This window comes from Granulicella sp. L56, from assembly GCF_009765835.1.
Taxonomy (GTDB): Bacteria; Acidobacteriota; Terriglobia; order Terriglobales; family Acidobacteriaceae; genus Edaphobacter.
Window position 1 is genome coordinate 995123 of the sequence record NZ_LMUS01000006.1, and the last position, 461373, is coordinate 1456495.

Below are 461373 nucleotides of genomic sequence, written 5' to 3' on the forward strand. Positions count from 1 at the left end.
TCTCCGGCGAACGCCTCTGGAGCTGGACAAGCGAATCAGGGTCGCGGACAGGTAATGGCTTAAGCGCAATCATATTGAACAGGCTGAACGCCGTGACGTTGACACCAATACCAATTGCAAGCACCAGAACAGCCGTCGCTGTGAAGCCAGGCGACCGCATCAGCGTTCGTGCCGCATAACGCAGATCCTGCCCTAAGCGTTCAATCCAGGTCCAACCCCAGGCATCGCGGGCCTGCTCTCGCAGACGAAGCATATTGCCAAAGTTTCTTCGTCCTTCACGCGCCATCATCTCGCGATGAAACTCCATATCGTTCTCCAACTCATGATCGAGCTGGCGACGATTCAACAGATAATGCAGACGACGCAAGAGTGAACCCACGACGGCCTCCTTAGGCAGTACGCAATATGGCCTGAATGGCCTCGGTAACCCGGCCATAGTCTGAAAGCTCGGCATCGAGCTGCTGATGGCCAGCCGCAGTAATGGAGTAGAAGCGGACCTTGCGGTTCGTCTCCGAGATGCCCCATTCAGCAGTAACCCAGCCTTTGAGCAGCATCTTTTGCAACGCCGGATACAGCACACCCTCCTCCACCTGCAGCACCTCGGTCGACAGTGCGTGAATACGCTGTGCGATGGCGTAGCCATGGATCGGCCCCGACCGCAGTACCCGCAGAACCAGCATGACCAGCGCCCCGGAAGGCATTCCAGATTTAGGCATATTCTTCATAGGCATATTATTTATATGCCTATGAAGAATAGTCAACCTTAATTTCATACATTGATCGAAAAAAGGAGGGTAAGCCGACCCCAAAATCGTCCGTGCTAGCCTTTTCGCATGAATTGCGCCCGCACTCCACTGCGTCTTTCGCCCTGTTTCTTGATCCTCTCTGCCCTCTGCCCCCTCCCGGCCCAGACGACGAGCACAACGCCTCATCAAGATGCCCGCATCGGCGCTCTGATCCAGATGCTTGGCCAGACGAAAGAACCCACCGAGGCCGCAATCTCGCCTGACGGCAAGACCGTGGCATGGTCGGTCGAGACATCCGACGGCTCCCAGATTCACCTGACCGATATAGGCAGCCCCTCAAACGACACCATCCTCAGGACCGAGGCCGAGGCCACCGACTGCTCCAACGAAGCCCCCATCTGGTCGCCCGACGGCCAGTGGCTGGCCTTCGACTCCACCTGCGCAGCGAAAGAAGACAAGCCAGACCAGGAGCAGATCTTCGTCTGGTCGAAGAAGACCGGCCAGTGCCGACAGCTCACCCACGTCACCGGCGAGATTGACATGCCCGCATGGTCGCCCGACGGCCGCTCTATCGGCTTCCTCTTCGTCGAGAACGCCACCCGCAACGCCGGTGCGCTCGCCGCCATGAAGCCGTGGAACGGCGTCATCGGCGAGGACGGCATCGAAATTCAGCGCGTAGCCGCGGTAGACGTGGCCAGCGGCACCGTCTCGCAACTCTCCCCGGCCAACCTGCATGTCTACGAATTCGACTGGTCGCCCGATTCGAAGCGCCTCGCCTACGTCGCTGCCAATCCTCCCGGCGAAAACAACTGGTGGGTCGCCCAGCTTTATGTGCAGACCGCAGAGAAGGACGCAACCCCGCAATCGATCCTGAAGCCAACCGAAATCTCAGGCCCCCTCCACAACCTTCAGATCGCTGTCCCCCGCTGGTCGCCCGACGGCAGGCAGATCGCCTTCATCGGCGGCCTGATGAGCGATCAAGGCTCAACCGGTGGCGACATTTATTTAATCCCTGCCTCCGGTGGGGAGCCGCGCAACCTCACTCCCGAAAGACCCGCATCAGTGGCCTTTATTCACTGGATCTCCCCCGAAGTCATCGGTCTGGCCGAGCACGTGGGCGGCAACACCCACATCACCTCCATCAACACGGAGACCAGCAGCGACGCCAAGACAGTCGATATCACCTTCCCCGAAACTATCTGGGCAAACGAGCTGGCCATGAGCATCTCAACCTCTAAAAGCCAAAACGTAGCGCTCGTCCGAACCTCCTTCGAGAAAAGCCCCGAGGTCTGGGCTGGCCCCATCGAACATCTCAAGCAGATCACCCATCTCAACGACGATTTGAAACCTCTCTGGGGCAAGGCCGAAGACATCCACTGGAGCAACGAGGGCTTCAACGTCCAGGGCTGGCTCCTCTACCCGGCAAATTACGATCCCGCCAAAAAATATCCCCTCGTCGTCTACGTCCACGGAGGCCCTTCAGCCGCCGTCACACCCCGCTGGCCCAGCGCCAGCTACGGCGGCGTCCCCTTCTCCGCGCTTGGCTACTTCGTCTTCATGCCCAACCCGCGCGGCAGCTTCGGCCAGGGCGAAAAGTTCACCCAGGCAAACGTCAAGGACTTCGGCTACGGCGACCTGCGCGACACCCTCGCCGGAATGGACTTCCTCGAACAGCACTTCCCCATCGACAAATCGCGCGAAGGCATTACCGGCTGGAGCTACGGCGGCTTCATGACCATGTTCGCCGTCACCCAGACCACACGCTTCAAAGCAGCCGTAGCTGGAGCAGGCATCAGCGACTGGCAGAGCTACTACGGCGAAAACTCCATCGACCAGTGGATGATTCCCTTCTTCGGCAAGTCCGTCTACGACGATCCGGCCATCTACGCCAAGAGCTCTGCCATCAACTACATCAAAAATGCAAAGACCCCCACTTTGCTGGTAGTAGGCGACCGCGACGGAGAGTGCCCCGCCCCCCAGAGCTTCGAGTTCTGGCACGCCCTCCGCGCCGAGGGCGTAAAGACCCAACTCGTCGTCTACCCCGACGAAGGCCACCACTTCGTCAACGCCGACCACAGCCGCGACGTCCTCGAACGCGCCCTGAACTGGTTTGAAACCGAAATGCCATGAAGGCAGGGCTTAGGGATCAGGACATAGGGATTAGCCAGCACAAGAACGCAACCCTCTGCCTCGTCGGCTAAGCCCTAAGCCCTGATCCCTAAGCCCTCATTTGCTTCCCGCTCATGCACCTTTTACACTGGTGCTTCGGTAATTCAGAGTGCGGTGAGACCGTTCAACTGAGGGTCCGGTTGGACGGGGAGGTTCAATGCGTAGGTTTGTCGGCTTAGTAATTCTTCTTCTTTTCACGATTCCTTTTGGCATCTCGATCTCAGGTTGCGCGAAGAAATCTGCGGCCGTGGTCTTTTGCAACGGTGGAGACTCCGGGCCTCAGGTAGGCCAGTTGACGACCATTACGCTGACGCCGAAGGTCTACGGCATCTCGCTCAATTACGGCGCCATCGGACAGATCACTGCACCTGCCGCGACCGATTGCAAAGGCAACACCGTCAGCGTTCCTTCCTACACCTACGGATCGGCCGACACCTCCGAGAACGTCGTCGATGTGCAGCCCACCACGGGCCGCGTCTGCGCAGGCCATTGGAACCGCAACTCCGGCGCAGGCGTTGCTGACTTCACCTATTGCCAGATCACAAACAAGACCGGGACCTTCTCCGTCGTCGCCAGTGCCGACGGCGCTAACAGCAATCCATTGCCGGTCTACGTGCACCCCACCGTCACCAACGTCATCCTCGGTCCGCCATCGGCAACTTCAGCAGACTGTCTGGGAAGTGATCCCGCGACCAATTGCAGTCCCGCCGCCTACTCCACCTCGACGACCAGTTGCACGGTCAACCCCAGCAACGGATGCTGCACCACACCGCTCGCCACGAGCACCGCCTATGTCTCCAACGCCTGCCTCTCTCAGGGAACCACCGGCCAGCTTGCAGCCCGCGTCTATGCCGGCACCGGCTCATCGCAGACGAACATCAGTTGCCAGGTCGGCCATCCCAGCTTCACACCGCAAACCGCGGCCGTCGTAACGATCGACGAAAACGGCGTCGCCACCGCGCAGGCACCAGGCTCGACCATCATCACCGCCAACCTTGCCAACGCTGGAAGCTCCGCGGGCTTCTTCTCTACCTGCCCGCCGACCGCGATCGTTCTCAGCGCTCCCGGCTTTCCTAATGGCAACGCCACGATCAACCCCAACAATCCACTCCCCCTCAATACCGTCGTGACCGACAAAAACGGTACCGTCCTCACCGGCCTCACGCTTGAGTTCGTCTCCACCACGCCGTCGACGATTCCCGGTAGCTCGACCGTTACGCCGCTCTTTCCCGGCGCAGCCGGTATCACCGCCATCTGCCAGCCGCCCTCGTGCAATCCTTCTCCGTTCAACCAGATTGGCCTCTTCGGCAACGGAACCCCGGTCCTGTCCAACGACTTCAACGTTACCTCGATCGGCAAGAACAGCACAGCGCTCTATATCGGCAGCACCAACTCGCAATACATCGTGCCCGTGGACTTCACCACCAACGTGGTCGGCAATCCGGTGCGCCTGCCCTACGTCCCCAACTCGATGGTCATCAGCAACGATGGCTCCTCGATCTATATGGGCAGCACGAATGAGTTGATGACCTTCAACGCGTTGACCAACAGCCTCGCCGCCCAGGACCCCACCGTCATGGGACCGGTACTGGCCGTCTCGCCCGATAACACCACCCTGGTCATCACCGACCCCACCCGCCAACTGGTCTATCTCTACAGCTCGACGGGCACCACCGCCACCGCCTCCGGCATTCAGACCCAGTACGGCGGCGTCGGAACCCACGCCGAGTTCTCTCCCGACAGCCAGACCGTCTACATCACCACCACGACCAATCAATTGCTCGTGCACTCCAGCCTCACCGGTTGGTCGAGCATCACCCTCGGCGATCCGGCAACCGACGTAGCCGTCACCGTGCCCAGCGCCGGGGCCTTTCTCTCCGGTCCCACGACCACAGCACGCGGCCAATGCCCCGTCACCACCACCACCACGGTCAACGGACTGCCCACCACCACCAACGTCTTCTACCCCGACGCCGGTGTCACCGCGCCTGCGACTGATCTCCTTGCCGCAACCAACGACGGCCTTCACATCCTCGGCGCCACCGCAGCGAGCGACAGCCTTATCGATATCTCGCTCCCTAGCGGTGTTCCCACCGGCGCCTGCCTACCCTCGGGATCGCAATTCAGCGCCACCCCCGGGGCTCCTCTGACCTTGGCCGGAGTCACTCCCACCGCCATCACCGGTGTCGATCCCACCTCGGACTCCACCGTCGCCTTCGTCACCTATACCGGCACCGGCGGAGTCGTTCCCTACTACACGCCCGGCACCGGAACCATCGCCAACATTCCGCTCCTGCAGGTAACAGGTAACCCCAGCGCTCCTGTTGCGCCGGTGGCCGGAGTCATCAGCGCCGATAACTTCACCTTCTACGTCGGCACCTCTGGCGACAACGAAGTCCACCTCATCGACCGCACCACCCTGACCGATGATCCAACCAAGGCAATTGCTCCCAACCTGCCCCCCTTCGGACAGAGCAGCGGTTCCACCGTACCTAACCTGCTGGTACAGCGCCCAAGAAAGAGCACCTCGTAATCGCATAGAACCGTACTCATAAAAATGGCCCGCCCGAAGTATTCAGGCGGGCCATTTTCATGTCTCTCATTTGCTGCCAAACAGCTAGGCAGTATCTAAATTTTGGTTGAGCTTACTGCCTGGTGAACCGCAAGAAGCTGTGAGAGGACCGCCTTCAGCTTGTTCAAATGAAGAGCATTCGCGCCATCAGATTTAGCCTCAGCGGGATTGTCATGCACCTCAAGAAACACCCCATCAATTCCCGCCGCGACCGCAGCGCGCGCGAGTACCGGAATGAACTCAGGCTGTCCCCCTGAAACACCGTTACCGGCAGAAGGCGTCTGGACCGAGTGGGTACCGTCGAAGACCACCGGTGCGAAAGCTCGCATCACCGGCAGAGAACGCATATCGACGACCAGATTGTTGTAACCAAAGCTGGCTCCCCGCTCCGTAAGGAAGACGCGCTGGTTGCCACTCTCGCGGATCTTCTCGACAGCATGGCGCATGTCCCAGGGAGCCACAAACTGGCCCTTTTTCACATTGATGGCGCGGCCAGTCTCGGCAGCCGCAATCAGCAAGTCGGTCTGGCGGCAGAGAAAGGCAGGAATCTGCAAAACAGCTTCAACGTCGCCAAGAGCTTCGCTCACGGCCTTGCAATCCTGCGGGGTGTGAACGTCGGTGAGGACAGGCAGCCCAGTGTCCTTCGAGACGGTACGCAGGATGCGGCAGCCTTCCACGAGACCGGGCCCGCGAAAGCTCTTGATGGAGGTGCGGTTGGCCTTGTCATAGCTGGCCTTGAAGAGATAGGGCACGCCAAGGTCAGAGACAACGCGCTGAATGGAATCAGCCATCTTGCGCGCATGAGTCTCGGACTCAATGACGCAGGGGCCCGCGATAAGGAAGAGTTGGCCCCGGCCTACAGGCACGCTGGCAATGTCGAATGGATTAGTCACAGAGCTATTTCATCACATCCGGCAATAAAGAATGGGCGACCGTTGCGCTTGCTGTCTATGCATCACCACAAAAATTTCATCACCTGGCCTGCTAAAGTTCGGGAACCTGTTTATGGCTATTCCCTCTCAGGTGTAGCCTCCCTTGTTCCCTCTCAGGTATAGCTTCCCTTGTTTGTCATTCTCGAAGGGAATCTGCGTTTTGCTCGAATCACCAAAACTACATCTGGAGGAAAACCGCCTAGCGATCTCAACCACGTCATCTCACCGAAGCGCAGCGGAGAGACGGCGGCAAAAGCGCAGCCTTCGGTCGAGATGACGTGCGTTTGGGGACGAGGGAGAGGATTCAGGTCCCGAATCTTAGCGTCCCAGATAGACCTTGTACTGGCTCTCAACCACACCCGTGTTGCGGGCCAGCATCAGCTTCGACTGATTGTACTGATAGAGCGTCTGCACCAGCTTGGTCTGCGCATCGGCCAGCGAGGCCTCGGCCTGCACGACCGGGAGGTTATCGGAGACGCCGGACTGAAAGCGGTCGGTGGCCTGCTGTAGCTCTTCGGTGGCCAGATCGACGTTGCTGCGCGCAACCTTTACGAGTTGGTTGGAGGACTGGACATCGAGCATCGCCGAACGAATCTGCTGCTCGATGGTGACTCGGAGCGACGTAATCTGCTGGTGAAGCGCGGTGACCTGCGCGTTAGCAACCTCACGCTCTCCGCGAAGCTGCCCTTCCTGGAAGATGGGGACCTTCAGGCTGCCCGTGGCAGCAAAGATGCCGTGGTAGAGGCCGTGGGTCTCGCCAAGGACGCCGTAATGGCCGTCGAAGGAGAGTGTCGGCAGGCGCTCGTACTTCACGGCCTTTTCCGCGCGCTCGGCTACTTCCTGTTGAGCCTGAAGGCTCAGCAGGTCTTTGCGCCGGGTATAGGCGAGTGCCATGGCCTGGTCGAGCGGAAGCTCGGCAAATTCGGAGTAAGGAGTCTTGTCCGTCAGCGTCAGCTCCTGCTCCGCAGGCAGGCCAATCAAGCGGTTGAGCGCGATCTTGTCCTTGGCAAAGGTATTTTCCGCGTTGATGACCGTCTGCTGCTGGGTCTGTAGCTGCACGCGCGCACGAAGCACATCGAGGTTCGTCCCCACGCCTGCGTCGTGCGAGGCGGTGGCCTGTTGCAGGACGAGTTCGTCGGCCTTCTCGAGTGCCTGCGCGTTCTCGATCTGCGAGGCGTCAGCCAGCGCCAGAAGGTACTGTGTTCCAACCTTCAGAACGACGGTGCCCTCGGAGTTCCGGGTCGTCATCGTTGCGGCGGTCTCGGCCTTTTGCGCAGAACGGTAGAGATAATAAGCCGGGACGTTGAATAACTGCTGATTCATATTCAACTGTGCGCCTGTCGTGTCCAGCTTGATGACCGTCGGAAAGGTCGCCGGATCGAGGCCGAACTTCGCCAGCAGCGATGGCTTGAAGCCCAGCGCCGCCAAGTTGATCATCTGGGTCTCGGTAAAGGCCTCGGCGGTGAGGGAGGGCAGAAGATTGTTGGCCACGGTCAGGACCTGGCCATGGACGATCCGCTGGTTCTGGCGGGCCAGCTCCATCTGCAGGTTGTTCTTGACTCCCTGTTCAATGGCCTCGTCGAGACTCAGCGGCAGGGCAGACGGGGTGGCCTGCTGAACGGTGACGCCGCCCGGAAACTTCGCGGTAAGGGTATGAGGCGTAGGTGCCGAGGGCAGGCCTTCTGCGGAATCCTGCGCGTGCGCAGCCACACTCAAGCTGCCGCAGACCGCCAGCAGCAGACACACCTTCGCATTGGTAGCAAAATAACTCAGAGATCCTCGCAAGCTTACTTTGTTTAGATTACCCATACCGCCTTCTGGTTGCGAAATCTAAATCTCAAATTAGGGGCAGCTTCGAGCAGGGGGAGGGGGAAAACCCCCATCAGCTAAAATACTTAACACAATCCTATGCGTCTTATACCCATGAATCGCATCGCTCTCTCTGCAGCCAGCCTGCTGATCGCCCTTCCGCTTTGTGCCCCTGTCTTTGCGCAGACCTCCGCGCCGCCGAATACGGGGACAGCCTTCAAAGATACCTCCATGCTCAAGCCCCCTGCGGGAGAGCGTGTCGCCATCTTCGAGTTCGAAGACCTGGAATGCCCGGCCTGCGCCCATGCCTTCCCGATTACCCGCGCCGCCGCCGAGCATTACAAGATTCCGCTGCTGCACCACGATTTTCCGCTCAAGATGCATATCTGGAGCCTGGATGCGGCCATCACGGCCCGTTATATGCAGGACAAGGTCTCTCCGCAGGCGGCAGAGGACTATCGCCGCGCGGTCTTCGCCAATCAGAACTCCATCGCCTCGAAGGAAGACCTGCAGAACTTCACGCGGCACTACTTCCAGACGCATGGACACGAGATGCCCTTCGTCGTCGACCCGACCGGCCAGTTTGCCCGCGAGGTGCAGGCGGACTATCAGCTTGGCGAGCGCGTTGGCCTGACCCAGACGCCCACCATCTTCGTGGTCACGCCCAAGCACTGGGTCCAGATCACGGACGTCAACGATCTCTACCAGACCATCGATACCGCGCTGGCCGAGACGCCCGCAGTGGCAAGCTCCAAGATGCGGCATCCTGCCAAAGCCCAGCAGCGGTAGTTAGCGAATCTGCACCAGCTCCGGGTTGGCGTGTCCTGCGCCGCCCGGGGTGATGGTGGTCTTCTGCGGAGCGCGCCAGTGGTCGATGTAGCTGACCTGATGCACGCAGCTGATGGTGCAGTTGGGTGAGCAACTCTTCTCAGTAAGAAACTCGCGCTTCACATCGGCAGTCATGTAGCCCGCCAGAGGAACGCCGGGATATCCGCGCTGCTGGCTGCAATAGTGCACCAGCCCGAACTCGCAGATGTAGAGGTAACGGCCGCCCGCTCGGCAACGCCAGTCGTTGGTCTTGCCGTTGGCGATGGCTTCCTGAAAATGATTGAACCGCGAATAGCTGCGGCGCGTCAGCTTGCGAACCTTGTCCCAAACAGTGCGCTCAGATTCGCCCAGCGGCTTCAACTGCCCGCTGCCGTCGTGGATGATGCCGATGGTCGAGCTGAATCCCAGCCCCAGAGCGCGTTCGCTGACGGTCAGCGCATCGCTCGGGTTGGCGATACCGCCACCGACGACGGAGTTGATGTTGACGTGAAAGTCGGCGTGCTCGGCGAGCATCTGCAGCTTCTTGTCCAGCACCTTCAGGCTCTTTTTGGAGACCGCGTCCGGCATCACGTTGTCGATCGAGATCTGCATGTGATCGAGTCCGGCCTTGTTCAGCCGCTCGATGCGATCAGGCATCAGCAGATAGCCGTTGGTAATCATTCCAGCGATGGCGCCGGTCTTGCGAATGCGCGCAATGATCTGGTCGAGCTCGGGGTGCAGCAGCGGCTCGCCACCGGAGATGGTGATGACTGAGGTGCCCAGGCGGCCAAGGTCGTCAATACGCCGCAGCATCTCGTCGAGCGGCACGGGGTCGGAGACGTCATCGAACTCGTTGCAATAAGTGCAGGCCAGGTTGCAGCGCCGCATCGGCACAATGTGCGCCATGTAAGGATGCCCGGTCGAAGCCAGCGCCGAACCAATCGAGCCAAGCTCACGCAGTTTGCGGGTGACAGCCTTCCATCGCCGCTTCGCAGTCATCGGACGGCGGCCAGTTCCAGTGGTAGAGGGAGATTCCATACTTACTTTCAAGTATATAGAACTGGTGAGTGTGAAGGGAGTGCTGGTGTTGCGCAGGAATCTAAACCAGCGTTATAACTCAGCGACTTGCGCGTGCTCTTTACCAACAAAAGGCATCACCACGCTGGAGCGTTTCTTGCTGTCCGGCGTCATGGTCATGGTCTGCTCGTGTCGGTCGCGCAGCACCTGCAAGACAACCGGCTTGCCGCGGTTCTGATGAATGGTCTTCGACCACTCGCTTCCAGTCGTCACCGGCACCTGGTTCACCTGGATGACGACATCGCCTGCCCGCAGCCCGGCGTCTTCGGCGGGACTGTTGGGCTCGATGCTTCGCACCAGCAGACCGGCGTTTCCTTCGACCCCGAAGAACTCCGCGAGCTGCGGCCCCATGACCTCAAGCTGTGCCCCGGTGAACGACGCGCTCAATACAGTCGTCGCAGCCAGAAAATCCCGATGCGGCTTGGCTCCCGTGCCGGAAGGGGCCGTGTCCGAGTGGATGAATCCGTTTCCGACCTGCGGCGAAGGGCCATTGTCGATCTCGGGATCGGGCACTACAAGGTGCTGCTCCCACGCCCGGCGCTCCACCTCCTGCCGGTTGGCGAGCTGCGTCGTCAACGTCTGCTGCTGGCCGTCCCGGCTGATCACGAAGGTCACCGACTTGCCTGCGGGAGTCTCGCGCAGGATCTGCCGCAGTTGCTCCTGGTTCTGAATCGATACCCCGTTCATCTGCAGAATGACATCCTGATTCTGAAGGCCGAGCTTGCCTGCCGGGCCATCATGGTCTACATGAATGATCTCCGCGCCGCGCGTGTCATTCAACCTGAGCGGCGTTACCTCGTCCTGGCCCACATCGCGCAGGTCTACGCCGAGATATCCCTGCGGAATGCGCGGTGGGGCAGCGGATCGTGCAGCTCCGTGGATCTTTGCGGAGACAGGCAGAGCAACGTTAGCGGCGGTGTGCGAAAAGGCCGCGGATGCCAATCCCGGTAGGGCCAACAGCGCAACCGAGGTCATCGCCGCCCTTCGTACACGGTGCTGGATCTTCATGGGTCTCATCGCCTACTGAATGTCCGCAGCGCCCTGCAATGCCTGGTAGGAGGCGGTTCGGATGTAGGGATTCTCGTCCTGGGTCGAGACCGTACGCAGCACCTCGCGCACGCTCGAGTCCGCTTGCACCGGCTCCAACATGCCAATCGCGGTGGTTCGCACCTCGGCGTCGGAGTCATGCATCAATGCTTCGAGTACGGCATCGCGCACCCGGCGGTCCTGTCCGACGTAGCGCTGCAAGCCTTCGAGAGCCTTCATCCGCACTCCGGCATTCTTGTCGTAACGCAAAGAAACCAGCAACGCGCTGCGAATGCCCGGGCCTGTGCACTCGTGTCCTGCCGTGCACTCATGCGCCAGCAGCGCGACCGAGTCGGCACGCACGCCGTTCGTCGCCGCCGCATTGGTCCCTGCCAGCAGCAGTTGGCGAATCTCGGGCGAGTCCAGCGAGCCTTCCATCGTCTCGGGAACCACCTTGTTGTACTTCACCTGTACCAGCTCCGAGTTCGGCGTCTGCACGATGCCGGTCACGTTCGCAATCGTCGCCAGCGTAGGATTGCTCAGCGTTACCGTACTCTTGGGTTTGGGCGCATGGGCGACTTCATAGCGATAGGTAAAGTTGCCTCCGAGAAATCCCACTCCCAGCAGCAGTGTGGCCAGCGCGGGAGCGCTTTGCACATGGCCGATCCATGCAAACAGGCCGCGGCGCAACTGGGTAAAGATCCCATGCGGAGGAATCGCATCCAGCTCCTCATCCAGCCTGACTCTTGCCTGTGCCAGAAAGTTTGGTGACGGCTCCACGACGGGAAGCAGCGCCAGATGCTGGTCCAACTCGCGGAGCGCTTCCAGTTCACTGCGGCAGTCGTCGCATCCATCCAGATGCTGCTCCAGCGGGATGGCGTACTCATCCGGCAGCTCGCCATAACTTGCCAGAAGGATGTTCTCTTTTGCGGTTTCGCACTTCATTGCACTACCTCAACCAGCCTCAAAAATTCTGTTGCTACTGTCGGGTCTGTAAAGTCTGCCCGTCGGTTTCCTGATCCCTAATCCCTGCCTCTACCGCACTCCGGCGAGGTTCGCACGAAGCTTGCGGGTCGCCCGAAACAGCGTGTTCTTTGCTGTCTCTTCGGTCGTGCTCAACATCTCGCCAATCGTCCGCAGCTTCAGCCCCTGGTAGTGCTTCAGCTCAAATACGGTCCGTTCGCGCGGCGTCAGCTTATCCAACGCCTCGCCGATCCTCTGACCCATCACCTTCCGGTCCAGCTCCCGTCCCGGGTTCGCCATGGAACGGTCGTCGGTGACGTTCGCCATCAGGTCCATCTCGCCGCCATTGGAATCGAGCACGGTTGCCGGATCTTCCCGGCGGCTCTTTCGCCTGCGCAACTGGTCCAGGCAAAGGTTGGTGACGATCCGGTAAAGCCACGTATAGAACGAGCACTCAAAGCGGAAGTTCCCCAGATGGCGGTACGCCTTGATAAAGGCCTCCTGGTGAACATCCTGCGCATCCTGCTCGTTGCCAAGCATATGCAGCGCCAGCCGCAGTACAGACTGGTCGTAGCGGCGTACCAGCGCGTCGAAGGCGGTCCGCTGCCCTCGCTGGGCCTCGCGGATCAACTCGTCGTCTTCGATGCGCTGCTGAGCGCGCGCCTGGATCTGCGCCTCAGTCAGCTTGCCGCCGTTTCTGGTGCCGGATTGTGTGGCCGCTTTTGCCATCCCTGGCAATGATTCTACCGCTGCGGCATCACGCAATCCCAACGCGAACGGACTCGGCCGTCGCCCAATAGGACTAATCCCAATTGCTTCAACGCTCATTTGTCTGACTCCGGAGTCAGGAAATCGATTTCACTTCAATAGACCCACCCCCCACCCAAAAGGTAAGCAGAGAAACCTTTTTAGCGGAAAAATCCTGATCTTTCCTTCATCCTGCCCAAAATCACGTCATCTCGACCGAAGCGAAGCGGAGTGGAGAGACCCCTGTATTTCGCCCTTGCCGTAAGCCGCCACCGCCATCCGGTAAACTCACAAAATGTCCTCAAGCAGCCTTTTTCCCGACAAGACCGACTGGATCTCCGCCCACTGCGACGGCGGCGCCCGCGGCAATCCCGGCCCCGCCGGCTATGGTGCACAGGTCTGTGATTCGAGCGGCATGGTCATCGCCGAACTGAGTGAGTTTCTCGGCATCCGCACCAACAATTACGCTGAATACTCCGGCCTGCTTGGCTGCCTCCAGTTCGCCCTCGACAACCACCATCCCCGCCTCCGCGTCGTCTCCGACTCGGAGCTGATGGTCAAGCAGATTCAGGGAAAATATCAGGTCAAAAGCCCTGATCTGAAGCCTCTCTACGAAGAGGCAAAGCGCCGCATCGCCAGGCTCGAAAAGTTCGAGATCAGCCACGCCCTCCGCCACAAAAATAAAGACGCCGACCGCCTCGCCAACGAGGCCATGGATCGTGGCATGAACCGCTCTCCCGCCAAAATTCCGGTGATCACACAACCGGCGACCGCAACACCGGGTGCGCCACGTCCGGCTCTTGAGGGCGTGGGCGGAACGCCACAAAAAGCGATCCCGTATCCCAAAGCGTCCGAAACCCCGCCCAACCCCTACGCCAAAGCCGACGCCATGCTGCGCGGCTTCACCAAGGACGGGGTCGTCCACGTTCTCGGCGGAGCAACTCTACCCGACGGAATCTTCGTAAAAATCATCCGCGAATAGGTCATCTCCACTTACTGGACAACACAGTTTTCTCGGACCCACGCACTACGTCATCTCGACCGAAGGCGGCGCTTTTGCCGCCGCAGCGGAGAGACCCCTGTATTTCGCCGTTGCCTTTGCTGTTGCTGGTCTTTTACTCTTCTGCCTGCTCCAAACCATCCCTGGACCGCTGATCGGCCTCACCAGCCGTCTGGGCCAGTCCTGTGCAGATCGACTCCACAATAAACATCTGCCTCAGCATCGCTTCGAAGGCCGGCGGGTGGTTGATTCCCTCGTAGCGGTTCTGCATCTGATCCAGAATTCCCACCACACGGGCCGCCCGCTTCCTTCCCGCAGGTTGCAGCGTCAGTTGAAATGCCCGCGAATCTTCCGGATCGACCCGCCGCCGCACCAGCCCCCTGGCCTCGAGCGACGAGATGCAGTGGCTCACATTGCCTCGCGTCGTCTCAAACGTCTCCGCCAGCTCCGACGGCTTGATGCCGCGCTTCTTCTCGAAGAAGATCGCCGCCAGCACCAGCGCCTCAAGGAACGTCACCTCTTCCTTGCGAAGGATCCGGGTGAGGAGCGCATCCAGGCGGCGGGCGCTCCGGGTGATCTGAAAGATCGGGCTTTGCTTCAGGAAAGGTTCGATTCTCATAGAGGCTCCACGCTAATATTAGTTCGATAGTAAATAGTTGAATCATTCAACTATTTACTATCGAACAAAACTAACTCCCCAACGCCACTTTTTCGATAGATCATCGAAAGACAAACCATGTTGAAGATCGCAAAATTCCTTCCCGCCTGCCTGCTCTGCCTGCTCTGCCTTGCTGCCGCCGCGCAACAAACGCCTGCTCCCGTCTCCCAGTCGGTCACGGTCACCACTACGGTCCAGCCCATCCCGCTCTCTGAGAGCGATCGCGCCGTGCAGGCGCTCGACACCCGCCAGTACCCGCTGCTGTTCAACAGCGTCGTCGACTACCTCAGCCTCGATTCGTCGCTCAACCTGCAATCCCGCGCCCCCGCCGGGGTGCAGTCCGACCTCTCCATTCGCGGCACCACGTTTGAGCAGTCCCTAATTCTGCTCAACGGCCTGCGCATCGACGATCCCGAGACTGGCCATCTGAACCTCGACATTCCCGTTCCGCTCGATGCTGTCTCGCGCATCGAGGTGCTGCACGGCTCTGGCTCTACGTTTTATGGTTCCGACGCGATTGGCGGGGCGGTCAACCTTATCACCGCAGAGCCAGCCGTACCGCTTACGGGAAGTCCCTTTTCGCTTACGGCCAAGGCCGGGGGCGGCAACTATGCCTCGACCGAGCAGTCTTTTCGGGCTGACTACGCAAGCAAGCCTTTCTCGGCAGAATTGAGTGGCAGCCGCGATACTTCCGGCGGCTTCATCGCCGACCGCAACTACGCTAGCAATGCGATCTCCGCCGAGACCTGGCTGAACCTCAAGCCGGGCACGACCGACATTCTCGTCGCCATGAGCGACCGTCCTTACGGAGCCAACCAGTTCTATGGCCCCTACAACTCATGGGAGCGCACCAAGGGTTGGTTTGCTTCCATTCAGCAGCAGCTTGGGCAGCGCACTGCTGCAAGCTTTGGCTACCGCCGCCACACCGACATCTTTGTCCTCTTCGTCGATGACCCCAGCGCCTACGAGAACAACCACATCGACACCGCCTGGCAGTCTGCTTTGCGTCGGGTCGATAAGCTTGCCACCAACATCACTCTTTCCTACGGCCTCGAAGCCAACGGCGACGCTATTCAGAGCACCAATCTAGGCCGCCATGCCCGCAACCAGGGCGCGGGATATGCCAACCTCTCGCTTCCCTCGCTGGGGCGTTTTTCGCTCTCCATCGGAGGCCGCGAAGAGATCTTCTCGGGTGGGGACGCGATCTTCTCTCCCAACGCCGCCGTGGCTTTTACGCTGACGCACACCGTTCGTCTGCGAGCCTCTGCGGGACATGGCTTCCGCCTGCCGACCTACCTCGATCTCTACTACTCCGACCCCACCAACATCGGCAATCCGAACCTCAAGCCGGAGTCTTCATGGAGTTATGAGGGGGGCGTTGATTGGACTCCTGCGAGTGGGCGCTTTACGCTGACGACCACTGGCTTCAGCCTTCACCAGAAGGACGGCATCGACTACTCGAAGTACTCGCTCGACGCTCCATGGCAGGCCACGAACGTCGGCAACTTCAACTACAACGGGGCAGAGACTCAGCTTCGTCTGCGTCTGCCCGGCTCTGAGCATCTCGATCTTAGCTATACCGCTGTGCGTGCCACCTCGCCGCCGAAGGGACTTATCTCTGAATACGCCTTCAACTATGCCGCGCAGAACGCTATCGCCGCATGGACAGGAGACTTTCATCAGCTCACGGCCCACACGCAGGTCGCCGTCATTCAGAAGACGACTCGAACTGCCTATCCGCTGTGGGATATTTCGCTGGCTCGCAATACTGGCTGGTTGCGGCCGTATGTGCGGCTCTTGAATCTGAGCAATACCGGCTATCAGGATATTCCGGGCGTGCCTTTGCAGGGGCGCACTGTGATGGCTGGGACTGCTTTTACATGGCCTCGTCGGCGGTAAGTACAACGGCAAATACAGGGGTCTCTCCACTGCGCTTCGCTCCGGTCGAGATGACGTAGTTTGTGCAGGGCAAATAGCACTCTAGTTTGCCGATGGCCTTTCGATGTGGTCTATGACCAGAACGTCGGCGGGGCCTTTTGTTGCTTCGAGCTTCAGGCCTAGCTGCTCCTGAATGGCGGTAAAGATACCGGGTGCAGCACCCGGTTCGTTCGTTGGTACGTTATCGGGTGTCCACTTCAAGGTGAAGTCGTATCTGCCGGGAAGGTTCGTTTCATCGATAACGGGTCTGTCCATATAGGCCTGCATCCCGAGGGCGAAGTCCGACATTGAGTTGTTAGTGAACTTCCTCTGCTGTTGGCCGCCCTGTCCATGGCCGCTTTGCGTCGGCAGGCCATAGGCGTTCTCGGTACTTTGCGCGAGCTTCGGGCCTCCCTTTGCCACCTTGATGGCATAGATGGAGAGGTCGCGCTTGTCGCGATGGAGTTTGAGGCCGAATCTGTCCTGGAGGAGCTTTTGTAGCATTTCCTGAACCTGGTGGAGATTTGCGACGCCCGGCAGATCGGCTTGTCCATCGATATCGAAGCTCTCGGTCCCGAGCCACGCCGGGCCGTCTACGATCTGCTTTCGATGGACCGCGTAGGCGAAGGAGATGAGATCGTTGACGGTCTGGGCCTCGATGACAAGGCGGTGACCGCCTACGATGAAGTTCCCGGTTTCATTGGGATCGGCAGGCTTGACGGTTGCAACTTCCAATGACGGATGTGCGTCCGCCGCCATGGGGGACATCGGCGATGCGAGTTGTTGTCCTGCACTGTTTTGCTGAGCAATGATGTTGGGCGGCGCGAAACCCGATAGACAAAGCGCGAAGAAGAACAGTGTTTTGTGCAGATTTCTTCGAACCGTGCTGTTGGCCCACATCGAAGTGATCCCTCCATCAAGTCAAATACCGAATGGCACACAACTTTGAGTATCGTTTCGTGGGGGACGCAGGCAGTTTCTTTACTTCGCCAGCTCCGCCTTTACGATCTCGCTGACCAGCTTGCCGTCGGCACGCACGCCGCTGGCCTGAATCCGCTGCTGGACGACACGCATGGTGGTTCCCAGATCTTTGAGGCTGGGCTTTTGGCCGTCCTGCGAGAGATGCTCGATCGCGCCTTGAACGACTGCGCGGATATCATCCTCGCTGGCGGCTTTGGGCAGGTAGCCTTCGATCATGCCGATCTCAAGCTGCTCTTTTTCGGCCAGTTGGGGGCGGTTGCCCTTGGTGAACTGCTCGACCGACTCTTTTCGCTGCTTGATGAGCGTGGTCAGAATCTGGGTCTCTTCGGCATCGGTCAAGGGCTCGCGCTTGTCGATTTCCTTGTTTTTCAAAGCGCTTTTTACCATGCGCAGGGTGGTCAGGCGGTGCTCGTCCCTTGCCTTCATCGCTGTGATGATGTCCGTCTGAATCTTTTCGCCGATACTCATTGCCGCACTCTCCTCAATCCCTAAACACTTCATTATAGAAAACCCGCAACCGGGCTGGCCGCCGCTACAATATAAGCATGATCCGCAAAACTCGCCTTTTCACTCCTGGACCGACTCCTCTTCTTCCCGCCGCCCAGTTTGCCATGGCTGCCGCAGACATCCACCACCGCACCGCTGAGTTCCGCGCCCTCTTCACCCGCGTTCTCTCCCAGCTCAAGGAGTTCGTCGGTACCACCAACGATGTTCTCATCCTCGCCAGCTCCGGCTCTGGAGCGATGGAAGCCTCCGTCTCGAACCTCACTTCGCCGGGAGATCGCGTTCTCGTGCTGACCGCCGGAAAGTTCGGCGAGCGCTGGACCGGCATCACCAAGGCATTTGGCTGCCACGTTGATGTCGTTGAAGCTCCCTATGGCAGCACCTTTACGCTCGACCAGATCAAGGCCGCTCTGAAGCTTGAGACCCGCGTTGTCTTCGTTCAGGCCACTGAGTCCTCTACTGGCGTCAGCCACGATATCGAGGCCATCGGCAAGCTGCTGAAGGATGAGAAGTCCGAGGCGCTCTTTGTTGTTGACGGCATCACCGGCCTCGGCACCACCCACCTCGACATGGACGCCTGGGGCGTCGACGTTCTGATCGGCGGCTCGCAGAAGGCGCTGATGATTCCTCCCGGCCTCTCCTATCTCGCGGTCAGCCCGCGTGCCTGGGACCGCATGGAGTCGACCTACAACCCGCGCTACTACTTCGACCTGCGCAAGGAGCGCAAGAATGCAGCCAAGGGTGAGTCTGCCTATACGCCTTCTGTTGCTCTGATTGCGGCCATGGGCGCGGCGCTTGACTATATTGCTGGTCAGGCTGAAGGCAATCTTGTTGAAGGCCGCAAGAAGCTGGTCGACAACGCTCAGACCTGCGCTGCCATGACTCGCGCTGCTGCCACCGCGATGGGCTTTAAGCTCTTCGCGCCGAAGGGCCGCGAGGCTGGTGCTGCGACTGCCATCATGGCGCCTGAGGGCACTGACTCCGGCACCATCGTCAAGGGGCTCCGCTCCAAGTTCGCCATCATCGTCACCGACGGTCAGGGCGAGATGAAGGGATCGTTGTTCCGCATCGCTCACATCGGCTTCTTCGACTACATGGACACGATCGCCGTTATCGGCGCGCTCGAGCAGGTAGCGATTGCAGCCAAGCTGCCGCTTCCGAATCTTGCTTTCGGCACCGGCTTGATCGCCGCGCAAAAGACTTTTGCTGAAGACCCCACCGTAAAATAGTTCACCCCCGGAAACCCACGTCCGAGTCCGGACGTGGGGCACCCAAATTTTTCGCGAACCTGGAAATTGTCATACCCTCCCGTTTCTACTCGCACCATGAAAGGTCCCATGAAGATCGTTCTCGCCGAAAAAGTCTCGCCTGCCACCCTCGCCGTCTTCCAGCAGGAGCCAGGCTGGAACGTTGTCACCCCCGACCAGATTAAGAACGGCCTCGACGCCGAACTTGCCGATGCCGACGCGCTTGTCGTCCGCTCTGCTGTTCAGGTCGATGCCAAGCTGCTCGAGTCCGCGCCGAAGCTGCGCGTGATTGGCCGTGCCGGCGTAGGCGTCGACAACATCGACACCCCGGCCGCTACGCATCGCGGCATCGTGGTGATGAACACGCCGGGCGCCAACGCTGTCGCCGTCGCCGAGCTGACGCTTGGCCTGATGGTCTCGATGGCCCGCTCCATCTCTCGCGCCAACGCCACCATGCACAGCGGCAAGTGGGAGAAGAAGTCACTGCAAGGGCAGGAGCTTCGCGGCAAGACGCTCGGCATCGTCGGTTTGGGCCGCGTCGGCCTTGAGGTTGCACGCCGCGCCAAGGCCTTTGGCATGAATCTTATTGGCTACGATCCTTTCATCGCTCCGGTGATTGCACGTGAGAACGATGTGACGCTCGTCCCCATCGACGAGATCTTCAAGGAGTCGGATTACCTCACGCTGCACGTCGGCCTCACCACGCAGACCGAGGGGCTCATCAACGCGACCTCGCTGGCCATCATGAAGAAGGGCGTTCGCATCATCAACTGCGCTCGCGGTGAGCTGATCGTTGAGCAGGCGCTTGCCGATGCCATCAAGTCCGGCCACGTTGCTGGTGCTGCTCTCGACGTCTTCCACCAGGAGCCGCTCAAAGAGTCAATCTTCCACAATCTCGACAACGTCATCCTCTCGCCGCACATCGCCGGTTCGACCGACGAGGCGCAGGAGGCCATCGGCATCCAGCTCGCGCTACAGGTGCGTGACTACCTCAAGCTCGGCGTGGTGCAGAACGCGGTCAACCTGCCCAGCTTGTCGCACGAGGAGTATATCGAAGTTGCTCCTTATATCGAGATGGCGGAGCGCCTCGGTCACTTCCTCTCGCACGCTACGCCGGGTAATCTGGAGAACATTCAGATCACTTACACTGGCCGCATCGCGCAGGGTAAGACCGATCTGATCCGCAACGCTGCTATTGCCGGCATCTTCGCTGAAGAAGAGGGCGTCAACCGCATCAACGCGGCGGCCATTGTTGCCGAGCGCGGCATTCGCATTCAGGAAGATAAGAAGGAGTTCACCACCGGCGGCGCAGGCTCGGTGCTCAAACTTGTTCTGCACTCCTCTGACGGCGAAGCCAGTGCGTCTGCGACTGTGCTGCACGGAACCTCGCCACGTCTGTTGACCTACGATGGCATCGACATTGAGGCTCCGCTGAACGGAACGCTGGTTTCGATCCGCAATCATGACGTTCCCGGCGTTGTGGGCCGCATTGGCAGCATTCTTGGCGAGCACCAGATCAACATCGCCAACTTCGCTCTGGGCCGCTCGAATGGCTCCAGCCGCTCCAAGAGCGTTCCGCAGGGGCAGGCGCTTGCCGTCGTGCAGATCGATGTTCCCAGCGCGGCTTCGGCCAATGCTGCGATCGAGGCTCTGCGCAAGGTAGAGGCGATTGCCAGTGTTCGCTTCGTTGAGCTCGGCAAGCTGTAGTTAGTCGTTATTCGCTGTAATGAAAGCCGTGGACTTACGAGTCCACGGCTTTTTTCGTCTCATCCGGTTCGGGACGATGGCCGACCATGCCAAACATAAGATAGCCGCCAGCGGTTGCCACGGCGGCAACGGCTCCCACGCCGATTCCGACGACCATGGCCGAGGTAAGCGCACTCAATAGATTTTGCGTGTCAGCGGGGAACTGGCTGGCATAGTGCTGGTAGAAGAAGAAGCTGGCTACTGCAATCGTAAGAATGCCGACCGAGAGTCCTGCCAAAACAGAGATCGCTAAACACTTTGCCCATCGCGCCGTCTTTGCAGGTGGTTGCATTCTCAGGCAAGTATAGCTTCTGCTTCTGTTTCCTCTGTTGCTGCCTTTGTCTCGAAGAAGTGCTCGACCGCGCCCAGAACCGCCGCGCCATTTTTAGAATCGAAGATCTGTTTGCGCAGAGCGGAGCCGCCGGGGACGCCGTGCGTGAACCAACTGGCGAACTGCTTCATCTTGCCGACGCAGTCGCGGTGGCGCTGGTCGCGGGCGATCTGGCCGGAGGCGGTGATCGCAGCGGCACGCGCGGCTTCGGCGCGTTCTTCCATTGCCAGTTCGTCGACCATCATCTGGAAGTAAGTGCGAATCATGCGGTAGCGGTCTTCGTTGGTCGGCTTGTCGTAGGTGCCGACGCCAGTGATTTCTTTCGAGGCGGTGTACTGCGCGATCTGGCGGAAGATCCATGGATTCGATGGTGCGGTGCGGCCAATCATCACGGCATCGCAGCCGGTGGCATCGACCATGGCGGCTGCATCTTCAGGAGTGCGAATGTCGCCATTGCCGATGACGGGAATCTTCACGGCATCTTTTACCGCAGCGATGAACTCCCAACGAGCCTGTCCGGTGTAGCCGTCCTCGCGAGTGCGAGCGTGCAGCGCCGCGGCGTTGAGGCCGCAGTCTTCGGCCATCTTCGCCAGCTCGACGCAGACGATGTTGGCGTCGTTCCAGCCGATGCGGAACTTGACCGTGAAGGGGATGGTGACAGCAGCGCGGACGGCCTTGAAGATCGTCTCGATGAGCGGCAGATCGCGCAGCAGGCCCGAGCCGCCGTTGCAGGCGACGACGCGCTTGGCAGGGCAGCCGAGGTTCAGGTCGACGAGATCAAATCCGGCATCCTGAACGATGCGCGCGGAGTCGGCCAGCGTTTCGGGATTTGAGCCGAAGAGCTGCGCTGAGATAGGGTGCTCGTCGTCGTAGTAGGTGAGGTAGCGCTTGCGCTTGGTCTCGCGCATCCGCGAGAGGCCGTCGGCCGAGGTGAACTCGGTCATGATGAGGCCGCAGCCGGATTGCTGGTTCGTTGTCGCCTGTTCCACGTTTGCACTGTTGGCGTCGGCGGTGAACTGGCTGGCGTTCTTGATGAAACGGCGGAAGACTGTGTCGGTCACTCCGGCCATGGGCGCAAGGACGGTCGCGGGGGCGATCTTGACATTGCCAATGGTGAGCGTGGCTGGGACGCGCGCGTGCTCGGGCATGGCGTGCTCGGCTGGGTCATCCCAGTGCTTCTGCTCGAGGGTGTAGCGCTTCTTCATAAGGGCTTAGGGATCAGGGCTTAGGAAAGCGAAAGGCCTCCACTTTTTGGCGGAGGCCTTTCGGGTGGTTGGGCTCCGCTTACTTGGCGGCGGTTTCTGCTGCCTTGCCGGTTTCTGCCTTGCCGGTTTCTGCCTTGCCGGCGTCCGACTTGGCGAACTTGCGGCGGAAGCGCTCGACACGGCCTGCGGTGTCGATCAGCTTCTGCTTGCCGGTGAAGAACGGGTGGCAGGCGGAGCAGATTTCGAGGACGATGTCGCCCTTGTGCGTGGAGCGGGTCTCAAAGTGGTTTCCGCAGGCGCACTTGACGGTGATGGTGTCGTACTTGGGGTGAATTCCTTCTTTTGGCATGGTTCTATTTATCCTTTGGCTGATATTGGTGCTGATTGGCGCTTTCCGGGTCGCGGTTCGCTTGCGAACGGTATGGTCACGTCACATCGAATGCCTGTCGCGATTGCCGGGCAGATCCCTGTTCTGGAGGCTGCGGGCGCTATTTCCAGTTTACCTAATTATTCTAGATTCGCACAGGGGGCAATTCGATTCAGGTGCTGCCATACTAGGGCTACGGCCATGATTGAGATTTGTCCGATATGCGAGGGGTCCGGCCTGCAGGTCATCCAGCAAGACGGCAGGCAGTTTGTACGCGACTGCAAGTGCCGCGTCGAGCGGCGGGCGGCGCGGATGCTGGAGCGAGCGCGCATTCCCAAACGCTACGAGCACTGCTCGCTTGAGAGCTATGAGACCAACTTTCCCTCTTCGCACCGGACGCTGGGCGCGGCACATCTGCGGGCGCGCAAGTTTGTGGAGAGCTATCCTGTTGAAACTGCGGGGACAGGGCTTCTGCTCACCGGTTCCATCGGCGTGGGCAAGACGCATCTTGCCGTCGGCATCCTGCAGGCGCTGGTGACGGAGCGCGGAGCGACCGGGCTCTTCTTCGACTATCGCGATCTGCTGAAGCAGGTGCAGAACAGCTACAACCGGCAGGTCTCGGCGACCGAGCTTGAGATTTTGGCTCCCGTCTTCGACGCGGAAGTTCTCGTGCTCGACGAGCTGGGGGCGTCGAAGCCCACCGATTGGGTATGGGATACGGTCGCCCATATTCTGAATACACGCTACAACGACCGCCGCACCACCATCATCACCACCAACTACGCCAACGTAGGGCCGCTCGGCACCGAGCAGGGCACACGGGCCTCCATGCGCGAAGAGACTCTTGGCGACCGTATCGGGGAGCGCATGCGCTCGCGTCTGCAGGAGATGTGCGTGGTGGTCGAGATGCAGGGCGAGGACTTCAGGCAAAAAGTGAAGCGCGCGAGCTTCGCGTAACCAACACAGCCACCCTGAGTAAGTTCGCGTCCCTGTTGGAAAACGCCTACCATGTTCGCAAGCATCAGAGGCTTCAGGGTATCCGATGAAATCATTGCTCAACACTCCTGCCGATCACGCCCCGAATACTGAACTCATCATCGACGGCCTGCCTGTTCCTGTTCACTCCGGCGAATTACTCATCGAAGTCCTCAATCTCTATGCGATGACGCGCAATCGCAAGCCTGTGCCGCAGGTATGTTATCTCCCGCAGATGGGGCCCATCGAAACCTGCGATACCTGCATGGTCAAGGTCAATGGAGAGCTTGTGCGTGCCTGCGGTACGCGCGCCGTCGCTGGCATGGTGGTCGAAACCGCTGGCGAGGCCGTCGATATCGCCCAGCGCGAGGCCTTCGACCGCATCCTGCAAAATCACATGCTTTACTGCACGGTCTGCGATAACAACAATCAGAACTGCACCGTGCACAACACCACGGCGCAGCTCGACGTAAAACACCAGTCGCGCCCCTTCACCCACAAGCCCTATCCGCAGGACCACTCCAACCCTTTCTATCGCTACGATCCTGATCAGTGCATTCTTTGTGGCCGCTGTGTCGAATCGTGTCAGAGCGTTCAGGTCAACGAGACGCTCTCGATCAACTGGGAGAGCGATCATCCGCGCGTTCTCTGGGATGGCGGCGAAAAGATCGACGGCTCAAGCTGCGTCTCCTGCGGCCACTGCGTTACCGTCTGTCCCTGCAACGCGCTGATGGAGAAGTCCATACTCGGCCACGCGGGATATCTCACCAATCTGCCGGGCAAAGTCCTCGACGACATGATCGATGTGGTGAAGGCCATTGAACCGCCCATTGGTTATGGCCCGATTCTTGCGCTCTCCGAGATCGAGTCTGAGATGCGTCATGCTCGCGTTAAACGCACGAAGACTGTTTGTACCTACTGCGCTGTCGGTTGTAGCTTCGAGGTCTGGACGCGCGACCGCCATATCCTCAAGATCGAGCCGAGTCATGGGCCGGCCAACGGCATCTCCACCTGCATCAAGGGCAAGTTTGCCTGGGGCCACATTAACTCCGACGACCGCCTGACTAAACCGCTGCTGCGCGATGGCGATACCTTTCGCGAGATTACGTGGGACGAGGCGCTCGACATTATCGAGAAAAAGTTCAAACAGGTAAAAGAAGATCATGGGCCTGACGCTCTTGCGTTCATTGCCTCCTCGAAGTGCACGAATGAGGAGAGCTATCTGATGCAGAAGCTCGCGCGTGCTGTCGTCGGCACGAACAACATCGACAACTGTGCTCGCTACTGCCAGAACCCCGCCACGATGGGCCTGCAGCGCACGGTTGGCTACGGAGGCGACTCTGGGTCGATTGCCGATATCGAAAAGGCTGGCCTCGTCGTCATCGTTGGAGCCAACCCGGCGGAGAACCATCCTGTTCTCGCCACTCGCATTAAGCGCAGCCACAAATTCCGCGGCCAGCGGCTGATCGTTGCCGATCTGCGCAAGCATGAGATGGCCGAGCGCGCCGACATCTTCATCCGTCCCATCCCTTCTACCGACGCTGTCTGGATGAACGGCGTCGCCCGCTACATCCTCGACCACAAGCTGCACAAGCCCGAGTTCATCGACCAGTGGGTCAATCACTTTGACGAGTACGCGAAATCACTGGAGCCCTACACGCTTGAATACACCGAGCGCATCACCGGCATTCCGCAAGCGACGCTCATTACTGTGGCCAATGAAATCGCTGCTGCCGACGGTGTCTGCATTTTGTTTGCCATGGGCGTGACGCAGCACTGCGGCGGCTCCGATACGGCCACCACGCTCTCGAACCTTCTTCTGCTCACCGGCAACTACATGCGTCCTGGTGCTGGAGCCTACCCTCTGCGGGGCCACAACAATGTGCAGGGCGCGAGCGATCTCGGCTCGATGCCGAATGTGTTTCCCGGCTATCAAAAAGTGGACGATGAAGAGGTCAGGGCCAAGTTCGCGGCCGACTGGGGAGTCACGCTGCCGACGACTACCGGCAAAGACAATCACCAGATGATCGACGCCATTCTTGAAGGCAGCCTCAAGGTGCTCTACATCAAAGGCGAAGACACCATCACCTCGGACTCCAACGCCAATTACGTTGCCAGCGCTCTCAGCAAGCTGGAGTTCTTCGTCGTGCAGGACATTAATTTTTCGGAGACCTGCCGCTACGCCGACCTGGTGCTGCCCGCTGCCGCGTCGCTTGAAAAAGACGGCACCTTCACCAGCACCGAGCGCCGCATCCAGCGCATCTACAAGGCGCTCGATCCGCTTGGCGAATCCAAGCCCGATTGGGAGATCATTCAATTGATCGCTAATCGTCTGGGCGGCAAGTGGAAGTACAAGCATCCTTCCGATGTCATGGACGAGGTTGCGCGTCTTACACCCATGTTTGCCGGCGTCAGCTACGAGCGGCTCGAAGGTTTTAAGAGCCTGCAATGGCCTGTCGCCGCAGACGGCAAGGATTCGCCTCTCCTCTTCACAGAGAAGTTTCCCTTTCCCGACGGCAAGGCCCGCTTTTTTCCTGTGCAGTATATCGAGCCCTGCGAAGAGACCAGCAATGAGTTCGACCTTCACCTCAACAATGGCCGCCTGCTCGAACACTTCGAGCAGGGCAGCATGACCTACCGCACCCCCGGCATCAAGGAGATCACGCCGAACAGCTTCGTCGAGGTCTCACCAGAACTCGCCGCCGAACGTGGCATCACCAGCGGCCGCTTCGTGCAGATTGCTTCGCCGCACGGCAAGGTGCGCGTGCAGGTTCTCGTCTCCAGCCGCGTCGAGGGCAAGCAGCTCTACATGTCGCTCAACTCCATCGAAGAGCCGGTCAACAAGCTCACCAGCAGCTTTACCGACCGGCAGACGCACACGCCCGCCTTCAAAGAGACCGCCGTCAGCATGACCGTCCTGCCGGAACAGGGCGAGAATCCGCTGCCGCGGCGTAACTTCCGTTATGGCACTCGCACGCCGCAGAACGGCGTCGAGGTCGAACGCAAATGGGCGCGCGCAGACTATCGACTGCCTGGAACTTCGCCCTCCGACAAGCTGGTCCAGATAAAATCCACCACGGTATAACGGCTCAAACCGAGGAGTCTCTTCATGGCCAATCCGATCACCTTCAAGCCACTTCCCGTCGATCCGCACCTCGAACTCGAGCGACGGCTCAACGCTGCTCCGCGTGAGCACGCCGAGGCCCTGCTGGTCGTCTACGACATTCTGCAAGCGGCTCATGACAATGGCTTGCTCGATACCGCTCACGGCCTCATCAGCGCTCGCGATACCATCTTCGGCAAGCTCGCCGAGTACGCTAAAACTCCCGAGGGTGAGACCGGCATTCGCAATCTGCTGGCTGCCGCTAAGGTGCTCGCCTCGCTCGATCCTGAAGTTCTCGACCAGTTATCAAGATCTGTGGTCGATGCATCGCAGCAGCATCAGCCGGAGCAAAAGCCGCCGAGCCTTTGGCAGCTCTTCAAACGCACCAACAGCGAAGATGGACGCCGCGGCCTGTCCTTTCTTACGCTTCTGCTATCGGGTCTCGGCAGATCGCTTAAGAGTCAATAGCAAGCCTGAATCTTATGGATGCGAGTCATTTCTCCGTACCATTGTTCTGAAAGTTGGTTCGATGTCTAAGCGTATTTTTCTATTGTGTTCGTGCGTTCTCTTGTTTATGCAATTGCCGGGAGCTGCGCAGACTTTAACCAAAGGCGTAACTGCGGAAGATCTTCCCCCCGTCATCCTCTCAGGCTTGCAGGCTTATAAGGATAAAGGTCCGGACGAAGCCGTTCGTCTTTGGATTAAGGACAGCCCCATCGACGGAAGCAAGGAAGCTCTTGGTCAGGCGAACAATTTGCGCCAGGTTCAGGATTTCTATGGTGCCTATCAATCCTTTGAAGTCATTAGCGCCTACGAAATCGGGCATCGAACGCGGATATTTTATTTAACTTTGAACTTCGAGAATGGCCCGCTCTTTGCCAAGTTTGTCGTCTATCAATCGAACCATCGCTGGATTTTGACGAGTTTTAACTTCAATACCAAAGAAGAGATGATTCTTCCTCCGCTTCTATAGAGACTGCCACAGCGGCTGGATGGAATCGTTGGCGGAAGCGTCGTATCATAGAGGGGTATGGCATTTCCGATTAAAGTTTGTGTCGTCTGCAAAGAAGAGTTCGAGCTCAAGCCCGATAAGCCCGGTTTCGCTAACCGCTGCCCAGAGTGCAGCGTTCCCGAAGAATCAACCGACGGCTCTACCAAGCAACGTATGGATGCGGACGAGCGCAAGTCTGCCTCCGAGGCGAATGAGGCCCGCAGGCAGGCGATGCGCAACCTTCTCTATCGCAAAGACAGCTAACAGATCCCTTCTCTGCTCAACAGGACGAAGCCAGCATCTCCCGCGTCTTCTTCGCCAGCGTCAGCAGAAAGGCCCGCGCACACTCAGCATCCATGGCAGAGAGTATGGCGCGTAGCTCCAGGCAACGCAAGCAGCGGTGGATTTAGGGGTTCATTTTCAGCGAAGTCCGGGCACTTTTCTTTAGCCGGGCGACCTTCAGCAGGCACACGATAGAGATACCCAGGAGCACCCCGCATCCAAACCCCAGAACAGCATCACTATGCGTCCCTAAAGGCAGCTTCCGAACGATGGAAGGGAAGACGGCAATCAGGACAGCACAAACGGCTGGCACTACAGTAAGAATCCTCTCCTTGCGGCTGCGACTATCCCCATGATTTTCCATGCACCGAGTCTAATTGCAGCAATCTCTCTTCACAATCGCAAAGTTATCGATAGGACGAAGCCAGCAACTTTCCTGTCCTTATGCGTGGGCGCAAGCGGCCCATTCTGGAGGATTCACCGGTGCGCAACGAGAAGAAAGCAAACCATCGCGGCGACTAAAGCAGCAACGCGCAGGTGATGGAACGTGGTCCATCTTTGATGCTCGCGCTGTGCTTCTTCGGGAAAGGATTTGGCATCAAGCTGCATCATTCGGTTATTGATGGGCACAAGGAAGAGAATAGTAAGGACGATTACTGCAAACCAGATGACGCTGGCGGCGATCAACAAAGTGCTGCCGGGTTCGTGGCGTTCGGCGATGGTCTCTACGAGGAGAAGCAGCAGGCTGAGCCCATACCAGAAAGGCATTGCGTGGCCGAGCCTTGCTGCAAACAGGCTGACCGCTTTGGCGTGTGCGCGGTCCTCCAGCTTTTGCAGCACCGGGTTGATGAAGACGGATACGGCAAACTCGGTGCCGATGAGTAAGCCTATGCAAATGGTGGTCGCGATATATAGAAAAGATGTCATCCCTTAGCTCCTGAACTTCAGACGCCATCGGGACGTACACTGACTCAAAGATCTGTACTGACAAATTTGTCAGTCGAATCGGAGTGAGCGGGGAGGTTGATCAGTGCCGGTTTCGAAGAAGGAGATCTCCGCGTGTCCCATCGATGCGATGCTGTCGGTCATCGACGGTCGCTGGAAGGGAACGATTTTGTGGCGGCTGTCGGAGGGGCCGATGCGGACCAGTGAGTTGCATCGCACTATCCCCGGGATTACGCAACGTATGTTGATCCGGCATCTGCAGGAGCTGGTGCAGAATGGAATTCTGGTGCGGCATCAGGAGCGAAGTATGCCGCCCTGTGTCCGTTACTCGATCTCAAAGTATGGCTTGACGCTTTTGCCTGTATTGGAAGAGATATGCAAGTGGGGAAGGAATCATCTCAGGATCTGTGCAAAGACGGCCATTTCAATGAATCGATTAGACATAAATGTTGCACTTCAGACTTGAATCCGCCGTCTCTCCGCTGCGCTCCGGTCGAGATGACGTTATTTTGGGTATCAAGAAGACGTTGTTTGTGGGTGTCGAGATGACGTTGTTTTCGAATGTTAGGTCTTTTACTCCATGAAATGTGAAAACATACGATATGTCCGAGGGTGGCAGTAAGGCAGCAGTGACAGAAGCGAGGGCAGGGAGTGCCTTTCACTCGCGCGATTTCCGTCTCTATCAGTCAGCGCGTCTCATGGTCATCGTGGGTGCCGAGGCGCAATCGGTTGCCGTAGCCTGGCAGGTCTACGCCATCACGCACTCTGCGCTCGACCTTGGCTTCACAGGGCTAGCTCTCTTTCTGCCGGGGCTGCTATTCGTGTTGGCTGCAGGCCACGTCGCCGACCGGTTCGACCGGCGAAAGATCATCATGGCCTGTTACAGTCTGCAGGCAATTTGTACGATCGTTCTGCTCTGGCTCTCCCTGACCAAAACCTATATCTCCAATGGCCGGGTGTGGCCTATCTACGCCGTTCTGCTGGGCATCGGGCTGGGAAGGGCATTCAGCGGTCCCGCCTCCAGTGCGATGCTGCCCAGCCTCGTTCCCAAAGACCACTTCGTTAATGCCGTCACCTGGGGTGGGACCATCAATCAGGCCGCCAACATGGCTGGCCCGACCGTAGGCGGCCTGCTCTTCACGCTGCAAATGACCGGCGTGATGACGCGCTGGAACGGGGCCGCCATCGTCTACGCCTTCACCCTCGTGATGCTCGTGAGCTTCCTCATCCTGGTGGGGATGATCCGAACCAAGATGGAGGGCGCAGTCAAAAAAGCGTTCAACGCCAAGACCGTGCTTGCGGGACTCGAATATGTATGGAAGACCAAGCTGCTGCTCGGTTCGATCTCGCTGGACCTCTTCGCCGTACTGCTGGGAGGGGCGGTTGCCCTGCTCCCCATCTTCGCCACCGACATTCTCCACGCCGGTCCGCGCGGCCTTGGCCTGCTTCGCGCCATGCCTGCCGTCGGCGCGCTCGCCGTCTCGCTGGTGATGGTCATCAAGCCCATCAAGCGTAACGCCGGATGGCTGATGCTGGGCTGTGTTGGACTCTTCGGCGCGGCCACCATCGTCTTTGGCCTCTCCAGAAATATCTGGATCAGCCTGATCGCCCTCGTCCTCGTCGGCGGCAGCGACATGGTCAGCGTCGTCATTCGCGGCAGCGTTCTGCAGTTGGCCACGCCACCCGAGATGCGCGGCCGCGTCAGCGCCGTCAACTGGATCTTCATCGGCGCATCGAACGAGTTTGGCGAGTTCGAAAGCGGCCTCACCGCGCATTGGTGGGGAGCCGTTCGCGCCGTCGTCGTCGGTGGCATCGGCACCCTCGTTGTCATGGGTGCGGCAGCGGCATTCTTCCCTGCTCTTCGCCAGGCCGACGCTCTGACTGCGGAATCCTTGATGAACACTGAACTGGAATTGAGTGTGGCCGAACCGGTCGATTGAATGAGAGAGTAGAGAGTGGCATCAGGAGGGCAGCAAATGCAGAGTGGCGCAAAGGCAGCGATTGCAGGGACCATCATCTTGCTGGCAGCGGTCGGCGCACGCGTAGGCATGATCTACCACGAGCGTAACGCCCCCGCGAAACTCCCAGCCGCAACCGCAAGCGATAAGCTCTCCGACGACGATCTCGTCTTCCTGAAGAAGAAGCGCCCCGACTCGATGGCCGACATCAAGACGCTCTACGGCACCACGGTCTGGGTCTCCGCTGGCGGGCAGATGGACTACTACCCCTACGCCGGGCATCATGTCGACTACGGCAAGAGCGCCGGCATTCTGCAAGGCGCTGAGGCGTTGCTCATCAAAGATGCCGTCGAACAGGTCGCTCCGAAGAACGCCACCTTCCGCATCCCCGGCGGCGACCGCCAAGTCTCGCTGGTCTTCACATTGCCGCAATCGCCTGACCCGGCAAAGGAATATGCAACACCGGTAGGCTACCGGCAGGATGGCCAATACACCTTTTACACCGACGAGATCTTCTTCTACGACGACCCCCATCAGCTCTACCAACACTGGGGGCCTGAGATCTGGAAGGCCGTCGATACGCATCAGGTCATCCTGGGCATGAACGAGCGCCAGGTCGAGCTTTCGCTCGGTCAGGTCAGCAAGAGCCTCAGCCAGGACTACGGCAACCGCATGGTCGTCTTCGCCAACATGGGCCATCCCATGGCCGTCACCTTCGTCAAAAACAAGGTTACCGCCTTCCGCCCCGATCAGGGATTCTGACCGCGTAGTCGGCCTCGACCATGCGCCTGGAGAGTTAAGCCGTACCCATAAGCCGAATGCCCGTCACCGCAAGGGGACGGGCATTCGCACTGTTCAATACCACTAAGACCGAAGGCTCTAGCTCTGCATCTTCTCGACGGCCAGCCCTACCCGCAGCATTGTGCCTTCGTCGAAGTGCTTGCCCATGATCTGCACGCCAATCGGCAGGCCATCTTTCGTCTCTCCGCAAGGAACGCTCACCCCGCAGATACCGGCCAGGCTGGCCGCGACCGAGTAGATGTCGGCAAGGTACATCGCCACCGGGTCGTTCGTCTTCTCGCCCAGCTTGAACGCCGGAGTCGGCGTCATTGGCCCGACGATCACATCGACCTCGTTGAACGCCGTCAGGAAATCCCGTGTCAGCAGCGCTCGAACCTGCTGCGCTTTCTTGTAGTAAGCGTCGTAGTATCCCGCCGAAAGCGCATACGTTCCCAACAGAATGCGGCGCTTGACCTCAGGCCCAAATCCTTCGTCGCGCGTCTTGCGGTACATCTCCGAGAGCGTTTTGGCTTCGGCACTTCGCAGACCGAACCGTACGCCATCAAAGCGCGACAGGTTCGACGAAGCCTCCGCCGTCGCAATCACGTAGTAGGTCGGAATCGCATATTTCGTGTGCGGCAGACTTACCTGCTTGATCACGCACTTCTCCGCTTTGAGGCCATCGAGAACCTTCTCAATCGCCGCACGGATCTCCGGGTCTAACCCCTCGCCAAAATACTCGGCGGGAACGCCAATCCTCAGCCCCTCAACCGGCTTCTCCAGCGCGCCCACGTAGTCGCCCACTGGACGGTCGGACGAAGTAGCGTCCATCACATCCTGTCCGGCAAGCACCTGCAGAACGGTTGCGGCATCCTTCACATTGTTCGTAAACGGCCCCACGCGGTCGAGCGAGGACGCAAACGCAATCAGCCCATAGCGCGACACGCGCCCGTAAGTCGGCAGCACACCAACCACGCCGCAAAAAGCTGCGGGCTGCCGAATCGAACCGCCCGTATCCGTGCCTAGCGTGGCCACGGCAAATCCAGCCGCCACCGCTGCCGCGCTGCCACCGCTCGACCCGCCCGGAACGCGGTCTAAAGCCCGTGGATTCAGCACCGGCCCATAAGCCGAGTTCTCATTCGAGCTGCCCATCGCAAATTCATCGCAGTTCAGCTTGCCCAGCAAAACCGCGCCAGCCGACTCCAGCTTCGTCACCGCCGTAGCATCGTATGGAGGGCGATATCCTTTGAGAATCAGCGACCCAGCCGTTGCCGGCGAGCCCTTCATCGTCAGCACGTCCTTGATACCCACCGGAACGCCAGCCAGCGCAGGCAACTGCTCGCCCTTCGCTGCCAAGGTATCGATCTTCGCAGCCTGGGCCAAAGCGCGCTCCTTGCTCAAGGCAAGAAAGCTGTTGATCCCTTTGCCCTTGTCCCCATCATCGGCAGCAATCCGCGAGTAGTGCAGTTCCGCCATCTCCGTGGCCGTAGCCGACCCATTCGCTACACCAGCCCGCACTGTATCAATCGTAAAATCCATCGCTCTATCTTTCTCTTTTGCTATCTCGGAAGTCTTCGGCATCAACGCTCAATCACCTTAGGGACCTTGAAGAAGCGGCCATCCGTCTCGGGAGCCGCCGCCATCACCGCAGCGCGATCCAATGAAGGCCGCACCGCATCTTCGCGCAGTGTCTCGCCGTGCTCGTGCCGCTCTCCGCCCAGCATCTCGCCCACCTGCGCCATCGGCAGAACGTCCTTCGTATCCAACTCATTCAATTGAGCTATATGGCCCAGAATGGCATTCAAGTCCCGCTGCATGCGCGGCTCTTCCTCTGCCGTCAGCTCCAGATTCGCCAGCTCCGCCACCCGCCGAACATCCTCAATCGTTACCTCAGCCTGCTCACTCATCGCGCATTATTCCTCTTCACTTTAAAGTGTATCCTGCTCACCTTCACGCCCGCGATGCGCCCCATCTGCCCGGCAAGCTGTCCCTGCATACTCATCATCTGCTGCAGCCACGCCCCCTCCTGCACCTCGATCCAGACCTCGCCATCGGCATACCCCACCACCGTTCCCCGCTCGGCCATCGCCTTGCCGCAGGCCACCGGCCATGCCGCCGCCAGCTTGTCCTCGGGCCGCATCGCCTGCAAGCTCCGTCCCAGCGTCCCCCGCAACAGCGTTCTCATATCTTCCATTACTCTGCCTCCGGGGTGCTCGCCACCATCGCGCTGACGGCCTCGGGCATCTTTTCCAAAATAAACTCGCGCATGCTCCGCAGAAATACCGGGGTCGCAAACTCTCCAGCCCATCTCCGCGCCACTGCCGCATCGAACTTTCCGGCGGCATCCGCGGTCTCAAATCGCAAGATGCCATCCATCACAGACTTCACCGTCTGCTCAGAAAAGTAAATTCCAGTGGCCTCGCCTTCAGTTGAACCCAATCCCCGAACCGTCTCCAGCGAGCCGCCAGCCCCGTAAGCAATCACCGGACGCCCACAGGCCTGCGCCTCTAGCGGCACCATGCCAAAGTCCTCATCCGCCGCAAACAAAAGCGCACGGCACACCGCATACTCCTGCCAGAGCGCCTCAGTCGTCATCTCGCCTAGAAAACTGACATCCGCCGTGCCGGCAAGCTTCCTCAACCGGCCCTCCTCCGGCCCTGTCCCGGCGATCCTCAGCGTTCGCCCCAGCCGCGCACAGGCCTCCACCATCAATTCGGTGCGCTTATATCCCACCAGCCGCCCGGCGCAAAGATAATGCTCTCCCGGTTCAGTCACCCGCGCCCGATTGAGATCGATGGGAGGATGAATCACCACGCTCTCCCGCCCGTAACAGCGTCGAATCCGGTCAGCCACATACTCGGAGTTCGCAATAAAGTAACTGACCCTCTGCGCGGCCTGTTCATCCCACGCTCGCACCCGTCCTGCTGTAGCTGAAAATACCGCGCGCGTCACGCTCCCCATCTGCGCACGGTACGTCTCGTAACCGTCATAGAGATACCGCATCGGCGAGTGGCAATAGCAGAGATGCACGGCCCCGGCATCCACGCGCACGCCCTTCACCGGTCCCGAGTCTGACGAGATCACCAGGTCGAACCCCCGCAGATCCAGCCGTTCCGTCGCCATCGGATAGAGCGGCATCATATGCCGGTGATAGTTCCTGGCCAGCGGAATCCGTTGCAGAAATGAAGTATGAAACCGCCGTCCCTGTAACCCCTCCGGAATTCCCGGAGCCTCTGCCATTAGAGTGAAGATTTCAGCCTCAGGAAATAGCGAAGCAATGCATTCTGCGACACGTTCCCCACCACCCCGCGTCACAAACCAATGATGAACAATGGCGACCCGCACCCGTCTTCCCAACTCTCTCTTATGTTCTTCTTCAGAACGCCCCATCCTGGTTAATCACGGTCGAGAACGTCTTCAACAGGATCACGGTGTCCTTCGCCAGCGACCAATTCCCCACATACTCGCAGTCCAGCGCGACCCGCTCATCGTAAGTCAGCGAGCTGCGTCCCGAGACCTGCCATAGCCCTGTCAGCCCCGGTTTCACCTTGCAGTAGCAGCTAAAACAGTCGCCGTACTTCTCCACCTCTGCCGCCACGATCGGCCTTGGCCCCACCAGGCTCATCTGTCCGGTCACCACGTTCCACAGTTGCGGCAGCTCGTCCAGGCTGTATCTCCTGAGAAAGAAGCCGATCTTCGTAATCCGCGGATCGATTCGCAGCTTGTGGGTCTTGTTCCACTCCATCCGGGCTTCCGGATGATCCGACAGATGCTTCTCCAGCACCTCAGCCGAGTTCACGCACATCGTCCGGAACTTCCACATCGAAAAGAAAGCGCCATGCCGCCGGATGCGACGGTGCGAGTAGAAGATCGGCCCCGGAGAGTTCCACGCGACCACCGTTGCCACAACTCCCAGCACCAGCAAGGCCACCGGCAGCGATACCGCCACCAGCAACAGATCAAGAGTCCGCTTGATCACCCGGTAACGGAAGTACTCCGATGGCAGCTCTGTCTCCCACTGCACTCGCCGCAGAGGGTACCCCATCACTTCCGTATACGAATATGAATCTTCTATTACCGCAACCGGCGATTCGGGAGATTCAGCCTGCATTGCAATCCTGTATCCGTGCGAACTACGCCCACGCATTTCTCTGCGGGACACAATTCGCACCGTTGCTCGTTCTCTATGTTTGGCGGATGTCTTATCTCTTGCCCTCCTGCATCTCAACCAGCCTGCAAGCGTCCGCACCTCTGCTTCGTTTTCTGTCTCGCCGATTCTTTGCTTGCGCCAGTCTCTTGTTTGAACTGGTCGCTGCTCTATCGTCAACCCGGAAAAGGAGTTCAGTCACTTTATTTCAACTCAGACAGTTTACTAGCCCGATGCCCCGAAGCGAACCAATTTTGCTGCCAGGTTCGTCTTTTGTTCGTTCCATTTCGGGCAACAGGTCGAATATTTCTCATCCCACGTCATCACTCGGTAAACTTGTAGGATGCTCATTCTCAACACCGCGCTCACCGATGTCAAACTGATTCAACCCAAACGTTTCGGTGATAGTCGCGGATGGTTTACAGAAATTTTCAACCAGAGCTCCTTCGCCGAAGCTGGCCTCCCTTCCGGCTTCGTTCAGGACAACCAGTCCTTCTCCGCCAAAGGCGTCCTTCGCGGCCTGCACTACCAACTGGGCAAGCCCCAGGGAAAGCTCGTCCGCGTCCTTTCCGGCCATATCTGGGACGTAGCCGTCGACCTTCGCCGCAGCTCCCCGGACTTCGGTAAATGGGCTGGCTTCCACCTTAAGCCGCTTACCGATGAGGGCGAGATCCACTCCCTCTGGATCCCCGAAGGCTTCGCCCATGGCTTCCTCGTCCTCTCCGATACGGCCGAAGTCCTCTATAAAACCACCAACCCCTACCACCCTCAGGGCGAGCGCTCCATCCTGTGGAACGACCCCACCCTCAATATCGCCTGGCCGCTTGAGGCCCTGGACGGCCTGTCTCCTTCCGTCAGCTCCAAAGATGCCCAGGGCAAATCCTTTTTAGAAGCCGATCTGCCCCTCGCATCGTAGCCATCTGACCTCCCGAAGGCAGGATTACCTTCCTGCCATAGCGTCGATTGGAGCCTAAGCGAATACGGCAGGCACAAAGTCACAGCAACTTTGCAGACGATTGGGGGTTCAGGAGATAGGCATTAAATAATTGTTGACACCTTGCGGGCGCGCTATATATTTGTCGGCGTATTCAAATCGGAGAGCCTCCTATTCGGCGCATTGACTCTTACGCGCGATCCTTTCGGCGGCAGTCGGCAACCACCCAGCTCTCCATCATCGTCTTCGCTGCCCTCCTCCTCCGTCTCATCCTGGTAGCCTGCATCTTCCATCAGACCATTTCACCGGTAGACCACTTCGCCGAATTCGGCTGGGAGGTAGGCTGGGTGGCCCGCTCCATCGCCCAAGGCCACGGCTTCAGTTCGCCCTTCTATCCCTCCACCGGCCCCACGGCCATTGTCCCTCCACTCTTCACCTATCTGCTTGCCGCGGTCTTTCGCACCTTCGGCCTCTACACTGCCGCATCGGCTGTCGTCATTCTTTCCATCAATAGCGTCCTCTCGGCCCTTACCTGCGTTCCGCTCTACTTCAGCACCAGGTACGCCCTGGGCCAAAGAGCCGCCATGCTCACCGCCTGGGGCTGGGCCCTCTATCCATTCGCTATCTATTTTTCCGCGACGCGAGTTTGGGAGTATGCCCTGACCGGCTTTCTCTTCACGACCTGCTTCTGCCTCGCGCAGCGGCTTCACCGCCGGCGCCGCAACCTCGGCTGGATAGGCTTCGGCATCCTCTACGGCATCACCGGCCTGTCCAATCCATCCGTTCTCCCGATGTTCCCTGTCTTCCTTATCCTCACGGCCATCGTCCTTCATCGCCGCAAGGAAAAATGGCTAGTCCACAGCCTCATCGCCGCCATCAGCCTGCTCGTCGTCCTTGCTCCGTGGACCATCCGCAACTATCGCGCTGTCCACCTCATTGCCCCGGTCCGCGACAACTTCTGGCTCGAATTTTGGCCGGGAAACAACGGCAACACCTTCGAGTCCAACGATCACACGGACCGCCCGCCCACCGAGGCCGTCGAGCTACAGAAATTTGTAGCGCTGGGAGAGACTGCTTACCTCGCCCAGAACCGTGTTCTGGCAATGAGCTTCGTCCGTCAGCATCCGTTTCTCTTCATCAAATTCACTCTCCACCGCGTCCTCAGCTATTGGACTGGCTATTGGAGCTTCAACCCCGCCTATCTCCGCGACCAACCGACAGAGCTCCCAAATATGTTCTTCACCGTGGGCCTGACTTTTTTCATGCTGCTCGGAGCCCGCAGCCTCTGGCGCAGGGACAAGACAACGGCTCTTCCCTACCTTCTGCTTCTGGCGATCTTTCCCATCGCCTACTACCTGACCCATGTCATACCCGACTATCGACAGCCCATCGAACCCGAGATCATCGCGCTGGTCAGCGCGGGAGTGCTCTCCGTCAAGCGCTTCAACCGCCCACTCCCACAGCCAGAGCCAGAGCTGGTTGCACTCGAACTTCCAGCTTGATTCGTCAAGCGTTCCACGATGGAACTACGCGGACCATGTCCCACATCATCTGGTCGATGGCGGTGTCGATTTCGTTGGATGGTTGCGTGCGGGTGTTGCATAGAGCCGCCCAGCAAAAGCCGGTTGGGGTGCGCACCATGATGGAGGTGGTGCCGGGAAGGCTGCCGTTGTGCCACCAGTTCCCCGCGCCGCCGTTGCGGACCATCCAGCCGCGGGCATAGCGGGCATCGCCGGGCGGATAGGCGGGGGCAGGGGTGGTCATCATTTTGATGGTGGCAGGCTTGAGTAGCGCAGGGATACCGGGCGCTCCGGCGACGTGGTTGAGGAACTGGACGAGTTCGGTCGAGGAGGCGATCCAGCCGCCGTGCGAGTCCATACGCGCGATGTTGAGCTTGTACGGGTCTTCGGAGTACTGGCCAATGTAGACAACCTCGTTGGGAGCGCGCTGGCGCTCTTTATTTCTGGCGATCTGCATGGTGGTAATGCCGCAGGGCGCGAGGATATTGGCCTGAACATAGCCTTCGTAGGGCTGGCCGGTGACCTGCTCGATGACGCGGCCGAGCACGCAGTAGCCGAAGTTGGAGTAGGCCCAGTGGGTACCGGGCGGGTTGGTGATGGGAACGTTGGCGATGGTCTCGGTGATGAGCTTGGTCTGGTCCCAGCCGTCGTTGTGCATCATGGGATCGGTATTGTCGTTGGGCCAGCCGCCGGAGGTGTGGGTGAGCAGATGGTCGACGGTGATATCGGTGATGTAGGGCTTGTAGAGAGGCTTGCCGTACTTGGTCCCGAGGATGCCGGAAGGGCCGAAGACCTTGTCGGTGAGGTTGAGCTTGCCTTGTTCGATGAGAGAGAAGATGGTGACCGACGTGATGGGCTTGGTGACCGAGGCGATGCGAAAGAGAGAATCCTGCTGCGTCAGGACGAGGTGCTGACGGTCGGCCATCCCGGCGGCCTCGTCGTAGGCGAACTGGCCATTGCGGGAGATGGCGATGGAGGTGGCGGGAACGCGAAACTGGCGGCGGAATTCTCCGGCAATGCGGCCCATCTCGCCACGCTGCCGGCCGGTCGAACCACCGTACTGCCGTTGAGCAAAGACCTGGGGAATCGGCACGGCCGCCGCCACCGCGGTACCAGCCAGAGTGCGGAGGAGGGTTCGACGGGTGAGGGCCCGGCGGAAGAGGCTTTGAGCGGATGGCATCAACATAGGAGATGACCTTTCGATCTTCAAATCTTTGGAGTTCGATGAGGATTCTATCCCGCTCTCCTCTTGCTGTCGTTACCATTCTCCTTTTCATAATGAAAGAGTTCCGCAATTCCTGTAGATTGTGCTGTACACCAACATTGACCTGGAGGGATGGATGAAGAGATCTGGCCTGAGTATCTTCGTGTTTTGTTTTGCTTTGGCGTTCTTCGCCGGCAACTTTGCACGGGCGCAGCAACCACCACCGGCGGAGAAGCCCCCGGCCAGCGTCGCAGGAAAGTGGACCTTGTACAGCAATGACCCCAACGGATCGACCTCCTCCAAGTTCCTTGATCTTCGGCAGAACGGGAGCGTGATTACCGGCCATTTCAAAGGGCCGAACCAGTCAGGCGGCGTCGAAGGCACGATCCAGAACCAGCATCTCGTGGTCCGGACCAAGACGCGCGATGCCTTGACCTTTCGCGGGCGGGTCGACGGGCCGCGGGTTGATGGCATCGTTCAGGGCAAGACCTTCAATGGCACCTTCCACGCCCGGAGAGGGACAGGATCGTTCCAGGGGGTTCGTTCGAATTAAGGCCCGGCTCCGAATTCCGGGACGTGCTCAAGGCACCTCGGTGCAGACGGAAAATGGTACCGTTCCGTTGTGATAAACCTGTTGCGGGCACCGAATCGCCAACTCGGCCGATTCGTAAAACTGCTCGCCGGCCAAAAAATAGATATCGCGTCAGGAACTTGCCTCATGTCCGGTCACCATCGCTCTCTCCCAGGCTTCGCTGCCTCCATCCTTGCTCTCAGCCTTCTCTTCACCGAAGCAGCCATCGCGCAGGCTCCAGCGCCTGCGCAGGATGGCCAGCCCGCGGGCATGAGCGTCAATACGGGCGGGGCACACGCAGCCGTCCTCGACGACGAGCACCGCCCCATCACGGCTGGCGGCTTCGTGAAAACCGGCCCCATCATCTTTGAGGACATCGCCCAGAAGGCCGGTCTCACCTCGTGGACCCACATCATGGGAACGCCCGAGAAAAACTTCATCATCGAGACCAACGGCTCCGGCGTCGGCCTCTTCGACTACGACAATGACGGCTGGCTCGACATCTATCTGGTCAATGGCTCCACCTACGACGCGCTCTCCGGCAAGACGACGCCGCCGCACGCCGCTCTCTTCCACAATAACCATGATGGAACCTTCACCGACGTTGCCGCCAAGGCCGGAGTCACCAACGACCGCTGGGGCGTCGGCGTCGCCATCGGCGACTACGATAACGACGGCTGGCCCGACATCTACGTCTCGAACTTCGGCAAGAACCGCCTTTACCACAACAACCACGATGGGACCTTTACCGATGTCGCTGAAAAAGCCGGTGTTACGCTGGGAAACTGGTCTGCCGGAGCGACCTGGGGCGACTACGACGGTGACGGCAGACTCGACCTGTTCGTTCCCGGCTATATCCACTACGACATGGCCAACCAGCCCTCGTACGGCTGCCAGTTTCGCGGGGTGAAGGTGATGTGCGGCCCTCGCGGCCTCAAGGGCGAGCCTGACCATCTCTTCCACAACAACGGGGACGGCACCTTTACCGACGTGAGCGAAAAAGCCGGTGTTTCGGACAAGAACGGCTACTACGGCCTCGCGTCGGCTTTCATTGATGTGAACGACGACGGCAAGCTCGACCTCGTCGTCGCCGACGACTCCACCCCCAACTACCTCTATATCAATAAGGGCGACGGTACTTTCGATGACGACAGCTATGCCTCTGGCTACGCTCTTAATGAAAATGGCCGCGAGACCGCATCGATGGGTATCGCCATCGGCGATTACCGCAATAATGGGCTGCTTGACCTCTACAACACCACCTTCTCCGACGACTACAACCCGCTCTACCGCAACGACGGCGAGGGCAACTTCACCGACGTCAGCTACCAGATGGGCATCGCCGAACCAACCATTCCCTTCCTCGGCTGGGGCGACGCCTTTCTCGACTTCGACAACGACGGCTGGAAAGACATCTTCGTCGCCAATGGCCACGTCTATCCCCAGGTTGACCAAACCACCTGGGGAACCACATGGAAGCAGCGCCCTCTGCTCTTCCACAATATTGACGGCAAAAAGTTCGAGGTCGAACCCGCCGTCGAAGGCACCGGGCTGGCTCAACTTTATGTAAGCCGTGGCATGGCCGAAGGCGATCTGTTCAACGACGGCAAGCTCGACGTGGTCATCAACGTTCTCGACGGCCATCCCGCTCTGCTGCGTAACGTCTCCGCCGATCACCACCACTGGACCGAGTTCAAGCTGATTGGTGGCCCCAAGGGCCCGCGCGATGCTATCGGCGCCAAGATTTTTGTGACGGCGAATGGGATGCGCCAGCGTGACGATATCTTCTCGGGCGGCAGCTTCGCCTCGACCCACGATCCGCGCCCGCACTTCGGCCTTGGCGATGCCACCAAGATCGATGTTGTGGAAGTACACTGGCCCGACGGAGCCAAAGAAAAATTTGTCGTCTCCAAGGTCGATCAGATTGTTACTCTCACTGAAGGCAAAGGAACGAAGATGTAAGAGTGCAGTCAGGAACTGCCGTGGCAGGTTACGCTTTTGGATAGAACAGGCAACGACAAGAACAACGGCGAAATACAGGGGTCTCTCCGCTCCGGCGGCAAAAACGCCGTCTCCGGTCGAGGTGACGTTTTTATAGTGTTCCATCCTGTCGTGCGCTTCCTGTTCTTCTGGATGCTCTGCGGAATCGTCACGCTCACAGTCCGCGCGCAGGACGTCAATAATCTGGGACATCAATCCTGGTCGACTGAGAACGGGCTTCCACAGAACAGCGTCCACCAGGTCTATCAGTCGAGTGACGGCTACATCTGGATCGCTACCGAAGACGGCATCGCCCGCTTCGACGGCATCGACTTCAAAGTCTTCAACCACGAGAACACCGCCGCCTTCACCAGCAGCGACACCTGCTGCATCGCCGAGGACGCCGCTGGAGCGCTCTGGATCGGGACCTCCGATGGCCTCGTCCAGTATGCAAAAGGCAACTTCCGACACTATTCACTTCCCGATGTCGTCCTCTCTCTCTCAACAGACGACAACGGAGGTCTCGTCGCCCTTACCGGCAACAGCCTGTTGCGCTTCGACGGAAAAGACTTCTTACCTATTTCACTTCCCTCCTCGGCAACGCCAACCGCAGTCGCCAGAGCAGCCGATGGAAGCCTCTGGGTTGCGGCAACCGCAGGAATCTTCCAGTATCAGCACGGTCACTTTCGCCCGGTGCCGCTCAATCCCGGCGTTGCGGCAGAGAGCATCGAAGCCATTGGTTCGCTGCCCGGCAATGGCCTATGGATACGGACCACGAGCGGCATCACCCTGATTCAGAACGGTCATCAACGCACTCTCCAGACCGGTCATGATTTGCCGGTGACTCGCATCCAGTCGGCGCTGGCAGACTCTCGCGGAGACCTCTGGATCGGCACCAATCAGGGTCTCTTCGTCCTGAACCTGCGGAATAGCAACAGCCAGCCGCAGCGGCAGTCGGCCCTGGGCACAAGCAGCATCCTCTCGACCTTCGAGGACCGCGAGGGCAATCTCTGGGTCGGCACCGAAACCAGCGGACTCGACATTCTGCGGCAGCAGAACTTTCGCACCGTCCCCGAACTCTCCGATCGCGTCATTACCGCTATCGTGCAGGCTTCGGATGGAGCGATGTGGGCAGGCACCAACGGCGATGGGCTCGACCGCTGGCAGGCCGGAAAGCTCGAACACTACTCTGTCCGCAACGGCCTGCTTAGCGAGATCATCCTCGCTCTCGCCCCCGGGGCCAGCGGCGGCATCTGGGTCGGAACTCCCGATGGACTGAACCACATCGAAGGCGGCAAAGTCACGTCCTACACCTCGGCCGATGGCTTGCCCGACGACCTCATCCGTTCTCTGTTGGTCGATGGCGACGGCTCGCTCTGGATCGGCACACGCCGCGGTCTTGCACATTGGCAGAACAACCGGTTCACCATCTTCACCCAAGCTAATGGATTGAAGAGCAACCTGATCGGCGCTCTCCTTGAGCCCCAGGCTTCTGGCTCTCAACACGATTTGTGGATCAGCACGCTCAATGGCTTGTCACGACTTCGCGACGGCAGGATATCGACCTATACCACCAAAGAAGGCCTCTCCGGCGACGTCATCACGTCGCTCGCCGAAGGGCAGCATGGCCTTCTCTGGATCGGCACCAAAGGGGAAGGCCTCAGTGCCTATTGGAATGGCATCTCCGCCTCTTTTCGTCGATCCGATCTTCCACAGACGGTCGACTCTATCCTGAAGGACGATCACGATAATCTTTGGCTAAGCTCCACCCACGGCATCACGCGTGTCTCCGCATCCCGACTTATGTCCTGTGGATCCTCTTCAGAGTGCAATCCTCGGCCTATCTCCTATGGCCGCTCGGACGGCATGCCTACGGAAGAGGCCTCCGCAATCGGTCACCCGTCAGCGTGGAAGACGATGCAAGGCCAGCTCTGGTTCGCCACGCGCAAGGGCGTAGCCATCGCCGATCCCGATCACCTCTCCGAGAACCACATTCCTCCGCCCGTCGTCATCGAGCGCTTCACCCTCGACGACATGGAGCTTCCTCTCTCGGCGTCGGAGCAGAGCATCCCTCCCGGCCACAACAGCTTCGCCTTTCAGTATGCGGGACTCAGCTACGCTGCTCCATCGAAGGTCCGCTACCGCTACATTCTGGAGGGCTTCGACAAGCAGTGGACGCAGGCCGGTTCGCGCCGCATCGCTTATTACACCAACCTGCCTGCGCGCCACTACCGTTTCCGCGTGCAGGCTGCCAATAACGATGGCGTATGGAACGAAGCCGGAGCCTCGTTGAGCTTCTATGTGAAGCCGCCCTTCTATCGCAGACCCTGGTTCCTTCTGCTTGCCCTTCTTTGCATCGCTGGGATCGTCGTCCTTCTTTATCGTCTCCGCCTGCGCCGCCTTCACTCGCAATTTCAGGCAGTCCTGGCCGAACGCAATCGCGTGGCCCGCGAGATTCACGACACGCTCGCGCAAAGCTTCGTCGGCGTCTCCGTCCAGCTTGAACTCACCGCACAACTGCTCGCCCATTCGCAGATTGACGCGGCTGGCCAGCAGATCGACCGCACCCGCGAATACGTGCGCGATGGCCTCGCCGAAGCGCGCCGCAGCATATGGGACCTTCGCGCCGCTACCGCTCAACACACGCTGCCCACCCGTCTTACACGGCTCGCCGAGCAATCGAGCACCGAGAAGCTTCCGATTCAGCTCAAGATCGGCGGCACGTACCGGCCACTCGCCGCGGCCTTCGAAGACGAGGTCCTGCGCATCGCACAGGAGACGCTCAGCAACGTATCCCGCCACGCCAACGCAACCCACGTCTCCATCGATCTGCGTTATCATTCAAGCCGGTTGACATTATCCATCACTGACAATGGTCGCGGCTTCGAAGCATCCGACAAGACTCTTCCTGCCAGGGGCCACTTTGGCCTCCAGGGGATGCGCGAGCGGGCAGCACAGATTCATGCTCAACTAATTTTAGAAAGCGCGCCGGGCCAAGGCACAACAGTTAAGCTGGAAGCTCCCATCGCGACACAGAAAGGCACTGCAACCAATGTCTGAACCGATTCGCATCCTTGTAGTCGATGATCATCACGTCGTCCGGCAGGGCCTTGTGGCATTGCTCAACATCATGCCCGAGATCAAAGTCGTTGGAGAAGCCAGCGATGGACTTCAGGCCATCGAACTTTATCGCAGCCTGCGCCCCGACATTACCCTGATGGACCTGCAGCTTCCTAAACTCACCGGAGTTGAGGCCATCCAGAAGATTCGTGCCGACGATCCCAACGCGCGATTTGTCGTTCTCACCACGTTCGATGGAGACGAAGATATTTTTCGCGCACTTCAGGCCGGAGCCAAGGCCTATCTGCTGAAAGGCATGACCATCGAAGAGCTGCTCTCGACCATTCAGGCAGTACACAGCGGTAAAACGCGCATCTCGCCTGCCATTGCGGAGAAGCTGGCCGAAAGAATGAGCAGCCACGCGCTCACCGCCCGCGAATTGGGCGTGCTGGAACGTATCGTCGCCGGACGGGCCAACAAGGAGATCGCCTCCGACCTCGATATCAGCGAAGCGACCGTCAAATCACACATCAACAATCTATTGAGTAAGCTCGGCGTCAGCGACCGCACCCACGCGGCGACCGTCGCCCTGCAACGCGGTATAGTACATCTCAAATGAAACGGCCCCTGATGAAATTCTTTGCCCTTGCCCTGCTGCTGCCCATGCTGACGCCTCTGTTCGCGCAACCCAAGTCCACCTGGCGTTCGGCGACATCCGCAGAGTTGCAGGGCGTGCTGCCGGCCCGCGCGCAGGTTGAAAAAGAGCGCATCGAAACCGAGATGCGCACCGCCTCCGGCATCATCAACTCGCAGGGGAAGATCATCGCGGGCGTCGTTCTCATCACTGCCGGCTACTCGGCCGATGGAAAGTACTCGCACTACTTCCTTGTACAGGCCCCGATCACCATTGGGGACGTCGCCCTGCCCACCGGTAATTATGTTTTAGGATGGCAGCGTGAGGAGGACACGCTTGACGTCAAATTCTATGACGCCGCAACCGGCGAAGAGCGCGGCACCGCAACCGCCCATCGCCTGCCCACAGGGTCGCGTGTCGAATCCTTTCGCATCTGGCCTCCCTCCGATCACCCGATGATTCAGATTGGCCGCTTCGCGCTTCCGTACACCCCAGGCGCATAGAGGCAGTGCCAGTGGAGATGGAGCTCTGGCGAATATTCGACACGCCCGGTAGAACATTTGTTACCTTGGGGTGACACTTCAATCCCCTACTTCTGAGTATCTTCATGGCTAAAGTTAAATCCGCGGTAAAGCGATACTATCCAACTCCGGCTTTGGAAAAAGGTCTGGATATTCTGGAGCTCTTCGCGAGCACGCCCTCCGGGCTTACGGTAAGCGAGGTCGCGCGCAGGCTGAACCGCACCGTCTCCGAGATCTTCCGCATGTTGCTCTGCCTGGAGCAGCGCGGATACCTGGCACAATCCGCGAACAAGGAACGCTATCAGCTCACGCTGCGGCTCTTCCGTCTAGGGCAGGAGCATCCTCCAACCAAGCGGCTTGTCACCGAGGCGCTGCCCACCATGCATCAGGTGGCGCACGAGTTGCGTCAGTCATGCCATCTCGGGGTGCTCGACGGCGGTCATGTTGTTATTCTTGCCCAAGTCGATTCACCGGAGTCCACCGGTTTCTATGTCAAGGTCGGCTCCAAGGTTGACCTGATGCACGCGGCAACCGGCCACGTCATTCTCGCGCATCAGGACGAAGATTCTTGCGAGCGGGCCATCGACGAGTGGACACTTGAGACGAAGAAGAAAAAGCCAGCCGACCTCGAAGAGCACCTCGCGAAGATCCGCGTCCGCGGATACGAACGCCGCGCCAGCTACGAGGTGACCGGCGTGGTCAACATCGGCTTCCCCATCCTCAACGCCCAGGGAAATGCAGTGGCGGGCCTCACCGTTCCCTACGTCAAGCGTATCGAGGACACCATCGGCATCCAGGAGATTATCGCCTCCCTGCGAAAGGCCAGCCGACAGATATCGGAGGCGATTGGCGCCCTGTCGCCCGCCGAAGAGGAAGAGCAAAAGACACACCAGAAACGCGCGGCAAAGCCCAAACAATAAGGCCCTGCCAGAGTGATGCTTCGGCAGGGCCTGGAGGTTACAGTGAAAGCTAGATCCCGACTCCGGCGCGTGGCTTCTCCCTGCGCACGAAGTCTGTATCCTGGGTGGGCTCGGCCTCGCATTCGAGCACAAGGGTCGTGACCGGTGAATCCGGCGCTTCCATTGGCAGACCAACCAGATGAACGCGATACGGGTCCTGCGTGAACTTCACGTTCTTCTTGCTTTTCAGGAAGTGCGCAGACTTCACCTTCGTCTTCAGCCCCGAGATTGCAACATCTTCGCCCGGCCAGAAATGGACGTGCATGAACAGCGTATTTCCTGTTCGCGTAAAGCTCGCATACGATGACCGGTGCGGCTGGCAGATATCGGATTTGTAGATAGTTTCTCCGTTCGTGTCCATCCACTTTCCGACCTCATTCAGGACCTGAACCGACTCTTCCGGCACCGATCCATCCGGCTTCGGCCCGATATTCAGCAGATAATTTCCGCCTCCGCTGGCGCATTTAATCAGGTTTTGGACAATCGTCTTCGACGACTTCCAATCGTCATCGGCGCGCTGATATCCCCAGCTATCGTTGAGCGTCATGCAGCTCTCCCACGCGCGGCCATTGGTCTCGGCGACGATCTTCTGCTCCGGGGTGGAAAAGTCTCCCGTCAGCTTGTTCCGGTTGTTCACGATGATGTCCGGTTGCAGTTCGAACATCATCGTGTTCATGCGCTCGGACTCCCACCCCTTTGCATCCAGAGGCCATGCAACGTCATACCACAGCACATCGATCTTGCCGTAGTTCGTCAGCAACTCGCGAATCAGCCCATGCGTGTACTCGACGAAACGCTTTCTCGCCGCCTCATCGGTAGCGCACCGCGCACCGTCGGGATGGTGCCAATCCATCAGCGAGTAATAGAAGCCGACGTGCATCCCTTCGGCCCTCGCAGCCTCCACATACTCCCGCACCAGATCGCGCTTTGGCCCTTGTTTGGTCGCGCAGTAGTTCGTAAGTTTTGTGTCGAAGTTGCAGAAGCCCTCATGGTGCTTGGTCGTCATCACCATATACTTCATGCCTGCGGCCTTGGCCAGCTTCGCCCATTCGCGCGCAAAGCCCGGTTTGGGATTGAATCGATGCGCCAGGTCCTGATACTCGTCGATTGGAATCGCCTCATTCTCCATGGCCCATTCGTGCCGCTCATGCACGCTGTACAGGCCGAAGTGGATGAACATGCCGAACTTCGCGGCATGCCACCATTTCATGCGTCGAATCTGGTCGGGCGTCGATGCCTGTGGAGCAGCATCCCCTTCTCCTGCCACGGGCTTCGCAGCCACCTGTGCCGCTCCACTTACCGCCATCGAGGCAAGCGATGCCCCCGTACCGAGCAGCATATTTCGTCGGCTTACTTTGAAAGGCTCCATCCACACTCCCGTTCTGTCGCGAAATAAAATCTCTTCCCTGAAATTGTTCGCACTTGTTGCAATAAGGGTTTTATCGATCAGCAGAAACGATTGTCAAGGATAAAATGATTTTTTTATATAAAAAAGTAATTCGTAGGCTGGCGCTGGAAAGGGCCGTCCTTAGCAAGGTCTGATTAAGTCCCCAATGATTCCCTCAAAGGCTAAAGCCTATTTTCATAGGATTGACTTACGACACGGCTGAAGCCGCGTCCCTTCAAAACCATGATCGGAAGATACAAATTTACGTCGAACATCAAACAAAATAGGCAACAAAAAAAAGACTCCTACTTCAGCAACGCCCTATAGTCCTCGCGCACCGGTGTAAACACATCCAGCACCTCGGAGGCCTCCAGCGCGGAAGCCTGGTGTTCTACGCCTCCGTTAACGGTAAAGCTGTCCCCCGCAAGTACGTCGAATGCCTCTTCCCCTACCTCTACTCGCAACGCACCACTGATGACGTAGACCAGTTGGTGATGCAGATGGCTATGCCGTTCTCCTACCCAATCCTGCTCAAAATAATGCCGAACCAGCATCAGCTCCTCGCTATGCGCCAACACCTGCCGCATCATTCCCGGCTCTGGCGTAAAGCTTCGTGCGTCCTGCGATCTCATCAAACTCATCGATGCCTCATCTTCAAGAAAATGCGATACAAGTTCATCTATAGAGAGTATCCTTCAGCGCAGCTATGGTTGCCGCCCACCCAACCGACCTACGCAAGGCCCTTGACGCGGACGAAATTGTCCCTTACTTCCAGCCTATCGTAGAACTGCGCACCGGCGTCCTCACCGGCTTCGAAGCTCTCGCGCGCTGGCGGCATCCGGTTCAAGGCCCCGTATCGCCGGACGTATTCATTCCTCTCGCCGAAGAGAACGGCCTTATCGGCATCCTGACGCGAAATCTATTGCGCCGGGTCTTTACTGTGGCGGCCACTCTTCCTGACAAGCTTTCCATCTCATTCAACATCTCTCCACTCCAGTTTAGCGACCGCTCCCTGTCCGGGCAGATTAGCTCGGCGGCTAAACTTGCAGGATTTTCGCTTGAGCGTCTGATCCTTGAGATCACGGAGAGCGCGCTCATCGGCAACATCGATCAGGCACAAACCATCGCACAGGAGCTGAAGGCCCTCGGCGTATCCCTTGCGCTCGACGACTTCGGCACCGGCTATTCCAGTCTTCGCCATCTTCAGGCGCTGCCCTTCGACGAGTTGAAGATCGATGCCAGCTTTGTCCGCGAGATGTCGGACACAAAAGAGAGCAGAAAGATTGTCGCGGCCATCATCGGCCTCGGCCATAGCCTTAGCCTCACCACGGTTGCTGAGGGGGTCGAGACGACAGAACAGGCGGAGATGCTTCTGCGCCTGGGCTGCGACATCGGGCAGGGATGGCTCTACGGTCCTCCTGTTCCGCCGGACGATCTCGCCAGCTTCCTCTCTTCGCAGTCCTTGTCCCCTTCGCCACCTTCCCCCAGCACCTCCGCAAAGCTGTCCGAGGGCGATACCCTGCCCAGCCTTGAGGCGCTGCCCGCGCAACGCCTCGCGCAACTGCAGACCATCTACGAAGGCGCTCCCGTGGGCCTCTGCTTCCTCGATCGCAGTCTGCGTTATGTCAGCATCAACAGGCAGCTCGCGGAGATGAACGGGGTGCCCCTCGCCGACCATCTCGGACGAACCGTGCAGGATGTCATTCCCGGTCTCTTCCCTGAAATCGAGTCCTACCTTCGGCGCGTTCTCCAGGGCGAGACCTTCACCGACCTTGAATTTACCACTCAGCAAAAAGACGCCGAAGGCCACAATCGCACCCTGCTCGTCGCGTATCTGCCGGTTCGCGATGAAGCCAATGAGGTCGTCGGCATCTCGGCTGCCATCATCGACATCACCAGCCGCAAGCTTATGGAGAAGGCCCTTCGTGAAAGCGAAGAACACTATCGCAACTTCGTGGAGCTCAATCCCCAGATTCCCTGGACCAGCGATGCGCAGGGAATGATTATCGAAGCAGGCCCACGCTGGGAAGGCTCCACGGGATGGACCCCGGAACAGGCGCTCAATCAAGGTTGGATCAAGGGGCTGCACCCCGCCGATGTCATCCCGACCCTTCGCGTATGGGCAGAATGCCGTCGGTCTGGCCGCCCCGTCGATATCGAGTTTCGCATCGGCCGCGGCGACGGCATCTGGCGCTGGATGCGATCACGCGCCGCCCCGCGAAGGGACTCCGCCGGAGACATTATCCGCTGGTACGGCACCCTTGAAGACATTGACGACCGTAAAAAGGCCGAGCATGCACTCCGCGAAAATGAAGCTCTTCTGCGTGCGGTCTTCAATGCCGTCCCCATGGGGCTGATCATCTCGGAGTCACCCAGCAACCGCATCCTCATGTGCAACCCGCGCGCGGAAGCGATCCTCCGGAGCCCCATTCCAACCGGCGCGAACATCGATACCTATCGCAAATCAAACCTCTTCCATACCGATGGGCGCCCCTTCGGACCCGAGGAATATCCCATGGAGCGCGCCATCCGCACGGACAAGACAACCGAATCTGAGGATGTCCTCTACCGGTACGACGATGGCACTCATGCCTGGATGAGGATCACTGCCGCGCCCATCCGCGGGAAAAAAGGAGGCATCGCAGGTGCTGTGCTGGCCATTCAGCTCATCAATCAGGCGACGCAGGAGAGGCAAAAGCTGCTCGACCGCATCGCCGAGCTGGAGCAGAAGCTTAAATCTCGCTCCTGACCGACACGATCGCTGTACTACGCCATGCTCGTCCCTAGTGTTTGACCAGCCACATCAACCAACTGGCAGCCACTGTCCCCAGCACAAACAGCCCGAAGCAGAACGCGCCAAACCGGATCATCCTCCGAGGTTCGGCCCGTTGCGTAATCCCGAAGACGATCGAGGTGAAGAGCGAGAACAGCAGCACCGCGTCAAAATGCGTCATGGTCACGAAGCCTTCCTTCCGGTCGCCAGCGAATGCGCATCGACCGCCGCAATCACGTTCAGCAACCCGGCCACCACCATGAACTTCGTGCCATAGTCAGCCGACACCGTGACCACGGCTGTCGCGCCAAGATCGAAGATCTTCGCCACGACATATAGCAAGCCGGTTCCCAGGTCGCCCGCGAAGTTCAGAATGTCCAGCAGGTCGCCCGTATTCGGCGAGTAGATCTTGCCCTGCAATGCCACTCCGATGCTGAACATCAGCACCAGCGTCACAAAAAGCAGCAATCCCCGCACCCACTTGCCCAGCAGAAAGTGTCCTGCGCCCGGAACCAGCCATCCGGCAATCAACACCAGAAGCGCCATCGAAGAAGACCTGCCAGCGGCGCGCGCTGGGACCTGTACAGTGTTCGCCATTTCAGTTGTCATCATAGCAGTTACACCCGAACCAGTTCCGTCTGTATTCTGCCCGTCACCTCAGCTTTGCCTGCCCGCGCCATCATATCCACCTCGCTGCGCACGCCGAACTCACCGGGAAAATAGATCCCCGGCTCCACTGAAAAGCACGTATTTGGCAGGATCAGCCGCTCGTCGTGCGTCTCAAGATTGTCCAGATTTGCGCCGTTCCCATGCAGTACCGAGCCGATATTGTGCCCCGTCCGGTGCGTAAACTCCTCCCCGAATCCAGCCCGCCGAATCACCTCGCGCGCCGCATCGTCCGCCTCCCATCCGGCAATGGCCCGGCCTGCGACAAACGCCTCCTGCACCTTCGTTATTGCGGCGTCACGTGCATCGCGGACCGTCGCAAACACTATCTGCTCCCGCTCTGTCGGTTCCCGGTCCACCACCCCGGTCCATGTGATGTCGTAAAAACAGGCACCCGCCCGCTCCAGCTTTGCCCATATATCGATCAGCACAAAATCGCCGCGGCGAATCGGCTTCGAACTCGCCGCAGTCGGATCGTAGTGCGAATCGGCGGAGTTGGCCCCGATGCTCACATTCGGGCCATGGTCCCAGAGCAGCCCCTCCCGCCCCATCGCCTCGCAAAAATACTGCACCATGGCGAATTCGTCGGTGCCGCCCGAGCGCACCCGGCTGCCGATCTCCTTCCACCCGGCGTCCAGAATCGCGTCAATTTTTTGCTGCGCTACAAAATGGGTGGCAATCTGCTGCTCGGAGAGCACCGCCTCAAACTGGCTGACGAGATTGGCCGAGCTGACAATCTCCTTGCCCATTCCCCGAATCAGCTCCACCGTTCCCGCATCCACCAGCGAGATGTACATGATGGCGTTTCGAGGCGAGTACTGCATGGCGATCCGCGTCTGGCCGGCCAGCATCGCTTCTAGCTGCGCCTCCAGCTCCTGCCACGACGAGTACACCGCCTTCGTCCCCGGCAACGCATCCAGCCGTCCCGCTTCAATGCGATGAACCAGCTTCTTCGGCTCACCCTCCGCCGGGATCAGGTAAAACCATCGCCGCGAGACCAGCGCCGCCTCGCCTAAACCCAGAATCCGGTACGCTAACGGGTCACGATAGTGATGGTCATAGAAGAGCCATCCATCTAGTTTTTGATCACAAAGTGCGGTTTGAATCGCATCAATATCCATGTTTGCCATCCTAAACCCGGGCCATATCGACTTAAGGAAGGTCTGATTAAGTTCCTGAACAATTGCTCGGGGGCTAAAGCCCCATGACAGATGAGCGATTTGCGGCGTGGCTGAAGCCACGCCCTTTCAAAACGAAGACTTAATCAGAGGTTCCTTAAGTGAGCTTTGCCGTGGGAAGAGCCCTCTCCGGCAAACTATTGAATGACTCAATAGTTTAGTATCGAACTATTTTTTGCAGAGGTGTCGTCTTTATCTTTAGAGGTGTTCTCCTCCAGATGTAGTTTTGATGATTCGAGCAAAACGCAGATTCCCTTCGGGAATGACAAATAAGAGAAGCTACACCTGAGAGGAAGTAGCCATAAATGAACCAGGCGAGAAGGCCTCCGTGCCGGGAGACAACCGCAGGTCCTTTGACTCCGCCTCGCGCGATAAAACTGCGCGAGGCTCCGCTCAGGATGACAACTTTTATATCGATCCGATGCTTTCAATCCATCTCTATGTCGATACTGCCTAGCTGTACTTGAGCCAGCGCAGGATCTCGGGCAGCGTGGGCTTCTTGCCATACATCAGGATGCCGACGCGGTAGATGCGGCTGGCGACCCAGAGAATGCCGTAGATGGTGACCAGCATCAGCCCAATCGAGAGCGCGATCTGCCACACCGGAACCGCCGTCAGCGAGAGGCGCAGATACATGATCAGCGGAGTCATAAAAGGAATGAGCGAAAGGACCGTCGACAGAACCGAGTTCGGGTTCGAGATGATGATGCCCATGGCAAAGAAACAGCAGGCCAGCGGCATCACCAGGAACATGTTGAGCTGCTGCAGCTCCTGCTCCGAGTTGGTCATCGCACCAAGCGCGGCGGCGATGCTGGCATAGAGCATGAAGCCCAGCACAAAAAAGACGACGAAGAAGATGATCTGCATAGCGCTGAGCGAGACATGGACATTGCCACCCGCGATCGAGGAGACCAGCGAAGTGCTGGTAAGCAGGATGGCAGCAATCAGCCAGATAAATACCTGGGTCAGCCCGACGGAGCCCACACCAAGCATCTTGCCTGCCATCATCTCTTCTGGCCGGATGGTGGCGAGCAGCACCTCGAAGACGCGCGAGGTCTTCTCTTCAATAATCGACCGCGCAACGTTCATGCCATAGAGCATGATGACGAAGTACATCAGGAAAAACAGTACATAGATGGCGATGAAAGTAGAAGTTGTATCTGCATTCTTGCCGGCCTGCGTCGTATCCACTTCAACCGGCTGCATCAGCGAGTTGACGTCTGAAGCTACCATTCCCTGATGCGCCAGCCGCTCGCGTACCAGAACCGTACGCAGCGCGGAGCTGACAGCTTCCTTGGTCGCGATATCACCCGCCGAGCGTGGCGTGTAGGAAAACGAAGGCCGTGCGTTCTCCTGCGTCGCTGGAGTGATCCAGAGATAGCCGTCGAGGTTTTTATTTGCCAGCTCGCCATCAAGAACGCCGCGCGTATCGCTAGCCGGAGGCGAGATGACGTCGACCGTCATTTTGCTGTCCTTGCCATTCTCCAGTTCAGCTTGCAAATCGGTGGCGAGTTGCTGGTCATGGGAGACGACGGCGATATGCGAAGTCGATCTCGCATGAGCGCTGGTGATGGCTTCGACGACGATGCCGCCGCCCATCAGCAGCGGAAAGATGATGGTGAAGAAGAGAAAGGCCTTGGTGCGGATGCGTTCAAGATACTCACGCTTTGCGATCAGCCAGACGTTATGCATCGACCTTGCCTCCAACTTTTTCTATGAATATCTCTTCGAGCGTAGGTTCCTTCACCTCGAAGCGGTTGATGCGCGTACCGCGCTGGATGGCATCGGCAAGCAGCGGCTGCGCATCGGGAGCGATACCGTCGACACTGCGCAGCTTGATCTCGGCACGGCCGCTGTAGGTCTTAGCTTCTTCGATGGAAGGATGCTGAAGGAAGCCGGTGTCTCCTTCGAAGAGCATCTCGACCCGGTTGCGCGGGTAGTGCGCCTTGATCTCGCGCATCGTTCCAGACAAAACAAGGTTGCCGTTATGGATGAGCGAGATGGAGTCACAGAGCTTTTCGATCTGGTCCATGCGATGCGTCGAAAACAGGATCGTACGGCCCTGGCTGCGGAGGTCGACGAGTGTGTCCTGCAAGATCGTCGCATTGACGGGATCGAGGCCGCTGAAGGGCTCGTCCATGATGATGAGTTCGGGTTCGTGGAGCAGCGTCGAGATGAACTGGATCTTCTGCTGCATTCCCTTGGACAACTCTTCGGTCTTTTTGCCGATGGAACCGGAGATGCCAAGCCGGTCGCACCACTCATGAGCGCGCTTGCTGGCAGTGGCCGCGTTGAGACCGTGAAGCTGCCCCAGAAAGATGAGCTGGTCCATCACCTTCATCTTCTTGTAGAGGCCACGCTCTTCGGGCAGGTAGCCGACACGATGAAGGTTCTTGCGCGTAAACGGCTGTCCGAAGAGGTTGATCGAGCCGGAATCGGGCACGGTGATGCCGATCATCATGCGGATGCTGGAGGTTTTTCCGGAGCCGTTGGGGCCGAGAAGACCGAACATGGTGCCGGGTTCGATGTTGAAGCTGATGTCGTTTACGGCGACTTTCGTGTCGTAGACCTTGCGGACTTTCTGGAGCTCGACGATGGGCATGGGTTCTCTTGATGTCAGTCTAGCAGGGAGTGTTGACAGCAATTCGTTTATAGACGAACATAATTAATGTGTACGAAATTCGGCATTATGTGACCCGTGGTGGCAAGGATATCTATGCCGGGTGGCACGACAGGCTGCGAGACGGAAAGGCAAGAGTCGCAGTGGATCGCCGCCTCAGCCGGATTGAGAGCGGCAACTTCGGGGACCATAAATTTTGCATGGATGGAGTTTGGGAGTTAAGGATCGATGTCGGGCCTGGATACCGGGTCTATTACGGGATCGATGGTGGCCAGATCGTTTTGCTACTCAGCGGCGGCGATAAGGGTTCGCAGACTCTTGACATTCAAAATGCCGCGGAATATTGGCGTGACTGGAAGGAGCGGACCAATGAGAGATAGAAGTCATGACGACGCAATGGCAGAATATTACCGGGAGCATCCGGAGTATGCGGTAGAGATATTGAACAGCATTCTTGAGGATGGTGAGCCGGGGGAGCTGTTGATCGCGTTGCGGCAGATGACAAAAGCGTTTGGCGGAGTGCAGAGCGTTGCGGAGAAGGCGCACCTGAACCCGACGCAACTCTATCGAACGCTATCGGCGGACGGAAATCCCGCGTTGAGTAGCCTGACCGCTATTCTGAAGGCAATGGGTCTGCGCCTTGCAGTCGAGCCTGTCAAAGCTGCTTAGGCCGGATATTGGTAGCATCGGTTTGTGCTGGAACTCTCGACTCCAATTAAATATGTGAAGCGCGTGGGAGAGCGCGTCGCCGATGCGCTGGCGAAACGAGGGGTGGATACCGTCGAGGACCTGCTGTATCACCTGCCCTTTCGCTACGAGGACAGGCTGAATCCGCTGCCCATCGGCAGCCTGACGGCGGGCGCGATGGCGAGCGTGATTGGGGAGGTGCGTGGCACCGTGCTGCTGCGAACGCGCAACATGCCGCTCTTCGAGATGACCGTTGGCCAGGGCCTGAGCACGGTGAAGTGCATGTGGTTTCACGGAGAGTATCTGCGGGACAAGTTTCGTGTTGGCCAGATGGTGGCGCTCTACGGACGGGTCGAGGCGTCGCGGTCGAGCGCGGGGCGGTTCAAGATGATTCAGCCGCAGTTTGAGATTCTGCCGACAAAGGATGGGCCGGAGGCGGAGTTTGTAAGGCTGGAGATGGGGCGGATCGTTCCGGTGTATGAGTTTCTGGGCGGCACGACCGCTTGGGGCGCGAAGCTGACCTCGCGGTGGCTGCGGCGGGTGCTTTGGGGAATCTTTGAGGAACTGGAAGAGAAGACGGGCGCGGTTTCGGAGACATTGCCGACGGCGCTGCTCGAGCGGTTGAAGCTGCCGGGAAGGATGGAGGCGCTGCGTTCGATTCACTTTCCTGAAGCGGGAACGCCGATGGTGGAGTTGATGTCGGCGGCGACTCCGGGGCATCGTCGCCTGATCTTCGAGGAGCTGTTTTATCTGGAGCTGGGACTGGAGCTGAAGCGACGCAGAATGCGCGAGCGCGAAGGTACAGCGTTTGTGACCAATGTAAAGGTCCGCGAGGCGATCAAGCAGGTGTTGCCTTTTCATCCGACGGCTGCGCAAAAGCGGGTGCTGGGAGAGATCGCCAGCGACATGCGCAAGCCGCAGCCGATGCGGCGGCTGTTGCAGGGCGATGTCGGTTCGGGCAAGACGATTGTCGCAATGCAGGCGGCGCTGGTAGCGATTGAGAATGGCTATCAGACTGCGCTGATGGCTCCGACGGAGATTTTGGCTACGCAGCATTATCTGTCAGCGCGGAAGCTGCTGGGGAATGTGCTTTCGCCGAGGACGGGCAAGCCTTATCGCGTGACGCTGCTAACGGGGTCGCTCGATGAGGCGACGAAGCGAGAGGCGCGGGGGAAGATCTTTCGCGGAGAGACAGACCTCGCGATTGGGACCCATGCCCTGATTGAGGACAAGGTCGACTTTGAGAACCTTGGGCTCGTGATCGTCGATGAGCAGCACCGTTTCGGTGTGCAGCAGCGGTTTCGGCTGATGAAGAAAGACACGGCGCTTGATCCCGATGTATTGGTGATGACGGCTACGCCGATTCCTCGGACGCTGGCGCTGACGTTGTACGGCGATCTGGATGCCAGCGTGATCGATGAGCTGCCGCCGGGGCGTACTCCGATTGTTACGCGGAGGACGACGGAGGAGCGGGCGGAGGATGTCTGGGGGTTTGTACGCAAGCAGGTTGCGGCGGGGAGGCAGGCTTATATTGTCTATCCAGTGATCGAGGGGGCGAAGGACGATCAGCCGGAATTGGATTTTGCGCAAGATCCAGTCGCGGAAGCTGTGCAGAATGAAAAGCCTTCAAAGGGAAAGAAAAAAGTAAAGGCAGCGACGACGGAAAAGCTGTTTGAGCCGAAGAAAGCTCTTCGCGCGGCCAACGATATGTATGAGGAGTTACGCAATGGTGCTCTGGCTGGACTGCGGTTAGGGCTGTTGCATGGACGTTTAAGCGCGGACGACAAAGAGGTCGCCATGCGGCGGTTTCAGCGCGGCGATACCGATGTGTTGATCGCTACGACCGTGATTGAAGTTGGCGTGGATGTGCCGAATGCATCGGTCATGGTGATTGAACATGCGGAGCGGTTCGGCCTGGCGCAGATGCATCAGTTGCGCGGGCGCGTGGGACGCGGCGCGGCGAAGAGCTACTGCATCCTGATGACGGGAGGCAGAGTGAGCGAGCAGGCCGAGGCAAGGCTGGATGCGATGGTGCGCACACAGAATGGCTTTGAGCTGGCCGAACTTGATCTGCAGCAGCGTGGGCCAGGCGAGTTCTTCGGTACGCGGCAGGCTGGACTGCCGGAGTTTCGTGTAGCGAATCTCATGCGCGACCGCGTGTTGCTGGAGTTGGCTAAGAAAGAAGCGGCGCGGTTTGCAGAACAGCCCGATCCAAAGGTTTCACGCGAAGAGACAGAGGCGGTGTGGGCAAGGCTGAAGCAGCAGTGGCAGCGGCGATATGGGCTGGTCGAGGCTTGAGGAACAGACAACTACAAGAGCAACGGCAAAATACAGGGGTCTCTCCACTACGCAGCGCACGATAAAACCGTGCGCCGCTTCGGTCGAGATGACGTGAGTTTGTGCTGGGTGGATGAGAGAGGCAGTAGCAGAAGCCGTTAGCTTTCAGATGAAAGCTAACGGCAGAACTTTAGCTGGCGATGGCCGGGGCGTACGCGGGGGCTTGCGTGAGTTGCGGATTTACAGAGAAGGCCTTCTTGGGGCCGCGCTTGCGGGCTACGAGAACGCGGATGCGCTCGATCATCTCGGCGGCAGAGCAGGCACCCTTGGGCAGAAAGACGTCGGCGGAGCAGGCGCGGTCGAAGGCGTTGACGGTGCCGGAGACGATCATGGCGGGCAGGCTCGGGTGAAGCTGCTTGGCGCGACGGACGAGCTCGTTGCCGTCCATCTGAGGCATAAGAAGGTCACAGAGAAGAAGATCGAGCGCGCCGGGAGCCGACTGTTGAACGATATCGAGCGCTTGTTGCGCGCTGTTGACAGAGATGACGCGGTAGCCACGGGTCTCAAGTAGAAATGTGCGGACAGAGAGTACTTGTTCGTTGTCGTCGACACAGAGGATCGTCTTCTTAGGGCGCATGCGGTCTCACATTCTGCCGGACGCCACGGGTAGGGTGGGTCGCAGCCGATAGGCCAGAAACGGGGCGCCTGTTGGTTTACAGGCACTCCGGTCTGGAGTGTTGAACGTTCCCCGTGGTCCGGCACATCGTCCGGAGCATAGTGGAGCCGGCTGCTCCAGAGGAGCGGCAGGCGCGAGCACAAAGCCCTCCTGTCCGCTCCATGAAGGAACAGTGCCACTAGTCTGGCAAACGATGCCGCCGGACCGCGGGGTGCGAGAGAGGGCGTATGCGGCGCAGGTTGCCACGCGGCTCCGCGGGCGCAGGGGATCGGTCTGCTGCGGATGCAGTGAAATCGAAGCCGGATAAACCGGATCGACCTCACTGCGTTGCAGGCAGCGAAGGTGCGCGGGGGGAGGCGCGACTGCGAGCAGTCGAAGCCTTCTCTCAACTCAAATTGTCAGAAAACCAGGCGAAAGCAATTTCGTTTCGTTAAGGCCGCTCCGCACGTTGCGTGTGAAGACGTCGTTAACGCTTGCCAAGAGTAGGAAGGATTGGCGATCAATGCAACGGCGAATTTTGAGCGAAAACGGAACCGATTTGCGCTTGCGCATCCACCGCCCGCTGCAAACCTGCATGAACACTGGAGATTCATGTTACAGTCCTGTTGAAATCTGGTGCATCACGGCAGGAAAAGACGTCCCATTGCAACGGGAATGGTGCGCCCGCCGACGAACACTTCGGACACAACCTCTCCGGCAATTGTTGCGCTGACATGAATACGGCTCGGACGAAGCATCTCGATTCCCTGCTCGATGACGACCTGCTGCCCGGTCGTGGCGAGGCCGTGACGCACGAGGTAGGCAATCGTGCAGCCGGACGCAGATCCGGTGGCAGGGTCTTCTCCATTGTAGAACTGCATGCGAGCGTGCCAGTCAGCGCCGGAGCCTGCATCCGCACGGGTGATGCAGTGAAAGAACTTTGCGTCGCTGCGCTCGAGATAGGCGCTCGCCTTCTGACCTGGAATTGCTAATCTCTTTGCAACCTCCAGGGACTTCAAGGGCACGATGCAAAAAGCCATGCCGGTGGAGACTGTCTGAACCGGAAGATCTGAATCAAGATCATCGACGGAGAGACCGAGCGTATCGGCAATCATTACGCGATCGTGAATATCGCCGAACGTTGGATCGTTCTGCTTCATCGTGGCGTAGAGACCAAGCTCTCCCACTGCCGGAGCACGAAAACGTACGGGGATAAGACCTACGCGAAGGTCGAGCGTAATCTGCTCGGCACCGCGAAGGATGGCGTGGTTTTGATAGAGCCAGCTTGCGGTGCCAAGGGTAGGATGCCCGGCGAACTGCAGTTCTTCTGCAACGGTAAAGATGCGAACCTGAACGCCATACTCTCGCTCGACCTCCGGCTCACGCGGGAGGATGAAAGTGGTTTCGGAGAGATTTGTCTCACGCGCAAGCGCCTGCATCTCTTCGTCGGAGAGGCCGCGAGCATCTGTAACGATGGCAAGTTGGTTCCCCTGAAGGGGACGTTCGGCAAAAACATCCACCAGCGCGTAGTCAAACTCGCGCGTCGCTGCGATGGCGGATATAGATATTTGCGACGTAACTGGCTGATTTGACATCGAAGCTCCTCGGACGTATGTTTTTGAGAGACCGCAAATGGGCACAACAGCTCCATGCTAGCTCGGCTGGCAGCGGTACAAAAGATTAGTTATGACGAGTATGCCTAACACGAACTCCACACTTGGCTGCTGTTGCTGTCGGCCGGGGTGGGGTGTGCGCATAAGCGGATCGTAGCTGGCAACTTTCAGATTCGAGCGGCACAGAACCCACCCAGAGCCAACGAGCCGGGCGGGTTTTTTACTGGATGGAAGAGTTGCAAAGCCGCATCCAGGCAGCGTTCGGATAGCTGTAGCTCGTGCAGTCATTCGTTGGACAAAAATTCTGGGAAGAATATCTGAAGAAGAAAGAGGAAAGAAACCATGTCACTTCGTATTAATGATGAAGCTCCGAATTTCACTGCTGAGACCACACAAGGCACAATCAATTTTCACGAATGGATCGGCGACGGTTGGGCCGTTTTGTTCTCACACCCCAAGGACTTCACTCCTGTCTGCACCACTGAACTGGGCAGCATGGCGGGCCTCGAAGGCGAGTTCCAGAAGCGCGGCGTCAAGATCCTCGGCCTGAGCGTGGACCCCGTGGAGAACCATGCGAAGTGGGCTATCGACATCGAAGAGACCCAGGGCCACAAGGTGAACTACCCGATGATCGGCGACCCTGAACTGAAGGTGGCAAAGCTTTACAACATGCTTCCGGCTGATGCCGGCAACACCTCAGAAGGCCGCACCCCTGCCAACAATGCAGCCGTGCGCACAGTCTTTGTGATTGGGCCCGACAAGAAGATCAAGCTGCAGCTCATCTATCCGATGAGCACGGGCCGCAACTTCTACGAGATCCTCCGCGTTATCGATTCGATCCAGTTGACCACGAACCACAAGGTCTCCACGCCTGCCAACTGGAAAGTCGGCGAAGACGTGATTCTTGCCGGTACGGTATCGGACGAAGAAGGCAAGAAGCTGTATCCCGATAGCTTCAAGAAGATCAACTCGTACATTCGCACTGTTGCCCAGCCTAAATAAGCTGAGTGCGGTTTTAGTTTGTAAACTGAAAAAGCCGCCACGTAATCAGATTGCGTGGCGGCAAGCGGTATGAGTGAAAGTGAGCAACGATGGCCGAATCACGCATCCCGCGCATTATGGAGCCGGCACCGGACTTTGAAGCCAAGAGCACGCATGGGCTCATCCGCCTGAGTGATTACACATCTCGGGGTAAGTGGGTGCTATTGTTCTCTCACCCCGCGGACTTCACGCCGGTTTGCTCGACAGAGTTTATCGAGTTCGCACGCAGCTACGACGACTTCGAGAAGATCAATGTGCAACTGATCGGCGTCTCAATCGATTCCGTGTTTTCACACATCGCCTGGGTGCGCGATCTCGAGCAGATTGGCGGCATTCAGGTAAAGTTTCCCGTCATCGCAGACCTCGACCAGAAGGTCTCGTCGGCCTATGGCCTGGTGCACGAGGCCGCGGCAGACACTGCAACGGTTCGCGGAGTATTTGCCATCGACCCTAAGGGCACCGTTCGCGCGCTGATCTATTACCCCATGCAGCTTGGACGAAACATCGACGAACTCTTCCGCGTATTTCAGGCGCTACAAACCGCCGATGCGAATGGGGTATCGTGTCCGGCGAACTGGCGTCCCGGTCAGCCGGTGATCGTCGCGGCTCCTGCAACGGTAGAGGACGCCGCCAAACGGACCAGCGGCGCTGGCACCGGGCTGAATGTACAAAGCTGGTATCTTTCAAAGAAAGATCTGCCCATCGCAAAGTGATTAAAATGGGTAAGATGAAGACAGGAATTCCGGCCCACTCTTTATTAGAGTCCTAAAAGAGAAAACTGGATCTCGTGTCGAGCCTGATGTCGAGGCTGGCAACGATGAGCACCGATGGCGAAGTGGTTAACGCGCTGGTCTGCAAAACCAGTACTCATGGGTTCAAATCCCATTCGGTGCTCCACAAAAATCAAGAATTCATCCGCCCGAAGCTGGGGCGGATTCGCTATCTATGAGGGTGTTGCTATTTGGCGATACAGGCGAAGCCCCGCTAAGAACAGCCGATATTGAGGGTGGGGATCAACGAGTGGAACCATAACTGAGGCATATTCCATCAGGTCAAAGGAATTGATCTTTGATTTTATTGACAAATAATATTTTTCTTAGGTAGAATTCGCCAAAAGTTCATGACAAGCTCCAACCTCGATTTCAATCTCACATGCTTTGAGTTCGGCACTTTAGCCGTAACGTTTCCATAACAATGAGCGGTTCGAGCGGATGTCGTCGGAGAGATTCGAGAATGCCTTCGTATACCCGGAAATGAAAATGAACCTGACAAATATTGGCCGCTACTACCGGCCCGAGCTGGACGTTCTGCGTTTTCTCGCCTTTCTCAGCGTTTTCATTGTGCATCGCATGGACCACTTGCCCATTAATCCAGCGCAGCACTTCTGGCTATACAACATCTGCCTTCTTGGCAACTTTGGCGTACCCGTCTTCTTCCTGCTCAGTGCATTCCTCATCACCGAGTTGCTCATGCGCGAGGACGATCGTCTTGGAACGATCCATATCGGATCGTTTTACATGCGTCGCATCCTCAGAATATGGCCCTTATATTTCGGAGTATTCTACGGCCTTGTTTTACTCTCGCATTTCATCCCCCACATCGGCCCCAAGGACCCTCTCTCGTGGTTGGCATTCACTCTGTTTGCGGGAAACTGGTACATCTGCAGCCATGGCTGGATCAATGCCTTCCCCGTCAATCCTCTCTGGAGCGTCTCCGTGGAAGAGCAGTTTTACATCGTAATCCCGCTTATTGCTCTCTGTGGCCGCCGGTTTGGTCTGAAGATCGTCTCGTACATCCTCATAGCTATCTCCTATGCGGTAGTCACCTGGTATGCCTCGAAGGGCTGGCACGGCTTCAGCAGTCAATGGACGAACAGCTTTGTTCAATTCCAGTTCTTCTCTGCGGGAACGCTGCTTTCTCTCTTCCTTAAAGGCCGTTCCCCTCGATGGAGTGTGCCCGTACGTTTGCTCAATATTTTGATAGGAATCGCCTGCCTCCTCATCGCGTCCTTATACTTCGGCGTACAGGCCGACATACCCAGTTCTACCGTGCTGCAAGCGCCTATCGGATGGGCGCTGGTGCTTGTTGGAACCATCTTATTTTTCCTCAGCCTGCTCGGAACGCCCGGCCGATATCTTCCAAAGCCAATCATCTATCTCGGGCGCATTTCTTATGGCCTGTATCTTTTTCACGAACTCGTTTATACCCTTATCTTTCATACATGGAACGCACAGCTCACTCGCCTGAGCGAATTTCTGCACCTTGGCCAGTGGCGAGGAGGAGTGGGAACTGCCATTGCCTTCGGCGCGGTCGTTCTTATAGCTCACCTCTCGTATCAACTCTATGAGCGTCCATTTCTGCGGCTCAAAAAGCGCTTCACGTTTGTGCCTTCACGAGATTGAGTGTGCCGTACTCAGAACTCAATGTTGTGAATGTGGAACTGTCCTAAGCGAACAGGAAGATCCACGTTCAAAATCGGCTTGACGATGAAACTTCAGAATGCTTCAATTGCTTTGATTTAAATGTTTAAATTAATCAGCCCGCTTGTGAGCTAACCATCAAAACCTTTTTTGATCAGTAGCGCTTCGGAGAAAGCTAACCAAATGCAATCAAGCATGCGAACTGCAATCGTCCTGTCTTCTCTGGCCCTTTCGACGCTTCAACTTCGCGCCGGGAATCGGCTCGAAGCGACTGGTGGCGCGATACGATTTGAAGTCGATACAACGAATTCCGCTCAGAATGAGGCTGTCTCCATCAAGGAGGATGGAGCCTGGGTGCCTGCGCTGTCATCGACCGCATCGCCAACCCGAGTCATATCGGAAGGAACCCCGGATGTCGTTCATTCCTGCACAATCGAAGCGGTATCCTCCATCCCTGAAGGATTGGCTCTACAAGAAGACTGTTCCGTTGGCGTCCTGGAAGAGAGGGTGTTTCTTACCTCTGAACCTGATGTTCTCACGGTAGAGGCAAGGTTCGCCCCCAAAGCGGGCATAAAGATCCGTTCCGTTGAAGATCGCTACAACTTCGCGCCAGGCAGGCGTGCATCGAGCTCACCGACCTCTGGCCCGGTCGACTTCGTCTGGAGCCAGAACATTAAGAATGAGGCGGATGACATCGTTCCGAACTGGGCGTTCAAATCTCCCGTAGTCATGCTTCAACAAGGAAAGATCTTCGCCGCTCTCATGCCTGAATTGAGTGACAGGCGGAGCGATCCGCTCGCTCTTGACCTCGATGTGACCTCAGAGAAGCTCCCCTGGCTCTCCTATGGAGCCGTGGCTTCTCAGCCATATGGGCATAGCTACTTCCGGCGTGCCCCCGATGCTGGACCTCGAGTTGTCGCAGGCCTGATTGAATATCGGTACTCCATCGTCGCGTCTGAGCAGCCCTACAAGCTTGGCTATCGCAGAGTTGTACGTCGCCTCTGGTCCCACGAAGGGCACAAAGAACTTCTGCAATCGAACGACCTACAGCAGAACGTCACGCGCCCTGAACTGGTGACCTTCGATGACTGGCGAACGGATACGTGGGTGCGCTATGCAAATGCAATGTATCGCGGATTCGATTGCGGCAATCAACGCTGCGGCACATTGGTCAGCAATAGAAATCCAGAGGGGGAATGGGACAAACCGGCTCCGGATGCCTGGTTCAATGCATGGTTTCAGACCCTGCGGAGTGCATACGGATGGTATCTCTATGGCCAACGCACGAATAATAAAGATATCGAAGGCAAAGCTGAGAGCATTCTCAATCTTGCGCTAAAAAGTCCGCAGAATCATGGTGCCTTTCCAACCGTCTACATACTGAGCGAGAAGCGTTGGATTCGCGATGATGGATGGGCTGGCTATGCCGATAATTACCATACCTTTTGCATGTCGTGGACTGCTTATTGGATGCTGGAATGGGGCAAGAATCTAACTCCAGATCGAGAAAAAGAGATCCTCGCATTTGTACGCCCCTATGGCGATTTCCTCGTCAAGCAGCAACTCGCCAGCGGTGTCATTCCTTCCTGGTACGACAAGGACCTTACTCCAAGAAGCGAGTTTCGCGACTTCAATGCGGAGACGGCCGCATCGGCGCTACTCCTTGCCTCGCTCGGTCAGGCAACGGGAGACCGTACCTATATCAATGCAGCGGAACGGGCAATGAACTTTATTACAAAAGAAGTGCTGCCCCGAGAGCGCTGGTTCGATTTCGAGACGTTCAAATCCTGCGCTCGTAAGCCATTCGACTTCTACGACGCGTGGACTGCACAGTATCCGCAAAATAATCTTGCGACCATTCAGGCAGCGAAGGCCTATCTTGAACTGTATAAGGTGACGAAGAACCGCGAGTATCTCGAACAAGGAACGCAGGTACTGGACTACCTCTTGCTGACGCAGCAGGTATGGAATAATCCAGCATTCTCGCCTAAGGTGGTTGGCGGATTTACCACGCAAAACACCGACGCGGAGTGGAGCGACGCCCGTCAGGGTTATGCCGCTGTGTTGCTATGGGATTATTACAAGGCGACAGACCACCAGGAATATCTGGAGCGCGCTGTAGCCGCAGCCCGTTCTACCTTTGCAGTCGCGCCATGGGAGAATTGGGCACACACCGGCTACCTCGATGAGGAGGGCTCGCTTACAGGATTTCACTGGGGACCTGGAAGCGCCCTGACCTCCGTGGAGATCATGTCACCCACTTTGGGAGACGCGTTCATCAATTTAGCAGAGAAGGAAGGTGTTGGCTTCAACGCTTGCTCGTTGCGCAATGTAACTGTGAACGGCCATTCGATATCCTTTGATCTGGAGACCTTTCCGTCCTCACGCTCGATCAGGGTCCGATTTTCTGGAGTTGACCCGCACGTCAGATATCAAATTACCTGGAACGGGAATCACTCGAGCATGGTCGATGGCGAAACCTTAGCTCGGGATGGCTACGTCGTACGTCAATAGTCTCCAGCAGCGACCCATGCGACTGCCTCTTTCGATACATCCAGTGAAAGAAGCCCGCATGAGTAATTACTTCTAGCGAGAGCCGCTCCCATTACCAGGGCCACCCACCATCTGTAATGCCGGGATTCGCTGATCTATAGGAGGCAATGCAGGAAAGGGCGCATGCGGCTCCGCCTGATACCAATAGGCAACCGAGTAGTAATTATCAGAACGATGGTTGGCATGACCATGCTCAATCGTTGCCTTGATCGATTCACTGAAAGGGATGGGAGCATCAAAATGAAAACGATAGACGCTCGATCTTCCACCCGCCAATTCGTCACCTACAACAGGTGCACCATATAGAGAATAGGAGAAGGATTGCCCGCCAAAATCCCACGCGCCCAAAAAATAATCCTCACTGCCAGTGCCACTAATTGAAGAAAGCTTTGCTCCATCTATAAAGAACATGTCATCGCCCTCGCCCCACCATCCGTCCTGATTCTGTAGTACGGACATGGTGACGCCGACATACTGGCCATGGCCCTTTGCGTCGAGCCAGACATAATTATCTTTTCCGTCTAAATTAGTCTTGTTGTTCGTGAGCGGCACATAATTATTCGGCCAATCATTTGTCCACCCATGATTGGGTTGGGCTTGCCGATACTGCGCGTGAAAATATAGAGTTCCCTCGGAGAGTGGATGTGATTCCGTACGATAGTCGACGTTGTAATAAAGGCTATCGATCGGCTCCTTCCCTTCATTGGTAACTGTAATCCGTGCGTGATGTCGATACGGCATCGGAAAGTAACTGTTCAAGGCCTTGATACTACCAACGGAGAGCATCTCGGATTGCCAGTTGTGGTAAGTGCCCAATCCAAGGCCGAAGAAATCCCCGATGGGGGCTTCCACGCTGGGCGTCGCTTCTCCATCCCAATAGATACGCAAGACGATGCGCTTGAGATGGTACGCTTCCCGATCGTTAATCGTGAACCAGATGTGCGAGATCGTCCCCGGCCCATCCGTATCCAGGACAGTGTAGGTAGCGCCTGGAGCAACGGTACGAAAATCAGCATTCCCGCCAGTGGGATCAGCACTGGAAGTGCGATGCAAGATATAGGTCTGCTGTTGAGTTATATCTGGCTGCCAGTTCTGCGACTGCGCCATCGCCATGGAGCTGGCAGCCAATAGAAAAAGAGCAGCAATTTTCATCATTATTACCTCATCAAATTTGAAATGAATTTTAGTCAATACCTAAACTGGTCTGCAGATGCTCGAGAGATATATTGCTGGTCTCTGGGTAATAGAACAGGACGAGGAAGAAGTCGAGCACCATCATCGCTGCGAAGAATATGAACGGATAAGCGCCGGAAGACACAGCCATCAGAGGAAATACCAGCGAGATGGCGGCATTGGTTACCCAGTGCGACGAACTGCCAAGGCTCTGGCCTTTCGATCGGACCCGAGTCGGAAATACCTCGCTGATATAGACCCAGACAACGGCACCTTGAGACACCGCGAAGAAGGCGATGTAGATCATGAGGAGCCATACAAGCCAGTCGAGGTGTTTATGGGTGAGAAAGACATAAGAGACTGCGGACAGACATAGCGCAAGCCCAGCAGTGCCAAATAGCAACAGCTTCTTGCGGCCAATTTTGTCAATCACCGACATGGCAAGCAAGGTGGCGACGAGATTGGCGGCGCCAACAGCTACAGCCTGCAAATCGCCAGATACCTTGGAAGCTCCGGCCAGAGCAAAAATATCGTTCAAATAATAGAGGATGGCATTGATCCCCGATAGCTGGCAGAACATGCCTACTGTAATGGCAAGAAACACCGGGAGCCGATACCGTTTGGAGAATAAGGGATCGGCCGAAACAGATCGCTCCAAATGGATCGAGGCAACGATCTCATCAAGATCCTCCTTCGGGTTTGGGATGCCGGTGAGACGAAGCACATTGAGCGCCTCTTCCAGTTTCATCTGCATAGCAAGCCAGCGCGGGCTGCGCGGAATGCCAAACAGTGCAACCAGAAAAAGAACCGCGGGCAACCCCGAGATCCCCAATTGCCAGCGCCACTCATGCGCCCCCAGATGCATCATGCCAATCAAGAAATTAGAGACATAGGCAAGCAAAATTCCGACAACTATATTGACCTGGAAAAATCCGACCAGTCGCCCCCTCCATTCGGTTGGAGCAATCTCGGCGATATACATTGGTCCTAATACAGATGATCCACCGATGCCGACGCCTCCAATGAAGCGAAAGAAGATCAATGCCGGCCAACTCCAGGCAAACGCGCATCCCAGTGCGGAGATAATGTAAAAGACAGCCATCGCGCGAAGGCTATCTCGGCGGCCAAATCGCTGCCCGGGTATGCCTGCTGCCATTGCGCCAATAACCGTACCCACTAGCGCGCTTGATACGGTGACTCCAAGCAGCGCGGGGGAAAGATGGTAGACCTGCGTTAAAGCATGCGTGGTGCCGGAAATAACCGCTGTATCGAATCCAAACAACAGGCCGCCAAGTGCGCCTACCATAGTGCTTTTGATTACATGAGAATTGATCGTCATTTAAGCTCCGGTACTTCGCTTGCAATCTTACGCAATGTGGGCAAGACATGCCCAATGCATGCAGCAGGCGCGTCCTGCGTTCCAAGCGAAAAATAAAGTTCGCGATAAAGAGAATAAAGTTCGTCATATACCGAGGCTTCGTGCTCATCGGGAAGAAATATGTTGTGAGACGGGCAGAGTGCATCCTGGGCCTCTTCGATTGAGGCATAGTCACCGCTGGCCACAAAAGCAAAGATTGCCGAACCCAAGCTAGTGACGTCTCCAGAGGGCACAAGAACAGGCTTGTTCAACACATTCGCGTAAATTTGGTTCAGTACATTATTTTTTCGAGGAATACCGCCGCCATTAATAATGCGCTTCACCGGCGCACCTCCCTCTTCCATTCGTTCCAGGATGATGCGCGTGTGGAACGCAGTTCCCTCAATCGCGGCGAAGAGCTCGTCCTTTGCAGTGCTCATCAAATTCCACCCAAAAGTGACACCGCCAAGATTTGGGTTTACCAGAACCGTGCGGTCGCCGTTGTCCCACGTCATCCGTAGAAGTCCTGTCTGCCCGGCACGGTAGCTGTTGAGCCCCTCCATGAGAGTGTGGACATCCATACCTGCCCGACCAGCAATGCTGTCGAAGATGTCGCCCACCGCGGACAAGCCTGCTTCAATACCAACGTATCCAGGTAGTACCGAGCCCGGCACAACTCCGCACACCCCTGGCACAAGTGTCTGCTGTTCGCTTACTCCGATGATGCAGGTCGAGGTGCCGATGACATTCACCACATCGCCAAGTCGAATGTTAGCGGCAATCGCATCCCAGTGCGCGTCCAGCGCTCCAACCGGAATCGGAATGCCAGCACGTAGGCCAAGCCGCTCGGCCCATGCACCGCTCAGGTGTCCGGCAATTCGATCTGAAGTTTCATAGCGTCCTTCAAGCTTCTCCCTTATTCCTGAAAAAAGCGGGTCAATAGAGCTAAGAAATTCTGCTGAGGGCAACCCACCCCATTTGGCATTCCACATCCACTTGTGCCCCATCGCACACACGCTGCGTGGCAAATTGATGACGGAGGTGGATCCGCATAGCGTCGCAACCACCATGTCACAGTTTTCAAGAGCAGTGGCGAAGCGTTCGCGCTTTTCAGGATTGTTTCGCAGCCAATGCAACAGCTTGGAGAATCCCCACTCCGACGAATAGGTTCCACCGCACCAATCGATGGCTTCAAGTCCCCGCGCGTGGGCGGCAGCCGTAATCTCCTGCGCTTCACGCCATGCCCGGTGATCGCACCACAGATAGTAATCATCGAGCGGCTGCAGGTCTTCTCCGACAGGAATGACGCTGGATCCTGTAGTGTCGATTGCGAGCGCTTTCACCGTGTCGCCACTTACATTCCCTGCATCGAGCGCCTTTCGCATCGCACTTTCGAGTGCATTCATCTGCGCCGCATGGCTCTGCGTGGCAAAATTAGGATCATGAGCTACACGGTTCAGCGGATACTCCGCGACTCCGGATGCCAGTCTTCCCACCTTCTTGTCAAAGAGCGATACGCGAACGCTCAAAGTTCCAAAATCAACACCCGCAACAATACTCACAAACCTGCTCCTGATTGGTAGATCAATGCTTGCTCATTCCTGGCCGAAGCTGACGGCACCGCATAAATGGACCTTCACACCCAGTTCCTGGAACATGGCAGATTTGACGGCAAGCGCTTCAGAAGCGGCCTTCGCGTCGGGAGCATACGCAATACTGACGTGATTTGCTCTGTGTCTCGCCATAAACGAATCGCGTGAAATTCCATCGAACGTCGCACTCACCATGGGCCATTGAATCGTCGTCTGCTGCCAACGGCGCATCGTCTCCTCATCGGGCAATTTGACTACCTCACCGAGACCAATATCCACATGCAACGCATTGCCCTCAACAAACACACGGCTCCAGACAATCTTTCCCGGTTTGCCAACGCCCTTCAATGTTCCTCCGCCCAAAGGGAAATACATTGGAGGCTGCCGCTCGCTGGACGCTCCACGATAGCCATCTACAAAGTGGTTCGCGGGAGCGGCCCCTGAGATTTGTAATACCCAAACGAAATTGTCGATACCAGCACCTTGATAGTGCTCGCCCCAACGCAGATCATGGAGCGTAGTCGAAGGATCCAGCTTCAGGGCCGTCCAGCAGCGATTCGTCACCAGGGCATCCAACCCAGCGCACTCATCCACTTCATTGAAGTGAGGAAGCGGGGCGCCTGCATATAGCTCCTTATCGGACTGCGCGCCGTGTACAGGCGGCCGGTCAGCATTATTGAGCAAGCCTTCCACGAGATCCGATGCAGGAACCATGTCTTTCAAACCCTGCTGATACTGAATACCAATTGCATCGCAACCAAATTCATCTGCCATACGAACCGCTGCAATGTACATCTTGCACTGTTCATGAATCTGCGCGTCGGTAAGCTCGGTCTTTTCGTCCTTGCCGGTAACGAAACGTACCCCCTTCGCATCCAGCCATTGCCTTACACCTTTGGCATCGTCATCTGAAATAGTACGCATCCGCGCCACGAGTGCAGATTGGCTAAGTCGCTCTTTAAACACTCCTGATGCATTGAGTAATTCGTCATCAATAATTGCGTTGTACATTCCCATGCACCCCTCATCGAAGACACCGAGAATGGCTTTTCGCTTCTGAAGGGCCTGTGCAAGTTTTCTGCCTCGATTCGCTGCATCGATAGGCAATGCACCGACATCCAGATCGCGCACATGCGAAAGATCGTGTGTTACCTTTCCCTTTTTAATCCACTCTCTAACGCCGAGTAGGAAGTACTCGTCTGTAAAATCTTCGCTCCAGAGTGAATTGAATTTCACACCTGCCTTGATAAGTGATCCGTTCAAATTCAATAGCCCAACGAGACCTGGCCACTGTCCTGACCAGTTCGCAACGGTCAGTATCGAACCTCGATGACTGCGCATACCAGGCAAAACATGATGACTATACTGCCATGCCGCTGTTGCAAATACGAGATTGGCATCGGGATCGATGCTGCTAAAAATATCCATCCCCATTCGCTGGCTCGAGATGAAACCATGGCCTGCCCGTGCGTCAACCGGGAAAGCTCGCTTCACTACCACCCCTTCATTAGCAAAACATTTTGTCAGCTTGCGTTCTAATTCTTCCTGGGCTGGCCAACACACTTGGTTTGCCGACAGCCGCAAATCTCCGCTTGTAATAAGAACGACCTCTTTAACTGGCATATCTACCCGTGAAGCTGACATCGGCAAATCCTTTCATCATTCTGCATTCCGTTTATTGTCAAATCGAGACCATGGAAGACGTCCCATGCCCTTGCGCATGTTAGCGGTTATCGTCTATTTGTGTTGCTCCATCTTTTAGTTCAGCCGAGTTCTCCGCGATCTGGTTTCTGCCACTAAGATGGTCAAGCTCTTTCTGCGCAATATTTCGCTCCTGAACATCTTGCGAAGTAGTCTTATAAAGCTCTAGCGCATGATTCATCTTCTCTTTATCTCCATCTTCCCGATACGCTTTTGCAAGCAGGTAATAGGCATTTGAGTTGTCTTTAACGATGGATACATAATGCGTGAGCACATTGATGGCAGCACGATAATCATTACGCCTCAGATCAAGTTTTCCAAGAAGGCTGTAAGTTTCCAATGGAGGCCTATCCATCTGAAGAGCGCTATTCAGTAACTTTCCTGCACCTGCATCGTCTCCCATCATCAGCAAGGCGCGGCCAGCATTCATATGTGCTGATGCCGAGTGGGGTTGAATCTCTATCTCTGCATTAAATTCTTCCAGCGCCTCTGGTAGCTTTCCAATCCGCACCAAATTTCGTCCAATCGCCTCGTGCACTCCGGGAAGATCCGGTTTCATTCTCAATACTGTTCGGTATTCCTGAATAGCTCTGTCAGGCTGATGCGCCGCGTCGAAGGCATCCGCTTGTATCTGATGAGCTCGATAGGAGTCCGGCGCGATTTGCATAACTTTCTCGAAGGCCTCGCGCGATTTCTGCTCTGCATTGTGTGCGCGCCAGTAAAGAGCGTCTTCCTCATCCGTATTGCCTTGTGAACTATCAGTCGTGCCCGTTGCCTTGCCACCCAATTCGATCACAAGCGCTCGCAGTTCCGCGATGTCTGGACGACGAGCAAGGGCTCCTTCATAAACATCGAGCGCCTTCTCGTGATCTCCGCGCAATTGCAATTGCTCTCCCGCAAGTTGCTGCGCACGGCCCCCGTTTGGTGCGACCTGAAGCAACTGAAGAGTCATATCTTTCCCGATCTGTAGATAAGACTGGCCAAGGGCATACCAGGAATCGACATCGCCAGGTGCAAACTGGCAAGCTCGTTCAAATTCTTTCGCCGCAGCATCATATCGAAATTGTGCAACGTAGGCATATCCCAACCATGTGTGCGCAACTGTATCGGAAGGATTGATATGAACGGCTCTTTCCAGCTCTGACACCGCAGAATCAGGATTCGAGAGCCGATACCAAGCCAGTCCAGAGAAGAGGTGCGGAGTAAATAAGTTGGGGCTAAGCATTATCGCCCGACAGAATACTGTAATCGAACGCGCAAGGTCATGATCAAAATATAAGGCCACTCCTAAATTGCTCTGAACTTCGGCATTCTGAGGTAACAGTTTTGCCACCCGCTCGTATTCAGCTACCGCTGTGTGAAAGTCATTCCGTTGTTCTGCCTGTTGTGCTGCGCGAGCATGGATGGCAATCTGTTCGGGGATAATTTGTGCCGAGATAGGCGCAACCATGCCTGCAAAAATAACTAATTTTGCAAGCATGGTCATGGCCATCGTTTAGAACTCCAGTCTCATGCCGAATTGTATGATTCTCGGGGCATTCTGCTGAGCGGTCATCAGTCCGAAGACCGTGTTTGAGTTTTGCAGACTATTGGTACTTAAGTCTGCTGGAGCGCCGTTGATGATGAACGTCTGGGCATTACCGCCAGATGAAAATATCGTACGGTTGAGCGCGTTGAAGAAATTAGCCTGGAACAGGAGGTTCGTTCTGCCATAAATAGTCGTTCGTTTTGTAATCGACAAATCTTCATTGATGTAGGCCGGCATCCGCAAGGACGAGAACAGATTTGGCGCGTTACCAAACTTCCCGGGTGCCGGAATCGCAAATGCCGCTGGATTGATAAGGAACTGGCAGGGCTGACGTCCTGAGGTCGCCAGGATCGGGCCCGAACACTTCTTACTGTAAGAAGGATTCTTCAGCGGCACTCCTGGAACGACGTCAGGGCGGAAGCTAAAACCATCACTGGAATAGTAGGGGTTATTCGCTCCAAACGCATCGTATTCAAGGTGGATTGGGCGACCGCTCTGATAGTGATGGATCGCCGATACAGACCATCCTCCCACAGCTCTGCCAACTGCGCCTTTATGGTTGAGGAAGCGCTTGCCCGGTCCAACAGGAAGTTCATAGGTATAGCTGAGCGAAAGAACATGGGGGATATCTGAGCTCGTGACAGAACGCTGCGATTGTGGATTGTAGTAGTCCTGATAGAAAGAACCTGCATAGATTGCATTCTCAGCTCCGGACGTGGCACCGTTGTTGGAATCAACATCACCAATCGTCTTAGAGAACGTATAAGAAAGCAGAAGGGTCAATCCATCGGAAAAGCGCTTTTGCAAACTGGTCTGAAGGCCGTTGTACGACACGCTGCCGATTGGGTTCAAAGGATTGTCCACATCTCCATATTGCGGAAAAGGCCGCAACGATTGCCCTACCGTTGCCCCCGCACCGAAGATCGGAATAAAGTTTGAAAAGGGCACTTTAACGCCTGCCGCTATTGCTTTCGGGTCGTTGACAGGCAAAACCAGAAATTGATTAAGTGGCATGCCCGCGGCTGCGGCAGCATCGCTATACTTCGCCGCAACTGTTGGGTCTACCTGGTTCGGTTTTGACCATACACCGAGATGATAGGTGTGCATGCCCACATAACCGATGCTAGCAACCATCCCACCTGGCATCTCCTGTTGCACCTGTGTTGACCAATATATTTGAGTTGGCGGAGTGCCGGAGCTCGGACGAATCATCGGCGGATTATCGTTGCCCACAAGTGCCCCCGGATCAAGGTCCGGACCGTTGCTGATCGACGCCGCCGGATAGGGATTATCCCAGTAGTAGGCAGGCGAGCCTACATAGTCCTGAGGTCTGTTGACCGTGGCCAGTCCGGCAAAACCCGTATTGTAGAGACCGCCACCGATTCCGTTTTCGGCATTGTCATTGCCGATAGGGCGAGTAATCGCGAACCCTCCGCGAATCGCAGTCTTGTGCGCCGCGTCTGGAGAGTACGCGAAGCCAACCCGAGGCTGAAATCCGAGATAGTCAATATTGCCGATGCGGGTTTTTCCATTGCGGCCAGCACCGTGACCGTAATAAGCAAATGCGCCGGGAAGTCCGTCTGCCGCTGGGTTAGCCAATGTCGGATCCATGGTGGAGACTTTTCCATTGATGTCTGTCCGAGGAATCTGGAGATCGTAGCGCAAGCCGAGATTCAGTGTCAGGTTCGATGTAGCTTTCCAGTCATCCTGAGCATAGATCCCTCCCTGCCACCATCGATATGCCGCTTCCACCGGATAATCGAACCGCGAAAAATCCAGCCCCCCAAAGAGGAAGCTTGCAGCCGGTGCCCCCGTCCCGGCAGGAATAGAAACTGCCTGGTTCCCATTCACAAATCCTGTTCCATTGAGTCCCGACTCGGTCGGCTCAAAAGTGAAACTGCCACCAGGTAAGCCGCCTTCATCCCTTCTCAAACGCCGCAACTCTCCACCAATCGTCAGAGTATGCTCACCGCGAACCAGCGTCACGTTGTCACTGACAATGAAGCGATTTTCGGAGTCGGTCGATGCACTCGCAGAGCCGATGCTGTTCTGCACTGTTCCAATTCCAATGATCGGAAATGGGCTGTCGCTCGCAAGGGGAGGCAATCCTTGAATGCCTAACGCGGCTAGACCCGGCCCCGCCTGCAGAGGACCAGTAAAGCCTGTATCCCGGATGAAACCAAAATTGAGGTTATTCACCAGGGTCGGAGAGTGGGTGTAGTTATAGGTGAACCGTATTTGAGTAGTCGGCGAATTAGTCGTCGACGAGTCGAGCAGATTCAAGCCGCCATTATTGCTGTTGGAATAGCCGCCTACAAAGACACTTCCAGCGATAGAGTGCTTCTCTGAAATATGTTCGTCTATCTTCACAACTAAGCGGTGCTCGTCAATTTTCGAACTCTGAAGACGGTGAAAATTATTATTGATGGCATCGTTGTCCGCCATAGGGAAGCTCTTCAGGATAGTCTGCGAAACTGTGCTCAGCCCAGGCTGTCCGCTCGGAATAATGTTGCCGGGGAACGGGTCGCGCACCTGATAGGTCTTGTGATCATAGGGACTAACAACGGGGTGGGCCGAGTTGGGATCATAAATCGCTCCCTGATATACCGGGCGCCCGGCAGGATCGAAGACAGGCTGGCCCGAGGCGGAATCCACTAGCTGCGGCCCCAGCGCCTGTGAGAAGTCTCCTGTACGAAATGCATTTGGGATTGTCGTGAGCGTGCCATTGTTGGAGCTGGGGCGATATTTGAAACCCGTGTAGTCGACAAAGAAAAATGTCTTATCGCGACCACTGTAGAGCTTGGGAATCCAGACCGGGCCGCCAAACGTTCCACCGAACTCATTTTGCTTAAGAGGCGCCTTCTTCAGACCCAGAGCGTTGGTTACAAACCCAGCGGCATTGAGAGCATCGTTCTGGAGATAATCGAACAGGCTTCCATGATAGACATTCGTCCCTGAATTGAACGCAAACGAGACGATGCCGCTGGCCAGTCCGTATTCGGCGCTCTGATTATTATTGATGATTTTGAACTGACCAATTGCGTCGATGGGTGGGTGATTAGCGCCGATGTCGCCGCCAAGGTTCGTATTCATCACCGGAACGCCGTCGATATACACCTCGTTCGCGTAGCTATTAGAACCACTGATGTGCAAGCGATAATCCGGCGAGGCCCCAGGTGTCGAACCGCTCACACCCGGCGTCAGCGTAACAAAGTTCAGGGGATTGCGCATATCTCCGTTCAGGGAGACCGGCAAGTCCTTGATCTCCTGCGGGGTAATAACGGTTCCAATATCGGAGGTCTGCGTCTCTACCGTGGCAGCATTCCCCGAGACGGTTACCGTCTGTTCGACTTGTCCTGGCTGCAGCGTCACCGTAATTCCAAACGTGCTTCCAACGCCGATCGTGACGTGCTGCTGCACCGAGGTATTGAATCCCTTCGCCATCGAGGTCAAGGTGTAGACGCCTGCGGACAGGTTGAGGAAATTGAATTGACCCGAGGAACCGGAGGTCGTGGTCACGATCACGCCAGTCGCTTCGTTTTTCAGCGTGATTTGAGCATCGGGGATGTTTGCATGCTGCGTGTCCTGAGTCTCCCCCTTGATGGCGCCGCGATCTGCCTGCGCCCATGCGTTGCTCGTCAGACTCAGAATGGTCGTCAAAACCATGAAAAAAACAACTGGCAGTACTCTCAACGTCTTCATTGGTGCGCTCCTAAAAAGTCGATCCGAAAAGAATTATTTAAACCTTTAAATTTCGGAGCCATTTCAGCACGCAATGAAAACACCTGTCAAGATATTTTATTTAGACGAACCCCAATCGGTCGAAGTCTAGCGAATGGAGCTACTTCCACGAAGCGACGTCTGTGGCTTCTGCGTCCGTGTCGACTCGCGAACCACAAGGGTCGGCACAATTCGGACGACAAACGGCTCGTTCGTCAACTTGCCCTCAACTCGATCCATCAGGATCGTTGCCGCGCGCGCGCCCATCTCATAACCAGGCTGTACCACCGCGGTCAAATGAGGATGAAAAGAACGGTCCACAGCGAGATCGTCAAAAGTTGCCAGCGAAATATCCTCCGGGCACCGTACTCCCAACTCCTCAAATGCCTTCAATACTCCGACTGTCATAACCCCGTTGCATACAAAGATCGCGGTGGGCTTCACGCGCCGCTTCAGTAATTCCTTCCCCAACCGATAGCCTGATTCGTATCGAAAATCTCCTTCGAGCACGAGGTTTCGATCTACTTCGATGTCCGATTCGCGCAGGGCTTCCTCATAGCCTTTCAGCCGCTCAAGCCCTGTCTGCAACGACAAAGACCCTGTAATAATTGCGATCTTCGAATGGCCCCCCTGGATCAGATGCCGTACGCATTCTCGACCGCCGCGTACATTATCCAAAAGAACGGCGTCGGTATGGATGCCAGCGACGGTCCGGTCCAGGCATACGACCGAGATGCCTCCCTGCATGATGCTGCGAATGTGACCTGAGTCCTTGCCGGGTGCAGAGGCCAGCAGAATTCCATCGACGCGATAAGACCGCAGCGCCGCAATGATCCTCCGTTCGCGGCCGATCTGCTCATCCGTATTCGCCGTCATCAGGAAATAGCCGCGATCGAAAGCAGTATCTTCTGCTCCGCGAATGATCTCGGGGAAGAAAGGATTCGTGATATCCGGCAGCACGAGTGCGAGCATGCGGGTCTGCTTCACCTTCAGACTTCGCGCAATCTCGTTCGGCGAATAGTCCAACTCGCGAATGGCCTTCTGGACGCGCTCCTGCAAAGTAGGGCTTACGCGTCTTGTGCCTCTGATTACATTGGATACCGTCGCGATCGATACTCGGGCATGCTTCGCTACTTCCACTATGGTGGGCATAAAATGTGAGTCCAGCCTTAATGACCAGTTGGCGCTGTGGCCAATGCGTATCTGATTCTTCTATAGCTTTTTATACATCTTCATCCTATTCCGATTTCCTCCAAAACCGCGCATACAATCGTCGAGCAAATAGCGTCCCCACATTTTGGTGGAGACGCAAATTACTTGCCTGCAATATCACTCTCTTTTCTCGCAATAAATATTTTAAAGGATTAAATTAATGGCAAAATTATCCGCAGCCATTGCGGCTCCTTTCCAACTCATGAAAAATCTCCTTCACTTCCCTCAAATGACATCTGTGCCCCCACTCCGAATCCTGCTGAAGATCATGATCACGGTTGTTACCGCTCTGGCGCTGTCTCCAACCGCTATCGCCCTGCAGCTTCCCTCGGTGCAAACCCCAGTTACAAATTCACAATGGATTCGCCCTCAGAATCCAGGTGATCCGCTCATCTGGGGCCGAAAAGACGGCATCGTCTTTGGCCTGCCTTCCACCGGCGGCCTGCTCGGGCCTCGCGGGCTGATCCGTGTCGGCGTCATCTCCGCGACGACAGGAAAGCCCGAGCTGCTCAATTACATCGCAATTGAACCGGTCGTACTTGGGCCCGGCACTCGATCCAGCCGTATGGCCTTCAGCGAGCTGGAGCCCAGCCGCATGGATCCTGGCTCCCGCGGCAAACGATTATGGGTTGATCCCGGCGCATCTCCTTCGAGTGATTCATACCGAGGCGAGCTACGCATCTTCCCCAATCAAGACAGTCCTATCGAACGGCTCTCCGTGCAAATCGATGTGGAGCAGTTCACCGCAAATAATGCGCATGTCTATCTCATCGCATCGATCGACAGCGACCACCCCAACGAGCTCCGGCTGGCCGTCCATCAATACAGTGACAGCCCAGCGTTGGAGGAGCTGACCGTCACCGCAACCATGGGCAACTACGAACGCCTGCGCCAGCTATGGCTCAAAGACCGCGTCGTGAATAGCCACGATCTATACGGCACCTATACCGCCGACGCGTTCGTTGAGCGCGAAAATTATCCACTCGACGAGATGCTGCGAACCTCCGATGGCGATGCGATCGCACTCGGAACCTCTAACGAGCCCGACCCTTCGGAAGTTCCCGTCACCGGCGCCGAGCACTGGCGTTATCGCCTTCCAAAGCTGACCCAGTACTGGAGAGTCCCCGCACACGACATCGAGCCTGATCTCCGGGTGCGGGTAAACGGCCGTCGCGTCTATTGGGCATCGCACAACCCGCTTCCAGGCGGCGCGGCCTTCGAGAACTTCGAGGTTCGGCAGCGATATTTGCCAGGCCAGGTCTTCATCTTCGGCGTGACCAGTAAAACGCCATCGCAATTCGACTCTCCGCTTCCCCACCTCAATCGTCCGCCGGCTCCGTAGCGTTCACATCATCATCTGCAAATCAGAGGAGACGATGAGCTTCGCCTCTGTTCGTGCCTGAACGGCCGCAGCATCGAAGCCTTCAGCTACTTCCGTCAGCAGCAACCCTTCTCTTGTGACGCGAATCCAGCAGAGTTCCGTCACGATATCGTGGACAACGCTCTTGCCTGTCAGCGGCAGCGTACACGCCTTCAGAATCTTCGATGCGCCATCCTTCGTCTGGTGTTCCATCGCCACCACCACGCGTCGCGCGCCTGCAACCAGGTCCATCGCACCGCCCATTCCCTTCACCATCTTGCCTGGAATCGTCCAGTTCGCCAGATCGCCCTGCTCATCCACCTGCATCGCGCCAAGAACGCTCATGTCCATATGGCCGCCACGAATCATCGCGAACGATTGTTCACTCCCGAAGAACGAGCATCCCGCCAACTCAGTCACAGGTTGTTTGCCTGCATTCAATAAATCAGGATCGGTATTCTCTTCCGTCGGCGGGGGTCCCACTCCCAACATCCCGTTCTCCGACTGGAACACAACGTTGATTCCTGCGGGCACATACGCTGCGATCATCGTGGGCAGACCAATACCAAGGTTGACGTAAAAGCCATCCTTGATCTCCCGCGCAATCCGCTGCGCAATGCGTTCCTTGCCGTTCATGACGCGCCTCTCGCCTGAATGAACTTCGACTCTATCGGCTTGATATAAGCCGCTCCCACAACGACGCGATCGACGTAGATGCCCGGCGTAACGATATGATCGGGATCAAGTGTTCCCGGCTCAACCAACTCTTCCACCTCGACAATCGTAAGATCGGCAGCGGTCGCCATGACTGAATTGAAGTTCCTCGCGGTCTTACGATAGACGAGATTTCCATAGCGATCTCCCCGCCAAGCCTTGATCAGCGCAACGTCGGCATGCAACGCGTGCTCCAGAACATAGGTGCGGTTCCCAATCGTTCGCGTCTCCTTTCCCTCCGCGACAATCGTCCCCAATCCTGTAGGCGTATAGAACGCTGGAATGCCTGCCCCACCTGCACGAATCCTCTCAGCCAGCGTTCCCTGCGGCACCAGCGTCAAATCCAGTTCGCCACGCAGTACAAGCGTCTCCAGCCTGCGGTTCTCTCCAACATAGCTGCCGATGTGCGACGCGATCATGCCCGCCTCCAGCATCAGCCCCATGCCAAAGCCATCGACGCCCATATTGTTGCTGATCGTATGCAGCCCGCTGATGCCCCGCCGCACAAGCGCTGCAATCAAATTTTCGGGAATCCCACACAACCCGAAGCCGCCCAGCATCACGGTTGCGCCACTGTCTACATCGGCAACAGCAACATCCGCGGAAGCAACGACTTTATCCATAACCTCAGCCTTAAAAACCTCGCGCGGCGGCACCGGCAGCCGCCGCGCACAGGCATTTACTTCGCTTGAGTGGTAAACGTAAACGTCGTGGTGCTGTGCCGTGGCGCACCCGGCTTCAGCTCCGTGCTGGGGAAATTCGCATGGTTCGGCGAATCCGGAAAGTGCTGCGTCTCCAGGCAAAGCGCACCATTTTTCACGTAGGGTTTGCCGCTCCTGCCGCTGATCGTCCCATCCAGAAAATTTCCGGTATAGAACTGCACACCCGGCTCAGTCGTCGTCACCGTCAACACGCGGCCCGTCTCCGGATCGTAGACACGCGCGGCTGTCTTTGTCTCTCCATTGGCTCCACGCAGGACCCAGTTGAAGTCATAACCGCCAGCGCGCTTGAGCTGTTCATTATTCTCATGGATACGCGCGTCAATCTCGGTCGGTTTGCGGAAATCAAACGGCGTTCCTTCCACCGGCGCAAGTTCGCCCGTCGGAATCAGCCCTGCATCCACCGGCGTGTACTTGTCCGCGGGAATCGTCACGATATCGTGAAGAATCGTTCCATTGCCTTCTCCCGAGAGATTGAAGTACGAGTGGTTGGTCAGATTCACCACCGTGTCCTTGTCGGTCGACATGCTGTAGTCGATGCGCAGCGCATTATGGTGCAGCGTGTAGCGCACATGCGCGGTGAGCGTTCCGGGAAATCCCTGATCGCCGTCCTTGCTCACCAGCGTCATCTCAACACCATCGGGGATCTCGCGCCCCTGCCACACCAGCGAGTCGAAGCCTACCGTGCCGCCATGCAGCATATTGATGCCGTGATCATTCTTCGGAATCTGATACGTCTTGCCATCGAGCTTGAAGCTGCCATGTGCGATGCGATTGCCGTAGCGGCCCACAATCGCACCGAAGTAGGTGTTCTTGTCCGCCGTATAACCGGCCAGCGAATCATGTCCCAACACAACATCGGCTTTCTTGCCATCTCTGTCCGGTGCTTCCAGCGAGACGATGCGCGCGCCATACGTCATGATGCGTGCTTCCAGTACATCGCTCTTCAGCGTGTAGATGTCTACGGCCTTGCCGTCGGATGCCGTTCCAAATGCTGCCTTCGTTACTGCTCCATGTGCTGCCATTCCGGTTGTCATGGTAAGCAGAATAACCTTTGCCAGAGTCTTCGTCATTTCTTCCTCAGTTCTTTCGCCTTCAGCAGTCTGTGGTTGCGGCCTGATCTCGTCCCATTCAGCGCCCGGTTGCGCACGTTTCAGCAACCCTCGCCACTATACTGCAACCCTCACGCCCCCACGAAACAGCAGTAAGATTGGAGCGTCAGCTCAATCCCTCTAAGGATGGTTATGAACCTCAGAAGCAGAATTCTCCCCCCGCTCGCACTCCTCCTCTTTTGCCTTTGCTGCTTCAATACCAACACCGCCGCGGCCGCGTCGCCCGACCACTGGGTCGGCACCTGGGCCACCGCTCCCATGGCGCAGGCCAACCGCGAAGAGAAGTTTGGAGCAGCCGATACTACCTATCGCGAGATCGTCCACGTCTCCATCGGCGGTCCCACAGTCCGCGTTATCCTCACCAATGAATTCGGACTCGACTCGCTCACCATCGGCGCTGCCAACGTCGCACTCAGCGCCACCGGCAGCGATATCAACCCCGCCGCCTCCAGCCCTCTCACTTTCAACGGGCGGCCTTCCATCGTCATCCCTCCCGGCGCACTCGTCGTCAGCGATCCCGTCAATCTGAAACTTCAGCCGACGTCTAATGTCGCCGTCAGCATCTTCATTCCTGCACAGGCCATTCGGCAGATATCGGCACATGGCTTTGCCGACCAGACGAACTACACTGCTCCCGGCAACGTCGTCAGCGCAAAGTCTCTCGACACCCCTACGGAGATTTACTCATGGCCCTTCCTCAAAGGCATCGACGTTAAAGCCGACGGCAAAGCCGCAGCCATCGTAGCCTTCGGAGACAGCATCACCGACGGCGCGTACGCCACACGCGACGCCAACACTCGCTGGCCCGATGTTCTTGCTACCCGCCTCCAGGCCAATAAAAAGACCGCAAAGTTCGGCGTTCTTAACGAAGGCATCGGCGGTAACCGCATCCTCCACGACGGCACCGGCCCCAGCGCGCTCGCACGCTTCGACCGCGACGTCCTCGCCCAGGCAGGCGTCAAGTACCTCATTATTCTGGAGAGCATCAACGACATCGGCCATGCGCAGGACCCCCACCGTCCCTACGATGTTGTGTCCGCAGATGATCTCATCGCCGGCCTCAGCCAGCTCGCCACCCGCGCCCACACTCATGGCATTAAGGTCTTCGGCGCGACCCTTACCCCCTACGTCGGGGCGGGCTACTCCTCACCCGCAGGCGAGACCATACGCGAAGCCGTCAACCAATGGATTCGCACCACCAACCAACTGGATGGCGTCATCGACTTCGACAAAACCACCCGCGACCCCGCCAACCCCAATGTCTATCTGCCCGCAGACGAACATGGCGACCACCTACATCCCAACGATGCAGGCTACAAGGTCATGGGCGATTCTATCGACCTCAAAATATTCAAAAACAAATAGCCGCAAACGCAGCTATGGCAGGAGCATCCGCTCCTACCATAGCTTTTTAAGCCAACGAAACTACTTCAGTTCATAACCCGCAAAGAAGTAGCCAATCTCAAACGCTGCGGTATCCTCAGCGTCAGAGCCGTGGATAGCATTCTCGCCGATCGACGCCGCAAACTTCTTGCGGATCGTTCCTTCCTCAGCCTGCGCCGGGTTGGTCGCACCCATCAGCTTGCGCAGATCGGCGATGGCATTGTCCTTTTCGAGCACCAGCGGAAAGATGGGGCCGCTGGACATGAACTCGGTCAGTTCGCCAAAGAACGGGCGAGCTGCGTGAACATGATAGAAGCCCTCGGCCTGCGCCTTGGAGATGGACAACCGCTTGATGGAAACAATCTTGAAGCCCGCCTTTTCAATCTCGGCGAGAATGGCGGCGGCATGGCCCTTGCGGACCGCGTCCGGCTTGATAATGCTGAATGTACGCTGTGACAACGGAAATCTCCTCTTAGAATCTTATCTATCCAGTGTAAAGCAATCGCGCCAAGCCACACCCAGAGGCCAAACTCCCGTCTAAAGTAAGACTGGAGCCCGCTGAATGCGTAAAACCGCCTGGATATGGTTCGCCGGTTTCGCCGCCTGGGTCATCGACGGCCTGGTCAGCATCCATTACCACGACTGGCTGCACGCACGCCTGGCCTTCATGGTCGCAATCGTCTTCTTCGCAGCCGCGATGTTCTACCGCAAGCAGCCCCGCTGATTCACGCGGCTGCCTGCCAGTTGAACTAAGCCCTGCCCAGCACGCGGGCCATCGCCTCGCCAATCTCAGACGGAGTCTTCACCACGGTAATTCCGGCATCGCTCATCGCCTGCATCTTGCTTGCGGCCGTGCCTTCGCCACCAGAGATGATCGCGCCCGCATGGCCCATACGCCGTCCCGGAGGAGCCGTCTGGCCAGCGATAAAGCCAACCACCGGCTTCTTCACGTGCTTCTTGATGAAGTCCGCCGCCGCCTCTTCCGCCGATCCACCGATCTCGCCGATCATGATGATCGCCTCAGTCTCGGGGTCGTCGTTCAGCAACCGCAGCGCTTCAATGTGCGTCGTTCCAATAATGGGGTCGCCACCAATGCCGATCGCCGTGGACTGACCGATACCACGCGTCGTCAACTGATAGACAGCCTCATAGGTCAACGTTCCTGACTTCGAGACGATGCCGACACTGCCTTCCTTGTGAATCCTGCCCGGCATAATGCCGACCTTCGCCTTGCCCGGCGAGATCACGCCGGGGCAGTTCGGCCCGATCAGCCGCGACTTCGACCGCTTCACAATCTCCCACGCCTTCACCATATCCAGCGTCGGAATTCCCTCGGTAATGCAGATGACCAGCGGAATCTCCGCGTTCACCGCCTCTAAAATTCCATCGGCAGCAAACGGCGGCGGCACAAAGATCACCGACACATTTGCGCCTGTCGCATTCACGGCCTCTTCGACGGTATTGAAGACCGGCCATCCTTCATGGGTGGTCCCGCCCTTACCCGGAGTCACGCCGCCAACAACGTTCGTCCCATACTCCGCACAACCCTTGGCATGAAAAGTCCCCTCACGCCCTGTAATTCCCTGCACAATCAGCCGCGTATTCTTATCAACCAGAACTGCCATGTCACTCTCCTGTCTAATGTCCAAGCAATGCGCGATGTACTTCGCTTCAATGCCTTCTTCTGCACATGCAACCAAAGCCCTGCATCAATGCTCTGCCATGGAAGAGACCGAAGCGGCTCCCCCAAAACTCTGAAATAGTCCCACAACGCGCTCCGCTGCATCCGGCGCGTAGAACATCTCGGTATTCAACATCGTGTCTTGCGTCATGTCCTGCATGCGGGCGAACATCTCAACCTCATAGGCAGCAATCGCGCTGGCCAGGTCTGCTTCGCTGAAGAGAGTCCGCGACAGTACAAGAGCATCCAGCATCGCCATGTTCACGCCTTCCCCGGCATACGGCGGCATCACATGCGCCGCATCTCCGATCAACGTCACATTGGGCCTCGAATTCCACTGTTGCTCTGCCGGACAAACCAGAAGCGGGCGCCAAGCCATCGCCGCTGTTTTCGCGAACAGCGGCGCCCACAGCTCACTCCACCCCTTGAAGTTCGTATGAAACCATGCCACACACTTGTCCGCGGTATCCGCTTCCTCGAGACGCCTCTTACCGTCCGCCTCGCTACACTTCAATCCTGCATAGAACAGAATGCTTCCGTCAGGCTTGGTTCCCATTCCCAAAGTTCGCTCATTCCCAAGCGCGATCAACGCCGCACCGCCCAACAGGTCCCAGAGTTCCGGCACCGCGCCTTTCGCCGCAGGCACAAGGCCCTCGACGAGCGTAACCCCGACATACTCCGGACGAAGGGGCGTAACCAGCGCACGCAATCGTGAGTTCGCGCCATCGCAGCCAATGGCTACATCCGCCAGAACGCTATCCCCTCCTGCAAAATGCAATGCCACCTCGTGACCGCGAAACTCGGCGAATTCCAACTTCCTGTCCCAATGCACCGTCCCAGGGCGCAGCGAATCCAGCAGGATTTCACGCAGAGGACCACGCTCGATTTCAGGACGCTTGCCCGCGCCGGACATCGTGCGTGGATGATCGTGAAGTATCGTTCCGTTCTGGTCGGTCAAGCGAAGACGGTCAAGATCCGGTCGGTGGTTCGCCCAGAAAGCATCGATCAGACCGGCAGCCTCCAGCGCCGCCAGCCCAGAGTCCTCATGCAGGTCCAACGCACTGCCTTGAACGCGCGCCTCACGACTATGGTCGCGCTCATACACTGCGACGTCTGCACCACGCATCTGAAGCAGCCGCGCCAGCGTCAGTCCGCCAGGACCTCCGCCAACGATGGCGATCTTCTTTCCTTCAATAATGCTCATGCGTGACACCCAGTGACTAGATTGGCAGGCTAAACCTTCGCTGCAGCGGCCACTGCAAGATCAGCGGCTTCCTTCATCGTCGTCCCAACCTCAAACTTCAGCCCGGATTCCTGAAGTATCTTCCGGCCCTCTTCGACATTGGTTCCTTCCAGCCGAAGGATGATCGGAATCTGCACATTCAGCTTCTTAGCCGCCGCAACGACTGCCGTTGCCAGCACATCCACACGCAGAATGCCGCCAAAGATATTGATGAAGATCGCCTTCACATTCGGGTCGCTCAGCAGAATCCCGAATGCATTCTCGATCTGTTCCTGGTTCGCGCCGCCGCCGACATCGAGGAAGTTCGCCGCCGCGCCGCCAGCATACTGAATGATGTCCATCGTCGCCATCGCCAGCCCAGCGCCGTTCACCATGCAGGCAATCGAGCCATCCAGCTTGATATAGTTCAGCGCAAATTTGCTGGCTTCAACCTCCAGCGGATCTTCTTCCGACAGGTCGCGCAGCTCCTTCAAATCCTTATGCCGGAACATCGCATTGTCGTCGAAGTTGATCTTGCAATCGAGCGCCAGCAGCTTGCCGTCCTTCGTCGTAATAAAAGGATTGATCTCCATCAGCGTCGAGTCGGTATCGACAAAGGCCTTATAAAGACCCGTCATAAACGCGACCGCCTGGTTGATCTGTGTCGGCTGCAAGCCAAGCTTGAACGCCAGGCGCCGTGCCTGATATGGCTGAAAGCCGACCGCAGGCTCGATGTACTCCTTATAGATAGCGTCAGGAGTCTTCGCCGCGACCTCTTCAATCTCCATACCGCCAGCCTGCGAGGCCATAAACACGACCTTCGCCGAAGCCCGGTCCAGCACCAGCCCGAGATAAAGCTCGCGGTCAATCGCCGAGCCCTCTTCAATCAGTAGCCGCTGTACCTTCTGTCCGGCAGGCCCGGTCTGATGCGTCACAAGCTGCATCCCCAGAATCGCCTTCGACGCGGCGTTCGCATCTTCGAGCGTCTTCACTACCTTCACGCCGCCGCCCTTGCCGCGTCCGCCCGCATGAATCTGCGCCTTGACCACCACCGCCGCATTACCGGCGGCAAACAAACTCTTGGCAGCCGTATCGGCCTGCTCGAGCGTGGTTGCCATCTCCCCATTGGGGACGGGAACGTTGTACTTGCGAAGAATCTCTTTAGCCTGATACTCGTGAATTTTCATAGGTATTGTCGCGATCTGCCTGCCTTTGAAGTGTAGCGGACGCCAACAAGCCGTCGCAACCAAATCTCGCACACCGGTGCGGTTATCGTGCCTTCCCCCGATCATCTTGTTCGTCCCTTAATCCTGGAACAAGCGCCTGCGCTCTTGCCTACATGGCACCACCTGCTACCCTTAACCGAATGCCCCCGCAACCTCACCTCAAGCAGATCGTCGAAGGCCGCCAGACGCTTACCCGCGAGGCCGCCCGCGCCCTCATGCAGCAGATCCTCGCCGGAGAGCTGTCTGAAATACAACTTGCCGCTCTCCTCGGAGCCCTGGCTGCCCGCGGCGAAACCGCCGCCGAGATCGCCGGCTTCGTCGAAGCCATGCGCGCCGCCGCCACTCCCTTCCCTCTGAGCGATGCCGAACGGCTTCAGCTTGTAGACACCTGCGGGACCGGAGGCGATGCCAGCGGCACCTTCAACATCTCCACCGCCACCGCACTCGTCGCCGCCGCTGCCGGAGCCACCGTCGCCAAACACGGCAACCGCGCCGTCACCTCGCAATGCGGTTCAGCCGACATCCTCGAAGCCCTCGGCGTCCCCGTTGACCTCTCCCCCGCCGCAGCAGCCGCCGCTCTGCGCAAACACCGCTTCGCCTTTCTTCATGCGCCTGCCATGCACCCGGCCATGAAGGCGGTCATGCCCGTCCGCCGCGCCCTCGGCGTCCGCACCATCTTCAACGTACTCGGCCCTCTCACCAACCCCGCCGGAGCTGCCGCGCAAGTCATGGGCGTCTACTCGCCGCATCTGGTCCCGCTGGTAGCTGAAGCCATGGCCCTGCTCGGCACCCGCCACGCCTTTGTCGTCCACGGCGACACCGGCATCGGCGGAGGCCTCGATGAGCTCTCCATCAGCGCCTCCAGCCGGATCGCCGAAGTTCGCAACGGCGCGGTCACTCTCAGCACCCTCACCCCCGAAGACGCGGGCCTACACCGAGCCTCCATCGAAACCCTTCGCGGCGGCAACGCCGAAACCAACGCAGCCATTCTCGAAGCCATCTTCTCTGGCGAGCGTAGCCCACGCCGCGACATCGTCCTGCTCAACGCCGCCGCCGTCCTTGTAGCCTCCGACCTCGCACCTACCCTTAACGAAGGCGCAGCCAAAGCCGCCCACGCCATCGATAGCGGAGCCGTCAAAGACTTACTTAAAGCTCTCCGCGACTGACGGTTGACCGCAGTGGCACTCCCAAAAGGGAGTATTATTTGGGCCATGAAACGGAATGGATGGATTTACATCGCTGCGATCTTTTTCTTTAGTGCCATCAGAGATCAGTGGTTTCCCAGCTTCTTTACAATTCATCCCGCACCTCACCCTCTAGCAAACTGCGCTCTGGGTTGCATGTTTCTGGCGATCGGCATCACCCGCACACAGAAGGCGAAGAAGACTGCCTAAGCATCTTGCGGTAGAAACCCTCTTTATACAAACCTGCTATCTGTGTCTTCGATACAATCCCGCATAGCCAAAAACGCAGGAGAAGCCGCATCGAAGTTCTACCCCTATCGCAAAACGAGCAGAGCACTCCCGGTTGGCAGTTCGCTGTAAGCTCCGGCATCCTGGGCTGGGTCCTCGACGCCTTCGACTTCTTCGTCGTCATCTTCCTGCTCGACGCTCTCGCCGCGCACTTCCACGTCGAAAAGCTCGCCATTGTCTGGACCATCTCCATCACCCTGGCCATGCGCCCCGTCGGAGCTCTCATCTTCGGCGCGCTGGCTGACCGTTATGGACGCAAAAAGCCTCTCATCGCCTGCGTCATCTACTTTTCAGCCGCCACGACCCTCAGCGCCTTCGCGCCCAATTACATCATCTTCTTTGCCCTGCGCGCCCTCTACGGAATCGGCATGGGGGGCTACTGGGGCATCGGCGCATCCTTCGCCATGGAAAACGCTCCTCGCGAGCGGCGCGGCATCCTCTCCGGCATGATGCAGGGCGGCTATCCCTTCGGCTATCTGCTTGCCGCGGTCGGTATGATGACCATCGCACCGCACTTCGGCTGGCGTGTCATGTTCGTCGTCGGCTCATTCGTAGCGGTCGCCATCATCGGACTGACAGCCCTTTCGCCCGAGTCCGAAGCCTGGAAGATGCACCGCATGGGCTCTATCGGGAGCATCTTCAAAACCCTCTTCCAGCACAAGCGCAGCTTCTTCTACCTGCTCATGGTCATGGCCGTCATGACCTGCCTGTCGCACGGCACGCAGGACCTCTATCCCGACTTCCTCAAGACGTTGCCGAGCATCAAACACGCGCTAATCCTTGGCGTCCAGCCGCTCTACGGAATCCCCATCGTCTACAACATCGGAGCCATCGTCGGCGCGCTCTTCTTCGGCCAGATCTCGGAGAAGATAGGCCGCCGCTACTCCATCATCGCGGCTCTTGTAGTCTCATTGCTCTCCATCCCTGCATGGGCCTTCGGAGGCTCGATGCTCATCCTCGTGCTTGGCTCGTTCATGATGCAGGCCGGAGTGCAAGGAGCCTGGGGCGTAATCCCGGCACACTTGAACGAACTCTCTCCCGACTCGGTGCGCAGCCTCTTCCCCGGCTTCGTCTATCAGCTCGGCGTCCTCATCGCCTCCCCGGCGGTCTCGTTCGAATTTCTCTTACGCGACCACTTCGGCTATCCCTGGGCGCTCACCCTCTTTGAAGGCGTGGTCATTGTCGCGTTGATCTTCATCTTCGCCTTCGGCCCCGAACAGCGAGGCCGCAGCTTCCGCCAGCAATAGCGATAAGCGATACCTACACAACATTGTCATCCTGAGCGATGCGCGTAGCGCGAGTCGAAGGACCTGCGGTTGCTGTGCCTGTTCTTAATCGGTGCTATCGGTGCAAATCGGTGTTAAGACTTCCTCTCCGAACCGATGCGCCCGAGTACAATCTCGCATAGCTAAAGGAGCCTTATGTCCGCCTACCCACCACCACCCATCGCCTTCGATCCCACCATGGTCACCACTGCCCTTGAGCTTCCCGGCTATCGCATCGTCCGCAATCTGGGAGTCGTCCGCGGCATCGTCGTCCGTTCGCGTTCCATCTTCGGCACCTTCGGCGCAAGCCTGCAAACCATCCTCGGCGGCAATATCACCATCCTCTCGCAGCTCTGCGAGAAGACCCGGCAGGACGCCTTTGCCATGATGGCGCAGCATGCCTCCGAGCATGGAGCCAACGCGGTTATCAGCTTCCGCTATGACGCCAACGAGCTGATGCAGGGCGTCACCGAGGTCCTCGCCTATGGCACAGCCGTCCTCGTCGAGCGCATCTGATGCGCTAAAATCCACCGCTAAACCCGCTACGATAGCTCCATGACCACCGTCCCCGGCCGCATCGAAGTGATCACCGGCCCTATGTTTTCGGGCAAGTCCGAAGAGCTTATCCGCCGCCTGAAACGAGCCAGAATCGCCCGTCAGCGCGTCGCCTGCTACAAGCCCGACATCGACCTTCGCTACCACCGCACCGCCATCGCCAGCCACAGCTCACAGACACACGACGCCATCACCGTCGCCACTGTCGAAGATCTGAAAGCTGCGCTATTTCCGCAGCTTGGCGAGATCGACGTTATCGGCATCGATGAGGCCCAGTTCTTCGACACGCGCCTCATTCCGTTGTCCGTAGAACTCGTTCACCTTGGCAAGCGCGTGGTCATGGCCGGACTCGACACCACCTTCAACGCCGAGCCCTTCGGCCCGATTCCCGCGCTGATGGCCATCGCCGACGAGGTCACCAAACTCTCTGCCGTATGCATGGTCTGCGGCCAGCCAGCGATCCATACCCAGCGGCTGGGCCAAAGCCAGGAGCTTGTCGTCGTAGGAGCCGCAGGCGTCTATGAAGCCCGCTGCCGCGCCCACTTTCAACCCTTCACCGACGAGCACCACTCCGAGCAGCTAGAGCTCCACGACCTCTAGAGAGGTTCTCCTTCAGATGTAGTTTTGGTGATTCGAGCAAAACGCAGATTCCCTTCGGGAATGACAAACAAGAGATGCCACATCTGTTCCCCTCTGGAATGACAAATAAAGGAAGCTACGCCTGAGAGGAAATCGCTATAAATTTGCGGGTGATCTGGAAGGCTCAAGGCGCAGCATCAACGCTCTTTAATGCGCCTGGAACATCTCCATCACATCTTTTTGCAGTGCCATCTGGCTTGACGGGCGGCTATAGAACATATGGCCGCCAGGATATTCCTTGACCTGCACACGGTTCGGATCACCCATCATCGGCATCTGATCGACAGTCAGGATCGAGCCCATGAACGGGCAGGAGAGATCGTTCCAGCCGTGGACGATCAGCACATGCATCTTGGGATCGTTCGCAACTGCCTCGCGAAGCTGCTCGACTGAGCCTTTGCGTAGTTCGTCTCCGCCGTCCCACAGCCGGTTTACATTGCCGCTCAACGCTTCATAACGCGCATCCGTCTTCCAGCCAACGGTCTGGGTCACGAAGTTGACCATCGCGGTCGTCGTGGGGGCGATGATGCTCTCAAGAATAGGATCGTTGCTGCGCTGGTCCGGGTCGTTCGGGAACGGGTCCCATGCGGTGACGTTGGGATCGTAGCGGCTGCCCAGTTTTCCCTCAGAGCGGTAGACCTCGCGCAGATAAGCCTGCGTTTCGAGCTTGCCTCCAGCACGCTTGACGAAGACGGGATCGAGGCCGGTCAGCTCGGTTACGTGCTGAATCATCTGCTGCGTCGCCTCTGGGTCGGAGCGGCCTTTCATCAGGGCAGCGGCGTAGTCGGTGCGCGTGTAGGCGATGACCGGAGCCATGGCCTCTGCGCTCAGCTTGTGCTCGCGTTCCATGTGAGCGGCGACGATCGAGGGCAGCGTCATCATCCAGGGCAGCGGAGAGAGATCGCCGTTGTCTTCAACCGTAGGGTTCAGGTAGGGCGAGACCAGAACAACTCCGTTCAGCGCTACACCGAGTTCAGTCTGCAGATAATGCGTGACACGCGGGCCGCGGAAACCGCCGTAGCTCTCGCCGACGAAGTATTTACGCGAATCGAGACGGCCGTTTTTGACCAGCCAGTCGTAGACCGTTCTTGAGAGGTATTGAATGTCGGGAACAGTGGTGTAGAAGAGTTTTTTGGTCTGGTCCTCGGAGACGAGCGAGCGGCTGAAGCCGGTGCCGATGGGGTCGATGAAGACCAGATCGGTGAAGCCGAGCCAGGTGCCGGGATTGTCGGTCAAGGTGGCCGGATCGGAGGGGCTGTCACCCTCCGCGCCGAAGGCTACATGCTTGGGACCGATGGCTCCGAGGTTGAGATAGACCGACGAGGCACCGGGGCCGCCGTTCATCCCGAAGGTGACGGGACGGTCCTTTCCTTCTACCGTGTAGGCCGTGTAGACGACCTCGCCGACCTTCTTGCCTTCTTTATTGTTCACGGGAAGCGTCCCCACCGTGACGGTGTAGTGCAGCGGCTTGCCGTCAAGCTGCATCGTCTGCTGTACGTGCGCGTCCGCAGGCAGAGGAGCCAGATCAGTTTTGGGTTCGGCTGCTTTGGCTGGCTCGGGCTTCGCATCGGGAGCATCCTGCGCCTTTGCCACCGGCAGCAGGATCAGGGTTGAGGCAAACGCGAGACGCACCGCAAATCGGGACACAGAGGAAACTCGTGACGACATCATCTAATAAACATACACATTGCAGACTTTTCGTACGACGCATCGCGAGTTTTCTATGGCGTGCATCAAATCTTATTGATCGAAGCTCTAAACTGGCAGCAGTCGCAGACCGAATCGAGCCTCAAGGGAGACAGCACCATGCGCATGACCATTGGCCTACTGGCCTTAGCCACCTTCGCCGCCGCACCTGCATTCGCCAAACCCAGCAACAAGCTGGTTGTCCCTATCAAAACCAGCGAGGGCCAGGACGCGGGCACGGCAACATTCCGTCAGCTCAAGGGCGGCAAGCTCTCCGTCAAACTCAACCTTAAGAACCTTCCCTTTGGGGAACACGCCGTCCACATCCATGAGCACGCAGCCTGCGATGCGCCCGACTTCAAGAGTGCCGGTGGCCACTTCAACCCTGCGGGCAAGAAGCATGGGACGATGAACCCGGAGGGCCATCACAACGGGGACCTGCCGCAGAATGTATCCATCGGCGAGGACCACATGGGTTCGGCCAGCTTCAAGGTTGCCGACCTCTCCTTGACTCCGGGCGAGACCAACAACATTCTTGCCGGAACGGCCATCGTGGTGCATGAGAAGGCAGACGACATGAAGACTGATCCGACCGGCAATGCGGGGAACCGGATCGCCTGCGGCGTGATCTCAGCTCCCACGCCGTAAGGATGAGTCGGAATTGCGAGGTACCCACCCCCCGGGGGTATTTTTCGCCTAAAGCATTTCGATTCAACTACTTGAGCGATTTAATCTCCGCAAAATATTCATTGCAAAGGATTTAACCCCTAAAATATTGCATCGAAAAGAGTTAGGGAGGTTCTCCTCTAGATGTAGTTTGGTGATTCGAGCAAAACGCAGATTCCCTTCGGGAATGACAAACAAAGGAATCTACACCTGAAAGGAAATAGCTATAGGCCCGACGTTGATCGCCGGGCCTTTTCTTTGCGGTACTTAAAGACTATCAAATGGCTGGAAACTCATTTGCAGATTGCATCGATTTATTTTCCGGGAAATAAGATGTTTATTTTGTGGTGGTTATAGGAACCAGCTCCGGATTTTTCCAGTGTTCGGGGCTTGACACCTTTTAGGTCGGGCTTTCAGCCCTTATCAGTTCGGGGGATCGCTTACTGGGGTTCTGCCCCAGGCTGGTATAGGTCGCGCCTTTGGCGCTCGCTGGCAGATCCTGCCCCTATTGGCCACGGTATAGCGGTATTTCAAGTGTGTGTTGAACTACGGTGAATGCCGCTGCGTACAGGCATCCATGGGCGTTCTTCACATCGCGATTCCAGCACCGGGCCGGCCAGCCGGACGTAAATCGACGCCCCGCGTACTTCCCCACTCTGGTCATGGAACCTCACATCAAACCCCCTCGGCACCAGCGCCGCGAGGTACACTTCTTCCACCACTTAAGACGCCAGAGGCAATGTTGGAGCGCACCCCCGAGCAGGAAGCCGCGCAGGAAGCTGTAGCCAAACTGGTACGCCAGTGCATGGCCGGGGACTCGCACGCCTGGCAGCAGCTCGTGACCTCGCAGCACCGGCGTATCTATGCCATCTGCTACCGCTTCACCGGTTCGAGCACCGACGCCGAAGACCTGACGCAAGACGTCTTCCTGAAGCTCTATAAGAACCTGGCCAGCTTCGACACGCAGAAGGGCAGCTTTCAGACCTGGATCACGACGCTGGCCCGCAACCTGCTTGTCGACCACTTTCGGCGGACGCGGCTGGACCGCGCCAGCGACTCGCTCGATGTCAGCTTCGACGGCGAGGACGGCAGCCCGACGATGGGCGATCGGCTGGCCGATCACCGCCCCTCGCAGGAGCAGCATGTTGCCTCGATGGAGCTGAAAAGCCAGATACAGTGCGCCCTTAAGCAGCTATCGCCCGAACTTCGCGAAGCGGTCATTTTGCGCGATCTGGAAGATATGGATTACAAGGAGATCGCACAGGTGCTCCGCATACCCGAGGGAACGGTTAAAAGCCGCATCAGTCGCGGTCGCGGGGAACTTGCGAGGCTTCTGCAACGTATAGAGAGATAAGAGAAACGGGTATAGAAAGACAAGTAAATACGGATCGAGAAAGACCAGATAGAAAGGCGGGTGATGTAAGTGGCAGAGTTCAACCAATTCGGTAGCGCACAGCCTCCCCAGACGGGGGAAGCCGGACACTGCGCTCAATGCGAGGCGATGCTGGCCGACGCGCTCGACGGAACGCTCTCCCCGGCAGAACAGGCAGCGTTCGATCTGCACATGACCTCCTGCTCCGCTTGCAGCGCCATGCTGGCCGACGCCCAGCGAGGGGCCGACTGGCTGGAGATGTTGAAGTCGCCCCGGCCCGAGCCTTCGGCGGCCCTGCTGGAACGCATTCTTGCCCAGACTTGCAACGCCCAGTCCCAGGCTGACGCTAACCAGCCTCAGCTTGTAACCGGCAAACAACGCAGCGGCCTGTGGCAACCCAGCACCCTGCTGGGACACTCCGGCCCGGTGTCGGTCGCCGCGATGCAGCCAGCAGGGGCGGCGTATGCCTCCAACGTTCTACCCTTCCGCAGCCGCGTAGCTGCGGGTTTCCATCTGCGCTCCATCGGCCAGACGCTGCTGCAGCCGAGGTTGGCGATGACTGCGGCGATGGCCTTCTTCTCCATCGCACTGACCATGAACATTACCGGAGTTCACCTCAACCAGCTGCGCGTCAGCGATCTTCGGCCCACCAGCATCAAGCGCAATATCACGGATGCGAATGCCTCCGTTCATCGCTACTATGACAATCTGAAGGTCGTGTATGAGCTGGAATCTCGCGTGCGCGATCTGCAACGCTCGAGCAACGACAACGACCAGTACAGCCTGCCTTCGAACCAGAGCGCTCCGGCTGCCCAGCCCCAGCAACCAACCAAGCAGGAACCGGCAACACAGAAACCAGACTCGAAGCAGTCTCGTCCCAAACCCGGCCCCGGCTCCAGCCAGCGTGAGACCCGGAGCGGCAATGTGCAGTTTGCCGACTCCACCGAACGGCCAGCCCCTGTCCCCGCCACCCAGGCTTTTGTTGTCTTTACTCCCAGTGTTTTGAAGTACCTGCAGGAAGGGGAACTTGTATGAACTGCGCCAACCATCCTGATCGTGAACGAATTGCCTTTTGCCAGAACTGCGGCAAGCCTCTGTGCCAGGAGTGCACCCGCGCTGTCGGCTCGGGCGTCTTCTGCGAACCCTGCCTGGTGGCCAAGCTGGCCGGAGCAGGCACCCCCAATCCTGCCGGTGGCCCCGCTCCCGGCGTGAATTACCCGGTCGACGGAACGATTCCGCCGCCGCCTTCCGCGGACGAACCCAATCCCGGCCTCGCCGCCCTGCTGGGCTTCATCCCCGGCGTGGGTGCGATGTACAACGGTCAATATGCCAAGGGCATCGTGCACCTGATCGTCTTTGCCGTGCTGGTGAGCCTGGCGGACGAGAACAGTATCTTCCTCCTCTTCGTCTTCGGCTGGGTCTTTTATCAGGCCATCGAAGCCCATCACACCGCGCAGGCTCGCCGCGATGGTACACCGCTGCCAAATCCCTTCGGGCTGAATGATCTGGGCGAACGCCTTGGCTTCGGCAAAGCGTGGCCCAGCGGAGCGGCGCATGGAACGACGAGCGGACAGTACACGGCTTCGGCGCCGGACGCGACAGTGCCTCCTACTCCGGGCTATGCTCCACCAGCACCGGGTTACCCACCCTACACACCTCCTCCGCCGCCTCCCAACTGGAATACGCAGTGGGAGAACTATGTACCACCCGGGACACCATTCGCCGGCTCGGCTACGCCTCCGGCGGACCTCAATCCTCCCTATAGCGGTAGTCGCTTCCCCACCGGGGCGATCTGGCTGATTGGCCTTGGCGCACTCTTTCTCATCGGCAACTCGGGGATGTTCCACGGCTTTCCAATGCATTGGTTTGTGCCGATGCTGTTAATCGGGTTCGGGGTGTGGCAGTTCGTCCACAAGATGACGGAGACCGGCCCGCTTGCCGATGACGGCACGGCCGCCTATAAATTCCGCGCCTTTCATGCGCTGCGCGGGTCGATCTGGATCATACTGGTCGGCGTGCTCTTCCTGCTGGACAGCTCGCATATCCTCTCGTGGGGCCGGAGTTGGCCGCTGTTCATCATCGTCGCAGGCGTGATGGCAGTCCTGCAACGAGCTGTCTTCACCACTGCTGCGACCGCTCCTCCGTATCCGCCGCCCTATTCGGCTGCGCCTCCGTCCGGACCGGCACCAACGACCACCACCTCCATCGTTCCCTCCAATACGCACGAAGAGGAAGGGAAATAAGCCATGGCCACCAACCCTCCACCTTACCCGCCGCCAGGACCGCCCTACGGCAATGACTGGAAGTATCAGCGTCGCGTGATGAAGGAACAGGCCCGCATGCAGCGCGATATGCTTCGTGCCCAGGCAGCCGCCTATCGCAACCAGGCGCGCGGAATGCGCCACGGCTCAATCGTCGGGCCATTTATCCTGATCGCAATCGGCGTCGCTTTCCTGCTGGTACAGATGGGCCGCCTCGATGCTCATCAAGTGTGGGACTGGTACGGTCACTGGTGGCCGGTAGTGCTGATCGGCGCAGGCGTTGTGATGTTCCTCGAATGGGCATTCGACCGCTACATCTCAGCCGATCCTTCCCATCCTGCCTATCGCAGGGGCATGGGAGGCGGCGTGTTCTCGCTGCTTTTGCTGTTGGTCATCGCAGGCGTTATCTTCAGCGGGTTTCGGCATGGGAACGGAGATTTTTTTAATCACAACTTCGGCATTAACCAAAATGACCTCGACCAGTTTCTCGGCGACAAACACGAGAGCGACCAGTCCATCGTTCAGGCCCTTCCGGCCGGCAACGGCTTCTCCGTCGACAACCCGCGCGGCGACGTCATCGTCTCCGGGACCAGCGACGACAACCAGATCCACATCGCGATCCACAAAGAGATTTATAGCCGCTCTGACTCCGACGCCGACCATAAAGCCCAGCAGCTCACTCCGCAGACCAGCACCAACGACAATATGGTCACGCTCACCATGCCCCCGCTTCCAGGAGGACGTGGCGATCTGACGATCACCGTGCCTCCGACAGCCGTCATCAGCGTGAACGCCAACCACGGCGACGTGCGCGTCAGCGCCATTAAGGCGCCCGTCTCCGTCACCGCCAACCACGGCGATGTTGAACTGAGTGCCATCACAGGCCCTGTTACCGCCCGCATCAATAACAGTGACTCCTCCTTCTCGGCGCACAGCATCACGGGCCCGCTCATCGTCGAAGGTCGCGGCCAGGACCTCACGCTCTCTGACCTGAACGGACCCGTCAGGATCAATGGCGACTTCTTCGGTTCCACCCACCTAGAGCACATCCGTGGCACCATCAACTTCCACTCGACACGCACCGACATGCAGTTCGGCCGTCTCGATGGCGAGGCAGACATCAGCAACAATGCCGACCTCTCCGCGAGCGAGGTTGTCGGGCCGCTCACGCTCAGCACGAGGAGCCGCAATATTACGCTCGATCGCATCGCCGGCGACGTCTCCGTCACCAATAGCAATGGCTTTGTGAATCTCACCAGCGCTCCGCCGCTGGGCAATGTCACCATCGAGAACCGCATGGGCGATATCACGCTCACGGTGCCTGAGCACTCCAGCTTTTCGGTCGATGCTCAAACCACCGATGGCGATTTGGATAACGACTTTTCCCTGCCCAACCAAGGCACGGATACCCATAAGAACTTTACCGGCACCATAGGCAAAGGCGGCTCAACGCTCCGTCTCACCACCAGCCACGGCGATATCGCGCTGAAAAAGACCAGCGTTATGCCACTGCCTGCCGCTCCACCTATACCGCCTAAGCTGACCATCATTCCTCCAGAGGCCAGGAGCGCCATCGCGGGCGCCAAAGCTGAGGCAAAGGAAGCCGAAAAGATGGCCGCTCAAGAGGTCAAGGAAGCCAAAGCTCAGGCAAAGGAAGCTACCGCTCAGGCAAAGCGCGATGCGAAACAGAAATCTCAGTCCTCAGACGACGATTCGCAGTAGTGAAACATCTTTATGCCCTGTGTGGATAGAGCCCTTCCTGTCACTGAACGGAGGAGTGGCCCGGCCGCGAAGTCGATGCAACAACTCTCCTCCTGGAAGTCAAATACCTCCGGATGGGGATGTCATAAGCGACCATTGCCACATACGCGACGCCCGTTAGAAGGATCACGCCGGTCGTCACGATGAGAGCCAGTTGCTGCGTTCCAGGTTTATGAGTGTTGTAGTAATTCATAAACATCCAGATCACGGCGTAGTGCGTCATGTACAGCGGATAGGAGATCTTCCCGGAAAATACGCAGAGGGTTTCAGACCTCTTCGTCAGCGCGGCTCCAGCTCCCAGACTGACCAGCAGAGGGAAATAGAACAAAATAACCAGTGCCTCTGCCAGCACATTCCATTTGAAGTACGGCATCATGAATGCGGCCAGCAGCAGCAGGGATAGGCTCGCAAAGCCGAGCCTCGTCTTGATAATCCAGTTGAAACGATAAATAAGCAGACCTGCTAAGAACGAATAAGCGACACGAGCGCCGCCATCCCAGAAGGTTGGGCCGCTCCATCCGCCGCCCAGCGATCCGGAATGATAACCGACCGCGCAAAGAACAGCAGCTGCGAGCGTAAGAAACAGTAGTAACGAGCGACGGCTGAGTCTGTAAAGGATGAAGGCGTAGAAGATATTGGCAACATATTCCCAAAACAGCGACCACGCAGGAGCGTTGAAGCTGAACAGATTAAAAGTACGCTCTGTCATCGCGGGATAAGGGATAAGAAAGATCGAGGCAAGGAAGATGAGCGCAACTCTGCCTATGCTGTAGGCATGCTGGATACCGGTAAATGGATCGAAGAGAAACGCGAACAAGCCCAGGACCGAACCCAGGATAACCAAAGGGTGCAGTCGTATCAGCCTTGATTTAAGGAATTCCACGACGCCCATCTTGCCAATCCGGTCATCGTAGGCGTATCCGATAACGAACCCGGATAAGCAGAAGAAGAAATCGACAGCCAGAAAACCATGTCCGATGAAATTCTTACTGTAGTCAGCGATGGCCATCTCCATAAAGTGGAAGGTGACCACCGACAAAGCCGCAATTCCCCTTAGTCCATCAAGAACTTCAAAGTGCCGCTTGGTCTTGAGAATTTCAGTGCTTAGCTTGCTGGTTCCTGTCTTCACTGTCTGCGTCACTTCCCCCATTGGTCCTTTGCCCCTGTAGTTGGTACTGCGCGTTGTCCGGAAGTACGCTTATTTGTTCTGGATCATAAATGAAAAGCCCCATCCTCGAAAGGATGGGGCTTCTGTATTATGCCGGCGATCACCTAATCTCCCACACACTTACGCGTGCAGTACCATCGGCCCAACGAGGCTTAACTTCCGTGTTCGGGATGGGAACGGGTGTGACCCTCGCGGTAAACTCACCGGCAAACTTTAGAAATATCGCTCTCGCGATCTTCCACAACTGAATAGATTGGGATTAGACGTTTGTTGCATGTTGCGTTTTATCCAAAAGTTATAACTACAAAGCTTGTATTGAATGACTCTAGAACAGTGGACTTTCTCACTGCGCAGAGTAAATTCTATGGACAAGCCGAACGGGCGATTAGTACTGGTAAGCTACATGCATTACTGCACTTCAACCTCCAGCCTATCAACCAGGTGGTCTTCCTGGGCCCTTCATTTCCCTTTTGGGTTGGGAGATCTCATCTTAGAGCGTGCTTCCCGCTTATATGCATTCAGCGGTTATCACAACCGAACTTCGCTACCCAGCCGTGCCCTTGGCAGGACAACTGGAACACAAGAGGTTCGTCCATCCCGGTCCTCTCGTACTAAGGACAGCCCTCTTCAAATCTCCTACGCCCACAGCAGATAGAGACCGAACTGTCTCGCGACGTTCTGAACCCAGCTCACGTACCACTTTAATCGGCGAACAGCCGAACCCTTGGAACCTTCTACAGCTCCAGGATGTGATGAGCCGACATCGAGGTGCCAAACCGAAGCGTCGATATGAACTCTTGGCTTCGATCAGCCTGTTATCCCCGGCGTACCTTTTATCCGTTGAGCGATGGCCCTTCCATACAGAACCACCGGATCACTAAGGCCTGCTTTCGCATCTGCTCGACTTGTAGGTCTCGCAGTTAACCACACTTATGCCTTTGCACTCGACGGTCGATTTCCAAACGACCTGAGTGTAGCTTCGCGCGCCTCCGTTACAATTTAGGAGGCGACCGCCCCAGTCAAACTACCCGTCTTACTATGTCCCTCTCCCGGATCACGGGAGCAGGTTAGAATCACAACACTCGCAGGGTGGTATCTCACCGTTGGCTCCACCGAACCCAAAAGTCCGGTATCAAAGCCTCCCACCTATCCTGCGCAGCAAGAGCCGTAACTCATAGTAAAAGTATAGTAAAGGTGCACGGGGTCTTTTCGTCTAGCTGCGGGTAACCGGCATCTTCACCGGTACTACAAGTTCGCCGAGCAACTCGTTAAGACAGTCGAACGATCGTTACTCCATTCGTGCAGGTCGGAACTTACCCGACAAGGAATTTCGCTACCTTAGGACCGTTATAGTTACGGCCGCCGTTCACCGGGGCTTCAGTTCAAAGCTTCGAGCTTGCGCCCTAACCTCTCCCTTTAACCTTCCGGCACCGGGCAGGAGTCAGCCCCTATACGTCGTTTTTGACTTTGCAGAGACCTGTGTTTTTGTTAAACAGTCGCCGTTCGCGTTTCACTGCGGCCCACCTAGGCTATGCACCCAGGGGGCGACCCTTCTCCCGAAGTTACGGGTCTAATTTGCCGAGTTCCTTAACAAGCTTTCACTCGAGCGCCTTTGGATATTCTCCTCGTCTACCTGTGTCGGTTTGTGGTACGGTTCCCAATCCCTCTCCTTAGAGGTTTTTCTTGGCAGCATGAAATCAGCAGCTTTCAGCCATACGGCTTACTGCTTTACGCCTCACTGTTAAGTCTCTCCGGATTTGCCTAGAGAAACCAGCTTACGCGTATCGAACCCCATAGCCATAGGAGGTCCTGCTTATCCTTCTGCGTCACCCCATCGTATAACGAGGTATTGGGAGGTCCGGAATATTAACCGGATTTCCATCGCCTACGCCTTTCGGCCTCGACTTAGGGACCGCCTAACCCTGAGCGGATTAACCTTCCTCAGGAAACCTTAGACTTTCGGCGTGAAGGGTTCTCACCTTCATTATCGCTACTTATGCCGGCAGGGTCTCTTCTCTAATGTCCACGTATCTTCCCAGTTACGCTTCATCCACGAGAGAATGCTCTCCTACCACGCACATCTAAAAGATGTGCATCCGCTGCTTCGGTATACAGTTTTAGCCCCGTTGTATTGTCGGCACCGGACCTCTTGACCAGTGAGCTATTACGCTTTCTTTAAAGGATGGCTGCTTCTAAGCCAACCTCCTGGCTGTCTGAGAGTTCCGACTTCCTTTCCCACTTAACTGTAATTTTGGGACCTTAGCAGGCGGTCTGGACTGTTTTCCTTTTGACTGTGAAGCTTAGCCCCCACAGTCTGACTGCCGGGCTGGTTGTAATTGGCATTCGAAGTTTGATTGGATTCAGTAAGCCGGAAAGCCCCCTAGTCCATCCATGTCTCTACCACCAATCCAAATCACCCGACGCTAGCCCTAAAGCTATTTCGGAGAGAACGAGCTATCACGGAATTTGATTAGCCTTTCACCCCTACCCTCAGCTCATCCGAGCTTTTTTCAACAAACACCGGTTCGGTCCTCCAATGGGTGTTACCCCATCTTCAACCTGGCCAAGGGTAGATCATCCCGCTTCGCGTCTATTCCTGCCAACTTATCGCCCTATTCAGACTCGCTTTCGCTGCGGCTCGCTCACGCTTAACCTTGCTGACAAGAATAACTAGCCGGCTCATTATGCAATAGGCACGCGGTCAGACATTCCCTTACGGGCATAGTCCTCCCACTGCTTGTAGGCACACGGTTTCAGGTACTTTTCACTCCCCTCAATGGGGTGCTTTTCGCCTTTCCCTCACGGTACTGGTTCACTATCGGTCAGAAACGAGTATTTAGCCTTACGGGATGGTCCCCGTGGATTCAAGCAGGGTTTCTCGTGCCCCGCCTTACTCAGGTACCTGCTTCGAGTCTGGATCGTTTTCGCCTACGGGTCTGTCACCCTCTTTGGATCTCCTTTCCAGAAGATTCAGCTAACAACCAGATTGGTAACTCTACTTTTGCAGGCCCTACAACCCCCGAGACACCGAAATGTCACGGGTTTGGGCTGTTCCGATTTCGCTCGCCACTACTATCGGAATCGAGGTTTCTTTCTCCTCCTGGAGGTACTGAGATGGTTCACTTCCCTCCGTTCGCCTGTTCCTACCTATGAATTCAGTAGGACATACCCAGGTTTTACCTGGGTGGGTTTCCCCATTCGGAAATCTCCGGATCAACGCGTGTGTGCCGCTCCCCGAAGCTTATCGCAGCTTGCCGCGTCCTTCATCGCCTGTTTCTGCCAAGGCATCCACCGTGCGCCCTTAGTAGCTTGACCATAGAATTTACTCGCACGCAGCAGAGTGAAAACCTCTGCAACTAGAGCAATCTACGTTTTGATAATTGTCCACGCCTGTGTCGTACAACCTTCATCTCAACTTGCGAGAATCAGGTCGGTAACACGAAAATTATTCTAAAGACACTCAATACTGATTGACAGCCTTCTTCGGAAACTACCCGAAGACATGCTGCTCAGCCTTGTAGTTATATTTACCCAATCTATTCAGTTGTCAAAAATCGTTGAGCGAACCGTATTGCTACGTTGTCGCATCGCACCCTAAGGCGGCTTGAGCATTCCTGCTCAAGGTTCAACCTCGCTCTATCAAGAGCAGAAGCTCAACCTCAAGCAGACATCGCTTGGTGAAACATATCGAAGATGCCAATCGAGAAGTATGGTGGAGCTGAACGGGATCGAACCGTTGACCCCCTGCTTGCAAAGCAGGTGCTCTCCCAACTGAGCTACAGCCCCATGGCTACAAGTCTAAATCAGACGGGTAGTTGAGATAAAGGTGGTGGGCCTGGGTAGATTCGAACTACCGACCTCACCCTTATCAGGGGTGCGCTCTAACCAACTGAGCTACAGGCCCGACTCTACAGCATGGAACCCGAAGGCTCGATGCGCAGGCTGCTCTGTTGTTGACTCCTAAGAATCAAAAATCGAGCTCTCTCGAAAGGTTTCGAGGACACAGTTGAACGTGCATGGCAGCTACGCCGCCATTGACCATCGGTGTTGACAGATAACGAAAAAAAGAAGGTTTAGTTCAGGCTCATCTGCAGTCACCGAAGTGCTTGCAGATGGTTCTTGGCAACGTCACTATCAACTCAACCTAATCGCAAAATCAGGCTGCCTGCAATCGCAGGGCGTTGAAGTGTGCCAAGACGTTCTCTTTTAGAAAGGAGGTGATCCAGCCGCAGGTTCTCCTACGGCTACCTTGTTACGACTTCACCCCAATCATGAATCACACCTTGGGCGGCTGCTTCCTTGCGGTTAGCGTACCGACTTCTAGTGCAACCCACTTTCGTGATGTGACGGGCGGTGTGTACAAGGCCCGGGAACGTATTCACCGTGGCATGCTGATCCACGATTACTAGCGATTCCAGCTTCATGGAGTCGAGTTGCAGACTCCAATCCGAACTGAGGCCGGCTTTTTCCGATTAGCTCACCCTCGCGGGGTTGCAGCGGTTTGTACCGGCCATTGTAGCACGTGTGTAGCCCTGGACATAAAGGCCATGAGGACTTGACGTCATCCCCACCTTCCTCCCCGTTATCCGAGGCGGTTTCGACAGAGTGCTCAACTAAATGGTAGCAACTGTAGATAAGGGTTGCGCTCGTTGCGGGACTTAACCCAACATCTCACGACACGAGCTGACGACAGCCATGCAGCACCTATATAGCGGTCTATTGCTAGACGCCGACGTTTCTGCCGGATTCCACTACATTTCGAGCCCAGGTAAGGTTCTTCGCGTTGCGTCGAATTAAACCACATGCTCCACCGCTTGTGCGGGCCCCCGTCAATTCCTTTGAGTTTCAGCCTTGCGACCGTACTCCCCAGGCGGATTGTTTATCGCGTTAGCTTCGACACGGCAGGATTGGGTACCTGCCACATCAAACAATCATCGTTTAGGGCTAGGACTACCAGGGTATCTAATCCTGTTTGCTCCCCTAGCTTTCGTGCCTCAGCGTCAGTTATGGTCCAGTGAGCCGCTTTCGCCACAGGTGTTCCTTCCGATATCTACGCATTTCACCGCTACACCGGAAATTCCACTCACCTCTCCCATACTCAAGCCCGGCAGTTTCTTATGCAGGCTTCGGGTTGAGCCCGAAGATTTCACACAAGACTTGCCAAACCGCCTACGCACCCTTTACGCCCAATAAATCCGAACAACGCTTGCCCCCCTCGTATTACCGCGGCTGCTGGCACGAAGTTAGCCGGGGCTTCTTCTATAGGTACCGTCATTATCTTCCCTATCGAAAGGAGTTTACATCCCAAGGGATTTCATCCTCCACGCGGCGTTGCTGCGTCAGGGTTTCCCCCATTGCGCAAAATTCCCCACTGCTGCCTCCCGTAGGAGTCTGGACCGTGTTTCAGTTCCAGTGTGTCCGTGCGCCCTCTCAGGCCGGATACAGATCATCGTCTTGGTGGGCCATTACCCCGCCAACTAACTAATCTGCCGCGAACTCCTCTCCAAGCGCATTGCTGCTTTGACTCGTAAGTGTTATGCGGTATTAGCTAAGATTTCTCTCAGTTATTCCCCACTCGGAGGTAGATAATTCACGTGTTACTCACCCGTGCGCCACTTTACTCAGGTATTGCTACCCTTTCTCGTGCGACTTGCATGTGTTAGGCACGCCGCCAGCGTTGATTCTGAGCCAGGATCAAACTCTCGTTTAATCTTGGTTTGCTTGCCGTCCATCGACAGGGGTCGGGACGGTTCAAGCGCCCCCGGTGCTCGAAAGACCGGAGGTTTATAACTAGTGAGAATGACTAAACCAAATTTCGTATCATCTCACGACTGGCACGTTCAACTATGTTGTCAAAGATCCGAACTGCATCCACCTAAGTGGGCAGCTTTGGATCAAGGACGAAATCGGCATAAGCCAGATTTGTGTCCTCGAACTTGATGCGCTGTTTTCGTCTGTATTGACTGCTTACTCAGGCTTCGCTTACTTCTTAGTGGCTTTGTTTCAGCCTTTTAGCGTACCGTTCAGCAGTTCGTGACGTTTTAGCGAACTTTCTAAGATTATCGAAGTTTTCATCGTCTGTCAACTTCTTTTTTCAAGCTATTTGAGGCTTTCTACTTTGCCTCAAACGCTCGAACAATCTTGTTCGCGCAGCACAGATATCTCAAAACATCGTGACGACCAAAACATGATCGCGGAGCACTTAGCTCCTAATATTCAATTGCAGTTGCTTGGGTTTGGTTACCGGCTGGCCTTAGGCTCATTGCCGATCAAACGCTTGGACTGCGCTCCGACATCCCTTTACAAGCCGCTCATCTACTACAAGAGCCAAGGTGCGAAGCTTTTATTTCTCTTACTGCCTATTCAGAGTACCGTGCTTTTCAATTCCTTGCAAGCACTGCGTTTCTGCGACTTCCTGAGATTAGCAGTGAGTTCGGCTTCATGCAACCTTTCACCCTGTTGAAAACCGGCCATTCCTGTAGAAAACTCGGCCATCCTCAATAGAGACGCGGTGATAAGAAATCTGAAGGCGGCCTGATTCTTTTATCCGCGCACCCAAAACCGCTTTCTCAAGCTAAAATCCCCATCATGGAACCCACCGAAATGCAGGAGTTCACCAAGCAACTCCACGAGGCCAACGAAGAGGGTGGTGAATCGCTCACCCGTATCTCCCTGGCTATCTCTATTCTTGCCGTTCTTGTTGCCATGGTCACCGTGCTCGGGCATCGCAGCCACACCGAAGCCATCCTGATGCAATCCCGCGTCGCCGATCAATGGAACCTCTACCAGGCCAAGAAGATCCGGATGGACAGCCTCTCGGTCACGGTGGATCTCATTCCACTGCAAAACTTCGCCAACGCCGCCGGTGCAGCCGCCAAGCAGCAGGAGTATAAAGCGCACATCGAAAAGTGGAAGGGTGACCTCGTCGAAGAGCAGCAGAAGGCCCACGAATACGAGCATGAGGTCCATCTCGCGGAGCGGCGCGCCAGCCATTACGATCTCGGCGAAGCGCTGCTGCAGATCGCCGTGGTCCTCTCCTCGATCACGCTCTTCACGCGTCGCCGATCCTACTTCTTTCTCGGCATCGGCATTGGAGGCATCGGGCTGGTGATCGCATCCTTAGCCTTGTTCGTTCGCTAGCTGAAGCGGCTGACGTCCATCCCCAGCGCAAACTTCTCTCCGTGCGTCTGCAACTCGTCCCACGTCACCTCGCGCCGGGTGTATCCGGCCATGCGGCCTAACATGCAGGTCTGCGCGGTCTCCACGCCCGCTGCAATCTGGTTGTGGAAGCGGCCCGACGTTATGCTCTCGATGAAGCTCCGGTCCTTTTCGCGATCGGCGAACTCCAGGTTGTCCTTGAACTCGCCGCTCGCGGAAAACTTGCCCGGCTCTGTTGGGGCGCCCTGCGCATCCTGCCATGACCATGCATCCTTACCGAGGATTCTGATCGCGCCTGCATACGGAATGTCGGCTGACCCCTGCGCCCCAAAGACACGCAAGCCTGCCTCAAAGAAGCCGTAGTCGCCGAACTGCGTCGAGACGAAGCTTACGTGCACGTCGTTCGGGTAGGTGTAGTCCACCTGATAGTTGTCCCAGCAGTCACCGGCGTGCGTCAGGATATTTCTGCCTCCAGTAGCCGTTGCCTTCAGCGGATGCGCGCCCAGCACCCAGTTGCACAGGTCGATGATGTGAATGTTTTGTTCGACCAGAATGTCGCCTGAAAGCACCCTGTCCCAAAGCCAGTTCCGCAGCCGCCACTCGTCGTGCGAAGCGCCTGCAGGTGCCGTCTTCTCGGTCGAGGCAGGCGCATAGTAGCTCGCCGAGATGGACGCGATCTTTCCCAGCGCACCGGCCTGCACTTTTTCGATCACCGCGGCAATCGGCGGCGCTTTCCGCACCTGGAAGCCCACATCCACGCTGAGCTTGCCTTGCACTCTCGCTGCAATCTCCAGCGCCTTCTTCGATTGCGCTACATCGACGCCTACCGGCTTCTCGCAGTAGGCATGTTTACCTGCGTTGACCACACCTTCCAGATGTTCGACATGAAACCACGGCGGCGTCGAGATCTGCACCATATCGATGTCTTTGGAGTGAGCAAGCTCCAGAAATGCGTCGTGACCATGGAACGTCAGCCTGTCCTGGACCGCCGCGTGGCCGAGTCCTGCGTTCAACTGATCGAAGTGCTGCTTGCCTAACGCGAGTTTGTCGGGAAAGATGTCTGCCAGTGCCACCACACGCGCCGTCGTGTTCTTTGCAAACGAGCTTGCCACCGACGTTCCCCGGTTGCCGCAGCCCAGCAGCCCCATGCGCACTGCCGAATTCGCCTCGTACCCAAACACTGTCTTTGACTTCAGCAGTAACAGTCCTGATGCCGCAGCCCCCGCCTTCACAAACTCCCGCCTGTTCATCGCCTTCATGCGTTCTCCCCTTTTATGCTCGCAATCGTCAGCCGACCACATCGGCCAGAACTTTCTCCAGATACGCCTTCTCCTCGCGCACATCGGCAATCTGCTGTGGCCCCGAGGTCTCCCGCTCAATCGTCACCGCGCCGTTGTACCCCAGATGGTGCAGCTTGGCGAACACCTTATGAAAATCGACCAGCCCGGTGCCGATCAGCACCTCTTCGCCCAGCTTGTTGGGGTCGGTGGGCCAGCGGCCATCCTTGGCATGAATACTCTTCACATGCGGCCCCAGAATGTCCACCGCATCCACCGGGTTCGCCTTGCCATACAGAATCAGGTTAGCCGTATCGAGCCCGACTCCGAGATTCGGCTGCGCCACATCGCGCAGCATCCGCGACATCGTCGTCGGCGTCTCCTGCCCGGTCTCCATCAGGAAGTCCTGACCATTGCCCGCGCAGTGTTTCGCCACCTCGCGAATCGCAACCACCGCCTCCGCGTAAAGCGGATCGGCAGGATCTTCGGGGATGAATCCGCAGTGCGTCTGCACCTGGCCCACACCCACCAGCTTCGCGAAGTCAGAAGCCTGGCGCAGAGCATCCATCCGCACCGCTCGCGTGGCCCGTGGAACCAGCCCAATCGTCGATGGCCCCTGCATGAAATCCCACACCAGCTTGCCCGGCCCCACCACTTCCACAGCAGTCGCCTTTACGCCATAGCGGTCGAGCAATCCACGCATCTCGGTCGCCAGCTCCGGCGTAAATTTGCCGATATAAGCGTCGAGTGAGAGAAAGCAGGTTGTCAGGCCCAGATCATGCACCCGCTTGATCGTCTCCTCCGGCCCATGAAACGGCGAGATCACCAGCCCCAGGTCCATCGTCCTGCCCATGCGTACCGGAGTACCCCTCGCCGCCGCAGGCGTCGTTGCCTCAGCCATCCCCGATGCACCTGCCAGCGCAGCCGTCGCCGCCAAACTCAGAAAATCTCTTCGCAGCATCGATCCCCCCTTGCCGGAAAAGTCCGCAACGCCGATGGGCGGCGAACTTCCAACGCGCCCACCTTACCAGAAGTCCGTCCGGGATGACCAAATCGAACGACGGACATCAGATGTTCTATCGAGAAAAGTGGCTAACTACCAGAGCTATAGGAAGCCCGACAAAACAGATGTGAATCGCCAGTTGAATCAGAAAGGCCTTCGCCGAAAATACTCGTTTAGGAGCTGCCGATAGCGGAAGCACAATGCGGCTCATCACCACATGAACGACAGCGCCGTAGACAGCGCCACACACAAACGGCATCTCTATCAGGAATGGCCACACGCGGCTAAGCGCGTAGTAGACGGCTGCAACCACAAACGCAATCGCAAAGTGAAAGAGCAGGCCGATGGCGGCAATCTTCTTTCCTCCGCTGAATGCAGAAGCTCCTAACGCGCCGCTGGCAATTCCCTGCCAGAGCCTCTCAAGCGAAAGGCCCTGCAGGGCAAACAGCGTCGAGGTAGCAGTGATGTCCAACGTGCCAGCCAGCAAACCGGCAAGGGTAATCGTCTCAAGTCCCGTCATCGCGTCCTGATCTTTTTGAGTGAAGGGGCGAAACTCCGGCGCGAACCGGCATTTCGCTGCCTACTGCGTGTGGGATTTGTAGGCTCCGACCTTATACGTCCCCGGAGTCGTGCGCGCTGCAATACTCAGCCGGTTCCACGCATTGATGGTGGTGATGGCGATGCTCAGGTCGGTCAGTTCTTTCTCATTGAACTGCTTCCGCGCCTCTTCGTACACAGCATCCGGCACATGGCCCTGCGTTATCAGCGTCAGCGCCTCGGTCCAGGCCAGAGCCGCACGCTCGCGATCGGTGTACCACGGGCACTCCCGCCAGGCATCGAGCGAGTACAACCGCTGTTCCTCTTCTTCCAGCGCCCGCAGGTCCTTCCAGTGCATGTCCAGACAGAAGGCGCAGCCATTGATCTGCGAGGCACGCAGCTTTACCAGATGCAACAGCCCTTCCTCCAGCCCGCACCCATGCAGATAAGACTCCAGCCCGCTCATCGCCCGGTAAGCATCCGGTGCTGCCTTGAAATAGTTAAAGCGCTGTTCCATGAATTCAAATCTCCTGGTAGGGTTTGCCGACGTTCTTTGGATGACTGGAGATAAAGCTACGTTCCAAAGAAAAACGCACAGGTATCCCTAACGATCTTCACCCATCGTCTTCAGCCGTTTCGCCAACTCAGGGTTGAACCGGAATGGTTCCTGCTTCACATGTGCGCACTGGTTGTATACGGCGAGCAGGCTCCGGGGATCGTCCATCACAGCAAGAACACCTGCTTTGCCGCGCTCCTCCTCGATTACATACAAAAGCTTTGCTCCGGTTGCGTGATATCCCTCGCCAAAGAAATCCGACACGGCCGTCTGATACTCCTGCTCCGACAGCTTTCCATCCATCGACCGCTGCAAGATCTCCTGCGATTCCGGCAGCAGCTTCGGCAACCGCTCCAGATCGGGCTGAATGTGTCGCTGGTCTTCCAGCTCTGCCCAGCTTCCATGCGCGTTAATCAGAAGCGTCGCGCTTCCCTCCATCAACACATCCACCAGAAAAGTCCACGCCTGAATCTGTCCGCCTTGCAGATGGAGCTGATCCTGCTTTTTATCGAGAATCCGACCGTAGCCGACGTGATGGGTCTCGTGAGCAAAGAACTCCAGCATCTCCTGCTGTGTCATCGGTTCGGAGTGCCCCTTCGACCGCCAGAGATCATCGAGCAGATCAATATAAATCCCTTGCTCAGATGCCGCCGCTCCCGCACGCCCGCCCATCACGAAGTACAGCTTCGGCGCCAACTGCACCGGCTCGGGCAAATTCTTCAGCGCAAGCGGAACAACCCCGTCGAACTTCTGGTTTGCTTCTGCGATCGCTAATCTCTTCTGCAACTCGGCAGCGTGCTGTCTTCCCCAGATCAACGAAGGGGCTACATCTTCGGTCAGCCCCTGCACACCTTTTTCTGCTCTTGCACCAGCTTCAGACGGCTCTATATGTGCAATTTTGCCCTTGCATGCTGCGATAAGAACATCTCTGTACTGCGCCGTCGTAATCCTCCGCGAGATATTCTGCTGGCCAATAATGAGCTGAGTTCCCGGCAGCGTGATTACTCGGTCAATATCTTGCGCCGATACAGGCCCTGTACTGCATTCCCGCAGAAGTCCCAGCATTGCCTGCGCCTGCGTTGCATCCACATGGGTCTTCGCGTAGCCAGTGGCAGCACTGGCAACAGTGGTCCAAACCAATAACGCTCTCACCAGCCGAATTCGCAGCATAGTGACGGTACGGACACTTCCCAGCTTTAGTTCTTAGCCCTTACCCCTGCCGCTAAGGCTTCGCGATCACACCCAGATCGACCATGCCGTTCACGAAGTACTGCACCGCCAGCGCCACCAGCAGCAGTCCCATGATGCGCACCAGGATCCTGATCCCGGTATCTCCCAGCGCCCGAGCAACCTTGTCCGAGTTCCCCAGCACCAGATAGCAGATCGCCGCTGTAATAAAGATCGAGATCAGGATGGCTGCCATCTGCCACCGCGTCTGCGCCTGGCCTACCAGCACCATCACGCTGGTAATGGCTCCTGGCCCGGCCAGCATCGGGATGCCCAGCGGAACGATTCCGGCATCGTCCTTTGCTGCTGCCTCCGTCGTATCTTCGCTGGACTCCTGAGTCGGCGACCGCTTCGCCTCCAGCATGTCCAGCCCGATCAGCAGGAGGATGATGCCGCCCGCGATCTCAAACGCCGGCAGCGTAATCCCGAACATGCGAAAGATGTACTGCCCGGCAATCGCAAATGCCGACAGAAATACGAGTGCCGTCAGCGAAGCCTTCCACGCCATCCGCCGCCGCCGCTGTTTATCCGCCCCTGCCGTGACCGCCAGAAACGTAGGCAGCGCGGCAAACGGGTCTACCAGAAAGAAGATGGAGCTTAGCGCCAACACGGAGAATCGCACGTACGCCGACCGCTCCAGCACCGCCAGGCTCATCGAATGGGCGTCAAGAATCACTCCTCATTCTCCCACGCCCCTGTCAACACACGGCTATAATTAAACATTCAGCCCTCAGGAGCGAATCGCATGGCCCTTCAGACTACGAACAATATCTGGCACAACGGAAACCTCATTCCCTGGGACAAAGCCCAGATCCACGTCATGTCCCATGTCGTCCACTACGGGTCTTCGGTGTTTGAAGGCATCCGCTGTTATACGCAGCCCAACGGAGCTGGCGTCTTCCGCCTGCAGGAGCACATGTCGCGCCTGCTCGACTCCGCCAAGATCTACCGTATGCCCCTGCCCTACACGGTCGATCAGCTCTGCTCCGCCGTCGTCGATGTCGTCGAAGCCAATGGCATCGCCCCCTGCTACATCCGGCCTATTGCATTTAGAGGCTATGGCGAAATTGGCGTCAATCCCCTCACTTCTCCTGTCGAGGTCTACATCGCTAACTTTCCCTGGGGCAAATACGTCCCCGGCAATGCCGGCGCGGACGTATGCATCTCCAGTTGGAACCGGCTCGCGCCCAACACCATGCCCTCGCTCGCCAAAGCCGGCGCCAATTACATGAACTCGCAGCTCATCCGCATGGAGGCTGAGGTCAACGGCTACTCCGAGGGCATCGGGCTCGACGTCAACGGCTATCTCTCCGAAGGCTCGGGCGAAAACCTCTTTCTCGTCAAGGGCGGCATCCTCTATACGACGCCCCTCGCCAACTCGGTACTCAGCGGCATCACCCGCGCCTCGGTCATCACGCTGGCCAGGCAACTCGGCATCGAAGTCGTCGAGCAGGCGCTGCCCCGTGAGATGCTCTACATCGCCGACGAGGCCTTCTTCACCGGCACCGCCGCCGAGGTTACACATCTGCGCTCGGTCGACCGCATCCTGGTAGGCGACGGCACCATGGGGCCTATCACCAGCGCCCTGCACGAAGAGTTCTTTGCCATCGTCAACGGCCTCAAGCCCGACCGCCACAACTGGCTCACGCCGGTCAACGTCAAGGTAGCCGAGCCTGTCGGCGCGTAAAACTCTTCTACCGCTTCAAGCAAGTGGCCCTCCCGATTATCGAGAGGGCCATTTCAATTTGCGCTGCTTAGTTTCGTTACAGATAGACCATAAGCCTAAGCCTTATGGAGGCTCTTGGACGGGTTCCGCAGGCCCAGCACATGAAAGTCTTTGAGGCCGCCCTTCAGCACGTAAACCAGCTTGTTGTTGCCGTTCGGGTCGGTGGGCATCAAAAAGAAGCCGTCCTGCAGCACAAAGTCGGAGTTATTGCTGACGATTCCCTCAATCATCTCGCTGTCATGGAAGTAAACGCGCACCCACAGGCCTTCAAGAACCGGCGCATGTCCATGAAAGTGCAGCGCCCTGTGCTTGAGATCTCCCTCGAACGTCTTGACGAAAAAGACCGCCTTGGCATCCTTGGTGGGCACCTCTTCGATTGTCTGAGAGTCCAGCAGGCGCAGCCTGATCGAGTCCAGAGGCGACTCCTGCGTGCTGTGCAGAAGCTCCTCAACCGATCCCAAATCCGTTACTTCCGCAAAGCCGCGCACAGCCCGGTCTTCATACCGGACAACGATCCGATGTGTATTTGCTGACTCTCCATCGCCACGTTGCGCCACTAAGCCTGACTCCGCGGAGAGAGATCGTACTGCTTAATCTTGTAGAGCAAAGCCTTGTAGCTGATCTGAAGGTCGCTGGCTGCGGCCTTCCGGTTCCATCCAGTTCCCTCAAGCACGCGAGCAATTGCCGTCGCCTCCGCGTCGCCCTTCAACCCTCGAACCAGGGCCTTAAGCCCGGCTCCGTTTGAGGCTTCTCCGGCGGTACCGGAAGAGCTCTGGCTACCACCTGACGGGGAAAGCTCGTCCAGAATCGCGCGCTCATCCCCCAGAACCAGGTAGCGATTGACAACGTTTTCCAGTTCGCGCAGATTGCCGGGCCAGGGATGCTCAGTCAGCGCATTCATCAGTCTTGGCGAGAAGGGAAGCTCATCGCGCCCATACCGCTTTGCTCCCTTGCGCATAAAGTACTCGGAAAGCACGGGAATCTCCTCCCTGCGCTCGCGCAGCGGGGGGATGTTGAGCGTGAAGCCGTTGAGGCGATAGTACAAATCCTCGCGAAAGGTCTTCTGCGCCATCGCCTCTTTCATGTTGATATTCGTTGCCGCGATCACGCGCACATCCACCTTCATCGGAGCGCGGCTGCCGAGGCGCGAAAAAGTTCCATCCTGCAATACCTGCAACAACTTAGCCTGTAGAATCGCGGGCATCTCGCCGATCTCGTCGAGAAAGATCGTTCCGCCGGTGCAGACTTCAAACTTTCCGGGCTTGGTCTTGATCGCGCCGGTAAATGCGCCCTGCTCGTAACCGAATAATTCGCTTTCGAGCAGCTCGGCTGGAACGGCAGCGCAATTGACCTTCAGGAAGATATGCTGGCTGCGGGCCGACATCATGTGCGTGTAGAGCGCAAGAATCTCTTTTCCGGTGCCGCTCTCCCCAAGGATGAGCAGAGGGATATCGGCGCGGGCCACCAGCGCGGCCTGCGACTCCAGATCGCGCATCCGCTTGCTAGACCGCACGAAGGAATGGGTCTCGTTCAGAGGTATCTCGCGAGGCGTATCCGCCGATGATGTCTTCTTGTCCGCGGATGCGAGCTGCTCTTCAATGGTCGCTTCCACGTCGCAGCCGACAAATGGCTTCATCACGATGGCCTTGACGCCCAGCCTGATGACCGTCTCGATGTCACGCAGCTCGGACGAGCCTGAGAGCACAATGACTGGAAGATGCGGCTTGGAACAACGAATCTGGGTCAGCAACGGGAGCGAGTCGCGGTTGCTGTGCAGGGCCAGCAAAAGAAGATCGGGCTCGTCGCGCTGTTCGAGCCTGTCAAGCAACGTTTGTTCTTCCGAGAACAGACTAAGGACGTATTTGCCCCCAAGGGTCGACCGGAGATAATCAAGAACCGCCAGGTCCGGTTCCAGAATAAGAATCTGGGCCCGCGACTTCGCAGTGGACTTCGAAACAGAGACCGGATGAGACAGCGAAGTTGCCATACCAAAAAACCTCTTTGTCGCAGACTTGGCCAATTACCAAATCTTGCGATACTCATGAACCCGAATCGTTCCCTATTCGAACCCAACTCGTCTTCGATCTATCCGTCAAAATACTCTGACGGCCCTGCTGCCCGAATTCTAGATCGGTCGTGAAAGAACCGCGACAGAAAAAATGTTAACAACTTTGCCGACAAAAGAGATAAAGGTTTTCCATTTCTCTTCTCCGAACAGGTCTAGCTTACTATGCAACTTACATTGCAGATGAGAACAAAATGTCATTTTTTTGCAGATTACTTTGGTAAACATTTTCACTATGACCTCGCAAAAGCTGATGAATATGGGATTACATCAGCAATCGAAGAAGGCCTACTCTTCTAATACGTTAGTTTGAGCAAAAAAGATGTCCCCATCTCCATCTCTTTGAGCCAATTGGTTGTCTACGTGCAACATGACTGGCATTGCAATATTGTGCCTCCTGCACCTTGATAGGAAAAATAATCTTGATTCACCACGCTGAATCCGTTGCTGCGCTCAACCTGCCGCCACTCGACATCATTTTCGGGAGAACTGCAGCAATGCAGGCAGTCCGAAACAAACTGGAACGAGTCGCAGAGACTGATGTCCCTGTTCTCATCCAGGGGGAGAGTGGCACAGGGAAAGAGGTTTGCGTTCGCCTGCTCCATGCTCTCTCCAAGCGTGCCAGCGGCTCTCTGGTTAAGGTAAGTTGCCCCGCAATTCCCCATTCTTTGCTTGAAACCGAGCTGTTCGGATACGAAAAAGGCGCCTTTACCGGGGCCATGTCGACGAAACAGGGCCGGGTGGAACAAGCACACATGGGGACGTTGTTTCTCGACGAGGTTGGAAGCCTTGATCTCGCAGTCCAGGCCAAGCTGTTGCAGGTTCTGCAGGATGGCACCTTTACGCGGGTTGGAGGACATGACCCGCGCTCGATTACGACCCGGCTCGTCTCGGCTGCCAACTGCGACCTTCGCAATCAGGTGGAAGATGGGACGTTCCGTCTCGATTTCCTCTTTAGAATCAATGCAGTAACGATTAATCTTCCACCTTTGCGGCAGCGCATTGCAGACCTACCCGTCCTAATCGACTACTTCATCGAGCACTATGCAAAAGTTTTCCACCATGCACCGGAATTACTCTCCAAGAGCGCTGTGCGGTTGATGCAGAACTATCACTGGCCGGGAAATATCCGCCAGCTCGAGAATCTTATTCGGAGCTATGTCCTTATAGGGAGCGAGGATGCGCTGGTTGCGGAGCTGATGCCGGAGACGCCGCGCAGCGGAATCACCACGGAGATTGATCTGAGCGAGCCGGTATCGCTGAAGAACATTACGAAGAAGGCGACTCAGGATCTGGAACGGCAGATCATTTTGAAGGTCTTGCAGGAGAATAGCTGGAACCGCCAAAAAACCGCTAAGTGGCTTCAAATCAGCTATCGGTCGCTGTTGTACAAACTGAGCGAGGCGGGGATGCCGGAAGTTCCACCGCGGCCGCTGCGGATTCCCGGTCTGGTGAAGAAGACCTCCGAGAGAACGCTGAAGCCTGCGCTTTCGTCGCGGAGCAGGATTTATTAGAGCGGTTCTCCTCCAGATGTAGTTTTGATGATTCGAGCAACCGCAGATTCCCTTCGGGAATGACAAACAAAGGGAAGCTACACCTGAGAGGAAACAGCTATAGGATGCTTCCAGGTTTGAAACCCCGGCTTTGGCCGGGGTTTCGTTGTTTACGAAGGGTTTACTGTGCGCCCTGGCGGCGGATGATGGTCTTGATGGTCTCGAACATGATGAGGAGGTCGAGACCCAGGGTCATATGTTTGATGTAGTAGAGATCGAACTCCAGCTTTTCGCGGCTTTGGGCGAGGGTGGCTCCATAACCGTAGCGGACCTGGGCCCAGCCGGTGAGGCCCGGGCGGATCATGTGGCGGAGGTCAAAGTAAGGAATCTGCTCGGAGAGCCACGGCACGAACTCAGGCCGCTCGGGGCGGGGGCCGACGAAGCCCATGTCGCCGCGCAGGACGTTCCAGAGCTGGGGGACCTCGTCGAGCCGGGTCTTGCGCATGAACATGCCGATGCGGGTGACGCGAGGATCGTTCTTGGTGGCCCACTTGGCTCCGGCGGCTTCGGCATCGGTACGCATGGTGCGGAATTTGTAGACGGAAAAATTGCGCCCGCCCATGCCAACCCGGGTCTGCCGGAAGAAGATGGGGCCGGGAGACGACATGCGGACCATCAGAACGACGAAGGGAAAGAACGGAAGGAAGAGGAGCAGGCCGATGGCCGCGGTCAGGGTGGAGACGATGCGGCGGGCGATCTGCTGCGAGGGTTTTACGCGAAAGCCTTCGCTGTAGATGAAGTTACTGGGACGGAGGCCGTCGAGGTAGAGCTTGCCGGTCAGCCGCTCTAAGAGCGCGCCTGCCTCTTCGATGACGACGCCATTGAAGCGCAGCTTGAGCAGCTCGCGCATGGGGAGAGTGCCACGGCGATCCTCGAGCGCTACAACCAGGCGGTCGATGTGATGCTTCGAGCCGTCGAGATCGGCCATGGCGGCGCCGAAGACCTCGTGCCGCTCTGCCTTGTCGTCGGTAAAGCCGTCGCAGCCGACGACCTCCATACCGGCGTCCCGGCGATTGCGCAGGAGATTGACGACCATCTGGGCCCGCTCGCCGGCACCGAGGACGTAAACCCTCTCGCGGAAGGCGTCCCTGCCGATGAGCCACTCATAGACGCCACGCCAGGCGACCAGCCCGATGGTAAGGAAGATAAGGCCGAGCAGAAGGACGGAGTGGGCGATGTCGATGGCGGGAAAGAAATAAATAATGCCGGAGAGCAGAAAGGAGAGAAAGCCGAGGACGAGCAGAAGGCGAAAGTAGATCTCCCAGCTTTCGGAGATGCGCTGCGGTTCGTAGAGGTCGAAGTAATAGGAGATGAGCAGCGTGAGGATAATGAGGGCGACAATCTTGACCCAACCGTATTCGAAGTTGAGGACGAGATAGGAGTCTGGCCCGGCGATCAGCACCGTCGCCAACAGAAAGCAACCGCCGATAATCAGCGCCTCGCACAACAGTAAAACGATGGTGCGAGTTGGGTAGTACACGTTGAATAGGCGAATCATTGCTCTCTCTTACCGGCGATCTGCTGTAGACCGTGAACCCTGGACAACATCAATATTCTTCATGGCTGACTTGGATCGGATTTTGCCACCGTCCAGATTCGATCAGCCTTTGGCAAATTCCAACAACATAAGAGAGCATACCCCAAGGGCTAAAGCCCTTCTTTTCATTCGCCCCTGATAAACGATCCAAACTAAACCTGTTCCCAGCCAGGGAAGAAGGCAGCTCGATGATTCCATCTCAATTTACGGCAAGATTGAGGTGACGAACCTTCAATACCTGGTGATTTTTCCGCGCCGTCCCAAGTCCGTTACTCGTTGGTGGAGTCGTAGCCATAATAGCTGCCGACCTGAGGAGCCTCGCGCACAGCATTGAGCACAAAACCAAGAACCTTCGCAGCTTTCAACTCGCTCTGCGCGCGCTGTGCAACGGGGAATTTGGTGACCCCGCCGCGGGCGACAAGAAGGACACCATCGCAGGACCGGGCGAGGTTGACCGCATCGGAGACAGGGAGAACCGGGGACGAGTCAACAATAATCCAGTCGAAGTAGGGAGAGGCCTGGCGGATCAGGTCGCCAAAGCGCGGGCTGCCGGAGAGGTCCGCTGCCTTGTCCCCGCCATTGCCTCCGGCGATAAAGGTGAGGTTAGGAAATATGGGCTGCTTCGCGGAATCGGTGGACGGCATCTCCTCGGCACGCTGCATAATCTCGACGAGGCCAGCCTTGCCCGCCAGATAGTCGGCGAGGCCGGGCTGCGACTCGCAGCCGAGGATCTGATGCATGGTGTAGCGGCGCATGTCGCCGTCGATCAGCAGTACCTTGCTGTTCTTGTGGCGCGCGAGACTAAGGGCCAGGTTCGTGGAGACGAAGCTTTTGCCCTCCTGGGGCATACCGCTGCTGATAAGGATCGACTTAAGCGGACTGACGTCACGCAGCTCGAAGATGCGCGAGCGGAGGCTGCGGAACTGCTCGACGGCAGGGCCGCGATGCAGGAGCGCCGGAAGCTGGGCGAAGGCCGGGCTCCAGGGACGCCTTTCGATCTTGCTGAGGTCAAGCGGTTCCTTGACGACGGCAGCAGCTACGACCGGGGTCGGGGCCGGTGCCGCGTAACGGGGAGGCGCTGTCGCGGCAGCGGGTGACTCGTATTCCGCCTCGGCGGCAGCAGTCTGCGCAAGAGGCTCGAAATCGGCTGGCTGGGCCGGATTGGCTAGCTGTTCTGCTGGCTGTTCTGGGATTAGCGGCTCGCGCTCGCGTTTTTCCAGAGCGCGCTCGGCCTCTGCTTTCTGGAGTGCTTCGTATATGCGGCTCATCGATCTTGCCTTCCCGTGGGATCACCGTTAAAAGCTGTGCTGAAGTTGAGAGCGTCGCCGGATACGGAGAGTGGCGACGACATGCCACCGCCTCCCATGGCCGCTGAGGAGATAAGAAATGGCTGCGTCTCAAGTTCGAGCTCCACCGCTACGCCTTCGACAATGGCCGGAGTAATCTCCCGAATCTGTTCCACGTAGCCCACAATCAGTGAGTGCTCGCAGAGCAGGTTGATGATGCGCGGAATGCCGCGGCTGAATCGGTGGATGAGGCTGAGCGCCTCCTGCGAGAAGATAGGCCACGATGCACCGGCGATGCGGAGACGTTCCGCCACATAGGCGTGGGTCTGACTCTCGGTGAGCGACTGGGTGCGGCACCACAGCGAGACGCGCTGGCGAAGCTGGCGGACGCTGGGGTGGCGAAGTTTCTCCTCAAGCTCGGGCTGGCCGGAGAGGACGATCTGGAGCAGCTTCTCCGACGAGGTTTCAAGGTTGGTGAGCAGCCGAATCTCTTCGAGCAGGTCCCAGGAGAGGTTCTGCGCCTCGTCGACGACGACCACACAGGTCTCTTCCATGCGAAAGCGCTCGATGAGCCAGCGATTGAGCTGGAGCAACATGCCGGACTTGGTGCGGGTTGTCGGGGCAATGCCGAAGTCGGTAAGCACGAACTCGAGGAAGTCCAGGGTGTCGAGGCGCGGGTTGAAGACGAACGAGGTGGACACGCGACGGCTGCTAAAGGAGCTGAGAGCGCGACGCAGCAAGGTGGTCTTGCCTGTGCCGACCTCGCCGGTGAGCACGGTGAAGCCCTTGCGGGCGGAGATGCCGTACTCCAGGCAGGCGAGGGCCTCGCGGGTGTGCGGCATCATGTAGAGGAACCGCGGGTCCGGGCTGGTACCGAAGGGACTGCTTTGCAGCTTGTAGAAGCTCTTGTACATGATCAGCTACCCGCATTCACGAGCGGCTTGGTGTCCGCTGCAAGGTCTGGCTGACGGCGAAACGGCCATCTGCGCTGGGACGGTGCGGGCTCGTCGTCACTGGAGAAGCCAATCACCCCCAGGGTCGGCAGCTTGGTGAATGCCCAGATATCGCGCTCGCTGCGGACTGCGGTGTCACGATACTCGATGAGGCCCACAATCAAAATGCCCAGCGCAAGGCCCCCGACGAAACCTCCAAGCGCGAAGACCAGCCGGTTGGGGAAGGTTGGCGCTTCAGGAAGGTTGGGCGCATCCATGATCCTGAAGTTCTCGCCCTGCTGACGTTTTTCGAGATCTGTTCCCATTTTAGCCAGGTTCATCTTGTTGAGGAGATCATCATAGAACTGTTGGGCGGTGGCATGGTCACGGGTGACGTCTTTGAACTGCTCCTGCACGGCCGGGGTGGACTCGATGCGTCCCTGATAGCTGCGGATCTGGTTCTGAATCTGGGCCTGATCGTGCTTCTTCTGAACAATTCCCTGTTCGACGGAGCGGAGCTGGGCGCGAAGCTGCTGCACGCTCAAGGAATCATGGGCATTGGGAGTCGAGATCGACGAAGCCTTCGCGGGTGCGGGAGCCTTCGCCATCTGGGCGCGAAGATCCTTGATCTTGCGCCGGACGGCGACAACATCGGGATAGTCTTCGGTGTAGCGGCCGGAGAGGTCAGCCTCCTGAGCGAGAAGAGACTCCAACTCGGTTTGCTGAGCCTGTGGAGCTACGGCCCCACCGGAGGTGCTTGAACTTTGAGCCACCTGCTGGGCCAGCATCGCCTCCTCGTAGCTCTTGTCCTGCTCAAGCCGTGCGAGTGCCTGCGTGGCCGCATCCAACTGAGTATTGAGGCTGGTCAACATATTCATGTTGGTCGCTTCTTCGCCGGGAAGTCTGCCGGCGTACTGCTCCTGAAAACGGGCGAGCTTGGAGTCCTGATCGTCGAGTTTACTCTTGGCGTCGGCGAGCTGGGCCTGAAGGAAGGACGTGGTGCCCTCGGCGGAGGCGGTGCGGTCGCTGAGGTTTTCGCTGACGAAGAGCGAGGTGATCTCGCCGCAGACAACCTGGGCGGTTCGAGCGTCACTGGCCTGGTAGGAGATATAGAAACCAGGCATCCCCGACGAACCCGCCGATTGAATGGGCTTGATGTCGATGTTCTTGCGGACAGCGTCGACGCGGTCGTCCATGGATATCTTGCTGGTGCCGTACAGGTTAAAACGCTCAATGATGGGCTGGATGCGGGAGCGGCTGAGGATCTGCTCCTTCATCGAGGCAAGACGAGTGCTGAGGTCCTCTGTAACAACGGGTTTGACGTAGCTGTCGGGGACCTTCTGCTGCTCCACCAGTACGAGCGTCTGGGAGACATAGCGGGGCTGCACGAGATGGCTGATCCCGTAAGTGAAGATGGGGAGGATGAGCGCCGGGATGACGACGATCCACCATCTGCGCTTCAGAATAGCGGCGTAGTCTTCCAGATTTAATGCGCGATGGCCAAGCATGGTAACTCCTTAAAACTGACCGAGAGATGTGGAGCGGGGAGAGAAGGTGATTCCAACTCCAAACGTCTGCGTTAGACCGCTAAAGGCATTTTGCGTACTCAGCGAATCGTCGATGGATTGATGTTGAATGTTGTAAGTGGCGAAGGCGGAGAAGGAATCGGTCAATTTGCGCGAAACCTGCACACCGGCAAAGGTGAGGTTGGTTGTTCCACCGGCATAGGGGAACAGGGAGGTCGAGGAACCGACAAGAGCCCCCTCCTGCAACAGTCCGGACGTATGAGTATAGTTCCCGCTCAGAGAGGCCCTCCAGTCGGGACCGTAGGACCTGCCAATCGAGGCCGAGATGTCATCAGAGAGAGCACCGGGCTGCACCCCGGAGCCGCCGTTGACTCCGCGTGAGTAGCTTACGCTCATCTGGGTGATTTCGCGGATGTAACTGAGATTGAGATTGGTACTCACCGTCACACGAGAAGGGATCAACGCACTATTGGAGCTACTGAGCCACATAGGCCCCGCAGAGGCGCTCCCTTTGAGCGAGCTGCTTAAAGTGCGTTCGAATGCGGCAGTGATACCACGGGTTTGCATGGTCAGACCGATGCCGCCCCCGTAGCTGTAAGTCGAATAGAGAGCGCTTCCGCTGATCGTGTCTCGCGCATCGAGGCGATGATTGAGGCCAAGGTTTCCCGAGTACTGGGTGTTTTCCAGACCTTCTCCCTTGGGAAAGCGAAGCATCGACCAGTCCCCTGAGCCGCTGATAGAGGTCAGGGGAGTAAGTTCCCTCTCGACGTTCCCAGTGAGGGCGTTACTGACATTGGTGGCATTGTTCGTCAGCACTCCGCCCGCAGGCCCACTGGATACTCCCTGACCCGTCCCTGATCCGAGGTCCCCTACGCCGGGAATTCCGGAAAGGCCCAGCGTGGGGGTTTCCGGCAGATAACTAACCGAATCCGAGACGGCGAAGTGCCATCGGCCGGCAACCAGACCTTGAGAGATGGCAAGGTTCTGAAAGGAAGTCGCGTGACCGCCGTACTCATTGCCCAGAATAAGGCCGCCAGCGTAGATCATGCTGAATGGATGCACAACGCTTGTGGAGTTGTACGCTGCGTCTCCTGAGAAAACGGCCGAATTGCCGGTGCCCACTCTCTCACTTCCAATCTCGACCATCTCCGAGGCGCGCAAGGCGTAGTGGAAGACGCCATCGACCGAGGGAAGGCTGGGGCCGACACTGGGCGACATGGTGCCAGCGGGAACCGCCTGCGCACAGGCTACGGAAGCCGCCGCAGCGATGAGCGCCAGGGTAGCAATACAACTCTTCAGGTAGCGGCTCATGGAACCACAATCGTGTCGCCAGGTTCGAGCGAGACGTCCTGTTTATCGTCGCCTTTCAGCGCTTTTTTATAGTCAAAGGGTATCTTCTTCTGGGCAGCGCCGGTGCCGCGCAGAATGTAGATGCGCTTGGCGTGAGCGAAGGGCGAGAGGCCGCCAGCCGAGGAGATTGCCTGCAGCGGCGTCATGCCCGGGGTCATCGCGAGCGCGCCGACATGGCCGACATTTCCGATCACGAAGATCCGCTGGCTGTTAACACCGAGAACAACGACCGAGACGATGGGGTCCTGGACGTACTTCTTAAGTCGCTGGGTGATGTCGGCGGCGAGTGCCATGGGGGTCAGTCCCGCGGCCTGCAGGTCACCCAGCAGAACGAGGGAGATCCGGCCATCGGGCCGGACGGGAACCGTACCCGAAAGAGTAGGCTCCTTCCAGACCGTGACCTGAAGCGAATCCTCAGCGCCAATCATGTAGTGGGCGATATCGCTGGAGTCCGTCGTGGATGGCTTTTGCGTTGCATCCGTCGCGGCAGGGGGAACACTCTGTGCGGTTGCAGCGGCTGGGGATTGCGTTTGTTGGGCAACTGCGGCAGAAGGCATTGCAGGCAACATTGCCATGAGCACGACAAGAGACCACTTCATTGGGTAACTCCCTCTCTTCAAGCCGCTAACCGGCTTCTCCCATTCTGCCTCATCTGCTTCCTGTTGCAGCCTTTTTGTCTTGAATATCCGATAATGGCCCCACAGGGAGCCCTGCGCGAGTGGTGTTGAATCGATTGCCTTTGCAGCAGTCGCTACACCCCAGCGATAGATTGTCGTGCCAACATGGCCGGTTGGGTCAACCGCCCGTCCTGTGCACTCTTGATTTTGTTTCGTAAAACCTACAATCATAGGAATCCTTTTGGCTAATACGTGGTTCTGAAGCACGAAGAATGCCAAACTGGAGGACAAGGCAGGGTTTGACTAAAAAGTTGCAACCTTTTGCTGGTTCTGCCCATAGTCATGCAGCCATCTGATTTGGTTATGGTCTATAGTTCCCAAAAGGAGCGCTGCTGTAGCGATGGGGCCGCATTAATGTGCAAATTGACGGCACATGTGGGAAATGTTTTTCCCATGACTTAACCCATCGTCTTCCACTTTGACGGGGGATTGGAGTTCTTTCCGGGAAAGAACCAGCCCATCGCTGCGGCATTCAAATTGCTTACAGGAGACATGTGAAGTATAACGTCTTACGAATGACAGGCAGTACCCAAGCCGAGCCTTATCCTCCTGAGCTGACCGCGAGCCGGGAAGACCGTGGGCCTAACGGCTCGAATGCTGCGAGCGAACCCCGCAGATATGGCTGGCTGCCCTATGCCATCGTCGCCGCGCTGCTGGTCACCATCTACTACCACATCGCAGGCAAGCTGGTTTACGACTGGTACACCATCCCTGACTACTCTCACGGTTTCCTGGTGCCGCTCTTTGCCGGGTACCTGATCTGGGACAAGAAAGCGGCCCTAAGCGCAGTTCCAGTGCAACCAAGCTGGCGCGGGCTCTCCCTGATCGTGCCAGGCATCGTCCTGCTTATTCTTGGCGTCTACGGGGTTGAGCTTTTTACCACCCGCATGTCTTTCCTCCTCCTGATGGGAGGGCTGATATGGACGTTCTTTGGCGGAAAGATGCTGCGTGAGCTGCGGTTTCCCCTGCTGGTGCTCATTCTCGCCATTCCGATTCCCGCCATCGTCTTCAATCACATCACCTTTCCATTGCAGTTGATGGCATCGCGGATCGCCAGCGACATCTTGCCGATGTTGGGCGTCCCTGTGCTGCAGGAAGGCAACGTCATCCAGCTACCGGCGATGAAGCTGGAGGTAGCCGAGGCGTGCAGCGGCATCCGCTCCTTAATGAGCCTGTTCGCGCTGGCGGTCTTCTACGGCTATTTCCTTGAGCGCCGGACCTCGCGCCGGACGATTCTGGCACTGGCCAGTATTCCCATCGCGGTGGCCGCGAACGTTGTCCGCATCGTCGGCACCGGCCTGTGCGTGCAGTACTGGGACCCGGACAAAGCGGTTGGGTTCTTTCACGAATTTTCCGGCTGGGTCATGTTCGTCATCTCCCTCTGTTGCCTGTACCTCGTCCACCGGGCGATGCAGCTTATCTGGCCGACGACTGGGGAAAAAGCATGAAGTCACCCAAATTCTGGACGGTTGTCCTCCTTCTTGTCGTCACTGCTCTAATCCTGCACAGCCGCGGCGATACCGACCGCGTGCCCCCCAGCGAGCCCTTGAAACTGATGCCGGAGACGATCGGCTCATGGACAGCACAGGACCTGCCCATCGCCGACGACGTTCTTTCTGTGCTGGGCAAGGGCGATTTTCTCAACCGCATCTACACCAGCTCACAGCCTGTCAACATCAGCCAAACATCTGAGCCAGTTGCTGCTAACCTGCCGATCGGGCTCTTCATTGGCTACTTTCCCACGCAGCGCACGGGCCAGACCATGCACTCACCTCAGAATTGCCTGCCGGGAGCGGGCTGGACGTTCGATTCCCGCCGCTACATCAACCTGAAAGACGTGAATGGCAAAAGCTACAGGGTGGGCGAATACCAGATCAGCAATGGGGAGATCCGACAGTTCGTCATTTACTGGTATCAGGCGCATGGACGGAGCATTCCCAATGAATATGTCGCAAGGGCCTATATGGTCGCCGACGCCATCCGCCTGGACCGCACCGATGGAGCGCTGGTGCGCGTCATCACACAAATTGCGCCGACAGAGACGGTGGCGGATGCCCGCGAACGCGCGGTTCACTTTACCAGCCTGATGGCACCCATGCTGTCCCGGTTCATACCGAACTAAGGACAAGATGGAACGGAAATTGCTCAGGGGTGAAGTGAGTACCCTATATCGCTCCATAGCAAAGAGAGCAAGCATTACGAGATAAAGTTTGTTTGAAAAGGATCGAGGAAAGTAATGAAGAAATCACTGACTCCGGCGGCATATCGAGTTTTGGTAGTTTTGGGCCTGGCCGTGACACTTGGCCTCAATATGGGCTGCAAACGCGACCCCAATAAGCTGAAGCACAGCTATCTGGACAGCGGAAAGCGGTATGAGGACCAGGGCAAGCTGAAGGAAGCCGCCATCCAGTTCTCGAATGCGTTGAAGGTAGACCACAACTTCGGCGACGCACACTACGAGCTGTCGAAGGTCTATCTCAAGCAGGGCGCCATGATGCAGGGCTATGCGGAGTTGATGCGCACCGTCGACCTGCAACCGAACAACCTAAAGGCACGCATTGACCTGGGCAACCTGCTGCTGGCGGGCCATCAGTCGGACAAAGCCGCCGACCAGGCAAATGCAGTTCTTGCACTGGACACCAATAATGCCGATGCCTACGCTCTGCTCTCGAGCATTGCGGCGACCAAGGGAGATCGTGCCGAGGCGCTCAAGCAGATCAAGCAAGCTCTTACGCTCGATCCGAACCGTGCGACCTTCCATGCATCGCTTGGACTGCTTGAGAGCTCCGATCCAACCAGCGGCACCTCTGCCGAAGACGAGCTGCGCAAGGCAGTCTCGCTTGACGGCAAGAACGTGACGGCCCACCTTGTCCTGGCGGCGTTGCTGGAGAAGAAGAACGACCTGCAGGGAGCGGAGACCGAGTTGAAGAATGCCATTGCCGCCGATCCGAAGAACATCATCGCTCGGGCGAGCCTCGCCAACTTCTATATCCGCCGGAACGATAACGCGAAGGCGGAGGAGACCCTTCATCAGGCGACTGACGATCTAAATGATACGGGTACGGGTGCTGACCTGCTGGCGTCCTATTATTTGCGCACCAATCAGGTTGACAAGGCGGAGGCCGCTTATGCCGACCTGGTGTCGAAACATCCGAAGAGCGCTCCGCTGAAGCTCGTCTATGCGCAGATTCTGCTTCGCAAGCACGACATTCCGAAGGTGCGCGAGATCTCGGACGAGCTGAACAAGACGGATCCCAGCCTTCCTGAAGTGGCTGTTCTGAAGAGCATGATTCTGCTGAATGACAACAAGACGGACGAGGCATTCGGTGTGCTGCAGAAGGCAGCGAAGGCCAATCCGGATAATCTGCAGGTCAAGCTCTGGCTGGGTCGCGCGGCGATGGCGAAGGGCGACACCACTACCGCACAGCAGAGCTTCCGCGACGCTTCACGCATCAATCCGAAGAGCCTGGAGGCGCAGAGCGGCCTGGCACAGGTCTCGATGCAGCTTCACGACGTTACAACGCTGGCACAGGTGGCAGAGGCGACGATCGCCATCGCTCCTCAATCGGCGATTCCGTACCTGTGGCGCGGCATGGCCGAGGGAAGCCAAAAACTGTGGGACAAAGCTGAGGCTGACTTCAACCAAGCCATCAAGCTTGATCCAAAGAATGCCGAGGCCTATCTGGAGCTGGCCCAGATTCGTCTGATCCAGAAGAAGATCCCCGAAGCACAGAGCCTGCTGGAGCAGTCGCTTCAGAACAACCCGAACTCTGCACGCGCTCTCAGCCTGCTGGCCTCCACGGACTTGTATCAAAAGCAGCCCGCCAAGGCGTTGAGCCGAGTTCAGGAGCAGATTGCCAAGTCTCCGCAAAACAGCGAAATGTATGACCTGCTAGCAGGGCTGCAGATGCAGACAGGCGATGCCAAGGGATCGCTGGTATCGGCCCAGAAAGCCATGCAGATCAATCCCAAGGACCAGGCAGCCGTGATGGCATACGCCCGCGCGCAGGCTGCTACCGGCGATACAGGTAAGGCCATTGCCACCTGGCAGCAGTGGACGAAGGACCACCCGAACGATGCACAGGCGTTCACAGTGCTGGGCACGCTGCAGGAGGCTCAGAGCGATCGCAGTGGCGCCACCGACTCTTACAAGAAGGCCCTGTCGATTGATCCCGACCAGGCAGTCGCTTCGAACAACCTGGCCTATCTGATGACGGAGACAGGGGGAAATCTGGATGTGGCGCTGTCGCTGGCCCAGACGGCCCGACGCGCGATGCCCAATTCGCCTGATACAGCCGATACCCTGGCGTGGATCTACTACCAGAAGGGAAATTACAATTCGGCGCGCGATGTATTGGAAGATACGGTGAAGACTTCGCCTGACAGCGCATCGATCCAATATCACCTGGGGATGATCTACAGCAAGCTCTCCGACAAGGCGAATGCAGAGCTTCACCTGAAGAAGGCAGCCGACCTTGCTCCCAATACGCAGACGGCAAAGGATGCAGAGAAAGAACTGGGCCTTATCGGTTGATAAAGCCCAGTTCACGGCCCGGAATAATCGCGCTGCGCTGAATGATTAGCGGAAGCGAAAGACAAAGCCGGTGCTGAAACTAAGCAGCTTCGAAGCAGGGATATTGCCATTGCCGCCAATGGTGGAGCTGCTGGCGGTTTGAAGAGAGTTGAACCCTACTTCGACGACACGGAAATCCACATGCCGGCTGAGCGAGTAATCGGCACCACCAAAGACTCCATACTGTGCCCGGTTGATGCGTACGGTGCTGGTAGGAGGACGAGTGGTGCCGACACCGACCGAAGCCTGGATATAGGGCTTTAATGGACGGCTGAAGGGCTTGGTTTCAACCCGGAGACCTAACATGAAGCTGTTCAGCGATGCGCTGTTGCCGTGGACGATGGAGTCACGAACATCCAGACCGACCTCGGTTTTGCCCCGCTGATAGAAGTTATAGTAGCCTCCCATATCCACGCCGTAGAACATCCTGGAGGTGGAGTTCGCTCCAAGGAAAGCGAAGGGGCCCGTATCGGCTTGCGAGTTGCTGACTCGGGTGGCGATGGGGTTGAGATAGAGGCCAAACTGAGCCTGGGCCGCAACGGTCGTCAGGGACAAGCAGACGACTAAAGCAATAAACCGGAATTTCATGAATAAGTACCCTCGAAGCAAACGTACCTTATGAGTCTACCGAAACATTGCCATGAAGCGCGGGGGTTTGGCGGAAGCAGGTTACATCGTGGGTTCAACTGGAGCGATTTGCACCGGCATCCATGCCAAGAGCCCGGAACACAGACCTGTTCGCTGGCTGTGTTCCGGGCTCCTGGGCTTGCTGCTCAATGCCTATCAGTGACAGTTTGAGTAGCGCGTGTTGTACCTGCCGCTTCCGGCTGCCTGGTTGATGAGATCTGCGGTCTCGGCGACTGTATCGGTTGCGCCAACACTGGGAGTAGCGGTCCGGGGGACAGCGTAGCCTAGATTGGGGAGATAGGCGAACCGTGCCGGCATCTCGCAGACTGCGGATGGAACGGCCTGCACCGCCGGAATGTCGCTGCCGAGAGTCCACGAATTCCGATCGAACGGAATAGAGCCTGTCGTTGTGATGTCATTCTTGTCGAAGCCGGTCAGATGGAGATCGAGAGGCAGACTATTCTGATAGGCATCAGAACCCGGATCCACGCTCCAGCCAGAACCGGCGCCTCCAGTCGTCAAGCCACTTCCCCAGTTCGAGGGCAGGAGGTTCCCTCCACCAACTCCAATGAAGGCGGAGTAATCGTTCCATTGAAAGGGAGACTTGGAGACACTGTCCATCCACACGATATTGTTATAGGCCTGCACCGTCTGAAACTCTGCCTGGGGATAGTACTTTCCATCTCCCCCGGTAGTATCGAACAGTGTCCATGAGAGGGGTAGGCATGCGGTACAACTCCTTTGGTAGAACGTGTTGTTGTACCAGTAGAGCGAACCTTTTCGTGCGAGCTCCCCGCCAGTTGTATCCATCGAGAAGTGGATTGGCGCCGAGGAGGTGCTGTTCTGGTAGATATTCCCGTAGACGAAGTGCGAGTTCCATGCCTCCTGCTCCGCAGCAATCTGGTCCGCAGGATAGCTGTCCTGGGTGTACAGGGCATGGAAGGAATTAGACCCGCCGCTCAGAAATCCCGCGAAAGACATATAGGCAGGAGCATCTTTTACATCGACCAGATCCATCTGCCGCTGCGCGCCGTCTCCGAGAAAGTTGTAGCGGATGATGTCCTGGAGGCCACGAGACTTGATGTTCGCGCCTAACGCTCCCTTGGTGTAGTCGTCGATGCGATTGAACTGCACGACATTGTCCCACGACTGGAGATACATCTGATGGTCCTGATCTGAGCCGGCAATTCCGTTGTTATGAATGTGGTTGCCCTCCCAAAGCACATTCAAATCGGATGCTCCCCACCCGCCATTGCTATTGAAGTCGCTCAAGACGCCGTTGCCGCAGCTTCCAATGTCGTCTCCGACAAATGCCACATTCTGCGCTTCGCTGATATGGATACATGCCGCGGAACTCTGCCAGCTCTGGGAAGAACCAGCGGGAGCGGTGTAACTGACTCCAGGATTCGCATTGCGAAACTGAATCCCCTCCACGGCAATATATTGCGCGGCCACAAATTTTGGCCAGTACGCGAAGGAATTGGAGTTATGAAGCGTCAAGAGACCATAACCTGCTATGTCCGTACTTGTATCCGAACGCCCCGTTGCCTTCGTTCCGTCGATGATGGGCAGATTGCCTGACGCATCGGGTACACCGCACATTCGGAATGGCTGCTCTGCCGTGGCGGGCTGGGAGATCTCGACATACTCGTGATAGGTCGTTGGATTCAACCCGGTCGTATCTTCATTGTGCAACCGAACTGTCGAGCCGGGAACCATCGTGGGGAAAGGCACCGACGCCAGGGTTTTGAATTTCTGTGAGAGCCCAACGTCGTAGACTGCGCCCTGCATGGATGGATCTACCGTGCAATCTACTGGTTCCGTCTGATTAGGCGTGACGCGATACGGCATCTTGTGACCAGTCACGTACATGATTGCGGTCGCGCTCTTCCCTGCATTGGCCACGCTTGTTGCCGTCAGTTGATAACGTCCTGCAACCGTTCCAGTGAAGAGTGCGTCGCGGGAAGTTGAATCGGTCAGCTTGCCGTCTCCTCCCTTGGGCTGCGATGTAATTGCCCAATGCACATTCTGATCGACGGGACCAAGCACCAGGCTCTGCACATCGGCTGGCTGATTCGCATAAAGCGTGCGGTAGAACGGAACGACTGAGACTTCAACCGCGGGATTGCACACGTTGAAGGTAGCCGTCGCTTTCTCGCTTCCATCATCGACCGAGTCAGCTTCAATCGTGAATTGCGTCGAAGAGGTTACGCCATACTGCGCACTGGTTCCGGTATAAGAGCACGAAGATCCTGTTACCGGCGCAGTAACGTCTACCCATGGCCCGGAGGTCGACGAGATTTGTGCCGAGCCTGACTTTACAGACCAGGTAACCTGGTTCGATGTTCCATTCGTGACGGTAGCAAAGATGCGCCGTGTCGAACCAGGGATTACGTTGAATCCATAGTCCGGCTGGCTAATCTTGATTGCAACAATTGCAGGAGTGGAACCCGTCGCCGGTGGAGGTGTGGAACCCGTCGCCGGTGGAGGTGTGGAACCTGTCGCTGGTGGAGGTGTGGAACCCGTCGCCGGTGGAGGTGTGGAACCTGTCGCTGGCGGCGGTGTGGCTGTAGCGGAGCTCACAGTAATAGACACAGGATTCGACGTCCCCGCAGCGTAATTCGAGTCTCCGGTATATACGGCAGTCACAGTGTAATTTCCGGCTGCAAGTGATGAGAGTGACAACGTAGCCGCACCTGAGTTATTCAATGTCGCTGTGCCAAGAGAAGATGTGCCATTTAGAAATGAAACCATTCCAGTCGGCACCACGTTGCCTGCTGGAAGCAATGTGGCCGATATTGTTATTGGTTGTCCGGCAGCAACCGTATTCGATGTAACAGCTAATGTTATTGTCGCCGTCGACAAAGAGGGAGTGCTGGAACTTGCTTCATATTGAATGGCCCCCATTGAAGGAGGATCGGGGATTGTTAGCCCGAGACTATCGGTCAGCAGCCCCGGAATAGTAATTCCAGTTCCAATAGCTGGGCTTGCCGAACTGAGACTAAAGTTGAAGTTGTCAAGCGAAGTCTCGGACGTGACTGTAAGTGAAGGCTCATTAACAAATTTAGGATCGGCACAAATCTCTCCCGCCAGAAGTGAAGAGCATCCATGTTTGAAGTTCCAATACAGATTGTGATCGCGAATGGCCCACCCTTGATTTGGAGGAAGAGCGCCCGCATTTGCATAAAATAGCGCGGCTGGTTGATCGCTATAGTTTGGAGCCCACATGCCAACGCTCACATTGTCCTCAAACCGAGTATCAGATGAGGCGCAGGAGTCGTAGTTACATCCAATGTCAAAGGTTACTGCCCCATAACCAGCGAAGGTATTTCCCTGAAACCAGTCACTTCCTTGTCCATCAAAACTGATTGGAACCGAATCTCCACCCGCCCGACACAGAGATACGCCAGGAACAATTGCACTCGCTGGCTCATCGCCAAATAATTGGCCTACTCTCTGGCAGTTATTCAGAGTTATGTTGCTCCTGAAGATAACTACCTTCCCAGACCCAATCTTGTATTGTTGTCCGTCGTTTCCATAACTCTGTGAATTCGTAACGGCTAAGCTATTCAGCCCGGAATGGAGAAGGTCAAGACCATCCTGGAAGTTATACCTCCAAATGTCATGATCAAATAACCAGTCTCCAGTTGCGCTGGCAGTGCCAAGTCCATCCCCGTATCCACCCGCATTGGCATCTCGGCATTCGATGTAGGGGTAGTTATGAACGACAGGGTACTCTTCTACGCAACCTGTAAATTCTGTCGTTGAGTTGTTCAGTGTAAATCCGCCGGCAACTGATATGTTGCCAATACCCCATGGGCCATCGTCCATATTGATGCCCGCCAGCGGCATTCCGCGAATATAAATGCGATTTCCAACGACGCCGACTCCAGTCGCCCCATATATTGCTTGAACTGCCAATCCATGGATATATAGGTCGGTATAGTTGACGGACGCCGTCAATGCGCTTTGCATGATGGCAGTGGCACCATAGTTATCCGCGTTTGAACACGCATTGGTAAAATTTCCGCTATTTACACATTGCGCTTTGTCAGTAATTTCAAAACAGGCGACGTCAACATATTGCGAATCTCGAACATTGGCAAAGGTTTGGGCTCCCCAGCCTGTAGTTATAAGCGTTTTGGAAGAATTAGAGGTACAGTTCGCATAATTCTCTCCAAGGATACGTGTGTGCCGTGAAGCCGTACCGGATGGAATGGTCGGCATAGGAGTCCAGGTATTTACTCCGTTGACAGGGGAACGGCTACTTCCGCCGCTGTAATATCCCGCGCTATTCTGCGCGACGATGACCGTATCGCCACCAGAGATGACCCATCCCTTGTGGTAATAAGGCTGTCCGTCCAACCAAAGATCATAGACATTCGCAACCGCACAAGGCTGATTGACGCCAGAGCCTGGGTAATCTGCATTGTGTTTGCCATCGCATTGGCCAGTCGCAGTATCTGTCGCATTGGTATATAGCGTCCCGCCCTTTGGGCGCACATACCAAGTTTGGTTCCCTGTTCCACCGTTGACAATCGTCAGCGTAATCACGTTCCCAGGAGCAACCCAGCCATGAGTCCCCGAGTTGCCAAATGTCCCATTTCCCGCTCTACCGCATGTAATTGTGACATTCCCCGGAGCAATTCCTGTGACGAGACCCTGCCTATCTACGGTAGCCTTCGTCGGATCCGAGGTTAACCAGTTGCAAGTGGCCTGAAGTGGATTGCCTGTTGCCGAGCCCGGATTATTGATTGCAAATCCACTTCCAACCGTTATCGTCGAACCGACGGCAACATTCATACCTAGATAAACAGCTGTGGGAAGTGAATCCGTATCGAACGAAGTGAGATCAGGAGTCATGTACTGATACCAGATATCGCCGGGATGTTGGCCATAGACTGCGGCACGGCTGCTCACAGTTCCTGCGGTCGCAATAACGAAAGATGACAGAGAAGAATAATAGCCGCCAAAAGGCGAGGGAACTGTCTTTGGATCGGTGTTCCATGTTGCTAATCCCGACCTATCAACGGTCATGTATTTATTGATACTTGACGCACTGCTCCAGGTCACTCCTCCTATTGCGGTGCAATCATCCGTGGTTTCATCAACATAAGTGCATTGCGCGCTAAATTTCAGATTTGAACCGCTTTGCAGGACTGCTCCCTGGGGAGAGATCGTAATAGAACTCACTGTCTTCGCATAAGACAGGGGCGCAACTAGCAATAAAACGGATAGAACTAAATACTGCAACTTCAAGATGATCTCCATTTGCTTCAAAGCAGTTTATTTCCGCCGAGAGCAGAATGCTTTTCTGGTTCTGGTTCAAGTGGAAGCACTTAAACTAGCTACCTAACATCAGGGTATGCACTTACAAATGTCATGCATACCCCACAAAAATGTGCATGAAGCTAACACAAAAGATATTGCGTATCCTACTTTGGAGTTAAACAAAGGTAGTAAGAGGGATGGGAGCTAATTCAAAGATACTAATAGCTGATTAGGCAAGAGCCAGCAGTCCCGATGAGACCATAACTGGAAGTTATCGCGTATTGAGGATGGAATTAAGCTAAAGATTAGGGCCAATTCATTGCCGATCTGAGAAGATTTCCTCGACTTCAGGACATCCTAACTCGTAAGAACCGGCAGAAGAATGGAGCAGCCACGCCTGACATGGGTGGCGAAAACACAGGACGGATATTTCTTGAACATCCGTATGGAGAACTTCAGTTTTTATATCACAAGTCGAGAAGCGCCCTTTGATGCTTGCCTTGCTTCTACATCGCAGAACGGTTCTTCAGACAGATAATTTTTGGTATCTCGATGCCCACCGTGAGTTACCTTGAACCATTTCAATTAATGAATAATTCGTACTTCATCAAGAGGTGATAGATCTATTGGGGGATGGCTAGCCACTTTTCAGGCAATCCAATAAAAGCTTGTCGAAGAAGACTGCCCATCGTTCTTCCATCCTCTGCCAGGAATATTGCGTCTCGAACAACACCATCGCGTGATGGCATGCTGCAATCAACGACTCGTCGGGAGCATAGACCACTTCTATTGCGTGTTGTAGCTCTTCGACACTGCCAAATTTCGTAGGCATTCCAAAACCAGTTTTCTTTGCAAAATCGCTGACGAGACACTCAGAGTTGATCAGGAGTGGAATTCCAACCATCATGGCATCAAATAGCTTATTCGGCGCTGCATAGATATGGTTTTCCACAAATGGCTTGTAATGCGCAAACATTGCGGTAGCAGCCGCGGCAATTTCCATCGATCCATGCGGCGTCGTCTCACCAAGGTTCTTTACAAGCGGATGATGCAGAAACGAGTTATTCATCCAGGGCCCGATTGGCCTGCCCGCAAAGACAATCGAAGCACCTTGCGTTCTTTCACAGGCAATTAGAAGCGCTTCCACCCCCGAAATATCATCGAGAATGGACCCACACACATAGATAAATTTATCGGGCAAATCCGGACGCGCCTGCAGTGGCACCGCGGGAGGCGAATTGAATATTACGACATGGTGTTTCGGTACTTTTTTATGGCGAGCTAGACGCTCATCCGTCACTTCCACGAGGCCATCGATACTGCCGAGTGACCACCGTGAAAGCATGGACCATAAGGGGTTGAGGTAACGCAGGGCGTCAACAGTGCGAATCGCAAGACTGTCGATCAAGTCGCATACAAGGACTGGAGGGCGCTTGAAATACCCTACTGAGAATGGCAGAACATAGTCTTCGTTTGTCGCAATAACGATATCAGGGGATATTGCACGAAGTTGGTTCTTTACATATGCGGTAAAGCGCAGCGACGTGATAAGACCGCGTATGCCACGGCGCGCTTTTCGATTGTCGATGTGATAATGAACTCCATCAATCGCGTCCTTTTCATTCCACGTTCCGGTGCGGACGCATCCGATGTAATGCACCTCTTCAAACAGCTTTTCAAATACCTGGAGGCACTTCGAGACTCGGACATTGTTAGGGCTATCGGAATGAATATAAACAAGCTTCGCTTTGTGCTTCACGACAAACGACCTGCCGCATGATGATTTGCCGGTATTCCGAAATGATGCATGAGGGCAGCGACAATCCGTTCTGCGGAATGACCATCGCCATAGGGATTTTGCTTCCCCTTTGAATCCCAGCTTTCAGGATTTTGTAAAATCTCGTTTGCCTCGGAGGCAATTTTGGCACGATCTGTGCCAGTGAGCCTGACCACGCCCGCATCCACTCCCTCAGGCCGCTCCGTCGTCTCTCGCATTACCAATATGGGTGTACCAAACGACGGCCCCTCTTCCTGAACGCCGCCTGAATCGGTAAGAATGAGCGATGCCCGTGACATCAGGAACACAAACGGCTCATATTCAATTGGCGGAATCAGGTAAACATTCGACAACCCGTGCAGAATCCGATTCACGGGTTCCTGAACATTTGGGTTCAAGTGAACGGGATAAATAATGTCTACATCCGGGTTTGCTAAAGAAATATCGCGGATCGCCTGACAGATATTTTCAAACCCATCGCCAAAGCTTTCGCGGCGATGCCCAGTGACCAGTAAAAAGCGCCTCTCCTTCGTGATAGCGACGCCATGGGATTGAAAAAACTCGGCCCAGCGCGCAGCACTCTTCGGAGTAGATTGATTTTCAACGACCCGGAGGAGTGCATCAATTACCGTATTCCCCGTAACGAATATTCTTTCATCGGCAACGCCGTCTGCCAACAGATTCTGGCGGGCAATGGGAGTAGGCGCAAAGTGCAAATCCGCTATCTGGGTGCTAAGTCGCCGATTGATCTCTTCGGGAAAGGGATGAAACTTATTACCGGTCCGCAGACCAGCCTCGATATGGCCTACTGGAATTTTCTCGTAGTAGGCCGCCAAGCTCGCAGCAAAGGTGGTAGTCGTATCTCCCTGTACTAGAACAATATCGGGCCTCTCCTGCTGCAACACTGCACTGATCCCTGTGAGACATCTTGCGGTCAACGCTGAGAGGCTTTGGTTTGGTTCCATCACCGATAAATCATAGTCCGGAACAATCTGGAACAGGTGCAATACTGCGTCCAACATCTGCCGGTGCTGTGCGGTGACACAGACTTTTGTCTCTAATACATCACGGCGAGAAAACAGGGCCTGAACAACGGGAGCCATTTTTATCGCTTCTGGTCTTGTTCCAAAGATCAAAAGAACTTTAGTCATATAAGGGGATGGGTGGAGAAATCGTTCTGAAAATAGTGCTCGCTATAGTTATAGCAGACACGCACAAATCGTTATGGAGAATGGCCGTTGGTGAGCCTAACAAATCGGGTGCCAGGGGCTGGATAATGCCAGCCATTTACTGTTTTCGACAGCGGCTCCTGAAGCGCATTATTATCATTCTGCGCGTCTCTCTAAAAGCTCAGGGTTTGACGTCGATAGCGAAAGGGTTAGAAGTGTCTCGATATGGCCGACTCTCATTCAGTACCCGATAAATCTCGGCGCTTCACTTCCTCGTCCCTGTTTGCTGGAGCCTTCGACCAGTTTCGGCATCGTCCTTCAAGCCAGATCCCGTTTCTCGATGGCCTGCGAACTATAGCTATCTTGCTTGTCATCAATGGGCATTTCAGCACTTCATTCACATCTCGGTACGGTGAGAATTTCTACTCCAGGATGTCCTTTGTTGCCAATGGGTGGATTGGCGTTGACTTATTTTTCGTCTTGAGCGGATTTTTCATCGGCGGCCAACTATGGAGGGAGTTGTGGAAGGAAGGCACCATCTCTATCCGGCAGTTTATGTTGCGCCGAGGGCTTCGTATCTGGCCGCTATATTTTTTTACTTTCTTATGCGTGCTGGTTTTCTACTGGCATAATGCGGCAGCAAAAGAATATGGCTGGGCTGATCTTGTCTTTCTTGCCAATTACTTCAACTATGGAATCGTACTGGGTGGATGGTCTCTATCGACCGAAGAACAGTTCTATATTCTGACCCCCCTCCTTTTGTATTTATTTGCGCGAAGACGAGATCCGAAGACTGTTCGCATATGGCTCTGGGCGATCCTATTGTTCATTCCTCTTATGAGGGCTGCCATATGGATTCATCACACGGGTAACTTTTTTACGCACGATCCAGCTCTATTTGCAACGATCTACTATAAATTTCATACTCATTGCGACGGCCTGATTATGGGTCTGATTATTTCCAACCTCTGGGTTAGTCGAAGCACAAAGGTAGTTAATAAATTTTGGCGCTCTTCGCTTCTAGTCCTGGTCGGATTTATTCTTCTGCTAGCGCTGCGGCATATACAACATGAAGTCCTGAACTTCACCGGCCTTGCGTTTTTCTTTGGGTCTCTTGTCTGGTTTGGGTTAAACTCCGGCACAACTTTATTTCGATCCAGATTCTTTTATTGGATATCACGCCTATCCTTCGGAATGTATCTGAACCACCCTTATTTGCAGGGACCAGTATTTCACTATGTCCTCCCTCGTCTCGGCTTCTTTCCTATCGCCTCGGTTGCAAGCCAATTATTGGGCATGTCTATTCTTGTAGTCTTGTCGGCAGCAGTAGCGTTTTTCACATTCTGCCTGGTAGAACATCCCTTTTTAAACCTACGCACGAGATTACTTGGATTTCGCCCGGCAAAGAAGACGGTCGAGGCTCCTACACTCCAATAAGAAGCCTTCGCTGAAGAATTGCATGGAGAATCGTTTCACTCCTTTCATGCCGCAAAGCTCAGGTTGCGCTGACCGAATAGAAAATTGGTCGTGCACTAAGATTGCTCTATTTCTCTCTAGCCACAAGTGCTTGTTGATACGCTACGAGATAGTTTGCTGTCATTTTTTCTGCAGAAAACTCGTCTTCTACTCTCTTTTTTGAGGCAGCACCATAGCTCGCCCTCATGTCCTCACTCTGGAGCAATTCAATAATCCCACGGGCAAGTAGATCCACATTTTCCGATGGAACCAGAATTCCGGCGCTGCCATCCAAAACCACCGTCGGCACATCCCCTACAGCAGTGGCAACGAGTGGAAGCCCACTAGCCATACCTTCCAGAATCGCCATCGGTAATCCTTCCTGGCGCGATGAAGAGACCATTACGTCCAGTGATGCATAGACAGCAGGCATATCGCCTCTGCGGCCCATAAACAATATGCTCTTCACTATCTTCAACTCGTCTACCAGCGCACGGAGCATTGCGAGATCGGGACCGTCGCCTACGATGACAAACCTTGCCTGTGGACATTGAACAAGAACCTGAGCGGCAGCCCGCAGAAAGATATCGGCCCCTTTTTCATTCGAAAGCCTGCCAATCCAACCAACAGTCAAAGCCGTTGCAACCTTGACTTCAAGAAGAAGCGAGGATCTTGCTTTTACAAAGGGCCGCAGGTCGATTCCATTCTGAATGGAGTAAACCTTATCCGCTCTGACTCCAGCCCTAAGCAGACACGCTTTCACTTCATCCGATACAGCGATTACTCCTGCGTAGTTCCTCAGTACAAAGCGATCCACGATGCCGTAAAAAGAGACCGCCGGACCGCCCTTGAGCCAGTTGTGACAGGTCGAAACAAATGGTATCCCAGTGTTGCGCAATGCGAAGTACACATAAACATCTGCCTTGTAACCATGAGCATGGACAACGTCAGCACCTGTTTGCGCTGCCAACCTTCGGATATTGCCAGCCACTGTCCAGTCAATCTGGCCATTGCATGGAATTACGTTCGACTCAATCCCTTCACCGATTGCGGCCTCGTGAAGTTGAAGGTTCGGATTCGCGGAGTTTGAAAAAACGCCCAGGACACTGCGATGAGAGTTTTCGTTAAGCGTCCGCGAAAGATTCAGGATCACGGCCTCAGCACCGTACATGCCGCCGCTACTGATGATGTGTAGAATCTTCATTCGCTGTGACCCCGTCGCCGTCTGTATCCGGTTCTTTTCGATTCAGAAGCGCCCATGCCGTTTCGTAGAGCCGATCGCCCAGCAGAGCTTTCGCGGCTTCCTTGACCTTATATTGCCTGCCGAGACTGGCCAGCGTCCGGCTCTTCGGCTTAAGAAGCTCTGCAATCCACTCAAGCTTCATATCGCCACGGATATTCAACCGACCCATGAACGGTCCCGACGACACAGGCTCCGATCTTGGAATCGAGGAGTATATCTGCGTATACCCGGCCTCCGCGCATGCCGCCAGAACACGGCGGTTATAGCGCCCTCCGGGCAGCGACATCGTTTCGATGGGAACCCCTAGTTTATCTTCCAATGTTTTTCGTGCATCGACCAGCTCAGTCTGCAGCTCTTTTTCGTTGCAATGAGTAAGAAGAGTGTGGGTCCATCCGTGAGCGCCTATCGACTGGCCGGCATCAAGCAGCATCCGCAACTCGTTCCACCCCATATAGCCGCGCTTCTGTCCAGTCCAACCGACTGTAATAAAAAACTGCGCGCTCAATCCCCGTGACTGCAAGATCGGCAATGCGTATTCAAAATTTGAGATATGACCATCGTCAAAGGTTATTTCGGGCCACAAGCCGCCTGCGTTTTGTGTTCTTCTCTGCGAGAAGAGATTGAGATGCTTCTCAAATTCATTAGTTTCAATTACATACGAGTACTTACTGCCACTGGGCCTCAATTCATGATAAAGAAGATATAGCCTGCGTTCAGAAGTTAGCACTTGTTCCATCGACATTGTCTAAGCACTCAAAGTTGGCTCTCGTTCAAGCGGCATTCGCCGATTGCAGTAACAGAATCAGAATACTAGACTAGGCCGTAAACAGTATCAACGTAACGAAAGGTCAACCCGCTTGAATCTGGCAAACGAGGACACCCTGGGCAATCAGTCCGCCGATCTGGTGAGCGTCATCATCCCTGCATATAACGCTGCCCCCTATATCAAAGACACTCTCGAATCCGTCTTCGGCCAGACATACAAATCTTTTCAGATCGTTGTAGTCAATGATGGCTCACCTGATACGCCGGCACTGGAAGAGTTGTTGCTGCCTTATCGCGACCGCATTATTTATATCAAGCAGGAAAATCGCGGTCTAAGCGGTGCTCGCAATACTGGACTTCGTGCAGCGACTGGCAGCATGGTGGCACTCCTTGATGCTGATGACATCTGGACGCCGGACTACCTGGAAGAGCAGACCAAGTATCTGCGCGAGCATCCTGAATATGATCTCGTTTATTGCAACTGTCGATTCTTTGGGCAATCGATCTACGACGGCAAGGAATATATGGATGTCTGCCCTTCTAATGGTGAAGCAACCTCTGCCGCCATTATCTCTCGGCGCTGCCATGTCTTCGTTTCCGTCACTGCACGCACCGAAGTCCTCAAACGCTTTGGTTTTGATGAGTCGCTTCGGTCATGTGAAGATTTCGATTGCTGGCTACGATTCACCGCCGCGGGCCATCGCATCGGCTACCATCGCAAGGTCCTTGTTCTTTACAGAAAGCATGCTGCCAGCCTCTCGGCGGATTTGACTTGGATGGCTGACTACAATATCCGTGTCCTCACCAATGCACTCACATTGTGGCCAGAAGGCTCGGAAGAAGCAACATTGCTGCTTCAAGCAAAGGCAACCAAAACCGCAGATCTCGAGAATATTCGGGGCAAAATAGCATTGCGAAACCAGGATATTCCCACCGCGATTACCCATCTTCAGGCTGCCAACAGTTTCTACAAGAGCACAAAAATCTCGGCAGTGATCTTCCTTCTGCGAGTGGCGCCTTCTTCGGTAGTGGCCCTGTTCAAGCTGCGAGGGGCCCTCCTCCCCTCGTATCACGAAGGGGCAAAATAGCTGTGAGTATACTTTGACTCAGCGCGCGAAAAAGCCGATGGAACGACGGAGAAGGAATATGAGCCGTCAGAACCGGCAACTCGTTTTTTAACTTCCATGTGCCCGACTACCCGCTGATGCCAACCTCTTCCAAATCGACGACGCTCTCTCCTTCGATGAATCACGAGGAGACAAGTCAAAAAAAACAAGTTCCCGTCAGGCCCAAGAGCGGATATATCAAAACGCTTGATGGATGGCGCACAATCGCAGTTGGCGCGGTAATTCTCTATCATGCGCGGGGAATCACTATAGGCGGCGCAAACTTCTCTAAGCTCCAAAATTTCGGAGATCGAGGTGTACAACTTTTTTTTGCAATCAGCGGAATTTTGATTTGTTCCCGCCTCCTTGAAGAACAGCGAATGCATGGGCATATTTCGTTACGTGGCTTCTACATCAGGAGGGTTTTTCGTATTCAGCCAGCCGCCATCGTATTTCTGGCGACGGTCGGTATCTTGGCAATCGTCGGCACTCTTCACCCAACATTGCCTGCATCTTTAAGTTCATTATTTTGCTATCGGAATTTTTATGAAGCAGCAAACGGTGTGACGTCCCCGGACGATCGTTACACAACTCACTTCTGGTCACTCGCGGTCGAGGAACATTTTTATCTATTACTTCCGTCGTTGCTCATTTTCGGGAGAAAAAAGATAATTCCTCTTTTGACGGCGCTCTCCGTAATCTTTTTCCTTTGGCCGCCGATTGCTCATCATTTCAAGATATTTGACTCGCCACTCGCTGCCTGGCGCACTGATATGGCCCTGCGTGATCTGCTCGTACCCGCATTATTGGCAGTATTGCTTACAAAGCCTGCTTTCCGCACATGGATGACAAAGATATCATCTCGGAATGCCCTGATATTGCTAACAATCGTTGCCCTTCTTCTCTCACAATTTCTACTGAAGGGACATCTCATGGGAGAAATGACCTGTATCGGCTTTCCATTGATGGTGATCAGCACAATGCTGCATCCGGAAGGTTGGATCGGGCGCTTGCTGGAAACAAGACCCTTTTTATTTATAGGAAGAATCTCTTACAGCCTTTATCTATGGCAGGAGCTGTTCTTTCTTCACCGGAAAGATGATTCATCCTTACGATTTCTGCAAAGCGCCCCGTGGAATCTGATCGCCGTGCTGGTCTGTGCCATCCTTAGTTACTATGTGGTCGAAAGGCCGCTAATGCGACTGGGGCATCGACTGGCTCCTCCCGCTACGCCTGGCCGCAATGATCTCGGCAACGTGTCTGTTTCATGATCTTGGGCGTATTTCGACGGGATGACTCGCTGATTCTCAAGTTGATAATCTCGATAACCAAACAGGCAAGATTCTAATGACATCAAAAAATATAGAGACAACTCGCTATTTCTCAAAAGACATGCAGCAACAATTTGCCACCCTGACGGGCGACTGGAATCCCATGCACATGGATGCTATTGCTGCGCGACGGACGCAGCCGGGAGCCCCCGTGGTACATGGTATTCACACACTGCTTTGGGCGTTGGAATGGATGGCTGCCGAAATACCGGAGTTTCGTTTGGTTCGGCAGATAAAGGTCGATTTTTGCAAGTGGGTCTACGTTGACACAACGGCAAGCCTAATTATTTCGGCGTCAAATAGTAGAGAAATTAAGGCACGCATTTCGGTCGGCGGTATAGTAGCCGCAAAGATTACTGTAGTACTAGGAGACGTCGAACTCGCAGCAAAAAAATTCTCTCCTGAGTATCACAGCCATACTACTTCGAGAGATGCAAAAGAGTTGCAGTTTGAGGAGATGGCCTCGCAATCCGGAACTGTTGACGTCGCAGCACCACCGGAAGAATTGGCCCGTTTGTTTCCCAGGCTCGCGGGTGTTGTGCAGCCGCATCGCGTGGCAGCATTGGGTTCTCTATCTCGATTGGTCGGCATGATATGCCCTGGACTTCACTCCATTTTTTCTGGATTAAATATCACCTTCATCGACGATGAAATGCATGACGCTTTAGTTCACTATCGTGTGAAGCAGGCGATTGAGCGTTACAGGATGGTGACATTGGAGATCGAGGGGCTCGGAATTGCTGGCCACGTTGACACTTTCTCCAGAGTGGCTCCCGCGCTACAAGCGTCGATGGACAGTGTCGCACGCTATGTTGGTGCAGATGAATTTTCCGGGACTCATGCACTGATCGTCGGGGGGTCGCGCGGACTTGGAGAATTGACCGCAAAAGTCATTGCCGCTGGCGGAGGAGATGTGACCATTACTTATGCCGTTGGAAAAGAAGAAGCAGAGGGTGTTGCAAAAGAAATACAAGAATCGGGAGGCCGCTGCGGTGTTATAGCTTTCAATGCCCTGCATCCAGCTGCACCTCAACTACGCAACCTGACAAAGCCCGTGACTCACGCCTACTACTACGCGACAGGCCAAATCTTTCGAGTAAAAAAAGGGCTATACTCTCCGGACATCTATCGGGAATTCACAAAATTCTATGTCGATAGCTTTGTTGATTTGTGCCAGTCACTTGCAACGGACATCTCAAAAAGCATCTCGGTCTTCTATCCATCTTCGGTCGCTGTCACGGATCGTCCAGCGGATATGACTGAATACGCCATGGCAAAAGCCGCCGGCGAGGTTCTATGTGAAGACATCAATCGCTATATGCCAGGAGTCCGAGTCGTTGTCAGCCGCCTACCTAGATTACCGACGGATCAGACCCTAAGTGTTATACCGGTACGTTGTTCCGATCCTCTGGAAGTAATTTTGCCAATTATCCGTGACGTTCAAGGCGCTGAGACAAAGAGCTGAAGAGGATCACTGCACAAGGGATTAGAGCTGCACTCCCTTCAGTACCAGCTCTGCCTGAATTTGAGAGACGGTTGTTAGTTCCGCAATCCGCTGGGGATCAAATTGCACCCCATATTCACCCTCAAGTGCAAGAATGACCTGCAAATGACGAAAAGAATCCCAGTTTTCGACAGTTCCAACACCAAGATCTGGGGTTACCTGATCCGGAGAAATTTCGAGAATATCGGCGAAAATATCACGCAGAGACGACGGCACTTGCTGAGAGCTCATTTAATTCATTTCCTTCCAAAGTTATCCATTCCGGACTAGCTGGTGCTGAAGCAGTCAAATCGAGTTCATAGAACACTGAGCCGGAGGTATCTTGATCCTGCTCAATTCTGACAAAACCATGATCAGGATAAAAATCTGCACACGGCGCATTTTTCTTCGTTGCAATAAATTCACCCACCAGCTTGGTGACTCCAGTTCTTAATGCACCCTCGGCTAGATGAGCGAGAAGCGCCGTCTCGATGCCGCGACCGATCACTCGACACGATAATAGCAGCGAATCGATATAACAGGAATCGCCATGGTTGCGCGCAAGAGCCAATCCGACGACTCCGGCATCGCCAAAACGATCACGTACCCGAATCACGACAGCCTGGCCGCCCTGAGTCGAAGCAAACCCTTCGATGTCTGCCGCGGAGTGGCGTCGCGTCGTCAAGTTGAACTGGTTTGTTTTGCCAAGTAATTGGACAGATCGAGAGAGAGGCCCCTGAAGCGCACTGACAAACGTACATACAATCCCCAGCGAAGCGAGAAACTCATCGCGTCCACTGGAACTCGTGGCCAACTCGGCCCGTTGAGCCTGCGCTTTATATTCGCTCACACGGTTAACATCATCTTCCGTGACCACGTTCGCGTCGAAGAAGGGCTGCGACGACAGCATTTCAACTAACTTCCAGGGTTCGTCAAGGGGCGCTGCGACGACAGCCACCTCGGGCAGGTGTTGGCGAATCGCTTCACACTCCACAGGGTTGTCATCTACGAAAACAAACGAATCCAGCCCAAGCGAGAGTTCCTGCGCAAGCTCGCGAATCGAGTTCGATTTTTCATTCCAGTTGATCTTAGTTGCGACAAAATGATCCAAATTGAGAGCAAGATCCGCCGCACGAAGCTGAAAGGCCTCTCGAACATCAGCATCATTGTTCTTTGAAACAATAGCCAGCAGAATGCCTCTGGAACTCAACTGCTTCAAATATTTCTGATACTCCAGATAGCAATTTCCCGGGAAAGCACTTCCGGTAACAATCCCATCCGGGCCCTCTTCACCAAGAACACCACCCCAGAGCGTATTATCCAAGTCCGTGCAGAGAACCTTCCGAGGCGCACGGTACAGCGAGGAAAAGCAACGAATGAGGCCTTGGGAGTACATCTTGAATGCGCCGGGAGCGATTGCCAAGCGCGAAGAAAGAAAGAGCCGCATATCACGCCAGCTTCCACGACCATAGCGTGCAGCCACATGGTCAATGTCAAAGAAGACACAGTCAGAGATGCTCCTGCATAAATGCGCTAGCTTTTGGTTCAACCGGATCACTGCGTTAACAAAGCTATGTTGCAGGCTCCCATCTCCAACATCCCCGAGTGATGTCCGATCCGGCACAACAAGCCCTTGGAAGAGTATTCGAGCAGAACTGCCAGAACGGAAGCTCCGGAGCATCTGTCCCACTCTTGCCAGCGATTCCTCTATCTCTGCTTCTACGCGCGCGCCAATGCCATCTGTGCATAACTCCGGCAAGCGTCCAGCAACATCTTCTAAATCGAGAACAACAATCACTGCATCCGGTTTGAACTTTGCCAGGGCACTGTGAGGATTCATCATCTCATCGACATAGGAACCGTACCCGCCGACATGGAGATCCAACAGATAGTTTGAAAATAGCGCTTCGGTCATCAGAAAAGGAAGGATCGGTTCTACTGTCACCGATCGGACGAGATACGTTTTCAGCCTCTTCGCGCCCAACTGTGCCTCGATCGCATCGGTCATCCCAGCGAAGGTATTGGCACAGAACATTACATCGCCAGGCTTACTCGAAAGCGTAAGAAGTATTCGCGCCTGTGCGACCACCGCGCTGACATCCTGCCTCGCCACTGCCTCTTTGATCGAACTCCGCAGCTCCAGACGCTCTGAATCAGTTTGCATCTATTCTCTCCGCTTGCACCGATGCCGGCGACGGGCTTGCTTTGGGAGCCCGCATAATAATACGTCCAGGAACACCCATCACCGTTGCGCCGTCGGGAATATTACTCATAACGAGCGTATTGGCGGCAATCTTCACTCCATTGCCTATTCTTATTTTACCGACCAGGGCCGCGCCCGTACCTATATAAACATCATTTCCAATTGTGGGAGCACCCTGCCGCCCCATGGCCGAAGCCCCAATCGTGACACGATGTGTGATGTCACAGTCGTTTCCGATGACAGCCTGTGGATTGATATGAACTCCTCCTATATGAGGAATATAGAGGCCGGTGCCGATCGTAGCGGACGGATCAATACACATCTCCATAAACACTTCACAAAACTTATTTGCCAGCAATGAGATCACTTTAAGAGGAATACTTATGAGGAAAAATGGCGGGTCAACATTTAGCCAATTGCCCAACCGATAGCATCCAATCGCCCAGACCGCAGGGTTCAACCATAGCTCCTTACCGGTGTTACCCTTCGCCCTGTAACGTGCAATATCTGCAGAAAACTTGGACATACCAGAACCTCATTGATACTTTATTCGACAATGATCTTCTTGCCGCCAGACCCTCATCTTACCAGCCCGGCCTGGACTGAGCGCTTCATCGCAAACCCGCGGAGATACCGCAAGTCACTGGACGATTTTGGTGGGCCTGGCGAATCCACCGCATCGCTTCGACCATCAATTGTTTTAGACGGAGGCCCAATAATCTCCGGTATGGAGCAGGGCGTTTCAGGTGAAGACTGGCATCACTGCTTGTTAGTTGAAATTTTTGCCGCGAAGTTGCCGTCGATCACTTCGAAGTCATCCGTTTTGGAATAAGTGTGGGTCCCCAAATTACCTTTGACCCAGCCAGGTTCGATCCGTGCCAGCGGCTTTTCAAGGTATTCCATTTCATTCAATACGAGCACTTCCGAAAAACAGAGCGCATATCCATAGGCTCTTGCGCAGTCCTGAGAAGGCCGGATAAGTTTCCCATTTTCATAAAACAATGCGCCGGCAGGTCTGGCCCGGCGTACATCCGATACAACGGGATTGTTAGGATGCGGCGTCCAAGGTCCAAAGAGCGAGTCGGCATAGAATACTCCGAGTTCATCGCAGTTGGAGTATCTGCCATTCGACAAGCCCGCGAACATCCAGAATTTCCCATTTGCCTGATGGATTGTGGCATCGACTGCAAAGATATCCTTCAACAACACAGATGCAAGCGACCAGCGAGTCGGAAATTCGTCCGCACGATATAGTTCCACCGTACGATTCTCCTTCGTCTCAGGAATCATGTACATCTGGCCATCCTGCTCGAATAGAAACGGATAGGAAAGATGATAGGGACGGCGAAGAACCTCAACGGGTTCAGTAAGCGTCCCATCCATGTTTACTTCCGAACAGCAAATAACGGCTCGTCCTTCGCTATACCGGTAATCTTCTAGAAAGAGATAGTTCTTATTATTTCTTCTTACAAGGAAAGGATCAGCATAGAAGCGATCCTTGGATGGACGAACAATGCTGTAAGCCGACGCATCGTCAAATCTGCGCTCCGGCAATCGCTTTCTGACTGCGACAAACCACTGGACATATCCACCATGCAGTCGGGAAAAGATCTTAGCCTTGATCGACCGCTTCAGCAGGTGCCCGAGAAAAACGGTCATCTGAAAAGCATTTGGAGTCCTGTAGATTCCTCTATCGTAAGTATTCGTTTCGTTGTAGGTCGCCAAAGACTCGATGTAATTCCAACCTTTGGAATTGAGATCACGCAACCTACGCATTGCAAATTCTGCGGTCTTCCAATAGACGGGATTACGGCTTCGATAGAGAGATGTAAAATCCGTCGCGGAATGGCCACGGTAAATAACGCGTCCGCCGTCCAGGGAACTGGTTAAAATTTGGAGGACAGTCCCGGATACGGGATTTTGTTCGTATATCTCCCAAAAAAAAGGCGGGCCGCCCCGATACTCGAGATTGTCATCGTGATGAAACGACCAGATTCCATATTTCGCCGTATCTAAAATGCCCCCGCGAATAATGCGAAAGCCAAATCGAAATACAACATCCAGATTGGCTGCATTGATCAGGACAAGGTCATCTTCGCTAAATCGATCCGTGAAGCCTTTACGAATCGGTTCGACTTTGATACTTGGCACCCCGCTGAGTAACGCTGACAAATCTCGGGGAGCCTTTGCGTCCATTTCAACTTTATTTTTCTTATAATCCCACTGTTCATACTGATGGTAGAGCGTCAATTTCCAATGGTTTTTCAGCCTCTTTCCAAGCGAAGGCTTCTGCTTTGCTGCCGGCGTATTCAGAATAACCAACTCAACCTGAGCAAAATCCGAACTCTGAATATCTTCGATGATTTTGGCGACCCAGGCGCTGGTCGTCAGCGAATCCAGCATAATACCGATGCGCAACGTGACCTCTCATCAATCACCCACGGCTGGCGGGTCATTCCAAGTTGATTTGGCTCAGTATAGCAGTGAATTTCAAAAGCCCGGTTAGCAACCCCCAGCAAACGGACCTCTATCATTCGACCAGGTTTGAATGCTTCACGGATGATATTGAAATGCGCCAATGTCCGCTGCAGAGCCGCCTGACCGGGGAACGCCGTCATAGTCTTTCGTCAACCCCGGCACGGCAACTCCCGTGCCCCGAGCCGGGCTTCCACTAGTCAGGTGGAAGTCGATTCCGTCGAGACTCGCCTCACCACTCCATACAGGCATATTCGCGTTCTTCGGATTCACACAACGCTCCGAAGAACCAGAGGGACAAGTCCGCATATTGTAGTAAATGTTGTGATCCCTCGCGATAAATGGGTTCCTTGGCAAGCGACTCGTATAGAAAACAGCCGGAAGCTCGCCCCCAAATGGATCTTTATAACCAATGTGCAGGTTATTTTGAAAAATGATATTGGCCTTCGTGCAGGTACCGGAACAGCTAATGTCGTAGCTCACGGTTCCATAGCCGGCAAAGCTATTGTTCCGAAAAATATAAGTCCCATCGTCATTCACCGCAAACGCAATGCCGTCGCCGGCAGCGCGACAGAAGAGAGAAAGGTATCTGTGATATCCCTCCGGAGCGCCGGCCATAGGTGCCGACATTCGTCTGCAGTTGTGTACGGTCAAATTGTTTTGAAAGACCACACGATGCATGGGGCCCATCTTCCACTGCTGGCCCATATTTCCGTATGAGCTCGAATTGGTGATCGAAATGAGGCCGCCGCTGACATGTAAAAGGTCGAGCCCATCCTGAGTGTTGTAGCGAAAAATACAGTGGTCGCAGGTGAAATTTAAGGGAGTGCCCGGCGTACCGACACCATCTCCATAGCCACCGCTCTCCTGATCAAAACAACTGAAAATTGGTACCGCATGTGTAATTGGATATTCCTCATTGCATCCATTCCACTCCACCGTGAGATAGGAGGCATGAACAGATGCATCGGGAGTATTCTTAGTTCCCCTCCCGCTGTCAAAGTTCCATCCAGCGCCGCCATTGGCTGCAATCCTCACATGATCGACCGTTACGCTTCCGCCGATCGGCCCACCGATGCCCTGCGTGGTCAGTCCATGAATATCAAGATTTTTTAGAAGAACATTTGCAGTGCCGTCATTGGTAGAGATGCCAGTCCCTGAGTAATCCGAAAGGGGATCGCCGGCATAGCATCCCTCCGATGCTGGTTGCCCTGCTCCGACACGGGTGCACTGGCTATGATCCGTCAGTTCAAGGCATTCGACGTCCACGTTCTTTGAACCCGACAAATTAATGATGGTGCCTAGCGCATAGCCTCCAAACAGTTGAGTTTTCTTGTTGCAGCTCTGGTAGTTTTCGCCAAGCAAACGAGTCGGGCGATCGGGCAGCCCGGAAGGCAACGGCGGCATCGAGCAGCCGTAAGGGTCGCCTGGGCAGTTTCCCCAGTAATTCTTCACATGCGGGCCCTTGTATCCCATTCGATAGGGGCCGCCGCGAACGATGATCGTATCTCCACCTTCAACCACCCAGCCCTTATTGCCGTAATCGCCATTCGTAAACAAATAATACGGATGATTGAACGCACACGGCTTCTTGGACCCTTTACCAGAATAGGCAGCATCCGCTGTTCCCGTACACTGCTTGCGGTCACCGCCATCCGGGCGGATAAACCAGGTATGCCCCCCAGGTGAAGCAGAGACGTCCGCAGGCTTGTGTTCGTTCCCGCTGTATCCCAACAGCACAAGAGGAAATATAAGCAGAAAACAGAAGATACCCACAAATCCGAACCATCGATTCAACATAAAACTCCGATCTGACCATACGGATGCTCGGCAACCGCTGCGCATTGAGTACAATTTGAACGCATTTCTATAAATGCTACTGCCTGCATATATGGATAGAAGAGAGGTGTGAGCACTATTCGTGCATCACATCCGAATAGACCTTCGAAATCTCGTTGATAAAGCCCTGAAGCGAGAAGTTTTTCCGGACATGCTCAGCTCCCGCTGCCCCGAAACGCCTTGCCTTTTCGGGGTCTTCGATCAACGATATTGTTGCGGCGGCAAGCTCTTTGCTGTTGCCGTGCCCGTGCAGATATCCAGTGACGCCAGGTTGAATAATCTCTGGGATGCCCCCTACAGCAGTCGCTATCACCGGCTTTCGCATCGCCATTGTCTCCAGGATGCTCAATGGAAATCCCTCTCGGTGAGTGCACAGAACACATATATCCATCACCGCAATCAGACGAGGCACATCGGTGCGGTGGCCGGTAAAGATGAAACTATTCGCAATTCCTAATTCATCAAGCTTCCTGGCCACCTCTTCGTAGTGGCTTCGATTTAGATCGACAAGGGAATTATCTCCTACGATCAGGAACCGCGTATTGGGATGCTTCGCTAAAATCTCTACAGCAGAATCGACCAAGGTGAAGTAGTCTTTCTGCCGGGAAACGCGCGCAACAACCCCGACCAGAGGACAGCCATCTGGGATCCCTAATTCACGTCGAACGTCCGCATTGCTCTCCGTCCTATCATCTTCCGGAACCTCTATCGCGTCATAGACAACGCGAGCCTTGGTCTCAGGAAGAGAGACAGCAAAGGTTTGTTTCGCCTCTTTTGATACGAAAATAAAACTCTGAATCGGCAAAAGGCAAAGCCTCTCACGCAAGCTCAAGCGCGGATAGCTAACTCGGAGATGGCACACCCTGCGAGAGCGTGCCAATGGAGCAGCGAGACTATTGTGGATTGCTGCCTTTGCGTCAGAAAAATGGACTACATCCGCTCCGACTTGTCGAAGTTGGCGTGCCACGGCAAGAGACTCTTTGTAAAATTTGTGAGCATGTCTCAAGCTAGGCTGGGGAGGAGTGTAGATAACTGTCTCGATCCCCAATTTCTCAAATGCGTCTATCAACGGGGTAGCGTCGTGCAAACAAAATGCAACGTGATGGAACTTATCCCGCGTTGCGGCCGTCAAGCGAAGTGTAGCGATCTCGACCCCGCCCATACCGCTCCAGGGCATGAAATGAGCGATAGTAAGCTTTCTGCCAGCTTCCCCCGCTTCGTTAATATTTTCCACACTTCCCTCCCAAACCGCCCCACGAAATCGACCAAACTCATCATAGCGCGTGCAAAATGCCAATGCGCAAGGAGTGAAAACGCCCCCAACTGCAGCCTATGACGTCATACTGCCTACCCTGTATCTGCCTAAAAACGATTTGACCCTGGGTAGGATCTGGCGCTTCACATTATCTCGGAACGTTAGGCCAACTGTGACGATAAAGATGGGCAACAGAGCCATGGTCTGCATAAAAAACGTGGTCTTATAATGCACGGGAAAATGCACATCAACAGCGTAGGAGGCAATGGCAAATGGAACCGTCGACAGAAAAACAGGAGCCAATACCTTCCATGCCACGTCAAATGCGCTAATGCCCACGAGCTGAGAGATGTATCGCGGCCAAAGGATAAGATGCACGACTAAGCTTGGGATGAGAGTTCCGATTGCGACTCCATAGATTCCAAACTTGCGCGCCAGAATAATGCTAAGCGTCAAGTTTGCGATCGCTTCACCAATCGCCCACTTGGCAAGCGCCTTATGTTTCCCAACGCCAAAAGCTATTGATGCTGCAGTCACATTCTGAAGAGAAAACAGAAGCGCTGTCGCTAGAATCGCCAACACGGTTCCTGATACTTTGGAATACTGCGGCCCCATCCATACGCCGATAAAGCTGCCGCCGCGAATGATCAAGGTAAGCGCAATCGGCAAAGAGACGGCCATCGTCGCCCGCGTGCCATTAATATAGAGCGACCGCAAGCTAGCTGTATTTCCCTCGGCCTCGTACATGCTAGCGGCTGGCGTAAAAGTTTTGGTCATGGCGCTGACAATCTGGCTCGTGTAACGGCACAACGAATTGCCGATGGAGTAGAACGTGACCGCAGACGCCGTAATGAAAGCGCCAACCACCAGATTGTCTGACTGGTAAACCAACTGGACTGCCACCGTATCCAGGAAGGCATAGAAGCTATACGACCAGATCTTGCGAAGAACTTCCCCTTTCGGTTTCGTCAGGTGAATGGTAAGTTCCGGATAAATTCTGCGGACGATATATACCAGCAAGCCGTTACCAACCAAAGCAGAGAGAAGCTCGCAGAATGCGATGGCAACAATACCATGGCCGGCAAGCAGCACGGACACAACCCCAATCACACGGACAGCTAACTGGATCAATGTCACATAGCTTCGCAGATCATACCGATTCAATGCAGAAAGCGTAGAACTAAACACCCCGAACGACATGGAAATTGTCGCGGTAACACCGATGACAAGTATGGCCTCGCGAGCGTCAATTGCTAATGACTGTGGAACTTTGAAAATCAGCGGGAATACCGCCGCGAGCACTCCGCTCAGGACGAGCAGCAGCGCGCTAATTTGTAATCGGACCCAAAGTACTGCCGACAGGACTTCAGAAGCCCCTTCGTGGTCCTGTGTGGCGTGTCCTTTGGAGACGAACCGTACCACTGAACTGGCCATGCCCATATCAAGGATTGCCAGATAGTTGACGGTGGAGACCGCCAAGACCCAAACGCCATAAGCAACATCCCCCAACCGATGGACGACAAACGGGGCCAGGAAAAAACCGACTGACAAAGTGGCCGCGGTCGCAAACCAGTTGGATAGAACGCTTCTGGCAATCTGCCATACACGCGACTGCAAGCTAAAGCTCCTTTGCGCCGATCTCAGACCGTGACGAAAACCTCTCAATCTATGGATTTAAAAAGCCATGATTGGTCTAGATTTTGTGCGCGCAAAGCGATGGTAACAGTGTCGAGCCAATGCCGCACACAATGGCATGTCGGATTGATCGACTTTTGCTCGAAAAGACTGACCTCCCGTGGGTTGGCGTTCGTCCTGCTGCACCCGAATGTGACGAAAAGCCTACAGCCCAAGACAATAGCCCCACCAAAGTTCGCAGGATGGATAAGGGTTCTATCAAGAACTGACAGCTCCGATCTGGCATGATCGGGGTAGAGCAGCCTAATATCTATAAATAAGAACAACTTAGGATTGATCCATGGCAAAAAGTTCGATTATTATCGTCCTTGCAATATTGATCGCTCAAGATGTACTATTTCGGTGGTCGCGTAAAAGCAATCCCCTAATAGTTGTAGTTAAAGGACTTCGTATGCGCGTGAGTGCTCTCGTCCCGACATTCAATCGTAGTGTCTTTCTGAAAGAGGCTCTCTTGAGTCTTTTGAGGCAAACGCTGCCTCCCGACGAGATCATTGTCATCGATGACGGTTCGACGGACGATACCGCTCAGGTCGTTGCATCCTTCGCGCCTGCCGTAAGATACATCTTCAAAACAAATGGTGGAAAGTCCTCGGCTCTCAATCTCGGCTTAGAACAGACGTCCGGTGAATTGATTTACATCCTCGACGATGACGATATTGCTGTCGACGATGCCATTGAACGCCTGTCCGAAGTATTTAGGAATGACCCGGAATGCGGTTTTGTATATGGCGAATTTGATGTCTTTAAAGTGTCTGATTCAGGTGTCACCTCTTGGGAGACCCGCGCTCAGCCACCGGGGGACAAAGAACTTTATCTGGCCTTGATGCATCATAATCGGATCGCGGTCCCAAGCATCATGCTGGTTCGTAAATCATGCTACGAGCGTGTCGGCCCCTTTAATGAAGCCTTTGTAAGGTCCCAGGATTACGAGATGCTTCTCCGCCTGGTCAGGGTATTCAAGGGAAAGCGCTTGAATTGTGTTCTTTCTCACGTACGACAACATAGCGGGATGCGCGGTTCGGCCGCCGTGCCCGTGGCTGCAAAAGACAGCTATAAGACATGGCGAGATTTTGATGCAAGGGCTATTTCCACTGTTTATAACTCCTATGCCTTACAGGAGTTTCTTCCGCAACCTGTCACTACCTTCAACGATGAAGACCGTTTCACTGCACTGTTGCAGAGATGTGTCATCGTCGGGCGCAAAAGACTTTGGAATTTTGCGGCTGACGATTTGCGCGAAGCCTGTGCTCTCGCCTCCCACTCTGGCATACATAACCTGACATCAGGGCAGTCGCTTATCCTGAACAGGCTATTCGAGACATCGAGTCATGCTCTACACGATCTTGCTGCTGCAGAAGACTTCCGGTCGGCACTGCTCAACATAGCCGACCCGAAGTTAGCCCATCAGATCCGCGCAGCTTTAACCTATCCTCTTCGGGAGCAGATACAGGATGCTCTGCGGCTCAGAGCGGCTAAAACTTCCATCTATCTGATTGCGTGTCTCTTATTTATTTCTCCCTTGGGAGAAAGCATTAATCATTTGGGTGATCGGGCATTAAAAAAGATCGACCAAACCCGCTCGGCTAAACTAAAAAGCCACCAAACTGCGGCGTAATATATGATCGGAACGAAGGCGTCCTGGGTTAATGCTTTGCAGCCCACGCGCTCTTAGAAAGACAACGGAGCGGATAACTGTAAAGCGAGTTACCGACAAGACAGCATTCCATGGCCTTCTGGAGCAATCGGCTGCGAATCAGTCGCATCAGCGAGCGTTCGTACTCTAACCATTGTTTCCGTCTCAGCACGGTCATCTCGCATGGAGACCTGCCGTGAAGTTGCTTTTTTGGTTCTGCTTTGCCCTCACTGCCTATGCATATTTTGGCTATATCGTCTGGCTTCGGATCTACGTTGCCCTGCACCGACGACCCATCTTTCAAAGCCATGTAACCCCGGCTGCCTCAATTATCATCGCGGCTCGAAACGAGGAGGCCAACCTCCCCGCTAAACTCGAGAACCTTCGCCTTCTGGACTATCCTCAGGACCACCTCCAGATTGTGATTGCCTCTGATGGATCTACAGATCGAACCGCTAGTATCCTGCGCGAGCAAATCCCTCCGATTGTCTCCGTCATTCTTGACGAATCAAACGGAAAAGCGTTTGCACTGAACGAAGCGGTCAAGCAGGCTACCGGAGAAATCCTCGTCTTCTTGGATGCGCGGCAATTTGTCGAAACGAACGCGGTTTCCGAGTTGATCTCCTGCTTCGCCGATCCGGACGTTGGCGCGGTGAGCGGCGAACTGCTGCTCGAAGATGCCTCGGGCACAGCGTCCTCCGAAGCTCTCGGTATCTACTGGAAGATTGAAAAGGCTGTCCGCAAACTCGAATCTGCATCAGGCTCCGTCGTAGGCGTCACCGGGGCGATCTACGCTATCCGTCGCGAACTCTATACCGAGATTCCTGCGGGAACCCTTCTCGACGATGTCTTTGTTCCTATGCATGTGGCTCGACTCGGCAAACGCGTTATCTTCCAGCCATCGGCCATCGCCCGCGACCGCCTCTTTAGCGCGAAAGGCAAGGAGTTTTCCCGCAAAGTCCGCACCCTGACCGGCAACTATCAACTGCTTCAGCTTGCGCCGTGGCTCCTATCCCCAGCCAATCCGCTGCTCTTCCGCTTCATCAGCCATAAACTGCTGAGACTGTTCGTTCCGCTGTTCCTGGTGGTGATGCTGGTTACCTCCGCCTTCGCTGGAGGTTCTTTCTACAGAGCGATTTTCTGGCTCCAGATCAGCTTTTATCTTCTGGCTGCTGTCGGAATGCTGAGCCCTTCATTCAAGAGATTCAAGCCCGCCGCTATCTCCAGCACGTTTGTCATGCTCAATGCGGCCGCGGCGTTGGCGTTCTACAATTTCATCGCAGGCAAGAATAAGGTATGGATCCGCTAAAATTATTCTGCTTGCCACAATCATTCGCCGTACAGGTATCGCGGAGATCGCATTTTGGGATTAGGACTCGCACATAACATTCCGTTGATCGCCTATCTTGGCTTCTGGGTTGCTGCGCTCGTTTCCTTAGGTGGGCGTCCCCTCTGGGGCCTATATTACGTTCTTCCATTCCTGCCGTATCGGACCATGCGGGACCATTTCTTGCTCTACCCACTGGGCGCCAATGTCATCACCATCCTTATTCTGGCCATTATTGTAGGAGCCCTGCTCCATGGCAAAAAGCTTCCAAAATCGAAGATCTACATCACATGGCTGGTCTTCGGCCTCTACACGTATATGTCCATGTGGCTGGGAACTGCACTTGGTTATGCCGATGCACCGCTTTGGATCAACGATGCCAATTTCGCAGTATGGAAAGACTATATGCTCCTGCCGCTGGTCTTCGTAGCGGCTGGCCTGACCATAGAAGATCGTAAAGCGGTAAGAACAGTCATTCTCATCTCGGCCATCACTTTGATGTTCATTGATCGAAGTGCACTCATGGACAGCATGTCCAGAACATGGGCCACTTTTGACGAAGACAAACGCGACGGCGGCCCCCTCGGCTTCGCCGGCTCAAATGGCCTTGCAGCCTTTCTGGCCCAGTTTTCCATGTTTTTCTGGGGCTTTGCCCAATTTCTCAAGCGAAAGAAAGCCAGATTGCTCTGCTATGCCTTGGTGGGAACTACGATCTTTGCCACAATGTATACCTTTTCCCGTGCGTCCTATATTGCAATCGTGGCCGGGGCTCTCCTGCTTGGCATATTGAAAGATCGAAAGATCATCATCGTCGTCGCGGTCTTTCTGTTCACATGGCAAGCTATCGTACCCGTAGCCGTGACCGAGCGGGTCATGATGACCACAAACGCCAATGGCCAGCTTGAGGCGTCCGCCCAGGAGCGCGTCGATCTTTGGGAAAATGCGAAAAAGGCCTTCTACAATGAACCGCTCTTTGGAATGGGTTTTGCCACCTTTCAATTCGGACAACATACAGACAACCTGAAAGATACTCACAATTGGTACATCAAGGTCCTCATCGAGACCGGGATTATTGGCGGCATCATCGCGGTAGTCCTTCTCTTCCAAATGCTCGCCCTCGCGTATCGCCTCTGGAGAAATGCTAAAGACCCGCTCTATCAAGGACTCGGATTTGCCCTGTTTCTCTGCATCAGCACCTGCATGATTCTTAATTGTTTCGGCGATCGGTGGACCTATCTTGAAATCAATGGGCTGTTATGGGCGCTGATAGGGGCTGCGGCGTCCGCGACCTATCTCACAGAGCCCGAATCAACATCGAAGATGGTTGCTCCCGATGCGACCGCTTCCGCCAACCCCTATATGGCCTATCACTAGCCCTTGCGGGTAAAGCTGCCTTTGATGCAACTGAGCTTTTGTAAACACTATGATTACTTCTCTGCACCGGATATCGAATCTCTCCCAAAGCGAAGATGCCGGGCTGCCTCATGTTCTGCTTGTCGTCGATCAATTTTCCAGGAATCTTGGCGGTGGCGAACGAATCGCACTCAAGCTCGCCGCTTTGCTTCCGCACTATGGATACCGGGCCTCCATTTTGACGTTTTCTGCTGATCCGGCAACGACTGCATTTGAAGCTGCTCCGTGCCCTGTCTATCTTCTTCCTCTGCAACGCACCTACGATCTAAGAGCATTCAAAGGCGCTCTTGCCCTACGGCGCTTTCTCAAGCAGCAAAAAATACAGATCGTCCAAACTTTTTTTGAGAGTTCCGACATATGGGGTGGATTTGTAACCAAATTTCTGTCAAAGGCGAAGCTGATCTGGAGCCGCAGGGATATGGGGATACTGCGGACCCCAAAACACGAAGTCGCTTATCGCCTTATGGCGGGCCTCCCCGACGCTGTCTTCGCAGTCTCCGAGCTTGTCCGCCAACACTGCATTGAAGTCGACCGCATCAATCCTGATCGCGTCCAAACCATCTATAACGGCCTCGACCTCGCGGATTGGGAAGCATCGTTGCAATCGGCGCCTCTGCGAGACAAGCTTCTGGTCACAACTGTCGGCAACATCCGCCACGTCAAGGGCCACGATGTCTTTATCAAAGCTGCTGCAGTGATCGCTCCCCGGTTCCCCGACATCTACTTCAGCATTGCCGGCGGAGTTCTCGATCCGGCTTACTTTGAGGAGCTTCAAGCCCTCGTCCACGACCTGAATCTTGGCGACCGCTTTCACTTCGCAGGAAGTATCACCGATCTTCGGGAGCACCTCTCCGGAGCCGACATCTTTGTCCTGCCCTCACGCAGCGAGGGCTTCTCCAATGCCATCGTCGAGGCCATGGCTGCATCTCTTCCCGTGGTCGCTACCAACGTCGGCGGCAATGCCGAAGCCGTGCAGCACGGTGTTAGCGGCTTCATCGTGCCAGCAGAAGATCCTGACGCTCTCGCCGCGGCCATCACGCAGCTTCTTGCCGACCCAGTCAAAGCAAAAGGCATGGGCATAGCTGGAAGACAGAGAGTTGCGGAAAAATTCACGACCGAAGCCATGATGTTGCAGACGACTGCAACCTACAGAAAGCTGCTCACCCAACGGTAGATCTTCCCAAAATAAAAGAGCGGGAGGACATATGTCCCCGCTCTTTTCAGTTCAAATCTGCGTCTAGCAACGAACGACCTTGGGAGAACGAATCCCCTTCGTAGCATTGCGCGAATCTACTACGAGCTTAGACTGGCTGACAATCTCCTCATAGTTGTAATCGGAGTGGTCCGTCACGATCAGAACGCAGTCGTATTGCTCCAGATTGTCGAGCGGCGTGCAGGTCATATTGAGGTTGTAGTGCCGCCCTCTGCCTACGGTCGGGAAGTAGGGATCGTTATAGAGCACCTCAGCTCCCTCCTCGCGCAGCAACTCGATAATCGTTAGCGATGGAGACTCGCGAAGATCGTCGATATTCTTCTTGTAAGCCATCCCCAACATCAAAATCTTCGCGCCGTTGACAGCCTTCTTCTGCTGATTCAGAGCCTTGCCCACTGCGTTGACCACATGCGCGGGCATTGCCTCGTTGACCTCTCCGGCCAACTCGATGAATCGCGTATTGAAGTCATATTCCTTGGCCTTCCAGCTCAAATAGAACGGGTCGATCGGAATGCAATGGCCGCCAAGGCCGGGTCCTGGATAGAAGGGGTGAAAGCCGAAAGGCTTCGTCGCCGCAGCATCGATCACCTCCCAGATGTCCACACCCATCTTGAGCGAAAGCAGCTTTAATTCATTCACCAACGCAATATTCACGCAGCGATAGATGTTCTCCAATAGCTTCGTCATCTCGGCCACGCGCGTCGACGAGACCTGCACTGCCCGCGTAAAGATGCCCTCATACAAAGTCGCGGCCAGTGTTGTGGCAATCTCTTCGTGGCCGCCGACCACCTTGGGAATGTCGCGCCGCGCCACAGTATCGTTGCCCGGATCTTCGCGCTCCGGCGAAAAAGCCACATAGAAGACGCCATGTTCTGCCGCCGACCCTTCGCTCTGGACCTTCAATCCCTTAGTGTTGCCAGCCTCAAGAACCGGAATCATCAACTCTTCCGTCGTCCCGGGATAGGTTGTGCTCTCAAGCACAACAAGCTGTCCTTCGCGGACCCACGGGGCAGCAGCCTTGGCCGTATTTTCAACGTAGCTCAGGTCCGGCTCGCGATGCTCTGTCAGTGGCGTAGGAACGCACATGAGGATGGCATCCATATCCGACAGTTGAGAAAAATTCGTAGTTGCCGTGAACCCATGCGAACGCGCGCTTTGAATCTCATTGGCCGGGATGCGGAAGATGTACGAGCGACCGGCTTCAAGGTCCGTCACCTTCTTTTCATCGATGTCGAAGCCCGTGACCTTAAATCCAGCCTCGGCAAACAGCAGCGAAAGTGGTAGGCCAACATAGCCGAGCCCAATGACTCCAATTTTGGCGGTGCGGCTCTTCAAGCGATCAAAGCGTTCCTGGGCAATCTGAGGAAGAACAACGGGGCTCTTGGTCAACATATATCTGAATTATCGCATTGGCTTCTGAAAATCCGCATCTTTCCTTCAACTTCGCGGCGAGCCTCTGACTTCCTGCAAATTCAGGTTATTTCGCCCTTCCCTGAGAGGGTGAGTCATGCGCTTTGTCGACGTAAAAGCCGCGAACGCAGGAATAGATCGCAAAAATATCAGATAATGGGTTGTTCGTTTGCCACGTTGTCTGGTGCGAAGCGCCGTTTCTCCCCACGCCCTATGAACCGCACAAAAGTTGCATGGACTCACAGAAACGAAATTGACAAACTGACAGTTCCCAGCGTGCCGCAATAGCAATGATTGATTTGCGGATATCTCCGCTCCGATAAACTTTGACTACGCCCAGTGACGTCCCTGGTGGAGGATAGATGGCCCGTTATTTGATTACAGGAATTGCAGGTTTTATTGGTTCAACCCTGGCCCACGCCCTTGTCGACCAAGGACACGAGGTTCGCGGCATCGACAACCTCTCAACAGGAAACCTCGAAAACCTGGCCGACATAAAGCATCAGATCTCCTTTCAAGAGACGGACCTGCAGGATGTTGCCGGCGTGAAATCCGCCTGCGAAGGCATTGATTTTATTCTTCATCAGGGCGCGCTCGCCTCGGTGCCCCGTTCGGTCAAAGATCCAGTCTCTTCGCACGAATCCAACATCAACGGAACGCTCAATCTTCTGGTTGCTGCCAAAGATGCCCGGGTGCGCCGCATCGTCTACGCGGCATCGTCCTCAGCCTATGGCGACCAGCCCACGCAGCCCAAGCAGGAAGACATGCTGCCTCGTCCGCTGTCTCCGTACGCCGTCCAGAAGCTGACCTGCGAGTACTACATCCAGTCCTTCTACCGCGCCTATGGGCTCGAAGGCGTCTGCCTGCGCTACTTCAATATCTTCGGACCGCGCCAGGCCGCCGACTCGCCTTACTCCGGCGTCATCGCGCAGTTCACCTACAAGATGATGGCCGGGCAGGCCCCGACCATCTTCGGGGATGGGCTCACCAGCCGCGACTTCAACTACGTCGACAACGCCGTCAGCGCCAACCTGCTGGCCTGCACTGCACCCAGCGAAGTCGCCACCGGAAGGGTCTTCAACATCGGCACCGGCAAGAGCCACACCCTCAACGAGGTCTACGCCACCATCGCCGAACATCTCGGCTTTACCGCCAAACCCATCTACGGCCCACCCCGCGAAGGCGACATCCAGCACTCGCTGGCGGATATCAGCCGTGCCACCGCTGAGTTGGGCTATAGCCCCAAGGCTCACTTTCACGAGGGCCTGAAGAAGACCGTGGCTTGGTATCTGGAAGAGAAACAGAAGAACGAAGCCCCTGCCCTCAAAGGCTAGATGCGTCCGTATCCATTGCGATCACAATAGACCTGTCGGGGAAAAGAAAATAGCCGCCAGAAGAATCTGGCGGCTATAAACCTTTGCCTCCTGGCTTCATAAAAAGTCGCTCCCGGCAACCTCCTGTAAAGCCAGGTTACAAAGTTACGAACGCATCTTGCGCATCAAGGCTCCGGCAGAACCGATCAGGCCGGTTCCAAGAAGAATCAGCGAGTTTGGCTCCGGAACGCTCGAAATTGAACCACTAAAATCCACTCCTTCGGCGCTCCCATTGGTCTGGTGAACGTCAAACGTCAAGGTATTCAAGCCAGTCAGAAAGTCTCCGCTGGGAAGTGTGACCAGAAGAGGTGAAATGCAATTCGGCTGCAAGGTTTGGCAGGTGGAGTTCGCTCCGCCAGCAAAATCCTGAACCAGATTGCCGTTAAGATAGACATCGGTTGTATCGTCGGCCAATACCCAAATCGAACCGGCGTATGAGCTATTCCCTAGAGTGAACGTCGAAGTGAAGGTGTAGGTTCCGTTTGCTTCAACGTTGCCGCCACCGGGATAATTTCCCGGATCCTGGGAAACCCAGCTTGAAAGGTTAGATCCACTGCCTACGGCAGCCGTCCACACCCCTCCATCACCAATGTTGTATGTACTGCCGCCCGCAATCTGCAACGCGCTGTTTGCGTTTCCAGTCACAGTAATGCCGTTTGTATTTTGGCCATAACTTCCCAGTTGAAGGGTGTCAGCCGACGCGAAGGCGGTAGTAAGTATGAGCACCGCCCCCAAAGCAGAAAATTTCAAAAACTTCATGTAGTTCTCCTGATTCAGCAATCTATGGGCCGTTATAAGAAGCGCCGCAATAAACGGATCTTCGAGATCACCTGCAGGCCCTCGACCCCCATACATCCGTGCCAGGAGTTCTAGTGCAGGTCTCTTGACTTCTCTAAAAGCATCTGAACCACCAAAGCAAAGTCGCTATAAATCAATTAGATAGCTCGACCTATCCACATCGGATACGCAAAAAATTGCATATAAAATAGGAACAAAAGTTGCAATCGTATTGTCACTGCGTCATTTACAGCGATATTCATTCAAATCTTCCTGCTATCTGCTCACCCAGGCATCGTCCACTCATCACGCATCTCACATCAGAGCTAGGATCGGGCTATAGGACCGACTCAATTCAAGGGATCAGGCAAACCAGAAAATGTCAGTAAACGTTGCGACAAATATCTCAAGCTCTCACTCGACCAGGCCCCGACACCTCATTCCACTGGCCCTGCTTTTCCTTCTTTTGGCGATGAGCCCCTTCGCCTCGGCCTTCAGCCCGCTGCTCACAGGCTCCGCGCTCGATGACGGTTATTACGACATGTATAACCTCGACTTTCCGGCCGCCCACCAGAAGTTCCAGCAGTGGATGTCCGCCCATCCTCAGGACCCCATGGGTCCAGCCTCCGACGCAGCGGCGTGGCTCTTCGGAGAGTTCGACCGTCTCCACATCATCGACGTCCAACTCTTTGCCGACCAGAGCCGTTTCGACAACCGGCAGCGCCTCACTCCCGACCCTAACGTTCGCAAGTCGTTCGATGACCGCGCCGCGCAGGCCGAGCGGCTCGCCGACGCAGCTCTTCAGCGCAATCCCAAAGACACCAACGCTCTCTACGTCAAGACCGTCATCTGCGGTATGCAGTCCGACTATGCCCTCATGATCGACAAGCGCGATATCGCCGCCCTGAACCTCAGCAAGCAGGCCAGCGCCTATTCCCGGCAAGCCCTTGCCATCAACCCCACGCTCTACGACGCCTACCTCGCCACCGGGGTCGAAAACTACATGCTCAGCCTCAAATCGGCGCCCGTCCGCTGGATTCTCAACCTCACCGGCGCCAACACAGACCGGGAAGAAGGCATCCGGCTGCTTCGCCTCACCGCCGCCAAGGGCCACTATCTCGCGCCCTTCGCCCGCATGATGCTCGCCGTCGCCGCCCTGCGGGACAATCGCCCGCAAGAGGCCAAAGACATCCTCATCGCTCTTTCGAAAGAGTTTCCCCAGAACACTCTCTACCAGCGCGAACTGGCCAGACTTCACTGATTTCTCCGCCAACCGTCCAAATGCGCGACTCGAATCCATCTCTGCGTGTAGGCTGAATGCATCGTTTGCAACCAGCCACCGCGCAGCACAGCAGTTTACTCAGGCAACAATAAAGGTCCTTATCAGCATGCGTATCTCGTCCGTCGGCACGGCTTACCCTCCCCATCGCTACTCCCAGGCAGCAATCACAGAAGCACTCAGAAACCGATGGCAGGACCGGATGGAAGAGCCCCGGCTGATCAACCGTCTCCATGCCAACTGCGGCGTCGAGTTCCGCAACCTCGTCTTTCCGCTTGAGGTCTACGAGAACCTCTCCGGCTTCGGCCCCACCAACAACGCCTGGATCAAAGCTGCCGTCGAGTTGGGCCAGCAAGCCATCACCACCGCCCTCGATCGCGTCGGCCTCACCCCGGCGGATATCTCCGCCATTTTCTTCGCCTCGGTGACGGGCATCGCCAGCCCCACCATCGATGCCCGCCTCATCAACCTGATGCCCTTCCCCACCAGCGTCAAGCGCACTCCTATCTTCGGCCTCGGCTGTGTCGCCGGAGCGGCCGGCATCTCCCGCGCCTCCGACTACGTCCGCGCCTTCCCCGACCAGTACGCTCTGCTGCTCTCGGTCGAGCTCTGCTCCCTCACCTGGCAGGACAACGATCAGTCCATCGCCAACCTCATTTCGACCGGCCTCTTCGGAGACGGCTCTGCCGCCGTCGTCATCTCAGGCTCTGAGACCGCACTCGCCAAGGAAGGCTGCGGCCCACGCGTCCTCGACACCCGTTCCACCTTCTACCGCAACACCGAGCACATCATGGGCTGGGACATCGGCGATCTCGGCTTCAAGATCGTCCTCTCCCCCGACGTCCCCAAGGTCGTCAACGAGCATCTCCGCGGCAACGTGGAGAGCTTCCTCGCCGACAACAACCTCACCCTTGGTGACATCTCCAGCTATATCTTCCACAGCGGCGGCCCCAAGGTGCTCGAAGCGATGGAGACCTCCTTGAACCTGCCTCCCAACGCTCTCGCTCCCTCCTGGAAGAGCCTCCGCGAAGTGGGCAACCTCTCTGCCGCCTCGGTCCTCGCCGTCATGGAGGATTATCTCGTCAACACCCCTGGCAAGGCTGGCACCTACAGCATCCTCGCCGCCATGGGACCGGCCTTCTGCTCCGAACTTGTCCTGCTCCAGTGGTAGGTCTTCATTCCTCCTGTTTTTCTCGACCAGGAATAAAGATCGGGTGCCCTGTCCTTCGCGCTTTTTGCGAAGGACAGGGAGGTATATCCCGCCCGGCAGCATCTCGGTTGCAGTTGCTCGTTCTTGCTACCCCAACCTTTTCGCTCACACTACAACGCAGGCTGCCTTTACACTGACAAAGGCATCCCTGTAAGTTGAAGTAGCACCAAGAGGAAGCTGGGTAGAACTATGGACGACATCGCACAGCGCTGCATTGAGATCATCGCAAAGTCGAAGAGCATTCCCGCGGACTCAATCACCTTGGACAGCACCTTCGACTCCCTCAATATTGACTCCCTCGACAAGATCAACATCTCTTTCGAGGTCGAAGAGGCCTTTTCCATCGAGATCCCCGACGAAGCCCTCGGCACCATCAAGACCGTCGGCGACATGGTGCGCGGCGTCAGCGAACTCCGTGTGAACCATCCCACCGCTGCCGTTACCACACCCTAGCCGCGGCTGCCGCGAGGAAGAGATCAAGTGAATCGCGTTGTAGTTACCGGCCTCGGCTGTGTCACCCCCATCGGCAGCACCGTCGAAGACTTCCGCACCGCTCTCTTCTCCGGCCAGACCGGCATCGCCCCCTTCCCCGACTTCCCCGAAGCCCCCGGCGAAACCCAGGGTCTCCGCTTCACCCAGTCGGCCCGCGTCAAGGATTTCGACCCCCGCCAGCATCTCGAATCGGGCGTCGTCGTCTCCACCGACCGCACCACCCAGTTCGCCATCGTCGCCGCCCGTCAGGCCGCGAAACATAGCAATCTCCTCCAGCATCATGCTCCCGATAACGTCGCCATCATCGTAGGTTGCGCCTGCGGAGGCCGTCAGGCCGAAGAGACCGAAACCGCCAAGCTCTACACCCGCGATGCCCGTGTGCATCCGCTCACCGTCACCCGCACCATGGCCTCCGCCGGAGCCAGCCACATCTCCATCGATCTCGGCATCACCGGCCCTGTCCTCAATATCTCCACGGCCTGCTCCTCGGGGACCCATGCCATTGGCCTCGCCTTCCAGATGGTCCGCGCCGGTATGGTCTCGGCAGCCATCACCGGCGGCCACGAAGCTCCGCTCACCTTCGGCTTCCTGCGCGCGTGGGACTCCATGCGCGTCGTCTCCCCCACCCAGTGCCGTCCTTTCTCCGCCGACCGCGATGGCATGACCCTCGGCGAAGGCAGCGCCATGCTCGTGCTTGAAACCCTCGAGTCGGCGCAGGCCCGCAACGCCACCATCTACGCCGAGATCGTCGGCTTTGGCAGCTCAGCCGACGCCCATCACATCACCCAGCCAGCCCCCGAAGGTGCAGCCGCCGCCATGCGAAAGGCATTGAGCGACGCCAACGCTTCACTTGACGAGGTCAACTATATTAACGCTCACGGCACCGGAACCCAGGCAAATGACGCCACCGAAGCCGCCGCTATCCACCAGCTCTTCGGCCCCCGCGCCTCGCAGATCCCCGTCAGCTCCACCAAGGCTCTCCACGGCCACTCCATCGGAGCCACCGGAGCCATCGAAGCAATGGCCACGATCCTCTCCCTCCACCACGGCAAGCTCCCCGCCAACGCCGGTGTCACCCAGATCGACCCATCCATCAAGCTCGATGTCATCCTCAACGCCCCTCGCGAAGCCAGCGCCCAACTGGCGCTCTCCAACTCCCTGGCCTTCGGCGGCCTCAACGCCGTTCTCGCCATCCGCTCCCATTCCTGAACAAATGCATCGGGCATTCGGGCGATAATACCCCCAGATGATCTCAATCCTCATCCTTACCCGCAACGAACAGCGCGACCTGCCCGGTTGCCTCGCCTCCGTCGCCTGGTCCGACGATATCCACGTCTTCGACTCCTTCTCGACCGACGACACCGTCTCCATCGCCCAGGCTGCCGGAGCCCACCTCCACCAGCGCACCTTCGACGACTACGCCACCCATCGCAACGCCGCTCTCGCCACCGTTCCTTTCAAGCATCCCTGGGTCTTCCTGCTCGACGCCGACGAGCGCCCCACCCCCGAGCTCTCCCACGAGATGCAGCAGATCGTTCTGGTCGCCCCCGCCGAAATCTCAGGCTTCCGCCTCCGCCGCCGCGACTTCCTCTTTGGCACCTGGCTCAAGCACGCGCAGATCTCGCCCTTCTATATCCGGCTCGTCCGGCCCGAACGCAGCCGCTACACCCGTGCCATCAATGAGGTCATCGAGGTCGAGGGCACCATCGCCGATCTCAGCTATCCGTTCGACCACTATCCATTTTCAAAGGGGTTCGCCCACTGGCTCAATAAGCATAATCTCTACTCCACCATGGAGGCAGAGCTCATCCACCGCCAACAAGGGTTGCAGAATCCATCCTGGAAGACCGCGCTCCGCGACCCCGACTTTCACACCCGCCGCCTGCATCAGAAAGCGATCTTCTATCGCCTTCCCGGTCGCCCCATCGTCAAGTGGATTTATATGATGTTCGTGCGCAGAGCTATCCTTGACGGGGTCGCCGGCCTCACCTATGCGACCCTGCAATCCATCTATGAGTATTTTATTGTGCTGAAGACAAAGGAGTTGCAGCGCGGCGGAGCCTGACGCCCTGCCGCGACGATGCAATCGGCCGAAGCTTACAGCAGCTTGACGGAGTCGACCTTCAGCACATCGCCATCGACATCGCCCTTGACGTTTACCCGAAGATGATCTGCTTCCTTCGATTTATGCAACTGCTTGATAATCTTGGCATTACCGGCAGCATCAAACTTCAAAAATTGTTTGTCTTCGGTGACAATGCCGAATCCGCTCTTCTCGCACTTCAAAGCGCAGTCGCGCGTGTGCGCATCAGCGGTATCGGCGACTTTGCTCGAACAGCTCACGTCGACAACTGAGACGTTCTCGAATGACTTTGGAGCGGCAAATGCCGGGGTTGCCAGCAGGCCGACAGCAAGTAGGGAAACAAGCGCTTTCATGGTGTTCTCCAATTCGTGTTGAATTTCACTCATTACATGTTGCTACAAAACTATGGCAGTTCAACAATACTCTCGTTGCCTACCTCTCGGCCATAGGCCTCGCGCACTGTCGAAAGCTGCGAGAGCGCAAATGCGCCGACGGCGATCTCAAGGTGGCGGACTGCAACCTCACGCGCAAAAGACTTCCTGAGATGACCTCCGGTTACAGTCTTCCATGAAGAAAGCCATAAAACAGGACACGAAGGCGCATCCTTGTAACCACTCGAACCCTGCGCACTCTATTAATAAGTAAGAAGAGCAGGTTATGGAGAAGATCGAAATTCTGGAAGTATCGAAGACGTTGACCGACGAAGAGGTAATAGACCGCGTTCGCGCCGGAGACCTCGCCATGTATGAGGTCATCATGCGCCGCTACAATCAACGGCTCTATCGCATCGCCCGCGCCATTCTGCACGACGATGGCGAAGCCGAAGATGTCATGCAGGACGCCTATGTTCGTGCCTACACTCATCTTGAACAATTTGCAGGCCGATCAGCATTCTCCACCTGGCTGAGCCGCATCGCCGTCCACGAGGCGTTGACCCGCCTGCGCTCGCGCAACCGGCATCCGCAGGTAGATGTCACCGACTATGACGGAGAGATATCGATGAAGACGCCCAGCAATTTGCTCGACCCGGAAATGAATGCCTCGACCGACCAGCTACGAGAGTTTTTGGAAGAGGCCGTTCTGAACCTTCCAGAGAACTATCGAACCGTCATCATGCTGCGCGATATCGAAGAACTCAGCACAGCCGAGACCGCCCAGGCGCTCGACCTGACCGAAGAAAACGTCAAGATACGGTTGCATCGCGGCCACGGCATGATGCGCAACTGGCTCTTCGAGCGCGTTGGGCCAGCGGCAAAGGAAGCCTTCCCTTTCATGGGTGTTCGTTGCGACCGCGTTGTACAGAAAGTCTTCGACCGGCTCACAAAGCTCGCTGACGCCCACCCATAAAGCTAAGACTTTGACTCTGCAGGAAGCGCCGTCTTCTCCTCCGTCTTGTGCAAAAGGTTGATGACAGACTGGTACAGGCGGTTCCTCATCTCAAACCGATTGCCTGCCTGCGTCACATAGCGCACAAGAATATCGATCCCTGATCCGGCCGGACGCATCTCCACCGATGGGGTCGCAGAGAACAGACTCAGATTCGTTTGCTTCGTCGCCCGCTGCCACTCCCGCTCCGCCTCCTGTCCCCCCTGCTTCGTCTCCTTTAGCACCACCTCGTGGATCTCATCGATCATCTTGAAAGTGTCTTCACCCGCCGGCACATTCAAGCTGATCTCATCCCACATCCACTGCCCTGTCGTCGAGAAGTTAAGGAATTGTCCCGTGATGGCATATTTATTGAGGAACGTCACTCGACGGCCAGTGGGATGCCCCTTGTCGCTCCAGTTTCCCGTCTCCAGCAGTGAGGTTCGGAACACCCCAATCTCAATCACCTCACCGGCCATGCCATTAATTTCTACCCAGTCTCCCACGCGAATGCCGTTCTTCCCCATCAACACAAACCATCCGAAGAACGCGAGAATGAAGTCCTGAAACACCACCGTCAACCCAGCCGTGGCCAGTCCCAGGATCGTTGGCGTCTGGCTCGGCGTTCCAAAGATCACCAACAGCACCAGCACTAGCGTCACAAACTGAATTGCCAGGTGCGCAATCATCCGTAGCGTATGCAGGCTGCGCTGCTCCATCTTTGACCGGTCGAGCATCATCCGTACCAGCGCGCCCAGCAACGCAGCACACAGCAGTAGAAAGGCAATCACGGCAAACGACTGAAAAAGCAGATGAGTCACAATGCTGTGCTGCAACTCCACCTGCGCCAGCCACTGGTCATAAACGCCAGAAAGCTGCTGCTGCGTCTGTAACCTGTCATCCAGAATCGAATGGACCTGCGCGATGGCATGCATCTTTCCCATCCGCGCGACGCGGCCTCTCACCGCTGCCTCGGCATCTGTGGGCGTCCCCGTACCGCTTGGCGAAGCTACTACCCCCGCCTCAGCCGCACTCGCCTTCTTTTCGATCTCCGCGTGCTGTGCAGTCAGCGCCACGACATCGGCATCCGCCTCCGCCTTTGCCTGGCTGATCAAGTCCATCCTGCTGCGCTGATCGAACCACGATTTCATCCGCCCATACAACGTTCCATGCTGCTTCGCCGAAGCAACTGCCGTCGGCGCGCCGCTATCCGCCTGCTCGTCGAACTTCTTCATCGACGCTTCTCGCGCTGTCAACTCCTGCTGAATCGCTCCCCGCTTGTCTCCGCTTACCCTGGCGAGATCGTCCGTGGCGTCCCCGAGCTCGTCGTTGTCCAGCGTCAACTGCGCCTTCGCCGCATCCAGTTCGTCCGACTGCACCGTGCCATCCGGAGCCTTGGGCAGCTTCGCCGTCGCCGCGGTCACGCGGTCCACCGTCGCCTGGTCCTCCTTCACCGTCTCCTTCAAGACGGCAACCTTCTGCGAAAGCGCCAGCGCATCCCCCTTCAGCACCGGAGGCTGCAACGCCGCCATCCGCAGCGCCTGCGCAAATGCCTGATCGACCTCATGGTCTGCCAGTCGCTCCGCATTCCGCGCCAGCCGCTTCTCTTCCACCGAAGTCGCCAACGAAGCCAACGCCTGCGCCGTCTGCCATGGCCTCTGATCGACGAGCGTATCCGCCGAAGCCCCACGTTTCCCTCGCAGGAACGGCAGATTCGCCATCGAGCCCCGAGTCAGGTAGCTCGCGATCAACAGCACAACTAATGCCGCTGCCGGCACCACAATCAGAAGTTTCCGCATTTCCTTCATCTCTACCACCCTATATGTTTGATGCTCTCCCACAAAAGTCCCACAAATTCATCTGACACAAAATCACCCCCCACCATCTACACTCAGTTCATGTGCGGAATTGTTGGTTATATCGGTCCCCAGCCCGTCGTCCCCGTCATCATTGAAGGCCTGCGCCGCCTCGAATACCGCGGCTACGACTCCGCCGGCATCGCCGTAGCAGGCAATTCCACCGGCTTGGAGTTGCGCCGCGCGCCCGGCAAGCTCCGCAACCTCGAAGCCGTCATCGCCGATAACCCCATCCACGGCACCTTCGGCATTGGCCACACCCGCTGGGCCACCCACGGCCGTCCGACGGAAGAAAACGCGCACCCCCACCGCGACTGCACCAAGACCCTCGTCGTCGTCCACAACGGCATCGTCGAAAACTATCTCGCCCTCAAAAAACAGCTCACCGCAGCCGGGCACACCTTCGTCACCGAGACCGACACCGAGATCATCGCCCACCTCATCGAAGAAGAGATCAAGCAGGCCCCCGGCATCGTCCTTGAAGAAGCCGTACGCCGCACCGTCCACCGCCTCACCGGGGCCTTCGCCATCGGCGTCCTCTCCGCCAACGAGCCCAACAAGCTCGTCGCCGCCCGCATGGGCCCGCCCGCCGTCATCGGCATCGGCGAGGGCGAATACTTCCTCGCCTCCGACGTCCCCGGCATCCTCCACCACACCCGCAACATCCACTTCCTTCAGGATGGCGAGCTCGCCGTCCTCACCACCACCGGCGTCACTCTCACCGACTTCGAAGCTAAGCCTCTGCCATTAAAAGTCCAGCGCATCACCTGGGATCCCATCATGGCCGAAAAGGCTGGCTACAAGCACTTCATGCTCAAAGAAATCAACGAGCAGCCCCGCGCCATCCGCGACACCACCCTCGGCCGCGTCTCCTTCGACACCGGCAAAGTCTTTCTCAACGAGATGCAGATCACCGACGAAGACTTCCGCACCGCCAGCCAGATCACCATCGCCGCCTGCGGGACGTCATGGCATGCGGGGCTCGCCGGAAAATTCATGATCGAGCGCCTGGCTAGACTCCCCGTCGACGTCGACTACGCCAGTGAGTACCGCTACCGCGACCCCATCGCCGACCCGCACGCCATCGGCCTGCTCATCACCCAGTCCGGCGAGACCGCCGACACCATCGCCGCCCAGCGCGAGCTCATCGCCAAGGGCAGCAAGACCCTCGCCATCTGCAACGTCGTCGGTGCAGCCGTCACCCGCGAAGCCCAGGGGACGATTACGACCAACGCAGGCCCCGAGATCGGCGTCGCTTCCACCAAGGCCTTCACCGCCCAGCTCACCGCCCTCTTCATCCTCGCGCTGCACCTCGCGCAGGTTCGCGGAACCATCACCGACGCCGAATCCCTCCACCTCGTCACCGAGCTATCCAAGGTTCCCGGCAAGATCGAAGACATTCTGCGCTCAGTCGACGACCAGTGCTTCCAGCTCGCCAAGATCTTCCACACCGCCAACGACTTCCTCTTCCTCGGCCGCGGCATCCACTACCCCATCGCCCTCGAAGGCGCGCTCAAGCTCAAGGAAATCTCCTACATCCACGCCGAAGGCTACCCCGCAGGCGAGATGAAGCACGGCCCCAACGCCCTCATCGACGAGACCCTCCCCGTAGTCTGCATCGCGACCAAAGATCCGGATGACCCCAGTAGCGTCCTGAAGTACGAAAAAACCCTGAGCAACATTCAGGAAGTAACCGCCCGCAGCGGCCGCGTCATCGCAATCGCGATCGAAGGCGACGAAGAGATCAAGCACCTGGTAGAACACACCATCCAAATCCCCCAGGCCCCCGAACTCCTCCTCCCCATCCTGGAAGTAGTCCCGCTCCAACTCCTCGCCTACCACATCGCCGTAAGAAGAGGCTGCGATGTGGACCAACCGAGAAATCTCGCCAAATCCGTCACTGTGGAGTAAATTTGCTTCGACCGTTCGAAGTCTCAAAACCGGCATCTCAGTTTTAAATGTTCTAGGTTGAGGCAAAAAATGAACCTGAAGCAAGAAATCAAACCATTTGTTCCAAAGCCACTCCTGGCGTTGCGCCAGAAGCGTTTAGACAAAAATAACGCCCTCCAACTTGCCGAGTCCATCCGGCCTCTACACTCGAGAACCTGTCCCGTGTGCAGCTATCACGGATTGTTCACACACTTCGGACGTCCGCCCCGCATCGATGCCCTCTGTCCCTCCTGCGGCTCGCTGGAGCGGCACAGATTATTCTGGCTCTGGTTCAGCAAGGACAAGAACGCCCTGAAAGAGCCGGTACTGCACTTCGCGCCAGAGAAACTACTGGAGCAGAATTTCAGAAAGCTATACGGAAAATATTCAACCGCGGACCTGTTCAAGGAAGCCGACTTGAAGTTGAATATCGAAAAGATCGACTTACCCTCGGGCAGCTTCAACACCGTAGTGTGTAACCACGTTCTGGAACACGTCTCCGACAAGCAGGCTCTCGCAGAGATCTTCCGAATCCTATCGGCAGAGGGCAACCTGGTAGTCTCTGTGCCGATCGTTGAGGGCTGGGAGCATACCTACGAAAACGACAGCATCCAGAACCCTCTTTTGAGAGAGCTGCACTTTGGCCAATCCGATCACGTCCGATACTACGGGCGCGATTTTAGAAGCAGATTGAAGGCTGCCGGCTTCGAAAAGATTGAAGAAGTAACCGCCCAGGGACAGGATGTTATGGAGTACGGGCTATTGCGCGGCGAAAAGTTCTTCGTGTGTAGTAAAGGGTAAGTCGGGCACCCAATCATGCAGTCTCACACAGGGTTGGGCAACGCCGGGTACCCCATCCTTCGCGGTATTTTGCGAAGGGTGGGAATGTAAACTGCTCGTACCGCCATGCCCACCGGCCTCAAACGGGGTCCCCGCGAGCTTCGCTCGTGGGGTGTTCAAACGCTACCAGCAATCCAAACACTTCCACTTCATCACCTTCAGTTGCTACAAGCGTCAGCCCTTCCTCCAAACCGCCGCAGCAAAAGACACCGTCCTACAAATCCTCGAACAGAACTGGCAGGTATCCGAACGCTCCCTCTCACGACTTCGAATCCTCGCCGATTGCGTCGAGGCTGGCGGTGATTTCAGGAGGCAGTTGTATCGTTGCGGCGTTGAGATTCTCACGAAGATGTTGGGTCGAAGATGTCCCGGGGATCAACAGGATGTTGGGCGAGCGCTGAAGAAGCCACGCAAGCGCAACCTGCATTGGCGTGCTCTCGAGTGATGCCGCTGCCGTTTCGAGCGCCGACGACTGCAAGGGAGTAAACCCGCCCAGCGGGAAGAACGGCACATAAGCTATGCCTTGGGCTGCGAGATCGTCGATGAAGACATCATCGGTCCGGTGAGCGACGTTGTAGAGGTTCTGCACGCAGACGATCTCCGAAATTTTCCGCCCCTCGGCAAACTGCTCAGGACTGACGTTGCTCAGGCCGAGATGACGAATGAGACCCTGCTGCTTGAGTTCCGCGAGCACGGTCAGAGGCTCTTCGATGGATCCTTCCGCTGGCCCCATCACTCCTCCAACGCGCAGGTTGACGACATCGAGCGCGTCGAGTCCGAGGTTTCGGAGATTATCGTGAACGCCATCGATCAACTCCTGGCGCGAAAGAGCGTGAATCCATGACTTGTCCTCGCCGCGTCGAGCGCCCAGCTTGGTGACGATCACGAGGCCATCCACATAAGGATGGAGCGCCTGCTTGATGATCTGATTGGTCACATGGGGGCCATAGAAGTCGCTGGTATCGATATGGTTCACGCCCGCGGCGACAGCTTCTCGCAGAACAGCGACCGCAGCGTCGGCGTCGCGGGGCGGTCCCCACACCTGCGGACCGGCAAGCTGCATCGCGCCATAGCCCATGCGGTTCACGGTCATTAATGTGTTTGGGAAGGTGAAGGTGCCGCCGAGGATTGTCGGTGTGGTCATTTATTGTTTCTCCTGGTCTATGCAAATCGTGGCTTGTTCAAACTTCAAATGTTGCTCGCCAATCTGGCTGCTTGTGGTTAGATGAAGAAAGCTTCACCTTAGGAGTTCGCATTTGCCTCCACACTCCCCAGTGCTCTTACAACCCCGTAAATTGCCGGTTCAAGCGCGTTCCGCTGCAAGCGTGTGCGCCATTCTCGAAGCGACCATTCAGGTTTTGCTCAACGCGGGAAAAGAACGGCTGACCACGACAAAGGTGGCGATGCGAGCCGGTGTGTCTGTCGGAACCTTGTATCAGTACTTTCCGAACAAGAGCGCGCTCCTACAAGCGGCCTTGAGGCGTCACATGGACGAGGTGACAGAGGCAGTGGAACGAGTCTGCAGGGAACAGAAGGGCAACACGCTCCAGCAGATGGCGACTGCTCTCATCACCGCATTCCTTACTGCCAAAATGAGGGATGCGAAGACGAGCGTCGCTTTGTATTCGATCAGTTCCGATGTGGACGGCGCAAAGATCGTGCAACAGGTGGGAGTGCAATGCAACAAGGCGATTGTTGGGATGCTGAAGACCGCCTCCGAACCGCTCGACAGAGACCCTCAACTGGTAGCTTCGATGCTGCAGGGTGCAATGGTTGGAGTCAGCCGAAGATTGCTCGAATCCAGCGCCCCCGAGAAACAGTTCGACACGTTACGTCTGGAGCTCATCTTCTTTGCCTGCGCGTACCTGGAAGCCTGCTCTGCGTGGTCGTCAATTTCCCAATAATCCTTTCGCCTGAAGGATGGTATTCAAATCGCCATTTTGTTTCGGTTGCGATTTACAGCGGACATTTCACCATAAACATCTGATAAATAAATGCTTCGTTAATCTCAACCTGCTAAAAAGTTATCGGTAACTTCTTTATTGACCATGCCCAGAGCCCGGCGTAGTGTGGTGTCCGTCTCGAGGGAAGATAAGTCACCGGCAATCAAAACTTATGGAGGCAGGAGATTCAATGCTGATTGATAGAAGTTGGGGATGTTCTCACGATGAGGTTCACGGAAACGGACGTAAATCTGGTGTTCGAGTTGCCGGATGGATTTATCTGGCCCTAGCGCTGTTGTTAATGTTTCCAGGATTGAGCGCCTTCGCTCAATATGAGAACGGAAGTCTCGTCGGAACCATCCATGATGCAAGCGGAGCAGAAGTCGCAGGTGCGGTGGTTACGATCACCAATACTGCCACGGCAGCCACCTCGACAGTAACGACAAATGGCTCCGGCGATTATGATGCCCCTTCACTTCGCGTTGGTATCTACACGATCTCTGCAAAAGCTTCTGGCTTTGCCGATGCGATCGCGAAGAATATTACTGTTTCGGTTGGTGTGCGCGGGCGTATCGACCTGACACTGCAGGTTGGCAGCGCCCAGACTACGGTTGAGGTAAGCGACGTCGCGCTGCAGATTGAAACGGATTCAAGCCAGCGCGGCCAGACCATCACGCAATATCAGAGCGCCGCTCTTCCCCTGGTAAGCAGAAACTACTCCGACTTGCTGGGTTTGATCACTGGCTCCCGTCAGGCACCCACCGCCGCTACCACCAGCTCAGTCAACAGCCTGGTGCGCGCCGGAGCCTACAACATCAACGGCCAGCGCAGTATGTTCAACAACTTCCTGCTCGACGGCATGGATAACAACGCCTACGGCGAAAGCAACCAGGGCTTCGACAACCAGATCATCGCCGTTCCGCCCGACTCCATCGCCCAGTTCCAGGTCGTCACCAATAATGAGAGCGCGGAGTTCGGCCGTTCCTCCGGAGCCACCATCAATGCTGCGTCCGCAAGCGGAACCAACCGTTTTCATGCGACCCTCTATGAGTTCATCCGCAACACGGACCTTAATGCTGCGGGCTACTTCAAGCCGAGGACGGTCGGCAACACCGGCAACGTCATTCCCTTCCAGAAGCCGACCTTCAATCGCAACCAGTTCGGTATGAACGTCGGCGGCCCCATCCGCAAGGACAAGCTGTTCTTCTTCCTCGACTACGAAGGCTTCCGCCAGACGCTCAAGCCGCTGAGCGTATTTACCCTGCCGACACAGAATGAACTTAACGGCGTTCTTGTCGTTCCTGTAAAAAATCCGGTCACCGGTGCTATCTACCAGGCCAATACCGCGATTCCTTCCACGGCCATCAACCCTATCTCTCAGCAGATCATCGGCTATTTCAAGGGCATCCCCGGCCTGCCTACTACCGGTCTTCCGACAACAGGCCTGGCGACGAACGACTACTCGAAGCAGGTGCCCTTCACCGACAACTCCGACAAGGGCGACCTCCGCCTCGACTATCAGCAGAGCGCGAGCAGCTCCTGGTTCCTCCGCATCAGCGACCGCAAGGAAACCGGCGTCAACTATCCAGCGCTGCCATTGCCCCTCGACGGCCAGACCAACGGCACCATCCGCGTCCTCGACCAGCAGGTAGCGCTGGGCAACACGCATCTCTTCGGCTCTAACAAGATTCTCGATGTCCGCGTCGGACTCTCCAAGACCAAAGCGGGCAAGTTCAGCCTCTCCATCGGCAACAACGCCATCACCATTCCGGGCCTGCCCACCAACCCTGTTGTAGCGGGCGGTCTGCCCTCCACCAGCATCACTGGCTTTACTGCCTTTGGCCGTCAGAGCACCAACCCGCAGTGGCAGAATCCAGCCCTGCTGGATCCGAAGATCAACTTCACCTGGGTCAAGGGCAATCACTCGCTGAAATTCGGCTATGAGTATGAGCATGTCTGGATGGCCGTCAACGACAACAACCCGCTCTACGGCTCCTTCAGCTACGGCGGCGGCTATAGCCTCTGCACCGGCTGCGCGGGAGCGGCAAGTTCAGCCGTCACCGACAACTACTGGGCTGACTTTCTCTTCGGCAACACCAACAACTACTCGCTGGCGAACTACTTCGTCGCGCATCTCCGACAGACGCTCGACAGCGCCTATGCGCAGGATGACTGGAAGGTCAATCCCAAGCTGACGCTCAACCTCGGCCTTCGCTGGGAGTACGGCTCGCCTTACTCCGAGCAGAAGAAGTTCATCTCCAACTTCGATCCCACCACGCAGACCGTCCTCACCATTACCCCCGGAGCGGTGCAGGGCAACGGCATCACTCCCTACACCGGCGGCGGTGGCGTCTACGGCAACACGCTCGTCAATCCTGACCTCAACGACTTCGCCCCGCGCCTCGGCTTTGCCTACGCGGCGACATCGAAGATCGCAGTACGCGGCGGCTATGGCGTCAGCTACGTGCACTACACCCGCGCCGGTTCGGGCGACATTCTCGCCATCAACGCGCCGCAGGCCCAGTTCGCCTCGGTCACCCAGCCCACACCCAATACCACCAACCACTGCAGCCCGCTACCGAACCAGAACTGCTACGCGACGGTCGATCAGGGATTTCCCTCTAGCCTTGTGACCACCTTCAATCCAGCCACAGACAACATCACCTGGGTGCCGAAGAACACGCGCGACAGCTACGTGCAGAGCTATTTCCTCAGCGTGCAGCAGCAGGTCGCCAAGAACACGCTGCTCGACATCGCTTATGTCGGCAACCGCGGCCTCAAGCTGCAGGGCTTCCTCAACGGCAACCAACTGAATCCGTCTGTTATTACAAACGGCCACTTCACTCGCCCCTTCGGCAACTGGCCCAGCGATATCACCGAGGCGACGAACTCGTTTGTCTCCCGCTACGACGCTCTACAGGTTCGTTTCGAACAGCGCTTCGTGGCCGGGTTGACACTGCTCAACTCTTTTAGCTGGTCCAACTCGCTCGATAACGCCAGCGCCTCGCTCGAAGGCAACTCGCCTTCGCCGCAGGACGCCAACAACATCAAGGCCGACTACGGACAGTCCGATTACAACCTGCCTGTGGCTAACGTCACCAGCCTCGTCTACGAGGTGCCCGTTGGCCATGGCCGCCGCTTCCTCAGCCGCAGCAACGGCGCGGTCGATGCACTGATCGGCGGCTGGCAGATCAGCGGCATCAACACCATGCAGGCGGGTACGCCCTTCAACATCGGCTACTCGCCCAACTCCGCCAACGCCGTCTCTCCGCAGATCTCGGCAACCTATCGCGGAGCCAACGAGTACCGTCCTAATGTCGTCGCCGGGCAGCCGCTCATCAAGAAGACCAGGCTCTCGAGTGGCTACATCCAGTACCTCAACCTCGCTGCCTTCACCCTGCCCGCCACCCGTAGCGCGGACGGAACCACGCTGCTGAGCCCCTTCGGCAACGCCTCGCGCAACCCCGGCCGCACCCCGGCCTTCTACCAGACCGACCTCGCCCTCAACAAAAAGTTCAGCACTCCCATCGAGAGCCTCAAGGTCGAGTTCCGCGCAGAGAGCTATAACCTCTTCAACCACACCAACCTTTACCTGCCAGGCAGTGGCCTCGGCGGAACCCTCGGAGCCACACCCACCAGCGGAGGCCAGATCACCAGCACCTTCGAGCCACGCATCCTGCAGTTCGGCCTGAAGATCCTCTACTAATCTGTTCCGAAGCAAAAGTGCCAGCCACGAAAGCGGCTGGCACTTTTCTATGTCGCAAAGAAGAAGAATGTCTGTGTCTTCCGAAAGTCGCGAACGACAAAGAAATCGCGCAACTGAGCCAGGACACCTCTATTGACGATGTGGCGCAAACATCAAAGATAAATTACCGTCCGAGTAGCCTCCCCTATGACTGCACCCCGCCCGTGCCAAGTAAGCATCTAATAATATTTACCGACATCTGCGTCGTAAGAACTCTCGAACGGCTAAGGCTAACCTGGGTCCTCCAAAGTGATAGGCTTTTGCCTATGAGCGGCCCTACCCTGCAACAACGACTCGACATCCTGCTCGACCATCTCGCTGAAGCCGAACGAGAGTACGCTGCCGGAGTCCCCTACCCAGATCACGCCGGAGGCAACTGGCCTGACAAGATCGCTGGGATCAAGAAACGCATCGCCACCGTCCGCGAAATTATCGCCAACGAATAATGTTCTTGGCGCCGATCAATTCCAAGCGGCCTTTTGCTCCCTATCGCCATCAAACCAGCAATATTCGATTCGCTGGCCAACAGCCATGCGATCGAATGAGGAGCCCAACCCGGATGGCCAAAGACTGGATCGAAGACCTCGCACAGGACATTAAACAGAAGAACCACGAAGCCGCAGAAGACTACGGCAGACAGCAGCACAACGCAGGCATCATTGCCAATCTGGGCATGCCCTTCTTCACTACCCTCGCCTCGTGCCTTGAAGAGGACGTTGCAGAAATCAGGCGCCGGCTACAAGGCGACCTCACCTCCGCCGACACCACCATCCAGATCGTCAACATCAACGACATAAAACTCACCCGTGACCGTTTCCCTTGGTTCGACGCCCACGTCATCCATCAGGATGCTGACATCGTCCTCGACTACGCCAAAGACCGCGGCACCTCGGGCGACCTCAACCTCGACCGCAAGACCGTCCACTTTACCTTCAACGTTGCGGCAGATGACGCTTTCTCTATTCAGCAGTCCTTCAGCGACACACCCCGCAGCTTCCAAACCCCCGAAGAGCTGGCGAGACACATCATCGAGCTGCTCTTCCAGCCTTAGCCAACCACCAGAGCTTCAATACAAACAGCAGGACTCAGAAAAACGTCTGCACCACATCGACGACGTCGTAATCGCTATTCAACATCGGCAGGCATCGCCACTTGTCGAAGGTCAGGCACGGATGCGAGATGTCGAATCCGATCATGTCGCCTACGCGAATATCATCTCCCTCGGCAATCTGGAGATAGGCATGTTGGTCCATCATCTTGGTAAGCTCCCAACCTGCTGGAACCGCCGCGGGCGCGGCAGTTCCCGGCCGATAGCGCAGAACCGGCGTGGGAAGCCCAGCATCGAATGCGGCATCGCGCTTTCCAAGCGCCACAATCGCGCGCTCTTTTTCTGGAACGGACTGGACATAGGCCCAAAGTTGCAGCGCCGGTTGCAGGCTCGAATGCATTTGTTTTGCAATAGGATTGCGCTTCAGAATCTCCTGCTGCGCCTCGCGATAGATGCCGACATCGTGGGTCAGATAGCATCCGGGCCGCAACACCACATCGACGGAATCTCCCAACTCTGCCTTTGAAAAGACATCGGCAACTACGTCGTACCAGGCAGAACCCGCGCCCGTAAGCAAAATGCGCTGGCCGCCAAATCGTTTTTCCAGCGCAAGTTTACGCGTGATATCGACAGCGCGATGCAGAAAGTCACGAATCGAAGCCTCATCTTTCAGCACCCCTTCATAGATCTCCACTCCGCAAAGCACCAGTTGTTCACGCCAAGCATCAAGAGCATTTAAAACCGATTGCAGTTGCTCTGCATCGCGAACACCAGTTCGGCCGCCTTCCACTCCCAGTTCAATCAGCACCTGCAACCGTTGTCCCTTTGCGCGATAGAACCTGCCGAGCTGTTCTACCTGTTCCGCCGAATCAACGAGGCAGTAAAAATCGAAGGCTTCGTCTTCGAGCAGCCTCGAGATGATGGCCATATTCTGCTTGCCAACCAGTTGATTCGCCAGCAGGACACGGCGAACGCCGTGCTGATAGGCAACCGCTACCTGGTGCGCGGTTGCCAATGTGATTCCCCATGCACCGCCTTTCAGTTGCAGATCGAACAGTTTCGGAGCCATCGTCGTCTTACCGTGCGGCGCCAGCTTGACTCCATAAGTCGTGATGAATTGCTGCATCCAGTGCAGGTTGTGCAACAGCTTTTCCTGGTACAGAACAGCCGTCGGCAGACTCAGGTCCTCGCGCAGCAGATTCCATCCCAACTTCGCACTATCCTCCGGTGCAAGCGGATGCTCGAAGGCTCCGAGCCCTTTGTTCAGGGGCGTAATACGCGAATCAGATGTGGCAATTCCGGCCACAGCTTTTCTCTCTGTCATCGAACCGACCTCATAGAAATCACAGTATAGAGATAGCGACAATCGAGGTATTCTGACGCGCCACCGAATGTTTCCTGTAGAAAGATAGTATGCCTCTCTGCGACACGCTTATTCGCAACGCGCATATTATGGACGGGAGCGGTGGCGAACCCTGGGCCGGCGATGTCGCCATCGACGACGGCCATATCTGCGCCGTCGGGCAAATCCCGGAGTACAGCGCGCGGCAGGTCATAGACGGCAGCGGTCACATTCTAGCTCCCGGCTTTATCGATGTTCATACCCACGATGATACAAATGTGATCCGCACTCCGGAGATGTTGCCAAAGCTGTCGCAGGGAGTCACGACCGTGATCGTCGGCAACTGCGGCATCAGCGCTGCGCCCGTGCAACTTGCTGGTGCGCCCCCTGACCCGATGAACCTGTTAGGGACTGCGGATGTCTTCCGATATCCAACATTCAGTTCCTATGTAGCAGCAATCGAAGAGGCGCAGCCTGCGGTCAATGTAGCGGCACTCGTAGGCCACACATCTCTGCGCAACAATCACATGGATCGCCTTGACCGCGCCGCAACCGCGGCGGAGATCGAGCGGATGCGTGCGCAACTAAGCGAAGCTCTGGACGGCGGAGCACTGGGCCTGAGTTCCGGCCTCGCCTACTTGTCCGCCAATGCAGCTCCCACCGAAGAAGTTCTGGCATTGGCAGAACTGCTTGCGGCAGCCGGTGCGATTTACACCACGCATATGCGCACCGAAACCGAAGGAATCCTCGATGCGATGAGCGAGGCTTTCCATATCGGACATCAAAGCTCCGTGCCGGTCGTCATCTCTCATCTGAAGTGCGCAGGCATCGCCAACTGGGGCCGTAGCGGAGAAGTATTGCAAGCATTAGATAACGCCCGCGCCTCTCAGCCCGTTGGCTGCGACTGTTATCCCTATGCGGCTGGCTCAAGCACGCTTGATCTGCGTCAGGTTGATGTGCGTGTGGAGATCATGATCACATGGTGCGAACCGCATCCGGAGATGGCAGGACGAACGCTCGCGCAGATCGCCGCAAGCTGGAACGTCGAACAGATGGAAGCAGCGCGGCGCCTTCAACCTGCGGGCGCCATCTACCACAGCATCTCGGAAGAGGACATGCGGCGCATCCTCAGCCATCCTGCAACCATGATCGGCTCCGACGGCCTGCCGAACGATCCCCTGCCCCATCCCCGGCTATGGGGAACCTTTCCTCGCGTGCTGGGCCGTTACAGCCGCGAGCTGAAGCTGTTCCCCATGACGATGGCTATCCATAAAATGACAGGCATGCCGGCCGCACGATTTGGGCTGGCCGATCGCGGACTGATCAAGGAGGGCTATTGCGCTGATCTTGTACTCTTCAACCCGGAGACCGTGCAAGACACCGCCACATTTATAAAGCCGATCAGCCCGGCAGAAGGAATCGCTGCCGTCTGGGTCAATGGTGTGTTGTCCTATCAAGAGGGTAGGTCGACCGGCCAGCGAGGCGGCAAATTTCTGCCGCGCCAGTCACCACAGATTTAAGTATCAACTTACAGGAACAAAGGAGCAGACGATGAGCATTAAGCGATATGGCGTAGAAGGCGGCAAAGGAACCGGTGGCCAGCATCTGCCATTTTCCCGTGCAGTCGAGGCGAATGGTTGGTTATACGTCTCCGGCCAGGTTCCCATGGTCAACGGCGAAGTAGTCGTTGGAAATATTATCGTCCAGTCTCATCAGGCCATTCGCAATGTCTTGTCGATTTTGCAGGAGGCAGGCTACGGCCCGGAGCACATCGTACGCTGCGGCGTATGGCTGGACGACCCTCGTGATTTTCATTCTTTCAACGGAGTCTTCAGGGAATATTTTGGAGAGAATCCGCCAGCCCGCGCCTGCGTCGTTTCGAGCATGGTCGTCGATTGCAAGGTGGAGATTGAGTGCGTTGCTTATAAGGAACCCACAGCCTGACTCATCCGCCCTTAAACCACTTGTAGTTCTACTTTGATCAAAGGAAATTCGATGGCTCCAAGTCTATGATCGACCACCATGCAATGTTTCTGCTTATCTCGGCATCGGTTGCGGTCATTACGCTCATCCTGCTGATTGCTGTCTGCAAGCTGAACCCGTTTATCGTCCTCTTCCTTACCTCGCTTGGCCTGGCGATGGTCACAGGCATGCCGATGCATGCCATTGTGCAGTCCTTTGAAGCTGGGCTCAGCGGCACGATGGGGCACATCGCGATTGTGGTGGCGCTCGGCACCATGCTCGGCAAGATGATGGCGGAGTCCGGCGGTGCCGACCGCATCGCCTATACGCTGATTCGCCTCTTCGGAGAAAAACGCATCCACTGGGCCATGATGGTGATCGGCTTTGTGGTCGGCCTCCCGGTTTTCTTTGAAGTCGGCTTCGTTCTCCTCATCCCCATTGTGTTTACCGTGGCCCGGCGCACTCGCACCTCGCTCATTCTCGTCGGCCTCCCTCTCGTCGCCGGACTCTCCGTAGTCCACGGACTGGTACCGCCGCATCCCGCAGCGCTCGTCGCCGTGTCGATCTACAACGCCGACATGGGACGCACGATCTTCTATGCCCTGCTGGTCGCTATCCCCACCGTCGTGATCGCAGGGCCACTCTATGCGAAGTTCATCGCTCCCCGCGTCCACCTCGATCTGGACAACCCGATGGCTGCGGAGTTCGTCGATCATGGCGAAGAGCGCAGTCTCCCCAGCTTCGGCCTCACGCTGGCGACTATATTACTGCCAGTTGCCTTGATGTTGCTGGGCAGTTGGGCCGACACGCTATCGCATCCTAAAAGCGCACTCAACAGCGGATTGCATCTTCTGGGCAATGCCGACATCTCGCTTCTCGTCGGCGTTCTCGTAAGCTTCGTCACGCTCGGCAAGATGCGCGGTTTCAACCGCGATGCAATCCTTAAATTCTCCAATGAATGCCTCGCGCCCACGGCCACGATTACCTTGCTGGTCGGTGCCGGAGGAGGCTTCGGACGCATCCTGCAGGATAGCGGCGTCTCTCAGGCAATCGTCGAAGTTGCCCTCCACGCTCACGTGCCGATTCTTATCCTCGCCTGGACCGTAGCCGCCTTGATACGCCTCTCCACCGGTTCTGCCACCGTAGCCATGACCACAGCGGCAGGCATCGTAGCCCCGATTGCGATGCACACTCCGGGTGCACGGCCTGAGCTATTGGCAATCGCAACCGGCGCAGGCTCGCTCTTTTTCTCTCACGTCAACGATGGCGGCTTCTGGCTGGTCAAGGAGTACTTCAACATGAGCGTCGCCGACACGATCAAAACCTGGTCCGTCTGCGAAACCATCATCTCCATCGTTGCGCTATTGCTGACTCTGGCGCTATCGGTAACAACCTGATCTGCGCGCAAAATAAATTTGATCCATGAACAGAGGAGGAAAATAAGTGGCAGCCGAAGATTTGGTCAAGCAGGTCAGCATGAATGAAGCTCTTTCACGGCGTGGATTTTTGAAAGGCGCCACAGCCCTTTCGATAGCCCACTCCGTCTCGGCGGTGGCGCAAGGCTCCAAAGACAACGCGCCCAACGGAAGAACTTTGGCATACGTCGGCTGCTACACAGGTGCAATTGGTGATGGCAGCAACGGCAAGGGCATCTACCTGTTCGAGATGGATTCGCGCACCGGAGCACTATTGCCGATCAAGCTTGTCGTCGAAGCAGCCAACCCCTCGTGGCTTTCTCTCGATCCTTCCGGTCGATATCTTTATGCCGCCAACGAGGTCACAAACTTTGACGGCACCAGCGGATCGGTGAGCGCCTATGCTGTTGACCGCGCCAGCGGCGACTTGAAGTTCCTTAACACCGTAAGCTCCGAAGGCGGCGGCCCCGCCTATCTTTCCACCGACGCCGATGGAAAGTATGTCTTCGTCGCGAACTACGCCGGCGGAACGATCGCAGTATTTCCCATCCTTCCCGATGGCCAGCTCGCACGCGCCTGCGATCTCCACCTCGATAGTGGATCGGTAGGAAGCACAACTCCAACCAATGCGCCGCCCGGCAGCTTTGCATGGAGCGGACACGACGCTCCCCACGCGCATATGATTCAGGCCGACCCGAACAACCGCTTCGTCCTGCATACCGATCTCGGACAGGACCGAATCTACGTGCACCGCTTCGACCAGAGCAAAGGCAAGCTCACCCCTGCCGCCACACCTTTCATCGCCCTGCCCACAGGCGACGGACCTCGTCACCTCGCATTTCATCCCAATGGCCGATGGCTCTATTCCATTCAGGAAGAAGCCTCCACGCTGACCTTCTTCCACTACGATCCCTCTACTGGCTCGCTCGCTCCTCAACAGACGATCTCGACCTTGCCTCAGGGCTTTACCGGCACCAGCTTCGCCTCCGGCATAAAAATATCCGCTGACGGACGCTTTCTCTACGCGGCAAATCGGCTGCACGATACCATCGCCGTCTTTTCCATCGAGAGCGACGGCAGGCTGAAGTCTCTCGGCGAAGTCTCCACCATGGGCGACTATCCCAACCAGTTCAACATCGATCCCAGCGGAAAGTTTTTATACGCCTGCAATCGCAAGAGCGACGTCATCACATCGTTCTCGATTAGCCGCGATACAGGGCTGCTCACCTTCACAGGCCACTACACCCCTGTCGGAAGCGCGAGTTGCATCGTCTTTCTCAGATAAATCATCGCTTGGCGCTTGTTGATTTTCGATCGCTTCATTGCCCGTTTGGGAGGTTGCTGTGACTTGCAGACTGCGTCTTCTTCTTGCCTGCCTTCTTGGCATCGCAACCATCTCCCCTCCTGCTTTCGGCCAGTCCGACGAGTTGCGCATGGTGATTGTCGTGAGCCGCCACGGCGTGCGCGCTCCCATCGAAAGCGAGACTCGCTCCAACCGATACAACACGCAGCCGTGGCCAACCTGGCCAGTCGCACCGGGCGTACTTACGCCAAACGGGGCAACCCTCATGGGCAACATGGGCAGCTTCTACAGGCAGCGCTACGCCAATCTCTTCCACGGCCAGCAAAATTGTTCAACCTCAATCTTTGCCGCCGCGAATCGCACCGAAAGAACCATCAGCTCGGCGCAGGCGCTGCTCAAAGGACTGGCCCCCTCATGCCCCATCAAAGTGAATGTGCACGACACCAGCGGCCTCGATCCGCTCTTTGAGGCTGGTGCCTTCGCTGGCGTTGCCAATCACGAAGAGCTGGCAGCCGCCATCCGTGGAAGACTCGGTGGAGATCCGCAGTGGTGGCCGTCAGCGTATCAGCACCAGCTTGAGGACTTGCAGCAAATTCTTTTGAACTGCAAACCGGACCGGCCCTGCAACGTACCCTCAACCACAAAGAAACTGTTGGACGATACTTCTATTGTGAAGGCCGCGAATATCTCCGACATGGTTCAGATCGATGGCCCCGTCAGCAAGGGCGCTGACTTCGCGGAAAACTTTCTGCTGCAATATACCGAAGGCCTTCCGATGTCCCAGGTCGGCTGGGGCCGCGTCTCACGTCCCGAATTGAACACGCTGATGACCATGAACACCGGCTATCACGACTACGTTCTGCGAACACCTTACTTTGCCCAGATCGGCGCCTCGAATCTGGCCAGCCATATCGCCGCGACCTTGCAGCAGGCCGCTGATGAAAAGAGTGTGGGTGGAGCGATTGGTGCCCCAGGCACCCGCTTCCTGCTGCTGCTCGGCCACGACTCCAACCTCACCTGGCTCAGCGGCCTGCTGCATCTGAACTGGCTGTTACCGGATCAGCCGTTAAATGCGACGCCACCTGGAAGTGCCCTCGTCTTTGAGCTGCACCACAATCCAAAGACGAACAAGTTCTACCTGCAGGTCTATTTTATGAGCCAAACTTTGGATCAAATGCGCTACAAGACCCCGCTGACCACCGGGCATGCCCCATCCATCGCAACCATCTTTGTGCCCAACTGCAGCACCGACGCAACCAACAGTTGCCCTCTCGACCGGTTCCAGAGCCTGGTTCAAACGGCAATCGACCGGCTTTTCGTCGAGCCGGTTTCACGCAAAGGCAACCTGAACCCATAACCTTCCCGGAGGCCAATCGGCAGGTCTATTCCCACTGCGTTTTATGCCGTTCCACCCACCAGCAGGCAGCATTGCCCCTCTGCGGAAAGATTGACCGGCTGCAATTTACCGGCACCACGCCCATGAAGTCGTACTCCATCTTGTTCCCCTTCAGTGGAGTGGCCAGCAACTGGTTCACCTGGATCACGCCCATCGGTCCTCTACGAGCCCGGAATACCACCCAATCCCCCACGTAGAGCAATGCCGCCAGAGCCACCACTGCCAACACAATTCGTAAAAGCCATCGCTTCATCTAGCCCTCCAGACAAAAAGAACAATCTACTGCGGCAGTTTTCTCTTGCACGATCCTAACTCTTCCGCGATAGTTGCTTCTTTACCTGCTTCTTCCAAGGACTTGCGATGGCGATTCCACGTCAGATTTGTGTACACCGAAGAGCGCTCCTTGCGCTTATGATCCTATTTCTACTGATGGGCTGCGTGCCGGACCAGGATTACACTCCTGTCGTCAAACAATTTCAGCAATCCTCCGACACCCTCGCTCGCTCCTTCCAGACGTTGCTGGTCAACGCTAATTTAGTCGAGTACGAGCACTATATCGACAGCCAGGCCTTCGACCACGCCCAACTCAGCCCGGCCGAGATCGATAGCCGCGCCGTCATCACTCCTGAAGAGCTCAAGCTCCGTTCCGACGCCATCCTTGCACTCGCGCAATATACCTCCGCGCTCGCTACACTCGCCCAGGGTAAGGAGGAAGGGAAGATCGTAGCGGATGCCATGACCGCCAGCACCAGCTTTTCGACTCTTGCCACCGATGCCCAGACAGCAGCGGCAGGCCATCACCTCATTCCCACCACAGCGGACTACGCGGGCCCCGTCTCCAGCGCTGCCGCCGCCGCAGGCATCATCCTCGGTCTCATCGAGCGCCACCGCACCCACGAAGAGATTCGCCAGAGCATCGAGAAAAACGACCCCGCGCTCACCGCCCTCTTCGACATGCTCGGCAGTGAATCGCAGGTCATCTACGAGCGTCTGAAGAGCACCCAGAGCGCTCAGGGGGTTCTTCTCTTTGCCGACTACAACCGCGAAATCGCCCAGCCCGCGCCGGACAAAGACTATCTCCTCCAGCTAAGCGACCGCATCAAGCAGTTCCGCCGCAACCAGGCCCTTGTAGACCAGTCCAATCCCGCAAAAGCCATTGCAGCCTTCAAAAAATCCCACGATGCCCTTGTAGCTGTCATCCTCGCGCCCAAAGACGCCAAGCCTCACTCTCTCGCCGAACTTGTCGCCTCGGTAAAATCCTTTGCCGCCGAGGTAGAACCGTTGGCAGACGGTGTTCAGACAACCAGCAGCAAGAAGAAGAACTAACGAAAGGTGGCAGACCTTATGACCCAGGCCGAACTTGTTACCGCCATCGGCAACACGCTCACCCAGATGGACAACACCCTGATGGACCCGGCGCTCATCAACCAACCTGCAAAATGGCAGCAGGTCTACGCCATGCGAAAGCACCTCGACGACCAGCAGCGCGCGCTCGTCGCCGCTACCATTCAAGCCGATGACGCCAGCTTCCAGACGCTCACCGGCCAGATTCAACAGGCCATCAAGCAACTCCAACAGGTCATCGACAATCTGAAGAAAATTGACAGCATTATCAATACCATCGCGCAGATCTCCGCCGATCTTGATGAAATCCTGAAAGCCGTAGGCTAAACCACTGGACTCAGTCCTCCGCAGGCAGTATCTTTTTTTCTGACCTCAAATTTCATCCGATATTGGAGAGAAACAATGGCACGTTCGAGATCTCTAACCATTGCAGCAGCCGCCTTGCTCAGCTTTACCTTCTCCGCCGCTCCGATACTTGCCCAGAGCGCCCAATCCAATTCCACCTGGTCGCAAGATGACACCGTCCGCATCATCAAGGACGTCCAAAAGAAGATCGGTGGCCTCACCAACTATGCCGTCTTCGACTGGATCACCTTCGGCATCCACGGCAAAACCCTGGTTCTTAATGGCTACGCCTCACGACCCACCCTCAAGGACGAAGCTGGCCGCGTGGTCAAAGGCATCCCCGGCATCGCTTCGGTCGAAAACAATATCGAGGTTTTGCCCTACTCGCCGAACGACGACCGCGTCCGGGCTGCTGTGTATAACCGCATCTACACCGCGCCCAGCCTGCGCAGATATAACGCCAATCAGGGTAGCCTTGGCCGCGCCATTGGTCCCGGCGCGGGTATCGCTCTGGCAGCCGGAGGCATTACCAACAGTCCGCCTCTTGGCTACCATGCCATTCACATTATTGTGAAGAACGGCAACGTCATCCTCTACGGCGTCGTCTCGAACCAGAGTGATGCCGCAATCGCTGGAATGCAGGCCAACTCCGCTCCCGGCTCGTTCGGCATCACCAACAACATCGTTGTCGAAGGCGCACCTGCCAAGAACAAGTAGCCCCTGCCCAGAATCCTGAACGGAGTGACGGCCAGCTCGCGTCACTCCGTAGCAGACCGACCTTATATCGGCGTCAAACTAGACCCTATCGCTAATTCCTTTCAGGTATAGATTCCTCTGTTTGTCATTCCCGAAGGGAATCTGCGTTTTGCTCAAATCAGCAAAACTACATCTGGAGGAGAGCCGCTCTAAGCACGTTATCCCGACCGAAGCATCGAACAGTTTTACCGTCCGATGCGCAGCGGGAGAGACCCCTGCATTTTGCCCTTGCTTGCTGTTGTCATCACCCGCTACAGGTTGAACAACTCCCGCAACCGTTTTGTCTGCGCCCGGCTCACCGGAATCTCCGTCTTCTTGGGATCGTCCATCCGAAGCTGATAGCTCGACTTGAACCACGGCACTACCTCGCGGATATGCTGAATGTTCACCACAAATGAGCGATGCGCCCTCCAGAATGTCTCGGGATCGAGCTGGTCCATCAGCTCTTCCAGCGTCCGGCAGTTCGAGTGCCCCTCTACCGTGGGCGTCACCACGGTAATCGTGCCCTCTTCGATCGAAGCAAAACATATCTCTCGCTGGTTGACCAGCAGCAACCTGCTCTGCGCCCGCACAATCACCTTGCCCGAATGCGCCTTTCCACCATGCGACTGTTCTTCCATCAGCCGCAGCAGCGCATCCAGCTTGGCCTCGCTGGCCGACTCCGCTGGAGCCGTCAGCCGGGCCGCAGCCTTCTCAATCGTCTGCATCACCCGCTTCTGGTCAAAGGGCTTCAGCAGATAGTCCACTGCATTGACCTCGAACGCCCGCACGGCGTATTGGTTGAAGGCAGTCGCGAATACTACCTGCGGCAGCGGCACCTTGCGGTCCAGCAGCTTCTTCAGCACGGCAAATCCGTCCAGCCCCGGCATCTGCACGTCGAGAAACACCACATCAGGTTTATGCGTCTGGATCAGGTCCACCGCCTCGATCCCATTGGTTCCCTGCGCCAGCACCTCGACGCCGCCACCCCGCTCCAGTAGATACTGAAGCTCCTGCCGCGCCAGCGGTTCGTCATCGATGATGAGCGCGGTCAGTGCCATACAACAATACTAGTCGCTATAGACCCGCAACCGTGCCGGCATCTGGTCCTCGGCAAGGTCATGCCCACACTGGGTGCAGTACACATCCGTAATCTGCACGCCGCGAAAGCAGCGCCCACACACCGGAGCCACCTGAAACTGGCACTGCGGACAGAAGTGAATACTGGAGTCAATCTCTGTACTGCAGTGCGGGCAACGCGAAAGAATTGGCTGTCGCAGCAGGAAGTAAACCACCGCACCAATTCCGCCGGGCATCACAATCACCACCAGCATCCATAGCCCCGCCGACATATTGCGCCGCTTCACATCGCGGCTGACATAGCCAATCAGCAGAACGTAGGTGGCAAATGCAGTTCCCCACGAATACCCCATGATGAGCCGCATCGGCAGCATCTCATGACGGTGATGCGGCATCACTACCTGAAAAAGATACTGAACCGCTCCAAACACGGCAATCGCCAGAATGACAGACCACGCCGGGATCAGGCTAAGCTGGTCTTCATCCGTCGCCGCAGTCTCGCGAGTCCTGTTCGATTTGTGGTTCCAGGGCAATGTCATGGCATCGTCTCGCCGCCAGAGCGTTTACGCATCCGGCGGAACCACACCGTCACCAGCAGCGCCATCGAAAGAGGAAAGAACCACAGAGCCAGCACAAGGAACTGATCGCTCGAATCGGGAACGCCGATCGGAATCAATTCATAACCATCCAGCACTGTCCACACTGCCGAGCAGATCATCAGCAAAAATACGGAGCTGACCGTCAGCGGAATCCACAAGCTGCGAATACGGCTGCGTCGCGCCTCCAGCATCTTCGCCCGTTCCCGCACCACCCGGTGCGTTCGGTTGACGATCGATGCCTTCGCCGCCACATTCATCTTCGGCAGACCCGGGCCGCCGCGTGTGCGGCCAGTCTCCATCAATAAAGAGTGCTCATCGAGAATGCTCTTCATAGGGCCGCCTCTCCCACAGGGCGGGATGCACGAATCTGTTCCATCTCCGGCTTCAAAGCCGCCAGCCCTCGATAAAGCCGAGACTTCACCGTAGACAAAGGAGCACGCGTAACGCCTGCGATCTCTTCGAGCGAAAGCTCTTCGTAGAACCGCAGTACCAACACCTCGCGGTAGTTCGGTTCGAGCTTCAGCAGAACCTCGCCCACCTCGGCGCAGTTCTCTCGCTCCTCAAGCTGCTCCAGCGGAGAAGGGCCGGACATCGCAACTTCAAATGGCCTGTCGTCTTCCTTGCTGTCGCTCATCTCATCGAGGCTCGCCATGGTTCGCTTCCGCGACAGGTCGATCACCAAATTACGTGCAATGGTAAACAGCCACGTATCGAAACGGGCCTTCCCGTTATACTGCGCTCCCCGCAGCAGGACGCGCATCCATGTCTCTTGAAACAGGTCTTCTGCGACCTCGCGCTTGCCCGTAAGAAACAGCAGGTAGCGCATCAGCCGATGTTGATAAAGCTCAATCAATTGGTCGAGCAGTTCGGGGTCCTGACGCTTCAGCCCCTGCGCAATGGCCAGGTTCTCGCTCTGAGCCGGAAGGGCCACAGCAGTTGCGAGCGAGATTGTTCCATCGTGCACACTCTCTCTGACGCGAGAGCGTTTAAAAAAGACTCGGTTAGGGCTGAATTTATCCATGCAGCACAAAAATTCCTCGCTCGTATAGCGCCACCAGCACAACGCCTCCGGCTGATTCATTCTAAATGGCCGATGACAACAAATGCCTTGGCGATCCGCCTATGATGACGACCTGACCGCTGTCACCCGCCAACCGTTTCGCCTCAATCGTCGTCGGAAGCCATCAAAAACTCGCCACCATCTCTGTAACTCACGTGTCGCGACCCACCCATGTCATCTCGACGGCCTATCTCGATCTCTCCACGTCATCGCGACCGGCTTACCTTGGCCTCTCCACGTCATCTCAACCGGAGCGAAGCGGAGTGGAGAGACCCCTGTATTTCGCCTTTGCCCAGAATCCGGACAGATCCATCAAGCAATAAGTTTTCTATCCAACTGATTCCAAGCCAGTTATAAAATATATTTCCAAGAACAAAGGCAAAAACACGTGTCAAGCCCCAAAACCATCTAACTCAAAGAAAATAAACCATATAGCGATTGCAAAAGAGTTTTATCCCATTCATTACACTAAAAGAGTAGACAAATATCTGAAAGATCGAAACCGGAAAAATCAGACTAACTCGTTTAGATAGAATATTTTACCGATAAACCTTTAGGAATGAATATTTTGCAGGATTTAATTCTCGCAAAATCATAAAACAAAAAGACTTACGCCCAAAGTACCCCCGGGGGGTGGGGTGACACTGGAGAACATAACCCGGCTGCACGATAGACTTAGTTCATGGAAGTTCTGTACGGTCTTCATCCAGTCGAGGAGGCCATCCGTTCCGGTTCGCGCCAGCTTGACCACGTAAGCGTCGCCCGCGAGCGTCGCGACGAACGCCTTGAGCGTCTCATCCAACTCTGCCGCACCGCAGGCATCCGCGTCGCGCTTGAGCCTCGCGATCAACTCACCCGCATTGCAAAGACAGACATGCATCAGGGCGTGCTCGCACTCGTCAAGGAACGCCAGTTTCTCGGCGTCGAAGACCTTCTGGCCCGCAAAGAAGAAGGACAGCACCGCTTCTTCCTCGCGCTCGATGGCGTCGAAGATCCCCACAATCTCGGCGCTCTCCTTCGTACCGCCGACGGAGCCGGAGTTGACGGAGTCATCCTGCCCGAGCGCCGCTCCGCTCCGGTCACCGCGACGGTGGCGAAGACCTCTGCCGGAGCCTCGGAGCATGTCCGCATCGCCCGCGTGACCAACCTCGTCCGCGCCCTCGAACAGATGAAGCAAAAGCACGTCTGGGTCCTCGGCCTCGACGAGCGCGGAACACCGGACTATACCGAGTTCGACTTCAAGATCGATTGCGTCCTTGTACTGGGGAGTGAAGGCGCAGGGCTGCACGATCTGGTCAAGAAGACCTGCGACCATCTACTGCGCATCCCCATGGCAGGTCAGGTCTCGTCCCTGAACGTTTCGGTGGCAGGCGCAGTCGTGATGTACGAAGCCATGCGCCAGCGGCGGCCGCCAGCAGAAAAGCCTGCGAAGAAGCCAGAGAAAGCCCGCAAGGGATTAGGGTCTTGAATTTGAATCTGATGTCCGTTTTTCCGCAGAACCGTTTCCAGCACCGCGTTTACCTGATCACCCTCTCTCTGGCGCTATGTCCCGTAGCTATAGCTCAGGTCAAGCAGCCTGCTGCTGGGCAGCGCGACAAAGTTCTCTTCAGCAGCGACCAGCCTCCCGCATCGGTCGCGACGAAGAGTGCAAGGTCAATCGATACCGTCAGCGATACGGAGCGCAACTCTCTCACCTTCACCGCCTACGATCTGGATGCACATCTGATTCCCGCCAAGTCGCAGCTTTCGGTAAGAGCGAAACTAACCGTACGCAACGTTGGAACTGAGCCGCTGACCGATCTGGCCTTCCAGTTGTCCTCTTCGCTGAACTGGGAGAGCTTCGAGATGCGCAGCGGTGACCACGTCGTTCCTCTGGCCTTCGCGCAGCACCTCATCGACACTGACACCGACCACACAGGCCAGGCAAAAGAAGCCATCGTAACCCTGCCCCAACCGCTGGCTCCCAACGCCACAGTCGAACTGACAACGTTCTACTCCGGCGAGATTCAGCAATCGGCGAAGCGTCTGGAGCGCATTGGAGCACCGCCCGACCAGGCGGCGGCGGCGGACTGGGACAAGATCGCCCCTGACAGCACCGCTCTTCGCGGATTTGGCAACGTACTTTGGTATCCCACCGCATCCGCGCCCGCGCTCCTTGGTGATGGAGCCAAGCTCTTCCAGCTCGTCGGCAAGACCCGGCTGCAGCAGGCTGCTGCGACGATCCACCTGCGGCTCGCCGTCGAGTACATCGGCAACCCACCCGATGCAGCCTTCTTCTGCGGCCAGCGTAAACCGATGGTCGCCGTCAACGAGAACGTCGATGCGGCATCGGCAGCGAATCAACCCGGAGTTGCAACCGCAGACTTCCCCAGTCGTCCATTGGGCTTCCGCTCTGCAAGCCTGTTCCTCACCGCCGGAGCTGCCACGACCACCGATGGAAACCAGATCGCCGCTGTGACGGACCACTACGACACGGTACCCACCTATGCGGCAGCCGCCATCAAGGTACAACCGCTGCTGAAGGAATGGCTCGGCCCCACTCCCCTGACCACGCTCAACATCATCGACCACAACGGCCAGCCGTTTGAAGACGACTCTCTTCTCGTCGCCCCGATGCGTGCCGTCGATCCGGATACTTTGGCTCCGGCCCTGGTTCACTCGCTTACGCACGCATGGTTCCGCTCCTCTCATGTATGGCTCGACGAAGGCGTACCGCAGTTCATGTCCCTGTTGTGGGTTGAGCATACTCAAGGCCGCGACGTTGCGCTTCAACAACTGCAACAGCAGGTAAACACGTTAGCTTTGGCCGAACCCGCACCGTCCGAGAACGCTGACCTGACGTTGGAGGGACAGAGCCTGATTCGGGCAAGTGATGAGATCTACTACCGAACCAAGGCGGCGGCCGTTTTGTGGATGTTGCAGTCCATCGTTGGGAACGATGCGCTCAAGCAGGCATTGCAAAGCTATCGCCAAAGCGGCAGTCGAGACGATGATCCAAAAGAGTTTCAACATGTGCTGGAGCAGTCCTCGCACAAAGATCTCAATTGGTTCTTCAATGACTGGGTCTATCATGACCGCGGTCTACCTGACCTGACCATCGCCAATGTGACGCCGCGCCAACTACCGGCACAAGGCCTGAAGGCAGCGAGCTTCCTGGTTGCCATCGAGATCCGCAACAATGGCGACGCTGCCGCGGAAGTTCCTGTCACGGTACGTTCAGGAGCGCTCACGACGACCGAGCGGCTTCGCATCATGGGACGATCGAGCGCTTCGACACGGATCGTCTTCGAAGGTACGCCCAGCGAGGTCATGGTGAACGATGGCAGCGTACCCGAAATAGAAGCAAGTACGCATACCAAGCAACTTGTAATGCATTGAGGCTAGGGACGTCCCGCACGGCGTGGGTGGCGAGCAGATGGATGCGGCGAATTTGCTGTCCAGACCTGAGCGCCGCCCCACGAACGAACCGCCGTTAGATCGACCGATGAGGGCGTTGCGACATGATTGGCGGGCAATGCCTTCATCAACCCATCCCCCAGTTCGGGCAGCGCGGTTCCCAGCGCGAGCAGGCGTGAAGGCGAGGCGATGCCGGTGAGATGCAGCGTATATCCGGTCGCATCGAAATGGCCCTCCAGCGTTGCTGGCTCTTTGCCGCCAAGAGCCAGCGCTGCGGGAGCCAGCACAAAGCTGCTTCCGGTTGCCGGCGGCGCAGAGTGCTTTGTGCGCAAATGAGCCTTGGGCCCAGGCTGCGTGGCCGAATGGATTGCAATATTGCCGGAGACCAGCGAGGATGTGCCGGTGTTCGTGCTCACAAGTTTCGCGCCGGTCACAAAGATAGCCCCTTGCCACGATGGAGCAGCAGGCAACGCGTCGGGATGATGAGAGATGCTTCCTGTCAGCGTTCCGCCCATGGTGACATCAGCAGGAACCCGCTCGTTGACGACATGCAGCCAATCGAGGAGCGTGTCAGCCGGAATGCCCGGAATGGAGAGATCGACGGTCGCCGCATTAAGATCATGGATGTCCGGCAGTGATCCTGAGAGCATCAGTACCTGGGTTCCGGAGGAGCCGGACGGCGGCCAACTGCAGCGAACTTTATCGAACCCATGAAATAGGTTCGTTGCCGTGCCAAGACACTCCAGCTCGATATTCAAAGGGTGTTTTGGAACAAAATCGGCACGACGAGCGTCACTGGTGCTGAATTTAGCCTCTACCGAACTGTTTCCGACCGTTCCCTGTATGTTTGCCGAGAGCGTCATGTTCCCACGCCAGCCAGCGTCACGGCCAAACAGGACCCGGCTTGCACCTCCGAGCGGCGCATCGCGCCATTCTCCTTGAAGATGAATTGGCACCTGTCTCAGAGAGGCAGCGCGTCCAAGAGTGCCTTCAACCTGAATGGTGCCCGCACCCGAGACGACGGTGTCGGTTCGTGCGGGATTGGCCTTCAGGCGAAGGTGCCATTGTTCCGGACTCGGTAGCCAGAGGGCGAATTCGGCGTCTGTAAAAGAGAGGGGGATCTTTTCCTGGCCGAGCTTAATGTTCAGCCGCGCCCCGGTCGCTTCGATATATGGAAAGCGCGGAGTTGGCCCAGCTTTCTTCTGCGCGGTCGGGGCAGCCTCGATGTGCGAAGCTTGCAGAAGAATGCTTTCAAGGTTCCACTTGCCGTTAGGCAGATGCACCAGATTGACGCTGGGGTCGGTAAAGCTGATCGTTGAGAACTCGACGCGCTTGGTCCACAACGAACGGATGCGCAGGGTCACTCGCACCGAGTTGGCCCGGATGATTGGCTCGGAACCAAAGGCCGGGTCTTCATCGACGACCAGATTATTCAGCGTAAATCCCGGCAGCGGCAGCAGGTTCAGGGTGACTTGGTCCAGATGGACAGGGCGGCCGAGGCTCTGGCTGATGCTGGTAGCAATACGGTGTTGAAGGCGATTCACGCTGATCAGCGGCGGGACAATCGCCAGCAAAAGTAAGGCCAGAAGGGCCAGCCATAGAAAGAGAAAACGGCGAAAGATGCCGGGGCGGGGCGACTCTGTGTCGCTTTGCGCGTGAATTGGATCAATTTCCTGCATGAACATATTCCGCGCTACAACACCCGAGACGCGGCTTCAGCCTTTATCGAATAATGTGAAATGTGCGACGCCAGCGAGTCTCATCGAAGAAATGCACGAGAATGTGGCCCATGAAGCCAAGACGGTCACCGAGGCTGGTTTTGTCCATCTGGTCGGCAGGGGTCTCGAACGACCAATAGACGAACAGAGGACGACCGACGATGTTCTGCCGGGGGACGAATCCCCAATAGCGCCCGTCGAGGCTTTCGGTACGGTTGTCGCCCATGGCGAAGACCATGCCCGGCGGAACTACAAGGTCGCCGTTTTGAATGTGGTTCGGAAGATCGAGCGCCCAGCTTGCGGTGATGCCAAGCGGCTGTATCTCATATTGGGGAGGAGGAACGGAGGGGAAGTCATCACGATAGGCGTCGAAAGCGTGCTGCGGGTTGCCGTCGTCGGCTGGCTTGCCTGCCTGTGGCTCATCCTGCGCAACGCCATTGAGATAGACGATTCCGTTGTGGAGATGAATACGATCTCCGGGAATGCCTATGGCCCGCTTTACCAGAAAGAGGTCCGGAGTTTCAGGGTTGGGTTTGAAGAAGACGATGACGTCGCCCCGGCGAATGTCGCGGTAGTGAACGAAAGGAGCCCATTTCGTAGGTGGCGCAAAGGAGGCGCGGTCTACCAGAACATGATCGCCGATCAGCAGCGTCTTCTCCATGGAACCGGAGGGAATCTCATAGTTCTGAAAGATGAATGTCATGACGAAGAGACCGATCGCCAGAACGGTGCAAATGGAAGCCAATGATTCCAAAGGAGTTTCGGTTTGATTTACCTGCTTGGCCGTCGTCTCTTCGGGTTCGGATGCCATTGTGCTCATTGCGTGCTTGTCTCCACAGATGCAAGTGTCAGTGTATCGCCGATTTGCGGTCTTGACGCGGCGGAATGTGGGCTGATGCTGGGGACGATACGGCGCTGCAGGCGGTTAACGATGATCAGCGGCGGAACAATCGCCAGCAGAAGCAGCGCCACCAAGACCGGCCATTGCAAGAGATAGAGGCGGAAGATGCCGCCGGAGCGGGGCGACTCCTCGTCGCTCTGCATGTGAGTTAAATCGGTTTTCTGCATGAATCGTAGTTCCGCATACGACACCCGAACGCGGCTTCAGCCTCTATCGAATGATGTGAAATGTGCGGCGCCAGCGAGTCTCATCGAAGAAATGCACGAGCATGTGGCTCATGAAGCCGAGGCGGTCCCCAAGGCTGGTTTTGTTGACCTGATCGGCCGGGGTCTCAAACGACCAATAGACGAACAGTGGGCGTCCAACGATGTTCTCCCGGGGGACGAATCCCCAGTAGCGCCCGTCTTCGCTTTCTGTGCGGTTGTCGCCCATGGCGAAGACCATGCCCGGCGGAACGACAAGGTCGCCGTTTTGAATGTGGTTTGGAAGATCGAGCGCCCAGCTTGCCGTGATGCCGCCCGGCCCAACCTCCATCGGCGGAGGGGTAACGGAGGGGAAGTCGTCACGATATGGGTCGAAGGCGTGCTGCGGATTGCCGTCGTCGGCAGGCTTGCCCGCCTGAGACTCATTCTGGGCAATGCCATTGAGGTAGACAATTCCGTTGCGGAGATGGATGCGGTCTCCCGGAATGCCGATGGCGCGCTTCACCAGATGGAGATCGGGAGTTTCGGGATTGGGCTTATAGAAGACGATGACGTCGCCGCGGTGAATATCGCGGTAGTGAACGAAAGGAGCCCATTTCGTCGGCGGGGCGAAGGAGGTGCTGTCTACCAGAACATGGTCGCCGATGAGCAGGGTCTTCTCCATGGAACCGGAGGGTATCTTGTAGTTCTGGAAGATGAATGTCATGACGAACAAGCCGATCGCAATCACGGTGCAGATGGACGCCAATGATTCCAAGGGAGTTTCGGTTTGATCTGCCTGCTTCACCGTCGTCTTCTCGGGCTCGGATGCCGCTGTGCTCATTGAGCGTTTGCCTCCATTGATGCAAGTGCAGTGTATCGCCGTATCGCCGATTTGCGGTCTTGACGCGCCGTTTGTGGCCGGTCTACTCCTGTACCACTGCTTTGACCAGGTTGCGGGGATTATCTACATCAATGCCGCGGCCTATGGCCATAAAGTAGGCAAGCAATTGCAGCGGAACGACTTCATAGAGAGGAGCGATGTATTCGGCGCACTGCGGGATGGTGACGGTGTGCGTGCTGAGTTCGGCGATGCGGGTATCTCCCTGATTGACGATGGAGAGGACCACTGCCCCCTGCTTGCGCATGTCGCGGAGGAGGTTGACTGTCTTTTCGTAGCGCAGCAGAGAGTCAGGGGCATGTGGATCGCTGGTGGCAAGGACGACGAGCGGGGTGTTGGCGTCGATCAGGGCGTTGGGGCCGTGCTTGAGCTCGCCGGTAGGGTAGCCCTCGGCCTGAATGTAGGAGGACTCCTTGAGCTTGAGCGCGCCTTCGCGGGCGATGGGATAGTGAACGCCACGACCGAGGAAGAGGAAGGATTCGGCTGATTGAATCTTGGGAGAGAGTTCGGCGATCTGCGACTCCCACTCCGGCAGGATGGACTGCATGGCGGCAGGGACCGCCTGTATCTCTTCAAGGTGCGACTCGACGACGGCGCGGGTCATGCGGCCACGGATGCGCGCGGCGAAGAGAGAGAGCAGCGAGAGAACTGTGAGCTGCGTGGTGAAGCTTTTGGTAGCGGGAACGGCGCGCTCGATGCCAGCCATAGTGGGCAGAGAGCAGCCTGCCAGCTTGGCCATAGTGGATTCGGGCTTGTTGGTGATAGCGATGGTCGAGGTACCCCGGGCAATGGCCTCGCGCAGGGCCTCAGAGGTATCGGCGGTCTCGCCGGACTGCGAGATGGCGAGGAAACAGGGATTTTTGAGGGTATGGGTGGAGCGATAGATGTACTCGCTGGCGTACTCGACATCGACGGGAATTCCGGCGAGGTCTTCAAAGAGAATCTCGCCGACTAGACCGGCGTGGCGGCTGGAGCCGCTGGCGGAGATGAGCAGGCTCTCTTTGCCGACGAGCGCCTGAAGGGCGGTGCGGAAGGTGTCCTCGCGAAGACAATTGGCCTCGGTGTAGGCGGCCAGGGTTTCGGCGATGGCATTGGGCTGCTCGAAGATCTCGCGGAGCATGGCGTGAGGAAAGGTTTTGTTCTGCGGAAGCATGGTTGTGTACGCCCCTTCTGTATCTTCTAGTTATAAATGAGTGCGATGAAGCGAGTGGTTCGTCCAAAGCCGTTGGAGCTGGAGCGTGGGCTGTCTACCAGCTCGGCGCTGGGGCTGAACGTGATCGACATGGTAGGCGTGGGGCCGTTTATTACGCTGCCGCTGATCGTCGGCGTGATGGGCGGACCGCAGGCGATGCTGGGATGGGTGCTGGGCGCGCTGCTGTCGTTGTGCGATGGCTTGATTTGGAGTGAGTTGGGGACGGCTTATCCCGAAGCTGGCGGGTCGTATGCCTATCTGAAACATCTTTATGGCGAACGTGGCTGGGGAAAGGCGTTCTCGTTTCTTTATGCGTGGCAGTTGCTGTTTAGTGCTCCGCTTTCGATTGCCTCAGGGTGCATTGGGTTTTCACAGTACGCTTCGTTCTTCGCACCCAATGCCGGTCATGCATTCTTTTCGGCACGGTGGCTGGGCGTTCCGATTGTGCTGAGCGGACAGACGCTGATTGCGATGGCAGCGTGTCTGATTGCAGTGATCGTGCTCTATCGCAGCATCGTGAAGATCGACCGCATCGTGCGCTGGCTGGGTGTGGTGGTGGTGCTGACGCTGCTACTGATTATTGTCGCGGGATTTCTGCACTTCGATGCGCATCGCGCGTTTGATTTTCCCGCAGGCGCGTTTCATCTGAACAGCGCTTTCTTTGTAGGGCTGGGCGCGGGGATGCTGATCTCGGCCTATGACTACTGGGGTTATTACAACGTGTGCTTTGTGGCAGGAGAAGTGCGCGATCCGCAGCGGACAATTCCGCGCGCTGTGCTCGGCGCGATTGGGATTGTAGGCGCGCTTTATCTGCTGATGAATGTGAGTGTGCTGGGCGTACTGCCATGGCGAGAACTGGCCGCCGATACCGACAGCCATGCGCGGATGTTTACGATGGCCGTGTTTATGGAGCGGCTTTATGGGCATACCGCCGCTGGTGTTGTCGTTGTGTTGATTGCGGTGGCAGCGCTGGCTTCGGTACTGGCGCTGCTGCTGGGGTATTCGCGAATTCCTTTTGCAGCGGCGCGGGATGGGAACTTTCCAGCATGGTTTGGCGCGGTGCATGAGAAGCACCGGATTCCGCAGCACTCGCTGCTGACACTGGGTGCGATGACGATGGCTTGCTGCATCTTTCGATTGCAGGAGGTGATTACAACGCTGGTGGTGATTCGGATTTTGTTTCAGTTTCTGCTGCAAGGGCTAGCAGTGTTGCTGCCCAAGCATCGGCGCGAGCGCAAGGTGCGCGGGTTCAGGATGCCGCTCTATCCGCTGCCTGTTTTGCTGGCGTTGAGTGGGTTTGTTTTCATCTTGTTTTCGCGGCCTCACTTTGTGCGGGAGATGCGAACGGCTGGATTGATTCTGATTGCCGGTGCTGTGGTTTACGGCGTGCGTTATGTTGCGGGGCGCGTCCAAGGTTGATTCGATGTCGTTGTTGCGAAGATGGAGTGGAGGCTGAGTGGGCAGAGATTTGCTCTCCCACCCCTCGCAAAAGCGCGAAGGATGGGGAACCCGAGCTCTTTGCACAAAATGAGAAAGCCCGGTCAGTTTTAACGATTTACTTTCGGTTTTATTGCGTTCTGCGGTTACGACCAGCTAAATTGGCAAGGTAGATTGATTCCTTTTGAAAGCTGGTGCGTAACGATGTCGCGAAAGATGCTGCCTCTATTTGCAGGCTTGATTGCAACGGTAATGATAGGGACGGCTGCGGCAGGAGCGCAGACGATGCCGGTATATATGGATTCTTCGCAGCCAGTGGCAAAGCGTGTAGACGACCTTGTCGGTCGGATGACGCTCGAAGAAAAAGTCTCGCAGATGCAGAACCATGCAGCCGCAATTCCACGGCTCGATGTACCGGAGTACGACTGGTGGAGCGAGGGTCTGCATGGGATTGCGCGGTCGGGCTATGCGACGGTGTTTCCGCAGGCGATTGGGCTGGCGGCAACGTGGGACACGCCGCTGATGCATGAGGTGGCAACTACCATTTCGACCGAGGCAAGGGCAAAGAATGCCGAGGCGCTGCGGCATGGCATTCACAGCATCTATTTCGGGCTGGATGTCTGGTCGCCGAACATCAATATCTTTCGCGATCCGCGATGGGGACGAGGGCAGGAGACGTATGGCGAAGACCCTTTTCTGACATCGCGGATGGGAGTGTCGTTTGTTGAGGGGTTGCAGGGAGACGATCCGCACTACTTCAAGACGATTGCCACGCCGAAGCACTATGTTGTGCACTCGGGGCCAGAGAGTACGCGGCATACGGCGAATATTGATGTCTCGCCCCACGATCTGGAAGACACCTATCTCCCTGCGTTCCGTGCGACGGTGAAGGAGGCCAAGGCGGGGAGTGTCATGTGCGCCTACAACGCAATTGATGGCGAACCGGCTTGCGCGAATACGTTTCTGCTGTCAGATACTCTGCGGAAGACGTGGGGTTTCAAGGGGTATGTGACTTCGGACTGTGGCGCGATTACGGATGTTGCTGAGGGGCACAAGTTTGCGCCGGACATCGAACATGCTTCGGCGGTTTCGGTGAAGGCAGGAACGGATACGAGCTGCGGGGATGAGTATCCCAGCCTGACAAAAGCTGTGAAGGACGGACTGATCTCGGAGGCGGAGATCGACCAGTCGGTAAAGCGGCTGTTTACGGCGCGGTTCGAGCTTGGGATGTTTGATCCGGCATCGAAGGTGGCCTATGCGCGGATACCTTTTTCAGAAGATGACTCGGTGGCGCATCGCGAGCTGGCGTTGCACGTAGCTGAGAAGTCGATGGTGCTGCTGAAGAACGATGGCATCCTGCCGCTGAAGAAGAGCGTGAAGACGATTGCGGTCATTGGGCCGAACGCGGCTGCGCTGTCTGCGATCGAGGGGAACTATAACGCGATTCCCTCGCATCCTGTGTTGCCGCTGTCAGGGATGGAGGCGAAGTTTGGCGGACAGGCGAAAGTTCTTTATGCGCAGGGATCGCCTTATGTTTCCGAGCTGACAGTTCCGGTGCCGCGAACGGTGTTCCATCCAGCGAAGGGTAGCGCAGCATTTGGGTTGAAAGGGGAGTACTTCGACAATGTTGATCTAAAGGGCAAGCCTGTGGTGACGCGGGTGGACCAGCAGGTGGACTTCGATTGGAACGCTGCTGCTCCGGTGCCTGGTGTCAAAGCTGCGGCGTTTGGCGTGCGCTGGACGGGGACGATAACGCCTCCTGTGCCGGGCAAGTATGAGTTCAACTTTCGCGGAGAGGCGAAGGATGCGCGGGTATTTCTGGATGGTAAAGAAGTCACCGCAGAGCAGGCATCGACGAAGAAGCATTCGCGAAGGACGGAGCCGTTTGTGCTGGACCTGAGCGATGGACAGGCCCATGATCTGCGGATTGAGTACGCGCATCAGACACCGTTGTTTGACGCAGGACTTTCGCTCGAGTGGAAGCCGCCGGTGGAGGCTGAGCGCGCAGAGGCAGTGAAGACTGCCGAGCAGGCAGACGTTGTGGTTGCGTTTGTGGGACTTTCGCCGAATCTTGAGGGCGAAGAGATGCCCGTACACGTCGAGGGTTTCGACGGCGGCGACCGCACTGAGATTGAACTACCTGCCGTGCAGAAGGAGATGCTTAAGGCGGTAGCTGCAACTGGCAAGCCGGTGATCGTAGTACTGATGAACGGCAGCGCTCTGGCAGTGAAGTGGGCCAAGGACAATGCGGCGGCCGTGCTGGAAGCCTGGTATCCGGGCGAAGAGGGCGGCGCGGCGATTGCCAATACGCTGGCAGGCGATAACAATCCTGCGGGGCGACTGCCGATTACGTTCTATACAGGAACGAAAGAGTTGCCGCCGTTCGACGACTACTCCATGAAGAACCGGACGTATCGCTACTTTACCGGGACTACGCTTTGGGGCTTTGGGTATGGGCTGAGCTATTCGAAGTTCAAGTGGAGCGATGTGAAGCTCTCCACGGAGAAGCTCGCCGCGGGCGAGCCGCTGACGCTGGATGCCGAGGTAGAGAATACCGGCGCGGCAAAAGGAGATGCGGTCTCGGAGATTTATCTGAAGGCCCCAGCTTCGGCTACCGCTCCGATCCATTCGCTGGTGGGGTTTGTACGGACTCCGCTGGATGGCCATGCGCGGCAGCATGTGCATGTTGTGATCGGTCCTCGTAACCTGAGCACCGTCGCTGCGGATGGAAAACGCAGCATTGAGGCCGGAGAGTACACGCTCTTTGTGGGCGACGCACAACCAGGAGCCGATGACAATGGCATAACGAAGCAGTTTACGGTTATCGGGTCGAAAGAGCTGCCTCGGTAGAGCACGTCACGCGGTGATGGAATAGGGCCCCTGCCTCCCATGATCTCGATGGGAGGCAGGGGCTTTTTGCCTCCGGCGATAAGAGAAACGGTCTCTCAGATAGTTATTCTTCATTCGCGCGAGTTACGGTTAGAATCCTCTACGGGAAGATCGCGATGCTTGAAGAGGTTGCGAAATTATTTGAAAGTTATCGGTAACGATTTACTTTACCGGGTTGAGGTAGCTGACTCATGGAGAAGCAATATATTCTCGCGCTCGATCAGGGAACGACGAGTTCGCGGGCGATGGTGATCGATGGTGCGGGCAATGTGATCTCCATCAGGCAGCGTCCTTTCAAGCAGATCTTTCCCAAGCCGGGCTGGGTGGAGCACTCCCCTACCGAGATTTGGTCTACGCAAAGCGGCGTAGCTACCGAGGCGCTGGCGGCGGCAGACCTGACGGAACGCAATATTGCGGCCATCGGAATTACGAACCAGCGCGAGACGACAGTGTTGTGGGACCGCGAGACAGGCGAGCCGGTCCATAACGCGATTGTGTGGCAGGATCGCCGGACCGCCGAATTTTGCGATGGCTTGCGGAACCATGGCAATGCGGAAATGATTCAGGCCAAGACCGGCCTGTTGCCGGATGCTTATTTTTCCGGCAGCAAATTGAACTGGCTTTTGAATAACGTTCCCGGTGCGCGGGAACGGGCAGAGGCAGGAAAGCTGGCGTTCGGCACAGTCGATAGCTGGCTGATATGGAAGCTGACACAAGGTGAGAGGCACGTTACCGACGCGACGAACGCCTCGCGGACGATGCTCTTCAATATTCATACGCTGGAATGGGACGAGGAGCTGTTGAAGCTGCTGGATATTCCGCGGTCGGTGCTGCCGGAGGTGGTTGCGTCGAGCGGACATTGCGGCACGACGAAGGGAATCCTGCACGGCATCTCCATTGCCGGAATTGCTGGAGACCAACAGGCGGCGCTGTTTGGACAGATGTGCAGTGAGCCGGGGATGGCGAAGTGTACCTTCGGCACGGGCAGCTTCATGCTGATGAACACCGGCACGAAGCCCATGATCTCGCAAAATAAGTTGCTGACCACGATTGCATGGAAGATCGGCGACACCGTGGAGTATGCGCTCGAAGGAAGCATGTTGATGGCCGGCGCGGTGGTGCAATGGCTGCGAGATGAGTTGCAGATGATTCGGACTTCGGCAGAGATTGAGGAATTGGCTGCTTCGGTTACGAGTACGAATGGAGTCGTGCTGGTTCCTGCATTCGCCGGGCTGGGCGCTCCGCACTGGGACCAGTATGCGCGTGGCGCACTGCTGGGAATGACGCGAGGGACTTCGCGGGCACATATTGCAAGGGCCGCGCTGGAAGGAATTGCGTTGCAGGCCATGGACGTTCTGGAGGCGATGCAGACGGACTCGGGCCTGCCGCTGGCACAGTTGCGAGTGGATGGCGGAGCATCGGCGAATAATCTGCTGATGCAGATTCAGTCGGACGTGCTGGGGATCGATGTTGTTCGACCGAAGAATGCCGAGGCTACTGTACTGGGCGCGGCGTATCTTGCCGGCTTGGCCGTGGGATATTGGCCGGATAAAGAGACCATAGCGCGGCAGTGGCAGATGGATCGCGTGTTCAAACCGCAGATCGATGCCGAGGCGAGACGCAAGGTCAAGGCTACCTGGCACAGAGCCTTGGATCGTGCACGAAATTGGGCGGGGGAGACACAGGATTGAGCGAGAGATCTGAAATATTACACCGGCTTGGAGAGCAGGGTGAGCCGTGGGATGTAGTGGTGATCGGCGGCGGCGCCAGTGGGCTGGGCGCAGCCGTGGAGGCTGCTTCGCGAGGCTACCGCACGGTGCTGGTAGAGCGGTTTGATTTTGCCAAGGGAACCTCGAGTCGCAGTACCAAGTTAGTGCATGGCGGCGTGCGGTATCTGGAGCAGTTCAACATCACGCTGGTGATGGATGCTCTGCGGGAGCGGGGACACATGCTGCGGAATGCGCCGCACCTCGTCCATAATTTGCAGTTCGTCGTGCCTGCGTTCGACTACTTCTCGCTTCCCTACTACGGCTTTGGGCTCAAGGTGTATGAGCGAATGTCGGGCAGGCTTTCGCTGGGTCCCTCGAAGCTGCTTTCGCGAGAGCGGACAGTGGAGATGTTGCCGGGGATTGCCGATGCGGGACTGCGCGGGGGCATTCTGTACCACGATGGTCAGTTCGACGATGCACGATATGCGATCTCGCTGCTGCGGACGTTTCAGGATTTGGGCGGGACAGCTATTAATTATGTCGAAGCCGTGGGGCTGCTGAAACAGGGCGGGAAGATCGTTGGGATTCAGGCACGCGACTGTGAAGAGGACGTTTCGTTTGATTTGCAGGCAAAGGTTGTTGTGAATGCCAGCGGCGTCTTCACGGAAGAGGTTCTCGCCATGGACGGCGTGGCGGCGGAGTCGCTGCTTGCCGTGAGCCAGGGAACGCATTTTGTTCTGCCTCACTCCTTTCTGCCGGGCAGCACGGCGTTGATGATTCCAAAGACAGCCGATGGACGGGTGTTGTTCGCTATACCGTGGCATGAATCGACGATTGTGGGCACGACCGATGTGCCGGTCGATGGAGCTTCGGTAGAGCCGCGCTCGATGGCTTCGGAGAGAACCTTTCTGCTGGAGCATATCGCTCGTTATTTTGGGCGCAAGCCGGAGGCAGAAGAGATTCGCAGTATGTGGTCAGGGTTGCGGCCGTTGGTGCGCAAGGGCGGCGGCAAGACGTCGAAGCTCTCGCGCGACCATACGATTCTGGTCTCGAAGTCTGGGCTGGTAACAATCACAGGAGGAAAGTGGACCACCTATCGGCGCATGGGCGAGGACACGATCAACCATGCTGCCGAAGTTGCCGGACTGGCAAAGACAGCTTCGCGAACCCTGGACCTGAAGCTGCATGGATGGACGGATAGCTCCGGCGGGATGGCGGAGGCGGAGCGCGTGTATGGAGCCGATCTGCCTCTACTGCAAAGCCTGTCGGACAACGATGCGGCGCTTGCGGCGCTTTTGCATCCGCGGCTTCCGTACCGGCTGCGCGAGGTAGTTTGGGCAGTTCGCTACGAAATGGCTCGAACCGTTGAGGACGTGCTCGCACGCCGGACGCGCGCACTGTTTCTCGATGCGCAGGCGGCAATTGAAGCTGCTCCCGTGGTGGCGGACCTGCTGGCTAAAGAACTGGGGCGAAGCGAGGCATGGCGAGACAAGGATCTACAGCAGTTTGCAAATGTGGCGAACGGGTATATCTACCGGGAAGAGTAAGGTAGTCCGAAAGAAATCATCTAACTCCGGTTATTTTGCGGCTTCCAGACGGGCGCGTGACTATTTTGATTCGCCGCTCAAGGCGCGAACATGTGCGGGAAGATAGGGCCGAACCAAATATTGGTAGGCACCTCCGCCAACAACGCCCCCAATCAGCGGCCCTACAATCGGCACCCACCAGTAGTTTTGTGGCGAGGGGAAGGCAGAGTTGCCCCACCCCGTCATATAGCAGAAGAGCCTCGGGCCAAAGTCACGCGCCGGGTTGATCGCCCATGCTTCCAGATATCCCATCGATGCTCCGATCAGAGCAACAAGCAGACCGATCATGAGCGCACCGGAGTTCGCTCCCGGCGCCATCTCGTTATAGGTTTCGGTGATTGCAAAGATGCCGAAGATGAGAAAGGCGGTGAGAATGATCTGATCGCTGAAGGCGTGCATGGGCGTGATCGCCAGTCCGGGATGGGTGAAGAAGACACCTGCTGCGCCGCCGGCTGCTCGAGTGAGATGCGAGGCTTCGTTGAAATGATCGATGACCGGCGAATACAGCACGTAAACCAGCGACGCTCCCAGGACTGCGCCCACGACCTGGGCGATGCAATAAGGGATGACCTTGGCCCACTCGAATTTTCTGTAAAGGGCCAGCGCGAGCGTGACTGCCGGATTCGCGTGCGTGCCCGAAACCGATCCAGTTGCATAGATCGCAATGGTGACTGCCAGGCCCCACGCAATGCAGACACCCCAGTAGGCTCCCTGATAGGGGCTGGGCGTATAGAGCGAGTACATGCCGGCAACTGAGTCGCCGAACGCAATAATGATGAAGACGGCTATCGTCTCGGCAATGAGTTCCCCAATAAATTGTCGCTTCATCGTACTCAGCCTCTTCATCAATTTAGTTGCAAAATCTATTGCCTCTTAGACCACGCCTTCGCTCAAGACCAGAGCAACGGCGCTGCGGAGCCGGGCGGCATTGCCATCATAAGCGGGCCGCAGGACGGGAGACTTCGATAGGGAGTGCTTGCGCAACTCCGCCTCGACGATAGGACCGAAGGTATGCCAGACGCCAGTGATGTCGCCGACGACCACAATCTCCTTGGGGGCGAGCGCAGAGGCGATCATACGGATGCCGCGGCCTAGTTGGAGTGCCGTCTTTTCGAGCGCACTGACGGCCTTTTTGTTTCCGCTCTGCGCCAGCTTCAGTACATGATCGAAGCTGTCCGCCGGGGCAGAGGGCGAGAGGTCGTTATAGTAGCGCAGCGCGGCTCGATTGGAAGCCAGCGTCTCCCAGCAGCCATGATTGCCGCAGGCGCAGAGTGGGCCGTCGGGGTCGATCTGAACGTGGCCGAACTCACCGGCCATGCCGTTATCGCCGCGAAGAAGCTGACCGTTGGCGAAGATGCCGGTGCCGATCCCCTCGGAGACATTGACGACGACGAGATCGTGCATGCCATCGCTATCGCCGAACCAGACTTCGGACAGAGCGCAGGCGTTGGCCACGTTGTCCATCTCGACGCGCAGGCCGGTGGCGCGCTGGATGCGGGACTTAATGCTGAGGACAGGCCAGTTGAGGTTCGGCGCAAAGATGAGTTTTTGCAGGTGCAGGTCGGTACGGCCAGGAAGACTGATGCCGATGCCGTCGAAGGACTTGTCCTTGTGCGCGGCGATGAGCTTGCGGATGCCGGAGACGATGGCAGTGAGCGCCTTACCCGCATCCGAGGGCAGGACGATGACGTTCTGCGCAATGATCTTTCCGCCGAGATCGGCGACGGCAACAGTGGTCTGCGCAGGGTGGATGTCGAGTGCGATGACGGCACGCTGGTCGTTGAGCTTGATGAGCGTGGGGCGGCGACCGCGGGGAAGACGACCGGTGGCGCCTTCCAATATCCAGTGGTCAGCGATAAGTTCTTCGACGATGAGGGAGACGGTGCTGCGCTGGAGTCCGGAGAGCCGCGCGAGATCGGCACGAGAGACCGATGGACGCGTGCGAATGAAGTTGAACAGCAGGTTCCGGTTGATCTGGCGAGGCGTTTTGTTGGAGGCGGTCTGTTTGCCGGCAAAGATAAAGTGCTGCATAGTTAGATTGATTTCCGCCCAGATGTGGCCACCGTCATAGACCAGCGATCTGTTCATTCACAGTGATTCGTCGACGAATTTTGTGTGTAGCCTTTATACCATCGGAATTCAGCATTTCTCCATTCAGATCAAGGTAAATGGCAGATATGCGGGGACCTGACGCCATGAGGCAGCGGAACGACGAATGGGGTTCGGCTGAGATAGCCCCGAACCCCATTTTGACGTGATCTAAAGATGCAGATCTGACCACAATCTAGAGAGTTCCTGAATTCTGAAGAGCTGCCTTCATGCCCGCCCAACTGATGCGGGTGGACTCTTCGTGTGTAGCGGCGCCATGCCAATGCGTCTCCAGGCTGACGGCCCCATGGTAGCCAATGTTTTTGAGATCGCGGAACTGCGCTGTCCAATCGATGAAGCCCTTGTCGACGGGAGACCAGGCGATCTTCCCGTCCGGCCCCTTCACTGCGTTCTTAACATGGCAGTGGAGTATGCGATGCTTTGGCAAGAGATTCCAGCCGGTCGGAAAGGCATCGAGCTCGCCGCGCATCACTGCGTTGGCCGGGTCCCAGTTCAATCCGAAGTGCGGAGACGGAACTGCGGCGAGAGTCCGTGCGGCCTCAGGTGCGGTGGCCGTGTTGCATTCAAACTCGTTCTCGATGACGAGCAGCAGACCGTTCTTACCGCAGGTCTCAGCCGCCTTCTTCAACTGATCGTCGATCGCGGCACGATGAGGCTTCACATCATCAAGCCTCCAGAAATCGAAACAACGGATCTTGTCGGTTTTGAAGCGCTTCGCCAGGGTAATGTATTTGTCGAGGAGTTCCCCCTGTTGCTTGAAGCTGTCATTGGCGCCAAAGTCGTGCTTTGGACTAAATGAAGATTTTGGCGCTTCAGGCCAGTCGACCTTGAAGACCGGGCTACCCATATCAGTGACGCGAAGGCTGTATTTGGCAAGAATCTTCTCGGCGTCGACAAGCTGAGCATCGGAGAGATCATGCAGGCCCTTGCCCCACATGCTGCGCAGCTCCACCCATTGCAGACCGAAGTCTTTGGAGATGACGGAACAGGCGTGATCGAAGTCCGGCGAAATCTCATCGCTGATGACGCCAATCTTGAATGGTGATTTCGGCACCAAGGCAAAGAGTGGCTGCGCTGCACAGGCCGCAGCGGCGATGCCTGCTCCGGCGAGAAAATTACGTCGTGAAAAAACTTCCATGATTGATCCCCTTCTACTCTTCTGATTCGGTTTGAATCCATTAGTTTGCTCAAGCTGGAGAGGCCGGACGCTCTTGAGAAGAACGCCCGGCCCTTCGCCGATCTGCATGCTCGGATAATTCTAGAACGAGATTCGTGCCGACGTTGCCGCTCGCGTTCGAGACAGACTGATGAGCGATGATCATCTTCGATTCAGTAGCAGTAACATTTTGCATCAGCAACAGATGCGCCAGTGCTATCGGTAATAGTGCCCGACAGGGTAGCGTTGACGGCCTGCCCAAACATGAAATTCGTGGAACTCAGCACAAGAATGACAAAAATTTTATTGCGAACCATGTGAACCTCCAGGAGTGGTGCATCACTTCACGGTCAAGCAGGTTATTGTTCGCAGAACGAACGAAACGGTATCAGCGCGGCCTGAAAATAGCAACAGAAAATACTAAAAAATTATTGAGCGATTCGGCTTCGTTTGAAATGGCGCTGGACTAGCCCACATAAGCGGAGGTAGGATGCCCAGCATGAGCCTTTCAATGTCCCGCCGTAACCTGTTGCGTGGAGGTACGATGCTGAGCGCCTCGGCCTTTCTTTCTAACCCTGGCTTCGCTTTCGCAGGCGAGAACAAATCAGCCTCCTCCTCTCCGATACGGTTGGGAATCGCCAGCTACACCTTCAGAAATTTCGACCAGGCCCACCTGATCGATTTCATGAAGCAGCTCAAGACGGCTTATTTGAACCTGAAAGACACCCATCTCCCCATGACTCCTCTGGACCAGGTGGCCACCAAGGCAGCCGAGTACAGAGCAGCCGGAATGACTTTGACTGCACTTGGAACAATTTATTTCCCAAAAGACGACGATGATGATATCCGCGCAAAATTTGAGTATTGCAAAGCTGCCGGTGTATCTCTCATCGTTGGCGCTCCGACACATGAGACGCTGCCGCGAGTAGAAAAATTTGTGAAGGAGTACAACATTCGCGTGGGCATCCACAATCATGGACCGGAGGACAAACAGTGGCCTTCCCCATTGACGGTGCTCGATGCGGTGAAAGATATGGACCCGCGCATGGGCTGCTGCATCGATGTAGGTCACACGATGCGTACCGGAACCGATGTTGTTGACGCAATTCGCAAAGCGGGGCCGCGCCTATTTGATATCCACATGAAAGATCTCGCCCAGAGCAACGTGAAGGAGAGCCAAGTAGCAGTGGGCGATGGGCTGATGCCGGTACCGCAGATATTCAAGGCACTGATTGAAATGCGCTATCCCGGACAGGTCGACTTGGAGTACGAGATCTTCCCGTCTGATCCGCTGCCTGGAGTCATCAAGAGCTTCGCTTATATGCGCGGAGTGCTTGCCGGCATGGGCTATAAGGGGTAGGGCTTGCATCTATTCTGGACGCAGCGTGATGCCTTCTAAACCGATATAGCTGCCAATTAGTGCGTGGTTGCTACTTTTAAAGATGCGGTCGCCAGAATGTATCCAGGAGAACTTCGGATACGAAACCTGGCGACCGCATCAGTTTTACTTCGATATGCGCAGAAAGAGAACGCCGTGCCCCGGCACCGTTACCGTATAGGGCTCGCGAATGGTCCCAAGGTCCTTTGACAACCAAAGGTCTTTTGCCTTAACTGCGTGGCCGAATCCAAGCTTGCCGAAATCTACTTGTGTGGTCAATGGAGAGGGTGCCCGATTGAAGATGCCGACAGCCTTCGAACCATCCGCCAAAGGCTTGGCCCATATTTCAATGGGGCCTTCAGCACTGACACGGTCGCCTTGCTTCCCTGCCGAATCCTGATCGACGGCAATCACATCTCGATTCGTCAGAATCCCAATGGTCTCAGGCGTCATGGTCGTCAGATCGTTGCCTGCCAGCAAAGGCGCGGCAAGAATAGCCCACAGCGCCATGTGCGTGCGGTATTCATCCGCCGTCATACCTCCATTACCAACCTCCAGCATGTCAGGATCATTCCAATGGCCAGGGCCGGCAAAACGGGACAGCCCAGCCTGACCGAAACCAATCTCTGCCATGCGGGAGTAATGGTCGTTGATGTCTCCTGTCGTGCGCCAGAGATTGCCGCCGACGTTCGTGCCCCATCGCCAGACCGCATCGTCGCCATATTGGCAAAGGCTGTACACGATGGGCCGATCGGTACTGCGTAGAGCATCGCGCATCTTTATATAGGAGTCCACCATGATCTTATTGGCAGCCTCAGGAGTCGGAGCAGCACGCATCTGGTCGCGCAGGCCGCACAGATCGTACTTCAGATAATCAATCCCCCATGCCGCGTAGGTTTGCGCATCCTGCAATTCATGCCAATAGCTCCCCTCGAACTTCGCGCAGGTGGTTGTCCCCGGCGAAGAGTAAATGCCGAGCTTCAGCCCCTTGCTATGAACGAAGTCAGCCAGTGCCTTCATATCAGGAAATCTGTCGTTCGGATGGATGATGCCCTGCGCGTCGCGCGTACCCTGCCAGGTATCGTCAATGTTCATATAGGTATAGCCCGCATCGCGCATACCACTTGAGACCATGGCCTCTGCCTGCGCACGAATGGTTGCGTCATCAATCTTGCGATGAAAATGATTCCAACTGTTCCATCCCATCGGTGGGTGCATGGCCAGACCATTCTGCTGCGCCGGCGCTACGCCCAAAACAAGAAAGAGAAAGGATGCGAGGGCAACACAGGCAGTCCGTATTCGTAAGAGCGTCATAAGCAAAAGACTCCGATGTGAATTCTGTCCGTTAACTGCTATGGCAAATAACTGCTATGGCAAAACAGTGAGATTTATACGTGAGTGCATGGATGGAAGGCAAATTGAAGACTTTTATCTGCAAAAATAAAATTTTATTTCCTTGATTTGTGCAGCCTGATCCACTGAACCCCAACAACGTAGGAAGACCGCCGCTTTCGGCCTCAATGGAGATATGGCTCGATCGCGAAAGTCGCACTCCTTCTGCTACAGCGCACAAATTTATCGCACAGGAAGCATACATCTCCATCGGCAAGTTATAATCACAAAAGCCGATCACACAATCGCAACAAGAGTCGGAGAGTTGGCCGAGTGGCTGAAGGCGGCGGTTTGCTAAACCGTTATAGGGTCAAAAGCTCTATCGGGGGTTCGAATCCCCCACTCTCCGCCAGAACCTTCGGCAAGCCACTCAAAATATTCGCAAACTACACAATATAAAGCGGATATTGTCAGCCTTTGTTTGTGCATACAGCGCGGGTAAAGCGGGTTAGTAAGGCCAAAGAAGCGATTTTACCTTGCTAACGCCTCGGAGCCTTACTAAGGGTGGCGAACACTCCCCATCTGTAATGGCTTCCCCCGCACGTAATAGTTTCTATAAGAGGGTGCTCGATTCAATGACTGCGACCATAGACCCCTCTGGCGTTAAGAAACCTCTTGGGAGAATGAGACGCCAAGTGCGGAACCGTTCTAGCTTACCTGCATACTGCCAAGCGCGGATGGTTGATCCCATTCGGCAGCGAGCCCGAACTCCATTTGCTGGCAAGCTACAGGCCAAAGGGCATTCGCTTCTTCTTGTTTTGTTGTGTCCCGAAAACGTAATCCCAAAATGAGGTGATCACGCCGAAGTTACTTTCATCAAGATGGTGATGCACACTGTGTGCAGCCCATCTCTTCTGCAACCATCGGAATGGGATCTGGTTGATGCGCGTCGTGTGTTCCAGATGATGAAGAGCTCCGAAGTAGCAGTATCCGGTTGCGATTCCGCAGATGAAGAAGGAAGCGGATTGAATATGGAGGGCCTTGGCTAAAAGCACCCAAACCAAGGTAAGAACCACGATGCTGGTCGGAAAGAAAAATGCCGAGTGCTTTTCGGGGTTATTGTGGTGAGCTTCGTGCAGTTGAAAGAGAACACTCCTCGGGTCATGAAGAAGCCATCGGTGGATGGAATATTCAATCAAGCTAAATACAGCCATGCCAGACAAAAAGCTGAGGATGGTGGACGGCAAGTTCCACCCATGCCGCATCCCAAAATAAGCAAATAGAAAAGGGCACATGAAGTCAGCCACGTAAGATGCCCAATAGTTGGTGCGGCTCTCTGTGACGGCCTGCGCAAGATCGCGCGCAGCACAGCCAGCCTGTTCAATTCTCGTAGCTATGCTTCGCTTAGGTACAACTTCGATCATCCCGCTTTTCCTCTTTGGAGTGACGTGGCCGTGCTTCCCAGATGATGGCGGCCAGAACGGTGCCTTAAGTTTCACGGTCCGTACTCTTCCGAATCGCGCCCGGGCGATGTGCAGTTCAGACGGAACAACTCAATGCCCTCTCTTTAGACGTATCCCGACCTCAATCATTGTAACCACACCGTCGCCGACCCTATGTATCACCGTAGACAAAGCGACAACACGGTGTCCTATATGTGGCCGCCCCGCGGAATGGAGCGTTTTGGTTTGGTCGCGTCTTCAGGTGCTCAACGCCTCCGGCCCGAAGGGAGCCATAGCAAATCAGAACTCGAGCCGGCGAATTGGCTCCTGAATCCAAGTATAGACATCCAATTCTCTTACTAGTTAGAGGATTGGCGAGCGAGTTCGCGATCCAAGGTCTTGAGCTGGACTGGGCCGGAGCATGTTGGGACAGATACTTCCACATCTTCGCTCGTGCGGGATTTCAATGCTCAGCAGAACAGATGTTGTTGGTGAAATAGAAAATCTCGACCGTAACGAGGACTGGTCAGAGTGTTCGTCCTGCTGGAAATAACGCAGTTGGGTTGGCCCACTGCGTTATTTCCAGCGACATCACAGGTTCTATGGCCGAAATTCTGCGACTAATATCCGTTGGGACATAAATGAACTACCTATGCGAGATGGAAGTGCTGGTTGACCGCCTTTCCAAACAGGCATGGGGGCGGGTTAGAAGACGTACTTAAGGGAAAACTGAGCGATACGGGGATCACCCTGGGTGGAAGTGATCGTGCCGAAGCTCGAATTAGTAAAGGTAGTGTTGGGGTTGGCGAGCTGAGTGTGGTTAAGGACATTGAAGTACTCGGCGCGGAAGTCCAGCGTTGTTTCACGGTAGATGGGAAAGGAACGGATGATGGCGGCGTCCCAGTCGGTAAGAGAAGGGCCGCGGAAGGTGCCCTTGATTATGTTGCCGAAGCCGGTTCCGGGGCCACTGTTAACAGGCGCCGAGAAAGCAGCGTCATTCAGCCAGTTGACGCAGGATTTGCCGGCGCCGCAGTGACCTCCTCCGACGACGTTGTTGTAAGCCGCCTTGGTAAAGTCGCGGTTGGGGCGGTCCTGGGTGAGGCCGGTGAGGGAGACGTCACTTCCCATATAAGGAGTGAGGACGTCGCCGGAGCGGAAGCGGACAAGCCCGGTAGTGCGCCAGCCGTTCACAAGGTAGTTGACCGCACGGAAGTCTGAATGCAGCTTGTGGAAGTTATAGACGTAGGACGCCGAAACGACCTGAGTATGGTCGATATCGGAGAGGCCACGGTCGAGGGCCTTGATGTCAGAGACGTAAGCCGCGGCGGGGATGTTGACTGCGTTGGACGGGTAGAGCGGGTAGACATAGGACTCCCCGGGGTTGACGTCTTCGGTATTGGAGATGCGGGTAGCCTGGGGCATGTCATCGTAAGACTTGGAGAAGGTGTAGTTGAACAGGACCGAGAAGTCGCGCGTCATGCTCTTCTGAAGCGTGGCCTGCAGCGAGTTGTAGTGAGCATTGCCGATCATCGCGGTTTCAACGATCTGCGAGTAGTCCGTGGCACAACCGGCGGAGGTGGTGCAGGGTCCAACGACAGGCGCGGTGTTATAAACGCGGCGGGCATTGGTGCTGAGGCCGGAGCCGGTGTTGACGGCGGGGTTGAGCTCCAGGTTCACGAGCTGGTGATGGGAGGTGGAACCGACGTAGGCCAGGCGCATCGACCAGCTCGGGGCAAGCTGCTGCTCGACGATCAGGTTGAAGTCATTGGTAACCGGAACCTGAAAGTTGCCGGAGGGATCGTATTCCGCGACCTGGAAGGCGTTGGGGAAGACTTTATCCTTCGGGAATGGCAGGGTGAAAGGGAAGGGGTTGGATACCGCGCCAACTGAACATCCAGTGCAGTAGGGGTTGCTGAAGGGACCACCGGGGTTGGCGCCTGCCACGGTCCCGTACATGCCGGGGTTAGTAAGCGCGAGCGAGATGGTGTTGGGGACGAAGCTGCCTTGGGTAAGATTGAAAAATGCAGGCAGGCGATCCTGGTAGAAGATGCCGAAGCCACCGCGGATGGCGGTTTTTCCGTCACCAAAGACGTCATAGGCGAAGCCGACGCGAGGCATGAACTGGGTATATTTATTGCGGACGCCATTGTGGGGGATGCCGGCGTCACCGCTGACAAGCAAGCCGGCAGGAAGGTTCGTATAGACCTGCGATGTTTGGCCGGCAGCATAGGCCGAAGGACGCATCTCGGTCATGAGGTTGTGGCGATCGGTCCAGGGGGCAAAGGACTCCCAGCGCACGCCGTAGTTAAGCTGCAGGCGGCGGGTAGCTTTCCAACTGTCCTGAGCATAGATTCCAGGAAAGTGGTTACGGTCATTGACCAACTCATAGTTGCCCTGACCGAAACTACTCATAAAGCCCATGAGGTAGTTGCCGTAGGCATTCGGGTAGGAGTAGGTGTTTGAGCCGATCTTGTTCGTGACGCTGTTGAAGCCGAAGGCTCCGTACGACGTGTAGACATTGGTGACGTCGACCTTGGAGAGCTCGAAGTGGCCGCCAAAGGCGAAGTTGTGGCTGCCCTTGACCCAGTGAAGATCGTCGTTGAAGGAATAGTTATTGCGACCCCAGGCGGCATACGCGGAGGAACTGGCGCCGAAGTAGCCGCTGATCGTCGCCGAGAGGAAGGGACCGGTCGCGGGCTGCCAGATATTAGTGACCCCGTAGTCGGTGATGTTTGGGCTGCCTGGAGGGCCGCCGCGGAGGGCAACCTCACGCTGATAGTTGAGCACCAGCGAGTTCAGGAGGTGATCGGTGAAGACGTGAGTCTCTGATAGCAGTGCATTCTGGTAGCGAGTGTTGAAGTAAGAGGCGTAGCTCAGGAGGTTGTTGGGATTGAAGACGCCGGACTGGGTGTACCAGTCGTAGAAGTAGCGGCCGAAGAGATGATCGCGGGAGCCCAGGTCGTGATCGACGCGGGCGGTGTACTCGTCAAAGGACTGAAGGACGGGTTTGGAGTAGTTGACAAGGTTCCCGATGAGGCCGGCACCGGCATCGGAGGTTGCGGTGGGAAAGTGCGACTGGTAGTTGACCGAGGCCGGATCGAAGGCCGACTGCGGGATGTGGTTGAACGGGTAGATGACATTGGTGAAGGGATTGCGGACCTGCTGGCTGGCAGTGATGCAGGTTCCGCTGCCATCGAAGCCAGCCTTACAGAGATTGCCGAGGTCGGCATAAGCAGCCAGATCGCCCGAGGGGGTGCGGCCTTCTTCCGCAAGCGTGGGAACCGTGCTGCTGGCCGTAGAGATCTGGTTGGCGATCGTGTGCTGATAACCAAAGAAAAACTGGGTAGTTTTGCCCGTGGAGAGATGCGGGATGATGACAGGGCCGCCAATCGTGCCGCCGAACTGGTGACGATGGAGGTTGTCGGCAACGGTAGCGAAGTAGGGACGTGCGTTGAAGTAGCCGTTACGGAAGAATTCAAACGCGGAGCCATGGAATTGCGAGGTCCCGGCCTTAGTGACGATGTTGACGACAGCACCAGCACTCTGGCCGAACTGAGCGTCGTAGTTGCTCGTCTGGATGCTGAACTCCTGCACGGCATCGGGCATGGGAAAGGGGGCGTTGACATTCGTGAGTTCGTCAACGTTGTTGCCACCGTCGAGCAGGTAGTTGGACTGATTCGGCAGGGTGCCATTCGAAGTGATGACCACGGCCGCGGGAAAAGTCTTGCCGTTGCCCTGGTTAACGCCGTTGCCTTCGTTGGTGGCATCTCCTACGCCGGCGACGAGAGTCATGAGCGAGGCAGCATTGCGGCCATTGAGCGGCAGGTCGACGACGCGCTCGTGGTCGATGACCTGCGACAGGGTGCCGGTGGTGGTGTCGACCTGAGGCGGTGCGGTCGAGACGTCAATGGTCTGAGTGGCGGCCCCAACGGCAAGCTTCGGATTGACGGTCAGAGACTGGTTGGCTTGAAGAACGGCCTTCTGATCATAAAGCTGGAACCCTGACGCAGTGACCTTGAAGTCATAGCTGGCGGGCGGGAGCGCGGTGAAGACGAACGTGCCGTTCTGGCTGGACGTGACCGTGGTTTCGTGACCGGTGTCGACCTGGGTAGCGGTTACGCTGGCACTGGCGATGGCAGCACCGGAGGGGTCTGTCACTATTCCGGAGACCGAGCCATAGCCCTGCGCGAGTACATGGGAGACGGACAAGGTGAAGAAGGCCAGGATTACCAAAAGAGAACATAGCCATGGATGTTCCTGCTGCGGAATAAGTCTTGGTATGGATTTCATGATGTGGGCACTGTAGCTGCCATATTTCGCGACTGTCAAGAGGAAGCAGAAAAACCGGAGGGGCTGAGAGCTATCTGCAAGAAAATAAAAGGTGAGCTTCCGCGCAATGGGCAGGTTCTTGGAAGCCTCTGTGAGCCATGTTCCTGATTTGGCAAAAAAAGCGGCGGCATCCATCGAGAATGCCGCCGCCCAATCTTCATCGATTGCTGTCGGTTAGAAAAGAAGCTTCAGCGAGAACTGCATCTGTCTCGGAAAGTTCTGCTGCGTCGAGCCGACCGTTCCATAGCCCGACCACGCTCCCGGCTGGTTTGGATCAGCCACGCTGGTAACACGGACAGGCGCCTGTTCCGGTGAACCAGTGTTTGGTCCGCCGAAGATTGGCGTGTTCGTAGCGTTGTAGACCTCTGCCTTGAACTCCAGCTTCGCGGCTTCAGTGATGGAGAACTTCTTCCCCAATCCCAGTGCCGTCTGCCCCGCGTTCGGGTTCCGCAGCTTCGTCGTAACCGGCAACTGCGTCACCGCCGTATACTCCGGGAACGTTGTGAAGCATTGGTTCTCGCTGTTGTTCAGGTAGCTTTTATACGACCGATGCGCTGGCCGCTCGTTGTACTGGCCGCAGGTGTATATATCGTTGTTGGGGAAGCCGGCAGGTGTACCGCCGGCGTTGGTGAACGTCCAATCCAGTTGCCAACCATTCACTACCTCGCCCAACACCCCATGCGCGTTAGCCAGGTAGGCTCCACCACGTCCGATCGGCAGACCATACACCCCGCTGAACGCAAAGTCCCACGGACGGTCGCTGGGATCGACCGCGTTGTACGGCTTGGCATCGACGAGACCGGCACCATTGTTGTTGAGCAAGCCGGTGGCCGACATTAGCCGCGACCAGGTGAACGACCCCAGGAAGCTGAGCCCGTTGCCGAAAGCGCGCCCATGAGAGAAGCGCTTCTCCAGCTTTGCCAGCATGGCGTTGTAGTGGCTGAAGCCGCCCGCATTGGTGTAAACGTACAGATTGCCATCAAATTGCGGATAGGGCACCATCAGGTACTTCGCCTGGATGGTGGGATTTTGCCCAAGCGAAACCGTCTTCGGCAGCACCCCATAGAACGGGTTCGTTACCTGCTGATCGAGATAGTTGGGGTCGTCGTGTCCCTTCTGGAAGTCTGATGCGCTGATCCCATTTATCTGCAAAGAGTCCCGCAGCCGTGTGGTATGCGCTCCCAGGTAAGCGAGATTACCCACCATCCCAAAGGGCATCTGCACCTCGAACCCAAGGGTGAACTGCTGCACAATTGGAATCTTGCGATCGCGCTGATCGATTCCAAAACCCTGGCCTACCAGCGCCAACGCTCCTTGTGAGGTGCCTGGAGGAGTGGCGTATCCATTCGGAAACGGGGTGCCGCTGCGGAAGTCAGTTGCCGGATGCAGACCTCCGTCCGGAGTTGAGTTGTAGCCTGTGTCCTGGGTAAACGCAGACGCTCCGCCCAATTCGATCCCGAACGCCTTCGAGATGGTATATCCCCCATGAAAGACGATGAAGCGGTTCGGGGCAAAAGAAAGGCCGAGCTTCGGCTGCCAGTACGCACTATGTTCGTCATACGCCGGAAGTTTACTGCTGGCAAACTGCGCTGCGCCAAGAATAGGATTGACCATCGTCGCTCCATTGGGCAGCACATTGCCCGCCGGATAGTTGATCATGCCTGAGATTGGGTTTGAGCACGTCAGACAAATTCCTGCCAGCAGGCGATTATGCCGCTCTGTGGGTGACAGTTCGTCGTCCCATCGCAGACCCGCGTTGATGGCTAACTTGTCGTTGACCTTCCAGTCGTCCTGCACGAAGAAGCCATAGTACCTGTATGACTCATAGGGTGCGAACCCGTAGTGCACATTGCCGCTGTCCGCATATCCCATCAACGTCTCAGCGATGGCAGAACCATCTTTGTTCGACTGAAACGGATTATTCTGCGTGAATCCCGTACCAAACCCGAAGGTACCATTCGGCTGACCGATCCCGCCCGAAACATCGTGATACAGCGAGAACTCACCGCCATAGTGCAGCGTGTGCCGCCCCACTGTCTGCGTGATGGATGGGCCAAGGTCATAAGTCTCGAACATAGTTGGATCGCCTTGATTTCCGACGACGGACGAATAGCCGTCGCCGAACGAAAACTCAGGAGCGTAGTCATGAGTGGTAGTCGGCAACTGCGGCATATTCAACCCCAGATCACCTGGCGTAAGTTGCGCCTGGCCTGCCGATAGGGTTCCATCCGGTGCAAGGGTGTAGTAGCGGTTGAACGAAGCTCGCACGTCCGCTACGAGCGTGTTTGAAAAGGTATGCGTCAGGTCCAACACCTGCGTTATGCCCGAGCGGTAGTTGTTGATATTGCCCTGGATCGCCGCCCCTGTAAATCCGTTGCCGTTCCGATATTCAGTTCCCGACCACCACGTGAAAAGACCATACAGCCGGGTCTTGTCGGTGAAGTTGTAGTCCACACGCGCAATCGGCATGTTGTACCGGTACCTGTCTTTTCCATTGAAAACGAAGTTGTTCTGGTACCCAGGCCGGTTCGGCGCCGGCATCAGCTTCAGGATATTCACGCCAATCGGACTGATCCGCGAAGCTGGAATCGTATTATTTGGGAAAGCCGCCCGCCCATACGTCGTGCAGCCACCACTCCCCGACGGAACCACGCAGGTAGTCGTATCCGGATCGTAGATTCCATTCGTCTTGTTGACTGCGGCAAGGTAGTTCGTCAGGTTAACATTTCCGCTGGCGTCTGGCAGCATATCTGCCGTAGGCACAGTGCCGACTATTGGTGCGGGCAGCACCTGGCGATAACCCTCGTAGCTGAAGAAGAAGAAGGCGTTGTGTTTCAGGAAGGGACCGCCGATGGTTCCTCCAAAGTCATGCTCGTTGTGAAACGACTTTGCTTCGTTCTGCTGGCTCGACTGGTAGGTGTTCGCATCGAACAGCGAGTTGCGCCACTTGTCAAACATGGTGCCATGAAAGTGAGGGGATCCGTTCTTGATAATGGTATTCACTGCGCCGCCGCCCACGCGCCCATACTGCGCGTCGAAGGTGATGGTCATTATTTTGACCTCCTGCACCGCGTCGATGGTCGGCGCGACGGTCCAGGTTCCCGCCGGTCCGCCGCCCTGTATCGAGATCGGCGCGCCATTCAGCAAAAACTGGTTCGTCGTTCCCGGCTGCCCGGTGATCGAATACGAATTCGAGGTGTCCCATGCTCGGGTTCCGGAGTAGCCGCCCGCGCCAAACTGGGTCTGCGTAAATCGCACGCCTGGCGTCAGCCCCATTAGCATGTATACCTGGTTGCCGTTCAGCGGCAAATTCTGCACCAGCTCCGGATCTATGACCGTACCGCCGGAGGCATCCGTCGTCGCCAACTGAATTGTATTGGTGGATACCGTAACGGTCTCCGACTCTCCGCCAGCGGTCAGGCCCAGGTTCAGATTAATCTTCTGCGCCACATTGAGGACCAGGCCCGGCCGCTCCTCCGTCCGAAACCCCTTGGCCTTCACCGTGACCGTATAGGTCCCTGGCTGCACGAATGGGATCACGAAATACCCCTTCGCATTCGTGGTGATCTTGTAATCCTGCTCGTTGCTCTTCGCCTCCACCGCTGCGCCATCCACAACATAGCCTTTGGCATCGGTTACATTTCCTTGAATCGTACCCCTGTATTCCTGTGCTGCCGCTGGTAGCGAAAAAGATAGCGCTACCATAAAGCAGATGACGACTGGCCCAAATATCTTCATAGAATTCCTCCAAAATACTGATAAATAAACTTGTTGGAAGACCATGGCAGAGAAGATTTCAAATCGAAGAGCAGTTCAGTGTGATAGCGCAACCACTATAACTCGTGCATAGGAGAATTGGGGAGGAAAAATTTTGCACATTTCTTTATAAGTGAACCTCTATCAAAAGGTACGACAAGTGAGGCCACACCCGCCTCACCTGTCGCGTTCAAAAACTACGTTTCCTTACTCCGAGGTAAAGGTAGAGGCTGGAAGCCCCGCGCCATTGTAGAGATTGCCGTTCGTAACACTTTCCCACCCGTAACGTACATATTCCGGGTTCTTTACCGCAGCACTCCGCACCTCAACGGAAGAGCCATCGATCTTCGCCGTAGCTGGAACAAACTGCTTGTCCGCCCCCGCAACTTCAAACCCAGCTAACTCGCCGCCCTTGGCCGTTAAGCCATTGACGTGGTCGAACCAAACGCGCATTCCGTCACCATCGCGCGTGGCCTGACGGAACATTGGCCCCGAGTAATCCACAGCCTCTCCGTAGACCATGCCGCGCGCAGCCACCGCCAATCGCGCTCCCACCGTCTGCTTGTCCGGCGGATGCACATTGTCCGGCGTGCCCACGTCCAGCGACACGGCCATCGCTGTATTGCTCACCGCCAGCGTCCGCCGCTGCTGGTCGCGCACCATTCCCCAATGCTCGCCGGGGGAATGAAAGCTGGAGATCTGCACGAAGAGAAACGGAAAGTTCCCCTCCTGCCAGTGATTGCGCCAGTCCCCAATCATCGCTGAAAAAGATCTCGCATAGAGCGGCGCGGTCGCCGGTGCGCTGTCGGTCTCGCCCTGGTACCAGATCACTCCCTTGATCGAATACGGCGTCATCGGCGCAATCATTCCGTTGAACAAAGCTGCCGGCAGCCAGGACGTCTCGTCCGGATGCCAGGAATGTTTCGGCAACGGCCGATGGGCAGCGAGCGCCGCCGCATCCTCTCGCTTCTCGGCAGCCTCCACTCTGACCGCTCTGCTCTGCTCATCCGCGAATCGCGCACGCGTCGCAAAGATCGGCATCAGCGATGCATCCGCGCCAATTCCGTCCAGGCTGATCCACGAAGCTACCGGCGTTCCGCCCCACGTCGCATCGATCAGGCCGATAGGAACGTGCTCCTTCCGGCTGATCTCCCTGCCAAAAAAGTACGCGACCGCCGAAAAACTGGCTGCCGTCTCCGGTGTGCACAGCGTCCATGTCCCATCGACGTCCTCGACCGGCACATCCGAGCTTTTATGCTCGATCCGAAGCAGCCGTACCGTGGGTACCGTGGCGTTGGCAATCTCCTCCGCACCATTTTTCAACACCGTATTGCCGCCAAAGCCCTTCAGCGGAAACTCCATGTTCGACTGGCCCGACGCAACCCACACATCCCCAATCAAAACATCCGAAACCGTCACCGTCGAGGCCGCGCCGCCTGAACTGCCCTGCGCCGTCAGCGTATACGGCCCGCCAGCCTGCTCCGGCATCAGCCACAGGTTCCACTCGCCTTCCGCATTCGCCTCCACAGAGCGCGTCTGCGCATGGAAGCGCACCGTAACCTTCTCCTCGGGCTCCGACCATCCCCACACATGAATGGGAGCCTCACGCTGCAGCACAGTATGATCGCTGAACAAATGTGGAAGACGAATCTCCGCAGCTGCACTTCCCGCGACGGGAAGAAGAAAAAACACTAAAGCCCCAACCAATTTCAGCCTCTGATTCAGCATCAAGTCCAGTCCTCTCGGAAGGTTCGCGACGAAACTCGATGGCTCGTCAACACCTCGATGACGATACCATCCCTTCGCCGCAGCCTTCCATGAAGCCGTCTTACGCCTCCATCAGTTCGTCCTCAATGGTCAGCGGATGATGTTCGTACTGGCCGCCGGTCTTGTCTCCCACCGCATGGCGCAGAAACGCCAACCCGATCAGCCCGAGCGCCAGGACACTGACTCCCGTCCACTTCCAATGGACCCACGCCACCGTTGCCAGCGCCGACCCCACCGCCGCACCGCTGAAGTAGACCGTCATATAGACCGTGTTCAGACGGCTCCGCGCCGACGCATCCAACCCGAAGATCCGCGTCTGGTTTGCCACCTGCGTCATCTGCGCGCCCATATCCAACACCACGACGCCAACGATCAGCAGAACCATATGCAGCGCCGTCGAAAGCCGCGCACTCTCCTCGCCCCACAGCAGAAGATACGAGACTGCCAGCAGCGATATCCCTACCGACACCACCCACCGCGAGCCGTGCTTATCCGACATGCGCCCCGCAATCGGAGCCACCAGCGCACCCGCGGCACCCACTACGCCAAATGTTCCGGCAACTCCCGCCCCCAGGCCATAGTGGCTATAAAGCATGAAGGCCAGTGTCGTCCAGAAGCAGCTAAACGAAGCAAACACCAGTGCCCCCAACTCGCTGGACTCGCGCAGCAGCGGCTGTGTCCGGTACAAGGTCCACAGCGATTTCATGGCATCGGCATACCGCAGCTTCTGTTTTGGCGGCAGCTTAGGCATCTTCCGCCATAGTAGCGGCACAAACGCCGCATTGATAATCGCAGCGACGATGAACACGGAACGCCAGCCGGTAATATGGCTCACCCATCCGGCGAAGGTCCGCGCCAGCAAAATGCCCAGCAACAGGCCGGTCATCACAATGCCGATCGCCCGCCCTCTCTGTTCGTCCGACACCAGGTCCGGAGCAATCGGCAACACAACGTGCGTCACCGAAGCAAAAACTCCAATCAGGGCGCTCCCTGCAATCAGCCAGCCCAGGGTCGGAGCCAGTGCCACCAGCACCAGCGCCACCGCGACAGCGGCAAACATACGCATCATCAGCGCACGCCGCTCCAGCAGATCGCCCAGCGGAACAAAGAACAGCAGCCCCAACGCGTAGCCAACCTGCGTCGCCACGGCAACAAAGCCGGTGCGCCCGGCGGCCGCCCCATAGGTATGGCCCATCTCCAGCAAAAGCGGCTGGTTGTAATACATGGTGGAGACGCCCACAGCACAGGCCAGCCCAAGAAAGGGCAGCGGCGCGCGGGATGCGGCACTGGAAGTCTTCGTCATGATTTAAGAGGCCTGACCACTAGTGTAAAACGACCCGCGCCTCAACGCTTAGGACACATTCCACGGAGGGTGCCCCATGTCCCGATTCTGGGACATGGGTTTCCACTGCTTCAACCAACCCAAAATTTGAAGTACATGCAGACAGCATTGAAATCGTCGCAACACTATCGCCGTCGCTCTTGCCTGCTGGTCCCTAAGCCCTGATCCCTGGCGTTAAAGCACCAGCTTGGCAATCGTAGCTAACTGCATAAACGAAGTCCCCTCATAGATCTTGCCGATCTTCGCATCGCGATAGAGCTTCTCCACGGGATAGTCCTTCACAAATCCAGCCCCGCCGAAGACCTCCACCGCAAGACTCGCCACCCGCTCCGCCACCTGCGAGGCGAAGTACTTGCACATCGCGGCCTCTTTCAAAAAGTCCTCACCGGCGTCCTTCAGCCTCGCAGCGTTGTAGACCAGCAGCCGTGCTGCTTCGATCTCCGTCGCCATCTCCGCCAGTTGAAACTGCATCGCCTGAAACTCCACCAGCGCCTTGCCAAACTGCTTGCGTTCTTTCGCCCACCTCGCCGCATGGCCCCACGCCCCTGAAGCCAGCCCCAGCATCTGTGCGCCGATCCCTATTCGGCCTTCATTCAGCGTCTCGATGGCAATCTTGTAGCCTTTGCCGACCTCACCCAACACCTGATTGGCAGGCACTACGCAATCCCGAAAGACTAGCTCGCATGTACTCGAAGCGCGAATCCCCAGCTTGTCTTCTTTTTTGCCCAACGAAAATCCGGCTGCACCCTTCTCCACCACGAACGCCGTAATTCCCTTGTACCCCGCCGAAGGATCAACGGTAGCAAAGACGACAAACAGCCCCGCCTCCTTCGCATTCGTAATCCAGAGCTTCTGCCCGTTCAGAACATAGTCGTCCCCACGCCGAACCGCCCGCGTCTGCAATGCAAAAGCATCGGACCCCGACGCGGCCTCGCTCAACGCGTAAGCACCCACCGTGTCCGCAGCCAGCCGCGGCAGCCACCGCTGCTTCTGTTCTTCAGTCGCCCACCGCACCAGCGCGTTCACGCAAAGCGTATTCTGCACATCGACCAGCACCCCCACCGCCGGGTCGACTGCCGAAATCTCCTCCACAGCCAGGATCGCCTCGAAGAAGCTGCCGTCCGCCCCACCGTAGGCCTCCGGAACGGCAATGCCCATTAGGCCCAGCTCAAACAGTTGACGAACTACCCCGGCGTCCATCTGCTGCGCCTCATCCATGCTTCGCACCAGCGGAGAAATCTCCTCCGCGGCAAACCTCCGCACCGTAGTGCGAAACATCTGCTCATCTTCGCTCAACTGCGTCAACGGAATAGCGCTTCGCTGCTCACCCATCGGCTCACCTCATTTAAAGAGGTTACGCGCACCCAAAGACAGCATCGGCTGCAAACCACAATTGACGATGGGATCTAGCCCGCCACCTTCACCAGCCGTCCACCCCGACTCACAATGGAGAGTTTTTCTGCGTTCAGAATCTTCCGCGCCTGGTCCTTCGCATGGCTCGACCACGGCCCCGTCGGGTCCAGCCGCACATAGGCCAGCCAGTGACGCAGAGCTCTGCGCCGCTCCCCCTGCCGCTCGTATGAAAGTGCAAGGTTGTAGTGCGCATCGGCATAGTGGGGCACCAGCGTCACTGCCTTCTGATAGGCCGCCGTAGCCTGGCCCAACTGCTGCAACTCGTCCAGAACGTTGCCCAGGTCGAAGAATGCCAGCGCATAGTCCGGGTCTGCCAGCGTCGCCCGACGATAAAAGCTCTCCGCCAGCTCATACTCGCGCAGGTTGTAGTGAATCGTCCCCAGATTGATCAGCGCCGGTGCATGTTCCGGCCGCAGCGCCAGAATCGCCTTATAGATTTCGATTGCCGACGGAATCGTCGCCGGATTCTCCTCCAGCTTCACCGCCCGCAGAAACATATCCTGTAGCTCGGCAGCCTGTCGCGCAGGGTCATGCCCTCCGGCCCGCACCACGCTTAGCTGCCGCGTGCCGGTCGTGTCGAAGTCGAAGGCAAGCTGCTGCGTCAGCGGATCGAGTAGGGCGCCACCATGCCGAAACGCCAGTCGCGATCCTCGCCTCACCGCGCTCGCCTCCATCAGCGGGTTCCGCATCCCGCCCACGCGCTGCATCGCATCCACCGATGCCCGAATGCTCTTGGCCGAGATGCGCGTCGTCGCCTGCAGATCGCGCAGCGTGCGCAGCCTGCCCAGCTCTTCAAAACTGTAATGTTCGTTGGGGGAAATCAGTCCCGCTCGCTCCCACGCCACTAACTGGCGCGCATGCAAGTGCAGGATTCGTAAAACGTCTTGACGGCAATATCGGGTCACGTCGATGTCTCTGTTGCCCCGTCCGGAGATCCGGTCCAGCAAAACTCTTGTTGCAGTATGCCGTCCAAACCTGCACCAATCAAGCCCCTTTCGCATAAGCCAGTCAAATAACAGTGGATATCGTGTACCAAATCGGGTTCCAAGGCCAAAGGGTACCCCATGTCCGGACTCTCGGACATAGGAATGCAACCCTTGCTTTCACCGCAGCCCTCATTTTCAGCCTGCCAAAGTGAAGCGATACATCCAGTCTCCGCCAGCCCACTGCGGATAGTTCGTGCCCCACGCATTGTTGAATAGGTTCACATGCACGCCCTGTCCTAGATCGGGCAGCTCCTCGCTGAAGTTCAGCGGCGACCTCGCGCCCAGAGCCACCACCGGAGCATCGAGCGTTGTAATCGTCAGTCGGTCGCGCCCATCTCCGCAGGCAAACTTCGACGTCACTGCGTGCATCCTGCGACCACCGCCGCGCACCACATCGTCCGCCGCGACCTCCTGATTCACCTTCTCGAAGCTCCACTTCGGACTGCCCGCCGTCTCCGGCATAAACGTCAGCCACATCGACTCCGGCATACGGTTCGGGGCCTTACCCATCGCATAAAACGTAAGCTGCACCACAGCCTCGGCCTTTGGAAAGACCAGCTCCAGATACATCGACCCCGGCCATGCCACCAGACCGTGCTGCTCACTCGCCGCATCGTCCACAGCAAGCTGCGCCAACACTCGATGATGTTCCGGGTGCTCCTCCACCCACATCTGCTTCAGCACAGGATGCCACTCGCGCGACTCCGCATGGAAACGCTCGATGTTCGGCTTGCCAAAGTCCTGCGGCGCCCACCACTGCTTGCTCCGCACATACGCCGCCAGGAATGCGGTGTAGTCTGCCTGCGAAAGCGTCTGGTAAGTAAACAGCGCCAGCGGATGCTTCGCCGATGCCCATGCCTTCTTCGTCTGCCGATTCACCAGTTTTGCAATCGAGCCCGTAGGCGGATCGAGCATCAACTCAAAATGCTCTGTGCGAATCTCCTTCTTCGCATCGTGCACCTGCATTCCGGAGTGGTCCGGTGCCACGACACGTAGCGTCTCCAGCCGCGCCTTCGCCTCGTTCTGTAGCCCCTCCGGCATATTCGCCACGCCCGCGTCGATGTCGTCGCGCTTCTCCTTCCAGCTCCGCTCCATCGTCTGGTAGCCGGGCTTATGAATGTACTCCGCCAGCTCCTTCGGCGAGTAATGATCGTGGTCGATGTAGCGCTTCGTGTCCGTCCCCCAGGTATGCTCTACTGCCAGCACCAGCCGCAGCAGCAGTTGCCGGTCCGTCGCATCTCCCACACTCATCCGCTTGCCCGCCAGCCACTCGCCGCGCAGCCGTGCCATCTCGCGGTATCGCGCAATCTTCGGCGGATCGCTCGGCGCTCCATAGATCCAGGTATCGCCGATCTCTTCCGTCACCACGGGCAGCGTCGCACGAGCCCCTTCCATCGCCGTCGCCACATCGCTCAAGCTCCCCGCAACAATCTTCGCATTAGGAAACTGCCGTCGAAGCCCGGCATAAATGTCGTCGATCTCCTTCGTCGTATGTGGCCCGGAGTTATCACTCCTCACCATCACCGACACCGCTAGATCCGAGCCCGGCACCCGCACCACGCTTCCATAATCGTGCCGGTGATACAGCACTGCAATCTCGGCTCCCTCGGGTTCCTTCCACAAAAAAACATCGGGGACCTCCGGCGGCGTACTCGCCGGGTTCACCCCGATATCCAGCAGCCGCACTCCACCGGCAGCCAGCGGAGCGACAATCCCCCGCGAATGGCATGGAACATCCGTCATCTTGCCGGCGGTCGTCGTATGCCCAAAGCGCTTGTCGAGCGCCGTCGAAAGGCCGAGGCAACCCTCAATCGTCGAGCGGTCAAGCATCTCCGTCTGCCAACTGAACGGCAGCGAGTGCCACGCGATATCGCCCTGCGCAATCGCCTGCTCCATCCTCCGCCGTTCGTCGCTGCTCGCCTGCTCCAGATACTCGTAGAGCAGCCACGATCCGGTCGTCCACACGTAGCGGTCGTGCCCGGCCTCTCTGCGTTCGGCCGCCAGCGCCATCGCCTGCGGATAGTACTGTTTGAAGTACTTCTGCATCACGTTCGCCTGCGTATCGGTAAAGCCGATATCGAGATGGCACTTGAACACCGCAACTACGCGCTTTACATCTTCCTGAACGGCTGGGGCCACCACACCCTGCTGCGCCCTGGCGACCCTTTGCCACGGGGAAAGCGCAGCCGAAGCCGCAGCGGTCAACGCCGCGGATTTGAGAAACTCTCGTCGCTTCATCACTCCTCCATCCTTCATTGGTGAATCGAATAATCCTTCGTCCCAATCAGCGAAGCAAACTCAAGCATGATCGGCGCGCAGAGTAACAAGGTCCCACCCCGCAACCGTCACCTCATGCTGCACACGATTCACCCGTTGCTCACTCAGGTCACTGATCCAAAGCTGCGGAGCCATCGGGGCAGCCCACGTCAACTTCGCCCGCTTCTCTTCGCCAGAAGCGCCGAACAACCGAATCACCGTTCCAGCGCCATCGTCGCTCGTCTTCAATGCCAGCGCGAGCACATCCTGCGGCTCAAGCCGCAGCAGCGCAGGTTTCACCGCACCAGCACTCGCCACCGTCGTCACCAGCGGCTGTGAGAGTCCAATCGCGAACCGGCTCGCGGCCGCCGCGTCGTACCCGGCATGAGGCCGCAATGCATAGCGAAACTCGACCACGCCTTCCTGATACGCCCGATAGTTCGTTCCCCAATGATTGTTCATCGCCCACGAATAAAACTTCTGCGTCGGTGCAATGTTTTTACGCCACAGCTTCGGGTCACGCTGCGATCCCAGCATGTTTGCCGAGATCTCGCCCACCTCCACCAGAGGCGCATCCAGCGTCACCCAGGTCACACCATGCTCCGCATTCGATACATCGATCCAACGCCCTACCGGAAGCCAGTTCTTGCACGCTCCCGGAAGCTGGTCGATCTCCGGCCTCATCATCCCCAGCGGAATATCCATCCGCATCGCACCATCGCGTACGGCAAATGGAAACGTGAACTGCACGCTCTCCTTCGCCTCCCGCTGCGCGAAGTCATCTCCCGGTCCACCTTTGCCGGGATGAGGATTCAACGGCGCACGTTTCTTGTCGACAACATTCGTCAACTCGACATGCTCCTCCCCCGCGACCAGCCGAACCCTGCGCACCAGGCTATTGCATCCCGGCGCAGATGATTCGACGCGCACCGAAACCACCAGCGGCCCCGCCTCTTCGACATGGATCGTAGCCGTCCCGCTCTGCTGCACCTTCGATACATCGCTCCCTTCGAGGAAGAGATACTCATTCACCGCTTGCCCCTGGCTACGATCGATCAAATTCTCCGTCTTGCCGTGCAGTGACATCTCCACCAGATCGCCGGTCGCCGCATCGATCTTCACCCGCACCATCCCATTTTCGAGCAGGCCGTCCTTGAACGTCACATGCTTCGCGGGAGCCAATGCCTTCGCCCGCGAAAGATGAAACCTCGCGCTGCCAAACGCCGGAACATCATGCGCCAGAAACGCCAGCTCTCCCGTAGACAATCTCTGTGACGGCATAGAAGCGCCGTGCTCCGTCTTTACATGGTCTCCTGTGGAGGACATGGCAGCCGATAGCACCACCAGTTCGCTCCGAGGCCACGAAGTCGAATTATGCACATCAATCGCCGCAGCATCCGCGCCTGCACCCGCAGACTTCAGTGCCTCATCCAGCAGCGACTTCGATATACTCTCCGCATCCACCGCGAACTGCCGCTTCACGTCCCACTGCTTTTTGGTAAAGTCGCTCTCCGAATCCGACACGCTGCACCACGCTCCCCACGTGTGCTCGGAGTACAACAGAATATTCCGCCACGCCTCATTCACCTTCGCCGTGCTCAGGGCCGCAGGCGAGAACATCGCGCCTAGCGCCTCCGCCTGAGTCAGCCGGTCCGCCGCCACGCGATTCAGCTTCGTCTCCAGCGCCGACGATCCCGCACCATCCTCCCAATACGGCGTCAGGTCTCCATGCATCTCCGGCACCTCGCTGCCATGCCGCTTCTCAAACGCGGAGAACGCCTCACTCGTCGACGAGATATGAAACTTCGGCCACTCATACTCCTCGTTCCATCCTTTAATAAACTTGCTCAGCTCCGGATCGGGCACCGCATTGTCTCCATGTCCCGACCAGCGAATATAAGAGATGTCATATTTAAATCCAGCCGTATCCAGGCGATCCTGATACTTGCCCACCCACTCCGGACTCAACTTCATCACATGCGACATCGCATAGCCCGTCCACGGAATCCACACCAACACCTTCTCCTTGCCTGAAGGCGAAAACGCCCAGAACGGCTTGTCCTGCCACTGCTCCATCAGGCTTCCAATGCGGTCGAAGAAATTCGGCGCAGCAGAAAAATACCGTATGCCCGCCTGCGCCATCGCCGTCACCGTGCCCCACGTATACCCCGGCACATCGCTGATCATCGCCGAGTCCACACGCACGCCGCACGTCTTTCCCAACTCCGTCCCATACCGGAATAGCTGCATCAGCTCTTCAGGACGACACAGCCCCGTCAGCTCATTCGCATACATTCCATTGATGGCCACCCACCCCTTCTTCACCGCTTCGACAAACGCATCTCTCTCCACCTGCGGCCTACGCCGCATAAACAGATCAGCCCCCCACAACACTTCGAGATTCCACACAAACCGCGAGCCCTCCGGATACCCCGCCGTCTTCTTCGCCAGCTCCATTCCCAGCGTGATGTTCTGCATCTGCTTCTCTTCCACATTTGCCTGCAGGTCCGTATACCCAAGATCGTGATGCGAGTGCGGCAGCACATAGACCAGCACCTTGCGAACCGGCTGCAGCTTCATCACCGCAGAGCTTGTGTTCTCTCCCACCTTCACCGTGACCGAACCATCGCGTGCCTCCGTCACCGCATCAATCAGTACGTTGAAGGTGCGCTGTCCCGAAGCGAGCGTCCTCCTGTCGATCTCCCTGCCATCGAGCGTCGTCACCACCGCAGCATCCGCGCCCGCATTTTGCACGGAGATCTGAATGGGCTGCATCAGCTTGCCGTCTTTCCTCACCAGGCCACGAATCGCCATCGCCATCGGAGGCGCAGCCACAGGTTTATCGCCATCCAGTGCAAACGCCGACAAGGCAGGCGTGGTACACAACGCTCCACCAGCCACAATCGAAAGACCCTTTAATACGTCCCGTCGCTTCATCCTGAGATACTCCGTTCTCTCCTGCAAAAGTCAATTATCGCCGGCAAGCGTCCTTCGGACAGAAACAAGTGAGTCCGGACAACACAAAGCGGCGGAGCTTTATGCCCCGCCGCCCTTGTACTATGTGCTGCCGGATTCGGCAACTATCGGCTAACGATGTCCGCCATTGTTTCCACCAGGACGACCACCACCAGCATGGCCCCCACCGGGACGACCTCCGCCGCCGGGACGACCGCCGCCGCCGTGCGGTGCTCCATTGGGTCGTCCGCCGCCAGCATGTCCGCCACCACGATTTGGTGCCCGTGGGGCAACGTGTCCACGATTGCCGCGATACCCAGGATTACCCCGATAGCCAGGCCTGCCGGCATAGTGACCGCCTCTTCCATTGCCGTAATATCTTCCTCCACGGCCGCCTGCAAAACGATGATTACCCCAACCGTTCCGATAGCCCCACTGATACCAAGGCCCCACACCTAAAAAGATGCCGTTATAGAAATAGCCGGGCCCGTAAAAGCCACCAGGCGCACAGGAGTAGGGAGCATAGTCATAGTAGCCATAGGGACAAACCGGCGGTGGGCCGCCGCCTATGCCGATACCGATGGAGACTTGAGCGTTGGCCGTCGGCATCAGGCCCACGGGCGCAAGCAAAGTTACACTCGCGACTAACGTTGCACTACAAAGAAGAGCTTTGAGTCTGCGCATGATGAATGCCTTTAAAGTGCCTGCGGTTCGTGAAATTGCATACGCTGCTAACTATGACCATCAAGGACTTAGAAGCAAACGTAGAAGGAATGGTTACTTCGCCAAGCCAGAAACCTCGCAATAACTGTAAAGGGAAAAGATTACTACGTGCCCATCCTAAAGGAAAAATAAAAAAATGCCCTCATCACCAAATGGGACTGGCAATCACGCTGAGCGCCCCCTCACTATCTATTGAAGAGAAATCTCGATAATCGTCACGCTCGCACTGGGAAACTTGTGCGTAAAGGCTCCATGTACCTCTTCCGTGTCTACCAGTGGCTTCACCTTATTAGGGTTCTCCTCATTGTTTTCGGCAAGGATATTGTCAGCGGCTATCGTTGTCACCTTGGCAACTCTTCCCTTCACCCCAAGACTGGCGAAGTCGAAGTTGGCTGTCAGCGCCTGCGTCAGATCACGGTTCACACAGAAGAGCACCAGAGACCTTCCACCCGCAGACTCGGCAGCGTCGACATCCAGATAAGGAACGTCCGAAATGTCAGGCAGGCGGTTCACACCATGAGCGACTGAATAAACCGGCGAGTTCGATTGCACGCGAAGCAGCGTGCGCGGCTCTGCATTCGCATACTCGCGAAGGACCCAGTACGCAGGCGCTCCGTAGACCTGGCCTCGCTTGCTCCATATCCCGCCGAACTCCATGATCCCGGTCATATCAGAGATGGGAACGATCTTCGAGTTGCGGATAATCATGTTCAGAAATCCGCCAGCGAAGAGTGCTCCGCCCATATTGGTAAAGTGCAACCCGGTATGAGAATCGGAGATCATAAGCCACTCCGTAAAGGCCGTGTTCACATGATCGCGATGCGGGCTCTGCTGGATCTGCGCGTGAATAGCGTGCATCCGCTCTTCCAGCCCGATGGGCAGCGCGAGACTCGCCATCGCACGAAACTGCGCTGTGGAATCAGGCATTTGCACACTATCGTTGACCACAAAGTGAGTAGAGAGAAGGTCGAACGTCCCCACAGGATTGGACAACTGTGCGGCGTTCCAGTCATGGAAGTGATCTTCATCCGCACCGGTGGCAATTAAGCGCGACGTTGGATCGACCTTGCGCACGGCCTGGCTGGTAGCAAGCGTCTTCTGAGCTACACGCTCCAGGCTCGGGTACCCCACCTGAAAGTCACCCCATAGCTCATTACCCAACTCCCATAGCAGGCCACCTTTATGGTCGCCCCAGTGCTGATCGACATACTTCACCCACGCCGCAGCATCTTGCGGCGTACCAGTGCCTAGGTTCAATGCGATCTGCGGCTGAGCGTTGATGAGTTTGCAAAACTCAAGGAACTCGTCGGTGCCAAAGGTGTTGTACTCCGGAATGCCCCACGAGACATTCAGCTTGCCGACACGCTTATCTCGGGGGCCGATACCGTCCTTCCAGTCATAGGCAGAGGTAAAATTGCCGCCAAACCGAATCAAGGGCGAATGCAGATCACGGGCCATCGCAATAACGTCGGGATCCATGCCGTCGATGTTGTCAGCCGGCATCAGCGATGCCTGATCCACCTCGACGCGCGCATCGTTCTTAAGCGCGAGCACGAAGTCCACGGGAGCAAGCGGGGCGACCTGTCCTGGCTTGAGCACGAGCGTAAAGGTGAACTTTGTCCACGCGGTTGCCGCTGCATTGAGACTCTGCGCGACTAGAATACTGTCCTTCTGATCATGCGTGCGCAGTGAAACGGTGACATCGGCTGGGCCTTCAATGTGCTTCAACCAGATACTGCCTGTGTAAGTGAGTTCGCGATGAACCGGCAGGTAGACCATCTGGCGAATGCCCACCTCCTTGCCGGGTAGCGACATAACCAGCAGCGAGCGCGTGGAGTTCGCCGCGTCTCCCCATACCGGCTGATAACGATTTCCCTGCGCCTGGTCGAGCGGCTCCCACGGCAGAGGAATTCCCAGTTGCGATGCCCGCCGCAACTCAGGACGCGCATGCAGCATCCCGGCAATGTTCCCAGCACTCCATAAACCATCTTCGAAGCTTGGGTTCTCCAGCGCATCGGCCCAGAGCCCCCCATACGTCGACTTGCCGATAGGCTCCAAAAAGCTGCCGAAGACCGAGGTCGGAATCGCTTCAGGAGCCTCCGTCCGCAGGATGTGCACTTCAATGGGCGTGTCGGTGACGGCAGCGTTATTGGTGATCTGAGCCGAAAGAGGATATGTGGCCATCCACGTAAGCGCGGTGACCGAGGCAACCTGCAGAAAGGACTTGGTAAAAGCTGATATGCGACTCATGAGAAGCGTCTCCTTGCAATGAATGACTGATAGATGGAATTGGAGCGTCCGCGAACAACCACAATACAAAATCGTTTAAATTGACACACAGAAACGGTGTACGACATATCTCTACTGCGTACCTGGCGTTATCGGAATAGCACGCTTTTGTTGCAGACTTGCAGCGATCTTCAATTGCTGTTCGGCCTCTGCTTTTTTCCCCACATGGGCAAGCGCGAGGCTGTAGTAGTAACGAGCCGGCTGATAATTAGGTGCGCTGACGATGGCTTTTGCAAGATACCCTTCTGCTTCGGCATAATTCTTCGCACGATAAGAGAGGATTCCCATTCCGGTAAGCGCTCCGCCATGGTTTGGATCGCGAGCCAGCGTCTTGTGAAAGAGCGGCTCCGCCTCGGCATCGTGCTGTGTATCCAGCGCAATCTGGCCAAGTGCGTAATAAGACTCCGTCTGTACCGGCTGCAACTCAATCGAGCGCTTGAACTCCTTCGTCGCCTCTGCAGTCTTAAGCTGCATCTGAAGCAGATGTCCAAGCCCATAATGGGCCGTGGCATCGTCCGGACGTGCGGCCAGATACTCCCGGAAGTGCTTCTCCGCCAACTCCGAATGCATCTGGTCCGTCTCCACACGCGCTAAAGCATAAAGCGTAGTGAGATCGTCGGGCTTGACCTTAAGCGCAGCACTCAGGGACTCATTGGCCAGCACCAACTGGTTCATCCCCTGTGCCTGAATGCCCAGGTCTATGAGGAGCGTGGGATCATCGGGTAGATTTTCACGGGCATGCTGCAAACACGCGAGCGCAGCTTCAGGACTCGCAGCGCGGACCTGCAGCGCAAGCGCCACGGCAGCCGAAAGCTCGCCGCGGCGGGCATCGGCATCGCGCAGATTGATCGCCAGCACGGCTTCGAATCGCTCCATCGCCTCCGGATAGCGATGTTCTTCAGAATACAGTTTGCCAAGCGCATTATTGGTGCTGGCATTCGTAGGACTGATCGCGATGGCTTGCAGCAGAAGCTGCTGTGCAGTGCTTTGATCCCCTTGCTGAAGACTGTGCAATGCCTGGGCCACGAGCGCGTCCGCCTGATTGGAAGTGGATAAAGTGTTGTTCGCCTGTTGCGCTGCTGCAAAAGACGACGAACCGAAATAGCCTGTGCCCATACCAACCAGCAGCAAGACAACGAAACGAAATGGGAAGAAGGATTTCATAAAAAGGCGGAGGGCCTGGAAGCCCTCCGCCGGAATTATCACACGAGGACAAGCAAGTTAGAACTGGAACCGCGCCGTAAGCTGCATCTGGCGTGGGCCGTTGATCGTCCCTGTCGGCACGCCGAAGGTGTAGTCATAGGGCTGAGTGTCCGGAGTGCTGAAGGTGTGCCGGTTGAAGGCGTTGAGAAGTTCTACCTTCAAGATCAGCAGCGTGCCTTCGGTAATGGGTGTTTTCTTCAGGAAGCTGAAGTCTTCGTTGAGGTACTTGTAGTTTCGAAGCTCGCCGGTGACACGCGGAATGTCTCCGAACTCGAAGTTGCCGTTATCGCACGTCGCACAGGTTCCAGCCTGTACCGCGCGGGTAAGACGATTGTTGCTTTGGTTCTGGCTATAAATGGCCGGCGCCGTCTGGAACTGCGAATAGGCGGCATTGCCGGTATTCGTCAGACCGTTGAATTCGCTATCCACGTTCGGATCAGAACCTATGTTTGGATAATTTGCCCGTAGCTTGCGAAACGGATCGATGTGTCCCTTACGTGCGGGACTCGCGAGGCTCGAACCCGTAACACGAGAGAACGCAATGCAGTTTTGATAGCCAGGAATACCATCGGCGCAACCAAACGACGTTGGCTGACCCGACATATAGCGCTGCACGGCTCCAATCTCAAATCCACTGATCGCCGCCCGTACAAATCCGTTCGTCGAACCCAGGAAGTGTTGTCCCTTCCCGAACGGCAACTGGTAGATGTAGCTGACCACGAACGTGTGCGGGATGTCCTGAACAGACAGCGCCTTGATGCTCTTCGGATTGGAAGGATCCTGCTCCTGGTTGACGCCAGCGTTCGTTCCCGGCAGTGCGGAATCGGCGTTGGTGATCGACTTCGACCAGGTATAGGAAGCCTGCAGGCTGAGACCATGCGAGAAGCGCCGCTCAACGGTTGCGATCAGAGCGTCGTAGGAAGAGTGCCCGACATTCTGCAGGCAGCAGTCTGTCGCAATATAGTCATACTGCGGGAACGGCCGAATTGCCTGGAAGTAGTTCGCCGCCGTGTTGAAGGTCGCATACGGAACTTTGGTTTGCTGCGCCGGAGCACTGGTTGCAAAGCTACGGTTGAGAATGTCACCAAGCCCGAAGGCCGATGGCGAGATATTGTTGACGTTCTCGATGCCCGACTTGAGGTGCGAGGCTGACGAGCCAATATAGCCAATCGTCATGATCAGGTCCTTGGCAAGCTCCTGTTGCACCTGGAGGTTCCACTGGTTGACCTGGGCGGGACGACCGTACGACGGCTTAATATAGTTGCTGAAGTTTTGCGGAGCCGCCGAGTTCCCATTGCTGAACAGACCCGGATCGAGGTTCGGCGCAATCGTATACGGATTGAGCCCGTTGTCGATACGGTAGGAATCGGTGAAGCCATCGCTGTTCTGCTGAAGGGGAAGCGAGTAGCCTGCAATCTCAGAACCGCCGAAGTCGCTGTATTGAAGCGGCGCATACAGGGTTGCAAAGCCGCCGCGAACCGCAAGCTTACCATTCCATCTGGTAGGCGAGTACGCGAAGCCGATGCGCGGAGCGATATCTTTGTACCAGGTATCAGCCCAGCGCGTATTGCAGCCGCCGCAGTTCGTTCCGAACACCAGCGCGCCAGGCAAACCGCTATGCGGATCGATCGCCGTCGGGCTGAAGTTCGAAGTCCTATTGGTCGCTTCTTTACGTGGCTGGTCGATGCTGTAACGAATGCCGATGTTCAGGACAAGGTCGTTGGATGCCTTGAAGTCGTCCTGGGCAAAGGCAGCCGAGTAGCTCGACAGCCAGCGCGGCTGATGCGTCACGATGGTTGCACCTGCCGAGTCAAACAGTCCCAGCAGGAAGCTCGCTCCTCCCAAACCAGTTCCATCCTGGTAGGGGCTTAGCTTGGCTGCCTTCGTCTGGTTGCCGTTGAAGTTGAAGTAGCCATTCTCCGAGTCGTGCGCAATATTCGAGTACTGCTGATAACGGTAGTCGACGCCGAACTTGAAGCTGTTACGCCCCTTCTGCCAGTTCACAGAGTCGTTGAAGCGAAGGCCGTTGTCGATATTGTCGTCATCCTGGTTGCGGCTCAGCGAGACATAGCCGCTGACATTCATGACTGGGAAGCCACGAAAGACGTTGGGAATACCGAGCTGTTTGCCGTAATCGGTCTTTGAGTACGCCGGTTGATTTTCGATCGCTCCATTGATCGAGTTGGAACGGTTGTAGCCCACGTTCAAGTGGTTGAGCAGATTCGCCGTGAAGATATGGTCCCAACCGCCGCGGCCAAAGTGAGTAATGAAGTCCTGCGTCTGAACGTTCGGCGTAACTGGTGCAGGCAGTTGGAAGTTCTGTGGGCTGAAGCGAAAGTTTTCGCGCGTGCTGTACGAGCCGAAGAACTTATCGTTCGATCCGATGGAATGATCGACGCGAACCGTATACGTGGTGTTCGTCAAAGGAGACGAGGTGTTGAGCGTGTAGTTGTTCGCGATGCCCGGCGAGGTCGGCGTCGGATAATACGCCAGGATGTTCTGAGAGACTGGATCGATACGCCCCTGCGGAATGATATTGAGCTGTCCGTTACCGCTCTTGAACGGCAACCGGCACGGAACATTGTTGACGGTTTGCGTGGTATTCGGATCGAAGATCTCCCCGTTATACATGGGGCTGCCATCGCACGGATTGAGGATCGGGTTGCCGTTGTTGTCCAGCTTCACCGAACCTAGCTGATCGCTGAAATCGCCGCCACGCTCGGCCGTAGTTGGAACCGTGCTTGGAATGGGTCCGCCCAGCGTATGCCGGTATTGCTCCCACGAGAAGAAGAAGAAGCTCTTGTCGTGCCCGTTATAGAGGTGCGGAATGACGATCGGTCCGCCCATACTTCCGCCATAGTCGTTCTGCTTATCGTTTCCACGGTTGTACGTGGCTTCGACCGGGTTCCCCTGGCTCTGGTAAAACGCCTTGTAGCCATTGTTAAACCAGTTGTTCGCATTGAGGTCTTCATTGCGGAAGATGTCGAACACGCTGCCATGATAGCTATTGGTTCCGCTCTTGGTAACGAAGTTTTCGATACCGCCCGAGGTGCGGCCAAACTCCGCGGAGGGAGTGTTCGTCGTCACCTTGAACTCAGAGATCGCTTCCACCGAGGGGGCTTCCTCATCGAAGGAGGAGCCATTTTCCGAACGCGTCTGCGAAGCGCCGTCAAGCAAGACCTCATTGCCAAAGTTCTGGCCGCCGCCAATCTTCGAGATAAAGATGCCGTTCGCACTGTTGCCGGTGCCAGGCCCAGCCGTGCCGGGGATCAGGAAGACGAACGCTTCAGGAGACCGCAGCGCACCGACTCCGCCAAGTGCCAGCGGCAGATCGATAATCTGCCTCGTCGAAACCGTGCCGCCAACATCGGAAGACTGCGTTTCGACCATGGACGCATTCGCCGCAACGGTAATCGTGTCGGTCGCCGCTCCAACAGCGAGATGAATGTCGAGTGCGGTAACGCTACCCACTCGAACCACTACGCCAGTATTGACTGACGGACTGAAACCGGATGCCGTCGCCGTCACCGTGTACTGGCCGAGGGTGATGGAGGGAAAGCGATAGCTTCCGCTGCTGGTTGACTTAATGCTGTAGGTCGAACCGGTCGCATCATTCTTGGCGGTAATCTCCGCGTTCACGACCTGCGCGCCTGTGCTATCCAGAACGTTTCCTGACAGTTGACCTTCGTTCGTCTGGGCCATACCAGGATTTGCAGCGAGTACGGTCATCGCTACGACGGCAGCACACCCAAGAAATGCTCGTTTGAATTGAAAAATTTTGCTCACAACCCCTCCAAAAATGTTGCCCATATCGCTTCTTTTCCGAGTCGGCGTTGCCAGAAACAAAATTTTGAAGCGTTTATATTTGTGTCGCCACTTATCGCCAAAAACCGCATTCACACAGTTCAAATTCCCTGTAATCGGTTACAAATTGACAACGCTTCGAATAGTACCCAGCTATTCAAACACTGTCAATCAAAAGTTTGAGATCGATTTCAACCCTATGGAAACTGCCCTCGCCGCTAAAGACCTCACGACGTTCCATGTTTCTGAAAATGAAAACCTTTAAACGTTGAAAGGCCAATTGATGTCGCGAAAAGAGGTACCTCAAAAGTTACTCACGAACCTGACCGCGTTTTGAAAAATCGTCCGCGCCGCCACAAATTCATTCTGCAGCTTCAGTTCAGAGGGGTTTCAGACATGGGACACAGAACGCAATACCAGCGCACTGCCGCCGGAGAGTCAAAAGGCCCGCTTACCTGCGCAGCTGAGGTGCTCTTGCTGACAGTATCTGAAATTTAGTGCTTTCGTCCGCAGCGGCCTTCATGTTTCCGATCCTTTTATAGATTCGAGCCAACAGATAATGCGGATCTGGATAGGTCAGATCCATCTCCGCTGCTTTCGTCAACCATCGTATGCTGACATCGTACTTTGCTTCTTGCTCGGCAGCCTTTCCTGCCAAAAAGAAGTTTCTCGGTTCACGTGGATTTCTCGTTACTGCTTCAGCAGCCGCGGTAAAAGCCTTCTGATTATCGTCGTATCTTAAAAGAAATTCGGCAAGGTCAGCATAGATCACATCATAATGGGGATGATTCTTATAGACGAGAGCAATTCCATCCATATAAGTTTTAACAGTCAAACTTATGTCGCCTTTATTTTCGTAGCATAAGGCGAGACCGTCATAAGCTTTGTAGGTATCGGGGTTCAACTTCAACGCTTCTTGAAATTGCGCCGTCGCTTCCTGAAGACGGAAATCCATATAGTAGATTCTGCCTAGCCAATAATGTGGCTCTGCGTCTTTTGGCGCAAGATGGGCAGCATGCATTAGGGAAGACTCTGCATCAGAATCTTTATTATCAAAATAAAGAGCCTGCCCTTGGGTAATGAATGCCTGAACATTGCCAGGATCATCGGCAAGCAAGAGATGAAGTGAAGCTAATGCGGCATCAGTTTGCTGCGAGAGCAGCTGCGCTTTCGCAAGTTCAAGCAATACCTCTTTACGGTTGGAACAGACAGAGAGAGATTTTTGTAATACTCCTGCGGCTACTGAATAGCTCCCTAGTGAGATGAATTGCTCACTTTGTTTCTGCAAAGAAGCACAAGCATCGCCTATTGCTGGAATATCTGAATGGAGCGTTGTATCAGGGAGTGTTGGAAATTTTCCTTGTGGCACAGATTGTGCTGATAAAGACAACAGTGCGACCTCCATTAATAAAACTAGGAGGACCGCACTGCAAAAATACTTCATCAGAATTTAATTCTCGCCGATAGTTGGATTACGCGAGGCTGGTAGAAGTATGAATCCGAATCAATATTTTGCTGGTCTGTTCCTGGGCTAATGATCTGACCAAATTGCGGACTGTTGATATCTCCAACAGGGTCGCCGAGTCCAGCTCTGTTGAATAGATTGACTGCATCTACACGGAGCTGGAACGAGCGCTGTTCGCCCAGGCTAAAATTCTTTTGCAAGCTCACATTTTCATCAGCCAGTCCCGGGCCAAATGCTCCCATGGCTGATTTCACGTTTCCATTGGACAATGCGACATTGTTGCAGGGAGTGCCGACAGGTACAAGACTGCAAGTTGTCTGCACATGGGTAAAGCCAGCGGGGTTCAAATATTGCGGACCAGAAGGCGCCGACTCGTTAATTTGACCAGGGCCCCTGAGCTTGGTTGGCGCACCGGTATAGTTTGGGGTCGTTGTAGAAAACGTTCCATTGCTTACACTGCTGTCGCTGACCTGCAGTACGTCTCCGGACTGATAGATAAGGTTCGCACTGAGCGTCCATCCTCCTGCAATCCAATCAACCGGCCCATGGAGTGCAAAGGGACGCCCTTTACCAAACGGTAGATCATAGAGCGTGGTTAGCTTGAACTGCTGGGGTACATCCAGCCCAATGGCAAGCGCCTTTTCCGCACGCAGATTATTGACATCCCGTGGAGCAATGTAAGTGTAGTTGCTGTTGGCGTTTGTCAGGATTTTTTCCCATGTATACGCCGCGACGACACTCAACCCCGGATGGACGGTGCGAGTGATCGTTGCCTGGAGGGAATCATATCTCGACCATCCGTTATGTGATTCAAATTGGCTGACACTCCCTCCGTTATATTGAGGGAACGGAGCTATGGCCTGCTGCACGAGATAGCTGCTGGTAAATCCAGCATATGGCGCAGGAATTTCGGGATGGAGTGAAAGCGGATCGAGCAGCGCATCTCCATACTTGCTCAGATCGCCAATCGGCAACTGGTTCAGTTGATCAGTTCCATATGCCCAGATGCGCTTCGTTGTATTGCCGACATAGTTCATCTCGGCCACCGTCTTATGGCCAAGATCGTATTGGAAACCAAAGGTATAGTTCACGACATACTGAGCGTGAGATCCGTTTGGATTGATTACCTGCGGAGAACCCTGATTATTCAACTGGGTAGGATCGTAGTTTGGCAGAGTACCGGCGAATGACGGGAACGGCGTGCTGAGAGTGGTGACGGCCATACTGGGATCGGGTGTCGGGTTTGTTCCCTGGTTCACTTGTATGAGCCCGCTGTAGCCCTGAGTTGACGGAGTGGCTTCGTAGCTGAACGAAGGACTTCCGGCCGGAGCTTGAGAGTTCACTCCAACTCCGCCCCTCCATACCAATCGTGGACTGGCAGAATATACAAAACCTAAACGCGGAAGAATATATCCCCAATCTGTTTTTCCGAAGCCCTTGCGCCCAAGCTGGCTGGCAAACTGCAATGCACCGGGAAGATCTCCAGCACCCGGATTAGGAGTTGCAGGGTTCATGGTCGTGATCTTTCCATGTACTTCATAAAAAGCGCCGATGACCTCCCAGCGCAGGCCTGCATTGATCGTCAAGTGCGAGTTCAATCTCCAGTTGTCCTGGACAAAAGTTCCTATTTCGCGCCGGCGAAAACCCTCAGATCCGTTATAAACATTAGATGCTTCACTGCTTACCTGGCCGAGCAGGAAACTACCAAAGCCATTACCGGTGTAATTTTTTGCGGGAAGACCATCATCAGTCTGGGCGCTGGAAAAACTAAAGCCCGGAACAGAGTTAAGGTTTGTTTGATTTTGGTTGTAGTATCGCCATTCCGTTCCAATCTGCAACTGGTGTTTTCCATGGCTGATGGAGAGTGTGTCGACAAAAATCGTGCTCTGGAAAACTGAACCGCTACCGATTGCACCATTGCCAAAGGTCTGCTCACTGCCAAGCGCGGTGCCGCTTGAGCCTATACCGATGGTCGGAAATCCTATGGGGCTAATGTTTTGGACTCCAAGTGTTGATCCCCAGTTCTGGCTCGAAAATGGAGTCGTATATTTGTTGGTGAAGCGGTTGAACCCGACTCCAAAATGGTTAACGAATGTCGGAGAGATGGTCCAGTAGTCATTGGCACGAACCAGCTTGCCGGGATTGTCCTGGGTGTCCCACGAGTCCAGTGGATTTGTACCGGGAGTCGAGAAAGCCCCTCCTGAACCGTTACTTCTGGTGCGGTTTACGGTTGTGTAAAGGAAGTCCACCCTCTGCGCGTTTCCTATGTTCTGATCGATCTTGAACGTGTAGTCGTCCTGATTGAACACAGGCTGATTGCTTGCATAGGATGCAAGATTGCTGGTAACTCTTCCATTCACAAAATTCGTTGGAAATTTGAGTTTCAAGTAGTTTGCCGCTACTGCATCAAAGCGGCTCGTCGGAATTTTGTTATCGGCAAACGGTTCACGCACCAACCCGCCGCTAACTGCCCTAAGTCCAGTTAGAGGATCGATCTGTCCGGCTTGCAAGATACGTTGAGTATTTGGATCATAGATCTGCCCATAAATTACAGGACGCCCCAGCGCATCGACAACAGGGCTTGTGCCGTTTGTAGCAGGCTGACCGGATTTTGAATCTCCTGTCTGAGCCGGATCGAGAAACCCAGATAGATCGCCACCGAGCATGGCCGGAGTAGGCATGGTCGTCAAGCCAGCGATCACAAAGTTATTCTTTCGGGTCCCTTCATAGGAGACGAAGAAAAAGGTCTTATTCCTGCCGTCATACAACTTCGGGATAAAAATCGGTCCGCCAATTGTGCCGCCGAAGTTATTCAGACGCTGCTTCGGGCGTGGCGTGCCGTTGTAATTACTATCGTAGCTGTTTGCATTCAGTGCTTCGTTCTGGAAGTACTCGTAGAGCGAGCCGTGCAGCTTGTTTCCGCCTGCTTTTACGCTGTAATTCGTAACTGCCGTTCCACCGCCATTGTATTCCGCACTCATTGCGCCAGTCTGCAGATTGAAGTCGCCAATCGCATCGAGGCTCGGTGCAAGTTCTGCGGTATCGGGGCTACCCATTGATATGCCGTCGAGATATACCTCGTTGGTAAGGTTCTGACCTCCGTTGATGGAACCGACGTATGTTTCGCCAGTGGTTCCTGGAAGGCTCTTGAAGAGATAGTCCTGCAACTGACGCTCTCCATCACCCGTCACCGGGACCGGCAATGTCTCCAGCGTCTCAGCGGAAGCATAATGGCTCAACTGGGAGGTACCGCTTTCTAACAACTGCGCATCGGTGGAGACCTCGACAGTCTCAGTGGCGCCCACTTCGAGTTTCAAGTCAACCGTCAGAAGCTGGGCTACGCGTAGCGAGACATCGGTAATCGCATTTGGACTAAACCCAGCATGGGTTGCGGCGATCTTATAGAGACCTGGAGGCAGTGCAGGGAATGTGTAATTCCCTGATCCCGTAGTAATTGTGGTCTTGGATACGTTCGTGGCAAGTTCAGTTGCCACAACTGTAGCACCAGGAATAACTGCTCCCGACGCATCCTTTACAACTCCATTCAGAGCCCCTGACGATCCTTGTTGAGCGAAAGCAGCACCGATAAAAATCAAAGGCACTGACACTAAGAGTAAAAAATGTTTGAACATCGCTTGCCTCCAAAAAATTCCATCTTGTCCACTGGCTGGGGCACTTTCTGATCGAAGTCTCCCGAAGATCCAGTGCGAATCGCTTCTTCTCGTTTCAGTAGTGAATTCTGAAATTGCTAAAAGACTAGCAAGTGCAAACAATAACATAACAAAACACACTAATAGAAATAAAAATAATAGTAATAAGCACAATTATTACTATCTATACTTGCTCTAATGAAATGAAGGACTTAAGCCGTGCGGGGTGAGAACCGCCCGTCCAGCGACAACGATTCCCCCGAAAGAAGATGAGAAAGGGTACGGTTTGCCTTCATCCATCAGAATGCGATAGCGGTTCCATGGATGGAAGCCTGCGGTTGCTAAGCATGGATATATTGCAGGGAGGCGCAGGTCTCCCGCGGCTTATCTTATGTCCAGTTTTCCAGGCTAATTCTGAGCGCTATTTCTCGGCGCTGCTCACATCATTGAATGCACATTCCTGATCGGCCGCCTTCCACACCTTGAATGTTCCGGCAGATGCATCCCAGTCCCGAATAGGAGCCGTCACTGCATCTGCGAGCTTTTTCGCAGCCAAACGATCTCCCGCAAAGCTGAGCGCAAGTCCGCTATACCGATTGATCAATCGATATTGAGCCGTTACAACACGCGTATCTTTGCCCGCATCAATACGCTCGAAGTACCACTGCTGGCGTGACATCTCTGTCGGACCGTGAGCCGACGATATGAGAGATGACAGCTTCACCTTTGCGCCCCAGGCACGGCCCGCGTTGCCACCGGCGACACCGAGATATTTCTTCCCATGCCGAATATTGAAGAACCCGGCATCTCCGGGGACAGCGACAAACTCCCAGGAGTCCCCCTGACTTGATGCGGCTGACCGGTGTGAATCGGCATGAACGATCGAGTAGGCGTGAGACTCATTTTCTAGTCCGGCTGCATTGGAGAAATAGACTGGCGGCGTAGCGTTAGAGCTAAGAGAAACAGCTATTTTTATGTATTCAGAATCGTTCTTCGGATTGCTGCAATTGATGGAGCAGTAGGCGAGAAATGTACTGCCAATCGTCTTGCTTGAGGTAAGGTTCCCGGAATCGACAAGCCACCGATACCACGATGCGTTCCTGTAGGGCACGCTGCCTGCATAGGTCCACTTCTGGGTGGCTAGATTGTCGGAGACATAAAAAGACATCCTATCGGTAAAGTCGTCAAAGTCTCCGGACTTGACCAGGAGATCACGGTCTTCTGCGAAGGCGATGTACTTTCCGAGATAGACATTCCATGACACGCTCGCGGTGTGCAGTGTGCTGTTACTGTACTTCGCCAACTCTGCCGCAGTCTGCTTCGAAGTCGGCTGAACGAAGGTCTGGCTTATCGTCGGATCGTTGTCACCACCAATGCTACTTGCGAGAGAACTCGCAGTGTCCCCTGTCTTGCATGGCACAGGCCCGGACGGATCGCACGTCCAGTCAATGCCCGGTAACCTGCTCCAGCTTCCGTTATAGTACTTCTCCCATGACGCGGGGGCCATTTTGTCTCGTATCCGAGCTCTCGATACATGCTCCCATTCGTGCCCGCTGAACCCCTTTCCAGAGGGTTTCATGATCCGGCTGTTGTAGAAGAGATAAAAGTATCCACTGCCGGTATCCACCACCAGGCGGGGATCACCTTCTCCGTAATCGTAGTACGCGTCCTTCTTATTGGCCGCTCCATAGGGAGAAGTGGCAATGGGCCCCCGCAGAGTCCAGGTCTTCCCATGGTCCTTTGAGATCGCATAGGAGATTACATCGATTCGTGGGATATTCGGATACAACTCGTTGTGCACCACACCGTACCAATCACCCGAATCGGGATCAACCCACACCCCCACCAGGTCACAGAAGTTCCCATCCGCATACCCACCGTGCCCCGGCGTGATGCCGGGAACGCTGTAGAGCTTTCGATACACGGGACTGCCGGATTCGCAAAGCAACTGAGTATCGAACTGCGAGTTGATCTTCGACAACTTTAGCTTCGGATCGTGCGCATCTTTCCCGGTGTAAAGCTCCCAGACATGGTTCGCGGGAACCTTGTCATATTGGCTATCGGCATTCTGAAGAAAGAACTGACCATTGCTGTCGAGGAAGAGGAAATTCGGCGTATCCGAGGAGATGGCTGACTTCACCACATCCCCTCTCTGCGTAAACCGCATTGTCTGCGAAGTCGTCGTACTTACGGTGAAATCGGTATGGGCCGTCATAGCCTTGTAGGACCCTGCGGGCTCCTGCTGTGCTAAGAGGCGTACGATTCCTCCTCCGGTAATAGTAAGAACATCATGGGACAAGATTGCCGGCCCACCAAGAACGGTGTAGGTCACAGCACCTGAACTCGGCGAAATAGCGGAGATCTGAAACGGAGCATCTCCCAACGTATGTGGAGCAATTGGAGTGAAGGTCAGAGTCGCAACTTCGGCGGCAAGTGGTCTGGAGCCGGCGCATATAGACGCAATCAGTAGACAAGCGAGTAAGAGGCGCAATTTCATTTAGCGATTTCTCCGGTTCTCTTCTTTGGTCAAAAAGGCGCTCAACGACTATATGTCACTGGCGACACCTCTCTGCAACCCATGCCATCCCACTGAAAAGCACGATGCAAAGCGCAATAATGGTCCGCCGTATCGAAAACACGGACGGGTTTCTGAAGTCCCTTTCCCTCAGAGCAACGACGGAACGTAATCATTCGCAAGTACTTCTCCCAAATAATCAACTATTCCGCTTCATTTAGTTTTGTTTTATTCCCAATATCACTGAATTATTAGCATCTAACAATCTTTTATCAACCAAAAGCATTTTTATATTTCTACTTTTTGCTTTTACAATCTATCCCAAAGCTACTACCCACAAGACCAACCTTATCAGCCATTTACTCTGATTCCAGACCAGTTAGCTGCCTTGCTAGGCAGCCCTGAAAAGACCGGCGGCAGTCCGATCCAGGTCTCTCGCTCCAAAGGAGTCAAATGTTTGCATGACTGGATTCAATCTGTGCTCCGTTTGAGCGATGGTGCCCGGCAGACCCGTTGATGGATTTCGACATCCTTGGGCACTCGGAGGTGAAGATACCCTTGACACATACTGTCACACAGAAGTAAGCGCCTTCCGAGAACCACTGCACGATGTAGCCGCCCAGTTGTTACCGGATGTTATGAAGTCAGCTTTTCGGCCTGAACCGTGTACTGATGAGAAAGGATTTGGAGCCGATGAGCGGAGTTGAACCGCTGACCTACTGATTACGAATCAGTTGCTCTACCAACTGAGCTACATCGGCCTGCCTCATCCATTCTAGCGGCACATCCCCTGTACCGCCAAATCAAAGCTGAACCTCTATTGCATCGGAACAAATTTTCCGTCGCAGCCGAAGCCCGCCTCGCCCGCCGCAACGCCCTTGAATGGCACAACCTTGATCGTTGTCCCGCTAAAATCGAGGTTTGTTCCGCGCGGTCCCAGCGTCACCGTAGCAAACCGCCCATGTACCTGAGCTGGCGTAATCCCCTCTACCCGTACGCCGTCCAGCGTAACCTCCGACGTATGAGTATCGTCCAACCCCGCCAGTAACACATCGCCCGGCGTGGTATCCACCACATTGCGAATCGCAATCGCCTTGTAGTTCGGAATCCGGTCGCCCACATACTTAGGGTCGACAAATCCCTCCGTCGTCTGGTTCGTGTAATACGGGCTAATCGCAATCGGGTTAGCGACGCCTTTCATACAAATGTTTTGATAGACCAGATCATGCACCAATCCGCCCCGCGTTACATTGCTCTTGATGCGGATCCCGCTGGTCGTATGGTCCTCCGTCAGACCATCCACCAGCAAGTAGCTGTCTCCCGTATAGGTTTCACTACCAATCGACATTCCGTGACCGTCGTAAAAGTGGTTGCCGAGCACGCTCATGTGCGTAACCCCGGTCTTGATCGCAATATTGTCGTCGCCATTGTCGATCCAGCTATGCGCGATCGTGATATTCGTGGAACTCCCCGGATCGATCCCATCCGTGTTCCGCGCATCCATTCCCTTCGTCGTCGGCGTCTGCAAGTGCACGTCCCACGCGGTAAATCCATTCGTCCCGTTGACGCTCACATGATAGTTCGTCGAGTTGTGCAGCGTGATCCGGTACAGGATCAATCCATCCGCATGGCTGGCCACAATCATGCGCGGGTTAAAGTAGCGCTCGTTTTTCGGCTCTGCCTTCCGAGCCATCTCCCACCAGCTATAGTCTTTCCCCAGAATCTTCGCGTATCCCCGCCCATCGATCACGCCATTGCCCATAATGCCAACATCGTTTGCATCCATCACGCTGATGAATGGCCGACAGCCGCCGCGTACTTTTAGCTGACGCTGCGGTGCGGGAAAAACCGCAGGCACTCCCGGCGCAATCGTCCCGCACAACCCGGAAGTCACGCCTTCGCCCTTCATCTCATACAGCTTTGCATCGCGCGAACCGAACAGTGTCACGCCTTCATCCACCAACAACGTCACGCCCGTACGCATCTCCAGCGGCCCGCTCAAAAAAGCATTGTTCCCGCTCGACGGCTTCAGCTCCACCGCCATCCCCGGCTTGCATGTATCCAGTGCTGACTGAATGCGCTCCGTATCCAGCTTGCCCTCATCGGCCACGTTCAGCATATTGCCCATCGCTCGCAACTGCGCCGGCAACTGCACACACGAATCCGGAATCTTCGGCTCCGTCACCTGCCGCGTATCCTGCGCGTCGGCGGATAAGCCCATCAAAATAAAAACTCCAACGCACATCACAGCAAAACCGGAGTACATTTTTTCCCATCGCAAAATCATGTGGTCCACCCTCTGCGAGCCCATTCTGCCAAACTAGCACACGCACTCAGTGCAGGTCACAGCACACCAGAGCACGAAGCTCTCTCAGAATCGTCACGCTCTTCTCACCACACATAACGGACTCGATATCACCCATCAGTAGTACATCGGAAAAGCGAAGAGGCCACCCGGCAACAGGGTGGCCTCTTCTTTAGGGAGAATAGTTCCAACGGAGGCAAAGCCATCAGAACTTTCTGGCGAAATACTAAGTTTGCCAAAATCAGGTGTCAAGGCTTAAAGATCATCAGCATAAGTCGTTATTTAGTAATTAGTTACGGGGGTTACTTCCCATACAACACAGCATACCATATTCGCTTTATATTCGCCTAACATGGTCTAACCAATGATCGAAGCACTCTCAAATCAGCCGCTTAGCCTCGCGCCTGCACCATCCCCGGTGCAGCGTCGCTATCCCTGCGAGGTGGGAGGCTGCCCTTCGAGATGGATCTTCTCCGACCGTCCGCTCAGATCGATCCGCAGGAACTCAGGCTCCGTCGCCGCGGGCTTACCCTGCATCACCCGGATCGCAGCCCTTCCAAACCCCAGGAACAGCCCCAGGATCACCGCAGCCAGCGCCAGCAGGCCCGACAAAATGGCAATGCTGGTCAACAGGCTCACCGTCTTGTGGATCTCGCTCCTGAACTCCGGTGGCGGGGTCTTGTTCAGTGTCAGGATAGCCTGCATGTGAACCCCCTCGACCATCTGCTGTGCCGCCTCCGGGCTCCACGCTCCGGTCGTCATCGCCACCAGCGGCCCCTCGCGCCGCAGCTTCACCGTTCCCGCTGCCGCGCCCTGGCGATTCATCTCCGCCACGATCTCCCGCCCATGATCTCCCGCGATCTGCGGCGTCGGATACAGCAGCAGCGTCAACAAACCTTGCCCCTTGTACTTCGCCATCACCGCTTCCGCGCTCTTATCGAAGCCGACGATACCTCCCGGCAGCACGCCGCCCATCGCCTGATAGCCCACCGGCCCCAGCGCATACCGTAGCGTCTCCAGCTCTAACCCCTTGGTCGGCAGCAGCGTCGGCAGCAGAGGAAGCTGCGCCTTCGTGCCTCCGATCTTCGGCAGCGCCGTCTCCAGTCCGCGCAGATCGTTCACCACCGGAGCAACGGCCTTGCTCGCATCGGCGACCACCACCGTCGTACCGCTCAGGAAGATATAGTCTTCTCCCGAAGCCGCCATCACAGCGCCAACCTTGCCCTCTTTCGCCACGATCAGCCGCGACTCAGGCTTGCGCAAAAATGTAAACGCACTCGCCGCGCCCGTCGCGTCGACAAACTGGTAGGCCGCCACCGCCAGCGCACCCGTTTTATTCGAGCGATGATAGGTCATCTGGCTGTCCCGGCTCAGGCCATCCTCTTTCAACACGGCCGCCGTCACTCCCTCTGGCGCGCAGCCAGAACAGTCAGGCGCTGCCCCATCAGTCTGCCACGGCCCAAACTGCGCCGGCAACAGCGGAGTAGGAGGCTCGACCAGCATCGTCTTTGTGCTCTGCCCAAAAGCTGCGGGCACCCCCCCCACGAGGCACAACAACACGACGCGATGCGCCGCCCTTCGAAGCTTGAACTCAATCCTATTGACCATGAAGCATCTGCCCCTGCTATCGGTCAGACTACACCAGAGCCACTTCGTAAGCGAAGCCTCCATGCCCCCGGAGGCGGTGGCAAAGCACGTCATCTCGACCGGAGCGAAGCCTCTCTCAGTTTTATCGCGAGAGGCGCGTCGAAGGACCTGCGGTTCGTTCGAAGCACCAAAACTCCTGCAAGCTGAACGCGCTCCCGTGCTTGCGTTCGTCAGGAATCTTCATATAATTGGCAGCGCCTCAATTTACCGCAAAAAATTGTTGCCAGCCTCATAAAACAAACGTTTGTCTCAACAGTATTTCAGCTCAACGCTCAATCATTCGGAGGCAACTTCTTTTGCAAACCAGCACGCTGTACTTCCGCACTCCCCTGATCGTCGCTCTCGTGGCCACCACCTTCTCAGCATTCGCAGCCAGCCACCAAAAGACCTACAAGGGAATGCCCTATCAGGACGATCACTTCCACGGAGTCCAAAGCATTCCCGGCCGCGTCCAATGCGCTTTCTACGATCGCGGCGGCGAAGGCGTCGCCTATCACGATACCGACGCCAAAAATCTGGGCAGCGGAACTCTCAACCCAGCCGACGGAAGTTACCTGCACCAGTTCCGCATGGACGAAGGCGTAGACACCTCCTACACCAAGTTCCACAACCTCCAGCATCAGCCCGAGGTAATCGACAACAGCCCCTATGACCTCGTGCAGCCTACCGAAGACCAGCTCTACGTCGGATGGACCGAGCCCGGCGAATGGTTCAACATCACCGTGCAGGTCGCCCACGCAGGCCTTTACAGCGCCGACCTCTTCTACACCTCCAACCGCGGCGGAGCGATCTCAATCGATGTCAATGGACAACCCGCCAGCGGCCCCCTGAACATCACATCCACCTTCAACGCCGCCGATCCGATCGCATGGCGTCAGTGGCACCACTGGAATCTCGCCCCCGCCATCACGAAGCTCAAGCTCCCGGCAGGAAAGAGCGTCCTCACCATCCACATCCTCAAGGGCGGCAACATGAACCTCGCCTACTTCGACTTCAAACAAATTCACTGAGGTCAGAGTGTCCTTCATATCGCACCGCAAAACTTAAATGCTCTACTGCGGAACAAAAGCACGTCATCTCGACCGGAGCGAAGCGCAGTGGAGAGACCCCTGTATTTGCTTGCCACCCCAAACACCAACACCCTACTTCGTACTAGCCCGCTCCACCGGCAGCTTCACGCCGCTCAGACCAGCCTCGTATCTCGCCACGCCGCGATACAAACTCTCCGCCACCCGCTCGCGATACGCCGGCTCTTCCAGCTCCCGCGCGTCATTCGGATTCGTCACAAACGAGATCTCCGCCAGAATCGAAGGCATATTCGCGCCAATCAGCACCACAAACGGAGCCTTCTTCACTCCGCGGTCCTTCAACCCCTCATTGCCCTTCTCCAGACCGCCATACAGACTCTCCTGCACGTCCGTTGCAAACTCCCGCGACTCTGCAATCTTGTCCTTCAGGGCAATCTTCTTCACCAGATCGCTCAACTGGTGGATCGACTGGTCCGAGACCGCGTTCTCTCTCGCCGCCACTTCGAGCGCATCCAACTGGGTCGTAAAGTTCAGGTAGTACGTCTCCACACCGCGCGCGCTCTCATCCCGCGAAGAGTTCGCATGGATCGACAAAAACAGATCCGCCTGTGCTTTGTTCGCAATCGCCGTCCGCGTCTCCAGCGGAATGAACGTATCGTCCGACCGCGTATAGATGATCTCCGCGCCCAGCCGTTCATGCAGCAGCTTGCCCAACCGCAGCGCCACATCCAGCACGACGTCCTTCTCTTCGATCCCGCCATACCCCAGCGTGCCCGAGTCGTGCCCGCCATGCCCTGCGTCGATCACGATGCGCCCAATCTTCAGCCCCAGCGCCCGTACCAGCGAAGTCTCCCCATCCGCCGTCGGCACCGCCGCCCGCGCCGGAAGGGCCCCGGCAACCTCGGCCTTGCTCCTCTTCGTCCTCCGCGTCGGGCTCACAGTATTATCCGGCCGCGCTTCAGCTGCCCCTGAATCCGGGTCCGTCACCACAGCAGAGATCGGCTGCGAGGTCGGCCTGTGCGTCGCCTCCACCCTCCCCGGCTGATCGCTCAACGAAGCCACTTCCACGAGGCTGTTCGACTTCGCCTCCACCGTATTCGGCACCGGCCGCGCCGTCGTCGCCTTCGTCACCACCGCAGTCTCCGGCGGAGCCGAAGCCGTCCTTGCCACCTCCGTCACCGCACCCTGCTCCCCGCTTCCTCCATGAATGTCAATAATCAGGCGATAAGGATTCGGCAGCAAAAACGCCGAATACTCCGTCACATGATTCACATCCAGCACCACCCGCGTCATGTCGTTGGTGAACTGCGCTGCGCGGACGCGCTTCAAAAAACCGTCATCCGTCACCGTAAAGCTCTTCCCCACCAACTGCTGCGCCAGCCGCGTGCCATGCAGATCGAAGTAGATGCGATCAGGATTCGGCACCCTCGCCGCCTCATACGTCACGTCATCGCCCAGATCAATCGCCACCCGCGTATAGTTTGGCGTCGACCAGTGCCGAATCCCGGTCACCTGCGCCAGCCCATGCCTCTTCTCCGCCGCTACATGTGTCGGACCAGCCTCCTCACCGACAACTGCTGTAACAGCCGCCTCTTTCACTGGAATTGCAGCCGGAGCTGGAGCATCCACCACATTCCGCGCCACCGTCTTCCGCGTCGTCACCTGCATCGGGGCAAACGAACCGGCATCCGCGCTTCTGCCAGTCACAGCAGCCTGCTCCACGCCCTTCTGATCTTTCGCCCCTCGCGGCTGCTTCCTAAGCCCTATCCCCTGATCCCTGCCATTCAAAGAAGCCAAACCAGCCCGAGCCTCTTCCGCCTGCTCGCTCTTCGGATAATCCTTCATCAGCAGCGCATACTGCGTCCGCGCCCCGTCCGAATCATGCAGATCGTTCTCATAGATCTGCGCCTCGGCCAGCAGCGCTCCCACCCGCAGCGAACTCCCCGGATACTGCTTCCGCAAAAACTCATACTGCCCCACCGCATCCTGCAGCGCCTTCGCATCATGCGACCCGCGCCCCTGCTCCGTCAGCAACTCGGCTACGGCATTCACCGCGGCGGCGGCATAGGTATCTCCCGGCGTCTCGTGATAGATCGTGCGAAACCCATCCATCGCCTGCGCATACTCCGCCTTGGTCCGCGCTCCCGTCGGAATCGACTCCAGCTTCTCCCGCCCCTGCATCGCCTGCTGCCACGGCGTCAGCTCCACCCGGCGATGCACCGCCTTCCGAGTCTTAGCCGAAGCCCCCTGCACCATCGCGCAGCAGCAAAGCGCCACCACGCAACCCCCACACAACCACCGCTGCTTCCGTATCCTCAGGCCCATCATCTCTCTAAAGTTTAAGAGAGCAAGCCCCCCAGCGCGTGTGAAAAGAACGGCAGTACTCCCCGCGATACCCCCACAAAAGCCGCAGTCGTTTAAAGATTTCCGATTAGACCTTATACATCCACTCATCGGTTTGGCCGCTGATGTTCACCCCAAGCAATCTACGTGCAGGCATACTTGCATACAGGAGAGTGACCATGAACCGCAAGAAGTTATGGATAGCAGTGGCAGGCTGCGTTTTGTTCTCAGGTATGGCACAGGCGCAGGCGACAAACACTTTGACACCGCAGGAGAAGCAGGACGGATGGCAGTTGCTGTTTAACGGTCAAGACCTGAAGGGATGGCACTCGTACCTCCAGAAGGGAACGGGCACGGACTGGTCGGTGGTCGATGGTTCAATCCAATTGAAGAAGACCAACCAGGATCCGCCAGCCGACTTTGCGGACATCGTGACGGACGGAGAATATACGAACTTCGATCTCAAGCTCGAGTGGAAGGCACGCCCCTGCATCGACAGCGGCGTGATGTTCTACGTGCATGAATCGCCCGAGTACAAGGCCACCTACGATACGGGGATCGAGATGCAGATCGCGGACCTGGCTTGCACCGTTCAGGACAGCCGCATCCTGATGGAGCGCTCTGGCGATATCTTCGACATGATCTCGGACAAGATTGAATGGGTCAAAGACGCAGGGGAGTGGAACCAGTTTGAGATCATCGCGAACAACGGGCACCTGCAACTGTTTCAGAACGGACACCAGGTGATCGAAACCCAGTTGTGGGACGACAACTGGAATCGGTTAATAGCGGGAACGAAGTTCGCCCGGATGCCGGGATACAGCAAGTACCACACCGGACACATCTCGCTCCAGGGTACCGAGCCGAAAGGCGAACCAGGAGAGAAGATCTGGTTTCGGAACATCAAAATCAAGAAGCTGTAGATCGGCAGTGCCATGCTATTCGTTACCGCCAGGTCTGGCCCCGATCTCGATTAGCACATAATCGCCAATTCACTGATTGAAGGTCAATGAGTGACACATACGCTGCATGGTAAGTAGAAATACCCTAAACACAAGGGCCGCTTGAATGAGCGGCCCTTGTCCTGAATTACTGCGACCGAGCTTACTCGCGCTCAGACCGCTTCCAGTTAGTCAGGTCGTCAAGCGTGGGGCGGTAATTATCAGGTTAATGCCTATTCGGCTTTGCCAAAGAGAAGTCCATTACGAAAGGGCCCAGCCGGAACGGTCTTGCCGCCGTATAAACGGTGCCGCCTGAGGGCAATTTTTCGCAACCATCTTCGGCCCGTCCCATTCGATCTTCTGGCCAGTGCGCAAGGACACGCATCCCAGCAGCATGATCTCCGTGAGACGTGCGCCGACGTCAAAGCGCGAGTAGCACATCTCCGGCTTGTTTTCCTTGATGGCAGTGAGCCACTCCTGCGCATGGGCAACAACGAGATTTCCCGGATGAGGGTTGCGAGGAATCCGCTCCGGATAGTGCGCCATCGCCGGGTGTTCGAGATAGTGGGTGAACTTTTCTTCACCCTTCAGCTTGATGAAGAAATTCGTCCCATAGTCGTCCGGTAAAAAGACTGTGCCTCCGTCGCCGATCAGCAGGCAACCGCTATCGGGAATCTTGCCCTGCAGCGCGAGGATGTCGGCAGTCAGCTCCACCGGCGGCTTGTTGGTCAGGTCATGGCCGCCACGAAGCGCCGGATCAGGTTGCCCGCCGTCGTACCAGAAGAGAGTCACTGCATCGTGCTCAATCGTTCTGTCATGGTGGAACAGATGCGGATGCTCGAGGGGAATGTGGCCCTTGCGCTTGGGAAAAGCGAAGCGGATTTTGGAGCCGACGGGATACGATTCCTTGTTTATCTTTCCGAAAGGCATCGCTTCAATCTCCGTCGGGTAAGCGAGATCTAAAGCGCGAAACGGCACATTGACCGTGTGGCATGCCATGTCGCCCAGCGCACCGGTGCCGAAATCCTGCCAACCACGCCAGTTAAACGGCTCGTAAATTCCATCTCGATCCTTTGGGTTCCGACTGCCGATATAGGGCCGCATGGGAGCAGGGCCAATCCACATATCCCAATCTAATGTCGCAGGAACCGGGTCTTGTCCAGCCGGACGCTCCATTGCCTGCTGCCAAATGGGGCGGTTCGTCCAGACGTGAACCTCATGCACTTGTCCGATGAGTCCGTCCTGGATCGTCTCCACCGCGCGGCGCAGACCGTCCGAGGCGCTGCCCTGATTGCCCATCTGCGTAACAAGTTTTTTCTCGTGGGCCATCTTCCGCAGATAGCGCGCCTCATAGATCGTTTGCGTCAGCGGCTTCTGGCAAAATACGGCCTTCTTCCTCTTCATCGCCATCGACACTGCGATCGCATGCATATGGTCCGGCGTCGAAACTGTCACCGCATCGATCCGGTCGCCCATCTGGTCCAGCATCTGCCGAAAATCGTTGTAAAACTTGGCGCTGGGATATTTTTTCGTCTGGGTCTCATAAGCCGTGGAACCTGAATCCACATCGCACAACGCGACGATGTTCTCGCTGGCGCAGGCATCCGTGTCGCTCCGGCCTTTGCCGCCGATCCCGATGCAGGCGATGTTCAACTTGCTATTGAGGTTCTGCCCGCGCAAAAGTGCAGGTGCGCCAAACGCGAGCACCCCGGCAGCCAGAGAAGTAGTTTTGATAAATTCACGGCGGTCGACACGCGAGAGTTCGGCGGTCTCACCAGTTTTCAGAGAGGGCAGTTTTTCGGATGGTTTGGACACGCGCCCATGATACATTGCCCAGCGCTGACGCCAGCCTTTCAAGGCCCTCTCCTTGCGGTCAGCCCTTCCAAAACCCAGAGTTACCCAAAGACTTCTTAAAGCAAAAGGGCCGTCCCTAAGGACGGCCCCTCCATATTTACTGCGACTGAGCTTACTCGCGCTCAGACCGCTTCCAGTTGATCAGATCGCCCAGCGTCGTGCTGCTGCTCGACGAGGAGGAAGAAGAAGACGAACCCGAGTTGTTGCCCTTCGGCGACTTCTCGCGCTCCTTGTAGCTCTCCACCTCGGCGCGGCTGGCTTCTTCGCCAACTGCCCGAATGCTGAGACCGACCTTCTTCTCTTCCTGATTCATCTTGACGATCTTGAACTCGTGCTCCGAGTCCACATCCATCGACACCGGCTGGTGATTCGCATCGACCGCCTCGGAGACGTGGCACAGGCCCTCGACTCCTTCCGCAATCTCAACGAAGGCACCAAACTGCGCCGTGCGCAGAATCTTGCCCTTGATGACGTCGCCAATCCGGTGCTGCGCGAAGAACGTGTCCCACACATCCGGCTGAAGCTGCTTGACGCCCAGCGACAAGCGGCGGTTCTCGGGCTCAACGCCCAGAACGATCGCCTTCACCTTCTCGCCCTTCTTCAGTACCTCCGAAGGATGCTTGATGCGCTTGGTCCAGCTCAGGTTCGAGACATGCACCAGGCCATCGATTCCATCTTCGATCTCGATGAACGCGCCGAAGTCGGTCAGGTTGCGAACACGGCCCTCGATGATGGCGCCGGTCGGATACTTGTCCTCCAACTGCTCCCAGGGATTGTCCTGCAACTGCTTCATGCCCAGCGAGATGCGGCGGTCGTTCGGGTTCACGCTCAGAATGATCGTGTCTACCTCATCGCCCGGCTTCACCATCTTCGACGGATGCTTCATCCGCTTACTCCATGTCATCTCAGACACGTGAACCAGACCCTCGATGCCCTGCTCCAGCTCGACAAACGCGCCGTAGTCGGTGACAGAGAGCACGCGGCCGCGAACCTGCGCCCCAATCGGGTAGCGCTCAATCGCGTCCAGCCACGGGTCAGGCGTCAACTGCTTGAAGCCCAGCGAAACCCGCTGCTTGTCCTTGTCGAACTTCAGCACCTTCACCTGGATCTCGTCGCCGACGTTCACCAGGTCACGCGGATGCGTCAACCGGCCCCAGCTCATGTCGGTGATGTGCAGCAGGCCATCAAGGCCGCCCATATCCACGAACGCGCCGTAGTCGGTCAGGTTCTTGACCGTTCCGGTCAGAACGCTTCCCTCTTCCAGAGTCGACAGCGTAACCGACTTCTTGGCATTCTGGTCTTCTTCGAGCAGTTCCTTCCGGCTGATGACAACATTGCCGCGCTTCTTGTTCAGCTTAATGACGCGGACTTCGATCTCGGTGCCGATGTAGCCGTCCAAATTGCGGACGGGGCGAACCTCGACCTGCGATCCCGGCAGAAACGCCTTGATGCCGATGTCCACGGTCAGACCGCCCTTGACGCGGCTGAGGACCATGCCCTTGACGGGGGTCTTCTCGTTGGCGGCAAGCTCCAGCTTGTCCCAGACTTTATGGCGCAACGCCTTCTCGTAGCTGACGAGATAGCCGCCCTCAGCCTCTTCACGCTCAACCACAACCTCAACGGTGTCGCCAACCTGGAACTTCGGTGCGCCATTAATATCCAGCACCTGAGCCAGAGGAATCAAACCTTCAGACTTGAGCCCGATATCAATAACGACATGCTTGTCCGTCAGCTTGAGGACGGTTCCGGTGACGATGACCTCTTCGGCGGTCATGTTCTGAGCGGCAGCGGCATCAGCAGCCTGCTCGCGGTCAAAACTTGCCAGCGCAGCCGCGAAATCGGCGGCATCGTAGTTCAGGTCGTCATCAGCGGACTCTTCGCCTGCGGCAGCCGTAACGGTTGCAACGTGGCCAGATTCCGCGCTCTCGTGAGCAGAGGCTTCATTGCTCGGGGCGGCGTCATGACCAGCAGTTTCAGGGGCAGACTCATGCTGTTGGGTTGAGGTGGATTCGGAAGACAGGTCGGCGTGTGCCGCTGTCGCTTCGGGCGCTAGGGTTTCCAGTTCGGTGGTCAGGGGTTTGCTCTCGGTGTGTTCAGGATTATGGTCGTCTACCATGATGAATGCGGACTCCGGGATCCAAGGATCCATTCCATCGCGGGCGGCGCTTGTTTCGGGAGCAATCAGCAATCCAAGAAGGACGCTGGTTGGTTCTGAATCCCCGGTACAGCTTCGGCAGGTAGGAATGAACTACTTCTAGCAGAGGAGCGGCTGCACTTGGGTCCCACACGCAGTGGCTCACCTAAAAGCATAGAACTTTGAGTGCCATACGTCAACCAATGCCCTCTCCAGAAGCACTAAATCCGCAAACCGGCTACGAATTTTAATAATCGACCACGGATGGACGCGGACCGAAGCTTAACACCGATCTACACCGATGCCACCGATTTAAAACGATAAGAACTGATCCTCTCGACCCCGCCAATCAAAACCCCGCAAAACACACGTCATCTCGACCGGAGGCGGCGTTTTTGCCGCCGCAGTGGAGAGACCCCTGTATTTCGCACTTGTCGTTGCCCTTTTTTGATCGGTGGCATCGGTGTAGATCGGTGTTAAGCCTTTATCCGTGTTGATCCGCGTCCATCCGTGGTCGGCCCTTAAGTGGCGTCGTTATACTCCCTTCTATGGACCGTCTCTGGACCCCCTGGCGCTACAACTACATCACCCGGGCCGACGAACAAGCCCGCACCGGCGTTCCTCCCGCGCTCTCCGGCTGGCCCGCCACCGAAGACAAGCACTGCGTCTTCTGCAACATGATCGCCGCCACCGACTACGCCATCGCCCACGGTATGCCCCAGGAAGCCGCCGAGAAGGCCGCCCACATCATCCATCGCGGCACTCACTGCTTTGTCTGCCTCAACGCCTACCCTTACGGCACCGGCCACGTCCTCATCCTGCCCTACCTGCACGTCAACTCGCTCGCCGCCCTTCCGCCCGTGCCCGCGCAGGAGATGATCTTCACCGCCCAGCAGATCGAGCGCTGCCTCCGCCAGGTCTACCGCCCCGACGGCCTCAACCTCGGCATGAACCTCGGCGAGTCCGCCGGAGCCGGCGTCGCCAACCACATCCATCTCCACGCTCTTCCACGCTGGAGCGGCGACACCAACTTCATGACCGTTGTGGCCGAGACCCGTGTTCTGCCCGAGACGCTTGACGTCACCTGGGCAAAGCTCCGCGAAGCCTTTTCCACAGGTACAACTTCCGCACCAAAGTAATCATCCTATCTCTCATACGACGGCGAAAACCTTCGCCATTCGAGGGTACAATGTCCATCCTTCATACCTCCCCTGCCTATTTGAGGGCGGACTCTGCGATGACCAACAAACATCGTGGAAGTTTTACCCCTCAATCCCGTCCCTATCTCATCAACGGCCAAAGACGTAAGTCAGCAGCATCGGTACAGCAATGCCTCGCCCTCTTCCCCCACGAGTCGGAAGACGCGCGGCTCACCGGATGTACCCGTTCGCTTTATCGCCGTCTTCTGGCGCTCAATCTTCCCGGCTCTCTAACCCGCATCCAGGCAAATTCGGGAACCATCCTGGTCATCGACACGAAGATAGCCTGAGCGATCACTCCTTGAAATTAAATGGAAAGGCCCTGCCATGCAGCAGGGCCTTTTTCTGTGCTCTTCTTCCCCTAATCTTCATTTCAAATCAGAAGCAGGCTGAACCACAGCGGCAGTAGGGGGCCGCGCATCGGCGGTCTCTCCCTCGCGCCGGTGTCGATGCTCACGCGTGGCCTCGAAGCTCGTAATCTTCCACTGCCCCGTCGGCAGGTGCCGGTAAATCCTGGTATAGCGATACATTCCCTGCATCGAAACCCCGTCATTGGTGCCCTCGACCTCCGCCCGCGAGGTCACAATGGCGACGGCGTCCACCAGCTTCACCTTCCTGTCGCTCAACTCGATCTTGGTCAGCACCATCCGGCGGTCGGTCACCCGGCTCAGTTGCTGCGCCTTGGTATCTACTTCGCCCGTCATCGAGATTCCCACATAGTCATCGGAGAGCATCTTGCCCATCGTCACGGTGTCGCCCGCAAGCTGCGCCACCCGCCACTGCTCTTCGAGGGCCTCCACCTGCTCTTTCGCGTCGTGTTTTTTCTCATGCGACACAGGACCGGCAAGCGCTCGCTGTCCCGTCACCACAACGGAGGCGACCGCGAGTGCAGCCATGAACGTGATCAGACTGCGGCGAATTGGTTGACTATAGAACGTCATAATGCGTACCGGATGGTAGACCGCTTCACGCCAAGAGTCAAAATAACTTTCGTCACATCCTTCAGATACCCTGAATTCCATAGAATTCATACTCTTCCCCGCAATCTTCAAGGGCGCATCCTGACAATTGCCGAGCGCTACAGAAGTTAGACTCCTGCAACGCTCCGGGAGATTTCTCTAGGCCATTCTTTGGCAGGGAAGATCCGCGATATGCCGAACCACCGCTCCGGCTGTCGTAATTGCAAATCGATGACTACGAAGGTTGACCGGCGGCCGCAGCCTGTTTCGCCTTCAACTGCTTCAGCTCATCCAACGCATGAAGCGAGTCCTGTCTCCGCCCCAGCTTCTGGTACACCCGCGACAGTTCGTAGTAGCCGCTCTGCTTGATGAAGTCCGAGGGACCGCTCTCCATCGCCTTCTCCAGCCACTTCGCCGACTCCTCGTTCTTGCCCACCTTCGATAGTCCCAGCCCCAGGTAAAAATAGCTCGGCGCAGGGCTCGAATGCGCCTCAATCGCCTGCCGCAACAAGGCAATACCCGCAGCAGGATCTCCCCGCTCCACATCGATCTTGCCCAGGTTATAAAGGGCGATTCCGTTATGCGGATCGAGCTTCGCCTCCTGCTCATAGGCCTTCGTCGCGTCGTCGAACCGGCTTAGCTTCTGGTACTCATCTCCCAGCGATTCATAGAGATCGGCATTGTCAGGCTGCTTTGCCACCGCCTTCTGAAACTCCTCCACCGCCTTCTCCGGCTGCCGCAACGCCGAATAGCTCTCGCCCAACGCCTTATGCACCCGCCACGAATCGGGGTCCAACTGATACAGCGCCTGATACGACTCCTGCGCGATCAGGCTGTGCGCCCGCGCCCGAAGATAAAGCAGGTTCGCATCCTTGGGAGAAAGCTCCACCGCCTGATCGAGCGGTGCCGCCGCCTGATCCGGATTCCCCGCGCCCAGCTCCACGATGCCCAGCCACGTCAACGCCTCGACATTCTGCGGCTGAAGCCGGATCTCCTCCCTCAGGTTCGCCGCCGCCTCGTCCACCTCGCGCATCTGGTACTTTGCGATGCCCAGAAACATGTGCGCGCCCTGCAGCTCCGGATTCAGCGCAATCGCTTTGGCCAGCGACGCCTCCGCGGCATCCGGCTTGCCCTCGCGCAATTGAACCAGCCCCAGATCAAGAAATCCTTCGGCGAACTGAGGCGCAGCGACCGTCGCCTGCGAAAAGTACCTCTCAGCCTCAGCGGTATTGCCCTGCTGCATGGCCCCTGCACCTTGCTGCATCAGTTGCATGGCCTGCGCGTTGCCCTGCTCCTGACCTTGCGCCGAAGGAGAAAGCAACAGGAACGGCGCGACGAGCAGACCGCACAGAGGGCTACGAAATCGGGAGAGAGAGGTCATGAGAGATTTCAACGAGACCTGATTATAGCGTTGCAACTCCACCACTCCGCGCAACCACCCGACGACAAAAATGCTCCCCCGCAGGGGAGCACTCGCCACACACGCTCAACAATGTCAGCAGACGGCGGTCAGGTTCTCCACCTGCCGCTCGCGCATCCTCTGGTAAAGCCCGCCAATCGCATACTGGTGAAAGTGCGGCGTTGTCCTATGGTGCTCGAGCGCCGCCTCATCCGCATACTGTTCATAGATCAGCACCGTCCCCAGATCGCCCTCAAGAAAATGGGCGATATAGCTCACACACCCCGGCTCCTCACGCGAAGCCACCGTCAGATGCCGCAGCATCTCGACAATCTCCGCGTGATCATCCGGCGCAAACGTCATTCGTACTGTAAAGCTCAACATATATATCAACCTTTAGTACTTAGAATCTCTATTCACGTCATCTCGACCGAACCCTGAGCGAAGTCGAAGGGGTAGTGGAGAGACCCCCTGTATTCCGCTTTTGCCGTTGCCCGTTTTTAATCGGTGCGATCGGTGCGATCGGTGCAAATCGGTGCAAATCGGTGTTAAGCCTTAAGCACTGAAGCCTAAGACTTCAGCGCTTCCTCAAACCCTGCAATCGTCATCGTCTGATCGCGGTCCGGCCCGGTCGAAACCATACCGATCTTCGCGCCCGACTCCTTCTCGATGAAGTGCAGATAATCCTGCGCCAGTTTCGGCAGCTTGTCGAACTCCGTAATCCCCTCGGTCGAAGCCTTCCAGCCCTTCAGCGTCGTGTACACCGGCACAATCGCCTCAAAACCACGCATGTCCGCCGGAATCACGTCCGTCAGCTTGCCGTCGATCTTGTAGCCCGTGCACACCGGAATCTCGTCGCACTCGTCCATCACATCCATCTTGGTGACGACCAGCCACTCGGTGCCATTAATCATGTTGCTGTACCGCAGCAACGGCAGGTCTAGCCAGCCGCAGCGCCGCGGACGGCCCGTCACCGCGCCGTACTCCTGTCCGCGAGCACGCAGCAGGTCGGCAGAGCTGTCGTGAATCTCCGTCGGAAACGGCCCCTCGCCCACGCGAGTCACATAAGCCTTGGTCACGCCAATCACGGTGCCGATCAGCGTAGGCCCGACTCCCGTGCCCGTCACCGCGCCACCCGAAGTAGCCGACGACGAGGTAACAAACGGATAGGTCCCATGGTCGATATCGAGCAGCGCACCCTGCGCTCCCTCGAACATCACCTTCTCGCCATTTTTAATAGCATGGTTGAGCATTACAGCCGTGTCCGTCACAAACGGAGCCACCTGTTCGGCCAGCCGAGCATACTCCTCATACATCTCCTTAGGATCGAGAGGCTCGGTCCCAAACAATGCATGAGCAATGGTGTTCTTCTCGTCGCAGGCATTCTTGATGTGCGTCCGCAGCAGCGCCGAGTTCAGCAGATCGACCACCCGCAGCCCGTTGCGATGGACCTTGTCCTCATACGCCGGACCAATGCCGCGCCGAGTCGTACCGATCTTCGTCCGTCCCGGAGCCGTCTCAGCGGCCAGCTCGATCATGCGGTGGTAGGGCAGAATCACCTGCGCCCGGTTCGAGACAAAGAGCTGGCCATCCACCTTCAGACCGGCGTCCTTCAGCTTCTTCACCTCGCTCAAAAACGCCATCGGGTCAAAGACGACGCCATTGCCGATCACGCCCTTGCACTCCGGACGCAGCACGCCGCAGGGGATCAGTTGCAGCACAAACTTCTTGCCCTTGATGATGACCGTGTGCCCGGCATTATGGCCGCCCGCATACCGTGCCACGACGGAAAACTTCTCCGACAGCACATCGACGATCTTGCCTTTGCCTTCATCGCCCCACTGGGCACCCAAAATAACCGCTGTTTTGCGTTGACTCACGAGGACTCTGTTCTCCAAAGGATTTGGTTTGGCCGGAAAGAAGCGTCTCGCACCAGCAAGCCCGCTTCCTATCCATCATATCGTGTCCCACGCCAAGCCACCCTCAGCCCTCGGAAATAGGTAATAGTCAATCTCCGAATACCCCATCAATCGGCAGTACCCACAACTCCCCACAAGCTGACTTCTGAGGGACTAACCAGTCAAGCTGCGATGTTGAATGTCAAGGAACCTTACCCGATCACCGACCACGCTATTTGCAGGATGCGCGGGCTTTATCGAGAAGCTCGGGCGAGTATTTCTCAGGAATTTTGACGAATTTGACGCGATCCTTCTGAGCCGCCTGCATCAGGCTATCCATATTCTCTTGAGTTTCAAGAACTTCTTTTTGATTGAAGGTGTAGTTTTGCGTTTCTACGAGAGTGAGTTTCCCAACCCTCTTAGTGGTGACAGCAACTCCGTAGAACCTTCCACTGGTTTTATGCCCTTCTGTAAAGATTACGCATGCTGAATTCCCCGAAAGTACACCCCATACAATAGGTTCCGGTTCCTGCGATTTGTTGTTCTGCGCGGAAAGAAGCGTGGGGACAGTGAGAACAAGGCCAGTAATCATGAGAGCAGAAATGTTCAATCGAATTCTCCGTCTTGCGAAATAGCTGTGGAGGTGAATGGTAACCCCGGTAATCTTATATCAACAGCGAAGCCGCTTCAGATCGACTCCGTACATAATGTTCGTCATTCCGCCTGATCAGATTGGTAATGAGAAACGCGCATCTAGTCACTTCACTCCAATTTGCCAAGACTCCAGAAACTCATCCGCTACCTAAAATGGTGCAGAGCGGAACCTGCCTGTCAAAAGAGATTCGCCTCAGATCGCACATCAAAGGCTGAATAGCATAGACTGGCACGTCTTCCGGATCGCCCATCCCTATGCCCTCAACGCGCTCGCTCTACGGCTTTGCGATCTTCCTCTCGGCCTTCCTGCTCTTTCTGGTCGAGCCCATGTCGGCAAAGCAACTGCTGCCCGCGCTGGGCGGTTCCTCCGCGGTCTGGCTCACCTGCCTGGTCTTCTTCCAGCTCACCCTTCTGCTCGGATACCTCTACGCACACTGGCTCACGCGCCATCCCTTCAATCGCGGCCAGCGGCTGCTTTACTTTGCGCTGCTTATCGTCGCCATCGCCCTTCTGGCCGCGCAAAAGTTCATCCGCCCCGACCTCAGCCAGGGCTCCGAACATCCTGTCACCACCATCTTCCTCGCGCTCACGCTGACCATCGGCCTTCCCTTCCTCCTGCTCGGCTCCACCAGCCCCCTCCTGCAAATTTGGCTCTTCCGCAAGCAGGGAGGCCAAGTCCCCTACCGACTCTTCGCCCTCTCAAACGTTGGCTCGCTGCTCGCGTTGATCGCCTACCCCACGCTGGTCGAACCCCACCTGACACTCAAGCTGCAACGCTTCCTCTGGGCCATCGGATTCATGGTCTACGCGGTCCTATGCGCCATCCTCTCCAGACAGGTGCCGTCAACAACCCACGCCACGCCACAAGAATCTCCCGACACCGCCGCTCCTCCAGCATCCTCCGCAACAAAATGGCTCTGGTTCCTGCTGCCCATGGCCGCCGCCATGCAGTTGAGCGCCGTCACCAGCCACATCACCAGCAACATCGCCGCGATTCCCCTGCTCTGGATCCTTCCGCTCGCCGTCTACCTCATCACCTTCATCCTCGCCTTCGAGTTCCCCGGCTTCTACCGGCGCAGCATCGTCGTCCGGCTACTGGTTGTTATGCTGGCCAGCCTCGGCTACGCCATCTCCAAGATGGACACCAGCATCCCCATCGGCCTCGCCATCCTCTTCTTCCTCTTCGAGTGCTTCATCGCCTGCCTCTTCTGCCATGCCGAGACCTATGCCCTTCGCCCCCGCCGCCCATCGGAAACCACCCTCTTCTATCTCCTCGTAGCCGCCGGCGGAGTCACCGGAACCTTCTTCATCGGCATCGCCAGCCCGCTGATCTTCGCGGCCAACTACGACCTCTCCATCACCTTCCTCGTCACCGCCGTGCTCGCACTCGTCGTCACCTGGCCCGACGGCTGGGGCCAGCGCCTGCTCTGGGCCACTGCCAGCGTCTTAGTCCTCTTTCTCAACTTCGCCCTGCACGCCGCCTACAAGCAGCAGGCCCTGCTCGAGACCCGCAACTTCTACGGCAGCCTCCGGGTCAAGGAGTCGGTCACGCACGAAGGCCAGCCGCTGCGCTCGCTGCTCAACGGCACCATCCAGCATGGCAATCAGATCTTCAGCCCCGGCCTCACCCGAACCCCCACCACCTACTACGCGAAAGACTCGGGCATCGGCCTCGCCCTCGCCAACTGCTGCGCCAACCGCCCCCGCAACATCGGCGTCGTCGGCCTCGGAGCCGGAACCATCGCGGCTTATGGCAATGTGGGTGACCGCATCCGCTTCTACGAGATCAATCCCCACGTCGAGCCCATCGCCCGCAACCTCTTCACCTACCTTCGCGACTCTCCCGCAGCCATTACCGTCATCGAAGGCGACGCCCGCACCTCACTCGCACAAGAGACCCCCCAAAACTTCGACGTGCTTGTGCTCGACGCCTTCTCGGGCGACGCCATCCCCCTGCATCTGCTCACCACCGAAGCCCTCCAGCTCTACCAAAAGCACCTCGCGCCCAATGGCATCCTCGCCTTCCACGTCTCCAACCAATACCTCAACCTCGCGCCCGAGGTAGCGCAACTGGCCGCCTCCATCCACATGCAGTCCATGATCTTCGACACCGGCTCCGTAGATACGCGCGGCGAATTCCGCTCCACCTGGGTGCTGGTCACCGCCAGCCCAACCTTCTTCACCCAGCCCGACGTCGCCCTCATCGCCGCACCGATCAGCGCCGTTCCCGGCCTCGGCGCATGGACCGATGACTACTCCAGCCTGTTGCCCATCTTCCAGCCCACCGGCCACTAGCCCCAATCCCACAGGAAGCCTGTTATCGCACTAGCTGTTGTTCGTTTTACGCCGTCATTCTGAGCGAAGCGAAGAACCCCCGTAGTTAGCTTTTGCCATTGCCCGTTTCTAATCGGTGCGATCGGTGCAGATCGGTGTTAAGCCTTCCTTTCCCGCCGTACCCCTATACTGCAAAAGTCATGCCTGAGCTTCCCGAAGTAGAGACCGTAGCCAATGGAGTTCACGACCGCACCCACGGCCAGACCATCCGCTCCGTCTGGACCAGCAACAAGCCGCAGACCTTCAAGACGCCGCCCGACCAGATCACCGAAGCCCTCACCAACAGCCGCATCGATCGCGTCCATCGTGTCGGCAAGACCATCGTCATGGACTTGACCCGCAACCGCAAGGCCGCGCAGTTCCTCATTCACCTCGGCATGACCGGACGGCTGCTCGTCTCCGACCCAAAAGTCCCCATTCCTGCGCACACCCACGCGATCCTCACCCTCAGCAGCGGACGCGAACTGCGCTTCGTCGATCCGCGCCGCTTCGGGCGTCTGTCGATCGCCGACGCAACTTACGAAGGGCCGGGCAGCGAACCGCTGACCATCGCGCTCGAAGACTTCATCGCCCTCTTCCGCAACCGCAAAACCCCTATCAAAGCTGCGCTGCTCAATCAATCACTGCTGCATGGAGTCGGCAATATTTACGCCGATGAGAGCCTCTTTCGCGCCGGAATCCGCCCACGCCGACAGGCCGGACGTCTCACTCATGCGGAGTTGGAACGTCTTCGTACCGCTTTAATCGATGTGCTGAAACATGCCATTAAGCTGGGCGGGTCGTCTGTCTCTGACTATGTTGACGCCGAGGGGATCGCAGGATTTTTTCAGTTTCATCACAACGTCTATAGCCGCACGGGCGAGCCCTGCCGCGTCTGCAAGACTCCGATCCAACGCATCGTTATCGGAGGGCGAAGCACCCACTTCTGCCCGGCCTGTCAGAAGTAACCGGCCAGAGCAATTATTACCGGTTACATTTTGGCCTCCGCGCGCTAGAAGTAACCGTTCAAGGGCAAAGTTACCGGTTACAGCTACCGCTCGAGAGCCTGCTCCGCTGAGATTGCTGCGCCGATCACTCGCGTCCCCGGTTTGTCTTCCACAATCTCGAACGAATAGCCTTGCAGAGGACTCATCTTCACCATCTGCTGGGTGTAGTCCCGCAGCATGGCCATGTCGAGAAAGCGCACGTTGAACCCGGTCAAAAAGACGCGCCCCGGTCCTGACATGTGGATTGAGGTGGCCGTCGCGGCGGCCAGCGCCTTGTGCCACATTCGCTTGAACTCCAGGCAGCGCGCGTCCCCGGCCTTCGCCGCCTCGAAGACCTCTTCCGGCTCCATGTCGAGAAAACGCAAGCGCATCGCGCGGTGGCCCATGATGCCTTCCAGGTGGCCTCGTCCGCCGCAGCCGCAGAAGTGCTCTTTCTCGTCGAGGGTCACGACCGTATGGCCGCCCTCCCAGACTCCCGGCATAAAGGGATAGCGTCCGTATCCGATGCCCACGCCCAGCGACCAGACGCGAATCGTGCTGTCGAGCTTGCCGTATGCCGAAGCTAATCCGGCAGCCATGGCATCGGCGTCGTTGACGGCCGTTACCGAGACATCGAGGTTGTGGCTGCGCAACTGGGTCCGCAGCAGCTCTTCGATGCGCGCGCCCTTCAACTGGGGAAGGTTCGGAGACTCTTCGACGACCCCGTTCTTGATCAGTCCCGGCAGAGCGACGCCCACGGCAGAGATGCCTTCGGTGCCGTCGACGGCAAGGACTACCTGCTCGCAGATGGTTTTGACCAGGCCCTCGGTTGGCATCTCCACCAGCGCATAGCTGTCGTCCTCATGTTCAGGAAACCGGTGCAGCTCGCCCACCAGCTTGTGATCGACGACCAGCCCGGTCGACAACTGCTTCGATACCTTTACGCCAACAAACTTTGCCATGCTTCGTCCGCCTTGCTTGTTCCGCCTTGCCGCAGGCGCCGCGCCGCGTCTACTCAAACTTGCTAACGCGATTCAACCCGTTGAAAGCTGCAACTTTATAACATTCAGCCAGAGTTGGATAGTTGAACACCGTATCCACGAAATACTCCAGTTTTCCGCCCAGCGCCATCACCGCCTGGCCGATGTGCAGCAGCTCGCTGGCACCTTCGCCGATGATGTGTACTCCAAGAATCGAATGCGTCATCCGGTGAAAGATGATCTTCAGCCGCCCCGTCGTATCGCCGCGAATCTGTCCACGCGCAATCTCGCGATAGTAGGCCACGCCAACTTCGTAGGGAACGTCCTCTTCCGTCAACTGCTCTTCCGTCTTGCCGATAAAGCTGATCTCTGGAATCGTGTAAATTCCGTAGGGATAGAGCCCGGGGTTCGACAGCACCTGCTCGTCGCCAAAGGCCCGCGCCGCAGCAATCCGTCCCTGCTCCATCGAAACCGAGGCCAGCGATGGGAAGCCGATGACATCGCCACCAGCAAAGATCGTCGGCACCTTGGTTCTGAAATCCTTGTCTACCGGGATTCTGCCGCGTGAATCCGACTCCACCCCAACCGCCGCTAGATTCAATTCATCGACATTGCCCTGCCGCCCGACGGCATAGAGCAACGCATCACCCTGGACCTTCTTCTTGCTCTCGAGGTTGGCGACCACCGTGCCGTCCGGCATCTCTTCGACCGACTCCACCTCTTCATTCAGCCGCATCGTCACCCGCGAATCCCGCAGATGGTAGCTCAGCGCCTCGACGATCTCCTGGTCGGCAAACTCCAGCAGCCGCGGCCTGCGCTCAATCAACGTCACCCGCACACCGAGGGCTGAGAACATACAGGTGTACTCCACCCCGATGACGCCGCCGCCTACAACGATCAACGTCTTGGGCAGATTGACCATCTCCAGTACGAGGTCGCTATTGATGATGCTGTGGCCGTTGATCGGAACCTTGGCCGACGCAGCAGGCTTGGTGCCGGTCGCGATCAGGACATTCTTTGCCTCATAGACAGTCGAGCCGCGCGAGTTGGTCACCTTGATATGGGTCGCGTCTTCAAAGCTGGCTACGCCCACCAGCATCTCGATGTTGTTGCGGGAGAGCTGTGCCTCGGTCACGTCCACTTCGGTCTTGATGACATGCTGGACGCGGAAGGCGAGGTCCGCCATGGTGATGCGTTCCTTCACCCGGTAGTTCATGCCGTAGATGGACTTGTAGTTGTAGCCGGAGAGGTGCAGCACGGCCTCGCGCATGGTCTTCGAGGGAATCGTCCCCGTGTTGATGCAGGCCCCGCCTACCACCTCGCGCATCTCGATCAGCGCGACCTTCTTGCCCAGCTTGGACGCGTAGATCGCCGCCCTCTGCCCGGCAGGGCCGGAACCTATCACGATCAGATCGTAAACACTACTCATATGCAATGACTCATCGACAATTTTCTTACCCCAGCTTACTCAGCGATGATTAAAATTCACGCCACGGTGTAATCGATCGTCCGGTTAGCGGCCAATAATCGCACATTCCATGACCGATTTTTTTTGAAAAACGCGCCAATTCCTAACCTATCACAGCAACATCATCATGGTACGCCTGCGCTGTTGCACCGGATCATCGAAACCTAGAAATCACCTACACTTACAGCGTGCGCCGCTACGCCATCACCGACCGCTCGCTGCTGCCAGCCGCCTCCTCCCTGCTGCGGCAGGCCGCTCTCTGGGCGGCTGACGGCGTCGATTACATCCAGCTCCGCGAAAAAGACCTGCCTCCGGCAACGCTTGCGCATCTTAGCCGCCAAATTCTCGAAGAGCTGCAGGACACCCAGACGAAGCTGCTCATCAACGCGCGGCTGGACATCGCCGTTGCGACGGGTGCTCATGGAGTTCACCTGACCTCGGCCCCTGGCGAACTTATGCCCGCGCAGGTTCGGGCGGTCTACGCTGCCGCCAATCTTGCACGGCCTGTCGTCTCCATCTCCTGCCATAGTTTGGCCGAGGTGGAAGTGGCTCGTAACGAGGCAGACCTGATCCTGTTTGCGCCTGTCTTTCAAAAAGAAATTACGGGACGGGTCGTTACTCACGGGCAGGGACTTGAAGCGCTGGGCGCTGCCTGCGTCGCTGCCGCACCTGCTTCTGTTTATGCGCTTGGCGGCGTTAGCTGGGAGAATGCGGACGCTTGTCTCGCGGCTGGCGCTATTGGGATTGCGGGGATTCGGCTATTTCATCGCCTTTGAATCAGCTTTTCGGCACGGACGACGAGGAAATACAGGGGTCTCTCCACTGCGGCGGCAAAAGCGCCGCCTTCGGTCGAGATGACGTGCGGTTGTGCAGATCAGGTTGAGATTATAGGTGCTTAGTTTTCTGTGGGAACTTTGTCGGCGGAGTCGATGACGATGGTTTCTACGGGAACCTTCTGCTCTTTGAGCAGGAGGCCTGTTGCCTGTTTGAGGGCTGAGGCGAGTATAGGAAGGTCGCTCTCTGCCTCGGGCTTAGGGTTGTAATTAAAAGCGATGTCATAGCTGCCGGTAATGCCGGTTTGATCGACGACGGGAAAACCGGCCGCCGGGGTAAGGTAGATTGCAAACTGAGGCATAGTCCAGTTGGCTCCGCGCATGTGGCCGGAATCGACATTGAAGCGCCAGCCCGGGAAGTGATCCGCCTTGGTGGGGGTGAGATGCGGACCGCCTTTGGCGACGACGAGAGCGTATCCGCGAATCGAGCGCGTTTCTGTGTGGACGGCAAGATTAAAGCGCTGGCGGAGCAGATTCTGCAGACGGGGCCTGAGCTGGTCGCGGGAGAGCTTGATGCCGTCTTCGGGCTCTGCCGTGATGTCGTAGAGGTTGGTTTCGAGCCAGCCGGGCTTGTTGGCGACCTGGCTGTCGTCCACGCCGTAAGCCAGCTGGATGAGGCGGGCGAGGGAGACATGGGTTGCGGTGAATCGACCGATGTTGGGGATGCTCCAACTGCCGGTTAGCGGGTCAGCCTGCGGTGAAGAGGGCCTGACACTGGCAACTTCAAAGGCAGGCGATGGTGGGTTTTGCGCGGTAGCTGCCTTGATATTTGGGAGAAACAGGGCGGACAGCAAAAAAAGACGGATGGTGGGTGATAGCTGCGGACTCAGCGTCATTGACGCTCTTATATTGCAAAAATCTGCTTCCCGCAACTGACGCCCCGGCGTATGATTGCGCATCCGGGCCCCTTGCGAATCAGCGCCAAGTGCGGAGACCTCCTCATGTTTCGATGGAATGCAAGCGCGCAATCCACCACAACCTCCCCCGCTTCCTTCAGGGACGCCCTCATCGACGCGGAGCGGCTGCTGAAGTACGCCGCCGAGACCGGAGTCGAGGTCGAGGCCGCGACTCGCGCCGCCGTCCTGCTGGCCCGCAGCACGCCTCCTGAAAACTGGACAGAGCCGATCATCGACGGTCTGCTCGAAGCGTTGACCAAGCTGGCCGCGCTGCTGAAGCCGGTGACCGCCGACAGCCTGAAGGCGTGGACCCAGGACACGGGCGCGACCGTCCGCTATTACCTTCGCTGGGCCATCATTCTTGCGTGCGTCATCGTTCCTGCGTCAATTGCCAGCTTTACTACGTCGGCGCTGTCGAACTCGCTACGCACCGACATCGCCTCTGCCAACGATCTCGCGGTGAAGCTGCGTGCCCAGCTTGGTGTGGCTCCGCCAACTGCGCAGGCGGGAACGGTGGCCGTCACGCTTCCGCCCGGCGTCAGCGACTCGGAGATCATCTCGGAGCTGCAGGACTACGCCTCTACGATTCGGCTGATCGATGCGCGTGCGCGGGAGCTGAACTGGCTGGTGCTGCCCCGGGTCGCGCCTCCAGCACAGACCGAGCGCAACAACCCAGGCCAGCGCGCCGTCTACGAGCTTGATCCGGGTCTCCCCAACTACTACGTGGCCCGCGACAGTGCCACTGCGACCTACCAGTCGGTCCGCTACTTCGCGCAGAGCCTGCTTAATAATGTCTCCGTCTTTTATGGAGCGCTTACCACCTGCATTCTTCCGGTGCTCTATGCTCTGCTCGGCACCTGCGCTTATCTGCTGCGCAACTTCGAGAGCCAGATGAGCAACCACACCTTTATCCCGTCGCCTGCCAACTCGGCGCGCTTTCTGATCGCCGCCATCGGAGGAGCCGTCGTGGGGCTCTTTAACAACTTCACCGTGACGCCGGAGGCCTCGATTCCGCCACTGGCGCTGGCGTTCCTGGTCGGCTATGCTGTCGACGTCTTCTTCGCTTTTCTCGAAGGTCTGCTCAAGGCCTTCGCCAGAACAGAAACCCCGCCCCACAGCCCGGCTTAGCCTCTGGCCGTCATCGTGATTTGGTAGACTTCAACATCGCAACCAAGGAAAAACGACCATGACAACACCTGTGACAAGAATTGCCTGCCTCGCCGCCGCGCTTGTTCTCTGCGGCCCTCTCGTCTCTGCACAGACCCCGACACCGGCGCCAGCGCCGCCCGTCGTGCAGGCCCCCGTCGTGCAGGCCCCGGTCGTCAAGCCTGATCTGAGCGGGACCTGGACGCTGAACCTGGCCGCGAGCAACTATGACCAGGTGCCCCCGCCACAGGACGAGATCCTCGTCTTCAGCCACACGGGCCCGAACTACAGCATCGCCACGACCTCCGATAACGAGCGCGGCAAAGAGGCCTACACGCTTCCCTTCACCACCGACGGCAACGATACCCCCACGCCCAAAGGCATCTTCGCCGACACCGCGACCCTTCAATACCTCAGCACCAAGGGCGAGTGGGACGGAGCTTCGCTTATCCTGACGCAGAAGATCACCTATCAAAGCGGCGCGGGAAGCCTGAAATCGACCTTCACGCTCTCTGCTGATGGGAAAATCCTGACCCGGGTGATGCACATCGTAGTCGATCAGGGAGAGTTCGACACGACCTCTGTCTACGACAAGCAACCCGCTGCACAACCCGCCACCACCGGGACTTCGAACCCGGTTTGATCTTGCCCCCCAACCTGCTACCCTTAAAGACGTGCTCATAACTCCGCTCCAACTCGTCGATGAACCTCTTGCGATAGACGAAATCATCCAACCCGGCACTATCGACTACACCCTGGACCTTCGCCAAACCAGCCCGCTGCCCATCCAAGGCAGCGCGGATCTGCTGGTGGAGCGCCGCGACGAAGGCTCCCACGTCAATGACATCCGCCTGCGCGCCGCGTACCACGGCGACTTCGAGATTCTCTGCGCCCGCTGCGTCGAACCCGTCGCCCTGCCGCTGAGCGGGGAGTTCGACCTGCTGTTTCGCCCGGAAGAGGCGGATGCGGTCGCCGGGGAGCACTCAATTACCCCGGACGAGACCGAAATCGGTTATTATCAAGAGAGCGGTCTTTCGCTTGAAGATGTGGTGCGTGAGCAGGTGTTACTCTCCCTGCCCGGCCGTACCCTCTGCAAAGAAGATTGCAAAGGGCTTTGCCCGCGCTGTGGCCAGAACCTGAATCTTGCAAACTGTTCCTGCGATGCGGCTCCGGCCAATCCGCAGTGGAATGCTCTTGCGGATCTGGCATCCAAGCTCGAGCTTAAGCACTGAAAAAAGTTTTGCTTCGTCGTCAGCGCGTGATCTGAAGTTTCGCCTGACTGCCGCGGCCCATTGAAAGGGACACTGCAATGCCTAATCCAAAACGGCGCCACTCCAAGCAACGGACTGCCAAGCGCCGCAGCCACGACTTCCTCACCCCCACCGGCGTCTCCGAATGCCCCAACTGCCATGAGCGCAAGCTGCCCCACCGTGTCTGCCGCAAGTGCGGCGTGTACAAGGGTCGCGAGGTTCTCGCGGTCAAGGAAGCAAGCTAGTATTACCCACATTCTGAAGCTCCAAGTCCCCTGCTGATGCCGATCGATATCGTTGTAGATGCAATGGGTTCTGACAAGGCCCCCGAATCCGAGATTCGCGGGGCCATCCTCGCTGCACGTCAGTACGACGTCCGAGTGCACCTTGCTGGCCCCGAACACATCATTCGCCCCATTCTGCGCCAGCACCTCCGCGGCCAGCACCTTCCGGTCTTCATCGTGCCCGCCTCCGAGTGGATCACCATGGACGACAAGGCTGCGCAGGCTGTCCGCACCAAACGCGACTCGTCCATGCGAGTTGGGCTCAAGATGGTGCGTGAAGGCCGCGCGGCAGGTTTCTTTACGGCAGGCAATACCGGGGCTGCGATGGCGACTGCCAAGATGGTTCTGGGTATGCTGTCGGGCGTTCACCGTCCGGCGCTGGTCACCGTTCTGCCTACCTCGGTGGGCACTCCCTCGCTGCTGCTCGACGTGGGCGCCAACGTCGACTGCGACCCCGACAATCTTGTCCAGTTTGCCGTCATGGGCCATATGTATGCCCGGAACGTCCTGAAGGTCCCCAATCCTCGCATCGGTCTGCTCTCGATCGGCGAAGAGGACTCGAAGGGCAACTCGCTCACCCGCGATACGCTTCCGCTGCTTCGCGCGCTGGCTGGCATCAACTTCATCGGCAACGTCGAGGGCCGCGACCTCTACAACGGCCACAGCGACGTGACGGTGTGCGACGGCTTTGTCGGCAACGTCGCGCTGAAGACCAGCGAAGGCATCGTCAAACTTGTCACCGCCTCATTGCGCGAATCGCTGAAATCCACCGTGACTTCGCAGGTCGGCGCGCTGCTCTCGCGCAAGGCGTTCGCGGAGTTCAAGAAGCGGCTTGATTACTCGGAGTATGGTGGAGCGCCTCTGCTGGGCGTTCGCGGGGTCTGCATTGTGGGCCATGGCTCGTCGAACGAGAAGGCAGTGATGAATGGGATTCGCGTGACCGCGGAGTTTGCCCAGGCCGAGGTGAATACCAGCATTGAAGCGGCCCTCGTTGCATCGCCTGCGAGCGAGCAGTAAAGCATCTTCAGAAGTTGAAGGCTTAACACCGATTTACACCGATCAGACCGATTAAAAACAGGCAACGGCAAGAGCGAAATACAGGGGTCTCTCCACTGCGCTTCGCTTCGGTCGAGATGACGTAGGGTTGGGGCAATCCTTCGTTGCCACAGAGTATAGCTTCAGGCGGAGTAGAGCAGGCTTGCCATCAGAACGGCCAGCACTGTCATACTCACCGCAACATAGAAGCGGTCGCGCTCCAGCGCGAAGCCGATTATGGCAAAGACTACACGGGCAATCGGGGTCGCGATCAGCAGGATCGCTCCTATTTGAATCACCGCCGCCGGATCACCTGCCATCAATAAGTGAAATAGTCCTCTTACGCTGCGCAGGTTGGCGGGCTCGCCTGCGAAGGTGCGATAGTCGACTGCGCTTCCGAAGTGTTTACGGACGTACAGAACACCACCCACCAGAACTACGAGCGAGGCCAACAGGACGCCAATCTGAAGCAGCCTGCCCATCATGGTTTCCATCTGACGGTCGTCGAATTTTGAGTTCTGAAGCGCCATTACATTTTCCCCAGCCAGCCGTTGATAATCATCTCGACCCCCAGCGCCAGAATGACGATTGTAAAGATGCTGCGCAGTACCGAGACCCGTGCTCGCACCAGCAGCTTTGCGCCGAGCAACGACCCGGCCAGGACACCGAGCATCACGGGAAAGGCCAGCCCCGGATCGACGTAGCCGCGATGCAGGTAGATTCCTGCACTGGCCGCTGCGGTGACACCGATCATGAAGTTACTGGTCGTGGTCGAGACCTTGAAGGGGATGCGCATGATCTGGTCCATGGCCAGCACCTTCACCGCGCCTGAACCGATGCCCAGAAGGCCGGAGAGTGTACCGGCGCCAAACATGGTCGCAAAGCCTGCGGGGATCCGATCCACCTTATAGCTTTTCTCGCCGCCTGCGCCGTCTGGATACGATCCTGAAAGACGCAGCCGATCCGACCATGGGCTGCTGCCTCCGCCGTCTGCCTCGTGACGACGGCCCTGCTGCCACGAGAGCCACGCCGAATAGAGCAGCACGACGCCGAAGATGATCGCGAGCGCCCGGGTCGGTATCCGCGTGGCCAGAAATGCGCCGAAGACTGCGCCGATGGTGGTGGCGATCTCGAGGAACATGCCGATGCGAACACTTGAGAAACCTTCGCGCACATAGGCGGCTGCCGCTCCCGAAGAGGTGGCGATGACGGAGATCAGCGACGCTCCGATGGCATAGCGGATGTCGACGTGGAACACCACGGTGAGCAGAGGCACGAGCACGACACCGCCGCCGAGGCCAGTGAGTGCTCCCAACAGCCCAGCCGCAATCGATCCGGCAAAGACAAGCAGGGTGAACAACAGTACCGGCAATGTCGCTAAGTGCTCGATAAACAGAACCTGATGAAACTAATTTAGTTTGATGATTAAACAGAGACGACCGCAAGCAGTTATGCAATAACTTTGTGTCGGAATCTACCGTCAAACATCCAACACGATATGGGTAACCCCTGGACATTGGCAGATATTCCCTCGCAAGCGGGCAAGCGCATCCTGATCACCGGGGCGAACAGCGGCATCGGCTATCATGCCGCCTTCACTCTCGCACGCAAGGGGGCGCACGTCATTCTCGCCTGCCGCGACCGCCGCAAGGGCGAGGCCGCCTTTGCGCGTCTGGACTCCGAAGCTCCGGGGACCGGCACAGAGCTGGCCCTCCTCGATCTGGCCTCGTTGGCCTCAGTGCGCGAGTTCGCCGCTCGCCAGCTCGATCTTGGCCACCCCATCGATATCCTCATCAACAATGCCGGGGTGATGGCGCCGCCGACGCGCCAGCAGACGGTAGATGGCTTCGAGCTGCAGTTCGGCACGAATGTTCTGGGCCACTTCGCCCTTACCGGGTTACTGCTTCCTCTGCTGCAAAAGGCTGTTGCCGAAGCGCCACGCATCGTCACCATTGCATCGATCGCCCATAAGCGTGGGCGGCTGAACTTCGACGATCTGCAATACAAGCAAAATTACGCTCCCATGAAGACGTACCAGCAATCGAAGCTGGCGAACCTGATGCTCGCGTTGGAGATGGAACGCCGGTTGCGTGCCTCAGGCTCAACCATTCTGAGCGTCGCGGCGCATCCGGGAATCGCCAACACCAATCTCTTTCAGACTGGGCATCACTCTGCGGTCGAGAATGCTGTTCGCAGAGTGATGGGGCATCTCATCGGCGCGTTTCTCAACACTGAGGCGGAAGGCGCGCTGCCTACGCTGTATGCGGCAACGTCTTCCGCAGTGACGGGCGGCGACTACTATGGCCCGCAGGGCTTTCAGGAGATGTCTGGCGAGGAGATTGGGCCCGCAAAGATAATGCCGCAGGCAAACGATACAGCGGCAGCGGCGCGTCTGTGGGATGTTTGTGAGGAGCTTTCGGGCGTTAAGTTTTTATAGAGGCCATCGCCGCTCGCGATACGGATGGCAAAATCCTCTTCTGCCGTCGCTGCTTTCGCATATACTCATCCGGGTAACGGGCCCCGTAGTGACAGGTATCTCCAATGGAGTTCACTGAGACACTTTTGGCCCAGCAGCAGGTGGTTCGCCTGCAGGCATTGCTGGAGGCAAGCCGTCAGATACACTCGACCATCGAGCTGGACGAGGTACTGTGCATTGCGCTTCAAATCGTTGTTCGTGAGCTTGAGCTGGCGGGTGCGTTCTTTACTGCGTTCGGGCAAACATACGGCGATGTTCCAGCCGATCTGAAAGAGTCGCTGAGTGTAGGTGAAGCTGCATCGCTGATGGCTGGCGATTCGTGGCTGCGGTTTCCGCTTTGCGATAAGCAGAAGAGCCGCTTCGCAGACCTTGTCGTCCTGCTGCCTGAGGGGCGCGCACTGGACCTGGACGAGATCGATTTTCTGGAAGCGCTTTCGATGCAGGCCGCGGTCGCCATCGAGAACGCCCGGTTCCATGTGCGCACCGTCGAGTGGCAGCGCATCGAGAGCGATCTTGCATCGGCGCGGCTGGTTCAGCAGAGCCTGCTTCCGCAAGAGATGCCGCGGGTCCCCGGCTATACTCTTGCCGCGCGCTCGGTGACCTGCTACGAAGTGGGCGGCGACTATCTTGATATTGTCACGATGCCTTCTGGCGACATTGCGATTGTTCTCGGTGATGTTGCGGGCAAGGGGCTGACGTCTGCCCTGGTGGGCATGTCGTTTCGTTCGGCGTTCCGTGCGATGTTGCAGGCTGACCTTTCGCTGGCCGAGATTGCGACGCGGATGAACCTGCTTCATTACAACGAAGGCGCGGAGTCTCGGCGCCGCTATGTCACGGCATTTCTGCTGTGGCTCAGTCCCGGCAGCAATACGATTGAGGTAGTCAATGCAGGGCACAATCCAGCGTTCTTGATGACGGGAGACCATAAGCTGCATAAGATTGCGGCCTCGGGAACACCGATTGGAATGCTTCCCTTCTCGACCTATCTGGCCGAAAAATATGTGCTTGGAAGCTCGGCGAGACTGCTAGTCTACACAGACGGATTGACCGAGGTGTTTCGCGGCGAAGAGGAGTTTGGGGAAGAGCGTCTTCTTCAGGCCTTCTCCGATTGCGCGGAACGAACCCCGGAGGCAACGCTGACTTCGTTGTGGAACACGCTGGAGCGGTTCTCCGAGGGACAAGAGCAGACCGATGACATGACCGCACTTGTACTGTCGAGAGATCCTCATCACGGAGATTGCCAATGACAGAGAACAATCCGGGCATCATCGAACTTCACATTCCGTCGCGGCTGGGCTACGAAAAGATAGCCATGAATACTGCCGCGAGCACAGCCCGGATGATGGGCTTTACCGACGAACGCGTCGAAGACCTGAAGACCGCCGTGGCCGAGGCCTGCATCAACGCCATGGAGCACGGCAATAAGTTTGACGAGTCGCTCAGTGTCGGGGTCATCCTATCGATGAGTGATGACTCGCTCGAAGTGAAGGTGGTCGACACCGGCGCAGGCACTCAGGGCCATGGAACGGCGCCTGACATCGACAAGAAGATGCATGAAGAGGAGAAGGCACGCGGCATGGGCATGTTTCTGATCCAGGCCCTGGTCGATGAGGCGGAGTGGGTCAGTTCGCCGCCGACCGGAAGCTATGCACGCATGGTCATCCGTCTTCATCCCGCAAGCGAATCGCTCGAAAGGAAATAAGCCATGCAGGAAAAAAGCACGCAGGTAAGACTGGACGAGGTGCCATGCGGTACAGGTGCTGCCATCACGGTGCTCCGCTTTGCGGGCGACATCACGAGTGCCTCACAAGCCGCGGTGCTCGGCACCTACCAGGCACTGCCGGAAGACGTGCATCGCATTCTGCTCGATTTCTCAAAGGTGGAGTATCTCAATTCGAGCGGCATCGCTCTCGTCATTCAATTGATGATCGCGGCCAGTAAACACGGCCAGACCATCAAGACGTTTGGCCTCTCGCCGCACTTTCAGAAGGTCTTCACCATGGTGGGCATCACGAAATACACCAGCCTTCATCCGGATGAGCAGGCCGCGTGCGCTGCGTTTACGGCTTGATGCGCGATTTGACCGACTATAGCTGTCCCCTCCGGGTGTCCTCATGCAAGTCGGGAAGGAACGCAGATTCCCTTCGGGAATGACAAACAAGGGAAGCGACACCTGAGAGGAAATAGCTGTAGAGAAAGCCGAGCACCGAGGCTCGAGCGGCTCAGGTCACAGCCATGACCGGCTCTACGTGCGTGACGGTCTTTGGCTCGCTGCTGCGCTCGATTCGAAGCACGAGAATGTCGTCTTCCTGTCCGAACTCCTGGGCTGCTGTCGCCAGCTCGGCGGCAGTGATGGGATGGCTCAACATCCGGTCGATGCGCTCGAACCCAAACAGCAGGCCATGCTGGTTCTGCGCCTCTGCGATTCCGTCGGACATCAGCATCAGCGTATCGTCCATCTTCAATTTGAAGTACATCACGGGAAACTCGGTGCCGGCCACAATGCCCAGCGGGAGCGAGCCTTCCATCTGCATCTCCCGCCCGTTGAGATAGGGAGGAAGGTGGCCAGCATTCGCGAGCGTCACCATGCCATCGGCTGCGATGCGCAGCATCAGGCAGGTGGCGCTGGCGTGTTCGCGGTCGCACAGCTCCGCGTTGAGTGAGTTCAATACGCTCAATGGATCGGAGTCGTGCTGCACGGTGGAACGGATCGCGCCGACGATCAGTGCCACCAGCATTCCCGCCTGCAGCCCTTTGCCGGTCACGTCTCCCACCACGATCAGCACGCTGCCGTCATGCTCGCCGGGAATGATCTGGAAGAAATCGCCGCCAACCTCGCGTGCGGGGCGGTACTCGCTCTCGATGCTCAATCCCGCGATGGTCGGCGACTTCTCGGGGATCAGTACCTGCTGCACATGCTGCGCCTGCTTGATCTCGAGCCGCCATTGCTCCTGCCTGCGCTGCGAGTGCAGAAAGCGCCGCGACAGCATGACCGTGACCAGCAGCAGCGAAAGCATGGTGGAGACGGTGCCCAGCGAGATCTGGAAGCCGAAGAGCGAGAACTCCGTCGGGACATGAATCAGGCGCAGCTCATGTTGATACTGCGAGATCGCGGCCAGCAGCACAGCGGGAAGCGCCAACCATCCCTCGGCTCCGTGCCTGCGGATGCCTTGATAGGTCACCCAGAAGAGCAGCACCGCCAAGGCGAGTTTCACCACCAGAAGAAACGGCACCAGATAGGTTGCCGCATGGACAGGAATTAACTGTCCATAGAGAGGAGGACGCAGCAACGCTGTTCCCATCGCCAGCAGAAGCACGAAACCCCACACCTCCCGATGCAGCCTGCCCATGCGCTCCAGACGAAACCAGTAGCCCCAGAAGACGACCCACAGGCCGATGCGTACCGGTGTCAGGATGTCGTCGATCAGAATGACGCTGGGCGACTGGCCGATCAACGCTGTGAAATTTACGAGGAGGACAATCGAGTTGCCGATCAGGGTAATCAGCGAGACAAGCGCGAGCCAGCGATAGGCTGCCTCCGTGCGGTCGAGCGAGAAGAGGCTCAGGGCCACGGCCAGGGCCAGCAGCAGGATCAACATTTCCAGAAAGCCACTGCCTACGCCGTGAGCGACGTCGTCCCAGCCTAAGCGAATCTGTGCCGCAATCGCCGAGGCGTGTCCCAGCACAGGAGGCTCGTGCAGGCCGCCTGCATCGGGGCTATTGAAGGGAGTGGCGCTATCCATCCACATGCGAATCGCAAGTGTGATGCGGCCGCTGCGAAGATCGGGCGGCAGACGAAAGGCGCGGGGAAGCGTGCTGTAGGCGGTGACTCCATGGGAGGTGAACTTGCCGAAGGTGCCGATCGGCTGGCCGTTGACGTAGACCTGGTAGGCGTCGTCGGCGTTGTCGGGCATCTTCAACGCCAGCGGATCGTCCGCTCCCTGCACATCGATGGTCAGCCGATACCATGCGTAGCCGGAGTAGCCCGCGAAGCCGCGGTCGGTCCAGCCGGGAATGTATCCGCTGCTGCCCAGCGTGGCGTCCGCCGTACCGGGCGGCGGCGTCAGGTCCATCTCGGTCCAGCCGGAGTCGTCAAAGCCCGGCTGGGCCCAGGCCATGTTATCGCCGGTGTGAAACCTCCAGGGGCCGGAGAGCTCTACCGCCGCATTGCCCAGCGTGACCTGCATGCCAACAGAGCTGTTTTGTGCCGCGAGCAGTTGACCGCCGCATGGCAGCAACAACAAGAGGCATAGCCAAAAACGGCGCATAGGCAGACCTCCTGAAAGCAATCACGAAGGCAGACGGAAGACGGCTCAGGAGAACAGCGATGCGCGAAGTGCGCGCGATCGTTCGCCGTAGAGCAGGCAGCCGAAGAACAAGATCCCGGTGGACAGCAGCACCATCGACCGCGGCTCGGGTGTCAGAACCGTCGCCGTCACGGAACCAGTGGGGAAATCGGTCGGAGGAACGACACCGTCTTCGGTGATGAAGAAGTAGTCACCGTTATGGATGACTCCATCGGAGAAGCCCAGATCGTACGATCCGTTTGCAGGATTCACGGGACAGTCTGTCGCGCTGAAGATATTGTCGGAGAGCGCAGGCGCACAACTCGCGGGCTGCCCGGTCAACACGCCGCCGCTCGGGAAGGAGAAGTCCAGGCCAGTCCAGGCCAGTCCCGATACGTTGCGCCCCGCGAAGCATCCGTCCGCCGTCATGCCCGACGGCAGCTCGCCGGCGATACAGGCAGTGAAGGAGACGCTGAACGAGGTTGAAGAGATGGGAAAGAGCGGATAAGAAGGGTCCGTCGGGGGCGTCGGGTCCAGAACCTTGATATGAAAGTCCACAGGATCTGCTTTAGCCAGACCTGTGCATCCAAAAACCAATGCGATTAAAACCAGACAGTGAAGAGCTTTCATGGCTGACTCCTTTTCTCTTTTCTCTCAAAATTTCTCTTGATGTCTCACCGTGAAAAGAGGGGAGGAAAGATCGGGGGGCCGGCACGTGAGACGACTTCTATGAAACCCACTATAGGAGTACTCTTTACGCGAGTCAATCAAATCATCTCGTCGAGAATCATAGACAACGACAAAGGCAAGAACGAAATACAGGGGTCTCTCCGCTCCGGTCGAGATGACGTGGGGTTGCAGTTTGGTGGCTCCTATCGAAAGCGTGAGTGCTTGCGGTGAGGCGCGCCAGCGGAGCCGCAGGGACGGTAGTATGTCAGGCAGAAATACTTCGATGTTTGCAGGCAGCACGAAGCGGTCGCGCCGTATCGGCCATTGATCAAAACCAGCTAAAATTTTCTGAAGAATTGGGAGCAATCCTCTGTGGACCAGGCCTCTGCCGACGAAGTGACCGCCAACCTGCGCAAACGCTGGCTGCTGCTTCTGCCCGCGGTCTTTGTGACCTACAGCCTTGCCTATCTCGACCGTGCCAACTACGGATTCGGCGCGGCGGCGGGGCTGGCCACGACGCTGCACATCACCGATTCGCAGACCGCGCTGCTGGGCTCGCTCTTCTTTCTGGGATACTTTTTCTTCCAGGTACCGGGCATCGCCTATGCGCGACGCAGGAACACCAGCAAGCTGATCTTTTTCACGCTGATCGTATGGGGCGTGCTGGCAGCGCTGACCGGCGTCATCCGCAGCTTCTGGCTGCTGGCCATCGACCGCATGTTGCTGGGCGTCGCGGAGAGCCTGATCTTTCCCGCGATGCTGCTTCTGCTGACCAACTGGTTCACGCGCTCGGAGCGTTCGCGCGCCAACGCTATTCTGATCCTCGGCAACCCCGTCACCATCCTGTGGATGTCGGCCATCACCGGCTTCCTCATCCGCTCATTCGGCTGGCAGATGACGTTTATCCTCGAAGGCGCTCCCTCCATCGTATGGGCCTTTGTCTGGTTGCTGATCGTCCGCGACCGACCTGAAAAGGCGTCGTGGATGAGCGCTGAGGCAAGTGCATCTCTGCGCCGTCAGCTCGCCGCCGAGCAAGCGGCGTTGCCTAAAGTGGGCAGCTTGAGCAAGGCCCTCCTGCGACCTGACGTGCTTCTGCTCTCGGCGCAATATTTCTGCTGGAGCCTCGGCGTCTACGGCTTTATTCTCTGGCTGCCCACCATCATTCGCCAGGGCAGTTCTCTGGGCATCGGAGCTACCGGCCTGCTGAGTGCGATACCGTACCTGCTCGCCGTGCTGACGATGATTCTGGTGGCCTATCTCTCGGACAAGAGCCTGCGCCGCCAATCGCTGGTGTGGCCCTTTCTTCTTCTCTCCGGGATTGCTCTGCTTGGCTCTTTCGTCCTGGCCGCGCATAGCTTCTGGCTGGCCTATGGTTGTCTCATTCTTGCGGGCGGCGCGATGTTTGCGCCCTATGGTCCCTTCTTCGCAATCCTTCCTGAGATTATTCCCAGCAATGTCTGCGGCGAGGCGATGGCGTTGGTCAACAGCTTCGGAGCGCTGGGAGCATTCTTCGGCTCGTGGATCGTGGGCCTGCTGCAGGCACGTACCGGAAATGCGCGTGCGGGTTATCTTTTGATGGCCATCTCCCTGATCGTCTCCGGATTTATCATGATCCTCGGGTTCGGCAAGCCTGCGCCTGCAAGCACACGACAGTTGGATGAAGTTAGTCTTGATGCAGAGATCGCTGCCCCACGCATACCATAAACAGAGCAAGCCAACCCGGAGCCAACAACATCCCACCGATCCCCATCACGTCCATTCTTGAGAGCCCCGGCTTCGATCACAGCGCCGTGAAGACGCACGCCGCCGGTCCGCAGGGCGCACTGCCCATCACGCCCGAGATGCTGCTCACCCAACCCTCCGGCAATCTCTTCGGCCTGAGCCAGAATGCTGGCATGGGATGGGAGCCGCGACGGCTGCTCGACCCGGAGTTCCTCATCCTGAGCACCCATGGCGGTGTCCGCGCCGCTGACGGCACGCCCATCGCGCTGGGCTTCCATACCGGACACTGGGAGGTGGGCCTGCTGGTCTCCGAGGCCGCACGCGAGCTGCGCGCGCAACACTGCATCCCCTTTGCCGGGGCCTGCACCGATCCCTGCGATGGCCGAACGCAGGGCACCGAAGGCATGTTCGACTCGCTGCCGTATCGCAACGACGCCGCAATCGTGCTGCGACGCCTGATGCGTTCGCTGCCTACGCGAAAGGGAGTCCTCGGCGTCGCCACCTGCGACAAGGGCCTGCCCGCCATGATGATGGCGCTGGCCTCCTCGGGTAAAGTTCCGAGCATCCTTATCCCCGGAGGGGTCACGCTGCTGCCTGACGACGGCGAAGATGCAGGCAAGGTGCAGACCATTGGCGCACGCTTCGCGCAGAAGCAGATCACGCTGGAGTATGCCGCCGACATCGGCTGCCGCGCCTGTGCGTCGCCCGGTGGAGGCTGCCAGTTTCTCGGCACTGCGGCCACCGCGCAGGTTGTAGGCGAAGCGCTTGGCCTCTCTCTGCCGCACACTGCGCTTGCGCCATCGGGCCAGCCCATCTGGCTCGACGCCGCGCAACGCTCTGCCCGCGCTATTCTGCGCATGACTCAAACTGCGATGGGGACGAATGAAGTTCTCACAAGTGCGGCCATTCAAAACGCGATGGTGCTGCACGCTGCCTTCGGCGGCTCGACCAACCTGCTGCTGCATCTGCCCGCCATTGCACATGCCGCCGGACTGCCCCGACCAACTGCCGCAGACTGGACGGAGGTCAACCGCAATACGCCGCGGCTGGTTGATGCGCTGCCCAATGGACCTCGTCACTTCGCCACCGTGCAGGTCTTCCTCGCTGGAGGCGTGCCTGAGGTCATGCTGCATCTGCGACGTGCCGGGCTGCTCGACACCAGCGTCAAGACTGTTGCAGGAACCACGCTCGACGAGTGCCTGAACTGGTGGCAGGACAGTGCGCGCCGCCGTCAGCTCAAAGAACAATTGCTCGCGCAAGACGGCATCGACGCCGACGACGTCATCATGTCTCCTGATGTCGCTCGCGCTCGAGGGCTGACCTCGACTGTTTGTTTTCCTTCCGGCAATCTTGCTCCTGAGGGCAGCGTCATCAAGAGCACTGCCATCGACCCTTCGCTTATCGACGAAGACGGAGTCTATCGGCATCGCGGAGCTGCTCGCGTCTTCATCACCGAGACCTCCGCTATTCAGGCCATCAAGGCCGGGACTGTGCTCGAAGGCGATGTGATGGTGCTGATCTGCGGTGGCCCTCTCGGTGCGGGGATGCAGGAGATCTATCAGATCACTGCCGCGCTCAAGGCCCTTCCCCACTGCAAACATGTTGCGGTGCTGACCGACGCTCGCTTCAGCGGAGTCTCCACTGGAGCCTGCATCGGCCACATCTCTCCCGAAGCTCTGGCTAACGGCCCTATTGGCCGTATTCACGATGGCGACATCATCGAAATTGTCGTCGATCGCAACGCCCTCGCCGGAACCGTCGACCTCGTCGGCGAGAAGGGCGAACTCTTTTCTTCCGAAGAAGGCAACAAGCGCCTCTCTGCCCGTCCGCCACGACCTGATCTCGCACCGCACCCAGCGCTTCCAAACGATACTCGTCTGTGGGCCGCGCTGGTGCAGGCAAGCGGCGGAGTCTGGGGCGGATGCGTCTACGACACCGAAATGATCCTCGCTCGGCTCGCTTCATCGACATCCAAAACAGAAAGGTCAGATACGTGAGACTCTATCGCACTCAGCAAGGCCCCTACCTCCTCAACGACAACTTCTACTACCTCATCGAAGACACGTCGTGGGATGCATTGATCACCCGCGAAGACCTGCACGACTTCTGCCGCTCCGTCGTCGAGCGCGGCGAACGCACGAAGGCATTTGCCTATGGCACCCTTCTGGCGCCGATCGAGAACCAGGAGGTCTGGGCCGCCGGAGTGACTTACTACCGCAGCCGCAGCGCGCGCATTGAAGAGTCGAAGGACGCAGGCGGCGGCGACTTCTACGATCGCGTGTACTCCGCTGCGCGCCCCGAGCTCTTCTTCAAAGCGACAGGCGCTCGCGTCGTCGGCCCCAACAGCAACGTAAAGATTCGCAGTGACGCTACGTGGTCGGTGCCTGAGCCTGAGCTTACGTTGCTGATCAGCCCCAAGGGAACGATCCTCGGCTACACCATCGGCAACGATATGAGCTCGCGCGACATCGAGGGCGAAAACCCGCTGTATCTTCCCCAGGCCAAGGTCTATGACGGAAGCTGCGCGCTCGGCCCCTGCATTCTCGTCAACCCCGAGCCCCTGCCGGCAGCGACTCGCATTGCCATCCAGATTGTGCGTAACGGCGAGACCGCCTTCTCCGGCAGCACTTCTCTCTCGGAGCTGAAGCGCGATCCTAAAACTCTGGTCAGCTTCCTCTTCCGCGACAACAGCTTTCCGAAGGGCTGTTTTCTCATGACCGGCACCGGCATCGTTCCACCCGACTCCTTCACGCTCGCCAGCGGAGACCAGATTCGGATCGTAATCGATCCCATCGGCACCCTCGCCAATGATGTAGGCTGAGTTACCCTGCGCCGCGAAAGTTAGCAGGAAAGGGTGCACCACTGCGATACTTAAAAAGAAGTCGAATCATCCTTTAAAAGAGTCAAATCACTAAGCCGATGGCGATCACCTCCTCCCCAAAATCGGGCTCGTTCGAACGCACGCTGGCAAGTGCGCGTTCTACCATGCTCTTTAGCGAAGTGGTGCGGCTCGCGATCGACAGCTTTCGCGCCAATAAGATCCGCTTTTTGTTGACGATGCTCGGCATGGTCATCGGCTCGGCCTCCATCATCCTGGTCGTTACCATTGGCAAGACCGGCAAGCAATATGCCTTAAATGAACTCACCAGCATCGGTCCCAACAAGGTCGAGATGCAGTATGTCGGCGGCACCATTGCCGGGCCGAACAATACCACCACCCCCGACCTGATGACCTACGAGGACATGAATGCTGTCCTCGAACAGGTGCCGGACATCGTCGCTTCGTCGCCGATGCTTGAGGTCCATTACAACGTCGGCATCGGCGGCGGCGTCACCAAGGACGCCATGCTGCTGGGGGTCTCGCCGGAGTACAAGAAAGTACGAAACCTCGAAGTGGTTGCAGGGCGGTTCTTCGACGATCAGGACACCGTCACCCGCACCAAGGTCGCCGTCATCGTCGAGCCCTTCGCCAAGGCGCTGTTCGGCAGCAGCGCTGGAGCGATCGCCCACAACATCACGGTAGAGGGAATCCCGTTCGTCATCATCGGCGTCTTCAAGGAAAGCGTCGCCACCTTCGGCCTCTCGGAGATCAGCGAGCAGACGCTGCTCGTGCCCTATCCTGTCGCTCGCTACTTTACCGGCAGCGACAAGGTGAAGGAGATCTTCTTCACGATGCGCGACCCGGCAGACGTGCTTCCAGCATCGAAACAGATTCTGGCAATCATCAAGAGCCGCCATCGGTCGTCCTCTGCCTACTTTCCGTTCATCATGACGGGATTTCTGAGCATCATGGCAAAGATCGCCGACATGCTTACCATTGTGCTGTCTTTGGCTGCCGGGATCACGCTGATCGTCAGCGGCGTCGGCATCATGAACAGCATGTTGGCGAACGTGCAGGCCCGCCTCAAGGAGATCGGCATCCGCAAGGCCCTGGGCGCCACCAGCCTTGAGATTCGTATGCAGTTTCTTACCGAGGCTGTATTCCTCTCGCTGGCCGGAGGGCTTGTCGGCACCGTGCTGGGGCTGGCGCTGCCACTTTCGGTTAGCCTGCTGACGCCCTACAAAATTCCTATCAGCCTCTGGTCAGCGGTGATCGCTCTTGGCACTTCCATGCTGGTCGGCATTCTCTTCGGAACACTCCCGGCCAACCGCGCGGCAAAGCTCGACCCGGTGCAGACCCTCAAGTACGAGTAACTTCCCGAAGAAAGACGAAATACAGGGGTCTCTCCACTCCGCAACAGACGATGGAGCTGTCCGTTGCTCCGGTCGAGATGACGTGAATGGCGAAGTTGCGGATAGAGTTTCTGGACAGTTTTCTGGCTTTGCCCAAAACAAAAAGCGCATCTACCTTCGTGGATAAATCCTCGAAGGCAGATGCGCCTTTCAAAGCGATAAAACGAACTACTCGGCTGCGGCGACTGCTTCGGCTTCGGGCTGATCGCCCTTGACCGTGACCTTGATGTGGCTGGTCACTTCGCGATGCAGCTTGACCGGCACATGGTACTCGCCGATGGTCTTGAGCGGCTCTTCAAGCGAGATCTTGCGGCGGTCGATCTTGAAACCCTTCTCTTCGAGCTGGTGCGCGATGTCGCCCGAGGTGACCGAGCCAAAGAGATGCTCGTGCTCGCCGACCTTGCGCTCGAATACCAGTTCGACTTCGTTGAGCTGGTTGGAGAGTCCCTCCGCCTCGGTCTTCTCCTTGGCGGACTTGCGGATGGCAGAACCCTTCATCTGTTCGATGACTGCCTTGTTGGCGGCGTTCGCTTCGATCGCGAGCTTGCCCGGCAGCAGATAGTTGCGCCCGTAGCCGTCAGCGACTTTAACCACATCGCCACGGTGTCCGAGCTTGTTTACGTCTTCCTTCAGAATGACTTCCATTGCAGTTTCTCCGATTCCTGTCTGGCGTATCTCGTAGGCCAGCCTTGCGTGACTCGTAAAGCCCGGCTTGCGGGCAACTAGAAGCGTGCGGCAAAGGCAAGCAGGGCGATGTTGCGCGATTGCTTGATCGCCAGGCTCAGGCGGCGCTGGTGGCGTGTGCAAACACCGGTCAGGCGGCGCGGAACGATCTTGCCGCGCTCTGCCACGAAGCCCTGCAACAGGCGGACATCGCGGTAGGAGATGGCGTCGATCTTCTCGGTGCAGAACTTGCAGACCTTCTTGCGACGGAAGAACTTGCGGCCGCCAGGGCCGCCCGATCCGCCGGGACGGGGTGTGCGGGGAGCGCCTGCTCCGGGGCCGGAATGTCCCCCAGCGTGTGCGGGACGGGAGGATGGTGCCTGCTGCTCAGATGCTTGCGGTGTGCTGGTTTCGTCAGCCATGTGTGTTTCCTCTCAGATACGTTGTGCCTTCACCCGCTCCAGACCCGCGATGGAGTCTCTGAACACCCGGCCTGAAGGCCGAACGGAAGTGGGATCGAGCGATTCGTAGTACGTTGCGCGATGCGGCGACAAGCGGCATCGCAGATCTTGTGGCGCTGAAGCTAAACGGCAGCGTTCTCGGAAGGCGCCTCGGCGGCGACCGTCTCAGGAGCGGCTGCGGGAGCTTCCGTGGCGACCGTCTCGGGAGCGGCTACAGGAGCTTCCGGTGCGGCAACGGCATCCGGTGCGGCGGCAGGTGCCTGCGGTGCCTGAGCAACCGGCTGTGCGCTGCGCTTGACCTTGGAGTCGCGCAGGGCCTTGACCTTGGCGAGACGCTTCTCTTCTTCGTCCATGCGCACGGTGATGAACTTGATCACCTGCTCGGAGACGCGGAGGCGACGCTCGATCTCTGCGATCAGCGAGCCTTCGGCGGCGATGTTCAGCAGGATGTAGAAGCCGTCGTTGAACTTGCGAACGGTATAGGCGAGCCGGCGGCGGCCCATCTTCTCGACGCTCTTGACCTCGCCGCCACCACCGGTGACGTTGGCCGAGAAACCTTCGATGAGCTTGTCGATCTCTGCTTCTTCAACGTCCGGACGGACGATGAACATAATTTCGTAAGTGCGATTCATTCGTTTACTTCTTTCTGCGAAGTTCTGCTTCGCACCGTGCCAGCGTGTCGTTTGCCGGAGCGGTTTGGAAAATCAACTGGTACTACTTCCCGTTCGGCCCTTCCGTCCCCTTCTCGGGTTCGTCTGGCCGGCGGTTGAACTCGTTCATCGCAGCGCCAACCCCTTTGGTCAGCACCACCTCGACAGCGCTGCGTGCGCGGTCGAGCACTTCATCCAACACCGCAAGCTCCTGCTTGCGGAACGGCGACAGCAAATACTCCTTGCCGCCTGCTTTGATCTCTCTGCCATCCTCGAGCGCCGGTTTCCCAACGCCGATGCGGATGCGCAGCCACTCTTCCGTGCCAAGCACGCCCGAGATCGACTTCACCCCGTTATGCCCGCCCGCCGATCCACGCTCGCGGATGCGAATCGTGCCCAGTGGAATCGCCAGTTCGTCATACAGGACGATCAGGTCCGACGACGGAACAGCAATGTCCAACTCTCGAACCAGCGCGGCCACCGAAAGCCCGCTCAGGTTCATGAAGGTCTCAGGCTTCGCCAGCAGAACCTCTTCGCCTGCCAGCGTTGCCTTCGCGGTAAGCGCTCGTCCCCGCCGGTTGGTGAGCGACACGCCGCAATCGTCTGCGATGCGGTCTACCGCAAGATACCCGGCGTTGTGCGGTGTGAACTGATACTCAATCCCGGGGTTGCCGAGTCCGACAATCAGCTTCACGCGAACGCTTCCCTTCCAAACATTGCGATGGCGGCCTTGAAGCTGACTCTCCGCTTCAAGGCCGCCGTCACACTACTTCTTTTTAGCATCGGCAGCCGGAGCAGCTTCCGCATCCGTCTTGCCCTTCTTGGCCACTTCCGGCTCGGTCGGGGCAGCGGCAACAACCTCAGCCGCAACCTCTTCCTTGACTGCCGTTACGTGGGCAACGGTTGCATTCTCATCGCCGAGGAACTTGATGCTGCCCGAGTGGGGCAGGTCGGAGACGCGAATCACGCCATGCAGCTCGAGGCCCGAGACATCGACATCAAGATGGCTCGGAATATCGTTCGGGAGGCACTCAATCTCGACCTCGCGCAGAACGTGATCCAGAATGCCGCCCTGGTTCTTCACACCGGCCGAGGTGCCGGTCAACTGGATGGGCACGGAGACGCGCATCAGCTTGTCCATCGCGATCCGCTTGAGGTCGATGTGCAGCAGCTTGCCCTTGATGGGCTCACGCTGCCAGTCGACGATCATGGCCTTGACCAGTGCCGCGCCTTCGACGTTCAGGTCGAAGATGGTGTTGTGACCGGAGTCCGAGTGCAGAATCTTGGTGATGGCCCTGGGGTCGACGGTGACCGCGACTGCATCCTGGCCTGCGCCATAGACGACCGCAGGAATCTTGCCGGCTACGCGAACGCGGCGGGCCGCATTCTTATTGAACTTGCCTTCACGAGGTGTTGCGACTACTGTCTCTGCTGTCTCTGTTGCCATAACGAAACTTCTTCCTTTCGGGCACGAGGTTGAGCCTCGCTCCCTTTACCGCTCGTTGCAATAAAACCGCTAGTTGAACAGCGTACTGACGCTGGTCTCCATATGAATGCTCTCGATGGCGCGTCCCAACAGCCCGGCGATCGAAAGCACTTTAATCTTCGGCACCCGCAACGCATCTTCGCGCAGCGGAATGGTATTGGTCACGATCAGTTCTTCCAATCGTGAATTTGCGATGCGCTCAACGGCCGGTCCGGACAGCACCGCATGGGTCGCGCACGCATAAACTTTTTCCGCGCCCTGTTCGAGCAGCGCATCCACCGTCTTCACCATGGTTCCGGCGGTGTCGATAATGTCGTCGAGGATCAAACACGTGCGGCCCTTTACGTCGCCGATCACGTTCATCACCTCAGTCACATTAATGTCGGTCCGCCGCTTGTCAACGATGGCCAACGGTACATCCAGCTTCTTGGCGAAGAATCTCGCCCTTTCCACGCCGCCCGCATCGGGCGATACCACGGTCAGGTTCGGCAGCTCCAGGTCCCGGAAGTAGCTCACCAGCACCGGGCTGGCAAACAGATGGTCCACCGGGATATTGAAGAAGCCTTGAATCTGTGCTGCGTGAAGATCGACCAACAACGCCCGGTTTGCACCAGCCGTCGTGAGCAGATCGGCAACCAGCTTCGACGTGATCGCTACGCGGGGCCGGTCCTTGCGGTCCTGTCTCGCATAGCCGTAGTACGGCATCACCACCGTGATTCGCCCGGCTGATGCGCGCTTCAGTGCGTCCATCATAATCAGCAGCTCAACAAGATGCTGATCGACAGGGAAGCAGGTAGGCTGCACCAGAAAGACGTCCGCGCCGCGAACGTTTTCGAGCAGTTGAAAATGAACCTCGCCGTCGGAGAATCTCTGCAACCGGGTCTCGCCCAGCGGCACACCGACGAACTTGCAGATCTCATCGCACAAGGCGGGATTAGCCGATCCGCAAAAAATCTTGATGCGCTTGCTCTCGCTCAGCTTTCCGGAGCGCTTTTTTTCCGGGGCCGTCTTGCTTTGTCCGCTTTGGGCGGCTTGCGTCGGTGCAGACTGGGAGTCAAGCTCCTCAGTCTGCCCTGAAATAGGGGAAAGAACTGCAGTCGTGTCTTGTTCGTTCACGTTGAAACCCTCCAGGCTGGTTGACCTTGGTAGTTCCTGCTGCCTTGTCTCGCGGAGCCTTGTTGCGGCCCCGTAGGTCTCTCGAAAAATCCTTGTTGCGAATACTGCGAAAGCTAAAGACGATGTTCCTTCAAACTTCTGACTTCTTCATCCGCCACGTTGCTGCGGACCAAAAACCATTCAACTTCTGCGGCACATTGCTGCCGCCAAAAGAACCCTAAATTGATGCCGCATCCGGCGTCGACATTTTGGTTGGGCGACTAGGATTCGAACCTAGACAAAGAGATTCAAAGTCTCTTGACCTACCGTTAGTCGATCGCCCAGTATGCCGCCGGCCCGTTGTTGCCGGCGAAGCTACCCTGCGAACATTCTCTCCCAGTAAGCCGCCCTGGGCAAAGTTTCCGTCAGGAAAGTCCTAACCCCAGCTTGCGTTGCAGCCGACTGGATACGCTGTTGAGCTGCTCGCGCCCCTGCGTCGGACCGGTAAAGTCCAAACAGAGCCGAACCCGAGCCAGAGAGCGCCGCATACAACGCAGGAGCTTCTGAGTCAGTACCCGTCAATAGACGCTTGGTTTCACGCAGGGAGGGATAAGCAGGAAAGACGACCTGTTCAAAGTCGTTTTCAACCCCGGTGCGGACAAGCGAGAGAAGGGTATTCTCCGCGAGACCGTTCGGCACACCTCTCTGAACATCATCAGAGCTCCCCTGTTTTTTCTCAGGATTCAGGTTGCGAACGATACCGGAAGTGCCAGGCTCTGCATACAAGGACGCATAAGCGAGACTCAACTCCATAAGTCTATCGTGTTCAACAGACGCCGTCAATGTCTTCCCCGCTGCCAGCGCATCCCAGTCGCGAAAGGCCTGCGGGGTGGAGACCCCGACATTCGGCACCGCGATCAGGCAGGCTGTTCGCGGCAGATCTGGCAGTGGGACCACCTGCTCTCCACGGCCCAGTCCCAGAACCGCGCCGCCTAGCAGAAACAGTGGAACATCCGATCCCACGGCGGCAGCTAGCTTAAGCCGCGTCGCGCCTGGCAGCGCCAGATTCAGCTCCCGTTCGAGGGCAATCAGCGCAGCGGCAGCGTTCGCGCTCCCTGCTCCCATACCGCCCTGGATCGGAAGGTTCTTCTCAATCGAAATTTCAACTTCGGCCGTTATTCCTAACCGTTCAAGACACTGTTCGACGATCTTCCAGGCGGTATTTCTGCCATCGAGCGGAACCCTGGCGTGATTGCTGGTCAATGCAAGACGGGTGCTGACTGCGCGCTGCGCCGTAACTGTAACTACATCATGCAGATCCAGTGTCTGATATAGCGTCGTAAGACCGTGAAAGCCGTCAGCCCGCGCTGGCCCAATCGCCAATCCCAGATTGATCTTCGAGTAAGAACGAACGCGCGTAGCCATCGCCTCTGATTCTAACCGCGCCTTCTTTCATCCGCTTAGCCCTGCGCTGTTGCATCCCTCCTTCGGCTGTAGACGTTGAAAAGAGAATTTTCCTGACAATCAGTAATATGGAGAATATGGCGACAAAGCTCGATGAGATTCTTGCTGACACCCGGCTGAAGGTGGATGCGCGCAAGGCCACGGCAGATTATGCAGCACTGGAACGGAAGGCTGCCGCACACACGCCGCGCGGCTTTGCCGCAGGTCTGCGGAAAGTCGCGGCGAACGGCCCCGCGATCATCTCTGAGATCAAAAAGGCGTCTCCCTCGAAGGGATTGATTCGAGAAGACTTCCATCCGGAGAGCCTGGCCCGGATGTTTGAGGCAGCGGGTGCGGCAGCACTCTCGGTCTTGACCAACGAGGCTTTCTTTCAGGGCTCGCTGGAATATCTAGAAGTCGCCTCGGCAGCAGTGAAGATTCCCTGCCTGCGTAAGGATTTCATGGTCGACCGCTTTCAGGTATTGGAGGCACGGGCTTATGGAGCCGATGCCATCCTGCTGATCGTGGCCGCCCTTAGCGATCAGGTGTTGACCGATCTGCGCGACGAAGCGGAGCGCATGGGCCTCGACGTTTTGTGCGAGATACATGACAGGGGCGAATTGGAACGTGCGGCCCAGTTAGGCTTCAAATTGATCGGAGTCAACAGCCGCGATCTGCGTACCTTCACCGTATCGCCGGAGTTGGTGATCGAGCTGGCCCAGTGGAAGCCAGCCGACGCCATGATGGTGGCAGAGAGCGGTATCGGGTCGGCAGCGGATATTGCGCGGTACAAGGCGGCAGGATATGAGGCATTTCTGGTGGGAGAGGCCTTGATGAGACAGCCGGACCCAGGCGCGGCGCTGACCGCTCTGCTTAACTGCGAATGTTCGGCGGAGATTTAGCCATGTGGATCAAAATCTGCGCCAACACGAACCTGGACGATGCACAAATGGCAGCAGAGCTGGGAGCCGATGCGGTTGGCTTTGTCTTTGCGCCCAGCCGACGCCGGGTCACCGCAAAAGAGGTCGCGCAGATTACACCGCACCTGCCTGCGAGCGTGGAACGAATCGGGGTCTTCGATTCGCTCTATGCAGAAGAGATCGCTGCAGCCGTGCGCGAGGCGGGATTGACTGCGGTGCAGCTTCATGGCGGCGGCGAGCTGGTGCTGGCAAAGCGTCTGAACGAGTTGTTTGAAGGCAAAGTGAGGATCATCCAGACCGTCCACTGGGCTGTCGAAGCGGGTGGCGAAAACGCAAAGGCGGTTCGGCAACGGCTCGACGCGATTGAGGCGGGCAGGATCATCGAACGCGTGCTGATCGATTCGAAGGTCGGCCAGGCTACCGGCGGAACGGGCGTGTCCTTTGACTGGGCGGCGGCAAGAGATGTTCTGCAGGGCGGTGGCGGGCGCTTGAAGATGATTGTGGCAGGCGGCCTGCGTCCGGACAACGTCACAGAGGCCATCACTCAACTGAACCCATGGGGCGTGGATGTGGCCAGCGGCGTCGAAAAAAGCCCGGGACGGAAAGACCCCGAGAAGCTGCGCGAGTTTATCCGAAACGCTCGGGCGGCAAAGAGCACTGATGTTGAAGCGAAAAAAATCGACGATCAAAGATAAGCAGGAGAGCTTTGGATCGATAAATGGTGGCCATGAGTCTTCTCTGTTGAGCCCCAATCCGATCCAGGGACTTCCTGATGTTCTAGCCAAAGACTTGAGCGTCGTCTTCTGCGGAATCAATCCGGGGATGAGCTCAGCGGCAGTCGGCTACCACTTCGCCAGCCGCAGCAACCGATTCTGGCGAACACTTCACCTCTCCGGATTCACACCAGAACAGTTGCTGCCTCAAAATGCCACCTCCCTGCTCGACTATGGTTTTGGGCTTACCTCAGCGGTAGATAGGCCAACGATCGGCGCTAACGATCTCAGGCGAGATGACTTTATCAACGCGCGCCCTGCACTGGAGCGAAAGGTGAAACGATATGGCCCGCGCTATCTTGCCTTCCTGGGCAAGCCGGCGTGCTCCGCGATCTTCAACCAGCGCGAGGTCCGGTGGGGCAAACAGGCAATGCTCTTTGGCGAAGCTCAGGTCTGGGTGTTACCTAACCCCAGTGGCCTCAACCGGGCATTCACGCTTGAGGGCCTGATCACCGCTTACCGGGAACTCTCCGAGGTGGTGAAGTTGTAGGGAGAAGGGATGCGTGTCTTGCGCCCTCTATTATTCTTATTCTCTTAGACGAGCTGTTTAAAAACTGCCTCTCTTTAGTCAGAAAAACAGACAACAACAAAAACAAGAGCGAAATACAGGGGTCTCTCCACTCCGCTACGCGATGAAACCGCGCGGCTACGGTCGAGATGACGTGGTTAACGAGTTTTTAAAAAGATTCTTAGACGAGTTCGAGCTGGCACCGCGGTGCAGCGCCTTCCAGCTCAAGTAAAAGCCTCTTTCTGTCGAGGCCACCCGCGTAGCCTGTCAGGCTGCCATCGCTTCCGATGACTCGATGACACGGAACCACAATGCTGATGGGATTTCGCCCGTTGGCCAGACCGACGGCACGGATCGCTGCGCGGTTCCCAATTGCATCGGCAAGCTGCGCATAGGTTCGCGTCTCTCCGTAGGGGATGCTGCGAAGAACTTGCCAGACTCTCTGCTGAAAGTCTGTCCCTTCGGGAGCAAGTGGAAGCGTGAACGCCGTGCGACTTCGCCCAAAGTACTCCTGCAACTGAGACACAGCTTGCTCGAAGCCTGAACGCACTCGCGCACCGAGAGCCTCCGGCCTGGGCCCGCGTTTATGTTCCGGCATGTAGAGGCCGCTTAGAACTCCGTCGGTGTTGACCAGCGTTAGCGTCCCCAGCGGTGACTCCAGCAGAAAATGCTCTTTGATGGACATACAAGGTCTCCTTCTCACTCTGTCTCTTCTGGAGGTGAGGCATGAGTGATTCGATTCCTTAGGCTAACTCTGCGCTAGTGCCGGCACACTCCGTAAATGACCTTCAAATTCGACTCTCCATTTGAGGAAGCTCTCTCATCTGACGGAGACGGTAACATTGCCAGCCACCAGTGTCTGAGAGTGGGCTTATCGAAGACCTTCTTATGGGTTCCTCAGTTTCACCGTGAAGTTATAGGTTCCGGCGGCGAGCTCATAGATGTTCTCGCCATGACCGTTTGTCGATGTTTTGACCAACGGGCTCTTTGAGAGCGGATTTCCGTCGATCGCGTACTGCTCCGCCTCGGCATCCGATAATGACAAACGAGCACTCGTGTTTGGAGGGATGGTTACGTTCCACGTTGCACTGCCATCCCTTACCGTCCATTGCGAATGGACCGTGCCGTATCGGGACTCATAAGAGAAGTCCATCTTGCCCAGCCGAGCATCGAAGTTCGGGTGAAGCATGATCGTATGCAGCCCGGCATCTGCGGCAGTCGCGTCGATGCCGGCAGCGTAGCGGTAGAGCCATTCGCCCACGGCTCCGTATGCGTAGTGGTTGAAGGAATTCATGCCGGGATCGGCGATCATCTTGTCGCCGTTCCACCGCTCCCACATGGTGGTGGCACCGTGATCCACCATGTATCCCCACGAAGGATACTGCGTGTTGAGCAGGAGCCGATAGGCAACATCGGCGTGACCGGTGTCGCTGAGTTCCTCCATCAGATATGGCGTACCTAGAAAGCCAGTCCCCAGCTTCCAGCCGTTTGCTTCAATCAGATTGACCAGCCTTGTGGCGGCAGACGCGCGCAGGTTGTCGGGCAGCAGCCTCATGTGCAATGCCAGAACATAACCTGTCTGCGTCTCCACCGGCCCTGTATGTGGCTTGGTTGCGACGTCGGACATGCCTTCATTCGGCTTCATCACTGCACCGACAAATCCATCCGGGTGAACGTAGGCTTGCATGAAGGCCGCTTTGATCTTTTCAAAGAGTTCCGCGTATCTCTGCTCGTCTTCGGTTCTGCCGACGGCGTGGGCCATCTGCTGCATCAGCGAGACGTCGTAGGCCCAGTATGCAGTTGCTACAAGCGCCTGCGACGTCGGACCCTCGGGTGCGAGCCAATCGCCAAAGGCGATTCCTCCCTCGTTTTTCCAGACATAGTCCGGGTTGGCAGCGAGAATGGCTGCGACGTATTTCGACATCGCATCCCAGTTCTGTTGGATGATCTCCTGATCGCCGTTCTGGATCCATGAGGTCCAGGGAACAATGACGCCTGCATCGCTCCATCCGGGTCCGAAGCCTGGATTTTGCTTCGCCGTGCCGGGAGCGTAGATACCGTACATCGCGGTTCCGGTCTGCGTGCCGCGAAGATCGTCTGCATATTTTCGCGAGAAAGCAGTGAGGTCCATATTAAAGGTTGCCGTGCGCCAGAAGACCTGCGCGTCCGCCGTCCATCCCAGGCGCTCATCCCGTTGCGGACAGTCGGTGGGCACACTCAGGAAGTTAGAGCGCTGGCCCCAGAGAATATTGCTCCACAGTTGATTCACTATCGCGTTGCCGGTCTTCATCTCGGCAGTGAGCGGGGCATCAGTATTGAGCGACACCGCCTGTACCGAGCTGAGGCTGGGCGCTTCGGGCAGCCCTGTTATCTCCATGTAGCGGAAGCCGTGAAAGGTAAAGGTGGGTTGATATTCTTCCACTCCCGTTCCTGCCAGAATGAAGTGGTCGGTAGCTTTGGCGTTTCTCAGATTTTCTACATAGAGAGTCCCGTCCGGGTTCAGCAGCTCTCCGAAGCGCAGTTGAACGTTGGTCCCGGCCTTGCCCTGAACGTGGATTCTGGGAACTCCAGCGAAGTCCTGCCCAAAGTCATAGATATAGATACCGGGGCGCGGGATGGTGACCGACTTTGGCTGCAGAACTTGTGTGCCGTGGATCGGTTGGAAGGACTGCCACAGGATCTCCGGCTCGTGAGGCTCGATCAGAGAGACTGAATGCCATTTGGCATCGGAGAAAGAGCTGGTGTCCCATCCCTGTTGATGGCGTCGGGCGTCGTAGGTTTCGCCGTTATAGATCTCTGCAGAGAGGATCGGCGAGCTATCCGCCTTCCATGATTGGTCAGTCGCAATCCAGTCAGCGGTGCCATCGGTGTATGCGACCCTGAGCTGCGCCTTCAGGGCATTCTGCGTATCGCCGTAGTTATTTCCTTGTCCAATCCATTCAAGGGGAGTCGAATACCATCCCGGCGCAAGGTAAGCTCCAATGGCGTTCTCTCCTTTTTGCAGGAGCGCTGTCACGTCGTAGTCCTGATACGTTACGCGCTGGCGGTAGTCGGTCCAGCCCGGTGCCAGAACCTGATCGCCGACGGGCTTTCCGTTCAGGCTGAATTTGTACGCTCCCAACGCAGTGGCGTAGAGCCGTGCGGATGCTATCTGCTTGCTTACACGGAAGCTATGCCGCAACGCCGCAACAGCGGCAGTGGGTAGGGGATCTCCGAGCTTGTCCTGTCCGCCGAACGCATCTTTCTCTGGAGCATATGGAATTGCGCGGCCCCAGTGAGTGTCGTCATAGTTCGCGGTGTACCAATTGCCGGACGCGTTGAATTGCGTCTTCCATTCTCCGTCTCCGGTCTTGATCAGCTTGCTGCTGCCATCAGCCATCTCTATATAGAGAGCCGCGCTCATCGGCGTCAATCCTTGATTGCCCCCACTAAAGCGGGTCACCTCGATGGCAAGAAGATTGTCGCCAGAATGCAGCTCTTTGGTGACTGCCACCCTGGTGTATGTCTTCCATGGAGTGCGTCCCCACGCTGGCTGCGTCTCGGGCTTCAGCACCTGGGCTCCCGAGATCCACGAGGTCACCGTGTCTTCGCCCGTAACGTACAGAACGGCCCGCTTGACTCCGGACGGCACATCGAACCGCAGACGAAAGTCGTGTCGCGTCGGCCCTTTTTCTTCGACGCCGGAGACAGATGGATTTGTCACCCATTGCGCGTGTGCCGCGCGCAGGCTTGCCTGTTCGGCATCCTCGTAACCGATCCACTTGGCCGTCCAGTTCGATTGGTCGAGCAGACCTGTCTCCCACCAGCTTGCATCGCTGGCCGGATAGGCTTTGCCATGCATATCCCAAGCCTGAACGCGCCAGTAATAGCGCTTCTCCGGCGATAGCTGCGGGCCGCCGTAGGCAACGTCCACGGTACGGTCCGCCTCCACTCGCCCACTATCCCACACATCCGCCTGATCGCCTTTTAACCGATCAGGCGTACTCGCCACAAGAATTCTGTAGGCGGTCTGCTTTGCGCCGATGCGCCCATCCTGCAGCTTCCACGATAGAAGCGGCGTCTTCGTGTCGTCGCCCAGGGGCTTGACCAGCGAGTCACACTCGAGCGCTGTCGGCTTGCCAGATTCGATACGCGCGCGTTGTCCATCGGCCATGGCAAGAGTCGTGGATGTAAGAAGAAGAGCAGCAAAAACGAATGGAGTTCCGATGGTAAACAGTTTCATCTGGTCGTAAGCCTTGTGTGGATTGAACGAGCACTGGCCATTCTACGGGAAGGAAATATTCGCGGATTCTACCCCGACTGGGCACTCGCCCTTCGATCCGGCCAGCCCCAGCTCCGAATGCGGGCAAAAACACGAATGCGCGGAGCATATGTCCGCGCAAGTGATTGAAAAATAATGGTAGGCACGAGGAGACTCGAACTCCTGACCTCTACCGTGTCAATATTTCAACGTAACGCAACTTATTGAAACCAGTTGGCACAGACCGCACTCTACGCCACTAATTACACGGAAAAGTGCTGTTATTGGACCCCTATTGGACCCACTTTCGGGGTTCGCTTGCAAGGTGTAGGTCAAGGACGATGCGATCGGCCTCCAGTCGATCCAGCATACTTTGACACCTTTGAGCGGTATGAGGCGCGGAAGAAAGCCGCCCCCGATCCGACAACTCTGATTGTGGTTGATGAAGCCGACCGCCTGCACATGAACAGCCTTGAACAGATGCGTTCCATCTTCGACGACGGACGCGTGGGCATGGTGCAGATCGGCATGCCCGGTATCGAAAAGCGCATTGCTCGCTTTCCGCAGTTCGACTCAAGAATCGGCTTTGTTCACGAATTCCGGGCGCTCGATTCGACCGAACTCCAGCAACTGCTTGACCGCCGCTGGACTCCAGCCGGCGTGACGCTACCCAAGGAGCCATTCGACGCCGAGGTCATGGCCCGCTTGGTCAGGATTACGGAGGGCAACTTCCGCCTGCTCACCCGAATGCTCACGCAGATCGAGCGAATTCTCAGCATCAATGAAACTGAAATCGTTTCAGTCGCCATCGTCGAAGCCGCTGGGGACAGCTTGGTCATCGGTCAGAGCTGAGAGGCCAAGAACACGCTCCATACGACAAATAATGTCAAAAGACCTGCGACAGATAATTTCTCAAGCTACACACAGACGCTCTGGAAAGAATCACCAAATGTACGGAAGAACCCACATAATTCGCAGAGCTACACCCACCATGTACATATCCTGGAGATGAACGGCGACAGTTACCGACTCGAGCAGAGCCGCCGCAAACGAACCCATCCGCAGAACGCTAAACCCTGCCCCCGATCGCGCCTCGGGTAGAAGGATCTCTTCCGCTACGCTCCAGAGGCCCTTCTACCCCGCAATCCCCCAACGACTAAACAGCTACCCACTGGACTACTTTTACTCCGCTGCAGTGGCCTGGTTTTACTCCACCTTTGACAGGATACAAAGCGATGTAAACAACTGTAAATAAATGACTTATAGAGATATATTAAAAATCTGAAAAAGTTATCTCCGAAGCCTTGCGAGCAGTTTGCTTTAGCCATGACCCTGCATTCGAAAGCGAATCTGCTGAGCAAGCTGCCTAGCGCTACTTCTCACAGGCAAATCGCTTCGTCTGATTGATCCTTGAGATCGCTCTTCGTAGTTAGAACATGGAGAAAAACCTGTGAGGATGCCAGTTATTGCCCTATGAAATGGTCATTAGGAATCGAAAAAGAGCAGCCGTCAAGAGCTACTGGCCTTTTTACCTCGGTTGGGGCGCAGGGAATCCAGCAGTTCGTAGGCCAGGTCGCCGACCCGTCCGGTGCAGCCATTCACGAAAGAACAGTTGGGAACAATTCCTTCGTATACGAATAACCCGCGGTCCTGGCGAGTCTAAGGCTTGTCATGACACCTATGTCAAAAACGAAAAACATCAAGTCGCTGAACGTTCAATCGGTCATACTTTCGGAGGGTTTTCCATGCAATACAGAAGCTGGCGGGGAGTCTTAGTCTCGATCATCAAAGCAGAACGCAATTCAGATGGCAATCGCCTCGGAACATTCTGGACGGCTGCACAGTTGCATCCAGAGAAATCTTCTAGAGAGCGACTCGCAGGAGTCACAGCCAGGCTCAATCTTATGAGGCGACTCTGCTGTTTTGTCGCTCTACTGGCTATGGCGTCTGCCCCCGTGATAGCGCAGGACAGCACAGCCATCTTTGGGGGACGAGTTTTTGACCCTCAGGCGAAGGTTGTAAAGAACGCCTCTGTGACGGTCACCTCAGAAGAAACCGGTACTAAGTGGCAATCGATCACCAACGGTAGTGGCGATTGGCGTGTTCAGGCTTTGCCGGTCGGGCACTATCGTTTCCAGGTCTCGGCCCCCGGCTTCAAGACCCTGGAGCATGCGGCCATTGAGCTACAGGTTTCAGATCAGAAGTTCGTGGATGCGACACTCAGCCTCGGAACGGCGACCGAAACGGTGACCGTAGAGAGCTTAACTCCCCTCATCGATACGACCGCAGCGATTTCAGGAACTGTCATTACGAGCGCCCAGTTGGCGGAGCTTCCGACAGTAACGAACTCCCCGGTGGACATGGTGAAGCTCACGCCGGGTGGGCTTTTCGGACAGCCCAGCGGAGGCCCTTCTCACTTGTACTCAAACAATTCCGAGTCGGAGGTTACCGTGGATGCAAGCGGATCGGTCAACTATCAGATTGAGGGAGGGACCAACACATTCGGAACGAGTGGTAAGATCGCCTTCGTTCCACCTATGGACTCAGTCGCCGAGCTTCGGGTCACCAAAAATGCTTACGATGCCTCGATTGGAAGAACTGAGACCGCGACCTTGAACATGACTTTCAAGTCGGGCACCAAGGATTACCATGGAGTGTTGTACGAGAACAACCAGACTCCCACGTTCAATGCGAGAGTATACAACTCGTCTCCGCTCTCGCCAGTCCCGTCGGTTCACACAAACGAATTCGGTGGCACCCTGGGCGGTCCCGTTTCGATTCCGAAGCTCTTCGACGGCCGCAAGAATCACACGTTCTTCTTCTTCAGTTACGACGGTATTCGCAGCAAGGCGCCGAGCAATCCCACGGGTAGGATAAGTATTCCAACCATGCTGGAACGGCAGGGTGACTTCAGTCAGTCTTTTGTCGCGACAAACGGTGTAAACTATCCGGTCCGCATCTTCAATCCGACCACCATCTACAACGACACAACACCCACCAACAGCGCCACAACTAACAGGACGGAATTTACGAACGATGTGATCTCCCCCGGGGACATCAGCCCAATGGCGAAGGCAATCTGGGCCCTTTTGCCCCCTCCCACCGATGCGGGTGACGGCCAGAGTAGCGACTCCAACAACTTCATCAGTCGAGCGGTTCAGATCAACCCTTTCAATAGCTACATCCTTCGCGTGGATAGGGCGTGGAATGACAACAACCATACCTATATTGCCCTGCGTCGCAATCAGGAAGATCCCACAACGGGAAACAGCCCGTTTGGTGCTTCAGACATTCTTGATGGAACCAGTTCTCTCCGGGAAAATCTGGGCTTGACTATCGACCATACCTGGGCGGTGTCGCCAAGCTTAGTGGTCGACCTCCGTGGAAACGTAACGGGTTACAAAACAAATACAGTTAGCGCCAGCTACGGTCTTAATCCTCAAGATTACGGCTTTTCCAGTGCGTTCGCTGGTTTGCAGAACAACGCGAGCATCCCGGCGCTCACTGGGTTGGTCAGTGGCCAGACCCTTGGTACAGGCCAGGCGCCCACCTACGAAAACGACGTTGAGTATGACGGTGTTGGTACGGTGACTAAAATTATCGGCAAGCATTCGGTTAAAGTTGGTGCACAATACCTTGTTCAGCAACAAGGCATCGGAAACCAGGGAACTACTAACGGTACGTTTGCATTCGGTAATAACTGGACCACGCAAAATCCGATCCCAAGCGCAGTGCCGCCAGGATACGGCTCCAATATCGCTTCTTTCGACCTCGGCCTTCCAACGGGCGGCGCCATTGGAACCCCAGCCGAGGCCTCCTGGTCTCAACCGTACATTGCCGGTTTCGCCCAGGACGACTGGAGAATAACTAACAAACTGACGCTGAATCTCGGTCTGCGCTGGGACGAGCAGTTGGGCCTCACGGAGCGGCACAACAAGTTCTGGTCGATCTACAACCCCACTTTAAACATTGCGCCGGTGACCGCGGTCGCCCAGCCTGCCTACGCCGCTGCCATAACTGGTGGCTCTACCAATCTCGGCGTCCAATTCTTGCAGCAATATCGTCCAAACCCCAGCACGTTTGTTGCCCAGGGAGGGATTGAGTACGCTGGGGTGAACGGCAACTCACGCAATGTGACGCAGCTCACCGGAAAGTTTTTCCAGCCCAGGGTTGGTTTCGCTTATGCCTTTACTCCGACGACTGTACTCCGTGGGGGGTTTGGACGATTTGTCAATGCCAATTTTGTTTCCAATCACGGCAATCAAACGGGGTTCAGTTCAAGTACGCCATTCACAGCCTCGAACAACAACTTTGTGAGTCCAGCCGCCACGCTGGCCAATCCTTTTCCCAACGGCCTGGTTCCGCTTACCGGAAGTTCGCTCGGCGCCTATACCCAGGTAGGGTCGGTTGGCTCGTTTTATGAGGCAAAGGTCCCGCGCCAATACAACGATGAAATAAGTCTGAAGCTGCAGCAGCAGGTGAACAACTTCCTTTTTGAAATCGGAGGAGTTTTCAGCGCTCAGCACGGCATCCTGGTGGGCTATGACAATGATCTACTCAGCGAACAGGCGTGGCTGGCGGCGTTCGGCCCCGCATTCGATGCAACTGGGCGTCCTCTTGATACCCTGCCCGGGAATACTCTGGTGGCGAATCCGTTTAAGGGAGCGCCTTATATCACCACAAGCCTGGAGACTGCACAGACGGTTAAAGCCTCTCAGTTGGCACTCCCCAATCCTCTCGGAGACGTGACTATCAATCGATATACGGGCACAAACGAAGCCTATATGCTACAGGCCAAGGTAGAAAGGAGATTCAGTCGAGGTTTTGGCATTCTAAGCGCATTCACCTGGGGAAAGAGTATGTCTGAGAGTTCGTTCGTTCTGCCCCAGCAAGTATCACAGTCATTGAAGAGACAGTTGAGCGGCAGCGATGTCAGATTTATTTACTCTGTCGCTCCTACATACGACTTGCCGATCGGTCGCGGTCAATTGATCGGAAATAACATGAATCGAGTGCTGGATGAAGTAGTCGGTGGGTGGAGATTTACGGCAATCTTTACCGCCAATTCCGGCACGCCCGTATCGCTCCCGACAAACAGTGCCTTCTTTGAAGGTGGTGATCCTGGTTCCGGCTTTACAAAATCGCGATCGAAATGGTTCGATACATCTAAGTTTAAACCGTTTCCAAACAAGTCTACAACGGTCGCCGCATTGGGTGCATATCCTACCTGGACGGGCGCCCAGGGACTGCCTGGAGCGAGTTACACTCCGACAGCCGCGGACATAAAAAGTGGACTTGGTAACGGCGTCTATAACGACTTCGGGACCTGGCAAACGAATAACGACACGACCTATGGGGATGTTCGGAATCCGGCATTTCTGGATTTGGACATCGGCTTGCGAAAGCTTTTTACTATCCGGGGAGAAAGGAAGTTCGAGCTGAGAATGGACGCTTTCAATGCACCGAACCACCCAATCTTCGCAGGACCGAGTACCTCAGTCACCAGCACTTATTTCGGTGCTCTAGGTGGAAGCTTGCCGAGTAACTTGACCCAGTCGAATACGCCGCGCGTCATCCAGTTTGGAGGAAAGCTGTATTACTAAATTCATTTCACTAAATGAAAACGTGGTGTGAAACAGACGTTTCACACCACGTCCTGAATGTACTGCGATAAAAATTGCGGCCTGCTATTTCGAGCATGATAATCCAGCATGGCCGCGGTGCGGCCGCACCTGAGGATGAGAATGTGGTTCTTGACCAAGAACCTCAGGGAGGTGAAGACTTTGGATGCGAACAGGTAAAGGGTCGCGGACTTATTGGTGGTCTGACCCCGAATGATAATCTGACCCGCTGGCGGCTCACGTACACCTGACTGGTGCTCTCTCGAGCCCGTAGAACAATATGCCCAACTCGCCGCCAGCTGCTTGTCCGCATTGGAGGAGCAGATGATCGAAGCGATTCTAGAGCGGTGTGCCGGCATCGATGTCGGCAAGAAGTTCGTCGTCGTCTGCGTCATGACGGGCGGAGCCAAAGACGAACCCCATACGCAGATCAAGAAGTTCGGCACGGTCGTGAGCGAGCTTCAGCGGCTCGCCTCATGGCTAGTTTTAAGTGCAGCGCGACAATAGTCTATCGACACGTTGAACCGCCCTCCGCAGACCTGCCCACACCAGTGTTCAACGAGGGGTGATCCAGATACAGCGCTAAGACATGTCGCAACTGGCCAGTAATTTGGAGCCGGTTATATAAGATGGCCGCAGGCTCCTATCTAAAGCTCAGCTTTTGTCTTCGAGGTTACCAATGCACTGGTTTGCGCGCAGTTCCATCTCAGCTTCCCGACCACGGATTCACGCTTCAGCGTGCTTCAGCTTCCTCCGCTTGGCGTCGCTCGTCCGCAGTCTGCTTTTTGTGTCCGCTTTCATGCTTTCCTCTCCGCTCATGGTCGCGCAGGGAAGACAATTGCACGCGACCCAGCGTTATTTGAATATCCCAATCGGCCGCCAGACCAAGCTCCGCATCTTCACGATCAACGAAAGCGACGGGATCAAGCGTACTGTTCCTCTGCAGCTTGCAGAGGACACCGTCGACTATTGGATCTATCTCGACATCGGTGAGTTCAAAGGCAAGACCATCACTATCTCCGGCCCGGCAACCAAGCCCGCGCTGAACCGCATCTACCAGGCCGCCAACATCCGCGATAACGCCACCATGTACAGAGAGGCCAATCGCCCGCAGTTTCATTTCACTGTAAAGCGCGGCTGGAGCAATGACGTGAACGGGCCGATCTTTTATAACGGCCAATACCATCTTTTCTGGCAGGCATTTCCCTTTGGCGTCCGTTGGGACACGGGCTTCATGTATTGGGGGCACGCAACCAGCAGAGACCTTATCCACTGGACCGAGCTCTCGCCAGCGCTCAGGCTCGACCGCCTGGGCTCGCCCTGGTCCGGCTCCTCCCTCATCGACCATCACAACGACGCGGGCTTTGGTAAAGATGCGCTCGTGCTGGTTTACACCGCCTATGATCGTGAAACAAAAAAACAGGTACAGTGCCTCGCTTACAGCACTGACAACGGTGTTACCTTCACCCGTTTCAAAGGCAATCCCATCCTCGACACCAACGCGGAAGTGGGCAGCAAGGACACCCGCGACCCGCACGTCTTCTGGTACGCTCCCACCCAGCACTGGGTGATGGTCCTCTTTGAAAAGGACGGCTTATCCATCTTCAATTCCAGCGATCTAAAACACTGGACCCGCAAGAGCCACCTCAAGGGTCTTAGCGAGTGCCCCGACCTTTTCGAGCTGCCCGTCGATGGAGACGCTCACCACACGAAGTGGGTCATCCACGGGGGCTCCTCGGCGTACTTCATCGGCAGCTTTGATGGCATGACCTTCACGCCCGAAAGCGCCGAGCTCCACTATGCTGAGGGCAAAAATGCGAAAGGCCAAGATCTCCTCTATGCTGCCCAATCCTTCGCCGAGATGCCGGATGGTCGCCGAATCCAGATGGCTTGGGGGCGTATATGGGAGCAGGACATGCCGTTCACCAAGATGATGCTCTTTCCCACCGAGTTCCGACTCGTCACCACCACGGACGGACTCCGCATGGTCGCTCGTCCTATCCGCGAGATCAATCTGCTGCACACAAAACGACACACATGGAGCGCACTCACCTCCTCCTACATCGACGCGAAGCTTCAAAGCATCGCTCCCGGCCCGCTCGACATCAAAATGGACGTTACGGTTCCGCCTGACGGTGCGCTGACCCTCCGATACCAGGGTACGGACTTGATTACCCTCCAGTCTCCAGACTTCCCGCAAGGGCACGGCTCCGTCCAGCTCTTGATTGATAAGGCAGTGGCAGAGATTTTTGTGGACGACGGGCGCCGTTACATCGTCCGCGAGCTCCCCGCCTCTGATAGTCGCACGGGCTTCGGCTGCCAGCTCGAAGCTGGCACCACTCTCAACTCTCTCGACATTTACGAGCTGAAATCCATGTGGAGAGGCGGCGCATCATCCGCACCACATCAGGCCCGCACAGCAAAGTCGTCGGGCCGTTCCCGTGCCAACTCCATGCACTAAGGAGCCTCTGATCAAGTGCTGCTTTCGGAAGGGCATGAGTTCACTCGTGCCGTAAAGCGTTTTAAATCAAGCGGGCTTCAGGACCGGATTCTTCTGAAGGGTTCGGTCTCCATTAGTATTAGTCCCACTCCAGAAGATCGAAGACACCCTGGACGCCCCTCTTTATCTCGGTAAAGTGCGGGGAATTGCCCACTGCGTATTTCCAGTGACGCAGAAGTTCTATGAGGTTCATTTCCACTTTGCCGAGACCTCGAACCTTCCGCCAGCCACTCGAGTGGCGAGCTTCTCAATCAATTCAGGTCCAATCACCGTTGTCGACGTTGTAAACAACGCGGGCGGTGACGGCATTGCTGCGTCCACCTTCGTAACTGGTGTGGTACCCGCGAGCGACGGTGCCATTCATATCGACTTCACCAGCGAGGTCTCCCTGCTGAATGCAGTGGAAATTCTTCCAGCTCCTTCTCCAAGTCTGTTGCCAGTTCGCTTTGTGATGAACTCAAAGCCCTTCGTCGATAACGCCAACCAATTTTGGATGTCCGACCGCTACTTTAGCGGAGGACGTTATGATCTTCCTCCGGATTTAGCCAAGCGGAAATCTTGGACTCTACGAATCGGGTCGCATCGGCAGCTTCCGCTACAACATTCCGGTGGCTCCGTCGGCTCATTACCGCGTCAGGCTCTATTTCCGCGAGCCATGGTTTGGTAAAGAGAATAGGGGGACTGGCGGCCGAGGCAGCCGGGTCTTTGATGTAGCCTGCAATGGACAGCTACTTTTGAAGAACTTCGACATCCTTGCGGAGAACGGTTCCTCACCTGTGGTCAAGACCTTCGACAATATTCAGGCGACCCCAGAGGGCACGATAGAGCTCTCTTTCACGCCACTCGTAAACTACGCCATTGTGAACGCCATCAAGCTTCTTCCCGCAAACTAGGAAGAGCCCGATGCGAGGGCTGCCGGTCCAAACCTTAATAGGTGCTGAGAGGTTGACTTGTCTTGACTTTTCGGCAAGCTCTCCGTGGTCGCTGTTTTGCTTGGATGCCCGCTGCCTTGGTGAAGCTCGTGGTGTGTTCATAAGGCATACAAAACAATCATTTCGTTCGCCGTTCTGAGAAAACTTTTGATCCGATGATAAGTGCGCTGGATTCAATAGATGCATTCTGCTAGTTAGGCGTGGTGACAGTCAGATAGCGGCTGGCGAAGGTGATGAACGTTGGCCAGTTGGGAGCGGGCGTATGGCCGCCGGCATGTTGGCGGAAGGCAAGATCGCCATCGATGAGCGGTGTTTCGATGGGCGGAAATACGGTTGTGTCGAGGCCACGTTTGCCGAGGAGATGATAAACGGGGCTGGCAGCGACGGCAGCCATGAACATCCCTTTGGAGTCGGCCCAGCCATCGCCATTGGTGGCTCCGCCGCCGATGAAGAGGGGACGTGGAGCGGAAAGGGCGATGAGTTCGTGAGAGTCAATCGGAAGATCGCTCCACTGGAGAGGGCCAGCGTACTTGAGGAAGTTGCCAGCCATCCAGTGATACTCGTTGGTGGCGGCGACGTTTTCGACGACCTCGCCCCAGTTGCGGCGATTGAGTTTGGCTCCGCCTTCACCGGAGGAGCTGATGTAGCCGGTGGCGAATCGTTGATCGTAGGCCATGGTGACGAGAGCGCCCTTGCCCCAGCGGGAGTGGCCTTCGATGCCGACTTGTTTGGCGTTGACAGACTTGTCGGTCTCGAAATGATCAAGAGCGCGGCTTGCACCCCAGGCCCACGCGCGGAGAGCTCCCCAGTCATCCAGCTTACGAGGCTGCCCTTTGTTGCAGAGGCCGATGATGCCTTCAGTGAGGCCGGCGCCGTTGTCGGCCTGAATGCTGGCCGTGCTCAGAATGGCGTAACCCCAGCCCTTCGCGAGCACCTGCTGTTGCCAGGTAGGTGCGACGGTGACAGCTAATGGGCCACGGGCCGGTTTAGCGGGGATCGTGGAAGTAAGTTCCATGATGATGGGGATGGGATCTTTTGCATTGGCCGGGATAGTGAGTTCGAGCTTGATGTCCACGTCGATGAGTGGGTAGGAGGAGTTATCGACGTGACCCGTGAGGCTCTTAGTAATGACGCCAGCGTCACCTACAGTAGCGCGATCGGTGGAGGTGACGGTCCAGGTGACGCGAGGTGTGTTGGACGGTACGCGACCGTAAATTTCGCGGTCGAAGAGTTCGACGATCTGCGGACGGCGTTTGGTCCACCACGTTTTAGCGTTGGTGACTCGCTTGCCGTTAGCGAGCACAAGCGGATCGGGAAGTTGAGGATAGGGATTGGCTTTGGACTCGTCGTAGTTGGCGGCGAAGGGAGAAGCAGGGTTGCCCTCGCGGCCGTGGCGAATCGTTCTCATGCCGAGCAGATCCATGATGCGCTGATGATCCTGTTCGGCGGTGAGGTGGACGACGGGCACATAAGTTGATGATGCGTGCTGCTGGCCGAGGAAAGAGATCGGCATTAAGAGGAGAGAGAAGAGGGCGGTGATCTTGAAGTTCATAAGCCTCGCACGAGGGATTGGATGTAGTAAAAATGCTGGAGAGCTCGGCACCGTCCGTCGTCCCGGGTTCGATAGGCCGCTAGTGAGCAATAAGTCTGAACTTCTGGCCTTCGTACTGCTGGACCACATATCTATCTCATCTCTTCATAATCGTGTCTTCACAATTATTACCGAAGTAGAGAGCGGTAGGTATTTGGTTGCGTCTGCTTCGCCGACAAAGATGGTACGGCGTCCCCGATTCGTTATCCATCGCTGGCCAGTCTCACTCCAATACTGGAAAGACCGTGCATCGAGGACGATGGTCATGTGCTTCACCTGTCCGGGCTCCAGGTAGACACGATCGAATCCTCTCAGCGACCGCACAGCCTGCTGTACTCCGGACACCGCCGGACCCGGTCCCACATAAACCTGCGGGACGGCTGCCCCAGCCACTGAGCCAGTATTTGTTAGGTCAAAATTTACTGTGAGACTGCCATCTTTATTGGGCCTTAATTTCAAAGCTGAGAACTTGAAGCTGGTATATGACAGGCCAAATCCAAACGGAAACTGTACTGGCAAGTCAAGCGCGTCATAATATCGGTAGCCTGAGTAAATTCCCTGCGTTTCTTTTGAAGGACCTTCGCCAATTCCCTTCAGGCGCTCTGGATGGAGTCCTGGAGTGTCCCCTGGATAAAGCGCCGTCGGTTGGTTATACCCATAGATAGTGTCGGTATTCTCTTTTGGCCAGGTCATCGTAGTGTGACCGCTCGGATTGGCCAATCCGAGCAGAAGGCGCGCGGTAGCAGTACCACCCTCTTGACCGGTCTGCCACATATTTAAGACCGCCTTGACATTTACATCGTTAATCCACTCTTTGACGATGAATGGCGTTCCAGTATTGATAACAACCACCGTGTTAGGGTTCTTTGCTGCCACAGCTTTGATAAGTTTTATTTGAACGGGATTTAGTGAAGAGAGCTTCTCCGTGTTGGGCACCGTATTGCGGCTCTGGTCATCAACGAATACTAAAGCCAGCGCCTTGCCTTCTGCGGCAGCAGCAGCATCAGCAATGTCGCCATTGGTGCGAGAGTAGGCAAACCGAAAGCTCAACTCGGAGTTAGAAGCCAGCCCTGTTGAATCCAAAGTGAGGGTCACCTTATGCCATCCTACTGAAGGACTTTCGTCACATCGAACGATTGGTTCTTCTGATCTCGGCCTTTCGGTCAGCGAATTGGCACACTGGCGATTTCTCAGGCCGCCTTCGATGTATCCAGAGTTCGTCGGCGAAACCACAACCGACATATTGCCATACCACTGACCTTGGTAGAACGAGGCTGCATCGACCAAAGTCTTTCTGCTACTGTCCAGGGTAAAGCTGATTTTTCCGTCTGGAATAGCATCACTGTGTTGAATTCGGAAAGTGTATGTGTCCACTGTTGGAACATAGATCCAACCGTCCCAGCGGTATATCTTTCCCCCTGCCAAGCGACCGCCAGATGACACCGACGAGTAGTCGACCTGCTTGTCGATTCGATCGTTGGCAACGGTTTCAATACTGGTGCCCGACGAGCGTTGTAGACCACTTTCAGCAGTGCAGGTGTTTCCCCTTACAACTGCCGGCGTGGCGCCACTGGAAGGCAAGCTACTGAGAACCAAGCATGAAACCGGCTGGCCAGTCGGTGAATTTGCAGGCGTATAGGTAAATGCGGACGGCATGCCTCCCAGGGATTTTAGCTGCTGCAGCGGATTGATCGCATTACGATCTGCGAACCCAGGTGCGCCTTCGTTATTTGGATTCGCGACCAGGTATTCGGCGCCCGCGCCGCTGACTGCGATTCCAGCTTTTAGATCAGCGATTGTAATCGGCAGAGTGTGGTTTTCGTTCTTGAGGAGCACACCTCCTTCTTCGGCTGCTTTCTCGGAGATTGCTGCGTCTCCATCTTTGGTTCCAAGTTCAGGTAGTCCACTTGTTCTGCCATCGGAGAGAGGTGCAAGCCCGCTGCGATCTCCTCCTATTCCACCTGGGTTCCTACAATTTGAACTTGCATTGTCGCAACCGATAAATCCAAATCGCTCTTCTTGATAAAGGACACGTGCAAGGGCCTGGTTGAAGACGGAAAGCGGAATAGTCCCATTCGCCACGGCCTGAGCCAATCCGCAGCCGGTCGCAGGACAATCAGGCCCAGGTATTCCCGATATGTGGACAGCGCCGGTCTCGTTGCAAGGGATCATCTTGCCTACAGCATCGGCGCACGTGCTGCTTGTCGCATCAATTCCAAGATCGTTGTGGCCTTTGCCGCCCACACTGCCTTCCGGATTTGTCCCGGCAAGATACGTTGCTGTCGGATCTTCTCGATCATCCCCCTGTAGAAAGCCGTGAGTGCTGTGAGCAGCTCCATAGTCAGTTGCTAGAAATGCATTCGACTTCCATAATCGACGCAGTACATAGTTCAGAATCAGGGGGTTCTCACAAGCGAAATGCGCCTCATTCAGCGGCCAGGTCTTCGTCGAGGGTCCCGGAAAAGGACTGGGCTGCGTAAGAGAGTTCTCTTCCTTCGGCAAATAGGGCGACGCGTCCCGAAACCTCTGATAAGAGCACATGATGGAAGAGGCCCCTCCTTCTTTTAGCGCAACCTCATAGGGCGTTAGAAGAATCTCATGCAGGGCCTGGTCCTGAAGATCGGTAAATTTACCGTCGGAGCCATAGTATGCTGCAAAATGTTTTACTTGCGCCATGAGACCCTGGCCCTGAATTCCATTGATCTGGGCGGCTGAGATCTCACCATTCAAAAATGGGTCTTCGCCAGGCGTATGGTGGCCACGTCCCCAATTGAGAAATACATCCGTATCCGCCTGCGGCCCGAGCAATCCTGTCACCATCAGATTGCGCCCTTCGCGACCTTCAAGCTGCCCCACGGCATTTGCAAGCTGGCGGTCAAATGAGGATGCCAGCATGAGCATGGAAGGCAATCCCGTAGCCTTACCGACGTTTGGTCCCGAGACAACATTGAGTCCAATTCCGTCAGAAAAGCACAGCGGCATGATGCGTGGAGTCGTCACCGACTCCACGACAACATTCGCCAGGTTATGACAGGTTGAATTCGCACCTTTAGGATGGGCATAGGTTCCCCCTTGAGTCGACAGCAGTGCGGAAGCATTCTCCAGTTCTCGTAATGTCGGGGGACTATGAGGTTCCAGTTGCTTAATCAGTTTAATGACGAGCGGCGTGTAAGGAGCTGCGGGATCTTCTGACGGAGAGTTTTTGGGTAACGGTAATACTACCGGCAACGAATATGGGATTTGAGGTCGAGCAACCGATGGACCTTGGGCAGCCACGTCATTTGTACACGCGGCAAGCAGCGTCACCACAACAATTCCAAATATCATCCGCATCCAAGTCTTTTTCTTCGACTGGATGGTCGCTGCAGAACTTCCTCGATACATACATTCTCCCCACGGTTGATACACTTTTGTCTTAATAGACAATCTAGCTTTGTTCGGAATAAGTTCAAGGCTCATCGCCTCTTTTCTCTCAGCTTTACTAGTAACCAGCTATCACCTTTATTTTGTATATGATGCAAGAAAATATAACCTAAACGAGCTGCTCACTCATCCCCTAGAGCTTCCCCCAAAATTCGTAGTTGAAATTAAACACTCGCTAACTGTATGCTGGCTCGCGTGACGTTAATGCTACAAAGTACTAAAACGCAATCCAGGATGACCTTTGGGCTTTTCGAAGTTGACCTGAAAGCTGGTGAGCTTTGGAAGGCAGGCTATCGTGTCAAATTGCAGGGCTTACCTTTCAAAGTCCTCTCTGTCCTGCTTGAGAATGCGGGTGAGGTTGTCACTCGAGAGGAACTCCAGAATTCTATTTGGGGACCTGATGTAATTGTTGATTTCGAGCATTCGCTCTCCAACGCTATCAAGAAACTGCGAGAGGCCCTGGGAGACTCCGCTGATAATCCCCGCTTCATTGAGACCCTGTCGCGTCGAGGATTTCGTTTTATCGCTCCGGTGGGTTTCGCCGAGACGCGGCCTCAAAGTGCTTCTAACTCGACCATCGAGATTGCGGTTATTCCTGTCGCCGAAAATCAATCGAGCGCGAGTGCAGCGGCCCTTCAGCCCGAAAACTCTCCGAGCGCTCGAAGTTGGCGTAGGTATATAGTACCGATACTTTCTTTCGGGTTAGGAAGTCTGCTCGTTGGAGCCGCAATTCAAAGCTGGAACGCGCGCCAGCCCCATGAGACGCTGTATCACATATCCCAAATCACGCAGGATGGCACGATCTATTCTCCGATGGATACTTTACTTGGGACGCTGTCGGCCTTTGTGACGGATGGAACTCATCTGTTTACGCCTTCCAACGAAAATGGGGGAGTTGTGCTGTCGCAGATCTCAATGGCGACGGGCGAGAGACAGGTCCTCCCGCTTCCGAGCGAGCTCGGGGTTCCAGAGATTGAGGACATTTCCCCAGATGGCACCAAGCTGCTTGTGCGAAGTAATCTGGCGGCAGCGTCTTTACAGCCGCTGTGGATCGTTCCTATCGATGGCGGCTCAGCTTCCAGAGTTTCAGACGTTCTAGCCCAAGATGCAACCTGGATGCCGGACGGAAAGAATATTTTATACACTTCCGGGAACCAGCTTGCCGTAGTTTCTCTAGAGAATGGAAGATCGACAGCCTTCGCGACTGTAGCAGGCCGCGCCTTCTGGCCGCGTTGGTCTCCGGATGGGAAATTGCTCCGATTTACTATTATCGACACCGTAAATCACACTTCCTCGCTCTGGGAAATCTCCGGAGATGGACGCGTTGCGCGTCCATTATTGAAAAACTGGAGCGTATCTCCGCATGAGTGTTGTGGAGTCTGGACTGCCGATGGGAAACTTTTTGTCTTTGAGGCGACCAGAGACGGCCATGCAGATCTCTGGAAAGTGAACGCGCCCCTTGATTCGAGTCCGGTTCGAGTCACGAATGGACCTCTTAATTACAAAGCTCCGGCACCCGGTCGCAATGGGGAACAAATCTTCTTTATAGGGAAAGACGTGCAATCGAGATTGGACCGGTATGATTCGGAACGAAAGGAGTATGTTCCACTCCAAGGGTTTCTCGCCAATGCCTCCCATGTAAGGTTTTCGCGCGACGGCCAATGGGTCGCGTGGGTGGACTCAAATAGTCGCTTGTGGAGAGCGCGAATCAATGGAACGGACAAGCTTCTGCTTACTCCAGCTTCAATGGAGGTTTTTATGGCGGCATGGTCACCAGACGGTACGCAACTCGCTGTGATGTCTCGTGGTGCAGGGCAACCCTGGCAAATCTACACAGTCAATGCGGATGGCGGCAACCCGGAACGCCTGTTGCAGAAGAACCAGAACCTTGGAGACCCTTCCTTCTCCCCGGATGGAAAATATATCGTCTTCGGAATGGTTCCTGAATTGATGGAGCAGGCGAATGTTACCAGTTCGCTTGAAATAATAGAACTATCAACACATCGCATCACAGAGGTACCTCACTCTGAAGGTCTATTCAGTCCAAGATGGTCTCCTGACGGTCGTTTCATCGCAGCGGTGGCGTGGGATCAGACGAAAGTAACGCTATATGACACGCAATCGCAAATTTGGAAGACCCTTGCGATAACCTCAGCTGCCAATCCGGTCTGGTCAAGGGACAGCAAAGCGCTTTACATTCATGCTTATTTGGAGGAGGAGACAAAGCCGATCTATCGAGTGAGCGTTCCGTCCGGACAAATGACGAAGATCGCCAGTCTCAGCAACTTCCCCGTCGGCAGTAATATTACTAACGTTGAATTTTCTGGAATCACGCCTGACGACGCTCCTCTTGTGCATACTGAAATTTCAAGCGGCAATCTATACACCCTGGATTTCAAGTCGAGATAAGCTTATTATTTTTTTGGGGAATTACATCCGACCCCACACCTTGCCGAGCTAGCCGGCCTTCAATATCTCACCGTCTTCAAGTACCCTGCAAAAGTCGCGCAGGATGGGTCTTGGTGCCTTATGCTCTGCAGCATTTGCATCAGGTGAGCCAGCGTACATAGTAGGGTTGATCTTTTGCCATCCAATTTTGTTCAATTTAGAGTTTTATCTCAACTAAAATAACGGACAAATACGTATTCGATAACATTTTAGTACGATGTTCGAACATTTTGGTCCTGGTATCCGACAGCGAATTTTTCGATTCAAATCCAGCGATGCGCTTTTTAAATCTCAACCCCCGCCAAAGCATGCCGCCGCAGATTATCGGCTCCTATATCTTCCACAAGGCAAAGAGGATATGCGGTCATGAATAAGTTTGGAAGAAGTGGGGAGCAGACCCTTGTAGTTATTCCATATAAAGTCAGATTTTCAATTCATACGAACATGCGCACCGGAAACGAGATAACTGAGACGTTACGAAAGGGGCAGACCTTCGCGAATCCGCCCGGCCTTTGAGACGACAGACATTGCTGCTACCGGAGTGGTTCGGGCAGAGTTCAATATCCTCAAGAGACCAGACGTTAGACAAAGTTGCCTCATTTAGCTTTTACCCGACCCGAAAAACTAAACCGAAACAGGAATGAAGGATGTGCCGGTTGCCCCGACCATTTGCAAACTTAGCTCAAGACAAGGGTAGCGTCATATCGTGATGTGGAAAGGAACCATGGATACACGCCGTCGGAATTTGCTCAAATTATCGCCGCTCGCTATAGCGGCTGCCGCGACCACCGTTGGACGCACCGCGCTCGCTGAATCTCCCGCAGTTGCAGCAGCCGAGGGGATGTTCAACGTGCGCACATACGGGGCGACCGGCGATGGTAAGACCGTCGACACACCGGCCGTTAACCGCGCTATCGAAGCTGCCGCCGCAAAAGGCGGCGGTATGGTCCTCTTCCCTGCTGGAACTTACGTTTGCTTCACTATCCACCTGCGCAGCAACGTGGATCTGTGCCTTTCACAGGGCTGCACGATCCTGGCCGCTGACTCGCCCAAACCCCACGAGACCACCGGCTACCAGGGCGGCACCTACGATCCCGCCGGCCCCGCCCAGCCCTGGGAGGCATACCAGGACTATGGCCACAACCACTGGCCCAACTCCCTCTTCTACGGCGAGAACATCCACGACTTCTCCATCACCGGCCCCGGCCTCATCCACGGCAAGGGTCTCTCCCACGGCACCGCCACCTCGCGCCCCGGCTACACCGACTTCGTCGCCGAGCAGCCCGGCGTAGGTGACAAAGCCATTGCGCTGAAGAATTGCCACAATGTCCTGCTCCGCGACTTCTCCGTCCTCCACGGCGGCCACTTTGCCCTGCTCGCCACCGGCGTCGACACCCTCACCCTCGACAACCTGCTCATCGATACCGAGCGCGACGGCTTCGACATCGACTGCTGCCATAACGTCCGCGTTTCGAACTGCACCGTCAACTCGCCCAACGACGACGGCATCTGCCCGAAATCCAGCTATGCCCTCGGCTACGCCCGCACCACAGAAAACGTCACTATCGCCAACTGCTTCGTCACCGGAGCCTACGTCCTCGGTAGCCTCATCGACGGCACCTGGAAGAAATCCGCCCGCGGCCGCGGCAACGGCCGCATCAAGTGCGGTACGGAGTCGAACGGCGGCTTCCGCAACATCGCCATCTCCAACTGCGTCCTCGAAGGCTCGGAAGGCATCGCCATCGAGACCGCCGACGGCGCTCTGGTTGAAGACATCGCCATCTCCAACATCACCCTGCGCGATACGGGCGACGCACCCATCTTCCTCCGCCTAAACCGCCGCAATCGTGGGCCGGCCGAAACGATGCGTCCCGGTGCTCTGCGCCGCGTTCTCATCTCGAACCTCGTCAGCTATAATTCATCCTCCATCGCCGCGCCCATCCTTTCCGGCATCCCCAACAACCTCATCGAAGACGTCAAGATCAACAACTGCTACTTCGCCAACACCGGTCTGCCCACCACCCTCGGCTCTGGCGCAAACGTCAAGCCCTTCCCCGATTGGCACACCATCCAGGTTCCCGAGATTGAAGAGGCCTATCCAGATCCCCGCCGCTTCGGCCCCACCCCCTCCAAGGGCCTCTTCATCCGCCACCTCAAGAACCTCGAACTCTCCCACGTAGAGTTCGCCTCTTCCGCACCCGACCCGCGCCCCGCTCTCTGGCTCGAAGATGTCCACCGAGCCGACTTCTTTGCCGTCACCGCCCCACCGCAACCCAACTTCGTCCTGCGCAACGTCACTGATCTGCGGATTCTCTGGTCGCGCGCCGCTAAAGATACGACCATCGAGCAAGCTGCAACTCAAACCGTTTAACGTTTAAGCAGAGGCTATGCAATGAAGATCGAAAGAGGAATCATGATGAGAACAAGAGTAAGACGTGCGGTGATGAATTCGGGATTATCCATCTTGTTTCTAATGTTTGGACTTCTTACTTTACCTGCCTGTGGACAGACAGTGACAGGTAAGTGGATGGCTCCCTATCGCGTGCTGGATAACGGCGAGAACGACCGAATGCTTCTGGATCTTCGCCAGATCGGCGCACAAGTGAACGGAACCGTAACGACAATCGGCCACGTCTTCCAGTTGGAAGGAACGATGACTGGGAATCACTTCGCAATGTTTACATCGAAACGTGATATCAAGCCGCGAATGGTAGGCGATGTAGCCGGCAATGAGCTGCACCTGACATGGGAGGGCCATCCTCTGGTGGCTGTGCCGGCCAAACCTGGAGATGAATACCCGACGTTCGAGCATATCGAGCCCCCAGCCCTGCACAACGTGCCCTACAACGGGCTGGCCAAGACTCCGCCTATGGGGTGGAATAGCTGGAATCTGTTCCAAAGCACGATTGACGATAAGACCGTCCGTGAGATTGCAGATGCGATGGTCACAAGCGGCATGCGAGACGCCGGTTATGTCTACGTGAACATCGACGACACCTGGCAGGGAGTGCGCGATGCGCAAGGCAATCTTCAGCCGAACAAAAAATTCCCGGACATGAAGGCGCTTGCAGATTATGTGCATTCAAAGGGCCTGAAGCTTGGCATTTATTCCTCGCCCGGGCCGCGCACCTGTGCAGACTACCCGGGTAGCTATGGCCATGAAGAGCAGGATGCGAAGACCTATGCAGCATGGGGGATCGACTACCTTAAGTATGACTGGTGCGGCGCTCGCATGATCTACAGCAACGATGTTCTGCAACCTGTCTATCAGAAGATGGGCGACGCTCTTCTCAAGGCCGGGCGGCCCATCGTTTATAGCCTCTGCGAGTACGGCAACGGCCATGTCGAGACGTGGGGAGCGAAGGTAGGTGGAAACCTCTGGCGCACAACAGGAGATATCACTGATACATGGGCCCACATGATCGCGAACATTGAGAAGCAGGTTCCAACCGCGCCCTATGCAGGTCCGGGGCATTGGAACGATCCGGATATGCTCGAGATCGGCAACGGCCACATGACCGACGAGGAGTACCGAACCCACATGAGCCTATGGGCGTTGAGTGCTGGTCCGCTACTCGCTGGCAATGACATCCGCAGCATGACACCGGCAATCAAGGAGATTTTACTGAACCGTGAAGTAATCGCGGTGGATCAGGATGCATTGGGCAGGCAGGCAACTCCGGTAAAGAATGGAGACTTGGAAACGTGGGTGAAGCCGCTTGCCAATGGCTCGGTTGCAGTTGGCGTTGTGAATATGAGCGCCGCCGAGACCACCGCCAGCGTCAAGGCGAGCGACCTTGGGCTTGGCAACAAGGTCAAGTCGGCACGCGATCTCTGGAGGCATACGAACGTAAAGTTCCGCAACGGCGTGTATACGGCAAAGATCCCACCGCATGGAGTACTGATGCTTCGGGTCAGTGCGAAAAAATAAGCATCAGTCTTTTCGAAGACTGAGTATGTCACCGGTTCTAAATCTTCGGAGAACACGACACGATCCCAAGGCGGATACCTTCTGGCGCATCCGCCTTGGCGCGTGTATCTCTCACGAGCGCACCACAGAATCACTTACCTTGCTTGGTCGTAATCAGGGCATCCTGTTTCGGATCGAACTCGATGCTGATGTCCTTGTACTCATCGAACAGGCCGGGATTATGCATCTGCCAGGCAATGGGTCCTGTTCTGCCAGCCGATGGATCTTTGAAGTCGACAAGTTCGATGCCTTTGCTTCCGGGTGGCTGGGCGATTGCCATTCGCGCCGTACCCTTCCCTGCATCCACTAAAAGTTCGACCTGGCTCCAGGCATGTCGATCGAACGAACTCTTGGTTATTGTCGTGAAGTACGAGTCTCCAGAATTGTTTTTGTCAGGGCGGTAGTCCCAATGCGAACCCATGGGTATCTGAAACTGGATTCCGCCAAGTGCATCAAGTGGCAGCTCGTCTCCCTCCGGACGCTTGCAAAAGATCAGAACGCCCGCCTGGTGGTCGGGATGTCCGAATACGTGTCGCACGCTGAAAATCAGACGGTAACTGGAATAGTCCTGAGCGGTGTAGATGACGCCGCGTCCTGCGCCCGTGCTTGCCATCGTGCCGTCCTTCACTATCCAACCCGTGTCCACGCTTCTTGCTATTTCGACAGGAAACGCATCCTCCAGCAACATTCTGTTCAGACGCCCCAGTTGCTCGCCGCCAGGGTTCTGCTGAAGCAACGCCTGCGTCTCCGGTCGAAGCTTGATTTCATGGAAGCGGTCTGCCGTAAAAATGGAAGGTCCAGCCACAACCTTGTTGATTTGTTTCACTACAGCCGAGAGCAGCGCCATGGCATTCGCATTCGATATGGCATACGTGCTCAGATCATTTTTCACCTGATTATCGAATTGCCCACGCAGAAGCACGGACATTGAATCCTCTCCATGGGCAAGTCTCGCCGTGAAGGCGGCCGGATCGAGGATTGAGCTGTTGGAAAGGTTCGTAGCATTGTTCTCGATCTGTATCCAACCGTTCAAAGTCTTTCCGTCGAACAGATTCTCACTTGTCTTCGCTCGTTGTTTCTCTTGAGCAGACCACACTCGGCGCACGAACAACGCGGAGATCGCTAAGGCGCCCATTCTGACGACCGCTCTTCGATTTAGAACTGCTGTTTTGCGAATCATTAAAATGTCCTGCACTCAGTTTGGGGCTTAGTTCTCCGGAACGCTCAAATGACTAGAGCTCCCCAAGAGCACTCACGAGACATTCTTGCTCAAAATATTGTTGGCAAGCGTCACGCTTGCCTGCGAGGCGTCCGCAGCTATGGTTACAGCCTGCTTCGCTCTCAGCAGGTCACACCCGCTCACCAGAATCTCAACCGAATCGGCACCGGCCACGCTAACCAGGCTGGGCGCGTCTTTCGGTGCCCGCCCGTCGCGGATCCACGCGTCCTTTGTCTGCCGCAGATCGATAACGGGAGATACGTTTCCTTGCATCGGAACACGCAACCCTGCAATCTCTAGAGACGTAACGTCGTCGCAGACCACGGCCGGTCGCTGCTCTGTCGTAGCGGATTCGAAGACGACATTATGCATGCGTATACCGCGGGCGTGACGCACGTACATGCCGTACGCCGGTAGCCTGCCGAACATGCGCGCCTCTGGATAGGCCCGCGGCACCTCGGGAATCTCACGTTGCGTCCACTCGCGTTTGCCGGGTTCCTGGGTCTCCACATGAATGTTCGACAACGTGACATCCTCAACTGGCATGCCGGGCAAACCGGTGATGGAGTTTGTGAGAACAGCTTCCGTCGCGTAGACATCGCTAATCATCACTCCACGCATATAAGATTTACCGCCGTCGCGGGGAGGCGTTCGCGCGCCGAGACGCAGAAAGATCGGAGTGCGTGTGCGCTGCATGCAGATGCCTGTGATGACTACATTTTCGAGCCAGCCGCCATCGACCATTTCCAAACATATTCCTGAGATCACCCGTTCACCGAGTTTGCTCTCCGCCGTATTATGAATCGTGGAGTTCGAGAAGACGATATTCTCGCAGCCGCCTTTTGTGGCTGTGCCGAACTTGAACCCATTGCAACAGGTGGTGAGCGTGCAATTTGTCACCGTGACATTGCGCATGGAAGGTATGGAATCGCCATACGGATTCTCGCTCTTTAGGCAGATCGCGTCGTCGCCGGTATCGATCGAGCAGTTGGCAATGCGCACGTCGCTCGAGTTCGTGATATCCATGCCATCTGTGTTGGGACCGGTCACCGAATTCTTGATGTATATGCCGTCGACGACCACGCCTACGCAGTTGAGCAAGCGCATCGTCCAGCCCGAAGCGCCCTCGATTCGAATCTGCTCCACATTTAGATGGCGACAGTTCACAAACTCCAGCATCGGAGAAACTTCGGATCGGTGTTTCAGGTAGAGCGACGCGACGTCGCCCCACTGCTCCTCGGGAGGAACGTTCTGCCGTCCCGACGGTACCCAGAATGATGATCCCTGTCCATCAATCAGGCCTGCGCCGCAGAGAGTTACATTTTCGGCGTCCTGCGTAAGGATCAAGTGGCGCTTTTGTGAAAAGGAGTTTTGCCCAGGCTGCTGCTGATATTGCTTGATATCCTTACTGCCGAGAATCACCGCGCCAGCCTCTATATACAGTGTCACATTGCTCTTGAGGACAACGGTGCCACAAAGGTAGATGCCGGGGCTTAGATAAACCATCCCGCCACCCTGTCCGTGCGCACGGTCGATGGCCGCATTGATCGACGGCGAGTCCAGCGTGGTGCCGTCGACCTTGGCGCCGAAGTCCTGCGGCCGAAGTAGAAGCTCTTTGGCCTGCGACTTGGAGAAAGGGCCAAGAGCAACACCGGCTTGAGCGATTCCGGCTGTGCCTAATAGTTGCAGGACAGTGCGACGATTCATCGTGAACTCCAGTTTCTTTTAGTTGGTAGAGGACGGTTTCATCAACAACGGACAGATTTTGATTCGCTCCACCATTGATATAGGGCCTGCGGAACACTCATCCAACAATCCTCAACAGGCTATGGAGATCTTCGAAGGCGATGAAGAAATTGCTTCCTTCATCGCTCTTCAAAGTAAGAATCAAACGCCTGAAAATTGCTCGTTGACTTTCGGCGCTTGTATCTCGATATCACTCAGAAAGTGAATCTCCCTCCAAGCTCAACGGTGCGGGAGATGTAACCAGCGCCGGTGCCAGTTACTTGCCCAAACGTCGAGCTGCCGAATGATGTATTCGGTGTTGAATAATACGGTGTGTTGGTTAAGTTGAATGCAGCCACATGGGCCGCTATTATCTTTCCCTCGCTGATCCGAAAATTCTTTTGCAAGGTCATATCGGGCCTGATGAACGCGCCTTGCCTGTCGGCCGCCTCAAAACGCCGGATATTTCCGATGGCGTTATAAGTGGGGCCAGTACCCGCAGGACAAGAAGTAGTGGAAGCAGTAGTAGAATTGGCAGCCCAGCAGGGAGTGCTAAATGCCGCCGTGTTGAACCAATTTGTAAGCGTCCGGTGAGCCGGACGAATAGCAGCCTCGCTCGTAACATTGGGACGCGATTCGCCAAACCCATAACTGCCTATGGGATTGCTCGAGTCAGTGATCGAAATCGGAAATCCCTTGTTGAGAATGGTAACGGTTGAGAGCTGCCAACCGCCGACGAATGCATCGACGACCCTGTTCATGTCTCCTCCGAATCGCATACCGCGCCCGAAGGGAAGTTTCCAGACCACCGCCGCGGTAAACTGCTGTGGCATATCGTGTCCGCTGACCGAACGCTCCAGCGACAGGTTGTAGATATCCCGTGCACCGGAATCGTTGTTGTATCCAGTCTCCGAAGTATTATCCATCGCCTTGGAGTACTGATAATTGATGCTCGCTGACAAGCCCCCCGACATGCGCTGGCTATAGGAGACCAGAAGCGCGTTGTAACTGGAACTCGCTAATGTCTGATCTTGTGAAATGTTGACAGAGGTGAACTGCGGATAGGGCCGCAGCAATTGGTTATAGGCGATTTGGTTTGTGGCGCTAAACTGCCCCTGGCCTGCGAACGGGTTGTTCACTTTGTTGTTCAAGGTAGAAGCGCAAGTGGGTCCTGGGCAATGAGTCACCTGGGAATATAGATATTGAGTAGGCAATTGGTTCACGTTCTGGCCATAGCCGACCGGCAATCTGCGCCCCTGACTCCCCTGGTACCCGATCTCGACGACTCCATTGTTCGGAGTCTGATACTGAATACCGGCTGAGTACGTTTGCGTATAAGGGGTTGGACGGGCATAGTAGGCTGAACTTACGCTGTTTCCCACATCCTGCATCACTCCCAGTGAACTGCCGGTCGGCTGAACCAGCCCATTGGGGAATGGATTGCTGAGGCCGTCCTGTGGGGCCAATCCCGCATTGAGGTTCTGAGTAGCCTGGCCCGTCGTGTTGGACGAAAAACCATCGGAATTGCTGTTAGGGGCCTCGGAGGTGTTCTGCGAGTAGAAGATCCCGTAGCCAGCACGGGCGGTCATATTATTCCTTACCCGATACGAAAGCCCGATACGCGGAGCTGCATTGTTGAAGGTGGTTTTCCAAAGCCCGCGATTGTCACTGTTGGCAAAGACTAGACCACCTTTAACAGGGGAGCCGGTCAGCGCAGTTAGCGTAGGATTGATAACGGTCGGATCGAAATGGTTGTACCGGTTGTAACGGTCGGTACGCCCAAACTGGATCTCATACCGCAAGCCGTAGTTGAACGTTAGCCTATTGTTGACCTTCCAGGCATCCTCCGCATACAAACTCACGTACTTCTGTGTGGCTGCGGGAACCACAGCGTAACCCGTCGACGAAGATGAGAGGGTGCCTAAAAGTAGTGAAGCGACGCCGTCGCCCGTTGTCGTACTACTCGTGGATGCCAGACATGTGCCTGTCCCGCAGTTCGCGGACGTCAAGTTGCGGTCAGTTCCGAAATTGGCGGAGTTTTGGTTGAAATCATTCAACATCTGCACTGTCATCTGATAGCCGAATCGGATTGTATGGTTGTTCAGAGTCTTCGTGGCGTTGACCGAGAAGTCGTTATTGCGCAGGGTGTAATAATACGACCGTCCTTGACCAAGCCCCTGATATCCACCGATGCCAAAATTCGCCGGGTTATTGATCGGGAATTGGCTGACAAGCCCAGGTGCAAAGCCAAAGACGGTTCCGTCTGCGCCTTCCAGTGCGCCTAGCGAGTAGCTATTCTGATGCCAGACGGATACTGCTCCGACAAGGTTGAGCACGAAAGTCGACGATGGAACGTAAGTCCCGCTCAACAGAATTCTATTCGTGGGGTTTTTTCCTACAGAGCCGGTATCCAGTCCATGGCCATAGTATTCGGCTCCTCCCGATACTGAATACTGCCTCATCCAAGTGCCAAAGGCGGTAAATTTCTCGCTTGGAGACCAGTCAGCACGAAAGTCAAAACGCTCTTGCGTGTTGACTTTCTGAGCCGTGGCGGAATAATTATTTACGTTACTTTGTGGGGAACCATTGGCCGCCGCAGTAACAGCGGCTGGTGCCGCTGGAAACAATGAATAAAGCTTGCAAATTTTTTGGCCCTGGGGGTTAATCTTCGATTGCGGAATGAAGTTAGCAGGGTTGGAGGCGCCGGCTGGGAGATTCGTGTTACCTCCGTTCTCGGCAATGAAAGACGTACGCGTATACGTGCCATTCGAGTTGGCGACTTGAGTCGTTGGATCGTAGAGGGTTGATAAAACATAGCTTGAACCCGACTTGGAGAAGACGTTCGAGAAATCGCCGTTGCACTCTGCGGCCGTTGGAATGGACTGTAGTCCAGAGGATGCAGGCTGAGAGTTGCGACTTGCCTCGTAGTTGCCAAAAAAGTACATGTGCTTTGAGCGCCAGATAGGGCCGGCCAAGTGTCCGCCGTACAGGATGTTGTTATATGGGGTTTTCGGGGTGCCAGTACGATCATTGGTCCAGGAGTTGGCATTCAGCGTCTGTCCCTGGTAGTTAAAGTAGGTGGCCCCGTGGAAAGAGGGGCTGCCACCTCTGGTGGTAAGACTGAGAACCCCACCGTCGGTTTTCCCGTATTGAGTGTCATATGTATTCCGAAATGCGTGGGTTTCGTTTGTTGAATCGGCAGCAGGGGGTCCGATAGCGCCGCCCCAGTCGCCGGCCGTGAGGCTTATGCCGTCGACCAGGATTGCGGATTGCATATCGCGGCCGCCATCCATGGAGAACCGATCCTGTTGCTGATCGCCGGTGGTGGGAGAGTTACCGTTCATCCCGGTATGGACCGAAACTACTCCGCCCGTTGCCCAGACAGAACCCAATGAGCTATGGCTGCTGATCGGCAAATCCTGTACTTGTTGAGTGGTCAAAGTCACATCATGATTTGCATCCTCGGTATCGAGTAATGAAGGGGCAGAAGTAACAATCACCTCTTGCGATACCGATCCGATTGTCAGTTGCGCATTGAGTTCAAGCGCTTGGCTGGCCAACAGAGAGATGTTGCTTTGCTTATAAGTAGAAAACCCTGTTTTAGAGACAGTCAGGACATAGTCGCCAGGGATGAGTTGGGAGAAGGTATACAAACCATCTTGAGTAGTTTGTGCGGTTCGCGTCGCCGATGTGGCGACGTTCGTAACGGTCACGGTCGCATCCGGAACATTTCTCTGGGCGGGATCACGAACCTGACCATTAATAGAGCCGGCAGTAATCTGGGCATGAAGCGCGGCAGGGATGAACGTCACGAAAATGAACGCGACGCTAAGCAGCAGTCGGAGCATTCTAATACCACTCCGCTTTCGGTTGTCTTGAGTTGATACCGCAGAATGCTGACATGCAGCGAATGTATGCACAACTTGCCTCCAGAATTGAACAATCTTCCCGACCTCAATTGGCCAGGCCAAAGCGTTTTGACTCAGAGAGCGAGAATCCCGTAGAGGTCTCGTTGTACCCATGCTTTGTATGGATCGAAGTTCCGGCATTGCTTGAAATAACTGCAAGGAGCGGCGGCTCCTTTATTGCAGTCTTATTTATAACCAGATAACCATTCCATTTTGTGACAGATGCAGAATTTTATCTCCTACATTAACGAGTTCGAATTGAGTATCACAACAAAGCAGAGCCAACTCGTGGATTTAAAAGCAAAGTTCAATTCAGACACTACGGACAAAATGTTCGCACTTAAGACTAAATTTCCAGTCGGCTTCGAATTTGGAACCTAGGTTGGGGGTGAGGTAGCCTCAATTACGCTAGTTTGGATGGAACATTGGCTCCTGACCTTATGCTGGCTGGCGTGACGATAATGCCGCATAGTCACTGCACGGAGACTCTGCCGATTGAATCAAGGCCGGCGGAAACCTTGGTTCGCAAATTGCCGGGCCAACAATCGAGCACAAACTCGGCGGCGAAGACCGGCCATACGTTCTCGATCTTATGGGGATATGGGACCTGCCCTTCGGCCATTGTCCGTTTTCTACCGGGCACCCTAGAGGCATGGAGATATTGAAGTTACCTGTACAGGGTTGCGCCCGGTCAAAATTTCCAGGGCCGCCGTGTTGATGAGAAATCTAGCTGAACTTCTGGTTGGTTTCACCGTTGGGATACCACTGGTCCAGTTGAGTTTCTCTGAAATCATCCGACACTTCGAGTGCCAGAGTAGTAGTACAGTTGTGGAACGAGTATGTTCCGTCCGAGTTTTCTACCGGCAGCCACTGGTCATCCGTTTCCCTGATCCTTCCATTTAAACGCCACCTACGCCTTCACCGCCGGAAAGATCGTCACCCGCAATTCCGTCGATCCATAGGGAACCAGCGTCAGTTGCTCCATCGTCTGACTGACCTTGCTCGTGCTCAACTCCGGCAAGGGCGGCGTGAACTTCTGGGTCGAATTCTGCGGATTCGACTGCAACTCCCAGTCCTCGATCTTGCGGGCAAGAACGTTAAGCATGGTCGGTGGATTCTCCCACGGGTCTAGGTTCTCACTCGCCAGGTTCGGCTTCCGCGCGAAGTCGACACCCTTGGTCGGTTGCGCCGCATTCAATATCAGTCCGTAGTTCCAATCGCTGACCGGCGTTGCCTCCCAACTGGGATACTCCACCGTCGTGTACTTCTCCTCGACAATCGGCTTCCAGTTTGCTTTGATCGCCAAGGAGTAAACCAGAGGGCCATGCTCCAGCCCCACTCCGCCCTGCGGCCAATGCGTCACGGCCGTCCTCATCGGCAGCGTCAGCGTCAATACATCACCAGGCTTGAACGTACGCCGCAAAACCAGAAAGCCCTTCGTAGTTTGCTCGCCCATCGCAGCCACTCCATTCACCGTCAACCGCGGACTTTTGCACCACCCCGGAATTCGCAGCGATAGAGGAAATCTCACCGCCCGCCTCGCATAAATCGTAAAGCGAATCTCCTCTTCAAATGGATAGTTCGTTGTCTGCTCAATTTCCACTAGCTCGTTCTCCGCGCCCACATTGGCCTTCACCTTCGATGGCCCGTAGAGCACCGCTGCCAAGCCGCCATCCGCCGCCTGCATCCACATCCGGATCGCATAGTTGGGAAAGATGCGGTGCACATTCCCGCCGCAGCAGGCAATGCGCTTTCCAGGATTCGGCTGATAGGCCATCTTGAAACCTCCGCGCCCCTTCGGATGATGATCGGAGTTGAGCGTCGCCAGAAACTGATTCGGACAGGACATGTACTGTAGCGCCTTCCAATCCTTCTTGATCGCCCCCGGCGCGGCATTGAAGCTAGCCCGCTCAATGCGATCGGCCCACACCGAGTCGCCGGTGGCCATCAACTGGTAGCCCCACGACCATGTGTGGTCGGCGATGTCGCAGGTCTCGTGCAGGTCAAGCGAGGTGACTGTGCTATACCACTCCGAGGTCGATGGGATGCCGTCGATCAGCATGTGGTGATCGAAGATGCGCCGTTCGGCGGCCTCGGAGAACTTCAAATAATCCTCCTTGCCGGTATACAGATAGAGAATTGCCGGCAGCTTCATCGTCTCCGCATACGTCACCCCATGAGAGTTGATTGGCGTATCGGCATAAACGTGCATCGGGGACAAATCTCCTCGATCCTTATTGCCGGCGACCTTCATGTACTCCTGCCACGCATTCTCCGCGAGTGCGAGCAGACGCGCATCCCCCGTGCGTCCATAACACCAGAGGATCGATTCAACATTGGTAATGTTTCGCTCTGGAGTACCATACGAGGCCTTATCGTTCAGGTAATGCTTCCGCATCGCATCGACGATGCCTTTGCCGGTCTCTCCCATCATGGGCGAAGGCGCCTCAGCGCAGGCCGTCAGGCTGCGAAAGAAGACGGCCTGCGGCCAGCGGTGATCGTCGCCCGTCGGATCCTTGAAAAGCTGAGGGCCAAGATATCCATCCGTGTCCGCATGAGTCAGCGTGTAGCGGATCGTCGTCCACACCTGCTCCATCAGCGCCTCATCGTCCAGCACCATCGCCAGCCGCATTGCCCCATCGATCCAGTAGCCCTTCTGCTCCCACGGGAACCACGATTGCCCGGGCTTTATCGATTCATCCTTCTCTTCGCCAGCCCAGTAGGCGCCGGTAAACGGCCATGAAATTTGCGGGAGCTTTGACCCCAGCTGAGCCGCCTGCTTCTCCAGCATTCCGCGCAGCCATCCCTCCGGCCGCACCGCGCCGGGAGCCAACTCGCGCAGTCGTGCGTGAGGGGTCAGCTGCTCCCCGTCCAGCATCGAACCAGTACCCATCAGCATTGCGGAACTGATGATCGCGAGCCGCAGAAACTCGCGGCGACTCACTTCATTCGCTTCCACAGCAGCTTTGCTTTCCCCCACAATCTCCCTTTCTGTCCAGACCTTGGTCGTACTTTGCCCGTAATTGGTTGCCCTTCACAGCGACTGTAGGAATTGGGTTTAATGCAGAGAATCACCCGGGCGCTCAGGGTAGCCGGTGTCGTCGAGTATCTGGACGGCGGTGGCAGGGCCGTAGTGGGCCCAGTCCTGCATGACCCAGACAACCTTCTTATCGCGGGTTACTTCGACAAGTTGGGGACCGTGGTTGCTGCCGCCGCGGGAGCAGACGATGGTGTCGCCGTTGTCGAGGCGGGTAACGGACTGGGCGTTGCCGTACCAGTACTGCGGCGGGATGTCGTCCTTGGTGAGCTCCCAGACGGTCTCGCCCTTGGGGTTGACCTCGCGCTGGAGTACGGCCTGCTCGGAGGTAATGAGGGTATTGCCGTTCTTCAGGCGGATGGCGGCCCAGGGGTGGGGGATGTCGTAATGCCAGATTTCCTTGAAATCCTTGCCGTATTCGACGACACGGCCCATCGAGAGGAAGGAGGCGAGGTAGGTCCCCTGCGCGGTGATGCGCATGCGGCGGAACTGGGGATGGATGGTCTTGGGGTCAGTGGAACTGGGGGAGGGCAGTTGGTGATCGACCTCGACTGCTTTGGTGTGGATGTTGACGATGAGTAGGCGCGGGCCGGGCAGGCCGTTGAGGACGAACATGACTTTATCGAAGCCGATGGGCTGGCAGGTGTGAATCTCGGTTCCGCGCGGGGCGTCGTAGCGCCAGACTATTTTTTTGTCGGGGGTGATCTCGGCGATGTAGTACATGCGGGTGAAGAGAACGTTGCCGTTGGAGAGGATCCAGGAGTCGTCATACTCGTTGCCGCCGCCGGTGGAGTAGCTCCAGACGGTCTTGCCGTGGTTGATGAGGTACATCTTGTTGTAGCCTTCGCCGAAGTAGAGCATGGGACGCTGCGAGGCGCCTTTGTCGGGCAGGCCGATGGGGGCGGGATTTTTGGCGACGAGAGGGGCAACCGGCTCTTCTTCAGGGCCGAGGACTGGCACATTTGCTGCGCTGAAACGATGGAGTTGCTTGAGCAGAGGCTTGGTGTCCGAACCTGTGGTATGCACGACAGGCAGTGGCGAAGGATATGAATCCAGAATGGGCGCGGGAGGCGATGGGTGGGTGTTCGAACCACTCTGCGCCTGCGCGGGCAGAGCGAGAAGAGCAAGCAGGCCAAAGGAGGCGGCCGCGGTGAGGATTCGAACGGTCGATAGAGCAAATGTTTTTGGGAACATGAGGTTTTCCTCTCTAAATGCGGCGATATCGAATTCAGTTGATAGACGGTGTTGGTGCGCTTCAGCAGGCGCTCGGCATCGAGAAGCGCTACGAAGCTTTGCATGATGTAAGTAGCAAACCCGCTATCGACTAATCATGTTGTACTCAGCGTGCATTCCATCCGTATCGCCTTCGGCTACGGCAGCACTGCCGCGAAGATCGCATCCCGAAACAAGAATGTCTTTGGATGATTTTAATTTCAGAAGAGCGCGCGCACCTTTAGGGGCCTTGGTCTGGGACAACCACCCGCCATGGACGTCCTCCATCTGCACCATGGGTTCTCCCTCGATCGTAGACGTGGACTGTAAGCCATCGCAACGCAGATCTTGCACGTCATCAAACAGCAAAGTGGGGCGCCACTCTTCCACCGGCGCTGAGAACGAGACATTACGCACGGAAAGACCACGGACGTGCCGAACATACAAACCGCTTGCGGGCAGCCACCCAAACATACGCGCCTGAGGGTAATCGGCTGGGACCTCAGGGACCGGATGGGCAACCCACTCGAGCTTGCCCGGCATGATGGTTGCAATCCGGATATCCGAAAGGCGAACATCCTCTACATTCAAGCCCGGTAACCCGGTAATGGAACTGGTCAGGATTGCATCTGTGGCATGCAAGCCTTCAATGACAACACCACGCAGGCCGTTCTGTGGTGCAACGTTGTCCGTATGTCGCGTGCCTCGGCGAATACAAATGGGCGACCGCACACGCCGCATCTGGATCCCACTGATGACGACTCCGTCTACCCAGCCGCCATCAACGGCGCTCAGTTGGATGCCTGCGATCATGCGTGACGGCAAGGGCACATCGTCGTTGTAGATGACTGAGTTCGAGAAGGTAATGTTTTCAAAGCCACCGAACGTAGGCGTACCGAATTTGAAACCGTTACAGCAGCCGCTAAGAATACAGTTGGTGACAACGATATTCTTGGTCAAGCGAGCGGGTGCGCCGTTGAGCGGCTCGCTCTTAATGCAGATAGCATCGTCTCCGGTTTCTATAATGCAATCCGAGATCACCAGATCCTGGCAGCCGGTGGGATCTATACCGTCCGAATTGGGACTATAAACCGGATTATTAATAACAATCCCGCGGATCTGGACACGGTCGCAATTAAACGGCCTGAGAGTCCATCCCGGAGAGTTGCAGAGGAAGACGTCTGTAATACGAACATCGGTGCAGCTTTCGAATTCAACCATAGGCGAGGGACACTTCTTGCGAGTCCAATCGAGGTGGATGGCGTCGCTCCACACTTGGCTTTCCGGTACCGGTGGGCGGTCACGGTGTACCCAGAATGCCGAGCCCTGTCCGTCAATCTTGCCCGGCCCCGCCAGTCCCACGTTCTCTGCACCGTTAGCGTAAATAAGATGCTTTGGCTGGTAGTCATTGATGTCGCCGCTGCCGAGCAGCACAGCGCCTGCCTCGAGATAAAGCGTGACGTTGGATTTGAGGACGACGGTGCCGCAGAGATAAGTGCCTGGGCCCAGATACACAATACCTCCGCCGCCCGCCGTGCACGCGTCGATCGCACGCTGAACCGAGGGAGAATCCTTTGCACGACCGTCTCCAACCGCACCGAACGAACGGGGATCGAAAATGGCCGGACGTGTGCCATCACTTTTTAAAGGGGCCCCGTGTGCAACTCCCACCGTAGATGCCGCAAAACCGGCAATAGCCGAAAGCATTTCTCTGCGATTCATAAAGTTCTTAGGTCTCCTGGGCTTTTGACCCGGTGCTGCGCGGGACAAATGGTGAACTGCAAACTCTCACGACACAAGATGGAATTTGCGTTGCGCGTGCGTCAGTCTCCCAAATACTATGGAATTCGAGATTGAGACTGAACTTTGAGCGACGAAATTAAATTGCGCGGTTGCATCAGTTCAGCCTTCTCCCTTAGCAATGTTGAACTCTCCCCGAACGACACCTGCATTCACTTCGCCGGATATGTCAGCCAATTTTGCAGCGCCACGAATGTCACAACCTGAGATCAGGAGATTGGCTGACTGGTTCCCTTCAACTCTCGCCAAGGCGGTTGAATTCATAGGAGTGGCCGCACCAGAGATCCATACGTCGCGTGTGTTGGTCAGTAGAAGGGGCGGCACACCGCCAATCGCTGAGGTCGACCTAAATCTATCAAGATTCAGTTGACGGACGTCATCGAAGACCATGGTGTTGCGCCATTCGTGAGCGGGTGCGGTGAAGGTGACGTCTCTCAAACTCAAGCCGCGCACGTGCCGGCAGTATAGGCCGGACGCAGGCAGCCACCCGAACATGCGCGATTCAGGATATCCGGCGGGAACTTCGGGCACCGAGGGTTTGAGCCACTCCTTCTCTCCAGGCATAACGGTATCAACATGGAAATTAGCGAGCCTCACGTCCTCGACATCCATCCCGGGAATCCCCGTGATGGAACTTGTCAAAATAGCACCGGTGGCATGGACTCCATCGATCAGCACGCCTCGGAGACCTGCTTTGTCAGTGGCAAAACGATTGGCTCTATTTCCTCTTCGGATGAAGAGAGGCGCACGAGCGTCCTGAATCTGAATGCCGGAGATCACAAGACCATCGATCCATCCACCATCGACCATCTCAATGGCGATCCCGGCGATCATACGAGACGCAAGATCGGGATCGCTGCTGACGATGGTTGAGTTGGAAAAGGTGATGTTCTCAAAGCCACCCTGCGAAGCTGTTCCAATCTTGAAGGCGTTTGTACTGCTGGTCAGGATGCAATTGGTTACGGTGATATCTCGTGAAAGCCGCGGAGCTTCGCCGTAGGGATTCTCGCTCTTCAAACAAATTGCATCGTCGCCTGTGTCGATGAGACAGTCCGAGATGGTCACCTGCTGGCAGCCAGTCAAGTCGATGCCGTCGGTGTTGGGGCCTATCGCCGGATTCTTGATAATAATTCCGTGAATGAACACTCGGGTGCAATTGATCGGACGGAGCGTCCAGCCAGATGCACCCACAATTTCGATCGACTCGAGGCGCAGGTTGGTGCAGTTAATCAATTCGATCATCGGGGAGATTCTGGCGTGGGGCTTCCAGTCAAAGTGCCGCCTGTCGGTCCACTTCTGCGAATCCGGCACGGGTTTCCGATTCGATGGCACCCAAAAGCTTCGCCCCTGCCCATCGATCTTTCCAGGCCCAACCACGCTCACGTTCTCGATATCGCGTGCATAAATCAGGTGCCCCTGTCCTGCGTCAGAGTTCGGATCAGGCCCAGGCTTCGGTGTATATTGCTTCACATTCGTGCTGCCTAGAATGACTGCTCCCGCCTCTAAGTAGAGAGTGACGTTACTTTTCAGCTCTACCGTACCGCACAGGTACTTGCCAGGCGAACAGTAAACGACACCGCCTCCCGCTTTGCTACAGGTATCAATGGCCGCATTGATCGCAGGCGAATCCAAGGTCTTCCCGTCACCGATTGCTCCAAATTGACGCGGACTAAAAACGCTGTTGGCCAGATTGCTTTGTGGGCTGTTCCTCTGGTCGGCTGCATAAACGTGTCCGATCGGAAACGTGGTTGAAGCGGCGATCAGGGTGAGCGCTTCTCTACGATTCATTCAATTCCTTTCATAGCTATAACTACGGTTGTCAATTCCAGTACAACTTCACAATTCAATCCAACGAGCTTCCACTCCGCGACAATCTCGCTGCTACAAGACCTAAGTGAAGATGGGTGCCTCCGGCGGAGCTACGAAAAGGCCACGTCTTTCTGGATTAATCAGACGAAGACTACTGCATCGTCAGCTTCCATTGCTGCGTGCTATTGCCGTTGGGAGTGAACTGCACCACCTGGGTATTGGTGCTCTCGGTGTTAGGAGGCACGTTATCGTCATCCAAAGCCTCACCGCTTTGGGTGCTGATCACCTTGTAGTAGTCATTGCCGAGGTTGGTGATCGTCCACTTCTGCTGAATCTGCCCATTCAGCGTCGATTGCAGCAGTCCGAATGGCGACAGGTTTGAGCTGGAGTTATCCAGCGCGCACCCGCTCTTTTGGCTCACGATCGTGTAGATGTTGGTGCCAACCGAGGTCAATTGCCACTTCTGTGAGGACGTCTCCGGAAGGTTGATCGGCCATTGGATCACCGGGTTGTCGCAGGTCGTTACGTTGCCATTGTCCATGGCCAGATCGTTATGCTGACTGGCGAAACTGTAAATCCCGCCGGAAACGAGACCAAAGTTCAGACCGCTCACGTTGGTCCCGACGTCGATCTTCGATGAGTAATTGCTGCTCGTTATGGTCGTCCCATCGATCGACACATCCTGCAAGGTGACGTTGGAAACGGTGCCAGCCGAATTCGTACCCTGAATTTTGCTTGCAAATCCGCGGCTGTCATCCACTGTGACCCGGGACAAACTAACGTTGTCTACGGGCCCATCTCCGCCGCCCAGTGTCCAGATCACAATAGGAGCCACGAGGAATTCTCCCGATGAGGACGATCCTTCGAGGTTTTCCATGTGGATGTCGTTGAAGTGGATGCCGCTATAACCGGCCGTCCCCTCGTCATGGGATACGCTCACCGCCCGTTGCCCTGCGACAACCTGGATGTTGCTGAATACGATGTTGCTCGCGGTGCCCTTTGCCTGAACGCCCACCTTGGTACCGTCACCCTCCCAGCTATAGCCCACGTCGTTGCTGTAGGTGACGTTGCTGACTGGGTTGGTATCGCCAGCCTTCGCGTCGAAGGTGTCGTCGCCCGTTACACCCAGGCAGTTGTCGATGGTGGCATTGTTGGTGGAAACGATGTCGTAGCCATCGCTGTGGACCCATTTGAAATCGTCCAGCATCTTCACGTTCTGGATCGTCACATTCTGCTCATCGCCAATATCGAAGGTCCAGGTGGTCGCATCCTTGACGGTGATGCCGATAATCTTGAGTCCATTGGGTCGATTTCCATTGCTGTCTGCGCCGCTCTGAATAATTCCTTTGCGATAATTGCCAAAACCATTGATGGAGCCCCCCGTACTCGACGGCGTCACCAATACGGTGGAATTGGCATCGATCACGCCTCTGCCCGTGAAGGCGACATTGTTGACTGCGCCGGTAATGACGAAGTTCTGCGGCCCCTGTTCCGGCTGACCGTTCTGCAGCGTGCCGCTGGTATTCCAGGTGTAATCGTTGCGGTTGGACGAGCCGTGGATGAACGCACCCGCCGCCAGATACATCGTGACATTGCTCTTCATCTGAATGTTGTTGGAGATCTCGTAGACACCCGCCGGGAAGTAAATGGTGCCTCCGCCGCTGGAACTCACGGTATCGATCGCATTTTGAATGGTGGTATTCAGCAGCGTGTCGCCAGTCTTATCCGCGTTGTAGGGTGGGGCGGTGATGTCGTACACATTGCCGCCGATAGTCGGAATATTAGTCTCCTGCGGATCGCCCGCAATCACCATCGGCTCCAGCGCTCCGGAGGCAGTGCTGACATTGATAATCAAGTAGGTAGACTGGCCTTGAGTGACCGAAAGCGTTAGATGCGAGCCGCTTACGCTTCCTGTGATTCCAAAATCATGCGGGCTGATGTTATAGCTCGTGATCGCCGCGCCGTTTCTGGTCGACAGGACAAACGTAGTCGTGCCTTCAAAGGCGAGATGACCGAAGCTGTAGCGGCCGCCGTAATAGGCCGTGACCGGGATCGTTGTACTGTCGGCCTTCAAGGTGTAGGTGCCGCTCGCACCGTCATAGGGCGCCGCCGGATACGCCAGCATATAGGTAGCTGCAGCATGGGCCTGAAGCTGTATCGTGGCGATGACCAACAAGACGGTCGCGGCCTTGGTCAATCCGCTTAGAAATTTTGTTCCAACCGTATAGTGAAATAGACGCATTGCACCTCCTTAGATTGGCTACCTGAATCGATCTGTTGCCTCTTTGCTTGCGAGGGGGAAAAGCGGGCTTGCTTGCTCAACGCTCTCGATGCGGTGGCCAGTGGCTCCCGCAATCGCCGTTCACCGTAGAAAGCCGAGGTACCCGGAATACCGCGCCTAAACGTTCCAAGTGAGATAAGCCTCCTTCGGTAGATCGGTAAATACTTGTGCGTCGAAAATAACGATCGCAGCGCAGTCCAGCTATACGAAAGTAACGATGTTCTGCGCTGCGATTGAGACGTGTCATTGGGCTTGGCTCAGAATTCGATACGGGCCGAAAGCTGCGCCTGACGCGGATTGTTGTTTTGCGTCGTCGGAGTGCCGAAGTTGGAGCTGCCCAGCGTGGTGACGATATTGCCGAACTGCACAAAATTAGTCACGTTATATAGGTCAGCCTGCAGGTTCAGCTTCGTCTTTTCGGAGAGGTGCAGAGGAAAGCTTCGCCGCAGACTGATATCCATACCGAAGAAGCCAGGCCCGGTGAGACCATACGCTGCCGTGCGAGGAGCATTGCCAAACGTGTATGCCGGCATGTACGCCGAGTTGGCCAGAGTCGGTGAAATGAATGGCCCAGTAGGAGCGACCGTTGCACTGCCAACACTTGGCGCTATGTTCGGGCCGAAGCCGCTCCAGTGCTTCGTAATACGCGCGCTGCCGGTAAACGCCGGATTCAGGGTTGGCATACATGTCGCCTGCGCGGGGTTAGTCTGACACGAGGTGGCCGTGATAGCGAGCGGCGAACCGGAATAGATCTGCACGATTTGCGAGAACTCGAAGCCGCCAAACAAAGCTCGCGTCCAGGCGTGCTCGCCACCGAAACTACCGCTGCCGAAGGGAAGATGCTCCACTCCGGTAAAGACAAAGTGGTGGGCCTGGTTGGTTACGGATACGGTACGCTCGATGGCATCTGCCGCATACGAACGACCTGTGTTGGAGTACGCTGCCGGGATTGCGTAACCGGTACGGAACGTGCCGCCGTCGTCGATTGAGCGCCCCCATGTGTAACTCGTCATGATCGTCACGCCACGCGAGACGCGCAGGTTTGCAACAGTTTGGAGCCCGTTATAATGCGCATTGGAAACCTGGCCATAGTTGTCGCTGACGGCGTATTGCGGGAATGGTTTTAGAGCAACCGAAAGTTGCTGCGAGGTATTGAACCAGGCCGGAACCGCGGCTCCAGACTGCTGGACTGCAGTCTGGCAATTGACCCCGGCGGCGTTCTTGGTGGTGGCCAGCTTCGAGACAGCGGTGGTAAGACAGGGCCCAAGGTTCAGATATTTTGGATCCAGTTGATCGGACCAGTAACCACGCGCGTTGCCGCCATCGGACATTAGAAAATGCGCCTGCGAGCCGACATAGCTTATCGAGGTTGTGAAAGCGTTAGTCCACTGGTGTTGTAAGCCAAACGTGTAGTTGATGAACTGCGGTGCCCGGCCACCGTAGTAGGGGTCGCCGTAGGTGGCAGACGAGGGCGAGCCTGTATAGCCGGGGGTCTTCGTGTAACCCGTGCCAAATTGCGGGCCAGAGGCAATCCCGGCGGCAGGAGCATAGGCCGGTACACCAGAATCAAGCGGAGCCGTAGTGAGGTAGGTGCTCGAGTTCGCACTAAAGTTCGGCGAGGCCGAGAACCCAAGTGTTTTCGTGCCTTGAGCCGACGCAGACGAGCCGGCCACGCCGTTCCCGTGCGAATAGACCACATCATAGCTTGCGCGTACGACAGTCTGCGGATCGATCTGGTACGCCAATCCAAGACGGGGACCGATGTTCTTAAAATAATTTTTAACCGGAGTGTCGCAGTTACAGGTGCCTGCTCCATGGCCCGCGAAGTTGAGCGCCCCGCCAACACCGGTCACTGGATTCAGTAGGTTGGGGTCGAAGTAACTCATCTGATCGTGAGCTTCTTTGTATGTGGGATAAAAGTCATAGCGCAAACCCAGATCAAGCGTAAGCTTGTCGCTAACCCGCCACGTATCCTGAATATAAGGGGACATTGGCCGAAATTGGGCATGAGTCGAATTGATCAGATTCTGCGTGAAGCTTACATTGTCGGGCTGTCCAAGCAGAAAGCTGGCGTAGCCTGCGCCGGTCGAGCCAATGAGTGAGCCATTGCTTAGGATGCCTGCCGTTTCCGTAACCGCGTTGCTGATGGTCACCGGCGTGGATCCCCCCGAAGCTGAGGTGTAGTTGTACCCCAACCAACTGATCATTCCGCCGAGTGTCAGAGAGTGCTTGCCGAGTGTCCATTGCACGTTATCGAGCAGTTCGTATGAGTTCGCGATTCCAATGACAGCGTTATAGCCCGCGAAGGCGGTCGGCGCGTCGACGCCGCTGAACTTCACATTCGGGAATGATCCCGCAGCCTGGCCCGCAGGGGCTCCGTTATAGCCGTAAGCCGTCGCCGCATATTGCGGAGTCTGGTTTGCGTTGTAGTCCAGAGAGGCGTACCGAGCGAAGCCGGCGTTGAATTGATTGATTACATGAGGGCTGAATTCATGGGTCTCTTCGATGACCCCCACGTATGTCTTCGGCGCGTAGGCCTGCCCATAGTTATAGGGCTGTGGGCCTTGATTGTTCGTTGTACTGGTCGAGCCAACCGGACTATTACTCACCTGCCGGCCGTAAGCGCCGGTTAGGGTCAGCACATCCTTTGCAGAGGCGATGAAATCGATACGGTGCGTCGTAGAATAGTTGTTTAGCCCCTTCAAGTTAGGAGCGACGAAGTTGTTGGTGGGATTGGTGTTGATCAACTGCGAATTGGGAAGGCCTGCCTGCAACGCCAGCGCGACCTGACTCATCTCGCTCGTCGGGATCACGTCAATGGGCTGGCCATTGACTACCTGGGCGCTGGTTTGACCCGCACCGTGCGTGTAGCCATATCGGTACCGGCATTGATACCCGTAGAACGCCGTACAACCACCTTGCGTATTCGGGTCATAAATGGGCGCAATGCCTTGGAAGTTACCTTGCTGTTCGGCCACGGATGGGTAACTCTGGATGATCGGGTGGGTAGAGGAGCTGCGGAATCCAGTGTAATTGCCGAAGTAGAACAGCTTTTCACGCCAGGATCCGAACGGAAGCAAGGGGCCGCCAATATCGATACCGAATTCGCTTTGATGTTCAATCGGCTTTTGCGGGAGACCCGTGTATGGATTATTGCCCTTAACAAAGCCCCACGAATCGAGCGCGGTGTTGCGGAAAAACTCGTACACGGAGCCGTGGAATGCATTGCCACCCTGCTTCACGTTGTAGTTCTGCACGCCCTCGCCCTCATACATAGCCGAGTAGCCCGAGGTCTGCACCTGAAATTGACCTACGGCATCCACCGAGATCGCCGACCAAACAAATCGTGGGTCGCCTTCGCCAGATATATTCGTGAACGGCACACCATTGACGTAGATCGCAATTGCGCCGCCGCGCGCCCCAACACCGTTCACAAGGCCCGAGTTGGTTGTCGTTCCGCCGCTGGTCTGATTGCCCTGTACGCCAGGCAGCAAATATGCGAAATCGGTCGCGCGGCGCTGGTCCTGTGAACCGAACGCACCCATTTCAACGGGAAGGGCGGAGTACATATCCCCTTCAAGGGTACTGCCCAGCGTGGCGTTTGTTGTTTGCAGTTGTGGCGGCGCGGTGGAGACAGTCACAGTCTGGGAGCTCGAGCCGATCGTCAACTTCGGACTATATGTTGTCGTTTCTAAAGCATTCACATTGACGTTTTGTTGCTGCTGGATCTGAAAGCCCTGGGCTTCCACCTTGATTGTGTAGTCACCGGGATCTAGTGTGGGAAACGTATAGTCGCCTGCATCGGTCGAGTTCATCGTCACGCTGACACCTGTGGCCGTGTTGGTAACGGTGATCTTCGCTTTTGGGATTACTGCGCCTGTTGAGTCTTGAATGTTTCCACTGACCGCACCCTTCCCGGCCAATTGCGCAAGCATGGCCGTCCCCGGCAGCAAACAGGCGAAGACTATGAGTTGTAGTAGAGGACGAACAAAAAACCGGCGGATTCGACCGCTCATAATGAATTTCTGTGTAGCAACTTGCATGAAACCTCCCTGAAATGTATGGCATCCGGTTGCCTTTGGCGAACGCGGCGAAGCACTAGATAGTGACGAGCCTTGATACGCTATCTCAGGAACGTGGTAACGTGTGACACAGTTTCTTACCGTAAGAAATCGCGCTAAACCATTGTTTCTATTGCTCTAATGCCCTGCATTGCTCTGCCCGGACGACAGGGTATAATTCTGGCGTGTTCAAAGAGCCCCCCTTGGATGATCGAAGCGACCTGCCTGCCCGTGGCCGGGAAGAGGATCCGCTAGCACCAGCGCTCGTTCGAGAAGAGCTGCACCGCATCCTGACCAGTCGACATTTCCGAACCAGCCGGCGAGGTAAGGAGTTCCTCCAATATGTTGTCGATCAGAAGATCGGCGGTAACGACGAGTTGCTCAAGGAACGGCTCATTGGGATACAAATCTTCGGGCGAAAGCCGGACTACCCCACCGGCGAGGATCCGGTCGTCCGCGTACAAGCTGGCGACGTACGGAGACGTCTGGAGAGCTACCACGCCGACCCCGATGTTCAATCAGAGATCCTCATCCAAATTCCGATTGGATCGTATGCGCCTGTCTTTCTATTAAGGAGAGGCCGCCGACCCTACGAGACGTCGCCCGGAACCATAGCCCCGCCGGCACCTGCCAAAACTGAAGCTTCAGGAGCCACCGACGCATCTTCGACGGAGGCCAACAGGACGAATGGGTCAAGTCCCACCGAGCCCCTGTCAGTCCCATCCAATCCGTTGCCTGCATTGGAATGGCGCGACCGTCAGCCGGAGGCCGCACTCAGCTCTGCAAGAAAGCGCGGAAGTTGGCGCGACACCAACCGTTGGCTTCTGACAATACTCGCTCTCGCCTGCGTTGCCCTCGCGGTTTACCTCGTCATCCCGTATACCCACAAATCTCCTGCACGGACCCTGAAAGCTTTCTGGTTGCCTGCTTCCCTATCAACAAAGCCCGTATTGATTTGTTTATCCCGGCCGATCGTTTACAGGCCTTCCGAGATGCTATATGACAAGTACGAAGCGTTACACCCTAACGCTTTCGATACCCGCGAAGCACGTCGTGATCAGATTCTTCCGCTCGCCCCCACCGACACCATCCAGTGGGGCGATATGGTTGCGGTTCGCAATTCTGGCCCCGGCATCGGATCAATCATTGCTGCTGTGAACGTCGGCAAGCTGCTCGCCCAGCAGGGCATCCCGTTCGAATTGCGGTTTGGAGAAGAGGCCACTTACGTTGACATGCTGAACTCTCCTGTAGTGATCGTGGGAGGCATCAATACCGCCTGGGCAACACAGCTGACCTCAGGATCGGATTTTGTTTTCGATGAAACACGCGGGGCGCCGAACATCCATGAGACGGCGGGCGCGAAGCGTGTTTGGAAGATGGAAAGTAAGGACGGCAACATCACCCGGGATTACGGCTTGATTACGCGGCAATTGTCAGGAAAAGCCGGCCAATTTCTGGTGCAGGTCGCAGGTATTTCTCATTTCGGAACCGCAGCCGCAAGTGAATTCCTGGCCAACGAGAAGGAATTGACCAACGCGCTGCATTCAGAATCGATTGATCTCCGGAAACAGAACTTTCAAATCGTTGTCTCAACCGACGTCATGGCTGGAAGGGCCGGGCCACCTCGTGTTGTGGCTGTCAGTAGTTGGTAATTCGCAACAATAAAAGGTACAAAAGGCCATTCGATACCGGTCAGTGACATGGCTGTCATTGATAGTAGAATCCGTCCATGAATGTCGTCCTGTGCACGCGACTCTTGCCGCCGTAGCACTTTTCGCAATCTCTGCTCTTTCCGCCCAGAATCTCACAGAGAATGTTCCGGAGCCTCCATCGCGGACCCTGGCTCCGGTTGCCAACCAGTCTGCCATGGTCAAGGAGCGCTATGCTCGTTTCACGGTGCTGACACCGGAACTGATTAGGATGGAGTGGGCTGAAGATAACCAGTTCGAGGACCATCCTTCCTTGATCTTCCTGAACCGCAACTTGCCCGTGCCACCGTTTAGCATGACGCAAAAGGGTGGAACGCTCACGATCCATACCGGCAAATTGCAATTGGTTTACTCCTAGCGAGCAAAGCCACTGGCTTCACACCGGGCAATCTGGCAATCACGCTAACGATGAATGGTAGGCCTGTCGTTTGCATCCGGGTATACCCTCTACCGGCAATCTCGAGGGCACGACGCAACCCTGGACGGCGCGACGGGAGCCGAGCACCTGAAAGAACCGATCGGGCCGGGGCTCATCTCACGCGACGGATGGGTTGTGGTTGACGACTCCGGCGCGCTCTTCGACTCTTCTAACTTCGACTTCAGCCACGGCGATCCCATGAGCCAACCATGGGTACTTCCGCGACCATCCGGCACACGCGAGGACCTGTACTTCTTCGGCTACGGTCACGACTACAAGCAGGCGCTGGGCGATTATGTACGCGTCGCCGGCCGCATCCCGCTGCCCCCGCGCTATGCCTTTGGAGCCTGGTGGTCCCGCTATTGGGCCTACAGTGATCAGGAACTGCGCGACCTCGTCACCGGCTTCCATGAGGATAATGTACCGCTAGATGTGCTGGTGATCGACATGGACTGGCATAAGACCTTCGGCCGCCACTTCGAGATGAAGGATGCTTCGGGACATCGCAGGGGCTGGAGCGGATATTCCTGGGACACGGCGCTCTTCCCGGACCCCAAGGATTTCCTGTCCGAGTTGCATGAAGAAGGCCTGAAGGTAACGCTGGATCTTCATCCGGCCAGCGGCGTGCAGCCATGGGAAGATGCCTATCCGGAGTTCGCACGCAACATGGGAATCGATCCTGCGACCAAGCAATACATCCCATTCGATCTGACCAATCGCAAGTTTGCGAAGAACTATATCGATCTGCTGCATCATCCGTTGGAAGCGCAGGGAGTGGACTTCTGGTGGCTCGACTGGCAGCAGCAGAACAACACGAAGACGGCTGGAGTGAACCCGACGTGGTGGTTGAACTACATTCACTTTACCGACCAGGAGCATGAGGACAAGCGCCCCCTGCTGTTCCATCGCTGGGGCGGCCTCGGCAACCATCGCTACCAGATCGGCTTCTCCGGAGACACGGTCTCCACCTGGGACTCTTTGGCATTTCAGCCATGGTTCACAGCCACCGCGGCCAATGTAGGTTATGCCTTCTGGTCACATGACATAGGAAGCCACATGCCCGGCGTGGTCGCGCCGGAGCTCTACACGCGCTGGATCCAGTTCGGTATCTTCAGTCCTATTCTGCGCACGCACACTACCAAGAACGCTGAGTCCGAGCGCCGCATCTGGGCTTATCCGGAACCGTACAGCGACATCATGCGTACCGACTTCCAGCTTCGCTATGCCATGGAACCGTACATATGCCTCTTTACTAATGCCGATATAGCTGGTAGTGCTGAAACGGCTGCCGATTTCAGTCAGTATCTCTTCCAGCCTGCCGGCACTGATGACGGTCCGGAAGAGACCGACCATCGTGAGGTATCCATCGCGGATGCGATGGAGCAGGATCATGTACCGGACTAAATCTGTATAGCTTTGCTGCCAGAACGGTTCCTTGCCCTTGCCCCAGATCGACGTGATGATGGATGCAATGTTCAACGCCTGCGCATAGGCGTCGAGCGAGTTGTTTAGCGGGTTGTAGCGAATATTGCCGTCGAGCGAGACCTCGACATAATCTTGTTCCCGTCCACACCATTTAAGGATGCGCTGAAGCTGACGGCAGAGATCGCCTTTGACTTCGAGCACGATGCCGGAGAGTCTGCGTGCGGGATCATCGGCGCGATACGCGAATAGCTGGCGCATGGCTGGCAGGATCAACCCATAGGTCTTCCCACTCCCGATTGAACCAAACGAAGCGATGCCGGTGTAGAGGCCGCGCTCGGGTATAGAAAGCCACTGCGGAGTTGGGCTTGGCTTCGGCACGAGCTGGCGATGGACCTCCCCGAGTACCAGGGAAAGTTCTGTCCGGATATGCGGATCGGGATATGGAGGCAGGAATCCGACTGCCAGTTCCTTCTCACTCCTATATAGATGGACATATAACAGAGAGAAGATCATGGAGCAGAGCAGAAATGGCGTCGAATACAGGAAGAGGCTAAAGCTCCAGACGACGGCGTGAAAAACCGGAGGCCGCTGTAGTGCGATCAAACGGAGCAGAGGATTCGTTGCGTCGATCGGAAACATACCATTCAGGACGATGCCGCAGGCTATGCTCAACCCCAGCGAGAGCAGGATGCGGTACTCGACCAGCGGGCGAATGAGTTTTTGGAGATGCGGGTGTTGACGCACGATGGGTATGCCTCCTCTAAGCGTGGACTGCCGAAGTATCAGGCTTCGATGCGGTTTCGTCTGAGGGTTTGATCGGCGTTGGCGCGGATTTCGTGCCGCTGGTAGTCTGCGCCGCAGTCGGAGTGAGACTGGCTTTGTACTTCAGGAAGTCCTCTTCCTGTGTCAGCGCGAAGCGGAGCAGTTCGTTGACGATGTATTTGCGGTCATTGCTCGACCAGGAGGCCAGCAGATCGATGTCCTGCGAGATGGTGTCCTCAATGTTGGTCTTGAGCAGAACGAGGTTGACCTTGCTGGCTCCGTGTTCGATTCTGAATTTACTCATCGGCGGTTTCCTCTCTGGCCGCGGTTGCGGCCTTTCTTGTACTTGTTTCGGGCCAACTTAGGTACCGGCTAAGGTCCATATCAAGTACTCACTTTGGCCAGGTCAGGTACAAGCTTTGGGCCGGATGAGGTACCGAACTTAGACCTGACTCGGTACCAGATTTGAGTCAATGGCGTGCCGGGGGTGGGAGTGACCAGCGCGGCGGAGCCGACGCGGAAGTGCGGAGCACTGGGGTCGCTCCCACCCCCGGCACATACCCCTCCCTGACCCCACCTACTTGCGCAACTCCTTGTATTTGCATGACTAAACCTCTTCCTCTTGTGTCTGCTCGCGTGTCTGCTGACGTGTCTGTTCACCCTGCTGCGATGGCTTGGTCTGCCGGAGGCTGTAGATGGGATAGCTGTACGGAAGGACACGGGTGGTGAAGCTGACACGCGGGGAGTTCTGCAAAAATCGCTGCCGGATCCTGTCGGCGTTAGTGCTCTTGATCTCCCATGCCGCCTGAAGCGCCCTGTGTTCCAGTGACGTATAAAGATGCTCTCCCTCGCGCAGCACCTCGAGATCGCGGGCAGTGCTGACGCTGCCTTTGGTGTCATACCGCTGGCTGGCGGCAAGGTATTCGAGAAAGTGATCGACACCGAGAGGCGTCATGGACGTAACACCACGCAAGCGGTCCGGAGGAAGAAAGCGGTTGAAGGAAGCCTTCGCCCGCGCCGAGTTGCTCTCTGTATCGGCGAGATAGATGAGTTCAAACTCACCGAGCGCCTCGAACAGCGGCTGGTACTGTTCGAGATAGCGTTCGAAGCGCGTGGCAGTGACCTGGCCTTCGTCGAAGAAGGTAAAGCGCGGGATGCCGGTATTGGAGACGAGGATGGGGAACCCATCGGAGAAGTACATCAACCGCCCGGCGTAGCTTCGGGGCAACAACTCGGAACGGATGCCGCATTGGGTGGTGAAAAAATCGATCTTGCTGGCCTCATCTTCGAGCAGGTTGGTGTTTAAATTTGCGAGGATGAAGTCGAACACCATGAGCCGTGACTTAATGTGTGCGTCGCCCTTGATACGGCGGTTCTGGGAATCGCGGCGACCCAATGCGGTATAGACCGGCTTCGAGGTCAGGTGATAGATATGGTGACCCCGGCCACACTCGATCACGCGGATGTGACGAAGGCGCGTCGCTTTTTCGAGAAAGCGTGTAGACAGAGCACCGCTCTCCCACTTCACAAAGTGACGGAACTGGCGACTCAGGAAATAACCGGAGTGAACGGCTATGAGATACAGGAAAGATGCCTCGCGTTCTAGATAGCCGACCGATTCGAGAGATGTTATTGGATCGTAATCCATAGCTATAGCTCCAGAATGTTCTCCATGAGGTGGGAATCGTCCTCGATCTTCGCGGTGAGGGTGGCGCGGTCGGAGGCCGAGGCATAGTTGCGGAAACCGGCCTGAGCCTTCGAGCGCAGGTGCCCGGCATGATAGGCAGCGGTCAAAACTTCGATGTCCTCGTGCCCGGTGCGTGAACCCTGATCTATATCCTGACTCGCTTCGCGGGGCAGGTCGTAGTCGATGCGGGCATCGGGGATCTGAATCTTTCCATCGACAAACGGCAGCTCGAACCGCTCGGCAATCTGCTGCTTGATCTCAGCCATGTCACGCTTCGGGTCGGCCTTACGCTCGGCGTAGATGGCTTTCTGGACTTGAGACTTAATCTCGTAGTCGAGCTTTACTCGGAGATTGCTGCCGCCGTTGCCCTCAATGCGCTCCGCCTCTTTCCGGTAGGCACGGTAAATCTGCGAATCGTGTTCGATCTCGCGCGGCTTGACCAGACCGGCGTAGACCTTCTGGCCTGGAGGTAGGTCGCCCTGCTTGATCAGCAGGCTGCGACCGACCTTCGTGAGCGTGGCCACTTCTACACGCTCGATGGTGCGGCGCCGCCCATCGCGGCGTAGGTTGACGGGGGCTGTTTCGACAAGCCCCTTGTCGCGGAGGTACTTCAGATCGTTCTCCAGCGGACGGGCTTTACCGTTGTAAAGCGTCTCGCGAAGGTCCGCTGTGCGGACGACGCGGAAGCGTCCAGCTTCACGCAGGAGATGCTTTTCCTCCGGGCGCAGTTCCAGACCGACGATGTTGCTGGCGGTCCGAGCCGGACGGCGCGGGTCCGGCGAAACAACAGGACGGCGGCGCTCGCGCGGCACGTCCTGCGTGGGTTCATTGCGTCTGCGCTCAGTAGGCAACTGGGCTCTGCGGCCGTCGGTGGAACGCTTCTCCAGAGACTTTAGGCGATGGAGAATGGGATTGTCGGGCAATTTGCGCCCAGGAGTCCGCGCATCAGCGGGGACGGGTTCGTCGCGGCGACGAGGAATGTCCTGAGGAATATCCAGCCTCATGCTTACTCTCCACCTTGTCCAGGTTCCGCAGGAGTGGTCGTAAACTCCATCGAGGTCTGAGTCGTCACGGGCTTTGCGGCAGACTTTTTCGGTCGCTCCACGGCAGGGGAAGGCAAGACGGTTTCGTCAGAAACCGGAAGAGGCTTCGGTCCGTGGCCGACGACACGACGCACGTAGTAGTCGGCCACGCATGTGAAGCGGTTCATCTCTTTCTCGGCGGCCTCCCGCAACTTGCGGATCTTTGTGGCAAGGTCGGGTGTGCGCTCCATATATTGGTCCTCGCTCTGCATCATTACTGTTCCTCCTCTTCTCCGAATTGTTTGAGGATCTCTTCGGACAACTCGCTCTGACCGGTGTGAATCTCCTGGTCGAGATGGCGGAGCTTGCGTCCTGTATCGCGGAGAAAGAACTTGCGCTCGATCCAGACGGTGAGGCCGAGCAGATTTGCAAAGAGCAGAGCGCAATAAAGCGCGATGCTCTGAAGCTCGTTGTGGAGGATGAAGCTGCGCCACGGAGTGAGGAAGCGCAGCGCATGGCTCAACCAGAAGCCGAGCGCGAGAAAGATCAGTGTGGCGACGAAGACGGCGTTGGCGATCATCAGTTTCCTTTCTGCCGCGTGGAAGAGCGGCCTGTCAGAACAAAGAGCGGAGAGGCGTTAGCCTCTCCGCAAAAGAGGACGAATGGCTTTAGCCGTCCTCGCCCTCGTCGACGCCAACCGAGGGACAATCCATCCTGCGGACCTGTGTCGCATGAACCTCGTATGCAGGGTGCTTGTCTGTGATCGTCTTGCCCGCAACGACTACCGGCCGATCGTAGTGCGAGATATGCAACTGGCCTTCGATCTCGACATAGTCACCCTGCTTCATTCCTCTGGTGTAGCCGCAGAAGAAAGGGCCGGGGCAGATGATTCGGTACCAGGCCGTCCAGGGACGCCACTCATTGGCGGCTTTCCTCCAGATGCCGGACTCGATGCATAGCGTTAATACAGCGAAGGCATCATTCGTGATTCCGTCCGAGGAGGGGACTTCGGCATCGCTGCCAAGGAAGCCTCTAAGTTTAAGTGTGTTCTCAAAGAGTGCGCTCATCGTTGCACCTCCCGAGGGAGGACAACGCGGCCTAAGCCGCGTCATCCTCCGTGATGGGCTCGGCGTCGAGGTTCTCGGGCCGTGAGTTCTCAGGCTGAGCCAGCTTCCTGACGATGCTGGCGCGTATCTCCCAGCCCCGGCGCTTGACGGTCGCTTTCTTCTTGTCGTCGCCGACCTCAGCATCGAACTCGGTGCTGCGCAGCTCGCCTTCGATCTCGACGTAGTCGCCCTTCCTGAGGTTCTTTGCGTAGTCGGCGGCTTTGCCGAAGGCGACGATGCGGTGCCACTCGGTGTGGTTCACCCACTGCTGCGTCTGCTTGTCCTTGTAACCGGACTTGGTGGCCAGTGACAGGACGGTGAAGGTATTCTGCTGTTTGGTTGCGAAGCTCTCGGCGTCCTTGCCGGTGAAGCCTTTCAGAGTGACTTTGTTTTCGTAGAGTGCCATGGTGTTTCTCCTTGTTTGTATTTGCCCGGATTGCCCTCGGGACACTCCTGCGCGAAGCGACGCGAGGTGCCCCGCTCCCAAGTGCCGAGATGTGCTTTCTGCGGAGGCTCCGAAGAAAAAATCTCGCCCGTAATTTGGGCCGCAGCCGCAGGGAGATTTTTTCTTTGGAAACCCAGACCCGCAGGGCGCACGCAGGGCGAAGCAGAACATCGACGTGCCGCAGGGCGCGGGACAAGCACCGAAGCGAGTGACCGAGGGTGAGGAGGGAAAATACGGGAGAGGTGGCGCTTTACGGAAACACCTGCCTGAAGGGCATCTATATAAGATAAGGATGCCGTCGCAATCAGGAGACACCCCACCCTTGCTCTGCCATGGTTCCGGCGGCAAAAGCAGAGAGGGGATGACCATGTTGCCGGATGGTCCGCATCGTCTTCCGTGCTCCGCCATGCGAAGGACCTGTCTTTGGAAGACGGAGTCCAAGGCGATATGTACCGTTCCAGTTCGGAGGCGGTCTGGGGAAGAAGTAGATCAGCTCCTATATATAGTTGGGAAGTATGCGTCAGTATCGTCTGAGCACCTGCCTGCTGGCTCATCGGAAACTCCCGTTGCCGAGCGCCTTGTAACGGGGACCATCGGCGGCCAGCTTGCCGCGATACTCGACCAGGGTGTAATCGTCAGGAAATCCCTGAAGTCGCTCGCACTCACGCGGCGTCAATCGACGCACGGCCATCTGAGATGTCATCACACCATCGATACGTCCGCCTTCGCCTCCGCGTTGCAGGATTCCCGTTATATCGGTACAAGCAGTAAGTTCTTCAGGCCACGCGACGGCCTGATCTTGCAAAGCTCCAGTAGTCGAGCCGTCGTCTGCCATCCGTGTCCTCCTCTCTGCCTGTTCGGTATAGTGTGGTGGTTGGGCCTGCCGCAAGAGGACTACGACGGGAATAGCCAGGCCATGAAGTTAACCGCGCCGATCGCCATGCCGATGCCGAAGACGATGCCGGCGAGGGTCTTCTTCGATTGGCCCTCGCCGTAGGCGAACATCAGACCGCCGACCACAATCGCCACCAGGCTGAGCCCTTGCGCGATCGTGCCGGTAAAGGCGGTCTTGAGGACGCCCACGGCGTTGTCCCATGGATCGCTGCCGGTGCTTTGTGCGTAGACAGGCAATGCCGCGAGGAACATCAACGGTGGTACCGCCCATCTCCGGTACCGCATGAACACTCGCCGGAGAGGTGGTCTTTTGGTGGGAAGAATGAATTGCATAATCTGCTCCTTTCGTTTTTCCGGCGAGTAGGTACTCCCCGTTCGAACCTCTGGAGCGAAGGTAAGCGAGAAATGAGGGGTCGATTATTGCTTTTTTTGACCGATCATTGCATCCAGAGCAATAATCCAGAGCCACAGTTTGTGGCGCTTGAGGCACAGGTGGGGAGCAGAAGTTCATGCGTGTTTATCGCGCCATCAGGCGCAGAGATGGGCATTCCAACCATGATGGGCAAAGAATCCGCGGGCACGCCGTGGGTCAAGGCCGGAGTATTACGACTCAGAGCAATGGCTCGCCTTGAGGCACTGCGGGGATGCGGGCAACATCACACCCGCGTGGGAATGCCGGAAGATCGCTTTTGAGCGACCCTCTGGTGGACTCTTATTAAGCGATCACTGGCGTGCTGGAAATATGCATCGTCCATCTCTATGCCGATGTACTTGCGGCCTGTGAGCGCTGCAGCGGCACATGTGCTTCCGCTTCCCGCGAACGGATCGAGTACGGTCTCACCTTGAAGAGTGAAGGTGCGAATGAGTGGTACCAGTGCCGGTATCGGCTTTTGCGTGGGATGGAGCTTATTGCCGCTGTAGGACATCTCCATCACATCGCCAAGCGGCTGCTTCGGCAGTGGCGGCCTGCCCTTGGCCAGCAGGAATGCCTGCTCGTGCTGATAGCGGAGGAACCTGCTCTTCGAGCTGTAGCTCTTACGAAAGACAATGTGTCCGACCGGATGAAAACCAGCTTTGCGCCACGCTGCGAAGAAGGCATCGATCTTCGTCCACCCGTAGAACATCACAGCTATGCGATCCTGCTTGAGTACCCGATACGCTTCTGCCATCGCGGGTTTGAGCCAGGTGTCATCGACATCGTTCTGAATCGTGCGTCCTGTGCGGTCGCGATAGTTCACGAGATACGGTGGGTCGGTGAGGATGAAATCGACGCTGTTCGCTGGCATCTGCCGCATCACGTCAATGCAGTTGCCATGAACGATCTGGTTGGTTAACTTGCTTTGTGTAGAAACTACGTTCGTGGTTGCCATCTCTGAAATCTCCTTTTTGGTCCCATGTCTCTGAAGGCGACCGGGACACACCACGCGAAGCGATGCGAGGGGTCCGCCTCCCAAGGCAAGCGTGTGCATTTTCGGAAGGTTCGGGAAATCTTTTGCGTTCGTTGCATAAAGATTTACTGAAAGCCGAAACCCGCGAGGGCGGCTGTCAAGCCGAAGCAGAACCCGCGCAGTCCGCAGGGCGGCGGTTAAGACCCGAAGCAGTGTCCGGACGATGAAAGAGCGGTGGGATCATCAACTCGAGATAAGAGCGGAAATCACGGGAGGTATATCACAGAGAACTTTGCGCTGATGATTTATGACGTGAATCGGATGGGGCTGATGTCGCTATTGAATGGTGCTGGCTCCTCCGCCGCGTAACATGGCTGCGACTGCAGTAACCTGGCGGATGACATCCTCTGGCAGCACTCGCGCGATGGGCTGGGCAGCTTCGATCTCTTCCTGAGGGGGAACTAAAATTTCCTCATCTTCGCAGTCGCTCACATCATTTGATCGCAGCAAATCGAGAAAGTCAGCTTTGTCCTCTGGAGAGGAGAAGGAGAACAGCAACTCGTAGGCGTTCGCTTCCGGGTCGCCTATAAGTGCCAGCATGCGTGTATCGGTCATTTGGGCATATGCGAAGAGGTAGCCGATGGACTCGGTTGCCCGAGCATAATCCTCCGGATCATCCCTGCGCAGGAATTCGATGAGAACGATCCAGTCATCTTCGTCTTGCCAGTAAGGCGGGACTGGAGGTGTACTGCCTGGCGGCGGTATGGGTGTGCTGCTCATCGGTTGAGACGATCATCGCGCAGAGCCCTCCCGCAATCAAGCAGTCTGGTTCAAAAAGTGTGGCTGGGATGCGACAAAAGTGTGGTTCGGATTATTGCTCTGGATGGAATGATCGGTCAAAAAAAGCAATAATCGGACCCTGAATTTCGACCTATCGTCTGGCTATAGGCACTACGAAGTGCGATTGACCGCAGTTCTAACTCGCACGAATGCCAGAAAGATGTGCCGATAGGAGGCGGTGAATGCAGCCACAAGATGACGATCAGATGAAAAGGGCCGAGATCTTCGAACCTTTACTGGACAGCCAGCAGGCTGCGGAACTGATGCATGTGCATCCGGAGACAGTAAAGCGGCGGGCGCGGCGGGGAGAGATCCCCGGCCTGAAATTCGGGAAGCTGTGGCGTTTCCGCGCCTCCGGCCTGGAGCAATACGTGCGCAATTTAATGCAATAATTCGCGACCTCAGCCGCTGAAAATATGGCACCATCAAACTCAGCGGTCTGTGGCCAACGAAACGGGAGGAATTCATGTTTCGAAGGACACGATATCAACAAGGAATGATCGACCGCGTAAAGAGGAAGCAAGGTCCCGACTGCTGGATCTTCCGCTGGCGTGAGATGGATGCCAGCGGGAAACGGGTTCGCCGCAAGGTGGTTCTCGGAACGATCGAGAAGTATCCCACCGAGTCGAGCGCCCTGAAGGCTGCCGAGTCTTTACGTGTCACCGTCAACGAGGAGCAGCCCCGGTTCCCTCAGCAGCCGATTTCGGTGGCCGCTCTGATCACACACTTCAAGCACCATGAGCTGGGTCCCATGCAGGAAGATGATGAAGGCCGGGCATACTCCACGCGGGTCGTCTACAAGGACGTTCTCCGGTTGTATGTTGAGCCGAAGTGGGGCGACGCCGGGCTGCGAGAGGTGCGGGCAGTAGCCGTGGAGAAGTGGCTCCGCACGTTGCCGCTGGCCAAGGGCACCAAAGCGAAGGTTCGCAATATTATGAGCGTTCTGTTCAATCACGCCATCCGTCACGAGTTCCTGCCGCAGGGCGCGAACCCGATCACGATGGTGCGGCAGAGCGCGAAGCGGGTGTCTGTCCCGGACATCCTTGATGTTGCGGAGATAGTGGCGTTATTCGAGGAACTCTCGCACCGGGAACGGGTGATGGTGTTGCTCGACGCACTGACTGGACTTCGTCGCGGAGAGCTGATGGCGCTGAAGTGGCAGGATGTCAATTTCAAGGAACTGGAGCTTTCCGTCACGCGTTCGATCTACCGGAAGGTTGTGGGACCATGCAAGACGGAGGCATCGCAGAAGCCGGTTCCTCTCGATCCCTGGATCGCCGAGGAACTGCTGACCTGGAGACGGGCCACTCCCTACAACCAGTCGGAGGACTGGATCTTCGCCAGTACGCGAATGAAGGGAAAGCAGCCCTACAGCCCCGACACCATCCTGATGCGGTGTATCCGTCCTGCGGCGACGCGGGCGAAGATCACCAAGCGCATCGGATGGCACACCTTCCGGCGTACCCTCTCGACCTTGCTGAAGGCCAATGGAGAGGACGTCAAGGTGGTACAGGAGCTGTTGCGTCACGCGAGCGCGAAGATCACGCTCGATGTTTACGCGCAGGCGGTGACGCCGGACAAGCGGCGAGCGCAGTCGAAGGTAGCGGAGATGCTGCGGGCGGGAAGCGGGACGAAGGAAAAATCCTTATTGGACCCTTCTGGACCCTCGGCCATTTCTGAAGAGGCTGTAAGTGATTGAAAATATGGTAGGCACGAGGAGACTCGAACTCCTGACCTCTACCGTGTCAAGGTAGCGCTCTAACCAACTGAGCTACGCGCCTGAATGCGTTTTTTTAGTCTAAATGGAGTGAGACGGTTAGGGCAACAACGCGCTTGATATAGGCTAAGATTGATTGACCAACGTGCCATTTCTGAAGCAATTTCGCGCCGCACCGAACCTGCTTACGATGTTGCGGCTGTTCATTATCCCTTTTCTAATCATAGAGATCATGGATGCGCAGTATGCTGGGGCGTTGGCTTTGTTTGTTTTAGCCGGGATCAGCGACGCGCTCGATGGCCTGCTGGCGCGGTGGTTGAGCCAGAAAACTACGCTGGGGCAGTATCTTGATCCCATTGCCGATAAATTATTGCTAAGTACTTTATTTGTCGTATTTACTCACATTGGCCTGATGCCGCGCTATGTCACGGTTCTGGTTTTCAGCCGAGACCTGGGGATTCTGCTAATTGCGACACTGCTGTTTGCTACCGGAACTTTGCGGGATTTTCGGCCAAGCTGGTTCGGCAAGCTGAACACGCTGATGCAGATCATCGCGCTGCTATCAGTGCTTTGCCAGAAAGTCTTTGCCTGGCATCACCTTGCGGCCATGAGGGATGGATTGCTCGAGATCATCGCGGTGATGGCCCCGCTTTCGGCAGCCCAATATGCCTGGATTGTCTTTCGGCGAATGAATGCGCAGCAGCCTACTACGGTCTAGTCTTCCTAATCGTCGGCTGGAGTTTCATCACCGGTTTCGGCCTCTTCGATAGCGATATCGTTAAACTCTGCAGAATCAAATACTTCTCCGCAGTTTTGGCACTCGACAAATTCTGCATCGTCCTCGCGGGCGACAACTTTTACGATGGGATGTTTGCACTTTGGGGTCATGAATGAAGAGAGCGAATGGTATGGATTCTGCCCGTCTCGAAGCGGCTTGTCAAGACACCTTTCTCTGATTTTCAGTGAAATTTGTAACCTGCCGGATCAACCTGCGCCGGGTAAAACCGGTTGCATGGCATACGTTGTGGACGTACACTATCTAGGACTGGAATTGTCGGTATTCTGTCTGAGAGCAAGGTTGCGATGCTTCGTCTGACCAAAAAAGCGGATTACGGTCTGATGGCCCTGAAGTATCTGGCCGAGCAGGCGAATGGCACGGCGCGCAGCGCCAAGGACATCGCGGAGGCGTATCACATCCCCCCGCAGCTCCTGGCGAAGATTCTGCAGACGCTGGCCAAGGGCGGACTTCTGGTCTCTCATGCAGGGACGAACGGCGGCTATGCGCTGGCGCGGCCTGCCGCCGACATATCGGCGTTTGAGGTGATTCGCACGATCGACGGGCCGCTTTTCATTACGAGCTGCATTACGATTCACGGAGCTTGCGACCTGACGAGCACTTGCACCATCAAAGAACCACTGCGCAAGGTAAACGACAGCATCAAAGATCTGCTGAGCGGCATCCATATCGCAGACCTGGTCGAAGCCACGGATGGGGAGCAGCCTCAAACAAGCGCTCCGGTGGGCGGCGGTCTGGTGAGCATCGCACTTTAGCGACGAGACAAGCACGGCGACAGTACAACCAGATTTTTAGAGACAAGAAAGATGAGCAACGATATGAGCGATAACGGGATGATAGTGACAGAGTCTGCGACACCACTGCCGGCGGGCGTGCATCTGCCGATTTACATGGACAACCATGCAACGACGCCGCTGGACCCCCGGATTCTAGAGGCAATGATGCCTTACTTTGGGGCGAAGTTCGGCAACGCGGCGAGCCGCAATCACTCGTTCGGCTGGGAAGCCGAGCAGGCGGTGGACAAGGCGCGCGAGCAAATCGCCAAACTGATTGGCGCGACCTCCAAAGAGATCATCTTCACCAGCGGCGCGACCGAGTCGAACAATCTTGCGCTGAAGGGCATCGCCGAGATGTATCGCGAGCGCGGCAACCACATCATCACCCAGGTAACCGAGCACAAGGCAATTCTGGACACATGCAAGAAGCTGGAGAAGCAGGGCTTCCGCGTGACGTACCTGCCGGTGCAGGCCGATGGCCTGATCGACCTCGAAGACTTGAAGCGGGCGATGGACGACAAGACCATCCTGGTCTCGATCATGTATGCGAATAACGAGATTGGCGTGATTCAGCCGATCCAGGAGATCGGCAAGCTGTGCCACGAGAAGGGCATCATCTTCCATACCGACGCGGTGCAAGCCGTAGGTAAGGTTCCGGTCAATGTGATTGCCGACAACATCGACGTGCTTTCGCTCTCGGGCCACAAGATTTATGGACCGAAGGGTGTGGGCGCGCTGTATGTTCGCCGCCGCAACCCGCGTGTTCAGATCTCGGAGCAGATCAACGGTGGCGGCCATGAGCGCGGGATGCGTTCGGGCACGCTGAACGTCCCCGGCATCGTCGGTTTGGGCGCGGCATGCGAGATTTGCAGCAACGAGATGGAAGCCGAAGGTAAGCGTGAGGCTGAGCTTCGCGACTATCTACGGACAAAGTTCGAGAAGGCGCTCGACTACATCCATGTGAACGGCAATATGGAGCACCATCTGCCGGGCAACCTCAACATGAGCTTCGTTCACGTCGAGGGCGAGAGCCTGCTGATGGGAATCAACGACATCGCGGTTTCTTCGGGTTCGGCCTGCACTTCGGCGACGCTGGAGCCATCTTATGTATTGAAAGCTTTGGGACTGGGCGACGATGTGGCGCACAGTTCGATCCGGTTTGGGCTTGGACGCTTCAACACCAAGGCTGAAGTGGATTACGTTTCGGACAAGGTGATCGACGTGGTATCGAAGCTGCGTGAACTGTCGCCCTTGTACGAGATGGTGAAAGAAGGCATCGACCTTACCAAGATTGAATGGGCGGCGCACTAAGGCAAGACAGAGATTGTTATGCAAAACAAGCCTATTCAATTCGGTCGGTTCGTTTTATTACTTGCCGTTTATATCTGCTTCTACATGGCATACGGCGTCGTCATGCATAAGCAAAAGTATTTCTGGGGAAACTGGGTTCAATTAGGCTCTCTTTTTGCCGCTGCTTTTATCTCTGGCACTGTATTTACGGTTGTTACGGGATTTTGGGATCGGCATCGACGGCGGACGGTTGCATCGACTGACGCATCTGAACGCGCAAAGCTATCATCTAAATAAGTGACGAGGAGTACATCATGGCATACAGCGATAAGGTAATTGATCACTACAACAATCCGCGGAACGTTGGACAGATGGACAAGGCTTCCGATGAAGTTGGTACCGGACTTGTCGGCGCGCCGGAGTGCGGCGACGTCATGCGGCTGCAGATTCGCGTGAACCCTGAGACCCAGGTGATCGAAGACGCGAAGTTCAAGACCTTCGGCTGCGGTTCGGCGATTGCCTCTTCCTCGCTCGCGACCGAGTGGGTAAAGGGCAAGACGGTCGCCGAGGCGCTCACGATTACGAATACGGACATCGTGAAGGAGCTGGCGCTTCCCCCGGTCAAGATCCACTGCTCGGTACTCGCAGAAGACGCGATCCGCGCGGCGATTGGCGACTGGAAGAAGAAAAACAATGTTGCTGAGACAGCGGCTGCGACGGCTGCGGCTCACTAAGAACATCATCGACCGCGGATAAGTGCGGATGAGCACGGATTGGACGATCAGGCAGTAGCGTTCCCCTCCGTGCGAATCTGCTATCCGTGGTCGCTTGCTTAAGGGCGTGAACGATGGCGATGGTGACTTTACAAACCGAGACGGACAGGTCGGCCCACGCGGCGGCTCCCGGTGGCCCGGCAAAAGACCCGCTGGCGGGAATGACGGTGCTGACGGCTGAAGGGCAGGAGCCGGCACAAAAGGGCATCCAGATTACCGAGAAGGCGCTGAAGCGAATTCGCGTGGCTATGGCAAAGGAAGGCGTGTCGCCAGAGCAGGGCGGTCTGCGCGTTGGCATTCAGGGCGGTGGCTGCTCGGGCCTGAGCTACAACATCCGGTTCGATTCGCAGCCTCGCGAGCGCGACCGCGTCTACACCTTCGGCGCTGGCATCGAGACGGTGGGCGATCCTTCGAACGGCGCGCCCATTCGTCTGTTTGTCGATCCCAAGAGCTTTATCTACCTGCACGGCATGGTGCTGGACTTTGAAGAGACGCTGATGCGGCAGGGATTCAACTTCATCAATCCGAACTCGACCAAGAGCTGCGGGTGCGGATCGAGCTTTACCGCTTAGTAAGTAATTAGATACAGACAGACCTCCTTGGCTTTCCTTCAATTCCTTTTGATTGATCCCCAGAGATGGTGTGAATTGCTCTGTTCGATTAGTATTGCGGCGGCGGGTCTTCAGAGACGCTGAGGAAATTCAAGCCCGACTCATCAGTATTGGCCGACAGATGATGTTCGTTCCGTGTATCCGGAAAAAGCTCCTGCGAGTAGCCGTTTTTCTGAGCATCGCGACTACGGCTGCATTGAGCCTCACGCCGGTTTCGGCGACAGCTCAACAGCCAACGACAAACATTCCTGAGTTTGAAGTTGCGACCATAAAACCGGGCGATGCTACCGCTCCTTCATCCAATCTCGGATTCAACAGGCGCGACCACTTTGTAACCTCAAACGTAACCCTGCAGTTCATTCTTCAATTTGCGTATGACCTAAATAGCGGCTCCGATCGACAGATTATTGGTGGGCCGGGGTGGATCGGCTCTTCGAGGTTCACTATCGATGCACAGCCAGATGAAGCCGTGGAAGCAGAGCTTAAGAAGCTTCCCCTCGATCAACGTCAGCAACGGCAGAAGTTGATGATCCAGAGATTATTGGCGGATCGATTCAAATTAGTTCTGCATCACGAGACCCGCGAATTCCTGGTCAATGCACTAACGATTGCGAAGGGCGGTGCAAAGCTTACCCCGGTGTCGATCCCAGCCATCGATTTTGCTAAAACGCCTCTTCCTCCTGACAGTTGGATGGGACTGCACAATCCCAGACCGGGACTAACTGAGGGACGTGCAGCGACCATCAAGATGCTGGTCGATACCCTCAACCACCAACCGGAACTTAGCGGCCGTTTGATCGTCGATGCTACAGGGCTTCAAGGCAGCTACAACTTTAAGCTGAGTTGGACTCCGGATCGAGATTTGGAAACGGCACCCGCAGAAACTGTCGGACCCTCGCTATTTACGGCATTACAGGAACAGTTGGGACTAAAAATCGAGTCCAGAAAAGCTCCTGTAAATTGCATCGTAATCGACCATGTCGAACAGCCTTCGGCGAATTGATCCCTGTCCTAGCGAAGTGTTTAGATTATTTTTGCGTTGATGGGGTAGCGCTTATGATGGCATTGCCCGCCTTCACGTGATAGATCTGCGACAGCATCTGCTTGTAGACATCCATCGGCGGCAGCAACGCTCGGGCTCGTATGCGATCAAGGCCACCGGGATCTTCGACGCCGAACATGGCCATCTCTCCATTGACGAATTTGAACTGCGTGCCGTAGCGCTGTAACTTCCCTTCCGATACCAACTCCTTATCGACTACGAGAGCGAGGCTGGAAGCATCGATTCTGCTGGCGTCGGCGAGCTGTTCGAGCTGAGGCAGAAGCTTCGCCTGCCACGCGTGATCGGCGCTGTGCGTGAGGACGAGCATGGCTCCGTTGGAGGCTTCGATGCCGACGAGCGAGATGGTCGGCCAGCCCTTCTGATCGACGATCTGCTTGAGCTCGCTCGTAAGTTCGGCATCGGTCGCAGGCATCTTCGCGAGCATGTCGGGCGTCATGCCGGAGACTTGCTTGCCGCCAGCAAAACCACGTACTGCCTGATCTTTATCGCGCATGGTGAGCAACTGGTTGCGCAGTGCGGCGTCGGTGCCGGGACCGTTTTGCTGGATGAGCTGTTCGCGGCGAGCTTTGATGGCTGCCTGCCAGGAGGACTCCGATTCGGCGGTGGGAGACTTTGCGGCTTGCTGTGCTGGCAGTGAGGCAGGAAGTGCAACAAGAATGGCGGCGAGGAGCATAAGGAGAGACTTCGAGGGCATTGCCGTATTCTAAATCTGTCCTCTCTATGAGGACGGAGAGATGTTTGCTTATGTCGAATTACTTCGAGGTCTTCGTCCTTCCCGCCAAATTGCAGATTGATACAGCGGCGCTGGAGAAGCAGTTCTATACGCTCTCGCGCAAGCTGCACCCGGACCGCTTTGCTTCGAGGCCGGTGGTGGAGCAGGAGGCTGCGTTGGCTGAGTCCTCTCAGTTGAACGATGCTTACCGCACATTGAAAGATCCCGTGCTGCGTACGCAGTATCTGCTGAAGCTGCAGGGCGTGGAGCTGGAGGAGCAGTCCAAGGCGGCGACGGATGCGGCTCGGGCAACGGGTGGGCAGAAGAAACAGATTGTTCCGCCGGAGCTGCTGGAAGAGGTGTTTGAGCTGAACATGCAGCTTCAGGAGATGCGCGCGGCAAAGCAGATGGGCGAGGACGAGCCGGAGCTGCGTCGGGACCTGATGACGGCCAAGGACTCATTCGACGCGAAGATGGTGGAGACGCAGGCAGAGCTTGAGGGGCTGTGGGCGCGGTGGGATGAGGCTCTCGATGCCGACGATGAAGCCGGAAAGGCTGCTGCGCGGGATGCGATGGTGACTCTGCTGAACAAGCGGAGCTATCTAAGAAATCTTGTCCGCGATGTGAATGAGGCTTTGGAATAGCTGCTTAGATTGCACCGAGCCGTTCGATCTGCTGCAGGTGGTTGATGTCGTGGCCAGCCATGGTTTCGACCAGCGTCCAGAAGGTCATGGTGCCGCGTTCGGGGTGGGTCGTGGGGCGGTGACGGTCTTCTTCGGAGACGGTGGTGAGTAGCCGGAGGTTCCAGTTGCGGGCGGACTTGAAGAGGGCCAGCGCGGAGTCGAAATCGTAGGCGGCGTAGCGCGTGGCCCATGCCTCCTGATCGAAGGGGCGGATGAGCGCGTGTTTCTGGCTGAGGGTCTGGCGCAGGCGAAAGCTGAAGACGAGTTCGCAGTCGGCGAGGTGGGCGGCGATCTCGCGGATGCTCCATCTACCCGGAGCCGGAGCGCGGTCGATCTGCGCGCCGGAGAGTGGAGCGGTGAGCGCGGCGAGGTGATCGGCGGTGGACGTAAGGACGGGAATTGGTTCCTGACCGACCAGGAATTTCTCGTAGGGGTTGAGTTCCATGGAGAGACGGTATCACGGCTCGGCGATGGATTGAAGCGCTTTAAGCCTGGGGCTCGGGTTGCCAGGGATCATAGGTCCCGATGCTCCAGAGATGGCCTTCGAGATCGCGGCAGGTGAAGGCGCGGCCACCATAATCCATGTCCGCAATATCGACGACGATGGTTGCACCGGAAGCTTTTGCCGTCGCATAAAGAGCATCCGCGTCAGGGACGACAAGATAGGGGTGCTGTGTCTCGCGAAGACTAATCTCTTCGGGTTGAACGATATTTTTACCGTATTCGCTGCCGTTATCCACCGAGCCGAGCATGATCATTCCGCCGCCAAAGGTGAGTTGGGCATGGGCGACCGTATTGTTTTGCCCCAGGTACACAGCATTTTTCTGAAACCCGAAGGCGCTGCCCAGCCAGTCGATGGCGGCGACGGCATCGCGATAGCGGAGACAGGGGATGAGTGTGGAAGAGCCGCTCTTAACTTGATCGCTCATGCCTGAAAGGATGCCACTGCAATTGAAGAGGTTGTCATAGAAAATGCGGTAAAAGGATGTTCGCCGAGGTCGCATCTAAAACAACCGGGGCATACCGTCGCCGCTGTTTGTAGGACAATAGAGATAAGGCATTGAACGATAGAGGATTTGCAGGTTATGGCTGAGCAACGCGTTGTAGGGATTGATCTGGGGACGACGAATTCGCTGGTGGCGTTTATGGAGGGGGATACGCCGGTCGTCATTCCGGGCGAGGACGGCGAACGGCTGGTGCCGTCGGTCGTGGCATGGACCGACGAGGGGGTCGCTGTGGGGAATGCCGCACGCGGGACCCTGCTGTCGGATTCGGCAAGTGCTGTCTACTCGGCCAAGCGGCTGATGGGGCGCGACCTTGCCGATGTGCAGGAAGAGTTGAAGCTGTTCCCCTTCAAGCTGGCCGAAGGATTGCAACCCGGTGAGGTGCTGCGGCTGAATGTGGGCGGCCTGACGATGACGCCGCCGGAGATTTCGGCCTACGTCCTGATGCAGTTGAAGAAGAATGCAGAGCGGTTTTTTGGCGGCCCAGTGACGAAGGCAGTGATTACGGTTCCTGCCTACTTCAATGACGCCCAGCGGCAGGCTACGAAGGACGCAGGACGGATTGCCGGGCTGGAGGTTTTGCGGCTGGTGAATGAGCCGACGGCCGCGGCCCTGGCTTATGGCCTGAACAAGAATAAAGATGGCCTGATCGCTGTTTATGACTTTGGCGGCGGCACCTTCGATATCTCGATCCTGAAGCTGCATGAGGGGATCTTCGAGGTGATTGCTACGGGTGGAGATACTCACCTTGGCGGCGACGATATCGACAATCTGCTGATTGCGATTGCGCTGGACGATATTGCCGGTGATCTGGGCGAGGATGTGCGCGGCAATGGCGAGGCCGTGCAGGAGATTCGCAAGGCGGTGATTGAGGCAAAGATCCTGCTGTCGGTGACTGAGACCGCGATGCTGAATGTGTTGTTGCCCAGCGGGAAGCGATATTTGCGGGAGATTACGCGCGCGCAGTTTGAGGAGCTTTCAGCCAGTGTGATTGCGCGAACGGCTGGCCCATGCAAACAGGCTTTGAAGGACGCAGGTTTGTCGGTGGAACAGATCGACGAGGTCGTGCTGGTGGGCGGGTCGACGCGTATTCCTGCGGTGCGGCGGCTGGTGGATGAGCTGTTCGGGCTGGGGGCGCGTGGGAAAAAGCCGCATACGGAGTTGAATCCGGATGAGGTCGTGGCTCTGGGTGCGGCGGTGCAGGCGCAGATTCTGGCTGGTGGTTCGGCAGCCACAGAAGATCTGCTGCTGCTCGATGTGACTCCGCTTTCGCTGGGAATTGAGGCACTGGGTGGCGTGGTCGCGAAGATCATTCAACGCAACTCGACCATTCCAGCAAGCGCGACCGAACACTTTACGACAGGTGTCGATGGGCAGACGAATGTGGCGATCCATGTCGTGCAGGGAGAGCGAGAGCTGGCGAAGGATTGCCGGTCACTGGCCCGATTCGATCTGAAGGGGATTCCGCCGATGGTGGCGGGGCTGCCGCGCATCGAGGTGAAGTTTCTCATCGACGCGAATGGCATTCTGCATGTAAGCGCGCGCGAGCAGCGCAGCGGCAAAGAGGCCGAGGTTGAGGTGAAGCCGACCTATGGGCTTACCGATGAGCAGGTGGAATCGATGATTCTGGCTTCGTTCGACTTTGCCGAGCAGGATATTCAGGAACGACAGGTCATCGAGGCAAAGAACGAGGCCGAGACTATTCTGACGGCGGTAGAAAAGGGCAAAGTTCACGAGGCCTGGCAGCAGTTGACCTCCGACGAGATTGCGAAGATCGAACAGGGCGTCAATGAGCTGAAGGCCTCGATACAGGGTGGAGATTACAAGCTCATCCGGCGGTCGATTGAAGGGCTGGATAAGGCGACGCGACGGTTCGCGGAGCTGATGATGGACACTGCCGTCTCCGGCGCCATGAAGGGAAAGACGATGGGAGCGGCGGGCGAGAGCATGGGCGAGGGGCCGACGGCACCGCATCCCTTTGCCAAGGCGCAGGTGCTGGATTCGCGGTCTGAAGCCGAGGCTGAGACCAGAAAAATTGAAGATTCTATCAACGATGAGGCTACGGCCGGAGAGTCAACGGAAGATTGATTATGTCTAAAAACAATAAAAATGAAGTTGTCGATTTGTCGAAGCCTGCAGGCGAAGGAATGGTCCGGGTCACGTTTGAGCCCGAGGGACGGACGGTGGAGTTTCCGTTCGACTCGCTGCCGTATGAAGGACACGGGCAGCCGATGTCGTTTCTCGATGTCGCGGAGAATTATGACATCTTTCTCGATCACGCCTGCGGCGGAGTCTGTGCTTGTACGACCTGCCATCTTTGGGTGAAAGAAGGGATGCAGGGGGTAAGCGAGCCGGAAGATTTAGAGCTGGATCGTATGGAGACGGCTGCCGATATCCAGTTGAATTCTCGGCTTGGCTGCCAGGCAGTGATCGAGAAGCCGGGGACTTATGTGGTCGAGATTCCAAAGTGGAACCGGAATTATGTGCAGGAAGGCAAGCCCCGGCATGGGCCCGGAAGCGAGTAGCAAATTCTAAAGTTACAGTGCCAGAAGTACCACAACTACCACGGCTAGCCCGAGGAGCAGGCTGCGCCGGTCGGTAATGGCGTAGACGACAGGATCTTCGTCGAGTTCGCCGCGCGAGGCACGCAGCCAGAGAAGACTTATCCAGAGCAGGAGTACTGGCACCAGCAGCCAAAGCCGGTTGGTGTGGTGATACAGCTCTACCGCGTTGAGGTTAGAGATATAGAGGGTGAGAACAGCAACCGAGACGTAGCCGCTGGCCGAGCCGAAGCTGCGAAGCTGTTCAATATCAGAGACATGGTAGCCACGTCCCCCAGCGGTCACACCGCCGCGCTCGCGCAGATTTTCGAGCTCGGCATAGCGCTTGACGAAGGCCAGCGACAGGAAGAAGAAGATGCTGAAGCTGGCGAGCCAGGTCGAGACCGCTACTCCTGTGGCCGCTGAACCGGCCAGAATACGAATCGTGTAAAGCCCTGAAAGAACAATGACATCGACCATGACCGCCCGCTTGAGACGAAGCGAGTAGGCCAGCGTGGTCACCGCGTAGATTCCGAGCCATTCAAGGAAGTGGTATGGACGAATGAGCGCGAGCGAAGGCGTGATGAGATTCACCACGTAGGGCAAAAGGAGGGCGAGGCAGACGGACGCGGCTAGGAAGAGCGCGATGACGAAGACGCCGCTGATCGCCGACAGGTCTCCCGAGGCGAATGGACGGCGGCGTTTGCGGGGATGCTGGCGATCGGCCTCTAAATCCAATAGATCGTTGACAATGTAGGTAGCAGACGCGCAGAGGCCAAAGCTGAGAAAGGCGATAAAAGCGGCGGCGAAGAGAGCTTTGTCCCAGGCGTGGGCGAGCAGAAGCGGCAGAAAGATCAGGGTGTTCTTTGCCCATTGATGGATGCGGATGGCTTTAGGCCACGCACGGAGCGGAGTGACGCGCTCGTCGAAGGAGCGGACGGGAACAATTTTGTTGGCGCGGAGTGCCGAGCGCAGGCCTGCCGTGGGATTGGCGACCATTGGCTCTTTGCAATTCTGGAGAAGAGTGAGGTCGGGACGAGCGTTGCCGATGTAAGTGAAGTCGTCGCCAAAGCTCTTCCGGAACGCGGCTAGCTTGTTGGAGCCTGCGAGATTGGTCTCGCCGTCGGAGGCGAGCACACCTGTAAAGAGATTGAGGTGGTCGGCGATGCGGTGGGCCAGCGCAGAGTCGGCTGCGGTGGCGAGATAGATGGAGCGTCCGGCGGCCTTTTGCTGCTCCAGATATTGCAGAAGCTCACGATTGTAGGGCAGATGAGCGACATCCAGCTCTACATTGCTGGTGATATGGCGCTTCAAAGCGGCTTTGCCCTGTGCCAGCCAGCGCGGAAGCTGGAGAAGTGCGGCAGGATGTTGGCGCGCGAGGGCGAGGGTCGAGTCAACGAGGGTGTCCGATTTGACCAGGGTACCGTCAAGATCGACGCAGAGCGCGGGGAGCGACGCGGTGCCGGGAGCGGAGATAGACAAAGACATTCCTTCGATAGAGGAGTTTACGATGACCAGTCTTATTTATACGAGTTTAGATGCCAAAATTCGTTAAACTGCGGGCTTTAGCGCATGGGAGAGAAATATTGCGGCATTTCGCAAAAAAGGCTAAACACTGAACAGCCACGCCCTATGACCTTAGCGTGGCTGAAATTGGAGGAATAAAAGCTGAAAAGAAAGGCGCTAGGCTAACGCTGGTTCGTCAAGAAGAGATTGAACAGCGGGCTCGTTTACCGGAGGCGTAGGTGAGGCCGCGTCGGCGAGGTGAGGAAAGGGGAAGTAGGCGTTCCGGAAGTACTGCATGACCATGCGGTGGGTGTTGAAGAAGCTGCCGTTGATGGCGATGCAATGCTGCTGCATCCGCGACCAGGCGGCTGGGTTGGCGTACATGGGAGCGATGTGCTTTTCGAGCTTTTCGTAAAGACTTGTGGCTTCGCCTGCTTCGGTTTCGGCGTCTTCGATGGCCCAGCCAGTGACGTTCTCGGCACAGCCCTCGATCCACCAGCCGTCGAGAACGGAGAGTGAAGGCACACCGTTGAGAGCGGCCTTCATGCCGGAGGTTCCCGAGGCCTCGTAGGGGCGGCGGGGAGTATTGACCCAGACGTCTACACCCTGCGTGAGCAGCGCGCCCAGCTCCCAGTCGTAGTTTTCGAGATAGTGGATCTTGAGGGCGCTCGAGTTGAGATGGGCGGCGGCGGTATAGACGTCGCGAATGAGGCTCTTACCGGCGTTGTCGGCGGGATGGGCTTTGCCTGCGTAGAGAATCTGGAGGCCGCCGATCTTTTCGGCGATAGCGACGAGGCGGGCGGCGTCTTCGAGCAAAAGGCTTGCTCTCTTATAGGTTGCTACGCGGCGTGCGAATCCCAAAGTAAGTACGGAGGGATTAAAGTGATGGCCGGTACGCTTGGCCACAACGTCGAAGAGGCGCTGCTTGCCTTTGAAGTGACAGGCTGAGATACGTGCCGGATCGATGCCGTAGACGGAGCGGAAGTACTGGTTATCGGTGCGCCAGTTGGAGATCTCGGCGTCGAGCAGCTCCTGAAAGTGGGGGGAGACCCAGGTAGCAGCGTGTACCCCGTTGGTGATGGAGTGGACTTTATAGTCGGGGAACATGAGCTGCGAGACCTTGCCGTGCTGCATGGCGACCCCGTTGACGTAGCGGGAGAAGCGCAGGGCGATGTAGGTCATGTTCATGAGGCCGTTGTGCAGGCAGCCCGCGTGCTCGATGGCCGCGGCGCGGTCGTGGCCGAGCACCTGGTACATCTGGTCGAGGCCGAACTGATCGTGACCGGCGGGGACTGGCGTGTGCGTGGTGAAGACGCACTGGCGACGGACGGCTTCGAGGTCGATCTCCTGCGCTTCGCGGAGAGGATTACCGGCGAGATGTTCTTCGAGGAGGCCGATGCTGAGGAGGGCGGCATGGCCCTCGTTCATGTGATAAACGGTGGGTTTACAACCCAGCGCGCGGAGCAGGGCAACGCCGCCAAGGCCAAGAACGGTCTCCTGACAGAGGCGATAGTAGGTGTCGCCGCCGTAGAGATGGTCGGTGAGATGGCGGTCCCACTCGTCGTTGCCTTCAACGTCGGTGTCGAGTAGAAAGACGGGGATGATGTGGCCGGTAACGCCGACGACATCGAAGCGCCACGCGCGGACGAGGACCTGACGGCCCTGCATTGTCAGAGCGATGACCTGGTTGGCGCTGGGAAGTGTGGCCTCTGGCGACCACGGTACATCAGCTTCGGTCTGCTGGCCCTGAGGGTCGAGAATCTGGCGGAAGTAGCCGCGGCGGTGCGCCAGGGAGATGGCAACCATGGGGCGGCAGGTGTCTGCCGCGGAGCGAAGGGTATCGCCTGCCAACATGCCCAGACCACCGGAGTAGGTGGGAAGGGAGGGAGAAAGGGCAATCTCCATGGAGAAGTAGGCGATGCTGCGTGAGGAGAGGTCGGGAGAAGCGGTAGCGAGCGCGTTGGAAAGGCTCAAGTGGTATTTCCTTTTCTCATCCGAGCGGCGGCGGATGGGACCGGGTGCCAGGTTAACGCTTACTATCGGCGGAGTCGTTGAGAACACGACCTCCGGGGATGGAAGAATCGTAACCCCGAATAGCGGTTAGTTTACCAAAGAAGCAACGTGGAAAAGAGGATTCATCTTGGTACAGGGGTGGTATTGACTGTCGCTACAGCGGTTACCGATGCAACCAGGCGCTTCCAGATCTCGTCGATCCAGGCCAGGTGCTCGGGCTTCATCAGGACCGAGCGGAGACAGGTAACGTTCCCTGATTGTTCAGCTTGTGGCCAGGTCGCCGGAGGAAAGAAGCGGGTGGGGAGAGTGGCCAGTGCAAGGTGGAGATCTTGCCGGGCGGCCTCGTCGAAGATCTTCTGGGCGAGGGCGGAAGAAAGTTCAAGAGTGGGCGATTTTGCTGTCCAGAAGACGATATCGAGCGCTGGCGCAAAGGCGGGAGTGACAAAGTGAGGGCTCACGCCGAGAAAGCGGTGAAGCTCGAGGGCTGCCTGATGGCTTGCTTCGAGATTTTGCGCGAAGGTACCGCCGGGGATATAGGGGAGGAGTTGCTGGGTGGCCCAGAGGGCGACCGCCGAGGCTCCGGCGCGCGAACACTCTAACGAAATCTCGCCCAGGTGAAGGTCTTTGGAGGAGAAGTAGGTGTAGGGGGAGTCGTGCTTGTAGAAACGGCCTACGGTGGGGTCGCGGAAGAGAATGCAGCCGCAACCGTAGGGCTGGAGGCCGTGCTTGTGTGGGTCGATGACGATGGAATCGGCCTGCGCGATGGCGGCGTAGGCGGCTCGGGTTTCGGTGGAAAGATTCGCGGCGAGCGTGAAGTAGCCACCGTAGGCGGCGTCGAGGTGGATGCGGAAGTTGTGGCGCTCGCGGAGCTTCAGGATTTCGTCGAGAGGATCGATAGAGCCGATGGCAGTGGTGCCGAGGGTGACGACTACGGTGCCGATGGTTTGTGTTTCGAGGAGGGCCTCAAGGGCGTGGAGGTCGATGCAGCCAGTATTGTCGGATGGGATTTTTACGAAAGGAAGGCCGAGGACTGCCGAGATGCGACTGTGCGTGTAGTGGGCCTGATCGGAAGCGGCGATGGATTTGCCGGGGGCAAGCTGACCAGCGATCCAGAGGGCTTCGAGGTTGGCGAAGGTGCCTCCGCTGGTGAGGTGGCCGAGATGTTGCGGCCAGCCGAACATCTTTGCGATGGCGGCGACGGCTTCGATCTCCATCGCAGAGCTGGCGCGGCCACCGTCGAGGGCATGGTTGTTGGGATTGACCGCCATGGCCAGCGTATAGGCAGCGCGGGCGATGGGGTGGGGCGGCTTGAGCATCTGCCCGGCGTAGAGCGGGTGAGCGTAGGGATAGTTGTCGTGGAGCCTGGTCGCCACTTGGTTGAGGATGGCGGCGGCAGCTTCGTCGAGCGGCGGCGCGGGACTTGCCGGCAGGTGAGCGGACGAGTCATCGAGACGGCGTTGCGCTTCAGCGAGGTGCTGGAAGAAGTCGCCTAAGGGTTCGTCCGCCATTGGCTAAAACTCATGGGTGATGAAGCCGAACTTCATGACGTAGCCGAGGACCATGGCAAGGAGAAAGGCGATGGTGGTCCAAGTGATCTGGCAGCGGCGCTTCATCAGGGTTTCGCCCAGGACGATGACTATATAGAGGGCCAATGCGATCAGGAGGCCATCCAGAATAAAAGTGTGAGTATAGGTCGGAGTCGAGGCGACGACGCGCTGGATGTGGAAGGGCGGAAACAAGGAGCCAATGGCGTAGACAAGGAGGAACATGACGAACTGAAGAACAGTGGACAGTAGCTTTTTCATAGTCTCTCTCGTAGTGAGTTTAGCGCGGACGAGTTATGGCTTGGGCGATACAGTTGGGCCACCGAGGACGTGGATGGTGTGGAACCAGGTTTCAGCCAGCGCGGGCCAGTGGGTGATGGGAAGATTCGTCGGACGGAGGCCGTAGCCGTGGCCGCCCTGGGCGAAGATATGCAGTTCGGCTGGGACCTTTGCCTCCTTCAATGCCTGGAAGTAGATCAGCGAGTTTTCTTCGTGGACGGGATCGTCTTCGGCCTGGAGCAGGAAGGTGGGGGGAGTGTTCGAGGTGGGATCGATGCCGCGGGAGAGCTTGTTGAGGGCGGGCGCGTCGGAGAGGTAGCCGGGGTAGATGATGAGGGCGAAGTCGGGGCGGGCGCTGGGCTCGTTCGCAGGTTCGCCGGGACGCTTGTAGTCGGCATGGTTGCTGAGGACGGCGGCGAGATGCGCACCGGCGGAGAAGCCGAGGACGCCGATGCGGTTGGGGTCGATGTGCCACTCGGCGGCGTGGGCGCGGGTGATGCGCATGGCCTGCTGCGCGTCTTCGAGATCGGCCGTGTTCTCGGGATAATGGTTGGCGAAGGGGACGCGATACTTGACCAGAACGCAGGTTACGCCGATGGAGTTGAGCCAGGTGCAGACCTCGGTGCCTTCGAGGTCGTAGGCGAGGATGCGGTAGCCTCCGCCGGGAAAGACGAGGACTGCTGCACCGGTGTTCGCTGTGGCGGGCGGATAGACGGCGAGGCTCGGCTTGCTGATGTTGGTGAGATGCATCAGCTTCTTTCCGGCTACGAGCGCGTCGGTGGGCTTGGTGATATCGGTCTCGGGGCCGCTGATCTGCGTGGTTTCTGGCGCGCCGTTTGGCCAGAGGGGAAGGGTTACTTTTTGCGCGAAGGCGATGGGCGTGGCAGCGAGTAGAGCGAGGGTGAGGATGAGGGATGTGCGCACGGAAACATGGTACTGCCTTTGCGGGGCAGGCGACGACAAAACAGCCACGGGTGCTTCGACCTCGGCTGCGCCTTTGCTCAGGATGACAGGTTTGTGGAGGGAGAGAGGAGAGGCAGAAGCAGGTCCTCCGCTTCGCGAAGGATGACAAGGTTAATTAAATAGGTGGTAATAGGTGATACCAGGTGCGACGAGGGCGGTGTCGTACATAATGGATGGCGCGTTGCATTTGAGGAGAACGATGCTTTCAATGACTTGCTCATCTATAAACCATAGGAACCGGGCTGGCCGGTATCTCTTGCTCGCTGGAATTTTGGCTGGTGGCGCTTCCCTTTCGACTGCCTTTGCACAATTCAATCCGGGCAACCATGGCTTGCCTGCGATTTCGGTGGAGCAGACGGCACATGGCTTTGCGGCAAAGATTGGCGACGAGAGTCTGCACGTCACGGTGTGTGGCGATGACGTGATTCATGTGGTGGCTGGGCCGGGCGATCCGACAGCGAGTTCGCCGGTGCAGCCGTGGATGCTGGAGGAGAGCAAGTCGTGTCCGGGGGCAAGCTTTCATTTTGCGCAGGATGATAGAGAAGCGATCTTGACGACTGCCGCGCTGAAGGTGGAGTTTTCGCTGAAGAACGGCAACCTTGCCTATCGCGATCTACAAGGTAAATCGCTATTGCGGGAGAGCAGCAACGAACCGCGCACCTACGAAAAGGCCGAGGTGAACGGCGAGACGACTTACCACGTGACGGACCGTTTTTCTCCGGACAAGGTGGAAGGGTTGTATGGTCTGGGCCAGCACCAGAACGGAATGTTCAACTATCGCGGGGCAACGATTGAGCTGGGCCAGAACAATACCGATGTAGCGATTCCACTGCTGGTTTCGAGCAAGGGCTATGCCGTGATGTGGAATACGGCTTCGTTGACCTATGTGGACAACCGCTTCCCTACCGAGCTTTCGTTCAGGACGATGGCGGGTGACGCAGTGGATTACTACCTGATCTATGGGCCGGAGCTGGATGAGGTAATGCATCAGTACCGCAATTTGACGGGGCATACACCGCTGTTTCCGAAGTGGGCTTATGGATTTTTTCAGTCGAAGGACCGCTATGTTTCGCAGCAGGAGGTTCTGGATGTAGCGAAGCGATATCGCGCGGAGCATATTCCTATCGACGGGATTGTGCAGGACTGGTTCTGGTGGCAGAAGGAGGGCGATCCGGTCTTCAATAAGAATTTTCCCGATGTGCGCGGCGAGTTGAAGACGCTGCATGATGAACATGTTCATGCCATGCTTTCAGTGTGGGGATTGTTCGATCCGGATTCGGAGAACTTCAAGAAGATTTCAGCGAAGCACTTCGATATTTATAACGCGCATGTTTACGACGCGACCAATCCTGCGGCGCGGGACTTTTACTGGAACAACCTTGCGGGCAAGTTGTTCGACATGGGCTGGGATGCGTTCTGGCTGGACAGCGCGGAGCCGGAGGAGTCGTGGCCGCATGTGGGCGATGCGATTTTGCAGAACAAACATCTGTCGATTGGCAGCGGAGCGCGGTATACGAATATCTTTCCGCTGGTGCATACGGGGGGAGTTCAGGAGCACTGGAAGGAGACGAACGATCAGAAGCGCGTATTCCTGCTGACGCGCTCGGCGTTTCTGGGACAGCAGCGGAATGGCGCGACGACGTGGTCGGGCGATATCTACAGCACCTATATGAATCTGCAGCGGCAGGTGCCGGCTGGGCTGAACTTTGCGCTGTCGGGGAACCCTTATTGGACAACCGATATCGGCGGGTACTTTCAGCCGTTTGATAGGCCTGCGAATGATCCCGAGTATCAGAAACTTTATGCGCGATGGTTTGAGTTTGGCGCGTTCTGTCCGGTATTTCGCACGCATGGGCATCGCGACCATAACGAGATGTGGACGTATGACCAGGTCGAGCCGATTCTGCTGAAGTATGACAAGTTGCGGTATCGGCTGATGCCTTATATCTACTCGCTGGCGTGGCGGGTGACGAATGAGGATTACACCATTCAAAGACCGCTGGTGATGGATTGGCGCGGGGATGAGAAGACGTGGGACATCGGCGACCAGTTTATGTTTGGGCCCGCGCTGATGGTGAATCCTGTGATGAGAGAGGGAGCTACGCGGAGAGATGTGTATCTGCCTGCTTCGCCGGTCTGGTATGACTTCTGGACGGGCGATGCCGTTGCCGGACGAGGATGGATTGAGGCCGAGGCTCCGCTGGATCATATCCCGTTGTATGTGCGAGCGGGATCGATTGTGCCGATGGGACCGGAGATTGAGTATGCCGATGAAAATCCTGATGGGCCAATTGAGCTGCGCGTGTACACGGGCGCGGATGGGAGCTTCAACCTCTACAACGATGAGGGGAATAACTACGACTACAAGAAGGGGCTGCATAGCGTGGTTCCGATTCGTTGGGACGAGACGGCGAAGACGCTGACGATTGGAGCGCGCGAGGGAGAGTATCCGGGGATGCCGAAGGAGCGGACCTTTAATATTGTCTGGGTTGGGAGCGAGCAGGGCGCGGGAGAGGCACTCGTTTCGCGGCCGGATAAGACGGTTCGCTATTCGGGGGCTGAGGTTGTGGTGAAGAGATAGATGCTGTAATTAATTGTTACAAACAGAACTGGCTGCCTGATGAAAAGCAGATCCTCCGCCTGCGGCGAAGGATGACAAGGCTTGTGGTCGCCAGCTTCATGTGGGCTGACAAAACTTGGGATGCGAACTTCTCAGCTTTGTTCTAACGCAGCGTGGACTCGAAAACTTCGTAGCGGTGCTCGAGTTGCCATTGCTCGGTTGCCTTTTCGCTGACTTGGAGAAATGCTGCGCATTTGGTGGTTGGCTTGTCTGCTCCGAGAGGCTGCGCGGCGCAGGGTGCATTGACTCGGATGAAGTTGTCGGGCTGCTGCCAGAGGCTGGGACCGGGAAGAAAGCTGTGTTCGAGCGAGGTGCGGGCCATGGCCTTTAGATCGGCGTAGGTGAGATTGAAGTCGCGGGCCGCGCGAACGTACTCGTTGGTGAGGTCGATGCGGGAGACGCCTTCATCGTCGGTGGAGAGAGCGACAGGGACGTGCGCGGCGCGGTAGATCGGTAATGGATGGTGAGCGGGGTCGATGCCGAGGATGACATCGTTCGAGGTGAGGTTGATTTCGACCATGATGTGATGGGTCGCCATCTCTTTTAAAAGCGCCTGGGGATGTTCTTCGTACATGATGTCGACGCCGTGGCCGATGCGTTCGGCGTGACCAAGCTCGATGGCTTCGCGGATATGGAAGCGGAGGCCGGCGGGTGGGACGAGCCCGGGCGCGAGTTCTCCGGCGTGGAGGGTGATGTGGACCGTCGGATAAACGCTGTGGAGATAGTCGAGCATCCGCATCTGGCGATGGTATTCGGACATGGAGTAGAAGGCGTCTTCGGGCTGGACGAAGTTGATGCCGACGACGTCGGGATCTTGTGATGCGAGTTCGAAGCCAAGCAGTGTTTGTGCGAAGACCTGTTGCGGAGGGAAGGCGCGGAGGACTTGATAGAGGAAGCGGATTTTGACGGAGCAGGCGCGGGTGGCGTTGGGCTGACCGCAGTGCTCTATGCGATTACGAGATTCGAAAGCGTCACTGAGCTGTTTGCGATCAATCGCAACTTCGTCGCGGAGGCCGCCCGCGAGAAGAGCGGCGCGGAGATGAGCGAGGTCGGAGGGCGTGGTTCCGGTGGCATCACCGGTTCGGCTGTCGGCGGGATCGACAGGCGTCGTTGGCCAAGGGATCGTTGCGCTGAGCTTGGCTACATCGCCGAAGGCGGGCGTGCTCATAATTTCGAGGTACTGTTCGTTTTGGGTGGCAGCGCGGGTGGTCACTTCGTCGAGCCATTCGCCATAGTGCGAGTCGCTGATGTTGCCGAAGCGATCGAAGGTATTGAAGAACTGATCGTGGCCACTGCTGCCTGCGCTGGGGACGAAGCTGCGCATCGAGAAAGAGTCGATCAGCGCGTCATAGAGGTGTTGATTGGTAAAAACGTTATCAGCGCGGACGTCGCCCTTGGCACAGACGGGCTGTGGGGGCAGACTGCGGGTTGTGCCTATATTTTTTGTGAGGCTAAGAGGGGCGGGGTTTACGCAAAGGAGATCAGTAGCGGCATCTTTAAGAAAGGTCTCGGCGTAAACTGCACCGGACAGATGCATATGGAGATCAGCTCCCTTCGGCATTTGAACGAGGAAGGCCCGGAGTTGTAAGGAATTTTTCTTAGCGGCGTTGAAGGCTTGAATGGCTCTCTGCCCCTGCCGCGCCCGCGATAATTTTGGAGTCGTTGCCTGGGCTGTAACGGCAGCGAGAAGGCAGAGGACGATAACAAGGACGTACCGTTGTTGAAGACGACTCAGCATGGAAGGCTTTCCTTAAGATTGCAGGATGAGAAAGGATAGCGCGAGGAGGAAGTTGGCGGTATGGTCAAGGGTTGCTATACTGAAAATGCGTTTACGTCACTAGTTCCCTGCTGGCGACATGCTCCCCTGAGAAGGCTGGGGCAACAGACGTAGATTCTGCGCACGGGCGTTCTTGGCGATCCCCGATAGAGGCGTTAGATGCCAAGGCCAGATAGCTCAGTGGTAGAGCGCGGCCCTGAAAAGGCCGGCGTCGGCGGTTCGATCCCGTCTCTGGCCACCATTTAGAATCAATAACTTAGAAGCTCTAACGATCTCATCTCCATTGTTCCGAAGGTCAAGAATTTTCGGATAAAGTATTTATATTCAGCAATATATGGAATCAGAGGATTTTAGCCGTAAAAAGGCTGGCGTCGATCATTATCCAACCAGATCTATATCATTCTAAATAACTTACAGTAATGAAAAAGTTGGATGCAAACGCACGACCAATACACGACCATTGAAAAATCTGGAAAATTGATTATTGTGCCGTTAGTGTCCACGTGGTTGTGCTGCGATAAGGCGTGCCGGGATGCAGTTCGCTGCTCGGGAAGTCCTTATGGTTAGGTGAGTCGGGATAATGTTGGGCCTCGAGGGCCAGGCCACCAAACTTTCCGTAGGCCACTCCGCTCTTACCGATGAGGGTTGCGTCGAAATACTGACCACTATTGAACTGGATGCCGGGCTCCGTTGTTTGGATCAGGAGAATGCGCCCGCTGGCTAGATCAAACAACCGTGCGGCGGGTCGTAGCGTGCCTGCCGGGCCACGCAGAACCCAGTTGTGATCGAAGCCGCCGATGCGCTTGAGTTGCGCGTCGTTCTGCGGGGTATGTTCGCCGATCATACCCTCTCGGGTGAAGTCGTACGGGAAAGGAAGGAGTTTTCTGCCATTCTACGCAGCGGAAAGGGAGGGTCTCGAATCCGCATAGAATAGTACTTCTCCGCCTCTTAAGAGACCTGCTCTTGTCGTGATGAAAGCTGCACTGAGTGTTTCAACGACAATTTGACTATCCATTCTGGACTCCAAGCATAACGATATTTTTCGAACCCGCGCTCATCGCGACAACTCAATTAGAAAATTTGATAGTGCACTACCCATAGTAAAGAGCGAGAATCATTGGCTGGTGATCTCATTCAAGTAGCATTCTCAGCCTTTCCAGTCATAAACATTGTCTAATTTGAGTAGAGAAATATCCCTAGCTTGTGTCGCAAATAAATCAAAGATAACTCCGCGATTTACTCCTCTTCTTAGCCATACCCCCGGACAGTTCAAAGCGAACTGAGGGCCAATACGTGCCCCTTTCTCAGCGCTGCAGTAGTAATTTCCCAGTCGTCTCCCATTTATCCATGCAGCACCAATCGTCCATTGAGAGACATCAATATAAGTCTCTCCTCTCTGCTCGATTTCAAAAGTAAACTCAAAAAACATCCTCGGCTCCTTACCGGGTTTTGCGTTTGCATTCGTCGTCAGAGTTTTCAATGAAGATAGATATTCAGAATCCATCGGCAATGGGTATATATCCCACGTATCGAGACTCGTATTGTTCAGCGTGACAGAACCAATAATTCCTTTTCGATCATCTAACATGCTCTTCCATGAACTATGGCCGAACGTGTAGACGAATATATCCAACACGCACTCTCCACTTGGCAAAACCATGAGATCAAGGCTTCTGGCGACCGAGCTCTCTTTATTGAAAGCAGAATGATCGATACTCCCTCGGTACTGCCCGTTCACAAAGACCGTGGCAATATCGGCAACCCGGTCAATCACAAGAATGTTCTTAGCTGTTCCCGTCGATCTGACTGTGGTTCGGTAGAGAACGCCACAACCATGAAACCGTCCCACGTCTTTGTGTTCACACGGCAGCGGTATCGAATTTGTTACGACTGCCCTTGGAAGGTTTCCATCCCAAATAGATGCAAAGGGCCTAACCTTAACCTGAGATGCGGGAAGCTCTATTCTCAACGGCTGAACAGGGATTATGGGCAGTTCTTTCCCGTTCGCCCTGCCCACCACATCTCGGATCGCATAAAACGTATCTCTCACTCTTCCTTGCTCATTAATCGGAGCCAGATAGTCATACGATGCTCCGATAGGTTGAAACCTAAAATTCCCTGCATCAGTGCTGCCACCCGGCCCGAAGTTGCTCCCTCCATGCGCAACATACATAGAGAACGAGACTCCACGGCTAAGATACGCATCGATTACACCGGCAATCTGACCGGCGTTCTCCATTGCATCCTTCAACTTGCCCCCTGCCAACGCGTCCCACCCCGAATAGGTCTCAGAGCTGAACACAGGCACCGACGGATACTTTGCACGCAACGCCAACAGATCGCCTACCTCCAACGGGTCGAACCCGATCGGCTGTTCAGGGAGGCCACACGATGGATGATCCGCCAATTGAGACTCTCCATTGTTCGTCGAAAATACGCTTGTCAGGCCATGTTTCACCCACAACTGCCGCAGATCCTCAACATGACGCGGGTCAATACTGTAGTCTCCCCGATCTACGTTTATGCCTTGTCCATGAAAGGAGCCATACTCGTTTTCTACCTGAACCATCAAGATCGGACCGCCGTTGTGCACCAAGTGTGGCTTGATGATGGACGAAAGCTTAGAGATATAGCTTTCCACAGACGCCATGTATCGAACATCGCTGCTGTTCCTCAGCTTGATATCGTCGTATTGCAAGAGGTAGGCCGGAATACCACCCAGATCCCAGAAGGCATTCACATAAGGCCCGGGTCGCAGATAGATCCACATCCCATGCTTGTGGCAGAGTTGGATGAATCCCTCCAGGTTGCGGTTCTCTGTAACAAAGTCAAACTCGCCCTGCTTTGTCTCAAAATAGTTCCAGAACAAATAGGCTGAGACCGTATTGAAGCCCATTGCCTTCACCATCTGTATCCGATGCTCCCAATACTCAACCGGAATGCGTGCTGGATGCAGTTCCCCTGCTGTCATCACAAACGGCTTCTTATCGAGCATAAACTGCCCATCTTTAAATCCAAACGTATGGAGAGGGAGGCCCCTCGAAGGCTCCTGCTCCAGGTCTTCTTCTTGCACCATAGGCTTGTTTCGCAATGCGACGAGACCAAAACCCCTGCAAGCAGGAATAATCGGAGCCACCAGCCCATAAGCAATTACTTTTCTACGTGTGATCATCTGAAGCCTTCGCTTTCAATCAAAACGTTCGTTCGTAGTGCAATACAACCTGCTCAAGCGACAAACGGTATTCGCCGCGGCACGCGGCGAACTTTCCTGTCCGGGCTCTCGTCCTTGTTGATGTGCATCATCAGAAGAACCAGAGGTTGAGCGCAAGCACCGCGAGAAGGACGCCGCCAGCGAGAGCCTCGGGCTGACGATACCATCCCAGGCTACGAACCTGCAGCCGCGGAGTAAGGGAATACACCAGACCTGCCAGAGCTGGTTCGTCCCTGGGCGTCGTCAGCAGGCTGACAACAATCGTGACGACAACACATGTGATAAACGCAACGATTGCCGTCCAAAATGCCTGTGCAAGATCGCTTGCGTAGATAATGTGAATCCCGAAGAAGCCACCATGAATTCCTGGCAGGCTTCCTTGTGGCAGGCTGATGCCGTGGTGAACGCAGGCTGCGCCCATACCCGAAAGCAAACCAATGAAGGCGCCATGCCCGGTCGTTCGCTTCCAGAACATCCCCAGCGCAAAAGTTGCAAATAGCGGCGCGTTCACGAAAGCGAAGACAAGTTGCAGCAAATCCATGATGTTGTTGAACGATGCGGCAAGATAAGCGGCACCTATTGAGAGCGCGATACCTACGGCCGTGGTGACACGCCCAATCATCACATAGTGCGCATCGCTGGCCGTCGGCTTGAGGTAGGCCTGATATAGATCGTAGGTCCAAACGGTGTTGAATGCCGTGACGTTGCCCGCCATTCCGGACATAAACGATGCCAGAAGCGCTGTGAGTCCAAGCCCGAGCAGTCCTTCCGGATAGTAGTGGATCAGCATCATCGGAGTCGCGAGATCGTAGTCGAGGATCACATGTCCCTGCGCATCATGCTCCACGGTGCCGGCGGTCGACAGCTTCACCGGAAGGATGCCAGTCGAAGAGCCTGCAGCAGCCGAAATCTGACGGGCGGATCCATGCGAAAGTACCACTGGAGCAACCACAGCGATCATGCCTGGCAGAATGACCAGCAATGGAAAGAGCATCTTCGGGATTGAGGCGACCAGTGGTACTAGCCGCGCGCGCTCCTGCGACTTGGCCGACATGGCACGTTGCACGACGAGGAAGTCTGTACACCAGTACCCGAACGACAGCACGAAGCCGAGTCCCATACCGAGTCCGATCCACTCCACCCCGATCGGGTTCTGGTGCGCAGTACCGAGGTAACGCCATGCGTGCGCGTATGCTCCGGGAGCGTAGCCGTGAGCCGCCGAAACTACAGCCAGCCTTTGCTTCAGCCCTGCCCACCCGCCGACGGAACGTAGTCCCATCCAGGTGAGAGGCGCAAGACCGATCACAATGAGAAAGAACTGCAACACCTCGTTGTAGATCGCACTCGTCAATCCGCCAAGGGAGACATAGCTCAGAACGATTACAGCCGCAACCAGCACACTGATGTTGAAGTTCCAGCCGAGAAGCAGATAGAACAACTTGCCCATAGCGTACATGGAGACGCCCGACGAAAAAATGGTCATAATCGCGAAGGTGATTGCATTCAGGGCTCGAGTCTTCTCATCGAAACGCAGGCGAAGATATTCCGGCACAGAACGCGCGCGTGAGCCGTAGTAGAACGGCATCATGTAGAGTCCCGCGAAGACCATCGCAGGCACGGCGAGCCAGTAAAAATGACAGGTGGCGAGACCATACTTCGCACCCGAGGCGCCCATGCCGATCACCTCCTGAGCGCCGAGATTGGCGGAGATAAATGCGATGGCTGCGATCCAGGTTGGCATTGCGCGTCCAGCCATGAAGTAGTCATTGGACGTATGCACCCGGCGCTTGACGATAAAGCCTATCGCTACCGTAAGGGTGAAGTACACTGCCATGACCAGGCAGTCGATCCAACTTAGATGAATGAGGCGGCTCAAACCTGCTCCTTGCTTGCGCAGTTATTCAAAGTCTCCACCTGTTCCGGTGAGCTGAAACGCTGTTCCGCCGCAAGGTACGAGTTGGCCACCGTCTACTACAATCGAGGCTCCGGTGACATAGGAAGCCATGTCGCTGAGCAGAAACACGATCACGTTCGCGACTTCTTCTGCTGTGCCCATCCGCCCAAGCAATGCAAGTGAATGACATGCATCGAGGACTTTTTGCGGGTCGGGCTCGCGGCTTGCACCCCAACGAATCATCGGCGTGTCGATTGCTCCCGGAAGGACGCAGTTCGCACGCACCCCGGCCCGAGCGAAGTCCAGTGCGATCGAGCGCATCAACCCCACAATAGCGTGCTTGCCGGTAACATATGCGGCGGAATTACGATGGGCCACCAGCGATTGTGTTGAACCGGTGAGCACGATTGAAGAGCCGCCGCGCCGCTGCATATGCGGAAGCACCGAGCGGGTTATATAGAATGCGCTATCCAGGTCGATAGCTAGGGTTCGCTCCCATGCGTCTACGGATGTGGTCACAGCACTGCCGTAGCTCTGCACTCCCGCGCAGTGTGCGAGCAGGTCGATTCCTCCTAATTTTTGGGAGATCTCGCTTACAACTCTTTCGACCGCATCCGCAAAGGCTAGATCGACCTTATCAAAGAGTGCACACTCTGCCCGCATTGCGTTCAACTCTTCGGCGAGTTGCTCCCCCAATTCGACATTGCGATCCAGGATAGCCACCCGCGCTCCTCGGTTTGCCAAGGCAATTGCAGTAGCGCGCCCTATACCACTTGCTGCCCCGGTAACGATTGCAACCTTACCTTCAAACCGAAGATCGCGAGACACACAATCCATCACAACACGCCCGTTTCTGTAAATACATCGTGTGCTCGTGCTCCGTTTAACAGCATGGTACGTGCGGTCTTCTCCTTACGAGCCTGGTCGAGCGCTCGGCTCACAACCGTTTCCTCCATCTCGCGTGGCAGTACAACGACACCATCTACGTCGCCCATGAGAATATCTCCGGGCATAACTCGTACTCCCTCGATCTCGAGCGGTACTCGATAATCAATGACCTGCCCACGGCCTCGCTGGTCTTTTCCATAGCTTCCATAACAGAAAGTTGGAAAATCGATCGAGCGTATCCGATTAATGTCTCTTGCATAACCAGCGAGCACCGCACCCGCAGCACCTCTCCCTTTTGCCGCAATAGACATCAATTCCCCCCAGAGCGCGTATCGCGGAGCGCAGCCGGCAGCAATATAGACTTCGTGGCGCTGCAGTGAATCGAGTGCTTCCAGCATCTTGCCGAAAGGCGGGGTTGGCAAATGAAATACATCAGCCTCTAGCACTGTCATCGCCCGGCCCACCACCACCATATGGGGTAAGAGCGGGCGACAATGGGCCGGAAGCCATTGGTGATTCTTACCCTCAAGATCCAGCACATCACCGATGATGGAGCTAAATAGATGCTCTCTGATAAGGGCGAAAAGCTCTTCGTCATCCTTCCATTCCATGATCCTTCTCCTGTCTGGTTATGCCCAGTATCGTACCGAGTTTCTAAACGTAAAAGCCTGGACGCCGAACTGTAATTCCCGGATGGCGATCGAGCTCCTCCTCGACGAAGTCGAAGCCAAGACCGGGATCATCACTCAGTTCGTAAAAACCGTTTCGTACAGGCAATGGTTTATCCAAAATGGTGTCACGCCATGGCACGTCCGTAGCCATGAACTCCTGATAGAAAAAATTGGGGATTGATGCCATGACATGTGCTGCCGCGATGGTGGAGATCGGCCCATTGGGGTTGTGTGGAGCAATCGGCACATTGAATGCCTCTGCCATGGTGGCGATACGCTTCATTTCGCCAATCCCCCCGCAGCGGGTGATGTCCGGCATTAGAATATCCGCCGCTCCTGCTTCGAGGATCGGACGTGCCATGAAGCGGGAATGGAGACGCTCTCCGACACATACAGGCAATGTAATCTGTCGCTTGATGGCTGCGATTTCCTTCGGAAATTCCGGCCCTGCGGGTTCCTCATACCACATGCAGTTAATGCCGGCCGCAGCAATACGATGTGCCATTTCAACTGCCGTCGGCCCGTTCAGCATCGCATGAGTCTCCACGGCTATCGGAAAATCCGGCCCCACGGCACGCTGTACCGCCACTAGGCGCTCGATCGCAATCTTTTTGCCAGACTCTGTTAGCCCGAGATTATCTTGTAGGTCTTCTCCATACCAGTAGTTGATATGAGCAAAAGGGTCCATCTTGCAGGCACGAAAACCACGCTCTTTGATTCCAAGCGCCTGCTCCGCATAGTCCTCGGGTTTACCTGTTCCCTTTAAGAACCAGTAATTCGCATAGAGCTTAATCTGCTTGCGAAAGGCTCCGCCAAGCAATTGATAGACAGGAAGTTTCGCGCGCTTGCCAGCAATATCCCAAAGTGCAATATCGATGGCACTGATGCCACTTAGCACTGGGCCGCCCTGCCCAAGCCAGTTGAAATCGCGGTAGAGTTTGGTCCAGATATAGTCGATTCGCGAGGAGTCTTCTCCTATCAGCGTCTCCCCCATATGACGGCATGCCTCGAGGATCATCGGGCTGCCCGGCCAGTTGGTACCCTCACCAATTCCGGTGAGTCCGTCATCGGTCCAGATCTTGATGAAGACCCAGTTGTATTTAATCCCTTCCACCATCCAGGTCTTTATTGCCGTAATCTTCATACGCTATGTTCTCTCACTTGGGATACTCGTTAGGATCTGCTCAACAACATTCTGGATCACTCTAGCCGCGCTCATACTTCATGAATATTCGTAAGTCGAAGGCGAATTTCATGACTTGACTCAGCTGGCGGCTTAGCTACTCCGATGTAGTTTCCCCATTCTAGATCCGGATATTTCCAGTAATTGAAAGTGCTCAATAGTACTCGCCCATCGGCTAATGAAGAGGCGCGGACAGCCACATCACCAGATGCTTCAATGCGGGCTCGAATATCCCCTTGCGCCAAGATGCACGATGCGTACCAAACATTTTCTTTCAGGGAGCGAAAGTCGTTTGTTGAGTTCGGTGCAGGACCGTCTTTACCGAAGAGCAGAAAATCTCCTACATCCTGCGACCAGGGCCAGCTGGGTTCTGCTCGGTAGCTTTGCGCAGGATGAGATGCTCTTTTTAGGGCTGTCCCCTTAGGGCGTCCAATGTGGTCTTCCGGATAAGTTGACCAAAGAGACTCTCTATCCCACATCAATCTATCGACAGTAGCAGGAAGCAGAAACCCTAGCCCCAAATGCGTATACTCCGAAGATCCTTGAGGCTGATAACGGGTTGTAATCAGTCCTCCGCTGTCAATCTTTATTTCAAACTCTATTCCTACAGTACCCATCCAGCCTGCCACTTGGCTTTGCTTGCTCTCCCCAGAAATAAGTATCGTGGCAATATCTCCTTCAAGAGATGCACTAAATTTCTTCAAAAGCCATCCACCCATTTGACCAGCTCCCAGATCGAGGAAAGGACCTCCTTCCAGAACAACTTCGCCATTGCAGGTCGCACATGTAATAAGACCGGTTAGTCGGCTGATTGAAACCATGAAGTTCGGTCCCTGTATATGCAACTCGGCCGATGTATTGACTAACTTCAACGCACCAGACGCGGGATTAGGAAGGGTGTTAGTCCTTTCTCCGACACGAATACTGACCTGGTGCACGACGATATCGCTGCTATGCGTAAAGTTAATATCCAGGACTTCTCCACGGGACCATTTACGCGAAGGTATCCTCAAATACCCGCTTGAGTGCGGCACGATGTCAGTAGGCTTCAAACGGCCGTGTTCTTGACCGATCTTCCAATCGATGTTCACTTCAGCAATATTTGTATGATCAAAGGCGTTAAAGATTGGGATCTGTAGTTCGTCGTTGTCAGGAGGAACCGGAATAGGTTTGTCATCCATGCGAATTGGAGAATAAGCTTTTTTTGTCAGCCAGTACTCTGGCTTTGGACGTCGCCACCCATCGATTACTCCCCACGGGCCATAGCCAACCGGTCCCTTTGGCAGCAAAAATACATCGTCAATCGCAGCCCAGATTGAACCTCCTAGACATCCTTTTGACTCAACAAACTTGTCACCAAAACGCTTTATACTCTTTCCCCAAAAATTGCGTACGCCGGGATCACGCCGCAAAGTATCGACGTTATAGCAAGAGATATGGCCAAACTCATCTCCTAAAACAGGGAACGATTCACTGCCAAGATCTGAGTCAACGTCAGGGTAGTGTTTGCTATATATGTCAAATGAGTTGGCACCCCATGGAGCCGTATCCGGGTAGCTGAAAATAAGTGGCCGGTTTGGATCCCGTTTCCGCGCATACTGATACTCCAGAGCGAAGTTCTCTCCCCATTCGCTTTCATTTCCTAAAGACCAGAACACCACGGCCGCGTGACCGTGATCACGTTCAATCATCTCCCGAAACTGGCTCATAAACCTTGAAGAAAACTCTTGGTCTGAGGATGGCCCCTTACCTAGCTCTGACCAGCAGACGGCAGTTTCTTCTTCTACATAAATTCCATGTCGATCACACGCGTCTAAAAACTCTTCTGTTGGCGGATAATGAGAGGTGCGTACAAAGTTGATGTTTGCTTCACGAAATAGTTTGGCATCCATTTCATCGAACTCCACTGGCACGGCGCGGCCATGCAATGGATGAATACTGTGGTGGCACACACCCCGCAACTTAACAGGCTGTCCGTTGATCTGGAGTTCGTTACCAACTCTTGCTATTGTTCTAAATCCGATGTTTCGCTCGAAGGTCTGAGTTAGTTCACCATCAATGCTTAATTTGATCTCGAGCGTGTAGAGGTTTGGGTGCTCGGCATCCCATTTCTTCGGAGCGCGGACCGTTATCACTTTGCTTGCATTTTCACCGGGATGCACACTTAAACTTTCAAGTAATTCAAAATGCTGAGGCTTGGATTTGTCCCCCAACCTGAACCGAAATTCGGCCGACTTGTAGTTTTGAGCAGATAGAGCAGCACTAAAGGCTATTACTCCGTCCTCATACTTCGAGTCGAGCGTGGCAGCCACGGAGAGATACTCAAGATGAAGGGGCGGCAGCGCAATCAGACGTACTCTCCGTAAAATACCAGCGATCGAGTGCTTCGCATAATAGCTCGCTTGTGAAATGTCATCACTACGATCGGTCACACCAACGACTAGATCGATAGTTTCCGCATCCTGCCCGATTGCGTTTGTAATCTCACAGTCCCAAGATGTAAAGCCACCGAAATGCTCGCGCACAAACGCGCCATTCACCCATACTCTTGCATGTCCATACACTCCATCGAATCTCAGAAAGAGTCGCTGGCCTTTGAATTCGCTTGGAATCTTGACCGTCCGACGGCAGGGATATTCGATATTTTCTGAAACATCGAATCCCTGCATGGCAAACTCGCCGGGTACGTGCACCGTCGACCACGACGAAGAGTCAGCTCCGCGCTTCCAAAACTGGTCTGGTGGATCGAGAGTGAACAGCCAGGGTCCCGCAAGATCGAGTACTGAATGCTGGATCGTCTTATTCGACATCGGGATGGGAACAAGCGCTTCTGGTGTCTTGACCGCGTCTGTCAAAGAGCTATGAATATTTGTGATGACGCGATCGCCAACTGATGCGTTTGCTATGGCTGAGCCAGAAGCACCGAGTTTCGCTGCGAGTGCAGCTTCGCATGAAAGCGTAATGAAGTCTCTTCTATTCAAACTTGTGTCCTCCTATTTCTACGGTTACGATATGATTTCCGCGGCCGTCCAGGGTGTCGTTATGGGTCAATCCTTCAATGACCTACAGAGAAAAGGAACGATAGCAATACATCGCGGGTATCTTGTCGCAATTACATTACCACCGCGATTACCTGATTCCTTCACCCCTATTCCAAGCACATTTGGAGTTAGAAATAGAGTTTTACAGCTCCCTGCATTACTCGTGCCGCACTGGCCGTTGACGTAATCTGGCCTACGTTTGGACTGGAAGGATCATTATTAGGAGTTCCAAAACTCGCATGATTGAACGCGTTGAAAAGTTCCCATCGAAATTGCAGCCTGTAGCGTTCCTGAAGATACCAGTTTTTGGAGAATCCCAAGTCAGCGTTATTGAGCGGGGGTCCCTGAAAAAGGTTCCTCCCCGATGTTCCAAAGGTTCCAGGAGCATTGACGCGAAATGCATTGGCGTTGAAATAGTGGTTGAGCCAGTTCTGCTTCCCCCCGGATCGGACGCCGAACGGCAGTCCGGTAAGATCGGCCCTGTCCCCGTACTGCTGAGCGCCAGAGTTGTTACTACCGTCGCCCCCGGCAATGCTAAAGGGCGTTCCAGATTGCGCCGTGTAGATTCCGCTGACTTGCCAGCCGCCCAAAATGCTCCGAAGCAAAACGCCTCTCTTTTGCAGCTTTGGCGTCGTGTAGATCAAGCTCGTGACAGAGACCAAAGGTATATTGACGTCCGAGATACCACGATTGGAGCGAAGGTTGAATGGGTTTCCTACGCCACCCGTGAAGGCAAGTGTTCCACTGCTGGCAATATCTATCGCTTTCGACCAGGTGAAGTTAGAACGAAACTGGAAATTGTTCGACAGATTCTTTTCCACTGTCACTTGCAGCGAGTGATAAGAGGCAGTTCCGCCAACATTATTTTCCAAGATGCCTGCAAACGCAGGGTAGGTAGAACGTGCACCTCCAGCCGAATAAATTCCAGGGTTGCGATCTACAGGAGTTTGCTGGTGGAAGGACTCACTGCCCACATATGCCAATTGAAGAGCCAAATTGTGGGCGAAAGATTGCTGCATTGAAAGATTCCAGGATTGTGTTTCACCCAGCCGGAAGTTGGATGAGAACACAGTGGGAACATTCAAGCCCGCTGGGAATACAGTATCGGCAGGAGCGACGGAGTTAGGATCTGCGAATGGTGGAAATGGGTTCTTGCCCCCGGTAGGAGCATAATTCGCATATGGGTCATCAAAACTGATTGGATTGCCAGGAGTGGAATTGAAGCTATAAGTCGTGCTGAAGGGTGTCAAATCCGAGGTATGGTTGTAGCTCGAATACTGGATTGGGGTGGTGAAGATCCCAAAAGCCGCTCGGACTGACGTATGAGGCAAGCTGGCCGGCTGCCAGGCAAGGCCAATTCGTGGCACAAAGTAATCGTAAGCCGATGGCACCAGCGAATTGCTGATGCCGCGATCTCCAGGAAATACTAGTCCGAGAGGAGCGTTCGGGAATCGTTGGCTTTGCTGACCTGGACGGAAGGCCGCTCCGCGCCCATTTACTAGTGGTGGCGGCAGAAACGGTTCCCAACGCACCCCAGCGGTTACGGTCAAACTGCGTGAGATATGGTACTGGTCCTGGACAAAGAGGGCCAATTCCCACTGATTCATTTTTTGGGTTTCGCCGCCGCCCTGATAAAACGTTGCGACGCGGCCAAGTAGATAGTCGGCTAATCCATAGCCCGTTGCAGAGCCATTAAATCCTATAATCGCTTCCGTGGGATATGCAGAGTAGAGATTCCAGAACTGGTGGAACATATCCCCTCCGGCTGTCATAAAATGCTTTCCAGCTTGTTTGGACAAAGAGTCTGACGCAGTCCACGTGGTTCGCGCTTGAGTATTTTCATCCTGGTAGCCCGAACCGAAGCCGCCTGAGACGCTGAGACCTTCAATTGCGCAGCGGCCAGCCGGCTCGCTCACGTTAATGTAATGAGAGAGGCAGATAGGATTGCCTTGCGCATCCAACTGGCTGGTTCCATTAATCGTATTGAGGCTTGTGTAGGAAGCAACAAATACATTGCTAATTGCAGGCGTGGGCGTCCATATGTAATTGAAAGCGTGATTCTGGTACTTGTCGAGATTTCCGGCTTGAGAAGCGATGAAGTTACCGTTTGCACTTGAACCAGGCTGGTTATAGTAATCAAAGAAAGTTCTCAGCACAAAGTGATGCTTGTCGCTTAATGAATAATCCAGTCGAGCGGTGCCCTCGTCGAAATGTGTGGTGAGAGCCGCTCCAGTGTAGATGACCTGCCCGAGAGGTTCCTGTCCAACAGGTAATACGCTAAGGAATTTAACCGCACCTGGACTGAATGTCGTTGGGTCGATTTGGTTGTTTGGATATGGAAGTCCTGTCGCTGGATTGGTCAACTGAACTGGATTGCTGCCTTGCAAAAGAGCGCTAAAGTCACCATTAACCATGGCCGCAGTGGGGGTAAAGGCTACGTTTGAAGTAGCTGCCGAACTTGCCCGGGTTCCCTGATAGTTTGCAAAAAGGAAAAGTTTATTCTTAAGGATAGGACCACCAATCGATCCTCCAAATTGATTCCGCTTAAGAGGATCTACTTGATGAGAGAAGTACTGTGCCGCGTTCAAAGCGTTGTTACGCAAGAATTCAAATGCCTGGCCATGGATCGCATTTGTTCCCGACTTGGTCTGAATACTGACTACTGCCCCTGGAGAGAATCCATACTGAGCATCAAAATTGTTTGTAGTCACGTTGAATTCTTGAGTAGCGTCTGCATTCGGGAATGGCGCCGCAAGCAGGTCGTATCGATCCATATTAGGTGCGCCGTCAAGCAGGTAATAAGTACTGCCTTGCCTGCCTCCATTGGCAGAAGCTCCAGTCTCATTGGCGAAGGCATCTGTCGTTTGCAGAGTCCCAGCAGAAGTGTTGAGAACATTTGTTACACCTGGAGCAAGCAGGACCAGGGTGGAAGGATCTCGGCCATTCAGCGGCAATTCTTTGATTGAAGATTCAGTGACCTGCTGTGCGAGCTCAGCAGTAGTCACGTTAATGAGTTGCGCCTCCCCCGTTACCGTGACCGTCTGGCTCGTCGAACCAAGGTCAAGTTGAACGTTAAGTGTCGCTGATTGATTCACCGCTATGGTAATGCCAGTCAATTCTCGTGGGCTGTAGCCTGGTTTTTCGACTTTCACAGTGTATCGACCAGGTTGAAGAGCAGCTGCGTTATATCTGCCTTCGGCGTTGGTCTCCAAACGAGAATGTTTGCCGACATCCACATTTTCTACATTGACTTGAGCTCCGACGATCACGGCTCCACTTTGATCCGTCACGATACCGGTTAAATTTGAGGTTGTGCTCTGCGCAAAGGCTAGGCTGCAGATTACAAAACTCAATGCCCATATAGACAAATATTTCACGATAGATTTATGCATCTAGAGCCTCGTCGAAGAGAAATTCTGGTAAGACCAATATTACATATGTGGTCTTGCCTGTTTCAATGCCAGACTCTACTGAGGAGTGCGGTTGATTGTCAAGGTTAAAATTATGGATAAGGATCACATTCAAGAAAATAATTACACCGCCCCTATAAATCCGCTCATCGGCCTCAATTGACAGGGCTTTCGCACGGACACTCAGCCTTCGGCAGTGCCATAATTCGTAGATTATGGTATAGATTACCTAGATCGAAGTGCGGTAAGACCAATAATTACGAGAGACAATTTTTATGACGGCCGTAAAAGATAATCCAAATAAGACCATCCCTCTCCCCCCCGTGGAGCTGTTGCGGAAGCTTATTGAACACGACGGCTATAAGACCGGTGACCAACTGCCACCGGAACGAGAGTTGGCTCTAAGGCTGGGCATAGGGCGACCAGCCATTCGTGAGGCAATTAAAGCATTGAGCATTCTTGAGGTCATTGAAAGCAAACCTGGAGCTGGCACATTTATCAAGTCAAGTTCAAATATGGCGCTGAACTGGCCGGAGACAATGCGTACAGTTAAGCCCAAATTCGACATGCTGCAGCTACTCGAAGTTAGGAAAATGATCGAACCACAAGCTGCATTTCTATGCGCCACGCGTGCGACTTTCGTACAGCTTGGTGAACTCGAACAGCAAATTATCACGCAGGAGAGAAACCCAAACAATCGGGAACTCATGGCAAAGAGCGATTTTTTATTTCACGATGTGATTACGCGCTCTGCTGGTAACTCGATTCTTGATGACGTGGCCGGTTTCTTATCCCCTTTGCTGGTGCGCAGCCGGCAGATCACAGCTTCATCTGCCCCAGAACTGACGCGGATGGCTCGCGAACACCGCGCGATCTTTGAAGCGATACGACGCAGTCAACCCGACCTAGCGGCTCGAGCAATGACGGAACATCTCCAGAGCGTCGGGCTCGATTTACTAAGTGCGCCCGAAAAGATTTCATCTCATTAACAAAGGCCACCAAACGTCGTATGCTATGGCCAAGATCACTACAAAAGGAGTTCCAGGTCACCTCGTCTTTCGAGCGAACGCTATAAGCAATCGAAGAAGTGGACGAAGTCGTAATACATCCAGACTCATTCGCTTACTCGGTTACTGTGACAGCCGTATCATCACGACACCATGCGGTGGTACGTTCGAAGAGAAGTGACCGGTCGCGCGACCCAGTGACCTATGTGACCACAAGTCGCGCACGGCAAGCGATACCGAGGCGGGATAGCCTAGCTCAGGCCAGCGCGCCTCGATGTCAGCTGGCTTTTCGCTGCGGTTGAACAGCACTACCGCGCGGCCACCGTCGGCCAATGGTCGCATCCAGACTTCGAGATCTCCGTCGTCGCGTACACGGTGACCTGCTACCCCCATACGGTCCTGATCAACCGCGATCACCTCCTTGTTGAGCAAAATCGTCTTGGTCTTGTCGTCCATTGTGGCCATATCGTTGCCGGCCAGCAGCGGCGCGGCGATGATTGACCACAGGCTGAATTGCGAACGGTATTCGTCGTCGGTCATGCCGCCATTACCGATCTCCAGCATGTCCGGATCGTTCCAGTGGCCTGGTCCGGCATAGGCATATAGCGGCTCGGTTAGGTCGAGAATGTTGACTACGCCCAGGCTCGTGCCTTTGCGGCCGGCCCAGGTGTCGTAGATGTCCTCGGTGGTTCGCCACAGGTTGCCAATCTTCTCGCCCCATTCCCACGGCATCGACTTATCGGTCATGGTGGGTCGGTTGACGCCCCAGTCGCATATGGAGAACACAATGTCGCGACCTGTCGACCGCAACGCATCGGCCATGAGGGAGTAGGCCTCCTCGCTGTTGCGCGTTCCAGTAAAACACCAATCGTATTTGAGGTAGTCCACACCCCAGCTTGCGTAGGCCAGCGCATCCTGGTATTCGTGGCCCTGGCTGCCCGACCGCCGGCCACAGGTCATGGCGCCTGCATCGGAATAGATGCCGAATTTCAAGCCTCTCGAATGAATGTAATCGGAGAGGGCTTTGATCCCAGATGGAAACTTCTCCGGATCGGGAGTGATATTGCCATTCGCATCGCGCTTGCCCTGCCAACAGTCATCGATGACAACATACTGGTAACCAGCATCACGCATTCCGCTGGACACCATCGCGTCAGCTACGGCACGCACAGCCTTTTCGTCGATCTTGCAGCCGAACTTATTCCAGCTATTCCAACCCATCGGAGGCGTGAGCGCCAAGCCGTTGGCGGTACGAGACGGATCCTGCGACGGACGGAAGATGGAACGGTTCGGCCCGAACTCCATCTTGTAAACCTTCTGGCTACCGGGTTCGTTACCCGGAGGCGTCTGCGAGGCGGCCATCTGTGGGAACAACCATAGCAGCAGCGTGCAGCCCAAAAGCGTACCGATCGACAATCTGTGCGAGTGCTTGAGCAGTGTTTTATCGTGTGAATTCAATTGACGCCTCCTGATATCTCATGAACAGGTCAGCTGAAACAGCATAACTCATAAAGGATTTGGGTAAATACACACTGCATAGGCTTTGCACGCGCCATGACCAACCATGTGAACATGAATTCGGCGGTCATTTTGCAGGAGACACGGGGAACGAGACGCGCCCACCGTGCGCTAAAGCATCTGCAAAGAAAATGGGATGGTAGAGTGCTCGTGCGTTGTTCTTTCCATTGGTCAATGTTTGGCTTGACCCATTCGCTAATTTTGATCTTGAGGCGGCTCAGGAGTTGTCGAAGGTGTCGACGAGGCATCAGGCTTGGGCGCGGGGACAGGTTCGGATGAAGGTACAGTTGTCGTGTCCCGGGCCGCGGGTGCTTCAGGTGCTGGTACTACAGTCTGAGCAGTTGGTGGGGCCAGCGATGTTGGTTTCTGCACAGGCGTGGGCAGCGTTACAGTAGCGACCGCGCTAGGATCATCGCGCAGCTTGAGGTAAAGCGTTGCTCCGTCGGCGGGCGTTGGCACGGCGAAGTTATTTTCAGCGAAGCCTGTGGGTACATCGATCGGCTTGGCAAAATCTTTTGCCGCGTCAAAAGACTGCACGAGGAATAAGTTACTGCCGTCGATAGTGCAGGTAGGAGCGTCTACCGTGGTGCAGTGGATCGCTGTAACCTGCGGCGCGCGAACCAGAATGCCAAGTGGCGTCCAGTTTCCCGGCGTGCCGTCTGCCGCGACCGGACGCATCTGCAATTTGCCAAATGCCGATTGACCGAATGCTTTTAAGGGATCCAGTGTGGCAACGGCCGTGTGGTCGTCCTGGAGCATGAGGTTATTCGTTGCAAGCGAAAGAGTGGTGTGGACTGAGCCATCGGCGGTAGCTACTTCGATCGTCTGTGTGCGGGGAAAGGCGTCCTTCGTTTGCACCACGAAGGTGAGCTTACCCTCCAGCAGGATGTCGTCCTTGGCACCAAAGCTTACGGGCAACGTGCCATCCTTCTGAGCGGATGTGGCCTTGAATGAGAGCAACTTCAGCTCTGGGCGCGCAGCCTCGGCAGAGATCTTTACGGGCATTGTGCGGCCGTCTTTCAGCTTCACCGTCGCGTTGGAGCCATCCTTGGGCGAGACACCAGTGTCTGTCTGAAGGTGCATCGTCTTGTCGTCGTTACCTTCGGCGCTGGGAGTAAATGTCTGTTTATCGATTTCGACAGAGACCACATCCTTCAGGCTCTCACCAGTGAGTACGGCTGTCTTGTCGCCGCCATGGATCTTGATGGCATCGAGGTGGATGCCAGCGGTGTACGCCGTGAGCGGGACCTTATCTCTCTCCGAGTCGCCGTATTGTTGGATAGCAAGCGAATAACCGCCGGGTTGAACGGTTTTGAGCGAAGCGTCCAAAGCCAGTATGTCTTTCGCATCCTTGCCCGCGGCAGGCTTGAAAGAGATGTCTACATCTTTCGCTTTATCGCTTGTCAGAGTAATGTGCTCTACACAAGCGCTGCCGTCACCTTTAAGCGTGAGGTGGTTATCCTGCCCGGCGAGCAACTGGGAGCTGTTCACGATCTTCCAATCCTTGCCTTTTACCTGCTGGACCGTGATGGTGGGCCCTTCGAAGGAATCGAAGCCCCAGTAGCCACGAATGGTCGCCGTGATGGTCAAATCGGTCATCGCACCGATCTTAACTTCAGGCTTAGCGGGTAGCGCACTATCGCCTCGAGGCTTAGATTCTTGCAGCGGCTCGCTCTTCTCTTGCTTCGCCACGACGAGTCCACCTTCGAACGCGTCAGGCGTCAGCGGTAGATCCGTAGGCGCGCCGGTTCGGTTGAGATGCAAAAACAGGGCGTGCGCGAAGCTGCTCGAAAAAACAAGTGGCGCGCCTTCTAGAGGAATAGTCATCTTGGGCTGCAGCAAACACGCGACCTGGTTGGAATCGTGAGGATGAAGCGGCGGCGGCTTGGCCTTTTGAATGGCGGGCAGACCGATGACGATGACCGATTCCGGTTTGTGAAAGGAGGGGGGCGCGTTGAGCCTCAGGCTGAGCGAGGCGCCCTGAGGGAAGCTGAGTCCGGGAATGTACTGGTATTGGGCCGTGCGTAGCATGCCGACGAGATGAACAAGATCAACAACTGCGCCGACATACGCCGAGTAGAGGCCCGCCCCGACAGGCTGTGTATAAGAAGCCGCATTGATGAAGTCAGAGGAGGGTCCGGAAGATATCGCTTCGGCGATGCTTTGCCCATGTCCGTCATCGAGGAGAACGGGGGCGCTGGATTGGGTCAGGCAGATAATCTGTTGATCGACGGGCTGCTTGAAGCAATCGGCGTTCGGCTTGAGGGCGAGTGTGGCAGCTAGCTTCGCGGAGTGTTCCTGAATGGCCTTCGAGTCGTCTTGTGGGACCATCTTCATGGCTGCGAGGTAGCGCTCAATGCGCTGCTGCTCGAAAGATGCTTCATTAAGATCAGTATCGGCGCGAATAAACAGACCCGGCTTACCTTTCACGGCAGAGCGAAGCGTCTTGAAATCTCCGCCGGTCTCAGGCGCGACAAAAAGCAAAGCCTCTTCAGCGTCGTTCGGAACGGTGACGGTTGTCCCCTCAACAGTTTTTTTCTTGTCCCAGGTATCAATCTCGGTGAACCAATTGTCAGGAGGCTCATTTGTCGTGCCGCGAAGAAAGGCAACGATCAGTATCAGATGGTTCGACTGGGTAGACGGAAGATCAGCCTTGATCCATATCTTATCGCCTGGCTGAAGGTTCGGGACCTGGGCGATGGGAAGCGTCGAACTTCCTCGCGTCACGTGGATGTCAATCGTAGGACCGGCTAGGTCGAATCGTGCTTTGTCGTCAGCTTGAAGAACTGCCGTCAAAGACACGGCGAATAGACAGACGACAACTTTCAGAATTTTCATCTGTGGTTTTGGATGCAAAAGGGGCAAGATCGGGTTGTGGAGCCAATAACCAAAGACGAATACAAGCATTCGCCGATTAACTTCAGAACAGTCAGCACTTTGGATGCCGTTCCCGTTCAGGGCGCGATTTCAGCAGCCCCTCGCAGTTTCGTTATCACTAGTCCAAAGCCCTGTCTCCTTTGCTTTGAACTGTCTGCCTCAAAGAAGCTAAGCGACGATTACGTCATTGAATAGATTTAATCAGTTAACCTTTGGCGGACTTGGCCGTTGTATCTGATGAGAACGCTGATCAGCGCCTCAATTGCCGGATAGACGGGGTCACCATAAACCCAGATCTAATCATCGCTCCTACAGTCTTCGCGACATTGGCCAGGGCCATCTGGATCATTTCCATTTCCATCCGACACTATTAGTGTGGTCAGAGCTTAGGGGATTTATATGCCAAAACTTTTGATATTTATCCTGCTCTTGTTCTCCGCCCCGATATACGGAGCCAGTCTTCAGGGATTGTGGTCTGGGGGATTCAAAGTAGCAGATGTAACTGGTGGTATCGAGATACAGCTTAATAGCGCAGATTCTCACTGGAGCGGCGAAGTTCGGGCACAACCGAATGGAAGACTCACGAAGCTCCCCATTGACACCCTCAAAGTGCGTGGCCACAGCGTCTCCTTTGAGGTGCCCATCCTTGACGGCAGCCATTTGAACTTTCGCGGACATGTGCAGGATGGCCGCCTCATCGGAAGCGTCGAGTTGCTCGATGGATCGTCGGTTGTCTCAGGCGCGTGGTCCACGGTTCAATTACCTCAAATTGCACAAACCGGAATCTTGCCTGCTCCAGACGGTTCCTATGCGACTGGACGAATGAGTTTCGATTGGATTGACCCGGATCGCATAGTTATAGAGGCGCCCCTTCAGAAAGTAAAAAGGGAGTTACCGATCCATGTCTGGTATCCGTCCGAGAAATCAAGAGAATGCTCTTCCGCGCCTTACCTGCCCGACTTGGCGCTGATGACGATGCCTGTCTGGCCTCAAGCATCTTCGACTATTCCGAGGGTGAAAACCCAAACCTGTCTCGGTTCTCCTCTAAGCAAGCGAGAGAGGCGTTATCCTGTGCTGATCTTCTGACGAGGAGATGAAGTTAAGACCCTAGGGTATTCAACATTGCAGGAGGATCTTGCTTCCCATGGCTATGTTGGAATTGCGATCGAGTACCCATACAACGCTCCTATCGTCGTGTTTCCGGATGGAAGGATAATTCGTCCCCTTCCGCTTCCGCCTGCGCCCTCCACTGCGAGTCGTGAAGAAGAACGACAGCGTCAATACCAACAGACACTCGCGGATCTCGATTACTGGGCGCACGACATCGCCTTTGTCGCCTCCCAAATCAATAAGTGGATGGAGACCCAAAGTGGCCTTTTCATGGACGCTTGGATGCTGCGAGGATCGGAGCCTTCGGGCACTCACGTGGTGGGTTAGCTTCATTTCGCGCCTGCCAAATCGATCCGATGATCCATGCCTGCGTGAACATCGATGGAAAGTATCGAGTGAGGCCATATCCGATCTCATTGCCGGGCGAATCTCCAAAGCAACCGTTCATGTGGATACGGTCTCCTCAGGAGATGTTCACCGATCAGGAACTCGCCGCCTGGACTTCACCGTGATCGATCCTTACACAATGCAGAAAATCGGCTTCGAGTTATCCCCATGGTCGTCTCATGGAGAACTGACGGGTATCAAGGGCAAAACGCAAGCGCAGGTGAATGCCGAGGCTAGGGCTAACTTTGAGAAGGAAATGAAGAAACATAAAGATTACTTCAGGAAACACGGCGTCTATGCCCTGATCTATACCGATAATGATCTTGCAGATCCAGACGTGCTTTTTGAAGAACTCCGGCAGTATCTCGTGCCAACGAAAATTTCTCATCAGCTAGAAATTCACGCCCTAGATGAATTGCATCGATTCAAGCCGTAAATGCTCCCATACTTGCTGTTTTTTAGCAGAAGATCAGTTGACCTTCCGCTCTCACCGTCATGAGTATCCGAACAACGTAGCCGGGATGGTATTCGTGGATGCCTCCACTCCTCTACAGGACCACAACCGCGCTTTCAAGTCAGGATCAAAAGGACCGCCGTCATGGTTGCTCAGGGCAGCGATGATCGCAGGCATACCCCGTGTTCTCGGTATGTGTTCCCCATCGGTAAAAGGCCCCAACGCTGACTTCAGGAAGTTGCGGGCAGAAGATATCTGCCGGTTGCATTACAGCGCCATGTCTGGAGAGTTGGACAGTTTTGACGCATCCGGCGAGGAGACAATTCACTCCGGTCCTTACGGCTCGATGCCGATTCTCGTCATCTCGCATGATCCCGCGAAGGTCCTCGCGAAGCCACATACGACAACACAGGATGTCGATAAGGAATAGGCATGGACGCAGATGCAGGAAGACCTTAAAAACTTTCGACCAGAAGCCGCAGAATTATCGCGAAAAACAGCACGCATAACGTGCCGATTGATCGAGCGGACCTGATCGAGAAGGAAGTGTCGCTGTTCGTGTACGAGATTCGCGGCACCGCTCCTCAGCCCACAAGTTACGGGGATACAACCACAGAGTAACGAGTACCGCTCCGTTCCAAGGGTGGGGAACCCCTCCTCTTGCACTTGCCGCCCCTGCTGGCGTGGGCCAGGGCTGTCACTTTCAGAATTATCTGGCGCCACCTACTGATCAAAGCTACAGGGCAAGCCTGACACCGCACCTCCGATCCTAGGGGATGTGCCAAATAATTCGCACAGAAGTTCGCCACAATAATTTGAAAGGCAACACACGTCCTGAAAACGGTGGTTTTATCTATAACAACGGCGTGAATAGCAATGCTAAGCCATTTGTACTCAACGCGAGCAAATTGTTATCGTCCATAAAATTCCCTTTCTTGCAGTGACGCCAATGATGTCAAAAGGCCTGCGACAGATAATTTCTCAAGCTACACCCCAGGCACCCCATGCAACATCATTCCACCAAGCGGTCGCGCTCATGCTGGGAGCTATGCCTGAGTTCGGGCCTCCACCAAAGACAGGGGCAGGATGCTGAGTGCGAAACCACGTAGTTGACATATAGACGACTCTGAGAATCCGTAAGAAGGTTAGTGCATTGGCATACTACGCGGAACCGGCACGTCGTTAATCACTACGGTGGATGGGTCCGAGAACGCACCGTGTCCGTTGGCATTAAACGCTATAACCTTGTATTCGGTGGATCCCTTGATATCAGCCGCTTCAATGAAGCCGTTTCGCGTCAGTCCAGAGGCAATGATATGCCACGTACCACCCTGCGTGCTTTCCAGAGCATAATATTCCGCCCCTGGAACAGGTACCCATGTGATAGCAACAGCTCTTTGATCAATGCTCGCATGAAGAGCTGTAGGAGCCGGTGGAGGAGCTCCATTCGGCAATAGTCCATAGACGCAGAATTGGCCGGTACCTGTGTTCTCTGTGCCAAAGCTGGCAAGATAGACCCTCCCGTTCGCTATGGTCGGCGGCGCCATCTTAGAGTATTCAGCACAATCATCTCTCTCTGGAACCTCGCGTGAGTTCCAAAGTTCGCGATTTACATCATCCGCATCGAAGGCATGCAATATGACAGGGCGGGACTCGTGCCACGAGTCTCCACTCAGATGAATCGCGGCCCAAAGAATTCCGCCTTTTCCGCCGTTCGCCGAAAGCGACAACATTCCGCCCGGGTGCCCGTGATTCATCTCGGGACGGGTCATGAACGGCGTCTCTTCCAGCTTGTCCCCTTCAAATTTGTAGACACGCTCTCGATCCTTCTGTCCCCAGACATAGAGCAGTTTGCCGTTCTTGTCGGAGTGCCAGTAGACCAGGCTGTGAATGTGGGAGCTTGTTGCCTGGAAGTGCTGAATTGCATGCTCATCGCCAAGCTGACCCATCTTTTCGGTATCGAGCACGTAGAGCACACCCTGCTTTCCGCCACCAACCATTAGATGAGTGCCCGGAATAAGCGTCACCCCCGACGAGTCAACATCGTTGTCGTCCTTATCGAGCTGGACGTGATTGCTGGGAGTGAACCAATCCAGCATCTTCATCTCGGGGGTTACATGCATGAATGTTTCGCTGAATTGTGTCGTACCATTCCAACTTCCATTGCCCGTCGAGAAGTAAATGTCCCCTTTGCTATCTATGGCTGGAGCTTGTCCGGACTGCCAAATGCTCGCACCATCGCCGCCCGGAGACAGGTTGAGAGCGCCGATTTGGCTCAGTGTCGAGGCGTCATAGCTCAGCAGGAATCCGTGATATGGCAGTTTGTCGCAATGTGACGAGTAGCCGATATAGATATTCCCGTGATCGAGCATAAGCCCTGGTCGCTGATTCTCCATCAGAGGATCGAAATCTGGGGCTTCGATCACCTTGGGACTATTCGGAAGATCCGCGCCGGTCGAAACATCCAAAGCATGAAGGCGCTGCTCAAAATGGCCGGTAACCTTAGTAAGCGCGACAACATATAAAATGCCCTTCTTTGCGTCGATTACCGGAGTGCCAATAATTCCCATATTTCCATTGATATCGAGACAGCCGAAGTCATGATCGTGCAGGCTTGCGGGCGTTCCAAAATTTACATGCCAGAAAGCTTCCTTCGCTGTCGCATCGTTCGCGTCGAAGGCATACACGCTATTGTTCACCGTGGTGATGTAGACGACCGTATGCCAGCCGCCTCGGATAGGAACATTCGTCAGAACCAGTGGCTGTGTGTAGACCTGATCATCGACGACATGTTTAAACAGCATGCCAAAATGTTCTTTATTTACCTTGTCAGGCGTCAGGACAGTCTCACGCAGATTGGTGCCAGTACGTGCGTGGTCATTATGCTGCATCACCACATTCACTTGTGCAAACGCTGGTGCAACGCAAAAGAAAGCCATGGCCGTCGCTATAATCCTGTCCACAGTAAATTTGCTAAGAGGCATGTTCGTCTTTCTCATCGATCTATGACCAGATTCAGGAATTGAGGTAGATTTGCTACGGGAAGGCCCTCGCTGTCTTTCGCGTGCGAGCTTAAAGGACCTTTTCGTCAACTGTAGGCAGAATCGTGTCTCGGATAAACTGGCTGCCAAAGACTCGAAAATCCGTCACCTCTCTCAATGAAAAGATTGGAGAATTGGAGGGCCGCGGAACACGAAGCCGGAAGATATCCGCACCTTCTACGTTCACCAACGCGAGTGCAGGACGTGCATCCGGCTTCTCCGTGGCAATTTCTATATTGGATAATTCCAGATTCTTCACATGCCGGAAGAAGAAGCCGGTGGCAGGAAGAACCCCGAACATTGTCGGCTCCGGATATTCCTTCTCGCCCTCCGGCGGCTGAATCCGTGTCATAGTAGAGTCGGCACCACCCACTTGGTGCAGATACAGGTCGCTTATCTTAACATCTTCGATGGGATAGCCAGGAACTCCGCTCAGTATCGACGGTAGTTGGACTGCATCATAACTGGTGATGTTGCTGATAATGACCCGCCGAAGTGTTCCTATCTTCGCGTCAGAGGGGCCACGCATGCGCCGCCCCAGGCGCAAAAACATCGGCGAGTTCATCGAGCCGCGCATGGTGATTCCAGTGAAGGTGATGTCCTCGCACAACGCTCCATCGACCGTCTCCAGTGCAAAGCCGCGTGAGTGCTCGAAGACGCAATTAGAGATGGTGATATTGCGAAAGCCGCCGTTCGACTCTGTTCCGCATTTAATCCGGCCGGTTGCGTAAGGAGCGAAAGAATCAGGCAACCGCTTCCAGGTGCCGTCGAGGATCGAGCCTATTTCATAGCTCCCTGTCACAAAACAGTTGGTAATCGTAAGATTTTCGGTAGGCCGCGCATAACCAAGAGCAAAGGAACTCTTTGGACAGATACCGTCATCAATAGGAGAGTTCACTGTGCAATTGGAGATGCGTACGTTCCGGCAGCAATCGATATCTATTCCATCCCGATTAGTATCGATTTTCAGATTGTCAATGGTCAGATTATCGACGCCCGTCGCTAGCACTCCGAACCATCCTCCCTTCAAAATCGAGAAATCGCGAAGAATGACATTAAAGCAATTCTTCAATGCAATGGCCTTGTTTCCGACGCCAGGTTTGCTCGTATCTGGTAAATCCGTATCATTAGAATGGCCACGGCTGAGTCCTTTGCCCCATATAAGGCCAGGCCCCATGATTGAGAAATCGTGAATATCCTCGCCCCAGATGAGGCTGTTATGCCAGTGATTGTGCCCGTAATCCTGATAGGGCTCCCATGCATCCTGAGGCTCGGCGGCGTCGTAGCCACCGCTTGTTGTGCCCTCAAGAGAGGTCGATGCCGCCAAGATTGTCGCACCTTGGTCGAGATATAGGCAGACGAAACTCTTCAACCGCAGGGAGTAGCAGCTATATGTTCCTGCCGGAACGTAGACAGTTCCCCCTCCCGCTGCTGCGGCAGCCTCGATTGCCTTATTGATCGCTGCGCTATCGGTCGTTTTCCCGTCGCCGGTTGCACCGAAGGTGCGGACATTCCAGAATGGAAGCGTGGTTCCTTTCTGGGCAGGAGTCTTCGCTTCTGCAAAAGGTAAGATACCCGTGAAGCCTGCGACTACTGAGCCCTGAAGGGTTTTGGAAAGAAGTTTCCGACGATCTAGCAACATGATTATCCTTTGGCGGCTTACACGCCACGTACCGCTTGCATCTGTAGTTTGTTTTCTTCAAGAATTGGAGGCATACGACTTCAGTCGCTCCTTGAAGGTGCGACGGCCTATTTGCTCAATTTGCCTTGCGGAGAATCAGCGCTACCTTTCCAGGTCGCCATTCTCAGGCACACCTGGCTCATCAAGCAGTTGAGTCGATGATGCGGGGCCGAGGTCCTTCCAGTCCCGAAGCGCCCAAACGACTTTTTTCTGCCTCGTGATCTCGATCAGCTGTACTGTAGAGGGCTGCTCCGCCAAGGGAAGACTCGCGGTCCAGTTGTTGATGAGCGTGTCGCCGTTGTGAAGCCGCGACACCTCCTGCACAGTAGAGAGATGAATCCCGGGAAGATCGTCAGCCTTGACCTCCCAAACGGTGTCGCCGTGAGGATTGACTTCACGAACATAACCGAATCCATTACCGCTGATGAGGGTATTTCCGTTGTCGAGGCGTATGGCCGCCCATGCCGAGGGGGCGTCAACCGACCAAAGCTCTTTTCCTTCCGCCGAGTATTCCACCACCTTGCCAAAATCCATGTGAGGAACGAGAAAGGTTCCTGCCTTGGTCGGCCGGACGTGCCGAAACTGGCCATGGGTACTGGGGCTCTTGGTCGGTAAGTCAATCTCCAGGTCGATATGATTGTCGCTTTTACGTAGCACTAGTAGCCGCGCGGGGCTTCCATTCTGCATAATCAGGACCTTGTCCTTGCCCATGGGATATGCAGTGTGGATTTCGGTATTCGGCGGCGCGTCGTAATTCCATACGATCTTTTTGTCCGGCGTTACTTCGCTCGCTCCATACTGACGAGAAAAGACAATATTCCCATTGGACATCCGCGTGCAATCGCCTAATTCGCCGTGCTTTCTATTGGTATAGCTCCAGACCACCTTGCCTTTTCTGACCAGATACATAGTCTGGTTATCGACGCTCTGATTCTGCCATTCACCGCAATAGAGAAAAGGATGTTGGGCGAGGCCTTTGCCGGGTAAATGGACGAGAGTGGTTGACGACGGAGCTCGAGACGTTGAATCCTGCCCGATGGCAGAGAGGACACAGATGAGACAGGATGCTGCGGCGAGATAAGATTTGCGCATATGAGAGATAATCCTTCGCGGAAGTTAGACATGATTTCATCAAGATGTCCGAGGTCAAGACAAGTCCTAAACAGGTTTTTCATGTTCGTTTTCGTTCGGAGCCGCTCGAAACAAGAAGATACGAATGTCCGGTTCCGACATGAAAGCTCCTGCTCAGCAACATTCCTTTATGTTCGACGCGAGATGGGAGTGAAGTCCGGAGAAAATAGGACGTGAAAATACGTCCCAGAAAGCTGAAGAACTTTCTAGCGGTTCATTTCGTCAAGGGTACGGTGGGTTATGTATGAGATGTTGACCAAGTTGTCGCCTCGAAATTCAGCCTTAACCACAACTTCAAAGGACTTCGGAAGCTGCCCCGAGGGAAGACGAAGATGGTCAACCAACTCCTTCGCATAGGTGGGCTGAGTCAGATATTGACCGAGCGGCCAGAACAATTCGCTCTCGGCGCTCACAATCGTGAGGATATGCTGGTCTTTTTCTGGACCGAGGGTGAACCTGATGACACCATATTCAGTCGTCATGCCGCCCGAAACAGCCTGATCTTGGGTTTTGGCATAGAGTGCCTGTTCTCCCGGTCTGGGATGCACATTTTTTAAGCGGCGGTTCTTATCGAAGACAAAGTTCGCCGAGTCAGGATTGACGTTGCGGATTCCGAAATAGGCGCCCGGTTTGCCGAGGAGAATCAGGTTGCTGGCGTGCACCTCTGGATCGGTGAGATCTGCGGAGCGTATAGCCTTGGCCATTACGCCATGAGAAGCGAGCATTTGAGAGATGGAGAACAATGCATTAGCGACGCTGAAGTCTGCATATCGCCGCGCCTCATAGACCTCGGGAACATGAAAGAGCCTCTTGACATCCATGATCGGCTTCGAAGCTTCGACGTCGTGGATATTTTCAATGTTTGGGTCGCGGACGGCAATCGGACCAACCTCGACAAAAAGCCGTGTCTCGAAGGTTACCAACAGCGGGCGGGAACCCGAAAGCATGGGTGCCCATAGTGCGTGTAATTCTGGAGTCCATCTTGAGCTCCCCTCAGCATTCCTTAGAGCATTGGTCGAGGCACTATGCCGCGTAACTACGGCGACCAGGAACAATGTCACGAGAATTCCTGCGACGAATGCCAGCATTGCCCTAAGCCATACGGGGCGTGAAGTGGCCTTCGCTTCAGTTTTGACCTCTGCCTGCATAGTCTCGAAGGGAGGATGTTCTGCGATAGAAGCGATCGCTGGAACAGGTGGTGAATGGACCGAGGCCGTAACGCGATAGAACTTTGGCCGATAGCTACCCTTTGGAATTTCGATGCGGATCGGATATTCCGTAGCTTCTACGGCATAGAGCTTCTCCAGCTTTTGTCGAAGCTCGTACGTGCGACTCCGAACCGCCGAGTCTTCTAATGGAGAGAAGTCCCGGCGTCGTCCTAGAGCGGAGACCGCGATGTCGTATTCCGTGATACGGTTTGGCCCATCGGAAAACTCCACCTGGCAGAGATATTGCAGGAGGCTTCTGAGCCGATCCGATCTATTCAAGGAATCACTGTTGAGCGCAAACGCTAGAGCAGTCTGCTTTTCCTCAAAGGTAATATCTGATGCAAGTAACGGTGAAGACGACATCGTAGCCGCGAGTATATAACACGGCATATACGGCTTTCCATATGGGGCGCAGACGCAACTGCTTCGTAGTATTGCGATCCCTACTCCTCCTCGAACATGTTCCAACATTGTTTGGAACATCCCAGCACTTCCACATTGGACCTTTGAGCATAGAGAATCCATCTGCACTAGAGCCACGCACATGTCCCGTTCTATACGTTCGACTAACTGGGATTGGCGGGACTAGGCACCTTGGTCAGAAGCAGACCCTGACTAAACGAAAACAGATATATATGGAGGCTCAGAGTGATTTCAAAAAATATAAAGTTTCAACTTTTGTACTGCCTTTTAATCATAGGATTGGCGGTTCTTAACCTGCAGGCTCCGCAAGTAGTATGTGCGCAAGGGTTGACGGGTCAGATTGGCGGAACGGTCTCTGATTCTACGGGCGCAGCCGTAGTTGCAGTGACGATCTCAATCGAGAACACGGATATTCACCAACAGCGCACAACGGTCACGAATTCAACTGGAGCTTTTGTATTCACCGAGTTGCTTCCCGGACACTACAACCTCTCGATCGCAGCTAGTGGATTCGATGCATATCGGCAGGAAGGAATCCTTTTAACTGCCACCGAACGCAATGTTGTGCGCCCGATCACTCTGCAGGTGGGTTCCAGGACCGAAGCTATATCCGTTACCGGTGACGTAGCTCCGGTTGAAACCCAGAGTAGCGAACGTTCGGGAACGATTAGCAGTCGGCAGGTGACGGAATTGCCGACCATCGGCCGAAATTTCCTCTCGCTGCTGAGTTTAGTACCGGGCGTGATCCAATCGAATAGCGCAGATTCGCCTAACTCCGGCAGTCTCGACAGTGTCACAATTAATGGCAGTCGCGACCAGAGCATCAGTCTTCTCCTGGATGGGGTGCCCACGATGGATACCGGTAACCAATCCGGGACGCCCCAGGTGCCGAGCCTTGAGTCGATCGGCGAGGTCAAGATTCTTACTTCGAACTATCAGGCGGAATACGGAGGCGGCTATGGGGGGGTCATCACAGTGGTGACGAAGGCCGGTAACTCCTCTCTGCATGGAGGCGGTTATTACTTCTTCCGCAATGAAGCCTTAAACGCCAACAACTTCTTTAATAAGAGAGACGGTACTCCCCGTCCACGCTACCGGTATAACTTCCCCGGCTACTATATTGGAGGACCTGTCTACATTCCCCATTTATTTCCGAGGAAAGACAAGCTGTTCTTCTTTTTTTCCCAGGAGTTCCTTCCAGTGACGGCTCCCAATGGCCTGGTACGCGGCACTGTCCCGACCGCGCTCGAGCGTTCAGGCGACTTCTCGCAGACGGTTGACACGAACGGACAGGTCATCCCCATCATTGATCCGAAGACTGGCAAGCAGTATCCGGGTAATGTCGTCCCCTCCGGAGATATCAACGCCGCAGGTCAGGCCCTGCTCAACTACTTTCCGTTGCCAAACGCTGTCGATCCTAACCATACGTTTAATGAAGTGCTGCAGAGTACACAGTCGACCAAGTACCGGTTTGAGGTGTTGCGTCTGGACTACACCATCAACGCCGGCAATCAAGTCTGGGTTCGTGGAAACAATAGCCTCAATAACACTAGCGGGCCACAGACTTGGTCGGGTGATTCGGGCTGGCCCCATTTCAACATCACGGCGAACTCCCCAGCCGATGGCCTGGTGGGAAGCTGGATTCATACCTTTGGAAATACTATGGTCAACGAAGCGACTGCGGGCGTGAGCCATTTCAAGCAATTTCAGGCTGTGCCCGCATCTTCAGCTGCAGCCAATGATCGCACGCTGCTCGGAGTAACCATTCCGCAGTTTTATCCTAAAAACAATCCTTACAATGTGCTTCCAAACGCAACCTTCGGCAGTGTTCCAAATCCTCTGAACATCTTATATGAAAGCCGCTTCCCCTTCACTGGGTCCAACAATGATGCCGTGTACTTCGACAATCTTTCAAAAGTGATCGGCGCACACAATTTGAAAGCCGGAATTTACGTTGAGCATACTGCGCGCAACGGCACAGCGTATTCTCCGCTGAACTCCTTCAACGGCTCGATTGATTTCAGCCGAAACTCCAATAACCCATATGACACCAACTATGCGTATTCCAACGCGCTTATTGGCTCGATTAACGGATATTCCGAATCGAACAATCGGCCGGTAGCCGCGGATCGGTATACCGATGTCGAATGGTTTGCGCAGGACAATTGGCGCACGACAAAACGTCTCACCCTCGATCTGGGCGTTCGCTTCTATGAAATCGGGCCTACTAACCAAGGGAACGGTCAATCGCTTGCAGGGTTTGTACCATCGTCCTTCAACCCGGCCGATGCGCCAAAGTTGATCCGACCCGTTTTGGCTCCGGACGGAACGCGTGTTGGATTCAATCCGGCGACGGGACAGCTTGTAGCACCGGTATTGATCGGCAGTCTGGCGCCAGGTTCTGGGACTTTCTTTGAAGGTATGCAGATCTTCAAAGGCCATATCCTGAACGGCAGCGGTGTGCATATCCTTCCCAGAATAGGTTTTGCCTACGATGTCTTCGGTGACGGAAAGACCGCAATCCGCGGTGGCTTCGGCATGTTTCCTGGAAGAGTTGCCGACGATCGAGGCGGGGATTTTCTCTCTCAGCCGCCGGTCCAGCAGTTGTTGAACATCTACAATACCACCATCTCGCAACTATCACCGTCTTCGCTTATCACGAGTCCTGATTCGGTTCTCGGAATTCAGCGTAGTTTTACACCTCCAACCACCTATAACTTTAGCTTAGGAGTACAACGCGATATTGGTTTCCAAACCGTGTTCGGGGCTGCCTATGTGGGCGCTGTCTCTCGTCATCTAATGCAGCAGAACAATTTGAATGCTGTTCCTTATGGAGCGCAGTTCTCCGCCGCTGGCCAGGACCCAACCCTCCCTGGGCAATATCTCCCGCTCGACTTCCTCCGCCCTTTGAGCGGATTTGAAGATGTGCTTTACGAGACGTTTTCTGGGACGGCCAACTACAACTCATTGCAAATGACCGCCACCCGCCGGTCGGGAAATCATCTGACGTATGGCGTTGCCTACACTTACTCGAAATCCATGGACTTTACCGATGGAGATCAAAGTGGTGCTCTTAACCCCTTCATCAATCCGCGCATTCGCAACTATGGAAAAGCCGGAACCGACAGGACACATGATTTGGTCTTCAATTTTGATGGGAATCTGCCTACCTGGCATGAGAATCGTGCAGTACGATCCGTCTTAGGCAACTGGGAGTTGTCCGGCATTACGTCTCTGATCAGCGGAACACCGCAAGGCATCTCCTACACCAGCACAACGACCACGAATATCACCGGGGGGGGAGGCTCAGGCGTGGACAGCCGCGTGAACCTTGTCGGCAATCCGCATCTATCGCGTGGCGACCGTACAAATTCCCGTTCTTTCAACACCGCTTCAATTGCTGAGCCAGCGCCCGGAACCTTCGGCATTGGTGATGCGCCCAAGGATATCTTCCGGGGTCCGGGCATCGAAAACCTCGATCTGTCTCTGATGAAGAACTTCCTTCTTACTCACAGCGATCGTGTCCATCTTCAGTTTCGGCTTGAGGGGTACAACGTCTTCAATCACACGCAGTTCACCTCCGTCGATACGAATGCACGCTTCGACGGATCGGGTAACCAGGTCAACGGTGATTTCGGGGCGTATACCGCAGCAGCGAATCCGAGAAGACTTCAATTGGGGGTGAAAGCGTCCTTCTAAGAGAGCATCTTTGCAGCATATTGACTACCGTGGCTGGGAGCCTTCAGGAGGCTCCCAGTTTTTTTATTTGTATGTCGCCATGAATTAGTCGTTGGGAACGTGGGCGATGACAGTTGCCGTTGTCACGCTGCACTCAATTCCCGGAATCAGTGTCGTTTGTTTTCAACCTGTATCCAACATTTAACTACAGATTTACTGCACTGAAATCCCGGAATGTCGCACTAAAATCCCGGACGAAGTTCAGGTGAAACTTTTCCGGGATTTGAATGGCGAAATTGGGAAGCTGCGGAAGAATCGGACTGGCTCGTAGCTTTGAAGCGAGAGTCGGTGCCCAGCTCTTTGGCCGCACAGTGGAGGCCCGGTGCGCAACGCGTGGAAGAGGCCGCACTAGAGCTCGGTCTGCGGCGCAGCGTCGTCTACGATTTGCTCAAGCGCTACCGGCAGCGTTCACAAACCTCTTCCCTTCTTCCCGGCAAGCGGGGTCGCGAGCCTAAGGTGCGGTCCTCGGCCGTGATCGCGAGCAGTTGCTGAGCTCGTGCATCGAGGAACTCCATTTGAAACCGGAGCGCCCGCGGCTGTCGGCTCTTATCTTGGAGATCCGGCGCCCGTTCGCGGAGAAGCAATTGCCAGCCCCGAACTACCGCACGGTGGTACGCCGCGCCAAAACTCTCGATCTTCGGCTGGCAACAGCAAAGCGCCGTGGCAGCAGGAAGGCCAGAGAACTGCTTGATCCCCTCTCGGTCTCAACCATGCAGCCCGAACACCCGATGAATCTGCTACAGATCGATCACACGCCTGGAGATGTCATCGTGGTTGATCGACAGAAACGGCTTCCGATCGGACGTCCTTGGCTCACTCTCGCGATCGATGTCAGAACAAGAATGGTAGCGGGCTTTCATGTCTCATTGTCGTCGCCCGCGACGATTTCTCTTTCGCTTGCTCTATCCCACGCGGTGCTCCCGAAGGACTCCTGGTTGGCTGACCGGGAACTTCAAACCCTTGATTGGCCTGTTCACGGCCTGCCGCGAACGATTCATGTCGACAATGACAAGGAGTTCCACGCCGAAGCGCTGCTGCGTGGTTGTCAGGAATTTGGCATCCGGCTTGAGCACCGTCCGCCCGGTAGACCACACTTCGGAGGACATATCGAAAGACTGATTGGCACGATGATGGGAGCATGATTACTATCGAGAGGATCTCGCCCTCTGGCTTCCCATCTTGTCGCTTCTTTCGGCACGCGAAGCGGAATTAATCGAGACCACCATTGAACTCTGGCCAGCCCTTCTTAGCCTGAGCCTCAACTCGGCACTTGACCAATACGAACATGGCAAGCCACGATGCTCGCCGTTCCGCAGCCCGTTCTTTCGTCCGGGATTAACGTACATAAACGGGATCGAATTCCTGGATATAAGTGCAGTCCGACAGTTGAGCAGGCGATAAGGTGATAATCGACACAGTAAACGGAGTATCGGAACCGGCAAGGGAGACTATTCGATGAGTTGAGACACACAGGATACCTCGTTTGCGGTGTCCGCTAAGATAGTGCTAAATGCAACGTTGGCGCTCATCTGTGGTTCGCTTAGACCTTTTGTTATCTCATTGCTCCCGTACCAGATGTTGTGATTCGGAAGCTAGATGCATAGTGTGTGGGGGAGGTCGCAGGAAGATGCAGGTACAATCCGTCTGTCTTTTGCTCAAAGGTGATTTGTGAAATTGATCCAAGCAGTGATACTGATTGAATGTGAGTTCCAGCGCCGAGCGTTGCACTACCAAAAGAGTGAATAATCGCTTCTCGGTTAGTGGGCCATGCCAATTCGATGGCATAAACGACAGCGCCTTTTGAGGTGAAGCGAAAATCCGCCGGTGTGTAACCTTTCGTCTCAGTATCGTGAAATGAACCTGCGGCAACCTTCGTTGGACCTTCTCCATAGACTTTCCATGGGCGCGTTCCGTAGATTGCCTCGCCATTGATCTTCAGCCACCCACCAACCGAGAGTAGTACCTGTTGTACTTCGAGCGGAATCGTACCATCCGAACGCGGTCCTATATTCATCAGTAGATTTCCGTTCTTGCTCACGATATCGGCAAGTTGATCAATGATAAATTCCGGTGACTTAAACGTATCGTGCTCAATATAGCCCCATGAGCGATTGCTGATCGATGAATCGGTCTGCCAATGACGGCTTTGGATATCCTCCAATTGGCCACGCTCAATATCGAGGCTGCCGGAGCCCTCATCCATAGCGTGAAATTTGTAGTTGATCACCCCGACGGAGCCGCGCTTGCTTGATTCATTGTAATAATAGGCCGCAAAACGCGCCAAATAGGGACGTACTGAAGGCTGACCGATCCACCAGTCGAACCATATGAGGTCGGGATGATATTTGTCGACGATCTCCGCCGAACGAGCAAGCCAGTCATTCAGATATGCAGGGCTGGCATAGGTAAAGTCCTGAAGCATATCGTCGTTATCTCTGTTCAAGCGAGTATGGGCGGGGCCGTAAAATGCTGCGTATTTGGAATCGTTGACATCTGACACTATCTTGCGTCCGCCATCTAAAAACCAGTCGTGTTCGATGCGGTGTGACGATGCACCAAGGTGCATACCTTCGGCCCGGATGGCCTTGGCTAAATCGCCATCCAGATCTCGATGTGGCCCCATTTTTACAGCCGTCCAATCCGACAGGCTGCTGTCGTACATAGCGAAGCCGTCATGGTGCTCAAAGACAGGAACAACATATTTGGCGCCAGCTTCGTGAAACAAATGTGCCCACGCCGCTGGATCAAAATGCTCGGCTTTGAACATCGGAATGAAGTCCTTGTAGCCGAACTTGTCTAGCGGCCCATAAGTCTCCACCTGATGCTTATTCTCGACTGAACCATTTATATACATCTGGCGCGGATACCACTCACTTCCAAAAGCAGGAACCGAATAGACGCCCCAATGAATAAATATCCCAAATTTGGCATCCTTATACCACTCCGGCAACGGCACTCTGGAGAGCGTCGCCCAATCCTCGGTGTAGGGAAGGTCTGGGCTTCGCCGATTTACTTTTTCAAGGATCGTCGCACGCTCAGCGTCATATTTGCTGCTGGCCTTCTGCCATTGCTGATCAGTTGTTGCGGCTGGAAGATCACTACTAGGTGCATTCACCGACTGAGCGCTGGCCGAAGTATGCGTAAGAACAAGCAATGCACACAGCGTTATGAGCAATACGTCATAATTGACGCGAAGTGCAGTGGAACTTAATCCGGACATAATATCCAATCTCAGGTATGGGTATCGTTCTTCTTCATGGTGATATTGCTTTAGCCAACTTATCTGATGGTCAGCTCTAGATACTGCAGCCTTACATCTAAGCTAGATCGGGATGTTCTATCGCTTTCTGGTGATGCTCTAATCGGTTATTTTTATTGACAGTTCGTAGGTTTTTTAAGTTTGGAGCATGAGTTTCACTGGACCGAGAAGACCTGAGGGCGCAAGAAGCGCGTCTTTCCTATGGAAGTAATTCCATGTCGTGAAGGTGTAGCGCTCCTTGGAGGGACGAGTCTCGTTCTTGAGAAACCAGTGAGGCAACTCTTTCATGAAGTAGCCTCCCTTGAGGACGGGATCGCCCATCTCCCAGATGATATCCGGGGGCTCCTGCTCATCCCCGATGAGACGATTCGCCCAACCATTGGTGACCGCAATCTCGATCTTGTTTTCGCCTGGAATCGCAACAGAGGAAATGTCGATACGCCAAGGCGATGTCCAGATAACCCCGAGTTTTTTGCCATTGATTGTTACGGTAGCTATATCCTTGACCGACCCTAGATCGAGCCATAACTTTCTACTTCTGTCGACATGACGAAGATTGAAAGTTTTAGCATAGATGGCTGTGCCGGAGTAGAATCTAATCCCTTTCTCGGCATGCATAGACCAATCGGCAAGTGAAGCAAACTCAATAGAGGCAGGCCCCCCCCATGTAGGATCGAACTGAACGTTCCAGCTACCGGTGAGTTCAGTTACCAGAGAAAGAGCTGGTGAGTTACGAACAGCCTTCACATCACTGTGGGGTTTGCGGAAAATAATAAAAAAACTCTGTGCCGGGGCAAAATCGAGATTAAACCTGGTGAAGCCGCTCGACTGGATAGTCTGGATATCGCGCATGGTACCCCACACGGCGTCCCAAAGCTCAGGCTGAAGACCTGTGACAGGAAAAGTTAGCTGAGCGCTGCCGCCAGAGTTGCCGATGTTAGCCACAAAATAGATATGTTCCTTGCCGCGAAGACGATGGATGCTTTTCAGATCGAGGCTTCCTTGCTGCAAGGTAAAACTGGCGCTGGTCTGAGTTGAAGCAGGGATAAAGCTGCCGGTCTGGAGCAGCGTCTGGCACCGCCAGAGATAGGTAAACCACGCTTTACCCGGTTCCCACCATGTCTGATAGCGCCCCAGGTGGATACCCCACTGCCCCATGGCGTTGCCCGGTTTGTACTTCGGCCCCCACGGTTGCTGGACAAAATGGTGAACATTAAAGCGGTTGACGCCATCACAGAAGGCGGCATCGCCAATGGGTTTGAGCCAAGCAGGATTCGCCTGCCACGATGCTAGTTCTGGAGCGGTCGTAAATGCTTCGGCTCCTACAATGCGTTGACCAAGCGCATGAGCGGTGTCGTTTACCGACCGGTTTGCAACGGGCGAATACTTGTTGTTGTGAGTCCAGAATTCCATATTTGCATGGTCGAGATACTTCACAACCTCAGTGGTGTCCCACGGACCTTCATAGGGCTCTGCTACAAATTCCAGTCCATACTCATGAGCGATAGAACGCGGAGTCTTCCAATAACAGTCACGGTACAGATCCATTACGGTACGTTTGAAGTCCTGTTTGAAGCGTGCAGTTTCGGGTTCGCTGACCAGGGTACGGCCCGCCATTACAGGGAGAAAAGTCAAAAGATCGTATCCACGACGAGCCTTGAATTCTTCTCGCATCTTTGGAGTCCAAGTGGGATTGCCTGCCTCGTAGCTATCAAAATAGAAGGTGCTGAGGCCAGGGTTGCCGATTAGATCGCCCACGTGTCTCTTTATGTCATCAAGAACATGTTTACAGTGGAACGTGACTGCTTCAACGCTCATCTTGTCGCATTCCAACCCCATGGCTCCCCACTGAGCTGGTTGGATCATGGCGCCCGTCGTAGTATGGCCAAAGCGATAGATGGACCAGTTGCCGGCGGGGGCGTCCCATGTAAGCTCGCCGGCGGAACTCATGCTTTCAGTCAGATCAATAATCTTGTCTCTTGTAGGCGTACCTTCGGAAGGAATAGCAACCACTGCGATGTCGCGGTAATAGTTGCGGCGCGCCTCAACAACCGGAATTCCATCTTTACCGAGTGAGGGAATATAAACTGTGGGAAACTGCGCATGCGGGTGGGGATCTACCACTGCACGAGGTAGGGTCTTCGTGATATGCTTACCACCTTCGACACGATGCTCAGACCAGACGACCTCCTGCATGGACATATCGGGCGTAACCCATGGACCTCCACTGCTCTCGTAGCCTGCGCAGTTGTGAAGAATGAGTTCAAGCCCAAGGCGGCGGCATTCGGTAGCCGCATGACGCACCATCATCCACCAAGGTTCGGTAAAAGTTATGATCTCGGGTGTAGGGCTTTTAAGGATCACGCCTGCCCAAGGAGTAAGGGTATCGGCAAGACTGAAGATAGTTGCGCCCCCTATACCAGCCTCTTTCATAGCCTCTAAATCTCGGGTGATGCCCTCTTTACTAATGTTGCTGCCCATCCACATCCAGAGAACATAAGGGCGAGCTGAATCGGGGGGTGATACAAATGCCTCGGCAAGATCAGTGACTATGGGATCTGGCATGGCACCTAGCACCTTGCCAACAGCAATTTGCGAGCGAAACAGTAGCGGTGAACTGGCCAAGAATGCAAGTACGTCTCTGCGCGTTGTCGTCATTATTTTTAGCCCTCGCACCGCAGCTTTGGTCCGCGGCAAATATTCCTGTCCATATTTCTATTCTTTGAACTTAGCTACTGATTGGCGAGGTTATGCCGTGTTCGGGAGGAATTGCACGCTCGCTTGCGTAGACGATAACAGGCTGCTTTGCCTCCGCATCCACCACAATCATTCCATTTGCTAATCGAATCTTGAACGTGGAGCGGCCCTGTAAGCTCAAAGTTCGCGCGGTTATTTCGGTTGGATTCCAAGCAGAAGGGATTGGGTAGCGCAGTTGACGTGCACTGCGCGTATAAAAGGCGATACGATTTTCGTCGATAGGGCAGAAGGTAGCATCATTCTTTGCAATCTCCATCCCTTTCCACTCTGCCGAATAAGCCTGACTGGTAATGTCCATAGTTATTTGCGAGCCCTGCTCCAGCAGTAAGCGACGTGACGAGTCCGTACTCTCATAAGCCTCCACAGATAACAAATGCAGCTTGCTGAAAGGAAGCGCAATAAGATAATAAAAGTCCGTCATCTTCGTACGGTCAGTATCTGCCTGGAACCACAGAGCGGATCGCGTATTCCAAAAGATCTCACGTTGAGGATGGATCGCCCCTCCTCCCGTGCCCCATATAGCCGCACCCCGATAGATCATCGATAGCATTGGCACCGCCTCGCCACCAAATGGACAATTGCTTATCCCCGGACCATCCATCGATACAGACAACTTTCCGATGAAGGGGTATCGCAATTGCTCTGAGGTCACGGCAACCCCACGTTCGCGAAACTGTTCCAAGATTTTATACTTGCCGTCTACGAGATTTTTATATCCGCTTGCAGGTTTTTGAGGATCCCAGTCATTACGAACCGCAAACCAGGACATTGCATCGATCAGAATTGCATCGCTGATCTTAAAGTGATCGTTGGTAAAGGCAATCCGCTTACTCCCCCACCCACCTTCCATGTATTTGGCCATGCCAACGACGTAAGAATCTTCTCCATCCCAGGCTCTACTCTTCCATATCTTGCCATCAGGCCTGCGAGCGATGAATGCATCATCGAACAGAGGACTACTCTTGTATGCATCGTCATAATTAACGTTTAGCGTCACGTTGGCATTAAAGCGTTTCCCTGTACGAATCAGCGCCTGAAGCTCTGCATCCGTTCCCAGGCTGGCGTTAATCTTGTCCTCTGACGGAAAGCCAGTGTCTTGTCCATCGTAGGCGAACCCGCTAATGAAGGCGATTTGTGGAGCATTGTCGGTCAACAGGGCTATGTCACGCACTAACGTTTCGCTCTGCGCGAATGTCGTTCTCGGCTGAGTATCGATCTTCCTTTTTCCCGCAACTATGTAGAGAAACTTATCGGAAAAATATTGTGTCGGCGCGCTTGGCATGCGAGCCCGCATAATTTTCGCCCCCGTCAACCATGGCTGCGGCTGTTCTTTACATGAGAAGAAATCGAAGCGCGTTTTCGGCGTCTGTCCAACAATCAAATTTAGCGTTTTACTGTTTCCGCAAATAGGTGGCCCACCGTCATTCATGTTGTAGCAGCGACCGCCATGTACGCGGTGGGTCATGACACAACCTAATGTGGCGTGCCGATGGCCTGTAGTTCCCTTTATTTCAGTTTCGGTACCATCATGAAAGGCACATACCTCCATTAGGCACCCAATGCCGGATCTTCCCACCATACCGACCGGCAATTCAGTGCTAATCCGACCAAAGTACTCGTTATCAGGAAAACGAAAAGCCTTTGCATCTTCTAGCTTTACGAATGAACCGCCTCCCCGGCCTTCCGCCATCCATGCAGGGCCATCCTCTTCGCGGACACACATTAACTGAGGTAGTGCCAGTTCGATCAGTTCGAAACCCGTTTGTTCTTTCACCGACTCCATCGTTACAACGAGAGACGCTCCAGCAATGGCACAGTGCAAGGAAAATGTTGACACTGTCTTACCGCCGAAATCCACCCTAAACTCGCAAACTAGAGCGTAATTATCCTCCTTCATCGAAATTAATTGAGCCGGTACAGTCCGGTACTCACGAGGGTCTAGCCGACATACAATGGCCCGCGCGGGCTGTCCTTCATCCTCTCCCCAAAGCCGTTGTCCATTGAACTCGTACGAGTAAGGGAGTCCATCTTTCGAGTCGAACATCACTTTAAGTTCTGGAGTGCTCAACGTAACGAACTTAGCAGGGGCCTGCCTCTTGCGCTTCTGCTCTGCCTGAGCAGTTGCTTCAAAAGTACATGTGGTTACGGAAGCTATGCCCCAAATAGGCTGTACCGCCCTAGAGACCGCGCTGCTTCCAGCCAGTCGTGCGGCATCCTTGATCAAATTCCTGCGATTCATAATTATGTAAACCCTCTTCTACAAAAGATGGGGGCAAGGTGTCTTGCCCCCATTGGGCTGCCCGAATACGCCTAGGATTAGAAGCTTAGCTTGAGCGCGAATTGAAGTTGGCGCGGAAGGCCGGCAATGCTATTGATCACTCCAAAGTTCGTATCACTAAAGTTTCCGTCGGGAAGCCCGGGATTGATAATATTGAAGACATTGAATGCCTCCGCGCGAAACTCTACGTTTCCAGACTCGGCAAACGGAAAGTTCTTGAAAAGAGACACATCCGCATTCTTATAAGGCTGACCCCGCATACTGCCTTTTCTGACATTACCGAAGGTGTAGGACGCCGGAGCCGCGAAAGCGGATTTATTGAACGCTAGTTTGTACGTAGGGTGGCTTAGATTTGGATCGCCCACCTGATCCGGTCGTTCATTTCCACCTGTTCCTACATTAGCAATATCACCATTAACGCCTAGAGAGTAGCTTTGACCACTCCTAAACTGGGTAAGCGTATTCACTTGCCAATCACCCAATACATAAGAGATGACGCCTGACTTCAGAAATGGTTTTCCTTTGCCAAACGGTAACTCGTAGAGGGCAGATATGGAGAGGAACTGAGGAATGTTATATCCCGACGGTCCATAGTTCGATCCGGGATCATAGTAATTCTCCATAGAGGTTCCTGGCCCATCTTCGGCGTTGAAGAGCCCAGAGCCGGTATCAAGTGATTTGGAAAAGGTATATGAGACCAGTGCTTGTAGTCCATTGGCAAGTCGCTGCTCCAGCTTGGCCTGGAACGAGTTGTAGTTTCCTGTTCCTCGCGAGCTGTCATAGTGGAAATTGGTCATATATGGAAATGGTCTGCGCGCGTTGACCTGCGCCGCAGTTCCAGGGCCAGGCGTCACCGCGGAATTCGCACCTCCGGAGTTGTAATCGAGATGTCGTGACACACTGCCTACATAGCCAGCTGACAAAAGTGTTTTCTTGGAGAAGGAGTGTTCGACCAACAAATTGAACTGCTCCGAGTAAGGGGGACGAAATTTGGGACTGTAATAGTAATTGCTGTCGTTGAAAGGACCGCCGGTTGTAAGTGGGGTCCCGACTGAGGCCTGCGCCGCCGTAACTGTGACAAGAGGCGTACCTAAAACGTTGTATGTTTGGGAGACCGACCCCTTGGCTGGCCATTCCCCAACCGTATTAGACAGTAGTTGGCTGATTCCATTTAGAGTGTCGTACACAATTCCAAAACCTCCGTGAACGACGGTAGAAGGCTGAATCATGTATGCAAATCCAACCCGCGGACCGAACTGCAGGTTCAAAGAGGCTGGCGCTCTTGATGCTACGGGCGAGACAATGATATGGCTACCGGCGATCGAACCGTCTTGGCCAACGATTGCCGCCAGATTCACAGCCGCATCGGTACTTGCTCCCGGAATGCAGGGAGCAACCGGTTTCGCAAGACACGAGGGAGGCAGAACACCGCCGCCTATCTCCCAGTTACCGGTATCAAAATTGAACCCATTATTCATTCCGGCAGTAAAGCTGGGCTGGTTCTGTCTGTCATAACGCAACCCAAAGTTCATTGTTAATTTGGGGGTTACTTTCCAAGAGTCGCCTGCATAGATAGCGTACGCAGGGATCCCATATTTAATAGTGTTTTGGCCCTGATAGTTAGCCGAGCTAGGATAAGCAAGCAATGCGGAAGCCACTGCATTACCCGTCGTAGACAAATTCGCTGGATCTGCTGTCTGAGCGGTGTCGAAGTTCAGATTCTGGCCTGTACCATGCTGGGACCGATATTGCTCAATCACAGTTGACCCAAAGCTAAGGCTATGTCTACCTAATTGCCAGTTGAGGACACCGCCAACCGACCATGATGAATTGCGCCGCAACGCCGTGCTGTTCAGCCCGGATCCACCGTAAGCTGCAAGGTTGACCGCCACGGGACCGTATTGATCGATGCCTTGAAAGCCCAATTGAGTGAGTGCAGCGAGGCCCACCGTTGAGAGGTTGACGAAGGTGAAAGCTCGGCTTGCTCGGCCACCGTTAATGTTCAATACCATCTTGGGAGAAAAAACATGCGTGATACCGGCTCCAATATTGAGCCCTCCAAAATCTGTCGTATTACTTAGTTTGTGCGTTGAAGGCTGGTTGAGAAAACTAAACATGTTGCTCCAGCGGAAGAAAACGGTGTCCTTCTCGGTCACGACCTGATCGAGTCTGCCTTGGTAGTTGTTATCATTATTAGTTGACGGGGCATTCAAAATCTCATTGAAATTTGGATTCCCCGTAAGGTTGGGTCGATCGAAGTATGTTTGTATGTATCCCTGCATCTGCGCGTTGATCCGGCCAGAAGGAATCATACTGTTTGCAAACTGTTGCCGAGTATAAGTCTGATTCGCTGAACTGAACGTGGTCGTTGTAGGATCGAAAATCTGTGTGTTGCTGTGAGAAACAGTGAAGTTTCCACTGATCTCAGCATCTGTCGGCACATTGTAGAGGCTGGCCGTTGGATTACTAAAGCGCCATCCCTCATAGCCGAAGAAGAAGAAAGTCTTGTCCCTGCCGTTATAAAGCTTCGGAATACGAACCGGACCACCAATTGTTCCACCAAATTCGTTTTGATGAAATGCGCCGACTTTTTTCGCGCTTCCATCCGAGTTAACGTCAGTAAAAGGGTTACGTGCATTGAATGCATTGTTACGGATAAATTCCCAGGCACTACCGTGAAACTGGTTGGTGCCAGACTTGGTGATTAGGTTCACCACACCACCCAGAACCGATCCAAACGCAGGATCGTCGTTATGAGACTGGACTTTGAATTCGCTAATTCCGTCGATGATGGGCAAAACAGTGTAGGTAGTAGTTCGAAAGTCAGTGTTGACAACACCGTCCAGAAGATAGAGTGTCTCCCTATTTTGCTGTCCATTGATGGCCGGGTTCGAGAACGAACTACCAGGGATTGCAACTGTTGAGCCGTCGTCCGTACCGATGTTAGCGCCCTGACTTGTGCTCACTGGAGTTGCACCGGGCACGAGGGTCAGCAGTTGGGTGAAGTTCCGGCCATTGAGCGGCAGATCTTTGACTGCTTGCTCTCCGATCACAGTACCCAGAGTTGAACTTGTAGCGTTCAACAATTCCCCTTGTCCCTGAACTTCGACCGTTATCGAAGCGGTTCCGACTGGCAACTTTGGATTAATGGTGATGCTCTGATTGACGTCGAGTTTGATGGAACCCGTAGTCATCGACTGAAACCCCTCTTTAGAGATCGTCACCTGATAGTTTCCCGTCGGCAACAATGTCAAAAGATATTCACCGTGCGAACCACTCTGTGCTGATCGAGTAGCTTGGGTATCAGTGTTTATGGCTTTGATATTCGCGTCGGAAACCGCTGCCCCTGTTGAATCTTGAACAGTCCCGGTAATTTGACCGGTGGTCGTCTGCGCAGGTAACGAATAGCTCGACAGTACAAATAAAGAAACAGCTACGACTGAAAACCCCTTACATCTTTTTCTCATTTGAAGCCTCCGGGAAAACATTTACTGAAATTCCAGTAACGTCAAAAAGCGCATGGACATTGTGGAGGAGAAGATAGGGGGAGGGAGATACCGTTGTCAAGATCTTATTCGATAACTGTAACGTACAACATCGCCAAAATAGCATGTATATAACTCATTATCAATAAGTTAGCAGGGTGGCCCACATATTTTTATACATGATAAGCAATTATCATTTGTGATGCTAACGTGCCAGTACGATGCTGATCCCTGGGCAGGATTCAATGTCCTTTCACCTTAGGCACCTTGTATATTCCAATGTATGACTGTTCGGATGAAAGATATAGCTAAGGATCTTGGTCTTTCCGTCGTTACCGTCTCTAAAGTTTTGAGAGATCATCCCGATATTTCGGCCAAAACACGAGCACGAGTTCTTCAGCATGTTAAAGATCGGGACTACCAAACCAACGTACTGGCGCGCAGTCTCGTCACAGGCCGCAGTTATTTGATTGGCCTCGTTGTTCCCGATCTGATCCATCCTTTTTTTGCAGAGATCGCCAAAGCTCTTTCTCTCGTAATTCGTCCTCGGGGATATTCGCTTATCATCTCGTCTTCGGAAGAGGAGCCTGAACTGGAGACCCAAGAGGTGCGACAGCTGTTGGCGCGCCAGCTCGATGCCCTCATCATTGCCTCAACAGCAAGCTCTGGAGAGCAATTCGAACGCTTAGGAAAAGATGGCCTTCCTTACGTTCTGATAGATCGTAACTTTCCTGGACATCCAGCAAATTTCGTTGGTATTGACGATGTTGCTGCAGGCCGTATAGCTACCGAACACTTAATTAATCTGGGCTGCCGACATGTGGCTCATATAGGCGGAAGAAGAAACAGCACCGGAGTAAGCAGACTGGAAGGCTATAAACAGGCTCTCCAGCTTAATCATAAGTTGTATTCAAGCAAGTACGTAGTAAGTCGGCCAAATGTAGACACGGATAGCAAGCAACACGGCGCCGAGGCAATGCGATCCTTATTGCAGTGCAATCCGAGACCAGACGGGGTCTTCTGTTATAATGACCCGCTTGCAATCGGAGCTATGGATGCAATTCTCGAAGCTGGCTTACGAATACCGGAAGACATCGCTATCGTTGGTTGCGGAAATTTGCACTACGACAGTTCTCTTCGCGTCCCCTTATCCAGCATCGATCAACACAGCCACTTGATCGGACGGCGCGCCGGAGAGATTGTTCTCGATCTTATCGAATCAAAAGTACAGCAGCCATCGCGAAGCCTCGTGCTCGATCCAGTGCTCGTCATTCGCTCCTCTTCACGAATGCAGGCACATAAGACAACACCGACTTCGCCCGTCAAAAAGAAATCGCAGCAAACATAGTTTCAGTCCCAGTGCTCAGGCAGGCCTGATGGCCAGGTGCTTGCAAACCCCTCGCCAATTGCCTTTTTTACTTCACTTACGAGGGAGAGGTCAAGCGCGTTCTCAGCTGAGAGTACATTGGTTTTTACTTCTTCAGCCGTTGCCATTCCAATTAAGGTACTTGCGACGGAGGGATGTGCTAACGAGAACTGCAGGGCAAGCGTTGATATATCAATGCCATGCTTTACTGCCACCTCTGTAGCGCGCTTAGCTGCTTCTTTTATTTCATTCGAGGCAAGGTGCCATTCTGGAGCGCCCCGGTTCGTCAGAATTCCCATCAAAAGAGGTGAGGCATTGATCAAACCGATGTTCTGCTCACACGTGAATGGAGTCAGAACGTCATCCATGTCGGTATTCATCAAATTGTACCGGCAGTATGAGAGCACCGTGTCAACTTCTACCTCCCTCGCGATCCGCGTCAGAAGCTTCACAGGATATCCTGTAATGCCAATGAATCGTGTCTTACCTTCCATTTGCAATTCGCGCATGGCTGGGATCGTTTCCTGGATCACCTGCTCAGTGGAGGCAAACTCAACATCGTGTACTTGCAGCAAATCGACATGATCGGTCTTTAACCGCGCGAGCGACGCCTCGAATCCGCTCCTAATACCCTTAGCGGAAAAGTCAAATTTACTCAATCCATAGCGCCCGCACTTGGTAGCAAGAATGACTTGATTACGTCGGTTGGCAAAAGCGGTTCCCAGACGCTGCTCTGCCAGGGTCAGGCCATAGTAGGGTGATACGTCGAAAAAATTGATCCCGAGATCGATAGCCGTGGCGACCGCGCGCTCATCGTCTGCCAAACTCGTATTGCCAAAGACATTTCCTAGGGGCGATGCTCCAAAACCAAGAGTTGAGACTTCGAGCGACGTTCTACCAAGCCTATGGTATTTCATAATGAAGCGCACCTTTATGTGGAATGAATCTGACGTATAGTCGTCCGAGCTGATATTGGAGTCGAGAAGCTCAAAAAGTGACCGACGGCGGCCGCTTGATCAATGCACTTTTTGCCTCTGCGCACTATACTAAACGATAAAGTTATCGTATAAATCCACTAATACGAGACAATAGTAAGGGATCTCCATCTGTTCATACAGGAGAGCTAGCTCAATCGCTAGGTTTACTATTTGATTAGCTGCCTGGCATATCTGATTTCGTTATATCCATCACTTTGAGCGATCGGACCGATCTCGAAAAGTGTGTTCATATCCCGCAGAACTACCAAGCAGCGACTATACCCTTTTCCCAGAACAGCACCGACTTGCGTCCAACTCGAGCCTGAAACGGCATAGGACTTATTGGTGAATAGATTGTTCGAACTATTTGAAACGGATATCAACGTTCCATCGGCTCCCCCAGAAGGTATCCAAACAGTGTACGGAGTTCCTCCAGATCCAGGAATCTTCGTTCCCGCATTTGGCGCATCCCAAATCTCTGGATTCTGAGTAATCTTATAGCTTGTATATTGAGTGCCATCACAAACGCACTCCCAGGTCATGATATAGCTTCCGTTCCCCATCTTGGCCACTACCGGCATCCCAGGACGCTCCCTCGGCGCGATCGCCACATCCTTAATTGTTCTACCCCAGGTCACTCCGTCTGATGAACTCTGGTGAACTATCATCTGATTATGAAGGGGCTTACGCCGCTCATCTGAATAATAGACAATGAGCTTCCCGTTCGCTAGCAATGCGAACGGCTCCCACACTGGACTATGCTTGCTATCCGGAATTGCGTTGCTTCCATTGGCAATATGGCTGACGAATATCCATGTCGCGCCTTTATCGGTGCTTTTGTACATATCAATTTGAGTTTTGGAGAGATCGTGTGGAATCGAATTACCGAAGCACAAGATTGTTCCCGCAGGCATAAGACCTAAAGGTTGTGGCAACTCGTAAAGGAACGGCTGGAAACGCATTCCCCATCCGTTCCGAGTATCGATCACGTCGGAAATATGCGACCAGGTAGCTCCTCCATCGGAACTACGGTAAACCGGAAATACCGGAACGCCCCGGGTATACTGCTCGAATGTTGCAAGCATATAACCATTTTTAGAGCCCGCATGCTTGAGTTGAATAGCACGTGGATAGAGTGATCCTGGCTTAGGACTTGAACTGAGAGGACCGTACATGGTAGCAGGTCTATCTATCGCCGCCCAGACATGAATACTAGACGAAAATAGAAGAATTGCACTAAGCATACAAGATAAAATCTGGCAAAATTTGCGTTTCATAAATTCCTCTTTGCGGTGAATTGCGGATTGTCCACAAAGTGCGATCGTGTATCTTAAGCTTTCGATAGCGGAGCGTTCAATTTAGGAGTGCACCTGAAGTCAGTCCAGCAACTCCTACTGCTGACCATTGCCTTGTTTTCGCTGCTGCGAAACCCAGTAAAGAGCGTCCACCGTCTCCCTGTTATCTGGACTCAACGAAAGCGCTTTCTGCAACTCGGCCTTTCCGTCATCCAAATATCCCGCATGGCATTGGGCGAGTCCCAAATGTTGATGCAGACTTGCTTGCAATTCGCAGTGACCGCACATGGCAATTGCTTGTTTAAACAGAGCAATTGCTTCCGCCCAATCCTGCTTGAGCATAAGCGAATAAGCGTGATTGGCTGTTTCTGTAACTTGCTCCAATGCCTGAGACTTTTCCTGCAACGTCCTGAATTGCTCCATTAATCGTTTGGATTCCTCGGAATCACGAGTTCGAAGCGCTTGGCCCAAGTTGTAAACGGCCTCTACATACTCGGGATTAAGAGCGACCGCGCTGCGCCATGCTGATATAGCCTCGCCTTCACGCCCTTGGTTCTGCAGGCTCTTGCCAAGCAGAAAATAAGCGTGAAAGTTTTTGGGATCTAGGACAACGACTTTTTTCAATAAGAGCGATTCCTTCGCATCATGGTTGTATTTTGATTCAAAGGTCGCCCAGAAGAAAAATACTTCAGCATCTTTTGGCGCAAGCAAGGATGCCTCCTGAAACTCTGCGCGGGCGGCTGCCGGCCTGTCCGCATCGGCCAATATGCGTGCACGATTGAGATGTGCCGTCGCAGACTTCGGATCAATTTTGATAGCTTTGTCTATCTCGGATAGCGCATCCCTCGAATTAGAACTGTCTGCGAGGACAATCGCCAAATTCAGATGTGCATCTCCCGATTCCGGAGCCGCCAATACGGCCTTGCGCAATAGCAGGATCGCATCTTTCTCTTCTCCCAGACGGGCCTTTATCTTTCCCAGCAAAGTGAGTGTCTCTGCATTACCGGGAGCCAGCAAGACAGCTTTTTCCAGTGGAATCGCCGCTTCCGCAAGCCGCCCTTCTCTTGCCAGACCTTCGCCTTCGCGCTGCAGCGCTGCAACATCATCAAAGCGTTTTTGCGGACCTTGAGCCTGCCCAAAGTGACAGAGCAAGCTGGAGTAGCAAATCAAAGCCGTAAGAACTCTTTTGGAATAGTTCATAGATGGATTCCCGAGCTGCTAAACGTCAATAATGAGCTTCCTTCATGGTCTGCCACTAAACATCCATACTCTGCGCAAAAAGTAAGTGGTATGAACCGCATACGAACTGGCCGCCTTAACCACAGGAGAATCCCTCACCGTCTCAACCTCAATGACAATTTACGGAAGGCGGACTGGTGAAGCACAACGAACGCCACATCGCACTATATTATTAGTGAAAAATTACTGTCAATAGAAAATATTATTCGATTGCTGTAGCGTTAACTTGCCGGAATGGAGCAATATTGGAAAAACTCGAACGTCATGTTCGGCGGCAATAAAAGCAAACACGCTTGCATCACCGCATTGCTTCCAGGAGTAATTGCCTTGTTCAAATCAGTGTCCCCGATCGCCCTAATTTTAGGTTTATTGATAGCGTTTCCTCTGGAGGGTCAGTCTCCCACATCTCCAGCGCCCATACCAACTGGAGGCGCGAGTACAGGCGGAATCTTTCCCGCTGTTCATGATGCGAAGCATCAGCCTATTACGGCTGGCGGCTTCGTATCCTCGGGCCCTAGAATTTTTGAGGATGTAACGCAACATTCCGGTTTAGGTTCGTGGATTCAAAGAATGGGGAATCCAGATAAGCGCTACATCATAGAGACGGACGGTTCCGGGGTTGGCTTGCTTGATTACGACAACGATGGTTGGCTCGATATCTATTTGGTAAACGGATCAACCTACGAGGCGTTAGCAGGAAAAGCTAATCCACCGCATGCTGCGCTGTTTCACAACAACCACGACGGCACATTTACCAATGTGGCAGGCCACGCAGGAGTTGAGAATGACCGGTGGGGCTTCGGCGTGGCCATCGGAGACTACGATAATGATGGCTGGCCAGATATTTATGTCACAAACTTCGGTGAAAATCGCCTCTATCACAACAACCATAATGGTACGTTTACGGATGTAGCCGTCACCGCCCGCGTGGCCTTGTCTAATTGGTCTACAGGAGCAACATTTGGCGATTACGACGGCGATGGCAGGCTCGATCTTTTTGTGCCCGGCTATGTTCATTACGACGTGGCGAATCCACCCCAGTCTGGAACGGACGCGGCATCGTTTCATTATTGCCAATTTCGCGGTACAGATGTCTCCTGCGGGCCGCGTGGCTTAAAAGGTGAACAGGACCATCTCTTTCACAATAATGGGGACGGCACCTTTACGGATGTCAGCAAAAAAGCTGGAGTAGGGGACGCTCGGGGCAACTATGGATTTACTGCTCTTTTTGCCGACCTCAATGGGGATGGCAAAGTAGATCTTTTCGTAGCCAACGACTCCACGTCCAATTATTTTTATGCCAATCAGGGGAACGGAACATTCGCAGATGAAAGTTATTCTTCTGGATTGGCTGTCAATGGAGATGGGCGAGAGGTGGCTGCCATGGGACTGGCCGTTGGGGACTACCTCAATACGGGAAGGCTCGATGTAGCAATCACCGATTTTTCCGATGACTACGATGTCCTCTTTCGCAACGACGGAAGCGGGATGTTTACAGACGCCAGCGCTGCTGCAGGGCTAGTCGAGGCTACAACCCCATTTCTGGGCTGGGGAATTGGTTTCTTAGACTACGACAACGATGGATGGAAAGATCTTTTCATGACCAACGGCCATGTATACCCAATCGTCGACCGGAACGACTGGGGCACAAGCTATGCAGAAAGGCCGCTTTTACTGCACAATCTGCACGGCCACGGCTTTGAAGAAGTTCCTCCTGTTACGAATACGGGGCTGGCTATCGTCACATCCGGACGCGGCGCTGCATTCGGGGATCTGTTCAACGACGGGAAAATTGACGTAGTTATTAATAACCTTGATCACGCACCGACGCTTCTCCGCAATGTCTCAAGCGACCGTCACTGTTGGGTTGAACTAAAACTCATCGGTGGTCCACGAAGTCCTAGGGACGCTATTGGAACCTCTGTTTATTTGACTGCAAATGGCATACGACAACGCGGGGATGTGTTGAGTGGTGGCAGCTTCATGTCCTCCAATGATCAGCGAATCCATTTCGGACTTGGAAATGCACAGCAGATTAGTTCCGTCGAAATCCATTGGACAAGTGGACTTACAGAACATGTGATACTTCCGGGCATCAATCGGATATTCAGGATCGAGGAAGGAAAAGGGATCGTAACGCAGTTCCCCAGGTCGGAATAGCGCCAATCAACTCGAAGCCCCGAATCAGAACGCATGGGGTTGGGTTACATGAGGTAGTGATGCTCTCGGCCGACTCCTGCAGTTTGGTTTCATCGAAACTGCGCCAGGGGTTGCTGGTTGACTCGTAGATGGTCGATGGCGAGATATTAAATGCGCTGCTGTTCTACATAGTGCCTCCATGGGGCGGGTGGGGATGTGCGGGTCGGCTACATTGCCTTGCGAGGATCGAGGCCATCCTGGATCTGGATCCTACGACTCTCATCATCGTCGATGAAGCCGAACGACTGACAATAAACAGCATGGAACAACTCCCTTCCATCTTTGATAGAGCGGCCTCGGCATGGTGCTTATCGGCGTGCCGGGAATTAAAAAGCGTGTCGCTCGGTACCCGCAATTCTTCTCTCGCATCGGCCATAGCCAGCGATATTGAAATTTTCAATGGAAACGGGGAGGGGGAGTGCATCAGTAATGGTGGCCAGAGAAAGCTTCGAACCGTCGCTAAAATGGGGAGGCGGCTCGCAGTGATTATTTTGTACCAATTTTGTACCGCCGAGCCGGGAGAGGTGGCATTTTCGGAATTCTTGTCATTGTATTTTCTGTAACTTACAGAACTAAAACACCCGTGGAAAGAACGATCCCGTCTCTGGCCACCACATTTTCAACAACTTACAAAACCGTCAGTCCGCGTTTTCATTCCAATTGGCACGGAGGGATTCGCCTATTTGCAGGCGCGGACTGACGCTTTGCAATTGTGCACACCTGAAGTCGTGCATTACCACTTACGTGCTGGCGACTGGCCGCGTAGGCGCTTTTAACCTGACACGAAAGCATCGGAAGGAATGTGATCGCCAGTATCGGGGAGATCGTGGTCGCTATTGGCTAGCCGGCATCATGGCTCTGATTTGCTGCGTACCAGCTTCTGCGTTATTTGTCATGGTCACACGCTCTCTTGAAGAGCCCTTAGCCTGTCGGAGTACTTGCGCTTGAGGATTTTACTTGAGTAACCCAGGCTGGCTGTGGACCAGCATGAACCGAGTGACTCATGTGTCATTTCATCCCAACAGGGCAGGGACGAAAATCTAATACGAGCCGGGACCGTAACGGCCTTGTAAATAGCGGCCGGCGCCATTCGCAAATTGATTTCAGCCCGCTTTCTGTCGGAGATCGCGATAGCTGGGAAACCCAGGGATTCCCGTCGCCTGTGTGGCTGCTCGCACGATTGCTGTAGCTAGTACTTCGGCGGCAATAGCTCCTATTGCACTGTGGTTTACATGCACTGAGCTTTTGCCGGTTGCTGCGGCAAACAACGTGTCGCCATCCCAGAGCGTATGCACCGGGTTGATGGCACGCGCCATCCCATCATGTGCCATCTGCGCGACTTTAGTTATCTGCACCCGATCCAGTTTTGCGTTCGTGGCTACGATGCCAATCGTCGTGTTCGTGTGTGACTCGGCAGGCAATTCGAGCCCATAGCCCTGTTTGAGCTTCTCAATCGTATTGAGAAATCCTCCGTTCTTTAGATCTCTTGCTCCCGCGATGATCTTTGCAATCGAGGGATCGTAGACATCGCCGACCGCGTTCACAGCAACGATAGCCCCGACGTAGACGTCCGTGTTCCCCACGCGAAGGCTGGCTGTTCCCAGCCCAGTTTTCATGGCGGCCTGATTGCCGAAGAGTTTGCCTACCGTCGCTCCAGCGCCGGCGCCAACATTTCCCTCCGCAACCGGACCGGTTGTGGCTGAAATCGCAGCCTGATAGCCGGCTTCGGCATCAGGGCGTATTTTGTTGTCGCCTATCTCAAGATCGAAAATGATAGCCCCTGCGACCTGCGGCACAACCGCGCCTTGCAGATGCACGCCGTGCCCCTGTGCTTCCAGATAGCGAGTTACGCCTGTGCCCACGTCAAGACCAAAGCCACTACCGCCGGAGAGGAAGAGAGCCTGCGTTTCGCCTGTCGGATGGATCGGCGTCAGCGATTCGGTACCACGGGTCCCTGCCGCTCCACCGCGCACATCGAACCCTGCAACCGAACCCGGGTCGAGGATCAGTACGGTGCAACCGGCAGGACGGAGTTTTTCCGTGTAATGGCCGACTCGAATACCCTGCACGTCGGTGACGCTGCCCGCGCTCTGGTTGGTCAGCAGGCTTTGATCTGTCCGAGCCGCGACGGCCTCTTGGGGAAATATTCCTGTGGAGGTAAGCCCCGCGCTCGCGGCGCCGGTCACCAGCAATGAAGCAAATTCTCTACGATTCAATGTCATTCCCTTTCATTGCTGTAATCGAATCTCTCTTTATTCATTGGCCGTGAGCGCGACCACATGGATCGGCAGGTCCCAGTGGACCAACGTCAACTCCCATCGCTGCTGCTCGTCCGCCTTGAACTGTTTCTGGTTGGGGAAGAGCTGCTTCGCTATCACCTCTTCGGACCGTCCCTCCGGAGCGACTGGCCCCTTGTACTCGATAATGACGCGATAGTCCCACCGCGCATCCTCACTGGTGTGTAGGCTGGGCGCATAGATGGCGTAGTCCTTCACATAACCGAGCTGCTTCTGTTTATCCAGAATGGCGACCTGGTATTCCGGAAGATGTCCAGCCATTCTTCCTGGTGGCCCCACTTCACCCGGTAGACCCATTCGACGATGTAGGGCTTATCCGAAACGCTAGTTGTTGACGCTGCTGATTGGGCAGCAACAAATTGAAAAGGACAGGTCAGAAGGAGCAGCAGGGTCAACCCAGCAATGCTCTTGCGCCTGGATGTCATAGAGGACTCCTCGGTTCCGTGTCGACGCGGCGAGTTCTTATCGCGTTGGTAACGTCAGAAAGAGAGCCAGATTGAATTCTGAATGGATCTTCGGTTCGATCCATTAAATCTGCCCGCTTCGCATTGCGCTGAGCGGGCATTTGTCGAACAAGGATTCTTCAGTCAGTCACAGAATCCGAAACTGAATCTGAGCGACGCCCAGCGAACCACGACCCGCTCCTCTACCGAGATTGCGTATCTGCCAAACCAGACGCGCAACCCGCAAGGGCTCGTCTTCCTGGAGCCGGCGGTCACACCGATGTATAGCCCTCGTGGACAAAATGCCAGCCTTGTTGCTATCTCCGGCGCGCAGACCGGGCAGATCGCAGCATACGGCGGCGGAGGACGCGCCACTGCTTACTCACTTGACTACACCGACACCAACGACTGGGAGTTTGGCGGATTTGCCCTGGGCACACAGCCATCGATCGATATGATCGCTGAGTTCAAAGTGCTAACAGGCGTCTTCCCCGCGGAATTCGGGCTCGAATCATCGAACGTCGTCGCCATTACAAAGAGTGGGACGAACACCCTGCATGGGGAACTCTACGACTTTGTCGAGAACGACGCCCTCGATGCACGCGACTACTCGATACCACGGGCAAGGCAACACCCCTCAAGCAAAACATCTATGGTTTCAATCTGGGTGGTCCGGTATGGCGCAATCACACGTTTCTCTTCGGCGGTTACGAAAAGACAACGACACGCGGTGCAGGCACCATCGTTCCTCTCCTCCTTCCGAACACGAATGCGCTGGCACTGGCACTGGCACTGGCACTGGCACTGGCACTGGCACTGGCAACAGATCCCATCTCGAAGCAACTACTGCAGACACTTCTGCCCTCGATTCCTCAGCCGTCCGCATCCAATCCGACCGCTCTGACCACTACCGTGAACCAGCTCTACACGGGGCCGGGCGATAGCTACCTCTACCTGATCCGGGGAGATCACCATTTCTCCAACGCTCACTCCCTTGGAGTCCGGTATCTCTACAGCAAAGGCAGCACGGTTCTTCCTTATCCGACCTTCGGCGCTCCGGTCGGCAATGGGGCGTTTCTTTCAACAGGCACGCACAGCGTGAATATCTCCGACACCTATATCTTCAGCAACAACAAGATCAATGAACTCCGGCTCGCCTATGGACGATCGATTGGCGAACTGCCCCCGCAACAGAATCCAGCAACGCCGCGCTTCAACGTCACAGGAGCCATCAATCTCGGCGATTACCAGGCATTCCCGCAGGGACGCATCTTCAACGTCTATCAGATCAACGAGGCTTTCAGTTGGATTCATGGCAGGCATTCGATCAAGTTCGGCGCCGATGTCCGCTATGTGCAGGATCAGTCGTCGAACGTCTCGAGCGGCCGCGGCATTTATACCTTTCCCAGTCTTCCGAGTTTCCTTAATGGGACGTTCTCTCTGTATTCGCAAACATTTGGTGCGACGACGCGCAATTACCGCGTCTGGATTCCAGGCTTCTTCGTGCAGGACGAGTGGAAGGCCCTTCCGACTCTGACCATCAGTGCCGGACTCCGCTATGAACCACAAGGTTCCTTGACGGAAGCGCGCGGCCTGCTGTCCTTGCTTGATCCATCCCTGCAAGGCGTCTCAATTGGTGAGGCGGGCATTGGCCCGCTGGGGGCATTTCGCCACGGGAATACCGGCATCAAGGCAAACTATGCGAACCTTGAGCCACGGCTGGCATTTTCCTGGAATCCCGGCGCCGGGCGCGCAGTCATTCGCGGCGGATACGGTCTGATCTTCGACGATTTCAATTTCGCGTTGCTGTCGAACATCCGTGTGGGACCGCCTTTGAATTACTCGGTACAGCTTCCCGGACCGTCGGGCAGCAATAGCTTCGACGCGCTTGTAGCTGGAACCGCTCCGATCCAGACTGCCACTCAGCAACAGATCGGAACCTTCGGCGCACTCAAAAACTTCGGGGCCATCACTACCGTGCCGAAGAGCCTTGCGAATCCATATACCCAGAACTTTACTCTGGGGGTGCAATACCAGATCACTCCAAAGACGGTTGCCAGCGCGGATTACCTGGGAAGCGTTACCCGGAAGCTCACAGATCTCTCCTCGCTCAATAGCGTACTGGCGGCCAACCGCCCGGCTCCAGCTACGAGCGTGGCGGATGAGGCAAACAGGCTGAGCCAGTTCCAGGCAGCAGTGGCGGCCGAAAACGGCGCAGGCAACAACCGTATCGATCCCCGTTTTAATCAGACAGATCAGTATCAGGCTGCCGGCAGCTCCAACTACAACGCTCTCGCAGTGCAGCTCAAGCAGCCTGTACTTTATGGACTGGAAGCGCAATTCGCTTATACCTGGTCCAAATCGCTCGACGATGACTCCGACTTTAACCTGGCGCAGGTTGGGCAGGACCTGAGCTACCCGCAAGGGCAGGGAGCGAACTTCCGCCGCCTGGAGTATGGCCCATCGGACTTTGACATCACGAACCGTATTGTCTTCACGACGGTCTGGCGCCTGCCCTTCTTCGTCTGACAACGTGGCTTCACGGGTCATCTGCTCGGCGGCTGGAATTTCACCACCATCGAGCAGTGGCAGAGCGGCGTGCCAGCCAACATTCAAAACGGCACGTGCCTCGGCATTACGGATGTGAACATCGACGGCAACACAGCGAACGGACAGGACAACACGCGCGCCAGCCTCAGGCCGGGAGGCGTGAACTTCAAGCTGAGCAAAGCCCACACCATTCTGAACTCAGGTACAACGGCAACGACGAATCCAATTCTGAATACGCAGAACCTGAAATATGTGCCGACGCTGCTCGGCAACACGGGCACGCTCGGCAGAGACATCTTCCGCATGCCCTCGATTGCGAATGCAGACTGGTCGCTCGCCAAGGATACGCATCTCTTTGAAGGCGGCTTTCTCGGCAGTGGACCATGGAACCTGGAATTGCGCGCCGATGCTTTCAATATCTTCAATATTCCGTTTGTAACCGCAACGGGGAGTAACTGGAACACTCTCTCAAGCGGAGCATTTGGTCTTGCCAATACAGCGGGGAGTACACGCAAGATACAAATTTTCGCAAAACTAACGTTCTGAAAAGAGAACTGGCTCCCATGGGCAGTCAGGCCATGGGAGCCACATTCTATCTACGTGCTGAAAAAATTGTGCGATATGCCTCGAAAGACTATCCCTCGGTTATGTCGTAATTGCCGGCTTGGGAGTTAGCGGGTTCGTGACATTTTGTAGATTGGCGGCAACGTATCCGTCTCGGGCAACCATCTTGCCACGCTGACGATAGAGTTCGGAGTCTTGCGGCTGTACGGTGGCGAGACCATCTACATAGCGGTTATACATACAGAAAGCCGCTGCGATGAGAACAGTGTCATGAATTTCAATGTCGGTGGCGCCTTCATTTCGAGCTCGCTGCACGTCATCGGACGTCACTTTTTTGCCGTCCTGCTGCACCTTACCGGCGATAACCAAAAGCGCTTTCAGCTTGGATGAAACTTTGGCCGAGTGAAAATCCTGCTTAATACAGTGGACGAGGTCTTCATCGCCATCGAGGTGGGCCGCTGCGATGGCCCCATGAATCGATTGGCAGTAGTGGCAATCGTTCTGTGCGGAGACATAAGTTGCAATGAGTTCGCGCTCGCCTGGTGTGAGCGAGTTGGGATGACGAAGCAGCACTTCGACAAGCTCATTGAGTGGTTTGGAAGTCTCGGGCCGGAAGGCCATGGGTCCGCGAATACCGGGCAGATCGGGAAGTGCGATGTGTGGCATAGTGTCCTCTTTTTGAAAAGTTAGAGTGTGGTTACGGAAGCACTGACCGGTATTTCCGTCACAAGTGCAGAGTTAGATTGATGTTGGGGATAAGGAGGAAGCGCAAGTTGCATTATGGCTGCAAGAAAGCACGGCAGCGCGAACAGAGCGAAGGTCATGGGCAGATAACGACCAGCCGTGTCGAAGCAATGTCCCATCAGCACGGGGCCGGTCGCGCCGCCGATGGCATACGCCGTCCATGTCAGACCATAGAGAGTCGAAAAGCGCGCCCGGCCAAAGTACTTCGCGATAAGGTAAGGCACAACATCCGCCTCGCTCCCACCGGCAAACCCAAGCAGAAACGCTCCTGTCAGTCCAACCGGCGCGATCGCCGCGTATGCCAGAACCACCACCCCGATGCCTGCGAGAACAAGACCCGCAAGCGAAACCAGCGGCGCGAAAATACGATCCAGCAGGTATCCCGTCGTCAGCCTGCCGGCAATGCTCGAAATGCCCAGCATTGAAAGCGCCAGCGCTGCGCTGCTCGCATTCACGCCGCGGCTGGTAAGCAATGCGGCAAGGTGAGCGATCGCAGCATTCGCGCTGAACGCAGCAAACATCACCGGAACCGCAATCAGCCAGAAGACGCGCGTGCGCAGAACAGCACCTACTCCGCCATGGAAGACGACAGGCTGTGCCGGTATTTCCGCAGCGGCGCGATTCCGCACCAGGAGTGCCGTCAGGGGAAACCCGAGCAGCGCCAGCGCTCCAAGCACAAGGTACGAGGCCCGCCAACCATGCATCGTCATTACATGCTGCGCAATTATGGGCAGAAAGATCGAGCCAGTCGCACTGCCGGTCAGCATTACCGCAATCGCCAGTCCGCGCCGCTCTTCAAACCATGTCAGCACAGCGCGCGAGTAGGCAAGCTGTGCTGTGCCGTTACCCACAATGCCCAACAGCAGATAGGTTGTATAGAACTGGATGATGTGGCCGCGCAGCAGTGCCAGCGAAGCGATACCGCACGCGAAGACGACAATGCTCGGCAGGATTACACGGCGCGGCGGCAGCTTGTCCAGCAGGGTTCCAATCGTTGGCGAGCACGCCGCCACCGTCAAAGCCGCAATCGCAAAACCACGCGAGATCGCCTCGATCTTCCATCCGAACGTGTTGTGCAGCGGCGTGATGAAAAGACTGAACGTGTACGGCACCACGGCCGCGAAGCTCACCATGACGCCAACAAACGCGGCGAACGTCACCTTCCATCCCTGATAGCCGAGCGAATTTTCAGAGGCATTTCTGTTAGTCACGGCTTTCACCTCGCTCCGTGACCGCTACGCCGTCGGTCTCCTCCAAACGCTTCGCCATCGTGGAAAGCAGCTTGGGGCGCACAGTCGGTCGCGTCCATGGGCATTCGGCAAAGCAGATGCCGCATGACGCCGCTTCAGCGAAGTAGGGTATGCATTTGTCGAAGTTGACGTACCATCGCTCGAGGCCACGTACCATCTGCTTTTGTTCGGATATGGCGCCCGGTGGACAAGCATTCGTGCAGATCTGGCAGGTCGCGCAGAACTGGTCTGCACCGAAACGCACCGGCGACGTAGCCTCTAGCGGCATATTCGTCGTGACTCCCGCCAGTCGTATCCCCGATCCGAACTGTGGGCTGATCAGCGAGCCATGCTTGCCAAGTTCGCCCAGACCAGAATCAACCGCCGGTGGAATCAGCAGCAACGCATCAGCCGAGGGGCCCGGATACGCCTTGGCCTTGTACCCCTGGGATCGAATCCAGTTCGCCAGCGCATACGATGCTCTCGTGCCGCGTGCATACTGAACTCCAATCTCCGTAACCCCAATACCATTCGTCTCGTCCGAAGGCACTTGGATCAGTTGTTCGTAGTTATGCGCAAGCACCAGCACGATCACCCACGGCTCTTCGATCGTGTACCCCTCGAACACATAGAGCGGCTTCATTGCTGCTATGCCAACAGCATCTACTTCGTGAGCCAACGCGAACGCAGTCATCTCCGCCGCAAGCTGTTGCGCAGACGCCTCGTTTCGCGTCTCGGTAATCGGGACCAGTTCAGGGTGGTTATAGGCAGCCATGAATGCCGGTGCCGAGCCTGGACATTTACGCGAGTTCTGCCGCGCAACAATCTGTAGATCCCCAAAAGGATGTTGCGTCGGGGGATGCCAGAAGAACGGCGATGCCCTCCGCGACACAACTTCGCCAAGTCCGTTGATCGTATTTCCCGATGTTTTCAGAAGGGAGAGGATCTCCGGCCGCGGGCTGTACGTGCCGCGCTTCGGACGTCTCGGGTTCGCTTGACCTGGCATAGTGAATCTCCACTTGGAATAGGGAACAGCAACGATGGACTAAAAACTCAGTCGAGCGGAAAGTTGAATCTGCCGCGCCGGTCCCGCAAATGTTGGCGACCCAAACGTGGGATTGAACGAGCTTGTGACGCCATCGCCATATCTCCTCGGAACCGGCCCGGCGAACTCTCCGGAGCCATACACCTGGTCAACGTCCTGCACGTTCACTCGATTAAGCAGGTTGAGGAACTCCGCGCTCGCATTCACCTTCACCTTTTCCGTCAAGTCGAAGTGCCGTTGTAGCCGAAGATCCGTGTCATAGTATGAAGCGCCGAGGTAGCTATTTCGACCAATATTTCCAACCCGGTCATTAAACGGAAACCCATCTCCGTTGATGTCCGAACCCGCAAGAATACTGTAGTACTGCGGGCTCTGCAGCGTGTTGAGGATGGAGAACTGAAACTTCCGTAGCGGCGCAACCCACTCTTCGGGAGACTCCGCCATAATCGTCAATACGAGCCGGTGCCGCATGTCGTTATCGCTGACCGCACGATCCAGTTGTGGCTGCAGATAATCCTGCGGCTCATCCTGTAGCTGATTCTCCGTCGCAATATCCATCGATTTCCCATACGTGTAATTCGCCAGAACGCTGTAATGATGATCCAACTCCTTGCGCAGGCTCACCGTCCCGGCGTTGTAGATAGACCAGCCCGAGGGCGAGGCATACAGCGCAAACCCAAATCCCGGATCAGCTGGCTGAAACTTCTGCCGACCATCCGAAAGAGTCCCGTTAGGCACGCCATTGATCGTGTTCGAGCTCAGCAGATGGATCGCATGCACGTAATGATAGCCAACCGTAAGAAACCAGTTGCCGCCCAGATCATTTTCAATCTCCAGGTTCGCCTGCTCGGAGTAGGCATTCGGAAAATCGCGCTTTACAAACCCGAGCGGAAACTGCTTGAGCGCCGAAGGACTGGGATAGATTCCGTTGTGTGAAAATTTTGAGAAGGCCGGTCCCGCTGCCCCAGGCCCGACCGAACCCACCATTCCTGCTGGTCCAAAACCCACAAGGTCATCGCTCGGATTCGCAAATGCTGGCAGCAGTGGCTGATTCATATCTGTGAATGCCGATGCGCCATGCCATCCATTCACCGTGCTGCTGTATTCGAAAGAGCCGACAAATAAGCCGAAACTTGAGCGCACAACACCCTTTCCATTCCGATACGAGTAGGCGGCGCCCACGCGCGGCTGTACATTGCCGAAGTTCGTCGGATTCATCTTGCCGAGAATTCGCAGGTCCTCCGCCGATGGAAGGAAATCAAGATCGTAGCGCAAACCAAATGACAGAGCGAGATTGGGCCGTGCTCTCCATTGGTCCTGCACATACAAGCCCCCCAACTTGTGCCAGAACTGTATCGCATCCGCAGCCTTACGCACCGCCGCGTCGGGCCCGGTATAGAAGCCTTGCGAGAAAGGCAGCGAACGTTGCGGAACCTGCTGCCCGAACTCGGACCTCGGCTGCTGAAAGATAAACTCGACAGCAGTGCCGGGCCCAAACGGACCAGCGTTGAATGGCGCCGCTCCGAAGAAACTCTGCGGGCTGAAAATGCCCACGCCTGGCGTAAAGTAAGGCGTCTGGGCAGAGAACCAGATCGGTTCAAACTCCGCGCCCACCTTGATCGAGTTCGATTCGTGAGTGTAGGTCAGCGCTTCTTTAGCTTGGAAGTGATTCTCACCGTAGTAGCTCACACCACCAAGAAAACCGCCGCTATACAACGTATCGGCAACATTGATCGCCGGCTCATACCCCGCGCCCACCGGATTCATCGTGAAGGTGCGACGGCCAAAGCTCAACGAACTCTCGGAGGTCCACTGCCTGCTTAGGATGTGGAACAGATTGCCGTAAACTGTTTGGTCGTGAATGCGATTGTCGCGATAGCTCGACGGCAACCCCTGGCCCGGAGAAGCGGCTGGCGTATTACCGTTCCGCGCGTCGGTAAACAGATAGCCGACAGCAAACGTGCTGTGATCGTTCAGTACATCCGTAACTTTTCCAAATGCATTGTTATAGTCGCCTATTTGCAGAATCGATCCCAGATTCTCCGGCGCCAGCCCCAGGCGTGTCTTGATCTCATTGATGCTGGGAGTGCCCGGGCCAAGGCAGCCCTCTGTATCAATACACTTCAAAATAAAGTGAGAGTACAGTGGCGATTGCGCCCGACGCTGACCCTCATAGCCCGCAAAGTAGAAAATCTTATCCTTCCGCACTGGCCCACCCAGCGTCGCTCCAAACTGGTTGAAGCGTAGCGTGTTGAAGCCGGGAGCAGACAGCAAGTTATTCGCATCCAGTTGATTGTTGCGGAAGTAGTTATAGAGCGAGCCGTGCAGATCGTTTGTTCCCGACTTCGTAATCGTGTTCACTGAGCCGCCCAGATTCAGTCCATCCGACGCATCCGGGCCGTTGACTACGCGAAACTCCTGCACCCAATCGAGCGACGGGCTCGACCGCTGTACTCCTGACACGCTCGTCGTGTAGTCGATACCATCCATCCCATAGAAGACGCTGTGCGTCTCCCGCAATCCTCCAAAACTCACCTCCAGCACCGTCTCCTGGAACGCCGATTGCGCGCCGGTACTGAAGTTGCGACCAATCGTTGCCGTCGGTGTAAGCAATACGAAATCAATGAAGTCCCGATCCGAGATTGGCAGATCAGCGATCTCATGCGGATTGATAACCTGGCTGCTCTGCGTTCGTTCGCCATCGACTCCCTGTACCGTGTCGCGCACCTCCACCTGCTCCGTCGCCTCTCGAATACGCAGCGCAACACGCAGCGACGCTATCTCTCCCAGCGTCAGCGTAAGTGGTGCGCGATAGGAGCCGAATGACGGCGCATCCACCGTCAACGTATACGGTCCCGCCGCCAGCCCCGGTATCTCCACTAATCCGAGCCTGTCCGAGAGCACTGTTCGCAGCACCCCCGTATCGGTGTTACGAAGTGATACCTCTGCCTGGCTCACAACGCTTTCCGAAGGATCCAAGACTGTAACGTGCAATGTGGCAAACTGCTGCGCCATCAGCGGCGAGGCGGCTGCAAGAATCAGCACGCCGATACCGGAGAATAAGGAAGCGCTTGGAATCGCCCCGCGCAGCAGGGCAGAAAGCACGTACGCAATGCCCAGTAGGTGCTTGTATGTATTTCGAACACACGCTGACGCCATTCAGACTTACCTCAGACAGAAAATGGGAACCAAGTTGGGAGAGAAAGCTGTGCACGTGGATTATGAGATCTGAATAGTGGAAGCGGAACCTCCAAAGGGATGAATTATGGCTAGCGCTTTAGATTGAAAGATGACTTTCGTAATCGAGTTAACATCACAACTCACAGCCACGCGCGAATTTGTCTCGCAAAAAATGGACAGATATAACTCCAGCCGCAACGCAATCGCGCGCTTGAGCCGGGTGACACTGTAGGATGCTCTGGCCGAGATGATAGCGACAATGGCCCGTCTTGACTCGCTGCCAATGCGCTCGCTAAGCGAGTTGGCCTGTTAGCGTAAACCGAGAATCATGCGCAGGCGAATCGGCGGACACTGGCCGACTCTCGGATACGGATCGACGCGCCTTGATCATGACCGGAAAGGTATGTTATTTATTGACAGACTTTTTTTGCTGCGATATAAACGACCAGTGGGGGAACTCCGGCCGCGACATTCTTCAGGGGCCGGGCACCAAGAATGTGGACTTTTCGGTCTTCAAAAATATTACGCTGACCGAATCGAAGTCCTCTCTGCAACTGCGCAGCGAATTCTTCAACCTCTTCAATACTCCGCAGTTCAACAATCCAAATGCCACAGTCGGAACCACAAACGGCTTTGGAAGCATCACCTCTGCTGGTTCTCCCGCAACACTTCAACGGATCTCACGTGAGATTCAACTCGCCGCAAAGCTCACGTTTTAGCAGGTTGAGCCGGTCATAGTCAGGTAAGGGCCTTCAACAAAAACTGTTGCCTTCACGCTGCGCAACAATTGCCTGGTGCCCATCTTTCCGCAGCCTCATCGCGGAAGGATGGGGGCAACACCCCTTGATTCGCAATCAGCCCCGAGAAACGCGCCAGGAAGCGGTGATCCCTGCCGGGGTGTTTCTCGATTCATGCCAAATCGCCGAGCGCTCATTGAGTGCTAAGTCTGTTATCGCACTGGAGTCCAGCGCGCCTCTTGCTGCGCAGGCAAAGTCAGCGTGGAATGCGCACCTACGATTCTGTTCCCAGACCTGCTTTTCAGCCGATAACGCTCGGCGTCAAAGCCAAGCGCCGACAAATCCACCTTATATCGCCGCGGTTTATCAGACAGATTCTTGAGCACAAACCCGTGTTCGCTGTAGCTGTAGCGAATTGCATACTCAGGAATTTCAAATCCAACGCTGCCGTAGCTTGTGAGGTGGGGCGCGACAGCTACATCCGCATCCGCGGGAACAGTCAGCCCCAGAAACTTCTCGATCAGGACGGCTGCAAAAACATTGGGATATTCGTAGTACTTTTCGGCGCCGTGCGCATCCTTGCCATCGATATAGTAGACATGGTCCATGTCGTACCGTTCACTCATGAAATAGTTGTTCTTCGCGCCCTCTGCCGCCACTTTGTTCAGTTGATCAACCAAGATATTGTTCTGCCTTTGTGACACACGAAAGGCAGCATCCCAATACCAGGACCTGCCCGCCGCGCAGAGATCATACGGTCCACCATCGCCAATCTCGGACTTGTCGTATCCGGCGATGTCAGCTGCCACAAAGCTCGGGAATCGCTCAAACTGCTCAGCCTTTTCGTCGATCAAGCGGCGCACCGCGGCGGTCTGGCCAGCCGTTGCAAATCCGAAGGTCACAGGCAGCTCATTGGCAAGAAGATGAATGTGATCGTGAGCCTTCCCGTTGCGATCAACCCAGTCGATAAATCTCTGATTCGCCGGGTTCCAATACCCCATCGGAAGAGGCGCGATCAGTGCACTGGCCATCTTCTTCGACGCCCCGGCAAAGAGTGAGGCCTCGTCTCGCCGTCCCAACAGGTTCTCCATGCCGGCCAGCAATGCGAAATCGTGAGCGGCAAACGCTTGGGCCTGCGTCACGCGGCCATCCTTTATCATCTGGTCTTCGTAATAAACATCGGACCACACGCGACCATATTGATCCGTGTTTGACAGAATCCACTTGGCAGAGTGTTCAAGGTTCTCCATGTTAGACCGCAGCCACGTCATATCTTTTTTAGCGTTGTAATAGCGCCAGGACTCTTCAATCACCTCGATGTTCCCGGTCAATGGAAACATCGCTGCATTTTGATGATTGTCCTCGCTGTTTCTGCGAACGTGGTACTCGCGCCTTCCGTCAGGCTGCACCGATGTAGGAATGCGATAAAGCTTCTCCGGATCGTCATTCATCAGCTTGAACTGGAGCCCAATCATCCGCTTCACAACATCGAGATCGAGTTCCGAGCCCAGAGCTATCCGCCCCTTGATTTGAAACTCGTGATCGACCGAAGGATAAGAGCCCGCATAAGAATTCACATTCAGCGTACTCAGAACATATCCGTTGCTGTAGGGAAAATTCGCCGCCATTGTCTTCTCCACCACAGATGGCAACATGGTTCCCCAGTAGAAGGCGGCCAAAGCTTCTTCGAGTTCTGTGCCACCGGAGATCTCAAGAGAGAATCGATGACCGAAGGGGTCGCTGTGCGGCCGGGCCTCGGTCTCGGAGAGAATCGCACTCTCTGCATGCAGAGTAACCGTCAACCCCGCATCGGTTTTCTTCACATCCAGATCGCCACCATGCAGCACGAGATGCCAGGAGTGATCCTTCGATGTCGCATCGAGCGGCAGAATCCACAGCGCTCGATTTGCATTCACCTGCGCACCACTCGCGCTTATCGGAAGAGCCCACCACTGGTTCTCATCGTATTGAACGCCCAGCCCCTGGCAACGAGTAAATACAAGTTCAACAGGCTTCCGCGCATCCTTTCGCGTAACCATAAGATCTTTTCCGACGCGAGATACCTCGGCGTTTTCGATTGAACTCAGAATGCCGCCGGGGGTGCCAGGCTGAGGTCCATCCAGGGCATATCCGCTGCCCAGTGCATACGAGTGCATTGATACTCCGAGCAATAGAAAGACCGCGATCAGTGTTTTCATTATTTTCATGGAGTGTCTCAAATAAATTTTGCAAATTGGCTAAGTCGCAAGAGGCTGAGGACTATTTGGTCATGGGCATGGCGTTGCCGCCGCGGCATCGACCAAGATACGGCGGAGATTGCTTAAGAGCATCGAATCTCCCATGAGTCGATCGTCTATAAGATCGATCCATGAGTCATTGAAAATTATTGATTCATATAGGTTCGCTACGGAAAAAGTAGCGAAGGCCTTGTTGATTGGCCCGACCCAGTATACGGAATAATAAGCGGCTTAGCGGAAGCTATCATCGGCTAACACAAGGACGATTCTTGGCACTATTGGATTCCAACTGTTGTCAATGAGTGCATTGGCCTATTCACAACAGTTGAGAACGGCGTTTCTTGATTTGCCGGTCTATGTACGTGCGTTGGCATCTGTGCGGCTGACAATTTTCCCCAAAAAATCAAAAGCTTCGCAAGAGAAACTCTCTTGTGCTCGCCAGCACCTTCTCTCGCATCGCGGACTCCGGCAGCAGGCGAGCGATTTCAATTGCCCCGATCATCGTTGAAAATATCGAAAAGAAAGCGCGCTCTTTGTCGGCCGTTCGCTGCCCAGGCATGAACGGAACCATACGACTCTTGTATTTCTTCAGTTCCTCAAAGATCTGCGGCTTCATCGCCTTATCGGCCCTCGCCAACTCCGGGCCAAGAGCGGGCAACGGACATCCGTACTCGACATGGTCGCAATATTCGGGGCTCAGGTAAATCTTCACAATCTCCTTCCACGCCGTCTCGGGCGGGGACTGCTCTGCGGCATGGGCAAGCCGGTCGGCTATTTCCTGGAATGCCACGCTCAGCGACTCCATGAGCAACTCGTCTTTGCTTCCAAAATGCTTGTAAAAGCCTCCATGAGTGAGGCCGGAGTCTCGCATCACCGTTGAAACAGCGGCGCCAGTGATGCCTTCGGAACGAACGCGCCGGGAGGCGTCTTTCACAATTTTCTGATGGGTTTCAGTTTTGTGTTCAGGCCTGTAGCGCATAGCTCATTATAGGATGCTGGTAATCATCTCACGGTGCAATCCCCCTGCCTCTGGCCCTCTGAAGAAATTCTGAATCCATAGGATGATATTAATAATCCTATGGATTCAGGAGGCCAAATGCCACAGCAAATAATTTTCCTGATCCATCTCATTCTGGGTTATGTCGCATGCCTGCTTTGCTTCAGCGTGTATGTCATGCCCAGGCTTAAGGCGCTGGACCGTCTGGAAGCGCACCGCGTCATCGCCACTCTTCACAGTTTCCGCTTCTTCGGTCTCGTCTTTATCCTTCCGGGCGTCGTCGGCCCCCACCTGCCCGCCAGTTTCGCCACGTTCGCCGCGTATGGCGACTTTGCAGCCGGAGTTCTGGCCTTGTCAGCCCTACTCGCGGTCAGGGTACGTCCGCTCTTTTGGTTGTTTGTCGTCGCCTTCAATCTCGTGGGGGCGGGCGACATCCTCCTCGACTATTACCACGCCATCCATGTTGGTCTTCCGGCGCTGGCGGGGCAGTTGGGCGGAGCTTATGCGATACCGATCCTCTACGTCCCAATGCTGATGATCACGCACATCGTGGCGCTCTATTGGCTGGTGCGGCCGCAGCCCAGGGCGGCTCGTGTCCTCATCAGCGGTGCGACCGAATCCTGATTTAGATCAACCCTTCATCCATTGTTTTTAACCACATTTCATCTGTTGTCTCTTTAACCACATTTCATCAAGGAGAATAAAAATGTCTCAGCCTATACTCGTCACCGGCGCGGCCGGCGGCGCGCAAGGTTCCACAGGACGCCAAATAGCAGCCCTGTTGCTCGATAAGGGTATCCCGGTTCGTGCCTTCGTTCACAAGCTGGATGCAAGGTCCGATGCTCTCAGGGAACTCGGTGCGGAAGTTGTGCAAGGGGATCTATTGGACCGAGACTCCGTCCGAGCTTCTCTCATAGGGATAAAACGCGCCTACTTTACCTACTCCGTATCGGATGGGCTGCTGGAAGCTACAACGATCTTTGCCAGGGCTGCACGCGAAGCGAAGACTGAGCTTGTCGTCAACAATTCGCAGATTCAGGGCGCGCGCAAAGCGCCGAGCTTTCGCAATATGCAGCATGGATTGGCAGATTGCATCTTCGACTGGGCAGAGGTGGGAGCGGTTCATCTGCACGCCCCACCGTACTACGAAAATGTGCGCGCTCTGGTAAGAAAGAGTATCGCCGAACAGAGCACGGTGTTCCTGCCATGGGGCGACGGCAGCGCCACCATCCCGCTGGTAGGCGCAGCGGACGTGTCTCGCGTGGCGGCCACGCTGCTGGCTGATCCACGGACGCACTCCGCAAGCGCGTATGATCTGATCGCTGCAACACCCACAGTGAAGGAGATCATCAACACACTGAGCACCGTCCTTGAGCGTCCAATACGGTATGTCGGCATCACTGATGAGCAGTGGGTCGAGGCCATGAGAGATCACATCAATCCTCACGCGCTCGATCATCTGTCACATCTTTGGCGATACTTTCGATCAACTGAAAGACGGAGTGACGATGAGCCTCGCAGCGTTACCGATACCATTCAAACTGTTACGGGAAACCGTGCGCAGACACTGGCGGACTTCTTCAGAGCAAACGCGACAGAATTCGTAAGTTTTGCGGCTGCAACCTGAAGCGACCAACAGCCATGTCTATCTAGTCGACTGTTGCCCCAGTTTCGATATAACGCGGCTTGTGGATTTCATCCCCGAGCAGGCGCCCCGGGTGATCCACATCCTATGCTCAAAGAACTTGATCACGAACTCCTGAAAGATCGGACCGGTGTGATGCGTTGAGATCACGCCAAAACTCTTCCGTTGCTGTCCTCTCAGAATCGGCTTCCCGCCAGCCTCCGACCACATCCAGGTATTGCGAGACCACACCGTTGGCAAAAGATCTTGGAGCTGGCCTAGTTATTCTCAGGATGGATCCTGTACGCAATTACCTCTGTATTCAATGAAGTATTGCTCACTCGGGAGGTCTTCAGCAGTACCTCGAAATGTGGGAACTTCTGCACGTTTAACATGCTGCGAAACTTCGCCAGCGAAGTCTCCGAGGTCAAAAACTCCGCCGCTGCATTGGTGGTGTCGGAGTCGGTACCAGCGAGCATGATTACGTTTCCCGTTCGGTTCGGATTCGGAAGGTACCCGACCACACAATAGCCGGTAGTCAGGTCGTTCGCATCCGTCCACGAGGCGTAGCTCGACAGCTCTCCTCCCTGCGGATGCCGGTTCGTCACCAGCGCGTCATTATGCTGCGGGTCGAAAGCCAGCCTGAAGTTCAACTGCTCCTCAAACAGCCCCATCCACGGGTTCGCCTTCCTGCCGCCCAGTAGAACAAAGCTGTTCCGCTTTATCGAGTCTGCCGTATAAAATCGCGCGAGCACCAGGCGAAGTGAGGGCGCGATCGGAGGGAGCGTAAGGATCTGCTGTGCTGCGTGAAAATCTGCAAGCGTCACCAGACTGTGGGAGAAGATGTCCGTCAGGTCGCTCACGCGGTCAGGGCTCAGCGATGCCGCTTCCTGCTGATTGATATAGTTGTGCTCTAAGTAATCGTTGAGCATCATGCTTTGATGCGTTATCTCCGCGCTCATCGTCACGGAGGCGTCCGGCAGCACGATGTCAACCTCTTGCTGTCCCTTTGCGAAATCCTTCCAGAAAGCCTCCACCGTCGGCCTTCCTGCCCACAGAGCGCTCGAGGAACGCAGTGCCAGATTTTGCTTCAAAAGCACTGCACACACGACGACCAGCACCATAGCCACCCCTGCCCAGGCGAGGTATGCAGTGCGGCCGCCGGTACTCCGTTCCGCAACCGTGGGAGCATTCGCGACCGCCTCCGCCAGAGCAATTTCTGTCGGTGGTGTTGGCAGCGCTAAATCGTTCGGAAGTCTCCGCTGAAAGACCGGCTTATACCCGCCGCGCGGAATCGTGAGAACAAGAGACTCGTGGGCGCCATCGGTGGCGAAGTACAAGTCGATCCGCTTGCGTAGTTCGGTCGCGTTGACCCGGACGATATTGTCCTGGCTCGGGTCGTACGAGGGGGCACGTTCAAAGACTTTTGCGCCGATCTCCTGCTCATGGATCTCGGCGCGGCCTTCCTTCAGGGATTGTCCACCGACATAGAGCAAAAAATCGCGCAGACGCGCAGACCTCCGGAAATGCGCACTGGAGGCGACCCGCTCGATGAGTTGGCGGCGTTCGTCGACGCTCGGTTCGTCCCGGGATACGTTCCCCTCAATATTTACCGCAGAGTCCATGATCCTGATATCCCAAAGGCCAAAGTCTAACGCAATGGCTTATTGAGTGGCGCGATTATGCCCTTCTTTTTCTTCAATGAAACTATTTAATAGTCGCGCAAGCGACTGAAATATATAAAGTTGTCCGTACTTCTTACAGTAAATTTTCGCGTACTTCTACTGTAAATTAACTTGCCTGCCATGATGCGCGATCCCGAGGATGGGGCGTCTCTTAAAGTCCATCTCAGCCGCCGCCGCGTCCGACTCCGGAATTCGCTTTCCGGCGGAACGCTTCGACCGATGCCATATGCTCCTGCTTCAAACCTTCGGAGGTTTCAGTGCAATCTCGTCTCATCTATCGCATTCTATGTTTCGCCGCAGTCTTCACGCTTATCCTTGGCATCAATCCCACGGCAGGCGCACAGCGTTACCTTGGTGGCATCCAGGGCGCGGTCACTGACGCTACGGGGGCCAACATCCAGGGAGCCGCCGTCGTCGCCGAGGAGGCCTTGACTCACTTCAAGACTGCCGGTACGACGAACGGTGCCGGTGCCTACAACTTCCCTGCCTTAAATCCTGGGACTTATAAGGTCAGCGTCACCGCCCCCAGCTTCAAGACGGAGAATCGCCAGAACGTCGTCCTCACCGCCGGCCAGGTTCAGGTCGTCGATTTCGCGCTCACCTCCGGCGCCATCTCCGAGACCATCGACGTCACCGCGACCAACACGCTCCTCGATGCCGGATCGGCCAACATCGCCACAACCCTCAGCACCAAGGAGGTCACTGACCTTCCCAACGTTGGCCGTAATCCCTTCGTCCTCGCGACCCTTGCCGCGGGCGTCACTACCGGCGCCTACATGCAGAGCAAATCCAGCCAGTTCACCCAGCCCTTCTCCGGCGTCTCGGTCCAGATTACCGCCGAAGGCAGCAGCGGCCACAACCGCCTCACGCTCGACGGTATCCCTGACGATCCCGCTGAGCGCTTCTCCGGAGCCAGTTATACCGGCTTCGTCCCCTCGCCGGAGGCTGTCCAGGAGGTCAAGGTCCAGACCTCGATCTTCGACGCACAGATCGGCCACGGTAACGGAACCGTCACCAACACCGTCATCCGGTCAGGCAACAACAAGATCCACGGTGCGGCCTACTACGCCTTCCAGAACACCTATCTCAACGCCAACACCTACGAGAAGGTACCCAACCAGAGCGGCGCTCTGAACCCGGCTTCGCCCACCCACCGCAACAACGACCAGCTCAGCCAGACCGGGCTCGTCATCGACGGCCCCGTTCGCATCCCCTGGCTCTATGACGGGCGCGACAAGACCTTCTTCATGTTCGCCTTCGAACGGTACGCCTCCCACACGGCGGTCAACTACAGCACCCGCGTCCCTTCTGCCGCCGAGCGCGCCGGAGATTTTTCCGCTCTCTGCTCGGGCGGCTTCGACGGCACCGGCAAGTGCCTCGCCGGTGTTCAGATCTATGATCCCCTTTCGCCCGTTGACGTCAACGGAAACCGTACGGCTTTCTTCGCCAACAACAACATCGCCTCGCGTATCAATCCCGCCGGTGCCGCGCTCCTCGCCTACACTCCGCTGCCCAACGTCGCCGGAGCCGCCATCACCAGCTCCGCCAACTACATCTCCACCCAGACCTCTTACCCCAGCACCTACCCCTCCTTCATCGGCCGTATCGACCATGCTTTTGGCACGAGGAACAAGCTGAACGCCATCATGTTCCGCTCTGGCCTTACCCAGAGCTACCCCCTCCAGGGCTTCCCGAAGGCTATCGGGCCCACCGGCTACGGCTACAGCGTCTACCGCAACAACCGTGGCGGCTCGCTGGACGACATTCACCAGTTCTCGTCCTCGATGGTGCTCGATTCGCGCTTCGGCCTCGTCTTCCATCCCTTCGGCCTCACCTATCCGGGCAACTCCAACTTCGACCTCAGCTCCATCGGCATTGCGAATAACTCGCTGCCTTACAGCACCTTCCCCGGCTTCTCCACCAGCGACAGCTACGTCGGCCTCGCGCCCGGAGCAGGCGGACAGATCAGCGAAGACACCACCGGCTCGCTCGAAGAGATCCTGACCAAGACCTTCGGCAACCATACCGTCCGCTTCGGCTTTGAGGGCAACCTCATCCGCTACAACGTGCAGAACCCGCAGAGCGGCTTCGGTGCCTTCGCCTTCGATCGCCGCTTCACCCAGAAGAACTCCGTCACCGCAACCGTAGGCTCAGACTCCAGCTCGGGCGACCCCATCGCCTCGCTCCTTCTCGGCGACTTCTCCTCGGCTTCCTACAATAACTCGGCGGCCTATGCCCTGCAGCAGATCTACGCCGCTCCCTTCGTGCAGGACGACTGGCGCGTCAACAGCAAACTCACTCTCAATCTCGGCGTCCGCTGGGACTATGAGTCGCCCTTCACCGAGCGCTACAACAAGCAGGTCTCGAACTTCTGCACCACCTGCGTCAGCCCGCTCCAGGCTTCGGTCCCCGGTCTCCCCCTCGACGGCGGGCTCCAGTTCACCAGCGCCGCCAATCGCTTCCCTTATCCGCGCGACCTGAACAACTGGCAGCCGCGTATTGGCGCCGCCTACCAGGCCACTCCCACGACCGTGGTCCGCGGCGGCTTCGGCATCATCTATTTCAACACCCTCGAGACGCCTGTCGGCACCGGCTTCTCGCAGAGCACCAGCTATAACAACTACACCACCAGCGCTCCGGTCGACAGCCTGGCCAACCCGTTCCCGTCTGGTGTAGCCGCACCTACCGGAAGCTCGCTCGGCCTCGCCACCGCTCTCGGCCAGAACGTCAGCTTTATCGACCCCAACCACGTCCAGCCCAAGAGCGCCCAATACTCGGCCAGCGTCCAGCAGCAGTTCCCTGGCTCGCTCGCTCTCCAGGTCGCCTACGTTGGCTCCCGCCCCACGCGTCTTGAGGTCAACCACAACATCAACGTCCTGCCCGCGAACTATTACAACCAGGGCAGCGCCGAGATCACCTTCCTGAACGCCGCCGTCCCCAACCCAATGGCCGGCAAGTTCACCGGAACCACCTCGCTCAACAATGCCACCATCGCCCGCAACCTCCTGCTCCTGCCGTACCCGCAGTTCGGCTCCGTCACCGAGCAGTACTCCTCCATCGGCAGCTCGCCGTATAACTCGCTGCAGGTCCAGGTCACCCGCCCCATGCGCAACCGCTTCTCGCTCCAGGGAAACTTCACCTGGTCCAAGACCATGCTTCGCAACGGCTTCGTCAACAACTTCGGCGCGAACCCGCAGCTTTACTCCGTCCAGGATCCAAACTCCACGCTGGTCGGAAACATCTTCGGCACGTACCAGCTTCCCAAATTCGCGGCACGTCCTTACTACGAGCGCCTCGTGCTCGGCGGATGGCAGCTCAACAGCGTCCTTCGCGCGCAGAACGGCAACCTCATCTCCGCTCCCGGCTCGGTCGATATCATCGGCGATCCCCACCAGGGCAGTCCCACCTACGGCCGCTTCATCAACACCTGCTACCAGAACACCGCCGGTGTCAACGTGCAGTCCACCAGCTCGACTCCGGCCTGCGACAACCTGTCTTCCAACCCGGCCTACCGCCAACGCCTTGCCTACACCACTCAGGAAAACAGCACCAACCTCAACATCCGCCAGAGAATCCACCCTCTGATGGACGCCTCCCTCTTCAAGGTCTTCGCCCTGCATGAAGGTGTCAGCTTCGAAATTCGCGGTGAGTTCTTCAACGTCCTCAACACCCCGAACTTCGGCGGACCCAACACCAGCATCGGCAACTCCGCCTTCGGCGTTGTCACCCTCACCCAGGCCAACGACGCCCGCATCGGTCAGCTTACCGGTCGGATCAACTTCTAACCTGCACTGCTTTCGATCCCGGGGCTGCGAGGCCCCGGGATTTCTTGTACCCTCGACAAACGTTCCAAGACTCAGGTGTCATGCCCATTCGATCGAAGACCATCCTTGCCCTTTTGCTGATGAGCCTGCTCCCCGCATGTGCCCCTGCCCAAATTGCGTCCCCGAGCTCGTCCATCGAGGCAAAACTGCGCCAGGGCTTCCAGTCTCCGCCTCCGCAGGCCAAACTGCGCTGCTACTGGTGGTGGCTCAACGGCAACACCACCGAAGACACCATCACCTACGAGCTCACGGAGATGAGCCGCAAAGGTTTTGGAGGTATCCTCCTCGTCGATGCGAACGGATCCAACCAGGGCGGCAACGACGACGTCCCTCCTGGCCCTACCTTCGGCAGTCCCGCATGGACGAAGCTTTACCTGCACGCCCTGAAGACCGCCGCCGCTCTGCACCTTGAAGTCACCCTCAATATCACCAGCGGCTGGAATCTTGGTGGTCCCGACGTCAAACCCGACCAAGCCTCTAAGATCCTGACTTGGTCCAGAACCATTGTTAGTGCAGGCGAGGTTCCGGCGAATCTTCCGATGCCTCCCATCAAAAATGGCTTCTATCGGCAGATCGCCGTCCTCGCCTATCCCCTGGTGCATGGGGCCGGTCTCCCCGGCAAGTCCGGAGATACCCGCGCCCCCATCCGCCAGCTGCGCTTTAAATCGGCTGCCGCTGAAGGCAGCTTCTCCATGCCCAATACAGAGAGTCTCCTTGGAGCCGCTATCGGAGACCCCGCCGGGGCCGACGCCAAGCTCTCCAGTGTCCTCGACATCACCGCGCAGGTCGACGCCTCCGGCCACACCCGCTGGCATCCACCTGCCAATGCGGCGAACGCGGCGAACAAATCATGGGAGATCCTCCGCATCGGCTACACCTCCTCCGACGCCAGGGTCTCCACCTCCAGCGGTGCGTGGCAGGGCCTCGCCATCGACTATCTCGACCGCGGCGCCTTCGACTCCTACTGGACCCATACCGTCACGCCTCTGCTTGAGGTCAGCCGCTCTTATCTCCACACAACCCTCGTCAACCTGGCCACCGACTCGTGGGAGCTGGGCGGCACCAACTGGACCGGACGCTTCCGGACCGAGTTCCAGCGTCGCCGAGGCTACGACCCCGTCCGTTACCTCCCCATTGTCACCGGCCGCATCCTCGACGACCGCGGCACCTCCGAGCGCTTTCTCAACGATCTCCGCCGCACCATAGGCGATCTCGTCACCGACCACTACGACCACTTTGCCGAACGCGCCAAAGAGTATGGTCTCGGCACTCAGTCCGAGTCCGGCGGCCCGCACTCCGCGCCTCTCGACGCTCTCGAAACCTTCCGCTCCGCTGCCGCCCCGCAGACAGAATACTGGGCGCAGTCCAATGAGCATCGCTCCGCCGACGAGGACCGTTTCTTTACCAAGGAAGCCGCCAGCGCCGCCAACATCTACGGCAAACAGCTCGTCGCGCAGGAGGGTATGACCTCCATCGGCCCGCAGTGGAGCGAGTCCCCCGCCACCGACCTCAAACCATCCTTCGACCAGGGTCTCACTGAGGGCATGAACCGCCTCGTCTGGCATGCCTTCACGTCCTCGCCAGCTTCCTTCGGGCTTCCCGGCAATGAATATTTCGCAGGAACACACATGAATCCACGCATTACGTGGTGGTT

General features: G+C 56.1%; 348 protein-coding genes, 8 tRNA genes, 3 rRNA genes and 3 pseudogenes (2 of these 362 only partly in view). 156 read left to right on the forward strand and 206 right to left on the reverse strand.

The window, feature by feature from the left end; translation table 11 throughout:
- A protein-coding gene (locus tag GSQ81_RS12120; protein ID WP_158910991.1) for an ABC transporter permease crosses the window boundary here: on the reverse strand, positions 1–379 show its start. The gene continues 2147 nt to the left of window position 1, outside the view; the window shows 379 of its 2526 coding nt (coding positions 1–379); its start codon is at positions 377–379; its stop codon lies beyond the left edge, outside the window.
- A 10-nt stretch (positions 380–389) separates the two neighbouring features.
- Positions 390–716 (reverse strand): PadR family transcriptional regulator, encoded by a 327-nt coding sequence (locus GSQ81_RS12125; RefSeq protein ID WP_158910992.1) that lies wholly within the window; start codon positions 714–716, stop codon positions 390–392.
- A gap of 159 nt (positions 717–875) precedes the next feature.
- Between GSQ81_RS12125 and GSQ81_RS12130 the strand changes: the two genes are divergently transcribed.
- On the forward strand, positions 876–2876 hold the full coding sequence (locus GSQ81_RS12130; RefSeq protein ID WP_254060150.1) for a S9 family peptidase: 2001 nt from the start codon (positions 876–878) through the stop codon (positions 2874–2876).
- Positions 2877–3072: 196 nt separating this feature from the next.
- A complete protein-coding gene (locus GSQ81_RS12135; RefSeq protein ID WP_158910994.1) occupies positions 3073–5448 on the forward strand; it encodes a YncE family protein in 2376 nt (791 codons plus the stop codon).
- 95 nt (positions 5449–5543) lie between these two features.
- Here the strand turns inward: GSQ81_RS12135 and kdsA are convergent, their stop codons facing one another.
- Together kdsA and GSQ81_RS12145 are read right to left on the reverse strand one after the other, a co-directional pair.
- On the reverse strand, positions 5544–6380 hold the full coding sequence (gene kdsA / locus GSQ81_RS12140; RefSeq protein ID WP_158910995.1) for a 3-deoxy-8-phosphooctulonate synthase: 837 nt from the start codon (positions 6378–6380) through the stop codon (positions 5544–5546).
- Positions 6381–6737: 357 nt separating this feature from the next.
- Positions 6738–8228, reverse strand: coding sequence for a TolC family protein (locus GSQ81_RS12145; protein WP_158910996.1), 1491 nt, complete (start codon positions 8226–8228; stop codon positions 6738–6740).
- A gap of 114 nt (positions 8229–8342) precedes the next feature.
- Between GSQ81_RS12145 and GSQ81_RS12150 the strand changes: the two genes are divergently transcribed.
- A complete protein-coding gene (locus tag GSQ81_RS12150) occupies positions 8343–9017 on the forward strand; it encodes a thioredoxin domain-containing protein (RefSeq protein WP_158910997.1) in 675 nt (224 codons plus the stop codon).
- On the opposite strand, the gene GSQ81_RS12155 is transcribed toward GSQ81_RS12150, so the two are convergent.
- The 4 genes from GSQ81_RS12155 to GSQ81_RS12170 form a co-directional block, all read right to left on the reverse strand.
- Positions 9018–10073, reverse strand: a complete 1056-nt coding sequence (locus GSQ81_RS12155; RefSeq protein WP_158910998.1) for a radical SAM protein — start codon at positions 10071–10073, stop codon at positions 9018–9020.
- Between the two features lie 72 nt (positions 10074–10145).
- Positions 10146–11120, reverse strand: coding sequence for a PDZ domain-containing protein (locus tag GSQ81_RS12160; RefSeq protein ID WP_158910999.1), 975 nt, complete (start codon positions 11118–11120; stop codon positions 10146–10148).
- 12 nt (positions 11121–11132) lie between these two features.
- Positions 11133–12083, reverse strand: coding sequence for a HEAT repeat domain-containing protein (locus tag GSQ81_RS12165; protein ID WP_158911000.1), 951 nt, complete (start codon positions 12081–12083; stop codon positions 11133–11135).
- Positions 12084–12173: 90 nt separating this feature from the next.
- Positions 12174–12929, reverse strand: coding sequence for an RNA polymerase sigma factor (locus GSQ81_RS12170; RefSeq protein WP_158911001.1), 756 nt, complete (start codon positions 12927–12929; stop codon positions 12174–12176).
- A 214-nt stretch (positions 12930–13143) separates the two neighbouring features.
- Between GSQ81_RS12170 and GSQ81_RS12175 the strand changes: the two genes are divergently transcribed.
- A complete protein-coding gene (locus GSQ81_RS12175) occupies positions 13144–13830 on the forward strand; it encodes a ribonuclease HI family protein (protein ID WP_158911002.1) in 687 nt (228 codons plus the stop codon).
- 133 nt (positions 13831–13963) lie between these two features.
- Here the strand turns inward: GSQ81_RS12175 and GSQ81_RS12180 are convergent, their stop codons facing one another.
- Entirely contained in the window at positions 13964–14467 is a 504-nt protein-coding gene (locus GSQ81_RS12180; RefSeq protein WP_158911003.1) for a MarR family winged helix-turn-helix transcriptional regulator, read from the reverse strand.
- Between the two features lie 117 nt (positions 14468–14584).
- Between GSQ81_RS12180 and GSQ81_RS12185 the strand changes: the two genes are divergently transcribed.
- A complete protein-coding gene (locus GSQ81_RS12185) occupies positions 14585–16405 on the forward strand; it encodes a TonB-dependent siderophore receptor (protein WP_158911004.1) in 1821 nt (606 codons plus the stop codon).
- Positions 16406–16486: 81 nt separating this feature from the next.
- Here GSQ81_RS12185 and GSQ81_RS12190 read toward each other — a convergent pair whose 3' ends face one another.
- The gene (locus GSQ81_RS12190; protein ID WP_158911005.1) at positions 16487–17323 is read right to left on the reverse strand and encodes a TIGR03435 family protein; all 837 of its coding nucleotides are present in this window, start codon (positions 17321–17323) and stop codon (positions 16487–16489) included.
- 81 nt (positions 17324–17404) lie between these two features.
- Positions 17405–17872 (reverse strand): GatB/YqeY domain-containing protein, encoded by a 468-nt coding sequence (locus tag GSQ81_RS12195; RefSeq protein WP_158911006.1) that lies wholly within the window; start codon positions 17870–17872, stop codon positions 17405–17407.
- Between the two features lie 77 nt (positions 17873–17949).
- On the opposite strand from GSQ81_RS12195, the gene GSQ81_RS12200 reads away from it, so the two are divergent.
- Positions 17950–19137, forward strand: a complete 1188-nt coding sequence (locus GSQ81_RS12200) for an alanine--glyoxylate aminotransferase family protein (RefSeq protein WP_158911007.1) — start codon at positions 17950–17952, stop codon at positions 19135–19137.
- 108 nt (positions 19138–19245) lie between these two features.
- Complete coding sequence (gene serA, locus GSQ81_RS12205; protein ID WP_158911008.1) at positions 19246–20862, forward strand: phosphoglycerate dehydrogenase; 1617 nt, start codon at positions 19246–19248, stop codon at positions 20860–20862.
- Between the two features lie 34 nt (positions 20863–20896).
- Here serA and GSQ81_RS12210 read toward each other — a convergent pair whose 3' ends face one another.
- The 3 genes from GSQ81_RS12210 to rpmE all read right to left on the reverse strand — a co-directional run bounded on the left by GSQ81_RS12210 (position 20897) and on the right by rpmE (position 22786).
- Complete coding sequence (locus GSQ81_RS12210; RefSeq protein WP_158911009.1) at positions 20897–21139, reverse strand: hypothetical protein; 243 nt, start codon at positions 21137–21139, stop codon at positions 20897–20899.
- A 56-nt stretch (positions 21140–21195) separates the two neighbouring features.
- A complete protein-coding gene (locus tag GSQ81_RS12215) occupies positions 21196–22437 on the reverse strand; it encodes a tRNA-dihydrouridine synthase (protein ID WP_158911010.1) in 1242 nt (413 codons plus the stop codon).
- A gap of 79 nt (positions 22438–22516) precedes the next feature.
- Positions 22517–22786: a 50S ribosomal protein L31 gene (gene rpmE / locus GSQ81_RS12220; RefSeq protein WP_158911011.1), complete on the reverse strand. Its 270-nt coding sequence runs from the start codon at positions 22784–22786 to the stop codon at positions 22517–22519.
- A 219-nt stretch (positions 22787–23005) separates the two neighbouring features.
- Here rpmE and GSQ81_RS12225 point away from each other — a divergent pair, with 219 nt between their 5' ends.
- From GSQ81_RS12225 to GSQ81_RS12245, 5 genes are all read left to right on the forward strand, one after another.
- On the forward strand, positions 23006–23761 hold the full coding sequence (locus tag GSQ81_RS12225) for an ATP-binding protein (RefSeq protein WP_158911012.1): 756 nt from the start codon (positions 23006–23008) through the stop codon (positions 23759–23761).
- Between the two features lie 85 nt (positions 23762–23846).
- Complete coding sequence (fdhF, locus tag GSQ81_RS12230) at positions 23847–26864, forward strand: formate dehydrogenase subunit alpha (RefSeq protein ID WP_158911013.1); 3018 nt, start codon at positions 23847–23849, stop codon at positions 26862–26864.
- Positions 26865–26888: 24 nt separating this feature from the next.
- Positions 26889–27350: a DUF1641 domain-containing protein gene (locus GSQ81_RS12235; RefSeq protein WP_158911014.1), complete on the forward strand. Its 462-nt coding sequence runs from the start codon at positions 26889–26891 to the stop codon at positions 27348–27350.
- A 61-nt stretch (positions 27351–27411) separates the two neighbouring features.
- Entirely contained in the window at positions 27412–27855 is a 444-nt protein-coding gene (locus tag GSQ81_RS12240) for a hypothetical protein (protein ID WP_158911015.1), read from the forward strand.
- 57 nt (positions 27856–27912) lie between these two features.
- On the forward strand, positions 27913–28137 hold the full coding sequence (locus GSQ81_RS12245; protein WP_158911016.1) for a hypothetical protein: 225 nt from the start codon (positions 27913–27915) through the stop codon (positions 28135–28137).
- Positions 28138–28632: 495 nt separating this feature from the next.
- Here GSQ81_RS12245 and GSQ81_RS12250 read toward each other — a convergent pair whose 3' ends face one another.
- Positions 28633–29082 (reverse strand): DUF1772 domain-containing protein, encoded by a 450-nt coding sequence (locus GSQ81_RS12250; protein ID WP_158911017.1) that lies wholly within the window; start codon positions 29080–29082, stop codon positions 28633–28635.
- Positions 29083–29185: 103 nt separating this feature from the next.
- Here GSQ81_RS12250 and GSQ81_RS12255 point away from each other — a divergent pair, with 103 nt between their 5' ends.
- The 3 genes from GSQ81_RS12255 to GSQ81_RS12265 all read left to right on the forward strand — a co-directional run bounded on the left by GSQ81_RS12255 (position 29186) and on the right by GSQ81_RS12265 (position 31820).
- Complete coding sequence (locus tag GSQ81_RS12255) at positions 29186–29566, forward strand: helix-turn-helix domain-containing protein (protein ID WP_158911018.1); 381 nt, start codon at positions 29186–29188, stop codon at positions 29564–29566.
- A gap of 136 nt (positions 29567–29702) precedes the next feature.
- Positions 29703–31040 carry an MFS transporter gene (locus tag GSQ81_RS12260; protein ID WP_158912202.1) on the forward strand — a complete coding sequence of 446 codons (1338 nt, stop codon included), beginning with the start codon at positions 29703–29705 and terminating at the stop codon, positions 31038–31040.
- Positions 31041–31076: 36 nt separating this feature from the next.
- The gene (locus tag GSQ81_RS12265) at positions 31077–31820 is read left to right on the forward strand and encodes a hypothetical protein (protein WP_158911019.1); all 744 of its coding nucleotides are present in this window, start codon (positions 31077–31079) and stop codon (positions 31818–31820) included.
- A gap of 117 nt (positions 31821–31937) precedes the next feature.
- Here GSQ81_RS12265 and gatA read toward each other — a convergent pair whose 3' ends face one another.
- Genes gatA through GSQ81_RS12290 form a run of 5 tightly spaced genes read right to left on the reverse strand, consistent with a single transcriptional unit; the run spans position 31938 to position 35949 of the window.
- On the reverse strand, positions 31938–33377 hold the full coding sequence (gene gatA / locus GSQ81_RS12270) for an Asp-tRNA(Asn)/Glu-tRNA(Gln) amidotransferase subunit GatA (protein ID WP_158911020.1): 1440 nt from the start codon (positions 33375–33377) through the stop codon (positions 31938–31940).
- A 41-nt stretch (positions 33378–33418) separates the two neighbouring features.
- Positions 33419–33745, reverse strand: a complete 327-nt coding sequence (gatC, locus tag GSQ81_RS12275) for an Asp-tRNA(Asn)/Glu-tRNA(Gln) amidotransferase subunit GatC (protein ID WP_158911021.1) — start codon at positions 33743–33745, stop codon at positions 33419–33421.
- Positions 33742–34032: a DciA family protein gene (locus GSQ81_RS12280; RefSeq protein WP_158911022.1), complete on the reverse strand. Its 291-nt coding sequence runs from the start codon at positions 34030–34032 to the stop codon at positions 33742–33744. Before GSQ81_RS12280 ends, gatC begins: the two co-directional genes overlap by 4 nt.
- On the reverse strand, positions 34032–35195 hold the full coding sequence (locus GSQ81_RS12285) for a glycosyltransferase (RefSeq protein WP_371715330.1): 1164 nt from the start codon (positions 35193–35195) through the stop codon (positions 34032–34034). The genes GSQ81_RS12280 and GSQ81_RS12285 overlap by 1 nt, the downstream gene beginning before the upstream one ends.
- Positions 35196–35214: 19 nt before the next feature.
- Positions 35215–35949, reverse strand: coding sequence for a sugar transferase (locus GSQ81_RS12290; protein WP_254060151.1), 735 nt, complete (start codon positions 35947–35949; stop codon positions 35215–35217).
- Between the two features lie 379 nt (positions 35950–36328).
- Here GSQ81_RS12290 and rfbC point away from each other — a divergent pair, with 379 nt between their 5' ends.
- Both rfbC and GSQ81_RS12300 read left to right on the forward strand, forming a co-directional pair.
- A complete protein-coding gene (rfbC, locus tag GSQ81_RS12295; RefSeq protein WP_158911024.1) occupies positions 36329–36901 on the forward strand; it encodes a dTDP-4-dehydrorhamnose 3,5-epimerase in 573 nt (190 codons plus the stop codon).
- Between the two features lie 365 nt (positions 36902–37266).
- Positions 37267–38421: a glycosyltransferase family 39 protein gene (locus GSQ81_RS12300; protein ID WP_158911025.1), complete on the forward strand. Its 1155-nt coding sequence runs from the start codon at positions 37267–37269 to the stop codon at positions 38419–38421.
- A 4-nt stretch (positions 38422–38425) separates the two neighbouring features.
- Here GSQ81_RS12300 and GSQ81_RS12305 read toward each other — a convergent pair whose 3' ends face one another.
- Positions 38426–39625, reverse strand: a complete 1200-nt coding sequence (locus GSQ81_RS12305) for a serine hydrolase (protein ID WP_158911026.1) — start codon at positions 39623–39625, stop codon at positions 38426–38428.
- Between the two features lie 154 nt (positions 39626–39779).
- Here GSQ81_RS12305 and GSQ81_RS12310 point away from each other — a divergent pair, with 154 nt between their 5' ends.
- The 6 genes from GSQ81_RS12310 to GSQ81_RS12335 all read left to right on the forward strand — a co-directional run bounded on the left by GSQ81_RS12310 (position 39780) and on the right by GSQ81_RS12335 (position 47329).
- Positions 39780–40196 carry a hypothetical protein gene (locus GSQ81_RS12310; RefSeq protein ID WP_158911027.1) on the forward strand — a complete coding sequence of 139 codons (417 nt, stop codon included), beginning with the start codon at positions 39780–39782 and terminating at the stop codon, positions 40194–40196.
- Positions 40197–40361: 165 nt separating this feature from the next.
- Positions 40362–42176 carry a CRTAC1 family protein gene (locus tag GSQ81_RS12315; RefSeq protein ID WP_158911028.1) on the forward strand — a complete coding sequence of 605 codons (1815 nt, stop codon included), beginning with the start codon at positions 40362–40364 and terminating at the stop codon, positions 42174–42176.
- 36 nt (positions 42177–42212) lie between these two features.
- A complete protein-coding gene (locus GSQ81_RS12320) occupies positions 42213–45254 on the forward strand; it encodes a sensor histidine kinase (RefSeq protein ID WP_158911029.1) in 3042 nt (1013 codons plus the stop codon).
- Entirely contained in the window at positions 45247–45873 is a 627-nt protein-coding gene (locus GSQ81_RS12325; RefSeq protein ID WP_158911030.1) for a response regulator transcription factor, read from the forward strand. Before GSQ81_RS12320 ends, GSQ81_RS12325 begins: the two co-directional genes overlap by 8 nt.
- Before the next feature lie 11 nt (positions 45874–45884).
- Complete coding sequence (locus GSQ81_RS12330; protein WP_158911031.1) at positions 45885–46391, forward strand: hypothetical protein; 507 nt, start codon at positions 45885–45887, stop codon at positions 46389–46391.
- A 104-nt stretch (positions 46392–46495) separates the two neighbouring features.
- On the forward strand, positions 46496–47329 hold the full coding sequence (locus GSQ81_RS12335; protein ID WP_158911032.1) for an IclR family transcriptional regulator: 834 nt from the start codon (positions 46496–46498) through the stop codon (positions 47327–47329).
- 49 nt (positions 47330–47378) lie between these two features.
- Here the strand turns inward: GSQ81_RS12335 and GSQ81_RS12340 are convergent, their stop codons facing one another.
- A complete protein-coding gene (locus GSQ81_RS12340; RefSeq protein ID WP_254060152.1) occupies positions 47379–48737 on the reverse strand; it encodes an alpha-L-fucosidase in 1359 nt (452 codons plus the stop codon).
- Between the two features lie 323 nt (positions 48738–49060).
- Positions 49061–49396, reverse strand: coding sequence for a cupin domain-containing protein (locus tag GSQ81_RS12345; RefSeq protein WP_158911033.1), 336 nt, complete (start codon positions 49394–49396; stop codon positions 49061–49063).
- Between the two features lie 65 nt (positions 49397–49461).
- Between GSQ81_RS12345 and GSQ81_RS12350 the strand changes: the two genes are divergently transcribed.
- Positions 49462–51504 carry an EAL domain-containing protein gene (locus GSQ81_RS12350; protein ID WP_158911034.1) on the forward strand — a complete coding sequence of 681 codons (2043 nt, stop codon included), beginning with the start codon at positions 49462–49464 and terminating at the stop codon, positions 51502–51504.
- A gap of 34 nt (positions 51505–51538) precedes the next feature.
- Here GSQ81_RS12350 and GSQ81_RS12355 read toward each other — a convergent pair whose 3' ends face one another.
- The 5 genes from GSQ81_RS12355 to GSQ81_RS12375 all read right to left on the reverse strand — a co-directional run bounded on the left by GSQ81_RS12355 (position 51539) and on the right by GSQ81_RS12375 (position 55974).
- Positions 51539–51715 (reverse strand): hypothetical protein, encoded by a 177-nt coding sequence (locus tag GSQ81_RS12355; RefSeq protein WP_158911035.1) that lies wholly within the window; start codon positions 51713–51715, stop codon positions 51539–51541.
- Positions 51712–52140, reverse strand: coding sequence for a DUF6677 family protein (locus tag GSQ81_RS12360; RefSeq protein WP_254060153.1), 429 nt, complete (start codon positions 52138–52140; stop codon positions 51712–51714). The genes GSQ81_RS12355 and GSQ81_RS12360 overlap by 4 nt, the downstream gene beginning before the upstream one ends.
- A gap of 5 nt (positions 52141–52145) precedes the next feature.
- Entirely contained in the window at positions 52146–53315 is a 1170-nt protein-coding gene (locus GSQ81_RS12365) for a Xaa-Pro peptidase family protein (RefSeq protein ID WP_158911036.1), read from the reverse strand.
- Positions 53316–53825: 510 nt separating this feature from the next.
- A complete protein-coding gene (locus GSQ81_RS12370; RefSeq protein WP_158911037.1) occupies positions 53826–55064 on the reverse strand; it encodes an ABC transporter permease in 1239 nt (412 codons plus the stop codon).
- Positions 55057–55974 carry an ABC transporter ATP-binding protein gene (locus tag GSQ81_RS12375; RefSeq protein ID WP_158911038.1) on the reverse strand — a complete coding sequence of 306 codons (918 nt, stop codon included), beginning with the start codon at positions 55972–55974 and terminating at the stop codon, positions 55057–55059. The genes GSQ81_RS12370 and GSQ81_RS12375 overlap by 8 nt, the downstream gene beginning before the upstream one ends.
- Before the next feature lie 68 nt (positions 55975–56042).
- Here GSQ81_RS12375 and GSQ81_RS12380 point away from each other — a divergent pair, with 68 nt between their 5' ends.
- From GSQ81_RS12380 to recG, 3 genes are read left to right on the forward strand one after another with little or no spacing between them, the layout of a single operon-like run.
- Positions 56043–56372, forward strand: a complete 330-nt coding sequence (locus GSQ81_RS12380; RefSeq protein WP_216846423.1) for a type II toxin-antitoxin system RelE/ParE family toxin — start codon at positions 56043–56045, stop codon at positions 56370–56372.
- Positions 56362–56661 carry an addiction module antidote protein gene (locus tag GSQ81_RS12385; RefSeq protein WP_158911039.1) on the forward strand — a complete coding sequence of 100 codons (300 nt, stop codon included), beginning with the start codon at positions 56362–56364 and terminating at the stop codon, positions 56659–56661. Before GSQ81_RS12380 ends, GSQ81_RS12385 begins: the two co-directional genes overlap by 11 nt.
- Before the next feature lie 24 nt (positions 56662–56685).
- Positions 56686–58977, forward strand: a complete 2292-nt coding sequence (recG, locus tag GSQ81_RS12390; RefSeq protein ID WP_158911040.1) for an ATP-dependent DNA helicase RecG — start codon at positions 56686–56688, stop codon at positions 58975–58977.
- Positions 58978–59146: 169 nt separating this feature from the next.
- Here the strand turns inward: recG and GSQ81_RS12395 are convergent, their stop codons facing one another.
- On the reverse strand, positions 59147–59593 hold the full coding sequence (locus tag GSQ81_RS12395) for a response regulator (protein ID WP_158911041.1): 447 nt from the start codon (positions 59591–59593) through the stop codon (positions 59147–59149).
- A gap of 659 nt (positions 59594–60252) precedes the next feature.
- The gene (locus GSQ81_RS12400) at positions 60253–61206 is read right to left on the reverse strand and encodes a PhzF family phenazine biosynthesis protein (protein WP_158911042.1); all 954 of its coding nucleotides are present in this window, start codon (positions 61204–61206) and stop codon (positions 60253–60255) included.
- 360 nt (positions 61207–61566) lie between these two features.
- Here GSQ81_RS12400 and GSQ81_RS12405 point away from each other — a divergent pair, with 360 nt between their 5' ends.
- The 5 genes from GSQ81_RS12405 (at position 61567) to GSQ81_RS12425 (ending at position 67199) form a co-directional block, all read left to right on the forward strand.
- Positions 61567–62226, forward strand: coding sequence for a peroxiredoxin (locus tag GSQ81_RS12405; protein WP_158911043.1), 660 nt, complete (start codon positions 61567–61569; stop codon positions 62224–62226).
- A gap of 89 nt (positions 62227–62315) precedes the next feature.
- Positions 62316–62978, forward strand: a complete 663-nt coding sequence (locus tag GSQ81_RS12410) for a peroxiredoxin (RefSeq protein WP_158911044.1) — start codon at positions 62316–62318, stop codon at positions 62976–62978.
- Between the two features lie 108 nt (positions 62979–63086).
- Positions 63087–63162: transfer RNA gene (locus GSQ81_RS12415), tRNA-Cys, on the forward strand.
- 362 nt (positions 63163–63524) lie between these two features.
- Positions 63525–64667, forward strand: coding sequence for an acyltransferase (locus GSQ81_RS12420; RefSeq protein WP_158911045.1), 1143 nt, complete (start codon positions 63525–63527; stop codon positions 64665–64667).
- Positions 64668–64868: 201 nt separating this feature from the next.
- Positions 64869–67199, forward strand: a complete 2331-nt coding sequence (locus GSQ81_RS12425) for a hypothetical protein (RefSeq protein ID WP_158911046.1) — start codon at positions 64869–64871, stop codon at positions 67197–67199.
- Positions 67200–67271: 72 nt separating this feature from the next.
- Here the strand turns inward: GSQ81_RS12425 and GSQ81_RS12430 are convergent, their stop codons facing one another.
- The 7 genes from GSQ81_RS12430 to GSQ81_RS12460 form a co-directional block, all read right to left on the reverse strand.
- The gene (locus GSQ81_RS12430; protein WP_158911047.1) at positions 67272–68393 is read right to left on the reverse strand and encodes a glycoside hydrolase family 172 protein; all 1122 of its coding nucleotides are present in this window, start codon (positions 68391–68393) and stop codon (positions 67272–67274) included.
- Between the two features lie 28 nt (positions 68394–68421).
- Positions 68422–69750, reverse strand: coding sequence for a sugar porter family MFS transporter (locus tag GSQ81_RS12435; RefSeq protein ID WP_158911048.1), 1329 nt, complete (start codon positions 69748–69750; stop codon positions 68422–68424).
- Positions 69747–71330 (reverse strand): ribulokinase, encoded by a 1584-nt coding sequence (locus GSQ81_RS12440; protein ID WP_158911049.1) that lies wholly within the window; start codon positions 71328–71330, stop codon positions 69747–69749. Before GSQ81_RS12440 ends, GSQ81_RS12435 begins: the two co-directional genes overlap by 4 nt.
- 33 nt (positions 71331–71363) lie before the next feature.
- The gene (locus GSQ81_RS12445; protein WP_216846424.1) at positions 71364–73004 is read right to left on the reverse strand and encodes a fucose isomerase; all 1641 of its coding nucleotides are present in this window, start codon (positions 73002–73004) and stop codon (positions 71364–71366) included.
- Positions 73005–73083: 79 nt separating this feature from the next.
- A complete protein-coding gene (locus GSQ81_RS12450; protein ID WP_158911050.1) occupies positions 73084–74553 on the reverse strand; it encodes a tetratricopeptide repeat protein in 1470 nt (489 codons plus the stop codon).
- A 3-nt stretch (positions 74554–74556) separates the two neighbouring features.
- Complete coding sequence (locus tag GSQ81_RS12455) at positions 74557–78291, reverse strand: TonB-dependent receptor domain-containing protein (RefSeq protein WP_158911051.1); 3735 nt, start codon at positions 78289–78291, stop codon at positions 74557–74559.
- Between the two features lie 126 nt (positions 78292–78417).
- Positions 78418–79461, reverse strand: a complete 1044-nt coding sequence (locus tag GSQ81_RS12460; protein WP_158911052.1) for a LacI family DNA-binding transcriptional regulator — start codon at positions 79459–79461, stop codon at positions 78418–78420.
- Between the two features lie 220 nt (positions 79462–79681).
- Between GSQ81_RS12460 and GSQ81_RS12465 the strand changes: the two genes are divergently transcribed.
- Positions 79682–80863: a hypothetical protein gene (locus GSQ81_RS12465; protein WP_158911053.1), complete on the forward strand. Its 1182-nt coding sequence runs from the start codon at positions 79682–79684 to the stop codon at positions 80861–80863.
- A gap of 3 nt (positions 80864–80866) precedes the next feature.
- Here the strand turns inward: GSQ81_RS12465 and GSQ81_RS12470 are convergent, their stop codons facing one another.
- Genes GSQ81_RS12470 through GSQ81_RS12480 form a run of 3 tightly spaced genes read right to left on the reverse strand, consistent with a single transcriptional unit; the run spans position 80867 to position 83387 of the window.
- The gene (locus GSQ81_RS12470; protein WP_158911054.1) at positions 80867–81517 is read right to left on the reverse strand and encodes a 3-oxoacid CoA-transferase subunit B; all 651 of its coding nucleotides are present in this window, start codon (positions 81515–81517) and stop codon (positions 80867–80869) included.
- Positions 81514–82218 carry a CoA transferase subunit A gene (locus GSQ81_RS12475; RefSeq protein ID WP_158911055.1) on the reverse strand — a complete coding sequence of 235 codons (705 nt, stop codon included), beginning with the start codon at positions 82216–82218 and terminating at the stop codon, positions 81514–81516. Before GSQ81_RS12475 ends, GSQ81_RS12470 begins: the two co-directional genes overlap by 4 nt.
- 56 nt (positions 82219–82274) lie before the next feature.
- Positions 82275–83387: an aldose epimerase family protein gene (locus GSQ81_RS12480; protein WP_158911056.1), complete on the reverse strand. Its 1113-nt coding sequence runs from the start codon at positions 83385–83387 to the stop codon at positions 82275–82277.
- A 171-nt stretch (positions 83388–83558) separates the two neighbouring features.
- On the opposite strand from GSQ81_RS12480, the gene GSQ81_RS12485 reads away from it, so the two are divergent.
- Positions 83559–84791 carry an SGNH/GDSL hydrolase family protein gene (locus GSQ81_RS12485; RefSeq protein ID WP_158911057.1) on the forward strand — a complete coding sequence of 411 codons (1233 nt, stop codon included), beginning with the start codon at positions 83559–83561 and terminating at the stop codon, positions 84789–84791.
- Between the two features lie 60 nt (positions 84792–84851).
- Here GSQ81_RS12485 and ndk read toward each other — a convergent pair whose 3' ends face one another.
- A complete protein-coding gene (ndk, locus tag GSQ81_RS12490) occupies positions 84852–85268 on the reverse strand; it encodes a nucleoside-diphosphate kinase (RefSeq protein WP_158911058.1) in 417 nt (138 codons plus the stop codon).
- 103 nt (positions 85269–85371) lie between these two features.
- Between ndk and GSQ81_RS12495 the strand changes: the two genes are divergently transcribed.
- Positions 85372–85533, forward strand: coding sequence for a hypothetical protein (locus GSQ81_RS12495; RefSeq protein WP_158911059.1), 162 nt, complete (start codon positions 85372–85374; stop codon positions 85531–85533).
- Positions 85534–85558: 25 nt separating this feature from the next.
- Here the strand turns inward: GSQ81_RS12495 and sucD are convergent, their stop codons facing one another.
- The 3 genes from sucD to sucC all read right to left on the reverse strand — a co-directional run bounded on the left by sucD (position 85559) and on the right by sucC (position 88899).
- Complete coding sequence (gene sucD / locus GSQ81_RS12500) at positions 85559–86434, reverse strand: succinate--CoA ligase subunit alpha (protein WP_158911060.1); 876 nt, start codon at positions 86432–86434, stop codon at positions 85559–85561.
- 84 nt (positions 86435–86518) lie between these two features.
- Positions 86519–87694 carry an NAD(P)/FAD-dependent oxidoreductase gene (locus GSQ81_RS12505; protein WP_158911061.1) on the reverse strand — a complete coding sequence of 392 codons (1176 nt, stop codon included), beginning with the start codon at positions 87692–87694 and terminating at the stop codon, positions 86519–86521.
- 29 nt (positions 87695–87723) lie between these two features.
- Positions 87724–88899: an ADP-forming succinate--CoA ligase subunit beta gene (sucC, locus tag GSQ81_RS12510; protein ID WP_158911062.1), complete on the reverse strand. Its 1176-nt coding sequence runs from the start codon at positions 88897–88899 to the stop codon at positions 87724–87726.
- Between the two features lie 152 nt (positions 88900–89051).
- On the opposite strand from sucC, the gene trpD reads away from it, so the two are divergent.
- The 4 genes from trpD (at position 89052) to GSQ81_RS12530 (ending at position 92830) form a co-directional block, all read left to right on the forward strand.
- A complete protein-coding gene (gene trpD / locus GSQ81_RS12515) occupies positions 89052–90104 on the forward strand; it encodes an anthranilate phosphoribosyltransferase (RefSeq protein ID WP_254060156.1) in 1053 nt (350 codons plus the stop codon).
- A 317-nt stretch (positions 90105–90421) separates the two neighbouring features.
- Positions 90422–91657, forward strand: a complete 1236-nt coding sequence (locus GSQ81_RS12520) for an MFS transporter (protein ID WP_158912209.1) — start codon at positions 90422–90424, stop codon at positions 91655–91657.
- A gap of 174 nt (positions 91658–91831) precedes the next feature.
- Positions 91832–92191 (forward strand): YbjQ family protein, encoded by a 360-nt coding sequence (locus tag GSQ81_RS12525; RefSeq protein WP_254060157.1) that lies wholly within the window; start codon positions 91832–91834, stop codon positions 92189–92191.
- Between the two features lie 39 nt (positions 92192–92230).
- On the forward strand, positions 92231–92830 hold the full coding sequence (locus GSQ81_RS12530) for a thymidine kinase (RefSeq protein WP_158911063.1): 600 nt from the start codon (positions 92231–92233) through the stop codon (positions 92828–92830).
- Between the two features lie 186 nt (positions 92831–93016).
- Here the strand turns inward: GSQ81_RS12530 and GSQ81_RS12535 are convergent, their stop codons facing one another.
- The gene (locus GSQ81_RS12535) at positions 93017–94516 is read right to left on the reverse strand and encodes a S10 family peptidase (RefSeq protein ID WP_254060158.1); all 1500 of its coding nucleotides are present in this window, start codon (positions 94514–94516) and stop codon (positions 93017–93019) included.
- Positions 94517–94612: 96 nt separating this feature from the next.
- On the opposite strand from GSQ81_RS12535, the gene GSQ81_RS12540 reads away from it, so the two are divergent.
- The 5 genes from GSQ81_RS12540 (at position 94613) to GSQ81_RS12560 (ending at position 100576) form a co-directional block, all read left to right on the forward strand.
- Positions 94613–95203, forward strand: a complete 591-nt coding sequence (locus GSQ81_RS12540) for a superoxide dismutase family protein (protein WP_254060159.1) — start codon at positions 94613–94615, stop codon at positions 95201–95203.
- Positions 95204–95960: 757 nt separating this feature from the next.
- Entirely contained in the window at positions 95961–96575 is a 615-nt protein-coding gene (locus GSQ81_RS12545; RefSeq protein WP_254060160.1) for an RNA polymerase sigma factor, read from the forward strand.
- A gap of 69 nt (positions 96576–96644) precedes the next feature.
- A complete protein-coding gene (locus tag GSQ81_RS12550; RefSeq protein WP_158911065.1) occupies positions 96645–97628 on the forward strand; it encodes an anti-sigma factor in 984 nt (327 codons plus the stop codon).
- Entirely contained in the window at positions 97625–98836 is a 1212-nt protein-coding gene (locus GSQ81_RS12555; RefSeq protein ID WP_158911066.1) for a B-box zinc finger protein, read from the forward strand. The genes GSQ81_RS12550 and GSQ81_RS12555 overlap by 4 nt, the downstream gene beginning before the upstream one ends.
- 3 nt (positions 98837–98839) lie before the next feature.
- Positions 98840–100576 carry a DUF4097 family beta strand repeat-containing protein gene (locus GSQ81_RS12560; RefSeq protein WP_158911067.1) on the forward strand — a complete coding sequence of 579 codons (1737 nt, stop codon included), beginning with the start codon at positions 98840–98842 and terminating at the stop codon, positions 100574–100576.
- Between the two features lie 40 nt (positions 100577–100616).
- Here the strand turns inward: GSQ81_RS12560 and GSQ81_RS12565 are convergent, their stop codons facing one another.
- The 6 genes from GSQ81_RS12565 to GSQ81_RS12590 all read right to left on the reverse strand — a co-directional run bounded on the left by GSQ81_RS12565 (position 100617) and on the right by GSQ81_RS12590 (position 107493).
- Entirely contained in the window at positions 100617–101744 is a 1128-nt protein-coding gene (locus tag GSQ81_RS12565) for an acyltransferase (protein WP_254060161.1), read from the reverse strand.
- A gap of 130 nt (positions 101745–101874) precedes the next feature.
- Positions 101875–101991 (reverse strand): 5S ribosomal RNA (gene rrf / locus GSQ81_RS12570).
- A gap of 156 nt (positions 101992–102147) precedes the next feature.
- Positions 102148–105098, reverse strand: a 23S ribosomal RNA gene (locus GSQ81_RS12575).
- Between the two features lie 395 nt (positions 105099–105493).
- Positions 105494–105569: transfer RNA gene (locus tag GSQ81_RS12580), tRNA-Ala, on the reverse strand.
- 41 nt (positions 105570–105610) lie between these two features.
- Positions 105611–105687, reverse strand: a tRNA-Ile gene (locus GSQ81_RS12585).
- A gap of 306 nt (positions 105688–105993) precedes the next feature.
- Positions 105994–107493: ribosomal RNA gene (locus GSQ81_RS12590) — 16S ribosomal RNA — on the reverse strand.
- Together the 16S, 23S and 5S rRNA genes with 2 tRNA genes alongside form the textbook arrangement of a ribosomal RNA operon.
- An 878-nt stretch (positions 107494–108371) precedes the next feature.
- On the opposite strand from GSQ81_RS12590, the gene GSQ81_RS12595 reads away from it, so the two are divergent.
- Positions 108372–108923: a DUF4337 domain-containing protein gene (locus GSQ81_RS12595; protein WP_158911069.1), complete on the forward strand. Its 552-nt coding sequence runs from the start codon at positions 108372–108374 to the stop codon at positions 108921–108923.
- Here the strand turns inward: GSQ81_RS12595 and GSQ81_RS12600 are convergent.
- The 6 genes from GSQ81_RS12600 to GSQ81_RS12625 form a co-directional block, all read right to left on the reverse strand.
- The gene (locus GSQ81_RS12600; RefSeq protein WP_254060162.1) at positions 108920–110200 is read right to left on the reverse strand and encodes a Gfo/Idh/MocA family protein; all 1281 of its coding nucleotides are present in this window, start codon (positions 110198–110200) and stop codon (positions 108920–108922) included. The two genes, GSQ81_RS12595 and GSQ81_RS12600, sit on opposite strands and share 4 nt — an antisense overlap.
- A 28-nt stretch (positions 110201–110228) precedes the next feature.
- Positions 110229–111179, reverse strand: coding sequence for a sugar phosphate isomerase/epimerase (locus tag GSQ81_RS12605; protein WP_158911070.1), 951 nt, complete (start codon positions 111177–111179; stop codon positions 110229–110231).
- A gap of 115 nt (positions 111180–111294) precedes the next feature.
- Positions 111295–111741, reverse strand: coding sequence for a hypothetical protein (locus GSQ81_RS12610; protein ID WP_158911071.1), 447 nt, complete (start codon positions 111739–111741; stop codon positions 111295–111297).
- A 60-nt stretch (positions 111742–111801) separates the two neighbouring features.
- The gene (locus GSQ81_RS12615; RefSeq protein ID WP_158911072.1) at positions 111802–112275 is read right to left on the reverse strand and encodes a carboxymuconolactone decarboxylase family protein; all 474 of its coding nucleotides are present in this window, start codon (positions 112273–112275) and stop codon (positions 111802–111804) included.
- Positions 112276–112362: 87 nt separating this feature from the next.
- Positions 112363–113454: a DUF5700 domain-containing putative Zn-dependent protease gene (locus tag GSQ81_RS12620; RefSeq protein WP_158911073.1), complete on the reverse strand. Its 1092-nt coding sequence runs from the start codon at positions 113452–113454 to the stop codon at positions 112363–112365.
- An 82-nt stretch (positions 113455–113536) separates the two neighbouring features.
- The gene (locus GSQ81_RS12625; protein ID WP_254060163.1) at positions 113537–114217 is read right to left on the reverse strand and encodes a MarC family protein; all 681 of its coding nucleotides are present in this window, start codon (positions 114215–114217) and stop codon (positions 113537–113539) included.
- A 69-nt stretch (positions 114218–114286) separates the two neighbouring features.
- Between GSQ81_RS12625 and GSQ81_RS12630 the strand changes: the two genes are divergently transcribed.
- The gene (locus GSQ81_RS12630; RefSeq protein WP_158911074.1) at positions 114287–115228 is read left to right on the forward strand and encodes a branched-chain amino acid transaminase; all 942 of its coding nucleotides are present in this window, start codon (positions 114287–114289) and stop codon (positions 115226–115228) included.
- Between the two features lie 95 nt (positions 115229–115323).
- Here GSQ81_RS12630 and GSQ81_RS12635 read toward each other — a convergent pair whose 3' ends face one another.
- Together GSQ81_RS12635 and GSQ81_RS12640 are read right to left on the reverse strand one after the other, a co-directional pair.
- Positions 115324–115824 carry a hypothetical protein gene (locus tag GSQ81_RS12635; protein ID WP_216846425.1) on the reverse strand — a complete coding sequence of 167 codons (501 nt, stop codon included), beginning with the start codon at positions 115822–115824 and terminating at the stop codon, positions 115324–115326.
- Positions 115824–117254 (reverse strand): sigma-54 dependent transcriptional regulator, encoded by a 1431-nt coding sequence (locus tag GSQ81_RS12640; protein ID WP_158911076.1) that lies wholly within the window; start codon positions 117252–117254, stop codon positions 115824–115826. The genes GSQ81_RS12635 and GSQ81_RS12640 overlap by 1 nt, the downstream gene beginning before the upstream one ends.
- Positions 117255–117754: 500 nt before the next feature.
- On the opposite strand from GSQ81_RS12640, the gene GSQ81_RS12645 reads away from it, so the two are divergent.
- A complete protein-coding gene (locus tag GSQ81_RS12645; RefSeq protein ID WP_256369672.1) occupies positions 117755–118846 on the forward strand; it encodes a sigma-54-dependent Fis family transcriptional regulator in 1092 nt (363 codons plus the stop codon).
- A gap of 160 nt (positions 118847–119006) precedes the next feature.
- On the opposite strand, the gene GSQ81_RS12650 is transcribed toward GSQ81_RS12645, so the two are convergent.
- The 6 genes from GSQ81_RS12650 to GSQ81_RS12675 all read right to left on the reverse strand — a co-directional run bounded on the left by GSQ81_RS12650 (position 119007) and on the right by GSQ81_RS12675 (position 126115).
- A complete protein-coding gene (locus GSQ81_RS12650; RefSeq protein WP_158911077.1) occupies positions 119007–120383 on the reverse strand; it encodes a TIGR03013 family XrtA/PEP-CTERM system glycosyltransferase in 1377 nt (458 codons plus the stop codon).
- A 308-nt stretch (positions 120384–120691) separates the two neighbouring features.
- Complete coding sequence (locus tag GSQ81_RS12655; RefSeq protein ID WP_158911078.1) at positions 120692–121690, reverse strand: CpsD/CapB family tyrosine-protein kinase; 999 nt, start codon at positions 121688–121690, stop codon at positions 120692–120694.
- Complete coding sequence (locus GSQ81_RS12660) at positions 121687–122622, reverse strand: ExeA family protein (protein WP_158911079.1); 936 nt, start codon at positions 122620–122622, stop codon at positions 121687–121689. Before GSQ81_RS12660 ends, GSQ81_RS12655 begins: the two co-directional genes overlap by 4 nt.
- Before the next feature lie 2 nt (positions 122623–122624).
- On the reverse strand, positions 122625–124148 hold the full coding sequence (locus tag GSQ81_RS12665) for a Wzz/FepE/Etk N-terminal domain-containing protein (RefSeq protein ID WP_158911080.1): 1524 nt from the start codon (positions 124146–124148) through the stop codon (positions 122625–122627).
- 9 nt (positions 124149–124157) lie between these two features.
- Entirely contained in the window at positions 124158–125477 is a 1320-nt protein-coding gene (locus GSQ81_RS12670; RefSeq protein WP_158911081.1) for a hypothetical protein, read from the reverse strand.
- Positions 125474–126115, reverse strand: a complete 642-nt coding sequence (locus tag GSQ81_RS12675) for a polysaccharide biosynthesis/export family protein (protein ID WP_158911082.1) — start codon at positions 126113–126115, stop codon at positions 125474–125476. Before GSQ81_RS12675 ends, GSQ81_RS12670 begins: the two co-directional genes overlap by 4 nt.
- 593 nt (positions 126116–126708) lie before the next feature.
- Between GSQ81_RS12675 and GSQ81_RS12680 the strand changes: the two genes are divergently transcribed.
- The 3 genes from GSQ81_RS12680 to GSQ81_RS12690 all read left to right on the forward strand — a co-directional run bounded on the left by GSQ81_RS12680 (position 126709) and on the right by GSQ81_RS12690 (position 130727).
- Entirely contained in the window at positions 126709–127641 is a 933-nt protein-coding gene (locus GSQ81_RS12680) for an exosortase/archaeosortase family protein (protein WP_158911083.1), read from the forward strand.
- A complete protein-coding gene (locus tag GSQ81_RS12685) occupies positions 127638–128315 on the forward strand; it encodes an exosortase C-terminal domain/associated protein EpsI (protein WP_158911084.1) in 678 nt (225 codons plus the stop codon). The genes GSQ81_RS12680 and GSQ81_RS12685 overlap by 4 nt, the downstream gene beginning before the upstream one ends.
- A 114-nt stretch (positions 128316–128429) precedes the next feature.
- Entirely contained in the window at positions 128430–130727 is a 2298-nt protein-coding gene (locus GSQ81_RS12690; protein WP_158911085.1) for a tetratricopeptide repeat protein, read from the forward strand.
- Positions 130728–130772: 45 nt separating this feature from the next.
- Here the strand turns inward: GSQ81_RS12690 and GSQ81_RS12695 are convergent, their stop codons facing one another.
- Positions 130773–131354, reverse strand: a complete 582-nt coding sequence (locus GSQ81_RS12695; protein WP_158911086.1) for a hypothetical protein — start codon at positions 131352–131354, stop codon at positions 130773–130775.
- A gap of 195 nt (positions 131355–131549) precedes the next feature.
- The gene (locus GSQ81_RS20070) at positions 131550–134180 is read right to left on the reverse strand and encodes an Ig-like domain repeat protein (RefSeq protein WP_371715343.1); all 2631 of its coding nucleotides are present in this window, start codon (positions 134178–134180) and stop codon (positions 131550–131552) included.
- On the opposite strand from GSQ81_RS20070, the gene GSQ81_RS20075 reads away from it, so the two are divergent.
- Entirely contained in the window at positions 134125–134289 is a 165-nt protein-coding gene (locus tag GSQ81_RS20075; protein ID WP_254060325.1) for a hypothetical protein, read from the forward strand. The genes GSQ81_RS20070 and GSQ81_RS20075 overlap by 56 nt on opposite strands.
- A 1733-nt stretch (positions 134290–136022) precedes the next feature.
- Here GSQ81_RS20075 and GSQ81_RS20360 read toward each other — a convergent pair.
- The 3 genes and pseudogenes from GSQ81_RS20360 to wecB all read right to left on the reverse strand — a co-directional run.
- Positions 136023–136664: pseudogene (locus GSQ81_RS20360) on the reverse strand (Ig-like domain-containing protein); the annotation flags it as partial.
- A 637-nt stretch (positions 136665–137301) separates the two neighbouring features.
- Positions 137302–138423: a hypothetical protein gene (locus tag GSQ81_RS12705; RefSeq protein WP_158911088.1), complete on the reverse strand. Its 1122-nt coding sequence runs from the start codon at positions 138421–138423 to the stop codon at positions 137302–137304.
- Positions 138420–139592: a non-hydrolyzing UDP-N-acetylglucosamine 2-epimerase gene (gene wecB, locus GSQ81_RS12710; RefSeq protein ID WP_158911089.1), complete on the reverse strand. Its 1173-nt coding sequence runs from the start codon at positions 139590–139592 to the stop codon at positions 138420–138422. Before wecB ends, GSQ81_RS12705 begins: the two co-directional genes overlap by 4 nt.
- 243 nt (positions 139593–139835) lie before the next feature.
- Here wecB and GSQ81_RS12715 point away from each other — a divergent pair, with 243 nt between their 5' ends.
- Complete coding sequence (locus tag GSQ81_RS12715; protein WP_158911090.1) at positions 139836–141047, forward strand: acyltransferase; 1212 nt, start codon at positions 139836–139838, stop codon at positions 141045–141047.
- Positions 141048–141153: 106 nt separating this feature from the next.
- Here GSQ81_RS12715 and GSQ81_RS12720 read toward each other — a convergent pair whose 3' ends face one another.
- Entirely contained in the window at positions 141154–142269 is a 1116-nt protein-coding gene (locus GSQ81_RS12720) for a glycosyltransferase family 4 protein (RefSeq protein WP_158911091.1), read from the reverse strand.
- Positions 142244–143050: a polysaccharide deacetylase family protein gene (locus GSQ81_RS12725; RefSeq protein WP_158911092.1), complete on the reverse strand. Its 807-nt coding sequence runs from the start codon at positions 143048–143050 to the stop codon at positions 142244–142246. Before GSQ81_RS12725 ends, GSQ81_RS12720 begins: the two co-directional genes overlap by 26 nt.
- A 115-nt stretch (positions 143051–143165) precedes the next feature.
- On the opposite strand from GSQ81_RS12725, the gene GSQ81_RS12730 reads away from it, so the two are divergent.
- From GSQ81_RS12730 to GSQ81_RS12740, 3 genes are all read left to right on the forward strand, one after another.
- The gene (locus tag GSQ81_RS12730) at positions 143166–144161 is read left to right on the forward strand and encodes a glycosyltransferase family A protein (RefSeq protein WP_158911093.1); all 996 of its coding nucleotides are present in this window, start codon (positions 143166–143168) and stop codon (positions 144159–144161) included.
- A 98-nt stretch (positions 144162–144259) separates the two neighbouring features.
- The gene (locus tag GSQ81_RS12735) at positions 144260–145450 is read left to right on the forward strand and encodes an acyltransferase (protein ID WP_216846426.1); all 1191 of its coding nucleotides are present in this window, start codon (positions 144260–144262) and stop codon (positions 145448–145450) included.
- Positions 145451–145526: 76 nt separating this feature from the next.
- On the forward strand, positions 145527–146975 hold the full coding sequence (locus GSQ81_RS12740) for an SDR family NAD(P)-dependent oxidoreductase (RefSeq protein WP_158911095.1): 1449 nt from the start codon (positions 145527–145529) through the stop codon (positions 146973–146975).
- A gap of 21 nt (positions 146976–146996) precedes the next feature.
- On the opposite strand, the gene GSQ81_RS12745 is transcribed toward GSQ81_RS12740, so the two are convergent.
- From GSQ81_RS12745 to GSQ81_RS12775, 7 genes are all read right to left on the reverse strand, one after another.
- Entirely contained in the window at positions 146997–147245 is a 249-nt protein-coding gene (locus GSQ81_RS12745) for an acyl carrier protein (RefSeq protein ID WP_158911096.1), read from the reverse strand.
- Positions 147211–149157 carry an HAD family hydrolase gene (locus GSQ81_RS12750; RefSeq protein WP_158911097.1) on the reverse strand — a complete coding sequence of 649 codons (1947 nt, stop codon included), beginning with the start codon at positions 149155–149157 and terminating at the stop codon, positions 147211–147213. The genes GSQ81_RS12745 and GSQ81_RS12750 overlap by 35 nt, the downstream gene beginning before the upstream one ends.
- A complete protein-coding gene (locus GSQ81_RS12755) occupies positions 149147–149722 on the reverse strand; it encodes a serine O-acetyltransferase (RefSeq protein ID WP_158911098.1) in 576 nt (191 codons plus the stop codon). Before GSQ81_RS12755 ends, GSQ81_RS12750 begins: the two co-directional genes overlap by 11 nt.
- A gap of 233 nt (positions 149723–149955) precedes the next feature.
- Complete coding sequence (locus tag GSQ81_RS12760) at positions 149956–151614, reverse strand: hypothetical protein (RefSeq protein WP_158911099.1); 1659 nt, start codon at positions 151612–151614, stop codon at positions 149956–149958.
- 135 nt (positions 151615–151749) lie between these two features.
- Positions 151750–153471, reverse strand: coding sequence for a choice-of-anchor Q domain-containing protein (locus GSQ81_RS12765; RefSeq protein WP_158911100.1), 1722 nt, complete (start codon positions 153469–153471; stop codon positions 151750–151752).
- Between the two features lie 115 nt (positions 153472–153586).
- Entirely contained in the window at positions 153587–154744 is a 1158-nt protein-coding gene (locus tag GSQ81_RS12770; RefSeq protein ID WP_158911101.1) for a glycosyltransferase, read from the reverse strand.
- A gap of 96 nt (positions 154745–154840) precedes the next feature.
- A complete protein-coding gene (locus GSQ81_RS12775) occupies positions 154841–156382 on the reverse strand; it encodes an oligosaccharide flippase family protein (protein ID WP_158911102.1) in 1542 nt (513 codons plus the stop codon).
- 358 nt (positions 156383–156740) lie between these two features.
- Here GSQ81_RS12775 and GSQ81_RS12780 point away from each other — a divergent pair, with 358 nt between their 5' ends.
- The 4 genes from GSQ81_RS12780 (at position 156741) to GSQ81_RS12795 (ending at position 162007) form a co-directional block, all read left to right on the forward strand.
- The gene (locus GSQ81_RS12780) at positions 156741–158075 is read left to right on the forward strand and encodes a glycosyltransferase (RefSeq protein WP_158911103.1); all 1335 of its coding nucleotides are present in this window, start codon (positions 156741–156743) and stop codon (positions 158073–158075) included.
- A 214-nt stretch (positions 158076–158289) separates the two neighbouring features.
- On the forward strand, positions 158290–159402 hold the full coding sequence (locus GSQ81_RS12785; RefSeq protein WP_158911104.1) for a glycosyltransferase family 2 protein: 1113 nt from the start codon (positions 158290–158292) through the stop codon (positions 159400–159402).
- 54 nt (positions 159403–159456) lie between these two features.
- On the forward strand, positions 159457–160794 hold the full coding sequence (locus GSQ81_RS12790) for an O-antigen ligase (RefSeq protein ID WP_158911105.1): 1338 nt from the start codon (positions 159457–159459) through the stop codon (positions 160792–160794).
- 49 nt (positions 160795–160843) lie between these two features.
- On the forward strand, positions 160844–162007 hold the full coding sequence (locus GSQ81_RS12795) for a glycosyltransferase family 4 protein (protein ID WP_158911106.1): 1164 nt from the start codon (positions 160844–160846) through the stop codon (positions 162005–162007).
- A 63-nt stretch (positions 162008–162070) separates the two neighbouring features.
- Here the strand turns inward: GSQ81_RS12795 and GSQ81_RS12800 are convergent, their stop codons facing one another.
- Complete coding sequence (locus tag GSQ81_RS12800) at positions 162071–163438, reverse strand: nucleotide sugar dehydrogenase (protein WP_158911107.1); 1368 nt, start codon at positions 163436–163438, stop codon at positions 162071–162073.
- Between the two features lie 380 nt (positions 163439–163818).
- Between GSQ81_RS12800 and GSQ81_RS12805 the strand changes: the two genes are divergently transcribed.
- Positions 163819–164790, forward strand: coding sequence for an SDR family oxidoreductase (locus tag GSQ81_RS12805; RefSeq protein WP_158911108.1), 972 nt, complete (start codon positions 163819–163821; stop codon positions 164788–164790).
- A 144-nt stretch (positions 164791–164934) separates the two neighbouring features.
- Here GSQ81_RS12805 and GSQ81_RS12810 read toward each other — a convergent pair whose 3' ends face one another.
- Positions 164935–165588 (reverse strand): PEP-CTERM sorting domain-containing protein, encoded by a 654-nt coding sequence (locus GSQ81_RS12810; RefSeq protein WP_158911109.1) that lies wholly within the window; start codon positions 165586–165588, stop codon positions 164935–164937.
- Positions 165589–165985: 397 nt separating this feature from the next.
- On the opposite strand from GSQ81_RS12810, the gene GSQ81_RS12815 reads away from it, so the two are divergent.
- The 5 genes from GSQ81_RS12815 to GSQ81_RS12835 all read left to right on the forward strand — a co-directional run bounded on the left by GSQ81_RS12815 (position 165986) and on the right by GSQ81_RS12835 (position 170652).
- Positions 165986–166867: a hypothetical protein gene (locus GSQ81_RS12815; protein ID WP_158911110.1), complete on the forward strand. Its 882-nt coding sequence runs from the start codon at positions 165986–165988 to the stop codon at positions 166865–166867.
- A gap of 127 nt (positions 166868–166994) precedes the next feature.
- Positions 166995–168056, forward strand: coding sequence for a type III polyketide synthase (locus GSQ81_RS12820; RefSeq protein ID WP_158911111.1), 1062 nt, complete (start codon positions 166995–166997; stop codon positions 168054–168056).
- Between the two features lie 228 nt (positions 168057–168284).
- Complete coding sequence (locus GSQ81_RS12825; RefSeq protein ID WP_158911112.1) at positions 168285–168548, forward strand: acyl carrier protein; 264 nt, start codon at positions 168285–168287, stop codon at positions 168546–168548.
- Between the two features lie 27 nt (positions 168549–168575).
- Positions 168576–169796, forward strand: a complete 1221-nt coding sequence (locus GSQ81_RS12830; RefSeq protein ID WP_158911113.1) for a beta-ketoacyl synthase — start codon at positions 168576–168578, stop codon at positions 169794–169796.
- Between the two features lie 37 nt (positions 169797–169833).
- Complete coding sequence (locus tag GSQ81_RS12835; RefSeq protein ID WP_158911114.1) at positions 169834–170652, forward strand: glycosyltransferase family 2 protein; 819 nt, start codon at positions 169834–169836, stop codon at positions 170650–170652.
- Between the two features lie 32 nt (positions 170653–170684).
- On the opposite strand, the gene GSQ81_RS12840 is transcribed toward GSQ81_RS12835, so the two are convergent.
- Entirely contained in the window at positions 170685–171023 is a 339-nt protein-coding gene (locus tag GSQ81_RS12840) for a hypothetical protein (protein ID WP_158911115.1), read from the reverse strand.
- A 304-nt stretch (positions 171024–171327) separates the two neighbouring features.
- Between GSQ81_RS12840 and GSQ81_RS12845 the strand changes: the two genes are divergently transcribed.
- Positions 171328–172017 (forward strand): RNA polymerase sigma factor, encoded by a 690-nt coding sequence (locus tag GSQ81_RS12845; RefSeq protein WP_158911116.1) that lies wholly within the window; start codon positions 171328–171330, stop codon positions 172015–172017.
- 2 nt (positions 172018–172019) lie between these two features.
- On the opposite strand, the gene GSQ81_RS12850 is transcribed toward GSQ81_RS12845, so the two are convergent.
- A complete protein-coding gene (locus GSQ81_RS12850) occupies positions 172020–173834 on the reverse strand; it encodes a mechanosensitive ion channel domain-containing protein (protein ID WP_254060166.1) in 1815 nt (604 codons plus the stop codon).
- Positions 173835–173933: 99 nt separating this feature from the next.
- On the opposite strand from GSQ81_RS12850, the gene glmS reads away from it, so the two are divergent.
- The gene (gene glmS / locus GSQ81_RS12855; RefSeq protein ID WP_158911118.1) at positions 173934–175802 is read left to right on the forward strand and encodes a glutamine--fructose-6-phosphate transaminase (isomerizing); all 1869 of its coding nucleotides are present in this window, start codon (positions 173934–173936) and stop codon (positions 175800–175802) included.
- Between the two features lie 201 nt (positions 175803–176003).
- Positions 176004–176621 carry a methyltransferase domain-containing protein gene (locus tag GSQ81_RS12860; protein ID WP_158911119.1) on the forward strand — a complete coding sequence of 206 codons (618 nt, stop codon included), beginning with the start codon at positions 176004–176006 and terminating at the stop codon, positions 176619–176621.
- Between the two features lie 298 nt (positions 176622–176919).
- Here GSQ81_RS12860 and GSQ81_RS12865 read toward each other — a convergent pair whose 3' ends face one another.
- Positions 176920–177804, reverse strand: a complete 885-nt coding sequence (locus GSQ81_RS12865) for an aldo/keto reductase family oxidoreductase (RefSeq protein WP_158911120.1) — start codon at positions 177802–177804, stop codon at positions 176920–176922.
- 112 nt (positions 177805–177916) lie between these two features.
- On the opposite strand from GSQ81_RS12865, the gene GSQ81_RS12870 reads away from it, so the two are divergent.
- The 4 genes from GSQ81_RS12870 (at position 177917) to GSQ81_RS12885 (ending at position 183399) form a co-directional block, all read left to right on the forward strand.
- Complete coding sequence (locus GSQ81_RS12870; protein WP_158911121.1) at positions 177917–178564, forward strand: TetR/AcrR family transcriptional regulator; 648 nt, start codon at positions 177917–177919, stop codon at positions 178562–178564.
- 229 nt (positions 178565–178793) lie between these two features.
- Positions 178794–182309, forward strand: a complete 3516-nt coding sequence (locus GSQ81_RS12875) for a TonB-dependent receptor (protein WP_254060167.1) — start codon at positions 178794–178796, stop codon at positions 182307–182309.
- A 305-nt stretch (positions 182310–182614) separates the two neighbouring features.
- Positions 182615–182794: a hypothetical protein gene (locus GSQ81_RS12880; protein ID WP_158911122.1), complete on the forward strand. Its 180-nt coding sequence runs from the start codon at positions 182615–182617 to the stop codon at positions 182792–182794.
- Positions 182795–182907: 113 nt separating this feature from the next.
- Positions 182908–183399 (forward strand): hypothetical protein, encoded by a 492-nt coding sequence (locus tag GSQ81_RS12885; protein ID WP_158911123.1) that lies wholly within the window; start codon positions 182908–182910, stop codon positions 183397–183399.
- 34 nt (positions 183400–183433) lie between these two features.
- Here the strand turns inward: GSQ81_RS12885 and GSQ81_RS12890 are convergent, their stop codons facing one another.
- The gene (locus GSQ81_RS12890) at positions 183434–184720 is read right to left on the reverse strand and encodes an amino acid deaminase (RefSeq protein WP_158911124.1); all 1287 of its coding nucleotides are present in this window, start codon (positions 184718–184720) and stop codon (positions 183434–183436) included.
- A gap of 89 nt (positions 184721–184809) precedes the next feature.
- Between GSQ81_RS12890 and GSQ81_RS12895 the strand changes: the two genes are divergently transcribed.
- The 5 genes from GSQ81_RS12895 (at position 184810) to GSQ81_RS12915 (ending at position 190775) form a co-directional block, all read left to right on the forward strand.
- The gene (locus GSQ81_RS12895; RefSeq protein ID WP_158911125.1) at positions 184810–186258 is read left to right on the forward strand and encodes an amidohydrolase family protein; all 1449 of its coding nucleotides are present in this window, start codon (positions 184810–184812) and stop codon (positions 186256–186258) included.
- Between the two features lie 31 nt (positions 186259–186289).
- Positions 186290–186682: a RidA family protein gene (locus GSQ81_RS12900; protein WP_216846427.1), complete on the forward strand. Its 393-nt coding sequence runs from the start codon at positions 186290–186292 to the stop codon at positions 186680–186682.
- Positions 186683–186747: 65 nt separating this feature from the next.
- Complete coding sequence (locus tag GSQ81_RS12905; protein ID WP_158911126.1) at positions 186748–188097, forward strand: GntP family permease; 1350 nt, start codon at positions 186748–186750, stop codon at positions 188095–188097.
- 46 nt (positions 188098–188143) lie between these two features.
- Complete coding sequence (locus tag GSQ81_RS12910; RefSeq protein WP_216846428.1) at positions 188144–189400, forward strand: lactonase family protein; 1257 nt, start codon at positions 188144–188146, stop codon at positions 189398–189400.
- Positions 189401–189458: 58 nt separating this feature from the next.
- Positions 189459–190775 (forward strand): histidine-type phosphatase, encoded by a 1317-nt coding sequence (locus GSQ81_RS12915; RefSeq protein ID WP_158911127.1) that lies wholly within the window; start codon positions 189459–189461, stop codon positions 190773–190775.
- A 25-nt stretch (positions 190776–190800) separates the two neighbouring features.
- Here the strand turns inward: GSQ81_RS12915 and GSQ81_RS12920 are convergent, their stop codons facing one another.
- Positions 190801–191067: a hypothetical protein gene (locus GSQ81_RS12920; protein ID WP_158911128.1), complete on the reverse strand. Its 267-nt coding sequence runs from the start codon at positions 191065–191067 to the stop codon at positions 190801–190803.
- Between the two features lie 158 nt (positions 191068–191225).
- On the opposite strand from GSQ81_RS12920, the gene GSQ81_RS12925 reads away from it, so the two are divergent.
- From GSQ81_RS12925 to GSQ81_RS12935, 3 genes are all read left to right on the forward strand, one after another.
- Complete coding sequence (locus tag GSQ81_RS12925; protein ID WP_158911129.1) at positions 191226–192140, forward strand: hypothetical protein; 915 nt, start codon at positions 191226–191228, stop codon at positions 192138–192140.
- Between the two features lie 6 nt (positions 192141–192146).
- On the forward strand, positions 192147–192485 hold the full coding sequence (locus GSQ81_RS12930) for a hypothetical protein (protein ID WP_158911130.1): 339 nt from the start codon (positions 192147–192149) through the stop codon (positions 192483–192485).
- A 75-nt stretch (positions 192486–192560) separates the two neighbouring features.
- Positions 192561–193220 carry a BON domain-containing protein gene (locus GSQ81_RS12935; protein ID WP_158911131.1) on the forward strand — a complete coding sequence of 220 codons (660 nt, stop codon included), beginning with the start codon at positions 192561–192563 and terminating at the stop codon, positions 193218–193220.
- Positions 193221–193510: 290 nt separating this feature from the next.
- Here the strand turns inward: GSQ81_RS12935 and GSQ81_RS12940 are convergent, their stop codons facing one another.
- The 4 genes from GSQ81_RS12940 to GSQ81_RS12955 are packed head-to-tail and all read right to left on the reverse strand — an operon-like array spanning position 193511 to position 195881.
- Positions 193511–194299: a LytTR family DNA-binding domain-containing protein gene (locus GSQ81_RS12940; RefSeq protein ID WP_158911132.1), complete on the reverse strand. Its 789-nt coding sequence runs from the start codon at positions 194297–194299 to the stop codon at positions 193511–193513.
- A gap of 9 nt (positions 194300–194308) precedes the next feature.
- A complete protein-coding gene (locus tag GSQ81_RS12945; RefSeq protein ID WP_158911133.1) occupies positions 194309–194857 on the reverse strand; it encodes a zinc ribbon domain-containing protein in 549 nt (182 codons plus the stop codon).
- Entirely contained in the window at positions 194854–195249 is a 396-nt protein-coding gene (locus tag GSQ81_RS12950) for a hypothetical protein (RefSeq protein ID WP_158911134.1), read from the reverse strand. Before GSQ81_RS12950 ends, GSQ81_RS12945 begins: the two co-directional genes overlap by 4 nt.
- Complete coding sequence (locus GSQ81_RS12955; protein WP_254060168.1) at positions 195246–195881, reverse strand: RNA polymerase sigma factor; 636 nt, start codon at positions 195879–195881, stop codon at positions 195246–195248. The genes GSQ81_RS12950 and GSQ81_RS12955 overlap by 4 nt, the downstream gene beginning before the upstream one ends.
- Before the next feature lie 778 nt (positions 195882–196659).
- Here GSQ81_RS12955 and rlmB point away from each other — a divergent pair.
- Both rlmB and GSQ81_RS12965 read left to right on the forward strand, forming a co-directional pair.
- On the forward strand, positions 196660–197445 hold the full coding sequence (gene rlmB, locus GSQ81_RS12960) for a 23S rRNA (guanosine(2251)-2'-O)-methyltransferase RlmB (protein WP_158911136.1): 786 nt from the start codon (positions 196660–196662) through the stop codon (positions 197443–197445).
- A gap of 11 nt (positions 197446–197456) precedes the next feature.
- Positions 197457–199355: a M1 family aminopeptidase gene (locus GSQ81_RS12965; RefSeq protein WP_158911137.1), complete on the forward strand. Its 1899-nt coding sequence runs from the start codon at positions 197457–197459 to the stop codon at positions 199353–199355.
- A 2-nt stretch (positions 199356–199357) separates the two neighbouring features.
- On the opposite strand, the gene GSQ81_RS12970 is transcribed toward GSQ81_RS12965, so the two are convergent.
- The 5 genes from GSQ81_RS12970 to GSQ81_RS12990 form a co-directional block, all read right to left on the reverse strand.
- Positions 199358–201052, reverse strand: coding sequence for an AsmA family protein (locus GSQ81_RS12970; RefSeq protein WP_158911138.1), 1695 nt, complete (start codon positions 201050–201052; stop codon positions 199358–199360).
- Positions 201053–201095: 43 nt separating this feature from the next.
- Complete coding sequence (gene lepB / locus GSQ81_RS12975; RefSeq protein WP_371715331.1) at positions 201096–201911, reverse strand: signal peptidase I; 816 nt, start codon at positions 201909–201911, stop codon at positions 201096–201098.
- Complete coding sequence (locus tag GSQ81_RS12980) at positions 201908–202159, reverse strand: hypothetical protein (RefSeq protein ID WP_158911139.1); 252 nt, start codon at positions 202157–202159, stop codon at positions 201908–201910. The genes lepB (GSQ81_RS12975) and GSQ81_RS12980 overlap by 4 nt, the downstream gene beginning before the upstream one ends.
- 43 nt (positions 202160–202202) lie before the next feature.
- Positions 202203–203018, reverse strand: a complete 816-nt coding sequence (lepB, locus tag GSQ81_RS12985) for a signal peptidase I (RefSeq protein WP_158911140.1) — start codon at positions 203016–203018, stop codon at positions 202203–202205.
- Between the two features lie 82 nt (positions 203019–203100).
- Entirely contained in the window at positions 203101–204228 is a 1128-nt protein-coding gene (locus tag GSQ81_RS12990) for an SIS domain-containing protein (protein WP_158911141.1), read from the reverse strand.
- A gap of 45 nt (positions 204229–204273) precedes the next feature.
- Between GSQ81_RS12990 and GSQ81_RS12995 the strand changes: the two genes are divergently transcribed.
- From GSQ81_RS12995 to GSQ81_RS13010, 4 genes are all read left to right on the forward strand, one after another.
- Entirely contained in the window at positions 204274–205686 is a 1413-nt protein-coding gene (locus tag GSQ81_RS12995) for an APC family permease (protein ID WP_158911142.1), read from the forward strand.
- 234 nt (positions 205687–205920) lie between these two features.
- Positions 205921–208554 carry a glycoside hydrolase family 3 C-terminal domain-containing protein gene (locus tag GSQ81_RS13000; RefSeq protein ID WP_254060169.1) on the forward strand — a complete coding sequence of 878 codons (2634 nt, stop codon included), beginning with the start codon at positions 205921–205923 and terminating at the stop codon, positions 208552–208554.
- Between the two features lie 230 nt (positions 208555–208784).
- Positions 208785–210284 carry a glycerol kinase GlpK gene (gene glpK / locus GSQ81_RS13005; protein ID WP_158911143.1) on the forward strand — a complete coding sequence of 500 codons (1500 nt, stop codon included), beginning with the start codon at positions 208785–208787 and terminating at the stop codon, positions 210282–210284.
- Complete coding sequence (locus tag GSQ81_RS13010) at positions 210281–211849, forward strand: glycerol-3-phosphate dehydrogenase/oxidase (protein WP_158911144.1); 1569 nt, start codon at positions 210281–210283, stop codon at positions 211847–211849. The genes glpK and GSQ81_RS13010 overlap by 4 nt, the downstream gene beginning before the upstream one ends.
- Before the next feature lie 60 nt (positions 211850–211909).
- On the opposite strand, the gene GSQ81_RS13015 is transcribed toward GSQ81_RS13010, so the two are convergent.
- The 3 genes from GSQ81_RS13015 to GSQ81_RS13025 form a co-directional block, all read right to left on the reverse strand.
- Positions 211910–212716 carry an MIP/aquaporin family protein gene (locus tag GSQ81_RS13015; RefSeq protein ID WP_158911145.1) on the reverse strand — a complete coding sequence of 269 codons (807 nt, stop codon included), beginning with the start codon at positions 212714–212716 and terminating at the stop codon, positions 211910–211912.
- Between the two features lie 45 nt (positions 212717–212761).
- Positions 212762–213976, reverse strand: a complete 1215-nt coding sequence (locus tag GSQ81_RS13020) for an ROK family transcriptional regulator (RefSeq protein WP_254060170.1) — start codon at positions 213974–213976, stop codon at positions 212762–212764.
- 196 nt (positions 213977–214172) lie between these two features.
- Positions 214173–215135, reverse strand: coding sequence for a sugar phosphate isomerase/epimerase (locus GSQ81_RS13025; protein ID WP_158911146.1), 963 nt, complete (start codon positions 215133–215135; stop codon positions 214173–214175).
- A gap of 176 nt (positions 215136–215311) precedes the next feature.
- Between GSQ81_RS13025 and GSQ81_RS13030 the strand changes: the two genes are divergently transcribed.
- A complete protein-coding gene (locus GSQ81_RS13030; protein WP_158911147.1) occupies positions 215312–215623 on the forward strand; it encodes a hypothetical protein in 312 nt (103 codons plus the stop codon).
- A 29-nt stretch (positions 215624–215652) separates the two neighbouring features.
- On the forward strand, positions 215653–216513 hold the full coding sequence (locus tag GSQ81_RS13035) for a sugar phosphate isomerase/epimerase (protein ID WP_158911148.1): 861 nt from the start codon (positions 215653–215655) through the stop codon (positions 216511–216513).
- Positions 216514–216657: 144 nt separating this feature from the next.
- On the opposite strand, the gene GSQ81_RS13040 is transcribed toward GSQ81_RS13035, so the two are convergent.
- Complete coding sequence (locus tag GSQ81_RS13040; RefSeq protein WP_158911149.1) at positions 216658–217845, reverse strand: glycoside hydrolase family 27 protein; 1188 nt, start codon at positions 217843–217845, stop codon at positions 216658–216660.
- Positions 217846–218182: 337 nt separating this feature from the next.
- Between GSQ81_RS13040 and GSQ81_RS13045 the strand changes: the two genes are divergently transcribed.
- Positions 218183–218275: transfer RNA gene (locus GSQ81_RS13045), tRNA-Ser, on the forward strand.
- 373 nt (positions 218276–218648) lie between these two features.
- On the opposite strand, the gene GSQ81_RS13050 is transcribed toward GSQ81_RS13045, so the two are convergent.
- Positions 218649–219287, reverse strand: a complete 639-nt coding sequence (locus GSQ81_RS13050) for a sterol desaturase family protein (protein ID WP_158911150.1) — start codon at positions 219285–219287, stop codon at positions 218649–218651.
- A 389-nt stretch (positions 219288–219676) separates the two neighbouring features.
- Between GSQ81_RS13050 and GSQ81_RS19815 the strand changes: the two genes are divergently transcribed.
- The gene (locus GSQ81_RS19815; RefSeq protein ID WP_216846429.1) at positions 219677–219805 is read left to right on the forward strand and encodes a DNA/RNA helicase domain-containing protein; all 129 of its coding nucleotides are present in this window, start codon (positions 219677–219679) and stop codon (positions 219803–219805) included.
- A 205-nt stretch (positions 219806–220010) separates the two neighbouring features.
- Here GSQ81_RS19815 and GSQ81_RS13060 read toward each other — a convergent pair whose 3' ends face one another.
- The 18 genes from GSQ81_RS13060 to GSQ81_RS13145 form a co-directional block, all read right to left on the reverse strand.
- The gene (locus tag GSQ81_RS13060) at positions 220011–223595 is read right to left on the reverse strand and encodes a TonB-dependent receptor (RefSeq protein WP_158911151.1); all 3585 of its coding nucleotides are present in this window, start codon (positions 223593–223595) and stop codon (positions 220011–220013) included.
- Positions 223596–223808: 213 nt separating this feature from the next.
- Entirely contained in the window at positions 223809–227372 is a 3564-nt protein-coding gene (locus GSQ81_RS13065) for a TonB-dependent receptor (RefSeq protein WP_158911152.1), read from the reverse strand.
- A 225-nt stretch (positions 227373–227597) separates the two neighbouring features.
- Positions 227598–229025 (reverse strand): sialate O-acetylesterase, encoded by a 1428-nt coding sequence (locus GSQ81_RS13070; RefSeq protein WP_371715332.1) that lies wholly within the window; start codon positions 229023–229025, stop codon positions 227598–227600.
- Positions 229026–229218: 193 nt separating this feature from the next.
- Positions 229219–230460: an MFS transporter gene (locus GSQ81_RS13075; RefSeq protein WP_158911154.1), complete on the reverse strand. Its 1242-nt coding sequence runs from the start codon at positions 230458–230460 to the stop codon at positions 229219–229221.
- Between the two features lie 213 nt (positions 230461–230673).
- On the reverse strand, positions 230674–231831 hold the full coding sequence (locus tag GSQ81_RS13080) for an acyl-CoA dehydrogenase (RefSeq protein ID WP_174237966.1): 1158 nt from the start codon (positions 231829–231831) through the stop codon (positions 230674–230676).
- Between the two features lie 74 nt (positions 231832–231905).
- On the reverse strand, positions 231906–232817 hold the full coding sequence (locus tag GSQ81_RS13085) for a tetratricopeptide repeat protein (protein WP_254060171.1): 912 nt from the start codon (positions 232815–232817) through the stop codon (positions 231906–231908).
- A 216-nt stretch (positions 232818–233033) separates the two neighbouring features.
- Complete coding sequence (locus tag GSQ81_RS13090) at positions 233034–235136, reverse strand: DUF5054 domain-containing protein (protein WP_158911155.1); 2103 nt, start codon at positions 235134–235136, stop codon at positions 233034–233036.
- A gap of 60 nt (positions 235137–235196) precedes the next feature.
- On the reverse strand, positions 235197–238091 hold the full coding sequence (locus tag GSQ81_RS13095) for a glycoside hydrolase family 38 C-terminal domain-containing protein (RefSeq protein WP_158911156.1): 2895 nt from the start codon (positions 238089–238091) through the stop codon (positions 235197–235199).
- Positions 238092–238241: 150 nt separating this feature from the next.
- Entirely contained in the window at positions 238242–238793 is a 552-nt protein-coding gene (locus GSQ81_RS13100; RefSeq protein WP_158911157.1) for a hypothetical protein, read from the reverse strand.
- 228 nt (positions 238794–239021) lie between these two features.
- On the reverse strand, positions 239022–241082 hold the full coding sequence (locus tag GSQ81_RS13105; RefSeq protein ID WP_158911158.1) for an alpha-L-arabinofuranosidase C-terminal domain-containing protein: 2061 nt from the start codon (positions 241080–241082) through the stop codon (positions 239022–239024).
- A 111-nt stretch (positions 241083–241193) separates the two neighbouring features.
- Entirely contained in the window at positions 241194–242285 is a 1092-nt protein-coding gene (locus GSQ81_RS13110) for a tetratricopeptide repeat protein (protein ID WP_158911159.1), read from the reverse strand.
- A gap of 57 nt (positions 242286–242342) precedes the next feature.
- Positions 242343–246110 (reverse strand): TonB-dependent receptor, encoded by a 3768-nt coding sequence (locus GSQ81_RS13115; RefSeq protein WP_158911160.1) that lies wholly within the window; start codon positions 246108–246110, stop codon positions 242343–242345.
- Between the two features lie 469 nt (positions 246111–246579).
- Complete coding sequence (locus GSQ81_RS13120; RefSeq protein WP_158911161.1) at positions 246580–247518, reverse strand: lipopolysaccharide assembly protein LapB; 939 nt, start codon at positions 247516–247518, stop codon at positions 246580–246582.
- 53 nt (positions 247519–247571) lie between these two features.
- Positions 247572–251225, reverse strand: a complete 3654-nt coding sequence (locus GSQ81_RS13125) for a TonB-dependent receptor (protein WP_158911162.1) — start codon at positions 251223–251225, stop codon at positions 247572–247574.
- Between the two features lie 439 nt (positions 251226–251664).
- Positions 251665–253740, reverse strand: coding sequence for a hypothetical protein (locus tag GSQ81_RS13130; RefSeq protein WP_158911163.1), 2076 nt, complete (start codon positions 253738–253740; stop codon positions 251665–251667).
- A 703-nt stretch (positions 253741–254443) separates the two neighbouring features.
- Positions 254444–254519: transfer RNA gene (locus GSQ81_RS13135), tRNA-Thr, on the reverse strand.
- 56 nt (positions 254520–254575) lie between these two features.
- On the reverse strand, positions 254576–255979 hold the full coding sequence (locus GSQ81_RS13140) for a glycoside hydrolase family 28 protein (protein WP_254060172.1): 1404 nt from the start codon (positions 255977–255979) through the stop codon (positions 254576–254578).
- 513 nt (positions 255980–256492) lie between these two features.
- Complete coding sequence (locus GSQ81_RS13145; protein WP_158911165.1) at positions 256493–257671, reverse strand: DUF6599 family protein; 1179 nt, start codon at positions 257669–257671, stop codon at positions 256493–256495.
- A gap of 335 nt (positions 257672–258006) precedes the next feature.
- Between GSQ81_RS13145 and GSQ81_RS13150 the strand changes: the two genes are divergently transcribed.
- On the forward strand, positions 258007–258720 hold the full coding sequence (locus tag GSQ81_RS13150; RefSeq protein WP_254060173.1) for a hypothetical protein: 714 nt from the start codon (positions 258007–258009) through the stop codon (positions 258718–258720).
- 132 nt (positions 258721–258852) lie between these two features.
- On the opposite strand, the gene GSQ81_RS20235 is transcribed toward GSQ81_RS13150, so the two are convergent.
- A complete protein-coding gene (locus GSQ81_RS20235; protein WP_256369677.1) occupies positions 258853–261066 on the reverse strand; it encodes an N-acetylmuramoyl-L-alanine amidase in 2214 nt (737 codons plus the stop codon).
- Between the two features lie 194 nt (positions 261067–261260).
- Between GSQ81_RS20235 and GSQ81_RS13160 the strand changes: the two genes are divergently transcribed.
- Entirely contained in the window at positions 261261–262004 is a 744-nt protein-coding gene (locus GSQ81_RS13160; protein WP_216846430.1) for a DUF1080 domain-containing protein, read from the forward strand.
- 279 nt (positions 262005–262283) lie between these two features.
- On the opposite strand, the gene GSQ81_RS13165 is transcribed toward GSQ81_RS13160, so the two are convergent.
- Entirely contained in the window at positions 262284–263879 is a 1596-nt protein-coding gene (locus GSQ81_RS13165; protein ID WP_254060174.1) for a Gfo/Idh/MocA family protein, read from the reverse strand.
- 109 nt (positions 263880–263988) lie between these two features.
- Positions 263989–265992, reverse strand: coding sequence for a 30S ribosomal protein S1 (locus tag GSQ81_RS13170; RefSeq protein WP_158911167.1), 2004 nt, complete (start codon positions 265990–265992; stop codon positions 263989–263991).
- A gap of 566 nt (positions 265993–266558) precedes the next feature.
- Here GSQ81_RS13170 and GSQ81_RS13175 point away from each other — a divergent pair.
- The gene (locus GSQ81_RS13175; protein WP_158911168.1) at positions 266559–267149 is read left to right on the forward strand and encodes an HIT domain-containing protein; all 591 of its coding nucleotides are present in this window, start codon (positions 266559–266561) and stop codon (positions 267147–267149) included.
- Positions 267150–267247: 98 nt separating this feature from the next.
- Positions 267248–267499: a hypothetical protein gene (locus tag GSQ81_RS13180; protein ID WP_216846431.1), complete on the forward strand. Its 252-nt coding sequence runs from the start codon at positions 267248–267250 to the stop codon at positions 267497–267499.
- A gap of 78 nt (positions 267500–267577) precedes the next feature.
- Here the strand turns inward: GSQ81_RS13180 and GSQ81_RS13185 are convergent, their stop codons facing one another.
- The 5 genes from GSQ81_RS13185 to GSQ81_RS13205 form a co-directional block, all read right to left on the reverse strand.
- Positions 267578–268105, reverse strand: a complete 528-nt coding sequence (locus tag GSQ81_RS13185) for a nuclear transport factor 2 family protein (protein ID WP_158911170.1) — start codon at positions 268103–268105, stop codon at positions 267578–267580.
- Between the two features lie 298 nt (positions 268106–268403).
- Entirely contained in the window at positions 268404–269549 is a 1146-nt protein-coding gene (locus tag GSQ81_RS13190; protein WP_158911171.1) for a tetratricopeptide repeat protein, read from the reverse strand.
- A 114-nt stretch (positions 269550–269663) separates the two neighbouring features.
- Positions 269664–269951 (reverse strand): putative quinol monooxygenase, encoded by a 288-nt coding sequence (locus tag GSQ81_RS13195; RefSeq protein WP_158911172.1) that lies wholly within the window; start codon positions 269949–269951, stop codon positions 269664–269666.
- Positions 269952–270136: 185 nt separating this feature from the next.
- Complete coding sequence (locus tag GSQ81_RS13200; protein ID WP_158911173.1) at positions 270137–271447, reverse strand: adenylosuccinate synthase; 1311 nt, start codon at positions 271445–271447, stop codon at positions 270137–270139.
- A 250-nt stretch (positions 271448–271697) separates the two neighbouring features.
- Complete coding sequence (locus GSQ81_RS13205) at positions 271698–272075, reverse strand: hypothetical protein (protein ID WP_158911174.1); 378 nt, start codon at positions 272073–272075, stop codon at positions 271698–271700.
- A 299-nt stretch (positions 272076–272374) separates the two neighbouring features.
- Between GSQ81_RS13205 and GSQ81_RS13210 the strand changes: the two genes are divergently transcribed.
- Positions 272375–274414, forward strand: a complete 2040-nt coding sequence (locus tag GSQ81_RS13210) for a fused MFS/spermidine synthase (RefSeq protein ID WP_158911175.1) — start codon at positions 272375–272377, stop codon at positions 274412–274414.
- A 179-nt stretch (positions 274415–274593) separates the two neighbouring features.
- Positions 274594–275400, forward strand: coding sequence for a bifunctional DNA-formamidopyrimidine glycosylase/DNA-(apurinic or apyrimidinic site) lyase (gene mutM, locus GSQ81_RS13215; protein WP_158911176.1), 807 nt, complete (start codon positions 274594–274596; stop codon positions 275398–275400).
- A gap of 83 nt (positions 275401–275483) precedes the next feature.
- Here mutM and GSQ81_RS13220 read toward each other — a convergent pair whose 3' ends face one another.
- Positions 275484–276380, reverse strand: a complete 897-nt coding sequence (locus GSQ81_RS13220) for an ROK family protein (RefSeq protein WP_158911177.1) — start codon at positions 276378–276380, stop codon at positions 275484–275486.
- A gap of 49 nt (positions 276381–276429) precedes the next feature.
- Positions 276430–277827, reverse strand: coding sequence for a Si-specific NAD(P)(+) transhydrogenase (gene sthA / locus GSQ81_RS13225; RefSeq protein ID WP_158911178.1), 1398 nt, complete (start codon positions 277825–277827; stop codon positions 276430–276432).
- A 227-nt stretch (positions 277828–278054) separates the two neighbouring features.
- Here sthA and GSQ81_RS13230 point away from each other — a divergent pair, with 227 nt between their 5' ends.
- A complete protein-coding gene (locus tag GSQ81_RS13230) occupies positions 278055–278642 on the forward strand; it encodes a thiamine phosphate synthase (protein WP_158911179.1) in 588 nt (195 codons plus the stop codon).
- A 119-nt stretch (positions 278643–278761) separates the two neighbouring features.
- Here the strand turns inward: GSQ81_RS13230 and GSQ81_RS13235 are convergent, their stop codons facing one another.
- Positions 278762–279535, reverse strand: coding sequence for a TIGR03435 family protein (locus GSQ81_RS13235; RefSeq protein ID WP_158911180.1), 774 nt, complete (start codon positions 279533–279535; stop codon positions 278762–278764).
- 105 nt (positions 279536–279640) lie between these two features.
- On the opposite strand from GSQ81_RS13235, the gene GSQ81_RS13240 reads away from it, so the two are divergent.
- The 5 genes from GSQ81_RS13240 to plsX all read left to right on the forward strand — a co-directional run bounded on the left by GSQ81_RS13240 (position 279641) and on the right by plsX (position 283292).
- Positions 279641–280723: a hypothetical protein gene (locus GSQ81_RS13240; RefSeq protein ID WP_158911181.1), complete on the forward strand. Its 1083-nt coding sequence runs from the start codon at positions 279641–279643 to the stop codon at positions 280721–280723.
- A gap of 58 nt (positions 280724–280781) precedes the next feature.
- Positions 280782–281384: a hypothetical protein gene (locus GSQ81_RS13245; RefSeq protein WP_158911182.1), complete on the forward strand. Its 603-nt coding sequence runs from the start codon at positions 280782–280784 to the stop codon at positions 281382–281384.
- Between the two features lie 31 nt (positions 281385–281415).
- The gene (locus GSQ81_RS13250) at positions 281416–281973 is read left to right on the forward strand and encodes a DUF177 domain-containing protein (RefSeq protein WP_158911183.1); all 558 of its coding nucleotides are present in this window, start codon (positions 281416–281418) and stop codon (positions 281971–281973) included.
- A 77-nt stretch (positions 281974–282050) separates the two neighbouring features.
- Positions 282051–282236, forward strand: coding sequence for a 50S ribosomal protein L32 (rpmF, locus tag GSQ81_RS13255; RefSeq protein ID WP_158911184.1), 186 nt, complete (start codon positions 282051–282053; stop codon positions 282234–282236).
- 36 nt (positions 282237–282272) lie between these two features.
- On the forward strand, positions 282273–283292 hold the full coding sequence (gene plsX / locus GSQ81_RS13260) for a phosphate acyltransferase PlsX (RefSeq protein WP_158911185.1): 1020 nt from the start codon (positions 282273–282275) through the stop codon (positions 283290–283292).
- Between the two features lie 161 nt (positions 283293–283453).
- Here plsX and GSQ81_RS13265 read toward each other — a convergent pair whose 3' ends face one another.
- Positions 283454–283840, reverse strand: a complete 387-nt coding sequence (locus tag GSQ81_RS13265; RefSeq protein WP_158911186.1) for a DUF1634 domain-containing protein — start codon at positions 283838–283840, stop codon at positions 283454–283456.
- Positions 283840–284682 carry a sulfite exporter TauE/SafE family protein gene (locus tag GSQ81_RS13270; protein WP_158911187.1) on the reverse strand — a complete coding sequence of 281 codons (843 nt, stop codon included), beginning with the start codon at positions 284680–284682 and terminating at the stop codon, positions 283840–283842. The genes GSQ81_RS13265 and GSQ81_RS13270 overlap by 1 nt, the downstream gene beginning before the upstream one ends.
- A gap of 126 nt (positions 284683–284808) precedes the next feature.
- Between GSQ81_RS13270 and GSQ81_RS13275 the strand changes: the two genes are divergently transcribed.
- The 4 genes from GSQ81_RS13275 (at position 284809) to GSQ81_RS13290 (ending at position 287857) form a co-directional block, all read left to right on the forward strand.
- On the forward strand, positions 284809–285747 hold the full coding sequence (locus tag GSQ81_RS13275; RefSeq protein WP_158911188.1) for an oxidoreductase: 939 nt from the start codon (positions 284809–284811) through the stop codon (positions 285745–285747).
- Between the two features lie 125 nt (positions 285748–285872).
- The gene (locus tag GSQ81_RS13280) at positions 285873–287033 is read left to right on the forward strand and encodes a PP2C family protein-serine/threonine phosphatase (RefSeq protein WP_254060175.1); all 1161 of its coding nucleotides are present in this window, start codon (positions 285873–285875) and stop codon (positions 287031–287033) included.
- Positions 287030–287488 (forward strand): ATP-binding protein, encoded by a 459-nt coding sequence (locus tag GSQ81_RS13285; protein WP_158911190.1) that lies wholly within the window; start codon positions 287030–287032, stop codon positions 287486–287488. The genes GSQ81_RS13280 and GSQ81_RS13285 overlap by 4 nt, the downstream gene beginning before the upstream one ends.
- 3 nt (positions 287489–287491) lie before the next feature.
- Positions 287492–287857, forward strand: a complete 366-nt coding sequence (locus GSQ81_RS13290) for an STAS domain-containing protein (RefSeq protein ID WP_158911191.1) — start codon at positions 287492–287494, stop codon at positions 287855–287857.
- Between the two features lie 151 nt (positions 287858–288008).
- Here GSQ81_RS13290 and GSQ81_RS13295 read toward each other — a convergent pair whose 3' ends face one another.
- A complete protein-coding gene (locus GSQ81_RS13295; RefSeq protein WP_158911192.1) occupies positions 288009–290054 on the reverse strand; it encodes a PP2C family protein-serine/threonine phosphatase in 2046 nt (681 codons plus the stop codon).
- A gap of 45 nt (positions 290055–290099) precedes the next feature.
- A complete protein-coding gene (locus GSQ81_RS13300; RefSeq protein WP_158911193.1) occupies positions 290100–290630 on the reverse strand; it encodes a hypothetical protein in 531 nt (176 codons plus the stop codon).
- Positions 290631–291113: 483 nt separating this feature from the next.
- On the opposite strand from GSQ81_RS13300, the gene GSQ81_RS13305 reads away from it, so the two are divergent.
- The 4 genes from GSQ81_RS13305 (at position 291114) to GSQ81_RS13320 (ending at position 296657) form a co-directional block, all read left to right on the forward strand.
- Complete coding sequence (locus GSQ81_RS13305; RefSeq protein WP_254060176.1) at positions 291114–292445, forward strand: MFS transporter; 1332 nt, start codon at positions 291114–291116, stop codon at positions 292443–292445.
- A gap of 86 nt (positions 292446–292531) precedes the next feature.
- On the forward strand, positions 292532–294460 hold the full coding sequence (locus GSQ81_RS13310; RefSeq protein ID WP_371715333.1) for a YjhG/YagF family D-xylonate dehydratase: 1929 nt from the start codon (positions 292532–292534) through the stop codon (positions 294458–294460).
- Positions 294457–295284, forward strand: a complete 828-nt coding sequence (locus tag GSQ81_RS13315) for a fumarylacetoacetate hydrolase family protein (protein WP_158911194.1) — start codon at positions 294457–294459, stop codon at positions 295282–295284. Before GSQ81_RS13310 ends, GSQ81_RS13315 begins: the two co-directional genes overlap by 4 nt.
- A gap of 164 nt (positions 295285–295448) precedes the next feature.
- The gene (locus GSQ81_RS13320) at positions 295449–296657 is read left to right on the forward strand and encodes an ABC transporter permease (RefSeq protein ID WP_318523909.1); all 1209 of its coding nucleotides are present in this window, start codon (positions 295449–295451) and stop codon (positions 296655–296657) included.
- A 207-nt stretch (positions 296658–296864) separates the two neighbouring features.
- Here the strand turns inward: GSQ81_RS13320 and rplI are convergent, their stop codons facing one another.
- The 8 genes from rplI to ispE form a co-directional block, all read right to left on the reverse strand.
- Positions 296865–297341 (reverse strand): 50S ribosomal protein L9, encoded by a 477-nt coding sequence (gene rplI, locus GSQ81_RS13325; protein ID WP_158911196.1) that lies wholly within the window; start codon positions 297339–297341, stop codon positions 296865–296867.
- Positions 297342–297418: 77 nt separating this feature from the next.
- On the reverse strand, positions 297419–297781 hold the full coding sequence (rpsR, locus tag GSQ81_RS13330) for a 30S ribosomal protein S18 (RefSeq protein WP_158911197.1): 363 nt from the start codon (positions 297779–297781) through the stop codon (positions 297419–297421).
- Between the two features lie 161 nt (positions 297782–297942).
- Positions 297943–298452, reverse strand: coding sequence for a 30S ribosomal protein S6 (gene rpsF / locus GSQ81_RS13335; protein WP_158911198.1), 510 nt, complete (start codon positions 298450–298452; stop codon positions 297943–297945).
- Positions 298453–298534: 82 nt separating this feature from the next.
- A complete protein-coding gene (pth, locus tag GSQ81_RS13340) occupies positions 298535–299164 on the reverse strand; it encodes an aminoacyl-tRNA hydrolase (RefSeq protein ID WP_158911199.1) in 630 nt (209 codons plus the stop codon).
- A 72-nt stretch (positions 299165–299236) separates the two neighbouring features.
- Complete coding sequence (locus GSQ81_RS13345; protein ID WP_158911200.1) at positions 299237–299917, reverse strand: 50S ribosomal protein L25; 681 nt, start codon at positions 299915–299917, stop codon at positions 299237–299239.
- Between the two features lie 69 nt (positions 299918–299986).
- Positions 299987–300934 carry a ribose-phosphate diphosphokinase gene (locus GSQ81_RS13350; protein ID WP_371715344.1) on the reverse strand — a complete coding sequence of 316 codons (948 nt, stop codon included), beginning with the start codon at positions 300932–300934 and terminating at the stop codon, positions 299987–299989.
- Positions 300935–301321: 387 nt separating this feature from the next.
- A tRNA-Gln gene (locus GSQ81_RS13355) sits at positions 301322–301395 on the reverse strand.
- Between the two features lie 31 nt (positions 301396–301426).
- Positions 301427–302476 (reverse strand): 4-(cytidine 5'-diphospho)-2-C-methyl-D-erythritol kinase, encoded by a 1050-nt coding sequence (ispE, locus tag GSQ81_RS13360; protein ID WP_158911202.1) that lies wholly within the window; start codon positions 302474–302476, stop codon positions 301427–301429.
- Between the two features lie 116 nt (positions 302477–302592).
- Between ispE and trpC the strand changes: the two genes are divergently transcribed.
- The 3 genes from trpC to mug are packed head-to-tail and all read left to right on the forward strand — an operon-like array spanning position 302593 to position 304677.
- Positions 302593–303396, forward strand: a complete 804-nt coding sequence (trpC, locus tag GSQ81_RS13365; RefSeq protein ID WP_158911203.1) for an indole-3-glycerol phosphate synthase TrpC — start codon at positions 302593–302595, stop codon at positions 303394–303396.
- A gap of 2 nt (positions 303397–303398) precedes the next feature.
- Positions 303399–304109, forward strand: coding sequence for a phosphoribosylanthranilate isomerase (locus GSQ81_RS13370; RefSeq protein ID WP_158911204.1), 711 nt, complete (start codon positions 303399–303401; stop codon positions 304107–304109).
- Complete coding sequence (gene mug, locus GSQ81_RS13375) at positions 304075–304677, forward strand: G/U mismatch-specific DNA glycosylase (RefSeq protein WP_158911205.1); 603 nt, start codon at positions 304075–304077, stop codon at positions 304675–304677. Before GSQ81_RS13370 ends, mug begins: the two co-directional genes overlap by 35 nt.
- Before the next feature lie 199 nt (positions 304678–304876).
- On the opposite strand, the gene GSQ81_RS13380 is transcribed toward mug, so the two are convergent.
- Positions 304877–305380, reverse strand: coding sequence for a methylated-DNA--[protein]-cysteine S-methyltransferase (locus GSQ81_RS13380; RefSeq protein ID WP_158911206.1), 504 nt, complete (start codon positions 305378–305380; stop codon positions 304877–304879).
- A gap of 201 nt (positions 305381–305581) precedes the next feature.
- Positions 305582–308917 carry a family 78 glycoside hydrolase catalytic domain gene (locus GSQ81_RS13385; protein ID WP_158911207.1) on the reverse strand — a complete coding sequence of 1112 codons (3336 nt, stop codon included), beginning with the start codon at positions 308915–308917 and terminating at the stop codon, positions 305582–305584.
- A gap of 336 nt (positions 308918–309253) precedes the next feature.
- Between GSQ81_RS13385 and GSQ81_RS13390 the strand changes: the two genes are divergently transcribed.
- The 6 genes from GSQ81_RS13390 to GSQ81_RS13415 all read left to right on the forward strand — a co-directional run bounded on the left by GSQ81_RS13390 (position 309254) and on the right by GSQ81_RS13415 (position 317949).
- Positions 309254–309787: an AAA family ATPase gene (locus tag GSQ81_RS13390; protein WP_158912229.1), complete on the forward strand. Its 534-nt coding sequence runs from the start codon at positions 309254–309256 to the stop codon at positions 309785–309787.
- Positions 309788–310401: 614 nt separating this feature from the next.
- A complete protein-coding gene (locus GSQ81_RS13395) occupies positions 310402–314538 on the forward strand; it encodes a TonB-dependent receptor (protein ID WP_158911208.1) in 4137 nt (1378 codons plus the stop codon).
- A 342-nt stretch (positions 314539–314880) separates the two neighbouring features.
- Positions 314881–315063 (forward strand): hypothetical protein, encoded by a 183-nt coding sequence (locus tag GSQ81_RS13400; protein ID WP_158911209.1) that lies wholly within the window; start codon positions 314881–314883, stop codon positions 315061–315063.
- Between the two features lie 292 nt (positions 315064–315355).
- Positions 315356–317017: a glycoside hydrolase family 32 protein gene (locus tag GSQ81_RS13405; RefSeq protein ID WP_216846433.1), complete on the forward strand. Its 1662-nt coding sequence runs from the start codon at positions 315356–315358 to the stop codon at positions 317015–317017.
- Positions 317018–317222: 205 nt separating this feature from the next.
- Entirely contained in the window at positions 317223–317723 is a 501-nt protein-coding gene (locus GSQ81_RS13410) for a hypothetical protein (RefSeq protein WP_158911211.1), read from the forward strand.
- Positions 317665–317949, forward strand: a complete 285-nt coding sequence (locus GSQ81_RS13415; protein WP_254060178.1) for a malectin domain-containing carbohydrate-binding protein — start codon at positions 317665–317667, stop codon at positions 317947–317949. The genes GSQ81_RS13410 and GSQ81_RS13415 overlap by 59 nt, the downstream gene beginning before the upstream one ends.
- A gap of 229 nt (positions 317950–318178) precedes the next feature.
- On the opposite strand, the gene GSQ81_RS13420 is transcribed toward GSQ81_RS13415, so the two are convergent.
- The gene (locus tag GSQ81_RS13420; RefSeq protein WP_158911212.1) at positions 318179–319540 is read right to left on the reverse strand and encodes an acetylxylan esterase; all 1362 of its coding nucleotides are present in this window, start codon (positions 319538–319540) and stop codon (positions 318179–318181) included.
- Positions 319541–319684: 144 nt separating this feature from the next.
- Complete coding sequence (locus GSQ81_RS13425) at positions 319685–323038, reverse strand: glycoside hydrolase family 3 C-terminal domain-containing protein (RefSeq protein WP_158911213.1); 3354 nt, start codon at positions 323036–323038, stop codon at positions 319685–319687.
- Between the two features lie 198 nt (positions 323039–323236).
- Between GSQ81_RS13425 and GSQ81_RS13430 the strand changes: the two genes are divergently transcribed.
- The 3 genes from GSQ81_RS13430 to GSQ81_RS13440 all read left to right on the forward strand — a co-directional run bounded on the left by GSQ81_RS13430 (position 323237) and on the right by GSQ81_RS13440 (position 329381).
- Positions 323237–325411: a winged helix-turn-helix domain-containing protein gene (locus GSQ81_RS13430; RefSeq protein WP_158911214.1), complete on the forward strand. Its 2175-nt coding sequence runs from the start codon at positions 323237–323239 to the stop codon at positions 325409–325411.
- A gap of 763 nt (positions 325412–326174) precedes the next feature.
- Positions 326175–327821, forward strand: a complete 1647-nt coding sequence (locus tag GSQ81_RS13435; protein WP_158911215.1) for a glycoside hydrolase family 28 protein — start codon at positions 326175–326177, stop codon at positions 327819–327821.
- Between the two features lie 156 nt (positions 327822–327977).
- A complete protein-coding gene (locus tag GSQ81_RS13440) occupies positions 327978–329381 on the forward strand; it encodes a glycoside hydrolase family 27 protein (RefSeq protein ID WP_254060179.1) in 1404 nt (467 codons plus the stop codon).
- Positions 329382–329511: 130 nt separating this feature from the next.
- Here GSQ81_RS13440 and GSQ81_RS13445 read toward each other — a convergent pair whose 3' ends face one another.
- From GSQ81_RS13445 to GSQ81_RS13490, 10 genes are all read right to left on the reverse strand, one after another.
- Positions 329512–330348 (reverse strand): DUF1080 domain-containing protein, encoded by an 837-nt coding sequence (locus tag GSQ81_RS13445; protein ID WP_371715334.1) that lies wholly within the window; start codon positions 330346–330348, stop codon positions 329512–329514.
- Positions 330349–330672: 324 nt separating this feature from the next.
- Positions 330673–332346 (reverse strand): glycoside hydrolase family 28 protein, encoded by a 1674-nt coding sequence (locus GSQ81_RS13450; RefSeq protein WP_158911217.1) that lies wholly within the window; start codon positions 332344–332346, stop codon positions 330673–330675.
- A gap of 233 nt (positions 332347–332579) precedes the next feature.
- Entirely contained in the window at positions 332580–336212 is a 3633-nt protein-coding gene (locus GSQ81_RS13455; RefSeq protein ID WP_158911218.1) for a TonB-dependent receptor, read from the reverse strand.
- Positions 336213–337182: 970 nt separating this feature from the next.
- Entirely contained in the window at positions 337183–339231 is a 2049-nt protein-coding gene (locus GSQ81_RS13460; protein ID WP_216846435.1) for a beta-L-arabinofuranosidase domain-containing protein, read from the reverse strand.
- A 99-nt stretch (positions 339232–339330) separates the two neighbouring features.
- Positions 339331–340503, reverse strand: coding sequence for a hypothetical protein (locus GSQ81_RS13465; RefSeq protein ID WP_158911220.1), 1173 nt, complete (start codon positions 340501–340503; stop codon positions 339331–339333).
- A 123-nt stretch (positions 340504–340626) separates the two neighbouring features.
- Positions 340627–342243 (reverse strand): glycoside hydrolase family 28 protein, encoded by a 1617-nt coding sequence (locus GSQ81_RS13470; protein ID WP_158911221.1) that lies wholly within the window; start codon positions 342241–342243, stop codon positions 340627–340629.
- A gap of 180 nt (positions 342244–342423) precedes the next feature.
- Positions 342424–344109, reverse strand: a complete 1686-nt coding sequence (locus GSQ81_RS13475) for a glycoside hydrolase family 28 protein (protein ID WP_158911222.1) — start codon at positions 344107–344109, stop codon at positions 342424–342426.
- 172 nt (positions 344110–344281) lie between these two features.
- Positions 344282–346372, reverse strand: a complete 2091-nt coding sequence (locus GSQ81_RS13480) for an RICIN domain-containing protein (RefSeq protein WP_158911223.1) — start codon at positions 346370–346372, stop codon at positions 344282–344284.
- 296 nt (positions 346373–346668) lie between these two features.
- Entirely contained in the window at positions 346669–350454 is a 3786-nt protein-coding gene (locus GSQ81_RS13485; RefSeq protein ID WP_158911224.1) for a TonB-dependent receptor, read from the reverse strand.
- Between the two features lie 269 nt (positions 350455–350723).
- A complete protein-coding gene (locus tag GSQ81_RS13490) occupies positions 350724–350990 on the reverse strand; it encodes a hypothetical protein (protein WP_158911225.1) in 267 nt (88 codons plus the stop codon).
- Between the two features lie 474 nt (positions 350991–351464).
- Here GSQ81_RS13490 and GSQ81_RS13495 point away from each other — a divergent pair, with 474 nt between their 5' ends.
- From GSQ81_RS13495 to GSQ81_RS13505, 3 genes are all read left to right on the forward strand, one after another.
- Positions 351465–352124 carry a hypothetical protein gene (locus GSQ81_RS13495; protein ID WP_158911226.1) on the forward strand — a complete coding sequence of 220 codons (660 nt, stop codon included), beginning with the start codon at positions 351465–351467 and terminating at the stop codon, positions 352122–352124.
- A gap of 91 nt (positions 352125–352215) precedes the next feature.
- Positions 352216–352539: an alpha-glucosidase domain-containing protein gene (locus GSQ81_RS13500; RefSeq protein WP_158911227.1), complete on the forward strand. Its 324-nt coding sequence runs from the start codon at positions 352216–352218 to the stop codon at positions 352537–352539.
- A 54-nt stretch (positions 352540–352593) separates the two neighbouring features.
- The gene (locus tag GSQ81_RS13505; protein WP_158911228.1) at positions 352594–354003 is read left to right on the forward strand and encodes a TIM-barrel domain-containing protein; all 1410 of its coding nucleotides are present in this window, start codon (positions 352594–352596) and stop codon (positions 354001–354003) included.
- 781 nt (positions 354004–354784) lie between these two features.
- Here the strand turns inward: GSQ81_RS13505 and GSQ81_RS13510 are convergent.
- The 11 genes and pseudogenes from GSQ81_RS13510 to GSQ81_RS13560 form a co-directional block, all read right to left on the reverse strand.
- Positions 354785–355090, reverse strand: a complete 306-nt coding sequence (locus tag GSQ81_RS13510; RefSeq protein WP_158911229.1) for a hypothetical protein — start codon at positions 355088–355090, stop codon at positions 354785–354787.
- A gap of 303 nt (positions 355091–355393) precedes the next feature.
- Positions 355394–356434, reverse strand: coding sequence for a hypothetical protein (locus GSQ81_RS13515; protein ID WP_158911230.1), 1041 nt, complete (start codon positions 356432–356434; stop codon positions 355394–355396).
- Between the two features lie 2 nt (positions 356435–356436).
- Positions 356437–357477, reverse strand: a complete 1041-nt coding sequence (locus GSQ81_RS13520; RefSeq protein WP_158911231.1) for a hypothetical protein — start codon at positions 357475–357477, stop codon at positions 356437–356439.
- Between the two features lie 2 nt (positions 357478–357479).
- Positions 357480–357770 (reverse strand): hypothetical protein, encoded by a 291-nt coding sequence (locus GSQ81_RS13525; protein ID WP_158911232.1) that lies wholly within the window; start codon positions 357768–357770, stop codon positions 357480–357482.
- Positions 357770–358075 carry a hypothetical protein gene (locus GSQ81_RS13530; RefSeq protein WP_158911233.1) on the reverse strand — a complete coding sequence of 102 codons (306 nt, stop codon included), beginning with the start codon at positions 358073–358075 and terminating at the stop codon, positions 357770–357772. The genes GSQ81_RS13525 and GSQ81_RS13530 overlap by 1 nt, the downstream gene beginning before the upstream one ends.
- Positions 358076–358163: 88 nt before the next feature.
- Positions 358164–358562: a hypothetical protein gene (locus GSQ81_RS13535; protein WP_158911234.1), complete on the reverse strand. Its 399-nt coding sequence runs from the start codon at positions 358560–358562 to the stop codon at positions 358164–358166.
- Positions 358563–358593: 31 nt separating this feature from the next.
- Positions 358594–359007, reverse strand: a complete 414-nt coding sequence (locus GSQ81_RS13540; RefSeq protein WP_158911235.1) for a single-stranded DNA-binding protein — start codon at positions 359005–359007, stop codon at positions 358594–358596.
- Between the two features lie 604 nt (positions 359008–359611).
- Positions 359612–359881, reverse strand: a pseudogene (locus tag GSQ81_RS19820) (DNA cytosine methyltransferase); the annotation flags it as partial.
- 59 nt (positions 359882–359940) lie between these two features.
- A complete protein-coding gene (locus GSQ81_RS13550; RefSeq protein WP_158911236.1) occupies positions 359941–360273 on the reverse strand; it encodes a TrbC/VirB2 family protein in 333 nt (110 codons plus the stop codon).
- 323 nt (positions 360274–360596) lie between these two features.
- Positions 360597–361310 carry a DNA methyltransferase gene (locus GSQ81_RS13555; protein WP_158911237.1) on the reverse strand — a complete coding sequence of 238 codons (714 nt, stop codon included), beginning with the start codon at positions 361308–361310 and terminating at the stop codon, positions 360597–360599.
- Positions 361311–361664: 354 nt separating this feature from the next.
- On the reverse strand, positions 361665–362108 hold the full coding sequence (locus GSQ81_RS13560) for a hypothetical protein (protein WP_158911238.1): 444 nt from the start codon (positions 362106–362108) through the stop codon (positions 361665–361667).
- A 242-nt stretch (positions 362109–362350) separates the two neighbouring features.
- Here GSQ81_RS13560 and GSQ81_RS13565 point away from each other — a divergent pair, with 242 nt between their 5' ends.
- Both GSQ81_RS13565 and GSQ81_RS13570 read left to right on the forward strand, forming a co-directional pair.
- Positions 362351–362560, forward strand: coding sequence for a helix-turn-helix domain-containing protein (locus tag GSQ81_RS13565; protein ID WP_158911239.1), 210 nt, complete (start codon positions 362351–362353; stop codon positions 362558–362560).
- Positions 362561–362634: 74 nt separating this feature from the next.
- Positions 362635–363867, forward strand: coding sequence for a site-specific integrase (locus GSQ81_RS13570; protein ID WP_158911240.1), 1233 nt, complete (start codon positions 362635–362637; stop codon positions 363865–363867).
- Positions 363868–363872: 5 nt separating this feature from the next.
- Here the strand turns inward: GSQ81_RS13570 and GSQ81_RS13575 are convergent.
- Positions 363873–363949: transfer RNA gene (locus GSQ81_RS13575), tRNA-Val, on the reverse strand.
- A gap of 126 nt (positions 363950–364075) precedes the next feature.
- Here GSQ81_RS13575 and GSQ81_RS13580 point away from each other — a divergent pair.
- From GSQ81_RS13580 to GSQ81_RS13610, 7 genes are all read left to right on the forward strand, one after another.
- Entirely contained in the window at positions 364076–364603 is a 528-nt protein-coding gene (locus GSQ81_RS13580; protein ID WP_254060181.1) for a CDP-alcohol phosphatidyltransferase family protein, read from the forward strand.
- Between the two features lie 365 nt (positions 364604–364968).
- Positions 364969–365436 carry an Rrf2 family transcriptional regulator gene (locus tag GSQ81_RS13585; protein WP_158911242.1) on the forward strand — a complete coding sequence of 156 codons (468 nt, stop codon included), beginning with the start codon at positions 364969–364971 and terminating at the stop codon, positions 365434–365436.
- A gap of 117 nt (positions 365437–365553) precedes the next feature.
- On the forward strand, positions 365554–366768 hold the full coding sequence (locus tag GSQ81_RS13590; protein WP_174237987.1) for an IscS subfamily cysteine desulfurase: 1215 nt from the start codon (positions 365554–365556) through the stop codon (positions 366766–366768).
- An 18-nt stretch (positions 366769–366786) separates the two neighbouring features.
- Positions 366787–367044, forward strand: coding sequence for a hypothetical protein (locus GSQ81_RS13595; RefSeq protein ID WP_158911243.1), 258 nt, complete (start codon positions 366787–366789; stop codon positions 367042–367044).
- 17 nt (positions 367045–367061) lie between these two features.
- Positions 367062–367481 carry a Fe-S cluster assembly scaffold IscU gene (gene iscU / locus GSQ81_RS13600; RefSeq protein ID WP_158911244.1) on the forward strand — a complete coding sequence of 140 codons (420 nt, stop codon included), beginning with the start codon at positions 367062–367064 and terminating at the stop codon, positions 367479–367481.
- Between the two features lie 113 nt (positions 367482–367594).
- Positions 367595–368092, forward strand: coding sequence for an iron-sulfur cluster assembly accessory protein (locus tag GSQ81_RS13605; protein WP_158911245.1), 498 nt, complete (start codon positions 367595–367597; stop codon positions 368090–368092).
- Positions 368093–368252: 160 nt separating this feature from the next.
- Positions 368253–369134 (forward strand): TIGR03435 family protein, encoded by an 882-nt coding sequence (locus GSQ81_RS13610; protein WP_216846437.1) that lies wholly within the window; start codon positions 368253–368255, stop codon positions 369132–369134.
- A gap of 25 nt (positions 369135–369159) precedes the next feature.
- Here GSQ81_RS13610 and GSQ81_RS13615 read toward each other — a convergent pair whose 3' ends face one another.
- Complete coding sequence (locus GSQ81_RS13615) at positions 369160–369888, reverse strand: DUF6624 domain-containing protein (RefSeq protein WP_158911247.1); 729 nt, start codon at positions 369886–369888, stop codon at positions 369160–369162.
- A 50-nt stretch (positions 369889–369938) separates the two neighbouring features.
- On the opposite strand from GSQ81_RS13615, the gene hscB reads away from it, so the two are divergent.
- Positions 369939–370550: a Fe-S protein assembly co-chaperone HscB gene (gene hscB / locus GSQ81_RS13620; protein ID WP_254060182.1), complete on the forward strand. Its 612-nt coding sequence runs from the start codon at positions 369939–369941 to the stop codon at positions 370548–370550.
- Between the two features lie 4 nt (positions 370551–370554).
- On the opposite strand, the gene GSQ81_RS13625 is transcribed toward hscB, so the two are convergent.
- Both GSQ81_RS13625 and GSQ81_RS13630 read right to left on the reverse strand, forming a co-directional pair.
- Positions 370555–371034 (reverse strand): DinB family protein, encoded by a 480-nt coding sequence (locus GSQ81_RS13625; RefSeq protein WP_158911249.1) that lies wholly within the window; start codon positions 371032–371034, stop codon positions 370555–370557.
- A 40-nt stretch (positions 371035–371074) separates the two neighbouring features.
- On the reverse strand, positions 371075–371518 hold the full coding sequence (locus GSQ81_RS13630) for a VOC family protein (protein WP_158911250.1): 444 nt from the start codon (positions 371516–371518) through the stop codon (positions 371075–371077).
- Positions 371519–371674: 156 nt separating this feature from the next.
- On the opposite strand from GSQ81_RS13630, the gene hscA reads away from it, so the two are divergent.
- Positions 371675–373681: a Fe-S protein assembly chaperone HscA gene (gene hscA / locus GSQ81_RS13635; RefSeq protein WP_158911251.1), complete on the forward strand. Its 2007-nt coding sequence runs from the start codon at positions 371675–371677 to the stop codon at positions 373679–373681.
- A gap of 2 nt (positions 373682–373683) precedes the next feature.
- Entirely contained in the window at positions 373684–374118 is a 435-nt protein-coding gene (locus GSQ81_RS13640) for a 2Fe-2S iron-sulfur cluster-binding protein (protein WP_158911252.1), read from the forward strand.
- Between the two features lie 12 nt (positions 374119–374130).
- Here GSQ81_RS13640 and GSQ81_RS13645 read toward each other — a convergent pair whose 3' ends face one another.
- From GSQ81_RS13645 to GSQ81_RS13665, 5 genes are all read right to left on the reverse strand, one after another.
- The gene (locus GSQ81_RS13645; RefSeq protein ID WP_158911253.1) at positions 374131–375621 is read right to left on the reverse strand and encodes a UbiA family prenyltransferase; all 1491 of its coding nucleotides are present in this window, start codon (positions 375619–375621) and stop codon (positions 374131–374133) included.
- Positions 375622–375816: 195 nt separating this feature from the next.
- Positions 375817–377613: an alpha-glucan family phosphorylase gene (glgP, locus tag GSQ81_RS13650; protein ID WP_158911254.1), complete on the reverse strand. Its 1797-nt coding sequence runs from the start codon at positions 377611–377613 to the stop codon at positions 375817–375819.
- Between the two features lie 161 nt (positions 377614–377774).
- Complete coding sequence (locus tag GSQ81_RS13655; RefSeq protein ID WP_158911255.1) at positions 377775–379160, reverse strand: aminotransferase class I/II-fold pyridoxal phosphate-dependent enzyme; 1386 nt, start codon at positions 379158–379160, stop codon at positions 377775–377777.
- A gap of 3 nt (positions 379161–379163) precedes the next feature.
- Entirely contained in the window at positions 379164–379457 is a 294-nt protein-coding gene (locus tag GSQ81_RS13660) for a hypothetical protein (RefSeq protein WP_158911256.1), read from the reverse strand.
- A gap of 33 nt (positions 379458–379490) precedes the next feature.
- The gene (locus GSQ81_RS13665; protein ID WP_158911257.1) at positions 379491–380399 is read right to left on the reverse strand and encodes an alpha/beta hydrolase; all 909 of its coding nucleotides are present in this window, start codon (positions 380397–380399) and stop codon (positions 379491–379493) included.
- 247 nt (positions 380400–380646) lie between these two features.
- On the opposite strand from GSQ81_RS13665, the gene GSQ81_RS13670 reads away from it, so the two are divergent.
- Complete coding sequence (locus tag GSQ81_RS13670; RefSeq protein ID WP_158911258.1) at positions 380647–383019, forward strand: TIM-barrel domain-containing protein; 2373 nt, start codon at positions 380647–380649, stop codon at positions 383017–383019.
- 142 nt (positions 383020–383161) lie between these two features.
- Here the strand turns inward: GSQ81_RS13670 and GSQ81_RS13675 are convergent, their stop codons facing one another.
- Positions 383162–384796 carry an adenosine deaminase gene (locus GSQ81_RS13675; protein WP_158911259.1) on the reverse strand — a complete coding sequence of 545 codons (1635 nt, stop codon included), beginning with the start codon at positions 384794–384796 and terminating at the stop codon, positions 383162–383164.
- Between the two features lie 205 nt (positions 384797–385001).
- Between GSQ81_RS13675 and GSQ81_RS13680 the strand changes: the two genes are divergently transcribed.
- A tRNA-Phe gene (locus tag GSQ81_RS13680) sits at positions 385002–385076 on the forward strand.
- A 240-nt stretch (positions 385077–385316) separates the two neighbouring features.
- On the opposite strand, the pseudogene GSQ81_RS13685 reads toward GSQ81_RS13680, so the two are convergent.
- From GSQ81_RS13685 to GSQ81_RS13720, 8 genes and pseudogenes are all read right to left on the reverse strand, one after another.
- Positions 385317–385691 (reverse strand): annotated as a pseudogene (locus tag GSQ81_RS13685) (galactose-1-epimerase); the annotation flags it as partial.
- A gap of 291 nt (positions 385692–385982) precedes the next feature.
- Positions 385983–388007 (reverse strand): beta-galactosidase, encoded by a 2025-nt coding sequence (locus tag GSQ81_RS13690; RefSeq protein ID WP_158911261.1) that lies wholly within the window; start codon positions 388005–388007, stop codon positions 385983–385985.
- Positions 388008–388137: 130 nt separating this feature from the next.
- Positions 388138–389922, reverse strand: a complete 1785-nt coding sequence (locus GSQ81_RS13695) for a sodium:solute symporter family protein (protein WP_371715335.1) — start codon at positions 389920–389922, stop codon at positions 388138–388140.
- A gap of 21 nt (positions 389923–389943) precedes the next feature.
- Entirely contained in the window at positions 389944–390777 is an 834-nt protein-coding gene (locus GSQ81_RS13700; protein ID WP_254060183.1) for an SDR family NAD(P)-dependent oxidoreductase, read from the reverse strand.
- Complete coding sequence (locus GSQ81_RS13705; RefSeq protein ID WP_216846439.1) at positions 390777–391439, reverse strand: RraA family protein; 663 nt, start codon at positions 391437–391439, stop codon at positions 390777–390779. The genes GSQ81_RS13700 and GSQ81_RS13705 overlap by 1 nt, the downstream gene beginning before the upstream one ends.
- Before the next feature lie 43 nt (positions 391440–391482).
- A complete protein-coding gene (locus tag GSQ81_RS13710; RefSeq protein ID WP_158911263.1) occupies positions 391483–392643 on the reverse strand; it encodes a mandelate racemase/muconate lactonizing enzyme family protein in 1161 nt (386 codons plus the stop codon).
- Between the two features lie 71 nt (positions 392644–392714).
- Entirely contained in the window at positions 392715–395663 is a 2949-nt protein-coding gene (locus tag GSQ81_RS13715; protein WP_158911264.1) for a glycoside hydrolase family 2 TIM barrel-domain containing protein, read from the reverse strand.
- A gap of 188 nt (positions 395664–395851) precedes the next feature.
- Positions 395852–399115: a TonB-dependent receptor gene (locus GSQ81_RS13720; protein WP_158911265.1), complete on the reverse strand. Its 3264-nt coding sequence runs from the start codon at positions 399113–399115 to the stop codon at positions 395852–395854.
- Between the two features lie 293 nt (positions 399116–399408).
- On the opposite strand from GSQ81_RS13720, the gene GSQ81_RS13725 reads away from it, so the two are divergent.
- The gene (locus GSQ81_RS13725) at positions 399409–400122 is read left to right on the forward strand and encodes a FadR/GntR family transcriptional regulator (protein ID WP_158911266.1); all 714 of its coding nucleotides are present in this window, start codon (positions 399409–399411) and stop codon (positions 400120–400122) included.
- 141 nt (positions 400123–400263) lie between these two features.
- Here the strand turns inward: GSQ81_RS13725 and GSQ81_RS13730 are convergent, their stop codons facing one another.
- Positions 400264–401598 (reverse strand): glycoside hydrolase family 27 protein, encoded by a 1335-nt coding sequence (locus tag GSQ81_RS13730; protein WP_254060184.1) that lies wholly within the window; start codon positions 401596–401598, stop codon positions 400264–400266.
- Between the two features lie 255 nt (positions 401599–401853).
- On the reverse strand, positions 401854–404496 hold the full coding sequence (locus GSQ81_RS13735; protein ID WP_158911267.1) for a hypothetical protein: 2643 nt from the start codon (positions 404494–404496) through the stop codon (positions 401854–401856).
- A gap of 438 nt (positions 404497–404934) precedes the next feature.
- Here GSQ81_RS13735 and GSQ81_RS13740 point away from each other — a divergent pair, with 438 nt between their 5' ends.
- From GSQ81_RS13740 to GSQ81_RS13750, 3 genes are all read left to right on the forward strand, one after another.
- On the forward strand, positions 404935–405621 hold the full coding sequence (locus GSQ81_RS13740; RefSeq protein WP_158911268.1) for a hypothetical protein: 687 nt from the start codon (positions 404935–404937) through the stop codon (positions 405619–405621).
- A 283-nt stretch (positions 405622–405904) separates the two neighbouring features.
- Entirely contained in the window at positions 405905–406468 is a 564-nt protein-coding gene (locus GSQ81_RS13745; RefSeq protein ID WP_158911269.1) for a hypothetical protein, read from the forward strand.
- A 37-nt stretch (positions 406469–406505) separates the two neighbouring features.
- Positions 406506–406916 carry a hypothetical protein gene (locus GSQ81_RS13750; protein ID WP_158911270.1) on the forward strand — a complete coding sequence of 137 codons (411 nt, stop codon included), beginning with the start codon at positions 406506–406508 and terminating at the stop codon, positions 406914–406916.
- A gap of 715 nt (positions 406917–407631) precedes the next feature.
- On the opposite strand, the gene GSQ81_RS13755 is transcribed toward GSQ81_RS13750, so the two are convergent.
- From GSQ81_RS13755 to GSQ81_RS13770, 4 genes are all read right to left on the reverse strand, one after another.
- On the reverse strand, positions 407632–409470 hold the full coding sequence (locus GSQ81_RS13755; protein WP_158911271.1) for a hypothetical protein: 1839 nt from the start codon (positions 409468–409470) through the stop codon (positions 407632–407634).
- 88 nt (positions 409471–409558) lie between these two features.
- Complete coding sequence (locus tag GSQ81_RS13760; protein ID WP_158911272.1) at positions 409559–411169, reverse strand: glycoside hydrolase family 28 protein; 1611 nt, start codon at positions 411167–411169, stop codon at positions 409559–409561.
- Positions 411170–411310: 141 nt separating this feature from the next.
- Positions 411311–412300, reverse strand: coding sequence for a hypothetical protein (locus GSQ81_RS13765; protein ID WP_158911273.1), 990 nt, complete (start codon positions 412298–412300; stop codon positions 411311–411313).
- A 245-nt stretch (positions 412301–412545) separates the two neighbouring features.
- Positions 412546–413826: a hypothetical protein gene (locus GSQ81_RS13770; protein WP_158911274.1), complete on the reverse strand. Its 1281-nt coding sequence runs from the start codon at positions 413824–413826 to the stop codon at positions 412546–412548.
- Between the two features lie 471 nt (positions 413827–414297).
- Here GSQ81_RS13770 and GSQ81_RS13775 point away from each other — a divergent pair, with 471 nt between their 5' ends.
- Positions 414298–417669, forward strand: a complete 3372-nt coding sequence (locus GSQ81_RS13775) for a TonB-dependent receptor (protein ID WP_158911275.1) — start codon at positions 414298–414300, stop codon at positions 417667–417669.
- A 554-nt stretch (positions 417670–418223) separates the two neighbouring features.
- Positions 418224–418850 carry a DDE-type integrase/transposase/recombinase gene (locus GSQ81_RS13780; protein ID WP_158911276.1) on the forward strand — a complete coding sequence of 209 codons (627 nt, stop codon included), beginning with the start codon at positions 418224–418226 and terminating at the stop codon, positions 418848–418850.
- Between the two features lie 410 nt (positions 418851–419260).
- On the opposite strand, the gene GSQ81_RS13785 is transcribed toward GSQ81_RS13780, so the two are convergent.
- The 4 genes from GSQ81_RS13785 to GSQ81_RS13800 all read right to left on the reverse strand — a co-directional run bounded on the left by GSQ81_RS13785 (position 419261) and on the right by GSQ81_RS13800 (position 429469).
- Positions 419261–420928, reverse strand: a complete 1668-nt coding sequence (locus GSQ81_RS13785; protein ID WP_158911277.1) for an alpha-L-fucosidase — start codon at positions 420926–420928, stop codon at positions 419261–419263.
- 174 nt (positions 420929–421102) lie between these two features.
- On the reverse strand, positions 421103–423625 hold the full coding sequence (locus GSQ81_RS13790; protein WP_158911278.1) for a glycosyl hydrolase: 2523 nt from the start codon (positions 423623–423625) through the stop codon (positions 421103–421105).
- 70 nt (positions 423626–423695) lie between these two features.
- The gene (locus tag GSQ81_RS13795; protein WP_158911279.1) at positions 423696–425963 is read right to left on the reverse strand and encodes an endo-alpha-N-acetylgalactosaminidase family protein; all 2268 of its coding nucleotides are present in this window, start codon (positions 425961–425963) and stop codon (positions 423696–423698) included.
- A 77-nt stretch (positions 425964–426040) separates the two neighbouring features.
- A complete protein-coding gene (locus GSQ81_RS13800) occupies positions 426041–429469 on the reverse strand; it encodes a carboxypeptidase-like regulatory domain-containing protein (protein ID WP_158911280.1) in 3429 nt (1142 codons plus the stop codon).
- A 313-nt stretch (positions 429470–429782) separates the two neighbouring features.
- On the opposite strand from GSQ81_RS13800, the gene GSQ81_RS13805 reads away from it, so the two are divergent.
- The gene (locus GSQ81_RS13805; RefSeq protein ID WP_254060185.1) at positions 429783–430835 is read left to right on the forward strand and encodes a LacI family DNA-binding transcriptional regulator; all 1053 of its coding nucleotides are present in this window, start codon (positions 429783–429785) and stop codon (positions 430833–430835) included.
- Between the two features lie 2 nt (positions 430836–430837).
- Here the strand turns inward: GSQ81_RS13805 and GSQ81_RS13810 are convergent, their stop codons facing one another.
- The 3 genes from GSQ81_RS13810 to GSQ81_RS13820 form a co-directional block, all read right to left on the reverse strand.
- A complete protein-coding gene (locus GSQ81_RS13810; RefSeq protein ID WP_158911282.1) occupies positions 430838–431770 on the reverse strand; it encodes an aldo/keto reductase in 933 nt (310 codons plus the stop codon).
- 227 nt (positions 431771–431997) lie between these two features.
- Positions 431998–433107 carry a sialidase family protein gene (locus GSQ81_RS13815; RefSeq protein WP_158911283.1) on the reverse strand — a complete coding sequence of 370 codons (1110 nt, stop codon included), beginning with the start codon at positions 433105–433107 and terminating at the stop codon, positions 431998–432000.
- 114 nt (positions 433108–433221) lie between these two features.
- Positions 433222–434325, reverse strand: a complete 1104-nt coding sequence (locus GSQ81_RS13820; RefSeq protein ID WP_158911284.1) for a tetratricopeptide repeat protein — start codon at positions 434323–434325, stop codon at positions 433222–433224.
- Between the two features lie 303 nt (positions 434326–434628).
- Between GSQ81_RS13820 and GSQ81_RS13825 the strand changes: the two genes are divergently transcribed.
- Together GSQ81_RS13825 and GSQ81_RS13830 are read left to right on the forward strand one after the other, a co-directional pair.
- Positions 434629–436524 (forward strand): CRTAC1 family protein, encoded by a 1896-nt coding sequence (locus tag GSQ81_RS13825; RefSeq protein WP_158911285.1) that lies wholly within the window; start codon positions 434629–434631, stop codon positions 436522–436524.
- A gap of 128 nt (positions 436525–436652) precedes the next feature.
- Positions 436653–437126, forward strand: a complete 474-nt coding sequence (locus GSQ81_RS13830; protein ID WP_158911286.1) for a hypothetical protein — start codon at positions 436653–436655, stop codon at positions 437124–437126.
- 540 nt (positions 437127–437666) lie between these two features.
- Here GSQ81_RS13830 and GSQ81_RS13835 read toward each other — a convergent pair.
- Both GSQ81_RS13835 and GSQ81_RS13840 read right to left on the reverse strand, forming a co-directional pair.
- On the reverse strand, positions 437667–438785 hold the full coding sequence (locus GSQ81_RS13835; RefSeq protein WP_158911287.1) for a P1 family peptidase: 1119 nt from the start codon (positions 438783–438785) through the stop codon (positions 437667–437669).
- A 30-nt stretch (positions 438786–438815) separates the two neighbouring features.
- Positions 438816–439121, reverse strand: a complete 306-nt coding sequence (locus tag GSQ81_RS13840; protein ID WP_158911288.1) for a hypothetical protein — start codon at positions 439119–439121, stop codon at positions 438816–438818.
- A gap of 246 nt (positions 439122–439367) precedes the next feature.
- Between GSQ81_RS13840 and GSQ81_RS13845 the strand changes: the two genes are divergently transcribed.
- The 3 genes from GSQ81_RS13845 (at position 439368) to GSQ81_RS13855 (ending at position 442399) form a co-directional block, all read left to right on the forward strand.
- The gene (locus GSQ81_RS13845) at positions 439368–440207 is read left to right on the forward strand and encodes a hypothetical protein (RefSeq protein ID WP_158911289.1); all 840 of its coding nucleotides are present in this window, start codon (positions 439368–439370) and stop codon (positions 440205–440207) included.
- Positions 440208–440215: 8 nt separating this feature from the next.
- Positions 440216–441832 (forward strand): hypothetical protein, encoded by a 1617-nt coding sequence (locus GSQ81_RS13850; RefSeq protein WP_158911290.1) that lies wholly within the window; start codon positions 440216–440218, stop codon positions 441830–441832.
- Between the two features lie 69 nt (positions 441833–441901).
- Entirely contained in the window at positions 441902–442399 is a 498-nt protein-coding gene (locus GSQ81_RS13855; RefSeq protein WP_158911291.1) for a hypothetical protein, read from the forward strand.
- A 99-nt stretch (positions 442400–442498) separates the two neighbouring features.
- Here the strand turns inward: GSQ81_RS13855 and GSQ81_RS13860 are convergent, their stop codons facing one another.
- From GSQ81_RS13860 to GSQ81_RS13875, 4 genes are read right to left on the reverse strand one after another with little or no spacing between them, the layout of a single operon-like run.
- Complete coding sequence (locus GSQ81_RS13860) at positions 442499–443083, reverse strand: carboxymuconolactone decarboxylase family protein (protein WP_158911292.1); 585 nt, start codon at positions 443081–443083, stop codon at positions 442499–442501.
- A gap of 20 nt (positions 443084–443103) precedes the next feature.
- Positions 443104–444372, reverse strand: a complete 1269-nt coding sequence (locus GSQ81_RS13865; RefSeq protein ID WP_254060187.1) for an MFS transporter — start codon at positions 444370–444372, stop codon at positions 443104–443106.
- Complete coding sequence (locus GSQ81_RS13870) at positions 444365–445396, reverse strand: 4Fe-4S dicluster domain-containing protein (protein ID WP_158911293.1); 1032 nt, start codon at positions 445394–445396, stop codon at positions 444365–444367. The genes GSQ81_RS13865 and GSQ81_RS13870 overlap by 8 nt, the downstream gene beginning before the upstream one ends.
- A 39-nt stretch (positions 445397–445435) precedes the next feature.
- A complete protein-coding gene (locus tag GSQ81_RS13875) occupies positions 445436–448594 on the reverse strand; it encodes a TonB-dependent receptor (protein WP_158911294.1) in 3159 nt (1052 codons plus the stop codon).
- A 434-nt stretch (positions 448595–449028) separates the two neighbouring features.
- Between GSQ81_RS13875 and GSQ81_RS13880 the strand changes: the two genes are divergently transcribed.
- Positions 449029–449334, forward strand: a complete 306-nt coding sequence (locus tag GSQ81_RS13880) for a hypothetical protein (protein ID WP_158911295.1) — start codon at positions 449029–449031, stop codon at positions 449332–449334.
- Positions 449335–449564: 230 nt separating this feature from the next.
- On the opposite strand, the gene GSQ81_RS13885 is transcribed toward GSQ81_RS13880, so the two are convergent.
- Together GSQ81_RS13885 and GSQ81_RS13890 are read right to left on the reverse strand one after the other, a co-directional pair.
- Complete coding sequence (locus tag GSQ81_RS13885) at positions 449565–451508, reverse strand: hypothetical protein (RefSeq protein ID WP_158911296.1); 1944 nt, start codon at positions 451506–451508, stop codon at positions 449565–449567.
- Between the two features lie 484 nt (positions 451509–451992).
- Positions 451993–452523, reverse strand: coding sequence for a TetR/AcrR family transcriptional regulator (locus tag GSQ81_RS13890; RefSeq protein ID WP_158911297.1), 531 nt, complete (start codon positions 452521–452523; stop codon positions 451993–451995).
- A gap of 162 nt (positions 452524–452685) precedes the next feature.
- On the opposite strand from GSQ81_RS13890, the gene GSQ81_RS13895 reads away from it, so the two are divergent.
- Positions 452686–453210 (forward strand): hypothetical protein, encoded by a 525-nt coding sequence (locus tag GSQ81_RS13895; protein ID WP_158911298.1) that lies wholly within the window; start codon positions 452686–452688, stop codon positions 453208–453210.
- 82 nt (positions 453211–453292) lie between these two features.
- A complete protein-coding gene (locus tag GSQ81_RS13900; RefSeq protein WP_158911299.1) occupies positions 453293–454213 on the forward strand; it encodes an NmrA family NAD(P)-binding protein in 921 nt (306 codons plus the stop codon).
- A gap of 275 nt (positions 454214–454488) precedes the next feature.
- Here the strand turns inward: GSQ81_RS13900 and GSQ81_RS13905 are convergent, their stop codons facing one another.
- The gene (locus GSQ81_RS13905; protein WP_254060188.1) at positions 454489–455835 is read right to left on the reverse strand and encodes a hypothetical protein; all 1347 of its coding nucleotides are present in this window, start codon (positions 455833–455835) and stop codon (positions 454489–454491) included.
- Between the two features lie 317 nt (positions 455836–456152).
- On the opposite strand from GSQ81_RS13905, the gene GSQ81_RS13910 reads away from it, so the two are divergent.
- Both GSQ81_RS13910 and GSQ81_RS13915 read left to right on the forward strand, forming a co-directional pair.
- Positions 456153–459680, forward strand: a complete 3528-nt coding sequence (locus GSQ81_RS13910; protein ID WP_158911300.1) for a TonB-dependent receptor — start codon at positions 456153–456155, stop codon at positions 459678–459680.
- An 80-nt stretch (positions 459681–459760) separates the two neighbouring features.
- Positions 459761–461373, forward strand: partial view of a glycosyl hydrolase gene (locus GSQ81_RS13915; RefSeq protein ID WP_158911301.1) — the 5' portion only. 1429 nt of this gene lie beyond the right edge of the window; the window shows 1613 of its 3042 coding nt (coding positions 1–1613); its start codon is at positions 459761–459763; its stop codon lies off the right edge, out of view.

Excerpts from the sequence above, each read along its gene's own strand:
- GSQ81_RS12125 (WP_158910992.1), bottom strand. The coding sequence starts at position 716 with ATGCCTAAATCTGGAATGCCTTCCGGGGCGCTGGTCATGCTGGTTCTG.
- GSQ81_RS12135 (WP_158910994.1), top strand. The coding sequence starts at position 3,073 with ATGCGTAGGTTTGTCGGCTTAGTAATTCTTCTTCTTTTCACGATTCCT.
- GSQ81_RS12145 (WP_158910996.1), bottom strand. The coding sequence starts at position 8,228 with ATGGGTAATCTAAACAAAGTAAGCTTGCGAGGATCTCTGAGTTATTTT.
- GSQ81_RS12150 (WP_158910997.1), top strand. The coding sequence starts at position 8,343 with ATGAATCGCATCGCTCTCTCTGCAGCCAGCCTGCTGATCGCCCTTCCG.
- GSQ81_RS12155 (WP_158910998.1), bottom strand. The coding sequence starts at position 10,073 with ATGGAATCTCCCTCTACCACTGGAACTGGCCGCCGTCCGATGACTGCG.
- GSQ81_RS12160 (WP_158910999.1), bottom strand. The coding sequence starts at position 11,120 with ATGAAGATCCAGCACCGTGTACGAAGGGCGGCGATGACCTCGGTTGCG.
- GSQ81_RS12165 (WP_158911000.1), bottom strand. The coding sequence starts at position 12,083 with ATGAAGTGCGAAACCGCAAAAGAGAACATCCTTCTGGCAAGTTATGGC.
- GSQ81_RS12170 (WP_158911001.1), bottom strand. The coding sequence starts at position 12,929 with ATGAGCGTTGAAGCAATTGGGATTAGTCCTATTGGGCGACGGCCGAGT.
- GSQ81_RS12175 (WP_158911002.1), top strand. The coding sequence starts at position 13,144 with ATGTCCTCAAGCAGCCTTTTTCCCGACAAGACCGACTGGATCTCCGCC.
- GSQ81_RS12180 (WP_158911003.1), bottom strand. The coding sequence starts at position 14,467 with ATGAGAATCGAACCTTTCCTGAAGCAAAGCCCGATCTTTCAGATCACC.
- GSQ81_RS12185 (WP_158911004.1), top strand. The coding sequence starts at position 14,585 with ATGTTGAAGATCGCAAAATTCCTTCCCGCCTGCCTGCTCTGCCTGCTC.
- GSQ81_RS12190 (WP_158911005.1), bottom strand. The coding sequence starts at position 17,323 with ATGTGGGCCAACAGCACGGTTCGAAGAAATCTGCACAAAACACTGTTC.
- GSQ81_RS12195 (WP_158911006.1), bottom strand. The coding sequence starts at position 17,872 with ATGAGTATCGGCGAAAAGATTCAGACGGACATCATCACAGCGATGAAG.
- GSQ81_RS12200 (WP_158911007.1), top strand. The coding sequence starts at position 17,950 with ATGATCCGCAAAACTCGCCTTTTCACTCCTGGACCGACTCCTCTTCTT.
- serA (WP_158911008.1), top strand. The coding sequence starts at position 19,246 with ATGAAGATCGTTCTCGCCGAAAAAGTCTCGCCTGCCACCCTCGCCGTC.
- GSQ81_RS12215 (WP_158911010.1), bottom strand. The coding sequence starts at position 22,437 with ATGAAGAAGCGCTACACCCTCGAGCAGAAGCACTGGGATGACCCAGCC.
- rpmE (WP_158911011.1), bottom strand. The coding sequence starts at position 22,786 with ATGCCAAAAGAAGGAATTCACCCCAAGTACGACACCATCACCGTCAAG.
- GSQ81_RS12225 (WP_158911012.1), top strand. The coding sequence starts at position 23,006 with ATGATTGAGATTTGTCCGATATGCGAGGGGTCCGGCCTGCAGGTCATC.
- fdhF (WP_158911013.1), top strand. The coding sequence starts at position 23,847 with ATGAAATCATTGCTCAACACTCCTGCCGATCACGCCCCGAATACTGAA.
- GSQ81_RS12235 (WP_158911014.1), top strand. The coding sequence starts at position 26,889 with ATGGCCAATCCGATCACCTTCAAGCCACTTCCCGTCGATCCGCACCTC.
- GSQ81_RS12240 (WP_158911015.1), top strand. The coding sequence starts at position 27,412 with ATGTCTAAGCGTATTTTTCTATTGTGTTCGTGCGTTCTCTTGTTTATG.
- GSQ81_RS12245 (WP_158911016.1), top strand. The coding sequence starts at position 27,913 with ATGGCATTTCCGATTAAAGTTTGTGTCGTCTGCAAAGAAGAGTTCGAG.
- GSQ81_RS12250 (WP_158911017.1), bottom strand. The coding sequence starts at position 29,082 with ATGACATCTTTTCTATATATCGCGACCACCATTTGCATAGGCTTACTC.
- GSQ81_RS12260 (WP_158912202.1), top strand. The coding sequence starts at position 29,703 with ATGTCCGAGGGTGGCAGTAAGGCAGCAGTGACAGAAGCGAGGGCAGGG.
- GSQ81_RS12265 (WP_158911019.1), top strand. The coding sequence starts at position 31,077 with ATGCAGAGTGGCGCAAAGGCAGCGATTGCAGGGACCATCATCTTGCTG.
- gatA (WP_158911020.1), bottom strand. The coding sequence starts at position 33,377 with ATGGATTTTACGATTGATACAGTGCGGGCTGGTGTAGCGAATGGGTCG.
- gatC (WP_158911021.1), bottom strand. The coding sequence starts at position 33,745 with ATGAGTGAGCAGGCTGAGGTAACGATTGAGGATGTTCGGCGGGTGGCG.
- GSQ81_RS12280 (WP_158911022.1), bottom strand. The coding sequence starts at position 34,032 with ATGGAAGATATGAGAACGCTGTTGCGGGGGACGCTGGGACGGAGCTTG.
- GSQ81_RS12290 (WP_254060151.1), bottom strand. The coding sequence starts at position 35,949 with ATGCAGGCTGAATCTCCCGAATCGCCGGTTGCGGTAATAGAAGATTCA.
- rfbC (WP_158911024.1), top strand. The coding sequence starts at position 36,329 with ATGCTCATTCTCAACACCGCGCTCACCGATGTCAAACTGATTCAACCC.
- GSQ81_RS12305 (WP_158911026.1), bottom strand. The coding sequence starts at position 39,625 with ATGTTGATGCCATCCGCTCAAAGCCTCTTCCGCCGGGCCCTCACCCGT.
- GSQ81_RS12310 (WP_158911027.1), top strand. The coding sequence starts at position 39,780 with ATGAAGAGATCTGGCCTGAGTATCTTCGTGTTTTGTTTTGCTTTGGCG.
- GSQ81_RS12315 (WP_158911028.1), top strand. The coding sequence starts at position 40,362 with ATGTCCGGTCACCATCGCTCTCTCCCAGGCTTCGCTGCCTCCATCCTT.
- GSQ81_RS12325 (WP_158911030.1), top strand. The coding sequence starts at position 45,247 with ATGTCTGAACCGATTCGCATCCTTGTAGTCGATGATCATCACGTCGTC.
- GSQ81_RS12330 (WP_158911031.1), top strand. The coding sequence starts at position 45,885 with ATGAAATTCTTTGCCCTTGCCCTGCTGCTGCCCATGCTGACGCCTCTG.
- GSQ81_RS12335 (WP_158911032.1), top strand. The coding sequence starts at position 46,496 with ATGGCTAAAGTTAAATCCGCGGTAAAGCGATACTATCCAACTCCGGCT.
- GSQ81_RS12340 (WP_254060152.1), bottom strand. The coding sequence starts at position 48,737 with ATGGAGCCTTTCAAAGTAAGCCGACGAAATATGCTGCTCGGTACGGGG.
- GSQ81_RS12345 (WP_158911033.1), bottom strand. The coding sequence starts at position 49,396 with ATGAGTTTGATGAGATCGCAGGACGCACGAAGCTTTACGCCAGAGCCG.
- GSQ81_RS12350 (WP_158911034.1), top strand. The coding sequence starts at position 49,462 with ATGGTTGCCGCCCACCCAACCGACCTACGCAAGGCCCTTGACGCGGAC.
- GSQ81_RS12360 (WP_254060153.1), bottom strand. The coding sequence starts at position 52,140 with ATGATGACAACTGAAATGGCGAACACTGTACAGGTCCCAGCGCGCGCC.
- GSQ81_RS12365 (WP_158911036.1), bottom strand. The coding sequence starts at position 53,315 with ATGGATATTGATGCGATTCAAACCGCACTTTGTGATCAAAAACTAGAT.
- GSQ81_RS12370 (WP_158911037.1), bottom strand. The coding sequence starts at position 55,064 with ATGCATAACGTCTGGCTGATCGCAAAGCGTGAGTATCTTGAACGCATC.
- GSQ81_RS12375 (WP_158911038.1), bottom strand. The coding sequence starts at position 55,974 with ATGCCCATCGTCGAGCTCCAGAAAGTCCGCAAGGTCTACGACACGAAA.
- GSQ81_RS12385 (WP_158911039.1), top strand. The coding sequence starts at position 56,362 with ATGAGAGATAGAAGTCATGACGACGCAATGGCAGAATATTACCGGGAG.
- GSQ81_RS12395 (WP_158911041.1), bottom strand. The coding sequence starts at position 59,593 with ATGCGCCCTAAGAAGACGATCCTCTGTGTCGACGACAACGAACAAGTA.
- GSQ81_RS12400 (WP_158911042.1), bottom strand. The coding sequence starts at position 61,206 with ATGTCAAATCAGCCAGTTACGTCGCAAATATCTATATCCGCCATCGCA.
- GSQ81_RS12405 (WP_158911043.1), top strand. The coding sequence starts at position 61,567 with ATGTCACTTCGTATTAATGATGAAGCTCCGAATTTCACTGCTGAGACC.
- GSQ81_RS12410 (WP_158911044.1), top strand. The coding sequence starts at position 62,316 with ATGGCCGAATCACGCATCCCGCGCATTATGGAGCCGGCACCGGACTTT.
- GSQ81_RS12420 (WP_158911045.1), top strand. The coding sequence starts at position 63,525 with ATGAACCTGACAAATATTGGCCGCTACTACCGGCCCGAGCTGGACGTT.
- GSQ81_RS12425 (WP_158911046.1), top strand. The coding sequence starts at position 64,869 with ATGCAATCAAGCATGCGAACTGCAATCGTCCTGTCTTCTCTGGCCCTT.
- GSQ81_RS12430 (WP_158911047.1), bottom strand. The coding sequence starts at position 68,393 with ATGATGAAAATTGCTGCTCTTTTTCTATTGGCTGCCAGCTCCATGGCG.
- GSQ81_RS12435 (WP_158911048.1), bottom strand. The coding sequence starts at position 69,750 with ATGACGATCAATTCTCATGTAATCAAAAGCACTATGGTAGGCGCACTT.
- GSQ81_RS12445 (WP_216846424.1), bottom strand. The coding sequence starts at position 73,004 with ATGTCAGCTTCACGGGTAGATATGCCAGTTAAAGAGGTCGTTCTTATT.
- GSQ81_RS12450 (WP_158911050.1), bottom strand. The coding sequence starts at position 74,553 with ATGGCCATGACCATGCTTGCAAAATTAGTTATTTTTGCAGGCATGGTT.
- GSQ81_RS12455 (WP_158911051.1), bottom strand. The coding sequence starts at position 78,291 with ATGAAGACGTTGAGAGTACTGCCAGTTGTTTTTTTCATGGTTTTGACG.
- GSQ81_RS12460 (WP_158911052.1), bottom strand. The coding sequence starts at position 79,461 with ATGCCCACCATAGTGGAAGTAGCGAAGCATGCCCGAGTATCGATCGCG.
- GSQ81_RS12465 (WP_158911053.1), top strand. The coding sequence starts at position 79,682 with ATGGCAAAATTATCCGCAGCCATTGCGGCTCCTTTCCAACTCATGAAA.
- GSQ81_RS12470 (WP_158911054.1), bottom strand. The coding sequence starts at position 81,517 with ATGAACGGCAAGGAACGCATTGCGCAGCGGATTGCGCGGGAGATCAAG.
- GSQ81_RS12475 (WP_158911055.1), bottom strand. The coding sequence starts at position 82,218 with ATGGATAAAGTCGTTGCTTCCGCGGATGTTGCTGTTGCCGATGTAGAC.
- GSQ81_RS12480 (WP_158911056.1), bottom strand. The coding sequence starts at position 83,387 with ATGACGAAGACTCTGGCAAAGGTTATTCTGCTTACCATGACAACCGGA.
- GSQ81_RS12485 (WP_158911057.1), top strand. The coding sequence starts at position 83,559 with ATGAACCTCAGAAGCAGAATTCTCCCCCCGCTCGCACTCCTCCTCTTT.
- GSQ81_RS12495 (WP_158911059.1), top strand. The coding sequence starts at position 85,372 with ATGCGTAAAACCGCCTGGATATGGTTCGCCGGTTTCGCCGCCTGGGTC.
- sucD (WP_158911060.1), bottom strand. The coding sequence starts at position 86,434 with ATGGCAGTTCTGGTTGATAAGAATACGCGGCTGATTGTGCAGGGAATT.
- GSQ81_RS12505 (WP_158911061.1), bottom strand. The coding sequence starts at position 87,694 with ATGAGCATTATTGAAGGAAAGAAGATCGCCATCGTTGGCGGAGGTCCT.
- sucC (WP_158911062.1), bottom strand. The coding sequence starts at position 88,899 with ATGAAAATTCACGAGTATCAGGCTAAAGAGATTCTTCGCAAGTACAAC.
- trpD (WP_254060156.1), top strand. The coding sequence starts at position 89,052 with ATGGCACCACCTGCTACCCTTAACCGAATGCCCCCGCAACCTCACCTC.
- GSQ81_RS12525 (WP_254060157.1), top strand. The coding sequence starts at position 91,832 with ATGTCCGCCTACCCACCACCACCCATCGCCTTCGATCCCACCATGGTC.
- GSQ81_RS12530 (WP_158911063.1), top strand. The coding sequence starts at position 92,231 with ATGACCACCGTCCCCGGCCGCATCGAAGTGATCACCGGCCCTATGTTT.
- GSQ81_RS12545 (WP_254060160.1), top strand. The coding sequence starts at position 95,961 with ATGTTGGAGCGCACCCCCGAGCAGGAAGCCGCGCAGGAAGCTGTAGCC.
- GSQ81_RS12555 (WP_158911066.1), top strand. The coding sequence starts at position 97,625 with ATGAACTGCGCCAACCATCCTGATCGTGAACGAATTGCCTTTTGCCAG.
- GSQ81_RS12560 (WP_158911067.1), top strand. The coding sequence starts at position 98,840 with ATGGCCACCAACCCTCCACCTTACCCGCCGCCAGGACCGCCCTACGGC.
- GSQ81_RS12595 (WP_158911069.1), top strand. The coding sequence starts at position 108,372 with ATGGAACCCACCGAAATGCAGGAGTTCACCAAGCAACTCCACGAGGCC.
- GSQ81_RS12600 (WP_254060162.1), bottom strand. The coding sequence starts at position 110,200 with ATGAAGGCGATGAACAGGCGGGAGTTTGTGAAGGCGGGGGCTGCGGCA.
- GSQ81_RS12605 (WP_158911070.1), bottom strand. The coding sequence starts at position 111,179 with ATGCTGCGAAGAGATTTTCTGAGTTTGGCGGCGACGGCTGCGCTGGCA.
- GSQ81_RS12610 (WP_158911071.1), bottom strand. The coding sequence starts at position 111,741 with ATGACGGGACTTGAGACGATTACCCTTGCCGGTTTGCTGGCTGGCACG.
- GSQ81_RS12615 (WP_158911072.1), bottom strand. The coding sequence starts at position 112,275 with ATGGAACAGCGCTTTAACTATTTCAAGGCAGCACCGGATGCTTACCGG.
- GSQ81_RS12630 (WP_158911074.1), top strand. The coding sequence starts at position 114,287 with ATGGCCCTTCAGACTACGAACAATATCTGGCACAACGGAAACCTCATT.
- GSQ81_RS12640 (WP_158911076.1), bottom strand. The coding sequence starts at position 117,254 with ATGGCAACTTCGCTGTCTCATCCGGTCTCTGTTTCGAAGTCCACTGCG.
- GSQ81_RS12650 (WP_158911077.1), bottom strand. The coding sequence starts at position 120,383 with ATGATTCGCCTATTCAACGTGTACTACCCAACTCGCACCATCGTTTTA.
- GSQ81_RS12655 (WP_158911078.1), bottom strand. The coding sequence starts at position 121,690 with ATGAGCCGCATATACGAAGCACTCCAGAAAGCAGAGGCCGAGCGCGCT.
- GSQ81_RS12660 (WP_158911079.1), bottom strand. The coding sequence starts at position 122,622 with ATGTACAAGAGCTTCTACAAGCTGCAAAGCAGTCCCTTCGGTACCAGC.
- GSQ81_RS12665 (WP_158911080.1), bottom strand. The coding sequence starts at position 124,148 with ATGCTTGGCCATCGCGCATTAAATCTGGAAGACTACGCCGCTATTCTG.
- GSQ81_RS12670 (WP_158911081.1), bottom strand. The coding sequence starts at position 125,477 with ATGAGCCGCTACCTGAAGAGTTGTATTGCTACCCTGGCGCTCATCGCT.
- GSQ81_RS12675 (WP_158911082.1), bottom strand. The coding sequence starts at position 126,115 with ATGAAGTGGTCTCTTGTCGTGCTCATGGCAATGTTGCCTGCAATGCCT.
- GSQ81_RS12680 (WP_158911083.1), top strand. The coding sequence starts at position 126,709 with ATGACAGGCAGTACCCAAGCCGAGCCTTATCCTCCTGAGCTGACCGCG.
- GSQ81_RS12685 (WP_158911084.1), top strand. The coding sequence starts at position 127,638 with ATGAAGTCACCCAAATTCTGGACGGTTGTCCTCCTTCTTGTCGTCACT.
- GSQ81_RS12690 (WP_158911085.1), top strand. The coding sequence starts at position 128,430 with ATGAAGAAATCACTGACTCCGGCGGCATATCGAGTTTTGGTAGTTTTG.
- GSQ81_RS12695 (WP_158911086.1), bottom strand. The coding sequence starts at position 131,354 with ATGAAATTCCGGTTTATTGCTTTAGTCGTCTGCTTGTCCCTGACGACC.
- wecB (WP_158911089.1), bottom strand. The coding sequence starts at position 139,592 with ATGACTAAAGTTCTTTTGATCTTTGGAACAAGACCAGAAGCGATAAAA.
- GSQ81_RS12715 (WP_158911090.1), top strand. The coding sequence starts at position 139,836 with ATGGCCGACTCTCATTCAGTACCCGATAAATCTCGGCGCTTCACTTCC.
- GSQ81_RS12720 (WP_158911091.1), bottom strand. The coding sequence starts at position 142,269 with ATGAAGATTCTACACATCATCAGTAGCGGCGGCATGTACGGTGCTGAG.
- GSQ81_RS12725 (WP_158911092.1), bottom strand. The coding sequence starts at position 143,050 with ATGTCGATGGAACAAGTGCTAACTTCTGAACGCAGGCTATATCTTCTT.
- GSQ81_RS12740 (WP_158911095.1), top strand. The coding sequence starts at position 145,527 with ATGACATCAAAAAATATAGAGACAACTCGCTATTTCTCAAAAGACATG.
- GSQ81_RS12745 (WP_158911096.1), bottom strand. The coding sequence starts at position 147,245 with ATGAGCTCTCAGCAAGTGCCGTCGTCTCTGCGTGATATTTTCGCCGAT.
- GSQ81_RS12750 (WP_158911097.1), bottom strand. The coding sequence starts at position 149,157 with ATGCAAACTGATTCAGAGCGTCTGGAGCTGCGGAGTTCGATCAAAGAG.
- GSQ81_RS12755 (WP_158911098.1), bottom strand. The coding sequence starts at position 149,722 with ATGTCCAAGTTTTCTGCAGATATTGCACGTTACAGGGCGAAGGGTAAC.
- GSQ81_RS12765 (WP_158911100.1), bottom strand. The coding sequence starts at position 153,471 with ATGTTGAATCGATGGTTCGGATTTGTGGGTATCTTCTGTTTTCTGCTT.
- GSQ81_RS12780 (WP_158911103.1), top strand. The coding sequence starts at position 156,741 with ATGGCAAAAAGTTCGATTATTATCGTCCTTGCAATATTGATCGCTCAA.
- GSQ81_RS12795 (WP_158911106.1), top strand. The coding sequence starts at position 160,844 with ATGATTACTTCTCTGCACCGGATATCGAATCTCTCCCAAAGCGAAGAT.
- GSQ81_RS12800 (WP_158911107.1), bottom strand. The coding sequence starts at position 163,438 with ATGTTGACCAAGAGCCCCGTTGTTCTTCCTCAGATTGCCCAGGAACGC.
- GSQ81_RS12805 (WP_158911108.1), top strand. The coding sequence starts at position 163,819 with ATGGCCCGTTATTTGATTACAGGAATTGCAGGTTTTATTGGTTCAACC.
- GSQ81_RS12810 (WP_158911109.1), bottom strand. The coding sequence starts at position 165,588 with ATGAAGTTTTTGAAATTTTCTGCTTTGGGGGCGGTGCTCATACTTACT.
- GSQ81_RS12815 (WP_158911110.1), top strand. The coding sequence starts at position 165,986 with ATGTCAGTAAACGTTGCGACAAATATCTCAAGCTCTCACTCGACCAGG.
- GSQ81_RS12820 (WP_158911111.1), top strand. The coding sequence starts at position 166,995 with ATGCGTATCTCGTCCGTCGGCACGGCTTACCCTCCCCATCGCTACTCC.
- GSQ81_RS12825 (WP_158911112.1), top strand. The coding sequence starts at position 168,285 with ATGGACGACATCGCACAGCGCTGCATTGAGATCATCGCAAAGTCGAAG.
- GSQ81_RS12835 (WP_158911114.1), top strand. The coding sequence starts at position 169,834 with ATGATCTCAATCCTCATCCTTACCCGCAACGAACAGCGCGACCTGCCC.
- GSQ81_RS12840 (WP_158911115.1), bottom strand. The coding sequence starts at position 171,023 with ATGAAAGCGCTTGTTTCCCTACTTGCTGTCGGCCTGCTGGCAACCCCG.
- GSQ81_RS12845 (WP_158911116.1), top strand. The coding sequence starts at position 171,328 with ATGGAGAAGATCGAAATTCTGGAAGTATCGAAGACGTTGACCGACGAA.
- GSQ81_RS12850 (WP_254060166.1), bottom strand. The coding sequence starts at position 173,834 with ATGCGGAAACTTCTGATTGTGGTGCCGGCAGCGGCATTAGTTGTGCTG.
- glmS (WP_158911118.1), top strand. The coding sequence starts at position 173,934 with ATGTGCGGAATTGTTGGTTATATCGGTCCCCAGCCCGTCGTCCCCGTC.
- GSQ81_RS12865 (WP_158911120.1), bottom strand. The coding sequence starts at position 177,804 with ATGACCACACCGACAATCCTCGGCGGCACCTTCACCTTCCCAAACACA.
- GSQ81_RS12875 (WP_254060167.1), top strand. The coding sequence starts at position 178,794 with ATGCTGATTGATAGAAGTTGGGGATGTTCTCACGATGAGGTTCACGGA.
- GSQ81_RS12880 (WP_158911122.1), top strand. The coding sequence starts at position 182,615 with ATGAGCGGCCCTACCCTGCAACAACGACTCGACATCCTGCTCGACCAT.
- GSQ81_RS12885 (WP_158911123.1), top strand. The coding sequence starts at position 182,908 with ATGGCCAAAGACTGGATCGAAGACCTCGCACAGGACATTAAACAGAAG.
- GSQ81_RS12890 (WP_158911124.1), bottom strand. The coding sequence starts at position 184,720 with ATGACAGAGAGAAAAGCTGTGGCCGGAATTGCCACATCTGATTCGCGT.
- GSQ81_RS12895 (WP_158911125.1), top strand. The coding sequence starts at position 184,810 with ATGCCTCTCTGCGACACGCTTATTCGCAACGCGCATATTATGGACGGG.
- GSQ81_RS12900 (WP_216846427.1), top strand. The coding sequence starts at position 186,290 with ATGAGCATTAAGCGATATGGCGTAGAAGGCGGCAAAGGAACCGGTGGC.
- GSQ81_RS12905 (WP_158911126.1), top strand. The coding sequence starts at position 186,748 with ATGATCGACCACCATGCAATGTTTCTGCTTATCTCGGCATCGGTTGCG.
- GSQ81_RS12920 (WP_158911128.1), bottom strand. The coding sequence starts at position 191,067 with ATGAAGCGATGGCTTTTACGAATTGTGTTGGCAGTGGTGGCTCTGGCG.
- GSQ81_RS12925 (WP_158911129.1), top strand. The coding sequence starts at position 191,226 with ATGATCCTATTTCTACTGATGGGCTGCGTGCCGGACCAGGATTACACT.
- GSQ81_RS12935 (WP_158911131.1), top strand. The coding sequence starts at position 192,561 with ATGGCACGTTCGAGATCTCTAACCATTGCAGCAGCCGCCTTGCTCAGC.
- GSQ81_RS12940 (WP_158911132.1), bottom strand. The coding sequence starts at position 194,299 with ATGGCACTGACCGCGCTCATCATCGATGACGAACCGCTGGCGCGGCAG.
- GSQ81_RS12945 (WP_158911133.1), bottom strand. The coding sequence starts at position 194,857 with ATGACATTGCCCTGGAACCACAAATCGAACAGGACTCGCGAGACTGCG.
- GSQ81_RS12950 (WP_158911134.1), bottom strand. The coding sequence starts at position 195,249 with ATGAAGAGCATTCTCGATGAGCACTCTTTATTGATGGAGACTGGCCGC.
- rlmB (WP_158911136.1), top strand. The coding sequence starts at position 196,660 with ATGGAAGTTCTGTACGGTCTTCATCCAGTCGAGGAGGCCATCCGTTCC.
- GSQ81_RS12965 (WP_158911137.1), top strand. The coding sequence starts at position 197,457 with ATGTCCGTTTTTCCGCAGAACCGTTTCCAGCACCGCGTTTACCTGATC.
- GSQ81_RS12970 (WP_158911138.1), bottom strand. The coding sequence starts at position 201,052 with ATGCAGGAAATTGATCCAATTCACGCGCAAAGCGACACAGAGTCGCCC.
- lepB (WP_371715331.1), bottom strand. The coding sequence starts at position 201,911 with ATGAGCACAATGGCATCCGAACCCGAAGAGACGACGGCCAAGCAGGTA.
- GSQ81_RS12980 (WP_158911139.1), bottom strand. The coding sequence starts at position 202,159 with ATGCAGAAAACCGATTTAACTCACATGCAGAGCGACGAGGAGTCGCCC.
- lepB (WP_158911140.1), bottom strand. The coding sequence starts at position 203,018 with ATGAGCACAGCGGCATCCGAGCCCGAGAAGACGACGGTGAAGCAGGCA.
- GSQ81_RS12990 (WP_158911141.1), bottom strand. The coding sequence starts at position 204,228 with ATGCTTCCGCAGAACAAAACCTTTCCTCACGCCATGCTCCGCGAGATC.
- GSQ81_RS12995 (WP_158911142.1), top strand. The coding sequence starts at position 204,274 with ATGAAGCGAGTGGTTCGTCCAAAGCCGTTGGAGCTGGAGCGTGGGCTG.
- GSQ81_RS13000 (WP_254060169.1), top strand. The coding sequence starts at position 205,921 with ATGCTGCCTCTATTTGCAGGCTTGATTGCAACGGTAATGATAGGGACG.
- glpK (WP_158911143.1), top strand. The coding sequence starts at position 208,785 with ATGGAGAAGCAATATATTCTCGCGCTCGATCAGGGAACGACGAGTTCG.
- GSQ81_RS13015 (WP_158911145.1), bottom strand. The coding sequence starts at position 212,716 with ATGAAGCGACAATTTATTGGGGAACTCATTGCCGAGACGATAGCCGTC.
- GSQ81_RS13020 (WP_254060170.1), bottom strand. The coding sequence starts at position 213,976 with ATGAACAGATCGCTGGTCTATGACGGTGGCCACATCTGGGCGGAAATC.
- GSQ81_RS13025 (WP_158911146.1), bottom strand. The coding sequence starts at position 215,135 with ATGGAAGTTTTTTCACGACGTAATTTTCTCGCCGGAGCAGGCATCGCC.
- GSQ81_RS13030 (WP_158911147.1), top strand. The coding sequence starts at position 215,312 with ATGATCATCTTCGATTCAGTAGCAGTAACATTTTGCATCAGCAACAGA.
- GSQ81_RS13035 (WP_158911148.1), top strand. The coding sequence starts at position 215,653 with ATGAGCCTTTCAATGTCCCGCCGTAACCTGTTGCGTGGAGGTACGATG.
- GSQ81_RS13040 (WP_158911149.1), bottom strand. The coding sequence starts at position 217,845 with ATGACGCTCTTACGAATACGGACTGCCTGTGTTGCCCTCGCATCCTTT.
- GSQ81_RS13050 (WP_158911150.1), bottom strand. The coding sequence starts at position 219,287 with ATGATCGAAGTTGTACCTAAGCGAAGCATAGCTACGAGAATTGAACAG.
- GSQ81_RS13060 (WP_158911151.1), bottom strand. The coding sequence starts at position 223,595 with ATGAAATCCATACCAAGACTTATTCCGCAGCAGGAACATCCATGGCTA.
- GSQ81_RS13065 (WP_158911152.1), bottom strand. The coding sequence starts at position 227,372 with ATGAAGATATTTGGGCCAGTCGTCATCTGCTTTATGGTAGCGCTATCT.
- GSQ81_RS13075 (WP_158911154.1), bottom strand. The coding sequence starts at position 230,460 with ATGACGAAGACTTCCAGTGCCGCATCCCGCGCGCCGCTGCCCTTTCTT.
- GSQ81_RS13080 (WP_174237966.1), bottom strand. The coding sequence starts at position 231,831 with ATGGGTGAGCAGCGAAGCGCTATTCCGTTGACGCAGTTGAGCGAAGAT.
- GSQ81_RS13090 (WP_158911155.1), bottom strand. The coding sequence starts at position 235,136 with ATGAAGCGACGAGAGTTTCTCAAATCCGCGGCGTTGACCGCTGCGGCT.
- GSQ81_RS13095 (WP_158911156.1), bottom strand. The coding sequence starts at position 238,091 with ATGAAGCGACGGGACGTATTAAAGGGTCTTTCGATTGTGGCTGGTGGA.
- GSQ81_RS13100 (WP_158911157.1), bottom strand. The coding sequence starts at position 238,793 with ATGCGCAGACTCAAAGCTCTTCTTTGTAGTGCAACGTTAGTCGCGAGT.
- GSQ81_RS13105 (WP_158911158.1), bottom strand. The coding sequence starts at position 241,082 with ATGAGTCGCATATCAGCTTTTACCAAGTCCTTTCTGCAGGTTGCCTCG.
- GSQ81_RS13110 (WP_158911159.1), bottom strand. The coding sequence starts at position 242,285 with ATGAAATCCTTCTTCCCATTTCGTTTCGTTGTCTTGCTGCTGGTTGGT.
- GSQ81_RS13125 (WP_158911162.1), bottom strand. The coding sequence starts at position 251,225 with ATGTTCAAACATTTTTTACTCTTAGTGTCAGTGCCTTTGATTTTTATC.
- GSQ81_RS13130 (WP_158911163.1), bottom strand. The coding sequence starts at position 253,740 with ATGAAATTGCGCCTCTTACTCGCTTGTCTACTGATTGCGTCTATATGC.
- GSQ81_RS13140 (WP_254060172.1), bottom strand. The coding sequence starts at position 255,979 with ATGGGCTTATCCGCCGACGCGCAGGATACGCGGCAGGTGACGGAGCCG.
- GSQ81_RS13145 (WP_158911165.1), bottom strand. The coding sequence starts at position 257,671 with ATGGTCAATAGGATTGAGTTCAAGCTTCGAAGGGCGGCGCATCGCGTC.
- GSQ81_RS20235 (WP_256369677.1), bottom strand. The coding sequence starts at position 261,066 with ATGATGGGCCTGAGGATACGGAAGCAGCGGTGGTTGTGTGGGGGTTGC.
- GSQ81_RS13160 (WP_216846430.1), top strand. The coding sequence starts at position 261,261 with ATGAACCGCAAGAAGTTATGGATAGCAGTGGCAGGCTGCGTTTTGTTC.
- GSQ81_RS13170 (WP_158911167.1), bottom strand. The coding sequence starts at position 265,992 with ATGGTAGACGACCATAATCCTGAACACACCGAGAGCAAACCCCTGACC.
- GSQ81_RS13175 (WP_158911168.1), top strand. The coding sequence starts at position 266,559 with ATGGACCGTCTCTGGACCCCCTGGCGCTACAACTACATCACCCGGGCC.
- GSQ81_RS13180 (WP_216846431.1), top strand. The coding sequence starts at position 267,248 with ATGACCAACAAACATCGTGGAAGTTTTACCCCTCAATCCCGTCCCTAT.
- GSQ81_RS13185 (WP_158911170.1), bottom strand. The coding sequence starts at position 268,105 with ATGGCTGCACTCGCGGTCGCCTCCGTTGTGGTGACGGGACAGCGAGCG.
- GSQ81_RS13190 (WP_158911171.1), bottom strand. The coding sequence starts at position 269,549 with ATGACCTCTCTCTCCCGATTTCGTAGCCCTCTGTGCGGTCTGCTCGTC.
- GSQ81_RS13195 (WP_158911172.1), bottom strand. The coding sequence starts at position 269,951 with ATGTTGAGCTTTACAGTACGAATGACGTTTGCGCCGGATGATCACGCG.
- GSQ81_RS13210 (WP_158911175.1), top strand. The coding sequence starts at position 272,375 with ATGCCCTCAACGCGCTCGCTCTACGGCTTTGCGATCTTCCTCTCGGCC.
- mutM (WP_158911176.1), top strand. The coding sequence starts at position 274,594 with ATGCCTGAGCTTCCCGAAGTAGAGACCGTAGCCAATGGAGTTCACGAC.
- GSQ81_RS13220 (WP_158911177.1), bottom strand. The coding sequence starts at position 276,380 with ATGGCAAAGTTTGTTGGCGTAAAGGTATCGAAGCAGTTGTCGACCGGG.
- sthA (WP_158911178.1), bottom strand. The coding sequence starts at position 277,827 with ATGAGTAGTGTTTACGATCTGATCGTGATAGGTTCCGGCCCTGCCGGG.
- GSQ81_RS13235 (WP_158911180.1), bottom strand. The coding sequence starts at position 279,535 with ATGACGCTGAGTCCGCAGCTATCACCCACCATCCGTCTTTTTTTGCTG.
- GSQ81_RS13240 (WP_158911181.1), top strand. The coding sequence starts at position 279,641 with ATGTTTCGATGGAATGCAAGCGCGCAATCCACCACAACCTCCCCCGCT.
- GSQ81_RS13245 (WP_158911182.1), top strand. The coding sequence starts at position 280,782 with ATGACAACACCTGTGACAAGAATTGCCTGCCTCGCCGCCGCGCTTGTT.
- rpmF (WP_158911184.1), top strand. The coding sequence starts at position 282,051 with ATGCCTAATCCAAAACGGCGCCACTCCAAGCAACGGACTGCCAAGCGC.
- plsX (WP_158911185.1), top strand. The coding sequence starts at position 282,273 with ATGCCGATCGATATCGTTGTAGATGCAATGGGTTCTGACAAGGCCCCC.
- GSQ81_RS13265 (WP_158911186.1), bottom strand. The coding sequence starts at position 283,840 with ATGGCGCTTCAGAACTCAAAATTCGACGACCGTCAGATGGAAACCATG.
- GSQ81_RS13275 (WP_158911188.1), top strand. The coding sequence starts at position 284,809 with ATGGGTAACCCCTGGACATTGGCAGATATTCCCTCGCAAGCGGGCAAG.
- GSQ81_RS13285 (WP_158911190.1), top strand. The coding sequence starts at position 287,030 with ATGACAGAGAACAATCCGGGCATCATCGAACTTCACATTCCGTCGCGG.
- GSQ81_RS13290 (WP_158911191.1), top strand. The coding sequence starts at position 287,492 with ATGCAGGAAAAAAGCACGCAGGTAAGACTGGACGAGGTGCCATGCGGT.
- GSQ81_RS13295 (WP_158911192.1), bottom strand. The coding sequence starts at position 290,054 with ATGCGCCGTTTTTGGCTATGCCTCTTGTTGTTGCTGCCATGCGGCGGT.
- GSQ81_RS13320 (WP_318523909.1), top strand. The coding sequence starts at position 295,449 with ATGCTCTTTAGCGAAGTGGTGCGGCTCGCGATCGACAGCTTTCGCGCC.
- rplI (WP_158911196.1), bottom strand. The coding sequence starts at position 297,341 with ATGGAAGTCATTCTGAAGGAAGACGTAAACAAGCTCGGACACCGTGGC.
- rpsR (WP_158911197.1), bottom strand. The coding sequence starts at position 297,781 with ATGGCTGACGAAACCAGCACACCGCAAGCATCTGAGCAGCAGGCACCA.
- rpsF (WP_158911198.1), bottom strand. The coding sequence starts at position 298,452 with ATGAATCGCACTTACGAAATTATGTTCATCGTCCGTCCGGACGTTGAA.
- GSQ81_RS13345 (WP_158911200.1), bottom strand. The coding sequence starts at position 299,917 with ATGGCAACAGAGACAGCAGAGACAGTAGTCGCAACACCTCGTGAAGGC.
- ispE (WP_158911202.1), bottom strand. The coding sequence starts at position 302,476 with ATGGCTACGCGCGTTCGTTCTTACTCGAAGATCAATCTGGGATTGGCG.
- trpC (WP_158911203.1), top strand. The coding sequence starts at position 302,593 with ATGGCGACAAAGCTCGATGAGATTCTTGCTGACACCCGGCTGAAGGTG.
- GSQ81_RS13370 (WP_158911204.1), top strand. The coding sequence starts at position 303,399 with ATGTGGATCAAAATCTGCGCCAACACGAACCTGGACGATGCACAAATG.
- mug (WP_158911205.1), top strand. The coding sequence starts at position 304,075 with ATGTTGAAGCGAAAAAAATCGACGATCAAAGATAAGCAGGAGAGCTTT.
- GSQ81_RS13380 (WP_158911206.1), bottom strand. The coding sequence starts at position 305,380 with ATGTCCATCAAAGAGCATTTTCTGCTGGAGTCACCGCTGGGGACGCTA.
- GSQ81_RS13385 (WP_158911207.1), bottom strand. The coding sequence starts at position 308,917 with ATGAAACTGTTTACCATCGGAACTCCATTCGTTTTTGCTGCTCTTCTT.
- GSQ81_RS13400 (WP_158911209.1), top strand. The coding sequence starts at position 314,881 with ATGATCGAAGCGATTCTAGAGCGGTGTGCCGGCATCGATGTCGGCAAG.
- GSQ81_RS13405 (WP_216846433.1), top strand. The coding sequence starts at position 315,356 with ATGCTTTCCTCTCCGCTCATGGTCGCGCAGGGAAGACAATTGCACGCG.
- GSQ81_RS13420 (WP_158911212.1), bottom strand. The coding sequence starts at position 319,540 with ATGAACTTCAAGATCACCGCCCTCTTCTCTCTCCTCTTAATGCCGATC.
- GSQ81_RS13425 (WP_158911213.1), bottom strand. The coding sequence starts at position 323,038 with ATGAGCCTTGAACTTATTCCGAACAAAGCTAGATTGTCTATTAAGACA.
- GSQ81_RS13430 (WP_158911214.1), top strand. The coding sequence starts at position 323,237 with ATGACCTTTGGGCTTTTCGAAGTTGACCTGAAAGCTGGTGAGCTTTGG.
- GSQ81_RS13435 (WP_158911215.1), top strand. The coding sequence starts at position 326,175 with ATGGATACACGCCGTCGGAATTTGCTCAAATTATCGCCGCTCGCTATA.
- GSQ81_RS13440 (WP_254060179.1), top strand. The coding sequence starts at position 327,978 with ATGGCTCCCTATCGCGTGCTGGATAACGGCGAGAACGACCGAATGCTT.
- GSQ81_RS13445 (WP_371715334.1), bottom strand. The coding sequence starts at position 330,348 with ATGTCCGTGCTTCTGCGTGGGCAATTCGATAATCAGGTGAAAAATGAT.
- GSQ81_RS13450 (WP_158911217.1), bottom strand. The coding sequence starts at position 332,346 with ATGAATCGTCGCACTGTCCTGCAACTATTAGGCACAGCCGGAATCGCT.
- GSQ81_RS13455 (WP_158911218.1), bottom strand. The coding sequence starts at position 336,212 with ATGCTCCGACTGCTGCTTAGCGTCGCGTTCATTTTCGTGACGTTCATC.
- GSQ81_RS13465 (WP_158911220.1), bottom strand. The coding sequence starts at position 340,503 with ATGTTCCCAAAAACATTTGCTCTATCGACCGTTCGAATCCTCACCGCG.
- GSQ81_RS13470 (WP_158911221.1), bottom strand. The coding sequence starts at position 342,243 with ATGAATCGCAGAGAAATGCTTTCGGCTATTGCCGGTTTTGCGGCATCT.
- GSQ81_RS13475 (WP_158911222.1), bottom strand. The coding sequence starts at position 344,109 with ATGAATCGTAGAGAAGCGCTCACCCTGATCGCCGCTTCAACCACGTTT.
- GSQ81_RS13480 (WP_158911223.1), bottom strand. The coding sequence starts at position 346,372 with ATGCGTCTATTTCACTATACGGTTGGAACAAAATTTCTAAGCGGATTG.
- GSQ81_RS13485 (WP_158911224.1), bottom strand. The coding sequence starts at position 350,454 with ATGCAAGTTGCTACACAGAAATTCATTATGAGCGGTCGAATCCGCCGG.
- GSQ81_RS13495 (WP_158911226.1), top strand. The coding sequence starts at position 351,465 with ATGCTATATGACAAGTACGAAGCGTTACACCCTAACGCTTTCGATACC.
- GSQ81_RS13505 (WP_158911228.1), top strand. The coding sequence starts at position 352,594 with ATGGTAGGCCTGTCGTTTGCATCCGGGTATACCCTCTACCGGCAATCT.
- GSQ81_RS13510 (WP_158911229.1), bottom strand. The coding sequence starts at position 355,090 with ATGAGTAAATTCAGAATCGAACACGGAGCCAGCAAGGTCAACCTCGTT.
- GSQ81_RS13515 (WP_158911230.1), bottom strand. The coding sequence starts at position 356,434 with ATGGATTACGATCCAATAACATCTCTCGAATCGGTCGGCTATCTAGAA.
- GSQ81_RS13520 (WP_158911231.1), bottom strand. The coding sequence starts at position 357,477 with ATGAGGCTGGATATTCCTCAGGACATTCCTCGTCGCCGCGACGAACCC.
- GSQ81_RS13525 (WP_158911232.1), bottom strand. The coding sequence starts at position 357,770 with ATGATGCAGAGCGAGGACCAATATATGGAGCGCACACCCGACCTTGCC.
- GSQ81_RS13530 (WP_158911233.1), bottom strand. The coding sequence starts at position 358,075 with ATGATCGCCAACGCCGTCTTCGTCGCCACACTGATCTTTCTCGCGCTC.
- GSQ81_RS13535 (WP_158911234.1), bottom strand. The coding sequence starts at position 358,562 with ATGAGCGCACTCTTTGAGAACACACTTAAACTTAGAGGCTTCCTTGGC.
- GSQ81_RS13540 (WP_158911235.1), bottom strand. The coding sequence starts at position 359,007 with ATGGCACTCTACGAAAACAAAGTCACTCTGAAAGGCTTCACCGGCAAG.
- GSQ81_RS13550 (WP_158911236.1), bottom strand. The coding sequence starts at position 360,273 with ATGCAATTCATTCTTCCCACCAAAAGACCACCTCTCCGGCGAGTGTTC.
- GSQ81_RS13555 (WP_158911237.1), bottom strand. The coding sequence starts at position 361,310 with ATGGCAACCACGAACGTAGTTTCTACACAAAGCAAGTTAACCAACCAG.
- GSQ81_RS13560 (WP_158911238.1), bottom strand. The coding sequence starts at position 362,108 with ATGAGCAGCACACCCATACCGCCGCCAGGCAGTACACCTCCAGTCCCG.
- GSQ81_RS13565 (WP_158911239.1), top strand. The coding sequence starts at position 362,351 with ATGCAGCCACAAGATGACGATCAGATGAAAAGGGCCGAGATCTTCGAA.
- GSQ81_RS13570 (WP_158911240.1), top strand. The coding sequence starts at position 362,635 with ATGTTTCGAAGGACACGATATCAACAAGGAATGATCGACCGCGTAAAG.
- GSQ81_RS13580 (WP_254060181.1), top strand. The coding sequence starts at position 364,076 with ATGTTGCGGCTGTTCATTATCCCTTTTCTAATCATAGAGATCATGGAT.
- GSQ81_RS13585 (WP_158911242.1), top strand. The coding sequence starts at position 364,969 with ATGCTTCGTCTGACCAAAAAAGCGGATTACGGTCTGATGGCCCTGAAG.
- GSQ81_RS13595 (WP_158911243.1), top strand. The coding sequence starts at position 366,787 with ATGCAAAACAAGCCTATTCAATTCGGTCGGTTCGTTTTATTACTTGCC.
- iscU (WP_158911244.1), top strand. The coding sequence starts at position 367,062 with ATGGCATACAGCGATAAGGTAATTGATCACTACAACAATCCGCGGAAC.
- GSQ81_RS13605 (WP_158911245.1), top strand. The coding sequence starts at position 367,595 with ATGGCGATGGTGACTTTACAAACCGAGACGGACAGGTCGGCCCACGCG.
- GSQ81_RS13610 (WP_216846437.1), top strand. The coding sequence starts at position 368,253 with ATGATGTTCGTTCCGTGTATCCGGAAAAAGCTCCTGCGAGTAGCCGTT.
- GSQ81_RS13615 (WP_158911247.1), bottom strand. The coding sequence starts at position 369,888 with ATGCCCTCGAAGTCTCTCCTTATGCTCCTCGCCGCCATTCTTGTTGCA.
- hscB (WP_254060182.1), top strand. The coding sequence starts at position 369,939 with ATGTCGAATTACTTCGAGGTCTTCGTCCTTCCCGCCAAATTGCAGATT.
- GSQ81_RS13625 (WP_158911249.1), bottom strand. The coding sequence starts at position 371,034 with ATGGAACTCAACCCCTACGAGAAATTCCTGGTCGGTCAGGAACCAATT.
- GSQ81_RS13630 (WP_158911250.1), bottom strand. The coding sequence starts at position 371,518 with ATGAGCGATCAAGTTAAGAGCGGCTCTTCCACACTCATCCCCTGTCTC.
- hscA (WP_158911251.1), top strand. The coding sequence starts at position 371,675 with ATGGCTGAGCAACGCGTTGTAGGGATTGATCTGGGGACGACGAATTCG.
- GSQ81_RS13640 (WP_158911252.1), top strand. The coding sequence starts at position 373,684 with ATGTCTAAAAACAATAAAAATGAAGTTGTCGATTTGTCGAAGCCTGCA.
- GSQ81_RS13645 (WP_158911253.1), bottom strand. The coding sequence starts at position 375,621 with ATGTCTTTGTCTATCTCCGCTCCCGGCACCGCGTCGCTCCCCGCGCTC.
- GSQ81_RS13655 (WP_158911255.1), bottom strand. The coding sequence starts at position 379,160 with ATGGCGGACGAACCCTTAGGCGACTTCTTCCAGCACCTCGCTGAAGCG.
- GSQ81_RS13660 (WP_158911256.1), bottom strand. The coding sequence starts at position 379,457 with ATGAAAAAGCTACTGTCCACTGTTCTTCAGTTCGTCATGTTCCTCCTT.
- GSQ81_RS13670 (WP_158911258.1), top strand. The coding sequence starts at position 380,647 with ATGACTTGCTCATCTATAAACCATAGGAACCGGGCTGGCCGGTATCTC.
- GSQ81_RS13675 (WP_158911259.1), bottom strand. The coding sequence starts at position 384,796 with ATGCTGAGTCGTCTTCAACAACGGTACGTCCTTGTTATCGTCCTCTGC.
- GSQ81_RS13690 (WP_158911261.1), bottom strand. The coding sequence starts at position 388,007 with ATGATCACACGTAGAAAAGTAATTGCTTATGGGCTGGTGGCTCCGATT.
- GSQ81_RS13700 (WP_254060183.1), bottom strand. The coding sequence starts at position 390,777 with ATGGATTGTGTGTCTCGCGATCTTCGGTTTGAAGGTAAGGTTGCAATC.
- GSQ81_RS13705 (WP_216846439.1), bottom strand. The coding sequence starts at position 391,439 with ATGGAATGGAAGGATGACGAAGAGCTTTTCGCCCTTATCAGAGAGCAT.
- GSQ81_RS13710 (WP_158911263.1), bottom strand. The coding sequence starts at position 392,643 with ATGAAGATTACGGCAATAAAGACCTGGATGGTGGAAGGGATTAAATAC.
- GSQ81_RS13720 (WP_158911265.1), bottom strand. The coding sequence starts at position 399,115 with ATGCATAAATCTATCGTGAAATATTTGTCTATATGGGCATTGAGTTTT.
- GSQ81_RS13725 (WP_158911266.1), top strand. The coding sequence starts at position 399,409 with ATGACGGCCGTAAAAGATAATCCAAATAAGACCATCCCTCTCCCCCCC.
- GSQ81_RS13735 (WP_158911267.1), bottom strand. The coding sequence starts at position 404,496 with ATGAAAATTCTGAAAGTTGTCGTCTGTCTATTCGCCGTGTCTTTGACG.
- GSQ81_RS13740 (WP_158911268.1), top strand. The coding sequence starts at position 404,935 with ATGCCAAAACTTTTGATATTTATCCTGCTCTTGTTCTCCGCCCCGATA.
- GSQ81_RS13755 (WP_158911271.1), bottom strand. The coding sequence starts at position 409,470 with ATGCCTCTTAGCAAATTTACTGTGGACAGGATTATAGCGACGGCCATG.
- GSQ81_RS13760 (WP_158911272.1), bottom strand. The coding sequence starts at position 411,169 with ATGTTGCTAGATCGTCGGAAACTTCTTTCCAAAACCCTTCAGGGCTCA.
- GSQ81_RS13765 (WP_158911273.1), bottom strand. The coding sequence starts at position 412,300 with ATGCGCAAATCTTATCTCGCCGCAGCATCCTGTCTCATCTGTGTCCTC.
- GSQ81_RS13785 (WP_158911277.1), bottom strand. The coding sequence starts at position 420,928 with ATGTCCGGATTAAGTTCCACTGCACTTCGCGTCAATTATGACGTATTG.
- GSQ81_RS13790 (WP_158911278.1), bottom strand. The coding sequence starts at position 423,625 with ATGACGACAACGCGCAGAGACGTACTTGCATTCTTGGCCAGTTCACCG.
- GSQ81_RS13795 (WP_158911279.1), bottom strand. The coding sequence starts at position 425,963 with ATGAATCGCAGGAATTTGATCAAGGATGCCGCACGACTGGCTGGAAGC.
- GSQ81_RS13800 (WP_158911280.1), bottom strand. The coding sequence starts at position 429,469 with ATGAGAAAAAGATGTAAGGGGTTTTCAGTCGTAGCTGTTTCTTTATTT.
- GSQ81_RS13805 (WP_254060185.1), top strand. The coding sequence starts at position 429,783 with ATGAAAGATATAGCTAAGGATCTTGGTCTTTCCGTCGTTACCGTCTCT.
- GSQ81_RS13810 (WP_158911282.1), bottom strand. The coding sequence starts at position 431,770 with ATGAAATACCATAGGCTTGGTAGAACGTCGCTCGAAGTCTCAACTCTT.
- GSQ81_RS13815 (WP_158911283.1), bottom strand. The coding sequence starts at position 433,107 with ATGAAACGCAAATTTTGCCAGATTTTATCTTGTATGCTTAGTGCAATT.
- GSQ81_RS13820 (WP_158911284.1), bottom strand. The coding sequence starts at position 434,325 with ATGAACTATTCCAAAAGAGTTCTTACGGCTTTGATTTGCTACTCCAGC.
- GSQ81_RS13825 (WP_158911285.1), top strand. The coding sequence starts at position 434,629 with ATGTTCGGCGGCAATAAAAGCAAACACGCTTGCATCACCGCATTGCTT.
- GSQ81_RS13830 (WP_158911286.1), top strand. The coding sequence starts at position 436,653 with ATGGTCGATGGCGAGATATTAAATGCGCTGCTGTTCTACATAGTGCCT.
- GSQ81_RS13835 (WP_158911287.1), bottom strand. The coding sequence starts at position 438,785 with ATGACATTGAATCGTAGAGAATTTGCTTCATTGCTGGTGACCGGCGCC.
- GSQ81_RS13840 (WP_158911288.1), bottom strand. The coding sequence starts at position 439,121 with ATGGCTGGACATCTTCCGGAATACCAGGTCGCCATTCTGGATAAACAG.
- GSQ81_RS13845 (WP_158911289.1), top strand. The coding sequence starts at position 439,368 with ATGGATCTTCGGTTCGATCCATTAAATCTGCCCGCTTCGCATTGCGCT.
- GSQ81_RS13860 (WP_158911292.1), bottom strand. The coding sequence starts at position 443,083 with ATGCCACACATCGCACTTCCCGATCTGCCCGGTATTCGCGGACCCATG.
- GSQ81_RS13870 (WP_158911293.1), bottom strand. The coding sequence starts at position 445,396 with ATGCCAGGTCAAGCGAACCCGAGACGTCCGAAGCGCGGCACGTACAGC.
- GSQ81_RS13875 (WP_158911294.1), bottom strand. The coding sequence starts at position 448,594 with ATGGCGTCAGCGTGTGTTCGAAATACATACAAGCACCTACTGGGCATT.
- GSQ81_RS13885 (WP_158911296.1), bottom strand. The coding sequence starts at position 451,508 with ATGCACTCGTATGCACTGGGCAGCGGATATGCCCTGGATGGACCTCAG.
- GSQ81_RS13895 (WP_158911298.1), top strand. The coding sequence starts at position 452,686 with ATGCCACAGCAAATAATTTTCCTGATCCATCTCATTCTGGGTTATGTC.
- GSQ81_RS13900 (WP_158911299.1), top strand. The coding sequence starts at position 453,293 with ATGTCTCAGCCTATACTCGTCACCGGCGCGGCCGGCGGCGCGCAAGGT.
- GSQ81_RS13905 (WP_254060188.1), bottom strand. The coding sequence starts at position 455,835 with ATGGACTCTGCGGTAAATATTGAGGGGAACGTATCCCGGGACGAACCG.